Genomic DNA, 461,373 nt, shown 5'->3' with positions numbered 1-461,373 from the left:
ACCCTTACAAATGGAAGTTCAAGCAGATGTACAATGCCGAAATACACCAGCAGCATGTAAATGATATCAGCTGCGATGGCTCCTAGTCCAACAAACCAAGCAGGCATGAACCCACCTCGAATACCCTTGTCCAATTGCGCAGCATTGATCGGTCCAATAGGGGCTGAAAGTGATAGACCCAGGATAACATATCCAAACAGTATATAAATAAGATTGTCCTCCTTCCCATACTGTAACAGCATATTCTTCAATGTGGTTTTGTAGGACATGATTAATGAAGGCAATGTATACTTTGTGCACGATTAATCCATATTAGTCGAAAATAGGGGGGGTGATTTTGTGCTTATGCGTTGGATCAAGGAGGTATTTACATCACAAAAGAAAGGAGAAATATTCAATAAACGAATACAACATTCACAAAGTTTGAATATTTCGCTAGAAGATAAACTTAACAGTATTATCAAGGCATTTGAATATAGTCCTGATTTTGTAGTTCGGGAGTTCCCTATGTTAGAGGGGAAGGGCACTACTCTAGCTGTATGTTACATGGAAGGATTGACTGATTCTACGCTGTTGGTTGAACTTATGGACAATATCATTCAATGGATGAATACGGATCTGTTTCCGGGAGATCAGCCTAGAGATGTGTTGGTGAAAAGAATCTTACCCTCCGGGAATATCCGAAATTTAGATTCGTCGCAACTTATCTATGAAGCTTTATTAACAGGCCACGTCGTTATACTTATAGATGGTGTAAAGAATGTTCTTGCAGTGCCGATCGCCGGAGGAGCCAGAAGATCGGTGGAGGAACCCACGTCCCAAACGGTGGTCAGAGGACCAAAGGAAGGATTCACAGAGGAACTAACGACCAACATTACTCTTGTTCGACGAAAAATACGGACTCCTGATTTGAAATTCCAAATGCATACCATTGGGGAGTACACCCAAACAGTAGTTGCACTGGCTTACATCCAGGGCATTGCCAAGCAAGATGTCATTGAAGAAGTTACCAAGCGTCTAAATGCCATCAACACAGATAGTATACTCGAAAGTGGTTACATAGAAGAATTTATTCAGGATGCACCACTTACGCCTTTCCCGACCATGATCAATACGGAGCGCCCGGATACGGTTGCAGGCAGTCTACTGGATGGTCAAGTAGCCATTATGGTAGATGGTACGCCATTTGCCTTAATAGCACCTGTTACGTTTTTTAATTTCTTTCAAACGCCAGAGGATTATTATCAGCGTTATGATATCTCTACCTTTCTGCGGATTATACGGTTAATCTGTTTCCTCGTATCTTTGTTGCTGCCTTCGACTTTCATCGCACTAACCACATTTCAGCAGGAGATGATACCTACAACGTTATTAGTCACCCTGGCTGCACAACGGGAAGGGGTCCCTTTCCCGGCATTACTTGAAGCTCTGCTTATGGAAATTACGTTCGAGGTCATTCGTGAAGCTGGAGTGCGAATGCCGCGAGCCATTGGACCAGCAATCTCTATTGTTGGTGCATTGGTCATCGGTCAAGCTGCGGTAGAGGCGGGATTGGTCTCAGGCGCGATGGTCATTGTGGTTTCTTTTACAGCAATATCGAATTTTGCTATACCCTATTTCAGTATGGCCACAGCAGTAAGGCTATTGCGTTTTCCGTTTATGTTACTGGCAGGTACGCTAGGATTATATGGCATATTGGCCGGAGCAGTGCCATTACTTGCACACCTGGTATCGCTAAAGTCATTTGGCGTTGACTACCTGATGCCATACAGTCCGTTTTTCAAGTCAAATATGAAGGATCTGTGGTTGAGAGTACCCTGGTGGGCTATGAAGACTAGACCTGATGAAAAGTCGAATACGAATAAGACGAGACAAGCCCCTCATCAATACCCTTCAGGATCGGATAACATTGTAGACCGTATTAATGAAGCTGAGAACGAATAAGGAGCGATTTATATGATTCGTTTGCAGTCCATATTAATCTTACTCATGGTTGGACTGATTACTGCTGGTTGTGGAAATCGCACAGAATTAAACGATCTGGGCATAACAACGGCAACAGGATTTGACCGAAAAAACGGAAAGTGGATCATTACCTATCAGATTATTGTACCGCCAGCGAGCAGTTCAATTGCGTCCTCGTCTGGTGGATCTCAAGCGCCCGTAAACACCTTTTCTTCAGAAGGTAGAACGATTCGAGAAGCCGTTGCGCAAAGCAGTATCGAAAATCCCAAAAGGTTATATTTTGCTCATACCAATGTCGTCCTGATCGGGGAAGAAGCGGCGAGATACGGGATTGCTGAGATCATGGATCACTATTATCGAAATATTGGTTACAGGGAATCTGCCAAGCTTATTATTGCAGATGGTCAGGCAAGAGAATATCTCGAAAAATTGATTCCTCCCGAGAAACAGCCTGGCCGTGCTTTATCCGAGATTTTGCAACGTAATAATGAAAAAGGGTCGTACTACCCCGTGATGAACATACATGAGGTTGGTCTGAAGATCACTTCAGACAGTGGATCCGCCGGAATTCCTGGTGTTACAGCAGATACAGTGGGCAATAATAAACAGAATTCAATTGATATTTTTAAGGAGACATCCATACCCGGGAATTTAAGACTTCAAGGATTAAGTGTATTTCTCAAAGACAAAAAGATCGGAGTACTGAACCAAAAAGAAAGTATGGGGATCACCTGGCTGACAGACAGGGTGAACTGGACTAACTTGACCTATATAGGCGCAAAGGGCGAGGTGAACTCTTTTCTTGTGCGGAAAGCAAAAGTTAAGGTTGTTCCTGTGAAAAGGGGCCTTCATTACGCTGTCCAGGTGGATGCAAAGGTCGACGCTGAGTTGGATGAGAGCACATCCGGGGATGATATCGTTAAAACACATACCATTCATGAATTGCAGCGGCAGGCTGAACAAGTCATTAAAGCACAGATATTGAACGGATGGAGAGGGAACCAACGGCTTCATGTCGATTTGTTGGGGATCGCGAACAAAATACATCAAAGACATCCCAAAGAGTGGAAAGTTCTAAAAGACAACTGGTCTAGTGAATTGGCACAGATGGATATTAACATAAACGTGAAAGTATCTTTGGAACGAGTAGGTCTGCTTCAAGATTCTTTCAGCAAGATGCTTGGCGAACAGAAAGACTAACACCACCAAGGAGAGGTTCAATCATGAAATTGGCTAGGGAGCTTCGCGTATCCGAATTGGCTGTTTGTTTTTCCTTATTTGAAGTTGGCAGTACAACCTTGTTTCTGATTGGTGGAGATGCCAAACAGGATGCATGGTTAGCCATGCTCGCCGGGGCTGCTGGTGGTTTGGTCTTACTACTCCTGCATCTAGCTATACATCATCAGGAACCTGAATTGGATTTGTTTCTACTGTGTCGCCGCTACATGGGGAAAATATTAGGGACAATCGTAAGCCTTTCATTTGTAGGTTATTTTGCTTATGAAGCTTCACGAAATCTACGTGACATCAGTGAAGTCACTGAATTGACCTTACTAAACAGAACGTCGATGTGGATCATCAGCATGATCACCATTACCGTTGTATCCAACACCGTACGATATGGATATCGTGTACTGTTTCTCATGTGTATGATTCTGTTTCCACTCATGGCACTGGGCTATACATTAATCAGCTTCTTAATCCCAACGACAGGTCTTTTTCACTCCGATCTGGCCTTGCCTGTGATGGAGAATGGGTGGAAGCCGATTTTTCAAGCTGCTTTTCCGGAGATTGTATCCTTTCCATTTGGTCAGGTTGTTTTATTCCTGGTCTTTTATCCCTATGCTCGGAAAGGCAGGAATCTTAATAGAGCGGTGATCATCGCTTATATCCTAACGGCTCTCGCTTTAACATTTATCAATCAACTTATCATTTTTGTCTTGGGTTCTCAGATTGCTGCCTATAGTACACTCCCGCTATTGGAGACAGTACAATTAATCAATTTGACCGAAGTGTTTGAACGGATGGATGCCTTGTTCACTTTACTCCTTTTCCTCGGATTGGGTATTAAAATGGCTGCATTTTTCCATGGAGCCGTGATTGGACTTGAAAGAGTAACTGGGGCGAACTATAGAAAATGGGTGTTTCCAGTAGGGGGGGTTCTATATGGGTTGTCTTTTTTATCACCGACATTTACAGAGCATATTGAGATAGGGCGAGGATTCACGTTGAATTATACTTCTCCTGTATTTCAGATCTTTTTACCCGTACTACTCTTGGCTGTCATCCTATTGAGAAAGAAAGGTATGCAGAAAAACGAAAAAAACTAGCAGAAATTACGAATGCCATACGCTCTGGAATTAAAAACGACTCAGTCGTTAACTGAGTCGTTTTTAAGCGTTAACCATTAGTTATCATCCAACAATTTTAACGCCATGTCTGACTTCTGCAAATCGTATTCAACTTGCTCTTCTATACTATAGGGATGATACATCTCATTTTTGATCATATAGTCTGCGATCTTTTGGTGGGTTTCGATTGCAGTATCCAATTGAGCCTTAAGGACTTTCCGAACTCGAGGGGTTGCAGTTTCGGTAAGAGCTATTGCATAGGTACGTACGGCTGACTTGGCAGAGAGAAGCATATCGGTAGCAATGGCCATATCATCCATGGGAGCAACGGCTTTAACGAGCATTTCTTTCGTTTTGGTCGTAGTCATAAGAGAAGCCTCCTTATTTTAGTAGAGATTTTAATTCTTCAATAGATTTGGAAGAATTATCCAAATCTTCTTCGATTAAGGATCTCAATTTGTCGTCTTTTACCAGTTCCAGCATCGTCACGGCTTTGGTGGCACATGAAGTTTTGAGGGTAAGCAGTTCATGTACTTCGAGTTTCTCATGTAATGCAAGTTCCTTGGTTGCCATCATTAAACACCTCCAAGAATTGGTTATTCTTTTATGTTAGTACCCTGCTATAAAGCATATAAACTGTTTAATTTATAAAAAAATTAAAAAATAGAATTTAATGTTTTATTTATCTGTTGATTTCATATCCAGGTCATGGTGAAGTTCTGTGGCAGGTATGACGGGCTCAGGTATCTGTCCCTTTGGAACAGGATTGGAGATATATACATAGTCTCCGCTTCCATCAGGTGCACTTCCTGTAGCCCATAAACCTTCGGCGGATTCAGTTCCCTCCGAGAGATTCCAGAATTCATAGGCTTGCGGCTGTGATTCTTGCTCGGCTTCTGGAGGGAAAGAAGCTGGAACAACAACTCCGTTTTTTTCCTCCAGTTCCTGAATAGCTGCCATCCATTGATACTGGTGATAACGGTCACGTGCTAACATTTTACGGAAAGTAGCCCGTACACCTTCATCTGTTGTCATATGGTACAGTCTTGCTACCTGAAGGCGACCCTGACTCTCGGCATGCAAATTGGAACGCATGTCTGCAAGCAGGTTTCCACTTGCCACGATATACGAACCGTTCCACGGAACACCGTTTGAGTTGGTTGGTAAGCCACCCAGACCACTGACGAGCAGATGTTGCGGATTGATACCGCCCATAATTGCAGCTGTCACAGGATCCTCTGCGGCTTGTTGTTGTGCCTGAGGAGTAGCACCATCCAGCAACTGACTGATTAATGAGCAGAGCATCTCGACATGTCCAATTTCTTCGGTGCCAATATCCATGAGCATATCTTTATATTTCTCTTCACCTCGGCAATTGAATCCCTGAAAAAGGTACTGCATCATGACGGTCATTTCGCCAAATTGTCCTCCCAATACTTCTTGAACCTGACGTGCCAACATGGGATCGGGACGATCTACTTTAACTTCAAATTGCAACTCTTTCTGATGTCGAAACATATGATTCCCTCCAATAAGATGTTTTGATTTTCTGAATGAATTCTAAATTTTATTAACCTGATCATTGAAAAGTAAACAGTAAGATATCAAAAAAAGACAAAGCAGAAGAATGGGGGATTCTCCTGCTTTGTCTCTTCAATTCACTACAACATATTGTTAGAAGTCTTCCAATGAACTCTATTCTGAATCCGGTCTTTTGACTTGAAGCGGTGGGGGAATAAGCCAACCTTTTTCTTTGTTCATTTGAAGAATTCGGAGGCCTAAAGCTGTTTTGGTCGCATGATATTTAGCAAATAGCACGCCAATATCTTCTCTGATCGATTGCCCAATCGTTTGGCTAGCAGCAACCAGACCCATGGATGTATCGGCTGTTATTTTTGCAGCAATCTCGGGATCTGTGAATCTTGCGCCAGCCGGGATATCCTCAAACTCTACATGTGGTCTTTCTGGCAGTAGTGGTGCAGGGGCAATACCATTTTCAGTCAATAGAGTGTCGCATTCTTTAATTTCTAGTTTGGCTTGGTCCAGCAGGTCTTCCAGGATTTTTTTTAAATCTTTATCTCCTGCATGACTCATATAAGCTTGATAGCAAGACACAGTGCCTTTGGCTAATGTGGAACATTGCCATACACTAAAGATTTCACCATAATGCATCGGCTCGTTCTTGGGGTTGCCACTTAGAATACCCATGATTTGATTTCCCTCCAGTAGGTTAATGTATCACCAACTTATGATCACCTATATTCTATAAAATTATGCACTGAACAGGGAATGGAGGATGCAATATATATTAACATCATAATTATTATGTAAACTAAAATATATCCTCTTGTTATTCAAATAGGAAAAACCAGCAGAGCAGGTCTGCTGGTGGGAGTGCAACATATATTTTTAGACGGGAAAAAGTGGGTTACCACTCATCCCGATCCAGAGGTCTGATTGTTCAAGCTGTCCAGCCAGATGTAATAACCAATCTTCGCGCCCTTTGGTTGCCATCACTTGAACACCCATTGGCAAACCTTCTGGTGTGATATGCAGCGGTACACTTATCGCGGGCTGGCCGGTCAGATTCGCAAGCTGGGTGAACGGTGTATACGTAAGACTTGGCTCAAACATTTCATAGATGAGTTGTTGCTGCCGGGTCTTGTCCAACTCACTAATCCGCATCAGATTACGGATCTGTTCTTCATGAGGTGTTAATTCTCCAATCTTAGGCGCAGGAAAAGCATTAACAGGTGTGACGTAGAAGTCATAACGCTCAAACAAGGTAGACATCTGAGCTGCGGCTACATCCCATTCAGCTAAGCTATGTACAAATTCCGCAGCGGACACCTTTTTTCCAGCTTCAGCCAGAACCCAGGATTCAATCTCCATATCATCAGAGGTCAGAGCCCGGCCCATGGAGCGTTCCATGGAAGAGATCATCGCGGCCATCTCACCACTGTTCATCATGTAATAATTCTCCATCAGCCTGACTCCGTTGACTGGACTTAGCTTTTCTTCAACATGATGACCTTGATCTTCCAACCAGCGAATCATCTTATATACAGCTTCTTTGGCTTCATCACTCACGGGTGTGCCAACAGGTGAATCCGTTGTGTACGCAACTTTCAGTTTGCGTTGATGTGGATAGCTCATATCTGCCAAGTAACTGCCTGGAAAGAGTGGAGCATGGAACGCAGCTTCGGGCTGAATGACTTGTAACGTATCAAGCAATGCAGCACTGTCCCGCACCGAGCGAGAGAGGGCAAAATCAATCGATGCGCCTTGCCATTGACGACCAACTCCAGGTCCTACAGGCGTGCGCCCGCGGGTTGGCTTTAACCCAAACAATCCACTAAAGGAAGCTGGGATACGAATCGAACCTCCTCCGTCACTGGCTCCGGCAAGAGGAACAATACCCGAAGCTACAGAGGCAGCGGCACCGCCACTCGAACCACCTGGGGAGTGATTGATGTTCCAGGGATTGCGAGTTGGACCATGAAGACGGGGCTCGGTAATATTTTTCAAACCAAATTCAGGCGTATTGGTATGTCCGATAAAGATAAAGCCAGCATCACGGAGTCGAGTGACAAAATTGGAATTGCGTAATGCCCGATGCTCGCTGAACAAACGTGAGCCTGAAGTCAGTAATTCACCTTCCAAGGATTGCGAAATATCTTTCAAGAGCAGGGGCACACCGGCAAAAGGCTGTTCACCTGGGCGAACCAAACCCGCTTCCTCCCGTGCACGGGTTTCATATGTACGAATGACCGCATTAAGCTGCGGATTCACTTCTTCAAGGCGTGCAAACGCCGCTTCCAGCAATTCAACCGGGGATAATTCCCGGGATCGGATCAGTTCAGCCAAACCTACGGCGTCATAGGAGGTATATGAGAATGAAGACATTATGATCGTTCCTCTCTGAATATAGTTCATCTGTGATTCCATATGTCATCGTACCACCGGATTGGATAAAAGACAAAACATAGAAGAGACTTAACGCGATGATTTTGATATTCGGTATGAGAGGAGGGAAAAGAGGGGCATTTGCATTTGCGATATAGAAATAAAGCACAGGTTTAATAGCTCATATTGCTAATTGAGAAAATGATCGAGTAACATCGAGTAATGGAAATAAAAAACCACTGCTCATCTAATTTGATGTGCAATGGTTTTATTTTTATATTTGACTATTTGTTTATATGAGAACCTCGGATATATCCACTTACTCTGTTCGCAGCTTCGGTGCAGCATCGGCCGCAGTTGATGATCGTTCCTGCTGTTTGGAAATGGCAAAGAGGGCAACCCAGATTAAGATAAAACCAAGCAGCTGCTCCCATGTAATCAATGTACGGAAAGCAATCCAGTTCACCAACACCCCGGCCATCGGGAAGCTAAGTTCCGCGAGAGTTGCAACAGAAGCTTTAGTTGACGACAGACCTTTGTAATACAACAGAAGACTTAGCAAACCTGGTAACAATGCCTGACCGAGAACGTTGAGGATGACAGCAGTCTGTTCGCCCGTTCCGGATGGAAACGTCCATGCTGCACCTTCGTTCCACGTCATAAAGATCAGGAGCGGGAGAGCAACGACAAAGCGAAGGGAGGTGACGGTTTCGTAACGCGCCTGCCCCAGCATTAATCGGCCCATAACGGTTGAACCTCCCCATAAGGCAGCAGCCCCAAGGGATAACAAGCTTCCAGCATGAATCCAGTTGTCCCAGTTACCTAATGGCAACGTGAAGCCAAATGTAAGCAGGTAGGTTCCTGCTAATGCAATGAAGAACAATCCACCGAAGCGACGTGGTAACGTTTCTTTTAATAGCAGTTTAGCCAGCACGATAGCGAAGAGTGGTTGCATTTTTTGCAATAAAAGCACCGTATTCGGATCGTTATGTGTTAGTGCCATGGTGAACAATACCGTTGCGAGTGCTGATCCTCCCCATGAGATAAAAATCACGGCAATCCAGTGGCGAACGCGCAGGTTTTTCAGATCAGCTCGGAATTTCCACAGCACGGGAATGGCAATAAGGCTGACGATGATATGTTCCACCAGTACAATCTGCGTGGATGTCATCGTATTTAGCAGAATAATGCGGAAGAGTGGGTCGACACCCCATAAGGCGGCGCCGAGAACTACAAGCCAGAATCCGGTATTACTTCGTTCCTTGCGGTAAACAGGTGATGCTGCTGATGTCTTTTCCATATTCAGGACTCCTTCGTCAGAACACGGAATCTTCAGTTGGCAAAATCGACAAAAGCCCCCGTTTTGGTATATACCAAATAAACGGGGGCTCATCCAAGGACATGCATCAGGAAAGAGGACTCCCGTGAACGGCATGTCAATGTGTTGATCTTCTCTCATCCGGACTGTACCGTCGGCCTTGGATTCACACCAAGTCAGTCGCTGAATGTCCTTCGTTAAGAACAATTAGCGAGTCGCGGGCTGGTTCCTAAGAACATCACCGCCGGTTGGGAATTGCACCCTACCCCGAAGATCCTATTCAATTATATAGTGTGTTGAACAAGCTGTAACATTATTAAGTTCATCTTATTCCTGTAAGCGCTAGCAGTTCAAGCATTTTTTTAGAAAACGATATTCCAGCTTCCTTGCTGTCTGCGAAGGAGCACGATCTGGCCTGCGTGATAGGCATCGTGAAGTACCCAGCGGGCAAGTTCGTGTGCCCATTTCTCTTCGGAGTCCATATAAGCAGCTTCAAGGTCTGATTCTTCAAGTGCAGCCAATTGATCTTGCAACTGTTGGGCTAATCGAATTGTACTCTTTATCAGTGTATTCCATCCGGCTTCATCCGTTGCATCTCCAGGGTTCCCAAACGTGTATTCATTGGAGTCTACAGCAGGGAGGGTGGGTTCCTTACCTTGCATGCGACATAATAGTCGATGGTTGTAATAATACATATGGTTAACCAACTGCCAGATGCTTAATCCCCCTGAGGGTGGAATCCAGGCTGCTTGTTCTGCTGTAAGACCCTCCAAGGATTTTGACAAAGGTACAATCCAATTACATTGATCCCAAGTATCATCCTTTTGAATAAGTAATACATCTAGTGCTGTTGTTTTCGTCATTGCCTTCTCCTCCTTACGTATAATTGTGATTTGTGATGTAACTAGCTAAAACTGATTAATGAGGTTACACTTAATATAACACATCAAAGATGGATTGTAACCCTCTTAATTTATTTAGATGGTTACAAAAAACGGAGGTATATATGGACAGGTTATGGACCGATTTTGTAAACAGCGATTATCACGACTGGCGTGGGGGAGATCGATCGGAGGACAGGCTCGGGAAGGCAGACTGGCAGCGAGACTTTCTGGATCGATGGAAGCTGCAAGCTCCTGTACCCGCATCCTTTGAAGATGAATTGGAGATCAGAAATTTCAGGGATCGATTACTGACCCTGGGAGCTCGACTCTCTTCCGGAGTATCATTAACAGATGAGGAAAGACAATGGTTGAACTCTGTTATGGAAGCCGGGCATGTGAGAAGAACATTGACTACAATTGATCAGGAACTGAAACTCCAACTGGTAGCTGTAGAAGCACATTGGCATCAGGTTATGGCTGAGGTAGCTGCTGACTTTGCTTTGACTTTAGTGGAGGGAGAAGGGCGTAGGATTCGGATCTGTGATAATTCGGATTGTCGCTGGATGTTCTATGATGATACCCGAAGCAGAACACAGAAGTACTGTGATGATAAGATGTGTGGAAATCTGATGAAGGTCAGAAGATTTCGGGCGAAACGCAAATCCCAAAATTGATAAATACTAACAATAACTATATAATATATATATACTAGCGAAACAATAGTCAGAAGCAGTACGAAGTCGTAAGCAGGAGGTTATCGTCTTTCAAACCAAATCAGATGGGAGATGTGTCTTGTGCGGACAAGTTATCTGTTAAAAAATGGTTGTGTGTTGACGATGGATGCTCGAATTGGACAGTATAAGAGGGCGGACGTTCTGATTCAGGATTCACTGATCATGGCGATTCAGCCCGACCTGGATATTCCGGATGCGGAGGTCATTGATGCTTCATCGATGATTATTATGCCTGGACTGGTGGACACGCATCGGCATATGTGGGAATCACTTGTCAAAACAGCAGGAACCAACTGGTCGTTACCCGTTTATTTGCAAAATCTCTATTATGGTGCGATGGGAAGCAAGCTCCGTCCAGAAGATAGTTATATTGCCAACCTGCTCGGTTCTTTGGAAGCGCTTAATGCAGGAGTTACGACGGTGTTGGATTGGAGCATGCCGTATTCCCCTGACCATACGGATGAACTGATTCGTGGACTTCAGGATGCTGGCATTCGGGCGGTATTTGCTCACGGAGTCCCTGGTGAGACAGACTACTGGAATCGGGATAGTCAACTCACGTATTCGAATAATGATGTGAGAAGAGTCAAAGAACGTTATTTTTCATCACGGGATCAATTGCTTACTTATGGGCTCGCCATTCGTGGTCCGGAGTTCAGTCATTGGGATACAACTGTGAAAGAGATCGCACTAGCACAAGAGTTGGATTCGATATGCTCCATGCATGCCGGATTTGGAAGTTGGGGATCTGTGGATCGCTCGATTAGTCACCTGTACGAAGCGGGGCTATTAAGTCCACGAGTGAATATTGTTCACGGTAACACCATGGGTATGGATGAATATAAAATGCTGGCGGATAGCGGTGCTTCCCTGTCGGTCACACCTGAGGTTGAAATGATGATGGGTCATGGATACCCGGCCACCGGCTATTTTCTTGAACATGGGGGGACCCCTACACTTGGTGTAGATGTGGTGACTTCCACAGGCGGAGATATGTTCTCACAGATGAAGTTTGCACTTCAGGCAGAACGATCCAGAGCCAACGAACAACTTCTGCAGCAGGGTGATATGCCAGGTGAATTGAACTTGCAGTCCAGCCAAGTACTGAGATTTGCAACTTCGGCTGGTGCCCAAGCATTGGGATTGGAGCAGAAGGTGGGTACGTTGACCCCAGGAAAGGAAGCAGATCTGATCATGATTCGTACTACGGATCTGAATCTGTTCCCCATCCATGATCCAATCGGCGCTGTCGTGCAATTTGCCAATCCATCCAATGTGGATACGGTCTTTGTAGCAGGTAGACTCGTGAAGCGAGAGGGTAAGCTGCTCAATGTTGATCTGGATGCGATTCGGGATACGGCGATGCAGAGCCAAGAATATTTGTTATCCCAATACCGGATGTCGGACGCGGAGAGAATTACTTTTTCGTGAATCGCTTTTTCATAAAAGCAAGAAATAGTTACTTCGTATTTTCATAAACACCTCTAGCTGTATAAAGAGGAAAGGAAGAGCCATATCATGCGATGTGGCTCTTTTACATGCTTGCATATCGTCGAATTAGACAGGATAAGGGAGGAAGGGACAGCGGAAAAAGACGAAAAAAGCGATCATTTTCTTAACTTCATATAACAAGGAGTAATAGAATGTTTACTTAGAAATTAAGCCCCGTAAAAACTACGCATAATATAAATTATACGCAGTTTTGTTTTAAATCCATTTTCATATTCAACCACGTGCAACAGATCATGATAATTTTCGCGAAAAAAGAACAAAATAAGAGATAATCTTTAAAAATAAATTTAATCAAGCAACGCGATAACGTGTAGAATTCGATAGGTTTTTATAGGTGATCGATAAGATAGAACAAATGACTTTTTCATAGAACAGATGGGAAGCCATCCAATCTCTGCTACATCCATAGCACATATTGCACATTCAAGATTCATGACGAGAGGAACATGACTATGCGTGAGAACGAACAACGATCTTCATTATTTCGTAAAAAACCAATTGCCTCCGGGGGCGATAACAACAGTGCATTGAAACGGGCGCTTGGTCCGTTGGACTTAACCACACTTGGGGTGGGTGCCATTATTGGTACCGGGATTTTTGTGCTGACGGGTGTAGCTGCCGCAACGTATGCCGGCCCGGGCCTTGTACTGTCATTTTTGCTGGCAGGTATCATATGTGCATTCGCGGCATTATGTTACTCTGAATTTGCCTCAAGCATACCGGCATCGGGTAGTGCGTACACGTATAGCTATACGGCTTTTGGCGAAGTGATTGCCTGGATTTTGGGATGGGATCTGATATTGGAGTATGGTTTTGCGAGTGCGGCGGTAGCCAGTGGATGGTCTGGATACTTTCAAACGTTATTGTCCGGATTCGGACTGGAGTTACCCCATGCGCTAACGAGTGCGTTCAGCCCGGAAAAAGGAACCTATTTTGACATCACGGCTGCGGTCATAACGTTAATTATTACTTTCCTGCTTACCCGAGGGGTGAAGGAGGCGGCTCGTGCGAATGGCATCATGGTAGCGATTAAAATTATCGTGGTGCTGATCTTCATTGGTGTAGGTGTTTTCTATGTAGAGCCAACGAACTGGCAACCATTTTTGCCTTTTGGTATCACAGGTGTAACAGCTGGAGCAGCTACGGTATTTTTTGCCTACATCGGATTTGATGCGGTCTCTACAGCGGCGGAAGAAGTTAAGCAGCCACAACGGGATTTACCGATTGGAATTATTGCGTCACTGGCAATCTGTACCGTTCTCTACATTGTTGTATCGTTGATCCTCACAGGGATAGTGCCTTATAACATGTTGAATGTAAGTGATCCGGTAGCATTTGCATTTGAATTTGTTCAATTAAAGGGATTGTCCTGGATTGTATCTCTTGGAGCGATTGCCGGCATTACGACCGTATTACTGGTCATGATGTATGGTCAGACACGTCTGCTCTATTCCATGTCTCGTGACGGACTGTTGTCACCTGTCTTCTCCAAGGTTAGTGGCAAGAGTCAGACACCAGCGGTAGGAACATGGGTTGCAGGCATTATCGTGGCTCTGTTCTCCGGGTTCATCTCGTTGGGACATTTGGCGGAGCTTACGAACATCGGAACGTTGTTTGCTTTTGCAGTTGTAAGTCTGGGCATTATCGTATTGCGTAAAAATAACCCGGATCTCAAACGCGGATTTCGCGTTCCACTTGTGCCACTGATTCCGATTCTGAGTGCATTGGGTTGTGTATACTTAATGACACGCCTTGCAGCGCTGACATGGGTTACGTTTTTTGTTTGGTTGATCATTGGATTGATTATCTACTTTGCGTATGGACGTCATTACAGTCATCTGAATCCGGCACGCCGGATCTCCAGTGCTTTCAGAGCAAAGGATAAATAGATTAGTCGAGAACGTTTTTAACAGAGTACATCTTCATTTTTCCTCATTTCGTATCGCTTAGGCGAAGCGGGATGGGGATTTTTTTATATAGAAAGATAAAGGAAGATAACAGCAGGGGAAGGTTGGGATTTTCTTCATATATGGGTAAGTAATAAGGGACGTGACGAACTTAATCACGGGGGCGGGGTTGCGGCTAAGCCAAATATGAAATATATTTGGGGATGTGACATGCCATCAGACATAAGAGAGGGGATGTATCATGAACACACCATTACATACGAATTCAGATCATCAAAATGCAGCTTTTGGATTTGCATTAGCTGACTCATCCGTACTTGCAGAGGCGCAATTAATTGTTTCACAACCAGGAATTGAAGACGAATTGCAGTTGGATATTGATCCGCAGCGTCTTCTGAAGGATGGACGTAAGTTATCTGTCATTGCACAACAGTTGGATTCACCCGTCAATCGTCAGGATGCCAATATCGTCTACGGTCAGGAGTTAGCATACGTGCAGTATGCTGTTAACCTGAAACCGAATAGCTCAATCTCCATTGCATCTATTGAGGGGGTTGTACAGTCTGTTGATCTGGGTTGGTCAGCATTTACAGAGGGGGAATACGAACTTCGAATCTCCCTGCATATGAAAACACCTCGTATTGCTGAAGGTACACTCGAACCTGAACAACTTGCAATGGTTAAGTATGCGCAAGTTATCACCGTATATATATCGCTTTTCCCGGCAGAAGCAGCGTCGTTGAGTTCACCATCTCAAGCTGCGTGGAGCAGAAACCATCATGTGTTTGACTCCTACGGGAGAGGAGGGTTCATTCTCGCTGACCTGCCTCGACTCGCTGAACGTGTAGAGGAACTGATGGGACCGGGTAACCATAATCTGATCGAGCAATTTGCTGAAGGCAATCTGTCAGATACGTTGCTGGAAGAGGGGCTGATGGCGATCGCCTGGGGCGTGACTCCTTGGTGTTATTCACTCTATTCTGCACCAGATGAGCAGTCGGCTGGAATACTTGCCGTGGACAAGCTGGGCGATGAACCTGAACGGCAAGGGATCTACCATCTTGATCCGTCCATTCAACAATTAAGTATCGTACCTGCGAATGAGCTGGCTTACTGGCCTGCCTGCGTTCAGAACGATTGGCCTGTTATTGATGTGGCTGGTGAAGGCGAGACGTTGCACATGGATTTGTATACTCAGATCTGTGAATCCGTGAATGGTCTGCACGAGAATCCATTGCCATCGTTTGTACTTACCCGTAGTCAAGGCAAACCCGAAACGATCCTTCCGCTGATTGACGTTGTCATCGTGGATGAAGCGTAGAGCACTGTTCAACTTATAAAGAACCGAATCGAGGTGACGTAGACAGATGATGACCGAGGAGATTCAGGAGCAATATGCGGACGAGCTTGAAGCTTTTCACATATGGATGAAGGACGCCGGATATACAGGCCATACGGTAAAATCATATACCGGTGACGTGGTGGAATTCCTGGTTTCCATTCAAGGGAAGTCACTGGAGCAGGTCAAAAAGCTGCATGTGTTGTCTTTTCTGTCCCGTGCGCGGGAGCGTGGGGTTAGTGATGCCACGAGAAATCGCAAACATGCGGCGGTGAACTGTTTTTACAAGTCCCTCATTGAACTCGAATTGTTAACCAATAATCCGGCGTTTGGAATCAAAAAATCCAAAACCGAGAAAAACCGTGCGCCCGTTTTCCTTGATGAAAGTGGGCTGACACGTTTCCTCGAGTCGGTAGAAGGCAAGTATCGCACACGTAATCTGGCTGTTTTTCTACTGATGGGATATATGGGATTACGGGTTGGAGAAGTGCATGCGTTGGATTGCAAAGACTATAATGCGGAGCGGCGTACATTGGATGTATTCGGTAAAGGTCGGAAATGGCGCTCGCTTCCTGTACCGGAGACTGTGGCAAACGTGTTATCTCAAGCGATGGCTGAGCGTCTCGATCCTTGGCGGCCAAAAGAGGAAGCGTTATTTGTCTCGCAAAAAGGGAAAAGACTGTCGATTCGCAGCATACAGCTCATATCTACGGAAACCTTTGAACGCTTCCAGCAGGAATCACCGGCTAATCAACGTCAAAATTTCTCTAGTCATAAGCTTCGTCACTCCTTCGCTACCATGATGTTACGGCGTGGAGCCGACTTGCGTACGGTGCAGGAACTGCTTGGTCATGCATCGATTCAAACGACAACCGTGTACACACACGTCACCAGTAGGGAGAAAGAAGAGGCTATGGCTTTGCTGGAAGTGAAGCTGCCGATGTTCAATGCACAACCACTTCATTACAATCTTGAAGAGAGCCGCAACTCATAGGAGCTGCGGTTTTTTTAATATAATTACGTAATTAATATCATGTGAACTAGTAATTGTACCTAACTTCCATATGCTTTATATCCAGAACGCTGGGTATCTGCGCTTTTTAGCCAGATTGTTGATCAGTAGTGCGATTGCTACAATCGTTATAGAGCCTGTAAGTACTGGCGTGAACAGAAACGACCAACTGCTTCCAGCTAGTATGACAGCTATCGGATCAGCGCCAGCGGGTGGATGGGAAGTTTTGGTCAACATCATAAATGCAATCGCTAGACCTACGGCAGCGGCCATAACCCATATACTATCTCCGAAGAGGTAAAGCATCACTAAACCAGTCAGAGCAGAAATAAAGTGCCCTCCAATGATGTTTCGCGGCTGGGATAACGGAGCATCCCAAAATCCAAAAGCGAGCACACAGCTTGCACCAAAGGGCGCAATAATCCATAAATTTGAAGTCCAAAGGGTTAGTAAAGATAAAATACTGATTGTCACAAAACCTCCGATTCCCCCAATAAGTGCACTATAAGGATCTACTTTTAGTGTGCTCCTACCCGTTCCCTTCATTTTAGCTAGAAAATTTGATACATCAATTGATCGCACCTCAATGCCTCCTAATTCATATTTACATAGTAATTTAGTTATATAATTAAAGCGAGATTATGTCAACATAATTCTAAATATAGGGTGATTTGATTGGAGCATTGGCTGATTTTAGTTATAATATAACTATATAGCTAGGAAAAGAGGTTTAGATCATTGGATACCAAACAATTAACATTGAGATTAGATCCCGATTGGACTTTTAATGTAAATACGCAGATTAGAGAGCAATTGAAATGTCTGATTGCAATGGGGATAATACAATCCGGAGATATGTTGCCAACGGCAAACCAGTTAGCTGAGGAACTAGGAGTGAACCGCAACACGATTAATCTGGTATATAATCAGCTGCGCGATGAGGGGTTCGTCACGATGAACAAGAGCCGGGGAACACAGGTCACTGCCAAAGGGCAGTTATACCATGAACAAAGCTTATTACTAATGGATCTGATAAAAGAAACCGTGAAGCAAGTGGAGATGAACAACATTGAACTCAAACCATTTTTTATGACGGGGTTGGCGTATGCGTTGCAACAGAGCTCATTTCCTGCTGGTCAAGCAGACATCCTGTTTGTAGAATGTAAGGGCCACGATCATATCTTTTACCGTCAAGTTATCGAAAAGACGACTGGCTTGAATGTGGAGACCTTATTTCTGGAGGACTTGCCTGTCCATGAAAATTCAATAAATGATAAGCTCCAACACATTAAAATCGTAGTAACTACACTTAATCATGCTAAAGAAGTGAAAAAATACTTTGCAGCATCCAACATCAAAATTTTGGTTATTGGCGCCGATGTTGAACCATCATTGTTATTAGAAATATCCAGTCTGGAGAAGAACACACGCGTTTCCTTTATATGTTTAGGTAAAATAGGAGGAGAGTGGATGGCAAGGCGAGTTCAGGAGGCGGGAATTCACCACTTGAATGTGAAGACTTTTGGGTGGGAGGGAGAGTATGAACAGGAAGAAAGCCTGCGGTTGTTGCAGAAAACAGATCGAGTGTACGCTTCTGCCGCTGTCTTTCCGGCATTGTTTAAGCTAGCCCCTGATAAAGTAGTTCCCTATCCGATGAGACTGGAACAAAGCAGTGCCAATTTGTTGAATGATATCTCCATCCATTCTGATATGAAATAAATGAATGAAGCCTTTCCGAATGCATATCAATAAGAGCCACCTGCTTCTCTAAAATAAGAGATGCGGGTGGCTCTTGTTAAACCAATAATCCGATTTACTCCAATCCAGCGATCTGTTCTTTTAATTTGTTAGCAGATGCCTGGAAAGCCACTTTCTCGGATTCATTCAGTGGAAGAGGCAGAATTTCACGCACACCGTTGCGATCAACAACACATGGAACGCCCAGATAAACATCCGATACACCATTGTAGTCTTCAAGGTACGTGGATACGTTCAGAACGGATCCTTCGTTGCCGAGAATTGCAGCTACAATGCGGTCCAGAGCAAGGGCGATTGCATAGGAAGTCGCTCCTTTGGCATTAATAATCTCATACGCTGCATTTTTGGTACGGTCGAAGATATCCTGTTGTGTTTCTTCATCCAATTCCAGATCTGTTCCTGCAACGTTAGCCAGGCTCCATACCGGTACTTCGGAATCTCCATGCTCACCAATAATGTGTGCGTGAATACTACGCGGGTCGATCCCTTTATTTTTACCAATCAGGTAACGGAAACGTGCGCTGTCGAGCAATGTACCTGAACCGATGACACGGGAAGCAGGCCATCCGCTTTGTTTCCATGAAGTATAGGACAAAATATCTACAGGATTGGTTGCAATCAGTAAAATACCATGAGAATTCACTTCAGTAATGCGCTCAATAATATCTTTGAAAATGCTTGCATTTTTCTTCAGCAGATCAATCCGGGTCTCGCCTGGCTTCTGGGAAGCACCAGCTGTAATAATAATGATATCTGCATCTTTGCAGTCGGAATAATCGCCAGCCCATACTTTCACGCCTCCCGTAAATGGAAGACCGTGGTTCATATCCAGCATTTCGCCGGTTGCTTTATCATGATTCACATCCACAAATACCAACTCGGACGAACGCTGTCTCAACATTAGCGTGTATCCCGTTGTTGTTCCCACCGCACCCATGCCTACAATCACGACACGACTTGGTTTCAGAGCTGCACTATTTGTCATGTTCATATCATCTCCTTTTTGGGTTATACTCCCATCCATATTAAGGGATTAGAGAATATAAAGCGAGTGTTGTCTATAAAATAGTTCGCATTTCATGTCTTTTTACCCAATTATTCCGTAGAAAAACAGTTTAGGATGAAATTAATGGTAATAAATGTGCGACATATAGCCCAGAGCATCAGTTGGAAAAAGGGAGCGGGCCGTCCATGAGTGGGCAATGAGCCTTTTACACAAGGTTTGTGGTAGAATAGGAGCAGTGGATTCTGATGAATCGTAAATAAAACGCCATAGGACAGGCATGCGCGCCTGTATATTGGATGAGAGAGGTGGAACCCACTTGCGTTTGCAATGGATTAAAATCGCGCAGACAGCATTGCTGTCTATAGGTATAGTAGCTGTATTGGCTGCATGCACCGACTCAGATCAAGCTCCGGAAGCAGAACCTCCGCAGCAGCAGGAGGACGCCGGGAATACAGGGCAGACATTAACTGTCGTTCCCCCTGTGAATAGTACAGAATCTGCAGATATGGCCAAGTACCAAATACAGACCCGTTTGACCGATTTTCAGTTGCTCAATGACAACGGAGGATTGGCGTGGGGTGTGACGCGGAATGCGCTGCGCCTGTACTACACTCAGGATCAGGGAAAGACCTGGACCAATATTTCACCTTCGGAAAATGTACAGTTTCCGGCTAACCCTAAATATGGACAAAGCATTTATTTTGTAGATCGTGCACATGGTTGGATTGTTCGTGAAGGTATGGGTGGAACAGATACCATTGTGCTTCGCACCAACAATGGGGGCGTAACTTGGAGCCTGTCTTCTCTGTCCAAAACGGATAAAGTGACTGCGATTTCATTTGTATCTCCTGAAAAAGGCTGGATTCTGACCACGGTTGATACCGCTATTGGTAAACAGGACAAGAAACTTTACTTTACCGAGGACGGTGGAATTACCTGGAATCGGATGTCATCCAGTGATGAAGATGGTAAACAGGAAGCAGAAGAGATTTCCAAACGTGGATACACCACGGGGATGACTTTCTCGGATCCAAAGCATGGTTTCTTAACAGCGCTGGAGTTCGGAACACCGAAGTTGTATGTAACATCAGACGGCGGAGAGAACTGGAATACTGGACCATCCTTCTTTGATCGAAACAAATTCAACGGGTGTGGTAATTTCAGTGTTAGTTCACCACAATTTTTTGGACGTGAAGCGCAATCAGCCTGGATGTCAATGTCCTGTTCCCAAGGCGAGAGCACGACATTTAATGGATTCTTTACCACCGATGGCGGAAAGAGCTGGAAGCTGTCCAATTTCACTTTAAACAAACAAACGGGTGCGAATCGTAACCTTTCACCAGTATTTCTGAACGCATCGGAAGGTTGGGCGATGCAAAAGGGCATAACCTACCACACCAAGGATGCGGGCAAAACATGGAGCGCTCTTCCTGCAAGCAGTGTACTGGAGAAAATTCTCGAAGACTATCCGGAGATTGTGAAGATTCAGATGGTTAACCCCAAGCTTGGCTGGATATTGGTTGAAAATACAGATGCCAAAAGATCGTTGTTATTGCAAACGGTAGATGGCGGTGTACATTGGAAAGTACTATAAGTGCAATGTGATAAAGATGTAAATAGATAGGGAAATTAGAGGAGCCTGAGGGTTCCTTTTCTTCTTTTGTTTAGTTTGTGAAATAAATCACAAATAAATCCACTAGAAGGTGATATATTTAACTCAACAAGAGAAGGAGTGATGAAGATGAGAACCAACGGTCAAACTCAATTCACGCAGGCGGATGAATTAACCAGATATATGCTTCAATTATGCTACACATGTGACGATGCGAATCGTTGTACGACAGAGGAAGCAGTGAAGGCTTGCATGGCAGAACACGCACAGGCAGACCAGCCCGAACCAGCCGAAGGTGAAGATATAACTCGCGGGTTTATGGATCTAATGTATGCTTAGACTAATCATTCACTGAGAACGCTCCTGCGGGAGGGTTCTTTTTGATTTGGAGTGAAATGTATGCGCTTTTAAATTCACTTCGCAAATATTGCGGCATGGGTTATTATAGAAATAATTAAGGTGAATTACTCAAAATGTGGAATTGTTTTATTGACTTTATCTGAAAGAGAAAGGGCATGAAATTGTAGAAAGGACAAAACTATGAACATTCAAGATCTCCCAATTGAAATAAAAGAACATATAGGGGAAGTACAGAAAATCACTTTTCCTAAGCAAGGTCATACTTCTACTGTGGCTATACTGGAGACGTTTGATCAAAAGTACATCATCAAGAAGACAGAAAACGATCTTTATAATGAATGGTTATCCGATGAATATAAGGTGCTCCAATACCTTTACCATACGGGACTCCCTGTTCCAAAGGTATATTCATTTCATACTGAGGACACATCGAGATGGCTTCTGATGGATTATATTGATGGAATAAGTTTAAGAGAATTTCTCTCTAAGATGCCTGACCTCCAAAGTAAAGAAAAAGCGATTTTTAACTTTGGGCTTTGTTTAAAGAAAATACATGAATGCTCTTGCCCTGTTGAATTATTGAACAATAACAGTCCTTGGTTAGATACAATGCTGAATAAAGCAGAATATAATCTAACTCACTTTGCTGTAGACGGATCAGCAGAACTACTTCAACAGTTGAAAGAAGCAAGACCAAGACCAATAGATAACACTTTCATTCATGGAGATTTTACTATAGATAATGTACTGGTTAATGATTGCAATATTGTTGGAGTTATTGACTGGGCAGGAGCAGCTTATGGCGATCCAAGATATGATGTAGCATTAGCCATTAGACCGAAACATAATGCGTTTGATAATGAAAGAGATAGAGAAATATTTTATAACGGATATGGAAAGTTAAGAATAACGGATGAAGAATATAATTATTTTGAAGATGGGATATATAACTTCTTTTAGTCTGGCTAAAAATCATGTTCTTCAAACGTATATTAATCTCTCTAGAAGGAGTCGAATAAATGAGCCCTCCAAAACATATCTTATCTGCCGCTGCAATCGTGATCAACGAACAAAATGAATTATTACTTATTAGAGGACCACGAAGAGGATGGGAAATGCCAGGTGGTCAAGTAGAAGAAGGAGAATCTCTAAGTCAAGCTGCGATCAGAGAAACGAAAGAGGAGTCCGGAATCGAGATTGAAATTATCAAATTCTGTGGAATATTTCAAAACATCGAAAATTCAATATGTAACACATTATTTCTAGCCAAACCAATAGGAGGAGAATTAACGACATCATTGGAGAGTTTAGAGTCTGGTTTCTTTCCAATTGATGAAGCGATTTTAAAAGTCGAATGGAAAAACTTCAGAGAAAGAATAGAGTATTGTTTAGAACCTGAGATGCAACCTTTTTGCATTGAGTTCAGTGATAAGAATAATATTTAAAAGTTTTCGGAAAGGAAGTTCAATCAATGAAACGAGTCGATGTAAATCGTCAGAGGGAGAGAAGAGATATTAAGAAAAGACGAAACATCTGAGATTGCATGGCTGGATATAACACAGGCAGATGAGCTTATGCCTTACTACAAGAACGGCTTTAAAAGCTTACTTAATGGCAATGAGATTACATATTTCAACGAAGGTAACAAGTCATGTTCTGGATGTAGTGTATAAAGGAGGCTATCGGATGAACAAGTACAGTGTTCATGAAACAAACAGCTTTTATTGGGATACAAAAGGGAATGACTTTTTGAGTGCAATCGTGCTTCCACATTATGGAGCATTTATCTCAGAAGAAAAACACCAACTTTTTGGTGATGTCTCAGGATTAAAGATGTTAGAGGTGGGCTGTGGAAATGGTCAATCCTTGCAGTATCATGGGGATCGCAAAGCAGGTGAGCTATGGGGTATGGATATATCCCAGAAACAGATAGAAAAGACACAACAACTCTTGAGGACATACGGTATTTCTGCAACATTGATATGTTCACCCATGGAAGAGGAATGTGGTATTCCTACTAATTATTTTGACGCTGTGTATTCGATTTATGCCATAGGTTGGACAACCGATCTTCAAGGTACTTTCAGCCGAATCGCTTCTTATTTAAAGAAAGATGGCATTTTTATTTTCAGCTGGTCTCATCCAATTCATAGATGTGTCGTTGAAGAAAATGATAGATTTGTTTTCAATAAGTCATATTCTGATGAATCTTGGTATGCGGTGTCTCCTGATTTTTGTCAGGGAGAATTAGTTTTAGCTGATCGTCAAATATCAACCTATGTCAATGCGTTAGCAAAAGCGGGATTTGTCATTGAACAAATGATAGAAGAATCCGATGAGGATATCATGCAATTACATAATAATAGCGATAGTCTCCTTAAAAGAGCGAAGATGTTACCTGTATCCTTTGTGATTAAAGCGAGAAAACGGTGAATAAATGAAATGAATCGGAGAGTGGGCTATGTTTAAATATCAAATGGATACTGCTACCTATATATCGCTATTATTAATGGCTTGAAAGCAGATCAATGGAGAACGTAATAAATCAAATTTTATTTTAACTAAAGGAGCTAGTTATGAGAAAATTACCGCTATTTATAGTGACAGGCGCAAGTGGAACAGGAAAAACAACGATCTCTTCGCTTGTTCGCAAGCAACTTCCCGAATTTGACGTCTTTGATATGGATATCATCGATAACGTGGATTGGCAGATTGCCAAAGAGAATTGGTTAAGGATTGCGTATAACATATCGCTAAGTGGACGAGGGACTGTTTTATGCGGAACGATGGTTCCGGAAAACATTGCATCGTCGGATTACATAGATCGATTTGATCGGATTCTATATATGAACTTGCATTGTGACGATGTTACTCGCGAGAAGCGTTTAAGAGCCCGTGGGTGGGACGAGAACCTGGTTGAAGATCACAAAAATTTTGCCAATTGGTTACTCCAGAATTCGGAAACTGCATTTGACCCGCCAATGCAAACAATTGATACGACAGAGCTTACAGCAGTGGGAGTAGCTGAACAAATTAAAGAATGGGTTTTAAAGAACTGGTGCGAGGAATGAACACCTAAAAGACATCATGATGAGACGAAGGAGGTCACGTATTGTTTCTCAATGTATTACTTTGGTTGATTATTCTCTGGGTGATCTCCCTTTATTTCAGTTTTCCTAAGAAAGATCGCATGTACACAGTCAATGTGCCACGTACCTATTTCATTCAATCTTCAAATCGGTTGGATATTCAGAAGAACTACGAATGCGCTGCATTTTCCAGTGCGTTTGTCTTGAGACATTTCGGTTTGGAGTCCAACGGGACAAAGCTATATGAAACCTATCCTCGCAAATTACTGGATGGCACAGTATATCCCAAAGCGGTCGTTGTTTTTTTCAGAAAACTAGGATATCAGGCAATGTACTTACGAGGAAATGTGAATACGTTGAAAAAACAGATCAGCCAGGGTGTGCCTGTTATTTTATTTATTAGAGTACATCCCAAACAACGTTATTTGCATTTTGTTCCCGTCGTTGGCTATGATGAAACACATTTTTACTTGGCAGAATCGTTAGACCACAAGATTAATTGTGATGAAGAATATTACAATCGAAAAATCAGCATAAGTGAACTCAACATGTTATGGAGGTCATGGTTACCTTTTTCTCAAAATTCCTATATCGTCGTCCATCCGATACAGATTTAAGACGGCCCTCTTTCAAGGGACAAAATATATATGCTTTGAACGAACTAATTGGTTTTATCCGGAACGTCTGCGTGGTTAAATCCTGAAACTCATGCCCAAATGGCATGAGTTTTTTTGTGAACAAGTCTCCTCATGTAAATCAACTTGCTTGAATCGATGATTATGAACAAAATAGATCAAACGTATAGGCAGTTGCTACTGATTTTATTGTTTTACCTGATAATTAGCGGAGTTTTTTAGTTAAAATGGTTGTTCGTCCACGCATCTTTTCATCTACATACGTACGTTAAACCATGTCTATAGGGAGGTGTCCACACTGTGAGTTATTCAGAAGTGAAGAAACGTATGAAGAGAAAAAAGGCAACATTCCATCCGTGTAAAGTTAAAAGAAAAGAACGCCGATTGAAAGTGGTCAAAAAGTTCGTTCAAGTAAAATGTCCGCCTCCAGAAGTGAATATATCTACCCCTACTGTTGTTGGACCAACAGGACCCCAAGGTATACAAGGCGTACAAGGTATTCCAGGTAGACAAGGGGTTGAAGGGCCACCTGGAGCTCAAGGACCAGCGGGGGGGCCACCTGGACCACAAGGACCTCAGGGACAGCCTGGTCCTGCTGGAGCGGTAGGCTCTCAAGGTCCGGTCGGACCTGCTGGACCTATGGGAGCACAGGGCATTCCGGGAGAAGCAGGGGCTGTAGGGCCACAAGGTCCGCAGGGTAATCCCGGACCTGCCGGGGCAATTGGGCCTCAAGGTTTTCCTGGAGCTGTTGGGCCGACGGGTGCGACAGGAGCGGTAGGCCCGGCAGGCCCGGCCGGTGCAGCAGGAGCGGTAGGACCCGCTGGAGCAGTAGGCCCGGCAGGCCCAGCCGGTGCAACAGGAGCGGCAGGTACTGCTGGAGCAGTAGGCCCGACAGGTGCGACAGGAGTAGCGGGTCCTGCTGGAGCCACGGGAGCTACAGGTGCAACAGGAGCAGCCGGAAGCGTACTGGGATTCGCTGACTTTTTCGCACTGATGCCACCTGATAATGCAGCAACGGTTGCTCCCGGTACAGATGTAAGCTTTCCTCAGGATGGGCCAACAAGTGGAACAACTATCGCTCGCACGGGGCCTAGTTCATTCAATCTGGCAGCGATTGGTACGTATCAGATTTTGTTCCAAGTGAGCATCGATGAAGCGGGTCAATTAATCTTAACCCTCAATGGGGCAGATCTGGCTCCCACAGTAGTTGGGCGAGCAACGGGAACGTCTCAGATTGTTGGTATGGCTTTGGTGCAGACAACCGTAATTAATTCTATTCTGACCGTACGGAACCCGGCTGGTAATGCTACTGCATTAACAATTACGCCACTTGCAGGCGGAACTAGACCTGTATCGGCACACCTTGTGATTACACAATTAGCATGAGTCCGTTAACAGCCTAAGCTAGTTGTTCTTTGCTTTATTAAATATGCATCCACAATGGTAACATGGATTTGCTTGAACTGAGATAACAGTCTTTCCTTGAAGCTGTTATCTCAGTTGGAGCGGATAATGGTACAGGAGTAACTACATATCGTATACCCTTTTTGTTTTGTGAGGAATGGTGAAACCGTCACTACTAATTATTTTTTCAGTAGTTAATATGTGAGACATGAAGAATGGACACTGGAGAAAAATTACATGGGTTGTTGCGGCATTATTATTAATCATGGTCACGGCTTGCAGCAATAGCAAATTCAATCCAAACGAATTTTCAGAACAGGATCTGGCTGTGACGAAGACCGACAGTGAGGATAAGATTACGTATGGAATGAGTCAGGAAGAGGTGGAGAAAATCCTCGGTGAGGGAACATCAACCGGTGTGGGTCAATCCTATCAATACAATAACGGGATCACGATTGGCTATAGGGATGCCAAAGTCGTTAGTATCATCTTGAATAAGGACTCGAAAGGGTACTATAAGACGGCTCGCGGGGCAGAGGCGAGGATGACACATCAAGAGATTCTCGATCTGTATGGCAAGGAATATGTTTTAGTCGAATCTGAACGTAATATCGATTATGCCTATCATATTCAGAAGGAAACATTCCTGGATGAGAAGTCACTGCAAGCGGCAAAAAGATGATCTGGCTATCTATCGTGCATCGTTCATGCTGACAAAAGATGGACAGGTTAATCAGGTTATATTGTCGGATCAACGATTTGCAACAACCTTTAAGTAAAACATGGCTGCCAGGCAGCAGGGTATTAGATAATGAAATAGTACTTATTTTTCCTATAAAGCAACCCTTCGGTATTCTGCCGGAGGGTTTTCCCCTTCACACCGTTCGATTTCAATCCGGATAACAAGTTCCTTGTTTACGTGCATATACATTACAGGAGACGGGTCAAGACTCCGGCTGTCCTAAGTTGTATGAACGGAGGGAGAGACATGGGTATTGAATCATCCTGGATGTTTGATTTGTTTGGAACCGTCTTTCCGGTTGTATTTGTTCTGATTATAGGTATAGTCCTTCTGTCGATGGGAAAAGAGGTATGGAGGTGGGGACGCAACAACTCGGAGCCGCTGTTGACCGTGCCTTCACGAATCACCAGCAGACGGATGAAGATGAGTCAGTCGCAATCTGAACCAGGCAGTACAGCACGAACATTATATTACGTCACCTTTGAAGTAGAAAGTGGAGATCGGCTTGAATTCAAAGTCAATGGTGAAGAGTATGGTTTGTGCGCTGAGGGGGATGAAGGACGGCTCTCGTTCAAAGGAACGCGTTATGTAGGCTTCGAGCGATATAATCGCGTATATTCCGAACGCCTACGTGGTTAAACCGAGCAGCTTGCGCCAGGATGGCGTGAGCTTTTTTTGATTATTTACTGGACAAGCGTTTCTTAATGGCACTGACGTGTATTTATATAAGAAGAGGCATAATGAGATTATGATCGAAGGATCATTACGATAGAGGAGGCAATGAATATGTCATTTACAGATCAGGTCGTTGTTGTAACCGGTGCCGCTCAGGGAATAGGACGAAGTGTGGCTGAGGCTTATGCAGTCGCTGGAGCCAAAGTTGTACTTGCTGACCATAAGGAAGCAGAGGGGGCGGCAGCCGCAGCTTCCATTCGTAATGAAGGCGGAGAAGCCATCTTTGTCCAATGTGATGTTCGGAGCGAGCAGGATATTACGAATCTTTTTCGTACAACCGTGGAGGAATTCAAACAAATTGATGTTTTGGTGAATAATGCAGGACTCGCCAAGTGGAAGTCACCCTATGAGCTGACACTGGAAGAATGGGACGATGTACTCAATACCAATGTGAGGAGTTGCTTTTTGGCGAGTCGGGAAGCAGCCAAACATATGAAAAGCAATGAACATGGGGGTGCCATTATCAACATGGCTTCTACACGTGCACTGATGTCTGAGCCGGATACCGAAGCTTATGCCGCATCCAAAGGAGCGATTGTAGCTCTGACACATGCGCTGGCGGTCTCACTGGGCAAAGACCAAATTCGGGTCAATTGTATCAGTCCGGGATGGATTGAGACAGGAGACGTGGAGAAATTGAAAAAGGAGGATCATGAACAGCATCCATCCGGCCGTGTGGGTGTTCCTTCGGATATCTCCCGTGCTTGTTTATATTTATCTGATCCAAGCAATACCTTTGTCACAGGGACCAACCTTGTTATTGATGGAGGTATGACCCGAAAAATGATATATGAGGACTAGAACCGGGATCGAACCGGACTAGCCCCACGCTGGCACAACTTAAGAGTAATAAGCCCAAGTTAAGCACTTGGGCTTATTTGTTTTTAATAACTCGGTTGCTATAATAAATGTGATTTTACAACAGTAGAGGAATGGAGGGAGTATATGTTCGGGAAACAATCCCGGAAGGTATTTTGGCTGTTACTGCTGATCGGAGGGATGATAATGATAGGGAATGAGTCACCTGCTGAAGCTGACGGCGCAGATATACGGGCTGCCTGGGTATGGCAGGCACAGTCTGTTAGCAACGGAGATGAGCTGTTGGCCAATGCAGCTAAACATAAGATAAACAGACTGTACGTGAATGTAGACATGAAGCTGCCCAAGGAGATATACCAGACGTTTATAGCCAAAGCCAGTGGTGCGGGTATTGCGGTTGAAGCGCTGGGAGGCGACTCATCCTGGGCAATCCGTGGCCGTGAAGGTCCCATGCTCAGATTAGCCTCGTGGGTAAGTGATTACAATCAATCTGCTGAGCCAAACGAGCAGTTTGATGCCATACATCTGGATATCAAGCCCTATGTGTTACCAGCCTGGAAAGAAGATGCCAAGCCATTGGTACAATCCTGGGTAGCCAATATGAATCTGTTATTTGAGCAAGTGAGACAGGATGGCGCAATTGCCGTGAATATGGATCTGCCATTTTGGCTGGATTCGTACACCGTTACAGGGAATAGAGTTTCTGAGGATGCAGATAACGAACCATTGTCACGTTGGATCATTGAACAAGTGGATCATGTTACTTTACTGGCTTACCGTGATAACGCGCAAGGGAACAATGGAATCATCCGTCTAATTGAACAGGAAATGAACTGGGCCGATGCCAGCCATGTGAGCGTCACGGTTGGGTTGAACACCAAACCCATGCCCGGGGAGGAATTTACGACTTTTGCCGGTAAAGGTGCAGCGCAGCTGGAAAGTGTTATAGAAGAAGTTGCCGCTGCATTCAGCGGACATACTTCTTACGCTGGTTCTGCTGTACATGACATCGTGTACTGGGGACAATTGGAGCCGTCAGAACTGCCCTCACCGGAGATTCCAGCCAAACAGCCCGAGATTCGCGGGACGTATATCTGGGAGGCCTCTCAGGTGACGAATGACGGGGGAGAGCACATACTAGAGTTTGCGAGAGCGCAAAATATTAACTGGTTGTATGTTCGGTTAGATCTGGATCAACCCTATTCCAGTTACCGCAGTTTTGTGAAACGGGCAAAAGCGCAGGGCATTGAGATTCATGCGATGGGTGGACACCCGATTTGGGGCAAAAAGGAGAATCGTCCACGCATTAAGCGCTTGATTGATTATGTGAAAAACTACAATGCTGAATCCGAGCCGGATGAACGATTTGAAGGCATCCATCTGGATATTGAACCTTACACATTGCCGGAGTGGGAGAATAGTCGGGATACCCTGTTGACCGAATGGGCTGCCAACATTACATTTTTCCAGGAGGAAACGAAGAAGGACAGTGATCTCGAAACAAGTGCAGACCTTGCTGTATGGCTGGATAGCTTCGCATTGCCAGGCAAAGATATCTCTGTGACGGAGTTCATGATTGATACACTTGATCATGTGTCACTGATGGCTTTCCGTAACAGTGCAGAAGGTTCCAATGGGATCGCTGCTGTTGTGAGTCAGGAGATGGAGATTGCAGATCGTCTGGGCAAAAGGTTGATGATTTCGGTCGAAATGAAACAGAACTATGAAGGTCCTCATATTTCTTTTTATGAGAAAGGGGCAGCGGAGATGGAACTTCAGCTTGCCAAGCTTCCGGATCTGTTGGCCGAACATCAGGCTTACCAAGGCAACATTGTTCATGCCTACGATTATTGGATTGAAGCCAAGCCTTAAACAGGCGAGTATTATAAGAAACGAATTGCTTTGGGACTTCACCTTGGGTGAGGTTCCGGGCTTTTTTTTATGGAAAAAAGATGGAATCGTGTCACCGAATGGGCTCCTGCACAATACGATGTACGGTGATGAACAGCTGAAACAAGGGAGGAAACAGACTATGGCTGTTATTAAAGCCAACTCAGAGGACGTCAAGCTGCTGGCTAGGCTCATGAGGGCAGAGGCTGAAGGTGACGGCGAACAGGGTATGTTGCTTGTGGGCAATGTAAGTGTGAACCGGGTGCTGGTGGATTGTCTGGATTTTAAGGATATTCGCGATATCAATCGTATGGTATTCCAGAATCCAGGAGGCTACGAGTCAACACAGAAGGGTTACTTTTATCAAAGGGCAAGACAGTCCGAGATTCGTCTCGCACAACGGGTGATCAATGGAGAACGTTTCTGGCCTGCCAGCAATTCATTGTGGTTCTTCCGACCTGTGGGCGAGTGTCCGGCAACGTGGTATGACCAGCAAAATACAGGGCGATTCAAAGCACATTGTTTCTTCAGTCCGACAGGCGACGATTGTCCAGAAGTATATTAAATTTTGGGAGGAATCACCATGATTAATCAGCCTTATCAACCAATGACTCAAACACTGGGTCAGCAAGCAAATACCATGTTGGGTCAACAAGCCAATTCTCAGGTTCAAGGCACGTCTTACAAAATCGGTAACGGAATGCCTGCCATGTCACCAACGCCAGGCATGGTATCACCAAGCTCCACAAGTGTACCCCCACTCGTACCCAGTGGAAGCCCAATGACACCAACGGGTGCAGTGATTACAACAACGGCTCCACAGTTTGAGCAGTCATACATTGAGAATATTTTACGTCTGAACCTTGGTAAATTTGGTACGTTCTACATGACATACGAAGGCAACAAAGAATGGAACGCTCGTATATTCCAAGGTATCATTGAAGCAGCCGGCCGTGACCATATTATCATCAGTGACCCAAAGACAGGAAGACGGATCATGCTGTTGATGGTCAACTTCGACTATGCTACATTTGATGAGCCGTTGTTGTATCAATATCCAGGAGTGGTAGGCAATTTCCCGCAAGCTCCAAGCAGATAATTGTTGGACCTCATCATTTTGATTGAAACTGACATGTCTAACACATACTGATTTACCTCGCTGTCCTGAATGTGGAGGTAATCCGCAGACAGGACAGCTTTTTACATAAACATATATACGAAGGTTACTCTAGGTTTAGAGTCATACGTAACCTTTTGGCGATAACATGGCACTTATACATGAATAGAACAAGCAGCAAGTTTATATGAAGGGAGTCCATAGCATTGAATTCATGGATTGAAGGAGCGATGAAGGGCGAACCCGAAGCTTACGCACAACTGATGTCTCAATATCGCGGGATGGCACTTGCTGTTGCCTACAATCGTTTGGGAGACACATTTTGGGCTGAAGATGTCGTACAGGAGGCATTTACTGAGGCTTTTGGCAATCTGTCCAAGCTGGAGGACTCGGAGGCTTTTCCGGGGTGGTTCAAGGTGATCGTGGAGAGACAGTGTTATCGCTGGTTACGACGCAAGCAGCATACCATGATTCCGGTTCAGGAGTTAGAACATGTTTTTCCTGAAGAGGATCAGGCGCATAATCCGGAAAAACAAGCGGTGCAAAACGAAATGCATCGTACGCTGCGTGAATCTATTGCAATACTGCCATCATCGATGCGGATCGTTGTTGAACTGTTTTATTTGGAAGGATACTCGCTCAAGGAAATATCAGATTTCCTCGGGGTCAAGGTACCAGCATTAAAGAAAAGACTGTTCGATGCCCGATCCAAACTTAAGCGCTCTATACCAGTAAGGGATCTGGTTTCTGTGTTCAGTGACTTGTATGAAGGGGGAAAAGGATTGTTACACATTATGAATGGGGATCACGCTGCCAATCGTTTAAAAGAGAGTGGAATCGAGGGAGATGTCCTCGTATGGAGAGAGTTGTACACGTTCGGACCGGTAGTCCAAGATATGGAAAATGCGAAGGAGCGGAAAAATCGGGCATCCGTATTAGAACTTCAGTTGGGCATTCCACAAACGGAATACTTGCAGATTGAGGAGCTTGAACGCAAGTTGCATTCGTTTCAACAATACAAGGAAATGGTCCTATGGTTCGAATACGATCTCTACGATCAGACGATGTTATCGTATCTGTTACATTATTTCAGAGGACAAGCGCTCCCGAATACGAAACTGAATCTGCTCTGTATTGACTCGTATCCAGAGATTGAGCACTTTAGAGGACTGGGACAGCTTACCTCCACACAGATTGAACGTCTGTCCGGCAGTTGGCATGTGATTGAGAAAAACGAGTTACAAGCCGGTGCACAGTTCTGGGAAGCCTATACGTCGACTGATTTCCAGCATCATCTGGATTATTTGCAGGCAGACACTTCTGCGCTACCCTTTGCGAAAGCTGCCTTTAAGGCACATTTGTCTCGTTTGCCATCTGTATCGAACGGTCTGGGGCTCATTGAGCAGACGACACTGGAGACCGTTAGAGCAGGTATGGAGCGTCCGTATCCATTATTTCGCGAGGTAGGGGACAAGCTGCATATTCTCGGAATGGGTGATCTTGAATACTGGGCACATCTGAGGCGGATGACAGAAGGACCTCATGCTCTGCTTCAGATGACTGGTGCAACAACTTTCCCTAATTTCATGCAGCAAGATGAAACATTCCGTGACGGAGTCCTGTCGCTAACGGAACTTGGAATTCAGGTGTTGAATGGAGAAGTCGATTGGGCACTGCTGAAGCAGGATGAATTCTGGATCGGTGGATTGCATAACGCAAGCGGGAAACAAGCCAAATGGCGTTGGAATCCCACTTCTGGGACCGTAGTGGAGATTGAGTCGACACCGTAATTAGCGGATAGATTCTGAAAAAATAACACATTGCAAAAAGAGAGTATCCAGCCATGCGAAAGCATCAGCGAGGATACTCTCTTTGGTTTGGATAGTCCATTGTTTGTGAAATGTTAAAAAAACAGCGTAATCGAGACTTTTGTTAAAGAAAAAAGGCGTTTGTGCCATTTCGTTGTCATAGGACACGGATTGACTGTGTAGTGTAGAATTATATAATAAAAGAAGCATATCTTTTTTATTCGACAGAACAAGGTGGAGGTGGAAGCATTGGGAAGTTGAAATTGCATATGAGCGGCAGAATGGCTAATATCCTACATTTTCGAAGGAGGTGGACCTATTTGCCGAAGAATGACGGCGAATAGGATGAAAATTTGAGTGACCCCTTACCGAGTATTTTAAATTTAGTATTAATCGGTTTACTTGTATTAATGAATGGTTTCTTTGTGTCGGCGGAATTCGCGATGGTGAAAGTTCGTGGAAGTCGGATTGAGGCTTTGGTGGAAACAGGCAACAAAAATGCAATATACGCTTCCAATATCATACGCAATATGGATGCATATCTGTCAGCTTGCCAATTAGGAATAACGCTGGCTTCACTGGGACTTGGATGGTTGGGTGAACCCGCAATTGCACATTTGTTAGAGCCCCTGTTTACCACATTTGGACTGGGACCCGTCTATGTTCATGGTATCTCGATTGCCATAGCATTTGTAATTATTACGATCCTGCACATTGTACTGGGTGAACTTGCGCCCAAGACGATGGCGATTCGAAAGTCTGAAACGATCACGCTGTGGTCTGCAGCCTTACTAACGTTCTTCTACAAGGTAATGTATCCATTCATATGGGCACTGAACGGTATGGCTAATGGCTTGTTGAGACTGTTCCGAATGGCACCCGCTTCAGAGATGGACGATGCGCATAGTGAAGATGAATTACGTATTCTCATGAAAGAAAGCAATAAGAGCGGTTTAATTGATAACACTGAATTAGCACTTGTTGATAATATATTTGATTTTACGGATACAACCGCCCGTGAAATTATGATTCCGCGGACGGAAATGATCTGTCTGAATGCCAATCAGTCCATGCTGGAGAATCTGGAGATTGCCAGTGAGAGTATGCGAACAAGGTATCCGGTATATAACGGAGACAAGGATCATATTATCGGCTTTATTCACATTAAGGATCTGATGCGATCCCAACTTACGGATACCATCTCCGTGATCCGGCCTATCCTGGCTGTGCCCGATACCACCCTGATCAGTGATCTGCTCAAGCGAATGCAGCGCAGCAAGACACAGATAGCGATCCTGATTGATGAATACGGGGGGACTTCCGGGCTTGTCACACTTGAAGATATCATGGAAGAGATCGTAGGTGAGATTCAGGATGAATTCGACCAGGAACGTCCTGCCATTGAGCAAGTGGATGAGATGGAATACTCCATTGATGGATTGATGCTGATTGAAGAAGTCAGTGAACGATTCGGACTGGAGATGGACCGTGCCGATTACGATACCATCGGGGGCTGGTTATACTCCAGAGTAGACGCCATTCCACCTGAGGTCGGTCAATCGGTTGAATATGGTGGTTATGTATTTGTCATTCAAGAGACAGAGCATAAGCGGATTTCCCGAGTAAATGTGATTAAGCTGGAACTGTTGGTTGAAGAGGAAGGCGCGTAGCCAGATCGAAATTGTAACCAATGAAGCTGTATGGTGACGTAATGGTCATCGTACAGCTTTTTTGCATGCTCATGATTTTGTAGGTGGGTGCATGACCATCTCGGCATTATCCAATACATACGGGATGGAATCATTTAGGTTTCACAATGTTAGGAATGTATATAAAAGACAAAAGACGCTTCCGACAGCATCATCGGAGCGTCTGAAATTTTTTTGAAACCTGTCACCCGATCCGTCCGTTTATACCCTTACACAAAATCAAGTATGAAGCGGAGGATGGAATAATATGCGGAAAACGAAAACGAAAAGTGCAGCATCTAAACTAAAAATAACCCTTGTTGTCTTGTTAATGGTGCCAACGCTCTTGGCTATACCTACGTCCGAACCAGCCGTTGCAAGCCCGATGATCAACGTGTCCTCTGGTGCCCTTACAGCTCCGCCACCGCCAGAACCATTCATTCATTCGCTTGTTAACACTCAAGAACTTGGACATATCTATCAAGCGGTCGGTGCAGTCATTCCTGGGGGTGGACTATCGGCTATCGTCAATACCAAAACCATGACATATACAGCAATGAAGACACTTTCCGTAGATTATCGACTTGAGCGCTGGACAGGAACAGCATGGGTAACTTTCAAAGCCAGTTCCAACAATGAAACGAATACAAACTTACTCAATGCCTCATCGGATTGGACCGTTATGCCAGGATACTATTATCGCGTTACCAGTATCCATACAGCATATGATGGGAGTACCACGGAAACAAGCAAACATGTCTCTGGCACCGTATTATTCTGATCTTATCGACGGGTACTGCCGGGAAACTTCTGCTCTTGAAAATCGTTGGCAATCGCAGTCATTTCTTCTTCCGAAAGGGTGCCAAACAGACTCATATTGTTGGAACCCATCATCCACTGAAAGGAGTTATAGGGTGGGCCGATATACATCAGTGCTTCTGTGCCGTCAGCCAGCTTTACGGTGCTCATATCACGAAGCATGGCCCCTTCAATTTTCTCCCCAGGCATGACATAGACATAATCAAACTGGATAATCTCATCCTCTATGCTCTTGCCTTCACTGGTATATTGAACTCTCATTTGGGTGGACTCATAATAATCGTCTGGATTCACAGGGTTTTCGGTATCGAGTACGAGTTCAAATTTGACCTTGTTGAATCGCTCGGGAATGGCATTGGATAACAGAAAGTCACCCATGAACCCTTCGCGTGCAATCTCTTCCGTAACAAGTACTGGACGAAACTGATGGCTCGATAACTCATACGAAGGTGTATTAAGAGCTTCTTCTTCTTGTGCTTTAAGAATGTCGTCTAAGCTGGTTTCCGGTGGTGGAGGCGTTTTGGCTGTTGACGGATCAGCCCCCAGATGGGTCGTGCGATCCTCGATGATAATGGATTTCATGCCATTGCCCCAATCCTTGATGGATTGCACAAATGGGGATACCGCTTGCGTACCGGATGGCAGGCTGAAAATAACGGCCCCGATGGTCACGGATGCAGCGACTACGACAGACAGCCGTAAAGTACGTATTCTTTTTTTACGTAAACCGATTCTGTTAATTTCCCGTTGTACCTTCTGCCAGGATTGCTGCATGGATTCGGTATGGGAGGCGGAAGGGGCAGAGACGGCCTGATGGAAAGCCTCATCAAAAGCCAGATCAAACGCAGCGTCGAAATATTCATCTTCCAGCTCTGAATTGAATGGCTCCACATGTTTATCGGACTTGCCTTTGCTCAATGCTTCCACCCCATTCCTTATGTAATTTCTTCTTGATACTGCCGCGGGCTCTGAACAAACGTTGCTTCACAATGTCTTCGGAGGTATCCAGCAGTTCGGCCATCTCTCGGTAGGAGAGACCTTTTTTCCACCGTAACTCCACCAGTACACGATATTCCGGTTTGAGCTGTCTGAGATAATATTCAATAGACTCTTCCATCATCTGCGTTTCTACCATGCTTTCCACGGAAGCAGCTGTCTGATTCATCGTCTCCATATCTATAAAAACACTATCCGTATCCACTTGGTTACGGTTATTTTTATTTTTTCTCAGATAATTAATAGCTGTATTCCGCGTGACGACCTTGAGCCAAGCTTTCAGTTTGACCTCGTCTTCGAAAATGGGTTTATTTTTAATGATTTTGATAAAAGCTTCCTGAATAATATCTTCTGCTGCAGCACGCTCCTTGATGATATAAACGATAAGACCATGTACCATATTATAATATTCATAATACACTTCTTCCTGAAGTGCAGAGCCTAAATTATGGAAATCTGAGGCTAGTAATAACTGGAGCCGATTGGCCATTATGTTCTCCTTTCTGGTGAACAATCCACAAACATTGGTATCATTACATTTTACAACATAATATGGAAACGATACAATGGGAGGTTGGTCCGGGAAAAACCAGATGAGGGAAGAGTGAATAGCATACGCGAAAGTTTGCTGAAAATTAATAAAAAGGCTTTCTTGCAACCATGAACACATGGTTGCAAGAAAGCCTTGATGACTGTTCCGTGATAATACTTACGGGGAAGACTCAACCGTTATCCGTTAGAATGCCCAGTCTCCCTTAAGGAAGATGGCTTCACGTTCTCCGTTTGCCGTAATACCGTAGATATCCGTCTCGGGAGAGCCCATCATGAAGTCCACATGGGTGATGCTGGTGTTCATGCCACGGGCTGCAAGTTCTTCAGGAGACATCGTTTTGCCACCTTCGATATTAAATGCATAGGAACTGCCAATCGCAAGATGGCACGACGCATTCTCATCATACAATGTAGTGTAATACAGGATACCACTCTCGGAGATCGGTGAATGGAAGGGAACTAAAGCGATTTCGCCGAGGTAATGCGACCCTTCATCCATGGAAATGAGTCTTTCCAGCGTATCCTGACCTTCTTCAGCATGAAAATCAATGATCCGTCCGTTCTCGAATGTGAGTGAAAAACGATCAATGATACTGCCGCCATAACTGAGTGGTTTGGTGCTGGACACCTTGCCATTAACGCCATGCTTGGCTGGAGCGGTGAAAACTTCTTCAGTTGGGATATTGGCTACAAAAGGGATACCTTGCTCATTTACGCTACCCGCCTGCGCCCAGATATGTCCTTCTGGAAGCTCGACTGTAAGATCCGTCCCCGGGGAGAGGAAATGTAATGCTTGATACTTTTTGTTATTCAATGCAACAGCCTTGGTCTCCAGTCGTTCAATATGCTGTTCCCAGGCTGCTACAGGGTCCTCCAGATCGGCTCTCACCGCAGCAAAAATGGCTTCCCACAGCTGGTTAACCTGCTCCGTTGCCGGGAGATCCGGGAATACTTTGGCTGCCCAATCGGGGGAAGGACAAGCCACACCCGTCCAGCTCATTTTATCCGCCTGTTGATACTGACGGTACTTGGCCATCGCCTGACCCAATGTACGCTGATGAGTCGAGATCCGCTCAGGGTCAATACCTTTCATCAGGTCAGGGCTGGATGACAATACGGTCAGGAAGGCTGCATTATTGGCTGCCAGTTCTTCAAGCTCCGCTGCATGCCATTTCGGCGGCTCTTGAAAGGAGTCCTCAGGGGCCATCTCAAACCGCAAGCGATTAACGGTTTCATCTCCGTATTTTACAATAACCTGCTTGGCACCAGCCTCGTATCCTTTGCGCACCAGCAAGCGCACAAATTCAGCGGTATCAATCATCGCACTAATGACAAACACTTGTCCTGGCTGCACGTTAGCACCTACTCTTACAGCAAGTTCAGCGTAACGATCCAGTTTTTGTTCAAAACTTAACATATGCGTTCCCTCCTCCAGTTGTTGAATTTTTGACCTGTTGACGCAGGAAAAGAGAGGAGTAATCTCCTCTCTCCTAATCACATCAAACGGAATTAAAATGCCCAGTTTCCTTGCAGGAAGATCGGCTCTTCCGTGCCTTCGGAGGTTACACCGTGGATGTTCATTTCTCCAGATCCAATCATGAAATCTACATGAGTGAGACTGGAGTTCATACCGCGTTCAATCAACTCTTCTTTGGACATCGTTTTACCACCTTCCAGACAGAAGGCATAGGCATTACCAATTGCCAAATGGTTGGAGGCATTTTCATCAAACAACGTATTGTAGAACAAAATATTTGTATCCGAAATCGGTGACTGATGTGGAACAAGAGCTACTTCACCCAGATAGTGTGCACCTTCATCCATTTCGATCAGGTTTTTGAGAGCGTCCAGTCCTTGCTCAGCGGTATAATCTACAATTCGACCGTTCTCAAATGTCAGGGAGAATCCGTCAATCAGGTTGCCGCCGTAGCTCAGTGGTTTCGTGCTGCGAACTGTGCCGTTAACACCCGTTTTCAGCGGAGCCGTGAATACTTCTTCGGTAGGCATATTGGCAATAAAGACATGTCCTTGCTCATTCACACTTCCACCGGATACCCAGATATGACCTTCTGGAAGTTCAATGGTCAAGTCTGTGCCTGGAGCTGTATAGTGAAGCTTCTTGTATTTTTTGTTGTTCAGCAGGTCAGCGCGGGAATCCAGGTTTTGCAAATGGGTTTTCCATTCGGCAACAGCATCCTGTTCACCGATCCGTACGGTTTTGAAAATAACATCCCACAAGCGGTCCACTTGCTGTGCTTCCGGCAGGTCCGGGAATACTTTAGCTGCCCATTCCGGAGAAGGAACGGCTACAATAGACCAGCTGAATTTGTCAGCCATCTGATACGAACGATATTTTTCGAGCGCTTTACCGCGCACTTTTTGACTAGTAATAATGCGTTCCTGCGCTACACCGTTCAGCAGATCCGGATTTTCAGCGATGACGTGCAGTACAGCTGCTCCTTCTTCAACGAGTTCAGTCATTTCAGCTGCAAACCATTTCGGTTCAATGGAGAAGGCTTCATCAGGTGCAAGATCGTAATGAAGACGTGTAACGGTTTCATCGCTCCAGTTTACTTTGACCAATTTGGCGCCTTTACTGTAAGCTGCTTTGACGATCAGTCGTACAAAATGGGCTGCAGAGATTGGCGCATTAACCACAAGTGTCTGTCCGGGGTGGATATTAACACCGACTTGTACAGCCAGTTCAGCATATTGCTGCAGATTCGTCTCAAAAGTATTCATGCTATTTTTTCCTCCAATGTGATAATAATATCGTAGCTTGTTGGCTATTATAGTCCTCATTACAACTATGTAAGGACTCAGAATGGTTCCTTCATTGAATAAGGTATACGTTGCTACGTTATATATTGTACAATTAACCAATAATAATTACCAAACTAGGTTTACCAGAAATGTTGGAGACCGCCTGTAGATGAAAGATTAAAGGAGAGAATGATTGTGAATATTGAAATTATAAGTGCTGAAATGCGCCGTGAAGGTGAAAAAGGATACGTAGGAAATACCGTTTACCGCACAGAAGGCGAGAAGTCAGTTTATGAGATTACCTTCATGAGCAAAAACGGAAAAGATTGGGATTATAGCTTGCATTTCACGGAGCAATCCGGTGATGAAGAAGAGTTACTGCGTATGGACGAGCTGCTTGAGAATGATGACGATCTGTACAATCAATTGCTCGATGCTGCTTTGGAGGCATTTCCGGCTTAACTGGCCGAGATGTTCTTGTTCTATTGTGTTGTGTCGATGACTATACTAGACGGTGTATGCCCGAAACAGGGTGTATACCGTCTATTTTATATAAAATGTTGAATAGATGATCCAGAAAAGGGAAGTCTACGAGATGAATGGAACCAGAGAGACAATCCGCCTAATGGGAGGTAACCGTGAATGACATCTGACAATCTGATTACAGAAGGGTTGACGGGACTTGAAGAAGTCGCGCCCGATATTCTCAGTCTACGTACACTATTTGTTAATGTCGTGTTCATCGGAGAGCCAGGAAGCAGGAACTGGGTCCTCGTGGACACCGGAATGGCGAGGTTCACAGATCATATTGTTCAGGTTGCATCAGAACGATTTCAAGGTCCGCCGTCTGCGATCATTTTGACACATGGTCACTTCGACCATGTAGGAACCGTTATTGAGCTGGAACAATTCTGGGGTGTGCCCGTGTATGCTCATCCGCTTGAAATCCCGTATTTAACGGGATTGAAAGATTACCCGCCAGCGGACCCTTCTGTAGGTGGAGGTTTAATGTCCAGGTTGTCATTCGCCTATCCTAATGAGGCAATCAATCTGGATGATCGGATATTCAGTTTACCCAAAGATCATTCCGTTCCAGGTCTATCCGGATGGGAGTGGGTGCACACGCCAGGTCATACTCCGGGACATGTGTCGCTGTTTCGAGAAGCAGACCGTTTGTTAATTGCGGGAGACGCGATCATCACAGTGAAGCAGGAGTCGCTGTGGAGTGTGTTGCTTCAGGACAAACAGTTGCATGGCCCGCCTTCCTATTTCACAACCGATTGGCAGGCTGCTCATCAATCTGTCCAGCATATAAGGCATCTGGAGCCGAAACTTGCGATTACCGGGCATGGGCATGCCTTGAGCGGAGATATGCTGAGTGAATCCTTGAAGCGGCTTGATCTGGACTTTGAAGAGAGCACTGTGCCGGATCACGGCAAATATGTGGATTGATTGAACCATCATATGAAAGGCAGCAGAGACAGCCGTAGCGGATTGCAGCTGTCTTTTTTGTCTTTCTAACATGAATTTGTTCTCTATCATAGATTGGTATTTTGTGCCCGGGCATGATATAGTCGAGCCGTATAATATAACCTTAGTATGCAGGAGGTACATATAACGATGACACAGCAAAATGCAGCATTTGAAGAACAATTTGGAGGGATTCCGGCCATCTGGCTTCGTTTTAATCAGTTTGAAGCGGCAGTTATTCCAAGCGTGGGTGCCAACCTCGTTGCTTTCCGTGATACAGAAAAGGGTTTCCGTTATTTGAGAGAGCCGAATCAGGATCAGATGGATGAGTTTATGGCTGCACCTGCAGTCTATGGAATTCCGATTCTTTCTCCACCGAACCGTTATGAGGATGGACGTTTCCCCTGGAATGGTAAAGTCTATCAGTTACCTGTGAACGAACCAGCTACAGGTAACCATTTGCATGGTTTTTTGCATGATGCCGAGTGGAAGGTCGAGGGATACGGTTCTGATCAGCTGGAGAGCTATGTGTTGCTTAGCCAGGACGTGAAAGAAGGACATGCATTCCATCAGTACCTGCCGTTTACGTTCACGGTGACGCTTCGTTACTCTTTGAGTAGCCAAGGGCTTCAGCAACAATTGATGGTTCGTAATAACGGGCAAGAATACATGCCTAATCTGTTTGCGTTCCACACGGCAATTGCTGTACCTTTTGCACCGGACAGTCAGGCCTCGGATTACACGGCCAAAGTTACGATTGGAGAACGACGTGAATTGAATGAGCGTTCGCTGCCAACAGGACAATTTCAACCGCTTACACCTGAGGAAGAACAACTGAAGAAAGACGGGGTTAGTCCGTTCTTTGCTGCCATGGATAATCATTACACTGCGGAACCGCAGAATGGACGTAACTATATGGAACTTACGGACCACCGTACTGGAGACAAACTGGTATATGATGTGGGTACATCGTACAAGCACTGGATGATCTGGAACAATAACATGGGTGGCGAATTCTTCTGTCCTGAACCACAGATGAACCTGGTTAATGCTCCTAATGTTGAAGGCATCCCGGCAGAAGAAATCGGATTAGTCGGTCTGGAACCAGGTGAACTATTCGAACAGAGCAGCCGGTTGTATCCAATCACGTCACAAAAATAATTCACGCTCGTTTTGCGCTGCGCTTACAATTTTGTCGAAAAGGTGAAAACCTGCTCGTAAATCATGTATAATATGACGAGATACACAAGCTTTGTAGAGACCCAAACCATCTTTTTGGAGGAGGACAAGCAAGTGGAATACCGCATTGAGAGAGATACGTTAGGCGAAATGAAAGTACCAGCCGACAGGCTGTGGGGAGCTCAGACGCAGCGCAGCAAGGAGAATTTCCCGATTGGCAGTGAACATATGCCGATGGAAGTTATCCGTGCCCTAGCCATTTTGAAAAAAAGTGCTGCGGCCAGTAACCATAAATTAGGTAAATTATCTGCGACTAAGTCCGATGCTATTGCTTATGCAGCAGACGAGATTATTGCAGGCCGAATTGATGACCATTTCCCACTGGTCGTGTGGCAGACTGGTAGCGGAACGCAATCCAATATGAACGTGAACGAAGTGATTGCCAATCTGGGGAACCAACTGCTGGAGCAAAAGGGAAAAGAAGAGCGTCTGCATCCAAATGATGACGTGAATATGTCCCAGAGCTCCAACGATACATTCCCAACGGCGCTGCATGTCGCAGGTGTTCTGGCTGTTGAGGATCAACTCTTGCCGGCCATTGCGGTATTAAAAGCGACTTTTGCAGACAAGTCGGAGGCATTCAAAGATATTATCAAGATTGGACGTACCCACCTCCAGGATGCAACACCAATTACGCTTGGCCAGGAGATCAGTGGTTGGGAAGCCATGCTGGGCAAGAGTGAGCGTATGATCCGTGAAAGTGTACAGTACCTGAAGGAGCTTGCGATCGGCGGTACAGCTGTCGGAACGGGCATCAATGCGCATCCGGACTTTGGGGACTTCACTGCCAAGGAGATTGGTAAACATACGGGAAAAGATTTTGTATCTGCACCAAACAAATTCCACGCCCTTACAAGTCATGATGAAGTTGTATATGCTCACGGTGCCGTTAAAGCGCTTGCAGCTGATTTGATGAAAATTGCCAATGATGTCCGCTGGTTGGCCAGTGGTCCTCGTAGTGGATTGGGCGAGATCCGTATTCCGGAGAATGAGCCAGGCAGCTCCATTATGCCGGGTAAAGTCAACCCAACTCAGAGCGAGGCCATTACCATGGTGGTTACACAGGTCATGGGTAACGATGCAGCGATTGGTTTCGCGGCAAGTCAGGGTAATTTTGAACTGAATGTATTCAAACCGGTTATCATTTATAACTTCTTGCAATCCGTGCAACTCCTGGCAGACTCGATTATTGCCTTTAATGACAAGTGTGCCGTAGGCATTGAGCCTAATCTGGATCAGATTGAACATAATCTGAACAACTCGCTTATGCTGGTTACAGCGCTTAATCCGCATATTGGTTATGAGAATGCAGCCAAAATCGCGAAGCTTGCACATAAAGAAGGCTTGTCTTTGAAACAGGCGACGTTACAGACGGGTCTGCTTACCGAAGAGCAGTTTGATCAATATGTCGATCCAGCCAAAATGATCGCACCAAAGGCCTAAAATCAGCCAAAATGAGGAATATAGATCAATGAAGAGGACGACCTGCATAAGCAGGTCGTTTTTCTTATGGATTCCGATGAACTTAAAGCTTGTCAGACTATACGTATGCATATAAACTACATATGCACCAGTTTTCATTTAATAGAATGGGGTTCGTATATATTTGGAGGTTTCCGCGTTGTCAAAAACGAGAAGATTTACGATACGCTCCAAAATTTTATTGGGCTATCTTGTGGTTGTGCTTTTGTTTGGAGCTGTTCTGCTAGTGCTTACGGCCCAAATTAATGTACTACAGAAGGAAAATGATTTTATCTCTCATCATGATCTGGAAGTACATAATCTGACCAACGCGATTGAAAAAAATGTCTTGAACATGGAGACAGGACAGCGTGGATTCATGATTACAGGCAATGAGAGTTACTTGGAACCTTATTCTCAAGGTCTATCCCAGTGGAGTTCCAACTATGATCAGTTGAATGCTCTCATTAGTGACAATCCTTCGCAGCAGCAGAGTCTGCAAAGCATCAAAACTCATATTACGCGCTGGATTGAGATTGCTGGAGAGCCTTTGGTAAAGTTGAAAAAGCAAGAGGATCAAGCCAAAGTTGTTGCATTCTTTCAAACTGATCCGGGTAAAACTGAAATGGATCTACTACGCTCCCAACTTACTACCTTCCGTAACACAGAGATCGCATTGACTGAGGCAAGGGTAACCGATCTAGCCACACGGAGCTCCACATTGTTGACCATTATGTATACGCTGTGGGGGATTATTGCAGCATTATCGATTGCAGCGGCTCTTGTGATATCCGGAAATATCGTCAAAACGTTGCGAGATGTTATGCAGACCATCAGTGATATCTCCAAAGGTGGGAACCTGAAGCAGCGAATTCAGGTGCGGACACATGATGAAGTGGGGGATCTGGGCCACGAAACCAACAAATTACTGGATGAAGTACAGGAACAGAATCGGGTCAAGGACCAGATTACAGGCATTGCGACACTCTTGCAGAACCCGACCAATCTGGAGGGATTGTCCCGCTTGTTCCTGAGCGAGCTTGCCATGTTGTTTGAAGTTCCCTACAGCGTCTTGTATTACTGGAAAGACAATCGACTGCTGCGTGTGGCTGCATATGCTGCGGATGGAGAGAAAGAACGTTCGCTCGGTAAAGTGTCGCTTGCCCCCGGTGAGGGGCTGGTGGGTCAAAGTGCCGTGGAGAAGAGAGTCTTGCGCATGAATGATCTGCCCCAGAACTATATTCGAATCTCTTCGGGTCTCGGATATACATCTGCCACCTCTCTTACCGTAGTACCGGTCCTCTTCGAAGGCAGAACGATTGCGGTCATCGAGCTTGCTTCAATGAAGCCATTGCAAGAGAATAATATGAAGCTGATGCAAGAACTGACGGACATTTTTGGTGTTTCTTTACACTCGACCGTCACACGCATGGAATTACAGCAATTATATGATGAGTCACAAGTTCTGAATGAAGAGTTACAGGCACAATCGGAGAAACTTCAGTCTCAGACCGAAGAAATGCTGTCTCAGACAGAGGAACTGCAAATGCAGACCGAAGAGCTTCATATGCTTAATGAACGTCTGGAAATACAGAAGAGCGCTGCTGAGACATCAGCCAATGAACTTGCAGTTGTGGCAGATCAGTTACGAACAAGCTCGGGGTACAAATCCGAATTCCTGGCGAACATGTCCCATGAATTACGGACACCGCTTAACAGCATGTTGATCCTGTCCGAAATATTGTCTGAGAATAAAAACCAACACTTGAATAGTGAAGAGCAGAACTATGCTTCGGTCATTCACAAGTCAGGCAAGGACCTGCTAAATCTGATCAATGATATTCTTGATCTATCCAAGGTAGAGGCCGGACAGATGGAAGTGGATTTTGATGATGTCTATCTGAGCAGCCTGCCTGAAGTCATGAATCAGTATTTCCTGAAGACAGCGGAGCAGAAAAAAATAGATTTCCGAATTCAGCTCCAAAGTCCTTTGCCAGAAACCATTGTGACCGATGAGATGAGATTGCACCAGATTCTCCGAAATCTGCTCTCGAACGCATTCAAGTTCACCAGTGAGGGTGAAGTTGCCTTGACGATCTCCAGAATGAGGCTGGCGAACCCTGAAGCGAAAGGGCAAGAGACCGACGTGATTGCTTTCTCCGTCAGTGATACAGGAATCGGCATTGCAGATAACAAACTTCTGCAGATCTTTGATGCCTTCAAACAGGCGGATGGAGCTACGGCACGAAAATATGGCGGGACAGGGCTGGGATTGTCCATCTCTCAATCGCTTGCGACATTGCTGGGAGGCTCAATCTCGGCAACAAGTCGTGAAGGCCATGGCAGTGTATTCACGCTCTTCCTGCCACTGCGAAGAGATGAACCTGAGACTATGAATACATCGCGGTTGTTCCTGAATGAGGTGGCTAGCACAATACCTGAGGTCAATAAGCTTCCTTCAATAACGTCTGAACAATCTGATGTTTTATTGACACCTCTGGAAGAAGCTTTGCTCAGTGGTCGTCAAGTGCTTGTCGTAGATGATGATATACGTAATGTGTATGCGCTAGCTAACGCTCTTGAGCAATATGGCATGAATGTCATTTCAGCGCAGGACGGCTACGAATGTCTGGAATTGTTGGAGCGTGGAGGAGTCAAGCCTGATATCATTATGATGGATATTATGATGCCAGAACTGGATGGTTATGAGACGACTCGCCAGATCCGTGAACGACTTGGCATGACCCAGCTTCCGATTATTGCACTGACAGCCAAGGCCATGAAAGAGGATCGGGAGAAATGTATCGCAGCAGGCGCTTCCGACTATCTCAGCAAACCGCTGAATATCAAAGATGTATTATCTCGTATGAAATTATGGATGAATCACGAGGCCATGGAAATCTGATCTAAAAACCTATGCCGATTACAGGAAAGTGCGCTGTAATTAGGTCATAGGTTTTATTTTTTTGCCGTGTAAGCTTTATTTAGAAAATTGATGTTATAATACTTAACAACAAATAAAAGTTAAACGACTGAATATGGATTTAATTCGAAAAATAATGCGAAATTTAGTTTCAGTAATCAGAATAACATAATATCGTGTTATATATATGGGAGGTAGTGTCCATGCAACTTACGGTTAAAGAGGCTTTACAGGTATACCCGTTGTCAGAGGCCAAACTGGTTGCGGGTGGAGAAGGGACTTCGCGGATGATGAAATCCGTTAATGTCATGGACGCTCCTGATATTGCGGATTGGATCAAATCCGGAGAAATGTTGTTTACCACCGCTTTTATTATGAAAGATAGTGAGACGGATGCACTGCGTTTGATGCGGCGCTTGAACGAACGTGGCTGTGCAGGACTCGGCATCAAGCTGGGACGCTTCTGGCAGTCCATTCCCCAAGGCATTGTCGAGGAAGCTAATCGACTTCGTTTGCCATTGCTTGAGCTTCCTTTTCAATTCACCTTCTCAGACCAGATGAACGCCTTGTTCAAGGCTGAACATGAACGCAGTAACCGATTGTTGCATGAGGTTGTGCAGAAGCAAAAGAAATTAATGCAGTTTGCACTGCAACAGCAGCCACACCGGAATGTGTTTGCCGAACTTGCTACAGTACTGAACTATCCGCTTGCCGTCATTGGTTCACGTGGGCATGTGCTTTACGGTAGTGAAGGCATTGCAGGGGATGCTCTAACCCAGGGCTGGCCATGGAAATTCGTTATGCACCGAGTGAAATGGAATCAGGGAAGTTGTCATCGCGTACCGATCAAGCAAAATGATGAAGAATACGGATCGTTGCTTGTATTTACCGATTCGGCCTTATCCCTTCGGGCAGAAGAAGAGCTGTTTCAACAGGCTGCCGATGTACTGGCATTTTATATGGATATGACCTATCGTGAGCATATTAATCCGACCGTACAAGACGAAATGCGTACATTGCTTTCACAGTATCTGGATAACAAAATGACTGTTCAGGAATTGACTACCTTGAGTGAAAACAAAGGTGTGCATCTGTTCCAGGGAACGTATCAGTGCGTATTGATTACGCTTGAGCCGACTCTCTTTGCCGAGGGAAAGCTGCTTAAACAGATTCATCGTGAATTACAATACAATCCGCTGATGCAATTCACGGCCTCGCAGCATTTTCAGATCGAAGATGGCATTCTGTCCATCTATACCTGTCCAACAGGGCGAGATTATGGAGAGGAGCTGTCAGGTTTTCTGTTGAACCGGTTCGGAGATGTTCTGGCAGCGCAAGAAGCGAAAGGGGCACCGGCACCGCGCTTCTGGATCAGCAAGATGAAGCATGAACCCAAATCGCTCCGTGAAGCGTACCAGGAGTGTCTGGATACACGACAACTGGCTCGTCGGTTCGGCATGAAAGACCGTGCGCTGCAATTTGAAATGCTCGAATTTGCCTACGTGTTCCAACACGTACCGGATAACATCATGGAGAATTACTGTAATAAAGTACTTGAACCGTTACTTGCCAGGGACGGTGATCCCAACCAGGTATTGATGAATACATTGGAGTCCTTTATCGAGAATGATGGACTGATCAATGAAGCTGCCAAACAGCTGTTTGTGCATCGCAACACGGTCACTTATCGGATGGAGAAAGTCGGCAGCTTGCTGCAAATGGACTTTAAGAAAACGAATGATCTGCTCAAATTAAAGCTGGTCTTCACCTTCCGCAAGTTTGTGCGGGACAAAACAGCTGCAAGACCGCATAATGTCCAACTCTAACCGCGCATTGTGCAAGATGACAATGCTACTGGGTCTCAGACCCATGAACCGTATTCCCTTGGTGGAGTGCGGTTTCTTTATGTTTAAGGATAAGGAAAGCTAATCTTCCCGTGCACAGCAAACAAATCGCAACTCTGATGTTATGTTATATTACAAAATTGCGTAAATATTGTTGTCGCGACATTGAACGACACGTAGAATGAAGAACAATAATCCATAACAGACCGGAGGTTCTAACATGAGTGACTTAATTAAACTTGTTAACAACTGGTCTATCACGCAGTTTGTGCATACGTTTGGCGGCTTATTTGAGGAGTCACCATGGGTGGCTGAACGTTCCGGGCTTTTACGACCTTTTGATTCATTTGAACAGATGATGAACGTGATGAAGAACGTGGTTCAGGCATCGGATGACCAGGTGAAGTTGCAACTGCTTCGAAATCACCCGGATCTTGGGGCACGAATCAGCATGAGCAGCAATTCCGTTCAGGAGCAGGCTGGTGCAGGACTCGATTCACTCTCACAAGAGCAATACAACGAACTTCAACAATTAAACCAAGCATATACAAGCCAATTCGGCTTTCCATTCATATTGGCTGTAAAAGGGCATACCGCAAGCTCCATTCTCGAATCCATGAGGCAACGTCATCGTCGAGGCAAGGAAGAAGAATTCGAGACTGCATTGAGGGAAGTATTCAAGATTGCGGGCATTCGCTTGGAGCAATGGCTTGTACAGATCGGTCATGAACATGAGTTCGTGAGCAAGCCAGCCGCAGTGCAGCAGCGGACCATGTATTATGGCAAAGGGGATGTGTGGATGTACCGTTCCTACGCCAAACCGTTGACGGGCATACAGTCCATTCCGGAATCGCCGTTCATTGGACGCAGCAATATTTTGTTTGGATTAAACATTAAGGTCGCTGTGCAGGGCGATGAATTCTTGCCTTCTTTTACAGAAGGGGATAATTCGCTGGTGATCGCCACCGATTCGATGAAAAATTTTATTCTCAAACATGCAGCGGATTACACAGGGGCAACGGTGGAAGGATTTCTTGCGCTGGTAAGTCGGCGTTTCCTGGAGACGTATCCGCAGATGAGCAAGGTTCAGATGACAGCGGACCAGATTCCTTTTGAAGATATACCGATTGGATTGGAAGGCAATTACCGACCGAGTGCACTCGTATTCCGTTATTCACAGAATGATCGCGCGACGGCTGCCATAGAGGCAGAACGAACGGGAGACTCGATTGAACTAAGCAACCATTTCAGTGGTGTAGCCGATCTGAGACTGATCAAGGTCAAGGGCAGTGAGTTTGCAGGATTTATGCAGGATGAATATACGACTCTTCCAGAGACATGGGATCGGCCTTTATTTATTTTCCTGAATATCAATTGGCGTTATGAAGATCCGAGAGATGGCATGGATGATCAGCGTGGACACTATGTAGCGGCGGAACAGGTCAGAGATTTGGCTGCTGCGGTATTTCACGAGTGTCGATCCGCTTCCATTCAACATCTGATCTATCAGATTGGAAGAAGATTGTTAATTCGATTCAAGCAATTGAGTGAGGTTTCATTTGAATCCAACAATCGGACTTGGGAGACGGTGCTGGAGGAAGTAAAAGAGGGGGAAGGCAAAGTATTTACTGAGCCGAGACCGCCATACGGATTCCAGGGTTTCTCGATGACAAGGGATGATCTGGAAACAGACGACCGTGACACCGGGAAAGCAGGTGATGTCTAATGTCGATGTCTGATGGACGAATTACAACACATGTGCTGGATACTTCCAAAGGTGTGCCTGCTGCGGGTGTTCGGATCGAACTGTTTACCCTGAAGAGGGATGGAGAACAGGAGAGCAAGATCAAAGTGGCTGAGTCGGTGACCAATGCGGATGGACGTTTGGATGCACCGCTGCTGGCTGGAGGCAAGCTGGAGTCAGCGATATATGAGCTTCAATTCCATGTCGAGAGTTATTACGCACAACGTTCGCTCGAGGAGCTGGGGCAGGCATTATGGACGATTGTTCCGATTCGTTTTGCCGTATCTGATGCCTCAAGCCATTACCATATTCCGTTATTGATTGCTCCAGGAGGTTACAGTACATACCGGGGAAGCTAAGCATTCACGCATCCGGTTCGGATACAGGGGGAGGGTCATCCACATGACAACGTTTGATACCATCATCCGGGGGGCCCGGGTGGTGCTGAAAGATCGGGTAGAGCAACTGGATATTGGCATTACGGGTGAGAAAATTACGGAACTGTCCACTCGGCTGACCGCTGCTGAAGCAACTTGCATTATAGAAGCTGAGGGGCTTACAGTGATGCCGGGTGTCGTGGACATTCATGTACACTTCAATGAACCCGGACTCGCGAGCTGGGAGGGATTCCGATCGGGTTCAGCAGCACTTGCCACAGGGGGAATCACGACCTATGTCGATATGCCGCTTAACGGCGTACCGCCAACCACAAGGCCGGAAGCATGGGATATGAAAATGAAAGCAGCGGCAAACCAATCGTATGTCGATTATGCATTCTGGGGAGGTTTGGTACCCGGTAACCGTGAGGAACTTGCTCCACTCTCACAGCTGGGTGCTGCCGGATTCAAGGCATTTATGTCCGAGCCGGGTGGAGAAGGGGAAGACATCTTTGCCAGAGCCGATGACCATACGCTGCTGGATGGGATGAATGAAATTGCAACTTTAAACCGTGTGCTGGCACTTCATGCAGAGGACGAAGGTATCGTTGCCGAACTCGGTGCAAGAAGCATCGCTGAGGGAAAGACGGAACCGATGGATTATATCCGGTCTCGTCCTGTGGAAGCTGAAGTCGTCGCGGTTGCCCGTGCGCTGAAATATGGTGAACAGACCGGGTGTGCGCTGCATTTTGTGCATATTAGCACACGGGAAGCGCTGGATCTGATTGCAGAGGCCAAACGGCGGGGGCAGGATGTCACTTCGGAGACATGCCCTCATTATCTGACGCTGACTGATCAGGATGTCGTCCGTTTGGGTGCTGTAGCGAAATGTGCTCCACCGCTTCGCAGCTCTTCCGAGCAGGAGCAGTTATGGGATGCACTGACTTTGGGATTGATTGATGTTATTGCCTCGGATCATTCTCCATGTCCGCCATCCATGAAACAATCGGATAACTTCTTCGAAATATGGGGCGGCATATCCGGTGCACAAAGCACACTGCTGATCATGCTGGAGGACGGACATCTTCAGCGTCAACTCGACCTCCCGTTGCTCGGAAGAGTGCTCTCTCTGCAACCTGCCGGAAGGCTTGGTCTGGAGAGCAAAGGAGAGATTGCAATTGGTAAGGATGCCGATCTCGTCCTGATTGACTGGGAGAAGAGCACAATCCTGAACACGGAAGATCTGCTCTATACGCATCAACAGAGCCCTTACGTGGGACGTACATTTAACTGTCAGATTGCAGACGTATTTTGCCGTGGGCAACGGGTATATAACTCGGAATCTGGGTTATCTCCTGAACCTATCGGGCAGCACATTGCAGCCCGCTCTTCTAGTCCCATCGAGGCGGGAACGGGGGAGACGCCATGACGGAGTCTGGAGTTTACCGTTCATCCGGTACGAATAATGCACCTCTTCCTTTGCCAAATGTGGAACAGGTCGAGCTGCAAGCCATGCTTGACTGGCTGTCGACATATGGTGCAGACGAACAGGGCGGCGTCACACGACTGTTGTATGACTCGGCTTGGTGTGAAGCACAAGGTGCCCTTGCTGCCAAAATGCAGGAAAAAGGGCTGTCTCCTGAGTTTGACCAGTCCGGGAATCTATATGGCACACTCAAGGGCGAGGGTAAGGGATCAGTGACTGGTGTTGAAGAATTACCGATCGTGACCGGATCACATATGGATACCGTGGTGTATGGGGGCAAGTATGATGGTGCTTATGGTGTAGTTGCCGGTGTCCTTGCTTTGGAGTATTTGAAGAAGCATTTTGGAGCACCGAAGCGAACACTTCAAGTTGTATCTTTATGTGAGGAAGAGGGAAGTCGATTCCCTTTTGCGTATTGGGGTTCACGCAGTATAACAGGAATAACGTCTCTGGAAGATGTGGAGCATTTAAAGGATCAAGACGGCGTTACCTTTGCACAAGCGATCCGCAATGCGGGTTTTGGACCCGATAGTGCATATAGACCAGCTGCGAAAAATTATGGTGCCTTTATTGAGCTTCATATTGAGCAAGGTCAGGTTCTGGAACGTCTCGGACATTCGATCGGAGTTGTATCCGACATTGTAGGGCAGAAGCGGTTCAGTATTACCGTAATCGGAGAAGCAAATCACGCGGGAACGACACCGATGTCCTGGCGCAAGGATGCATTAGCCGGAGCAGCTGAGATGATTGCTGCAGTAAGGAATATCGCATTGCAAGCAGGAGAACCGCTGGTAGCCACGGTTGGGCGAATCACAGCCGATCCGGGTGTTGGGAATGTGGTTGCAGCGCGAGCGGTGTTTTCACTGGATATCCGTCATATTCGGCAGGAAAGTATTGATCGTTGCTGGCAGGATATGCTCCAGGCTTTTAGTAAGATTGCAGCCGAGCAGCAGCTTGGACTGGACTGGGAAGAACATCTCTCGGTGACGCCCATTCCTATGAATGAAGAGATGATCTCAGACATCCAGGATACCTGTGAACAGGAGCAGTTGTCCTATTGGCTAATGCCTAGCGGGGCGGGACATGATTCGCAGATTTTTCAGCCGGCTTGTCCGACAGCCATGATTTTTGTGCCGAGTCAGGACGGTATCAGTCATAATCCGCTTGAATATACAGCTGAATCAGACCTGATGCACGGTTTTCGGGTTCTGGTCCGGCTACTCTATAAATACGGTTACGGGAGTTGAATGAAGATGTCCAACTATAAAGAGTTATCTCCGTCCTTGCGGACCATTATGACCCCGGGACCGGTTGAAGCTGATCCACGTGTACTCAGAGCACTATCCTTCCCGATTCTGGGGCAGTTTGACCCGGAGTTCACATCCTTGATGAACGAGACGATGGCGATGCTGCGTGAGTTATACATGACAGATAACGAGTGGTGTTATCCTGTCGATGGTACATCCCGTTCAGGCATTGAAGCTGTGTTGGTCAGTCTGATCCAGCCCGGTGACAAAGTGCTCGTTCCGATCTACGGACGATTCGGACATCTGCTGGTTGAAATCTCGGAACGCTGTGGTGCGGAGGTTGTCTTTTTTGAGACGGAATGGGGAACGGTATTCGATCCGGAAGAGGTGATTAAGGCGATTCATACCCATAAACCAAGCCTGGTTGCCATGGTTCACGGTGAGACTTCCACAGGACAGATGCAGCCCCTTGCCGACATTGGCAAAGCCTGTCGTGACCTTGATATTTTACTCGTCGTGGATGCTGTAGCAACCATTGGCGGGACTCCGGTGGAGACGGACGCCTGGCATCTGGATGCGGTGATGGGTGGTACACAAAAATGCCTGTCCGTTCCTTCAGGAATGGCTCCTCTCACGTACAACAGTCGTGTGGAGCAGAAACTGATGAGCCGCAAAACCGTTGAACGCGGACTGCGAGACGCAACCAGTGCGCGGGCAGAAGGCCGCACCATTGCCAGCAATTATTTTGACCTGAGCCAATTGCAGGATTACTGGAGCTCAGCCCGACTGAACCACCATACAGAAGCCACCTCCATGCTCTACGGTCTTCACGAAGGTTTGCGCATTTTGCTGCAAGAAGGATTGGAGGCCAGATTCCAGAGACATCTGGTGAATGAACGTGCGTTGGTCGCCGGAATTCAGGGGATGGGACTGCAACTGTACGGGGATATGTCCAGTAAACTTCCGGTGGTCACTTGTATCAAGATTCCGGAGGGGATGGATGGTGAGTCGGTGCGCAGCATGTTACTGAACGACTTCAGCATTGAGATTGCCAGTTCGTTCGGACCGCTGAAAGGACAAATCTGGCGGATCGGTACCATGGGATTCAGCTGCCAACGCAAAAATGTACTTCATGTGCTGGGAGCGCTGGAAGCGGTTCTTCTTCGTCATTGCTACGTATTACCAGCCGGTGAAGCAGTGCAGGCGGCATTGGATGTGTATGCAGGGAAGGAGGGCGCTTTATGTTAAATCAGATGCCAATCTCCAGAGAGGTCATGGTTACTACTCCTCATTATCTGGCGAGTGCAGTGGGAAGCTCCATCCTCCAGCAGGGGGGGAATGCTTATGACGCTGCTGTTGCGGTCAGTGCAGCACTGGGCGTGGTATATCCGCATATGACCGGAATTGGGGGGGATGCCTTCTTCCTGATTCATGACGGAGCCAGCGGTGAGATTACTGCTTATAACGGAAGTGGCCGTTCAGCCGCAGGCATTCATGCGGATACATTCAAAGCGATGGGTATGAGTGCGATTCCTCAGCGCGGTGTGCTTAGTGCCATCACGGTTCCGGGCATGGTGGATGCATGGTGGGAAGTCTGGTCCCGGTACGGAAAGTTAACGTGGGGGCAACTGCTTGAACCTGCCGCGCAGTATGCGGAAAAAGGATGCCCTGTATCCCGGAATCTCCGCCTGTGGATGGAAAGGGATGAAGATTACATTATGGGGCATACACCGCTGCGAGCGGTATTTGCCCCGTTGGGTACACTTTTGCAGGAAGGCGAGCTGCTGATCCAGCCTGATCTTGCTGCCTCCATTCGTCTGATTCAGACGGAAGGGCGAGATGCTTTTTATACAGGAGAACTCGCAGATCGGCTGACTTCGGCTATTCGTGAGGATGGAGGTATGCTTGCACCAGCAGACTTTGCAGGTCATCGAGGGGAGTGGGTGAAGCCGGTCAGTACGGGGTACCGTGGGTATGAAGTTCATCAGATGCCGCCCAACTCGCAGGGTTTCTCCATGTTAATGATGTTAAATATGCTGGAGCACATTGATCTGTCTTCGGTTGCACGTACCTCACCGGAATTCTATCATCTGATGGCGGAAGTGGTGAAAAAGGCGTTTCGTGATCGTGACCAGTATCTGACGGACCCTGATTTCAGGGACATACCGCTGGAACATCTGTTATCCAAGGATTATGGAGACCAATTGTGGAATGAGATTCAATCTGCTCCACCTGTGGCACAGCCGTTTTTGTCCAAAACGATAGGTCAGGACACGGCGTATGCAGCGGTTGTAGATAGCGAAGGCAACGCCGTGTCCTTCATTCAGAGCCTGTATTTTGACTTTGGTGCAGCGTATGTCCCAGGGGATACGGGGGTGATCATGCAGAACCGGGGGTCTTTCTTCTCCTTAGATCCGAGAGATGCCAACGTACTGGAACCGAACAAACGCTCATTCCACACCCTCATGCCGGGCCTTGTTACACGAGATGGCAAACCCTATATGCTCGTGGGTACACAGGGGGGAGAAGGCCAGCCGCAAACCCAATTATCGGTGCTTACCGGAGTGCTTGATTACGGGCTGAATATTCAGGAAGCGATCAGCCTGCCACGTTGGGTGTATGGACGTACCTGGGGCGAAGAAGGCGATACGATGCGTGTGGAGAACCGATATCACGATGACGTATGTGCAACCCTTGCCCAGTGGGGACATAACGTTGAAGCGAGAGCACCGTGGGACGGTATTATGGGACAGTCGCAAGGCATTGTTATTCGTGAGGACGGCATGATTAGCGGCGCGGCAGACCCCAGGGGCGACGGGATGGCTATTGGGTGGTAACAGACAGCGATCGGAAGGTTAATTTGTCATCGGAGTGCAAGTGTAAGTATGTATGAGTTGAACGATATAGATAGACACAGATAGGGGAGATTGGCATGGGAACGATCCTGCTGAAAGGCGCACAGCTTGTGACGATGAATGCAGAAGAGGAAGTGTTCATTGGAGATCTGTTAATTGAGGATAACAAAATTAAGGAGATTGCATCTCACATTGACGTTCAGGCTGACCAGGTCATTGATGCTCGCGGCAAAGTGCTGCTGCCGGGCTTCATCCAGACACATATTCATCTGTGTCAGACCTTGTTCCGTGGACGTGCGGACGATCTGGAACTGATGGATTGGCTCCGTCAACGGATCTGGCCGCTGGAAGCAGCGCATGATGAGGAGTCCGTGTATTATTCAGCAATGCTTGGACTCGGCGAATTAATCTCTAGCGGAACCACGACCATTCTGGATATGGAGACGGTACATCACACGGACTCGGCGTTTCAGGCGATGGCACAGAGCGGTATCCGGGTCATTTCCGGCAAGGTGATGATGGATCATGGAGACGAGGTTCCGGAACCTCTGCGTGAGGATACAGCGACTTCGCTGCAACAGAGTGTGGATCTGCTGGAGAAATGGAACGGGTTTGGCGGAGGTCGCATTCAATATGCTTTCTGTCCACGCTTCGTTGTATCGTGTACCGAAGAATTGCTGGTAGAGGTCCGCGACCTGTCCAATAAATATCATGTCAAGGTCCATACCCATGCCTCCGAGAATCGCGGAGAGATTGAACTGGTAGAACACGAACGTGGAATGCGCAACATCGTATACCTCGATCATATTGGCCTGGCGACCCCAAGATTGGTGCTGGCCCACTGTGTATGGCTGAGTGAGGAGGAGAAAGAGATCATCCGCAAGCGCGGAGTCAAAGTCACTCACTGTCCTGGATCAAATATGAAGCTTTCCTCCGGAGTAGCGGATATTCCTGATCTGCTGAATCGTCAGATCGCGGTTGGGATCGGTGCTGATGGTGCCGCATGCAACAACAATCTGGATATGTTTCAGGAGATGCGTCTCACAGCCCTTATGCAGAAGATTCCTCATGGCCCAACGGTGATGGATGCACGGACCGTATTACGCATGGCTACCATGGGCGGTGCAGAGGTGCTTGGCTTGTCGAAGGAAATTGGCAGTCTCGAAGTGGGCAAAAAGGCAGATATGCTGCTGCTGGATCTGGATGATTTCCACACCTACCCTTCCTATGAGACAGATGTCTATTCCCGCGTGGTCTATTCTGCAACACGTAGCTGTGTGGACACCGTTATTATCGATGGCAGCATTGTACTCAAGAATCGCAAGATTCAGACGATTGATCGTGGCATTGTGCTGCGTGAGTCAGATAAAAGCATTGCGAGATTGATGAAGCGCATCTGATTGAAGCAACCTTATGCAATGCCGGAAAGGATGGAGACGACTATGGAAATGCATGATCTGTGTGCAATTGCAGCCCGTGAACCGCGCTGCGTGCTCGCAACAGCAATCAAGGTAGAGGGTCATGCTTACCGTAAGCAGGGAGTCTCTATGCTGTTGACCGAGGATGGCAAAATGGTTGGCAGCATCAGTCCGGGATGCCTGGAGAGTGATCTTCAGGCCCGGGTGAGCCGTGTGCTGGATACGAAGCAGATGGAATTTGCGGAGTACGACATGCGTCCCGAGGATGATCTGTCCTGGGGGGAGACGATTGGCTGCGGCGGACTTGTTGTTGTGCTGCTTGAACCTGTGTGTGGTGAACTCCGATATACGTTGCAGAAGATGCATGATTGTTTTCAATCCGGCGCTGCAACAGCGTTAATCCGAACGTTCCAAGATGATCATACGAGGGTTGAATATGACTGGAAACGGATTGAGCCTACGGAAAAGCGTCACCAGCCAGTCTTGCGCCCTGCACTCGTCCCTCCTGATAGTCTGGCAAATTATAATCCAGCTCCATTGCAGGTTGATGTACAGAATAGCAATAGTAGTATCAAGCATGAACATACGGTATCAACACAACATTCTTCCGATATCCCTCGCCTTACACTTGTGCCTGAAGTGGTACCTGCTACGTCAAACGAATCTCGCTCATCCCATCTGTCCGGTGATTCTCAACATATCTCTGATGCTGATGCTGAAATAGTGGCAAACAACACGGTTTCAACGAATCCCTGGGATCTTCCACAGCAACTCACTTCACTGTACGCGCCTAAACCACGCCTAATTATCGCTGGAGCCGGGAATGATGTTATTCCTGTTGCCAGACTCGCTCAATCCGCAGGATTCCGTGTTGTGGTAGCCGATTGGCGAGAGTCCTTATGCACCTTGGAACGGTTTCCTGAAACCGAACTTGTACTGGGTTTTCCATGTGAGATCATGCCTCTGTTAAACGTAAACAAAGGGGATTATTTGATTATGATGAGTCACAATTTCCCCCGCGAACGTGAACTGTTGGAGATGTTAGTGGACTGTGAGTACGCGTATCTTGGCATCATGGGTTCCAAAACACGAACAGCCCGTCTGCTGGATGGTTTACCACCATTGAACAATGTACATTCTCCCGTTGGTTTGAGCATTGGAGCAGATGGTCCCGAACAGATCGCCATCAGCATTGCAGCGGAATTGATCGCATGTAAACATAAGGTTTCTGCCTTGAGTTCCGAGGTGGTGGAGAAGGGAAGCGTTGCACATGCGAATGACGGGCATCGTTCTGGCAGCAGGTAGGAGTTGTCGCCTTGGTCGGGATAAACTTTCGGTTGTCATGCCAGACGGGAGGTCACTGGCTGCATGGTCACTGGAAGCTGCGCTGAATTCGGATCTGGATCAAGTGGTCTGTGTGGTCAAACCGGAAGATTCGTTGGCATGGCTGCCTGTAAAATGGATTGATTCTGCTGTGTATGCGTATCATCCCACAGATCGACTTCGAATTGTAGTCTGTGCTGACTATGCTTGCGGCATGGCCAGCTCTCTTCATGCTGGTGTATTGTCGGCCATGGAATACCAACCGGAGGGCGTTCTCATGTTACTGGGTGATCAGCCTCTATTAACAGCGCAGGATATGAATCGGGTGATTACGGCACTGGCTACCCACAAGCTGTGTGACTATGTCGCAGCTACGGACGGTGAGGGAGGCAAGCCACCCGTTGCTTTTCGCTCCTATATGTTCGGACCTCTGTTGTCTCTGCATGGAGATGAGGGGGCACGCAAAATTATGCGCAGCGCTAACTATTCAGGTGTACTTGTACCAATGTCTGAGACTAGTTTCTGGGATGCGGATACAGAACCGGAATTGGAACGTATTCTGAGTCATGTATATGAATCGCAGCAGACAGACTAAATAACAGGAGAAGATTATTAAACTATGTATAATTATAATTTAATTACATGATCAGGTCAGCCAGGCAGTCTGGTTGGCCTGTTTGTCTTCTTTTTACGTGTGGTGAAAGAAACTTCATGTTAGCTTTCGATAGATGATAATGCATCAAGCACAAATAGAACGCAGGTTTTATACATTTATCCAAAACGATGTGAAGGTAATTGACGTTGCTGCTTAACTCTCATATGATTTGAAGAATTATCTGGATCAGACGGTTGAATTTCCTGCCCAAGGAAGAGAGAGAAAGGGGATGCAGCGATGGTAACACCGACATACGGTTCTGGAGCATTGCCATCGGTATGGCAGCCTGAGAGCCTGCAAGAACTGCAAACGTTGAGAAGTGGACTGAAGGAAAAATGTTGTTTCACAGCAGGTGGAACATTGCTGCGAACCCAGTGGGAAGGCGGCTTGGTTCCAGCGCCTGAACACATGATTAGCCTGGCTCGTATTCCTGAAATGAGGGGTATATCGAATCGTGGAGATGAGATCGTCATTGGCGCAATGACCCGTTTAAAGGAATGTTCTTCACAGGCGTTGCTTCATCAACTGCCGATCCTGCAAGAAGCGGTGAAGGCAATTGCGGCTCCTTCCATTCGAAATGTGGCAACCATTGGCGGAAATATCGTATCCGGAGTGGGCGATACGCTGCCTGTTTTGCTTGTATATGATGCGGAGCTACATTGGTTGACTGACAAAGGAGTTGAGATTCGCAGTGTGTCTTCCTGGCTTCAGGGTGGAAGGGATGGCAGTCGTAATCCAGGGGATGTATTGATCTCGATTCATATTCCGATGAGACCGTCAGCTATGTTCGATGTGGCTGGTGAGCAGCACAGACCTGTTACACGAGAAGTTTCCTTTTACCGCAAGCTGGGTCGACGGGAGACGTTCAGCGCATCGCTGGTGACGGTTGCTTTATATGGTGAGATTGATTCGGATCATCGTTGGACCAAGATTGCGATTGCGGCAGGCGGAGGCTCAGGCATGGCGATGAGACTGCTGGAGTCGGAACAACAGCTTCTGGGTAGCGAAGCTTCTGTCATTCAAGCGGCGACTCTCGCAACTGCTGTTGCTAACGAATTTACGACGTATGGTGATGTATTTGCAACAGAACATTATCGCAGGCAGACCGCAGGCAACATGCTTGGCGCCGGGCTATGGGAGGCACTTCACGAATAAAAGAATGGGATCAAGCAAAGGGGGAGAGGGATCATGCTACTGAATCGGAAACAGAGCGGGAAACGCTGGCACCTGCGGCCAGATGGGGCACCCAAAGTAACAGGCCAGCTTCAATATCTGACGGATATGACGCTACCTGACATGATTCATGGCAGAGTACTGCGAAGCGAATATCCTTATGCTCGCCTATTGTCTATAGATACTTCGGAAGCTGAGGCGTTGGAAGGCGTCTATGCGGTTTTGACCTCCAAAGATGTGCCTGGTCTGAATCGTTTTGGCATAGCGACCCCGGATCAGCCCGTGTTCTGCGAGGATATTGTGCGTTATGTCGGTGACGCCATTGCAGCAGTTGCTGCGGATTCTCCGGAACGTGCGGCACTTGCGCTGGATGCGATTCGCGTAGAGTATGAGGAGTTCACTCCGCTGAATAGTACAGACGCTGCATTGGCTCCCGGCGCACCAGAGCTGCATGAGCATGGTCCAGGTAATGTGCTGCATCGCACGAAGATCAAACGTGGAGATGCGGAGCAAGCTTTTGCCACGTGTGATCATATCGTGACAGAGACGTATTATACGCCTCGCCAGATGCATGCATATATGGAGACAGAAGGTGGCCTGTTTGTCCCGGATGGAGAGGGAAGGCTGAATGTATACGCGGCAACGCAACATGGTTATAAAGACCGGATGCAGCTTGCGCGCATTATTGGCTGTCCTGAAGAAGATATCCGGGTGGTCTCTTCACCGATTGGTGGTTCATTTGGCGGAAAAGATGAACTTAACGTACAGCCTTATGGTGCATTGCTGGCCTTGAGATGCGGACGTCCTGTGAAAATGCATAATTCACGGAAAGAATCCGTGCGTGCTGGGTTGAAACGGCACCCAATGAAGATTGAAATGCAGACTGGCATGAGTCGAGAAGGCATCATACAGGCGCATCGTGTCCGCATTACAGCAGATACCGGAGCGTATGCCACACTGGGTGCACCGGTGCTGAACTTCTGTACCGAGCATTGCCTTGGACCCTACGCCATTCCGAATGTGGATGTGGAAGGTGTGTCTGTGTATACGAATAACGGGCTGTCCGGTGAGTTTCGTGGATTTGGCGGGAACCAGGCGATTTTTGCCATGGAAGGCCAGATGGATCGGCTTGCAGAGATCGTGAACATGGACCCTTGGGAGTTCCGCAGACGTAATATGAGGGAAAAGAATGACCCGGGACCGCTCAATCAACGCATTCTGGTTACGGATGGACTGTCCCAAGTATGGGAGGCATTGGATCGCTCCGAACTGTGGCAAAAACATCAGCATCCCCCGGCAGATCCTTCTCTGCCGTCGTGGATCAAACGCGGTGTTGGAGCAGCGATTGCCATGCATGGTGCAGGACTGGGTTATGGCATTCCAGACCCTGCGGGTGGCCGTCTGTCCCTGAATAACGAAGGCAAGATTGAGGTGGCATTCAGCTACGAGGAATTCGGTCAGGGGCTCATTGCAACGCTGGAAATTATGTTGTGTGATCTCTTCCAGTGCAGTACATCGGATCTCAGTATCATTATTGGAGATACGGATCGTGTGCCACACAGCGGCTCAAGCACTGCTTCACGTTCAACAACGATGGCCTGGATGGCCCTTCAACGGTTGCAGACTCCATTTCGTTCCCGTGTTCTCGCTGTTGCATCCGAGATGTCGGGCATCCCGGCGGATGAACTGGTAACAGGACCTGGGGGGATATGGCGCAAAGGCCAGCTTCCTGCCGAAACTTCAGAAATAGAAGCCCCCTCAGGCTTAGTGATCTTGTATGCTGAACTCGCGACGCAGGGCGAAGCCGATCAATGGATTTTCGATACGAAGTTCGATTACCCAACTACGCCGGACAATGTGGTAGGCGGGCATTATTTGTATACGTATGCGGCGGTTGCGGCAGAGGTGGAAGTCAATACGTTGACCGGAGAAACCAAGCTGCTGGATACACGTCATGTTGTAGCGGCAGGTCCGGTGATCAACCCCATGGGCTATATCGGACAGATTGAAGGCGGCAGTGTCATGGCGCTTGGATTCACGTTGACCGAGGATGCGATCATGCAGGACAGCTGCTATGTAACCACGAATCTCGACACGTATCTGATCCCAACCATTAAGGATATTCATACTCATCTGGAGGTTGAAGCCATTGAAGATTTGCCCGATGGTGATCCATTCGGCCCGAGGGGGATTGGTGAGATTGGCTCCGTAGCCCTTGCGCCAGCCATTACAGCCGCCATTCACCAGGCGACAGGCGTATGGGTTAATCGTCTTCCTGTACCGAGAGAACAACTGGTCCGGCCTTTAAATGTACCTTTGCAGGAAGGAGTGAGTCCATCATGAGTAAGCCACTTGAGAGTGACTGGGCAGCTGTTGTGAATGGCGAAGAGAAACATCTGGAGATCGCGCAAACGACCCGACTTGTTGATGTGCTTCGGACTCATTTGCAACTGACGGGTACCAAAGTATCTTGCGAAGTTGGCCGCTGCGGCGCATGTATGGTTCTGATGGATGGAGAGCCCGTGAATTCCTGTCTCGTCATGGCTTATCAATGTGATGGCAGTGACATTACGACGATTGAAGGTCTGCACGGGGATGAGAAAGGGACTCTGCATCCGATTCAACAGGCTTTTGTGGAGGAAGGTGGTTTTCAGTGCGGCTACTGCACTCCTGGCATGGTGATCTCAACCAAAGCATTGCTGGATGCACATCCTGAGCCTACACAAGAACAGATTGAAATGGGATTATGCGGGAATCTATGTCGTTGTACCGGTTACGGTGGCATTATTCGGGCGGTACACAAGGCAGGAGAACGCTGTGCGATAAAGGAAACGTCTGCCGAGGAAACCGTTAGTGAGCCGGGATGCAGGACGTAGACATAAGCAGGGTGAAATTGACGTAAGGTTCTTTGAAAAAGCATTCGATCCAGGAATGCTTTTTTGTTTTTTTTGGTTTACTGCCAAGTACAATTATCTAATGTGAGATGAAGTTCTAGGCTCAAATCTGGTTAGATAATGAACCGTTTTCGATTGGCTTCAATATTGGTGAAACGATGGAGTGATTTTGTTCAAAGTACTGGTACGAAAGAATTTAAAACATTCTCATTCACCATATATTTACAAATATTGGTGTGCATGCTATGTTTAAAATGAAAGCGCCATCATGAATGGGTTCATTGACATTTCATTATCATATTTCACTTGGGAAGGAAGATGGAATTGATGAAAAATTTGCTCAAAAAGGCAACCGCAATGATGCTGGCATTGGCCTTGCTACTTGGATTAATGACAGCGCCCGTTCATGCAGACACACCACTGTTCACCATCGAAAGCGAAGATGCGCAGCTCACCCCGGATCTTCAAGTAGTTACTTCAATCTATGGACAACCCAAGCCCGGATTCTCAGGGGATGGATTTGTCTGGATGCAGAACTCTGGCACATTAACCTTCACAGTGACTGTCCCGGAAACCGGCATGTACGTGATCTCCACACGATATATGCAGGAGCTCAGTGCAGATGGCAGGTCACAAAATTTAAACGTGAATGGGATTACCAAGGGGGCGTATATGCTGCCTTACACGACAACGTGGTCAGACTTCGATTTTGGTTTTCATAAGCTGAACCAGGGTACCAACACGATTGAGCTAAAAGCTGGTTGGGGCTTCGCGTATTTTGATACTTTTACAGTCGATTATGTGGATCTGGACCCCCTGCATGTGCAGCCGATTCTTAGTGATCCTGAGGCCACACCGGAAACGCAAATTTTGATGAATTATTTAACGGAGGTATACGGAAACCATATTATTTCTGGTCAGCAAGAGATCTATGGAGGAGGGAATGACGGAGATTCGGAACTTGAATTTGAATGGATTCATGATCTTACCGGAAAGTATCCGGCAATCCGCGGCTTTGATCTGATGAATTATAATCCGTTGTATGGTTGGGAGGATGGTACAACCGATCGCATGATTGATTGGGTGAATAACCGTGATGGCATTGCAACAGCTTCCTGGCATATCAATGTACCTCGTAATTTCAATACGTATGAGCTCGGAGACTTTGTAGACTGGAAAGAAGCTACGTACAAGCCAACAGAAACAAATTTTAATACTGCAAATGCGGTAATTCCCGGTACCAAAGAGTATCAATACGTGATGATGACCATCGAGGATCTGGCAGAACAATTACTGATTTTGCAAGACAACAACGTGCCGGTTCTGTTCCGTCCGTATCATGAAGCAGAAGGAAACGGCGGGCTGAATGGGGAAGGTGCATGGTTCTGGTGGGCTTCGGCAGGCGCAGAAGTGTACAAAGAGCTATGGGATCTACTTTATACCGAATTGACCGAGACATATGGCTTGCACAATCTGATCTGGACCTACAATAGCTACGTATACAGCACTTCTCCTGCCTGGTATCCGGGCGATGATCAGGTAGATCTCGTCGGATATGATAAATACAATACGATCTACAACCGTTATGACGGTTTGTCTGGCGTACCGAATGAGGATGCGATTACCTCGATTTTCTATAAGCTTGTTGAGTTGACGAACGGTACGAAAATGGTAGCCATGACGGAGAACGATACCATTCCAAGTGTGAAAAATCTGACCGAGGAGAAATCAGGATGGCTGTACTTCTGTCCTTGGTATGGCGAGCATCTGATGAGTTCTGCTTTTAATTACCCGGCAACATTGAAAACGCTTTATCAAAGTGATTATGTCATTACGTTGGATGAGCTGCCAAATTTAAAGGTTAACAATCCCAACCCAAGCGCATCCATCACCCCTGCAAACGTTGAATTTGACAAATACACAGCCAATCAAAGTGACAAAGCCGTAACTGTGAATGCAAACGGCAATACGCTAACTGCTCTCCGGGCAGGCACCAATGCGTTAACCGCAAATACGGACTATACCCTGAGTGGAAGCACACTGCTGCTGAAAAAAGCTTATCTGGCGACACTGCCAGTTGGCGAGCATTCGATTGTTCTGGATTTTAATCAAGGGCAAGACCCCGTGTTAAAAGTCAAAATTGTGGATTCAACACCGAGTACGAATGCTGTGATCTCTCCTGTGAATGCAACATTCGATAAAGCGACGAATTCCGCGCAAGATATGAATATATCTATGACCTTAAATGGCCGTCAGCTCACAAGCATCACGAAGGGAGATGTCACACTTGTAACAGGTCAGAATTATACAGCATCCAGCTCTGCTGTTATTCTGAACAAATCCTATCTTTCAACCCTGCCCCTTGGCCAAAATGTATTGACCTTTCACTTCAATGGCGGTAATAACGCTGTATTAACTGTGAACGTAGTAGACAGTACAGTTACTGTACCTGCCGGTGATTTGACGATTCAAGCGTTTAACGGCAATACAAGTGCATCCACCAACGGAATCTCACCCAAATTCAAATTGGTCAACTCCGGTAATACGGCCATTTCGTTGAGTGATGTAAAACTCCGTTATTACTATAGGATTGATGGGGAAGAAGCTCAGAGTTTCTGGTCCGACTGGGCCAGTATGGGCAGTGCGAATGTAACCAGCCAATTCGTTAAACTGGCGACTCCAGTTGCCGGGGCGGATCATTATCTGGAAGTGGGCTTTACAAGTGCGGCAGGATCACTGAATGCGGGCCAGAGCGCAGAGATTCAAACACGCTTTTCCAAAAACAACTGGACGAATTACACACAGACTAATGATTACTCGTTTAAGGCAACCGATAGTGAGTTCGCAAACCATGATAAGGTTACCGGGTATGTGAACGGTCAGCTGGTATGGGGAATTGAGCCGTAATGGTAGGTAGCACGTTTAATGGGCTGGATAAGGGGGTTGAACCTCTGATCCAGCCTTTTATGGTGTAGACGGTGTACATCCGTTAGACGGAATGTTCTTTTTCCCGTTCAGTTTGTGACGATGTATCCTTGTCTGTTCATATGCGATCTATTAGCTTTTTCGTATGTGCCATGATGAATTGAAGAAGCAGACCTGCACAACATACGGTTAATAATGTACCAAGCCCGATCGGTCCCCAAGCAGGAATGCCAACATCAAAAATACAAAGTAAATGAATGTTCTCGATACAAATAATGGAGTTCTAGTGATCTCATGCAGGATTAATGTTAAGTGGTCGATTGGAATGGGTGCAAAATGGGTCTGTTTAATATTATGTTGCAAATACAACAAAAGTGTTATAGATTCAATGTAACCCTTTTTTATTGCATTTGCAACTAATGATTCATGATTAACTTGTTAAAGGAATGTGAATATAGATGACGATTCGTATAGAGAGATGTACCTTTAAACATCTAAGTGAACTGCAGGAGATCAGTTATGAGACGTTTAATGAAACGTTTAAAGCGCAAAATTCACCCGAAAATATGAAAGCTTATCTGGAAAAGGCGTTTAATCGGGAGCAATTAGAAAAGGAACTGTCCATTGCGGATTCACAATTTCTTTTTATTTATGTTAAGCATAAAGTGGCAGGGTACATGAAGGTGAATATCAATGATGCGCAATCTGAGAAGATGAGCGTGGAATCCCTTGAGATCGAGCGGGTATACATCAAGAAAGAGTTCCAAAAACATGGCCTTGGTAAAGTATTGCTTCACAAAGCCATTGAGTTGGCAACAGCACATCACAAAACGAGTATCTGGTTAGGGGTGTGGGAGAAAAACGAAAACGCCATCGCCTTTTATGAAAAAATGGGGTTTGTACAGACTGGAGCTCATGCTTTTTACATGGGAGATGAGGAGCAGATTGATTTGATAATGACCAAAACGATACTATAACTGGTTCATTTAGGGGAAAGCTTGGGAGAAAAAATGCTAATTAAGCAGAATTCTTTCGGGCTTTTTTATATTTTGCCAGAACCGTTGAATAATAAAAGGTAGAAATGAATGAGAAATATTTCATAATAAATATTATGTAAACTTATTATTTTCGATGACCTTCATAACCTACATCTATGGCTTTAGCAAAAGTTAAAGTCCTGATTAATACATAATTGGCAGTAGAATTTTAGCTCAATAATCGTGAAAGGAGCCGACTGATCTCAAGGGTTCTCATGACCGTTTATTAGTTTATAACTACGTTTGGACAGCCAGTCGAAAATCGTTTTCGTTCGTTAGCTGTTAGAGAGCGTTACGTTCTTGATAATTACCTTTTGAGTTGTATTTACCTCATGTTAAAAGAACTTTTTGTGTATGAAACGGACGTGTTAATTCACCATGTTGATCTAATTAGTTTTTTAAGCTGAAAATGGAAAATAAAATTAATATTTTTAAGTGAGTATCAGGTGGATTGGGCTCTTGAAACGAACCAAAAAAGAAGTGAAATGATTCAAAATATTAATTGGATAAATAAGGTATAAATCGCTAAAAAGGCGCTACTACGCCCTTTTATAGATCAATTTCATATGGATTTGCGATGGATTTAGAACGGCTTTCACGATATGCTTTTGGAAATTGGAAAGGAAGTGGGAAAATGGAACGCGAACTGGCGTTGGAAATTGTCAGAGTAACAGAATTGGCTGCGTTAGCTTCAGCACCCTGGATGGGACGAGGTGACAAGAACAGTGCAGATGAAGCGGCTACTTTGGCCATGCGCGCCATGTTCGATTCCGTGTCCATTCGCGGCACGGTGGTAATCGGTGAAGGAGAAATGGATGAAGCACCCATGTTGTACATCGGCGAGGAAGTGGGCAACGCTGAGGGGCCTGAGGTTGACGTGGCTGTAGACCCGCTCGAAGGTACAGAGATCGTGGCCAAAGGACTAAACAACGCTCTATCGGTTATTGCAGTGGCGGGAAAAGGTAACCTGCTCCACGCACCGGACATGTATATGGAGAAACTGGCGGTAGGGCCTGCGCTTGTAGGCAAGGTCAGCATTGAAGATCCAGTTGAAGTCACACTGGAGAAGGCTGCTGCCGCATTGAACAAAAACATCTCGGATCTGACGGTGATGATTCTGGATCGTGTACGACACGAGAGCACAATCAAGACGTTACGCAAGGTCGGCGTACGGATTAAGTTCCTGAGTGACGGTGATGTTGCCGGTGCAATGGCGCCGGCATTCCCGGAGGCAGGCATTGATCTGTATGTCGGATCTGGAGGAGCGCCAGAAGGTGTGCTGGCTGCCGCAGCGCTGTCTTGCCTTGGGGGCGAGATTCAAGGTCGCCTGATGCCTGCCAACGCGGACGAATTCCAGCGCTGTTTGCAGATGGGGATTGATAATCCTTACAAAGTGTTAACGATGCAGGATATGATCGGTACGGAGGATGTCATTTTTGCTGCAACAGGTGTGACGCCAGGTGAGATCTTGGGAGGGGTACGGTATCTTGCGGATGATCGCGCCGAGACGGATTCGATTGTTATGCGTGCCAAAACCAAAACCATTCGGTTCATTCGTTCCCAACACTTCCTGCCGAACAAAGAAGTGCTGCACAAAGTAAGACAGCTCCAATCCACGCCAGAACCTTCGGATCGCATTCCGAGTCATGCGAAAATAATGGAGCAGGCTGAGTTTAGTCAATCCTCCGTTGATCTTGGCGTTACCACCACATTGTAAGCTGAACTTCTTTCCATTCATTGATCAAATAGGGTCAACTGAAATCGCTGTAGTGAGTTTGATAAGTAACTTGAACCCCTAAGATTACAGGGGGGCACGGATTCAATGAAAGTACCATCTCTGGCAAGATAATAATGAGGGCTTGGATGAACCTAAGCTCTCATTATTTTTTGTTTTAAAGCATTGACAACGGTTACATGGCATGAGAAAATGTACGCGCGTACATAAATATTTATTTTTAACCATTATATGATTTAATGATGAGCTATATAAGTTGAACTAATCATTTACACGATAACGGAGAGGACAGAAAAAAACTGGAAAAGCGAAGCGTTCGCCTAAAAGCTTTCTGAAAGAAAGCCACATCGGAAGCATACGCTATCCCCGGATTTTCCGTTCAGAAAAGGGAATCAAAAAAATCTGGGGATAACAGCGATTGGAAGGTTATTCTGTCATCGTAGTGTCAGTGTAAATAATCTGTAGTTCAACTTATATAAATGGGGGTGAAATTCATGGCATCTCGTAAAGAAGTGGCTGATCTTGCGGGTGTTTCCGAGGCGACGGTCTCCCGGGTGCATAATGGGGTAGGTCCTATTAAGGAAGAGACACGCCGCAAAGTTCTTGAAGCTTCCGAACAGTTAGGCTATGTGCCCAGCGCTCTTGCTCGCAGTTTTGCCAGAAGTAAAAGCGGGAACCTTGGCGTAGTATTGCCTTATGTTCCGAAGGCGCATCTGTTCTCGGCGTATTTTTTCTCGGAAATGCTGAGTGGGATTGGAAGCAAAGCCAGAGACAATGGCATGGACCTGCTGGTTATGTTCCGGACACCCGGTGAGGTGATGAATTATACGGATCTGTTCCGACGTCAGAAAGTGGACGCTTGCATTATCCTTGGTGCCAGAGATGAACATGAAGAACTGACAGCCATGCAGCAGCTTCACCAGGAAGGACACCCGTTCTGTGTCATGAATCAGCATTTTGCCGGCCAATCGTTCACGGAAGTGGATGCGGATCATGTGGAAGGCAGCAGGCTTGCCATACGCCATCTTACGGATCAGGGGTATCGCCAAATTGCTTTTCTCAATGGTCCAGACAGCTATTCCAACAGCCAGGAGCGAATGGAAGGTGTCCGTCTTGGTCTGCAAGAAGCAGGTATGGAACTGGAACCGAGTCTTTTGCTTGAGGGGAACTATAGTAGAAGAAGTGGCATTGAGGCGGCAGCGATTGTAGCAGATCGGCTACATGAGATTGATGCTGTCTTTGCGGCCAATGACCGGATGGCCATTGGTGTCATGCATGGTTTACGTGAGCGGGGAATCCGGGTGGAGGATTTTCCGGCATTTGTCGGTTATGACGACTCCGATGCCGCCGAGATGGCGGTTCCGCCGCTGAGCAGCGTCAGGGTTCCATTTTTTGAAATGGGTGAACTTGCAGCATCGAAGCTTATGCATGGGTCTGTAGGTATCACGCATCAAGCGAATAACTCTGTTGTAGCGGTAACGGAATCAGCGAGAGCGTTGTTGCCTACCGAACTGATCATCCGTGCTTCTTCTATCCGTCGATAGTTTATTGATACACATATGGAAAGAATTTTTATTATTCCAAAGGAGGAAATGACCATGTCAAATCGTCTTCGTGTCGGAATGGTTGGATACAAGTTTATGGGGAAGGCCCACAGTAATGCTTATCGCAGTCTGCCGATGTTTTTCCCGTCTGCTCCGCTGCAGCCTGAGATGTCCGTGATCTGTGGACGTAACGAGCAGGGAGTGCAGGAGGCAGCGAATCAGTTCGGCTGGTCCGAAAGTGTAACCGATTGGCGTGAACTGGTGAAGCGGGATGATATCGATCTGATCGATATTAACGCGCCAAGTGATGCCCACAAGGAAATTGCGTTGGAAGCAGCCCGTCAGGGCAAGCACCTTTTTTGTGAGAAGCCTCTGGCACTGTCGCTTGCAGATTCACGTGAGATGCTTCAGGCAGCAGAGGATGCTGGAGTCGCTCATATGGTCGGGTTCAACTATCGTTTCTCACCAGCGGTACAATTAGCGAAAGATCTGGTGGAGAGCGGACGACTGGGTAAAATCTATCATTTCCGTGCTTTTTTCTTGCAGGACTGGATCATGGACCCTTCGTTCCCGCTGGTATGGCGTTTGCAAAAAGAAGTGGCTGGCTCCGGTTCGCATGGGGATCTGGGCGCGCATTTAATTGACCTGGCGCGTTTCCTCGTTGGTGAATTCCAGGAAGTTATCGGTATGAGCGAAACATTCATCAAAGAGCGACCGCTTGCAGCCGAGATGACGGGGCTCAGTGCAAAAGGCAGTTCAAATGCGGATGCTCCCAAAGGAGAAGTGACCGTCGATGACGCGACACTGTTCCTGGCACGATTCGCTGGAGGTGCGCTGGGCAGCTTTGAAGCAACACGCTTTGCAGCGGGGCATCGCAGTACGAACTCGTTTGAGATTAACGGCAGTCTCGGCAGTGTACGGTTTGATTTTGAACGGATGAATGAACTGGAAGTGTATTTTACCAAGGATGAAGAGGACGTACAGGGATTCCGCCGTGTACTGGCGACCGATCCTGCACATAAATATGCCGAAGCCTGGTGGCCTGCCGGACATACGATTGGATTCGAGCACACGTTCACACATGAGATGCTGGAGTTGGTAACTGCGATCTCTGAAGGACGACAACCATCACCAAGTTTCCACGATGGGGTCGCTTGTCAGGCTGTACTGGAAGCGGTTGAACGTTCGGTAACAGAACGGCGCTGGGTGACGCTTGAAGAGATGTAAGCAAAGATGAACAGCGAGACAGCGAAGTCAGGATGAGGTTGAACACAACTAAAATATCCGAAAGCGAGTGATAAAACGATGAGTAAAGCACTGATTGTATGGGGCGGCTGGGATGGTCATGAACCGGAGCAGGTAGCAGCGATTTTTGAACGTATATTGAAGGAAGAGCAGTTTGAGGTTGAAGTCTCAAATACGTTGGAGTCTTATGCGGATGCAGAGAAGCTGATAGGTCTGGATCTGATCGTGCCATTGTGGACGATGGGACAGATTGAGCAGGAACTGATCAATAACGTATCAGCGGCTGTTCAGAGCGGTGTGGGCTTGGCTGGTCTTCATGGCGGGATGTGTGATGCCTTCCGAAATAACGTGGACTGGCAGTTTATGACGGGTGGACAATGGGTTGCCCATCCAGGTAACGATGGTGTGGAATACATGGTGAACATGAAGCGTGGCTCCAGCCCGTTATTGGATCATATTGAAGATTTTCAGGTGAAAAGTGAACAGTATTACCTTCACGTAGACCCGGCCGTGGAAGTGTTGGCCACAACTCGTTTTCCAGTAGTAAGTGGTCCGCATGCAGCGAATGGACCCGTAGATATGCCTGTTGTCTGGACGAAACGATGGGGCGCAGGGCGGGTATTCTACAACTCTCTGGGACACCATGCAGACATTGTAGACATGAAACCCGTGACTGAAATGATGCGCAGTGGTTTCAAATGGACAGCAGCAGGCAAAGAACTTGCCAAGAGTCGGGTAAGTGCAGCAACCGAAGTATACACAGGCATGGCGGACAACCAGAACTAATGAGATTTTAGTTTAATTGCAAACGTAAATTCAGTGTTACATTCATCTTCAATGGATAAACCATTTCTGATCCACGGCGAAGGGAGCCTCAGGCATGAAAACAATGAAAGTAGGCATTATTGGCTGCGGTAAAATCAGCGGTATTTATATGGAAAACTGTCACCGGTTCGAGGTGCTGGAACTTGTTGCTGTAGCGGATCTCGACCGGAAACGTGCCGAAGAGCAGGCAGCAGCCTATAACGTGCCTAATGTATACAGCGTCGACGAAATCTTGGCTGATCCCGAGATTGAGCTAATCATCAACCTGACCATTCCTTCCGTTCATGCGGATGTTTGCTTGCGGGCGCTTGAATCTGGTAAACATGTTTATGTGGAAAAACCACTCGCTGTTACCCGTGAAGAGGGGCAGGCCGTGCTCGAAGCAGCAAAACGTAAAGGACTGCTCGTGGGCTGCGCGCCAGAGACATTCTTCGGTTCAGGCATCCAGACTTCACTTCAATTGGTGGAGGAAGGGGTCATCGGCAAGCCAGTGGCGGCGACTGCATTTATGATGAGCCGTGGTCATGAGCACTGGCATCCCGATCCGGAGTTTTATTACGCCTCTGGCGGAGGGCCGATGTTTGACATGGGTCCATACTACCTCACGGCATTGGTCCAACTGATGGGGCCGATCAAGTCCATTGCGGGCATGACAGGTAAAGCCATGGAAGAACGCACGATTACGAGTGAGAAAAAAAGAGGTCAAGTGGTTCCCGTCGAAATTCCAACTCACGTTACCGGTCTGTTACAGTTTGAACAGGGAGCCATTGGCACATTGATTACGAGCTTTGACGTATTTGGCGGAAGTGCATTGCCACCGATTGAGATATATGGCACGCACGGCACTTTGCAGGTACCTGATCCCAACACCTTCGGCGGTCCTGTTCGTTACCGCTTGCTGGGTGAACAGGAATGGACGGAAGTTCCGCTTCTGCCAGGGTATCAGGAAAATACACGCGGCATCGGTGTGGCAGATATGGCCTATGCAGCACATGGTGGACGTGCACACCGGGCGAGTGGGGAACTGGCATACCATGTTCTTGAGGCCATGTGGGCATTCCACGATTCATCCGATGAACAGACGTTCTACCAGATGAAAAGTTCCTGCCAGCGCCCGGCTGCCTTGCCTGTGGATCTGCCATTGTATACATTGGATAAATAAGATAGCCATTATGGCTTATGTCACGACGAACAGCCCCTTTCCTTCAAAAAAGGAAAGGGGCTGTTTTGTATTAAATCAAAAAAATCTGGGGATAACAGCGATCGGAAGGTTGTTCTTTCATACTTATATAGCCAATTATGGCTCAAATCCCGCCTGACTGATCCAGATCTCATCTTCGGCAAAATGATCTTTCATCCGCTGTACCACAGTCTGATACGCATCTGGATGATACCAATGCTCCATCCCCACTTGCTGATAGAGCGACTCCATACCGAGTCGACGGGTGCGCTTGCCCTCACTGCCATCGCCCATGAAATAATCGTCAATGCATACACGCTGAACCAGAGGTCTCAAGATTGCTGCAAACTGTTCACTGCTGGGTAACACAGGAGCAATCGCCACCTGTGTAGGTATTCCGGCATCCCGTAACTGTTCCAGTGCACGTAATCGGCCTGCAATTGGGGGAGCGGAAGGACTGAAATGCTTGCGCATATCGTCCAGATCCGTCTCCACCGTCATGCTGACCCGAACCCGGTCACCTAACTGCTGTAGCAGATCTATATCCCGGGTAACGAGTGGACTGCGGGTTTGGACTAATACAAAATCGGGCGGATGCTGTACCATCGTTTCAAGCAATGAACGTGTGATACACTCCTTGTATTCAGCGGGTTGATACGGGTCGGTACTGGATGACATAAACAGAGTGACCTTCCCTTTCTGTAAGGCACGCTGCAATTCTTTGGCGAACACTCGGGAAGCCTCCTGTTTCACATCCACCCAGCTCCCCCAATCCTCTTGGCGAAATAAAGAGACAGGCATCTGTCTGACATAACAATAGGAACAACCGAAGGCGCAGCCTGTGTAAGGATTCAGCGTATGTGTATAGCCATGAAGGAAACCTGTTCCTTTGTTCATTAACGTTTTGGGTACTTTGTAAGATAAGTTGGTCTTCATAGGTTGTTATGCCTTTCACGGTAATGTGCAGGTGTGCGACCTGTATGTTTGCGAAATACAGTAATGAAATAAGCAGAGTTGGGTATACCGACATGGCGACCAATCTCGGTGACGGTCAGTCTGGTATGTTCAAGCAACTTCCGGGCTTCGGTGATTCGTTTATCCTGAATATATTGAACCGGTGTGCGACCTGTAATCCGCTTGAACACACGATGCAGATGATAAGGGCTGCCGTGACTTACATTGGCAAGGGTATCTAGGTTCAGAGGCTCGGCGTAATGATGTTCGATGTAATCCGTGATCCCGTATATCCACTCCTGATCAGGTACACGCTCGCCTGTTGGTTTACAACGTTTGCAGGGTCTGAACTTTCGTGCCAACGCTTCTTCAACATGTTGAAATATCAGCACATTTTCAGCTTTGGGTGCTCTGGACTTACAGGAAGGTCGGCAGAAAATGCCCGTTGTCTGCACGCCGTAAAAGAACGTTCCATCATAAGAATTATCGTTGTGGATGATGGCATGCCAGTATTTTTCATCTATCGATTCGGGCAGTATGCGATCTTGATCTGGACTTTCCACGGTAATCACCTCATCTTTAATTATACCCCTGATTCCAAGGGATTGACGAAGTTTCAACTTAAAAAGCAAGATATCAATATTTGGGATAAAGTACCTTCCTTCAATCTGAACGAAATATGAGCTACAATATACAGGATGGTATACAGGTTTATATCTCAAATGAAATTTATAGATGAAAGAGGTAGGTAAGCATGGTTCGTTTTGGCGTAGTGGGTACCAACTGGATTACAGAAAGGCTTCTTGAAGCCGCAGCACAGGTTGAAGGATTCCAATTGACTGCCGTGTATTCAAGAACTGAAGAAAAGGCTAATGCATTTGCAGATAAACATGATGTTGAACACCGTTTCACCAATCTGGAAGAGTTGGCGGCAAGTGATGTGATTGATGCAGTCTACATCGCGACACCGAATACGGTTCATGCGGAGCAGGCTGAGCTTTTTCTGAGAAACGGTAAACATGTATTGTGCGAGAAACCTCTGGCTGCGAATAGCGCCGAAGTTCGAAGCATGATCGATACAGCACGAGAACATCAGGCTCTGCTCATGGAAGCGATGAAATCGACCCTTGTTCCCCAGTTCAAAATGGTACTGAAAAGCCTGCATAAAATCGGTCCTGTCCGTAAATATGTAGCAGGATACTCTCAGTATTCTTCGCGTTATGATAAATACAAAGAGGGGATTGTCCTGAACGCGTTCAAGCCTGAACTGGCTAATGGGGCGTTAATGGATCTCGGTGTGTATTGTCTCTATCCATTGATTACGTTGTTTGGTGCACCTAACCGGGTTCAGTCCCAAGCAATGATGTTGGAATCTGGCGTGGATGGACAGGGTAGCGTGCTGTTGGATTATGACGGGATGGATGCGGTCGTTACATACTCCAAAATCGCCAACTCTCATGTACCAAGCGAGATTATGGGGGAACTGGGCAGTATCATCATTGACAAGATCGGTTCACCGGAACATGCAGAGATACGATACAATGACGGTACGGTGGAGCAGCTCACAGTCGAACAAAACCATCCGTCGATGTATTATGAAGTGGAGGAGTTCGTGAATCTGGTTCAGGAAGGCCAGAAGGAGTCCAGTATGAACACGCATGAACGCTCTTATGTTACGATGCAGGTCATGGATCAGATTCGGAAGCAGATTGGGCTTGTGTTCCCTAACGATTGATTCACATACAGGAAAGGCAGCTGAGAAGAGATGAGCAGAGATGAGCAGAGCAATAAACCCTCCAATGATTCTGGAGGTTTGGAACTGGCACAGATTGTTTTCATAGGAAGAACCTTCAAGGAATATATGAAGATGTTCAACTTAACGGTGGAGGATGTTGCAGGCAAATCCATTTTGGATTGTCCAGGTGGAGCATGTTCATTCAGTAGCCAGGCGCGCAAATGGGGTGCAGATCCCATGGCGGTGGATATGGCCTACGAATATGAGATTGACGAGCTTGAAGTCAAGGGATTTCAAGATATTGAGCATACGATGAAACAGCTTAAACCTGTACAAGGGATCTATGTGTGGGATCAATTTGGATCCATCCAGGGGTTAAAGGAAGAGCGAACTCGTGCTATCACAGATTGCATCGCAGATATGAGAAAGTTTCCTGACGGTTATGTGGCGTCTGTGTTGCCGCAACTTCCCTTTGAGGATGAACAATTCGATCTGACGTTATCCGCCCATTTTCTGTTTACGTATGCGGATCGATTGGATGTTGATTTTCATGTTGCAACGGTAATGGAGCTGCTGCGTGTGACCAAACGAGAGGTTCGCATTTTTCCGACGGTTGATCTGTCTGGCGAACGTTACAAGCATATGGACGCATTAAAATTATTACTCGAAGAGCGTGGGTGCACCGTATCCGAAGAACCAACGTCATATGAGTTTCAACGGAATGCGCAAACCATGCTTCACATTGTTAAACAGAATTGAACAAGATAGGAGGTTTTTCGGATGAATAAAGTCCTTATACTTGGGGGTACACGCTTTTTTGGCAAACGTCTCGTGGATCACTTACTGTGGGAAGGGAAGTCGCAGATCACAGTCGCCACTCGTGGTAAAACGGATGTCGACTTCGGACCCGAAGTGAACCGGATCAAGATGGATCGTGAAGACCTGGAATCTCTGGCAGAGGTTGCGCAGACAGACATGTGGGATGTCGTGTACGACAATATCTGTTATACACCAGATGCGGCAAAATCGGCATGCGAGGCATTCGCTGGGCGAACCAAAAGATACGTTTTGACATCCACACTCTCGGTGTACGGTGATCCCAGACCTGGATTTAAGGAAACGGATTTTGACCCGTATACATATCCATTACAGTATGGGAGTGCGGAGGATTTTTCGTACGGAGAAGGTAAACGGCTTGCAGAGGCTGTCTTTTTCCAGGAAGCGGATTTCCCGGTTGTAGCGATGCGAATTCCAATTGTACTCGGAATTGATGATTATACGAGAAGACTCCATTTTCATATTGAACATGTGCAAAAAGGAAAACCGATTGGCATGCCAAATCCAGATGCGGAGATTGGATTTATCAATTCCACCGAAGCAGCAAGATTCCTCGCCTGGCTTGGACATTCGTCCATTACCGGGCCGGTGAATGCAGCTTCCAAGGGTGCGATTACGCTGTCAGCCATGATACATCTGATCGAGACGGTGACGGGCATGCAGTCCCAGATCCTCAAGGAAACGGTGAAAGAGGACATGTCCCCCTTCGGAATTGAGCAATCATGGACGATGGAGACGAACAAGGCAGAACAAGCTGGATATACGTTTGAAGCTTTGATGGACTGGTTCCCGGGACTGGTTCGTGAGGTCGCTCTTGCATTACAGTCTGAGCGATAGAAATATCTGATTGGTTGGAATTGAAATGAACCTGATGGGCCAATCGGTTCGAACGAACTGATCTTTTCAACGAATGAACATCAAACAGGGTGCAACCGGAGCGTAATCTCCGGTGCACCCTGTTCATGTTTTACATTCTTTATATCTGAATTGAACCTAATCTAGTCCAATCATGCACTAGACTCTATTTTGGCTCACGTGGAGCAGTAGCCGAAGCTCGAATGCGCAGTTCTGACGGTAGAATGACGGTTTGGGGTTCGGAAGGCGCCTTGCCCTCAATTCGGTCAATCAGCATCTGTACTCCCTGAAACCCAAAGTCATATGCGGGCTGTGCCGCTACGGTCAGAAAAGGATCAAAGGCAGAAGCCAGATCCAGATCGTCGAAACACACAACAGAGATGTCTTCTGGCACACGTAGTCCCCGTTTGCGCAAAAGCCGAATGACCCCAATCGCCAGCATGTTGTTGGCTGCAAAAATGGCTGTTGGTTGGTCCGGTTGAGAGAGTAGTCGATCCAGTCCCACTTCATCGCTGAAATCCCGGTACCCGGTTCGAAGCACAAGCTCGGGATCGATATCCGCTCCGGCCTCACGCAAACCCGCTATATAACCTTCCTCCCGCTGTCTGGCGGTAGAAACCTCTGAAGAACCATTGACAAGTGCAATGCGCCGGTGTCCCAATTGCACTAGGTATCGGATCAGCTCAATCGCGCCTTCCCGGCTATCTCCGGCAATGATATCCGACGTAATGCGAGGTACGGTACGGTCCAGAAAGACAAAGGGAATGTGACGTTCCTGCAGCTGTTTCAGATGAGGGAGAGAACGATCTCCCGCCGGGGCAAAGAGTACACCATCCACGCGAGTAGACAGAATCGCATCTACGTAATCCTTTTCCTTATTGTAGTCCTCGTCACTATTGCCGAATAAAAGACGGTACCCACGAAGATGGGCTGCATCTTCAGCACCACGCGCCAGTGTTGTATAAAAAGGGTTGGTAATATCCGTAATCAGTAAGGAGAGCATCTGGGTTCGTTGAAGCACAAGGCTGCGTGCATTAGAGTTTGGGATGTAGCCCAATTCGTCGATCACCTGTTGCACACGTTCACGTGTCGCGGAACTGATGCGGCCTGTATGATTGATGACCTTGGAGACCGTCATGGCGGAGACGTTGGCTTTTTTGGCAATATCGTAAATGGTAATCATTAGAATCTAACCTTTCCGCAACATAGTCTTACCATTCTATAGGATAATGCCAATTGACAGCAAGATAGGCTCATGCTATGTTAGGGTTACCGATAACCCTGAAGGGTTCTGAACGTCTTCACTACATAAACCATTTTGTTAAATTCGCTCATGCACGTTCCATTATCTCGAATAGAGGAACTACATACATAGCTAATTAATGAAGTGGTTTATTGTTATTTTTAAAATATGTAAACGCATTCAACACTCAAGTAGTGCTTTGGATAATCTGTATTTGCAGCTCTTGCGTGCCACCCGGGTATCGGTTGTATCTCCGTCATTATCTCATTCCAAACAATGCATATGAATCAGACAGAAGGTTCCCAATTCAACCCAAATTCTATGAAACGAATTGAAGGAGGACACTCTAGTATGACACATCAGGATTATCGTTATAAGCAGGCTTTCCCCAAGATTGGTATTCGTCCCACGATTGATGGAAGACGCAAAGGGGTGCGGGAGTCACTGGAAGAACAAACGATGCGGATGGCGACATCCGTTGCCGAACTGCTTGCAGCCGAACTACGTTATCCTGACGGCTCCGCAGTAGAGTGCGTTGTGGCCGAGACCTGTATTGGCGGAGTGGCCGAAGCGGCCGCAGCATCAGAACTGTTTAGCCGTTCCAACGTGGGCGTAACAATTACCGTGACACCATGCTGGTGTTATGGTACGGAAACGATGGACATGTCGCCATCCATTCCTACGGCCATCTGGGGTTTTAACGGAACTGAGCGTCCGGGTGCAGTATATCTGGCAGCGGTACTCTCTGCCCATGCACAGAAGGGAATTCCGGCCTTTGGGATCTATGGAGAGGATGTACAGGACGGCGGGGATACAACAATTCCCGATGACGTGCGTGAGAAATTACTCCGTTTCAGCCGTGCGGGGCTTGCAGCCGCTACCTTGAAAGGGCAAGCGTATCTGTCCATTGGATCGGTATCCATGGGAATTGCAGGTTCGATTGTGAACGATTCATTTTTCCAAGAGTACCTGGGCATGCGAAATGAATACGTGGATATGAGTGAACTCACTCGTCGTATCGAAGAAGAAATCTACGATCCCGAGGAGTATAAGCTTGCGTTGGCCTGGGTGAAGGAGAATTGTAGCGAAGGGCCGGACAACAACGCTGCCCATCTGCAAACCGATCGCAAACGCAAAGAGTACGAATGGGAAACGGTTGTGAAAATGACTCAAATCGTGCGTGACCTCATGGCGGGCAATCCAAGATTGGCAGAGCTTGGTTTTACAGAGGAATCGATGGGTCACCATGCCATTGTATCCGGCTTCCAGGGACAACGGCAGTGGACGGATCATTCTCCAAACGGAGATTTTCTGGAGTCGATATTGAATTCTTCCTTTGACTGGAACGGCAAGCGTGCGCCTTATCTGGTTGCAACAGAAAATGATAGCTTGAATGGCGTATCGATGTTGTTCGGTTCGTTGCTCACACATACGGCTCAGATCTTCGCTGATGTACGTACGTATTGGAGTCCGGATTCGGTACAGCGCGTGACAGGGCACCAGTTGGAAGGAAACGCGAAGGATGGCATTCTGCATCTGATTAACTCCGGTTCCGCAGCTTTGGATGGCACAGGACAACAGAGCAAAGACGGGAAGCCTGTCCTCAAGCCGTTTTGGGAAATTACAGATAAGGAAGTTCAGGATTGTCTGAAAGCAACATCGTGGAGACCGGCATCCGTAGAATACTTCCGCGGAGGTGGCTATTCAGCGGATTTCCTAACCAAAGGCGGCATGCCTGTAACGATGACACGTCTGAATCTGGTCAAAGGACTGGGACCGGTACTGCAAATCGCTCAGGGATACACGGTCGATCTGCCTGAAGATGTGCATGATACGCTGGATCAGCGGACAGATCCAACCTGGCCATCCACCTGGTTTGCACCTGTTCTAACTGGATCAGGAGCGTTTACTTCTGTATACGAGGTCATGAATCAATGGGGCGCGAACCATGGCTCCATCTCGTATGGACACATCGGTGCTGATCTGATTACGCTCGCTTCCATGCTTCGCATTCCGGTGAGTATGCATAATGTCCCTGAATCGGAGATTTTCCGTCCGCGTGCATGGGGATTATTCGGCACAAGTGAGCCGGAGAGTGCAGACTACCGTGCTTGCAGTGTGTTTGGCCCATTGTATCGTTAAAATAACGTTCCATTCCTGTCAAACGCCATGTTCCTTGTGAAGTGAAGGTAACATGGCGTTCTCTTGAAAGCTGTGTTCAGAACTCGAATACGGCATATCGCTTAGAGTTAAGGAGGCTTGGTAGAATGGGCAATCAAGCAACACATGTGCTTGCTGCCGATTACGGCGCCGGAAGTGGCCGCGTAGTCCGTGGTTCTTTTGATGGAAACAGACTCTTGTTACAAGAAGTGCATCGATTCAACAATGAACCCGTGCAGCTGGGGGACGGATTGTATTGGGATTTCTTGCGACTTTTTCTTGAATTAAAACAAGGCATTGTGAAAGGGACGCAAGGCATCTCTCCATCGGTCCGTTCTATAGCTGTGGATACGTGGGGAGTGGACTATGGACTGGTGGATGGTGCGGGAAGATTGTGCTCGAACCCACGTCACTATCGGGAAGCACGCAACGCACAGTGGATGGACGAAGTTCTGCACATGGTGAAAGAAGAAGAACTGTATGCCATGTCCGGCGTTTTGCCGCAGCAGATCAATACCGTATTTCAACTGCTAGGCAGTGTACGAGAGCAGGCCGAAGGTTTGCGCCCGGATGTGCACATGTTATTTATGCCGGATTTATTTCACTATTATCTATCTGGTCAGCAGGCTTGTGAGTATACGATTGCAAGTACCAGTGGGCTGTTGCATGCAGGCGAGGCGCGTTGGAATGAACACCTGATCGGGCGTCTCGGTATACCGGAAACATTATTTCCAAAAATCGTTCAACCGGGTACCGTGCTGGGTGATTTAACAAATGAGTTGTGCGCCGAGTTACGTACTGGACCGATGGAGGTAGTCTCTGTGGGCTCACATGATACGGCATCTGCCTTGGCAGCAATCCCTGCGAATGATTCGGATTTCGCTTTTATCAGCTGTGGCACTTGGTCTCTGATGGGGGTGGAGCGTGATACACCTGTATTGGATGACCGAAGTCGTACACTCGGATTCACCAATGAAGGGACGGTAAGTGGAAAAGTACGCACCCTGAAAAATCGTTCAGGCTTGTGGCTGCTACAGGAATGCAAACGGCAATGGGAGCGGGAGAATCAACTTTTTACACATGAAGAACTGATTCAATTGGCTACCTTGGCAACGCCGCATCAAAGTTATGTATCGCCGGGAGATGGCGTGTATTTGGCGCCAGGGAATATGGCTGAACGAATACGGCAACAATGCAGTCTCACCGGACAGACAGTGCCTGTAACGACTGGAGCGATTGTACGCTGCATTCTGGAAAGTCTTGCACTGGAATTCAGACAGACGCTGGATGAACTGCAGTTGATTACAGGTACAAGACCTCGTGTCATTCATATGGTTGGTGGTGGTGTACACAATCGACTATTATGCCAGTTTACAGCCAATGCAGCCGGTGTCACGGTGGTGGCAGGCCCGGCCGAGGCGACTTCAGCCGGGAATTGCATGCTGCAATTCCTTGCGCATGGAGAAGTGAGTAGCTTGGCCGAGGTACGGGAGGTCATGGCTGCTTCCTTTTCCCCCGAGACCTATGAGCCTGAGGATACAGAGCTGTGGCAGGAAGCTTATGAAAACTACCAAAGTCTGAATCAAATCAAAAGGTAATGAACAGATTTAATGCAATGAGCATTGACGCAAAATGCTAAAAAGAAAAGTATGAGGAGTGGAGAAGACATGTCTGAACAGCAAGTAAGGGAAGAGTTGACGAAATATGCTCGCAGAGCAGTTGCCCAAGGGTTGGTGGTAGGACCAGGTGGGAATCTGAGCGCTCGCTCTGGGGAAACGATGTTGTTGTCTCCGAGTGGTTATGCACTTGAGGATCTGGAGCCTGACGAATGGATCGCCATTGATATCGAGACAGGAGAGACTCGTGCGGGAACAACACGCCCTTCTTCCGAAGTATTGATGCATCTTTACAGCTATCGTGTGAATCCTGATATCCAAGCCATTGTGCATACGCATCCGGCATATACGATCGCACTTAGTCTCGTTTTTGATGAATTGCCTCACTTGTTCCCTGATCAGTCCGCCTTGGTGGGCGATATTGGATTTGTTCCATACGTTCTGCCAACGACGAAGCTTCTTGCCGATGCAGTCTCAGCAAAGGTAGAAGAACATACGGCACTCATTCTCGTCAATCACGGATTGGTTACGACCGGTAAAAACCTTCGCGAAGCCTATTACCGCACTCAGGTGGTGGAAGAAAGTGCGAAGGTATATATGATCGCCAAGGCAGCGGGGGAACCCAAAGTGCTAACTGCTGAAGAATATAAGGAAATACAATCCCTTGAAAGTGAAGCCTATCGTGTGCAGCTGTTGCAACAACTCAAGTCCTAAACGGAGATTAATCATTCGTCATAACCTGACACAAAACTGGATAATCCTATATTTTTTCTCGACAACTATTGCATAACCTGAAATACCGAGTATAATACTGGGTAAATAGATGAAAAGGGGATGCAATAAACGATGAAAACACATGCTGATTTGAACTCACTTCTTGTTGACGATTATCTGGATCTCCTGAACATTGCAAAACAACTAGGTGATGACGAATGGAAAGATGCTATTCTGCAAGCATTGAAGGAAGAAGTTGATGCAAATCATCATCTGGATTCAAAAGAGGTAAGACAGGATCTGTGGATTCAATTTGAGGGTATTAATGAACAGATGCATGATCTGTTAATGCAACTGAAGCATGCCGACAGTCCTGAGGAGAAAGAGCAGATTATTGAAATGATCTGGGGATTGAAAGTAGACCGTCATGCGATCACACGTAAACTTGAAACCATGAGCCGTGCCAGCGCTGGACATGAATAAGCTCTAGGTTGATTATACTTTGAAGACCCGCGTGTTTCCTGGGATTATCCCTGGGACGCACGCGGGTTTTGTTTTTGCTTTTATTGTTTACTACACTTTAAGTGAGTGTTTAAAAAGGTCGGTTTTCAGTACCGAGAAGATGGGATGAAACCAGCTCTCTTAAAACTGTTTTGCGAAAGTGCGTGCTTGCTCAATAGCCTGTTGCTTGATTTCATCTTCACGATCTTTATATTGATTGTGTCCTTCAACAAAAATGCCATCAAGCTTCGGCACGCCGAGGAATGACATGATAATGCCCAGGTAACGGTGACCGGATTCCATCTGAGCCGCCGGGCCTTCGGAATAAATGCCACCGCGAGCCTGAATATGCAATGCTTTTTTGTCAGACAACAGTCCAACAGGACCTTGTTCGGTATAACGAAATGTTTTGCCAGCTACGCAGATCGAGTCCACATAAGCCTTCAGAATAGGAGGGAAAGAGAAGTTCCACATTGGGGTTACAAAAACATATTTATCTGCTGCGGCAAATTGATCTGACAGTTCATTCAAACGATGTACTTTCGCCTGCTCTTCGGCAGTCAGATCACTGCCCGATTGCAGTTTGCCCCAACCACTGAAGACATCCGCATCGATATGCGGTATATCCGAGCGATACAGATCAAGGTGAACAACCTCATCAGAAGGGTTACTTTCACGATACGCATCAATAAATGCTTTACCCGTAGCCATGCTGAAGGAGGTTTCATGATCATGAGGATGGGCAGTAATATACAATAAGGTAGACATGTTGTTCTTCCTCTCTGTGCGATTAGTGGGGTAAACCGATCTTGGCAATAATGAAGCGACCGCAGTAGTATGCATCGTTTCCCCCTTTTTATACGTCAGAAAGGAATTGAATGGATGGAGACAATACTGAATTGGATGCTATATAGTGACCAGATACTCAATCCATGTATAATATACAGGACGAGCATTTATGTTCCAACGATAATAGGGATGAGTGAGATGAGCGCACATGGGAATGGATCTGGAGAAGCAACGATTAAGCATTGAAGCAGCGAAATTGTATTATCAGTCCGATTACAGCCAGCAGGATATTGCCGCCAGATTGGGTGTGTCGCGTCCAACCGTATCAAGGTTACTTCAGTACGCGAAAGACCGTGGATACGTCCGGATTGAAATTATGGATCCGCTCGAGGATATCGACATCATTGCCGGAGAACTTAAGTCGAAATATGATCTGGATACAGCACTTGTATGTTTTGCCCCGTTGAAGAGTGATGAGGAAATACAGAAGCATATCAGCAAACGAGCAGCAGACTATCTCCAAGAGACGGTTCAGGATGCAGATATTATCGGGGTGACTTGGGGAACAACCATGCATGCCGTAGCACGCCAGCTTCGTCCCAAGCAGGTGAAAGGTGTCGAAGTCGTGCAATTGAAGGGGGGCGTAAGCCACTCCCATGTCAATACGTATGCCGCTGAGATTGTTCATTTGTTCGCTGAGGCATTCCATACGGTACCGAGATATTTGCCGCTGCCCGTTATTTTCGACAACATTGAAGTGAAAAACATGGTGGAAGCCGATCGACATATCGGCAGAATCGTAGAGCTTGGCAGACAGGCCAATATTGCTTTGTTCACCGTGGGTACTGTGAAAGAAGATGCGTTATTGTTCCGGCTCGGATACTTCAATGAAGAAGAGCAACAATTGCTGATGAACTCCGGTGCAGGTGACATTTGTTCACGCTTTTTTGATGCGGAAGGTCAGTTGATCAGCGAAGAGATTAACAGCAGAACCGTCGGAATTGATCTGGCCGAGTTGAGAAATAAGGAAAAATCAATCCTGGTCGCCGGGGGCCAACGCAAAATTGAAGCCATTCACGCTGCGCTTAAAGGTCATTATGCGAATATTTTGGTTACGGATCAGTATACAGCACAGGCTTTACTGCGATTCTAATTTCAAATGGAAATGGATGACAACATCTGCCACGCAAAAAGGGCGGATGTTTTGTTTTGTAAGACAGAAAATATAACGAAGCACTGTAAGTTAAATTATGAACAAAAGTTCAAGTTGATTTTTACATATGTGCATGTTAGGGTAAGGGTATAGAAAATAAATAGTTCAGATAAGGGAGAGATTCAATTGACTACACCACAATTAGCTAAAATGATCGACCATACGTTGCTTCGTGCGGACGCAACGCAAAGTGAAATGGCCAAGTTAACCGAAGAAGCGAAGCAATACCAGTTTGCTTCCGTATGTGTTAACCCCGGCTGGGTTGCTTATGCTGCTGAGCAGTTGCAGGGTACTGGCGTGGATATCTGCACCGTTATTGGTTTCCCTCTGGGGGCATCTACATCGGAGACAAAAGCTTTCGAAACTAAAGATGCGATTGCTAAAGGTGCAACTGAAGTCGATATGGTCATCAACATCAGTGCTTTGAAAGATGGCAAAGATGATTACGTTGAACAAGATATTCGTGCTGTTGTTGAAGCGGCTGCGGGTAAAGCTTTGGTGAAAGTTATTATTGAAACTTGTCTGTTGACGGATGAAGAGAAAGTACGTGCATGTCAGGCAGCTGTGCGAGCTGGAGCTGATTTTGTTAAAACTTCTACAGGTTTCTCCACAGGTGGAGCAACGCCAGAAGATATCGCTTTGATGCGTCGTACTGTAGGTCCTGATGTTGGCGTAAAAGCTTCCGGTGGCGTACGTAGCCTGGAAGATATGCAGAAAATGATTGAAGCGGGCGCGACTCGGATCGGTGCAAGTTCCGGCGTGAAGATTATGCAGGGTGGTCAGTCTACATCTTCTTATTAAGCAAAAAAAGATTATCCATTAAAAGTAATGTCATGTTCTCTGTACTTGGGCATTCGACTCAGGTACAGAGAATACAATTTATACTTTAATTTTAAATAACGGAACATAATGTAAGCGCTTAATAATTTTTCTGAAAGATTCATGATTTAGACTGCTTACAAACCTTTGAGCTGATTCCACATCCAGCTTGACTACCTTCAAAGGAGAGATCAAATGAAATTTCTAATTGCCCTTCTTGGTTTACTCGTTGTTTTTGGACTGGCTTATATCGCAAGCAACGGTAAAAAGAAGATTCGCTACCGGCCACTGGTCGTTATGGTTGTTTTACAAGTGATCCTGGCGTACGCCTTGCTGAATACTGGAGTCGGGACATGGTTGATTGGCGGCTTCGCGTCCGTATTTAAAAGTTTGCTTGATTATGCGAATGAAGGAATTGCGTTTGTATTTGGCGATTTGACCACCGTAGGTGCAGATACCGTAGGCACACCGTTTTTCCTCAGCGTATTGATGCCGATTGTTGTCATCTCTGCACTCATTGGGATACTGCAGTATATCCGAATCTTACCTTTTGTTATAAAATATATTGGTCTGGTATTAAGCAAAATCAACGGAATGGGCAAACTGGAATCATATAACGCGGTTGCTTCGGCTGTATTGGGGCAATCTGAAGTGTTCATTTCTGTGAAAAAACAAATTGGGTTGTTGCCAAAACATCGGCTGTACACCTTGTGTGCTTCAGCGATGTCCACGGTATCGATGTCGATTGTCGGTGCCTATATGTCCATGATTGATCCGAAATATGTGGTTACGGCACTCGTGCTCAACCTGTTTGGCGGTTTTATCATTGCTTCCATTGTAAATCCTTATGAGGTAACAGAGGAAGAAGATATATTGGAAGTGCAGGAAGAGGAGAAACAATCCTTCTTCGAAATGCTGGGCGAGTACATCCTGGATGGATTTAAAGTCGCCATCATTGTAGCTGCGATGTTAATCGGTTTTGTCGCCTTGATTGCGTTGGTTAACGGAATTTTCAGCGCGGTGCTTGGCATTTCGTTCCAGGAACTGCTGGGTTATGTGTTTGCACCACTTGCCTTTATTATGGGTGTTCCTTGGAAGGAAGCGATTCAGGCGGGAAGTATTATGGCAACCAAAATGGTATCCAATGAATTCGTTGCCATGCTTGCGTTAGCGAAGGAGACCGTATTATCTGCGAGAACAACAGGAATCGTATCCGTCTTCCTCGTATCGTTCGCGAACTTCTCCTCCATCGGTATCATTGCCGGTGCGGTGAAAGGACTTCATGAGAAACAAGGTAATGTGGTAGCCCGCTTCGGTCTGAAACTGCTTTACGGTGCATCGCTTGTCAGTGTATTATCAGCGATCATCGCCGGACTGTTCTTGTAAACCGGATTATTGGAAGGAGTGCTTAGGTTATGTCAACATTTAAAAGAGTACATCTGATCGTTATGGATTCTGTAGGGATCGGCGAAGCGCCGGATGCAGCAGAATTTGATGATTTTGATGTGGATACCTTTGGTCACATTGCTCGTGAACGTGGAGGTCTGAACATGCCTCACATGGCTAGTCTCGGACTGTCCAACATCAAAGAAATTGAGGGTGTGCCTGTAGCGGATGCACCTAAAGCGTATTACACCAAGATGCAGGAAGCCTCCAGAGGCAAAGACACCATGACAGGTCATTGGGAGCTGATGGGTCTATACATTGATACACCTTTCCGTGTGTTCGAAAATGGTTTTCCCGATGAGTTGATTCAGCGCATTGAAGAGAAAACGGGCCGCAAAGTGATCGGTAACAAACCGGCCAGCGGCACGGAAATACTGGATGAGTTGGGTCAAGAACATGTCGAAACGGGTGCGCTCATCGTCTACACATCCGCGGATTCGGTTCTGCAAATTGCAGCACATGAAGACGTTGTTCCCCTGAAAGAACTGTATGAGATCTGTGAGTTCTGCCGTGAAATTACCCTTGAAGATCCGTACATGCTCGGCCGTATTATTGCACGTCCATTTGTAGGTGAGAACGGTGACTGGAAACGTACTGCGAATCGTCATGACTATGCACTTAAACCTTTTGGTCGTACGGTTATGAATGAATTGCAAGATGGCGGATTTGATGTAATTGCTTTAGGTAAAATTGCGGACATTTACGATGGTGAAGGTGTGACCAAGGCTGTTCGTACCGTCTCCAACATGGATGGCATGGACAAGTTGTCTGAAACGATGGATGAAGAGTTCACTGGACTCAGCTTCCTGAACCTGGTTGATTTTGATGCCCTGTACGGTCACCGTCGTGATCCGCAAGGGTATGCTCAGGCGCTTGAAGACTATGATGCAAGGCTGCCAGAGATTTTTGCCAAAATGACCAACGATGACCTGATGCTGATTACAGCTGACCATGGTAACGATCCAACATATCGTGGTACAGACCATACACGTGAATATGTACCGTTGCTTGCCTACTCTCCGCGCTTCAGCGAGGGCAAAAAGCTTGATCTGCGCAGCACATTTGCTGACCTTGGTGCAACCGTAGCCGAGAACTTTGGAGTGAAAATGCCAGAATACGGCACAAGCTTCCTGAAGGATTTGAAATAAGTTTTTAAGAACATGGGATAGGGATGTCGGAGTAGCTTCGTCGCTGCTCCGGTTCCTGCCCTCATAATAGACTATATATAACTGGAGGAGATTCATTCATGAGTACACATATTGGAGCAAAACCCGGAGATATCGCAGAAACGATCCTTTTGCCAGGAGATCCTTTGCGCGCGAAGTATATTGCAGATACGTACCTTGAAGATGTTGTATGTTACAACGAGGTTCGTGGAATGCTCGGTTACACAGGTACATATCAAGGACACCGTATTTCGGTGCAAGGCTCAGGGATGGGTATCCCTTCCTTTGCAATCTATGCTAACGAGTTAATCAGTGAATATGGCGTGAAAAACCTGATCCGTGTAGGTACTTGTGGCGGTATGCAAGAGCATGTACGTGTACGTGACGTTATCCTTGCACAAGCAGCATGTACAGATTCCAGCATGAACAAACACGTATTCGGTGGATATGATTTCTCACCGATCGCTACGTTTTCCCTGCTGAAAGAAGCATATGACCGTGCAACAGCTAAAGGCATGAAAATTCACGTTGGTAACGTGTTCAGCTCCGATTCTTTCTACCGCGACGACCGTTCCGTAACCGAGAAGTTGATGAAACATGGCGTACTCGGCGTAGAGATGGAAACAACGGCACTGTACACCATCGCTGCCAAGTTTGGTGTTAACGCACTGACCATCTTGACAGTGAGTGACCACTTGCTGACAGGCGAAGAAACATCCGCCGAAGAGCGTCAAAAAACGTTCAACGATATGATGGTAGTTGCCCTCGATACAGCAATCACACTGTAATTGTTGTATTTTATATTCAATATCAATTGATTTTAATCGAAACTTTTGTTTTAAGTACGGAGTGAAGGACCCGGAATCGATTCTGAAGAAGCGAAGCGTTCGCCTAAAAGCTTTCTGAAAGAAAGCTGCTTCGGAAGGATACGCTGTCTCCGAGTTTTCTCCATTGTAAAATGGATCAAAAAAAACTTGGAGACAACAGCGATCACAAGAACGATCCGGGGCCGAAACGGTCTAACTACAAAGTGTTCAATACAATCAATACACACACAAGGAGAGATCATCATGAGAATGGTAGACATTATTGCCAAGAAACGCGACGGTAAAGAACTGACAACTGCTGAGATTGACTTTGTTGTTCAAGGATACACACAAGGAGAGATCCCGGACTATCAAGTCAGCGCATGGGCTATGGCGGTATTCTTTAAAGACATGACAGACAAGGAACGCGCGGACCTGACCATGTCGATGGTGAATTCCGGTGAAACGATTGACCTGTCTGCCATCGAAGGTATCAAAGTAGACAAGCACTCCACAGGAGGAGTGGGAGATACAACAACACTGGTACTCGCTCCGCTCGTCGCTGCGCTGGATGTTCCTGTTGCCAAAATGTCCGGACGTGGACTTGGTCACACAGGTGGTACAACAGACAAGCTGGAGTCCGTTGCTGGATTCCACGTAGAGCTTGAAAAAGAAGAGTTCATTCGTCTCGTCAACGAACACAAGGTTGCAGTTATCGGACAAAGTGGTAACCTCACGCCAGCAGATAAAAAGCTCTATGCCCTGCGCGACGTGACAGCTACCGTTAACTCCATTCCACTGATCGCCAGCTCCATCATGAGTAAGAAAATTGCAGCAGGTGCAGATGCGATCGTATTGGATGTGAAAACGGGTGCCGGTGCATTCATGAAAACAACGGAAGATGCTAAAGAGTTGGCACATGCTATGGTAAGCATCGGTAACAATGTTGGACGTAAAACGATGGCGGTTATCTCCGATATGTCCCAACCATTGGGTCTGGCGATTGGTAACGCACTTGAAGTAAAAGAAGCCATCCTTACCCTGCAAGGGAAAGGTCCGAAAGATCTGGAAGAACTGTGTCTGGCACTTGGACGTCAGATGGTATTCCTTGCTGGCAAGGCAGATTCCTTGGAGCATGCTGAGGAGAAATTGAAAGAAGTGATCCAGAACGGTAAAGCACTGGAGAAATTCAAAGATTTCCTGGCAAACCAAGGCGGAGACGCTTCGGTTGTCGATCATCCAGATCGTTTGCCACAAGCAAAATACCTGGTTGAAGTGCCAGCCGACAAAGACGGCTACGTTGCCGGAATCGTCGCTGACGAAATCGGAACAGCGGCAATGCTGCTCGGCGCAGGCCGTGCAACGAAAGAGTCCGAGATCGATCTCGCGGTTGGTCTGATGCTGAACAAAAAAGTCGGTGACCCAGTTAAAGCTGGTGAGTCCCTCGTAACGATTCATGCGAACCGTGAAGACGTAGCAGACGTCATCGCGAAGATCAAAGAAAACATTACGATTGCGGATCATGCCGATGCGCCTGTATTGGTTCATGATATCGTAACAGAATAATAAATCTTAGCAGCAGAGATGTAATCTCATGTCTGACTGAACATGAAAGCCCCAAAGCGATGTAATCCATCGCTTTGGGGCTTTTTGTCGTTGAGGTGCAGGTTGTTACTACTACTAGCAACTACTGGCTCTTTATTTTCTCATACGCCATCACCGAATCTGCGTTGGTATAAATATACGGCGTGGACGGCTCGGCTACAGGTGTCACCTTGGTGGCCCGAATCTCAATCGTATCCTTACCGTTCACCTGTGCAGAGCCGATGCTGCCATCGATTTGCACCCAGCTGTCTGTAGGGAAGCTATCCGCTTCTGGAATGTGAATCATCACGCCAAAGGGAGCCGCATCAGCGGGGCAGCACATGACGAGAAACCGTCCCAGTGCGAAATGTGATTCATGATCCATGCTTTTGTCACGATAAACGAACCCGGTTAACGAGATATCTTTGCCTGCAAATTGTCGCTGGAACATATCGATCGTACCGAGGGTTTCAGAGAAGATCTCGGGATAGACTCGGATGACCTGTTCTGCATACAACTTCTCTGCCAGTTCAGCGAATTCGCGGCTATACTCGTCTGGGGGAATGAATTGTACTTTGGTGGCCGATGCAGACTGAACAGCCGCTGGCTGTTGTGTACGATCTTGTACATTCAATTGCGTTGCCGGATCAGGTAAAGGCTCTTTGCGACGAATCTCGGGAGGGGCATAGGTGAGAGACATGCCTTTCTGACTGGCCATAGAGCTGCCGAGAGCCCGATCAGGTAACAGAAACCCCAGCAATAAGGGTATGGCAATCAGACCATATACCAACGAGCTGCGCAGGAATCCGGAAGGCGGTGGATGCTCACAGTCGCAATGAACTTCGTTACTACTGAACAGTCCATGCCAGGCCATGATAACAGCAATGAACAATAAGGGAACAGGGCAGCATAACAGCAGTTTTTGCATGGTAGGAGCCAAATAATAATGAAGTGAATCACTTGAATTCAAGTGAATAATGTAAACTGCCAACCCGCCGATCCAGCCCGCACGGATCAGGTTATGCCATTCAATGATGCGTGATCTTGGAACGGGAGGTTTGGTCATCGTATAGACCGTGTTGTTCATATCATCACCTCATCTCTATTCATAGTCAGGATGAAAGTTCATGGGATTAACCTTTCATGTCATGAAGTATGTTGCTCAACATTTATACCAGCAGATTAACCAGCCACGAGCCGGCGAAGACAAGCGTGATAATTGCTAGACTTAGACCAATAACAAACCGGGTACGGAAGGTCGAGAGCAGCATCAGGGTGCTTTTGAAATCCAGCATTGGACCCAGCACGAGGAAGGAGACCAGCGGCCCCAGTGCAAACGTATGAGAGAACGCAGAAGCCACAAACGCATCCGAAGTGGAGCAGAGAGACAGTACATAAGCGAAGCCCATCATGAACACATAGGAGGCGACAGGACCATTACCAAGTGAGATCAGATCGCTGCGGCTAATGAAGGTTTGGATGCAGGCTGTAATCAGGGCACCGATCACCAGATATTTACTCATATCGACGAATTCGTCTCCGGCATGAATGAAGAAGCTGCGCCAGTTTTTCACATGGTTGTGGTCATGAGCATTTGCGTGTGTATGAGCATGAGGTTGAGCCATTTTGAATCCAGGATGTGTCTTAACCTCTGTCACTGGGACCTTTGGCATCCGAAGGGGATTTCGACGAACAAACACATACACAAGCATACCTATGGAAGCTGCTACAGCAAAGGCCAGTCCCATGCGGGCAATGGTAATCTCAGGATGGGAGGGAAAGGCGAGCAAGGTTGCGGTAAATACGATGGGATTGACTACGGGACCACTCAAGATGAACGTCACTGCGATATAGGCTGGCATACCTTTGTGCATCAACCGTCTTACTACCGGGATCATGCCACATTCACAGATGGGAAAAATTATACCTAGCAGTCCCGCGACCAGCACACCACCGATCGGATTCTTGGGCGTGAGTTTGCGGACCATTTCTTCGGATACGAACCACTGCATGAGCGAGGACAATAACACACCCATGAGCAGAAAAGGTGCGGCTTCAAGAAAGATACCTATGAATACGGTTTTCATATTTTGCAAAGCTTCACTGTTCCATGCTTCCTTCAGGTCTGGAGCCATTGTGATCAACACGGGAACAAGAAATGCACAAGGGATCAGGAAGGACAGGAGCTTCAGATTGGCTGCCATTTTCATGAAACAGACCTCCACAACTAGGACTTTGTTAAAATATATGCTTGTACATGCGGTAACATACATCATTCCTATGTTCTAATCAACATTTTTACGATTAATCAAAATTCTTCATCATATTAGAGTTGACAACCCAAAGAAAACTGAGGTATAGTTCGGATTGTTCGTCTTTAATAGTAATTATTACGATTAATGAAAACGAGTCTATTTTTGATCCTTCATAGGGTCGGAGAGAAGATGTGTCATTACAATTTAAAATAGAGTGGAGGAAGCAGAAATGTCAGATCAACAGGTTCAACATCGGGTTCCAGTAACCGTACTTAGTGGATATTTGGGTGCAGGCAAAACGACACTGCTCAATCATGTGCTTCATAACCGCGAGGGAATGCGGGTTGCTGTCATCGTGAATGATCTCAGTGAGGTTAACATCGATGCAGGTTTAATACGAGATGGTGGAGGATTATCGCGCATTGATGAGAAGCTTGTAGAGATGTCCAATGGTTGCATCTGCTGCACGTTGCGGGAGGATCTGCTGAAAGAAGTCGAGCGGCTGGCACTCGATGGTTCTTTTGACTACATATTGATTGAATCCACGGGTATTGGTGAGCCGGTACCTGTTGCGCAGACGTTTACGTATATTGATGAGGAACTAGGCATTGATTTGACGAAATTCACTCGTCTCGACACGATGGTTACGGTAGTCGATGCTGCTCAGTTCTGGCGTGACTTTTATTCCAAAGAAACACTGAAGGACCGTGGACAGCAAGCCGGGGAGGACGATGTTCGCGGAATCGTTCATCTCCTGACGGATCAGGTGGAATTCTGTGATGTGCTGATTCTGAACAAATGTGATCTGGTGTCAGAGGAAGAACTGACGAAGCTTGAGAAGGCCCTGCACGCCATGCAGCCGGAAGCCAAGCTTATTTGCACGACACATGGGCAGATTGATCCGAGAGAAATATTGAATACAGGACGTTTTGATTTTGAAAAAGCAAGCCAGTCCGCGGGTTGGATCCGCGAATTAATGAAAGAAGAACATACCCCGGAGACTGAAGAATATGGAATTCATTCATTTGTCTATCATCGTAAACGTCCATTCCACCCGGAACGGCTGCTGCGTTGGATTGCGAAATATCCAGATAGCATCGTGCGATCCAAAGGTCTGATGTGGCTGGCGACAAGAAACCATATGGCGATTTCTTTCAGTCATGCAGGTACATCTAAGCAGCTTGCACCAGCAGGAATATGGGTAGGTGCGATGAGTGAGGAGGAAAGGCAACTTCACTTTGGTGACACGCTGCCAAGTATACCCGACTGGGATGATGAGTGGGGCGATCGGGTGACAAAATTGGTATTCATCGGCATTGACATGGACCGGGCAGAGATTGAACGTACGCTGGATGAGACTCTTCTTACCGAAGAAGAGATGTTGATGAACTGGCGTGAACTGAAAGATCCTTTTCCAGCGTGGAGTTGACAGTTAAATGGAAAAAATCTTCAAGTGCACGTATGCACCTGAAGATAAAGATAGTACTGCTTAAAGCATTTTAGTTAAAGTACAAATCACCGAGATAAAAATCGCCGTTGCCGTCTTTTTGTGGACTAAACACAAACGAAAGGTTCACTCCAAAGGAACCTGTCCATCCTTGAGGATAGTAAACAGCTTTGTAGCTTTTACTTATTTTAGTTTTGTCATTCATTGAAATAACTTTAAAATCAGCTGACTTGATGTTAATCAATTGATCTGCATATTTAGTCAATGTTTTTTTATCATTTGCTGCAATTAGACCTTTGACTTTGGTCTTGAATTTATCTTTTTGATATTGTTTGCCACGATCAAAGAAGTCGATCTCAGCATTTTCAATAACTTTGGACTCTATGTATTTATCAAATTCACTAGTGCTGCCTGTTTTAAGTGCTTTACCATACATTTTAATCAGTGCTATAGATTCTTTTTGCAATTTGACTATCATCTGAGCGTCAGTTCCAGTCATCTTGATTGAACCTGAAGTGCTTGAGTTACTTGAACTACTTGATTTACTTGAATCTTCAGAACCCGCACTACTATTATTATTTGAACCGCTAGACTTACCGCCACCTGAATTGGTGATACTTACAACTTTGTTGCTAACATTCAGAGATACATTGGCTCCCAATGCTTCTGCTGTGGTACTGACAGGCAAGTATACATTACCTTCATACACCAGTGCAATCAGTTTGTCTCCAGCTTCGCTTTTAGGCGTCCAGGACAAACCATTCACTTTGAAGCTAATATTACTGTCGAGTGCTGCTTCAATATCCTGAATTCCGTTTGAAGCTGCTACACCCAGGGCACCGAAAGCCAAACTGCATGTTACCAATGACCCAATAAAAGTTGATTTTTTGATCTTCATCTAGTTCCTCCGTAGGTAAAAGTATAATGATACCAAAGCAGTATATCATATGAAATTATAATGTGCACACAATTATTACTGTAGCAGATACGGAGTTGACAAAAGAAATACCATCAGCTACTATCAATAAATAGTAATAATTACGATTAAATAAGAGGAGGCAACAACCATGAGAGTCATTGTAACCTTAGCCTGCACGGAGTGCGGGGACCGCAACTACACAACAACCAAAAACAAACGTAACCATCCAGAGCGTCTGGAGATGAAGAAGTACTCCCCGCGTTTGAAAAAAATGACGATCCATCGGGAAACCAGATAAATTTTTTTGTTATCTTTAAATCGTAATATTTACGAAAAGAGGGAGTGGCATGATACTATCTTCCATGCGTGATGTTGTATTCGGCTATGGCAAAGAGCCGGTCATTGATCAACTGTCGCTGGATATCCATGTGGGAGAGTTCATAGGCATCACTGGCCCCAATGGTTCTGCCAAAACAACCTTGTTAAAGCTGCTGCTGGGGCTGTTGAAGCCCTGGAGCGGCACGATACATATGAGTCCCCAGATGAAACGTGGGAACACATCCAATATCGGTTATGTGCCCCAGCAGGTGGCATCGTTTAATATTGGATTTCCCAGCACGGTGAACGAACTGGTCCGATCCGGATGTTATACCAGACTGGGACTTTTTCGCAGATTTACATCGGAGCAGGATGCCATCGTTGAACGCAGTTTGCGTGAGGTCGGCATGTGGGAATATCGGAATACACGTGTCGGTGAGCTGTCGGGTGGACAGAAGCAGCGGATCTGTATTGCCAGAGCCATGGCTGGGCAACCGCAAGTCCTGGTACTGGATGAGCCGACAACGGGAATGGACCGACGCAGCCGAGAGGGCTTCTACGATCTGATGCGCCATTATGCGGATGCTCATGGGTTAACAATTATTATGGTTACTCACGGGCTGGAAGAAATGGGAGATCGATTGGACCGTACCATAACTCTGGAGCGGCAAGAAAGTGAGGAATGGCATTGTTTGAGTACGAATTCATGCAACGTGCCTTTTGGGCAGGTGGACTGATAGGGGTCATAGCTCCGATTCTGGGTGTCTATCTGATGCTCAGAAGGCAGGTTCTTATGGCAGACACGTTATCCCATGTTTCTCTCGCAGGGGTAGCAATAGGTTCGGTCATGAATCTTAACCCGGTCATCTGCGGATTCGCCATTGCCATTATTGGTGCATTACTGGTTGAACAACTGCGTCGAAGTTACCGAACTTATAGCGAGGTTCCTGTTGCAATCATTATGACCTCGGGGCTAGCCCTTGCTGTGGTATTGATGAGTCTGAAAACGAATCTGTCCAAAACATTCAGCTCATACTTATTTGGATCAATTGTCGCGGTTAGCGATATGCAGTTATGGATGATGGCAGGTATGTGTGTCACGGGTTTGCTTTTTTTCATCATTCTCCGAAGACCGCTCTATAGCCTTACGTTTGATGAAGAGACAGCTTCCATTGGAGGCGTTGGGGTGAGAGGATTATCGTTTGCATTTGCCATTCTGACAGGAATGACTGTAGCATCAGCCATGCCGATCGTCGGTGTGTTGCTGGTATCTGCTCTCATCGTATTGCCCGCTGCCTTGGCACTCCGAGTATCTCGCAGTTTTACAGAAGCGATGATCGTCGCGGTAACCACGGGGGTAATCGGTATTTTTAGCGGACTGACAACATCTTACCATCTAAATACACCACCGGGAGGAACGATTGCTCTCATCCTGTTGGTTTTCCTATTGACTGGAATATCAGCGCAAAAGCTGATTGCACGATACAACCGCAAGCGTCACCGTAAAGAGAGAAATCAACAAGAACAGCGGGCAACGTTAGTTATCCATTCAAGGAGGAATACATCACATGAAATTCAGTAAAAAAACAGCACTCGGACTGTTGTTCAGTCTGACACTTATCGTCGCAGGTTGCGGACAGAAATCCGCTTCCGATACCAGCGCAGCTCCGACGGGCATTCCCGTTCCAGCCGAGACGGAAATCACAAAATTAAACGTACAGGTTAGTTTCTATCCCATGTACGAATTCACTAAAAATGTAGCAGGTGACCTAGCGGATGTACATACGCTCGTTCCAGCGGGTATGGAGCCTCATGATTGGGAGCCAACACCTCAGGATATTGCCAGCATTGAGAAAGCGGATGTGCTTGTATACAATGGTGCGGGGATGGAATCATGGATTGATCAGGTCACCGGAAGTCTGAGCAATGCTTCGCTCATTCAGGTGGAAGCAAGTAAGGGTATCAACCTGCTTGAAGGTGGAGAGCATGATCACCATCATGAAGATTCAGAGGCAACAGAACACGATCACAATCATGACCATGCGAATGAAGCGACTACAGAAGAGCATGATCACGACCACGATCATTCAGATGAAGCGACTACAGAAGAACATGACCATGATCATGACGCCGAGGGAGAAGAAGGACATGGGCATGATCACGGTGGGCTGGATCCCCACGTATGGCTGTCACCAGCACTGGCTGTAACGGAAGTGCGCAATATTGAAGCGGGATTGGCGCAGGCTGCTCCGGAACACGCAGCACAGTTCAAGCAAAATGCAGATGCTTACATTGCTCAATTGGAGTCACTGGATCAGGACTTCAAGGCGGCTGTGACGGATAGCAAACGCAAGGATTTCATCACTCAACACGCTGCATTTGGTTATCTGGCGAAAGAATATGATCTGCAGCAGGTACCTATTGCCGGGCTATCCCCTGAACAAGAACCTTCGGCAGCGCAGATGGCATCCGTTATTGATTTTGCGAAAGAGCATCAAGTGAAGACGATTTTCTTCGAAACACTGGTTTCATCCAAAGTGTCTGAGACAATTGCAAGTGAAGTGGGGGCCAAAACGGCTGTATTGAACCCGATTGAGGGACTCACCGAGGAAGAGATCGCGGCGGGAATGGACTACATTAGTGTGATGAGACAGAATCTGGAGGCACTGAAACTGGCGCTGAACGAATAATTAAAGATCTGTTTGATGCCTTTCACCGAAAAAGGTACAATAATACAACATGCTGAGGAATGGAGTGGCATTCCTTTGCCTTTTTGCGAAGCAGAGAGCACAGTCATGTGCTCTCTCTTTGTTGAATGAGGGACCGGATCAAGGATAACAGGAGGACGCATTAGATGAGTTTAAATGAGGAACATGAAGTATTGTTAAGTGAACAGCCTGCCCATCTATGGAGACGACGCAAGCTCGAGCTGATGCAGTGGACGGAACGTGATAAACATACGGTATCCGCGAAGAAAACGGAGATTTGGAACGGTGTTGAAGTTGATGCCGAGCTTGTGAAGGCACTGTCCATACTTCAAAAGGCGGGAGTAAAGACGGAATTTTCATGTGCAGGGGTGAGTCCGCTCGATGAACCTGTTGATCATTCCCTCTATGCGTATGTTACCCTTGTGCAGAGTGAAGTTGCGGATCAATTCGTGCACTACGCATGCCGTCGGATGCGGAATCGACTGCTCGTTACGCTAGAGGCTGGAAAGGGCCGCTATGATCTATCTTCTTTTTTCATTGGACACAATCGGAGCTTCTGCTGGTGGATGGAGCACTGTGCCTTACAGTTCGGAAGCCGAAACGAATTGAGTGAAAAAAGCGTAGTATAAAGGATAACTTGTTTATTTGAAGGTAAAGGAGGTATGGCACGATTGAATAAGTGGGTCAAAACGATACTTTTTCTACTAGGCTCCGTCTTTCTTACACGATTCATCCCATTCTCGTCCTTGTTCCGTAACCTGGATACGATGATTCACGAATTCGGTCATGCACTAATGACACTGGTATTGTCGGGTAAAGTGCTGCGGATTGAATTATATGCTGATCATAGCGGTGTAACGTATTCGTCCATGCTGACGCCAGGCAGATCGATTCTGGTTTCTCTGGCGGGATATATCAGTGCATCCTTGTTCGCCTGGCTGTTGTTTTACTTATACCGCAAAGGCTTGCATATGTGGGGACTCGGGATTATGACGGCTGTCGCTTTGGTGTCACTCCTGTTATATGTAAGAGGGGAGTTTGGCATGTTATGGCTGACCGGGTTCATCGTACTTAACGTTGTCATTATGATTTTTGGTGCCAAAATCATGAAGTACTATTATTTGTTACTGGCGTTTCTTACGCTGGAAGAGTCGGTCGTTAGTGCTGTATACGTTGGACTGATGTCCTGGACACAACCTTCACGGGCAGGGGATGCGGCGAATCTCGCTCAGCAGACATTCCTTCCGGCGCTATTCTGGGGAACGCTGTTTGCTTTGTTTGCACTGTGGTGTGCCAAGGGAGCACTCAGTCTCTTTTTCCGCAAAGAAGGAACTTCGCGATCGTCACGGTCTCGGGGATTACGAAGAGCGTAACGGATGTAAACTTATACAAAAACAAAGAAGGCACTTCCTTTCTTCATGAAAGGTGAGTGCCCTTTGCTTTTGGACGTACATCTGATATTGAACACATTGAACCTAATCGCCAAGATTATCCCATAACACATAAAAGTAATAAATCTCCTCCATAATCGCCTTATCATCCTGTGCTGCAACGCCGCCCTTCATCCGAGCAAGGGTGCCCAGAATGTCATATATCGTTTCACGCTCCACACTGAACTGAATGCGGTTGACGATTTTATCCCAGGCCTTCATCGCATAATCAATCTGTGACTTGGCTGCCGTCCACTGTTTGCCCTCAACGTTTTTTTCCAGCGTTTGCACTGATTCGAGTAAGCGATCTTGGGTACCAAATGGTTTTTTGAGATATGTTCCGCTAGCCATGATCGCTACGAATAGCAAGATCAAAAAGATTGGAAGTACATATAGCAACCAGAAACGTGTTTTCATTCAACCACCTCCCGCAATGTGAACATTTAGAATGGTCCTTCATAGTCACCCATATCCACTTTTTCGTTAAAACGATCATCAAAGAGATCAATGTACAATTTGTCATTGGGCAGAATGGCAGCAAATGCAATATCTTGAATCGTCACTTTTTGCTTTTTCAGTTGTTCGGTGAGCCACTTGATATCCTTATGTCTCTCATACAGGTTCTGTTTGATCAGAACACCATCAATGATCAGTTCGGTCATCAGCTTGCTTTTCGGGGGATGCATATGCATATCTTTGGCGGTAACAGGCTGATGCTCAGGTTTTAACACAACAGAGAGACTGCCATCGGGCTCCATGATAGCATAGTTGATTGTAGTAATATCAAATACATCTTTTTGGCGAAGCATGACGGTCAGTTCGTCAAATTTCACACGCATTTTATGCAGGTTTTGTTCCAGAACTTTGCCTTCCTGAATCACCAGGGTAGGATCGGAATCCATCAATTTGGAGAGGGTTCTACTTTTCATCGTTACGAACTGAAAGATGATCGTGATCAGTGTGAAAATGGTCAGCGAAACAAAATGAATCCATGCCTTCGAAGATAAATCTGTCGCAAATGTTCCTGCGATGGAACCGATAGTGATCCCGTTAATGTAATCAAAATACGTCAGGTTACCCATTTGTTGTTTACCTAGCACCCTTGTATAGATGATCAAGGTTATAAAGGTGATAATTGAACGAACGGTGACAACCCATGTTTCTTCCATCATTTATGGTTCACCTTCCTTTACTTCACTTTGCATAGTTACTATAACAAGCTTTTCCTAGGCTGGATGATCTTATGCTTAAACGCAAAAAAACCGAAGCATGGGTAAGTATCCCAAGTTTCGGTTTCATTAAATACCTATATTAGTTGAACTGATTCATTTACACGTTAATCGTTAAACACCGGAATACGCCATAAATCCGCCATCTACTGGAATGACCGTGCCTGTGACAAAGCCGGACTGTCTTTCATCCGCAAGCCACATCAACGTGCCCAGCAGATCCTCCGGTTTGCCAAAGCGGCGCATGGGTGTATGAGCGATAATTTTACTGGAACGCTCCGTAGGTGAGCCGTCTGGTTGCAGTAATAGATTACGGTTTTGCTCAGTCAGGAAAAACCCGGGGGCAATAGCATTGACACGAATACCGGATTCGGCCAGATGAACGGCGAGCCACTGCGTGAAGTTGTTAATGGCTGCCTTCGCAGCGCTGTATGCAGGAACTTTGGTCATGGGCGATGGGGCGCTCATGGAAGAAATGTTAATGACAGTGGCGGGAACATTGCGTTCTATCATATGTTTTGCAAAAATCTGAGTGGGGATGAGCGAACCGACAAAATTCAGATCCATCACCTGACGAAATCCCTCTACACTTACATCGAAAAATGTAGTGACATCGCTTTTTTCCAGATCTTCCAATCTGAAAATTTCATTTGTGGTGTTGGCACTGGCGTTATTGCCACCCGCGCCATTGATAAGAATATCACATGGTCCAAGCTGTTCCAGTACAGCATCCGCCGCCGCTTGCACACTATCGGCCTGGGTTACGTCACAGGCTATAGCAATCGCTCTGCCACCGGCAGCTTCAATCGCCGCTACAACTTCTTGCCCCTTGGACACGGTGCGGTTCAGGATGGCTACACTTGCACCGTGCCGAGCGAGCTCTTCCGCCATGGAGCGGCATAATACTCCAGCACCTCCGGTGATTACAGCTGTTCTGCCTTCGAGACGAGAGGAGCGTTCATATGGGTGTTCACTCATGCTTTTGTCCTCCTTTGCAGGGAATCCCAGACGCCCCAGAGATACATGATCCCCAAAGCCCGGTCATAGAGCCCATAGCCAGGTCGGCACTGTTCTCCCCAGAGATGACGACCGTGGTCGGGTCTTGCATATCCTTCATAACCGATATCGTGATAAGCCTCAACAACCCCTGCAATATCAACACTGCCATCCTGACTGCGATGTGAGGTTTCGATAAAGTCGCCATTATCGTAGATTTTGACATTACGAATGTGGGCAAATGGAATCCGATCCTTGAACTCGTGTATCATCCCGATAATATCATTATCTGCATTTGCTCCCAAAGAGCCACTGCATAACGTCACGCTATTATAAGGACTATCATATAGATTCAAATATTTTCGAACATTCTCCTGACTCGTAATAATCTTTGGTAATCCAAAGATTGGCCAAGGCGGATCATCCGGATGGATGGCCATTCGAATTCCCAGACGTTCGGCTGTCGGAATAATCTCTTGCAGGAAATAACGTGCGTGCTCCCACATATGATCCTCGGTAACATCCTTGTAGGCTTCGAACAGCCCTGTTAAATACTGCAATCGTTCCGGTTCCCAACCTGGCATTGTTAGTTCAGAGTTTTCGGTAATGCGACGAACCAGTTCCAAGGGTTCTATATCAGCGAGTTTACTGTGCTCATAGAAGAGGGCCGTTGAGCCATCCTCCATTTCCTTGTGCATATCCGTGCGAAGCCAGTCGAAGATTGGCATAAAGTTGTAACAGATGACCTTCACACCCACCTGAGCCAGTTTCTCCATCGTTTTAATATAGTTCGCAATGTACTTATCTCTTGATGGCAGACCCAACTTGATATCCTCATGGATGTTCACACTCTCAACGACATCCAGATGTAACCCGGCCTTGTCCGCTGCCGTTTTGACAGCGAGTATCTTATCCATTGGCCATTCCTCGCCAGCAGGAACATCGTGCAGTGCCCACACAATACCTTCAACACCCGGAATCTGCCGGATATGATCCAGCGTTACCGTATCATTGCCTTCGCCGAACCAGCGAAAAACCATTCTCATCACGTTCACCTCATCATGAATAGTAGGAAGAAAAATTAAGTCATTGAAAATAGGAAGGATATGTATCCTGCAGGACAGCCAAATCGGTGACAGTTAAATGCAAATGTTCGTGCATCAGTCGCTCTGCTGTATCGGCATCATGCTGCTGAATGGCCTTGACCATGGACCTGTGCTGTTCAATCAGGTGATCCCACTGGTGGTCGGAGGACAGCCGAAGCATACGACTTCGATTCAAATGTACATTCATCTGCTGGATAACAGTCCAGATGTTGCTTTTATTACAGCCTGCAAAAAGAGTGCTATGGAATTCCTCATCCAATTGGAACATTCGTTCATCATCCGGTTTGACCCTGCATTCCTGTTGCCACGCAAGATTCTGTTCCAGTGCCACCATCTGTTCGTTTGGAAAGTTCTCGCAGGCGAGCCTGATGACGGCTCGTTCGAGCTGTTCGCGCATAAACCGTGCTTCCTCAACGAGATTGACCTGAATCAGAGAAACGTATGTGCCACGCTGCGGGTACACTTCCAGAAGACCTTCCTGAGCAAGCCTTACAAAACTTTCTCGAACAGGTGTCCGGCTGACCTGAAACTCCAGCGAAATTTCTTTCTCGGAAATAGCTGTTCCCGGAGGCATTTTCAGACTCAATATGAGTTTTTTCAGCGTGTAGTAAACGACATCTCGCGTCGAGTAAGAGTTCTTATTCATGGAAGACATACTGCTCGCAGCAGGTAACAAATCGGCTTTGGATGATAACTTTGGGGTATATTCCACAACTTCAACTCCTTCATTGACATACTACCATACTTGTATGGTAGTATGGAAGCGCTTTATCGACATTATTTTAAATTTAGTTGATGATTCACTTGCGGTTTAAGAGAGTAAAGAGTACAATTCAGCTATTAGGTTCAAATGTTTAAACCAACAGACATTCAATATAGAAAATAGTACGTAGAAACATTGAACAAGAATCGTATGGAGGTGAAACCATGGGACAAAAAGCAATTAGCGTTTTTCAAACCTGTATCCCGTTATTTCAGGTGTTAAGTGACAACCATCGCCAATCCATTTTGCTGACACTCACCGAGAAGGGCAGAATGACGGTGAATGAAATTACCGACCAGTCCAGCCTATCCAGACCAGCCATATCTCATCATCTCAAGCTGTTGTTAGAGAAGGGGCTTATATCTGTGGAACAGAAGGGAACACAGCGCTATTATTCGGCTTCATTGAATGCATCGGTGGAACTGTTGAAGGAACTGGTAGCTGCTTTGGAAGAAGAGTGTCTGTAGATTAATAGGGATAAAACATGCTTTTGCATGTGTCATATAGGTTCGTAAGTTTAAACGCTTGATCAATAATAAACAGAGGAGTATGTATATATGACAACAACGATACAGGAAGTAACCAGTCAGGAAGTTGAACAGATTTTGGAGCAGCAACGGGAGTTTTTTCGTTCCGGGGCCACAAGATCGGCAGAAGCTCGAATAGCCCGTCTGAACCAACTCAAGCAGGCGATTCAAAAGTATGAGACCAGACTGACTGAAGCTCTATATCAGGATTTGGGCAAAAGTGAGTTCGAATCCTACACGACCGAAATCGGATTTATGATGGACAGCATCACACACACCATTCGCAAAGTGAATAAATGGGTGAAACCCGTTAAAGTAAAAACGCAAATGGCACTCCTGGGTTCCAAAAGTGTTATTATACCTGAACCCTATGGAGCCGTTCTGATCATCGGACCGTTCAATTATCCATTTCAACTCTTAATCGAACCATTGGTAGGTGCGATTGCGGCAGGCAACACAGCCGTGCTCAAAGCCTCAGAGAATACACCTGCGGTGTCCGCTGTAGTACGTGAAATGATTGCGAGCGTGTTCGAACCGGATTACGTACAAGTGCTTGACGGTGCAAAAGACACAACAACAGCACTAATTAACGCGCCATTCGACTATATCTTTTTTACAGGCAGTGTACCGGTAGGCAAGATTGTAATGGAGGCAGCTGCCAAAAATCTCGTTCCCGTTACGTTGGAACTGGGCGGTAAGAGTCCGGTCATTGTTGATGAACAGGCGGATATCAAAGTAGCTGCGCAGCGCATTATATGGGGCAAACTGCTCAATACAGGGCAGACCTGTATCGCACCCGATTATTTGCTCGTGCATGAGCGTGTGAAGGAATCGTTAATTACGGAGATGAAAGCGGCGATTGTGTCCTTCTTTGGTACGGATATCCAGCACAACAAGGACTATGGGCGAATCGTGAACAAGGGTCATTTTAAACGTCTGACGACTTTGATAGAACGGGATCAGGCCAAAGTGATATATGGGGGAGCTTCGGATGAGGAAGATCGTTTCATTGAACCTACATTAATTGATGCAGAGTCCTGGGATGCAGCGACGATGGAAGATGAGATATTTGGACCGATTCTGCCGATCATCAGCTACCGTAACCTCGATGAAGCGATTTTTGAGATCGTAAAGCGGCCGAAACCACTCGCTTTGTACCTGTTTACTTCCGACACCCGGATTCAGGACAAAGTGCTGCGTGAAGTTTCTTTTGGAGGCGGCTGCATTAACGATACGATCACACATGTTGCGAATCCGCGTCTGCCGTTTGGCGGTGTTGGTCATTCCGGTGTTGGTTCATATCATGGGAAGTACAGCTTCGAAACCTTCTCCCATCTGAAAAGTGTACTGAAGAAAAGCACCAAATTAAATCTGCCAATTCTGTATCCACCGTATGATAACAAGCTGAAGTTGATTAGACGTTTGCTGAAATAAATAAGAAAGCCCAACAGCCTGCTACTGGACTTTATTCCAGAGCAGGCTTTTCCTGTCGGTAGCGGGATGGTGACATGCCGGACCAGCGCTTGAATTGACGACTGAAATGGGCAATATCCTTGTAACCAAGCATAACGGCAATATTCTGCACGGACAGCTTCGGATTGCCCAGAAGAAGCTTCGCTTCATGCAAAACCAGCTGGGACAATACAGCACGGGGAGACTGACCGAACACCTGCTTGAACACGCGATTACAGTGAGAAGAACTGATGCCCAGCTCTGCTGCAATATCATCAATGCCATAGTGACCGTTCGATTCATGTCCCTGTTTGAATTGCTGACTCATCAGGCCTTGCAGTCGATTACGAATCTGGTGGGCAAGTTCGATCTTTTCATGCCCGTCGGTGAACCATTGCGCTGCCTCTTGCGAGACCGCCTCCCACAGATGGCCAAATAGTTCGAATACTGCAGATTGCAGCTGCATACGCTGCACCATTGTATTGGCTGTTTCATCATCCGCAGATGACATCAATTTGCGTAAAACCGGCTCAATCTGCCTTGTAACCGGACTATCCGCGCTGAATCGCACTTGTTTGATGCGTGCCAGCAACGATAGGAACAACGGATCATCAATGTCAAAATGCATGCAAAAATACGTGAATCCCTTGCCGTTATGGCTCTGGCTGGAATGAATGCTTCCTGGAGGAATCAGGAGCAGTTCGCCAGCCTTTTGAATATATAGGGTACCGTTCACCATCATGTGCTGCTCGCCTTCCGTGACATAATTCAATTCATATTGAGGATGCTCATGCGCCGGATAATCCCAGTCCATACCGACACTTCGTAAATGAATGGCGAACAGATTGACGGTTGTTTGCACATCTGGATAAAAAACTTCATGGACACTTTCTCCCAAAGTAGGAGGCAAGTACGTTGAAGACATGGAAAATCCCCCTTTATAGAGGTTGTTCAAAAAAAGCGCTTTTGAACACGCACTTATATCATATGGAATGGTTATGTGTAACCGCTTTAATCCATTATAGTCTATCAGCTTGATTTGGGTAAATATCCGATTGATTTGATCATGGTCTGAGGTGGAACCACGTGTTAGGATGGGGCTAATGAAAACGTATGCAAACTATTTTGAGAGGGGTTATGACGTGAGCACATCCAAATCCATCTTTTATAATGCACATCATGCACCAATTGGTGCTTTTGCGAGTTTTACACTGGGATACAAAGGAGCCAAAGGCGGGTTGGGTCTTGAACTCGGCAAACCGGCAGACCAGAATGTATATATTGGATTACAATCTCGTGATGGAGAGAATTATCAGGCGCTTCCTTTTTATGAAGCTTCCGAGGATGAGAGCAGCCGCTATGATGTAGAGAAGTTGGATAACGGGGACACGGCGTCAACCACAGCGTCCAAAGTTTCACAACCTCTTATTACGGCTTTTCGTGATGAAGATATTACCCGTGAATTCACCTCAGGCATGGATACGTGGACTGCAGGAGACCTGACGTTCCGTATCTACTCGCCTGTACGTCCCGTACCGGATCCAACGAGTGGGGATCGTGAAGAATTAATGGATGCACTCGTACCTGCCGTATTGGTTGAGATGACGATTGACAATACGCAAGGTCAACATTCACGGAAAGCCTACTTTGGCTATCAGGGCAATGATCCGTACTCTGCGATGCGTCTGATTGGGGGGCCGGAAGGCGGCTCCATCACAGGTGTGGGACAAGGTCGACTCACAGCGATTATGTCGGCAGATGACGGACTGTGGCCCGCACGCGGATTTACGCTGGAGAAACTTTTGCAGGAGCAACATCGGGAGAATCTGGCATTTGGACTTGGCTCAACCGCTGCACTACTGATGGAAGTGCCGGCTGGAGAGAAACGTACGTATCAATTCGCCGTATGTTTTTATCGCGGAGGCATTGTGACCACCGGTATGGATACAACGTATTGGTATACACGCTATTTCTCCGATATTCAGGCAGCTGGAGCGTATGCACTCCAACGCTTCAGTGAGTTGACTTCATCCTGTGGAGAGGTTGAACAGCGCCTTGGAACAGGAGCTTTGACCGAAGATCAATCATTCATGCTTGCTCATTCCATTCACAGCTATTATGCCAGTACTCAACTGCTGGATGCCGAGGGTGAGCCACTCTGGGTGGTGAACGAAGGGGAGTATCGCATGATGAACACACTTGATCTGACGGCTGATCAGTTGTACTTCGAGCTTGCCTTGAATCCATGGACGGTGCGTAATGAGCTGGAGTGGTTTGTGAAACGATACAGTTATACGGATCAGGTTCGTTTCCCCGGGGAAGAGAAGTTATATCCGGGCGGAATTACCTTTACCCATGATATTGGTGTTGCCAATGTGTTCTCACGCCCCGGGCACTCGGCATATGAACTGGTTGGCATTGATGACTGCTTCTCACAGATGAGCCACGAGGAACTGGTGAACTGGCTCTGCTGCGCGACAGTATACATTGAACAGACACAGGATCAAACATTTGTGAAAAATATGTTGCCTGTTATCCAGGATTGCTTCGAAAGCATGCTTAATCGTGACCATCCTAACGCTGAACAGCGTAACGGACTGATGGGTCTGGATAGCAGCCGTACCCAAGGTGGAGCAGAAATTACAACTTACGACAGTCTGGATGTGTCACTTGGCCAGTCTCGCAATAATATCTATCTGGCGGGTAAATGTTGGGCGGTCTATGTTGCACTGGAGAAGCTGTTCGCAACGGAGAAGTTGGCAGAACTGTCACATCAAGCAGGGCTTCAGGCGGATCGCTGCGCTGCCAGCATTGCTGCACAGTTGACTGACGGCGGCTACATTCCAGCAGTTATTGCAGAGAATAATGATTCTCGAATCATTCCTTCGATTGAAGGTCTGGTGTTCCCTTACTTTACAGGATGTGAAGCAGCACTGGATGTGAATGGTCGCTTTGGACCTTATCTGAAAGCACTCCAAACTCATCTGAAGACGGTTCTTGTGCCGGGAACATGCCTGTTTGAAGATGGCGGCTGGAAACTGTCCTCAACCAGCAATAACTCGTGGTTAAGCAAAATCTATTTGTCCCAGTTTATCGCTAGAGAGTTACTGGGCGTGGAATGGGATGAGACAGGCAAGGCAGCAGACGCGGCGCATGTCAACTGGCTGCTGCATCCGGAGGAATCCTACTGGTGCTGGAGTGACCAGATCCTGTCAGGTGTGGCGGTTGGCAGCAAATACTACCCGCGTGGTGTAACGTCGATTCTATGGTTGCTCGAAGGAAAAGGTAATCGTCTTGCCCAGATCTATGCGAGTAAGGAGGCGGTACAATGAGCCAATCTATTGTTCAATCTGCCTTATCAGGTCCGCAGTATGATGCGTGGCTGGGGTATCACTCCGAATTGCCAATAGCGAATGGACTTGCTCCAAAGGTGGCTCCTGCTTGGAGCAAGCTGATATTGGCGGAAGAGAACCATGGAGTAATCACAACAGCGCTGACCGAACTTTCACGGGGACTGGAGAAGCTGTATGGCGTGAAACCGACAGTCAGCCATCTGTCTGACGCTCAGCAAGCTGAACGGGACAATCACACTTCCACTCCCGCAATACGAATCGGCACTTGGACAGGGAGCGATTCCGTGGCTGGGTTGTTCAGCGAAACAGAGCGTTCAACTGTTCAAGGAGAAGGGTACATCATTCGTGAGAACGAGACCGAGGGTGGAATGGTCATTGGATCAGAGACCCCCCAAGGTGTGCTCTATGGCGCATTCCATCTGCTTCGAGAGCTGACAATGGATCAAGGAAGTGCAAGTAAAGCCGATGACGCTGCGAATAAGTGGAGCTTCATTATAGAGCAACCTAACAATTCACTACGAATGATTAATCAGTGGGATAACGTAGACGGCAGCATTGAACGTGGTTACGCAGGAGACTCCATTTTCTATGATAACGGGGAATTCACGCTGGACTTGGGACGCATCAGGGATTACGCACGTTTGCTCGCTTCCACGGGCATCAATGCCATATCGATCAACAACGTCAATGTACACCGCCGTGAGAGTCTGTTTCTGACGGAACGTTATCTTGGTGATGTGGCGAAGGTTGCCGCTGAATTCAGAGCGTATGGCATTAGATTGTTCCTGAGCGCCAACTACGCGAGTCCAATTGAGATTGGTGGATTGCCTACGGCTGATCCGCTGGATGCGCAGGTACGGGAATGGTGGAACATTCAAACGGCCAAGGTGTACGCAGCGATTCCGGATTTTGGCGGTTATCTGATCAAGGCAGACTCCGAGAATCGTCCGGGACCATTCACGTATAACCGTGATCATGCCGATGGTGCAAACATGCTGGCTGAAGCCCTTCGGCCATTCGGTGGATTGGTCATCTGGCGTTGTTTCGTCTATAACTGCAAACAAGACTGGCGGGATCGTTCCACAGACCGTGCGCGGGCAGCCTATGACCACTTTAAGCCGCTGGACGGGCGTTTTGCCGACAATGTCATTTTGCAGATCAAGAATGGGCCGATGGACTTTCAGGTGAGGGAGGCGGTATCCCCACTTTTCGGCGCCATGGAACATACGAATCAGGTGATTGAATTCCAGATTACACAGGAGTATACCGGGCAACAACGTCATCTCTGTTATCTGGTTCCCCAGTGGAAAGAAGTTTTGGACTTTGACACCTACGCCAAAGGCGAAGGTTCAGAGATCAAGCGAATTGCGGACGGTTCTCTGTATAAACGACCTCACAGTGGCTTCGCGGCAGTCTCCAACATTGGTGCTGATGCCTGTTGGACAGGACATCCACTCGCGCAGGCGAATCTGTATGGATACGGAAGACTTGCGTGGAATCCGGAGCTGTCCGGGGAAGAGATTGCCGATGAGTGGGTGAGACTCACATTTGGACATGATGACGAAGTTGTACGGCAGGTTATGGGCATGCTTTTGACTTCATTAGAAATCTATGAGAATTATACGGCCCCTCTCGGTGTGGGGTGGATGGTTAATCCGGAGCATCATTATGGACCGAATGTAGATGGATACGAGTATTCCAAATGGGGAACGTATCACTTTGCCGATTGTCATGGCATTGGTGTAGATCGAACCGTGAACAGCGGCACAGGATACACGTCACAGTATCACCCTGAGAATGCGGATCGCTATGAGTCCTTGGACACCTGTCCGGACGAGTTGATCTTATTTTTCCACCACGTGCCGTACACCCATGTTCTGCATTCGGGTAAAACGGTCATTCAGCATATTTATGATACACACTTTGAGGGTGTTGCGCAGGCGGAGGCGTTAGCTGAGACATGGAGACAGCTGGAGCGCAAAATCGACCCGGACATTTTCAGCAAAGTTGCTTCATTACAGGACAACCAGGCCGAACATGCCAAGGAATGGCGGGACATGATCAATACGTATTTCTACCGTAAGAGCGGCATTGCGGATGAACAAGGTCGAACAATCTATTGATTGTAATGTGAAGAAAGAAGATACCTTGTTTTCTTTGATGTACAATAGACAGCATGGACATACCTGAGGAGGAGATGCGTATGGGACAACATCAACTGCCCGAGACCATGAAGGCCGCTGTCATGACAGAGCCAGGACACATTATTATTGAGGAACAACCCGTTCCGCAGCCCGCAGCAGATGAGGTGTTAATCCAGGTGATGGCTGTCGGGGTGTGTGGCTCGGATGTGCATTATTTCGAACATGGGCGCATAGGCAGATTTGTCGTGGAAAAACCGATCATTTTGGGTCATGAATGTGCGGGCATCATTGCTGCTGTGGGCTCGAACGTATCACGTTTGAAAACAGGGGATCGGGTTGCTATTGAGCCTGGGGTGACCTGCGGACGTTGCACGGCCTGCAAGGAAGGTCGCTACAACCTGTGTCCGGATGTACAATTTCTGGCGACCCCTCCCGTGGATGGGGCATTTGTACAATACATGGTGATGCGTGAAGATATGGTATTCTCGATCCCGGATCATCTGTCTTATGAAGAAGCAGCAATGAACGAGCCATTCTCCGTTGGGATTCACGCTGCACGCCGCAGCAAGCTGGCTCCGGGTACAACCCTGGCGATTATGGGCATGGGTCCGGTTGGACTCATGGCCGTGGCTGCTGCCAAATCTTTTGGTGTAGAGAAGATCATTGTAACGGATCTGGAGGAAGTTCGGCTGGAAGCAGCTCGCCGGATGGGTGCCACTCATACCATTAATGTGCGGAATGAAGATGCACTGGCTGTGATTCGCGAGTTAACTGGTGGTGTCGGTGTGGATACTGCATGGGAAACTGCCGGGAACCCAAAGGCGTTACAGTCGGCTCTATATTCACTTCGACGTGGAGGAAAACTTGCGATTGTGGGCCTGCCTGCACAGGATGAGATCGCACTCAATGTTCCATTCATCGCGGACAATGAAGTTGATATCTATGGCATATTCCGTTATGCCAATACGTATCCGGCAGGGATTGAGTTCCTGAGCTCCGGCCAGCATGACGTGATGGCCCTGATTACAGATCGTTATTCACTCGAAGAGACACAGCAAGCGATGGAGCGCGCATTACACAACAAGAGCGGTAGTCTGAAGGTGATGGTATATCCGAACGGCAGATAGGAACAACTTGAAAGAGTCCGGCAGTTCAGGACTCTTTTTTTGTTTTTTTTAAAAAAAAGTATGGGTCAAGCTCCCACAACATGGTATAATTCATGAAGATTTTAATATATAAAATGATACACACCATCATGGTGAATAAGTACCTTGAATAAGTACCTAGTGAAAGGAAATGAAGGTTGTGAGAGTACATGAATTTATGATACACGCTGATTTTCATCGGGATGATCTGATGTCGGTATCTTCTCAAGCGTCACGTTTTTCCTCGGATATTATTTTGTCGTATATGGAGTCTGAGCATGAGCATCGTGTAGATGTCAAAAGCCTGCTTGGAATGGCGTTACTTCCCATTCGATATGGTAGTGTTGTCAGATTACAGACAAGGGGCAGGGATGAACTGGAGGCTTTGGAGTACATGTTGAATGTACTGGAGAAAGGGACGGCGTGACACCTGGTTAGGTGCAAAATCACAGATATCATAATTTTTTTAGCTATTCCTCAAATCCTGCTGGTACTTTGTCCAAAAAAAGAGTATAATAAAATTTAGTTTGATTCTAAAGAAGTACCCATATTAAAGGAGTGTAAATAGATTATGCCAAAAGTTGACATCCATCCAAAGACACAACTCGTAATTTTTTACGATGCAAGTGCTGATTACAAATTCCTGAGTTCTTCCACGAAGTTCTCTAACGAAACTATGGAATGGGAAGACGGTAACTCTTACCCAGTAATCCGTGTGGACACTAGTTCTGCATCCCACCCGTTCTTCACTGGTAAACAAAGAAACGTGGATATCGGTGGCCGTGTTGATAAGTTTAACCGTAAATACAACATCAACAAATAAGTTTGTCTATACATTACAAGAAAACCTCGGGATTTGTCCTGAGGTTTTTTTGTGTACATATTCAGGGTAAAACCTTGTAATTTTTAATTAATATTTTTAACTATATAAATTGAACTAAACATTTACACAGTTGGCCTAAAAGCTTTCTGCAAGAAAGATACATCGGAAGCATACACTATCCCCGGATTTTACCTTTATAAAAAGGAATCAAAAAAATCTGGGGATAACAGCGATCGGAAGGTTGTTCTGTCATCGAAGTGACCAGTGTAAATATTCTTTAGTTCAATTTATATAGAGATAACCATCTGATTAAAAATTAATTCAACCAATTATTGCGCTTACAACACATTCGGATGTACACTAGAAAACAGAGTACGAACATATTGGAGGAGGAAATAGAGATGAGTAGCATCACACATATGGTAACGTTTACACTTTACGCAGGTAAAGATACACCGGAGGCAGAAGCCTTTTTGAAGGAAAGTTCGGATGCACTGGCAGTCATTCCCGGGGTAGAGCAATTTCGGGTTCTGAGACAGGTAAGTGAGAAGAATGAGTTTGACTACAGCTTCTCGATGGTCTTTGCGGATCAGGCTGCGTATGATGCATACAACAATCACCCGGTTCACCGTCAGTATGTAGAAGAGCGTTGGGAAAAGGAAGTCAGTCGCTTCCAGGAAATTGATCTTATTCAACATAATCAGTAATATTCTCTACATATAGGGAAGAAAGCTGACTTACCATATACAGCATTGAACAATGCTGTATTCTTCTCTTAATAATGCGTAACTGTCGAGAGACTATAGTGTTTTTCGAAACCGTTTTCGATCAAATGAATTCAAGGAGGTTTTCGCTGTTATGCAATTGGATCTCACAGGAAAAACGGCTCTGGTTACAGGCGCAACCGGTCAACTGGGGAGAGTGATCGCTCGCACGTTGGCAGCCTGTGGCGCCAATCTGGCTCTACATTATATAAATAATGATACCAAGGCCCGGGAGCTTCAGGGTGAAATTGAAGCGCTTGGTCGTCAGGCTGTAATTGTACAGGGAGATATTACGAAGCAGGATACTGCATTTCGGATGCGCGATGAAATTCAGCCTGTCCTCGGCGGTGTGGATATCGTCGTTGCCAATGCGGTCATTCAATATGAATGGACAACGGTATTGGAACAGTCTCCTGAAGATTACTTGAGCCAGTTCGAATCCTGTGTTATGCAGAGTGTGTATCTTGCCAAAGCATTCATTCCACATATGCAAAACGTCAAAGCCGGTCGCTTTATTGGCATTAATACAGAATGTGCGATGCAAAACTTCGCTCACCAATCGGCCTACACTGCTGGTAAACGTGGAATGGATGGCGTATATCGTGTGCTGGCCAAGGAGGTTGGCGAGTATCAGATTACTGTAAACCAAGTTGCACCTGGATGGACAATAAGCGAGCGTGATCGCTCCAGTGAGCCTGGACATGATGAGGCCTACACGCGTACCGTGCCGCTGAATCGCAGGGGTGAAGATCAGGAAATCGCCAATGCGGTGGCATTTCTCGCTTCGGATCTGTCCTCGTTTATCACGGGTGCCTACATCCCGGTAAGTGGTGGAAATGTGATGCCTGCCATCTAGAGTACGCTTTGGATTTGGAAATCCACATGGATTACGTATAAATTGATTTTAACTGTAATCCGTTTGTCATTCGACAAACGGATTTTTTGGCATTTTGCTAACAACGAAATATTGGCTTTAAGGTGCAGTTGGGTTCGAGTTTCAGAAGATTGGGGTATAAGAATAGGTATATTAAGGGAGTGGAAACATAATCAAAATGAGCAATCAAAGGAGACCCATCACTTATGAAAAAACAGTAGCGGACGTTCTGGTTGAATCCTTATTGAACGCTGGTATCAAACGTATATATGGCATTGTTGGAGACTCCTTGAATGCGGTACTCGACTCCATCCGTCGTTCTGGGAAGATCGAGTGGATTCATGTACGACATGAAGAAGTAGCTGCATTTGCTGCTGGGGCGGACGCTGAGGTCAGTGGAAGTATCGCTGTCTGTGCAGGTAGTAGTGGTCCTGGTAATATGCATCTTATTAATGGTCTGTACGACTGTCACCGCAATCGTGTTCCTGTACTCGCTATCGCTGCACATATCCCAAGTGACGAGATTGGCAGTGAATATTTTCAGGCGACCCATCCGGAGTATCTGTTTCAGGAATGTAGTGATTATTGTGAAGTCATTACAACAGCAAAACAGATGCCGCGTTCCTTGACGATGGCCATTCAGACAGCAGTTGCACGTTCAGGTGTGTCCGTCGTTGTATTGCCGGGGGATGTGGCTGGACTTGAAGCAGCCGATCTGCCTGTGCCAGAGCATGTATATCACGCGACCAATCCAGTGGTACATCCTTCTGAGCCTGAACTCGTTAAACTGGCAGAGTATCTGAATCAAGGCAATAAAATTACGTTATTGTGCGGTGCAGGCTGCGCGGGCGCTCGGGAACCCCTTATGCAGCTCTGTGATCGGTTGAAATCCCCCATGGTTATTGCATTAAGGGGTAAGGAATATTTGGAGTATGACAACCCCTATTCCGTCGGCCTTACCGGCCTGATCGGGTATTCATCCGGTTATCATGCCATGATGGACTGTGATGTATTGTTGATGCTGGGGACGGATTTCCCATATCGTCAATTCTATCCCGAAGATGCAAAAGTGCTTCAGGTCGACATTCAATCCTCCCATCTCGGTCGGCGTACGAAGCTGGATTATGGTGTATGTGGAGATGTAAAAGCGACCATTGAAACTTTGCTTCCATATCTAACAGAAGAACACAGTGACAAACATTTGCGTAAAAGTGTGGACCATTATGTGAAAGTACGAAAAGAACTGGACGAGCTAGCCGTTGGAAAACCGGGTAAAAAGCCGATCCATCCGCAGTACCTGACCAAGATCATTAGTGATGCCGCAGCTGAAAATGCCATCTTCACCTGCGATGTCGGTACTCCGACAGTATGGGGGGCCCGTTATATCGAGATGAGCCGCAACCGCAGGCTGCTCGGTTCATTCAGTCACGGTACGATGGCCAATGCGCTGCCACAAGCGATTGGTGCACAAGTCGCTGATCCAGGCAGACAAGTCATCTCGTTGTCGGGTGATGGTGGTATTACGATGCTGATGGGTGATCTGTTGACATTGAAACAGCATCATCTGCCGATTAAAGTGGTGGTGTTTAATAATGGAGCACTTGGTTTTGTTGAGCTGGAGATGAAAGCTGCCGGATTCCTGGAATCGGGAACAGAGCTTGTCAATCCAAACTTTGCGATGGTTGCTCAGGCCATGGGCATGGAAGGCATTCGGGTTGAGGATCCGGGTGAACTGGAAGGAGCTGTGCAGCGTGCACTTCAGCATGATGGTCCTGTACTGATTGATGTCGTGGTGAACCGACAGGAATTGTCTTTGCCACCGAAGATTGAGTTCAAACAGGCGGAAGGATTCACCTTATGGATGTTGAAAGCTGTGCTGAACGGACGCGGTGACGAGATCATTGAATTGGCAAAAACCAATTTGCTGAGATAGGCGTTACGATAAAGTGGATATGCAAGTTTGAAGGCGTGGAGCCACTAACTTTAATAGGGTGATTTATGTAAAAAGAAGAGCATGCAACAAGATATTCCAGTTGCATGCTCCTTCGATGAAATGCTGAAAATGTGACATATGATATAGTATGAAAACATATTATATGATTTGTTTTTATGTCGAAAGTCTATTAGAATAGGTAATGTCAGGAAGGTTTTATGCCATTTTTGACCTACATATTGCATCATTACAAGTACGTACGTTTCATATCGTATTCATCGATCCAATCACAAGATGACACACACACATGGAGGAGATCAACATGAGTCACGCAGGAAAAGTAGCCATTATCACTGGAGCAGGAAGTGGACTAGGCCAAGCGGCAGCGCTAAAGCTGGCTGAGAAGGGCGCATCCATAGTCGTCGTAGATCTTGTCGAAGAGACAGGGCTTGAAACGGTTAAGCAGATTGAGAAGCTGGGAAGTAAAGCTATTTTTGTAAAGGCAGATGTGAGTAAAGCACCTGAAGTTGAGAATTATGTGAAAAAAGCAGTCGAAGAATTTGGACGAATCGACATGTTCTTTAATAATGCAGGAATTGCGGGTCCTGGGATCAAGTTGATTGAACATACGATCGAGCAGTTTGACCAGATTATTGATATTAACCTGAGAAGTGTGTTCTACGGGTTAAAGTATGTGATTACGGAAATGCTCAAAACAGGTGGGGGTTCCATTTTGAATACAGCATCTACAGCCGGTATTGTTGGTGTACCCGCGGTTGCACCTTACGCAGCAACCAAACATGGCGTAGTCGGCTTGACCCGCACAGCTGCAATTGAATATGGCAAGGACAATATTCGTGTGAACGCGATTGCGCCAGGCACGATTGAGACACCGATGGTTGTTCAGTTTGGTAAAGATAATCCTGAAGTGTTCAAAGCAACGGTGGACAGCATTCCATCTGGACGTCTTGGCAGACCGGAAGAGATTGCGAACCTGGTTTCCTTCCTTCTGGGAGATGAGGCGCCGTATATCAATGGTGCAGTATATCCGATCGATGGTGCAGTTACAGCCCAATAAGCGTTAAGCTTATTGGCAATAAAATAGTTGTTAAGATGGTCAAAGAGAGGTCACTGTATGTTTACAGTGCCTCTCTTTTTGATTCCTCTTTTATACTACGAATGGTATTGCGAATCCATATTAGGCAACGTTGTGTGATGCATCAGTTTGTGTACTTTTATTAGACGATGAACGATACGAGCCAATAACAATGATGATGGCCACAACGACCCCGACAGCCCCAATCCAGGTAATCGATGACAATGATACACTGCTGACCGCGATGCCACCAATACCTGCTCCAGCGGCCATGGCTAATTGCATGACCGAACTATTCAGACTAAGCATAATACCTGAGGATTCGGGAGCCATCGTCACGAGGTTATATTGCTGAGTCGGACCCGAAGACCATGCGGCAAAAGACCACAAAATCAGAACAAGCAAGACAGTGAGATGAGAGCTTGCCGTTATATTTAGCAGGACCAGACTCACGATATGCAGTGTCATGCCTGTGATCAACGTCCGTTTGACACCCCATCTGTCAGCACTGAATCCTCCTACTTTTGAACCGATCAGACTAGCTATGCCGAATGCGAGTAAAGCTGAACTGAGTAGTGCTTCGCTCATTCCTGCAACGGTTGCGAGATAAGGTGAGATATACGTGTAAGCAATGGAATAACCACCTAACCAGAAAAATGTCACGAGCAGTGCCAAACCAATTCGTGGCTGTTTGAGTAACGACAGTTGTTTCTTCAGTGGAACAGAAGCTTCCGCTTTTGAAGGCGGAATGGTGGCCGCAATAACCAGCATGGCGAGAATGCCGAGAACGGCTATACCTGCGAAAACAAGCTTCCAATCCCATGATGCAGCCACAAGCCTTCCAAGCGGAACGCCAACAATCAATGAAGCGGTAAAGCCAGTGATTACTGTGGCAATTGCACTAGCTTGTTTGCCCTCAGCAGCTATTTGGGAAGCGACTGTTAACGCTGTGACAACAACGACACCTGCACCCAGAGCCATCAAGACACGTGCTGCGACGAACAGACCATAGCCCGGCAACAGATAAGCAAGTACATTCGCTATAACGAACAGACCAAGGAAATACAGCAACAGCTTGCGACGATCCCAACGCGAAGTCAGTGCAATAATGATAGGTGTACCAAGCGCATATACGAGCGAAAAAATCGTAATGAGTTGCCCGGCAGCGATCAAAGAGATATTCATGGTATCTGCAATGCGATCCAAAATGCCGGCAATGACATATTCGGACGTTCCTACAAGGAAACTGACCAAGGCAAGAACATAGATTTTGAGCGTAGAAGACATGGATACATAACCTCTTTCTGTTTATAATTATTATAATTCTAGAAATATAGAAATAAAGACAAGAGAACGAGACATGAATGCTGTGAATGCAACCCATCTGCGAATGGTGATGTAACCAACTGAGATCATGAAGATTGGTATAAGCGTAATCTTATGTCACCTAGTCTGATATGAAAGGTTGTTTGCTGTTTCAATATTTCTAATTATATAGAAATATAGCTTAAATTTTTTTATTTATTTAGCAGATAGGGAACAAACTTCTGTGCAGTCTCCATGTCCAGGCTGTAATAGATATACGTACCTTTCTTCTGTGATGTGAGCAAGCCGCAATCGGACAGCTGTTTCAGGTGATGAGACAGAGTTGATAGGGCAACGGTAACAAGGCGACTCTCCAGATCAGCAGGACACAGGTTGCTTTCGCCCGATAGAATCTGAATGATTTTGTAGCGTGTATGCTCACCCAGTGCTTTATGAATTTTGACCACTTGTTCAAGTTCATTCGGGTTTGGTTGCATCATCATCCGTCCTTTCGTCTTTATTTCTTATTTCTAGTAATATAGAAATACAGTATCATATGCCCTTTGAAAAGTAAACCCTCGGACGAAGAATCCCTACTTTCTGCTGTGTTATCAGCCAAAAGTACAGAGTAACTTCTCCGAGAGTTATGTGTGTTGTATATCGTTGTATATTACCGATCCAGTGCATCAACATAGTCTTTGGCTTCCTTCAACGAAAGCCCTCTGGCTTCACGCAGTTGTTTGATCGCCATAATTTTTTTCCCTTGTTGTATAAGTGTAAGCAGTTCCTGATCCAGATCAGTTTCGGCTGGTTGACTTGTGTGGGAAGGGGGTGCTTCCTTCGGCGTCAAGATGTAATTGAAGTCGGAGCGTGGGCTGGCGATTGCGGATGAACCATTCTCCAGACGCTCCACATCTCTTTTCAATTCATTTAATTGGCGTTGCAGGCTGGTGACTCTAACCAGTAACACAAGGATCAGAAGCAGCAAAACGATCCATACCAAGGTGTTCATTTCCATGATGTATGGTGCCTCACTTTCAATTATTCATTATAGCCATTATTTAAGTTGAACCGGGATTTCCTTGACACCACGTACAATCATGCCAGGTCTCCATTCCAGTTCGTTCACGTCTGCCTGAAGCTGTATATTTGGAAAACGATTCAGAAGTGTGCTGACTGCAATCTCACCTTCCAGACGAGCAAGCGGGGCCCCGAGGCAGAGATGAATTCCTTTGCCAAATGCCAGATGCGAACTCTTCTCGCGGGTAATGTCGAAGATATCAGCATCCTTAAATTGCTGTTCGTCTCGGTTGGCGGAATCAAGCGCAACAATGACAAGTTCACCTTGAGCGATATGCTGTCCACGGAATTCAATATCTTCCAGGGCCCACCGGGATGTGCTGAACTCCACCGGTCCGTTATAACGCAGCATCTCTTCAATGGCATTGTGAATAAGCTCGGGCTGCTTGATGAGCAGTTCGCGTTGCTCCGGATGCTCCAGCAGGGCGAGAATCCCATTGCCGATGAGATTAACGGTTGTTTCATGACCGGCAATGATTAATAAAGAGACAACGCCAAGCAGTTCTTGTTCAGTTAACTGCTGCCCGGATTCTTCTGCAATAACGAGTTGGCTGATCAGATCAGTGCCGGGAGCTTTTCGTACTTTTTCGAACCAGGCTGTCAGGTAATCTGTAAACTCCCTGGAATGTTGCTCAAACAGCTCGGCGCTCTCGGCTGTGGAAGCATCAATTACCGTATTGGACCATATGCGGAATTGGTCACGATCCTGGGCAGGGACTCCCAGAATTTCACTAATGACAATGATGGGCAGCGGAAAGGCAAAGTCATCGATCAGATTCATTTTTTCCTGTGACGGGAGGTTGTCCAGCAGATCATCAGCAATGTTCTGAATATGGCTTCGCATGTTTGCGACAAGTTTGGGCGTGAATGCTTTCTGTACAAGTCCCCGAAGACGTTTATGATCTGGCGGATCGGAGAACAACATATTATTCGAGAAAATGCTTTGATTGTCAGCGCCGTAACGTCGGACCATGTCTTTGCTGAAGCGAGGATCTTTCAGAATCTGGACTGCATCCTCGTACCGGGTAATAATCCAGCCGAATTCCCCTTGAGGAAACATGACTCGGAAAACGGGCTCATCTTTTCTTAACTTTTCATATACCGGGTAGGGGTTGTGTGTGAATTCTTTCGTGAAAAACGCTGGCCTTGAGGATTCGTTCGGTTCATTCGGTTTCAAATGTAAAATCTCCTCTCATATTCCTGCTTAATACCTGCACCCTCTATATATTCAATACGCAAGCTTTTGAAACCTTGTTTTTTCTTCATACGGATGATCGAGCAGGAAAATAGAGGAAGATGGAAGAAGACATGGAGAGAGAATCGGTTTTTTTCTTGGTAAAAAATGAAAATGAGGTGAACGCTGACATGTCTTACGCACAACTTCCTTTGCATCACCACCAGATTCCGGCAAGTCGAATGGTTCTTGGCTGTATGCGGTTTGGGGGTGAATGGGATGGTCTCCCCATTACTTCAGATCTTGTCGTGGAAGGTCATCGAGCAGTAGAAGCAGCTAGAAATAGGGATTAATCACTTTGATCTGGCGGATATTTACACACGCGGTAAGGCAGAACATGTATTGGGGCGAGTTTTATCTGAAACTCCTGGCTTGCGTGAGCAGATCATTATACAGTCGAAGTGTGGTATACGTCTAGTGGGTGATGATGGAGGACCGCAGCGTTATGACACCTCAGGTGCACATATCCTGGCGAGTGTGGACGGTATCCTGGGACGGCTCGGGATCGATTATCTAGATATTTTGCTATTACATCGTCCTGATCCACTTGCCCATCCACAAGAGATTGGAGAAGCACTGGCTGAGCTGCATCATTCGGGTAAAGTGCGCCATTTTGGTGTGTCCAACATGGGGTCTGAACAGATTCGCCTTCTTCAGCTTCATAGTAAAGTACCTCTGATTGTGAACCAGCTGGAGATGAGTCTGGACAAAATCGGATTCGTAGAAGCCGGTGTGACAGTTAATCGGCCCCAAGCGAGAGACAACGTATTTCCCTATGGCACAATGGAATATTGTCAGGCAGAGCATATTCAACTGCAGGCTTGGGGTCCACTTGCTCAAGGACGATTTAATGGCAGGATCGTCGAGGGACAGCGCGCGGAGATTGAGCATACGGCTCAATTGGTAGATCGAATGGCCAAGGAACGTGGTGTTACATCTGAATCCATTGTACTGGCTTGGTTAATGAAACATCCAGCAGGGATTCAGCCCGTGATTGGTTCGATTCGGCCAGAGCGTATTCTGGCCTGTCGTGATGCGACGAATATGGAGCTTACCCGTTATGAGTGGTACGAGCTGTATTCCGCTTCATGCGGACGTAGAATGTAAGTAGAGACATCTGAGAGAGTGGTTAGTTTCGTTCAAAATGCATAGATGTTGGGTGAAATATGAACATATAAAAAGACACAGGCCGCAGACCTGTGTCTTCTTTGTAATAATCGTCTTCTTTTGGTTGAAACACAATATGGAAAGTGTAATGATTTCTAAGGTCATGTGCCTACAATGCGAATGTACTAGTAATAAGCAGGCTGTTCGGATTCGAAACCCGTGTGTTGGCACGGCTGTAAGGATATTCACCTTCATATTTGTGCTAGAGGCTATGTCCATGGACTTAGGAAGAGTGCTGATAAGAAGGACGTTTCAACCATTTTTGTCGTTTTACCGGGTGGTTGTTCGAGGGCTGTGATAAAATGATAGGAATAAGAACATACGATCTGTTTATGTGAGAGGAGACACCTTGACGATGGAGATGCTTAAACCACCCGCCGAGACATTATACGAGGTTGAATTACGCGCACTGCGAGAGGAAGATCGGGGGAAACGTCCCCCGAACTGGCTGTTATCTCCCGCCTATGTGCGCGATTTTATTATTGGCAGGGATAAGCCTGCATTATTGAATGGAGAAGAGATCACGATCACCCGCAAATTCTATGGCAATGACGTGTTAATTGAACGTGCAGTAGTTACTCTGGCAGGCAATCGAGGATTAATGCTCGTAGGAGAACCCGGGACAGCCAAAACTATGCTTAGCGAGCTGCTGACTGCTGCAATCTCCGGAACCAGTCTAAATACGATTCAGGGTACAGCAGGCACCACGGAAGATATGATTAAGTATTCCTGGAATTACGCCATGCTGCTTGATAAAGGCCCTTCGGAAGCTGCGCTTGTACCATCGCCGTTATATAACGGAATGAAGAAAGGGATTCTTACCCGTTTTGAAGAGATTACACGTTGTCCCGCCGAAGCGCAGGATAGTCTGATCAGTATTCTCAGTGACAAGGTCATGAGCATTCCCGAACTGGATGGTGGTGTACTGTTTGCCCAGCCAGGATTTAACGTCATTGCTACAGCCAATATTCGGGATAAAGGTGTTAACGAAATGAGCGGTGCATTGAAACGACGCTTCAATTTCGAGACGATCAAGCCCATTCATAACGTGAAGATGGAAGCCAAAATTATTGAATCCCAGGCACGAAGCCTGTTATTACATAGTGGAATTGATATTGAAATTAACCCGGACGTGGTTGAATTGCTGGCTACAACATTTATGGAACTGCGTACCGGCATGACACGGGAAGGATACAAGCTCGACACCCCTCAGGCATCCATGAGTACGGCGGAAGCAGTGTCTGTCTATGTCCAGAGTGCGATGACTTCCTATTATTACGAAGATAAAGCTATTGCACTGGATCGGTTGGTACAGAACATGCTGGGCACCATTGCAAAGGAAAACGACAAGGATCTGTCCATTCTCAAAACCTACTTCTCCAAGGTCGTAAAAGAGCGTTCCAGGGAAGAGGGAATGTGGAAGGACTATTATGAGGAGAGAAAATGGATCGGTTAACAGCGGTACTGGACCCTGATGTTGATCAGTTGCAATCCTTGTTCGAATCCCAGGTGTATAACCTGAGTAATCATACGGTCTATTATCCAATACGACACCATAGTCCTGCATGTTCATATCACTTGTTACGTTTAATCGGAGAGTACAAGCCGGATATCATTCTGATCGAAGGACCAGAGAGCGGTAATCCATTAATTTCGGTACTGAGTGATGAGGCAACCTTACCTCCTGTCAGTCTGTACTACACCTATGAAACTGAACTGGAGAGAGAAGCCTGCTATTATCCGATGCTTCGTTATTCGCCTGAATATGTGGCTTTGAAAGAAGCAAAACGGCTGGACATTCCGGCGAAATTTATTGATCTGGACTATCAATATTTCTCCACTCGTGCATCCAAATCCGGCCAGATAGAACAAAAGGAGATCTCCATTCAAGACGAAACCTTGCTTGCGGGGTCTGATTTCATTAACCGGTTGTGCCAAAAAACAAACTGTCGCAGTTTTGATGAATTGTGGGAAAAGGTGTTTGAGATTGGCGGTCTGGAAAAATCGACCCCGGAGTTCGTACAGGATGTATTCACGTATTGCACGCTTTCCAGAATGTGCTATTCCGCAGAACGATTACACTCTACTGGTGATCTGGCAAGGGAAGCACATATGAGACAACGTATTCAACAAGCTCTACTTGAGCATGACCGTGTGCTTGTCATTACCGGTGGATTTCATACGTATGGACTGTTAGTGCCGGACAAACATGAATCCGACTTGAAACAGTCGAAGATGGATAATCAGCAGGCAGATCAATTTTCAGAGAAACAAGGTAAAACAGGTACGTCTCCACAACGTGCGGTTGAACCAATTACGGTTCACCAACAAATGTACCCGATGGTCTATACCTTTGCTGAAGCAGATCGGCTTAATGGATATGCAAGCGGCATGCCTTATGTGAATTATTACGATCAGATCTGGAACCAGCTGCTTCGCAAAAAGAGTACACCGTATAATCTAACGGCTCTGGACTTGTTATCTCGGCTGATGCGCAAGTTGCGGGACGGTCACGAACATGTATCAACCAGTGATGCGATTGAGGCGTACAGTATGATTCAGGGGCTTGCCAGGCTTCGGGGTAAAAGGGAAGGCGGCGTCTATGAGTTGATGGATGCAGCACTCTCTTCCTTTGTGAAGGGGGAGCTTACCTTGGCTACCGATAAACCGCTGCAAGAGCTGCAGCAGTTATTGACAGGAGACGTCATTGGAAGCGTGGCTCCCAATTCATTCAGTATCCCCATCGTGGAGGATTTCAAAGCGCGTTGTACAGGATACAAACTGCAGATCCGCACAACTGGACAACACAAGAAAGTGTTGGATCTGTATGCGAAACAGGAGCATCGTCAGATCAGCCAATTGATTCAATGTATCACCTATCTGGTTCCGGAATTCGCGAAACGGCAATCGGGGCCAGACTGGATCGCAGAGCGTGACATGAATCTGGTTCGCGAAACCTGGGTTTATATGTACTCTTCCCGCATCGAGGCCAGATTGATTGAGAACTCCCTCTATGGCGGAACGCTTGCTGGAGCAGCCACACGCAAAATGGAAGAACAGATGCAGGAGATCCCGGATCATCATAGCGGTGAACTTGCCCGACTCATGCTTCAAGCACTGCTCATGGGACTTCAAGACACAGCGATGAAGCTCTATGAACAGGTGCGCTCGGCGCTGAGAACTGACGGAAATTTTCTATCCTTATGTAACAGCCTGCAAGTCTTGAACCGAATTCACCAGCACCGCAGGCTGCTGGGATTATCTGAAGAGCAACATCTCCCTGATCTTGTATCCGAAGCGTATAGGAACGCCGTGGACAAGTTGTTACAGCTATCCAGAGCCAATACGGATGAACATGATGCCATTATTCAGGGATTGAAGCTGCTAGCCATGCTCGCGGAGTCATCAGAAGAGTATTTTCAGGATGAGACATTCCGAATGCATCTGAATGAGCTTCTGTCTGATCACCAGCTTCCGGCTCAGCTGGAGGGTGTGTGTGTAGCTATTTCCTCAGGGCTCGGTGACAGGCCCAGGGATGAGATTGTTGATCGTGCTCGCGGGTATATCCATGGTACACCGGATCAGATCCGTCAAACGGCACTTTTTTTACAGGGAGTATTCACTGTAGCACGTGACGCTTTTTTATATGAAGATCAGCTGTTGTCTGAGTTGAATGTTTTGATTGAACAGCTGTCATACGACGACTTCATCAGCATGGTACCGGAATTAAGGCTGGCATTCACCTACTTTACACCAATGGAGACGGGCTTGATTGCTGAGCGGGTGGCGAGTCTGCATCAGGTTGAACCAGAGGAGATGTTAAGGCCTGCGGTTGATGAACAGATGCTGATTCAGTCCAAAGCATTGGACGAAGCGCTTCGAAAGGAGTTTGCCACATGGAAACTAATATGAATGAAGCGAATCGGAGAACGGGCGAAACCAGAGATATCAATGAAAGTTCCAATCCGGATGGAAACAAACGAGGGGATCATTCTTCTGCTGAAACCTTAAATCGCTGGCGTCTGATTCTCGGTGAATCGGCTGAAGAAGGGCTGTGCAATACAGAGCAATATACCTCGGTTGAATTTCAATATACGGAAATCGATGAGATTCTGGGGTATCTCTATAACCGTGAATACGGTGAAGAACAAGGTTACCGAAAAGAGGGAGGACGTGGTGCGTCCAACCTGACTGTACCAAAATGGTTGCACAAGGTGAGGGAGCTATTCCCCAAACCAACGGTAGAAATTTTGGAGAAACAGGCACTCGACCGCTATGGGCTGACCGAATTGTTGACAGACAAAAAGTTGCTTGAATCCCTTGAACCCAACATGAATCTGCTCAAGAACATTATGCAGTTCAAAGGAAGGATGAAAGGTGAGGTGTTAAAGAGCGCCAAGGAGATCGTTAGAACCGTGGTTGAAGAGCTGCGCAGCAAGCTGGAATCTCAGACTCGAGCCAGTATCATGGGTAAGCGCAGTCGCTATACCTCCAGTTCAGTACGATCCTTGCGCAATCTGAATTTCAAACGAACCATCGCCAAGAATTTGAAGAATTATGATAAAAACAAGCGCAGATTTGTGATTGATCGCTTGTACTTCGACGGGAATATACAGCCCCATAACAAGTGGAACATCATCATTGGTGTGGATGAAAGTGGAAGTATGCTGGATTCAGTCATCTACAGTTCAGTAATGGCCAGCATTTTCTATCGCTTGAATGCGCTGCGCACGAAATTATTCATATTTGATACGCAGGTTGTTGATCTGAGCGACAGACTGGAAGACCCCGTAGACGTGCTCATGAATGTACAGCTCGGTGGGGGGACACATATTACCAAGGCGTTGCGTTATGGCGAGACACTGATCGATAATCCGGGCAAAACGATCTTTATTCTGGTCAGTGATCTGGAGGAAGGGTACCCGCTTCCGCAGATGTACAAAGCCTGTAAAGATATCATCGATGCAGGATCTAAGCTACTGGTTCTCACCGCACTCGATTTTAACGGAGATTCAGTCTATAACAAACATGCCGCACAGACATTAACCAATATGGGGGCATATGTAGCAGCAATTACGCCTAACGAACTCGCGGATTGGATTGGCGAGATCATCACTTAATTCAAGGAGGAATGTGCAATGCTTACCGCAGACCGCGCAGTTGAAACTTTGGTGGAGAAATTCGCAGTAACGTGTTCAAACGAGTATTCATTAACAACAGATCGAAGCTCCGAAATTATTGATTATGTCTTGGGAACGACAGACAAGTTCCCGGATATGTTGGGAAATTCGAGTCATTATGTATATCAGACGATTGATCTGCTCATGAAGCTCGCCAAAAAAGATGATGGAGATATCTTTTACCGTGCCGGGGCTATTGTGATATATCTGGAATCCAATTATTCCAAACGAAATTCATTGAGAACGGATGCCTTTACCATCTGTATGGGAAATGACTCAGAAGCTTACGGCTTAAGCGGTAAGAGTAAAAGTTCTGATCGCATGGGCGGGTTGTTGGCCCGGTTGGAGAAGATCAAACAGTTTGCGGGCGAGAACGAAATTTTGGCTGAATTGAAGAGCAAATTAAAACGTGCCCAGTGGCTTTTTGATTCCAAAAAAGCGGACAGTCAGGGGAATTATCGGGATGTCATTAATGCATTAATGCTCCTGCAACTATATTCGAAGTTAAGTGATACCCCTTCTCATGCAGAGGTTGAATCTGCTGCGCAATCGTTGCCAATGTTGTTTCAACATGTGATGGCTAACGATTCAGATAAGTTACGGGATGAGCTACATACATTAATTGAACCTATAGTGGTCAGTAATATTCAAGGGAAGCAAAACGGATCTTCCCAGGAATTGAAGGATGAATTCCTCAAGGAGAAGCGTAGTCAACTCATAGCTGAGATGTACTCCAATACGTCATACTCTTCAAAAGAGCAGTGTTCACACGCTGTATTCCATCAAACGATGGTACTGGTGAGCAGTGCATTGTTGTACCTGATTAATATTAGTGGAGGCAAACAACGGTTCCTTGATGCAAAGAGTGAGATTGGGCATATTTTGCTTCACACCCTGCATCAGTTACATGAGATTTATCCACTTGAAGTTCGGAGTTACTTGCTGAGTATGGACCCAAGAGCAAAGAGTTCCAATGATCTGCTTGTTGGACTTGTGCCACTGGATGAGCCGTATCAGTTGGTTGAAATGTTGCGGGACGAGCTTAATTCGTACACGGTATCCTGGAACATGCTACAATCCGCGATCGCGAATCGTCCTGAACAAGCGATTCGAGCATACGAGATTATCAAACCGCCATTCCTCAAACTTTGCATTCAAAAATTGATGGAGGATCAGGGTTTGGAGTTGCCCAATGCCGAGTGTTCCTTGGAGCAAGCGGTATTCAATGCTCTTCGGCATCCATTGGATGGGGGGCGCCAAGGAATTGCGATTGCAAGATATTTAAGTGGGGAAAACACCCTTGAAGAATATTGGGAGGACCCGAATAGTCGCGGGTTGTTTAATCAACTGAATCGGGATAAGAAGCGTGTTCACAACCTTATTAGTATTAGTTTTCTGCCCTTGGATTCGGAGGCGATGCGCAGATTCGCAATCCTGACCACCCATCCCGATTGGACGCTGGATATTGTCTCAGACATGTACAATTCATACGCGTTTAGTGGAGAGCAGATTCTTCAACGTTATGGGCAAGATCCTGAGGTGAAACGTGAGAAATTGCTAACGAGCCTGATCTCACTCAATGGTATGACTGACTATAGATATAAGGCCATGCCACATGACGAATACCGCCGAATCATTCAGCAGAATCTGGACTATGCACTGACACAGTATAAGAAACTGCCAACGGATACACGCATTTTAATTCTGGAAATCACTTTTGAACAGCGTGATGAGTTAGCGAAGAAACAACTGGCCGAAGCGATTCGTGCCGGATTGCAAGATTCGTCCAAGAAGGCAAATGGCGTGGCGTTAGTCGAATTCAATCGGATACCTGATCAGGACTTGTATACACTCGTATACCTCTCAGAGAAAAAAGCGGGAATCAAAGAGATGGCTTTGACTGCAATTCGCATTCTGGAAAACAGCAAGGAGCTGTATGGTGAGCTTTTGAAGAAAGAGAAGGCAGCCGATTGGAAGAACCTGATTCAAATTCTGCTGGATACCTCAGATCTGAGCCCGGAGTATGCACATGCTGCACTCGCCGATCAGGCAGATAGCAAAAAGCTGTCCAGACTAAGCTGGTTGTCGCTGAAAGATCTCCCTTCCTTGATACGGACAGAAGATAATCAGCCGGTAGATGACCGAATTAAGCTTTATACGCTGGTGCAATCGCTGGATCATACATCTGGTCCCAATGAAAGGTTAAATGAATTACGGGACTACGTAAGTGAGGCATCACTCGCTCGTTTTGCAAGTGAATTGCTTCAGGTCTGGATTCAGGAAGGTGCCCCCGCGAAAGAGAAGTGGGTGATGTATGTTTCAGCACTCTTTGGTGATATTCAGATTGTGAATATTCTGGCTCCGCAAATTAAGGAATGGACAGAAAACAGTCGTGGCGCGATTGCAGCAGATGCTGTAAAAGTGCTCGCTTATCTGAAAGATCCATCCGCTCTTATGGCGATTGACAAAATCAAACGTGGCGTGAAGAACCGTCAGGTGAAAGGTGCAGCAGAAGAAGCATTGCAGCTTGCAGCCGACAATATGGGGCTTACTTCGGAACAATTGGAAGATCGACTTGTCACGACACTTGGTTTTGATGAAAAAGGAACCATGCAGCTGAGTTACGGAGAGCGCTCCTTCCTGATTAAGGTCAATGGAGACCTGCAAGTGGTTGTTCTCAATGAAGAAACAGGCAAATCCGTGAAGAGTCTGCCTGCTCCTGCACAGAAAGACGATGCTGAACTGGCAGCGCAGTCCAAGGCACGTTTTACACAGCTGAAAAAAGATCTCAAATCCATGGTTAACATTCAGGCGCAGCGTCTGGAAGAGTCATTATCCAAGCAACGTCTGTGGTCTGCTGATGAGTGGAAAGCATTGTTTGTACAAAATGTAATCATGCAGAAATTTGCTGTTGGTCTGATCTGGGGAACGTATGAGGATGGCGCTCTGATCAGCACGTTCCGTTATATGGAGGATGGCACCTTCAATTCTGTGGATGAAGACGAGGTTGATCTGCCTTCGGGTGCACAAGTGGGACTGATACACCCGTTGGAACTGGATCAGGTGACGCTTGAAGGTTGGACAACGCAGTTGGAGGATTACGAGATCAAGCAGCCGTTTGAGCAACTGAATCGTGAAATCCATCAGCCTGAAGATGAGGACAAGACCAAGAATGAATATGATCGTCTGCCCGAGTCTGATTTCTCACCAACGTCTTTCCCCAAAGCACTGGAGAAATACGGCTGGATCAAAGGACCGGCACAGGACGGCGGTTGGTATCATGAATTTTATAAAGAGTACGGAGATCTTGTTGCGGAATTGCGATTCAGTGGTACGAGTATTACGTATTACGAGGGGTTGGACGACATTACCCTGGAATCTTTACATTTCTTCAAACCGAATAACAAGCAATATTATTACTATGGGGACAACAAATCCATTGCGCTGGGCAACGTTCCAGGTCGCGTATTCAGTGAAACGATCTATGATATTTTGAGAGCAACGGGGCGTTGATGACGTGAGTGCATTCAAGGAGAAATTCCGGATTTTTTCGAAGCTGTGTACAGAGGATTATCTGATCCGGTACGCTAACAAGGGATTGTACAAAAGGTCTTTGAAAGAGTTGGATAATGGTGTACGTGTAACGTACACATGGAATGCATCATCCGTGAGTTGTCAGCTCAGTGATGGGACACACTGTACGCTTGAGAATACGCTGGATCATTGGGAATGCTCCTGTCCGTCAGAGCATATCTGCAAGCATGTGCTGATCGCCATACTATATGATCAACGAGAGCATTCATCAGAGGATTCGATGAGTGCTGACGATAAGCAACTGTCGGATAAGGACTCAGGGATATCGGATAATGATCCGTTGGACGTATCAAAAGACGTATCAGTAGCAGACTCTGTGTCAAACGTAGTATCAAACATGGATGATCCAGGCGAAGTTCCGCCTGGTGTGTCTCGTGAGATCGATTTGCGTTTCCGCTGGATGACGGAGTCTGATCTGACACCACTGATTAAACCATACAGTTCTTCCATGATAGAGGAAGTTGTTTTCCGACTAAGGTACCCAGAAAAAATTAAGATCATTGAAGATTCACTTCTTACGGTACATCTGACAAGCCAGAATATTGAGGTGTCTTTTACCGAGGAAGCCAGTCTTGCAAAAGCGTTATGTAAGGTGCCGCAGACAGCCGGAAAGATGGCCAAACTGGAAGCTTTGCTACGATATCGTGCACTACAAGGATTGGATGATACGGATGCATTAAGTGGACGGGTATACGAAGCCAAGTTCTCTCTGCAAACGGTGCAGGAATGTCGGGTGATGCTGGCAGGATTGTTGAAGACGGGACTGGCCCGTCTTCCTCAGTCTTATATGGCACAACTGGAGACTTTGGCAATCGCTGCCCACAGTGGCAACCTGCCTGACATAGAACGCAGTTTGCGAGGAATTAAAGGCGAACTACAGTTGTTTTTTAGCAGACATATACGTTTTTCCATGCAATCCATGCTGGATCGGGTAAGCAAGCTGTATCTTGCACTCCAGGTTCTTGAAGAAGAAAAGGTGTCTGTCATTCAGCAGAGTCAGCTCATTGGCAGTTTTCGAAGTAAATACTATACGGTTCCTTCACTTCACCTGTATGGACTGGGAGCTGATGCGTGGGAAACACGATCCGGTTTCCGTGGTATCACTTATTATTTCTATTGTTTCGATGATGAGGGAATATACACCTATAGCGACGTACGTGCTGTATATTATGATGATCAGCAGTTCTCATATACAGAGCATTATGGTGCATTCACACCATGGCTGCCTAATCTGACCTTTCGCCAGTTCGTGGGTGAAGAAGTTCAATTCCATTCCGTTAAAGTGAATGAAGAACGCCGGATATCTTCCGGGGAAGGTGCCAAGCTTGCCATTTTGCCGCGTTCGGGTGTGGAAAAGTTGAATATGGGAAAAATCATGCAAAATGTAACAGCTGTACTTCAAGAGGAATCGCGAACATTTGACTTATTCGCTGCGCCTAGAGAACGACTGGCTGTGATCAAAGTTGCTCGAATCGTGGACCATAACTTTGTCAAACAAACGCAGGAGCTTGTCCTAACGGTTGAGAGTGCCGAAGGAGAACGATTGGCACTCACTCTCCCGTATTCATCGGACTGGCAGACGATGATCCAAAGACTGGAGTCAGGATATGGTTCCCAATCACTTGAACACTTCTATGCCTTTGTGCGGGTGGAACCCAAACGGATCAGACCAATCAGTTTCCTGAAGGGGCAAACGGTGCTCAGTCTGAAACTGGATATCGGGAATGGAAGGATGGGGAGACTTGGAAGAATATAATCAGTTCATGCAGCGTATTATCGGCTGGTCAGAAGAGCTACTCCTGCGTGGGGTATCCCAATTTGCAATCCGAGATATTGAAGTACTTGAGCAGCTCACAGCGGAATCCTTGCGGTTGCAGATGAGTTTCCTGCATGAGTTATTGAATCACGTGATCAAGGAAGGGCGTAGCGTGGCCCTTGGACAAGGTAATGAAGAACTGCTGTTATTTCAGTATTGTCGTCTCACCCAATATGTGCAGCTCAGTGTGCAAGAAGAGGCATGATACTAGTTAGTAACCGCGAAGCTGAGGCGCATGAAGTGATATGACGTATTAAATATGATGTATTATAGAAGATAAGAAGATTTGCAGAAGGCCATAAGGTCACTGCAAATCTTTTTTTATCGTGGAGTAAGTAAAAGTCACTTCTCAAACGAATATAGGTAGGAAGCACGGATCAACACGAGCATTCGTGACTCATATAAGCATGGAAGGGAGGGATATATGATCGTGGAAGAGGAACAGATACGGAAGGCGATTGCGAATGGTGACCCTGAAGCCATGGAATGGGTGATGAACCACTACGCAGGTTTGTTATGGAAGATTGCTCATTCCATCCTACATCATGCATCGACAGAAGAGATTGAAGAATGCGTAGCTGATACATTTTTTGCTTTTTGGCAGAATCCGGATTCATTCCAATCTGGGCGAAGTAGCTTGAAAAATTACCTTGCTACAATCACAAAACATAAAGCGATTGATCGCTACCGGAAACTTAATCGAAGAACTGAGCTTACATATGAAGAGGAGATTCATTCGGTGCAAACGGATGATTTGTTGGTTCAGATGGTCAGTAAAGAGACGTATACGGAACTTAATCACATGATTGAATCTTTTCCAGAACCGGAACGGGAGATTATGAAACGTCGGTTTTATGAAGGACAGAGACCCCATGAGATATCGGAAGCATTGTCCCTACACGTTAGGCAAGTCCATAACAAGCTGTATCGCTCCAGACAACGAATGAGGACATGGTGGATGAACAGGAAATAAAGGAGGCGATCAAATGCGAAAATCCGAAAAAGAATTCACTGAGCAGAACCTCTTTAATATTAAAAAGTTGTTCTATGATAAATTGGCGATGAATGAACTACCAACCGTTACGAGATCAGATTCATCATTTTATCCACCTGTATTATATCCCTCCGCACAGACCAAGAAGTCCATGAATAAAAGAAAAAGGTATCGCAAAGCCATCTATATTCCTGTAACCGCTGCGTTATCGTTATGTCTTGTTACAGGTGTAGCTGCATCGGTGGGCATCATTGACCTGCCTTCTATTCTTCATTTTCTAGGTGCAGATCGGATTGGCATTCTTCAGCCTGTTCATCAGGTGAGTGAAGATCAAGGGATTCGAATGGAGGTTATAGGTGCTGTCAGGGACGGAGATACAACGGAAATCTATGTTTCTTTGTCAGATCTGACGGGTCAACGTATTGACGAGACGCTGGATGTATATGATTACAGGGTCACCGGAGGTAATGCAAACAACGCTCAGATTATTCATTATGATGAAGCTAATAAAACGGCTATTGTCCGATTCCTCATTCAAGGAAAAGTCAGCAAAAATCGAATTACCGTTCAGATCAATACGCTAATGTCAGGTGCATCTCGACAAGATGGTTACAACGTACAAGTAGACTGGGAGCAGTTGTTACAAGAAAAGCAAAACAATAACTATGATATCGTGGATCAAGATCGTATAAGTGGCTTGGGAGGTAAAACCGATTTTCAATTGGAAAATGATCCAATTCCGGTACTGCATCAGGATGTAATGAATGTCCCCGTTTCCGGTATTGATTGGATGCATATTTCCAATATAGGTTTTGTGGAGGGCAAGTTACACATTCAGATTAATCCGAATAATGAGATAGGCGAGTATAATCATGGATATTTCTACTTCACGGATGAGCAAGGTCGAAAGCTCGATATACCTGAATATTCCGTTAGCTATGGACATTATATGAAAGATGGGGTCGAGTATGGAGGAGATTATGAGGAGTTTGTGTATGATCTGTCTGCTGTTGATGATTTAGATAAGTTGAGACTTCAAGGCAGTTTTACGAGTATTAGTGAAATTGTTCAAGGGAATTGGAAAACGACCTTTAACTTGAGTCAAAATGGTTTGAGTAAAACAGGAAACGTTCAGCTTGATGCAAATGGAGCCTCACAGGCAAATGTAACCCTTTCCGTAGTTGGCGTCACGCTTACAGGGGAGGCGCTGAGCAAGATTCGGGTGGAGGACTTGAGTATTGAAGTTCACCTGAAGGATGGTACAAAGTTATCTGGCGCATCCGGTTTCTTCCAGCTGGATCAGGATCTCATTAAGTGGATATCCCTTAAGACCATTCCGGTGAACGATGTGAGCTATCTGCTAATCAATGGAGAGAAAGTAACTTTGCAAGATAGATAATATAAAAAGTGAAACAAAGAATCGGGGGATAAGTGCAATCAGAAGGTTGTTCTGTCATCGGAGTGGTACGTGTGAATATTCTTTAGTTCAACTTATATAAAATGAATTACATGTCATATCCCGATTTATGACGCATACCATTAGGCGAATGCGGTCATAAGGGAGGAATCTGAGATGTCCATGAGCGAACCGCTGTTAACGCAGATTGTGAATCAACATATTCCGGCTGGTGCAACGGTCGTCACTATTGATAAACCTGTTCAACATCCAGCGATCTATGCGGCAGATCTTACCGGTGACAGTATGCCGGAGATTGCGGCAGTTTACCAGTTGAATGGTGAGCTGTATTTGCTCATTCTGAAATTTGTTCAAGGGCATTGGATTAAGATGGCACTAATTAAGGGATTGGGGTATGGGGTGACTTTAATGACAGCAGCCCCTGTAACTTCAACGGCAAGGAACAATCTCATCATCGGTTGGCGGATCGGTTCAATCTGGTCTAAGCTTGCCGTATATGAGTGGACTGAATCAGGGCTCAAAGATTTGGCACCTGACGATCTATACTATAGCTATGCAGAGATTATAGATATGCCTGGTTCGCATGGCCGAGATGGCAAGGTGGAGATTGCACTCTGGATACATGATACAGGTGAAGCCTATCGTGTAGAGATTATCCGATGGCAGAATGGGAAATGGGTTCCTGCACCGGACGTATATGCAACCTATTATCCCAAAGTTGTGCAATATTACGAGCAACTAACCCAGCAATATCCTGATTATATCTTTTACTGGTATTACCTTGCGGATGCTCAGTACCATGCAGGTCAGTATCCGGCAGCACTCATTTCAGTTCAGAAGGCACTCAGCTTTCCGGAAGCGTATCCTTCCAGAGAGGTACTACAGGAACTCGAAAAGAAAATTAAGCAGGCGATGGTCCCTATAAGTCATGCCCGGGTAACGACATGGTTATATCCAATCTCCGTTCGAACCACGAGTGGGACGCGTTGGGGGTATATGGATGCCCATGGCCAGATTCGACTTGAACCGGTTCTGGATGACGCGCAAGAGTTTCAGCCCAATGGATTGGCTGTGGTTGTGAAGGATGGTCGTGCCGGCGTTATTAATCTTCAGGGGCAGTATGTCGTTCAGCCTGTATACGATTCCATCAATTCCTTTTCCGAAGAACGGGCGATAACCATTGATTCTCAAGGATTTAAGATGATTAATGAACAAGGTACAGTCCTGACCAGACGGGCATACCCGTATATCTCGAATATGCAGGACGGCCGAGCGTTGTTTTACGATTCAAACCCTGGTCAGGCAGATGGATCGGTGAGTCTGTATGGTTATCTGGATGCGTCGGGCAATGAGGTGATTCCGGCACAGTTCGCTTCGGCGAATGATTTTCAAGATGGCAAAGCGGTTGTGCAGATCAAAGACAATGAATATGCGCTTATTAATCGCAATGGACATCGGCTCGCGACGTATTCATATGCCTATGTTGGACCACTAGGGGATGGACTGCTCGCTTTTCAAAAAGAAGCATCGGGCAAATATGGGTACATTGACGAACGGGGTAATATCCGCATTCAGCCCAAATTTTCATCGGCATTTCCTTTTAGCGGCGGGCAAGCGATTGTCAATACAGCGGAGGATTACAAATCGAACTATGGTGTCATTAATACGCAAGGATCGTTTATCATTCAACCCGCGTATAATGACATCCGCGAACTAGGCGAGCATCGTTATGCGCTGGGGCAAGCCATTAATCCGGAGCAGCCGTATATTGGCTCTGTATACGCGATTGCAGATACCAATGGCAGAAGGCTTACGGAGTTCATATATCGCCAAGTAGGCAATTACAAAAACGGCCTTGCTTCCGCATCGGATGGAAGACAGACCTATCTGCTGGATCTGAGTGGAAGACCTGCCGATGGGTATCCCCATGTAGAAGGTTCGGGTACGCTGGAGGTCGTAGCACCAGATCTGATTAAGGCCTATGTAGACCAGCGCTTATCTTATGTGAACCGGGCAGGACAGATCATCTGGCGGCAAAATACAATCGTTCCGCTTCATCCACCGTACCGTGTACGCGAAGAGAAATACAAGCCGAACAGGGACTATCTCGTATATTATCCGCAGGTGGAGGGATTAACGAACCAAGCGGAGCAGCTAGCGCTGAATGCCAAATTGAAGCAACTCTCGGAGGTTAAACCGATCCCTGCCGATCAGCAGCTGGATTACACGTATACAGGGGATTTTGACATTACGTTCTATCAGCAGCAATTGTTGCAGCTGCAACTCACAGGTTATAATTACCCGGCGGGTGCAGCACATGGTATGCCTACGATGATCTATGCGATCATTAATCTGACGAATGGTCAGTTGTATGAGCTGAAGGATTTATTTAAACCGAATAGTGACTACGTAAAAGTGTTAAGCCAGATTGTGGGGGATCAGATCAAAAATGATCCTCAATACTCGTATGTGTTTCCGGACACTTACACGGGCATTAGTGCGGATCAGCCGTTTTTTGTCACCGCGGATGCGCTGCATCTTTACTTCAATCCATATGATATCGCACCCTATGCGGCAGGGTTTCCAACGTTTACGATTCCTTTTGTCCAGATCAAGGATATCATTAATACAGAAGGTTCATTCTGGAAAGCTTTTCATAGTTGATTGAGGGTACAGCCAACATTTTAACAAAAATATATGCTAAGGACGTTAACAAGCAAAGACAGCGAATTTTTCCTGCTTTAAGCAAATGTCTGCTAATACTTAGCGTATAAAACAGTCAAAATGTTGGCGCTACCCCATATAGCCCGCTCACAACCTAATGCAGATGCAAGAAGATTTTTATCTTTTCACTATTCCCTTCACATATTTATCCATACTAAATGGGAAATATTACGGGAGTTACAGATCAAAGAAGTCATATTTATCTATACAAGTAAAAACGATTTCTCCAACAATAATCCGTAAAGAGGTATTATTGCTCCGTGAAGAGGTAGTGATCATTCAGGGCTCTATGAGATATTAAAGTGCAAATATAGCACTTTGTTATATTGAGAATGATTATTAATATCAGGAGGAGTGAGATGAACAACACATCTGAAGTGTCCGGACTAATGCAAGTAACGAAGGAGCGTAAAGGTCTGCTGATCACAGCAAGTATCTTCTCGACCCTGTCGAGTCTGGTGCAAATTGTTCCTTTTATCGGGGTGTACAAGATCGTCGAAGAACTGCTAACTCATTCGGGTCAACCCTCTGCCATCGACAGGGATCTGTTGATCTATTGGGGGATCGTCGCATTGGTAGCCCTGATCGCAGGGCTTATTACGCTCTATATCGGGGGGATGTGTTCACACATCGCTGCGTTTAACATTTTGTACCGGCTCAGAGTAAGACTTGCGGAACATGTTGCCAAAGTACCCATGGGGTATCACACCCGGACGGCAACCGGTGAGCTGAAGAAGATCATCGAAGTCAGTGTGGAGAAAATCGAGAAATTTATCGCTCATCAGTTGCCGGATCTGGTAAGTGCGATTGTCATCCCACTGATGCTGCTGGGTTACTTGTTTTGGCTCGATTATCGCATGGCGCTGGCGCTATTGGTTCCAATTGGAATCGGGTTTTGGCTCCAAAGTCGCCTCTTCCGCAGCGAACGAGGTCGTCAGGCTTATCGTGATTTTCAGCTTGCCATTGAAGAGATGAATGCGACGGGTGTTGAATACGTGAGAGGTATGCCTGCGGTGAAAGTATTTGGGATTACAGCCGATTCATTTCTGACGTTCAAACAGGCGGTAACGCGATATCGGGATATTTCGTTGAAAATAACAGATTTGTGTAAAACATCCTACGGGCTGTTTTTTGTGATCATGATCTCGTTATTTACCTTCATTGTTCCGGTGGGTATTCTGCTGTCGAGTGGAAATGTGGGCAATCAGTCGTTTGCGATTACGTTTATTCTGTTTCTAATCATTACCCCGAGTCTATCTGCTCCGTTATTGAAGTTAATGTATCTGGGTAGTGGGATGCGCGAGATTGTGGAAGGACAGAAACGGATTGAATCGGTGTTTGCCGAGCCGGTTGTACAAGAACCTGAGTTGCCCAAAGTTCCCGATACATATGAGGTTGCTTTTCGGCAGGTATCTTTTGCTTATGAACCAAAGGAGAGCGAAGCGTATAAACCTGTGCTTGATCAGATTGATTTTGTAGCGAACGCAGGAGAGATGACTGCACTTGTCGGACCTTCGGGTGGGGGGAAGTCAACCATTGCGAATCTATTGCTTCGTTTCTGGGATGTACAGAAAGGTGAGATTACGATTGGTGGGATTCCGATTCAGGAGATGGGGACGGAGAAACTGATGGATACCGTGTCCTTTGTATTTCAGGATGTACATCTGTTCTACGATACGATTGAAGAAAATATTCGGATGGGCAATACATCGGCTTCACTACAGGACGTTATAGCTGCGGCGCGAACAGCCTGCTGTCATGAGTTTATCGAGAAACTGGAGGCCGGATATGACACCAAAATCGGAGAAGGCGGCACGTATCTGTCCGGCGGTGAAGCACAGCGAATTGCGATTGCACGGGCATTGCTCAAAAATGCTCCCATTCTGGTTCTGGATGAGGCGACAGCCTACGCGGATGCAGAGAATGAGCACAAGATCCAGCAAGGTCTGGCCCAATTGGTTCAAGGCAAAACGGTACTGATTATTGCTCATCGTCTAACAACGATTCGTGCAGCAGAGCAAATTCTCGTGATCCAAAAGGGAACGATTGCCGAGCGTGGCACACATGATCAATTGCGTACATTAGGCGGCGTATATGAGCACATGTGGCAAGCCCATATCAGTGCGGCTTCCTGGAAGCTTGGAGGTGCAGTACGATGAGGAATTATTTATACAATATATCTGGCGGTAACCCTCGTAGTCTGCTTCCTTCGGTCATTGCAGCGATTCTGGACGGGATTGCAAAGATCGTTCCTGCGGCGTTGCTTGTGGACATATTTAATACAATCTATAAGTCTTTCGCTGATCCGGACAAAGGACTGGATATCAACCGAATGTGGATTGTATGCAGCATCCTGTTTGCCTGGCTTCTGGTGGAATATGCGGTTTATGCATCACTCTATGACAAGACCTATCGGGCAGCATACAGCTTCGCGGCCTCAGGAAGGTTGAAATTGGCCGAACATATTCGCCATCTGTCGTTAGGATTTTTCGGAAAACGTGATCCTGGGGATCTGACGAATCTAATCTTGAGTGATTATGGTCAGGTCGAGCATACGATCTCTCACAATCTGTCGCAGCTGATCAGCGCAATTGTGCTTCCTGTACTTGCTTTTGGCGGACTTCTGTTGGTGGATTGGAAAATGGCCGTAGCCATGTTTGTTGCGGTTCCCTTTGGTGTGGCGCTGTTATGGCTTACGGATTCCATTCAGGCACGACTGAGTGAGAACCATGTTCGAGCCAAAAACGAAGCCGCCAGTCGGCTGCAGGAATACCTGAGTGGTATTCGTGAGATTAAGGCCCATAATATGGGGGGCAAACGTTTTGAACGGCTGCGGCGTTCTTTTGACGAATTGAAATCTGCTTCCATTCGGTTGGAAGGCATTATGGGACCGATGATCATGGGCTCGATGTTGCTTGCACGATCAGGGATGACGTGGATGATTCTGGTGGGCAGTTATTTGCTTGCAGGCGGTGAGTTGTCGTTACCGGTATTTCTGTTATTTTTGCTGGTAGGTACGAAGGTATTTGAACCGTTGACGGTTGTACTGATGAGTTATGGGGAGATGCGGTACTCCGCGTATAGTGCGAGACGTATTATGGATTTGCAGCAGGAAGACCCGATGGCAGGCAAGGGAGATATACAGCCTAATCAGGCCATTTCGTTCGACCAGGTGACCTTTGGATATGACGCTCAGCAGCCGGTGTTGAAAGACTTGTCCTTTACGATTGAGCCGCATACGATTACTGCGCTGGTTGGCCCATCCGGTAGTGGTAAGAGTACAGTCACACGTCTCATTGCGCGCTTCTGGGATGTACAGCAAGGAACGATTCGCATTGGTGGCAGCCCCGTTGATCAGATGGACCCGGAGAAGCTGTTACAGGATATCTCTGTGGTCTTCCAGGACGTGTATTTGTTCCAGGATACGATCGGCAACAACATCCGGGTAGGAAAGAAAGACGCTACGCAATTCGAGATTGAAGAAGCAGCATGCAGAGCTTGTTGTCATGAGTTTATCTCCAGTCTGCCTCAGGGGTACGATACGCTCGTTGGCGAGGGTGGATCGACGTTATCTGGTGGAGAGAAACAGCGTATCTCCATTGCACGTGCCTTGTTGAAAAATGCATCGATCGTATTGCTCGACGAAGCCACCGCTTCACTTGATCCGGAGAACGAAGCCGCAGTGCAGCAAGCGATTAATGAGCTAGTCGCGGACAAGACGGTTATTTTGATTGCACACCGATTAAAGACCATTCAAAATGCCGATCAGATCCTTGTATTGGACCAAGGTCAGCTTGTAGAGCAGGGAACTCATGCGCAATTGCTAAATTACTCAGGCATCTACGCTCGGCTGTGGCAATTACAACAGGATGCTGAAGGCTGGCAGGTAAAAGTAAACGGATAATGAGTTCGATGAGATAGATAAAGTAACTGAAGCAAATAAGCCTCATGTGGCTAATGAGCTGACATAAAAGGAGAATGACAACGATGTTTAAACGAATTCCTGTATGGATTGCACTATGTTGTATGCTTACCTTGGCGGCTTGTGGAACGACTCAGGCCACCAGCGAAGAGACTAGCTCCTCAGAGGGAACGACACAAGCGACAACTAAAGTGATTACCAATCCGAATGGAGAAGAGATTACGATCCCTTTGAATCCAGAGCGCATTGTTGATCTATCTGGTTCTACAGAAGAGCTGTTGATCATTGGGAAAACACCTGTGGCAACGATGAGCGCGGATTATGGCAACCCAGAGGAACTCACACCAACCATTAAGGAGCAGCTTGGTTCAGATACAGTAAATCTGGGTTGGTATGGTTTCCCTTTTAGCATTGAAGCAATAGCAGGAGCGAATCCGGACCTGATTATTCTGGGAAAGGATTTTAACACGGATCAGTATGAAACCTTATCCAAAATTGCGCCTACGATTGCATTGCCGTATTCCTACTATGATTGGAGAGAACGCCTGACATTCTTGGCAGATACGTTTGGAGAAGAAAGCAAGAAAGATGAATATCTGGTCAAATATGATGCGAAATCTGCAGAGTGGAAACAAAAGCTTGAGGCTGCTGTAAACGGGGAATCCTTTGCGGTAATTGAGACATATCCAAACAATCTGGTTATCTATTCCAATAAAGGTGCAGCTGAGATGTTGTACGGTGAATGGGGCCTGAAGCGCACAGAGGGTATCCCAGATCCAGAGGGCTGGGGTGGTAAACAGATCGCGCTGGAAGCTCTAGTTACCGTAAATCCGGATCGTCTGTTGTTGATGGAGAATAGTGAGAACAAGATGATAGACAGCAAGGTGTGGAATAACATGAACGCCGTAAAGAACGGCAAGATCTACAAAATTTCCAATGTCGATAACTACAACTATTCCTACACAGCCATGGGAAGAATGGAGCTTATGGACCGCCTGGGTACGATGATTCTGGAAGGTCAGAAGTAGTCGTTGGATTAGAGAAATTCACGATAGATTAACTTTTAACAGAACCTACCGGAGGCCTATGTGTAATTGTGTAATTTTTTCGAAATCATGTAACTTGATCGGTTCTGGCTACGTTTAGACATTGGGGTGATCTGATGTTGGTGAACGCGGTTCAACGATACATGGTATTAGGAATTATATTTATCGGGATAAGCTTAACGGCATATGTCGTTCTTGAAAGGATTGAAGGGTACCAAATTACAACGACAGAGTATTACGGCTTACGAAATCTAGGGGGCCTGATCTATATTTTGTCTCTCATCCTGGGTTTTGGTCACTATTTACTCGCTTTTTATGTTGTTATTTTAATTCCGATCTCATGGCTGCTGTGGAAATATGTGTGTTCTTTTATGGCGAGGATTTTCATATATAGGGTTGGGTTTGGATGGGGCGGGCTGTGGGTTTTTGATCTCATGTACAATCCATATTTCGTGAATGGATACCATCTGAACCGAATGACATCGATATGGATATTTGCGATCGCCGGTTTAGTCTATGCCATTGTGGAGAATAAGATTTGGCGAAGAGGGCAGAATCAGAACGAACAGAAGGCTACTTAACAACTGTTAAGTAGCCTTCTTAGTTTACATAATTATTATTTTGTTTACATCGGGGGACTCAGAAAGTAAATACAATATTTTAGAAAGGATTATGTAAGATAAATTAATTCGATAGTTTGTTATAAAATTCACAAAGGAAGCGAGAAAAAAGAAATAGAGAGTTATATCTTAAATAGGTAAAATTTTCTGTTATACTATTTGAGTTGTGTACATAAAGTTAGATATTTTAATGAAGGGAGTTCAGGAAGTAATTTAGAAATTTAGTTTAAAATTGTAGTTTGGAGGAAAACATTTTGTATAAAGCAGGTTTTTGGATTAGATTAGCAGCAAACGTATTGGATAGTCTTATTATTTCAATTCCGTTAGTTATTATTGCAGGTGTGCTTACGGGTAATTTTGATACGGATGAGCCAATCGCCAAACTACTTAGTGCGTTATATTCAATTTTATTACCAGTTTACTGGTATGGCCGAACCATTGGAAAACGTATATGTGGAATTCGAATCCGTAAATACGATACACACGAACCGCCAAAAATTAGTACGATGCTAATGCGAGTTGTTGTGGCTGGACTTGTGTATGTAATAACTTTGGGTATCGGAATTATTGTGAGTGCTTTTATGGTTGGTTTGCGTGAGGATCGACGTGCGATTCACGATTTTATTGCAGGAACAGAAGTAGTCTGGGATTAAACGATTAAACTCGGAGAGTTAGCTGTACAGGGGTGAAAAATCACTGTGCAGCTTTTAAATCATTATTACTGTTTCACAAAACTCGTATTTTGTACATATGTATGGCTAATTAATTACCGCACTGAATCCTCCTTTAACTAACTTGTACCGATAAATATAAAAGCCGCTAAAATAGCGGCTTCAATGAGGCGAAGGAAAATATGTAGGCTTTTTTTAGAAGATCAAACATACTAGATTTGCAAAACAAGATACCGTCTTCTATTTACCCCTTTGTGTATGGATTAGTCTCACTTTTTGGATAGCCGCATTTATTTGAGGCTTCCCCTAGCAAGCCTTATGCCCAATTATCCATCCGTATTCTCTGTAACGACTATAATTTTTGCTTACCTCTCGGTGGTAATGAACCTGTTTAACAACAAATTTTTAGCTTGAGAACACACTGAGCAAAATGACTAAACTAGTTACGGACACGGTGAAGCCCGTTAAAGAAATAAGGTGATTTATTAATTACAATCCTACCAGTGTACTTGAAGTTTATTACCATTTGGGTCATAAAAGTGGAAAAAGGTATGGCCATTATCTTCTTTTATATCTTCTACCTTAACTTGATTATCAATTAAGTGTTGATGAAATTTAGATAATTCTGGACTGGTAAAGCCAATGCTAAACTCTTGTTTATTATCAATTGTAAAATGTGCAAATGTTTCATCTTTGGTAGGAACTAAGATAAGTAAGAAAGGTCCTTCATTTATCTTTAATATTGCAAGTTCCTCAGTATCGTTTAGTAACTTAAGCCCTAATACATCTCTATACCATTGTGAAGACAGTTCTAAATCTTTTACAGGAATTCTAATATAATGTACTTGTTCAATAAATGATTTACTCATTGTTTTCTCTCCTTTATTTATTCCGGTATACTATATAGTTCCCTTTAATAAATACCAGTTCCTTCCCCGATTATTGATTTAATCTTTCCGTTAGTTAAATAAAAGCGGCCGAACACATTGATCAGCTGCTTTCTTGGTGCATTGAGTTATCATTTCCCGTTACCTTAATGAAGTAGCACAGTTAGATTGTAATCTAATCGTTCGTGTAATCAAGTTCTTGTCATCTGTCAAGAACGGAGATAAAAAAGAAGATCTTGAAAAGCTCTAGTATCCATCAAGGTCTTCTTCGTGATTTACTTATTATATCTTGCCTTATATCCTCATGGTTCTTTACCATGTTCTTGACCTTTTTAACACCCTACGGCGTTCTTCCTTATATCAAAAAATAGCTGGTTCCTGATACAAAAATCATTATTTTAGCAAACACTTATATAAACCTGCTTTTATCTCCGTCACATTAACCCCATCCTGAAACTATTCATATAAATACCTAATCGGAAATGACACAATGTTCTTGTCCCGCGACATCTGCTGCTGCTGCCGCCTCTCATTTTAATGACTTCTTTCCAAGGTGGAACACTGATCTCTTCACATCCCTTCCCTGCTATATCAAACCATGCACCGAAGAAATTTTCACTAGTTTGAGTGACTAATTTTTCAAGAACCCACAATATAATTCTTACCACCCCAGAAAAATACGTATCTAAAAACGTAAAATCTCTAGGGTGTTTTGTTTATAATGAAAAAAAAGAGGTTGGAGCGGAACTGTTATGACGAAAAGGCTACAGTTCGTTTGCATACATAATTTCTCCATATCCGCCAACAAATATATATTTTCCGTACATCTTAATGGCGTCCTTCATCCTTTGTATACCAACACTATTTAAACCTTGATTTTTTGGAGGAACAGTAGTCTCTTTCCACTGCACTCCGTCTTTGGACAGATAATACGTGTTGGAGCCGTCGATTTCCCCATAGCTCGTAGTCATAGCAAAAAAGTTTCCGTCAAAAGATGTCAGGAAGTCGAATCCGGTATAATCGCCTTTCGTAAACGTCGTCTTTTTCTTCGTCCAGTTCACCCCATCCTTCGACACCCATGTCTTCGAAGAGTTACTTTGATCTGCCGCAACATAGGAACTGCCATTCCATGCCAGATGAGCTTGATCCAAATCCATTGTCTTTACCAGCTTCCAATGAACGCCATCCGTGGTCTGCATGAGTTTCGTCGTACCAACTCCAGTATTGAAGTTGTGCACGCGGAAGGTGGCGAGCAGCCGTTTGCCGTCCCAAATCATCGAGGTCAACCAATTGCCGCTGACGTTAGGGATCCGGGTCCATTTAAGACCATCTTTAGACGTATAGGTACCATAAGATTGATCCGAAGCGACAAAAAATTTGCCTGTCCATAAGATCTTTTGCAATTGGCCGTATTGGTCTTTGAAAGGTACGCTTGCTTTTTTCCAGGTATACCCATCTCCCGAATAGTAAATCCCGTTGTGGCCCGCAGCAACAAATTTATTCGCACCCCAAACCACATTGTACAAATTCGGTCTACCCAACTTTTCCCGGTAGGCGAACGGGTTGCTGCTACGCCAAGTAGTACCATTATCGGTAAATATGACGGTACCATTCATGCCAACTGCCACGGTCCTTTTCCCGTTTGTGGCAAGACCGCTTAGCTCGCCTCCTGTATGAGAGCCGACTATTCGGTAACTCCACGCAGTACCGTCCTTCGTATATATTGAATATGTGCTGTCGGGTGCGTCCTGCCGATCGTTTGATCCAATCCCGGCAAATCCGTTAGCCACCGGATAAATCATATAGATATTGGTATAAAGATATGAAAGGTCTGTTTTCTTCCAATTCACGCCATCTTTTGATGTATAAGCGATATTTTTATTAACACCTGATTTTTGATTGGTTGCCCCTGTAACAATATACTTGTTGTGGCCGTATACAATGGTCGATAGTTCTGCGCCGCTCGGGGATTTGGATTGCTTCTTCCATGTGAACCCGTCAGCGGACGTATAAATGCCGTTACCGACCCCGATGTATTGTTTTCCCGTCCAGGCCATGTCCCGAATAGCTGCAGACTCGTTGTATTTTTTCGAGGACCAATTCTGCCCATCTTTCGAAACAAGCACGTATTTATTATCATAGATGCTGGTTATAAAGTAAGTCCCATTCATATACTTCAGAGCGTTCGCCCCATACTCGTTATACAATGAACGCGAGGTTGTCCAGTTTTCCCCATCTACCGACGTGAATATATGCTTTTCCCCCAAGGCGACAAAGCCACCATTCCCCCAAATCAACTGATGGATCGTTTCGTCAGGGTTAAAATCGATCTTCGTCCACGTCAACCCATCTGTTGAAATAAATCCTTCGGAAGGTTTCTCGTAAAGAGTAAAGGAATATTCCGTATTAGAACCAAACATCACATATTTGGATCCATCCCAATCAATAGCGGTTAAATGATATCCTCCGAATTTTGATAGAGCTTTCCAAGTATTTCCGTCCTTTGATTTCATCACCGATCCGTAGGCACCTACGGCTATGTATTCGTTCTTTCCCTTTGTCAATGCGTACGGTGCGTTAGAACTATAGCTTGTGTCGACAGTCCACCCTTCACCAATAGAGATAGGCGTTTCCTTCAGTGTAATCGAGTCAATTGTCCTATCTTCGGCGCTCGCATCGACCGAACTTACGGGGGGTAGCCAAAATAATAACGACAACGACAAACAAACTACCCATAAAAATGTGCTATTTCTTCTCATGTTCTCCTCCTGTTGTTAAAAGCCTTGTTGTTGAAATCATTCTTATCTTACTCGCTTTTCCACAAAAAGTAATGGGTTATTGTGCCTATGTTAACAAAAACACAATCCTTTAGACCTACTATTTTAAGCTGTCATCCTTCCCGGGACCCCCTGGAATCAAAAAAGCTAATATCACTTCAACGCGAAAATCCACAACCTCAGTTGGTTGTGGATTTTCAGTATAAAACAGTGGGAGCTATCATGGTTATGGCATCTGAACATCCAAGGATTAGGTGGGGTTAATAAAAAGACAAAACTCCCAAATACGAAAATACGTTTCAATATGCATTACTGAAAAAAGAATGGCTCGTGCAACGGGCAGATCAAAAATGATCATTTGAACACATTGAACAATTTTGGACCAGTCCATAAAACGGCGAGCTGTCCTCAGATTGAACTCCAAAAAAAATTATAGCCGTTCCCGGAAGCCTGTCCAAATATAGACTTGAATTAACGTGTGACAATCTTCGTTTGATTTATCATTGAAGATCGTTATCCTTACCCTATGGCGATCCGATTAAAAAGCCGTCTTTTTATTTTTGAATCAGCTTATCGCCCCACACGCTTACACCTCCATGGAGGTGAGCAATACTAGAGTATCCACTTCTACTTAATACTTTAGCTGCATTTTTGCTGCGCATACCGCTCTGGCAATACAAAAGAACCGTGTTATCTTTAGGAATTTCGGCCAGACGATGCTTCAGCTGAGACAGAGGAATATTAATCGCCCCCTTAATGAAGCCTCTTTTGTACTCTCCAGGTTCACGGACATCAACGAGGATACGTTTGCTGTTATTCTTCATTTCATTCCTAAAATCATCAGGTTTCAGGTTCTTCACACCTTTGACCGGCTTCACCCGGGTGTAGAGAAACCATACAATCAAAATAATAACTGCAACATTAATAACAATATTTATGCTCACTGGACTCTCCCTTTCCTTTTGTTGACAAACAACATCCTTTCACCATATAGAGCTGACGGAATCCTCGTCGTGCAAGAATTCTGGATGCTTTTTTTCTCTTAAGCCAAGTACTTGAGAAAATAATGACTTCATCATGGCGCGACAATTCCTTTTGCCATGGCAAACGACCAATAGATATATTAATCGAGCCTGGAATGTGGTTCTCCCAATACTCACTGGAGTCCCTGACATCGAGTATTTTCACATTGGACCAACGTTCATGAGATGGATCCCACTCTTCCATGTCGACATAAGTAAGTGAAGATACCGGCCACAGCTGAACCAGTAACCATACGACTAGCATTCCAGTTGCTATATAAACCAGAGTCATTCATGACACCCTCTTTATATTATTCATATAGACATCATCGCACTAATTTATTTGAATCCGACCATTCGCTCAGACCGCCTGTCATGTTTACAACCTTATATCCTTTCTCATGAAGAAGCTCACATGCAAGACCGCTCCGGTTTCCACTTCGGCACATGATAATGACCTCCTGAGATTCATCAAGTTCAATGTATCGTTGCATTAATTGTCCTAACGGAATATGAACAGCTCCCTTTACATGTCCTTCTACCCATTCTGCAGATTCACGAACATCAAGCATCATAAAATCCTTACCTTGTTTCAGCTGTTTAGCTACTTCTTGCGGGGTAATTTCTTTTGGAATTTTAAATGCCATAAGTAATCCTCTCCTCTCCTATTTGTATACATAAAAATATGGCTATTCACTTTTACGTACACAGTGATTGTTCTTGATTGATTACATATACCCCTATAGGTATTATAAAACTAAAAATGATTATTCTCAAGCTCTCCTCAAAAATAATATTTTAGTCATTACAAAATAGATCATAAATAAAAAAATCTATAGATCATAGTAAAGCAATCTATAGATAGATATAAGGATTCGCATACCAGTTCTCTTATAGTCTGGGCTGATGCTTCCGAAGCGAAGCATTCTAACTATCTTCTATATTAATTACGAACCAATTTGTCTGTCCAGGCATTGAGCCCACCTGTCATATTGATAACCTTGAACCCTTTTTCATAAAGCAGCTCACATGCCTTTCCGCTGCGATTTCCACTGCGGCATATAACAATAATTTCTTGTGCAGGGTCTAACTCTTCATGTCTCGAGTCCAGTTCGCCAAGGGGAATGTGATTAGCACCTGCTACGTGTCCTTCCATCCATTCTTCCGGTTCCCGGACATCCAGCATGATCAAAGTTTCACCTTTGTTAAGACGTTCTGCTACCTCTTGAGGTGCTATTTCCTTAAATGACATGTGTTAATTCCCTCCATAGATGATTTATTCCATAGTGATTTAACTACCGGCTTTTCACAAGAAGCTCTACGGCTTCTTTAACCAATTTACCTGTATCCTTATTGCCAGCCTCCTGTTCGGCCATAATGCACTGTTGAAGATTTTCTGCAACGATTTGCGCAAGAGCTCTGTCAGAGGCATTACGTACGGCAGACAACTGGGCAACAACCTCTTTGCAAGGTTTACCTTCTTCCATTAATCGAAGTACACCACGAACCTGGCCTTCAATTCTCCGCAAACGTGTTTTTAAGCTATCTGTATAGTTGTATTCCATATATAGTCCACTCTCCTTCATAACATACCTGTATAGGTATATTATAGAGCAAAACATGTTAGCTTACACCTTTTAAATGAATAAGTTTACCTTACCGTTTGTTGCATCACCCAAGTAAGCAGCAACTCCAGCATATTTCAATCCATCGATCAGCTCTTCTTGTTTCAAACCCAAAAGGTCCATGGTCATGGTTACAAGCAACCAGCTTCACACCCTGCTCCTGTGCCAGCTAAATCAACTGAGTCAGAGATAAAGCAGTATGCTTTTTCATCACATGTTTAATCATCTGCGGACCAAGACCGCCAAAATTCATTTTGGACAGCCCAAGTTTATTTACACCCCGTGGCATCATCCATCCAAAAGCCTTTTCCAAAACACCTTTATTTGTCTTGATAGCTTCATCCTTTCGAAGAGCATTCAGTCCCCAGAAGGTAAAAAATATAGTTACTTCGTGATCATAGGCAGCTGCTCCATTAGCAATAATAAATGCTGCAATTGCTTTATCTAGTTCACCACTAAACAGTACGATTGTTGATTTATCAGTCATAAAGTAATAATACCCACTTTCTATTTCATGAATTACATATATCTCTTTATGTTTAAGTTCTTATATGCTTTATAGGATAGTTGACCAAACCTTGACGGCTGTAAGGGAAATAAGCACAACAAGTCCATAACGAAGTACCTTAACATTGATTTTGGAACTGACTTTAGACCCCAGGGGAGCACCGATCAGACTTCCGACCACCGTGAATAAAGTTGGCCATAAAGGAATATGTCCACCAGTAAGCTTTCCGATAACCCCGCCGATGGCTGAAATAAAGACGATCGCAAGTGAAGAAGCAATGGTCGTACGGGTTGGAATCTTGAGAAGTGTGAGCATAATGGGAATCAGAATAAAAGCGCCCCCTGCACCCACAATCCCGGATACAATCCCGACTATAAGAGCAGAGACTACCGCAATGACTCTATTAAATTGAATGTTTTCTTTGTATTCATCCGAGCCTTTACGAGGTATCAGCATCAGAATAACTGCTAACACAGCAAGGATGCCATAGATCAAGTTAATGACGTCTCCTGGAAGCATCCCCGATATATATCCTCCGATAAGGCTTCCCGCCAAAATGCTGATACCCATATAAATAACTAGTCCTTTATGAAAGACTGATTGCCCTATTTTTCCTTCACTTCTTTTCTGAAATGCCAAAACCCCTGCAAGAGAGGCAAAAAAAACTTGAAACATACTGATCGAAGATACCTCATGTGCTGAGAAATGCGCTGCACCGAATAGTGGTGGAACATACAACAGCAACGGATAGTTAATGATGGCTCCACCTATTCCAAGCAATCCTGAAAAGAAAGATCCGATTAAGCCAAGGATGATCATAATTATCCATAACAAAATATCCACAGGTCCCCTCCTTTCTTGGTTGAGGATATCTATACTTCCAGGGGTTTGAAATAAGCGAACACACTGTTAGGTGTTCGCTTTATTTTCATTTAGATCTTCGCTTTATTTTCATTTAGATCTTTTTAACAAAAAACTTATAAATACCGTTGTCTTCCTCATAGGAAATCAACTCATGATTTGTTTGTTTAACCCATGCTTGAAAGTCATTAACGGAGCCTTTATCCGTTGAAAGTACTTCCATGATTTGTCCCGATTCGAGACCGTCCAGCGCTTTCTTTGCTTTTACAATTGGCATGGGACATGCCAGTCCTTTCGTATCTACTACCAGGTCTGTATTCATCATCATTTTTCCTCCTTTTAATGGTCATGCACGGCACAGCGGTTAGGACCGATTTCCATCTCGCGCTGCTCATCTTCGTCGGGTGTAATTTTCCCCATGTTCGTCTGCCGGATTTCTTGGTACGCATTCGGCTGAGGTGGAAGGTTCTCAGTCACTGTACGCCGGAATTCATCCTCTTCAGGAATGTTTAGACCAGGGTTTTTTTGATACAAGTCAGAGAGTTTCGCCATCACTCGACCGTCTTCACCGAGTTCCGTCACCTTTCCGAAGTGAGCAGGTAATACGACCAGATCTTGAGACAATTCTGTGTAGCGTTTATAAAGCGTATCTCGAAGATCACCTACCCAATCTTCCGCAAGGCCCGCCAAATCAGGACGACCGATCGATTCAATAAACAGGATGTCTCCGGTCAACAGGTACTGGTCATCTACAATAAATGATGTGCTCCCGATCGTGTGTCCAGGAGAGTAAATTGGCTGAATACGGATCGTTGTGGATCCTACCTTGATATCACGACCTTCTTCCAGTTTTTCATAATTGAAAGTAACTTCAGTCGCATCTTTAGGTGGCAACCAATAAGTGGCTCCAGTTTGATCTGCCAATTTACGGCCGCCTGAAATATGATCGGCATGTAGGTGCGTATCCAGCGTGTGTTTAATCTGTGCACCTTGTTCTCCCGCAAACCGTTCGAACACTTCTGTCATACGAAGCGTGTCAATAACTGCTGCTTCCCCGCCTGATAAAACCATATAAGACAAGCAGCCCTTTCCAATCCGCACGAACTGATACAAAGCCCCCCCGTCCTTTAATTCTCCAATTTTTACAGGCTCCAGATGCTCACTCCATGATTTCATACCGCCTTCAAGGTAATGCACGTTGCTTCTGCCAGCCTCAACGATTTGCTCTGCTACAAATTTGGAGGACCCCTCTTTCGCACAGACAACAAGCAACTTCTTCCCATCAGGAATCTTGTCGAGTGCAGCATCTACACCGTCTAAGAGATCAAAATAAGGAATGTTAATGATTTCTACACTATGGCCTTCAACCTTCCAATCGTTAAAGTCCGTTTCATTACGAACATCAAGGATAAAAATTTCTTCTTTAGCCAAGACGATACGAGCAAGTTCCTTGGCCATCATCGCTTTTATTTCCATTTCTCTGTTTCTCCCCTCATTTAGAAAGTCAATGTAACGTTGGCATCCTTCGCGAAATCCAGAAAAGTGACAGCTCCGCCTACTTCAATCCCTTCGATAAAGTCCTCTTTTGTTAGGTTCATAACATCCATCGTCATCTGACAAGCAATAATCTTGACACCCATCTCCTGAGCCATTTCTACCAGCTGTGGGATTGATGGAACATTTGCATTTTTGAACCCTTCAGCAAAATGTTCAGCCCCTGCAGGCAGCGGCAATTGGTGATGAGCTTGCTTATGAATCAGATTCAAGCCTTCAAAAGTAAAGAAAATGGCAACCTCTGCTTCAGTCGCTGCCGAAGCTGTTGCGATATTAAACACTTTATATGCATCGAACATTCCACCATTGCTTGCAATAATAGCTACTTTAGTACTCATTGTTATACCTCCGTTTTTTGTTGGTTTTTATTTTTCTGTTGGACCCGTCCAACTAGTCATGCCCGGTTCTACATTTTTGACTTGTTTAAATCCTTTTTCAGTAAGCAGTTGACAAGCAAGGTCACTGCGGCTGCCTGTACGGCATACGACATAAATATCTTCTTCCTGTTTAAGCTCTTGGATCCGCCCTTCGAGTTCACCCAGCGGAATAGAAATAGCACCAGCAATTCGGTTAAAAGCATATTCGGCAGGTTCACGTACATCCAGTACGGTAAACTTTTTGTTATCAGCAAGTTTTTTCTCCAATTCTTCATTGGAAATGGCATGTGGATGCTTCTTCTCTTCTCTTGTTTCAGCAGCACTTGCTTTACGGACATAATGCTTGAGGACATCGCCTTCCTCTACTGTACCAAGATAAAAATGTCCGGTATTTTTGGCCCATCCTTGAATATCCGCCAGAGACCCTTTATCTGTAGCCTGTACTTCAATAACTTGACCAGCCTCCAGCTGATCCATCACTTTTTTCGTTCTTACGATGGGCATTGGACATGCAAGCCCTTTGCAATCGATTATCTGATCTACTTTAATTTCGGCCACTGCAGAAACCTCCTCAAATTTTGTTATGAACAAGACAAGCCTTAGTACAGAGCGTCTAAAAATAAGTCTTCCTTTCGGCTTGCGGTTTACAATTATTTCAGTGGGTTTTTATATGTTACGTTTTATATGTTACGTATACCCCTATGGGTATATTACAAAGAGTCTTCGTTTTTGTCAACCTCCATTACTCAATCATTTGATGTCGCTCCAAACCTCTGGAAAACAGAAATTGACCTATATCCCTTTTAAACTTTGTATGTTAAGAGAAGTAAAATTCATAAAAAAATCCAACCACTAAGCTGGTTGGATTCGTTTACTCAAATACTATAAGGAGTTTTTTCATTTTTTTGCTTGTCACATAATAACCAACTTCTAGGCCATTCCTCTCAGTGTCAATAATTCCGCACCAACGAAGTTTATGCAAGTGACTGACACTGTAGACTGAGGAACTCCAAGAAAGGATTGATTGCAAGTCACGTTGCAAGAGCCTCTTTTAAGTAAACCTTTGATGATAGATAAGAGAGCGGCATTTATTTAAGAGTGTCTTGACGCGTTCTTTAGCCGAAGAAGCAATAAAAGCAGCAAATTCATTCTGAACCTGGCCAAAATTCTCATCCATCATTCTGCGAGTTATGGATTCCAATTGAGAATGTTTCATGTCCATGTCCATTTCCTTATCCAGATCGCTCACCACCATAACCGAATCTTCTACGCATACAAAAGTGTAATCGGAAGACTTATCTGGTTTATGATGATTGAAGATCGCGATGGCTTGCTCTTCAGTATAAAGATTAGACGTGGCCTCTCTGCCATCCTCATCAATCGAATACTGCCTTACACAGCCTTTCAAGATGAAATAGCAAGCTGTAGGGTTATCTCCTTGAGTAAAAAGAACGGTTCCTTTGGATACTCCTCCAAATATGTACCATAAATTATCACATCAAAATCAATGGCATAATCCAATGCCTAACATCCGAAATAACAACGGACACGGGCCCTCCCCTTGCCATGGAAATATGAACCTTAGTCACCCTGGTGGAAATATAGAGATAAGAGATCATGGACAACAACCACTTGTAATCAATATTGATCAAGCCGCAAAGACGATCAGTTCATACGTATTGAAGAAGGTCAGGGAAACTTTGTGCAAATGGGAGACGAGAAAGAAAAATTGAATTTTCAAACGATGACCTGTGAGGACTATGCTGTTATGGTGCCTGCTGGAAAATGGCATAATATCACCAACACAGGCAGTATACCTCTTAAAGTGTACGTGATCTATGCGCCGCCTGAGCTTCCTTATGGGACAGTGCATGGAACAAAAGCCATTGCTATGTCTTCTGAAAGTTAGTTGATCGTATTCTAATGCAAACCAATAGTAATACTAAAGCCTGATTTCTCTTCATTCGTGGTGAAGAAAAATCAGGCTTTAATTACTTATCGAGGTATCGATACAGCGTTGTTTTGCTAATTCCCCTTTTCCTTCGCTTCATTCATTCCTTTTTTCGTGCTCTCACTAGTTAAATCTCCTTGGAAATCAAGTAAAGCCTTCACATGCTCCACATGTTTCTTTAAGGCACCTCCCAGGTATTCGTGATGATGTTTATATATGTATAACAAACGAGGTAGTTCGTAAAGGGACATTTTTTAGAAAAGTCTCTAGATTGTTGTTCAACCATGCTCTATACCAATCAAAACCCCGACACTGTAAGAGTAAGTTCGACATCTAATCTTTCAATAATAAATAATACATCCTTCGATCCCTGTGGTGAAACTCTTCTCGGCCAATCAGTAATCATGCTATGTTCTTGTCCTTTGGTTTTTATGGAACTATTGTTTCCCGTTAGTTTAAACTTCTTTGCAAGGTAAACATTCCTTTTAGCTTTAGGCTATCTAATAACGGGCATCCTCTTCTTTAAAAGTCTTCAATCAATTCAACCGTTTTTGGTAATACATATATATTTTTTTGCCGTTCATTATTGACCGGGATTTTGCGTTCGATGAAAAAAATGAGGTTCAGTTAGACAGTTGGGCGTCGTTTCTGAAATGATTTAAAGTCGAAGAGGGACTACATTTTGAAGTCCCTCTTCTTGGTAATTTTACAATTAGCTTTCGGAGCCATCGCCAAGCCATGGCCTCAGACATATGTGGTGCTGGATGGTCTAAAAGCTTCCCTGCTATCTGCAGTCGGCTTCGACTCAACTAAACTAAACTAAACCAATTAACTTCAGCAGACATGCGCGCCGTTGGACGGGTCTATGCGGGATGGGGGTTGTCGCATGCGTTTTACAGAGAGGAACTTTAATCAATATGAAGCGGAGCGTATTTCTAATGCTACTTTTAAACCAATACAATCGCTCTGGGGTCATTTTGCTGGTCGTGGAATCAAAAGTGCTGATAATCAATTTATGATGACAATCTAAAACACTTGTTGTCACTTAGCACAAAAGTATAGATCGTCACTTACACTGGATGCCTGTCAAGCTGAGCAAAATCACTTATTCCTTAGATGGTTATTTCTCTCAAAATTAATAACCTGACTGATTGGATTTGGGTTAACCAGTACTTACCTATGTTCTTGTCCTTCGACAAGAGATGCAGTTGATGAACTAAATGATTAAGTCTAAATATAAAAGACCGATTCCCAGATAGAAATAATGGGAATCGGTCTTAAGCGTATTTTAGAGTATGAGATTTCAGTTTCTCCGGTTTGGCCAGCATCTGTTCCATCTGATCTTCATTTGCTGTATCCGGAAATCGCAAATTACTGTTCTTTATACACGCGTACATAATCCACTTGCATCGTCGCCGGGATATCGGAGGCGTTCGGGGTACGGCCGCCGTCAAAGTTTCCGCCGACTGCCAAGTTCATAATGAGGTAGAACGGCTCATCAAAAGGTGCATTCGGATTATTCGGTGCAGCTGCGGAATACCACTGCTCGTTAGTGACTTTATAGAAAAACTTGCCGTCTACATACCATTTAATGTTGTCCTCTTCCCAGACTACCGAGTATACATGATAATCATTGGCAAACGTTTGCCCTGCCGGGAAGTGATAATCGCCGCCCGAATACTGGTTCGCGGGCCATTGTCCACCAAAGTGAATAGTACCGCTTACCGATCCAGGCAGACGGCCTCTCGCTTCCATAACATCAATTTCACCTGATGCAGCCCAAGTACCATATACCGAGTCTTGTGGAAGCATCCACAGCGCTGGCCATATACCATCACCGGTAGGAAGCTTGGCACGAAAATCGACTCTGCCGTACTTCAAGGAGAGTTTATCCTTGGTGTTAATCTTTCCAGAAGAATACTGTGCATACCGATTTGGGTCTTGCGGGAAAGATTTACTGTCGTTCATGGCTTTGATATTCAGCTTTCCGTCCTGTACATATACATTTTGAGTACTGTTTGTGTAGTGCTGCAGCTCTGCATTACCCCATCCCCATGTACCGGGATCGTTGTTGAGATAATATCCTGTTTCATAGTTCCATTTACTTGTATCCAGCGTAGTTCCATTAAACTCATCCTGCCAGATGAGGTTCATGCCCGCGATAGCCGGGTTGGTTGGTGTTCCGATTGAGATATCCTCTTGATCGGATACATCCGGACGCGGAGCATTTGGATTGCCGATAAAGGTATAGTTAACGAAGTTGTTGCCAATATTCCCACCCGCCTGTCCGTTCAGCGGATAGCCGATACGAATCTGCATATTCTCCTGGATTGGCTGGAACCAAAGGCCATAGACGTAATCGGACCAGTATCCCCACTGATTAGCATCGGACATATTGTTGTACCCATTACCAGAGTATGCAAATTTGCTCTGGCTGGAGTTACTCAAGTCCACCCATTGCCCATTGATGTTAATTTGGTATACAAAATTACCCAGTTCCTTGGCGATTGGTGCTCCCCCATCAATTTTTGGAAGTGGAACCCCGATAGAACCATTGGCATCTGCTGTGAACGTTGTTCCTTCGTATGGCGTAATGATATATGAATTTCTTGTAGGTTCATTAAACGTAATGGTATAAACGAGATTAGCCGAAGAAGTCTTGGATTCCAATTTGACATTGATCGACTCCGTTACGTTAAACCAGTATCCGCCTCCGCCATCCGTGAATTGGCCAAAATTTTGATCGTAGATCCAGCCGCTGGCTGCGTTATTGTCAATATCAATCCAAGTGCTGCTGTTTACAGGTTTGACATAGACCTTCAAATCATCCGCAACAGCTTCATAAGTGACCGCAGGATTGTTGTTGAACGTTGGATATGTAAAGCCTGCACCGCCTGTGAAGCTTGCTGTGATCTGTGGACCTTGTGTTGCATTCATCGCTGTGATGGTTGTTTTGTTGATGTTTTGGAATACAAGTTGATACTCCAGTTTCACACCATTCGCTTTGGAGTACAGTTGTATCTCGGTTGTTGCGGAAAGGGTGAACCAATAGCCATGGAAGCCGCCATCGCTCCAGTGCCCCCAGTTTTGGTTATAGATATATCCGCCTGCCTGGTCGATATCAACCCAGTTGTTGCCCACTTTTACATTAACGCCTACATCACTGTAAACATCATTCCATGTCGCGGAGCCTCCATTGAACTTAGGCATAACAAATCCGTAGCTGGCCTTTCCAACCCCTGATTTTGAAATAATAGGCCCGTCTGCTGGTGAGAAGTACTCCATTGAGGTTACAGTAGTTCCCGCTGCCTGAACCTTTGAAGCCGGAAGTATGCCAATACTAGCCAGCATCACAACCACAAGCAACATACCGAGTACCTTTTTCATAAACCGTTTCTCCCTAAAGTGAGATGGATTCATAATTGCCCTCCTTTAATAGAATAATAGCTTCTCCCAATCCATGCGTATTAAGGTACACGCTTACATGAGGGATATCTTTATTCTATCGAATAGGTTAATTTGCTGAAAAGGTACAATTGTTTTTGTGGTATCCCATTTTTTTGGCTTTTGATTCAATCTGCCTTCTGCCGCATCATCTGTCGGTACTCTGTGGGTTGGATCTGCATCACATGTCGGAACGCACGTGTAAAGCTTTTATAGCTTTCATATCCAACCATAGCAGCCACCTCAACAATTTTATGATCAGTTTCGGCGAGAAGCCGCCGCGCTTTGTCCAGACGTACATCCCGTAGGTATTCAGCAAAACCTTTACCCATATTCTTCTTAAACAGATTTGAAAAATAAGCATAATTAAGCGATACATGATTGGATACCATCGCAAGATCCAGCGGTTTGTGGTAACTCTCATGAATATAACGAATGGCTTCATTAAGATCGTTCGAATGGCGATAGCTGCATTTATAGTCATAATAGAACTGATTCAGCCGAAGCAGCTGCTGTTGCAGTGCTTGTATATAATCACGCATCCCAGGATAATCAAAGAGATTACGCAATGATTCAAGGTCCAGCGCTTCCTCCCCCATATAAGGGCGGATAACTCGTTCGTATTCCTCCATCATCTGAACGGTGGCGGCGCAGAGCTGCTGGGTATAGCGAACAGGATAGCGTTGCAATACCTTTTTGTGAAATAGTGCAGAAATAGCCTGTGTCATTATTCCACTGTTATCTGTTCCGATTGACTGGAAGAGTTCATATAAGTCTTCATAGGGAAGTTGCCACTGCTGCTCCATATGCTCAATATGTGCTGGGAAGATACTATACTGATCAGGAAACAGGTAACTGTGGCGATAGAGCTCAAGCACTTGGTTATAGCTGTGTGGTAGTTCTTTCAACCCCTGAATCGGGTTAGTCATGGCCGTTATGGCATCGATCTTTCCTTCCTTGAGTGCTGCAGAAAAAACACTTGGATCTATGGACGCATCCACCGCAAGGATCAGGTATGGACGATGTTGCAGGCAAATACAACCTTGTCTGCCAAACACACGATAAGCAATGGCTTCCATGCTATGGACGCTGCTGGCTCCGGGCTGCTTAATGCCAACATCTTCCCTCAGCAGGGCTAGGCGATAATTACGCCATAATGCATCATTTTGTTCCTCAATCTGAAGAATCCATGCGTCATCACTTAACGCACCTTGCATAAACATTCTTAATTCCTTACTCTCGGTCTCTTGGGCGAGACGGGATACATGCTGCATATTATGCGTAAGTGCCTGTCGTGTCTGGATCTCTTGCCATACACGCTCCAGGGAACCTTGCAGATCCTCTCGCTTCAAAGGTTTTAGCAAGTAACCCTTTGCCCCAAGTCCGATCGCTTTTTGGGCATATGTAAAATCACTATAACCGCTGATAATGAGGTATTCCACATCCATATATTCCTCTTTGGTTTGAGCCATGAGTTCCAACCCATCCATATCCGACATCATAATATCGGTAATAACGATGTGAATGCAATGCTGCCGCAATAGGCACAGCGCCTCAATCCCGCTCGCGGCACAGTATATGTTGTTCAGCTCCAGAGGAAATTGATGCAGCATGGCCTGCAGGCCATCACGAATGTGTTTTTGATCGTCCACAATCAGAATATTAATCATGCTCTACCACCCTCCAAGATTTTCATTTTTCCAAGGCAAGCGTATCGTTACACAGGTATATTCACCTTGTACACTATCAATCCAAAGACCGCAATCCTTGCCATAATGAAGCTGCAACCGCTTATTCACGTTTTCCAAACCAAGTCCGCTCCTGCGGGTAACCATCGGCGTATCCGATTCGCTCCGCAGTACTGCCTGAAGACGGTGTAACATCTCAGGCTCTAACCCCTCTCCGTCATCTCTTATGTTAATGAAAAGCAGGCTGTCATTCTCCACTGAAAAGGTGATCTCTATAGATAACCTGTCGCCTGAAGGTGCCCCGTGATGAATTGCATTTTCAACGATGGGTTGCATACACATCTTGGGAATGGCGTAGCGAAGGATCTCCTGAGGAAGATCCGCCGTTATAACGATACTGCCGCCTTCCATAAAGTTGATAAATTCAATATAACTTTGGATGTTGGCAAGCTCGTCACGTAAAGCAACAGTATCGCTGCGCCACTGCATGCTGTAACGTAGCTGGGAGCCGAGCGACACCAATGATTTGGCTATAGCAGGCTGTCTCTGTACCTCAGCCACCATTCGAATGGATTCCAGCGCATTATATAAAAAATGGGAATTAATCTGCGAATGCAGGGAGTGCAACTGTGCGTTTTTGGCAATTAACTGCTTATCCACAACCTGTGTCATCAGGCGTTTGACTTCATGTAACATTTTATTGTAATTCACCGCCACCTCATCAATTTCATCTCCTCTTTCGTTCGCATCAAGGCCTGTATCAATCATTGCATCCAGCTCGCCTTTCCGTACCTGACGCATGGATATCAGTACGCTGTCCAACCGCCGGAAAATACGCCGCGTCGTTTGGGATACGAGTAACATAATCAGCAGCAATACACATAATGTAATCGTTACCACAAATGCATACCAACTGCGCGGCCCTTTCATCAATGCCTGATGGGAAACAATATCGACCACATAAGTGTTCAACGGAGCGATGTATCGATACAATATATAATAACTCTGATCTCCCACCCTGACCTGAAGCGGGCTTTCCTGCGGCGATATTTCGATCTGACGATGGATACTGCCGAGGATCTCCTCCAGCCCCAGCCCGTACTTCTCCGAAAATTCATGCTGCGGATTGTAAACATATTGGGGAGAATCGCTTGCGTTCATCAATACCGAAAAGAAGTCCCCCTTGTTCTCTTGTAGCAGGTCGCTGAAAAACATGCTGTGGGGAACGCGCACTTCCATAATGCTAGGGCGTTTTTGTTCCTGCCCTTGAAGGCGAACCAGACGATAGTAGGATAAGGTGTGTTCACCATCCCTAAAAGAAAATAAACGGTAAGCCGCACCGCCTTCATCCCGAAGTTTTACCCAATAATCCTGCGGTGAAAATTTCTTGTAATGATAGATTTCAGGCCAGATTTCGTACAAGTTTGGGTTATCGACGTAAAAGCTAAGCTCACTGATCATCGCATTACTTTGAATGATATTGAGCATTTGCTCAAACTGGTTTTGCTTAAACTTCACCAGACGCAGTCCATCCACAAGCATATTGGAATGAATAAAATCCACAAATGACTTTTGAGTGAGGGCTGTATTGGAAGCGTTCTCAATCATGTCCATTCTTCTGCGCAATTGTTCATTCAGCCATGTAACGTGGCTGTTGCCTGTCGCCATAGCGTCCTTATATAGCTGGGTTTCTTGCATGCGGATATACACAAAGGATATCAAAATAACAGGTATGACAATCATCAGGCTAAATGCGAGAAACAGCTTTTGGGATATACGGGCATTACGATAAAGCTTCCTCAATCTCGTCAGCAGGTATTTCATTCTGATGTATTCACCACCTTTGTTATACCGTATATTACCAGTTAGCTGATAGTTAACAATGTAGGGAATGGTTACCTGGCTATCTTGGCTTTCCGCAGTTCCAGTTCAGCTTGGCGATATTCCATCACCTGGTTAAAGCCGTAGTTCACACGACGTATCAGAAAATTCTCAAAAATCTTGTCAAAGGCAGCTTCATCCTTCGCTGTAATCAGTTCTGGCAGCACTTCTTCCCAATTCTGAGAAATACGTGACCAGGCTAACGCTATATCGGAATCCCCTATAGGATCTAGTCCCTTATAGATGCCGCTGTCCAGGTCGGCCTGTTGGTTGGCGAACTCCTCCATTTGCTTAATGGATGGGGTGTGCTCTGGTCTCCACGGGTTAACGAAAGCAGGATTTCGCAGCATCCAGTAGGTATCCATTATGCCATATTCCTTTTCTAGCCGCTCCCGATCCGTGTCATACAACTGGACCATTGCCGCCGTCAACTGCGGTTTGCCGTTCTCCATCGTCCAGGTTTCACCTTCTTTGCCCAAAAATAAATCCCTTTGGCCTTCTTCGCTGGCCAGATAGGTCAAAAATCGGATAGCACGTTCAGGGTTTTTCGTGGATCTGCTAATCATCGTAACCATCCAGCCATCCATGCTGCCGGGGAACAGTTTGGCGGATTCTCCCCTGCTGCTCCGGGGTCCATCTACAGCAATATAGGTTGAACCCTGATTTGTAAGGGCTTCCAATTTTGTATTAAGGTCCGATATGTCTGTCCATTCCCGAATCATCATAAAATATTGGGCATGGTTGGTTTTTTCCTGCACCTGTGCACTGGAGTCGACCAGAAAATCAACATTAATCAGGCCATGCTCGTAAGCGGTACGAAATGTTTTCAGCCACTCGATATAATCGGGATCTGTCATTCGGTCGTATACTTTACCGTTCTGTTCATGGGGGATCGCCAGCAGATTTTGCAAATACTCAGTCATGCCATAGGAGGCATTCCCCTGTGCCCAAAATGGACTGATCAGTTGGCCTTTATAAACCGAATATTGATTCTTCAGCAAATGCAGTGCATCCAGAAAACCTTTCGGTGTGCTAAGGTCCGGTTTGCCCATTGACTCATACAGATCTTTGCGTACGAGAAAGGTCTGGTTCGCTCCCGTCAAGCCGGTTGAACGCATCTGTTCGGGACTGTATGCATCATTGGGAATGACATAGGTGTGGCCGTCTTCCTGCCGGTACCACTGTAGAGCACCATCACCTGCTACCTTGAAAAAGTAAGGATCATACTGGTTGGCGAGCTCATCCAGGGCATAGATGAGATTACTATCCCTCAGTTTGTTAACTGCACTCTCCCAGGAGCCGATGGTTATCAAATCCGGCAGACTACCGGTCGTCAACCTCCGTGATAACACTTCGCTTGGTTCACCAGTGGCTACTTCAAATTCGATATTAACCCCTGTTTTTTCGGTGACATATTTGGAAGTTAGGCTCTCCCCCCAAGTGTGCCCGTACCATTTGGCTCCAACGAACCACGTTAGATTCACGGGGGTTGTATCGAGCTTCCATGACGGCTCTTCCGTATTCAGATTAAGGCTCTGTATCTGCTCCGTGAAGTTAGCCTTTGTAGAAGCGTGCCCATCTTCCGCTTGCTCTGACTCAGAACATGCAGTCAAACCTGACATCAGACACATCGTCAACACGGCTACGATAAAAGGACTTCGAAACATGAACACCTAAGCGCCTCCTTTCTATACTGGCCATCTTTATCCCATCTGCACCAGCATTCATACGAGTAGTGGTACAACCGATTTTACTATCCTTGGATTAAAATGGAAATGGTTTCGTGGTCGATTCTCATATGAGCCGCATCATTCCCCCTAACAAACATAACTTGTAATAGGTCAATTGAAGGGAGACCAATTCGTGTATTTAATCTGGATACTTATTGTCGGTGGGCTAATTGGCTGGTTAAGTGGAAATCTGATTGGACGGGACGTGCCGGGAGTGGGTGGATTTCATATCATACCCGCGATCGTCGGGTCAGTCATTGCTCTCTTGATTTTCTATGCGCTGGCGCGCACTGGAGCGTTCCGAAGACGTTAAAAGGCGGAGACGACACGTTTTTATTTTATGATAGTCGAATAAGGCCGCCGATCCTGTTGATCGGCGGCCTCCTTTGGTTTTATGGAACTATTGTTTCCCGTGAGTTTAATGAACTGTCTTCCTAATTAGAACCCACCTCTAGAATGGATGATTTGTCCGGTGATCCATTGGGAGTCATCACTTGCCAGAAAAGCAATCAGACGGGATACATCTTCAGGAAGACCGATCCTGCCCATCGGAAATCCCGGTAGCAAGGCTTTCTTCACTTCTTCTGACATCCAACCCGTATCGGTAGGACCGGGATCAACTGCATTCACAGTAATGTGAAAAGGAGCCAGTTCAGCAGATAGACATTCGGTAAAGGTGGAAACGGCGCCTTTCGTTGCGGCATAAGCGAGATTGCCAGGCATCGGCCCCTTGCCTTGACCGGACGTCAGGTTGATGATCCGGCCACCGGAATGGATCTGACGGCCGGCCAGTTCAACCTCCAGCATACGCGCAAATTCGGCCGATAGCATGAACGTACCTCGAATGTTCATGGCGCAGTGCGCATCGATCAGTGATGCATTTAATTGACGGAAATCAGCTGATACGCTGTACGTAGCGTTGTTAACGAGAATGGTCGGCAGCCCGACAGCCGACCGGCACGCGTCAAGCACTCGCGCTGGAGAAGCGGGATCGGTAAGATCGACCTCCATATGCGCTGCCTTAATGCCATAGGAGCGAAGTTCTTCGGCGAAGAGATCCGGCCAGTTCTTGTCGGCATCTCCCGGATTCTCTATCTTATCGTAATCGTACAGATGGGTATAGAACACATTAGCGCCTTCGTGCGCCAACGTGCGGCAGACGGCGGTTCCAATCCCTTTAGGGCGGCTTGTGCCTGTCACGATAGCCGTTTTTCCATATAGTTTGCTCATTTTATTTCCTCCGTTTAATAAGGGAGGGAGAAATCCATTTTTCGTTGGAGATGGAATTATCCTAGGTATAACAAAAACGGATACATCAAGTATCCGCGCCCGGGTTTGATTCAAACGGTTCCTCGCGTCCCTTGAATGATTGCAGATCGGCATTACAAACGAGGCGTGTGGTAATAACCAAAACACCAAGTCGAGCGATCCGGTTTAGATAACCATTACAAGGAAGTCCACATTGTCCGGCGAGTCCCCTTTCCTACATCTCCACTTCAAATATTACGAGTCAGACTCAATTACTGTCAAGATAAATACATGGTAGGTGACAAATATAGCAATTCTTATTAAACTAACCTGCCCGTTAGCTTAATGAAACAGATAAAGATTCTTATCAACATTGGTACCATGTTCTTGCCCCTCGACATATATATATGCCAGTCTTTTATCGTTAAGCAAAACCGCAATCAGTTTGATGGCTGATTTTCGTTTTAAACAGTGTGTTTTCCATAAGCGCAAAGAAAGACGCGTACGCCTTCTGTGATGAGACGTTTGGTTTGTTCCTCCTCCAAATTGCCTGTTTTTATCGGTTGATCAAATACCAACAAAAACGTTAAGGCAGAAAAGTGCTTTGTAGCCATTACAGGATCGGGCACATCGAGCAGTCCGGTTTGTCCAAACTCGGTAAACCTCCTGATAATCCCCTCTTCCGTTGCGTTATCCAGCTTTTCTAAAAACGAGCCAGGCAGGTTGGCGGCTTCCATTGTAACCAGACGGATCAAAGCGCTGTAATCCGCCGAGCCATTCGCAGAAGCTACGAATTGTTCGCAGAACAAGATGAGCGACTGCTCCAGATCCTCGAATTCCATGAGGTATTCTGATATCCCTTGCTTTATCATGTCTAGAACCGCCTCACTGGTTTCTTCCACAACAGCAAGCAGTAAGTTCTGTTTGTCGCCATAATAATCATAAACGGTCCGTTTGGAAACTCCCGCTTTAGCTGCGACTGCATCGACGCTGGAACGATCAAACCCATCTGAAAGAAACAGGTCTCGTGCTGCCGCAATAATTTTGGCTCGTTTGTCTGAAGAGCCTTTGCGGATTTTTTTGTTGTCCATATTATCCATCCTTATGTTTCCCCCCTACAGGTATACTATCAAAAATGAGTTCCACTTTACAAACTACACTGCACGGTGTAGTATAATCAATGCAACATATCACAATCAATGATTAAGGAGGATTTTATCCATGAAAACCGTGCAGTCTTTTGTTGATGTTCTCATTGTCGGAGCTGGACCAACAGGGCTTACACTTGCCTGCGACCTTGCCCGTCGAAACGTAGACCATCGTATTATTGAACGAAGCACCTTGTATAATGTGGCCTCTCGCGCCAAAGCAATCCAGCCCCGCTCGCTTGAGGTTGTTGATGATTTGGAAGCCGTTCACTACATTATTGACACAGGTGTTGTGGATTTGCCTGTTCGTTACTATACCGCAGATGGCAGGAGTGTGGACAAGCCGGCTATTACCGTTGCGGTCAGCGCCGAACTTGAAACACCTTATCGTGATCCGGTCTGGATTGCTCAATTTGATGTTGAAAAAGCATTGCGCGACCGATATGCAGTGCTTGGCGGTCAAGTTGGGTTGGGCATGGAAGCTGTAGGGCTTGTTCAGGATGTGGATGGTGTAACGGTAACCGTGAATTCACCACAAGGAGAAGAGCAAATTCGCGCTCGTTATGTCGTCGGCGCTGACGGGGGCAAAAGCAATATCCGCAAGTTTATTCACTTACCGCTGGTTGGGGAAACACACGATCATGAGCGATGGTATCTTGGCGATGTACGATTAGAAGGGTTAGATCGTGACCATATCCATATCTGGACATCTTCGGAAGGGATGGTCGGGGTGACACCGCTGCCGAAATCCGATATTTGGCAACTGCAGGCTACAATTCCGGCAGACATTGAAGAACCAGAGCAGCCATCGCTAGAGGCGTATCAAGCCATGTTAGACCGTCGGGCCGGGGCCGGACGTGTTCGGCTCACGGATGCTTCCTGGCTGTCCATCTACCGGGTCAACGTTCGCATGGTTGAATGTTACCGCAACGGCCGGGTCTTCCTTGTCGGCGATGCTGCTCATGTTCATTCGCCGGCCGGTGGTCAAGGCATGAATACGGGGATGCAGGACGCGTACAACCTCGGCTGGAAGCTGGCGACTGTCTTACGCGGAGCGGACACCGCCTTACTCGACACGTACAATGAGGAGCGCCGCCCAGTGGCTCAAGCCGTGCTTGAGGACAGCACGAAGAAGATGGGAGGTGTCATAGGAACGGCGACTGAAGGCGGAGGGTTGTCCCAATCTTTGAGCACCATATCCGACGATTTGACGAGTGGGCTTCTCATTTCCTATCGGTCAAGTTCTATTACCCGCCCGTCTGCTCGAACGAATGTTACCCGTTCATTGCCCGGGGATCGTGCTCCTAATGCCGAGGGTCTGCAAGGTACAGGGTTTGCAGGAAGTGTATTTGACCTGTTGCGCGGCCCACACTGGACTCTTTTGGCTTTTGTAAACCGCACAGATCATCTTTCTTTGGAGAACTTCACCTACGACGAACTCCATGTGCATTATATCCTGCCATCGAACGTGGAGGGGGCGGAAGGCATAATAGACACAGCAGGGAATGCCTATCGAATTTACGATGTAGCAAGTAAAGAACTCGTATTGATTCGTCCCGACGGTTACATCGCACTGCGTACCTCCATTGATGATACCGCATCAATTTCGAATTACTTGAATTCCATTTATCGCGAAAACTGATTTGGAAAAGCCGACGGCGATCTTTTACAACATTTCAAGTGACCGCTGGCACTATTAAGGAACTGAGTTTAAATTGACGATACAGGAAGGATTGGTTCTATGGAAGAAATTATTCGAACCGTTAACCTGACAAAGCTATACGGGAATAAAGTCACTGTAGATCGCGTTTCGATTTCCGTTAAGAAAGGAGAAATCTATGGATTCCTGGGTTTGAATGGCGCAGGGAAAACCACAACCATTCGAGCTCTTCTCGGAATGAGTAAACCTTCTTCCGGAGAAGTGTATTTGTTTGGTCAGCGCTGGGCGAATGGGAATCCCGATTTGTCAAGACGAGTAGGTTATATGGTGGAAGTTCCTTATGCCTACCCTAACTTTACGGTTAGGGAAAACTTGAGTTTGATAGCCAGGTTGCGAGGATTACCGGTTCCGAAGGCAATTGACGAAATTATGGAGCAATTGAATCTGACCCAATATGTGGATAGTAAGGTAAGAGATTTGTCACTTGGTAACGCGCAGAAACTTGGATTGGCCAAAGCGTTAATTCATAAGCCGGACGTTCTGATTCTTGATGAGCCAACGAATGCACTTGACCCAGCCGGAATTGTCGAGATAAGGGAGATGCTGAAAGCTCTGGCTTCTCAACAAGGGGTTACCGTGTTTATATCGAGCCATATCCTTGAAGAAATGTCCAAAATGGCTTCTCGAATCGGCATTATTCACAAAGGCGTATTGCTTGAAGAACTGACCACAAAAGACTTTGAAACCATCCGCCGAAAGCAGTTGATGATCGGTACGAAGGATGCTCAGAAGGCTCGAGCTATTCTTTCAGACTCCGGGTATGCGGTACATTCGACTTCGAATAACTGCCTTGCACTACCGGATGATCATGCCGTGAAGCATCCCGAACATATTGCGAAATTGCTTGCTCAGCATGAAGTACCACTCACGATGCTTAACATTGAAGAAGAGAATTTGGAACATTATTTTCTCAAAGTGATCAGAGCCCAGGAGGGAAAACGGAATGAGACCATTGCTGACAGCCTGTGGCGTTGAAGTTTACAAATTGCGTCGATCCTTTGTTTTATGGGGCACGCTTCTGTTTATATTGTTTGTCATCACGTTGTTCTTGGGACAGCCCGATTGGCCTTCTTTTTTTGAACGGACTGCGTTTTTGTATGCATCCGTGTTTGGGCTGCTGGGGTTTGGATTGGTAACAAGCTGGACATTTGGCCGTGAGTATTCTGATCGGACGCTCAAGGATTTGCTCGTTTTGCCTGTATCGCGTGGTAAAATTGCGATTGCCAAATATGTCGCAATTATATTTTGGTGTTTTATAATGATGTTGATCAGCTTTGCTTATGCCTTAGTACTTGGTTTTGCTATTGGACTTCCTGGCTTTTCGTTTGCGATTGTACAACATTATTTGTTCCTAATACTTATCATTGGTGCTCTCCACCTGTTATTAAGTGCACCTCTTGCCCTATTGGCCTGTATATCGCGTGGTTATCTGGTGCCGATCGGCTTTGCATTTACAACTTTAATGTTGGCATTGGTGTTCGGGCCTACCGCCATTGGAGCTTATCTGCCTTGGTCTGTACCTGCTTTGCATTTGCAGGAAAGCGGAGTCGCTTTATTTCCCTTGTTGGGTACTAGTTATTTATTGGTTTTCTTAATCGGACTCCTGGGTCTCATTGGAACGGTTAAATGGTTACAAAATAGAGAGCAGTAATTGCCAGCCTCTTCATTTTTGCAAAGAACAAGCTTTTGATGCAGGAACTTTCGTCTTACCTACTTTTCTTTTAATCAGCTCGCTAACTAATTGTTCAGTTGCCCAACTAATATTACCTGCACCCTTTTGCATTCGCATCCTTCAATATATATCTGAGCTCTGTAGCATTGGAAGGCTCAACCATATGGTTGATAGGTCCTCCCTCCATTCATCTTCAGCGTTAGCTAAAAGGATATAGAAACAGCGGCATTTTAGGACACAAAATCCTAGAATGCCGCTGTACGTTCCCCGTTAGTATATCAATGCATCAACTATGCAGTACAGAGGAGTTAATTTACAATGAGAACTGGGCAAATTGATAGCTGTGAACCTTATGGCTGACATTAATCAAGATAACTTAAGTTGGTTTGTTTCGTGCTATTTCAACGGTTGCATCGAGGATTTTGTTCGTTATTTCATCTTGATCAATGGCCACCGATTTCTTGCTGCTCCTATACCAACTAAAAGAGTAAGACCGAAGCCCCAAGCAGAATGGAAGCTACCCAGGTTGAGGTGATAAGCGAGTTCGGCTACATTGAAGAGTATCGTCCCCATTACAAACCTGAATATGATCTGATCCATATGTTATCTTATTACTATGTTTGCAACATTCATGAACAGCTTGGAGAAGCCCAACTCGAAGATTATGAGATAAATAATGGCATGTCTGCCGTTTGGATCGACATACATCAGGCCATTATGCATAATCGACAGGTAATATTGAATAAAGAGGTTTCCATGGGTTTTTCGATTGAAAGAGAGACGATTGTTTTGGAGCTTATTGCATCCGAATTAATCTTTTAGATTAGAATATAAAAGGGCAATTTAATCAGTAAGGCACGCAACTATTGCATAAACAGGCACAAGAGTTGGGGGCCTATTATTCAACTAACCGCCCATTAGTTTAATGTAATAATGCTGTGAATTTCAGTTAGATATCCATCTAATCGGTAAAAGGCATTTTATTAGGATGGCTTAAGCCTTAGCAATCCACACACGTACTATAAAATATCATGACCACCCATTCACCGAGTGGTCATGAAGGTTTCTTTATGCTGGGAAAATCATAGTTATTGGTAAATTTTATGTCCCTCCTGCTGTTCTGCAAAGTAAAGTTCCATCGGTGTGATTGCATGATTTTGTCTGAATTTATTCTTGTACGTTTCAAAATCCCAACTTTCCAGAAATTTCGTTGCTGTAACATGTCCTGATGACAGTAAGAAACGCTGGTCTTCTTCCGTCAAATTGAACTTCGTCGTTGTTACTTTTCCAGTAGGAATAAACATCGTTCGTTCTTCCGTATGTTCATCTACATGTCTTTGATCATGGGCCTGTAACATCGTTTTGAATATTCCTTTGAGTAAAGAAACCGGACCGTTGATATCCATAGATTGGGCATACGTACGCTTTTCTGACAGCCGGAAGCCAAAGGTCGGCCACTGTGGAATCCCCTCCACATCAAAGAGCCAGATTGGAAAGTTACTGAGCATGCCTCCATCCAGCATATAATAGGGTTTCTTCTGTAATGGCGTATGCCATAGATAAGGTTTAAAAAAGAAAGGCAGTGTTGTGCTCATTCGCACCGCTGCAGCAATTGGAAATTCAGATGCTTTCAGTCCGTAATGAGGCAAATCATTAGGAAAAACGACGATCTTACCATTACTTATATTCGAGGCGATAATGGAAAGCTTTCCTTCTGGAAGATCTCCAAACGTTACAATGTTCTTACGTTTCAGCCAATCTGTCATCACTTGCTCTAGAATGTGATTGCTATAGATTCCAGAGTCAAATATGAATGGAAGGGTCTTGTTAAACAGAGGCAACCTGCTTATTCCTGTCCGTCCGAGCAGCTTCGTATAATCTAGCGAGCTCATCAAATTCCGAATTTCAGCACTGTTGTAACCGCAGGCTAACAATGTCGCAACAATCGCTCCAGCTGAAGTCCCTGCAATTTTGTTCCAAGTATAGCCTCTAGCCTCCATCACCTCTATGGCTCCCACAAAAGCAATTCCCTTGACCCCCCCGCCTTCAAAGACTGCATCTGCCTTCACCTGAATTTCCTCCTTACAAAATGAAATATTTCCTGGTTATTATTAGCTTTGTAAATTAAACTATTCACGTTGAGGATATGTTTGTTATGCTAGCTTCCCCCTTCAATCGGTTAACCCTGTTATAACTGTCATAAGCAAGATCAATACCGTTAACGTTTAACATATGGTCATATAAGGTAGCGTGCAGCAGGGTATTACCAAACCGCCATATTAACTCGTTCATTAGATCCAAACTGTCGTCCTCATCACATTGCTTACGGAACTGAAGAACCGAACATCTCGAAAGCACCTCTTTGTTCTATCCAGTAATTTATCTCGACATCTCCTCTTATTGAGATATGAAAGGACATTCGAGGATAGGCTTTTAAGGAGCAGGATGTGTACCGTATCGGGATCCTCGACATTGAGCGCAGCCAGGAGTCTGACATCAAGCTTGAGCCGTGGCAGACCGATACTTGTGTCGGGGATTGGTTCTACCATGTAAAAACTGAATATAAGAAACCAGGGCACGTCATCGAGATTCTGATCGATATCATCGCCAAGAACGGCAACCTGCTCCTCAATATTCCGCAGAAGAGGGACGGTACGATTGATGACGAATGCAAGTGTATCCTGCATGAGATGGCCAGATGGATACGGGTTTGCGAGGAAGGCGTATACGGCACAAGGCCTTTCCCGCGTCGTCATTGACCATTTCACGGAGGATAGGGTAGCTTGGAATGCCAGCGACTTCCGTTTCACACAAAAGGGAAATACGCTGTATGCTTTCCAAATGCGGTGGCCGGAGGATCATCGTGCCGTCATTCGTTCCTTGACTCCGGCAGATCAAGTGAAGTCTGTCCGGCTGCTTGGAGCGGGCGAAGTTCCATTCGAAAGGCAGCGCTTCATTCCGGCTTCCATCGTACCTTTTTCGTCCTTTAATGTACGGTAATGCCATCTCCAAACGTGAAAGAACCCTGGATCACTCCAAGGTTCCTTGCCTTTCGTGTGATTACCTTCCTGCAAAATATTCCTTCACAACGGAATAAGCCAGTTTCGGTCTCCGGTACCGGTCGACGATTCCCTTGCTGTTCTGCGTTCCCGCGCGGGTCAATAGCCACCCCGTCCCTTCCGTTACCCTGCAATCGCAAAATTGCCAGATCAGCATGCCGGACAAGAACGGGACGGACGTATAAGCCTCCAAATTGCGCTCGATGATATCGGCATGACGCTCCTCCGTTCCTTTCACCCGGCTCGGGTCTCGATAATCGTAATAGCCGTCTCCCCCGAATTCACTCATGATCATTGGCTTCCCGAGTCCGCCGGCCCCATCTGCCCATAGTCTCGCCTGCTTGACCAGCTCCAGCGGATCCTCGTCTCCGTACCAGAGCGGATACAAGTTGAACGAGACGATATCCGCAAGATCGAAGCAAATCTCGCGTTCGCGGTGATGCGAAGCAAAGCTTAGCGGCCTCGACGAATCCATTGCCCGGATTTGCTCGAACTGCGTCCGGTACATCTCCCGGCCTTCTGGCGTATCGCTTGCGCATTCATTCAGAATAGCCCAGATGATGATGCTCGGATGGTGAAATGGTTTTCCACCATCTCCCGGTTGCAATCCTCGCATTGCTTGGCGAACAAGGGATGCTTCATCTGCTCCAGACTTAGGCCGCGCGCATGATTTTCTTCCCATACGAACAAGCCTCGCTCATCGCACAAATCAAGAAACCGTTCGTCGTTCGGATAGTGGCTTGTCCGTACGGTATTGGCCCCCATGTCCAGCATCAATTCCAAGTCGTGCACCATAAGTGGATAAGGGATGGCGGCTCCTACCAGCGCATGATCCTCATGCCGGTTGAAGCCCTTCAGAACAACATCCTCGCCGTTAACCTGAATGCGGGCGTCCTCCGTTGTCACCGTGCGAAATCCGACTCGCTCGATCAAATCATCCACGGGTGCATCTTGCCCTTCAACATATAGAAGCGCCTGCAGCATATAAAGCGTTGGATCACCAGCCGACCAAGGGTTAACGTCCGGGAACGATTCCGTGATAGAAAAATCGACGGTTTCACCAGGCTGTAAACTGATCTCGCTTGCGTCGATGTTCCTACCCGCCAGACTGAGCTTCAGCTTTGCGGAGCGGGCTTGTTTTCCGATATTCCTTACATAGAGACTAATCGCGCCCTGCCAGCCTTTTGCGGAACGAATCGGCGTAAAAGCGATACGTTCAATGAACAGCTCTTCTCGCAGCAGCTCGATCGCCGCAGGACGGATCAAGCCGCCATACGTATAATAATCGTTCGGAACATGAAGCGCGGACGGTTCGCCGAACGAATTGTTCACAATCACCGCAATCTCATGCGTTCCCGGCTCGACATCCGGAATAACGACAACAAACGGCGTGTACGCATTATAATGTCGCCCTGCCAGAACTCCGTCAAAGAAGACGTTTGCCGTATGACTCACGCCTTTGAATACAAGCCGAACGGCGCCTTTCCTCGATATTTCTACGATGCGTCGGTATACGCCTTTCCCTTGATAGGTCGCAAACCGCGGATGCATCTCTCAACACCCGGGTACGGGCATCCGGTATTCGTAGCAGGATGGCAACTCCTCAACCCCATTAATCGGTTGAAAATCCCAATCTCCTTCCAGCTCTTGCACATCGCGGATTTCATTTGTTCTAAACAATCGCAGCAATGGATTTCCCTCCAAACTCTTGATCTAATTCGATAATTTCAACCGCATAATGATAGTGCACCGGTTGGTTAATGGTCACTAGGCAAATCAGTATAACTTTAATCAGCAATGGCAGTTGGTTCCGATCATTATAGAAAACGGTCTTGCCGATCGGCTTTACGAAGTATTACTTGCTATCACAGCCTTTTCGTTTCACCTGCCGCAATACGGACGGCTTCGCCGTCTGCGCTAATCCAAACCTCAAGGGCATTCGGATTATGAACTATGCTTCGATCAACCGAGAAACGGAGCGCTTTGAGCGCATTTTAATAGGAAACGATGTCCGTCATCGACGCTTTCCAGATCGAGTCCTCGACGCCGAGCAATTCGCCTGCCCTGTCCACCAGCTCCCAGTTATCATCGTTGTCGAATTCGTAGCTGTGGCCCCAAATGAATAATAACTCCATGCGGCTAAACCAGCTACTAGAAGCCAGCAACTGTTCGATTTTCTCCAACATGTCCTTGTGGTGACAGGTCGGATGCCATCTCAGCGGATCATCCGGCATGTGGAAGCCGCCGTGACTCTGGACGGTTCGGGCATATTCGATGCCGAGCGTCGGCAACGCACGCACAACGCGGTCGTTGTAGGTGCCGAACGGATAACTCATCCCGCGTACAGGGTATCCCGCAATCGCCTCCAAATTTCGGCGGTCCGCGATCAGCTCCTCCGCAATCTGGTCGTCCGGGGACTGTTCCAGGAATGGATGCGTGACGGTATGGGCAGAAATCTCGTGGCCGCGAAATAAGTCCGTCGCTTCTTCGGCACTGATGTATCCTTCCTGGCCGAATTTACCAGAATTTAGATGGAAGGTTCCTTTAAGGCCATATTGGTTAAATGCCTCCACCAGCCTCCTGTCTTGTTCTCGGCCATCATCGAAACTAAGTACGACCGCCTTGCTAAGCCCTCCGGGAAACCGGTCGAATCGAATGCTCACGTTTCCCATTATGACTCCTCCTCGAGTAAGCACTGCATGACAACGATAATATCATACGACTACTAGTAGACCTTGATTTAATAGACATGAATTAGCATGATATAGACATTACATCTGAAATACTTCCGAACCATTACGGTCGGAGGTAAACCATTCACCCATTCCTAAAGAAGTGTTTATTTCTCTCCTTGATCATGGGGAACCGTAACGGTTGCGGATGCTTCTGAAACATTCCCTGCTTGATCTATTGCTCTAAAAGTAATCGTATAGATTAAAGGTTTCTCACCCTTTGCTTTTTTGGCCAACAGCTTGAATTCCGTATCAAATGTGCCGAAGTCGGCTCCTTGTACCATGGATTCGTAACGGTCGACGGCTGCGCTCGGCGTAATGGACAGCAACTCCACCTTAGACAGCGCATCTTCCATTTCAACCCTCGCTGTTACTTTAACCAGCTTGTTGTTGGCCGGCCACAAGGTTTTCTTATTTAGACGAATATTCAGGGCAGGAGCAGCCGTATCTATGATCAAGCTTCTGTACGCCCATTCCGACCAAGCGCCCCGATTATCTATCGCACGAACCCTGATTGACCAATTTCCGTCCGCCAATTCATTCAAAGTGTATGAACCAGATGCGCCCGCCTGTTCGCCGCTGTCCACATCCACCGTCTTGAAGCCGTTTCTGGACATAGATTGTTTTATACGTTTTGCCTGTCGCTTCTTTGCCGAAACCGACGGATACCGCCTCATCAACGCCCGCTAGCTTCTTAAAGCTCGCTCCCGAGTCCGTCGATCGGAATAGTCCTTCCGCGCTGGCAAGCCAAATATCGCCTTCGGCCGTAGGAGCAGCCTTGAACTTGCCATTCAGATTTTTCGTCAGACCGGAAGCCGCCGAAGCCGTGAAGGTTGCGCAGCCATCCGTGCTGACATAGAACTTCCCATCATGGAATCCGTAGAATTTGTCCGGATTGACACGGTCCGAAGAGACAACGGAGCCTTGCGGGATGCCTTTCGAGGCTGTCCACGTCTTGCCAAGGTCGGTAGAGTAGCTTACCGGCCGGACGCCGTTGCCATCCGGAGCCCATACGATCGTATCACCGTTTGCGCTGACCGCGACCCATTCTCCGCTCGTATTGTCACCGTCCTCCGCCTGCCAAGCATTGGCCGCTGGCGTCCAGGTGACGCCGTTGTCTGTCGATACGCCCATCCGCGCTTCCAGGTTCGATGCATGGCCGACGCGTACGATCAAGTTTGGATTCGTCTCCGCGTAGTCCAGATCGGTGCTCGATACGATATATGGATTGGTGATCATGCGTGGCGCCGTATTCAGGTCTTCATGACGGAACCCCCCGATATCGCCCATCGAACTGATCAACGGCGCCCCGGATGGTGGACTGATCAAGCCCAGAATTGCGGTCTCTTCAATCCCCTCTGCCATGACGGAGATCCGGATCTTCTCGTCCTTGTCGAAATCGGTCATGTTCTCGGAGCCGTACAGCGTTGCCCCGGTACCGTACATAATCCGGTCAGAGTTAAACGGATCAATCTCCATGTCACCGATCATCCAGCCAAGAGATGGCGAGGTTACCGGATCGGTCTCCGGATCGCGCTGAACGCCCCAGTCAAGCCATGGCGCGATTGAATAATCGATCGTATACCGATTGTCGCGTTTCGGATGCACAGTAAACTGCCACAGATTCTTCCATGTTTGCCCGCCGTCTGTACTACGGAATATCGATTGTTCCGGCCACCATATGTTCATTGAGGCTACCATCAGTGTATCGGGATCCTGCGGGTCAACGGCGAGACCGCCGTACGGCTTGCTTGTATTACCGACTCCGTCCGGGCTGATGTCCGCCCACTTGCCCGTATTTGTATTCAGCTTCCATACCGCGCCGGTGCCCGCTTCGTACGGACCAATGGACGAGTTGTACGTTACCGTAAAGCATTCCGTTGGAACCCAGCGTTCCATGGTGGGGCAGGAAGCCCTGCTTCGGCTGGTCCGCTACCGGCTCCCAGGTCGCTCCGCCGTCGACCGACTTATAAATGCTCGTCTGCGTGTCCGCCAAGCCGACATAAATCGTCTGAGTCGCATGGCCCGTTGAGCCCGTCGAAGGATCAAAGGTCATCCATACAGGGCCGACATTGCCGCCGTAGCTATCATTCACGTTGCCGACCGAAGTGAAGCTGTTCACCTTTTTCCAGATTGGTATCAGGCGTATTGAAGACAGAGCCATTCGGACCTTTAGGGAATGGAATAAATCCGAAATCGAAATCCTTCATATCGTTCTTTAAGCCAGTAGCCTCATACACTCCGCTATAATACAGCAACGTGTTGCCTTGACGGAAAAATTGGCCTCCACTAGCACTATATAGACAAATCAAATCGAGAACTATGTTCAGGTTAATACTGTAGTTTCATTACTGTCGGCTCTCTTTTACGCTCGCTTCCACTAATCCAATGATGAATAGTTACCATGATTGTATTTTAGCTATGATCATTTGATATTTCTGTTACCAGATCACCTTGAAGATTACTGACAGGTGCAGGTACAACGAGATTTGTAACCTTTAATCAAAGCTTCAAGGCATATAAGCTCTGATGCCATATTCCCTTTTGATTGAGTGGAAATCCTTGCGATATGGATTTTGATAAGACCCGTTAGTTTAATGAATTTACGGACTAAATAACGGATTAGATATTCACCTAATCGGCAATGGGATCAAGTTCTTATCCCGAGAAAAGGACAAGAATTTGATCCCATAAAACAGAAAATCCGCGCTGGGCGCGGGCTCTAATGGCACTATGTTCTTGTACAACGACAAAAAGCACTCCTCCGATTCCGATACTCTCAATCAACGATATTACTGATACCTGCGTTTTATAAACAGATCCTGAGGTGATTTTAATATTATGCCCTTGTTAAATTCAACTATCCTGCCCGTTCGTTGAACAGAAACAGCTGTTCACATTGACCAGCTGCTTTTGGTTTTCATTGAGCTATCGTTTCCCGATAGCTCAATGAACGAACCTAGCGAGTTAGTCTTTTGGGATGTACTCAAGTGTTTTACTTCGTTTAATCGCTCGTTATTATACTTCTATTAAGGTTATATATCGCATTTTTTGGAATTTGATGCAGTCTACAATTCGTCTCTCCGATCAATATCCATCCGTTCAGCCACTTCCGGCTCATCTTCTGTATACCAGGCCAGTCGTAATCTTTTGCCATCTTCATCGATGAGAAACTCAAGCTCCGTTGCTGTCTGTTCTTCAAAATAACGTGTTGTTGTTAATGGCAGCAACGATAAAACCATCCCATTACTCAGCTTCATATACAGCTTATCCCGTTCTATATATATTTCTACTTCATGGGAATCTCCCGTATCGTTGGTAAACCTGTACTTCCCAAGCTGGGCCTCAACGTTTTTCGATTCTAGCGGAATGACTTTCTTAATCTCCAGAGGGCTGGGTACATCGTATGCTTCTCCCGCCATAATCTGTTCGATACTCTTCACCAATTGTTGCGTGTAAGCATGATCGCGCTCACCATTTTGCAGCATGATCAGCGTGAAATCTCGATCTATATATCGTTTGAACCATGTAGAGTATCCAGGCCAACCTCCTGTGTGGTGCACGATGCTCCCCAACCGATCGTCATGCTCGACCAGCCACCCCATCCCATAATGGAAGATCTCACCATTATTCATCGACACTGGCGCAAACATCTGCTGACGAAGCGTTGAACTGACGAACTCATCATCATACAAAGCCCGATCCAGTCGTAATAAATCACCGACTGTACTGTTAACCATCCCGTCCCCTTGTAAGCCATCTAAATATCTAACATAATTCAGTTCAGGTACGTCATCAGGCAGTACATATCCGCCATGTCCAATTCGGTACACGTATCCCCAGGCGTAGTCCTCTGGTACAAGGCCTGGCTCCACCCGCCGATTATACACTTTCGTTCGCGCCATCCCGAGCGGCTGAAAGATCTGCTCATCCAAAAAGTCCCCATAACGCTGACCGGTAATTCTCTCGATCAGGATGGCCAACAAAATATAGCCCGTATTGCTATACATCCAGCTCTCGTTGGGGGCAAAAAGTGGATCGGGCTGATGCTTAATCAGCATATGCAATACATCCTTATTACGAGCATAATGTGCAGGATCCCACAAGGTTGCAAATAACTCCATGTAATCGGGCAAACCCGAGGTATGGCTTAACAAATGCCGTATCGTGATCCCTGGGTATGGGAGTTCGGGTATCCAGTTAGCGATGGGATCATCCCAGTGCAATTTCGCCAGTTGATGCAAACGGACAATACCTAGAGCCGTAATTGGTTTGGATACAGAGGCCAGCTCAAACATGGAGTCCGTCGTCAAATGGCGTGCGCTACCGACATTGTATTCGGCTGTCCCTATCGCTTCACATAACAATTTTTCCCCTTGAACAGCTACAAGAACCACGCCGTTGAAACTCTCCTGCTGTTTGACTTCTTCGAATAATGCGTGAATTTGTTGTTCCATCTTTTTTTCCACTCTGTTTCACCTCAGACTGTAATAAGTTTGCGTTTTCCAGATAAAATGCACCGAAAAATTTCCATTATGCCATTGAACAACCGTCAGATGTACATTCATTGCTTTTCAGTTTCAGTTTCCCTTGTTCAATCAACCTGTATTTAGAAAAATAATGTTCCAATGCCTTTTCCAGCCAGTCGCATTCTCTTTCATTGAATGGCATCTCCACTAAATGATCAAGTTCGTTATAATGTTCTTCATCCAGCTTCATGAAACTGTCAATTGCCTTCTGGTCAATATAAGTCATAACCCAGCCCACATATCCACCAATCACGGTCTCGGCTTCATGGGAATCACTTGGACCTTCTGATAACCGTTTGACATCTCGAAAGAAACGTATCGTTTCAGAGTCCATTTTCTTTACAGCCTCCGCTGACCGATCAAACAGAGTTTGTTCCGTAAACTCGGATAAATGGTTCGCCACCCACTCACGTTGTAAATCTTCCAGATTCATATTGCGTATTAGACTGAAAAGCAGTGAATGTTCCAAGTGATCCTCAGCCTGAACGATTGCAGTCATACGACCTATCAGTTCAAGAGATTCTTCTATCTTACCAAGCTTTACTTTGAGTTCATGCTGTTGCATTTTTAACATCTCAACCAGAGTTTGATCATACTTAGGGAGTTTGAGTAGTTCATCGATTTGGGTTAGAGTAAAGCCAAGCGACTTCAAAGTTAATATTTTTTGTAGCTCCACCATGTCCTCGGTATTATATACTCGATGCCCGCTTTCCTGTCTTGGAGGTTTTATAAGCCCCCTTTCTTCATAATAATGCAGTGTTCTTACCGGGATGCCTGTCAGTTTAGAAAATTCACCAATGAAATACGTTTCCTTCATTTGACTGCCTCCGTTCATCCCCATTCTAATACCTACAGGTACTGTAGACGCAAGATTTAACGAACAAAACATTTGAGAGACAAATTCATCGTTAAATGATTTAGCTAGAAACAAAATGGTTGTCAGATAATCTTTGAGTTCTACCTTAAGCTTGCATGTCCAATTGCATGAGCCAGCAAACCTTGTCATTGTTGATAACAATTCCCCTTGCAGAAGATGAAAACTTGAAGCCATTCGTTTCACACCCAACTTTTATGGTATATATCAATTCGACCTTCTGTTCAGCTAACCTGTCCGTTAGTTGAACAAAAGCAGCTAATCCCGTTGGTCAGCTGCCTTTTCGGCTTTTATAGAGATATGGTTTCAAAAAGGCTTATTCAGACTTTCTGAATGGAACAATGTTTTGTCCCTTGACAACTACGCTCGGTGTACATTGAAATCGGTTGGCGTACCTTCATTTTTCAGTGAAACAATGGTCGGATATATTAATGCACCCGCGATCGTAAGCGCAACGTTTTATAACGATCATGCATATTGTCGATCCACTCATAGGATACCTCGTCCGCTTGCAGGTATGTTTTAATGGCACCAACATCCAGATGCAAGGAGCAATTATTGACACGAGTAATTTTAGCTACACCTTGCCGGCGTGAGTTTCAACTCTCATACTGTGTAGAAGCTGCCGGGCTTTTTGGTGAGAAGCGGGGAAATCCTACAATTCTTCAGAATAAAAAGCTTTAGATACGGATTCCGTAGCTTTATCAATAAAAGCTGCAATTTTACTGGGGCTTTCCTTCAGACCACTACTCACCCACTTTTTAATAATAGCTATACTGCCATGAGCGGTGAACGTATACCAGGACTCAAATAATTGTGGATCAAAATATTTTAATTCCGTCTTCCATCGTTCAATAGTTAAATCGTGACTGATATAAAGGACTCGTTCTAATAATTCTTTATCGCCATGCTCTGAGAACAGAACCTCACATATCGTTTTATTCGCTTTTATATACTTACATAATTCATATGATAGCGTTTGAGGGTTTGAAGAACTCATCCCAACTTGCTTAATGTCTTCGTAAAGATCATTTTCAATCGTTGAAAGAAGCTCAAACTGATTAGCATAGTGTGTATAAAAGGTGTTGCGATTAATCCCTGCTTCTCTGCAAATGTCGGTCACTGTAACTTTATTGATTGACCGTTCTGTCAAAAGCTTCAAAAGGCTTTCTTTTATAACCATTTTTGTATATCTCACTCTGTGATCTGTTTTTTTGTCTGCCATAATATCCTCCCAATTTAAAATAATGAACAAATCTAAGGTGGTTTGTATGATAACTAACATATCTCAATCGAACAGCCTGTTGTTTAAGTAACACAGTGAAATTATAATTTATTTGAACGTTCAATTCTATTTTTAAACTTAAATGGAGGTAAAATATGGGTGATATAACTGTAGTGCCTGTATGGATAATTCAAGATATTATAGTCTTAATTGCTGCTGTTCTAATAGTTTTCTATATCCTTGATAAGGAAACACATCCCAAAACGGTTCTACTGCAGTTTATAGGTTTTGTGTTTTTTTACGCAGCCGTTTTTGAAATTACTGCTTCATCGCTTGGGGAAGGTTTTTACGCCTATGGGCGGAGTATTTTAATGTTATTTAATATACCGATTACTGTCCCTATTATTGAGTTTCTGATCATTTATTCAACTTTGCGTGTTCTAAAGTCTGTCAATATACCGTCCTGGACTAAACCATTTATTACGGGATTGAGCGCTATGGTTTTTGACTTTTCATTGGACCCGGTGGCTGTTAAACAGATATTTCAGACTACAGATGGACTCATGGCAAGATGGACTTATTATCCGCTAGCCGGTGAACCTCAAATCTATGGGGAACCTGTGATGAATTTTACAGGATGGATTTATATAGCGGGATATTGGACCATCTTTATTCTAATTGGTGAATGGTGGCATAAAAAGAAAGGCTACAGTAAATCAATTGGTTATATCTATCCGTTTCTGGCAGCCATTCTGTCATTAGCGTGTATGTTCTCACCTTTATCTAACTTCTTTAATTATATGGGGCCATTCTTCGAAAGAACCTCTAATATGCAATGGGTGATGTTGATTACACTTTCTGTAATTACAATCGGAATTTTAGCATTAGCTTTTATAAAGTTTTGGGACCGGAAGGTTAATTATTCAATCACTCCCAAAAAAGATTTTCCTATCATGTTTACTTTCGTGGGGTTCCCCCTAGTCAATACTATACTTTGCATTATAGGAGGTTACACGGAAGTATTGTGGCTGGTCGGTCTGGCTCAGATCTTATTATTGCTAGGCTGGATTGGAATTTACCTTATGGGTAAAAAAGCAAGTCCAATCACGATATAACCATAAACCCAAGCATTGAGGCAAAGACACACTTTCATTACTATTACTTTTCGGCATTTTTATTTTGGTGCTTCTTGCTTACATGAAAAGAAATAGACCGCCCCCCCCCTAAGGTAACAGTCTATTCCGACCACCACCTAGCGGCCAACTGCTCTTTTAATGTACACTGGAGTCGTGTTACAGCACGGCTCCTTACTTATTTTTACCTCTGTATAACAGATACTATAACGGTTTTTAGAATTATCTCTTTTCGATTATTTTAATTGGATTCATTGTTTACATAGGTCATATCATCAACTCTTCGTCTATTGGATATTCCCATAGTCCCAGTTTTTCCTTCGCTGGTGGGACAAGAACTTGGTTCCTTAAATAAAAAAGCCGCTAAAATAGCGACTTTAATGGGAATATGTTTTTGTCCCTCGACAATAATTAATTACTGAGGATCTAAGCTGGATATAAATCGTTTTGGAAAAAGGAACCGGAATTCTCTTCCCCATTGCCTCGTTTTCACTTATTATTTTCACTCGTCAGCATCTCATCCTCTTTATCCTTGCATTGATGTTTTGATGAATTTGATGCGTTGTATGAATCTTGAATGTTTCCGTTAATCCCACTCAAAAGCGCCTGTATACAATTGATAATACGTACCTTTCGCCGCTAGCAGCTGTTTGTGGTCACCACGTTCCTTGATGTGGCCATGTTCCATGACCATAATGGCATCGGAATTCCGCACAGTGGATAAACGGTGTGCAATGACAAATACCGTTCGACCCTGCATCAGATTATCCATGCCCTTCTGAACCAGCGCTTCGGTACGTGTATCGATGGATGAAGTGGCTTCATCCAGAATCATGACGGGCGGATTGGCAATCGCTGTTCTGGCAATCGCCAGAAGTTGACTCTGCCCCTGTGACAGTCCATTGCCGTTGCCATCTAGCCGGGTCTCATACCCGTCAGGCAAACGTTCAATAAAACTCGCCGCATACGACAGCTTCGCAGCCTCGATCACCTCATCGTCACTGGCCTCCAGCCTTCCGTATCGAATATTCTCAGCTACCGTACCTGAGAACAGATGGGTATCCTGCAGTACAATTCCCAGAGAACGCCGCAAATCGGCTTTTCGAATACGCTGAATGTTAATGCCGTCATAGATGATCTCGCCTTCTGTAATATCGTAGAAACGATTGAGCAGGTTGGCTACGGTAGTCTTGCCCGCACCCGTTGCACCTACGAACGCAAGTTTCTGTCCGGGCATGGCATATAACGTAATGTTCTGAAGTACTTGTTTCTTTCCGTCATACGTAAAACGGACATCCTTAAACTCCACTTTGCCTTTCAGAACAACACTTGTTCCTTCCTCCAGTTTCCAGACCCATCCGGCCTGATCCTTGTTTTTCTCCAAGGTCACAAGGCCCTCATCTGCTTCCGGCTGTTCATCCATCATGTTAAATATCCGCTGAGCCCCCGCAAGAGCTACGACAAACATGCTAATCTGCGAGGAAATTTCGGCAATGGGCATCGTAAAATTACGAGATAAACTCAGAAAAGCTGCGATAATTCCCAGACTCAGACCGGTGTTCCAACCCGAGATTGACATAGCTCCGCCTGCAATGGCCACAAGCACGTAGATTAATGTGGCCAGATTCGCATTGATTGGCATAAGGATATTCGAATATTTGTTAGCTGTAGCTGAGTCGTCAAATAATCCATCATTCAAGCGGGCAAATTGTTCCATCGCTTTTCGCTCGCGACCGAATACCTGCACCACTTTCTGCCCATGAATAATCTCCTCGATATATCCATCCACCACACCGATCGATTCCTGCTGCCTGAAGAAGTGCTGGGTAGCCTTAGTACCCACGACTTTGGTAATCCAGAGCATGGCAAGTGCCCCTAGCACAACCACGATCGTTAATGGCACATCCAGATACAGCATCGTACCAAGAACGACCACAACCGTCACGGCAGTGGACAACAGCTGTGGCAATCCATCCGTCAACATCATATTCAGCGTATCCACGTCGTTCGTGTAATGACTCATAATATCCCCGTGCGCTTTACGGTCAAAATATTTAATCGGCAACTTCTGCATATGTTCGAATAAGCGGTCACGAATCCTCTTCATAATCTGCTGTGACACGGTAATCATCAGCCGTTTCGAGACAAACGTACTGATGACTCCAGCAGCGTAGATTACAGCCAGAATGATTAATGCCTGTAACAAGGCATCAAATACTGGATTCTGATTCCCGAGCAAAGGCGTAATAAAGTCATCGATCAGCAATCGCAGAAAGGCAGCTGAAGCGACAGAGACGGCGGAACTAACCAGAACCAGGATCAGCGCCAATGCCGTTCTGAATTTGTAATAGTTAAAGTAGGCTAGCAGACGTTTTATCGTCTGCCCATAATTCATGTTATCCATCCAGTGCTTCACCGCCTTTCGTCTGTGTATAATAAGCTTCTTGATAAATTGTATTCCGGCCCAGCAGTTCCTGATGGGTTCCGATATCTACCATCTTGCCTTCATCCAGCACGAGAATCTGATCCGCATCTTCAACAGATGCAATACGCTGGGCAATAATAATTTTGGTTGTATCCGGTATGTTTTCTTTGAAAACGTTGCGGATTAACGCGTCGGTCCGTGTATCTACCGCGCTGGTGGAATCGTCCAGAATCAGAATCTTCGGTTTTTTGAGCAAAGCTCTAGCAATACATAGTCTCTGCTTCTGACCTCCCGAAACGTTCGTACCACCTTGCGCCAAATGAGTATCATATCCATCCGGAAACGTGGAAATAAACGCATGTGCCTGCGCCGCTTTGCACGCTTCAATCAATTCTTCATCGGTCGCATTTTCATTGCCCCAACGCAGGTTCTCCTTAATCGTGCCTTCAAACAGGACGTTTTTTTGCAATACCATCGCGACCTGGCTGCGAAGCAAACTTAGATCGTATTCCTTCACATTGACGCCACTAACAAGCACTTCGCCCTCACTGGCATCATACAAACGTGGAATCAGTTGCACCATGGTGGATTTTGCACTGCCCGCAGCTCCAATAATGCCAATCGTCTGTCCCGAAGCTATTCGCAGATTGATACCAGACAGGGCATAATTCTCGGCTTTGCCTGAGTAACGGAAGGACACATTGCGGAATTCGATTTCCCCGTTATGCAGCTCTGTAACGGGTGACTCCGGACTGGCAATGTCCGGCTGTTCACTTAACAGGTCATTAATCCGTCCCGCCGAAGCACGAGCAATGGCAACCATAATGACAACAATGCCCAGCGTCATCAAACTCATTAGAATTTGCATGGAATACGCGAATACACTTGTAAGCTCCCCGGTAGTCATGGTCCCACCCACAACCAGTTTGGCTCCAATCCATGAGATCATCAGCATCACCGCATACAATACAATTTGCATCAGTGGAAGTTCATACGACAGAATGCGTTCTGCCTTAGCCATCTGTGCAAATATTCGCTGGGATACGGCCTGAAACTTGGATACCTCTCGCTCTTCACGTACATACGATTTCACGACCCGAATGCCGCGTACATTTTCCTGCACAACTTTGTTCAGATCATCATAACTGCCAAAGGCGCGCTCAAAAATCGGAAAAGAATACTTCATGATGAGCATCATGCCAATCGCCAGCACGGGTATAACAATCATGAACCATGTTGCGATAGCCGGGCTGATGCGATACGTCATAATCGTTGCAAAAATCATCATCACCGGACTGCGAAAGGCAATCCGGATAATCATCAGAAATGCATTTTGAACATGCGTAATATCCGTAGTCAGCCTAGTGACGATACCTGAGGTTGAGAATTTATCCATATTGGAATACGACAGCTGCTGCACATGACGGAACAGATCGTAACGCAAATTTTTACCGAACCCCGACATGGCAATCGCAGAATGCTTACCTGCCAGCGCTCCAAAGACCAGAGACACCAGGGCAAACAACACCAGAATCAAGCCGTACTTGGTCACCTGGTTCATCTGGCCCCCCGTAATCCCTTGGTCGATCAATTCAGCCATAAACAGCGGAATAATGACTTCCATGGCCACTTCACCAAGTAAAAACAAAGGCGTCAGCCACGTATCCTTTTTATATTCGCGTACACTTTGCAGTAATTTCCTGACCATAAGCATTCTCCTCATCTAAAATTAACACTCTGATCTGCGATCTAAAGGTAGATCGGCGGTCAGAACAGCTGTATTATAAACTGTATAGTAACTATACAGTCAATCCATTATTTTCGACCTGGAGGTACTTATGCATCCCAATGAAATGTTGTCCATTAGCGCTTTTTCCAAGCTGTCCGAGGTTTCGCGCAAAACCCTCATTTACTACGACCGCATTGGTCTGTTCAAGCCTGCCTATGTTGCGGATAACGGTTATCGCTATTACAGCCACAGCCAGTTTGAAACGATTGGCGTTATTCATATTTTCAAAGAGCTGGGCATGTCCCTCGAAGAAATTCAGCAGCATCTCGGTGAGCGTTCTCCGGAAACCACCCTTCAACTGTTGCGCAAACAGGAGGAAAATCTGCAGCTGCAGATTGCTAAACTGACTCAGGCGAAACAAATGATTATTCAGCGTGCGGAAAATATAGAGCAATCCATGCACCTGGACACCAGCCAAATGCATGTCATCTGGCAACCTGAAACCCCTTTGTTGCTGAGCCGCCGCATCTACTCATCCAAACAGGAGTTTCCTGAGGAACTTTGGGAGGATTTTCAAGTGCGTTTGAACAAGGAACATGCACCGCTCGGTTATCCCAGCGGCGTCATCATTCCCAAAGCTGATCTACTGCGGAAGGATGGAGACATGATCTCCCATATGTACAGCTATATGACTACGCAGCATCATGAACAGGGGTATATGCCGGAGGGATTCTATCTGGTGTCTTATGCTAGAGCTGACTATGGAGATACCAAAAGGTTTTTTCCAAAAATCTTTGATTATATCGAGAAGAAACAGTACGTCATTAAGGGTGATGCTTACGAGGATTACATGCAGGATGAGCTCGTGCTGCAGCATGCGGAGGATTATCTGGTTCGGGTTATGGTACATATTGAGGAGCCGGTAGATGGTTACTGCCCTTAGTTAAATGAATTGATGGGCAAGATGAAGATTAGATGTAAGCCTAACTGGCAAATGGTACTTAATGGAGTTTTAAGGGTGGTTGGTCGGATTAGTTGGTGGATAGCCCTTGCTCTTGAGGCGCAGGAAAGCCCGCAGCGATATAAATGACACAATGTTCTTGTCCATTTCGGCAATGGTACAGTGTTCTTGTCCCGCGACATCCCACGTAAAGACGGTCCCAATCCATCTATGGTTACATGGAGCGGGACCGTACCTATTTTGTGCTTTGAGATTGTTTAGACAACTCAAAATAAATATTATTTATTCTACTTTCTGCTTCTTTTGTCATTATTCTATTAGCTATTTGGAACAAGTTGACCGTCCAGGATACGTCTGGCCGTCGATTCATCCGTTATAAGCATATTAATGTACTTGCCGTGTAAGGAAGCCAGTATGCACTCAATTTTGTGCAGACCAAAGGCCATCCCAACGACTGTCTTTGCCTTTTTCAACTGCTCAAGTCCAAGTCCAATGACTTTACGGTTAATAGAATGATTCGCGATGGATCCGTCTCGTGCGATAAACACGGAGTTAATATCTGCAACCGCATTCATCGCTTTAAGTTCAGATAACGCTTGCTCATTGAGGTATCCTGAACGTTCCATGGTGGACATCGAAAATGGATTGCCGATGCCGACCAGTGCTAAATCGATTTGTTCCGCCTCTCGCAGAACCGCTGCAATGTTAGCCATGCCCACAATCTGTTCACGCAGTTCTTCGGTCTCTACCACAGCAGGGGCATATAAACTCTCGCATGAGACTCCCATTTTCTTGGATAGCTCATATGCAATCTGATTGGAGTGCATTTCATTGCGATAATTCCCCGTTCCACCAACAAGCGGAATGATTTTGACGTTTTCCTTTTTCTCTAACGGAAATTCTCTAACCATCTGATACAACGTGTTACCCCAGGAAACGCCTACACGATCCCCGTTTTTGATCAGGCGCTGCACAAATTGGGCAGCCGCTCTTCCAACTGCACTTGACACCAGTTCCTTGTTTAGATCTTTGGTTGGAACCACCAGAACTTGCTTCAGATGAAAAGCTTGCTCAAGCTCTTTTTCCAGGTTTGAAATTTCACGATCGTCATCATGAATTACAATTTCAATGATGCCTTCGTCCTTAGCCCGCTGCAACATTTTGGAGATGACCGGCCGAGATACGCCCAGTTTCTCCGCAATCTTCTCTTGAGTCCACGACTCGTAATAATACATCTTACATACCCTGACTAAATTTTTACGCTCTTCCATATTCACATACAAGTCCGCCTTTTACTTTATAGTGCGTACACATGTCCCAATATAAAATGGCGTCACGTCCGAGTCAAGCGAGGGACATCTTTCCAAATCGTTTTTACACAAGTTTGACATTCGTTTGACATCCGAGTAATAAAGCATCCTTACAATGAGAACTGTTCAGAACATTTGTAACAACACAGAACATTTGTAATTGACTGCAGATCAAGACAGACCGAGGTGCAAACGATGAATGTAAAGATACTGGGTTATTGGGGGGGCTATCCTGCAGCAGGCGGGGCAACAGCGGGATATCTGGTAACCACCGACGAAGGACAAATTTTATTGGATTGTGGCAGCGGCGTGATGAGCAAGCTTCCATCCGAAACCAGGGTAGAAGCCTTATCCGGCGTGATTCTGTCTCACTTGCATTATGATCACATGGCAGACCTTGGCGTTCTTCAATATGCGGCAGCAGGTGCCATTCGCAACGGTCGCATGAAAGAGAAACTGAAGCTCTACGCGCCGGATGATCCTGCCGACATGATGCACGGCTTATACAGCGAACATACCAAAGTGATTCCGATCGACCCTTCCACTAAAGTTCGGCTTGCAGGAGCGGACATTGAATTTGTGCATGTGGAACATACAATTACTTGTTACGCAATCAAGATCTCTTACAAAGGTAAGGTGCTGGTATATTCGGGTGATACCTCCTACTGTAATGCTTTGATCGAGCTCGCCCGTGACGCAGATATTTTCCTGTGCGAAGCAACGATCTGCGAGGGAAGCGTGCACACCACTGGCAAAGGACACATGAATGCAATGCAGGCAGGGATGATTGCTGGACAAGCCAATGTGAAGCAGCTCGTACTCGTGCATCTACCCGGCGACGGTAATCTGGAGTTCATGCGTGATGAAGCAAGTCGGACCTTCCACGGACCGGTAGACATCCCTGAGCCACTGCGCATGTATACCCTATGATCCATCGAACAGGAAGGAATGGTTAAGTTGCATAGATTGCTTGCTCTTGATTTGGATGGAACCATGTTAAATCCGAATAAAGTCATTACGTCTGAAACGCGAGTCTCCATTCAGCAATTAATGGCGGATGAAGTAGCTGTCACCATCGCATCCGGGCGGTTTCCGGCTTCGGTATGGCTGCATGCGAAGGAAATTCCATTGAATTTCACCCTGGTAGCACTGAATGGCGCAGTGACCGTTGATGCAGAAACCGGACAAATGATTGAAGGATTTCCGCTGGAAACAGCATCGCTTTTATACATGCTGGATGTGATTGAGGAAGAAGGCGTCTACGTTCATTTCTATGGCTACAATGTCCTATATGTACGGCAAATCAATGATACGAATCGGAACTGGGCATTGAATAATGTTGTTGTGCGACCGGAACTGCCATGGACGGAAGATTATTATAAAGATCAAACCGAGCTGATCCGGTTGGTTGAAGTCGGTTCCGATTTCAGAACGTTTGTAAACAGCATGCCTGGCATGATCTACAAAGCAGCCGTCATTTGCACAGACCTTGCCGCGCGCGAACGGATATATAAGCGGCTTGAAGCATCGGGGATGTTCCAATGCACGAAGACAGGCAGCTTGCGATTTGATGTAAACGCGGTCGGAATCAGCAAGCGCGATGCACTTGAGCGTCTGTGCAGGAAGCAAGGTATTGATCGACAAGAGGTAGCTGTAGCAGGAGATTATGACAATGATCTGGACATGCTGCAGTGGGCTGGATTGGGTATTGCAATGGGTAATGCTGAGCCCCATGTCAAAGCGATCGCAAACGTCATTACAGGTACGAACGAACAGGATGGCGTAGCTATGGCGATCCGCAATTATCTACTTAAATAGTCATTTCAATCGCCTTGGTTGCACTTCATAAATCAACTTAAATATAAGAGGCCATAAGTGGCTTATAAAGGAGAGAACTTTCGTGATTCCATTCAAAAAATCGTTACTTTTGCCCATTCTGGCAGGCATGATCGTATTTAGCGGTTGCTCTACACAAGGACAAGGTGATTCAGAAACGAACAATGTCAACGCCGGATCAAGTACAGTATCAGGGAAGTTGTCCTTCTATACCTCTCAGCCTGAAGAGGATGCTACGAAGCTAATCTCCGCTTTTAACGATCAATATCCGGACGTCGATGTCAGCGTCTTCCGCTCCGGGACAGAAGAAGTCACCGCTAAAATTCAAGCCGAACGCCAGGCTGGCAAAACACAAGCTGACGTCTTGCTGCTCGCCGACGCGGTGACCTTTGAAAACCTGAAGCAAGAAGACCTTCTGCTCTCATATAAATCTCCAGAATTAAGCCAAATCCCTGCCGATCTAGTTGATCCTGACGGCATGTATGCGGGAACCAAGGTCATGGCTACTGTACTCGCGACCAACACGCAAAAAGTGGCCTCGCCACCGACGTCGTGGAATGTACTGACTGCGGCAGACAGCAAAGACGCATCAATTATGCCAAGCCCACTCTATTCCGGTGCAGCGGCGTACAACATTGGCGTATTCAGCCGCACCGATGGATTTGGTTGGGATTTTCTGCAGCAAACCAAGGATAATGGCATTTCCGTTATCAAAGGAAACGGCGCTGTTATGAAAGCTGTAGCCAGTGGTGAAAAATCATACGGTGTTGTTGTGGATTACCTCGTCGCACGAGAAAAGGCCAAAGGCTCCCCGGTTGAGTTGACCTATCCAGAAGAAGGCGTGCCGATCATCACTGAGCCGGTTGGAATCATGAAAAATGCCGCCAACGTACCCGCTGCCGAAGCCTTTGTAGACTTCCTCTTATCGGAAGAAGGACAACAATTGTCGGCTGAGATTGGTTATTCCCCGATCCGGGAAGGTATCGCTCCTCCTGAGGGACTCAAGAGCGTCTCCGAAATGAAGATTTTATCTGGTGACCCAGTTAAACTTGCTGCTGATCGTGAAGCGGACAAACAACAATTCATTCAAGTATTCGGCGAGTAATGATTGGAGCTGTTAGATATGGAAAAATCGAAGACGAACACCATCTCGTGGCAAGCAGCACGAAAAGGGCGTAAGCCCTTTTCCTCCTGGCTTGGCCAGCTTCGCTGGAGTCGCTTGGGTGCCCTGCTCGGCGGAGCTGCTGTACTTGTCTTTTTTGTCTATCCCATCTTGAAATTGATTTTGCTTAGTTTTCAGGGTGAACATGGTTGGACACTGGCTCATTACGGCGAGATGCTGCAGCAAGAGCGCTTTTGGTCGACTATCCGCAATACCTTTTATATTGTTGCGGGATCTACCCTGTTCGCACTTGTGCTTGGCATAGCACTAGCTTGGGTCGTTGCCTATACGGATATTCGGAATAAACCGGCGTTACATATGGGTATCATGCTTTGTTTCATTTTACCTTCTTATGTACTGACATTGTCCTGGTCTTCTTTTACTGGATCCCAAGGCTGGCTTGCCGGTTTCCTTCAATGGATCCATCCAGATCTGGCCCCGTGGAGCATGTACAGCTTAGGCGGCATCATTTTCGTCATGGGCATTCATCATTTCCCACTCGTTTACATGTTCACGCTGGATGTACTTCGCAAAATCCCGCGCGACCTGGAGTGGGCCGCCAGAGCGGGTGGAGCTAGCAGAGTCGAAGTCTTTCGTAAAATTACACTGCCGCTTGCTCTTCCGGGTTTGACCGCTGGGGGATTGCTGGTATTTCTGGCCTCGCTCGATAACTTCGGCATTCCGGCGTTTCTAGGCACGCCAGTCAATATTTCGGTGCTCAGCACACTGATCTATGAGGAAATTATCGGGTTCGGACCATCCGCCTTTGCCCGTGGTGCCTCTCTCTCCGTTCTACTTGGAGCGGTTGCCGTAGTAGGCAGTTTGCTGCAATGGATTCTTTTGCAAAAAAGCCACGCTTCGGATACGATGCAACCCGATCATACACCGAGATACGCGTTGGGACACATGCGCAAACCGCTGACGTGGGTTATTTGGACAGGCTTGCTATTAATCACCGTCGTTCCTCTTTCATCGATGATTTCAATGTCTTTGAAAAGAGCTTATGGATTAGGCCTAACCCGTGCCAATATGACGTTGGACAATTATCGGTACATCCTTTTGGAGAACGAGCGTGTATGGCAATCCATCCAAAACAGCTTGGTACTGTCCCTGGTTACGATGCTGGTTTGCCTTGTCATCGGCTCAGGATTCGCTTATGTGAGGGTTCGCAAGCCAAATTCATTTAACAAAGTGGCTGAACTTGCTACTGCGGTTCCCTATACGTTGCCAGGCATCGTATTCGCGCTCTCCATCATCTTAGTTTGGATGGAACCGATCCCCGGTTGGAATCCAGGTATCTACGGCTCCATGTCAATCTTGTTTATTGCGTACATTTGCCGATTCTTGATTTTGCAGATTCGCTCTAGTGTTACGTCGTTCATGCAACTCGATTCCTCCATGGAAGAGGCTGCTCGGATTTCTGGTGCTGGGTTTTGGCGCAAATGGAGCGCTGTTTTACTACCATTGCTGTTACCGAGCATGTTAACCGGAGGCATGCTGGTCTTTTTGACCGCACTGACCGAACTTACTGTGTCTGCCCTACTGTATTCCTCCGGCTCTCAAACCATTGGCGTAACGATCTTCAGTTTTGAACAAGCAGGCGACACCCTGTATTCTACCGCATTGTCCAGTCTGATCGTTGCACTCATGGCAGTAGGAGGCGTTCTTCTGTTGCTCGTTCAGCGCTGGGCCTCACGCAAGGGAGTGAAGAAATCATGAGCATCCACATTAAGCAGGTGAGCAAATCCTTCGGCAGCTTTCAAGCGCTGCACACTATTGATTTAACGATTGAGGATGGAGAATTCGTGGCGATCCTTGGACCATCAGGCTGCGGAAAAACGACTTTGCTGCGTATCCTCGCAGGATTCGAACAACCTACCAGCGGCGAAGTATCGATGGACGGAAGTGTTGTAGCCGGGGCAGGCACACTGCTTCCTCCAGAAAAACGTCGGATTGGCATGGTCTTTCAATCTTTCGCACTCTGGCCCCACATGAATGTGGCTGAACATGTGCGCTTTCCGATCCGAACGCATAAGTCCACCCCGCCACATATCAAAAAACATGAGCAATCCCGTATTCAGGAAGTCCTGAACATGTCCGGCTTGTCCCATTTGGCGGATCGAATGCCCCATGAACTATCTGGAGGTCAAAAACAAAGGGTCGCGATTGCACGGGCTATCGCACCTGAACCGTCACTCCTTCTAATGGATGAACCACTGAGTAGCCTGGATGCCATGCTGCGCACGGACATGCGGCGGGAAATTCAGCAAGTCCATCGCAATACAAGGTCCGCCATCGTTTATGTGACGCATGATCAAGGCGAGGCCCTGGCTATGGCTGACCGCATCATTGTCATGAAAGATGGTCGGATTGAGCAGGCTGGTACACCGCAGGATATCTATTTAAGACCTCAGACCGAGTTTGTAGCAAAATTTGTATCGAAATCCAACTTAGTCTCCGGTCACTGGGAAGCGAACCGATTTAAGCCGAAAGGCAGCGAAAATGTGTCTTGGTCCGGGGTCAACGTTGCCGACTACTTCAAACTTAACGGCATCTATCCTGTCAGACCCGATCAGTTTCAATTGCAACCACATCTGCAGCCAGGCATGGGCGGTAAAATCGTGAATGTGCAGTTCCAAGGGAAAGAGTTCCATTATGACATTCAAGGCGACGCCGGTCGGTGGGAGGTCATCTCCCCGCTGCCCTTCTCTATGAACGAGCAAGTCAGCCTGAACATATCATCCTTGGGCAGCGAAGGGGCGTGATCCGTTGACTTCAGCAAACAAACTCGTTCTCTTTGACGTCGATGGCACACTACTAGATCGCCACAATCGGATTCCATCTTCTGCAAAAGAAGCCGTTATGGCTCTAAAAACTGCCGGGCATACGGTTGCCTTGGCCTCAGGGCGTTCTCCTTTTATGCTCGAGCAGGTCAGGCAAGAACTGCAGATCGATTCGTATGTCAGCTTTAACGGTCAATACGTCGTTGATCAAGGGACTCTGATTCATAGCAATCCGATTCACTCAGACGCCGTGGACCAACTATCCGCCTTTGCAGCCATACAAGAACATGCTTTAGTATTCCTGGATCATAAACAAATGAGCTGCAGCCAAGATTATCACCCGCATGTAGAACTATGTCTGAACTCACTTGGCGTGACACACCCTAGTCATCAATCTTCATTTTGTGAAGGCCGGGCGATCTATCAGACCATGTTGTTCTGCACCCCTGAAGAAGAAACATCGTATCACGAACAATTTGATGGGCTACATTTTGTACGGTGGCACCCTCTCTCGATGGATGTTTTGCCAGCTGGCGGTTCCAAAGCAGAAGGGGTGACTCGACTAGCTGCTCGTTTAGGATTTGAACCTGAAGACATCTATGCATTCGGCGATAACTATAACGATATGGAGATGTTTCAATACGCAGGTTGTAGTATTGCTATGGGTAATTCTCCCGAAGCTTTACTACAGCTGGCCTCTCACGTAACACTACGTGCAGATCAGGATGGCATATGGCATGGACTACAGTGGACCGGACTTATTTAAATCTTAATAATTTAATTGAAGTAAGAGGATAAAAAAACTTCTGGATCACATATCCAGAAGTTTTTTTGATTAATTTCTCAGCATTAAATGACTAACGTTGTTCTATTATCCTCGTTGTTACAACGGTTTCGTCTCACTACCAAATACACCCACGAGAAGCTTAAAAATTTCTCGAAGCTTCTAGTAATCGATTCGACAGATCATTTAGACTGGCTAGCGTCTCTTCAATTTCCTTGAATTCCATAGACTGACGTAACACCGTCGCATCAACCGTTGCGGTCCTGGATAGAATCGTCTCTACTTTCTCCCTCATGCGGCCGATACGCTCTTCGGCTTGCTGTACCGCGTTTACACTATCGCCAGCCAGTTTGCGTACTTCATCGGCTACAACCTTGAATGCTCTACCTGCGCTGCCTGCACGTGACGCTTCAATACCAGCATTAAGTCCAATGATGTTCGTCTGCGACGCAATCCTTTTTACCGAATCAGTAATCTTCGTTGTCTCAAGCACTTCATTCTTTGTTTGATCTGCTGAGTTACTCATTGATTTCTGTGCTTCCCGAAGCTCTATGGATGTTTCCAGCAAATTGCTGATACTTGCCGTAATTTGTGTATTGGCCGAGACGAGCAGTTCTGCCAAGTCGGACAACTTGGACTGTCTAGCCAAGCTAACCCCAAACGCTATCGCGCCGACCACCTCATCGTTCTCATCGATCACAGGAATGGCAATCGTACGCGATGGGATACCAAACACTTCTTTCGGAATAGATTTGATGACCATCTCTCTGTTCGTCATTGCCATTTCAATGCCTTGACCTTTCGAGATCGGTGAACCAGGTCTGACATCCCTCGGATCGCTGCGGTCCGGTGAATAAAATATTAGTTTCTCTTTATCTGCGATAGCTAGCGCAATATCTTCTTTCTGGCAAAGCTGTGCAAAAAACGGGGCAGACTTAAGAATACTCTCAACTAATTCAGATCGATTTATATTTATGGTCAACTCCAATGAAATCTCTCCTCTGTCCGAATAATTACTCCACTTTATGTACTTAAATAATATTGTAACTCTGAATTGTTATTTCATTGTTAAGTGAATTGCTGTCGCCTGCGAATCTCTTCGCGTAATTCCTCAAAGAACAACACATCCCCTCTTGTCCTTTCACATCGTTTCTGAAGTTGTTTTAATCACAGTTAGATATAAGTCATAGTCCTCATATAGTAGTCTCTAGTGCTGCACTCGCTTTGTGTATTTTTTCTGAAACACTTCTATCTATTTCTCTCCTTTTTAGTGAATTCATATCATTCGTCCATACCTCAACAGGTGTGATTTCATATTTTAATATGACACGGAGAGTTACTGGATGACGTTTAGCAGTACAATTCGTTCAATAATTGACATGAATTAAAGAGGGGTGAACTAGAATGGGAGATGAGTGTAATCAAAATGCAAATGGACCTTGTTCTGAGGCAGAAGGATCAAATACGACTGCCAATGGTTCAGCTTCACACGCGGAAGGTTATCAGACGATCACCAATGGGGATACCGCGCATGCCGAAGGAAATACAACGTCTGCTGGTGGTGCGGCTTCCCACTCAGAAGGATTTTTAACCACTGCTTCTGCAGATACGGCGCATGCTGAAGGAACCTCTACGACAGCAAGTGGGATTGCGTCTCACGCCGAAGGTTATCTCTCCATAGCAAGTGGTTTATATGCTCACGCGGAAGGAAATGCCACAACGGCGAGTGGCACTTCTTCTCATAGTGAAGGGCAGCTTACATCTGCAAGTAATGTGGCCACTCATGCCGAAGGAATTTCGAATAATGCAATTGGAGAAGCAGCTCATGCCGAGGGTGTTGGTAATAGCGCTACAGGGAGAGCTTCTCACGTAGAAGGCGGTGCTGAAGACTCTTTAGGTAGCTCTGCACCTAACTTGGCTAGTGGAGCGAGTAGCCACGCTGAGGGAGTGGGAACGTCTGCAAGTGGTTTTGCTTCCCATGCGGAAGGTGGAACGTCTGATATACTTTCATTCCCTGGTTCCGAAGCAAGCGGCAGCTTTTCTCATGCCGAGGGGTTTAGCACAACGGCAAGTGGGAATTTCGGCTCTCACTCCGAAGGACAAAATACCACGGCAAACGGAGATTCTTCTCACGCGGAAGGATCTCTGACAACAGCAAATGGTGATAATTCGCATGCGGAAGGAACATCTACTATCACCAATGGTGCGAGTTCTCATGCCGAAGGTGCTGGGACAGAAGCAAATGGGAGTTTTACGCACGCTGAGGGAAACGGGACACTAGCCGTTGGAGAAAATTCGCACACCGAAGGCTTTAATACGCAGACTACGGTTACGGGTGTGAATGCCCATGCTGAGGGAAATACAACCATTGCAAGTGGTGAGAGTTCTCATGCTGAAGGTGTAGAAACCAGAGCAAGTGGATTCGCTTCTCATGCCGAGGGCGGGACTAACGATGTTACTCTCTTCCCTGGTTCCGAAGCAAGCGGCAGCTTTTCTCATGCCGAGGGGTTTAGCACAACGGCAAGTGGGAATTTCGGCTCTCACTCCGAAGGACAAAATACCACGGCAAACGGAGATTCTTCTCACGCGGAAGGATCTCTGACAACAGCAAATGGTGATAATTCGCATGCGGAAGGAACATCTACTATCACCAACGGTGCAAGTTCTCATGCTGAAGGTGCCGGGACAGAAGCGAATGGAAGTTTTTCTCATGCTGAGGGAAATGGTACATTAGCAATCGGAGAAAATTCACACACGGAAGGTTTAAATACCCAAACTACTATGAATGGTGCAAATGCCCATGCTGAGGGGAGTAATACAATAGCAAGTGGTAATAGCTCCCATGCCGAAGGCATTGGTAATACAGCTAGCGGAAGAGCTTCACATGTCGAGGGAGGAGGTTCGTTCTCGGGAGATACTCCCAACACTGCAGGTGGAGATAGCTCTCATGCCGAGGGATTAGGGACAAGTGCCAGTGGGACCGGTTCTCATACCGAAGGAATTGTTACACAAGCAAGTGGTCCATTCGCGCATGCGGAAGGTAATGCGTCAGTTGCTAGCAACCAAGCCGCTCACGCAGAAGGATTTGCAAGTATTGCTAGCGGTTTTGCCTCTCATGCGGAAGGAGAAGCTGTTTCATTACCAATTACCGGATTTACTCGAACACAAGCCGTAGGTAGCGGCTCTCACGCCGAAGGTCAAGCAACTATAGCGAATGGAGATGCTTCCCATACCGAAGGGTTAAATACCATTACGCTTGCAGCCCATTCAGGCTCTCATATCATGGGACGTTACGGAACTTCAGAAGAGTCTTTCTCGTGGTTTATTGGGAATGGTACGTCTCCGACAACACGCGGAATTGGAGCAAAATGGCTAGCTTCTAGTGGCAATATGTTTGTAGATGGGGCCTTTGTTCCCGGAGGTGCAGATTACGCTGAGATGTTTGAATCGGTAGACGGCGCCCCTATAGATGTAGGATACTTTGTCACATTCGATGATTCCAGTGAAACAATACGTAAGGCAAACAGTCACGATTCATATATTTTAGGTGTGTCTAGTGCGAGACCCAGTGTTCTTGGAAACGGTGCAGAAATGCATTGGAGAAACAAGTTTGTGACGGATGATTGGGGAAGGGCTTATTATGAAGATGTGACTATCCCTGCTAAATTAGATGAGGAAGGAAATCCTGTCTCCCCTGCTTACGTAGAAAAACAAAGAAAAGTTAACCCTGATTGGGACCCAACACAAGAATATGTTTCCCGTCTGAAGCGCCCCGAGTGGGTAGCTATTGGTTTATTAGGTCAAATTTTAGTTAGGGACGATGGCACCTGTCATCCAGGAGGGTGCTGTCTTCCTAATGATGAAGGGATTGCCGTAGCGTCAGAGCATGGATTCAGGGTTATGAAACGCACGTTACCCCATCAAGTTTTGATTATGCTTAACGCCCAGCCTTCAATAAGTGAACTTGATCCTGTAATCAAGTTAGAAAAACTAGCCGGACTGAATGAAAAGGGATTTTTAACAGACGAAGAATTTCAAAACGAGAAGCGGAAGATTTTAAATTGATGATTTTATGTTATTTAGAATATATGGTATTTTAAGCCAAGCTACTGAGAAGGTCTAATAAATAATTGTCTCATCCCTTTATCATCAGATATGTATCGCCGGCAATCGGATTATGTTCTTGTCCATTTCGGTAATCGGTACAAGTTCTTGGCTCGGGACAAGAACTTGTACCGATAAAATAAAAAAGTATGCCGTGTTCTATATCTGATAAGCCACAGGCACGAAATGTCTGGGCTGGAGGATAAAAAAAGAAGCTGCAACAAAAGGTCCGGGTAACGCCAAACCTCTTGATGCATGCAGCTTCTTTTGTATTTCTACTCGCTTTGCACAGCGAATTCATAATAACTTTAAGCCTTGCGAAGCATTTGTCTCTCGCTTAGCTGTGAAAGCATATCCTTCGTCATGGCCTTCAGGTCATAGCGGGCATGAAATCCCCATTCTGTTTTCGCTGCCGTCGCATCAATGGAATGCGGCCAGCTATCGGCAATCGCCTGTCTCTTCGGATCAACATCATAATCGAGGATAAAGCCGGGAATCTCTTCCCGAATCGCTTCAGCAATCGTCTCCGGGTCCACGCTCATTGCGGTGACATTAAATGAATTTCGGTGTATCAAGCGACATGAATCCGCTTCCATTAAATCGATGATAGCGTTCAGGGCATCCGGCATATACATCATGTCCATGTTAGAGTCTTTGGCGATATAAGATGTATACCGGCCAGCCGTCACGGCTGCGTAATAAATTTCCACCGCGTAGTCCGTCGTTCCTCCGCCGGGAGGCGTCATATAAGATATCAAACCCGGGAATCGCAGCCCCCTAGTATCCAGGCCGTATTTGTGAAAATAATAATCACAAAGCAGCTCACCGGATACCTTGTTCACGCCGTACATCGTATTGGGTCTCTGGATCGTATCCTGCGGGGTATTGTCTCTCGGAGTCGATGGGCCAAAACATCCAATGGAGCTTGGAGTGAAAAATTGGCAACTGAGCTCCCTGGATACTTCAAGTGCATTCACCAATCCGCCCATATTTAAGTTCCAGGCAAGCAGCGGTTTCTCCTCTGCGGCAGCCGACAGCAGTGCAGCCAAATGAATGACAGTATCCACTTCGTACCGCTTGGCGATTTCGAACATCGCCTTAGCATTCGTCACGTCCAGCAGCTCGAATGGTCCCGATCGGGTAATTTCGTGGGCTGATGATCTGAGATCCGTAGCAACAACGTGATCCGCACCATAAATCTCACGCAATTTAACGACTAACTCAGAACCGATTTGGCCCAGTGCTCCGGTCACCAAAATCTTGTTCATAAGACATTCCTCCCGAAATAGACTCCCGCGAATGCAGCTAAATCAGTTTCATTTCCTTGCCGACTTTCTCATAAACGGAGATCACCTGGCCCAGCATCTCCTTGGTATGGGCAGCTGTAGGCATGTTGCGAATTCTTCCAGTTCCTTTTGGAACCGTCGGAAACAGAATTGCCTTGGCGTAAACGCCTTCTTCATAAAGCCGTTTGCTGAACTGTTGGGTGGTTACTTCATCACCAATGATACAAGGTGTGATCGGCGTTTCGCTTTGGCCTACATCATATCCAAGCTGGCTCAAGCCATTTTTCAAATCATTGCCGTTCTCCCACAGCTTCTCGATCAGCTCTTTGTCATTCATCAAAATGTCGACAGAAGCGCTGCAAGAAGCGATTGCAGCCGGAGGTAGCGATGTCGAGAACAGAAACGGACGGCTTCTCAGCTTCAACCATTCGATCAGTTGTTTTTTACCCGCCACATAACCGCCGACAACCCCGATCGCCTTGGAAAGAGTACCAATTTGAAAGTCAATGCGGTCGGACAATCCAAAATGCTTCACGGTTCCTGAACCTGCTCCGAGAACGCCCGAACCGTGGGCATCATCCACATAAGTAATCAAATCGAATTCTTCTGCTATTTTCACGATTTCCGGCAGCTTTGCTATATCACCATCCATGGAGAAAACCCCGTCGGTGATGACCATAATTTTATGGTACTGGCCGGATTCCTTGGCATCTTTCGCCTGCTGTCTTAAATCATTCATATCCGAATGCTTAAAGCGAATCACCTTGGCTCTAGACAGGCGGCAGCCATCAATAATCGAAGCGTGGTTCAGCTCATCTGATAAAATCGCATCATGCTGGTCCATTACCGCGGATATAGCAGCCATATTGCAGTTAAATCCAGATTGATACACGATAACGGCTTCCGTATTTTTGAAACGGGCCAGTTTTTCTTCAAGCTCAATATGAAGATCCATCGTACCATTAATTGTTCTCACAGCCCCTGCGCCTGCCCCGTATGTCTGCGACGCCTTAACTGAAGCATCAATCAGGCGGTAATCTGTTGCCAGTCCCAAATAGTTATTGGAAGACAAATTGATTAGGGACTTTCCGTCGATACGAATAACAGGACCATTTGCACCCTGCAGCGTATCGATGACGTTATATAGACCTTTAGTCTTTAGATCTTCGATGTTTGAACTTAAAAATTGATCCAATGCTTGACTTGACATTCCATTCCCTCCTCGATATACGTATGTCCTCGTACAGGAGACATAGTATTCTCCAAAAAACCTGTTATAAAAGGGATTAAACTAATTTCAATGTATCATCTTTTTTATTTATTGTACACATGTGGCGGACAAAAAAATAAAATATCCGCAAAAAAACATAGCGATTGCTTATATCTTTTGCTGCTTGGTAGTTTGCAATCCATGCCGATTAGATACACGACTAATCGGTACAAGTTCTTGTCTTCGGCTCGGGACACGAACTTGTACCTATAAAATTAAAAAGCCGCTAAAATAGCGACTTCAATGGGACTATGTTCTTGTCCCTCGACATATATCCGATGGTAAGGAACGGAATTAGTTTCCCTATCCTTAATATCGGATTGAATAGAATAGACCTCATTACCTTGAATGTTCAGCTTCTCGGAATGTGTAAGACAGTTATTCGTTATGCTGATCCCTTCTGGAGCTGCCTCATGTTATGCCTTATCTTGTAATCTTATCTGTTCTGCTAACCCACCAGCTACTCGGCACCCGGATAAGGATTGATCTTCTGGATCGTTCCGTCTTCGTTGTATTTCAGCTCGGAATATTTAACGCAGCGCTTGTGGTTGACGCCTTCCGACAGGGAGCTGTCATGATAGAACAGATACCACTTGTCTGCAACTTGCACAATGGAGTGGTGGGTTGTCCAGCCGATAACCGGAGAGAGAATCTCGCCCGCGAACGTGAATGGTCCCATCGGGTTCTTGCCGATCGCATATACGAGCTTATGCGTGGTTCCTGTAGAGTAGGACAGGTAGTAATAGCCGTTATATTTATGCATCCATGGGCCTTCAAAATATCTCCGTTCCTCGTCCCCGGCCAGAATCGGATTCCCGTCTTCATCGACAATCGATATCTCGGCAGGCTTGCCCTGGAAGGACAGCATGTCGTCGCTAAGCAATGCAACTTGCGGTCCAAGCGCCGGTTGGTCAGGAGCAGGTCCTTCTGCATCTGGCACGAAGCTGCCGGTCTGCCATTTCTCCAGCTGGCCGCCCCAGAGTCCGCCGAAATAGATGTATGACTGATTGTCGTCATCCACCAGTACGGCCGGATCGATACTGAAGCTGCCTTCCATATAATTCGGTTGCGGCGTGAACGGGCCTGCCGGAGACTCTGATGTTGCCACACCCAGACGGAAGATGCCGTCATGGTCCCGCGCCGGGAAGAACAGATAATAGGTATTGTTCTTATAAGCGGCATCCGGTGCCCAGAGCTGCTTGGAGGCCCACGGAATATCTCTCAGATGCAGCGCTTCGCCGTGATCGACCACAGGGGAATCGAAGTTGTTCATCGAGAGGACATGATAGTCTTCCATTTTATACTGGTCGCCGTTATCGTTGCTCGGCTCGTCATGATCGAGGTCATGGGAAGGGTAGATGTAGATTTTGCCCTCGTAGACATGGACGGACGGGTCCGCAGTGAAGATGTGGGTTACGAGCGGCTGGTGGGGCTTAGGTAGTTGTTGTTGATTCATAAGGCATCTCCTTTGGTATTGGAATAATAGAATCCTTCATAATAAGCAGGGCTGGCGCTCTATGTACCGTTGCCCGAGCGCGTAGCCCCTGGCAGCCGCAGGTGAAGCAGCCGTTAACCTCGGGGGACAGTACTGTCTCCGGGACTTCATGCCAGGACATCGGCCGAGTAGGAAGTCATTCATTGAATGCATCGTACCCTCCCTCTGAATTCAAAGCAAGCGTTTACAATCCCTGGTATTATTGTACAAGCCCCGCTTGTTCTTTCCTATACACATACTAAAGATCTTCCCCCGAAAAAAATAGCGGATTCACAAACTAAATCTTCGAAGTCCTCTTCGGAAATAACTTTGCCTTAGGCAACAAAAACCTGTTTCATGATACAAAAACACGTTTTTAAACGGAGAAGTCTTTTATTGGTATGCTTTTATCAAGCCACAATAGTTTCGCCTAGAACTTACTGCTTGTGTCTTTTTTAGATTTTCTCAGGATATGAAGTAGGTGGTGTAATTGGTTCGGCCGAAGTGGGAATATGATCTTGTCCCGCGACACCATTCGTCCAAAAGGTGGTCATGTTTTTCGTTATTTCCGCTACCAAGTACTAACCATATTGAACGTTTAAGCCGAGTTAATAAACCTACCGTGAATTATTTGTGATTATGGGTTCCCGTTTTGCAAACTCTTGTAACATCCCTCTTATTTGTTCTACCAATAAAGCAGGCGCTTTCTTTGGGGAACCCGTGTCAAACGGAGGCTGAGGATCGTATTCCAAAATCAGCTGGACTCCTTTACTCATATTTTCTCCCAATTCCCATGCTATTAATTGAAGTGCCATATCAATACCAGAGGAAACACCGGCTGCTGTAACGATCTTGCCCTGGCGAACCACTCTTTCATCTGTTGGAATTGTTCCAAGAGATTGAAGCAGGTCGAAGGATCCCCAATGACTGGTGGCTACAGATCCTTCTAACAAGCCTGCGGCGCTCAAAATCAGAGAGCCGTTACAAACCGACGTGGTCCATTTCGTAGTTTCATGCATTTGGCGAATCCAATTTAACGTTTCTTCGTCATTCATTGGCGTTTTATAATTTGGCGGACTGCAACCTGGAACAACGAGAATATCAGCTGAAGTAACTTCAGAAAAACTGTAATCGGCATGCAAATAACCCATATTTGAATCCAGTTTGATTAACCCTTTTTTCTTAGCGACAAACTTTACTTCACATTTCAGTGTAGCAGCAAATACATCGTATGGACCTATTGCATCTAATGCTGTGATTCCATTGAAAAGCATAATTGCAATTTTCAAGAGGATCTCTCCTTTGGAGTAGGATTTTATTCTTACAAACAAACTATAACATACCTATACGGGGTATAGGTATGTAGATATTGTGAAGTGTTTTGTGCTTGAATCCATCAATACGGGTCTATCCTTACCAATTATATTATGTTCTTGTCCATTTCGGCAATCGGAACAAGTTCTTGTCCTCAGCTTGAGCAAGAACTTGTTCCCTTAAAATGATGACCACTCGTTACTGCTAGCGAAAATCCAAATAAATAATTGTTATTTGTCATGTCATAAGATATAACTGAGATGAGGTGACTAAAACATGGAAAATGTACGCGAGTTATTCCAAATCATGACTAGGAGGTTTGGTCTGCTCAATAAGAATTGTTGTACCGTAGGAGGCATTGATGTATCTCCGGCTCAAAGTCATATTTTGTATGAGGTAGACCGTCAGCACAATCCCTCCATGCAGCAAATTGCTGACACTTTAGGCACAGATATTACAACCTTCAGTAGACAGGTCCAATCCTTGGTAAAGCTTAAATTACTTATGAAAACACCGGATTCCACAGACCGACGTGTGTATCTACTGTCACTTACAACCGAGGGGAAATTTGTAGCAACAACCATTGATCAGCAAATGAATGCCTATCTCGAAGAAATTTTTTCGTACATGAGTGGATTCGAGAAAGAGATGGTGATTAATTCAATTAAGCTATTGAATAATGCAATGCTTCAATCTGATAACTGTTGTCAACCTGTAAAGGGATAATCTCACATCCTACTCCGATGCGTCCAATAGAGACAGTTATTTAAAACTCCTAATATTTTCTACATGTATGTTACATAACACATAATATAAGACGACCACCGAGATTAAACGGTGGTCGTCTTATATTAATACACTGTATTCATGGAACGCAGCGCTTTCTCAAGAGACTCATATTGAACCTGCTGGGCAAAACTCAGAAGCTTACCATTAATGACAACCGCAGGTGTAGCAAACTCGAAGACCTTGTCTGACTGAATATGCGCAAAGCCTCGCTCCTCAAATAGCGATTTTAGTTTTCGTTTTGCCAGCGCACGATCCATCGGGAGGGAATAATCATATACGTGAATCATTACCTCTTGTTCGAATGTCTCTTTTAACCTTCGCTTAAGTTCCTGATATTCATCCAAAGAAGCAGTGTCGTCGGGAGCAGTGCAACAGTCAGCGGATTCCACATCATTAATATCGCAGCAATCCGTTGTTTGATGTAGCTTTATATTTGGGAAAAGTTCAATGGAGTTTTTTGTATTCAACATATATTCCTCCTCACCTCAAGAAGTTACTTTCATCCGATGCGTCGGTTGTGGAGGCAGTGGACTAAAGCATTCGTGATACGTTTGTTCCCAAACCGTCCCAAGCTCCTGATCCATGGAGGCAATCGCATCCGATACAACTAAGTCCAGAAGTGCCGGTGAAGCTTCAATCCGAATGTTCAGAACGACCCGGTACTGATTACCCATTTGTGAGTAGCTATTGGTGTATATAGGTGCTACACCTGTTTGAACAACACTTGCTTTGACATAGCCTGTATCATTACCAGCATGTACCTTCAAATGCGCTACGGCCATCTTTTCCCTCAAAAAATGCTCGTTTAATTTACTTAAAAGTCCATCTACCCACTGCTGAGGATCAAATGTTTTTCCATCCGGATGTTTCACATCACCCAGCACGTTCATCCATGCAAGCTTGGCTTCGCCTTCAGCATATACACTGTAATCAATATCCAAAAGTTTATGACCGCTTGGAATGGTGCTGTTCCATAAATCGAGTAAAGTATTCAAATGAACACCCGCAGTCGCTGAAATCGGCTGTATATATGAATTCGGATAGCGCTGATGAAGATAGGTGACTACTTTATCCATCTCTTCTTCCGTATATTGATCCAGCTTATTTACTGCGATAATATCGGCCTCTCCTAACTGTTTTTCAAAAATATAACTTACCGATTGAGAAAACAGAAGATGGCCTCCCTCTTCCTCATTCAATTCAGCCAATAACCTGGCCGGATCAACCACGATGGTTAAGGGAACCGTAGTGAACTCATTCGTGTAATTCTGTTTCAAGGGTTGAATAACCGTTGCAGCGAGATCCGTGCAACTGCCAACCGCTTCACAAATAATGTAATCCGGCTTTTTTTCCATCGCAAGTTGGTTTAAATGTTCATACAGATCCTCGAATCGACAACAGAAACATCCCCCTGTGACTTCTTTGGTTTCCAATCCACTGGTTTGTGCGAGTTCCGTATCAATCAATTCTTTGCCTTGGTCGTTGGTAATAATGGCCACCTGTTTTCCCTGCTCTTGCAAAAGGTTGGCCATTTGTATCATCGTTGTTGTTTTACCTGCTCCCAGGAAGCCGCCGAGCAACACCATTTGCACCTTTTTCATGGAAAGTGCCTCCTCTTATTTTCAGAATGGGTTATTCATGAATGATTCTGTAGACATAAGCGGCCGTGATCGCACCCATGGTTGTCCATACGATATATATCCATAAAAACTCCAAGTGTCCGGAGGCCAAGGCTGGACCTAAAGATCGTGCAGGGTTCATGGATGCTCCACTTACAGGACCTCCAAACATCGCTTCCAAGGCTACGGTTCCACCTATAGCGATCCCGGCAAATGATTTTGAAGCTTTAGCATGGACAGCAGAACTTAAAATGACCATCATCAAAATAAAGGATAGAATGAATTCCAGAATGGCACTTTGCAGCCAGTGTCCCGAAGGAATTGTCGCCCCCAATCGCCCTACATTACCGAACATGAATAACAAAGTCAGACTCGCCGCGTATGCGCCAATACATTGGATAAGAACAAAAGAGAAGGCTTCAATCGCTGTGATTTGTCTCGAAAAATAGAAAGCGATTGTAACCGCTGGATTAAAATGTGCTCCTGATACATGCCCAAAGGCGTAGATTAACACCATGACAACGAGTCCGAAGGTAATCGCTACCCCAATATGGGTTAAAGTCCGTGTGGCGGTATCTACCACTACGGCACCTGTGCCGGCAAACACCAGAAAATAACTTCCGATCCATTCGGCGATCCATTTTTTTCGGAGATCAAGCAATACAGAATTGCGACTGGTTTCAAAGTTTATCATGGGAAAACCATCTTTGACTTCTGTCACATTCAAACGGTTGTCCCCCCTTTAACATTTTAAACAGCAGCGTTTAAAAATACCGTCTTCAGGAACCGTAACGATCTCTTGAAATAGTTCATCCATATCAGGGTTAGGGTGTTTCCATTCGTAATAGAATTCATGTTCAATCAGTTCAAGCGATTGTATGGAAGCTTGTCTTAATAAAGGAGAACCCTTATACAAATACAGCCTGGTTTCATATTGTATCGGATCAATAGTGTCTTTTAGTTGATTATCGTCTACAAAAGAACGGAAAGTCGTTAAATCATCGGTATTGGTCCAGGGGTTGAACATGATGAAGGTTGGGTTAAGTGAGATCTCGATGTGGCGGAGATACGCAATAGCCTGTTCGATATCTCGAATAGAAGTGTCCTTGGCTACGGCATCCAGTACAATTTCGGATGGGAACTCTAAGGCTGAGGTAATGAACTTCACACCGAGCGCTTTCATTTCGGCTAATGTTTCCTTATTTTCAAGAATGTGATCTACCCGGGTAGTGAAGTCATAGGTGAGATCCGGAAATTCCTCGTGCAGCTGACGTAATATCTTGATACCGTGGTATTTGGCATTAAAAAAGTCTGCATCAATAAAGGATAAATGTGTCATTCCTCCTGCCACAAGGTTCCTGACATCCTGTAGTACAATTGATTCAGGTACCAGAATCACCTTACCCTCATACGCGGCATACACCGAGCAATACAGGCATTTATGATGACAACCACGTGCGATTTCAGTCGAGCCCACGATTTGCTCGGAGCCTAATAGTTTGTTGATTTGCTTCTGAGGATACTTGTAGAGAGGCGGTAGCATATGCCGTGTGGGAACATTCAAATGATCTCTTGACATATATGGATGAATTTCTTTACCTTGCAGAGCATCACGTCCGATGAGAATGCCATCGAGGGTGCAATCGGTATCTCCATACAAATACTTTGCGAGATTGACCAAAGGCTTCTCCCACTCCCCGCAAACACAGGAGTCGCTATACGTCCCGGCAAGTCTGCTGGCATTAATGGTTGCATGCTGGCCAAAGTACGTAATGTGTGCCTTCGGATTAACCCGGCGAATGATATGCGTTAGCTGGGTAGCCGCTTGCACAGCATCAAATAATGGAATGGAAATAGCGATAAGCTCTTGATTGAGAAAACGTTCCTCTTCTATTCCTTCAACGTAGGTATCCAGTACCGACACATCGAAACCTGCATGTAAAAAAGCGGTCAACGCGGTAGCAACCGTCATTGGTTGATAGCCACCTTCAAAGTTGGAAACCAACAGGACCTTCATGAGCATTCCTCCCTTTTTTCAAGGTTCTCCTTCGGTCAAGCCTTTGTAGCTTTAATCAAGTAATAGCCGACTTTCTCTTCCAAAAAATGATGAGCCTCAGCATGATCCTGCTGAAATTGCAGATAATCCTCTTTATACTCCTGACTTGATTCCATCAGCTCAATGTAACGTTTGTTTTTGTCATCTGTAAAATTGATCACTTCCAAATCGGTATAACCCGCCTTTTCGATTTGGGCAATGTTTTCGCTTAACTGGATACTCCCTGCACGGCAACCACTTACCAAAGACAAGTCATTCTTGATGGAGGACGGAACGGGCGCATACGAAACAAAATCCGTATAGATCAAGGTTCCTCCGGGTGCTAACACACGTGTGATTTCCTGGATCGCCTTGAGCCGATCAGGCACCAGATTGAGAACACACTCACTGTATATCAAATCAAACTGGGCATCCATATACGGAAGTGACTGAACATCGGCAACAAAGAAGCCGATCTTTTTACGTAAATCATCCGGTAATTGGCTGCTTTTTTCCCTGGCACGGGTAATCATGCTCTCACTGAAATCTACGCCAATAAACTGTTTCCCTTGTCCATGCGACTCCACCAAAGAGAGCAGCGTTGTCCCCATACCACAACCAATATCAAGAATTCGCTGTTGATCTGAAGCAAGAACAAACTCTTTAATACGTTCTGTAGGTCCTGACGGAGAAAATTTATCCGTTCCTTCCGAGTACTTTCCTTCCCCTTCCGCTACAGCGTTGTAAAAGTCTTTGATCGCTTGCGTTGCGGCATCCATCTCAGCCGGACCAGGTGAGCAGCAGTTTGAAGCATTGGAAACAACCAGTTCCTGTTTAGACATTTGTTATTTCTCCCTTCGAGATGCTTTGTATTTTTATGGAACGGACATAGGCAGACCACAAGATGTAGAAAACAAGGGTGCCTACAATCCAAAGGAAACCTGAGAAATAAAACGTAGTGTCAATTTGAAACGTGTCCATTAGAATGCCAGATGTCAAGGGACCGACAATCATTCCCAGGCTTGTCGCCGAACCCAGAAAGCCCATCGTCGCGCCCATTCCTGCCTCTCGTCCTAGAACGGTGGACAGTGCCGAAGAGGCAGCAAGCGTGACTGCAGACGTTAGTCCGGTTCCAACCATAAGTATGGCGATTGACCACAGCGAATGCATGGAGGGGAACAGCACCAACAAAACCGTGGTTAACATGGCTGAGATCAGAATTAATATCATTTTGTTGAAACGGTCCACGATCCAGCCCAATGGGACCTGTGTTGCACCGATGATGATGTTGTTCAAGGCAATTAAAAAACCGATCATCAGGGCATTAAGCCCTCTGCTCTGGGCGTATAGGGTGAAGAATGAAATCATGAACATGGAGAGAACAGCAACAATGACATTGACGGAGGATAACGCCAGAATCCCGGGATGTCGCCAGGGAGAACCCTTCCGATGAATACTCTCTGAGACGGATTCGTTCGGATCAGCCACTTTGATATCTTTCTTCGTTCGTGATGAGGGTAAAGCAAAAACAATCATTAAGGCGATGACCGCAAGGCCGAGTAAGGAGAAAAATGCATTCTGCGTCCCATACTGATCCGAAATATAACCGCCGAGCAATGGTCCCAATCCATTAGCCAGAAAAATAGCTGTATTGTATATGCCCATATATTTGCCCTCTTGTCCTTTGGGGCTTATCTCCCCCATGTAGGCCATAGCCATAGGCAGCATCATGGCGGAAGCTACACCATGAAGTAGCCGTGCCCCGAGAAGACCAGCTATACTACTTGCCAATCCATAACTTAGCGCGATAAAGGGATAAAGTATCAGGCTATAGATCAGAATGGCTTTTGGCCCTTTCTTGTCAGCCAATTGACCGATCGGTGTGCCGATTACAAGACGAACTACGTAAAAACCGCTGTACAATGTACCGACCCACAGACCCGTGGCTCCTAAATTTTTCGCATACGGAGCGAGTAAAGGCGCAACAATCCCAGTACCTACGACCAATATAAAAACAGATAAACATAGGAAAAGGATATTCTTTTTCATATGACACCCATACGTCTATCCGTGGACGAGGGTACCTTTCCATCTTGATCCTTTGTTATGAAAAAATGCATGGCTTCTTTTGCAGCATCCATGATTAGAGATGCATGTTTTCCATCTACACCATGAGCAATCAAATAACCCAATCGATTATAGTTGCTTTCCGTCATAACAACGTAATCTCCATCTCGAACAGAGCTTTCAACTTGTTCAATGCCTTTAATTGATTGAGCAGCTTGCTTGTCCCATCGAACATATCCTTCTTGATCTGCAAGCAAAAATTGAATTTGTGCAGAATCTGTTACGGGTGTGTCACGAGGCGCGCTCGCAAAGGTTCCACCGGTAACGATATGAAATGCCAATTTACGCAGATCATATCCGGTAACTGCATGCACCAAGCGGTGAATTTGGTCACCACCTACCCTGGCATTCACCTCAATAATTTTGGGTCCTTGAGGAGACAGCTTAACCTCCGTGTGGGCGACAGTATAATCTGCCCCCAGGACTGTCAAGGCCTGAACGACAAGTTCATGAATCAAGGCGGAGTCCTGCTCTGATAATGGAGCGGGAACCAAGTGTTTTTCTTCAATTAATGCGGATGTATTTTTAGCGGTAATGGCAATGATATGTGTGGCTCCATGGATTGTACATGACTCGACACTGAATTCGGGGCCTTCGATGTATTCCTCGACGAGAATATGCTTCTCCAAAGGTTGCCCAACCCAATTTTGAACCTTCGTTCTAATCAGTTCTGCGGCGGTCCAAGCTTCTTCTAATGTATTGCATTTCTGCACCATATGACTGCCTGCATCATTGGATGGTTTTACGATCACGGGCAATTTCATTTCACTAAGAACATGGAGTATTTCTGCAGGTGACTGGATTATTGCGTATTGAATGGGGGATACCTGATGTCGGGTTAAACATGCGCGGGTTTGTGCTTTGCTACGGCAATTTTGAGCGGCCTCTGAAGATAAGTGATATTTCAGACCCAAGGCCTCAGCTATTTTCGCACCCAGAACGATGCGATATTCATTGTTCGTGTATACCGCAGTAATGGGAATCCTTTTGGATATCTCGAGCGCTTTGGTGACTACATCATCTTCCTGATTCAAGTCCATTTCGATAGGAAAATCTGCAATGATGGCATCTTCAAGAGGGATCTGCGTATTCAGGAGAATAACCCTATACCCCTGTTCCTTGACGAAAAGGATTTCTTCAACATCATCTCGCCGACCAATAAGCAGAACTGCAGGATGATTTGCCATTTCAACCCCTCCTTATCTGCAACACTCCGATTGGGAACTTTGTGGCAGGTTAGCTGTATGACTGGAGCTTTCTACATTGAACAATTTCCTCGTTTGGGTCACGGTGAGGATGCCAGCAACCTGTCCGATTTCTTCATTCGTTATGAACTCTTGCTTGGCAGATATCAGTGCTTTCTTTACCTCTTCTTGATCACCAGCGATCATCGCACTTGTCAGTTCAACTAATGCTCGATCCCTGGCTGAAAGGTATTCAGCTCTCAGAACTTCTTCCACAAAATCGGTATACTTTTGATGTAACTCAGGCAGTAATTGGAGCATGTTAAACTCACCTCGCATTAGAATGGGTTACTCATTTATATCAATCCATCTTCTATGTAAAGACAGACATGATAGCATGTCGGTAATAGTTGTTTAACGCAAGTATTTACATGTCCTGTTATATATTTGGAACCGATGTGGAACCGACCGAATTGGTAGAAATCCCTCATAATTTAAGTTTTTTTCACGTATAATAAGGATTAAAAACCCATTTAATTGAATAATTTTCCTTTATTATATTCTGTTAATTTGCAAATAGCAACTTTATTTTTCGTTTTTCAGCATGTAATTCAAATATTGATTTCCAAAAGTAGTCATGCTAGAGTTTGTTCATGAATCTATTCATATTCACATAAGGTAGAATAAAAGTGAGGGATTGTTCTATGCAAACGGTATTCATCCGGCAAGCCCAAATGAACGATTTAACGCGTATACTGGCCATCTACAATCAAGGTATTGAGGATCGAATAGCAACCCTGGAAACGCAAACAAAAGATATGGTATACATACAGCAGTGGTTTAACGAGCATCAAGGTAGACATGTCGTACTGGTGGCTGAGGTGTCAGATCAAGTCATTGGATGGGCGTCGTTAAATCCGTACTCCCACCGATGTGCTTACAGCGGTGTCGCTGATTTGTCTATATATATTCATAGAGAGTATCGTGGAAAAGGTATTGGAAATACGCTCCTTCTGGAGTTGGAAAAGGAAGCGAGAAAGCATAACTTTCATAAAATTGTGTTGTTCACCTTCCCCTTTAATAAGGCTGGACAGGGCTTATACCAGAAGTCGGGATATCGAACTGTAGGTGTTTTTGAACAACAAGGTATGATGGATGGGGAGTTGATCGACGTTATGATTATGGAAAAACTTATTCAACAAGCTTAAATACACTGGTACACTGATGAAATGAAGAGTTCCGCATTCCTCAGGGTTCTCTAGAAAATACCAAAAGGACGTTGTCATGGAGTATGACAACGTCCCTTGATGAAGAAGTGGTATTAGCTGTTTTTTGCCTCGAACATACTTTTCAGCACATTACGCATCTCAGGCTTGATCGAAATATCCGGGCGTCTCTCCGTCGCCAGCTTTTCTGCTTCTTCAACTGTAGCGGCTTCACCCAGATTGATCAATAGAGCTGTAGCTACGGTTCCAGTACGGTTCCGGCCACCAGCACAGTGAAAGAATACTTTTTTACCTTCCTGAACAGCCTCCGTCACAGCTTGAATGGCTGACTTGATCGATTCCTCCTGATCATTCCGATCTTCAACAATCGGATAATGATGTCGCTTGGCCGAATCAGGAAACCCCTCTTGTGCCTTACCTTCATCCCGGAGATCAAATACTTCAGTGACACCTTGCTCCTTGATTGCACTCAGAGCAGCATCAGCTCCTCCAATATATACTTTACCTTTAACGAGTTCATGATAGTTAGACATTGTTATTCTCTCCTTCTCTAGTTGTATTTAACAGCAACTTGATCCTCCACTAATGACCAGTCCAGGTCCATCAGCAGATTGTTCTACATCCAGGGTAATCGATTCTACGGCTGCTACAATCTCAGGATCGACAGCTACGCGAATCGAATTGATTTCCTGTACCACATCGTTTTCTGCAGGATCAGCGAGCCCTAGTTGAAAACTGGGTCCACAGCATCCGCCGCCTACCATGGCAAACCGAAGCGTATGCACGCCTGCTTCTTTCATCATTGCCTCGATATAGGTTTTGGCACCATCGGTAATCATCATTGTGGGTTGTCTCCTCTCTATCCTTCACGCATACTCGTACTTCCAACTTCAGTCCAGATTTTTAAGCTGTCATAACCAACTACTTCTCTGGATTCCCATGGTATAATCACAGTGTTTCCATCCGAAGCTTTATGAATCTGTTGAATCCATTCCTGCTCAGCGATTGCTCGTCCGTTAAGAATGGGGTCCATCGTGTCCGTCACGGCAAAACTCTGATTAATGGTCCACCACTTGATTGGTATACTCGCCCGCTGCAAGTCCTGTTCCAAACGAAAAGCCTCATAATACGGTGTAGCCTCTGCGAGTGTAACAATGACAACACTGGTTTCATTCGGATCACGAAGTCGTGGTAACAAATGCTGAACCGCCGCCGGTATGGCACCTGCTGAACGTGCAATCTCTTTATGGTACTCTTCCGTTGCATCGAGAAGAAGTAACGTGTGCCCTGTTGGAGCCGTATCAATAACCACAATTTCATTGCTGCTTCGTTCAACCAGATTGGCAAATGCACGGAAAACCGCAATTTCTTCAGTACAAGGAGATCTTAAATCTTCTTCCAGGAAAGCCAGACCATCCTCATCCAAAGAATCCTTGTTCTGCTCCAGAACTTCCTGTTTATATCGTTCCAGTTCGATTTTTGGATCGATACAGCTCACGGTGATGTTATCCGTCTCTTGTTCAAGCACATGACTCAGATGGGAAGCGGGATCGGTTGTACTCAGATGTACCCGGTGACCTCTCTCTGCCAGACCAACTGCAATAGCGGCCGCAACCGTTGTTTTGCCTACGCCGCCTTTTCCCATGGTGAAAATCACTCGGATCCCCTTGTTCTCCATATCATCTACGAGATGTTGCAAAGGGAAAACCAACGAAGAATTTACATTGTTCTCTTGTACCAGCCTAACCTCCGGGGCATCGAAGAAATGTCGCAAATGCTCAATGCCAGTGATGTTAAACGGCGCTAAAGGAATTTGATAGATTGGAAGCTGTTGAACAGCATCGGGAAGTTTCTCCAATGCACGTACCTGTCGACCGTAAAAAGCAGAAGAAACCGTATCCTGCTCCATAACCGATGAAAGCATCCCGTTCACGATCAATAACTGATTCTGAATACCAATCTCTCTCAGCTCTTGTGATGCCCGCGCAGCTTCCTTCAGCGGCGAATTATCCGGACGAGTCACCAGTACAAGTGTTGTTTCATTGGAATCAGACAAGGTTTGCACGGCATCCTCATATAACGTTTTTTTAGCTTCCAGACCGGCAAGTGGCCCCAGGCAAGAAGCCCCGTGCGTACTTTCAGATAAAAACCCGCTCCAGGCCGTCGGCAATTGCAACAGACGCAGCGTGTGCCCTGTCGGAGCCGTGTCGAACAATATATGATCATACTGCTCTCGCAGTTTTTGGTCAGTCAGCATGGAACTGAACTCATTAAAGGCAGCTATTTCAACTGTACAAGCTCCGGATAATTGCTCTTCCATCGTGGTAATCACTGTATCTGGAAGCACGCCGCGGTATGGCCCAACCATTTCAGCTTTGTACTCATTAGCAGCCGTTTCAGGATCGAGATTGGCGGCATCCAGATTATTCATTCCCATTACAGGTACGGGGTGATTAGAGAGCTCCATGCCAAAAACATCCTGTAGGTTAGAAGCTGGATCGGTGCTCACCAGCAAAACACGCTTCCCCGAATCGGCAAGGGATACGGCTGTTGCACAAGCCGTGGACGTCTTGCCTACGCCCCCTTTTCCGGTAAAAAACAGATAAGGGGTTAACGACATGGATTTCGGTTCAAATCGGTTTAACATGAGAGGACCTTCTTTCCTAAAGCTCGGATTTGGTTTTGACTTCAAGACGTATTCTCGGCTTAGCCACCAGTTCCCCTTCTGTCAGGCCTGTCCATTGAACGAATTCTTCGTTGCTTGGATAACCATTTTCCTTGACCACTTGACCATCTACAATGATAATGGGCAGCGCTTGAGGACCCTTTTCAGCCAAAAGCTGTCCTACAAGGGGATTTGCCACAAAAGCATCAGGTTCACTCGCTAAGTTATAACGTGATACCTGAAACTGTTTCTTTTGCAAATTATGGACGACAGCAGATACACGAATCAGCTCCGGATCAACACCTGGACCACACACGCCGGAAGAACAGCACATGGCAGGATCGTAGATCTCCATGGTTTTCAACGCAAACACCCCTCTCCAAATTAGAAAAGCCGGGAAACATTCCCCGGCAGTTTGTATTATTTGCCGGTTTCAGCGAATGTTTTAATGCGCTCCCCAATCTGGTCACGAACCGTTTGGAATACAGCCCATTTCTCTTCATCTGTACCTTGCGCTTTGGCAGGATCATCGAATCCCCAGTGTTCCCGCTTCACATGTGGTGGTGTCATTGGACATTTATCCGCGGCATCTCCACACAATGTAACTACAAAATCAGCGTTGTTCAACAACTCGGAATCGATGATATCGGAAGTTTGAGTGGAAATATCCACGCCGACTTCCTTCATGGCTTCAACTGCTTTTGGATTCAGACCGTGTGCCTCGATGCCTGCACTATAAATGTTCCAGTCCTCACTCAGATATTTCTTCGCCCAGCCTTCAGCCATTTGGCTCCGGCAAGAATTGCCTGTGCATAGGAAGTACAGTGTTTTTTTACTCATGTTCATCGTCTCCTCGTTGTTTGATTTATTGAATACTTTTATATAATGCTTAACCACAGATACAGACCCAGTAGCGTAATAAGCAGAGTCGGAACGGTGATAATGATACCTGTCTTGAAGTAAGTACCCCATGAGATTTTGACGCCTTTTGTGCTAAGCACATGAAGCCAGAGAAGCGTCGCCAGTGAACCGATCGGGGTAATCTTGGGACCCAGGTCTGATCCAATAATATTGGCGTAGATGAGCGCCTCACGAACCGTTCCCGTAGCCGTTGTTGCATCAATGGCAAGCGCATCAATCAACACGGTAGGCATATTGTTCATCAGGGATGAAATAATTGCCGCAATAAAGCCCATGCCAATCGTTGCCGCAAACAAGCCTTGATCCGCCACAGCCTGAATGACCACGGCTAGGAGATCCGTCAAACCCACGTTACGTAGACCATAGACCACGACATACATCCCGATGGAGAAGAATACGATGGCCCAGGGTGCTTCCTTGACTACTAATGTCGTCGGCACAGCAGAACTGCGGGAAGCCATGAACAGGAAGAATATCGCGACAACACCGGCCACAAGGGATACGGGAATTCCGATAAATTCACTCATAAAGTATCCAATGAGCAGAACTCCCAAGACCACCCACGACAATCGAAACATCTTCATATCCTTAATGGCAGATACCGGAGTTTTCAATTCACTGGCATCAAAACGTTTGGGAATACTCTTTCGGAAGAAGATATACAATACGCCGATACTCGCCACCAGTGAGAACAGATTCGGAACAAACATTCTGCCTGCATATTCCATAAACGTAATGCCAAAGAAGTCGGCAGATACAATGTTGACCAGGTTACTTACAACCAGTGGCAAAGAGGTCGTATCCGCAATAAACCCACTGGCAATAATAAATGGGAACACTTTTTTTTCATCGAAATTCAGTGCGCGTACCATGGCTAGAACAATTGGCGTCAGAATCAGTGCGCCTCCGTCATTGGCAAAGAAGGCAGAAACCACAGCTCCCAAGATCGAAACGTAAACAAACATCCGGACACCATTGCCGTGAGCAGCCTTGGCCATATGTAAGGCAGCCCATTCGAAAAAGCCGATACGATCCAGAATTAACGAAATCAGAATGATCGCTACAAACGCAAGCGTGGCATTCCATACGATTTGTGTCACATCCCATACGTCTTGGAAGTTGACCACACCCACCAGTAAAGCAAGGATCGCTCCGCCGCAAGCAGACCAACCAATGGACAGGTTTTTAGGCTGCCAGATGACGAGGACGAGCGTAATTAAAAAGATAATGCAAGCTAACAGCGTAGAAAACAAAACCATTCCCCCCTTTCAGTTCCTCTGAATTTATATTTGTATATAACAATATACTTATATATTGATTAAAAATTAATTACACACGGATGTAAAGTTCTCTTTATTCAAAGACTTAAGAATCGTGGCCGTGTCCGGCATCAGTTCCAAGACAGATTTAATATAGGGCGTAGACTCTACATTTAAAGAGTAGTATACCCATTGGCCGCGTTTATTCTCTTTAACCAAGCCTTGATCCTTCAGCTTGCGCAAATGCTGACTAATTCCAGGTTGTGACATGTCTAAAATCTCTACAAATTCACACACGCACCATTCACGTTCTTTGAGGAGTGTAAGTATCGTAAGGCGTGTTTTATCGCCCAGCAATTTAATCTTATCGGCTGCTTCTTGAATAGAATCCATTTCACTTCCTCCTTCCGTTAATATAAGTGCATGCTTATATTATAATATAAAAAAATTGAAGTCAACGTTTAATTTGAATTAACCTAAAAAAGCATTGGTTCAAATTAGAACCAACGCTTCGGGTGTTCGTAAGCTCTCTTCCATTTTCAATTGGTACAAGAAGTACTGCAATCACCCTTTTCCTCAGCTACCACCTTCACTTGCTGGCGATTGACACTGCATACACCGGTCTCCGGCAGATCCAGCTCTACTTTTAAAGCGGCTTCTAGATCACCGACTAAAAAGGCCACCACGGATCGAACCTGTTCATATCCTGTAGCCATCAGAAAAGTAGGTGCACGTCCATAACTCTTCATACCTACTATATACAATCCTTGTTCCATCTGACGGAGTTCTTTCTCCCCATGTGGACGAACGGTGCCGCAGCTATGAACATTCGGATCAATTAATGGTGCCAGGGTTTCGACACTTTCGGTAATCTGGTCAATGCTAAGCCTCAACTCTCTTAAGAAGGTAAAGTCGGGTCTGCTACCTGTATTCACAATGATCTCATCCACTTGAGCTATTTCCTGAATAACACCACGTTGCTCTCCAATGATGGTGACTTGATCGCCTTTCTGCTGAAGTTCCTGAATATGGAATGGTGTTATCACGTTGACCTTTCCAGCATCAACGAGTTGATGCATTCGACTTCCTAGTTTACCTCTAGCTTCCAGTTGATCATTCGCTTCTCCACCATAAGCTTCCTTGAGTTGATCTCTCCGCATTATCCAGGTCAGCTTCGTATGGGAATTCGTTTCTTGCAATTTTGCTAAATCAAGTAAAGTATTTGAGGCTGAATGGCCGCCACCTACGATAGCAATATGTTTATCTGCATAGCGGTCTCGGTCCTCCCCTAGCACATCCGGGATGCCATAAAATATTTGCTTATGAAGGGCTTTCTCCCCAGAAGTTAATACGCCGCTGGAAAGCACCGGGTTTGCATTCCCCCAGGTTCCGGAAGCATCAATGACAGCTCTTGTCTCATACCGTTTGGCCTTGCCCACTTCTTCTACATAGATCAGAAAAGGTTGCTTCTCACGGTCTGCTGTTTTCATTTTGTCTGCATTTTTACGACTGATACCGACTACGCGTGTATTCAAGTGAAGGTAAGATTTAATCTCAGATAACTCAGCAAGTGGTCGTAAATACTGATCTCTCAGCTCATGGCCTGTTGGTAAACCATCAGAACTCGGCGCAAGCCATCCCGCCTTGGCCAATAACCGACCGGCCGCTTTATCTACGTTATACTGCCATGGCGAAAATAGACAAACATGGCCCCACTTGGAGATATTCTCACCTACTTTACTCCCCGCCTCAAAAATGATAAAGGATTGGCCAGCTTCAATCAGATGTGCTGCTGCTGCCAGACCAATAGGTCCTGCACCAATGATGGCTACAGGTAAATGAGATAGCTCTCCACGGTGTACAGGCTCTTGAAGAGAGAGCTGCTTTTCCGCGAGCGTAGGTGAACAACAGGACTCGACTTGTTTGAATTCAATTTTTTTCATGTCAAACGACCTCCAGTAATTGTTTAAATGTATATTTGCAAGTTACAAGTATTAGAGAAAAATATCAGGGTAATACTGTTGATTACCCCACTGGTGTACAGCACATTTTCGATTTTAACATACTCTCATTAAGCAGTTTAATAGATTGCATGACGATTGCTTTTTCCGTATCAGTCATGAATGAAAAAACCTCTTCCAGATGTGTATTCATCCGATGATCTATAGCTGTCGTTACAAACTTCCCCTCAACTGTCAAACGGAGAATGTATACTCTTCGATCATCAGGATGAGCTGTTTTTCGAACCAGATTCTTCTTAATTAATGTCTGGATTTGACGACTAAAGGTTGTAATATCCATCGCAAGTGTTTCGGCAATTTGTTGCATGGATGGCTCATGCTGATGGTCAATTTCATATAGGATATGACTTTGGATCAAAGATATTTCCTGCTCTCCAACCGTGCAACAATTTTTATCCAGCAAGCCGAAGCGACGTACCATGATTTGCAATAGCTCTCTTGGGTTTTGATTTTCTGGCAACATGATCACCTCTTGGTGACTATTATAAACATATTATTTGTATATTGCAACTAATGTATATTCTTCTGCTTTTCCAGATTGTTTTGAATATACTTGACGACATATTCAGCATCTGGTCCCACACCCCGAAGGGTCGCTGATGCAAAGGAGCGCTGTCCAGACAAACCTACAAAATAAAGTCCGGGGATCTTCTTGCTGATCCCGTTCTTCTGCTCGGGTTCTCCTTGACCATCCAATCCACCTAATGCATCGATATAAGAAACGTTAGAACGATATCCTGTCGCAAAAATGATGGTTTGGACCTCTTCTTGTGTTCCGTCAGACCAGATAACCCCATTATCATAAAATACGGTGAACATTTTCTTTTGCTTTGGGTTCCCCGCTTGAAGTCGCTGCTTATATCCATCCAAATCCAGAACGGATGAACCATTCGCAAATGACTTTCCAAATCGCCAAAACGAATCGAACCCCGTTAGCTTAAACCAAAAGTGAATATCCTGTCCCAAGAGACGTTGCGGGATTAAGGTTACCGGTTCTCTCACAGCAAGTGTTGTATCAGCTACTTCGGATAGTTCCATCGCAATCTGAACTGCGGAATTTCCTCTTCCTACCACAATGACCGATTGATCTTGAAAAAGGGCAGGTGTACGATACGTGGCGGAATGCAAGATGGTTCCCTTAAATTGTTCCTGCTTAGGAATCGAGGGGGTATAGGGTCGGCTAAAAGACCCTGTCGCCGAGATTAGATTGCGAGCCATGTATTTCTCTCCACATGAGGTTGTTACTCTGAATATCCCGGATTCTTTGGAGATTTGATCTACACGCCTATGATAAACCAAAGGCAAGTCAAAATGAGAAGCGTAGCCCTTCAAGTATTGAATGACTTCATCACGATGTGGGTAGCGATCCCCTGGTGACTCTATCGGAAGCCCTGGCAGAGACGAATACTTGGCCGGTGAAAATAACTTCAAATTATCGTAATACTGAGGCCACGCTCCTGCTGCTTCTCCACCTGCCTCCAAAATCAAAAAAGACAGCCCTCTCTTTTTCAAATGAAAACCGGAAGCAAGTCCTGCCTGACCTCCACCGATGACAATGACATCCCAGATTGGTTCCATAATGCTTCTCCTTTGAATATAATTTGTATTTTGCAAGTATAGGAACGGGAATTGTATTTTTCACTTCGGTTCAATAACTAGTTACTGCTCCCCTTTCTGGTATGTACTCTATTCATTATAATAATTTATTTGCAAAATACAACTATAATTTTATGGAGCTCCACTGTTCACTGGTTTGCGAACTTACATTACCTTGAAATGATTAATCCAATTTGTGCTTTGTCCGTTAAAGAAAAAAGTCGCCAATATAAAGCGACTTTCAATAGTTCTATGTTCTTGTCCCGCGTCATTGTCTTCTCTTCTGCCGAGCCATTTCTTATGATACCGCATGAGTTCTTTTAATCAATTTTTTTGCGCTAGCATAGTGAACTAAAGATAGTTTATCTTGTACTCATCCCTTGTGATTGAATCTTATGGGGAAATTGTACGGATATAAACCAGCGTGCTCGATTTGTAAGATCCACCAGGCTAAGATAATATCCATGACCTGCACCAGTGTCGATCCCCAACTTCCCTTCTCCCATCCATAATTCCCAAGGAGGCACGTGAAACCGGAACGTTGACGTATGTCCAAAAACGATCGTGTAATTCGGATGGGCTGGACTTTCCCAAAAAAGATCTCGAATTTCAGTCAAATCTTGGGGTGTCTGTTGGTTCAATGGAACCCCGGGGCGTAATCCGGCGTGTACAAACAAATATGGATCGCTTCTGAAATAAAGAGGTAAACGATACAGAAACTCTCGATAGTGCTCACCCTGATCAAAGAGGCCGGTAGGTACGCTTGGCATGGAATTCATCCATTTCCGCTCATTGTTACCTTGCAAGGCGATGGCTCCCTGTTGGGTCAAGTCACGGATCAGTTCAAGGGTGCCCCAGGAATCGGGTCCCTTATTAACGTAGTCGCCAAGTAATACCAGGCGGTCTTTCTCCGGGTGATAATCAGAGGCTATAAGTAATTTTTTCAAAAGATCTCCATGCCCATGAATATCGGACACAGCAAGAAGTCTACCCATTGATCGTATCTGCTCCTCCTTCGTAGATCATGGTTTGCTCTGGAGAAAATTGCAGCCAGCATGCAGACCCTGGTTCAATATATTCGGTGTTGAATGCCTGAATGCTCTGATTATCTTTGGTTCGCATCATGATTCTCCAGTGGATTCCTTCAAAGATAGCTTGCTTCACTCTCACCTCGATTTGATTATGTGTCTCTTCTTCCCTGTTCAGACTGATTGTGATCTGCTGCGGGTGAATCATGACGATGGCTTGCTGCCCACCCCTGCCACGGTCCATCTTCTGGCCTGAAATGTACTGTCCCTCTATCAAAACAGCCGAGCCATCTAACGTGAACATGCTAAGCAGGCTATTGTGATATCCCATCAATTGGGCGACCCAGGGAGTAGCCGGGCGATGAAATAACTGATGGGGTTCCGCAAATTGATCCATCCCCCCGTCTCTCAGCACCATGATTCGATCAGCCAAGGTGAAGGCCTCAAGCATATCATGTGTCACATACAGGACGGTTGTCTCAAGATCAGACAAAAGCTCAGCCAATTCGCTGCGCATCTCGTTACGAAGCTTCACATCCAGATTGGACAAAGGCTCATCCATGAGCAGAATCGAGGGTTCGGTTGCGAGGGCACGGGCCATCCCGATCCGCTGCTGCTGTCCACCAGAGCATTGGCTGGGCAACCGATCCAGAAGTCCTTCCAGCTGCAGCATGGCTTGCAGACGGTCAAGCCGTTGTTTTCTTGACGTGGCGTCCGTTCTGGAACGCTTCAGCCCATATTCAATATTTTGACGTATGGTCATATGCGGCCATAAAGCGTAATCCTGAAACACCATATTGACTGGTCTTTTCTCAGGAGGTATATAATGCTTCGGGCCATCCACCGGTTTACCATCCATTTCAATGATGCCTCCATCCACCCTTAACAGACCAGCGATCAGCTGCAGCAAGGTGGACTTTCCACATCCGGATGGACCCAAGACGCATATTCTCTCGCCATGATTTAGAGCAAAGGACAAGGGTCGAAGGACTTCCTGTTTGTCAAATGACTTGTGGACCCCTTCAAGCTTAAGAATTGAATTCATAGGGTGAACCTCCATGTGATCTGCGATGACTCTCGGCTGGAATGTTTTTCATTTCTCTACTCTTCTGCTGCCGCCTGTCACTCCACCGAAAAGCGGCTTCTCCTGCAAACTGAATGAGGACAATAAGGAGCAGTAGTATGGACCCGCTGAGGATTGTCGCTGCTGTTGCATAGCCGTATCTCCCGAATTCAAAGGCCTGATCAATTACAACAGGCATTAGAATGTAATTGGCCGGCTGTAGCATTGAAGCCAATGCTAAATCAAATACACTTGTACCAAAAGCAGCCAGTACAGCAAGAAGCAATGACCTTCGTACCAAAGGCAGAACGATGTGTACCATCCGCCCAAGTGTGCCAGCTCCCTGAACAGCTGCGGCGTTTAATACAGAAGAGGATATCGTGCCAAATGCCCCCAATTGAACTCGAACCGCATAGGGTATGGCTCCGGCAATAACGGCGATGACCAGCAAGGCAGGTGTACCATATAAATGCAGGTTCACATACTCCAGCCATTTTTGATTCCAGACAAAAATATATCCGATGCCCATAACGATTCCGGGTACAGCCAGTGAGACGATGGAGAATAGCTGAAGCCCACCTTTCATCGGAAATTCCGTAAACGTAAGCACGTATGCCACAATGAAACCTGTAATCATGCTGAGCACTGCTGCAACTGCAGCTATAGCAAGAGAATGCATCATGCCTTCGATAAAACTGAGCTGCGTATAATCTGTTGCAGTTTTTGAAAATAACGACAGATAATGATCAAGCGTCAAATTCCGAAAGGCAAATCCATCCCCCATCCTTCTCATGATGGACACACACAGACTGCTTCCGATCGGAATGCCAATGCTAATCGCCAAAAACACAATGGTTATCGCGTTTAACACATACGTACGATTCGGTCTGACTTTCACGGTTTTAATCGCTTTTGCATTAAGAAAATCAAATCTGGACTTGCGAAGACTGATTAGAAGCACAAACATCGCAAGACCCAATAAGGCAACGAGATAGAAGGCTAATACACCTGCCATATCGAAGCGAACCGGTGATTGGTAGATGGCGGAATAGATTGAATAGGTCAAGGTCGGAAAGCGATAAACCGTTGACAATGCCGCAGGTAAACCGAAGTCACCCACCGTATCGATAAACACAAGTGTTGCACCCGCAATGATAGAAGGAGCCGAAAGTGGAAGTTCTACGGTGCGCCATACCGTCCAGGGACCTGCACCGTTTAGACGAGCAGCATGTCCATACTGGCTGACATTCCATTCTGCTGAAGCGAGCACGGTAAGATAGGCCAGTGGAAACTTGCTGAGCGCCATAATCATCATCAGTCCTGTAGGTTGAAACAGGAGCGATGTCATCCAGCTCATGCCAAGTGAACGGCTTGCGATTCCATCCGCGCCGGCGAACAACACCCACCCTTGGGCTAACATGAAGGAGGGGGTGATGAGCAAGAGCCACACCCCTGCATCCAGCACCCGCCCTGTCGCAAAATTCCAGCGGGCCCTGACCATAGCAAGACATGCACCAAATATGGTACCTAAAAGGGCTGTTCCCAGCCCCAACCACAACGAGTTTGTGAATGACTGCCTCCATAACGGACGCCGAAACATCTCCCCGAGCAATCCGAACCCTTGGAATCGCATCTCACCAAAAAACAAACCAGGCAAAACAGCATTCAACAAAACAGCAAGTAACGGTAAGAAGATCACAATGAATAATAATAACGCGATGCTTACACCCCAACGAGTACCGGAATTCATCATTGGATGCACCTCTTATTTAACGTTCTGGTCTGCAAACCATGTTTTGATGTCCACCTCGTGCGCTGCTGCCCATTCGGCAGGCGGGAGCATAAAAGACGGATTTGGCTCACGATCTTTTCGTGCTTCAACACCTCGTACGAGCGGTGAAAAGAAGCTGTCTGACGATTCCAGTGATACCAGCATCATTTGCGTTTCCGGCTTCAACATGAATTCGACAAAGGCTTTGGCAGCTGCGGGATTTTTGGTGTGTTGACTAATCGCAGCTACTCGAAGGCTTCCGGGAGCACCTTCTTTTGGCCAGATGAGATCTACGGGTTCTCCGGACTGCTTGAGATCATAAGCGTTACTCTCCTGCAGAGCAGCAATATCGATTTCTCCTGATACCAAAGCTTTTCCTAATGGTCCGTTTTTAGGATATACCCGCAATCCCTTATCCATCATATGAGCGTATTTTTGCTCTGCTTGGGAGAAGCCCCAGTAGTTAAACAGAGACGAAACGAGCGGGTATGCAGGTGCCGCAACCGCTGGATCAGCCTGTCCTGCTGGGCCCTCATAGTCAAAAAATTCCTCCCATGTTGCAGGCGCTTGCTCCTTGCTTAGACGACTCGTGTTGTAGGCAATAACCGCTGATGCATGAATGCTAACAGGAACATAGGCGTGGTCTTCAGGAATGAGCGACGTTCCATACTCATTGAGGTTGCTTAAGTTTTCCGGTATCCAGTCTTTCATGAGAAAACCTCTGTCCGCCAGATTTCGAATGGAACCATGGCCGTCCATCATGACCACATCCCATTGTGGATTCCCCTGTTCTGCTTCAATCTTGGCCAACGCTTCTCCTCCGCCATAATGAACCGCCTCCATCTTGTAGCCTGTCTGCTTGGTGAATTCGGGTGCTACAATATCGACAAAGTCATTGCCATATAAATAAATCGTCTCCCCCGTGTCCTCGTCTGAAGAAGTATTGCTGCTTGCAACTGGTCCGCCACACCCTGTGATCATAAGCACAAGCAGAATGCTGAATCCACTTAATTTTTTAATCCAACCCAATTTCATATTTCTCCCCCTCTGAATCCTGATTGTGAATCTATTTTCATTCTAAAGAGCATGTTGAAGATTCGTATTATATTGAGGTTAAGCCTAAATAAAATAGTATTAATGATTTATATGATAAGATAGATGATATCTATTTCTTATGAACGCGAGGGGATTACTCATGAATCTGCAGCAATTAAAAGTGTTTGTGCATGTCGTGGAAATGAAGAAATTATATTTGGTTGCTCAGAAGCTGAATATTACGCAACCTACGGTGACGTTTCATCTGAACAAACTTCAGGAAGATGCCGGAATAGCCTTATTCCACACCAAAACTTATCATGTCATTAAATTAACTGAGGCTGGTAAATCGTTGTATCACTACGCTACGCAAATTGTAGCTTTGAACGAAGAGATGCTTCGCACAATCGAGGACCACAGGGGGACAGCAACGGGGCGCTTGTTGATTGGAAGCACACATACGCCTGCAACGTATATTCTTCCGGAATTGTTGGCTGCATTCAAAAAAGAACATCTGTTTTGTTTAAGCATGGATGTGAAGCCTGCTGCTCACATTATGGAGAAAATCAAAAATTTTGAGTTGGATGTTGGTATTATCTCGCATACGAAACCCGATGATCCTGATTTCATTTTTGAGCCCTTACTGAAGGACGATCTTGTCATTATCTTTCATCCTGATCATTTCCTCGCCAGCAGACCGGTTATTGTACCGAATGACCTGCAGGGTCTTCCACTTGTCGCTCACGAAGAAGGGTCCAGCAGTCGCGAAGTCATCAATCAATGGGCTACCAAGCACAAAGTTCAGTTTACGGAAGCCATCGAAGTCTCTGGTTCAGAGGCGTTGAAGTCTCTTGTACGTCTAAACATGGGTATTGGGATGGTTTCACAGGCTTCGATCATACGAGAGCTGGAGAAGGGAGAGTTGAAGTCGTGTCCGATCCCCAACTGGAATCCCATCCGAACGATTTATTCAGTCAGACATCGTAACAAGCTTCTCACTCCTTCGCTGAATCTCTTCTGGCGTATGCTGACAGAGCGTTTTTCTTCACCATTGCAAAGTTAAAGTCACATTAGCATGGACGATATCTATCGAATTTACGGCCCTCAACGACAATAAACCAAGTTCTTTTCCCCAGCGAGGATCAGAACTTGGTTTTTTAAAATCAAATTTTGGATTTGATTCGCGGTTATTATGTGGGTTATTGCCCATTATTACATGTGTTGCAATCCTTTATATAGGCAACTGCATAGGATGGAACTAAAGACTAAACTCAATATTAGAGGAGAATGAACATGCACAAAAAATTATATCGCCACAATCAATGGCATAATCCAATGCCCGACAGCTGGAATAACGTTGCCCAGGCTGCTCCTTCTTCATGTTGCAATGCCAATATAACCGTTAGTCATCCCTGTACAAAAATAGAAGTAAAAGATTATGGACAACGCCCGCTTGTGATCAATATCGACCAGGCAACAAAACACAATCAAAATTATCGTACTGCCCTATGGACTGGTAAATATTTTCAAGTGACTCTGATGTCTATCCGTGTTGGTGAAGATATCGGATTGGAAGTCCATCCGACAACCGATCAGTTCATCCGTATTGAAGAAGGTCAGGGACTTGTGCAAATGGGAGATGAGAAAGATCAATTGCATTTTGAAACCATGGCCTGTGAGGATTATGCTGTTATAGTACCTGCTGGAAAATGGCACAATATAACTAATACAGGCGATATCCCTCTTAAGGTATATGTTATCTATGCGCCCCCAGAGCACCCTTATGGGACAGTTCATGAAACTAAAGATATCGCCATGGCTGCGGAAAAATAACTACCTTTAGAGGGAATACATTCATTACAATATGCAATTCCCATACAAAAGCCGAATTAACCCTCGTATTCTCAAAGGTTAATTCGGCTTTTCTCATAAACGAAAAATCACCAATCAAACTAGCCAGAAGTAGGTATCTCATTGTTTCTCAACTTCACGCTCAATTTTTTTCTTCAAGCTTTTCACTGAAGCAAGTGTAGTTCCCTCAGGAATTGAAATAAGGTGACTTTTGGATATTCCGATTTGTTGCGATGTGTAGATTCCGGTATGTCCTGAAAATAAATAACTTACAATACAAGCGATGAAGAGATAAATCGCCCCCTCTGAACCAAACAATTCGATCCCCATGAGGAAACAGGCAATAGGAGTGTTGGTTGCTCCACAAAATACAGCAATGAAACCTAAAGCCGCTAAAAATGGAGCATAGAGATTTAGAAATGAAGCTAACGTGTGTCCCAATGTGGCCCCGATTGCAAAAAGAGGTGTTACTTCACCCCCTTGAAAACCAGCTCCGAGAGTTAGAGACGTAAACACAAGTTTACCTAAAAAGGCAAATGGATGAACTTCGCCAGTAAACGAATCTTCAATTAACGGGATACCCAAACCCAGGTAATCTCTTGTTCCAAAAAGATAAACTAACGCGATAATGATCATCCCCCCAACAGCACTTTTGATCATAGGGTTCTGAAACAAACGTGTATAAAGTTTTTTGAGTGTATGCGTCAATTCACTAAAAACAATGCTCGTCAATCCAAACAAAATTGAAGCAAAAACCACCTTGAGTATTACGATTAATGACAAAGCAGGAATCTCACCAATAGGGTAGTGCAAATGTGTAACACCCCAAAAGGAGGTCGCAACAATATTTCCTACAAAACTTGCGATAAATGCTGGTATCAAAGCTTCATGCCTAATTAAACCGATGGCTAGAACCTCTAATCCGAATATGGTACCGGCTAAAGGTGTCCCGAATATTGAACCAAATCCACCGCTGATACCACAGATCAATAGAATCTTTCGATCCACGGGTCCAACCCGCAATAACTTTCCGAACCATTCAGCCAAGCTTCCTCCCATTTGTACAGCGGTACCTTCCCGACCTGCAGAACCTCCAAACAGATGTGTAATCACAGTGCCAAATAGAACAAGTGGGGCCATTCTGAGTGGTATCGTCTCATTTCCTTTATTAATTTCTTCAATAATAAGATTATTACCCTTAGCGCTGTTTTTTCCATATCTAGCATACATAAAACTAACCAATGCTCCACCGACAGGAAGCAAAAACAATAACCATGTATGTTCCATTCGGAGTTGGGTTACACCGTCCAAAATATGTAGAAAAAAAGCTGATGCAGAGCCTGTCAAAATACCTACTCCACTACCGAGAATAATCCACTTGAGCAGAGATTGACACAGCATCAAAAAACGCCATTTTCCAAACATTTCAGACCACCTTGAATTCCTTTGTACCATAACATTCAACCCTCTCTGACGTGTGTTTGACAAAAAAATAGACTCCTACCAGGGGAATAGAAACTTCTCACTGGTAGGAGTCATTAGCCTTACGGCGGTTAAGGCGAACTCCATCGCCTTATGAACTTGATGATATAATACTCTTAAATTATTGTCAGGTCAATCCTTTTTTATACGATACAGCGTTGTTTTGCTGATACCTTTTCCTTCGCTTCATCCATTCCTTTTTTCGTGCTTTCACTAAGATGATGGCTAGATGTCTTTCCAAAAGGCAGCTACTTTTTAGTTCAGCAGAATTGAAGTTAGCAATCACCAACTAACTTCAAAATTAAAATTGCCCTGTAACAAACATGCGTTCTCTGGTTATAGGAATGAGGGATAACACAACTTCTTGAGCTGCCTTATAATCCTTACTGGATAATGCGTGCAGCGTATCCCGATTAATTCCGATCGCACTGTAGTGTTTGATATGCGGAGTTCGCTTGAAGCGGACGATGGAGTACATGTAAAGTTTATCCCGAAACGAGTCAAATGTGTTCAGCATTACTCCATTGTTTAAGGATTCAACGATCTCCCGCATGAAAAGAAAATGATGTTTGGTGTATAAGGCATAGTCATTCCTTTTCTCAGCGGTCCGCTGGACCTCAACATGAGCTGCAAGTGATTCAAGATTTAAGTAGATCTCTCGGTTCGGGTTTTTCATCATTTCGAAAGAGTAAAAAAGCATGGATTGAATCTGTTCAATCAGATCAAGAAATTCCTTACCCCCTACATCCTTGACCAATACACCACGATTTTTGAGAGAAGTCACATAACCTTCTGATTCAAGGCGAGCAATGGCATGACGGATTGGTGTACGGCTCATTTGATACTCCTCCGCCAATTCGTTCTCTGAAAGCAGGGTTTCGGGCATTAATTCACCGCAAACCATTCGCTCACGAAGCATCATGTATGCTGTATCGACAAGCGATATTTTGTTCATATCATAATCCCTTTCTCTCATTGATGAGGACTTCATTTGAATTATAATGCGATCTCCACATTTCATCCTATATTACCAGTCTTAGGAGAAGTTACGCAACCAGACTGAGATAAGAAAGAGTCCAACACTGTATCCCAGTTACTGGACTCCATTTTTTAAACCAGATATTTGTTTTGAAGAGCTGTCCTTTGCTCGGCGCCTATGCCTAGTCCCTCTTTAAGATACTGATCAAAAGAACCGTAGTTCTCGTCGATTGCTTCAAGTGCCGCTTGGATAAAGGCCGCTTTCATCATTTCCGGAATCACTCCCTTAAATTCAGGCATATGATCCATGTATTTTTGATAATCCTTGTTGCTTCCGGAGAGAAAGCGCTGCATGAGTCCGTCCACCGCGAGATTCGTCAGTTCATAGTCTTCAATAACTACATCTCGCGGTACACCCAAGGTGAGAAGGATCACTGCGCATACGACTCCGGTCCGGTCTTTGCCGGCTGCACAGTGGAACAAGGAGGTATCCCGCCCTTCTATTAATAGTTCATTTAGGATAAGTGCACATTTGTCCGTATTTAAGACCATGGCTTTGTAGCCTGCATGCAGATCATGTCCGATCTTCTGCATTTCCTCAGGACTTGCTTCCGCCATAAAGGGAATATTCGTGTTGATCGCATGGCCAATGGCTGGGCTTGGACGGCTAGCTACTTCAAAATCACTGCGCAGATCACAAATCCAGTCAATACCGAGCGCAGTGGCCGTATCAAGGTCCTGCTCACCAAGCTCATGCAGATCAGCAGACCGCAGCAGCATTCCCCATCGAGTCGTACGACCATCTTCTGTGAGATAACCGCCCATATCACGGAAATTAATTACTCCATCGGTGTAAATCATACGATCGTTAATGGTTGATATCGACCCATTCGTGAACTTCACATGATAATAGTTTCGGCCAGGAGACACCGTTCTCGTAAATACTGTTCCTGCTGGGTCGATCTGTATATCAAGCAGCGTGCTGCTGGATTCAATCAATTCCGGTAGAACAGAATGGTAAACTGCCTCCGCCTCCATGTTCTCTTCCATATTCCAGGCTAACGTAATACCGTTATTATCGCTATACCTTGCCTGTACCTGAGGGCCTTGTTTATAAAGTAAATTAGATGTTGACATGGAGATTCCTCCTCAAAGTGATATTCATCGTTATGAATTAGTTTTGACGTGTTTTTAGCTTCATTTTGTATCGGTTTGCCACAAACTCCACGCTGAATACCATGACAAACACGACCAATCCGACAAACAAAGCAGCCGCAAAGTTATAGGATTTCATGGCATGAGTCATCTCATATCCAATACCTCCCGCGCCAACTGCACCGAGAATAGTCGATTCGGCAATACCGCCTTCCAGCTGCAGCACGCACCAGGCGATAAAGGCTGTCTTCACGGTAGGCAAAATGCCTTGCATGACAATCTGCAGCCAGCTGGCACCGGTGGACTGCATCGCTTCGAGTACACCCTTGTCGATTTCCTCCAATGACTGGGCAAATACTTTGACAAGCATGCCTGCGGCAGAGACAGCAATGGCAAGCACTCCAGGAAGCGGTCCAAGACCAACGGACACGATAAAGATAAGGGCCCACACAATTGTGGGAATCGCACGAAGCAAGGAAGCAGCGCTTCGAATGATCCAAGCGACGAACGGATGAGGCGTCAAATTGCTTGCAGCCAAGAAGGAGAGAAAGAAGGCTACGACGATCCCCAGCACCGATCCAAGAATGGCAACTTGCAATGATTCTACAGCAGCGAGCAGGACATGGCGCCAGGCCGAGAAATCAGGTGGAAACATGGTTCCCATGTAACCGCCGAGTTTCGTAAAGCCTATGGCAATCTTGGAATAGTCGAACTGCAGTTGAACGAGACTGAACACAAAAAGCACAGCAATAAGCGGCAGACCGATCACGAACAGCTTGTTTCTTTTCGGCTTGGGTGGCTCTGGTATGGAAGTATACAGCGTAAAAGATGGCTTCGCTTCGTTCATTCGCATACTCATATGATTCGCTCCCTTACGCGATTGGTGATCATTTCCACAACAAGAACGATAACGAGCACAAGCAACACGGCCATGCTCGCTTCCTGATACTGAAACAACTTCAATTTGGATTGCAAAATAAATCCGAGACCACCGCCTCCAACCATACCTACAATCGTAGAAGCACGTACGTTGATTTCGAAGTTGTACAAGCTCCAGCCGATAAACCCGGGTAAGAATTGTGGAAATACAGCTTGGGACAATACTTGAAAATAACTTCCACCAGTAGCACGAACCGCTTCTACCTGCCCCATATCAATTTCTTCAAGCACCTCGGCAAAGGAACGAGTCAACATCCCGATCGAGATCAAGATCAGTGACATCGTACCAACTACAGCACCAAGTCCAAACGCTGCAACAAGCAGAATTGTCCAGATAATTACCGGAATGTTGCGAAACAGCGATGTTGCCGCACGAACAAATACCTGAAGGTAAGGGTGGGGGCTTGTCGTGGCCGCGGCCAAAAAGGATAACATCCCTGCTACAACCGACCCAATGACCATCGCCACCACACTCATATAAAGGGTCTGCATGGCAGGTTCAATGAGCTGGGAAAGTGAAGATAAATCAGGTGGAAGAAAATCAAAAAAGATAAATCTGAAGCTCTCTCCTACCCCCGTGAACAAAGCTCCTAATGAAAACTCTGCGCCGATGGAAGACCAGACGATGAGAGCCAACAGCACGATAAAAAACAATATCGTCTGCGTACGTTTCATTTTTCGGGCAGATTGTAACTGAGCCGCATTCATGTCAGGCTGTCTCCTTCACTTTGGGATTGGTCTGGTTGTAAATGTGCCGGATCATATCCTCCGTCAGTTCATCCGGTGTCCCGTCAAACACCTTGGACCCTTTATGGATACCGATGATTCGGGTTGCGTATTTCTTCGCGATATCTACCTGATGCAGATTGCACAGGCAGGCAATGCTTTCCTCTTTGCAGATCGTATATAAATAATGCATAATCGTCTCAGAGGAAGCAGGGTCGAGACTGGCTATGGGTTCATCTGCCAGTATCAAGTCCGGCTTTTGAGAAAGTGCACGTGCAATACCCACTCTCTGCTGCTGACCTCCACTGAGTTCATCTGCCCTCTTATACATCTGCTCATGTAAACCAACTCGATGAAGCATAAGCTTGGCGGCTTCTGTATCTGCTTTTGAGTAAAGACCCAGTGCCCCTTTCAGCGGATTCATGTAGCCTAATCGTCCATGCAGCACGTTATTAAGAACGGACACGCGGGTGACCAGGTTATATCCCTGAAAGATCATGCCCATATGGCGGCGAAGTTCACGGAGCTTTTTACCCTTGATGCCCATAGTTTCATTGCCTTTAAAGTGAATCTTTCCGTTTGTCGGCTCGATCATTCGGTTCAGGCTGCGCAGCAAGGTGCTCTTCCCGGCTCCGCTCGGCCCAATGACGACAACGAACTCTCCAGCATTAATCGTTAGGTTCAAGTTATCAAGAGCTTTTGTTCCGTCGGGATATACCTTGGACAACCCTTCCACCTGTAAAAGTGTCATTTTAATTCCTCCTCCTCGCAAGTTTGAATCCTACTTCTTCAGCAGTTCCTCAGGGGACATATCCAGTGCTTTGGCGACTTCCCGGATTGGATCAAAGTCACTGTCACTGCCTTCTACAAAACGGGCTGCGCCGACACTTTCCAGAAATTTTGGGTTTTTTGTATCGTAATCCAGCATTAGATCACGCAACTGTGTAACCAATTCCTCTGGCAAGTCTTGACGATAAAGCAGTGGAGCCCCACCGACGATCGGATCGGATTCGGAAATCACGCGGAAATCTTCCTCTTTAATAAGTCCTGATTCTGCCATCATCGGCACCATGAGACTTGACGTCCCAATCCCATCTGCATTACCGTTTGCCAGTGCAAGCAGTGATTTGTCATGTCCACCGGAGAACGCCACACTGCCGAAGAAAGAATCCAATTCCTCGTTTGAAAGACCAAGCTCTTTCATTAATGTGGCACGCGGATACAGATTGCCTGATGTGGATGCCGGATCTGCAAACAAAAAGTCTTTCCCTTTAAGGTCTTGGACACTTTGATAAGGGGAGTCCTTACCAACAAGGATGACCGTATTCGATTGTTGATCACTTTCAGAGCGGACAAGCAGTTTTGCATTGGCTCTTTCCGTAGCGATAATGTAACCAAACGGCCCGATCAGGCCAATTTCAATTTTGCCTGCACGCAGCGCTTCAATAACCATGTTATAGTCTTCAGCCACAAAAATTTCTGCAGGAATGCCGGTTGCTTCAGTAATGTCTGTTGCAAGCTGTTCCTGAGAACGGTTCATCTCGCCCTCTTCACTTGGCATAATACCGATTCGAATTACTTCTGGCATTACGCCTTCGCTGGAGCTTGCTGATGCTCCGCATCCAGACAGGATGACAAGCATAAATGCTAGCGAGAGGAGCAAGCTTTGATAACCTTTGCGTTTACTATTTTTCACAATGTATACCCTCCTGAAATTTGGTTGCTTTCATACCGAATTGTCTGGTACACAAGTAGGATACAAGTTGAATGTAAGAAGAATGATTTGGTGAATCACCGAATTTGTAAAACATTTAAGGATTTTTTTCAGCAATTCATCTATTACTACTTATGTAATTGATTGAAGTAAATACATATTCATGCTTTATCACCCAATCCATCAAATAGTACAAAGTCCAGAAAATGGAGTACACACATCTCCCAGAAGGAAGCGACAGGCGTGACCAACAACATGGCTTCTCTTGTAGTGATTGTGAGGAGCAACGATACATACGATCAATAACAGAAGTTGTCTTGCCCAAAAAATTTCCATCGATCGTGCTTACGACTATGCATCATCGAGGACAGATTCAGTTGAATATTCATGGTCATGACTGCGATATATGTGATAAAACCCAGGAGCATTGGCAGCATACTGAGTGCAAAATTGGTCATATTGTTGGTCTTTAACCACATCAGGAAATGAAGAAGAACCGATCACCTCTTCATGGCCGGCTCTTCTTCATTAAAATTTTATAAGTATCGCGAAATTATGTCTCTTGTGCAATATGTGCGTTATCCGGCGCTTTTTGGTTCATGATCGGAACCATGACCAGTGCGCCAAGAAGAAATAATAACCCTGCACCGCCATAGATCGTCCCCAGTGAAAAGGCATCCTTTAACGCGCCAGCGAAAGACATGGAAACGACCATCATGCCAACGAACATCGGATTCAGAACCCCATTCACCCGGCCGACAATTGAAGCCTCTGACCATTTCAGAATCATTGTGCTGATCCCAATATGAATACAAGGGAAAACAAGTCCATTCAGAAATTGAACGGTCAGGGTGAGCGGAACGCTTGTCGAATACCCTACAATGGCTGTGCAGACTGCGCCTGCGATCATACCTATCGCTAGAAGAATCTGCGGCGGAACCCGCTTGGCGAATACGGCTACGATTCCGCCACCAACCAGCATAGCTGCACCATTTACCATCAGCAGATATTGCAGGAACTCCTCGCTCCTGCCCAGCCGCTCCGTTACGATAAACAGGTTAAGCGCTTGGGCTACGCCAACAGCGAGTCCCGCGAGAATAAACGCAAGTCCGAGCATCCGCAGTACTTGGCTTTGCCAAACATAGCGGAAGCCTTCAATGAATTCTTTACGGAACTGCCCTTTTACAGCGACGGTTTGAGCTTGCATATTGTCCTCTGGCAGACGAATAAGAACGAGTGCGGAGAGCAAAAAAACCACGCCCATGACAGCGATCGATGTTTCAAGACCAAACGTGCTGTATATGAACGTGCCCAGCATCGGCCCAAGCACCATAAAGATGGCCATCAGCGATTGGAATAGAGCCATCCCTTGCTGCAGCTGTTCTTCCGGCACATGATACTTAAACAATCGCATGCTTGAAGGTTGAGAGAACTGCGAAAGAATAGCCGAGATGAATGCGACAAGATAGACGGAGTGCCAAGAACCGTAATGTATGGTCAGAAGTACTACGAATACCGATACAGCGGATAATAGGTCGCACCAGATCATCGTTCGCTTCGGCCGCCAGCGGTCAGCAAATGTACCTCCGATGAACGAAAAAACAAAAATTGGCGCGAATTCTGCTACGCTGATTAGCGAAATGGCGTATGGATCATTGTTTGTTCTATCCGCAACGTACAGGAGAATAGCGAAATTACGTACCCAGATGCCAACCTGCAGGAGCACGCTTGATAATAAAATCGTCTGCAGGAACCGATTGCGAAACAGGCTTGGCGCATTGGTTTTTTTTTCGTCCCTATTCAATCTTTTCAACCTCCAAATTGTCTATAAAGATGCCCATTTTGAGTAAGATATGACTCTCCTTTCAATTCCTAATTATACGGACTTCATCATCGTTCACCTCCTACTAAAGACTGAAATTTCAGTCCGGATTGGATCGATATTTTGAAACTCCCGCAAGGCAATATGGAGGTCAACATTGTCTTAACAACTCTGAATCATGATGTCCACTTTGAACGATATGTTTTTCAAGGGGCAACCCGTATTGCGCCATCTTGTCAGCCAGAAGTAAAGGAATCTTTACAGGAACGAAATGTTCATATCGGTTATACCAGATCAACATGAGGGCAATGTTCTTGTCCCCCGACATCTCTGTTGATCAATTCCATGTTAATTCACTATGCATCTCTTATCTTCAATATCTCCCATGAATTTCAAGGCAGCTTCACTCATCTCCTTGTATCTGGTCCAATGAAGGTAATGATGACCTTTTAAAGGAATGATTGTACTTGAAGGATTATTCGTAAGCTGTGTATGTAAAAAAGTAAATTTTGATCTCCCATCCCTACTCTCCCTGCCATCGTCTCTTGTAAAAAATAATACGGGCAGATCTGAGGGGAATGACATACGAGCAGTTTTTTTCACATTATCACCAAGTTGATTTGTCTCTTGAACAACATAATTATTGTAACCGTTCCATGCCGTCATAGCCTTTGTCATTGCTAAATTCTCATCCGAGTAAGTACCCTTACTGTCAAGGGGAAGATAACCACTACTATTCAAGGATATCACGAGTCTATCTGTACAAAGTGCTTACTTGGATATAACCGTGAGATGAACAAAAGCAGCCGATCACAATTGACCGGCTGCCCTCTTGTTTTTATTTAGCTATCATTTCCCGTTAACCTAAAAAGAGAACTTTTAAACTACTGAATTAATCATATTGCTTAGTTAGCATATTTACTAGCATTGTCTAATCCTCAATCCTTGGTTGAGTCTCGTTTCCAGACCTTTTCTTATGAAAAATCTTTTTTATATTGGACGGCTAGGTAAATACCACCAGCTAAACATACACAGCCGATCACGTTGACAATTTGCTTCAACGATTTTATAATGAATAAAAATTCATTCATTAAAGGAGAGGCAAAAGTGCCCCGTACACCTGAACAATACGAGGCCATGCGCCTTGCAACCCGTACCAAAATCCAGACAGCGGCGATGCGGCTGTTCGTTCGTCAAGGATATGGCTCCACCAATGTGCAGCATATTGCCGATCAGGCAGGCATAAGCACCGGTCTGCTGTATCGCCATTACAAAACAAAGGATCAGCTATTCGAGGAACTGGTGCAGTTCGCCATGACCGGACTTGAGACGCTGATTGCGAAATTTCAGACCTGTGATGAGCCTGCTGAGGAACTTGCACGGTTCGCGAACGAGGTGTATCTCGATCTTTCTTCCGGCGATGACTTGGGACACCTCTTATTGCTGATGTCACAATCCTTCTTCTCCACGGAGACCGATGGTCGGAAAGAAGCTCTCAAGCAGATTAATACCGATCTACTGCAAGCGACTGCCGCGCTCATCGTCCAAGGACAGCGGCAGGGCAAGCTACGTGAAGGGAACGCTATTGAGATGGCGCAATATTTCTTTTCCTCCATTCAGGGACTGGCGATGATGAAGGTGATGCTGGAGGAAAAATTCACGATGCCGTCGAGATCGCTCTTGACCTTAGTATTCGAAAAGGAAGGTGAAACGTTATGAAGTACTCGGGCGCATTTGAGGTTGTCCGCGCAGACCGCGCGGGTGTAGAGGTCAGAAACCAGATGGCGGAGATTTTCGCCGACGGCTTCTCGCAGTGGCTCACGTATTTCTCTAAAGACCGAGATGTCATCGCAAAGGCGTTCGCCCATATGTTCGTGCTAGATCAATTTTATGTGGCTCTTGATGGCGATCGGGTGGCGGCCTTCGGCGCATGTACGGACTGTCAGAGCTTCTCCCTAGAACTTCGGAGCGCACCGCTCCGCCGGCATCTGGGTTGGTTCAAGGGTTCGATGGCCGCACTTATATTGAAGAGGGAGTTCCAAAAGCCGTTTGTCGCCCCGCCGGCTGAAACGGGCTCAATCGAGTTTATTTGTTCTGCCTTATCCTTCCGCGGCCAAGGAGCTGCTTCGGCAGTTATTACACATATGCTAGTTCATTTGCCGTACCGTAACTATCTCATAGAAGAGGTTGCCGATACCAATGTCCCGGCCATCCGATTGTATGAGAAGCTGGGGTTCACGGAGTACAAACGCAAGTCGCTATCTCCCAGACAGGCCCGCATATCTGGTATTAATCACATGGTCTCGTTGTGTTTGGAGAAGGCCTGAGTCACAACAAGCCTGAACAACTTGCGCTGATAACATTATAAGATTTGCGTATCTTTCAGATCATGTTATATTCACTAAGTTCATAAAATTATTCAAACTATAAAATACCCGAGAACCAATTGAACTATCCTGCCCGTTATTTTTATGAATTGAAGGGCAAGATGACGATTAGATCTTATCCCTCGACACCAAACTACTAATTCTGGATTCTTCCTAAGTTCCACAAAAAACCGTTAATCCTTTCTGATTAACGGTTCTCAAAAATTCAATTTTTTCACATATGCGACAATAGCGACTTCTCTTCTTGTCTTTTTTTTCGAAAATTCACCTGCAGAATATATATTCGGCTTATTTAACCGATGCTACCTTCCATTTCGAATTTGATCAATCTGTTCATCTCTACCGCGTATTCCATCGGTAATTCTTTTGTAAACGGCTCAATGAAGCCCATGATAATCATTTGAGTTGCTTCGGCTTCGGTCAATCCACGGCTCATCAGGTAGAAGAGCTGATCCTCGGACACTTTGGATACCGTAGCTTCATGCTCCAGCATGATGTTATCATTCATGATTTCATTGTAAGGAATTGTATCTGACGTGGACTCATTATCGAGAATGAGTGTATCACATTTGATATTGGATTTCGCGCCCTCCGCTTGACGTCCAAAGGAAGCCAAACCACGGTACGTTACTTTACCACCATGTTTACTTATGGATTTGGATACGATTGTCGATGTTGTATCTGGAGCCAAGTGGATCATTTTCGCCCCTGCATCTTGGTGCTGGTTTTTACCTGCAACGGCGATGGACAGAACGGAACCCTTCGCTCCACGGCCTTTCAGTACAACCGCCGGATATTTCATCGTCAGTTTGGAACCGATGTTACCATCGACCCATTCCATCGTTGCATTTTCTTCTGCAACCGCACGTTTTGTAACGAGGTTGTAGATGTTAGGTGCCCAGTTTTGGATCGTTGTGTAACGAACACGGGCATTTTTCTTACAAATGATCTCAACGACCGCACTGTGCAGTGAGTTCGTGCTGTAGATCGGAGCTGTACAGCCCTCTACATAGTGAACAAAGCTGCCTTCGTCCGCAATGATGAGTGTACGCTCGAATTGTCCCATATTCTCGGAGTTAATCCGGAAGTATGCTTGCAGAGGCACTTCACATTTTACGCCTTTTGGTACGTAGATGAAGCTTCCTCCAGACCATACCGCGCTGTTCAGAGCAGCAAATTTGTTATCCGCTGGCGGTATGACCGTAGCGAAGTATTCACGCAGAATTTCCGGGTGCTCTCTGAGCGCCGTATCGGTATCCATGAAAATGACGCCTTGATCTTCCAGTTCCTTTTGCATATTGTGATATACAACCTCGGACTCATACTGAGCCGATACCCCTGCAAGGAACTTTTGTTCTGCTTCAGGGATACCCAATTTGTCAAAGGTCTCCTTGATTTCAGAAGGAACCTCTTCCCATGTTTTCCCTTGTTTTTCAGAAGCACGAACGTAGTACTGAATTTCATTGAAATCCAATCCGTCGAGATCTCCGCCCCATTTTGGCATTGGCATCTTTTCAAATTGTTTCAGAGATTTCAGACGAAACTCCAACATCCACTCCGGTTCGTTTTTGATTCGGGAAATTTCGGTTACGACTTCTGCTGTCAGACCTTTTCCGGTTTGAAAGATGGATTTGTGCTCGTCGCGAAAACCATATTTATACTCTTCCATTTCTGGTGCTTTTTTAGCCATCTTGTTCTACCTCCTAAGTTCCCTTGTGAATGGATCGGTTCATTGACCCAGCTTCCGTTCGATCAAGTATTGTAATTGGGTGCGCAATGCCTCCAAAGGAATATCCGACACCACCGGAGCTAGGAAACCGATGATAATCAGGCGTTCTGCATCTGTACGGTTAATTCCGCGGGACATCAAGTAATGAACCTGTTCTGGATTGACTTGCCCTACCGAAGCTGCATGACCTGCCGTTACGTCATCCTCATCAATCAGAAGGATCGGGTTAGCGTCCCCCCTTGCTTTCGGGCTCAACATCAACACTTTCTCTGTTTGTTGTCCGTCTGCTTTGGTTGCGCCTTTTTCGATCTTCGTAATCCCGTTAATAATCGCCGATGCTTCTTCACGCATAACCGCGCGAGTGATCATTTGAGATGGTGTATTTTTACCGAAGTGACATGCTTCAGTGGTATAATTATTTTTTTGCGAACCGGTACCTACCGCGATTACTTTGGAATCGGATTTTGAACCGTTACCTTTGAGCACGCTCATCGTGTTGCTCGCTGTATCCCCATCATTCATTTCGCCAACGATCCATTCTATTGTTGCATCGTTCTCCAGAATAGCGCGGCGGAACGATACATCCGTCACTAGAGTATCCATTTGATGGACTGTCGCGTAATGCACTTTTGCCCCAGCTTTCGCAATGACTTCAACCACGCCATTATGGAATACAGGTGCAGAAAGTTCGCTTGAAACATAGTTATCCACGTAAGTAACCGAGCTGTTTGTGTCAGCAATAACAAGCACGTGTGGCGCAAATGTGGCAGACGCATCATCTGTCAGCAGAACGGCTTGCAGCGGCACTTCAATTTCTACGTTTTCAGGAACATAAAGGAATACTCCTCCATTCCAAAGCGCTGCATGAAGAGCAGCAATGGAATGCTCATCGGCTTTGACAGCCGTATTCAGGTACGGTTTAACCAAGTTTTCGTGTTCACGAGCCGCAGTAGCGAGGTCTGTGAAAATAACCCCTTTGGCAGCAAGCTCTGCCGATAGTTTTACGTATACGTTGCCGGAATTGCGTTGAATGACCAAACCGCCTTCGTTTTGATCTTGTACCAGTTTTTTGATGCTCTCAGGAGCATCCTCCAGGGAAGCCAAGGCTCCGCTAGTCTTATATGTTCCATATTCCCTGACATTCCAGCGTTCAATTTTTTGCTTTTCCAGTTTGGGAAGCGCGAGCTCGCCTGCAAGCTTCAATGCTTCAAGACGCTGCTCAGTCAGCCAGTCGGGTTCTTGGTTACTTTCCGACAAGGCGCGAAGCGCTTCAGATCCAACCGGAAGAATGGTTTGTGTAGTCATGAAATTTCCTCCTCCGTTTAGTCTTTACGCTTCTTGACCTACAGTTTCATCTGTAATTCCCAGTGCTTCTTTAACCCAATCGTAACCTTCTGCTTCGAGACGCTGGGCCAGTTCAGGACCACCGGATTTTACGATGCGGCCTTGCATCATAACATGAACGTAGTCAGGTGTGATGTAGTTCAGCAAACGTTGGTAGTGTGTGATGATCAAGAAGCCGCGATCTTCGCTTTTCATTGCGTTAACGCCGTTAGCAACAATTTTCAAAGCATCAATATCGAGACCAGAGTCAATTTCGTCCAGTACAACGATTTTGGGATCAAGCAACATCATTTGCAGAATCTCGTTACGTTTTTTCTCACCGCCGGAGAATCCTTCGTTCAGGTAACGATGTGCAAATTCAGGATTCATGTCCAGCTCTTTCATTTTGCCTTCCATTTGACGAATGAACTTGATCAGGGAGATCTCGTTGCCTTCGCCGCGGCGTGCGTTGATCGCGCTACGCAGGAAGTCGGAGTTGGTTACGCCCGCGATTTCACTTGGATACTGCATAGCCAAGAACAGACCAGCACGCGCACGCTCGTCTACTGCCATACCCAACAGGTCTTCACCGTCTAATGTTACTGTTCCGCCGGTTACTTCATATTTAGGATGTCCCATCAATGCGGAAGCCAATGTAGATTTACCAGTTCCATTTGGACCCATGATTGCGTGGATTTCTCCACCTTTCATTTGCAGGTTGATTCCTTTCAGAATTTCTTTGCCTTCAATTGTTACCCTAAAATCATTTATCTGTAGTGATGTTGTCATGCGTAGCTCATTCCCTTCCAACCTATTTATTGTCTATTTATCGTATCCATAGAAGTAGTCAATATTTTAGAATTTAGAAAACTTGCACAACTTCATGAATCTCATCAATTTCTTCGATTATTTCACGTTCTATACCAGCTTTTAAAGTGATGGTTGAACTTGGACAACCATTACAAGCACCTAGAAACTTAAGCCTAGCAATGCCGTCCTCAACATCTATTAATTCTGCAAATAGGCCCTATTTTTGCTTTCGCTGTATAAAGCATTCATCAGGAATCCTCTCCACCCTAGAGAAGCTCAAAATGAAGCTCAGTCTCCGGTAGCTCAGTACTCTCTTTCGGCTGACTTGCAATGTATCCCAATTCTAGAACCGCAGCAATGCGCTCGTTACTCAGTACACCAAACATTTCAGTACGGCTCGAGTCGTACATCCAGTCATGCAAGGTACAGCGTACACCTAGACTCTGCTCAGGAGCCAGCAAGCGAAAATTTTGAATTAGACAGCAGACAGCTGCAAAGTCCTCTTCCCGCTTATGTTGATCCGCCTCTTCCTTCACCAAGACCAGAAGATAGGCGGGAGCCTGCTCTTGCAATCCCTGCATGATGTCCCCATGCCGATTATCAGCAAATATAAATCGCCACGGCTCTCGCAGTTCATCATTTGGCGCCCATACGGCATGATTGAGCAATTCAAGAATTAGCTCCTGCGATACCGGTCGATCCAAAAACTCACTCGGAGTATGCATGTCTCCTTCCAGATCTGACAATTTCATATTTACATCCTCCTCTTAGGTAGACTATCCTCGCAAGATGGTCCACTTCTGCTCGGCTGGCGTTCTTTTCCGACTTTTTGGCGCTTTATCGTAATATCCTATATGAAGAATGCCAACAAATCTTTCATCCTCACGCAGGCCAATTCCTTTGAAAAAACCTTCATGCAGCATCATGGACTCTGTATCCCATAGCATTCCTAACCCATGTTCCCAACCTATCAATTGGAAGCTCTGCATCATCCCGCAGGCAGCCGCATAATTGCGGTCATTAGTCAGCCGATCCGGTCCTACAGTCGACATAACAATGACGTGCGCAGGAATATCGGTAAATCTCTTTTTGAAAATATCCAGAAATTTCCCAGGAATCAGTTTGCCGAGCCGGCTTTGTGACATCTGTTCCAGCATGCAGTCCACCAACCGTTTGCGTGCTTCTGAAGTGCCGGCATATACCACACGCCACGAGCCAGCCTGAACAAATGGTTGAAGCCGTTTAGCCTTGCGCAGTAATTCAACAACTAACTCCTGATCCACCGGCGTAGAGTTATATTTACGAATGCTCCTCCGCGCCCTGATCAATTCCGCCAGACTCAAATGCTTCACTCTCCTTAGTTCGATCTGGATTCAATATTTATACTGCTGTCTTGAAGAAATTGATGGATTACTTTTAACTCTGTTTCTGAATATTTGTCGAGAGTACGATAGAAGCGTTCAGTCTCTTGTACATGCAGACGTTCATGCAGTTCAAAGATCTTTTTGCCTTGCGGTGACAACCGGAAATAACTCTCCTTCTTGTTGTCATTCATTTTTGTGCGTTTGACGAATCCTTCCTCCAGCAGTTTGTTGCCAATTTTGGTGATACTTGCTTTGGACAGATTCATCGCCTCGGCAATACCCGTGTTATTAATAGGCTCATGCTTGCCTATGCAATCTATCATATGAACCGCGGTCAAATGCTGAGGAATGTTCTCGATGCTTTCTCGCTGGGCGACACTCAGGAAATGCTCGATTTCAGTGTCCTTGTGGTTCTCATATACATGTAAAAAACGGATAAACTGGTCATAAAGCAACTGTTTTGTTCGATCTTTTGAAGTCATCCTTTGATCGCTCCTTATTTACTTGTAAACAAAAATATCTTTTTAATAATATAGTCTTTCTAAAAAATTACTTAAATTTTGTTTACTGGTGAACAATATAACATGAATGATAATGATTATCAACTAAATTCTCTGACATGACAACATCACGCTACAATCCCCGACGGAAACCTGCATTAATCGGAATATCTTTTCAACCTGCCCGACCTGCGCACCAGATTCCCATCTGTCTGCATGATCAAGTTAAATCTGCCGTTGTCTATTTTGGCAATCGGGCAAAGTCCTTGTCCCTGCACAATTCCATCAAATTCCAGAAATACATTTCATCATTGCACTTCAATCCTTGTCAACAGAAAACCCGCTAATCTTTTCTGATTAACGGGTTTTAAAAATTCAATCTTTTCTATTCCATCAAATCTGTTACAGCACCTTTTGAAGCAGAGGAAACTAACTTGGCATATTTGCCGAGTACACCAGATTTTACTTTCAGCGGAGGTTGTACCCACGCTTTCGCTCGAGCGGCTAACTCTTCTTCTGATACCTCAACCTTCATCTCCTGGATATCACTGTTAATGGTGATCATATCCCCATTTTGGAGCAAAGCGATTGGTCCGCCTACTTGTGCCTCAGGTGATACATGGCCGACTACAAATCCATGCGAGCCACCCGAGAACCTACCATCTGTGATGAGAGCAACTTTCCCGCCGAGTCCTTTGCCTACGATGAGTGCTGTAACAGAAAGCATTTCCGGCATACCTGGTCCACCCTTCGGACCACAGTAACGTATGACCACGACGTCGCCTTCTTTAATTTCGTCATTCATAATCGCTACTGTCGCCTCATCTTCACTATCATACACTTTAGTCGGGCCAGAGAACTGTTGGATCTTCATACCTGACATTTTGGCAACAGCGCCTTCAGGAGCGAGGTTTCCGCGAAGTACAACTAATGGTCCATCTGGCTTCAGCGGATTATCGAGTGGACGTATAATCTCTTGATCATTCGGAAGTGGAGCAGCTTCTGCTAAATTCTCCGCCAACGTTTTACCTGTTACAGTGAGGCAATCCCCATGAAGTAATCTCTCAGCAAGCAATAGCTTCATTACCCCTGAAACGCCACCGATATCGTTCAAATCCTGCATCACATATTGACCACTTGGCTTCAGATCCGCCAAATGAGGAACACGCAAGCGAATGCGCTCAAAATCATCCAAGGTTAAATCGACTTCGACCGAGTGCGCAATAGCTAGCAGATGGAGAAATGCGTTAGTTGATCCCCCCAGAGCCATAACAACAGTGATCGCATTCTCAAATGCTTTCTTCGTCATAATGTCTCTTGGATAGATCTCTTGTTCAAGCAGTGAGATGACCTGTTTACCGGCTGCTTCGCATTCCTTTGCTTTATCCGCTGAAATCGCTGATGTCGAAGAAGAACCGGGTAAACACATCCCCATTGCTTCTGCAGCGGCTGCCATCGTATTAGCGGTATACATGCCTCCGCAAGCGCCTGGACCTGGGCAAACACTGCATTCGACCTTATGCAACTGTTCATCTGTTATTTTGCCATCTTGATATTGACCAACGGCTTCAAAAGCGGAAACGATATCCACTTTTTTACCATCAAGATTACCAGGTTGAATGGTTCCTCCATATACATAAACGGAAGGAATGTTCATGCGTCCAATAGCCATCAGACATGCAGGTGTATTCTTGTCACAACCACCGATTGCAACAACGCCGTCAAAGCGCTCCGCTCCAGTCACAATTTCAATCGAATCAGCGATAGCTTCCCGACTTGGCAGTGAGAACAACATCCCGCCATGCCCCATCGAAATCCCATCTGAAACGGTAATCGTATTAAAAATTAGTGGAGCACCGCCGTTATTACGTGCGCCCTGCTTGGCTTGCACCGCTAAATCATTGATGTGCATATTACACGGCGTTACCTCACTCCAAGTACTCGCTATTCCAATCATTGGCTTTTTAAAATCATCATCCTGAAAACCAACTGCACGCAGCATCGCTCTGTTCGGTACCCGGTTAGCACCTTCACTGATTACCTTGCTTCGAATACGAAGATCTTTTTTATTTTCCATGTCCTTTTATCCCTCACTTCAAAGTATTTCGTTCAGTTCCTGCATCGGTCGAATAAAATTTTGTTTCATTAGCACGTGAGCATCTTCGCTATTCTTGCCTTCAAAAGCTCTAATGATCAAATCATGCTCTTCGACTGAAGCAAGTGTTGCCTTAATAGGTTGTTTTAAAAACACATATTTAAATCGCCTAATGTGAATCTGAAGAGATGTATTAAATGTGGCCACATAAGGATTATCTGAGAGCTCCACAATATAATTATGAAATAGCTCATCCACCTCCATGGCCTGATAAACTTGGCCATTTTTAATGGAACTAGCAAATTCCAAATTGATGGATCTTAGTTTCTCGATCTGTTCTGGAATAATAACTTGGGCGGTAATCTCAGCAGCTAAGGACTGAAGAGCAGCCATGGTTGAATACATCTTGAAAATATCGTTTTTCTCAATATTCGTTACTTTTGTTTCTTTTCCTGGATGCATAGACACGAGACCTTGAACTTCGAGTAACTGAAATGCCTCGCGAATCGGTGTCCGGCTGACTCCAAGCGATTCAGCCATTTCTGCATCAATGAGCTTTTCACCTGGTTGCAGTGTTCCATCAATAATCCATCGCTGAATCTGAGAAAACGCTCTTTCTTTTGCGGACATACGGACTGGTAATGCAAAATCTTTAGGTATAGGCATTGTTTTTCATCCTCTATACAGATATTCTTGTATGCAATATATCGCATACAAGACCGAGATGCAATTATTATTTCTTTTTTACTCGCTCAATTAAGTTTATTTTGATAACTACCTGTTTTTATTGAGAGTTGGAGACAATTTTAATGTGCTTCTGTTCTAATAAAAAATCTTGGCATTAATGAGGCTTTAATATTATCCCCTTTAAGTAGACGCTTAAAAAAAAACTTCATGTTATCATGAGGGTTCAAGTGACACTTGGAGGGGATATTTTTTATGGCGAAAAAAGGGCAAACATTTCAGACGTATACTGAGGAATTTAAGTTGAATGCAGTTAGAGCGTATGTCGAAGGTTCTTCAAGTTACAAGGTGATCGCTGAACGTGAGGGAATTCGAAACTGTTCACAATTGAAAGTTTGGGTGAATCTGTGATTTATCCGAATCGCTTGAAGGTCCAATTTCATGCCACAGCACCTCAGCAAAAAATGGTGACGGACATCACTTATATTTCGGATGGAAACACATTCGTTTACCTGTCTGTGATTCAAGACTTGTTCAACAACGAAATTGTCGCTTGGCAATTATCTAAACGGAACGATGTTCAGCTCGTATTGGATACGGTGTAACAATGGACACAAAAAGAGACGTTTCGGAAGCCGTGCTCCATTCGGATCAAGGCTTCCAGTACACGTCTCAGGCGTATAACTCACGATTAGAAGCATTCGGCGTCAAGGGCAGCCACTCTCGCAAAGCAACCTGCCTGGATAACGCATGCATCGAATCTTTCTTTTCGCATCTCAAAACAGAGAAGCTGTACCTTACCCAGTGTAATTCACAAGTTGAGATTCGACAAGCCGTGGAGGATTATGTGTACAGTTACAACTACAGACGCTTTCAAGCCAAACTCAAACAACGCGCACCGATTGAATATCGATGCGCGCTGGCAGCATAGCTTTTTCATTTGTCTACTTGACAGGGGTATGACCAAACTGCTTCTTGCTGTTTTGAGCTAACATTTCCCCTCTGATTCATTAATATTTACTCAGTTCCACAACTACATATTTTGTTTTCTTCCCTGAGTGAACTCAAACGAGGTCATCAAAATTCAAATATATGAATATATACCTGCTGTCAGTACGCATTCAGCGCATTGACAAGTCACGGAATGAGTAGATGCGATATGTATTTTTGCCTTCCGCTTTGGCAAGATAAAGTGCTGCATCTGCTTTCTGAAGCAGTTCTTTTACTGAATCATCTTCTTCATAAAAGGCAATGCCGATGCTTGAAGTTGTATAGAGCTCCTTCCCACCGAGTATCCAAGGGAGCTGCAATGTTTCTAAGATGTTTTCCGCCAAAAGGCTGAGTTCTGAGGAGGATTTGACATGAGGAAGTACAAAGACGAATTCGTCACCACCCATTCTGGCCAAGACATCGTGTTCTTGAAGACAAGCTCCTGCTCGCTTTACAAATTGCCGTAGCAATTCATCCCCCGCATCATGACCTAATGTATCATTGATCTGTTTGAAATTGTCCAGATCCGCAAACATGACGGCTAGTTGGCCAACGCTTGTCTTTACTTCACTTAAAGCATCGCTGAGCATTTTATTGAGATATCTTCGGTTAGGTGCACCGGTAAGAGCATCATGATAACTTAATTGTTCCAGTTGAACTTGGTACTTTTTCTGCTCTGTAATTTCTCTTCCCACGACCATCATGTTTTTAAAGTCACCGTGCTCGTCGAACATGGGTGTTCCCTTCATCTCCAGCCATACAGGATAGCCCTGTTCATGCTGCCGCTTTATTTCGTAGGTAAAGGGTTTTCTCAAAAGTAACATACTCATAAATACGGTGCGAAAATTATCATCCACATCTCCATTTGGTTGGTAGAATACCCATTTACCTATATATTCTTTTGGATCGAATCCAAGCACCATTTTATGAGAAGGAGAGGCATACTCCACAATGCCATCCAGATTGATCAGCTGGATCAGATCAAGGGAGTTATCGGCTAACAGTCGATAACGCTCTTCGCTTTCTTTCAGAGCCTTAAGTAGCTGTCTGTGCTCAGTAATGTTTTTAGCCACTCCAAAAATACCGTTAACCTTACCTTCAAAAAACAAAGGAACTTGCTTAATTTGCAAATAAACAATTTCTCCATTTTTATGATGGGCTTCCGCAACATATTGACATGATGCCCCCTGTAAGACCTCTGAAAAATATTGGATGATCAAATCAAGCTGATGTTGACAAAAGAGATCTTTGTAGGATGAACCCATGATTTCACTCTTTTGAAATCCTAAACACTCAGTAACCCCTTCATTTACTTCTACGATCGTTCCTTCGTTCGAAACGATAAAAGTGGCATCTGGATTGTGATTTATGATTGATCTAAATGCTTCAATGGACTGCTCGCTTAAAAACTCTTTCATACTTTCCGATCAATCCTCCGCTAGAATGGCTAAATTTGTAGAATAACTACACAATATTTTAGCAAATTTTGTTTTCATTTAATATTACTAAAATTATCTAACCGCTTACACCTCTAGGAACAACATGTTAGCGAAGCATTGGATAGTTTTTTTGAATCAACGGATCAAGGGAATGATGGCTATGCAGAAGTTGCCAATGCTCATTCAGTTAACTCAGGCATGTAAGACATTGATGCCAACATCGATCAATTTGACCTCGTTCAGCAACTGCACCTCAATTTTGGCCCTTGACTTGCGTTTATCAATTTTCCGTATCATTGCTTCTTTGCCGAGGAGTGGTCCGGACGTTACTTTGATTTGGTTCCTGCCGATAATGATATCCGAGTATCCCATTGTTCCGTTGACGCCACATAGCTGGATAAGCCAGTCCATCTGTTCTTTTGGAATTGGAGTGAAAAAATTGGCAGCCTGATCATGCTTGTGAATGCCGCCATTGACCATATACAAAATATACGGCGTTTCCTTGATGTTGTAATATAAATCGTGAATCTGTCCGGTTTGGATAAAAATATAGCCTGGAAACAATACTTTGGTGCAATGACGAGTCTTTCCCTGCTTTCGTTCAGGAATCATTCGTTTGGGTACTAGACAACTCAAGTGCTGTAGCGCATAAAATCGATCCATAAAAAGTTTAATTTCATCTTCTTTCCCACTCTGTACAAAAAAGCTGTACCAGTTCATAGATCCTCCCATGATCTTTTTTATGGACAATTTAAATCCCATTCATTATGTATTATTATAATAAATTACATTTAAGTAAATAAAAAGTGCCTAGGGTCACGGTTCACCCCAGGCACTTTTTACGTCTTTTCACCTAACAGATCGATCAGCCTTGAAGCAAAACGGATAAATTTTTCAGCCCGTATACATTGCTGGGGTTGACGTCGAGCTCATATTCGGGATGCACTTGAAGGCCCGGATAGGTAGTAAGCATCGCTGTCAGCGCCGCTTTGGCTTCCATTCTGGCCAGGTGGGAGCCCATGCAAAAATGGATGCCTTTACCCAGAGCCAAATGGGGGTTATTCTTTCTGCCAAGAATGAACTTATCGCCCTCTTCAAATATGTCCTCATCCCGGTTCGCCGAACCGATCCAATTGACAACATAATCGCCAGGCTCCACTACTTTGCCGCCAATCTCTGTGCGTTTGAGCACTTTGCGAATCGCTCGCTGCAACGGAGAGCGGTAACGCAACATCTCCTCGACAGCCAATGGGATCATTTGCGGATGCTGCGCCAGTTCCTTAACCAGCTCATAGTCATTGAATGTGTAGATGGAGTTGGTGATGAGACTGGTGGTGGTTTCATTTCCAGCGATAAGCAGCATGACACAGCTTGAAATCAGCGACTCGGAAGACAGTTTCTCTCCATCTTCCTCCGCCTGTGTCAGGTCGGATATGATATCATCGGCTGGATTATGGCGTTTCAGTTCAATGATGTCCTGAAAATAGGCCACAAGCTGCGTACTCGCCTGAGCCTGGAGCTGATAAATGCGCATATATTCTTCGGGCGTATTCTCCTGGGGAGCCAGCGTCAGTGTGTTTGCCCAGTCCCGGAATTGCTCGCGGTCGCTTGTGGGAACACCAAGCAACTCGGAAATAACGATCATCGGCAGCGGGGAGGCAAAGTCCTTCACCATATCTATTTCGATGCGTCCTTCAATCGATTCCATCAGCTCCTGGACAATCATATCGATTCTGGACGCCCAGGAGGACATCGCTTTTGGTGTGAATGCTTTGGCCAACAACGCGCGGCTGATCGTATGCTTGGGTTGGTCCTGAAATATGATCGTATCCTGAATAATCGGTGGAGCGAGCACCTTGTTGGAGAAGTATTCCTTATCCTCAGCAACCCGTTTGACATCCTCATATTTGAATACACTCCAGACATCCTCGGGTTCGTAATAATGAACCGGATCTTCCTGCCGCATTTTTTTGTACCATGCAAATGGCTCATATTTCTCCGCGTCGGTCTTAAAACCTGTAACCAAGTTCAAATCGGGAAAACCGCTTCTTTCCTTGATATTCATGCCAATCGCTCTCCTTTATATCCATATGTGCAGAGGGGATGCAGCCCGTTTTATAGATACAGCCACTGGAAAGAGCCAGCAGCTGCCGTAAGGTTTACAACCAGTTCCTAGTACTGAGTAAACGTTTGTTTCATCACTTTTTCCTCCAGATTAATCCGGTTGAACAGTGTAATGAGATGAAGGATAAACAAAGGCACGAATACAGGCCAGGCTTGAGAAATCAGTGCAAAACCGATAAGCTCGGGGATGATATTCAGATAATAATTGGGATGGCGCACCAGTCGGAACAGCGAGCTCTGCACCAGCTTGTGGTCTCTGGCAATGTACAGCTTGTACGTCCAAAAAGGGCTGAGTTTGCGAATAACATAGATGAGACAGCAAAGGGCAAACACATACACGACAAGACCAATTACGGTCAACACATTAAACTGCACATCGTAAATAAAGGCGTATACAATGCAGCTCAGATAAATCAGGTTTTGCAGCACAAACAACACTTTGCTGTTCAGGTTGCCATATTCGGTGCCGCCTCCTGCAACGATCTTTTTCTCGTTACGCATGGCAATAATAACCGATGGTATCCGAATGAGTGAGATGATAATTAACAAAAATCCAATCCACATGGTGACCCGCTCCTTCTTCTCGCTTTTTATATTGGCAAGTATGGAATACATGCATTTCCTCGCCGAGACTTTATCGCTGGAACTTTATTCAATAGGTACTCATCAGGGAGTATCCGGTACCAGTTTCCTCTGGTGTTCTGGATGCGTTGGTTTCAGGGAAACGCTGATGACGTCCTGCAAGGTATGGCATTTATTCAGATCCTCCATACCAATATCAGAGGAAATCCGTGCCTGGAGATGTTGAAGAAGCTGAAGAGCCAGTACAGAGTCCATTCCGTAATCTTCCAGCGAACGCTGCTCGTCCATGTCGTCTGACGGGATTCCCAGCAGAGCTGACATGATGCTTCTGACCTCACGTTCAACCGAAGGATTCGGGGCTGTTGATCCGATAGCTTCGGCTTTGGCAACGGGTACGGTTTCAATCTCTTCTTTACTTGCTTCGAATGAATCCTCCGTCCAAGTATTCTTCATTCCAACCCAGTATTTATCGGGTGCAAATGGATAGGTTGGTAGGGATATCCGCTTGGGACGATCCTCTGTATATAACAACTCCCACGGGATCTCTACGCCCTGCACCCATAGTTCAAGCAATTTATGGTATTTGCGACGTATAATCCATTTTTGCAGCGCTTCGCCGAGTTCTTTATCCTCTCTGAACAGTGCTACCGTCCGTTTGTGAGCAGCAATAGAGCCGAGATGCAGCTTGTGACCTTTCGCAGATTCCAATGAATGCTGCGCATGCACGGAATCATCCGAAACGGTCCACAGGTGCGCTTCCTGAACATAGCCGTCCAGCAAGGATTTTAGCTCTGTAATCGATGCGGCTATGAAGCCTGCACGGTATTCCATCGCTTGTCTTCCTGTCTGAAGTGTACAGGCAATGCGGCGAAGATGTTGAGAAGTGTCCTCCTCCTCATTGCGGAGCAGGACAGCCGTCAGCTGGATCATCTGTTCCCTGAGCCGCTCCTTGCTTTTGGCCGACAGCACGATCGCAACATGAGCGAGCTCGGATTCAGAACCGGTCACCTCATCATGCTGTCCTGGCGGTATATATTCCTCCATAATAACGTGGGCATTGGAACCCCCAAAACCAAAAGAGCTCACTCCTGCCCTGCGAGGAATTTCGCTACCATTGCCTTCTTTGAGTCTCTCCCATTCCTGCGTCTTTCTCACAATGTAGAACGGGCTGTGATCAAGCTGGATATACGGACTGAGCTGCTCTGCATGCAGGCTGGGAACAAGCTTGCGGTGTTTCATCTGCAACAACACCTTAATTACTCCGGCTATGCCGGAAGCAAGCTCCAGATGACCGATATTTGTTTTGACAGAGCCGATGCCACAATATGGGGTTGACTGTCCTAGAGTGGGAGCCTGCCCTGCGGTTGATAAGCCTGTCCTTGCCTCCTGAAATACTGTCTTGAGCGCATTGATCTCTATTGGATCACCAAGTGGTGTGCCTGTGCCATGTGCTTCAATATAATTTATGGTGGAAGGATCAATTCCCGCCCGAGCATACACGGAATTCAGCAGCGCTGTTTGTGCCTTAGGGTTGGGAGCAGTAAGTGAACCTGCCTTTCCGCCGTGATTTTCCCCGCTACCGCGGATCAAGCCGTAAATGTGGTCATGATCACGCTCAGCATCACTCAATTTCTTCAGAAAAATCATTCCAACCCCTTCGCCGCGGCCGTAACCGTTTGCCTCGCTTGAAAAAGTTTTGCAGCGCCCGTCCGCGCTAAGCATGCCCGCTTTGGTCAGACTGATATGTGCATCTACGGACAGGATCGTATTTACACCCCCGGCTACAGCCGTCTCGCAATCCCCGTTTCGAATGGCTTGAACGGCCCGATGAATGGCGACCAGGGAGCTGGAGCAGGATGTTTCGACAGGCTGGCTAGGACCGTGTATGTTCAGTGTGTAGCTCATCCGATTAGGACCGACCGAAGGAACGGTGGCTGTGACGGAGTATGCCTCGACCGCTTCATTTGACTGGGCCAGCATGACATTATATCCGCTGCTGCCTGTGCCAATGAACAGTCCCATGGACGACCCCGACAGGTCTGACGGTGCATATCCTGCATCTTCAATCACTTTCCACACATGCATCATCAGCAAGCGCTGCTGCGGGTCCATGTGCATGGCTTCCTTGGGAGAAATGCCAAAAAACAGTGGATCGAACTCACTGATTCCGCTCATAAATCCCGCATGTTTTACGTTGGTTTTGCCGTTCTCTCTAAGCGGATCACCCATATAATCCTGCCAGCGCCAACGTTCCTCTGGAATCTCCGAAATGCAGTCTTTGCCATCAAGCAGATTATGCCAAAATTGCTCCGCGTTATCGGCCATGGGAAACTTGGCGCTAATACCCACAATGGCTATGGGCTCGGGGCAAGATTGCTGGTCTGAACCCGAATCAAGCTTGCTTCCTGTACCTGCATGGGAACGGGCAGAGGTGTGTTTCTCCTCTTCTGAAGCCGTAGACCGCATTGAAGTTTGCAGCGGTTCTTCCCTTTCGGATGCCCCTGGCACCGAATGTGACATATCATTCAGCGATTCGGGTTGAGGAGCCGTCCTGGCGGAAGAAGGCTGTTTCCACTTAGCGGGATGACTTTGCAGCAAATGAACTGCCAACTCGCGAATAGTGCCATACTCGAAAAAGATGGCGGGAGTCAAACCCAATCCATGGTCGCGGTTCAATCGATCCGCGAGCTCTGTGAACAGAATGGAATCAAAACCGTATTCTGCCCATTCCGCATCACTGTCCAAATCGTAGGTGCTGACTTTCAACAGGGAAGACACCGTTTGGGATAATAAAGATAGAACCTGTCCCTCCTCCCACTGATTTTCCTGAAACGAATACGTCATTGCAGATCCCGTAACAGGGTTGGAAGTTTCATTCATATGCTGAACAATGTCCGCGTCCTTAACTTCAGAAGAGGATGTATCCGCACGGTGCAATTGCGATCTCTTTTCCTTCGTTGTCTCTCCAAGTGATTGATCTGCAGCCTGAATCCAGTAACGATTTCTGGCAAAAGGATACGTTGGTACACGAACAATGGTTGGTTTTGTCTGAAGATCGTCATACAAAGTTCTCCAGTCCATCCCTTGTCCCTGCTCCCACAAGGCAGCCCATTGATGAAGCCTCTCTGGCGAAGCACTTTTTTTCACCGAAGACATTTCATAAGGTGTTTCACTGGAATGTTGTTGTAATGATGACTGGCCTTTCAGGAACTGATCGATCTGTTCCACCAGTTCACTGTGGCTGCTGCCGGTGCAAGCAACCCTGTATTTCATGTCCGTTCTTCCAACCTGAAACGTGTAGGCAATGTCAATTAGGCGCTCAGACAAATCACCGTTTTCCAAATAAAGACGAACCTGGCGAGCGTATTCGATCAATCTTTCCTGTGTTCTGGCCGAGATCGGAAGAACGACTTCACCATTGCCTGAAGCATGCGCTTCATCGGAATACACATCTAGTGCAGAACGATCTGTCCATGAGACAGCAGTTGGAATATATTCCTCTACGATCAGATGTGCGTTGCTTCCGCTTGCGCCAAAAGAACTCAACCCGGCACGAACAGGCCACTCCGCGTAGCGCCCATTCTGTTGTCCATGACGGCGCTCCCAGTGCTCCGTCGTCCGCTGCACGTGGAAGCAGGTATTCTCAAACGGAATCAGCGGGTTCAGCTCCTCGGCATGCAGCGAAGGAAACAGCTCCCTGTGCTTGATTTGCAGCATAAGCTTGGTTAGCCCGGCGACACCTGCCGCTGCTTCCAGGTGTCCAATGTTGGACTTCAGTGAACCGACAGCACAGTTTCGGCCCGGATTACGGGTGTTTCGAAAGGCTCGCTCCAGCCCCTGAATTTCAATGGGGTCACCCAATGAGGTTCCCGTTCCATGGGCTTCGATATATCCGATGCTTTCTGGCTCGACACCTGCTGCCACGAGTGCATCTGCAATGACTTCCGATTGGGCAACTGGATCTGGTACCGTCGTTCCGGATGTTTTGCCAGCATGATTCAGAGCCGAGCCCTTAATGACGCCATACACCGGATAACCTTGCTTGCTAGCTTCAGCTACCGTTGTGAGCAGGACAGCACCTACCCCTTCACTTGGCACATAGCCGTCCCCATCCTTGCCAAAGCTGCGACATTTTCCGTCCGATGACAGAAACTTGGCCTGTTTCAGAAATACATACTTATGGGGATGGGTGACCAGATTCACACCCCCTGCTATGGCATACTGGCTCTGTCCATGTCGAATGCTCTCGCAGGCCAAATGTATGGCTGTCAGGGAGGATGAGCACATGCTGTCTACAGCGATGGATGGACCATGGAAATTCAGGTGGTAAGAAACCAGATTGGCGATGGCTGAAGCGTTGCTGCCCATGGCCGTAGGAGTGCCCTGCTGCGTCATGGCTGCGCCAAGCAGTTCATAATGGTTCCAGAACACGCCAGCAAATACACCGACATTCCTCTTATCTGCTGGTGCATCATAATGCTTGTCACGTTCAATAGCAAAGCCTGCATCCTCACAGGCTGTCCAGGCCGCCTGCAAAAACAAACGTGCCTGTGGGTCCATCCTCTCGGCTTGAAGAGGTGAAATTTGGAAGAAGGCCGGGTCAAAGTCATCGATCATGTCCAGAAATCCGCCTGCCGGGTAATATTCAGAAGCGGAATACGGAAGATGCAGCCCCGCCCAGCGTTCATCCGGCATGGAAGTGATGCAATCTCGTCCCTCCTTCAATATCCGGGCCAATTCGTCCATGTTGTTTGCCGAGGGATACCTTCCCGCCATGCCAATGACAGCAATATCTTCCGGATCAGATGGTTGCGGCAGATGAATGGCCGTGCCTTCTCCCATAACGGACTGAATACGGGATTTATTCCCGTATACAATTACAACCTGCGAAACATCCTGTGCAATAATCCGGTCAATAAGCGTCATTCCCTCAGCCAATGGCAGCGGCATTAAACCTGAGGACATATACATGCTGCTGCGAATATGATCATTCACTTGCATACCGCCATCTGTCCATAGCGGCCAGTTAATCGTAAAATAGCGTGGAACTGCTGCTTCTGCCCCACCTTTCTCCTGATGATTCAACAAAAGTCTGTCCATACAGCTGTTGGCCACAGCATAATCAGCTTGCCCTTTGTTGCCTACAATGGCTGACAGGGAGGAAAACGCAACCGTGAACTCTGGCTTAAGATCATTCAAGGCCTGCTCCAGATTCCAGAGTCCATCCATTTTGGGCTTTAACACCTGCTCCAGATCGGACAAAGGCTTTTGCAGAATCAACTGGTCTTTGGCAGTTCCTGCACAGTGAAAGATCCCCGTGATCCCGCCATACTGATCCCGAATCTGCAGGACAGCCTGCTTCATCTCGGCCAGAACGGTTGTATCGGCCTGAATATACATGGCTTCTGCACCGTTGATGCGCAGGGGATCCAGTTTGCTCTGAATGTTCTCACTTAGGGGTGAACGTCCGATAAGAACCAGCTTGCATCTGCATTGTCGGGAAAGATGAACAGCCAGCGCATATCCCAGCCCGCCCATGCCGCCGGTAATAAGATAGACTCCGTCAGGCTTATAGGGTTTTTCCAATGCAGCCCCCGGAACAGGTATCTCCACCAGCTTGCGAACATGCCGTTGAAGGGAGTCTCCTTTGTACCATATGGAGACAGCAGACCCTGACGAGATGTTTTCGGATTCAATGCGAAGTTGACGAATCAACGTCTCATCCATGGAGCTTTCATGCAGATCCATACTTATTAATTGAGCTCCAAAGGCTGGAAGCTCCATCGCAGCCGTCTTTACCAGCCCTTCAAATCCGTGAATGTATCCTCCCCTGTCACGGGAATCCGACAGCACTTGAAGAACGATTCGTTTGCCCGCTTTCGGGTGAATTGCTTTTGCCTGGATCATTTCGTATAACGCGGTTACCTTCTGGCGGTACAGATCAGCGTCCATGGACGAATGATCAGGCAATTGATGAACCTCGTATATGTCAGACTGAAGCTCCATTTTGGCAGCAAGAGCTGAATAGTTGCCATAGAGAACAACGATCCGGTACGGGGTGGGTTCTGACTGAGGCTCTTTTCCATCCGCTATCGTGTGTCGGACAGATTCAGCCTCATGGATATCGCCGGTTTCAATCCATTTAGGCTCATAACACACAGGCTCTCCATTTCCTTCGATTTCTCTGGCTGATGCTGGTATTTCCGAATGCATCGCAGGTCGTTCATCAGTCGAATGGCTGCTTTGGGAGGGGAGCGTGTTCAAGTCCACATGTTCCGACACCGCTGCTGCCTCATTCCAGACGTCGGAACAATGGGTGTGCAGGTATTCGGTCAACGCCTGCACGGAAGAGTGTTCAAACAACAGCGTTGGATAAAGTTCCATGTTCACCCGGTTTTCCAGCCGTTTCACCAGCTCAAGCAGATGCATGGAATCCAGCCCCTGCTCATAGAAGCCTGCCCGCTCATCCACCGCTTCAGGTAAAATGTGCAGCATGCGTGCGATTTCAGCTTTCACATAAGCCGAAATCGTGGAACGGACCTGATCTTGAGAGCCCGCAGGCATTACAGCTGGCTTTGTCCATTCGGAACTTTCAGCTATTGCCGGTTCAGAAGCTGGTTTGTTGTTGCGTCCCATTGTCATTGGGTTTGTCAGTCCGGTAATGGATGCGGCATGGCGAACTCTTTTTGCCTTCAGATGCACAAATTCCGCAAGCAATCTGCCCTCTCGATCTGTAACAGCAATGCTGCGGGAGATGATATCCCCACCGGAAAGATCACTTGGTGTTTGTTGGGTAAACGTGCGAATCTCAGCTGGGAAACGGTCGTATATAACAAATCGTTCAATCATGAACGGAATGTATGGCGGAACTTCTGCATCCAGACTGCCGACATTCCCCAGGCGGAAGGACGACCCGGCAAAGGTCGCCCCATCCAACAGGGCCACATGAGCGTGGAACTTGTCCAGATACTGCTCGGCCAGGCTGCTCAGCCGGATATCCATCCACTCCATTTGGTCTTGTCTGTAGACATCTCCGTGGTTTTTCATAAAGGAAAAATGCTGTATATCCGCCTGGCGGGCGAGTTGATAGATCTGATCCATATCCCACGTCTGGAGCCCAACCGTGTCTTTGGAAGGCAGCGGGTGTGTATGCTGTACAGGCTCCTTCCCGCCGAGCAAATACAGCTTGCATTCCATATTCAGAACATCAGATGAAGGCGGCTCACCGTCTTTTGGTACTTTTCGGCTATGAATCGTGACTTGCGCCTGACTCTCATCCATATTCATGGACAATGTCAGCATGATATCCACATCAAAATCGGTCGAAGTGACAATAGGCTGTGTAAACACGATATCCCGAAGTTCAATGGAGGTTGTACGCAGATGGCTTCCGCTCAGTCGGTATACCATATCCAGCAGCACCACACCCGGAAGGGTGCAGACGCCGTGAACACGATGATCTCTCACGAAATAGTCGCTGTGGCGCAATCGCTGTAAAAATGATTCGGTTGCGGGCAATGTCATGATCCGTGTCACTCCCTTCTCATAGCTTGATGAAATCAAAAAAGCTCGATTGCTCCGAATGTTCTGGTAGCTGTTGCATTGGCAGCACAGGTGAAACATTGGACGAAGTCTCCACCGATTCCGTTGTCTTAACGGGTGGCCAGCAATACTTGCGTTGAAAAGGTGAATCAGGGGAACGAAGCGGCAGGCTCACCATGCGTTCGGCAGGAATGCCTTCATTGCTTACAATGACGTGTGCGTTATTGCCTCCAAGTCCGAATGCACTAATGCCTGCCCGCAGTATGTCGCTTGGACCACTTCCCCACGGCTGGTGCTGCTGTACGATATAAAAAGGAGATTCCCCGAACTGGAACCGCGGATTGGGTTGGTCGCAGTGAATCGTCGGCGGAAGCTCACGGTGAGCAAGGGAGAGCAGCACCTTGATCAGGCTGGCAATGCCGGATGCACTTAGCAGATGCCCGATATTGCTTTTGACACTGCCAACGCCGCAAAACTGGCGCTGATTTGTATATTTTGCAAACACACCTGTCAAAGCCTTAAGTTCAATGGGATCACCGATCAGTGTCCCTGTTCCATGTGTCTCGATATAGCTGATGGTGGAAGGATGAATGCCTGCATGTGAAATCGCTTTTTCCAGCAATTCCTGCTGGGCTTCCGGGTTAGGTGTGGTAATGCCCATCGTTTGTCCATCATTGTTGATAGCGGTACCATCGATAACCCCATAGATCGCGTCCTGATCTGCAATAGCTGATGACAGCGGTTTAAGTAATACAACGCCGCAGCCTTCACCTAGCCCGATGCCGTTTGCGTCCGCACTGAACGTTTTGCAACGAGAGTCCGGGGATAATACGCTGGCAGCTCCCAGCATCTCGTAAGGCGCATCATCAAGCAAAATGTCCACACCGCCCGCAAAAGCGAGATCGCATTCCCCATCCAGCAGACTTCGTACAGCAAGATGGACTGCGGTAAGTGAACTGGAGCAAGCGGTATCCACCACCATATTGGGACCTTTCAGATTATAAAAATGGGACAGATGTGCAGCGATAAAGTTTTGGCCGATGCCAACGATTGTATCTTTGGTGCTGCCGCCCAGCTTGGACGAAAAGTTGCTCGCTCTGGAGCCAACAAAAACGCCGGTCTGCGAATTCCATAAACGTTCCCGGCTGTAACCTGCATCTGCGGCAGCCTCCACGCTCACTTCCAGCAGCTGGCGCTGGAGCGGATCGAGCTGCTCTGCCAGCGTATCTGTTATTCGGAAAAATTCGGGATCAAACTGTTCAATGTCCCGAATGAACGCCCCAATGCGCCTGCTGGAAGCGAAGTTCCTATTAGTGCTGCTTTCTGTCAACCTCAAGCGTTCCGCCGGGATCTCGGTCATACTATCTTTGCCCTTTTGCAGATTGGACCAGAATTGGGCCGGACTCTCGGCATCAGGAAAATGACAGGCGACCCCAACAATTGCGATTTTATCCCGCTTCTTGGTTTGTTCCAGCTCCGCTGGTTTTCCTTGTGCTTCATCCACAGCATCATTCGATTCGATCAGTCCGGTGTGACCATCCATGCCTTGTTCAGCATGCAGCACAGGAGGAATGGAAGTATTTGAACGAACATCAGAAGGTTTTCCATTTGAATTTTCCACCAACTTAGAGTTGGGTTCCATTAGCAGGTCGGTCAAAGATTCGGGATAGATCCGAACCAGGTGTTTTGCTAATTGGCGCAGTGTTGGATGTTCAAGCAGCAGCGAAGGGTCTGTTGCAACATGCTGCAGCTCTCGATCCATGACCGTCAGAACCTGGACAAGCAGGATCGAATCCATTCCATAGTGCTGAAATGGGGTGTCTTCATCCAGTCGGGATTCGTCCAATCTCAGTTCTTTTGCCATCAAAACCTTGAGCCACGCTCCTGTCTTGTTCTCCAGCTCCTCCGTAAGGCTTGCGGTCATCCGCTCCACTGGGCGTGGAATTAACGGAGTGGATAACTGCTGTACTTCACTTAAAAATTCGTCTGCCTGTAGTTCCGCTTGTTGCTCTCTCTTGTGAAAATGTTCCGATGCAATTACAGCCGGCAGAATAACGGGTCCCCTGTTTTCTCTAATAATGTGATCCAGCCATAACATTCCTTCTGCATCGGTGATGCCGAGAAGGCCGCTCTGGCGATATGCTTCGCTTGTGACCTCACCAAAACCGGATTCCTGCCAGCTTGGCCACTGGATGCTGATGACCGGGAATGGAGAGATGGCACTTTCTTGGGATGCGGCTTCGGCAAAATAGTCCATATACGCGTTAGCCATCACATAATCGCTCTGCCCTGCTCCCAGCGAAGGCATCGCTGAGGACACGGAGGAGAACAGCACAAAGAAACGCAGTGGCTCCTGCCTGAACGCATGAAACAATGCATGCACCCCGCCTGTTTTTGGATCAAGCACCCGCTGCATGGCATCCGCCTGCTTGCGAATAAACGCCGGATTGGCAGTATCCACGTTGCCAGCACAATGAATAACCCCTCCAATAGGACCCATTGAGCGCTTAACTCTGGCTATTTCTGCCTGAATGGCGTTTACGTTTGTAAGAGAGATATCTGTAACAAGCACCTCCGCCCCCAGTTGTTCAAGTTCTAACAAGGATCTGATTTTGGCGCCCGTCGCAGTGTCATGGCTTGCATATACGTCCCATTCCTCCCGCTGTGGAATGGCTTCCCGTCCAGTCAATAACAGCCGCTTCACGTTGTGATGCTTCACGAAATGGCGAGCACATGCCATTCCAAGGCCGCGGGTCCCTCCGGTAATCCACAACACCTGGTTTGCTTCCAGGAAAGGTCGTTCCGGATTGGTTGAAGATTCCGTAACATCTTGGTTCATACCCGACCCATATGGAATCTCACGCATATAGGAACGCCAGCGTTTGCCATCACGGTAGCATATCTCCGGTTCCCGATCTGTTTGCTGGAACTCTGTTGTAATGCATTCAATCTTTGCCTCTTCCGATGCTGATGGATCAACATCCAGATGTCTGGATTGGATGCCTCGGTATTCGGATTGCAGCATGCGGAACAGACCCGCACGAGAGGCGTGGGCCAGATTCACTTTCGAATTACGGAACGACTCCAGGCCACAAGTCACCAACAGCAGCAGCATCCCCTCATGGCCATGGACTTCTATGACGTCCTGTACAAGCTTCAACCATTCTGTTCGGATCTGTTCTTGGCAAGCATCATCAACAGTGGTCTGTTTCATGCATGCTGTCAGATCAATCAAACCTGTCAGTCCATGCTGCAAACGTTCCTCATCTTGGAGCCGATCGTGTCGCGGATCATCCAACTGTTCTTCATTCAAAACGACCGTATGTTTAAAATGTTCTGTTAATCTCGCAGCAAGGGCCGCTGAATCCCGATTGGCAAGAATCAGAATCATTCCAACAGGATCACTTTCGTCAGAGATGGATGCAATATCCGCAAGCTGCCAGTCTTTGTGATAAGCAGTCATTTGGCGCTCCGGTGCTGCTTTCTGAATTCCAGCAGATGCGGCAGAGTTGAGACGATGCACATGTTCAGGGACAACGGCTTCCTCAGGCGATTCAAACCAGCAGCGCTCGCGCTCAAACGGATAGCCAGGCAGACTAATTCGACGAGGCTGTCGTGTGGGGTATAGAACACTCCAGTCCGCTTTGATGCCTTTCACCCACAGATCCAGTACTTTTCCGTAAATTCCTTCATTTAACCAACGGCTCACCACTTCGCCAAAATGCTCATCCATGGCAATTGCTGCCTGCACAGCCTGATAGGATTTGACATTTCCCAGGTACATTCCATCTATTCCGTCTACTTGTTCATTTGTGTTCTCATCTCCCAGGAAAAGTTGAAGACGTTCCTTCAACTCCTGAACGGATCGCAGTACGAATCCGAGGCGTTCTTCCATCTCCTGTCTTCCGGTTTGAAGCGTAAATGCCACGCGCTCCAGCCAACGTTCCGGTTCTTCCTCTGCTCCTCCGGTGAGATGCTTCTCATTCACAGCAGTGAGCAAACGTCTGGCTCGTTCCCTGAGAGCGGATCGGGTTCGCGCCGAGAGCACAATGATGAAAGCTCCTCCTCTTGTTGCTTCGTTGAACGTTGCCCCCTCATGTGGAGGGTAATGTGCTTCCTCAATAATCAGGTGTGCATTGGAACCACCCGCACCAAATGAAGACAAGCCCGCCCTGCGCGGAATCTGGACACGTTTGCCGTTTTCCATCCGCTGCAACGGCTTCCACGGTTCAGCGTCCCGCTGTACACGAAACGGGGTCTGCGCAAAGTCTATATGCGGATTGGCCGGGTCTGAATGCAGAGAGGGCACCAGCTGTCCATGTTTCAGCTGAAGCAAAATTTTGGTCAGTCCGGCAATGCCCGCCGCACTTTCGGCGTGTCCGATGTTGGACTTTACTGACCCGAGAGCGCAAAATTGCTGCTGGTCCGTAGATTCTGCAAACGCTTTGCTCAGACCGGCAACCTCAATCGGATCACCGAGCGATGTACCTGTCCCGTGAGCCTCCACATAGGTAATGGTATCGGCGGAGATGTTCGCCTCAGCAATGGCTCTCCCTATGACACATGACTGTGCTGCCGGATTGGGCACGGTATAGCCATTTGTTTTTCCACCGTGATTCAGTGCACTGCCTTTAATAACCCCGTAGATATGATCTCCGTCTTCGATTGCCTTGTTGAGCGGCTTGAGAATGACTGCTCCGACACCCTCACCAGGAACATAGCCGTCCCCTTGTGCACCAAAGCTTTTGCATCGGCCTTCGCTTGAAAGGAAGCCACCCTGGTTCAGTAAAATATACTTGTTTGGATGAATCGATACGTTGACACCGCCCGCCACCGCCACCTCGCATTCCTTCAATATAAGACTCTGACAGGCCAGATGAATCGCAGTCAAGGAAGAGGAGCACATCGTATCAACAGCCATGCTTGGTCCATTGAAATTGCAATAATACGATAGTCGGTTGGCGATAGATGCCGGATTGCCACTTAAAGCAACGGAGGAATCTCCCTTGGCCTGAGCCTGAGCGGCGTACAGCTGGTATTCCTCGTACATGACTCCAACGTACACGCCAACCCTGTTTCCCCAAGTATCTCCGGTTGCAGAAGCCAAACCCTCCGGTGTATACCCCGAATCCTCAATCGCTTCATACGCCGTTTCCAGGAAGAGCCGCTCCTGCGGATCCATCATCTGTGCCTCTCTAGGCGAGATATGGAAAAACAAGGGGTCAAAACGATCCACACCCTGGATGAAGCCTCCCCACTTGCTGCCAGACTTCGGTGAATTCGTGTCCGTATGGTGAATATGCAGCCTGTAATCCCAGCGATCCAACGGAATTTCAGTGACACTGTCCCTGCCTTGCATCAAGTTATCCCAAAATTGTTGCAGATCGTCCGCCTCGGGGTACCGTCCGGACAGGCCAATAATGGCGATATCCTTGTCAAGTGAACGCACTTGAGCATCTGCTGGCGCCGAGGGGCGCTGAGCTGGACGCTGGAAGGCACGAAATGGAAGGTGCTGCAGGCCGGATCGCGCACTCTTAGTCTTCTCCGAACGTTCCTTACGTTCTTCATATGGCAGCGCAGGAACCGGAATCAGGCGATTAACGGTATCGCGGTGGGTCTTGATCAGATATCCACTCAACTCTTTGAGCGTCTGATATTCAAAAAGCAGTGTTTTGGACAACGGCCCGAAAGTACCCTCAAGCTGATCCGTCAATTGGGTAATGCTAATCGAGTCTATACCATACTCTTCCAGTCGGGCGTGGCTTACAATTTGATCTGCGGGCACTTTGAGTACCGCGGATAAGGACTTTTTCAGAAAACTATCCAATGCTTCCGCCAGTATATTGTCTGCTGCTGTTGTCTGTGCTTGCTTCGCCAAACGATCCGCTCGCAGACTGGTATGACTTGTACGCGGTAATGGTACGCTCTCAGGAACGAACGGTGCTGACGGGAAAGCGCTCGGGTATCGCTGGCTCAGAAATGCGGAAGCAGATTGCAGCGTTGGATATTCCACAAATAGAACATAACTCACATCCAGCCCACATTGCTCGTTCAACCTTTGGGCCAAGAGCGTTAATTGAGGCTGGTCCAGTCCGCATTCAAGCCAATCCGCTTCGCGGCTAATCTCATCTGGTCCCACACCAAGCAGTTCCGCAGCCAATGTTTGCAACACAGACATGGCACTTGCTTCTGAAACGAATGGGGTATCCTGCGTTGTACGGTTCATATTCCAACGTGCCTCCAGGCTGGAAATCAGCTTCGGAATATCTCCTTGTACCCCAATGATTTCACATTCTGTGGACTGAAAAGCTCTGTACAGCAGCATAATACCTGCTTCAAGATCCAGTGGACGCATTCCCGTACTTTCCCATAACCCCTTCTCTTCAATAGGGCTTAAATGCATGCCGCCATCTTTCCATAACGGCCAGTGGATGGCCAGGGTCCTTCCTTGCCGTTTGCCGGCAAGCATTAACTGATGACGATACTGTGCATAGCTGCCCATATATCCGTTGGCCGCAGCGTAATCGCATTGGCCCGGATTTCCATATACTCCCGATATGGAGGAGAACAGGATAAAAAAGTCCAGCTTCATGTCCCGGGTTGCTTCATCCAGATGTAAGGTGCCAGCAACTTTTGGAGCCAGCACCTGCTCCATTTCGGCTTTTGTTTTGTTCAAGATGTACTGATCTCCCGTTAAACCTGCGCTATGGATGATTCCATCCAGACGGCCGAAGCTATGCTGAATATAAGCAACAAGCTTCGAAGTATCTTTTTCGCGGGATATATCTCCTTGGCGATAGATGATCGTGGTACCATTTGTTTTCAAGGATTCCCACGCTTGCTGCTGATTGGCTGATATGTCTGATCTACCTGTCAAAATCAGCGTTGCGTTGACTACCTTAGAGGCAATCTCCCGGGCAAAAATATGGCCCAAGCCACCTGCCCCTCCTGTAATCAGGTACACACCGCCATTCTTCCAAGGCATGGCATCCGTTTCAGCAGGCAGATGGAGGGATTTCCAGTGAAGCACTCTCCGTTGTGCGTCTTGATAGCCGATATATACATGTTCAGACTCTCGGTTGGCTATTATTAGTTCGGCAGCACGATTGGCATTACGCGGTTCTCGAGGCCGGATCTTCGATTCTGAATAATATCCCTCTCCCTCTTCCATATCTTCAATGAACTGAACATGAATTCGGGGATTTTCCAGTGCCGCAGTTCGCAGCAATCCGGTTAATCCGCTATATAGCCGAAAATGATCTTCACGGCTGTACAGCAGCTGAATAAGCACATTCTCAGCATTGGATGAACTGCTCACCAGTTGTTGAAGTACGTGAAGTACCTGGGTTGAAGCAGACGCAAACCGTTGGGAGCTTGCACCAATGTTGTTAATATCAGCAACCTTTTGAGAACCAAGCGCTACGATCTCGGTTGATATTTGCTCTCGCTTCAGTCTTTCCTTTATTTCCTCCGAAAGTTCTGCCCAAGGTTCAGCCAATATTACGATATGCCTGTCATAAGCGGGCCTCCACTTATTCAGGACAGCGGCGGTTTTTTCCCAACGAGGTACCAACATGGCTGTTGTTCGCGCATCAGGCTCATCCCCCGGAACTATACCGTTCTTCAAGGCTCTGCAGCAAAGTCCCTGAATAAGAACACATGGAACCCCTGTACTGGAGAACAAATCAATATCCAGCTTAGGCATGGCATCTGCAGCGGAGGAAGCGGAATCAGAGCTGTAACGCACATGAGCCCACATTTCTTCAGTGCAGGGGCCCAGAACCTGAATTTCATCCATGGCATAGGGAATCGGCAGCATGGCATTTGCGTTTTCCAGCTCTTTGCCTTCTTTTTCCTCCTTGTCCTCCATCCACAGCCCGATCGCGGATTGCAAAGCCCCGTCCAGGATGGCTGGATGCAGTACATAGGATTGCATTTCATGTTTTAGTATAGAAGGCAGGCGAAGCTGTCCTAACACCTCACCTTCTCCCACGTTTAACTCAACCAATAACCGATGGGCGGGCCCATAGTTGAGACCACCTTGTTCGTAAATTTTGTAGCATTGATCCGCAGATAATCGTTTGGTGTTGCAGCGTGCCTTTATCTCGCCCGGATTAATCGCCATTGCTGCTGCAAGCTCGGGTTCCAGTGAGACAATACTGGCATAACCGCTGCTGTGCACCCTTTCGCTCGATTCATCCGCAGACACCCCGCTGTACATTTCATATTGAATAGGCTGCTCCTCTAATGAGGCATGTAATCGAATATGCAGAGGCACCGGCGTCTCCCTGACAACAAGAGGACGCATCCACACATGGTTATTCAAAACAACTGCAACATTCTCTCCTTGCTGCTCGCCTAGAGCATCGCTGACTGCAGCGTGCGCCATTTCAAGGTAGGCCGCACCGGGTAGAATCCGCTCTTGTCCGATCCGATGATCATTCAGGTAAAATTCCTGGCCGGTCAGAACTGTCACGTATTTTTGCTCCGACAAGTTGGACTTATTCTCATGAAGCAGTGGATGAATAAAAGGAATATGACCGGCGTATCCGTTAGGGGAAGAATCCCGCTTCATCTGGAATTCCACAGAAGGTTCATCAGAGACCCAATACCGTTCTTTGGCAAATGGATACGTAGGCAGGCTAATCTTATAGTGTCTGAATCCGTCATGGAGCAAGTTCCAGTCCACATTCAGGCCTTTCACCCAAAACTCCAGCAATTTTCCGAATTTGCGTTTGGTAATCCAGTTCATTAGAGTATGGCTCATGTCTGCATCGGTTGAAAGTATGGATAGCGGCTGTTGTGCATCGCCTGCATATCCCACATACATGTCGTCCATATCCTGATCTCCCGAACAGTAGCTTTCCAGTTTCGAGCTCAGTTCCTGTAGCGAATCTGTCACGATGCCAAGACGCATGTTCATCATCTCACGTCCGGTTTGCAGCGTATAAGCGATGTTCGCCAATTGTTCCTCTTGATATCGATTGGATCGCAGAGCCGTTAACATGCGTTCACACAACTCACGAAGCTGGTCTTCATTCCGGGCTGACAAAACGATAAGCGCCTGCTGCTTAGCTGGTTTATCCTGCTCAGCCAGAAACATATCTGACTGCTCGGGACAATATTCCTGCACAATGATATGGGCATTGGAACCCCCGGCACCAAATGAGGAAATTCCCGCAATCCGCGGGACTTCCCGTGCAGAGTCTCCTGAATCTATCGTTTTTCTGTCCCAGTCACTTAATTGCTTCTGCACTGTAAAAGGTGTCTTGTCGAACTGAATGTGTGGATTAGGCGGATCCGCATGAATGGAAGGAACCAGCTGCCGATGCTTCATCTGCAAAAGGACCTTGGTCAGGCCTGCAATGCCTGCTGCACTTTCGCAATGACCAATATTCGATTTGGCTGAGCCAATGGCACATTTGTTGTTCGCTGCGTTCCCTTTCCTAAATGCCTGGGTTAACCCTGTAATTTCGATGGGATCTCCCAGTGAGGTGCCTGTCCCGTGAGCTTCGATGTAGCTGATGTCTGCAATGTCGATTCCTGCCTCAGCAACGGCTGTTTCAATAACCTCCGCCTGTCTGGAAGGATTGGGAACCGTATAACCGTTCGTTTTGCCGCCGTGGTTAACAGCAGTTCCTTTAATGACGCCATAGATATGATCACCGTCGGCTATGGCACGGTTTAAAGGTTTAAGCATTACAGCCCCTACACCTTCTCCGGGGACATAACCGTCACCGCCTTCACCGAAGCTTTCGCAGCGACCTTTCGAAGAGAGGAATTGCCCCTGTGTTAACATCACATATTTATTGGGGTGAACAGATACATTGACACCTCCGGCGATTGCGGTTCGGCATTCTTTTTTACTCAGACTCTGACAGGCCAGATGAATGGCCGTGAGAGACGAGGAGCACATGGTATCTACTACCATGCTGGGCCCATGAAAATTACAAAAGTACGAGACACGATTGGCAATGGAAGCCGGATTACCGTTTAATGCCAATGGCTCTCTACCCGCAATCCTGGCTTCAGCGCCATACAGCTGATACTCCTGATACATGACTCCTGTGAACACACCGACATTCCCTATCTGATCCGGGGGGGCATCTGGACCTGCGGCCTGTTCGCGGGTATATCCCGCATCCTGAAGCGTCTCGTACACACATTCCAGAAACAGTCGCTCCTGTGGATCAATTCGTTCAGCTTCCTTCGGAGAAATCTGAAAAAAGAGTGGATCAAAACGATCCACTCCATCCAAAAACCCACCCCATTTTCCAGAATGTTTTCCTTTGCTCGCTTTCATCTCGGTATGAATCCGGTAATCCCAGCGATCTTCCGATATTTCGGTGATGCAGTCCTTCCCGTGTTTCAGGTTCTCCCAGAACTGCTCCAGATTACCAGATTTCGGATATCGTCCTGACATGCCAATGATGGCAATGTCCAGAGATTTGCTGTGCACATGTTCTTCGCTGATCAATTCTCCGCCTGCGCTGGTCGCAGCTGTAATTTTTCTCCGCGAGCCAGCAGACGGCTGCCGCTTATTGAGCGAGTTCGGGCTTTCAGACTTCCGTATTGTGCTGGACTCCAGCTCTGAAGTACGGAGTTGCAAGTCTGGATTGCTTTTCGCCCGCGTCCCTGTGAGCTGCTCCAGTCGTTCCCGGTGATGGCTCATGAAATACCCGGCAAGCTCCGCTATATTTTGGTATTCATAGAACAATGTCTTGGACAGCGGACCAAATTGCTGTTCCAATTGATCCGTCAATTTCATCACCATCACGGAATCAATGCCATAGTTCTCCAGAGGTGCTTGTGCATCGATCTGCCTTTCCGGCAGCATAAGACTAGAGGACAACACTTTTTTCACATAACGAATGGCTTTGTCGCTGGTATCGTCCTCACTCTCTTCATGAGGCGTCTCTCTCAAGCTTGACTCCTGTTTTCCAGATTCGGACAACAGTCTTTGCAGCTGCTCCGCTGCCTGCTGATCGCTGAGCTTTCCTTGCTGAATCTTGCGATACAATGTGGATAGTTGGTCTTCCAAAGCGATCACCTCCTTAAAGAAAAACGTCAATCGATATCATTGCTGAAAAAGTTAATCCGCATTTCGCAAAATTCTTAAAAACCGGTTTAAAAGCAAGCAATACAAGTGCAACTACTTGAGATGCATTAGCTGATCAAGAGTACATTCCCCGCTGCGTATTTTCTCTACAAGATGGAGGTACTTCTCGTCATTGGAATGGCTGTATGCTTCGTCCGTATTCATAATCGGTGCTGTCCCGGAAATACCCATGAAGCTTCGCATTTGATCAGCCTGCCCCTGCATGATGACTACAGGTGACCTTCTCGCTTGCAGTGTCTGTTGGAGAGAACGCATCGCATTTTCACGCTCCAGTGGAGCTGCTCCTGATATTCGCTCCATGTTCTGTCTCGCATGAGTATTCATATGCATACCGCCCTCTTCCCACAAGGGCCAATTAATGGAGAGAGTAAACCCGTGACGTTCTCCCAGCTGAACACGATCATTACGGTATTCGGAATATTCGTCCATAAACGCATTCGCTGCGGCATAATCGGCCTGCCCCACATTGCCATGCACTCCGGCAAGCGAGGAAAACAATACAAAAAAGTCCAGCCTGAAATACTGGCTTGCTTCATCCAAATGAACCGTTCCAGCAACTTTTGGAGCCAGCACCTCCTCGATGTCATCAAGCTCCTTTCGGATCATATAGCTGTCGCGAATTAGGCCTGCATTATGAATAATTCCATGCAATTCGCCGTGGTTTCGTCTGATTTCCAGCATCAGTTCATCTACAGCTTCCCTCTTCGAAACATCTGAACGCCGATAGATGACCTCTGCACCCATCTGTTCCAGCAACGCTATTCGCTGGTGATCTGAATCATCCGGTTCTGAACGCCCCGTAAGGATGAGAACGGGATGTTCCGCCTGCTTGGCGATATGCTCCGCTATGATAGATCCAATTGCTCCCAGACCGCCTGTAATCAGATACACGCCTCGATCTTTCCAAGGCAGCTGCACCAAGGATGAAGGTGAAGTATCGACCTCTTTCCACAATGATGTATATCTTTTATCGTTCTGATAGCGGATATGTGTGTCGCCAGCGCTTTGACTGCTTTCCGTCAGGATCCGCACCACTCGTTCGGTACTCTGAAGATCATCTGCTTCAATGATTTGAACGATGATTTTCGGATTTTCCAATTCAGCTGTTTTCAGCAAGGCAGATAATCCTCCGAATAATTTGTACTGTGCCCGCTTCGCAACCAGCAGTTGAATGAGTACAGCACCTTCCGGTCTAGCTTTGAGCAACTGCTGCACATAACGATATGCTTTCTTAACAGCAAACAAGTAATGCTCATCCATCAAGTCGGAATAGTCAACCCACTCCGCTGGGTCTGGACTAAGGGATACATACTGTACATTCGGAAGCTTGGCAGCCATGATGTGTTCCTGCTCGGTCCAAGGGCCAGATAACATAACGATATGACGACTGTATACCACCTCAGGCACAACGACTGCTTCCTGCTCCTTCCACTCTTTTGCAAACATCAGTGTTTGTGATTCGGTTGGAGATAATGTTTTCCCCATGTGAATCCCTCCCTTTAATGGTTTGCTGGTGAAGCCCTCGAATTGCACACATACATTTCCATCCTCATCACACAAGTCGATGTCCAGCTTTTGCAGCGAATAAGATGACTTATGTCCCTTACTGTAACGAATATAAGCCCACATGTGGGCTGTGCAAGGACGGTGGAAAACGACCCGCTCCAGTGCAAAAGGAAGCAGCGGACTTGGATTTGTTTGCAGTCTGTGATCATCAGGCATCGAACTTGCAAGCAGCAATCCAATGGCGGACTGCAAAGCCGCATCTGCCATGGACGGATGCAGGACGAAATTACGAGCGGAGTCCCTTACCTGAGCAGGCAGTGCGAGCTTGGCCAGCACTGTGTTTTCTCCCGTATAGAGCGTTTCGATCCCTCGCATGGCTGCGCCATAGTGCAGACCCATCTGTTCAAATGCCTGATAGCATTCATCCGCTGTCCACGGTTTGATGCATCTGTTTCGTATTTCTGCCAGATTCAGCCTTAAGTTTTGTGATTCGGATTTCAGCAAAGCCAAACCCTGACTGTGCAGAAGCTGGGCTGACGCATCTTGGGTGTATACTTCATAGTGGATGACTCCCTGCTCTTCCGTGTACAAACACACATGAACGTCGGCAGCCTGAGCGTCGATCACCACGGGTTTGCCCCAGATGATATTCTCCAGAACAATCACCTCAGGCACGGAATCAGCATGTTCAACAGAACGTTTCACAGCCTCGCGAGCCATTTCCAAATAAGCCACTCCCGGAAGTACCCGGTAGGTTCCGACCTGATGATCTGACAGGAAAAATTCATCACCGCTGAACCGTGAGGTAAAACGCTGCTCCGATAACAGGGATGTATTATGGTGAAGCATCGGATGAAGCACAATGGTATTGCGGGAATCTGCCTCGGTGGTATTAGCAACAGGCAGCACCGTTCCTTTGACGTCAGGCAGCCAATATTTTTCCCGCTCAAACGGATAGGTGGGCAGACTCATTTTGTCTGGCGTTATTGCACCATACATTTGCCTCCAGTCCAGCTTCGCGCCATTCACCCATAATTCCAGCAATCGATCCACGTTAACTTGCATCATGGCCAGTCTGACATCCTCAGAAGGAGGTTTGTTCGCTTCTTGCTCCGTGTCTAAAGGCGTATACGAGGTTCGATTAACCCGCCCTCTGTAGATCCCGGGTATGGCTTGTTTTAATTTTCCGGTTTGAATGGTAACCAGTCTATCGATCAGTTCACGTATCGTGCTTGCTGTAAAAGCCAAACGTTCTTCCATTGCCTCTCTGCCGGTTTGAAGTGTATAGGCCAGCTTGTCTAACACCTGATCATCCAATGTTTGGCGGCTAATATATAGTAGAAGTTTCTCCGCCACAGCAACCAGCCTTTCTTCATTTCGGGCAGACAAAACGATCATTACCGGTTGTTCCGACTTACGTTCTGTCCTGCCAGAAGAGCTTTCTATCACAGGAAAAGAAGGTTGAGCAGAAGCAGGAATGTATTCTTCAACGATTACATGAGCATTTGCGCCCCCAGCGCCAAATGAGGATACACCGGCGATGCGCGGTATTTCCCGCATTTGTCCGTCTACCTCTACCATCGGTCTTGACCAATCACTGGCCTGCTGCTGTACGATAAACGGCGTATTTTTGAAGTCAATTTCCCTGTTCAACTCTTCGGCATGCAGGCTGGGTGCGATCTGACCATGTTTCAACTGAAGAATAATCTTGGTAAGTCCGCCAATTCCGGCAGCCGATTCCATATGTCCAACATTGCTTTTCAATGACCCAATGGAACAGTATCCCTTATCCTGCGTATCCTGGCGAAACGCTCGGGCAAGTCCAGCCATTTCAATCGGATCTCCCAGGCTTGTCCCGGTACCATGAGCCTCGATATAGCTGATCCAGCGGGCGTCAATGCCTGCTTTGTTGATCGTCTCCCGAATCAGGTCTCCCTGGGCTGCAGGATTGGGAACCATATACCCATTCGTCTTGCCGCCATGGTTAATGTGGGTTCCACGGATGACCGCATGGATCTGATCGCCATCTTCAACCGCTTTGGACAGTTGTTTCAGGATTACCACCCCGACGCCTTCCCCGGGTACAAAACCATCCGCCTCCTGAGCGAAGCTCTTGCATTTACCGTCAGCTGCCAGCATCTGCTGGGCACATAAGGCAACATAGCTTGAAGGATGCAGGTACAGGTTCACCCCGCCTGCAATCGCTGCCTCACATTCGCCGCGGCGAATGCTCTCACATGCTTCATGGATAGCCGTGAGTGAAGAGGAGCACATCGTATCCACCGGCATACTGGGACCATGGAGGTTCAGCAAATAGGAAACCCGGTTTGCGACCGAACTGAACGAGGTCTGCGGGAACCATTCACTACCTTCATTCCATAGAGGTGGGCCGTAGAGGTTGAAGCCACTTTTGGTAATGCCCGCGAACACCCCCACTTTACCATTGTACTGTCGATCCATCTGTTCCCTTGTATAGCCCGAGTCTTCAAGCGCTTCCCATACAGTTTGCAAAAAGAGCCTTTCCTGCGGGTCCATGTTCATGACCTCTCGGGGAGAGAGCTGGAAGAACAGCGGATCAAAATCGGCGTATCCTTCAATGAAGCCGCCCCATTTACTGTAGCTTTTGCTTTTGCGCGCGGCTTCCTTGCGATCCGGTTCATAGAATCCTTCAAGTGACCAGCGTTCTTCCGGAATTTCCGTGATGCAGTCTTTGCCTGCAATCAGGTTGTCCCAGAATTGCTCCAGATTATCTGCCTGCGGATATTTACCGCTGATGCCAATAATGGCAATCGGTTCATTGGCAGCCAAGTTTTTAGCTGCTGTCATAGGTACAGTCTTTGCGGGAACGAAAACAGGCTCATGCATCGTCCCTTCCACTGCCGAAAAGGTTGGCTTGATATGGGATTCGCGTGTTTGTTCAGGCTCTTTATCAGGCAGATTTGGTAGAGCCGCCGCCAACAGCTCCTGTCTGTGCTGCTTCATAAAATAATGAATTAATGATGCAAGTGTTTTGTGCTCAAAAAACAACGTGGAGTTCACGCCGTCAAAATGTTTGCGCAACTGATTTGTCAGTTGAACAATCAGGATGGAATCGATGCCGTAAGCCTCCATTAGTTCGGACTCATCAATGTGTTCAGGTGACATTCGAATAACCTCTCCGACCAGACGTTTAAAAAATGTCAGGCTGGCCTGCCACATCTGATCGGAATCCAGTTCTGACTTTGACTGTGACAGTTCTTCTGTTTGCATATTGTTCACGTTCATGACCGATATGTCTTCAAAAGGAATTGGCTCATGGTTCGACCTGGCCTCCGCAGGAGGTATAGCCATGGATATATATCCGTCGCTGAAGGCGGTGATGATCTGCTGCCCAAGACTCTCACCTGGTTCGGCTGGCAGCATTGCCTGTCCAAACCCAGTCTCTTGCAGCGTCTTCTGCCATTGCTGCTTGCCAACAACAGGGGAGCCCCCGATACGGATATCATCATCTTCATACAGCCACCAGCCTTCCAGCAAACCAAATGTCAGGTGGCTAAACAGCGAGCTGTGCGTCAATTCATTCAGCAGAAGCAGGCCGTTTAGTTTTAACAGATCATGTACGTGACCCAGGGTGCGTCTGATGTTCCGAGTAGCATGAAGAACATTGGCTGCGATGACCAGATCATAACTCCCTGGATCATAGGATTGTTCGGCAGGAGGTTTTTCGATATCCAGCAGGGTGCAGTTTAGATAAGGGTGATTCTCCCCATAGGTTTTTTCTCCATGGAGCAGGAATGCTTTTGAGATGTCGGTGTATGCATACTCCGCAATAGAGGCGGCAAAGGGTTTGATCCGCTCAAGCACCTTTTCGGTCGTTCCTCCTGTCCCGGCACCGATTTCAAGAATACGCAAGCTGGCTTGTGGATTGGATTCAAGTCGCTCGGCGAGGTACGCTGCGGCGGTATCGGCCAGTGTTTCGTTGAAATAGTCTGCCGCTGAATTATGCTTGTAAATGTTCTGCACCATATCCATCGCTCCGTCGGGGAACATGATATTGGTGGCAGCCAGCTCTCCTCTGACAATCTCCGGCAGGCTGCGTATCATCTGGTCGACTAACTTAACCTGAGGCGCAAAATCCGGGTCCAGCAGCCATTGCTTCATACGCTGCTCCCATACCGACCACATCGAATCAGTAGCAAGAGACTGTTGCGACAAGGTATACTGCTCTATACGCTTTCTGCTTTCCTTCATCCAGCGATCATAGAGGACAATAGGACGGTTTGCCGAATCAGCTGTGATCATCTGCTGCAACTGAATCGACAGCAGCCCAGCCAACAAGGACTCGAATTCGTCGTTAAAGGCGGCCCATTTTGCTAGAATCGGCTTTATGTTGAGCTGTTGTCCAGAAAATCGATTCATGAGCTGGTGGCGCCCTATTTGCTTGGCTTCAGGCGCTACCATAAACATACGATCAGACGCTGTGCCTTCCACTGCCCCTGGCTTGTCCGTCTGAATGAACGCCAGCTGATGCTTGCCCCCTGCCATCAGCAGTTCCAGCGCTCGTAAGGCATCCTCAGGATGTATGGAGCCAATTCCCGACTGATTTAGTCTTTGCTTGAAAGCGGCAGGCACCTGACTGGCGATGCCGGTCTCAGCCCAGTACCCCCAATTCATCACTTTTACAGGGAATTTCCAGGTTTGTGCTGCAGCACTCATGCCGTCGATAAAGGCACATCCGGCGGCATATCCGGCTTGTCCAGCTGGTGTGGTGAATGAGCTCATGGAGGAGAAAAACAGCATAAAATCCAGAGGCTCTTGTCCAAAAATGTTCATCATATTCACACTGGCATCCAGCTTGGAAGACAATACACTGCGGAAATAATCCGGAGTCATCTGAGACAGACTTTGATCCATCAGGCCTACCGCAGCATGCACAACCCCGTGAATGGTTGGCGCCAATGATTTGATCTGGCGGTATGCCTCTTGCAAGCTGTACTTGTCAGCTGCATCCGCAGAAATATACAGCGGTTCGGTTCCCAATTCGCCAAGGCGTCTGCATAGCTCTCCGATCCGTGCATCGACCGCTCTTCGGCCAATCCAGATAAGCCGCGCCTGATAGCGCCGAATCATATATTCACTCCATACTTCCCCAATGCCGCCCGCACCGCCAATAACGACGTAGACGCCATTTTTTGTGAATGCTTCATGCGTGTCACCCGTAGAGCAGACGTTCACAAGTATACTTTCATATCCTTTTCCATTCCGCCAGGCGCGCGTATTCCCATCCCATATCCCTGGAAAATGGCGTTCGGGATGCGCTCCGATGTCATGGACATCATCCACATCCAGATGGCAGACCCTCCAATCCGGCATTTCTTTGGCGAGGGAACCTGCCAGTCCTCTAATTCCGGCGTGCGCAGGATAGATCGTTTCTCCAGCCAATACGCTGCAGGCCTTTTCCGTTATGATGGTCAGATCGAGTCTGCGTGCGTCATAGCCCAGATTTATCAAGACTTTAATGAAGAGAAATATCTGAAACAATCCCTGGTTCTGCTCATTGATCACGTCCACAGCATGCTCCGGCTCCTGAACGATGCTTGAGGGCGGCACAATCCAGATCAGACGGCTGATTACGCCATGGCGCTTTAACTCGAGTTCCAGTTTTGTTTCTGGTGAATCCCCTTCAACCGCAACAGGTTTCAGGTCGGGATACCATTGCTGAATAACGTCCTGCTGCCTCGACGTCCCGCCTAAGATAATCCCCGAACCGCCGAAAGACATGGACATAGGTTGGGTTACATCCGCACTGGTCGATACTTCTCTCCAACTTGGCGCATAAGTCATCGCTCCCGAGAGCGGAATCTGTGTCAGTGTCTGCTTCTCCGAGGTGGCGTAAGCTATTGTTTCATCCGGTATTGGCTCTGCAAATGTATTGGACTCTTTCTGAATAACGCCGGATGGTTCCCCAGGGTACGGTCTGTGCAAAATCGTCAGTCCTCTAAGTTGCAGGACTATTCTTCCCTGGTCGTCACACAGATCGATCTGCACTTTGCTAGCCGTTCCGGAAGAATCCTGTTTCGGCAAAAGACGCACCCATGCCCAGACGGAATCCGGACAGTCTCGATAGATTACAGCCTGATCCAAGGAAAACGGGGTAACCCCCCCTTCCTTGAATTGCGGCAATCCGATGCATGCCTGTATAGCTGAATCCACCAGAGCCGGATGCAGACCGTACTCCTCAGCCGTAGATTCAAGAGACTGCGGTAGTTTTAACTGTGCCATGACTTGTCCCTCTCCAATATGAAGACGCTGAATCCCTTGATGACCCGGTCCATAATACAGGCCGGACTGCTCAAAGAAACGGTAACATTCAGCAGCCGTCATCGTTTGTTTCCCGCATTGCAACAGCAAGGATTCCAGATCGATCGTTGGATAGGATAAGGCTTCACGAGTGGACGTCGAAATCGTTCCTATATGATGTACATTCCGTTTGGTTGGTTCGGATCTTACGGATCTCGGATTGTTTTCCCCGCTGGTTATTTCGTAACGGATTTCACCAGTGTCCAGCGGAGTCAATCCTAATTGCACCTGGAGCATGCCCGGTGGAACTGAACGTAGTTCCATCCCGAGCGGCACAGTCCAGTAGATGTCGCGAAGAACAACAACCCGGTCCTGCCGGGATGTATCTGTCGGAATAACCTGTTCCAGCGCTGCCCTGCCCATTTCAAGGTAGGCGGCCCCTGGCATGATTTTACGATTGTGAATGACATGATCGTTCAGAAAAAATTCCTGTCCGCTCCATTCTGAACTGAAACGAATCCCTTGCAGATCCGATGTATTTCGCTGGAGAAGCGGGTGAAGATAAGATGTCGGTACAGGTTGTCCCGACTTTTGCTCCTTCTGTTCAGGCACCCAATAACGTTCTGTGGCAAACGGATAAGCGGGCAGGCTGATTCGCTGGGGCGTCCTTCCCGTGTAACCTTCAGACCACGGAATCTCAAGCCCCTTCACCCAAAGATCCAGCAGCTGTCCATACTTGCGTTTGCGGACCCAGCTTTTTACCGTTTCCTGCATATCTGCATCCTCTGCCAGTGCAGCGATGGAGGCTCTGTGGGACTTAATTTTGCCTCGATAGATGTTATCAGCCTTCTCGGGATCATAAATATAAGCGCCCAGCCGGTCTTCTATTTCAGCAATGGAATTTGCCACCAAAGCTAGTCGCGCTTCCATCGCCGCACGCCCCGTCTGGAGGGTGTATGCGATCTGAGGCAGATGACGATCCTCATATCGTCCCGATTGCAGCGCCACCAGCAATTGCCGAGCCTGTTCCTGAAGTCTCTCTTCGGTTTTGGCTGACAGTACGATGCATGCCGAAGCAGCTTTGTTCATGGAGTCCCCGTGAGCTGGATGAAGGGTCCTATCCGAATCGGCTGCCGATTCAGCCGGAATATACTCTTCAAGCAGCACATGTGCATTTACGCCTCCGAAGCCGAAGGAACTGACTCCTGCACGTCTTGGCAGCGTTCTTCCGGCAGAGTCATGGAGCGCTGCCCATGCTTTATTTTCATCGACGATGTAAAAAGGACTTCCTTCCAATTGAATGTAAGGGTTAGGTCTCTCATAATGAACTGTTTTCACAAGCGTTTTGTATTTCATTTGCAGCAGTACCTTAATGACCCCGGCAATGCCCGCAGCAAGCTCCAGATGTCCAATGTTGGTTTTGATGGAGCCCAGTCCGCAGGAAACTGAGGTTGTCAGATTGGGTTCCGCAGTTGCAAGAGTTTCCTGGAACGCGATCTTCAAGCCATTAATCTCAATAGGATCACCAAGTGGCGTGCCTGTTCCGTGAGCCTCGATGTATCCTATGGTAGATGGGTGCACACCAGCCTTTGAATATACGGATTTAATCAGGTCGGCCTGTGCTCGTGGATTCGGTGCAGTGAGTGATGCGGCCCGTCCACCATGATTTTCATCCGTAGCACGAATCAGGCCATATATGTGATCACCTGCTTGCTCAGCGGCCCGTAACCCTTTCAAAAATATCATGCCAACGCCTTCTCCGCGTACATATCCGTTAACCTCATCGGAGAACGTTTTACAACGTCCATCTGGACTCAGCATACCCGCTTTATTAAAACTGATATGATAGTCCGGGTCCAAAATAGTATTAACTCCACCCACTATAGCAGTGTCACAGTCTCCATTTCTTATCGCCTGAACAGCCCTGTGAAGGGCCACCAGCGAACTGGAGCATGCCGTCTCCACGGGTTCACTTGGACCGTGTACATTCAGGAAAAAGCTCATCCGGTTAGGACCTACGGAAGCCACATGGCCTGTGGAAGTATATCCTTCGATAACGGTATCCGCCTGTGCCAACAGCCGATGATACCCGCTGCTCGCAGTGCCAACAAAGATACCCATTTTTGAACCGGACAAGCTTGGTGGTGCATAGCCCGCATCTTCAATAGCTTTCCAGGCATACATCATCAAAAGCCGCTGCTGCGGGTCCATCAGTTCCGCTTCACGTGGGGAAATGCCAAAGAAACCAGGATCAAATTCGGCGACACCCTCCATAAATCCGCCCCATTTGATGTTGGTTTTGTTGTGAGCCTGATCAGGGTCTCCGTAATAGGCTCTCCAGTCCCACCGATCCGGTGGAATCTCTGAGATGCAATCCCGTCCCTGAAGCAGGTTATTCCATAGTGCATCAATGTCCTTCGCCATCGGAAAACGACCGCTCATGCCAATAATGGCGATGGGTTCTGGTTCTGGTGCCTTATGATGTTGATGATCGGATTCAGGCAGGCTGGGTTGTCTATGGAGTTCGGAAGATGATATTGAACCTCCCTTTTGTCCTTTCTGCTCAGAGGAATCTTCCGTTTGCTTCTCCTGTGGTGAGTCAGTAACATGCAGTCCCTCGGTGTCCATGTGCTTCTCAGGCAAAAGTGTATCCCACTGTTTCGGATAGGCTCCGATAAGATGTCCTGTTAAAGACCTTAAGGTCGAGTGTTCAAAGAAAACAGTAGGTGTGAGTTTAAGCTTAAAGTGCTCATTGAGAATACCGGCGAAATCGGTAAACGAAATGGAATCGAACCCATATTCGCCAAATTCCACATCTGGAAAGATGTCGGTCCGGTTGACCTGCAACAAGTTAGACATATGATCCGTTAAAGCGTCTTGGACTCTGGAAACGAGCAGCCGTTTTCGCTCACCCTCTGTTGGCCATGTTCGTTTTTGCGACTCAGGGATGTCGCTTGGGACGGCAACAGACGTCATGGATTGTGAAGGAGCTGTTGACACGTTCCATATCGACGGCTGATCCACCAAATCTGCGGAATCAGACATTACACCTGACAGAAATACGTCGGGTTCACCGTAAAAAGCCAGCACTTGGGATGAATCGCTGTTCATGGCCATATGCAGCAGTTTGATTCCGATACGGGTATCCATAGGGTGCATTCCCCATTGGCGTCGAATTTTCTGTTCTGCTGCTGCCCCTGGTTGCATGCGTCCTTCTCTCCAGAGCGGCCAGTTGATTGCGAGCGTTGTGCCGTTACGCTGTCCGTTCCGAACCAGCCTATCTCGGTATGTGGCGTAGGCATCCATAAAAGCATTCGCACAGGCGTAATCCGCTTGACCCCAATTGCCTGTCACAGCAGCCAATGAAGAGAACAGAACAAAAAAATCGAGCGCCATGTGGGCGGTCGATTCATCGATCCATATCGTGCCGTCCACTTTGGGAGCCAAGACGGATCGCAGTTCTTCTGAATCTTTGTGCCGTAAGGCACGATCTTTCACGACACCTGCCGCATGAATAATGCCGTTCAGCTCACCGTAATCAGACTGAATTTCCTGTACCAGTCTCTGAACTGCTTCACGGGAAGTGATGTCCGCTTTCCTGTAAAGTACGTGATTTCCGTTCAATTGAAGCTGTTGAAGATGGGCCTGCTGCTCTGGGTTTGGATTCGAGCGGCCGTTTAACAGAATCGTGGCATTCCTGACCTGACTGACAAGTGTATGTGTCAATGCTAATCCAAGTCCGCCGATGCCTCCGGTTATCAGATATACCCCGCCGTCTTTCCAAGATAATGAATTGCCAGCGGAGTGAGCAGACAGCTCCTGCCAGACCCTTGTCTGTCTGATTCCGGAAGCCGGATAGCGGGCAATTACGTTTTCTGAATGACGGCTCTCTGAAGCCACTTTATCAATCAGTTCACCTGTTTGTATGGAGGAGTGCAGCTGAATGAGCTGGCATGTTAACTGTCGATGCTCTCTTGAAGCCGTCAATAACATCCCGGCAAGACCGCTCAGCAGACCGCCCTGCGCCTCTTCCTCGAAAGGAATAACGAGCTGAATAAGTGTACTTCCGGTTTCCTTGTTCACCATTTGCTTAATTTCTTCGAGCAGGTGTGCAGCTGATTCAGTAAAAAAGCTTGCAAGCGGGTGCAGCAATGCATTGTCTTGCTCAAATCGCTCTGTGGATGCAAATATGTCCGTTGCCAGTCGCACGCAGCGGGCGTGAGGGAACGATTCACGCAATGAAGATAGCTGCCCTGTAAAATGATCCGAAATCAAGATCAGATGACTGTTGTACTCAGCGGCTGAATGCTCGGAAGAGATCTCAAGCGGCTTCCATTCCGGCGTCATTAGAATCGGCCTCACGTTTTCTTCCTTCTGTGTATCGAAATCTTTCTCCAGAACACGCGGCGTAAATCCGGTCATGCGTATACGTACCACTCCGTGCATGTCACACAGATCTACATCCAGCTTGTGAATTTTGCTGTCCTGGCTGTTTCCTGAACTGTACGTGGCAACCGCCCACATCTCTGCGGTGCAGGGGCCCAGAATATCCAACTGCTCCAGCGCAAACGGCAGTGCAGGCCTGCCGGAGGCAGCCTGGTCCGTCACAATGCCGAGCAGATATCCGATGGTGACCTGAAGTGCCGAGTCCATCAAGCTGGGGTGAAGAGTATATTCTTCACCCGAAGAGGTCAGGGATTGCGGGAGTGACAAGTGTGCTATGACACGATCCTGTCCAACATATACGGACTGTATCCCGCGTAAGCCCGGCCCAAGAACAATGCCCGTTTGAGCGGAGGCAGCGTAGAATGCTTCGCCATGAACCGGGCTAGGAGTGCAAGCCGCAAGTTCGGTTTGAATATCCCGCTTCACTTGTACCGGAAACTTGGCGAGCATAACTTGGCCTTGACTGTATACCTGTTTATGTTGATCGCTTTCCTTTCCCTGCTCCTGAACAATTTCAAAGTGCATCGTTTCCTCTTCCTCTGTCTGCTCAACAGGACGAAAACGGATGGCAAATGACGCTGATGTTTCATCCAGAATCAACGGGGCAGACCAGATTACGTTTCTCAAGCGAATCATCCTCGAATCCGAGAAATCACCCCATGCCGCATCTGCTGCAAAGCACACCCACTCCAAATGAGCTACACCCGGAAGCACCTTCATCCCCTTCACCAAGTGATCCTTGAAAAAGAATTCCTGACCGCTGAAAGCGGAAGAATATTGCAAATGCTTTACGCTGGATGTGTTCCTGTGAACCAGTGGATGCAGCACTGTTCCAAAAGCATGATTGGCACTCAACGGCTGTTTAACCCGCTGAGTGTCTTCACGTCCCGGTACCCAGTAGTCGTCCCCTGCAAAGGGGTAAGTCGGGAGCGGGATACGCCTTGCAGAGATTGGAAACAGCTTGTCGAACGAAAGATCATAGCCCTGGACATACATTTCGCAGAGGGCTGACAAATGCTCCAGATAAACAGAGGAATCCTCCGTTTCCCTGCACTGCCTTATACATTCGGCGGCGTATCGCTTCAACGAGGCGTTGCCGCGTTGTTCGTTTCGATTAACGAACCCGCTGGTTACTGAATTGCTCTCCCCTTTTGCAAGCCACTCAGTCAACTGATCAGCGAGCTGTTCTCCGTTGCGGGCAATGCAGATCAACCGATGGGCCAAATGAGATCTGCCTGTAAGTAAGGTATAACTCATGTGCAGACTTCCCGCCGCGGAGTTTTCTTTTGCATAGGACACAAGCTGCTCAGCTTGTTGACGTAGTTGATCCGCAGTACGTGCTGACAGTGCAATCAGATATCCGGGCCGCATGTCGGAATGGGCAGCAGGACGCGGGGGTGCCTCTTCAATGACCATATGGGCATTGGTTCCGCTGAATCCAAATGAACTGATCGCGGCCCTTCTCCTCTGGCCTTTTTCGGTGTCCCATGGCTTGGTCTCCGTATTAACATAAAAAGGGCTGTCACCGAACGCAATGTTGGGATTGGCCTTTTCCATATGCAGTGAAGCTGGAATGCGCTTGTGACGCAAGGCAAGCAAAACCTTGATCAATCCGGCAATCCCCGCAGCGGTCGCCAGATGCCCGATGTTGGTTTTGATGGAGCCCAGTGCACAGTACTGCTTCTGATCCGTATACGACGAAAATGCGTTAGTAAGAGCCTGGAACTCGATCGGGTCCCCGAGCCGGGTTCCGGTTCCATGCGCCTCTACCAGCTGAATGCTGGTCGGATCGATACCGAAGCGATCATAGACCTGTTTCTCCAGAGCGGTCTGTGATTTGGCACTTGGTGCAGTAATTCCGTTGGTCGTACCATCCTGATTGATGCCTGTTCCGCGAATTACGCCATGTATGTGATCTCCATCACGTACAGCATCACTGAGCCGTTTCAGCAGAACCGCTCCAGCTCCTTCTCCTGGCACAAAACCGTCTGCCCGTTCATCAAACGTATGACATCGCCCGGTGGTTGAAAGCATGCCCGCACGGTTGGCATCCATATAGAATTGGGGGGTCGATTGAATAAACACGCCGCCCGCAAGCGCCATTTCCGTTTCCCTCGCCCACAGCGACTGACATGCCAGATGAATTGCCACCAACGAGCTGGAGCAGGCGGTATCTACCGCAATGGCAGGACCTTTCAAATCGAGATAATAGGCGATTCTGGCCGGAATGATGGACCCGGCTTTCCCCCAGAACGACTGAGCCGGAGGCTGTTCACCCATCAGCTGTCCATAATCCATTTCCGTACAGCCAACGTATACGCCGCATTTACGGCCCTGCATCGAGTCGCCTGCATAACCGGCGTCCTCGAACGTTTTCCAGGCTTCCTCCAGAAAAATCCGTTGCTGAGGGTCCATGTAGGCCGCCTCTTGCCCGGAAATGTTAAAAAAGAGTGGATCAAACGCATGAATGTTGTCCAAAAAGCTGCCCTGGTCGCAAAAGGGAACATCCGCCCCATAATGCTTGGCAAGATTCCAGCGCTGCTCGCGCTTTATCAGGTCATCTCCCTTTTCGAGATGCGCCCACAATTCCGCTACGTCGCGTGAACCCGCAAATCGGCCGCTCATGCCAATGATCGCCACCGGCTCAACCGTTGTCAGCTCTTCGCTTTTGTTTCCCAATCCGTCATTTTCAATCTGGACTCGGGTGGAGACACCAAGAGCAGCAGCCGCAGGCTGATAGCGCATATATTCCGGCACGGTAATGACAATTTTACCGATGTTTTTTCGTTGATCCATGCAGCGGTAGGCTTCCTGTAATTTGTCCATCGGGAATGTCTGACCGATCAGGGGACGGATGACCCCTTCTTCTACCCACTGCATCATCTCTTTCCTGTATTCCGCGAGCACTTCGGGCTGTTCCATGCCCAGCTTGCGCAGATCCAGACTGTAGAAGCTCTGGTTGTGATTGAGTCCAGACAGGTTGACGGCATGGGCGCTTTTGAGAGCTGTCATCGCGATTTCGATGTATCTTCCATTCCGCGCAAGGCAGTTTAGTCCTTTTTGCAGCGCCTCGCCTGGCAGGGTATTTAGAATGACGTGGACCCCTTCTCCGTTCGTGAGCCGTTGTACTTCCTGTTCAAAGTCCGTAGTGGCATAGTTGATTACATAGCTGACGCCCATTTCCTGCAAATAATCCAGCTTGTGCTGCATGCTGGCCGTGGCGAAAATTTCTGCACCAAGATGGCGGGCAAGCTGAATGGCTGCAAGTCCGACACCTCCGGTTGCCGTTTGAATCAGAACCCGTTCGCCGGGTTGAATATTGGCTTTGCGGAAGGCGGCAATGACGGTCATGGCTACGACGGGCAGCGAGCAAGCTTCCTCATGAGTAAGCCGATCAGGTTTGGCAAACACTTGCTCCGCTTTACACGTAATGGCGGTGGCATGCGCTCCGAGAGAGGCATTTGCATAGAAGACTACCTCATCGCCGGTGTTTACCGTTGTAACGGAGGAACCTGTTTCGACTACAATACCGGCTGCCTCAAAGCCTGGTGTAAAAGGATACGGCGGCATGGTTGGATACAGTCCGCGAATACAGAGCAAATCCCCAAAGTTCAGGGAAAACGCTCTGACCGAAATGCGTACTTCGTCAGGCTGCAGCTCCTGCACAAGGGTCTGATGAAGCTGAAGATCAGTGATCTCCGACGGACTGCCAATATGTGTGTGATAAAAATAAGAACCCGAGGTCTTGTCATTCATTCGGGTATTGGGTGCTTCCACGTTGCTGCTGTCCACAAAGGGAGTCGATGCATAATTGGCAGATTCGGAAGGCAGCGATGTGCTTGGAAAAATGGTTATCGTTTTATCTGATGCCATTGCAGCTGCCGGTTCTGGCTCCCGAGCCTGACTCTGCAAGAGCAGCGATTCAATCGTTTTCCCGTATTGCTGCAAAATGTGTTCTGCCAGACGATCCACATTGTTATAGTCGAACAGCACGGTCGTTTGCAAGGTCAGTTTGCACTTCTGATTAAGCACGTTGACCAGATGGACGGCAATAATGGAATCGACGCCATAGTCCGAGAAACTGCGATTGTTCTGGATTCTGGACTGCTCCATCTTGAGATCCTCCGCGATGCTTTCACGGATCGCTTTTTTCACATATTGTTCAGTCATCTCCCTGGTGATGATCCCATGATCCGGAGCGGGCTGCTCCTGTTCATTGAACGATCCGTTCTGTTGTACGATATCGGCAGGACGACTGGGCTGAAAAACGTTCTTAATAACAGGTGCAGAACCGTTAGCCCGAATGACGATACCGTCACTTTTGGCGGCAATGATGTGCTGTCCATAGCGGTCTGCTTGTGCTGACGGGTAATGAACGGAATGATAGCCTTCCCGCTGAAGCATCTTTTTCCAGTTTGCGGCCGACAAGGCTGGACACCCCGGGATGCGGACATTTTCATCCGTGTACTGCCACCAACCCTCCAGCAGTCCAAAGGTCAGGTGATTTATTACGGTTTTGCGCGTAATCTCGTTTAACAGCAAGTGTCCATCCTTTTTGAGTGATGCCTTGATCATGCGAAGTGTGTCTCGAATATTCGTGGTGGTATGCAGTACGTTGCTCGCAATAATGAGATCGTACCTACCCGGTTCAATGCCTTGCTCGGCAAAAGGAATTTTCAAATCGGCAATTCTGTATGTCAAATAGGGTACTGAGGGGCTATACTGCTGCTCAGCATGCATGAGAAAGGCACGGGATATATCGGAATAACAATATTCCTGTATCTTGTGTGCGACGGGTTTTAACTTTTCAAATACGACTTCGCTTGTGCCTCCCGTACCGGCGCCGATTTCCAGAATATTCACTTTCCTGTGTCCTGTGATCTCGGACGTCAATTCATTGATTACGCTCAGCGCCTGTTCCGCAAGAATTCCGTTGAAATAATCCGCAATGGCATGATGTTTATAAATACCTTCAACCATATGCATCGACGAGTCGGGAAACATCACTTCGGTAGCGGCCCTATGTCCTTTGAGAATGTCCGGAAGAGCACGAATCATCGAATCGGCCAATCTCGCATAAGCGCGCACATCGGGATGTGAGATCCAGCCCGGAAGTCTGCTCTCCCATGCCTCCCAGGATAACCGCGTCCAGGTCGCAATCTCTTCTAATTGGAGGCTTTCAACCGGACCAGGCAACTCCTGGGCATATTCGGCAAGCATCAGGCGACTTTCATTCAGCCATTTCTGATAGAATGGGCGGACTGTTTTTTCAAACACAAAATGTTCATCCATACATCCCGCATTGTGCAGCTGCCCCCATAATAACCGAATAAGAAGCCGTTCGATGCTGCTCATCTGCTCCTGAACCGAATCCATATGTTCTGTAATGATCATCTACTACACTCCCTTTGCATATCGGTCAATGTGCACTTGGTCTAACAATATACCGTTAACATTTGATTTTCATTTAGTACAAGCATTTCGGGTTTGCGGGTCATCTTGAGTATGACGGCCTGTTGCAGGGAACCTGACATCAGCCACTCCAGAATGGGATGGGCTTCCTCAGCTTCGATGGAACCAATGCCTTTCTGATGCATGCTTTGCCTTACCTGCTCCGATACGACCGAACCAACACTGCCCCAATATCCCCAGTTGACCACTTTGATCCGTCCAGGCCATTTCCTGTTCATCTGCGAGGCCAGGGCATCGGCATAACAGCAGGCAGCTACATAGTTGCCCTGACCCGGCAGTTTCATAAAGGAGTTCAGCGAAGAGAAAAACAAGACAAAATCGGGTTGCTTCCGAAGTCGACTCATCAATGCATTCACTTGTTCACTAATTTGAACTTTGGCTGACAGCACGTTGTTGAAAATCTCTTCATCCATACGCGCCAGACTTCTGTCTGACAACACTAGTGCAGAGTGAATTATTCCATTCACCTGTCCAAACCGCTTTATGACAGACTCATAAGCCTGTTCCAGGTAACCGGGGAGCGAAGCGTCTGCCTGGATATAAAGAGGTTCCGGCCCTAACTGCCCCAACTGTTCGATTTTATGGCGAATCTCGGGACTAATAGGTCTTCTTCCCAGCCAGATCACTTGTGCGCTGTAAGTCGAAATCATATAGCGTGTCCAGACTTCGCCAATTCCTCCGGCTCCGCCAATAACCAAATAGACCCCTCCCTGCCGATAAGCGGCTAGTGGAACGGAATCGTATTCTACAGGCACCAATTCCTGGTGGTACCATTCCTGATCCCTCCACATATATGCATTTCCGTGGGGGGCCGGGATCATATCTGCAATAGCATCCATTGGGAGAATTTCGCCGTTTTTCAGATCAATGACGCGAATGGCCCAATGGGCATACTCCTTAGCAAGTGACCCCGTCAATCCATGAATAGCTGCCTGATCCGGGTCGATGGTATCATCGAAGGCAAGTGCTTGCGCATTCGTTGTAACGACTGTGAGGTGAAGATTTTTGGAGCCGTATCCCATGTGCAGAAGACTTTTGACAAACCTGAAAAAACGAGTAAGTTCGGGTACGAAGCTTTCTTGCTCTTCCCGGTTTGTTTCTGTCAAGCGATTCTCGGATGTACCGGGGCGACAATACCAGATCATATGATCGCAATCTCCCTCGGCAGCAAGCATATCCACCATCTGTGCCACAGATGCCTGTCTCGGAAAGACAATCTGCCGAGAAGCATCCCTTCTCGGGAAACGGATGTTCATATCGGCATTCTCGCAGAGAATTAGAAGTCTTTCCGCTGAAGACACCTCAGTGCCGGAAACGTCTTCACTTGATGATTGCTGCTCTAATGGGAATGGGGTCCACACCGTTGTAAGAACGGCCAGTTTAGCATTATTTTCGGTTGTTTCCTCTCCGGTCCAATCCTGCTGGGATTGGGGCGCGGCAGCCCACTTCCGTAATGCCAAACCTTCAAACTTTGCGCAAAGCAATCCATCCTCACTATAGAGCGTGAGGTCATAACGAGGCATGGAATTCCCAGGACCACTGCCCGCGGTATAACGGACTTCTACCCACATCACAGAAGAACATCTCCCGTAAATCTCCGCTTGTTGCAGTGCATAGGGCAGCCAGGGCTCAGGTGAAAGACCTTCTTCCTTATTCAAATCCATAGCAAGTGCAAGACACGCCTGAAAAGCCGAATCCAGCATGGATGGGTGGAGTCCGTATTCCTCCAGACTTTCTGTACCCGACACTGGCATGGCTAGTCGTGCCATAACGCTGTGCTGTCCTGTATACAAATGTGAGATGCAGCGGTGAGTGCTTCCATAAACCAGTCCTGTTTGAGAGAAAGATTGATAACCTCTCTCAGGTGAAACGAGCTTGTTGCCATGAAGCTTATGCCAATCAGCAGGTTGGAATACAGGCGTGTCCCCTGTGGAGCGAATCAGGGAAACGAATCCTTGACTGCATAATACGGATCGAGCCTCAGCCTTCGTATTGCTTGTAATTTCAAATCGGTACCCCTGTTGGTGTCGCTCGGCCTGCAATTCAAGATGTACAGACAACGGCTGATCCTCTACAGATGCGGGATGCAACCATACCAGATCATGCAGACGAATATGATCGTTGCCGTTTTGCTGTCTGTTATGTTCTTCGGGCGGCAGGGAATGCCGTAGAGCTGCTGCAGCCATCTCCAGATGGGCCGCTCCGGGTAAAATGCTCACCCCTCTTACTTGATGATCACGCAAAAATGATTCGTTTCCGGTAAAACGTGAACTAAACCGCTGGCTGCCCAAATAACTGGTGTTTTTATGCAGCAGCGGATGCAGCCAACCTGTCTGGCTGGGCGCTATGGCGTTCGCGGTTTCAATGCTTTCATTTCCCGATGATGAGGATAAAGAAGGGATCATGTAGTGCTCTTCCGCAAAAGGGTATCCCGGCAGGCTGATTCGCTGTGGTTTAACCGTTCCATACCACTGCTGCCAATCCAGCTTCATTCCCCGAACCCATTGCTCCAGAAGCCGAACCGTTTTTCGTTTGCGCATCCAGCTGGCTGCCAGTTCCTGCATATCGTCATCGTCTACAAGCCGATTGTTATTCCGTTCAATATCGATCTCTCCGGTAAATATCTGTTCATGTGCAGTTTCCCCGGTGATATACGCTTGCAATTTGCCAAGCATCTCCTTGATGGTATGCACCGCGAAAGCGCATCTGCATTCCATCTCTTCTCTTCCGGTTTGCAGCGTGTAGGCGATCCTGGCAAGATGTATGTCCGTATAAGCATTATCTCGAACGGCCTGCGCAAGCTGTCTCACCTTTATTATGAGGCGATCTTCGCTTTTGGCGGATAGTACAATCATTACTGGTGTATTGAAATCTCCTACCGCCGCCGATTCGTGGTCCATGTGGTTGTTCGCCCTGTATTCTTCAAGGATGACATGGGCATTGGCACCGCCTGCCCCGAATGAGGAGATACCCGCAATCCGCGGATATTCGCGCATGCCTTCAGGTGTATCCAGTACGGGGCGAATCCATGGAGCCATGTGCTGCTGAACGTGAAATGGTGTTTGACTGAACCGGATATTCGGGTTACTGCTCTCTGCATGCAGTGAAGGCACCAGGCAGCCGTGACGCATTTGCAGCAATATTTTGCTGACTCCGGCGATGCCCGCCGCACTCTCGGCATGGCCGATGTTGGACTTCACCGAGCCGATTGCACAAAATTGTTTATCCGCTGTATGTTTCTCAAATGCCCTGCGCAAGCCTTCGATTTCAATCGGGTCACCCAGTGCAGTGCCCGTGCCATGTGCCTCAATATAACTGATAGTCCGGGCATCTACGCCAGATCGTGAGATGGCTTCGCTGATCACCTTTGCCTGCTGGCCAGGATGGGGCACGGTGTACCCTTTTGTTCTACCCGCTGCATTAATCATGCTTCCTTTAACGATGCCGTAAATAAAATCCCCGTCGGCCTCCGCCAGATGAAGCGGCTTGAGCAGTAATGCACCAACACCCTCTCCGTCTACAAAACCATTGGCTCCCTCTCCAAAAGGACTGCACTCGTTGTCTGGAGTCAGCATGGTTTTTTCGGATAACCTGACATAATGAACCGGGTCAACGATCAGATTCACACCGCCTGCGATGGCTAGGTCACAGGTGCCGTTGCGCAGGCTTTCCATTGCCAGGTGAATGGCCGTCAAGGAGGAAGAGCATGCCGTATCCACGGCCAGACTTGGCCCCGTGAAATTAAACGTGTAGGATACCCGATTGGCTATGGACCAAAAGGAAGCTCCCGTAGGATAGTTGCCATTCATTACACCTGCGTACACACCCACTGTACCTGCATCGGCAAGAGCCTGAGGCGTATAGCCTGCATCTTCGATGGCAACATAGACCGTTTGCAGGAACTGTCGCTCCTGAGGGTCCATTTGTTCGGCCTCTTTAGGAGAAATGTGGAAGAGCAACGGGTCAAAGTGATAGATACCACGAATAAATCCTCCCCACCTGCTGTAAGACGTTCCTTTTTGTCCTTTCTCCGAATGATAGTGGGTTCTCCAATCCCAACGTTGTGAAGGTATTTCAGTAATGCAATTTTTACCCTGCATCAGGTTGTTCCAAAATTCTGCCATGTCATCAGCCTGAGCGTAACGCCCGGCAAGCCCGATGATGGCTACTTCACTTGTTGCCTCAGGTAGTCGTTGCTGCTTGTAACGATCAGTAAGGAGGTGAGTGGTAGCTTCTGCCGAAAATTCACCCATATTCAGTCCAAGCTCTGTTATCGATTCCTGTTGTATTTTCGTTAACCCAAGCATCGAGATCAGTTCAAACTTGCGCTTTTCCATAAAATGGTTGACCAGTGCGTCAAGGGTTGTATATTCAAAAAAGAGCACGCTGCTCACATGCTCTCCCATTTCCTTATTTAGCTGCTCAGTCAACTGAATGATGAGAATTGAATCCAGCCCATACATTTCTAGAGCTTCCGCGGGATCGATCTGCTCTGGTTCTACATCCAGAATGTCACCGATCATCTTTTGTAAATACATCATGCATGCTTGTTTTAATTCCTTGTCATCTACAGCGGGGGCTTTCGGGCTTAACGTGTTTAAGGCTGGCTCTAGTTCTTGAACTGTAATCGTCTCTTGTGGGTGTAAAAGCTCTTCCTTTTCGGCTGTGAGCAGCATCTGAGTCGCTGATGAAAAGGTTTGTTTCTGCCGGACCATTCCGTCACTTGCTGCGCTTATAATTTGCTGGCCCAGTTCTATGGAGGTAGATGCCGGGAATTCTATGTCAAAATAACCCTCCAGCTCCAGTACCGCTTTCCACTGATCAGGGTGCAGCAACGGAGTGACGGGAATACGCACCATTTCGTCTTCGAACAGCCACCACCCGCTTAGCAAGCCAAACGTGACATGGTTAAACAGGGAATCCTCAATAATTTCGTTGATGAGCAGTTTACCTTTCAAGGTCAACAATGCTTTGGCATTGCGCAAAGTGTGGCGGATCTGACGTGTGGCGTGCAGCACATTGGTAGCCACAACCAGGTCATATCGTCCCGCTTCAATTCCCTGAGAATGCAAGGGCTCTTCAATATTGAGCAGGCTGTACGTCAGGTAGGGAACATACGGCCCATATTGTTTTCTTGCATGCTGCAGAAAAGATTTGGAGACGTCCGTGTAACAGTATTCCTGAATAAATTCACGGTAGGGCTCGAACTTTTGAAACAGCATGGAGCTTGTTCCTCCAGTTCCGGCGCCGATTTCAAGAATACGGATCTTGCGATTGCCATGCCCGGAGAAGTCCCTGATCAACTGGGTGGCCTCATCTGCAAGCAGTGCATTGAAATAATCTGCAATTGAATTTTGCTTGTATATTCCCTCCACTCTGGACATGGAGCCACCCGGAAACATGATCTCTGTTGCGGACTGTTTGCCCGTAACAATGTCGGGCAGCGCCCGGATCATCACGTCAGCGAGTTCTACCCTTGCTCTCATTTCCGGCTGCGTAATCCAGCGTTTCTTGTGCTCTTCCCAATCAGACCAAATGTTACTTCGTTCAAATTCACCGAGTTCCGGTTTACGCTGAAGAATGCGAAGGGTGTGCTCCATCCATCGTTGGTATGCAGGAAGCACACCAGGATAAGAAGTGCGGTGCGAAGCTCCTGCCATCGTTCTAACATCTCCAAGCTGTTCCATCTGAACAATCAACACATGCATCAGCTTCTGGTTTAATGAATTCCACAGCTTGTGCTGTAAGGATAGCTGCTCGTTATCTTGCATGATTTCGCCCTCCTGTTGGATTACACGCTTCATGCCTAATATACTGTCATGAATTCTTGCTCACTGATTGCGTATGGCTTTGCCTTACCAATGATTTTGACCAATCCCAGTTGAGGAAGTGCACTGGCCAGAAGCAGTTCAAGCGCAGCCATCGCTTCGGAAGGCTCTATCGAGCCAATACCTTGCTTGGTCATCCGCTCACGATAAGCTGGAGAAGCCACCGTTCCGGTGCTTCCCCAATACCCCCAATTAATGGTTTTAACAGGGTAATGAAGATAACGATGAAGCCACTGGGCAAAAGAGTCCTTGAATGTACACCCGGCCGTATAATTGCTTTGCCCGGCAGGTGTGGCAAACGCATTGATGGAGGAGAAGAACAGCATAAAGTCAAGCGGTTCCTTCTCAAAGACCTCGAACATTCCCGCGCATACGTTGACTTTTGCATATAATCCTTCATTGAATTGTGACAAGTCCATTTTCATTACACTGCTGTCTCTGAGGGCAATGGCAGCATGAATAACACCATGAATTGCTCCATGGCGTTGTTTGATTAACCTGTATGCCTCATGCAAGGCCTCAGGACTGCCTGCATCTGCTGATATATATACTGGAGCCGGGCCTGTCAGAACAAGCCTTTCCAGCTCTTTGGCAATATCAGGGTTGAGCGGTGTTCGTCCGATCCAAATGATCTGAGCATTGTAACGACTAATCATATACTCGCTCCATACTTTACCCAATCCGCCAGCACCGCCTATAACGACATATACGCCGCCGTGACGATAAGCCGATTGCTGGATGGAAGGCAATTTCACAGGCAGCAATTCACAGCGATGCCACTGTTTGGCCCGATAGACAATCAGATTGCTCCAAGTGTTCTCAGGCATAGTGGGCATATGGCTCAGCGACGGCAGACTTCGATCTGCAAAATCAAGATCAACTACCCGGAACGTCCAGTTTTTGTATTCTTTGGCTAAAGAACCGAGAAAGCCATGTATGCTTGCATGGAGCGGATGCACTTCATCCTGGGCATGTATGGCTATGGCACTAAAAGTAACTACGGTCCATTGGAGAGGGATTCTGTCATACCCTAGCTGCAATAGACTTTTGACCAAACTGAAAACAATAATTACGCCTTCCTCTTGGCTCTGAGTGATCGCGCTGGCATCCTTCCCTTCTGCGCTGCCCAATCCCGAGACCCATACCAGATGGTCAAACTGTCCGCAGTTTTCCAGTCTTTGGGCCATTTGCTCCACAGTTTCGCCAGGCTTCATGCATATCAGCGAAGCTCCCGGATATTGATGTCTAATCTCATCAAGGTATCCGCTCCTCTCTACTGTCTCTGCAGCAATGAGGGCCGTTCTGAGGCTTTCGAAAGGAATCCTGCCGACTTTCTCCGATGGAAGCAAACTCCACACAGGAGTCAGCAACTCCGTACCAGGTGGAAAATCTTCGTGCAAATCCCTGGTGATCGTTACCCGTTCCGCGTCCTGCCTCACGCGCTGCTGCCTCGTCTTCCCCGGTATGCTGCGGCACATGTAATTCCGAATCCGGACACAGACGGTTCCGTCAGCATCCATCAGATCCATGTCCAGTTTCGCTACGTTCCCTCCGATTAGACAACCATCACTGATACGCACATCCACCCACATCTCCGCTGTACACGGTAACAAACAATCCATTTCTTCCATATAAAAAGGGAGTTTCGTTCCCTTCTCTTGATCCTGAGGGCTGGCGTTATCGCCAAGCAACAACATCGCAGTTTGCAAGGCCCCATCCATCATGCTAGGATGCAGCGCATAATCGCTCAATGTATGCTCTATATGTGAAGGGATGCTCAGATGTGCCAAAGCCTGACCCGAGCCGATGTACATTCGCTTAATTGCCTGATGACCTGGTCCATATTCCAGCCCTTGTTCTCGCAAGCGACTATAAATGGTCTCATGATCCAACAACCTCTCCTCTCGCATTATTGCAATCAGAGACGAAATATCAAGACGATCAATAGGGTCCAACGATCTCAAGGCGACGCGGCCCGTGCCGCAGCTCGGACGATCTGGGGATTCGCTGCCTTCCGCACTGATCTCATATCGCATAACTCCCTGTTCCGCATCTTCGTAATGTAGTCGAACAGATACCTCAACCGGTCGTTCATCCACGGAAATTGGACTTGTCCAGGCTGCATTCTTAATTTGGAACGCTTCAAAGTAGGAAGAGGGCGCTGGGTTCACACTGTGCAAAGCCATGCGGGCCATCTCCAAATATGCCACACCTGGAAGTACCCGTTGCCCTCGAACCCGATGGTCGTTGAGAAAGAATTCATGGCCTGTAAAGTCCGAACAGAATCTTGTGTCCTGATTAGCCGAAAGGTTGCGGTGAAGCATTGGATGAAGCCGAGCATGTTCTCTTTTGCTTTCCGTTTCTTGGAAGGAATCCTTCGCTTTTCTACCAAAGTTGGCAGACCAACGGAATGTTTTTCTTTGAAATGCATAACGTGGCAATCGTATTTTCTGATAAGGTTCCTCTTCCGCAAGCTGAAGCATATCGAGCTCCATGCCGGACAGCCATAATCGTAGTACATTTTCGTGAAATGGCAATTCCAAGGTCACTTCCTCTGCTTCTGCTTCTTGTCCGGCCTGTTTCATCCAGTATGTGGCTTTCTCTGAATAAGGTAGAGGTAAGTTGTCATCTTTTTCATCTTCACTACCGGGTTGAACGAAGTCGTGTAGAAATTGGACTGCGTTGTGCATTCCACCTGTCCGCTGTTGGTGCTGACGAATAAGTGTGTATGGGCGTTGTGGCAGCATGAGTCCGGAATTCTGGTTTAACTGCGCTGTGATCCGCGAAAGTTCATGATGTTCCCCTGTCTCGTTTAACAACATCTCGATAATGTCTCTCCGGGTAAGTACCTTATCTGCCAGAAGATCAAGCAGTTCCTGTACAGCCGGAATGTCTGACTCTTCAGATACCTGAAGCTGCCACTTTCGTTTCACCCTGTGCAGTGCATCCATGACTGCAATGCATAGCACGGCCGAGGTGGAACGGGAAGATTCACTTGTCCTGTTGCTGTCAGACGTTTGTTGCAACTGCCATGGCATGGCTGTTCCCGTGCTCTCCTGCCATTCGTCATTCCATTCATTTATGTAGTTCCTGAACGTATACTGATGGGTGTATAAACGATGCGCACGATCCATCAATTCGTCTCGGAACCCGCCGTAAGCCTGCTCCTCCACGATCCTTACAGATTGAATCAATTCATGTACATAGGAATCATCAAAAGCAAAGGGCATGATTGGGGATGAGCTTCCCTCCTCTATGACAGGCCATATGGGGCTGCACATTCTCACGTCTTCGGCACGTTTCTTCTTGAGCAGAACGGAGATCATATCTTCAGCAGAAATGTGACCTCCAATGACCCATGCAATCAGCATGCCAATGCCTGTTCCCTGAATCCACCGTGGGGCAAAACCCAGTTGAATCAAGGAAGCAGCATGAACATATCCAGCTATAAAACAATACAGCTCTCGCCGATCTTCATGCCACGTATCCTGATAGAATCCTGCCATCAAGTCTTCCCATTCTTCCCTCATGCTGTTTGCTTTTAATGCTGCCTCGATTTGCCTTTCCGCCTTACGCAGTAATAACTGAGAAGTATGTCCAGAGCATTTCAATTGGGCGTATCCCTCCCATGTGGGACGCTGAATGTTCAGATACCTTGCGGATGCTCCAATTTGCGGGCTGGCGTAACAGTCGGAATTCAGCAATGTCCTGAGCTCTTCCCGGGTCTGAGCCCATCCGCCAAACCGATATTTGAAATGCTCTCTGCCCTTAAGCAGCGACAGGCTGATGGCACGTAGTGTATCTTCCGCATTAGAATGCTTGTCGAACCACTGCTGCCAATCTGCGACATGCTCCTGCAAGCTCGCTTCCGATTTGGCAGACAGCAGAAATAATCGGGACGGCTCTCTGGAATCCTGCTGAACAGATAGCTTGGAGGGAACAGAGGGTTTGGAAGCGGGTTCGTAGTGTTCGACCACAACGTGGGCGTTTACACCTCCGAAACCGAATGAACTGATCCCTGCGCGCAAAGGCTGCCCCTGCTCCCCACTGTGCCACGTCTCTTGTTTTCGTGCTACTTCCAGCGGGGTACGCGAAAAGGGAATCATCGGATTCAGCGTCTTCACATGAAGAGAGGCCGGAATTTTCCGATGTTTCATCATCATCATCACTTTAATAAGACCAGCTATGCCCGCTGCACTCTCCAGATGACCGATGTTTGTTTTAACCGATCCAATCTTACAGAATGCCCGATCCGGGGTATAGTGCCGAAATGCCTGGGTTAACGCCTCGACCTCAATCGGGTCCCCCAACGAGGTGCCAGTCCCGTGTGCTTCGATATAGGTAATGGTGCGAGGATTGATATCCGCAGCCTTCCACGCAGCCAAAATGACATCACGCTGTGCCTCCATGCGAGGTGCCGTAATGGACAAACTTTTCCCCGTGTGGTTGACAGCAGAGCCTTTAATGATGCCATATACCGTATTTCCTTGCTCAACTGCTTCCTCCAAACGTTGTAGAAGCAATACAGCAACCCCGTCTCCCGGGACATATCCATCCGCACTCTGGTCGAAAGTTTTGCACTGCCCTGTTGGGCTTAACATTCTGGATTGGGAAAAGGAAACATATTTGAGCGGGTCGAGATTCAAATTCACGGCAGAAGCCAAGGCATAATCACACTCTCCCAGAATCAGAGCACGTCTCGCCTCGTGAATAGCCACAAGTGAGGAAGCGCAGGCCGCATTAATCGGCAGGCTCATGCCACTCAAATTAAACGCGTAGGATATCCGGTTTGCGAGCAAGCTCTCATAATTGCCAAGACAGGCATAACTGTCTGCCTGTGAGGCCTCCATCTGCTGCAAATAACCCGCTGTCATCACGCCGGTATAAACAGCTGTCACCTTCTGCTGAAGCTCCGACAGAGAAATTCCCGAATCCTCGATGCAATGCCATGTATCTTCGAGGAGCAAACGCTGCTGTGGGTCCATGCTCGCAGCCTCGCGCGGGGAAATGTTAAAAAAACTGTTGTCAAAATCATATGCTCCTTCCACCACCCCGCACCATTTGCTTGAGGTTTTGCCTGTGTCATTCGAGTTTGATGAATAAAACTGCTCCAAGTCCCAACGTTCCGGGGGAATCTCGGAGATGGAATTACGGCCTTGAATCAGGTTTTCCCAAAATGAATCATATCCGCCGGCTCCCGGGAAACGGCAGGCCATACCCACAACGGCAATTTCCGTCCTTTTGCTCCCCATCTGAATGTCTCCTCTCCTTTGGTATCGACATACTAACCTTCCATTTCATCAAGGCTTCATGAGTCCCGCAAAGCGCAGCATGTGTGAGAATGAAGGCGGTTTGTCACTATATCCTGACGTGGTCAGCATTTGTTCCTTTAGCAGATTGGGACACTTGCCGATTCGACGAAAAGCAGCATTACGAAGCGTCACAAAGGCGCGGTTCTTCACAAACCAGCAATAGGTATGAGCTGTGCTGTTGCGCTGGATGAGACGCACATATTTCCTTCTTTTTTTCTCATACAAGCGAAGCTGACTTTCTGAGCAGTCATCGTTAATGAGCGCTTCTTCCAACGTATTCGACAGTTCGACAGCACCCTGAATCGCCAGATTCATTCCCTGTCCCAGTGCCGGACTTAGAGCATGGCATGCATCTCCTAGCAGAACGGCGCCGTTAATTGCCCATTTTTCGGTATGCAGATAATAGGCCGGAATGGACTGAACCTGTTTGAAATCCACGATCTGCGATATTACTTGCTGCAAGTGAGGACATAGGGACAGCAGCATGCCGCGCAATGATTCGATACCGTCCTCCCGGATGCGCTGCCATATATCCTTTCGCAAAGCCAGGTAGATCCGGAGCCTTTGGCCAGGCAAAGGAAAGACTCCGCAGCTTACACCTTCGCCAAAGAAAAAGCTGGCTTCTTCTCTGGTTTGTGTGACATCGTGAAAAGTAAAAGCAAACATTTTTGCCATCTTTTCCTCATAAGGATAAAGGTGATATTTAAGCCCCAGCTGATCACGGATTTTGGACTTGATGCCGTCTGACCCGACAAGGATTTTGCTGCCGATGCGTACCGTTTTGCCCGCCGAATCTGCTTCGATTCCGCTCACATAATGATCGGTGAACAACAGTTTGCCTGCGTTCATGCCGCGGTAAAAGCGTACGTTGGGCATTTCCTCAATGGCATTAAACAGGCTCTGATGAATGTGGTGATGGTCTCCGTTCAATGCATAACGCACAGGCATGTCCATTTCTTCATAACTGCCCGTGAAACAGTTGACACCCCCAAGCGTGCCGTAGTTTACCCGTGCTACATGAGCGCAGTGTTTGGTTACTTCAGGAAGAACGCCAAGCTTGTCCAGCAGATCAATCGTTACTGGCTGAAGGAAATCACCTTTGGGAATGTTAGGAAATTGTTTTGAGCGTTCAATCAACACCACCTGTCGACCTTTTCTGCCCATGGCCAGTGCCAGAGCCACGCCTGCAATGCCCGCCCCAACTATAAGCACTTCACTTTCAATATCCATTCGATTCCTCCTTATTGGCTTGTCTCACTGCGCATCTAATTGTGCCGGACCATTTTATACCTGTTGAAGCAGGCTTTCGTTAAGCAGCTGGGCTGTTTCTTCCATTAACTTCTCTCCGATCAGGTGCACATGGCGCTGTGTCCAGGGTTCGAGCCTTGTTCCTCGTACCCACTGATTAAAAGCACCGAGTGCCGGACCACAATATACCTGAAAGTCCACCCTGTGCTGGTGATTCTCATCCCCCTGAAGCGCCAGTTTGGCGGAGTGCTCCAGATACCATTTAAAAATAACGGCCATTCTGGCCTTGGGACTACGTTCGGCAAGTGCTCTCTCCTGGGTCGTAAGAGCGGATTCCATCTCCGCGTAAATGCTGTCAAAGCTCCTTTTGAAATACTGCTCCTGAAGCCTTGTTTTTGTTTTTTCATCAATCTCGTCGATGCTGTCGTACTGGCGATACAGCTCATGCAGTTTGTTAGCACGCGCAGGAAAGTAAACGCCTTTCTTGAGCACCTGAACTTTGCCTCCCAGTTCAAACATGCCTGCTGCGGGCGCATATCCGGTATCCTGAACGTTGATTTGCTGAAGCAGTTCCTTTACGAGTTGGCTAGTATTGGCTTCGACCGTACATTGATTAATCGAGCCGGTCAGAATAAAGTCCGCCCCCATGACAAATACGGCCGCAGCCGCCTGGGGTGTACCAATACCTCCTGCTGCACCGACCCGGATTGCTTTGGCGTAGCCATGTTTTTTCATCATCTGATTGCGCAGGGACAGCATGGCAGGCAGCAGGGTCATGGATACTGCACCATCGGTATATCCTGCACAGTCGGCTTCTGCACAAATGTCATCCGCCATCGGCAATTGCCGTGCCCATTGGGCCTGTTCAGCGGAAATACGTCCTTCACCCAGTAATTGGTCCAGCATATGTTGCGGAGCTGGACTCATAAACAGCTCTGCCACCTCTGGACGAGAGCATTTGGCGAGAAGAAGATGAGATGAAGCCACAGTACCATCGGATCTGCGATAGATTCCTTTGATCCGATAGTGGACAAGTGCCGGAGTCATGCCCAGAAATCCTTTTGCTTCCATCTTGTTCAGGCCCAATCGAAGCATTAACTTGATCATCTCTTCCTCGCGCTGAGGGTGGAGAGGATCATGGAGCACATTTAATCCCCAGCAATGTTGGACAGGCAATTCTCGGCGGATAGACATCACCGCCTCTTCCACCTCATCAAGGCGCAGTCCACCTGTTCCGAGAAAGCCGACCATACCAGCTTTTGCAAGTGTTGTGATCATTGCCACAGATGAAATGCCGCCAAACATGCCTCCCGCAACGTAGGCCAGCCTGGCACCATAATCCTGCCTGAATTCAGCGCTGCCCATCCGTTCAGATTGAAAACGCCGCGAACTGCTGAACGGATGGGCAGCGGTCTCAGACACTCCCGATGATTCATCCTTAGGTACGTCCTTTATCATTGCTGGCGAAGGCGGAGGTGGTTCAATAGATAATTTCTCTACAAAAAGTGGAGGAGCCTGAGCCTGGATAGCCTTTACTAGCTTACTTAGAGCCGTACCGGGTCCTATCTGTACAATATCGTTAACCCCTTTTCCCATCAGATATCGAATGGTATCGGTCCATTGCACAGAGGACGTCAACTGCTCTACCATGTTGTGTTGCAGATGGTCGATTGTATAGGGTCTTGCACCAACATTGGAAATAACGGATAGCGTCGGGGCAGCAAACTGAAACTGCTTGAGATATGCAGCAAATTGCTGCTTGGCTGCTTCCATATATCTGGAGTGAAATGCGCCGCTCACATTCAAGATGACGTAATTGGATGCACCTTCCTGCTCAAACACAGACTTCGCCTGAAGTAGCAAGTCCTGCGGACCCGAAATAACGATCTGACTGGGGCTGTTCATATTGGCGATATCCAAGTGATCAAGACCATGCTGCGCAAGTATCTTACCCACAATATCTGCATGCAGCCCAATCACAGCAGCCATCCCACCGCCCTCTGCCCTTCCCATTAGTTCACCCCGGAACTGGACGATACGTAGTCCGGTTGCAAAATCAAACACGCCTGCAGCCAGCAACGCATTAAATTCACCCAAACTGTGTCCCGCAGCATACTCCGGCTTCCCCTGTTGTTCGAGTTCCCTGTAGTACATCAGGGCATTGACGGTGTATAAGGCCGGCTGGGTGTATTCTGTACGTTTGAGTCGCCCTTCGGGGTCTTCGAGACACAGCTCTCGTATGGAATATCCCAATATTTCATCTGCGGTGCGGACCAGGTCCGGATAAAGATTCCAAACGTCGTGCCCCATGCCCTTGAACTGCGAGCCTTGTCCTGGAAATACATAAGCCCTCATGCTCTGCTCTCCCCTCTGAATGTTCATGTTCGGCTGTTGATATTGCCTGGCCACGCTCTCCAATTGTTCCTTATCCCTGTAAAAGGGAGATAACAAAACGACCGCAGCTGATGAAGCTCGTTTGTCTGCAAGACGCTTTACAAAACCTGCAAGCGTACCGCCCGGACTGATATCGATATAGTGATGCGGTCCGGCAGATTCAAGCTTTTGTATTGCTTCGCGAAAGAGAATTGGTTTTCGTGCAACCTGCCAGAAATGATTTTGTACAATTTGGGCAGTCTCTCCTCCAGTCATACAGGAGATTAACGGTATATGAGGGGTCGCAAATGTAAATGCCTTCAAATCCTCCGTGTAGGCAGCCTCAGCCCAATCAATCCATGGAGAATGATAGGCAAAAGAAACCGGGAGCATCTGACTTAGCACAGCATGTGATGTGAGCCACTTCTGCGCTTTTGTCAGTGCATGCACCGGTCCGGAAATAACAAAATGCCCGTCATAATTGACGGACACCAAGGTACAATCTTCAGTTTCCAGAAGTTCCGGATATATAGATGCATCTCCCAATATCGCTAACATCGCGCCAGAAGGGCAATGTTGCTCAAATCGTATTGCCTGCTTCATAACACAGCGCAAGCCATCTTTTGCACTGAATACGCCCGCAATGGCAGCGGCGGCAAATTCCCCGAGGCTGCTGCCAAGGACGTAATCAGGTATCACGCCACGTGTTAATAACGATTGGGCAAGTGCATACTCCACCATATAGATGGCGGGATGCGACAAAATTGTACGTTCGAAGCGGTCCTCATCGGTTGACGATTCGCCGTACATATACTGGACGATTGACTCGCCCCCGCATTCCAAAACCGTTTGATCCAGAGCAAGCATTGTTTCCCTGAACAATGCATCCTGCTCAAACAGCTCCTTCCCCATCTGCGGATACTGCGATCCTTGTCCAGAAAACATAAAAACAACGGGATCGCTCAGTCTAAGCACCTCCTTACAAGCACATCAATAGACATATCAAATAAACTCTGCTATCCCGGATGATCAGGGACAGAAGATTATAATTTAACACAAAACTATCATTATATGTGCATTTTCCTATCTTCAACGTGCCGAAACAACGATTGAATTAGTTGAAAAGCTTGTTGAATATACTATAATCAATTTTGTAATTTTTGTAAATGATGGATTTTGTAAATATAGTCATTGCATATCGTAAAATGGTGAATAACATTGGATTTTAAATATATAAATAGAAAAATGGTATAGATTTGTATTGTTTTTTTTCCATAAATCAAAATCTCGATATGATTTAATAATAGAAAACGACCAAATAAATAACAATTGATGTTACTTTTTTGCTTTATCTATCTGAAGCAAAGCTATATTAAAGCTGCCGCGGTTTTCTGTGGACCAGACCAGATTTTGTATTCAGCAAAAGGATTTATCTTCACTGTAACAAAAGAAAGGCTCGCACAGACAGGGTCTTATTACTTCCCTGCCCAATACGAGCGTTTACGTCATATTGCACTCAAACGTTTGATTCGGATGTGTACTTTTAGCAATCGATTCATTTCATGTAGTGATAGTCTAATAGATCCTTCAAATTTGAGATTTTCTGCAGCAGCTTTTCTCCGACATTGGTTTCCCTCACCAGCTTCCGCGCCAGTTCTTTGTCTACCAATCTTTTTAGAGATAACACGTCCGTTCCGTTACATAACACATCTTCTTTTGAATTAAACTTTTGATGGGCAACGAGCTGCATGCCAAAGGAATTGTACAGCAAGGTATATCCGGCAATGCCCGTTGTGGATTGATAGGCTTTGGAAAAACCGCCGTCAATCACGATCATTTTTCCGTTTGCTTTAACCGGGCTCTCTCCACGACTTTCTTTGACTGGCGTGTGACCGTTAATGACATGTCCATGATCTGGATTCAAATCAAACTCCTGCAAGATTTTTCGACAGATCTCTTCATTTTCACGTAAATGGTAGTACGGATTCTTTCTCTCCTTATGTGCTTCTTTATCTTGGATGAAATACCGTTCAAAAGTGGTCATTTCTCTCTTTCCAAAGAGCGAGGAGCATTCCCCTGTCCAGATGTACCATACCATATCGGTCGCCAGATCTTCTGTCTCTTCCGGATGCGCAAAGGCGTAACGTAAATAATCTTCAAAAACATCAAGCAATTGACGGCCCGCATATGTCTTGTCTTCAATCTGCATTTCTTCCATATTTCCTTCTTCATCCAAAGGAATACAACCGTGGATTAACAAATTCCCGTTGTATTTTAAATAAAGGCTACCCTTTTTCATGAGAAAATTCATATGTCTGGCCATCTTTTCGGAATGCTGAACGGAAAACAGCAGCTTTTCCATCACTTGGCGTTCTTCCTCCAGCAATTGTTCAGGCTTCTGCGGATTTACGGTTGCGAAACAGGTGTTTTCCAGCATGTACGTTTTACCGCAGATGTTGATTTCATTGTTGTCGTAATCAATCTGCTCCAGCAAAAGTCTTTCAGACATATTAAAGTAAGGGCGTCTCTTGATAATCGGGATTTCAAGTTTAAACTGAATCATGGCTATGGCTTGGTGAATTTTGGTGATCTGCAGAATTTCCTGCTCCGATACGTTATGGCCAGCCTGTAGCTTAGGTCTGAAGGACGGATTGTCTTCATAGTATTTCTCCGCCAGGTTTAGCAGTGGGCGCAGATTGATTCCGTATACATCTTCAATGATGTCCAGATTATCGTATCTGGCGCAGATCCGGATAATATTCGCAAGGCAGACCAGGGAACCCGCGTAGGCTCCGATCCAAAGGACATCATGGTTCCCCCACTGTATGTCTACAGAATGGTAGTTGATTAGTGTATCCATAATTTTATCGGGGTACGGCCCCCGGTCATAGATATCTCCAACCACATGAAGATGGTCAACCACCAGACGCTGTGTCGTGTAAGCAAGTCCGATAATGAGATTGTCCGCCTGGCCCAAGGATATTATTTGCCGATATATTTCCTCGTAATAAGGATTCTTATTGTTGGTCGAATCCGTCTTGTATAAAAGCTCTTCTACAATATATACATATTGCTCCGGCAGAGCTTTACGCAATTTTGAGCGTGTATACTTGGAAGACGCATAAGAAATAAGCTTAAGCATGTGTTCAATTGTTAGTCTATACCACTGGTTCAAAGCCTGTTTATTGCTCAGTTCCCCTATAACCAGCTGTATTTTTTCTTCCGGGTAATAAACCAACGCCGCAAAATCATTGATTTCTTGATCCGTCCAAACCTCCCGGAATAATTCTTTGATTTTCTCTTTGACAGTACCCGAACCGTTTCTTAGTACATGCTGAAAAGCGTGGAACTCCCCATGCAAATCACTGACAAAATGCTCGGTTCCCTTTGGGAGATTGGAGATCGCTTCAAGGTTGATGATCTCTGTTATGATTTTTTCTTCCGTATCATATTTCTCGGCCAATAAATCTAGAAACTGCTCATCCAAAACAGATGTCCCCCTTCAAGGAAGTATGGTGTTGTATAGCCGGGTCCAAACGCTTTAGACCTATATATAATTACACTCTATACTTGGCATTGATTATATGGTGATTATCAGCATCGCCTTCCCCCATCATACTCCAGTTCATCATATATGAACAAATTTCATTGAATGGATTTGAATGAACAATGTCTGTAGTTATTTTAGGAATAAAAAAGCCGCTAATATAGCGACTTTCAATGAGAACATGTTCTTGTTTCTCGACATTTTTTTACTAACTGCTATTTTACACAATGAAAAATAAACGATCTATTTTCCGAATTTGCTTGTTTAAATTCCCAATCACCATATGTTTTAATTTTTGAAAAACCGATTTGTTTCAGCGACTCATCAAGTTCTTCTTGATTTCGAAACCTCAGCTGCATTTTTTCATGAACTAACACTTTTTCTGTTTTGGTGTTTTTTACTATTTCATAGAAAGTGTAAATATCTCCCTCAAACCCTTCATATTCTGTATAAATTTCTAAAGGATCTCCGCTTAGTCTATCTTTAGCGAAGTCAGGAGTTTTGTCCTTCTCCCATTCTTCCCATACTTTTTCCGAAGGGTTTCTTGTATCAAAAATAAAGTGCCCCCCGATTTTTAGGGATCGGAATACGTCTGAGATTACTCGCTTCCAACTGTCATCTGTAAGAAATACCTGTGCAACATTCGCTGTCATAATTACCGCATCATAGGTATTGGTTTGTAAATCCGTACTATCACCTATAATCCAATCTACATTTCCAGAATTATCTTTACTTCGTGCCATTTCAATCGCTTCTTCATTGGGATCTATAGCGGTAATTTTATAACCGCACGGAACAAGATGAGTAGTCCATCTTCCTGTTCCACAGCCCAGGTCAGCTATAGATTCTACTTGTAATCTCTTTAACAATGCAAGGAAAAATTCATCGTCTTTTCCCCAATGGTTAATCTGGTCGTATACTAATGGAATCATAAATAATGTCTCCCCACTTTCAACAGCGTTTTACTGTGCTCAACAGTTTGATGTCTCATACATAACCTATATGGTTTTATTCTCATTCTTTGATCCAAAAACTTCCCTGGTTGCTTCTATAAAAGATAACATGATTGGTGAAAGCCACTTGTCTTTATGCCACAACATCTGTGTATATACCTGCAAGTCCGGAATTTGCCATGGGAGGACAACAAGTTCTCCGCGTTCAACTTCAGATTCCACGACGATCTCAGGAAGAAAGGCAATACCGATGCCTGAAATTGCACATTGTTTAATGGCTTCCGCACTTTGAAACTCTAAATATGTAATGTTATCAATGCCCTCTTTCTCAAATGACCGATCAAACATCGTTCGATAGGGACAACCCTTCTCATTTGTCAGGAACACTTCTTCATGAAAATCTTCCAATTGCAGTACAGTTCGTTTGGCGAGTGGGTGATCTGGAGCAGCTAACAATCGGAAATGTTCTTCCAGCAAAGGCTCCACGGAAAGTCCACTCGAGCGAATGGGTTCATCCAACATATAAACCATATCCGTGGTTCCCTCAAAGAGCGTTTGCTTGAGCTCTTGATTCTGAACTGAGCGGAAGATTAGACGAACTCCCGGATGCTGCGAACGAAACCGTTGGAAGACAGGTGGAAGCCGGTAGGAGCAAATAACCTCATTCGCACTTATCGTTATGGTACCACTTAGTTTTTCATTATCATGGACAGCGCTACGAGCTTCGTCCATTTTTTCAAGAACGCCTTGGGCGTGTGTTAAAAAGCGTTTACCCGCAGTTGTGAGCGCGAGTTGCTTGCCCAACCGATCGAAGAGGCGAACACCTAGCTCGTCTTCCAGTGCTTTGATTTGCATCGTGACGTTGGAAGGAACGTAGCTCAGCGCTTCTGCTGCCCGCGTGAAATTCAACGTAGTTGCAACGGTACAAAACGTATTCAGTTGACGAAATTCCATCCGATGATCCCCCTTCACCTTTCAATTTTATTGAATACTATCTTGAATTCTATTCACTTTTATTGAGAGTATCACAGCTCTATACTGAGTACAAGAGATCACAGGGAACATGTGGTTTTTCATTTTGAAGGGAGCGACTATACGATGGATTATGAAATTTTTAATTTGGGTGATGTCATCTTACAATCAGGAATGACGTTACCAAACGCATATCTGGCTTATAAAACTTACGGGAAATTAAATGAACAGAAGGATAATGTTATTGTCTATCCAACGGCTTTTGGAGATCAGCATATTCAGAATGAATGGCTCATTGGCAGCGGGATGGCACTGGATCCAAAGAAATATTTTATTATCGTTCCCAATTTGCTGGGCAATGGACTCTCTTCCTCTCCGAGTAATACGCCCCCTCCATTCGATCGGGCTAACTTTCCACAGGTAACCATCTATGACAACGTTCGATTCCAGCATCAACTGCTGACCGAAAAATTCGGTATTGAAAAGATTGCTCTCGTCGTCGGGTGGTCGATGGGCGGCATTCAGGCATTTCAATGGGGGGCAAGTTACCCGGAGATGGTTGAACGAATCGCGCCTTTCGGAGGCATAGCCAAGCCTTGGCCTCACACATTTGTGGTCCTGGAAGGCGTGAAAGCTTCACTGCTATCTGCAGTCGGCTTCGACTCAAGTAAATTAAACCAACTAAGTTCTACACACATGCGTGCCGTTGGTCGGGTGTATGCAGGATGGGGACTATCACATGCATTTTATAGAGAAGAGCATTACCGTGAGATGGGATTTGAAACATTAGAGGATTTTGTAGCTGGTGTCTGGGAAAATAGCTTTATGAATATGGATCCGCATAATGTTCTGGCCATGTTATGGACAGGGCAACATGCAGATATCAGTGCAAACCCCTCTTATAACGGAGACTTTGATAAAGCACTTCAGAGCATAAAAGCACTTGCCTGTATCATGCCGGGAAGCACGGATCTCTTCTGCACAGCGGACGATAATGAATATGAAGCTAAGCGTATACCTAATGCTGTCTTGAAACCAATCCAATCGATCTGGGGCCATTTTGCCGGTCGTGGAATTAACAGTGCGGATAATCAATTTATTGATGACAATCTAAACCACTTGTTGTCACATAGCACTAATGAATAGATCGTCAATTGCATTGGATGTCTGTCAGGCCTAGCAAGTCCCTGCTCTAAGCAGTGCAATTTTCCATTACAATACCGGTACCTCTGTCAGTCTCATTTCTATGGCGTTCATCTTTAGTTCCACCGGATAACTCACTCTGGTTGCCATTACAAACACACCTCCAAGATGATATCCCTATCTTACGACAAGGTTTCATTCTCTTGAAGGTGTGTTTGATTAATACACATCCCTAATGATTAAACTACAATTAAGTAAGTACAGTCATCGCCTCTCTTGTGAATGGAACCAGATCATCAGTACGACCTTCTTGAATTTTCTTAACCCATTCAGGGTCGACTAGAAGAGCACGGCCTACAGCAACCAGATCAAACTCATCATTCTGAAGTCGTTGTACCAATCCCTCGATACCGACGTTACTTGCACCTTTACCTTCTGTGAACAGACTTGTAAAGTCACCATCAAGACCAATCGATCCAACTGTGATTGTCGGTTTACCAGTCAGTTTTTTTGTCCAGCCAGCAAAATTCAGATCAGACCCTTCGAATTCCGGCTCCCAGAAACGGCGTGTGGAACAGTGGAAGATATCGACTCCAGCTTGAACCAACGGTGCGAGAAGCTGCTCCAGTAATTCCGGTGTTTCAGCCAATTTAGCCTGATAATCATCTGTCTTCCACTGAGATAAACGCAGTACAATAGTGAATTCCGATCCCACTACTTTACGGCAAGCCTCAATTACTTCAACTGCAAAACGTGTGCGAGCCATCATATCTCCACCATAACGATCCGTACGAGAGTTGGTTTTCTCATACAGGAATTGGTCGATCAGATAGCCGTGTGCTCCATGGATTTCAACACCATCGAACCCAACGCGTTTCGCTTCTGAGGCTGCTTGTGCGAATTCCTGAACGATTGTAGCAATCTCAGCTTCCGAATAATCATTAACATGACCTTTAGCTCCCATATGCCAGATCTGTGGAATAATTCGACCGCCAGCTTCATGTACTTCAGATACAACATGTGCCCAACCATTCATTGCAGCTTCGCCATAAAAGTGCGGCACATTGGCTTGATTGGATGCATCCGGATGATTAATTATTGTCCCTTCCGTCACAATAAGCCCCACTGCGTTCTCTGCTCTGCGGCGGTAATAGCCCGCAACATTCGAACCCGGGATACCGTCCGGAGAAAATTGACGCGTCATCGGCGCCATCACGATCCGATTGGATAACTTCAAGTGACCTAACTCTATTGGTTGGAACAATGCTTCTACGGATTGAGAATAATTCATAATAACCTCCACATATTTCGTTTTATATACATTGACCTAGGAGATGTTAAACAGCAACCAGCCTGGTTAACAGCTAGACGTTATTTCCAAATGAATCAATACACGATTTTTATCGAAAAGCCCCACCTCCTTCAAGGTTTCGTGGTGTATTAATCCGCCTTCAATTATTTTTGACTTCGTAGTCAAGAATTTCACAAAAAAAAGATCAAGACATGATCATGCCAAATGAAGTACGCAGAACCGTCTCGATCTGTTCACGGGATGAACCTGATTTCTCCATAACTCTCACACCAAGAATGGTGTTATTTAGATAAGATGCAAGCTCTACACTCGTATACCGGTTGGAAATTAATTGTTGTTTCTGGCCACTACTTATGATCTTCTCTAATACCAGTTGAACCTCTTCTACCATGAGCTCAGCTTCGCGTGTGACCTGCTCGTCATCTGTTCCGAATTCGAGTGATGCATTCACAATTAGACACCCTTGGCAGCCAGTTTCATCGTCTAAAAGGGAATATCGTAAGGCATCCAGTTTATCAACGGGAGACGAATCCAGGGCTTCAATCTCTTTCAGTTTCGCTATAACCTGTTCACGGTAGTGTGCCAGCGCCTTCAGGAACAACGATCGTTTGTCTTTAAAAACACAGTACAAACTTTGCTTTTTGACTCCTGTGGTACGCGTAAGGTCCTCATAAGAAGTTGCTTTGAAGCCTTGATTCCAGAACACTTCCATAGACTGGTGTAATACACGATCGACATCAAATTCTCTTGGTCTGCTCATGGGATTAATGTATCAGTTCTTGACCATGCAGTCAAGAACTGATCATTTTACATCCTGTTTGAAAAATGTTTATGTTTTTATCGTTCGCATACCTGGTGTATATTCACAAAATCCATTTATCCTGCCCGTTAACGTAATGAAGCAGCCGGTCTAACACAGGCAGCTTCATTTTCGTCGTTTATCAAATTATAATTATGTCTTGAACTCTGTTTAAATTATAACGTTATCTAAAACGGGAAATTACACTAACCTACTACTTAGTTTAACAAAAAAAACTCTCCTTTAAGATATTTCTTAAAATAGTTTTCAATAACTGATGGAAAATTTGCCGCTAAGGATTGTTTTTCATTTGGATTTAGAGAATGGAATGCGAAAGTCCTAATGATTGACCAAATAAAAAATGCTTCTAATAACTCGACATAATTCTCTTCCAGTTGATTTACTTTGCTATACGCTGAAATAAATACTTTCCTATTATCAGATGAAAGATGCAAAAATGTTTCAGCCATATCAAATAAATAAAAGCCATAGCCACAATTCGAAAAATCTATAGGTTGAGGAGTATCGTCATAAAATACATAGTTACTCTCATGAAGGTCAGAATGAATAACTCCCCAGTTACTTGGCAAACGTATATAATTTTGTATCACATTTGCTATTTTATGTGCTGACTCTTCCACATGAACAAACACTTCGCTTGAGATAAGCTCTAAATTTACTAACCGTTTTAATTGATTAAGTGATGAATATAAATGATCAGAATTGTATATTGGTCTATTAAAGCCTTCAGGTGCATTCCACTGCATAGATTGTTTATGTAGAGTCGCCATTAAGAGAGCTAAATTTTCAATTTCATTACTTGTTGGCTCTCTTTGAAGTACGCTTCCATGAATCCAATGATGAATAGTCAGCATGATTGGATTTTCGCTAAGATCAGTTGAGATTTCTGTTACCAGATCATCTTGAAGATTTCTAACAGGTGCAGGTACGACGAGATTTGTATCTTTAACCAAAGCTTCAAGCCAAATAAGCTCTGATGCGATATTCCCTTTTGATTGAATGGAAATCGTTGAGTTATGGATTTTGATAAGAAACTTTTGATGATCATCGTTGGTCTGAACTTGAAATGTAACATTATCACTCTTTCCGAGATACACAAGTTTTTCCCAATAGATTGGGTATTGATGTAAAGCTTCTTTCGCCACCTTCGCATAATCTTCTTCAGAAAGCATAGTATCCACTCCAGTTAATGTGATTTTTACTTCACAATTTTACCAAATGAACTTTATTTTATGGTTATAAAAGTTGATTATAACTAAACTTTACTGCCCGGTAGTCGAATAAAGCCACCGATCCTGTTGATCGGCGGTCTCCTTTGGTTTCATGGAACTATTGTTTCCCTTTAGTTCAATCGTTTGCCTTTAGTTCAATCGACCTTCTTCGTTTACGATACTGTCCTCCGTGTTGTCTGTAACAGCAAGTTTTAGAGCCATCCTATGAGGGATGACCCTTTCGCTTTGTTATACAATCGTATACTTAGGACAATCGTTACGTTTTCTTTACTGGTATCAGATCCTACCCTGTGTATGTCATGGCATCCCATTGTACCGATAAAATAAAAAAGCCGCTAAATTAGCGACTTCAATAGGACTATGTTCTTGTCCTTCGACTACATATTAGTCCAGAAGGCTGTAGATCTGAATGCTCTCCACCTTGGCATCCTTGATATGGAATGACATCACATCCACATAATTGGATGGTTCATAACGGAAGTCATCCTCCTCATCTGGAGCTCCATCACCAACGAGTTTCCCCTCAGGGTAGGCGTTTTTGAGTGTATCCAGGCTATCTCCTGCTTTAATGTTTCGCACTGTCGTGTACTTGGGATCTGTGATTTCAATATGAAAGATGGAGTCTTGTTTGCCCTCCGGTATACTGATCGTTTTAATCTCCAGACCAGGATACGTATAGACCTTTTCTGTAAAACCGATTAACGTATCCATGTTTGTTCCATCATCGGCACTGTACGTATGAGATTTCAGGTTATCCGGTTTGCCCAGCATCTGCTCCATCTGATCTTCATTCGCTGTATCCGAAATCGCGATGGTGTGCTCATTATAGACAAAAGCAAGCTCCTTCAGCACCACATTCCCTTCCTTCTCCATCGAACCTTCTTTAATAGCTTCAGTACCCTTTTCTTCAGAACTTTCGGAAGCAGGCGCAGTAGAATTGGATGCTCCTTCGCCTTTGCTTTGTTCATTCGCTGTGTTCTGTCCGGTTGCTGGAGATGTAGCATCACTGGACTGACAGCCCGTTAATGCCCCTGTTAGTAAAGCACCTAGTACGATAAAACCTGCAGCTTTCTTTGTTAACTTCATCATGATCCCTCCATAAATATGTGATTTGTTCTTATGAAGTGATTATAAATAAAACATTTGTTAGTCTCATAACAGAAATGTACCAATCTTGTAACGTTACCTATTTAGGCTTGGGGTTAGATTCAGGTCTACGCACCAGGCAATACAATCGTAACGGTCGTTCCTTCTCCGATTTGACTTTCGATATCGATATATCCATTAAACCGCTCTACAATCTCTTTGCAAATGGAAAGTCCAAGACCTGAACCGTTCGCTGTGCTAGCATTTTTCGCCCGGTAAAAGCGTTCCTGTACTCGCTCCAGCTCATCGCCCGCGATGCCTATGCCTTGATCACGTACCCGTATAACTACTTCGCTTGACGTATATTCCAACTTCAATTCGATCAGCGATGGACTGCCTGAATATTTGATGGCATTGTCCACAAGGTTCGCAATAGCATGGGACATCAGCATTGGATTTACGTTCGCGTAAACTCTTGTCGTACCCTCATCATCCGGTTCTTCCTCCGCTTGACTGACTCTGATCTCGATCCCTTTATCCTTAGCCTTTGCTCCCATATTCATTGTGACTTGCTGAATCAGTTCGTTCATTTCCGTTTTCTCGACTTCCAAATCGTTAGAACCCGCCTTATCGAATCGGGATAGTAATAACAGTTCATTAATCAAGCGGGTGAGTCGATCCGATTCCTGCAGCAGATGAGCATATATTTTTTGCAACTCCTTGTTCTCGTTCTCCCCTTCAACCAAGTATTGAGAGAAACCACGAATGGCTGCCAAAGGTGTTTTTAACTCGTGAGATACGTTGGAGACAAATTGTTTCTGGTACTGAATGTAATCATGAAGCTGTCGCCCCATGGAATCCAGCCCATCTGCCAGCATGCCCAGCTCATCCTTCCGGTTTAGATGAACTCTCCGAAACTCCTGTCTGGAGAAACTTTGCGCAGCGCCAAGCAGCACCTTAATCGGCTTGGTTGTGTTGCGGGCAATCCACAGACTGGCTAACGTAATCAGCACAATGAAACCGCCTGCACCCGCAAACAGGATATAACGGATTTGATCCATAATCGCATAAAAGTACGAAATGTCGTCCACGAACTCATACACATAAGCGTTTTCGTAAAATTGATTCTGAATGGGAGTCGCAAAATAAAGCAGATGATCTTCCGTTACGGTGTAGGCATAACTGCCGCTCAGAGCTTTCTCAATATTTTGGTTAAAAATAAGCGGTTTGCCATCATTAATGATAATGCCGTTCACAGCCAAGCCTAGCAATTGCTTGGAGCTGTTATAGATACGTACTTCCTTGCCTGAAGCTTTCAGCTTCTCCAGAGCAAGTCTGACGATTTCCTCCGTTTGCAGTTCTCCTGACGAGGATCTATGCTGAGCTAACACCTCTCGAAAGGACAGCTCGGACAGATCCGCCTTCTCCATCATTTGTTTCTCAATCGTAACGAAGCTGTAGTAATCAATGGCTTTATTCACCGCAAAAATGATGATGCCAAAAGAAAGCACGGAGAAAAACAAATAATTCAGCAGTAACCGGGTTGCATACTTCAGGCCTCGCCACCTCCAAGCTGATAGCCAAATCCATAGATCGTCCTGACATACTTCGGTTCGTCCGCGTTATCCTCCAGCTTCTTCCGTAATCGCATGATGGTCATATCTACACTGCGACTGTCTCCCATAAAGTCATATCCCCATCCGATCTGCAGCAGTTCATCCCGGGTAAAAATTTTGTCGGGCCTTTTGAGTAACGTTTCCAGAATTTTATACTCTTTGGCCGTTAAAGATACGGGTACACCGTTTTTTAGCACCATGCGGCTTTCCAGATCAAATGTCAGCTCTTCATGAATGATGCGTGTAGATTTCACTTCTGTTCCTTCACTTGATTCCTCCTTGCTCTCGTTTCTTCTCAGAATGACCTTGATCCGAGCGAGCAATTCACGATTGTCAAACGGTTTGGTCATGTAATCTTCCGCCCCTAGCTCTAGTCCCAACACCTTGTCGATTACCTCGTTTTTGGCAGAGAGCATGATCACAGGAACAGCACGTTTCCCGGTGATTTCCTTGCACAGGTCATATCCCGAGCAGTCAGGCAGCATCAAGTCAAGCACTACTAAGTCCGGTTGAAAAGATTCAAGCAAATGCAGGCCCGTTTTGCCGTCCTCTGCGGTCTGCACATCGTAGTTTTCTCGCCGTAGCACCAGCTCAATTAAATCTCGAATAGCGATTTCATCATCAATGACCAGGATTTTCTTCAATGTACACCCCTATCTAGCCTTGTTCCGCAGCTTCAATTATATTTAACCCAATCTTAGCACAGACACTTTAGATTCCTCCACCAACTGGAAGGTGAGGTATATTCCACTCAGCCCAACATAACTTGTAATAAACTCGAAGAAAGGAGAACAATCCATGGATCTGCTCTGGGTACTCATTGTTGGAGGACTTATTGGCTGGTTAAGCGGTAACTTGATTAGGCGGGACGTACCGGGAGGTGTACTTGGGAATATCATTGCGGGTTTTATCGGTTCCTGGTTAGGGACGGAATTGCTGGGACCAAGGGGGCCGGTGATTGGCGGATTTCATATTATTCCAGCCATCGTCGGCTCGATTATTGCCCTGCTCATTTTCTTCGCTCTGGCACGCGGCGGAGCCTTCCGAAGACGTTAACAAAGAGAGGCGGAAACCGATACCGTCGTTCATTAGATAAAAGGACCGAAAGCATTCATCGCTGGAAGATGAACACTTACGGTCCTTTTTTTGTACTGATTTCAGGTTTTTGGATTTTGGCGGGATACATTGCGTCAGGTCACAGCTCACAAAATGAACACCATCAAGGATGCAGTTTTCAAAATTGGCGATTAGCTTTTGTTTGCCATTTCCCTCAAACGTAATATCCACTAGCTTGCCGTTAAAGGAACAATTGACGATATTCGCCGCTCGTAAAATCCGGTCATTAAATCTACATTTATATAAAGTACAGTCGTTGAACACTCCCGCCACCTGTAGAGGTGGGATTCTTGGGTTGTTGCTCCTCATGGAACAAAGTCGTATCGACATTCGCTAACCGAATGATCGTCCACCAAGCGATCCCTGTGGTTCCCACAGTTCTTCCATTTGTGTTACAATGCCATGGCTTTTATGTTCTGCGCGGCATTGCTGTCGCGGTCATGTATCGTATGGCAACTCACGCATGTCCATTTTCGAAGGCTCAAATCTTTCACCTCTGCATGCTTGTACCCGCAGACATGACAGGTTTGGCTGGATGGGGCAAAGGTCGGCACTTCCTTGATCGTGCGCCCATACCACTTTGCCTTGTAATGAAGCTGCCGACTCATCTCTCCCCAGGATGCATCTGCAATATGTTTAGCCAGATGCCGGTTCTTCATCATGTTTGCGATGCGCAGATCCTCGATACAGATCGTTTGGTTTTCACGAATCCATGTCGTCGTCTGCTTATGTATCGCATCCATTCGGCTGTTCCGAATCCGTTCGTGGATGCTGGCCACTTTTTGTTTGGCCTTGCGCCAGTTGCTCCCGCCTTGGTGTCTTCTCGCCATGATCCGTTGCCACTTGGCCAGCTTGGCTTCATACCGCATGGTATGTCTGGGATTCTCGATAGCAAGACCATCCGAGGTCACCGCAAGCTGCTTGATGCCCACATCAGTGCCTAGCCTACCATCCGTGACGGGAAGAGTCTGAATATCCACTTCACATACCACAGCTACAAACCATTTGCCGCTTGGGGCCAGCCGGATGGTCGCGGACACGACTTTACCTTCAATCTCTCTGGACTTGGCATAGCGCCCGAGCCCAAGCTTGGGTAGCTGAATATAATTCTCCTTGACAGCAATGTTGCCATTCGTGAACCGGGTGGTATAGCTTTGCACAGGATGTTTACGACTCTTAAAGCGGGGATGATCGTTCTGCTTCTTGAAGTAACGGTGAAATCCATCAGCCAAGTTTCGAGCAGCCGACTGTAGCGCAATGCTGTCTACCTCCTTCAGCCAAGGCCATTGACGCTTCATATTCGGAAGCTGCGAAGCGCAGGTTTGATACGATAAGCCCTTGCCCGTAGCCAGAAACATCGCCTTCCACTACGCTAGAAGGTGGTTAAATACAAAACGACTGCAGCCCAAGGTTTTACGCATCAACACCATCTGTTCCGAGTTCGGATAGATACGAAATTTGAAAGATTTATGCTGTAGCATCTACGCTTTCAACGTCCCACTTAAGAAGCCGTTATGATCTCACCTCTCAATAATAGCACATATGTTCGCTTATAGACATCGAGAAATTCCCGATTCATCCCCTGCCTTCGCTCTCACTTCGTGAGTAAGGTAGCTTAGAGGCAGGAGTATTCTCGGTGTATTTGATAAAACCATACATGCCATTGTTCGCGTTCTTATTCATATGCAATAATTGTTTAGTATTCATCCATCTCAATCCCTTCAATTTTTTTCATAAGGGCAACGGAAAAGGGAACGAATAAACCGACGGGTGTTTCATTACATGGCGGTTTGTTTTAATTTATCAACAGCTGACTTTCCGAAATATTACAGGCTGGACTAGCACATACTAAGGAACAGTTGGCTGAAGCTTACATAACGGAGGTCTCATCATGGTATTTACAATCACAATTATCATCGTTGCACTGTTTGCAATATGGGGAGCCGTCGCTCCTGCTCAGCTGGCGGATGTGGCTAATGTTGCCTACAACTTCTCTATTCAGAATTTTGGCTGGTTTTATTTGCTAGCAACTCTCTTCTTCCTGATCTTCGCTTTTTATCTGGCATTCAGTCGATTTGGCGGTATTAGGCTTGGGGATGACGATGATGAGCCGGAGTATTCTACGATTTCCTGGCTATCCATGCTGTTTAGCGCTGGTATGGGAATCGGACTGGTTTTCTGGGGAGTGGCTGAACCGCTGTCCCACTATTTATCTGCACCGGAGGGGGCGGTACCCGAAACAACGCAAGCAGCAAGACTTTCCATGCGTTATTCCTTTTTCCACTGGGGGTTGCATCCTTGGGCTATCTATACCGTCATCGGCTTGGCTCTCGCATACTTCCAGTTCAGGAAAGGCTACAAAGGGTTGATCAGTTCTACCTTTATTCCTCTGATTGGTGAACGTCTTGCGGCTGGCTGGCTTGGCAAGATTATTGATATTTTGGCGGTCATTGCCACCATCTTTGGTGTTGCAACCTCGCTTGGTTTGGGTGCGCTTCAGATCGGTGGAGGTCTGAATTACTTATTTGGTATTCCGAACTCGACGATGTCCCAGATTTTCATTATCTCAATTGTAACCGTACTGTTTTTGATCTCGGCAACCACAGGTCTAGATAAAGGGATTAAGATTCTGAGCAACACCAACCTCGTTATAGCTGTACTATTGATGGTTTTCGTATTAGCGACTGGACCGACTTCTTTTATATTTGACACATTCACGACAACCTTGGGCAGTTACTTGCAGAATATTATTAACATGAGTTTGAGACTGACGCCGTTCTCACGAGAAACCTGGATTGGAACATGGACGTTATTTTACTGGGCATGGTGGATCGCATGGGCTCCCTTTGTTGGCACGTTTATCGCAAGGGTATCTAGAGGAAGAACCATAAAGGAGTTTGTAATTTACGTCATGGTTATTCCAAGCTTGTTCGGATTTATCTGGTTCTCAGTTTTTGGCGGAACAGGACTTCACCTCGAATTGTTCAATGCCGCCCATCTGGCGGAGGCCGTCAAAGAAGACACGACAACCGCTTTATTCCTTACACTGGAGCAGCTGCCTTTGGGCACGATCGTAGCATTCATCGCTACACTCCTCATCATGACCTTCTTTATTACGTCGGCTGATTCGGCTACCTTTGTGCTGGGCATGCTCTCTTCAGATGGCAAGCTAAACCCGAGTACAAGAGTGAAATTAACCTGGGGAATCATGCAGTCCGCCATTGCGGTAGTACTGCTGATCAGTGGTGGATTGAACGGCCTACAGACGGCCTCCATTGTTGCTGCTCTGCCGTTCGCTGTTGTCCTTATCGGGATGTGTTTCTCCCTGCTCAAAGCACTGCAGGCTGAGGACAGAGAGCGTCGTCAGAAAGAAAAACGGCAGCGCCAAAAGCTGAAACGACTGCTGGAGGAACAAGAAATTTCTCTGAATGAAATTCCTGGCAGGTAATATATTTTATCTCTATAGAGATGCCATCTGCTTTAAGGTGGGTGCCTTTTTATATCTTGTCTCTTGACATAATTCGTTAAAACAAACAAAAGCCCGCGTCGTTGCGGGCTTTTATTTGTTTCAGAGTACTGAGTTTCACAGCCTAAGGATCGAATTAATGGCTTGTTGGTGCTGAGGTCATCGCTTCATGAGGCATCGCATGCGGATTGATTTCTAACCTTATTCATACTACTAAGACCTACAACACGATTACTTGCTGCTCCCATACCAACTAAAAAGAGTAAGACCGAAGCCCCAAGAAGAATGAAAAGTGGCAGGTTCCAACTATTTGTTGCATCGTGCAGATATCCTATAAGGGCTGGACCGATTGCGGCAAGAAGATATCCGATCGATTGGGCCATGCCAGATAGTTCCGCTGCTTGATGTGCATTTTCAGTGCGTAATCCGAAAAACATCATGGCTAAACTAAAGGCGAAGCCTCCACCAATTCCGAGTATGACGATCCACAAAAGAATGACATTAGAACTTCCGTAAAGAAGTCCGAGCGTCCCCGTCAAAAGCAGAATGGTTGTGATGACCACTAACAAACGTTGGTTAGACATACGCCCAGCAATAACAGGGACAATAAAGGTAAATGGAAGCATCGCTAACTGCATGATCGAGAGATACCATCCAGATTGGTTGGAGTCAATTCCTTGCTGCGTTAAAATTTCAGGCAACCATGCGATCAATACATAGAAAACCATAGACTGTATACCCATGAACAAGGTTACTTGCCAAGCAAGCGGGGATCGCCAAACATTCACATCGTTGCTTGCCATGTGTTGACTCGTCGTGGCAGTTTGTTTCGTTTGATTTCTTAATTGGGGTAACCAACAGAGGATCGATACAAAGCTTAGAATCCCCCATATTCCCAATGCCCCCTGCCATTTTAGCCCTGCGTTCATGGCTAGCGGTACACTGATTCCCGATGCGATTGCTCCACATAAATTCATTGAAATGGAGTAAACTCCTGTCATGGAGCCAATTTTATTTGGAAAATCCCTTTTGATTATACTTGGCAATAACACATTACATATGGCAATGGCGAATCCAAGAACGGCTGTTCCAATAAACAGATTAACTGCGCCAGATAAAGATCGTATTACAATACCAACAGTCAGAAAGATTAGGGCAATCAAAATGATACGCTCAACCCCATACCTCCGTCCTAATTTTGGTACGAGAGGCGATAATAAAGCAAAGGCAAGCAAGGGTACCGTTGTGATCAGGCCTGCTAATGTATTTGAAATATGAACGTCATCCCTTATAAAACCTACTAAAGGACCAACTGAGGTTAAGGGAGTACGTAAATTAGCTGCAATAACAATAATGCCGAGAATGATCAACGCTACAGAGGATGGCACGAATTTTTTATTTTGTTTATTCGGCATTCTTCATTTCTCCTTCCTGAATTCTTACGTCTTATATTTGCTTCTTGTTGGCTCTGAAAAACTTTGCTATAACATCCGCGCGGATAATAAAAGTATAGTATAATATACTTTTATAAACAATAATTATTTTATAACATACTAAAATTGAATAAAAAAATACAACTCTGAATTCCCATCATGGAATTCGGAGTTGCATTTAATAAGTGGATTTTCGACGACTAGAAACCATATTTTAAGGATATATGGAGCACTGTTTCGTTATTCGTATGATTGGTATAAGCGTGGGGATCATCTGCACGAAAACTGATCGTATCATATTGATTCAATGTGTATATCTCTCCATTGACTTGTAACTCGATGGAACCAGTCATTACTGTCGCAATTTCAGTTGTATTCACATGATGACCTTCAGGGTAATACGAGCTATTAGGCTGTAAGTATGCCCGACACATTTCAATATCGTTGCTTTTAAAGACGGGTTCAATGACCCAATTTTTTTCATCATTAGAAAACCGCAGTCCCTCCCCTGCTCGATACAAACTAACGGGTTTCTCTGATGTGAACAAAGCCAATAGCGGTAAAGATATTCCTTTTGAAATTTTCCATATGATGGCCAAAGTTGGATTTGTCTCACCACGTTCGATATTCCCTAGAGTAAGTTTGCTTACACCCGTTAATTCTGATAAGTCGTCTAAGGTCATGTTTTTTTCTTTTCTATACTTTTTTAATGCACCGCCGATTTGTAATACAATTTGTTTTGACTCATCGATTTCATCCATTTGATATTCTCCTCAACAAAAAAACTATATAGCTAGTATATTGTTTATCAAGATTCTTTTCCATTCCGGTTCAATAGAACGTAATGAAATCTTCTTGATAAAATTGTATTAAAAGGATAAAATGACGAGCATCAACGGTTTTATTTGAAGAATGGTAGCTTATGAAAGGTGATTTAGCAATGAAAATTCTCATCGTTGGCAATTTTAGCGAGACCTCAAAATCCAATATTGCAGGGAGTTTTCCGCGAGACTGGAACGTTGTAATTGTTCCGCCCGGAAAAGAAATGCTGCATCATATTGAAGATTGCCAGGTAATCATTCCGGAACATATTAAAGTGGACCATAGCCTGCTTTCTAACGCAAAAAAATTAAAATTGGTACAGACGGGTGCAGGATTTGATAATGTGGATGTCCCTGCCTGTACACAGCTCGGCATTTGGGTGGCCAATGCTGCAGGAGTGAATGCACAGGCAGTGGCCGAGCACGTCATGGCACTGTTATTGTCTTATTATAAAAACATACCGTCTCTTGATACTTTCATGAAAAATAAGATGGATGAAAATCAATTGGACTATACAGGGAGTGAGTTAAAGGGAAAAACGATTGGAATTATCGGTTTGGGTGCAATTGGAAAAAAAGTAGCTGCGTTTTGCAGGGTTTTTGATATGAATGTACTGGCGTATGCGAGAAATGCCACTGTACAATCGGACGATTTTGTGAAAAAGACGGATTTTGATACTCTTGTAAGCACATCGGACATAGTTAGTGTACATGTACCCTTGAATGAACAAACCAAACAGCTGATTAACAAAGCGACATTCAAAAAAATGAAAAATACTGCTCTTTTTATCAATACAGCCCGCGGCGGCATTGTCAACGAAAGAGACTTGATTGATGCATTAAAAAACGGGGATATTTCAGGCGCTTGCCTGGATGTGTTTGGATCTGAACCGCTTCCTATTGACAGTGAGCTCCGGAATCAGGGTAATGTGATACTTACTCCACATACAGCGGGAATGCCTGATGGTCGGAAATTTCATAAAACAAGATATGATTTCTTTATAAAGAATATAAAACGTGTAGAAAATGGTGAGGAGCCTGAAAGCAAGCTCAATCAGTTATGATGTTTTGGTGCAATAAAAATTGATCGCCACCCTACAGCAGTTCAAAATGAAGTTGAGTCTCAGGCAACTCCGTATTCCCTTTCCACTGATTTGCACCGTATCCCATTTCCAGAACCGCAGCAATGCGCTCGTTATTCAGTACACCAAACATTTCAGTACGGCTTGGGTCGTACATCCAGTCATGCAAGGTACAGCGCACACCCAGACTTTGCTCATGAGCCAGCAAGCGGAAATTCTGAATTAGGCAGCAGACAGCTGCAAAGTCCTCTTCCCGCTTATATTGATCCGCCTCTTCCTTCACCAAGACCAGAAGATATGCAGGGGCAGGCTCCTGTAATCCCTGCATGATGTCCCCTACCGGTTATCGGCAAAGATAAATCGCCACGGCTCTCGGAGTCCATCATTTGGCGCCCATACGGCATGATTAAGCAATTCAAGGATGAGGTCGTGCGATACCGGTTGTTCCAAAAACTCACTCGGACCGCCCATGACTCCTTCCAGATCTGACAATTTCATTTTATACCCTCCTCTTCTATGTAGACTGTCCTCGCAATACGGTCCATTTCTGCTCGGCTGGTGTTCTTTTCCGACTTCTTGGCGCTTTGTCGTAATATCCTATATGAAGAATACCAACAAATCGTTCATCCTCACGTAAGCCAATTCCATTGAAGAACGCTTCATGCTGAATCATGGACTCTGTATCCCATAACATTCCTAACCCTCGTTCCCAGCCCAACAGTTGGAAGCTCTGCATCACCCCGCAGGCAGCCGCATAATTGCGGTCATTGGTCAGCCGATCCGGTCCTACAGTCGACATAACAATGACGTGCGCAGGAATATCGGTAAATCTCTTTTTAAAAACATCCAGAAGTTTCCCTGGAATCAACTTGCCGAGCTTGCTTTGTGACATCTGTTCCAGCATGCAGTCTACCAACCGTTTGCGTGCTTCTGGAGTTCCGGCATATACTACACGCCACGAGCCAGACTCAACAGACGGTTGAAGCCTTATAGCCTTACGCAGTAATGCTACAATTAACTCCTGGTCCACCGGCGTAGAGTTACATTTACGAATACTCCTGCGCTCCCTGATCAATTCCGCCAGACTCAAATGCTTCACTCTCCTTTGTTCTATCTGGATTCAATATTCATACTGCTGTCTTGAAGAAATTGATGGATTACTTTTAGCTCCGTTTCCGAATATTTGTCGAGAGTACGATAGAAGCGCTCAGCCTCATGTATATGAAGACGTTCATGCAGTTCAAAGATTTTTTTGCCCTGCGGTGACAACCGGAAATAGCTTTCCTTTTTGTTGTCGTTCATTTTCGTCCGTTTGACGAATCCTTCCTCCAGCAGTTTGTTGCCAATTTTGGTGATACTTGCTTTGGACAAATTCATCGCCTCGGCAATACCCGTGTTGTTAATAGGCTCATGCTTGCCTATGCAATCTATCATATGAACCGCGGTCAAATGCTGAGGGATTTTCTCGATGCTTTCACGCTGGGCGATACTTAGGAAATGCTCGATTTCTGTATCCTTGTGGTTCTCATACACATGTAAAAAACGGATAAATTGGTCATAAAGCAACTGTTTTGTTCGATCTTTTGAGATCATTCTTTGATCGCTCCTTATTTACTTGTAAACAAAAATATCATTTAAATAGTAGGGTTTTTCTAAATAAACCCTTATATTTAGTTTACTAGTGAACAATGTATCATGAATGATAATGCTTATCAACTTTATTCTCTGGCATTGCAACAACTCTACAAACAAAGACAGAGACCTGCGTTGAACTGAATATCTTTTATTGAGACTGCAATCTTCGTTGGAATCGCTACCAGCATGTGGACATGATCGGGCATCATATGACCTTCTATAATTTCTACTCCCTTGTACTTACATAGACGTCTAAAAATTTCGATTAAATCTTTTCTGACTTGATTATAGATTTCTTTCTGTCTATACTTCGGGGTGAATACAATGTGGTATTTGCACATCCACTTTGTGTGTCCAGGCTGTAGCTCTTGTTTGCCAACTGGCTAAAGCCGTAAAAATAAAATAAGGGCGGATATACTCCGCCCTTATTTTTCGTTAGTCTCAGGACACACACTTAAACATGCGGTCCTTTTCCTTCGTTTCACGCCTGATCGGCTGCCAAGAGGTGTTTTTGAATATTTAATATAGCTTTGGTAGTTTGTCCAATGTTATAGCATAGTTACAGTGATATGCACTGCGCAGCTCCTCTTTTGTCGTAAACTTCTCCGTCCTACCAAAATCCTGAGACCATGTCATAAACCACAGCCACGGGATGCGCGAGGTGGACAAGCTTCTGATACTCGGAATCGGGCCAATTTCCCCGATAGCAGCAAGTTTTGGAGTTCCTGTAACAACGACCAGTTCCTCATATTCCTTCCGTAAATCCGTATGTTGGTGAGCTGGGGGATACATATCCCTGGAAATAATGTCAACCACGTCATCCCCAACGTAACCTTCGACCAACGGTGAGTTCCACACCCAAATTAAATTATTTAGATTATGATAATGCGTGTACCTCTCATACATGATACGGTACAATTGTTTTGCGATTTCCGGGCCTTGACTGCCCCACCAGAACCAAGTGCCTTCCGCTTCATGAAATGGTCTCCACAAGATCGGAATACGTTTGTCGCAAAATTCCCGGAGGATATTGGCCATATGGTCCATATCGGACAACAGGGCTTCATATTCTTTGGTTCCTTCCGTAATCGCTTTACTTACGTTAAAATTTGTATGCTCCGAATAGAAGCTTTTATCCCGTCCGCCAAGCGGTGAAAACCAATGCCATGTGAACGTAAGCAAGCCTCTGTTGTTCTCCGTCCACTCCCAAGCTTTATGCAGCGTATCCTGGTTTTCAGCAACTTCCAGCAAACACTCTTCGCCGCTATTTTCATAATTAATGTTTGGAGAATACCCAAGAAGCTCGAATCCGCATAGTGCCGGCCACTTCCCTGTTACTTGATAGATGTAGTTTAATTCTTCTTGCACCATGGTTTGGGTGTGCTGTCCCGTAATGATGCCATTCCCTTGAATCTCGTGGAAATAATTGAGCACAGAACGTACTTCTTCCGATGCATTAGGATTGCAAGGTATCGATTTCATCGTATCCTGCCTTTCTGTCTATTCTCAATTGAATGCTTATTGACCGCTCCATAGTTTAACACGGTCTTTCACATATTGACCAAAAGCCTCTTCCATCTCTTCCACTCCAGCCTTTTCCAATTCCGCCATGTACTCATCCCAGACTTTATCGAAATTTTCCGGTTTGGCCATTACAGCTTCAGGAATTCGTTTCCATGTGATATCCTTCATTTTGGCCATTAATATTGTCGCCTGGCTATCGCTTGGCAAAGCAATATTGTAAACCGCCCCGGCTTTTCTTTCAGGAAACTCTTCTTCTTTTGGGAAAAGATCTCTCCAATGCTCGACTTTGTAAGCGGCCAAAGCATCTTTTTCGGGTGCACTGTAGGTCGCCGTTAAAAGGTCACTGTTCGTTTTCGTATAATAATTGCCTGTTGAGTCCTTAATTCCGTCACCATAATGAACAGATAAGTTCCAATACAGGCCGAGACCCGATTCCTTCATGTAAGCACTACCTTCGTTGTCCATCTTTTCTTGAACATCCTTCGGTACAGTTCTTTTTCCATTCTCTACAACGTAATCTTGTCCTTCGATCCCCCAGTTCATCAGAATCTGTCCTTCTTCCGAAGCCAGGTAATCCAAAAATTTGATTGCAGCCACAGGATCTTTGCACTCGCTGGAAATCGCGATCCCATATCCTCCGTCAAACCCGGCGGACCAGAAATTAGTATCCTTATACTCTTCAGACAACGTTACTGGATAATGACCGTAAGTACGGTCAAATTTCCCTGCAGCCTTCAATGCCTGTTGAGCATCACCATAGTCCCATGCAGGGTCGATCAGGCCAAGCACACGTCCAGATGAAACCTTGGATTTGAATTGATCCGTCTTTTGAACAAAACTTTCCTTATCCAATAAACCTATGTCGTTCATATGGTTCAGCCAGCGGAAATATTCTCTTTCCTCTGGACGGCGGAAATGATAAGTTACATCAAAAGTTTGTTGGTCTACATAGTACTCTCCATCATCAGGTGCACCTGTCGTAAAAAATCCCATGTTCGTCACCTGATACATATGCCAGTCATCCGCATTAATGGTTAGTCCGATATTTTTGTTACCGTTATCATCTGTTGGGTGTTTAGCTATATAGTCTGTAAGGACCTTCTCGTAGTCCTTTACCGTACGAATTTCAGGATAACCAGCTTCTTTTACAACACGATGTTGAAGTTGGAAGCCACCGTCGGCTTTGAATTTACGTTCATCGATAGCAGACCAAGTCGGAATGGCATAGATGGCTTGATCCTCCAAACTATATTTGGCACGAACAATCTTATCGCCAAGCATCTTTTTAATATTAGGCGCATGTTCTTCAATCAGGTCCGTCAGATCGAGAACTGCACCTACATCCACTAGCTTGCCAAGATCAGCCTTTGCAGCTATGAGATCGGGAACTTCACCAGTGGCAGCCATGATGGATACCTTTTGCACAGGGTCCCCCACTGCGAATTCAGCATCCAAAACGACACCTGTTTTCTCTGTGATGACTTTTCCTATACGGTCATTCATATTGTTCCAGTTAGGACTTCCATCCTCTGAAAAATAAGTAAGTGTGATAGGATTTGAGCCATCTTGACTTGCTGATTCCCCACCACCACTTCCACTGCAGGCTGCGAGTTGACTGAGCAACAGACCAGCTGAAAGTAGTGTTACTGCTGTTTTTCGGGTTCGCTTTCTCATAAAAACAACACTCCCCATGTTTCAGTTAATTTAAGGATACAAAGTCATTTACGGTTAGAGTCTCATCAGCTTTTGACCGCACCTAGTGTCATGCCTTTTACAAAGTACTTCTGCAAGAAAGGGTAAACAATGAGAATAGGCACTGTTGCGATGATGGTAATCGCCATTTTGACAGCGTCAGGAGACACTTGCGACATCAATTGAGACATGTTTTCCCCACGTATATTGTTCGAGTTTGTGGTGGTACTCTGAAGCACTTTCATGAGCTCATACTGCAAGGTGGTCAGGGAGTCATTGGAACCATTATAAAGGTACGTATCAAACCAGGAATTCCATTGCCCGACAGCAAGGAACAAGGCTACGGTTGCAAGAGCAGGCTTGGTGAGCGGTAGTATGACACGCCAGTAAATGGTGAAATCGTTTGCCCCATCAAGCTTGGCCGATTCTTGCAGAGCATAAGGAATTCCATCAATGAACGAACGGATGATGAATATATTGAAGGCGCTTACGAGTCCTGGCAAAATATAAACTGCGAACGTATTGATCAGATCCAGATTCTTGATCAAGATAAAACTAGGAATCAAACCGCCCGACACATACATTGTGATCGCCAGAAATACGGAAACAAATCGTCTTCCCTGAAACTCTCTACGAGCAAGTGTATAAGCAACCATCGAACCGCTTACCAGACCTGCCAGGGTTCCTATTAGAGTTCGAAGCACCGATATTTTGAATCCCGTGATCAACCCCTCATAACTAAAGATGAGCTTATAATTTTCAAGAGTGAATTGTCTAGGAAAAATAGAAATACCGCCTCGAACAGTATCTACGGAATCGTTGAATGAAATGGCGAGCACATTCAAAAAGGGATATAGCGTCGCAATCGTAACGACTCCAATGAAAACATAAACAAAGGTGTCAAATATCAAGTCTTGGGGAGATTTTGCGCCTATCTTCGGTCGTTTGGGTGTGACGGAAGAAGTTGTCGGCTCGGATGCTTCCATGTGTGTTCCTCCTCCTTACATAATGCTTTCGTTAGCGAATTTTTTAAAGAGTCCATTCACGACGAACAGCAAAATCACGCTGATGACCGAATTGAAGATACTAATAGCGGTACCAAAAGAATATCTCCCCATGGATAAACCATAGTTCAACGCATACAGATCCAACACTTCGGAATAATCGCTAACCATGTGATTACCAAGCAAGAATTGCTTTTCAAATCCGATTCCTACAAGGTGGCCAATCGACATAATAAACAGTACGATGATTGTTGGCCTGATACCAGGGAGTGTAATATGCCATATTTGTCTCATACGACTGGCGCCGTCTACCCTTGCTGCCTCATACAGTTCAGGACCAATCCCCGAAATGGCAGCCAAATAGATAATGGCGTTCCACCCTGTCTCCTTCCAAACATCGGCTCCGGTCACTATTCCCCAGAACAGTTGACCCTTGGCCATAAATTGTATCGGTTGGTCAATCAAATTCAGCCCCAAGAGCAAGTCGTTTATCGCGCCTCCGTCGGTTGACAGCATTTTGATGACGATCCCGGCGGCCACGACCCAAGACACGAAGTGAGGCAGGTAAGAAACAGTCTGTACGAAACGCTTCATAAACTGAACTCGTACCTCGTTTAGAACCACTGCGAACAATACAGGAAACACGAACCCAGCCACAAGCCCCATAAGGCTCATTGCCAGTGTATTTCTTAGCACCAAATAGAAATGTTCATCCTGAAACAGTGCTTGGAAATGATCGAATCCAACCCATTTTTGATCGAAAAAACCTTTGCCTGGTCTGTAGTTTTGAAATGCCATCGTCCATCCCCACAGAGGCAAATACTGAAATACAAACACCCAAATCACAAACGGAAATGACATCATGTACAGATATTTTTGATTCTTAAAGACTTTCCACTTTTGCGAATTTTTGTGTTTGCGTGTGCGGAACCTTCTCTCTTCTGTTATCGCTTTCATTTCATCCCCCCCTTTCCTCTTTCATCATAAAACGATTGTTATATTGGCGACATATCGGAGATCCAGTAGGATTTCATTCAATAATCTATACTGTTTTCAGAAAAGACAATTTTGTTTTCATAAGTTGGTATAATAAAAATCCCCTGCATTAAACCAATGCAGAGAATTTTTATAATCGCCATATTTATTGAGTAGCGCTCAACTTGAACCATGCACTGGTATAATCTCCTGTAAGGGTAGGGATGATCAAGCCTGCTTGCATTAAACGATCCCCGCCGAAAGTTCCCATGTATCCACTCTCTCCAGTCACTTCATAAGTATACGAATGATCCAATCCTTTGAGCTGAAGTACATCAGCAGCAGGATTGGGCTTGGCTAAAACTCGAAAGTAGAATACGATAGCTTCCAATCGATTGTCCGAAACGAACATCCAAGAAGTTTCATTGCCTTGAAATGGGCTCCGTAGTCTAAACAAATCACCTTTTTGTATGAGAGAACGATGTTCTTTGTACATGGCAACCTGTTCTTTCACCTGGATTTTTTCGGCATCCGTGAATTTGGTCAGATCAAGTTCATAGCCAAAGTTCCCCGACATCGCAACGTCCCCTCTGAATTTAAGCGAGGTATCGCGGTGGACTTGATGGTTCGGCACGGCGGAGACATGAGCTCCGATGGTACTGACGGGATATACCAAACTGGTCCCGTATTGTATTTTTAAGCGTTCCACGGCATCCGTGTTGTCACTTGTCCAAGTCTGCGGCATGTAGTACAGCATTCCGGGATCAAACCGACCTCCACCGCTGGAACAACTTTCGAATAAGATTTCCGGAAATGCAGTCGTCAGTTTATTTAAAAGTTCATAGAGCCCAAGCACGTAACGATGTGCAATCTCCTGTTGATTCTCGGGTAAAGCCGTTGCGGAACCAATTTCGGTCAACGCGCGGTTCATGTCCCATTTTACGTAAGAAACAGGTACGTTGGTGAAGATTTCAGCCAGTGCATCATACAAATAATCACGGACTTCCGGCCGTGAAAGATCCAATACCAATTGCCAGCGGGCTTCCGTCCGGCGACGGCCTTCAACGTGCAGGCACCAGTCGGGGTGCTTCCGGTACAGATCACTTTCGGGTGAGATCATTTCAGGTTCAAACCATAATCCGAATTGCAAGCCTTGGCGTTCAATCCGCTCTGCCAAATCACGCAAGCCATTAGGAAGCTTTCTCCGATCTTCAACCCAGTCTCCGAGCGAACTATTGTCGCTGTCACGTTTGCCGAACCAGCCGTCATCAAGCACCAACAGTTCAATCCCCAGATGAGAGCCTGTCTCGGCAATCGCTTCAATCTTTTCTGCAGTGAAATTAAAATAAGTTGCCTCCCAATTGTTCACGAGAATCGGTCGCTCCTTGTCCCTATGCACGCCGCGGCATAAACGGTTCCGGTAGAGTCGATGATAGATTCGGGACATGCCTCCGATCCCTTCATTTGAATATACCAATACAGCCTCAGGAGTTTGGAAGGATTCGCCAGGAGGAAGCAGCCAACCAAAATCAAATGGATTCAGGCCAATGCCCAAACGAACGACACCAAAAGCATCCACTTCCGCTTCGGCATGGAAATTACCGCTATACACCAGATTTACAGCAAAAACCTCCCCATGATCCTCATCGGCTCCCGGGCTAACGACAGCCGCAAAAGGATTGTGCTGATGACTGCTCATTCCACGTTTGCTCCCAAGACTAGTACCTCCTGGGCCTAGAGGCCTGCGTTGAAGATGCGCCTCTCGAGCCCAATGACCCGCGAGGTATAACAATTCATAATGGCTCTTGCCATACAAATCAACATTGGCACTAAGCGCACGTAAAAGTTTGATCGTGCTGTGACCGTTGTTCTTAAAGTGAACTGACCTGGTAATAGCACCATCCCTGAAGATACAATATTTCAGAAGAACGGTGATTCCTGCGTACGCATCCTCCAGTTCCAGCTCCAAGGTATCTGCTTCATGGTCTGTTTCCGTATACACATACGGCAGACCATCAAGTGCTGGTTTACCAGCGCCGGTTGAGTACCCTTTGAAGCGTAGCTCTGTAATGCGGCTCCCGTCTTCAAGTAGAACTTGATAGGCAGGCGATCTGAAGTCACCTGTTCCATATTGCGGATATTCATGAGGCATGGAGCCTAGCTCCGTTTTTTCCAGACCTGGTACAAGTTTTTCAAGGTTTCCTTTCTCGGACAATCTTTGTCCCCAATATACCAGTAAAGGATAGCCGTCTATGATTTGAATAACATAACTGGTTACGCGGGATTGCAGATGAAAAATATGCTGTGACTTGTTAATATAAATAGCCATTACATGATTCACTCCTGTTAAACTAGATTGTTCCTGCTCAATAATAAAATGTATCCCTTTTCGATTTAGGGACTACCATACAATCCTTTGGGAAGTTCATCAAGCGTGATTACGTTGTCATGATTGTATACCTTTTTCAAATATTCCTTTGTATTCGTTTTTCCGTCGCGCAGATAATCTCCAGTCCAGGTATTGAAAAAACTCCAATGTGCGCCGTAAGTCTGGAGCAGATCAGGATCCGGAATAGGCCCGTTTTCTGCAAGCGCTACAAGCTTTTTGTACTTGCCCAAAAACAAGAGTTCATCATACATGGCAATGTTAGGGCTATGATCGCCCGCTGGATTGTAAACGTCGATACTTACAATGTCGACCATATCATCGCCCGGGTACCACTCCTCCTTCACAGAGTTCCAAACCCAAATGAGATTGTTTAACTGATGGTGATCGGTCAAACGTTGGTACATTAGTCTATATAATTTTTTGGCAGGTTCGGGCCCTTTGGCTCCCCACCAAAACCAGCCGCCCTCTGCTTCGTGCAGTGGTCTCCAAAGTACGGGAATGTTATGATCCTGTAGCCGCTTCAACTGAACAGCGATGGCATCAATGTCTCGAATTAAAAGCTTGTAATCTTCCGATTCCGGATGATTCAGGGCATATTCTACATCGAAGGTCGTAAACTCGGTATTAAAACCTCGCCACCATTCGTGGCCCGGTTCGTTGCCGCCTATTCCTTTCGGCGCATTCCAATGCCAGCTTAATGATACTATTCCTCCGCGTTCGTACCATTCAATCATCTTCTCCACCTCGTTTGAGGTGCTTCCATTTTCAACGCGGGATGGAGAATAATCCATCAAATCGCTGGAAACCAATGCAGGGAGTTTTCCTGTCTGCTTATAGATCCACTTCGCATCTTCCAGTGTTTGCTGTCCTGAAATTATCTTCTTTTCATACTGGCTGGTCATAAAATCCAAGAGTGCTTTGGCTTGGGGAGTTGCTTTGGAATTACTTAAGGTATCCATCTTTATATCCTGTTTGGATACGTTGGGCTCTATACGTTTGAGCTTGATGTACTCAATACCATAGTATCCCCACCCCCGTAAAATTTGGATGGAGTTACTGCCTTGGTTCAGAAGCACTTTGGTCACCTTTTTTTCAGCACGGACCTGCCCTGGGTTGGGAGCATTAAGCATCAATTCACCAGCACCTGAACCATTCACTTGAATAGAGGTCGTTTTGTCCCCATTCCCTTCAGGAATGTAATATCCCAAGCTCAACTCATACAGGCCATCTTCCGGTGCTTCAACCTTGAATGCAGCGCTTCCTTTAGCTGAATTATCCTCTTCAAAAAAATAAGAAATGTAACCTTTGCCATCATATGACTTGTCCTTGGCTTTGGCAGTTTTCTCATCACGTTTCTCAATCCCGTACCCTTCTAGCTGAGCATCTTTAAATGTTACTATTAATGCTTGTGTTTGATTAGGTTCAACAACAAATCCGGGTACCGTAATGGCTGCTTCCACTCTGGAATGAGTGAAACTCGACATGAAGATGCCCAAAAAGAAAAAGGCCGATCCTAACATTAAATAGGTTTTATTTGACGCTGCATACCTTATCATTGAACCTGATTTAGTCTTCATTTTATGCCTCCCCTCCGTTCATTACATTCCTGTTATCGCTTTCAATTGTGATGGTCCCTCCTTTCGTATCAACTATATTGGCTGAGGAGGCTCTCGGACATATCACAAATCTTAAATCCTTTCATTCTAAAATCCTTTGTATTTTCAGAAAATACATTTATTTTCATATGGAGATTAAAAAAACTCCCCTACTGTTCGTTACTTCCGTTAGTAGAGGAGCATGGTTTAAGGTTATTCTTTTTTTTGATAAAAAGAAGGTGACTCCCCTTCTAGTTTCTTGAATTTGGTGTAGAAATAATTGACGTTTGAATATCCTACCCTTTCAGCCACTTCGTAAACCTTCATATCCTGAGCCAGTAATTCTTTCGCTTTTTGAATCCGTATCCGATCAAGATAGGCGTTGAAATATTCCCCTGTGTAACTTTTGAAGAGTTGGCCCAAATAGGAACTACTGTAGTTAAACAATACGGCAAGCATTTCTAATCTTAGGTTATCCCCATAGTGCCGATCTATATAATCCAGCAATCGCTTCATTTCATTGTCTTTACTATTGTAATCTGCGCATCGAGCGAGCCTCTCCATAACAACAGAAATACGGTCGACAAGATCCTGAATATATCGGGAGTGATATACTTCAGCAAGGAATTGGGCCGGGTCTCCTGGATAATCGCTTAAAGACCAGACACGGGAATGAATTTTTCGAACCGTTTCATTAGCAAGGTAGAAGAAACGGTCACGGATCTCCTTTTCATCAGCCTGATTAGCTACTTGTTGTAATGCTATTTCGTTCAAAAATGACGAGATCGCACTTGCATGCCCAACATCGACCAGATAATGCAACCTGAAAGCTTCTTCCTCCTTATTTGAGATAGATAATACGGAAGTTTGAGCGATTTCTTTTTGAAAGGTTTCCGTTGTTTCCTCTGTTAGCAACCTCCCTCTCTCATAAAAGAAACTCCGCTCCAGAAGGGATCGTGCAGTTTTGAAAGAATAAATGATTTCTTCTAGAGAACGAACAGGTTGGCCTATCGCTATGTCCATTTCAGATCGAAGTTCTCCTGATAACAGCTGGAGATTCTTGTGAAGTTCATTCCATCCCAATTCGCCAACAGGAGCATCACCAAGCAAAAGGACAATGTATGGAGCAAAATATAAAACGATCCCTTTACGCTCCAAAGTATACGTTTTACTCAGTACCTTCTTGAAGTTATGAATCTGTTCGCTTTCTTCTGGATGTGAACCTGAGAACCCAATCAAAAGAATTTGAAATGTTCTCCAACTCACCTCAAATGAGTCGGACCTTTCAATCAAAAAGGAATCCTCAGATGCGTGTCTTCCAGATAGTAGAGAATAAAGTATCCATTCCGGTGTATTCGTTTTTTGTAACATATTTTTTTTCTGCACGTTTGAGAGCTGTTCATGAATCTTGTGAAGTGATGCTGAAAGTTCTTCCTTGTTTACAGGTTTGAGCAGATATGCATCAACACCGAATTGAAGAGCTTGCCGCGCGTACTCAAAATCGGCGTAACCACTGAGTATAATGACATGACTGATCCAGCCACGGTGACGGATCTGCTGAAGGAGTTCCAATCCGTCCATGCCTGGCATACGTATATCAACCAACAATACGTCGGGAATCGTTTCTTCGAATATTCGGAGAGCCTCATTTCCACCAGCGGCCGTTCCAATCACTTCAAATCCCAATTCCCTCCAAGGTATTAACGTTTGTAACCCTAAACGTAGTTTGGGTTCATCATCAACAATGATCACGGAGAACATCAGGTTCCCCTCCTTCCTTCGGAATACAAAATGTGATGCAGGTGCCTCTGCCCTCTGTGCTTTCAATTGAAAGCCTTGAACGTGTACCGTAGGTAAGTTCTAATCGGTCGTTCACGTTACGTAGCCCAATACGATCCCCGGCTTCATCGGAGTCTATTAACTGTTTTTTTATCTCATTCATTTTCTTTGGAGGTATACCCGCACCATCATCATGGATTTCTACAAATAACGTTTCCTGATCGTTAACTTTCGTTCGAACAGTGATCAACGTTGGACCCTCTTTGCGATCCAACCCATGGAGTATCGAGTTCTCAACCAAAGGTTGAATGATAAGTGGGGGAATTTCAATGTGTTCGCTTGCTGGGTCGATTTCCATAATGTATTGAAGTCGGTCTTCGTATCGGAATTTTTGAAGTTCCAAGTAACAACGAACCATGTTTAACTCATCTGAAAGTGGGATCTGGCGACTTCCGACCTCTAAACTATTTCGGATCAACACGCTAAGCTGCCATACAGCTTGGGCTAAACCCTCTTCCCCGCGAAGGTGTGCTTCCATTCGAATGGACTCAAGTGTATTAAACAGGAAGTGGGGATTGACCTGGCTTGCTAACATCTTAAATTTAATATCATTTTGTTTTTGTAATAGTGTCTGTTTCTGCTGGTTACTCTCTTCCACTTCCAACATTAGTTCACTGATTCGATGAACCAGATCATTGAATTGTCTGGAGAGTTGGCCGATTTCATCTTTTCCATCGAGGTCAAGATAAGTATCCCAGGACACCGTACCTACTCGGGACATGTGCTTACTAAGTCGAAGCAATCTTCTCGCAATAAATGATGCCGAAACATAAACAAGCAAAACTGCCATGATTAGACATCCACCTATAACAAATGTAGCCAATCGTATGATAGCGTTTGCATCATGTAGAATCTCAGACACGGTAAAAACGGAAATGATACGTAGTCCATTCCAACTATTCTGTGGAGTTATGTTTGCTATAACCACCTTCGAATTTTTCCCATCCATAACAGCTTCGTAGCTACCCTCCGTTTGAGACAACATATTACTCCCGGCATGCACAGAGGCAAGGTTTTTACCGTAGAGATCAGGGCGGTTGGCTGCCACAATATTGTTGTTGTCATCCACAATCATCGTTGAGAAAGTCTCTTGGGATAGAATAGAGTTTAGCAAATCAGAATTCACATTAATCACCAAAACACTTTCATTTTTCAACTCATCCAGATTGATTTTTCGAACCAGACTTAGATAATGTCTATGATCACGCTCATCCTGAATATAGTCCCAACCTGCAAGCCCCTTTTGACTCAAGGCGGCTCTATACCACTCAGACTGTTTCGTTTGGTCTTCTGGCTGCATAAATTCCCAATTATTGAGCATCGTTGAATTAGACGTATATAACCGAATTGATTTTATTTCCTTATACAGCCGCATATAATCCCGAATGTCAGTATATTGACGATAGGTTTGGATAACTTCGTTATAACTTTCATAATTGCGGCTTGCTATGGACTTCATTCGGTTATCATTGGAGAGTTGATAGGAAATATCAATAGCTACATTGATAACTTCCTCGGTCCTTTTCTGTACACGCTCCACGTTATTGGTTGCTTGTTCAGCGGCATTCAGGATCATGACTTCCTTCAGCTTGCTTGTTAGATAGATACCACTTATTAAAAGTGGGAGTACGGCCACGGTTATAAAGATCAATGATAGCTTACTTTTAAGTCTGATGTCATTTAATATTCGGATAAAGCGCATATCACGGGCCTCTTTCCTATATGTAGTTCCGATAATGATGGATGAAATTCACATATGATTAATATTGTACTATTTCCTTTTTACATAAAGCCAAATCTACTCTTCTCTTTTTGAATAGTCAATGAAACATTTTATATGGGATCGAGAGGATCCGATTGGTTCGTAGTAGGTCAGAGTTATTTCATATCGAGTTTTTCTAACTAATAATAAACCAAGCAACCGATCATATGATCGGCTGCTTGGTGAGGGTAAGTCTATCAAGGCAATTATTTAAAATCTTGCATTAAATCATCGATGACTGCTTTTACAGTTCTAATCTCTTTAATTGGTGTAACTCCTGTGCCGACAGTAATATAGCCATCGTCTGTATTGCCTTCTAGCATTCCGATCCGCATTCCAATTGATCCACGCATCAATTTTGCTGTTTCTTCACGACTGGCACCTTGTTTATCCATATCGACTAGTTTATTCGCCAATTTAGTAGGTAAAGACCGGTAGTAGGCTGGTAAAGTACGGAACATTAATAAATCTTCTGCTGTGGCATCAACAATCATTTGTTTTACATTTTGAGCTGCCGGATTTTCTTTTGTCGGAATAAAGACACTGCCAGCAAACACACCTTCAGCACCTAAAGCAAATGCGGCACGCACTCCTCTAACGTCTCCAATACCACCAGCTGCCATTACAGGAATATTTATAGCATCTACAATCATGGGAACAATCGAAAATGTTCCAATAACTCGTTCTGGAACCGTACCCCCTTCATCAAATCCAGTCGCTACATAAACATCGATTCCAAATTGTTCTGCAGCTTTTGCATTTTCAATAGTAGGCGTAAGGGGTCTATAAACAATTTTAATATTGTTTTCTTTTAATGGTTTAAAGATTCTTTCATCCAGTGTATCATTCACCAGAACAACAGGAACTTTCTCGTTAATAACTGTTTCTATAAGTGGCCATGTGTAAGCTAAATCACGATTCACGATCAATGGAATACCAAATGGCTTATTCGTTAAAGATTTGGTTTTTTGTATTTCAGTTCTCATTCTTTCCGCACTTATTTCGGGTGAGCGGGTTATATCAATCTGACCGGCATTTGGACCTAGAAATCCTAATCCACCTGCATTGCTTATTGCTGCAACCAATTCGGCATTAGTAACCCAAGACATTGGTCCTTGTATAATTGGCTTTTTAATATCTAATATTTCACATATTCTGTTAGCCATTTTATCTGTTCTCCTCTTGTTAAACGAATTTTATATTATTACTTCGTGTATTTATTTTCTGGGTAAGGTAGACCTAAATTTCCCCGAAGTGTGTCGTCCTCATATTCCTTACGGAATATGCCTCTATCTTGCAAGATAGGAACAACCAATTGGATAAAGTCCTTAAATCCTGCAGGATGATCTTGTCTAATCAGCAAGATATCCATGATGCCTTCTCGATACCAATGTTCGATTTGTTCGGCAACCTGCTCTGCCGATCCTATCAATCCAGGTTTCGGCATTCGATAACCTTTAGGCATCCATGATTCAATTTCCCTTAGTTTTTCCAGGGCTTCTTGTTCCGTTCCACCAACGATCGGGTTGTGAGAAGGCATCATCAACAGGTCATATGGTGAACGCCCTTGATTTTGAACTTTACGTTTAAGTTCATTAGTGAATGCCTTGAGATATTCCAAATCATGTCCAGGTGCCATGATGACTTCGGCATGCTGTGCAGCAATATCCATGAACTCCGGTGAGGTGCCCGCTTGAAAGACCACTGGTCTTCCTTGCCTCGATCGACTGATGTTTAAGGGACCCTCTACGGAAAAGTAATTCCCGGTATAATCTAGCGGATGCATTTTACGCGGGTCATAAAATACCCCACGTTCCTTATCACGTATAAAGGCATCATCTTCATACGAGTCCCAAAGTCCTTCAACAATCTCCAAAAACTCTTTTTTCATGGGATAAAGATCTGCTTTCTTCAGATGGGACCGACTGTAATTGGCTAATCCTCCAGGATTGGAGGTAATTGCATTCCACCCTGCTCTGCCTTTGCTAATCTTATCAAGGGAAGCGATTTGCCTAGCAACCGTAAAGGGATCAGCGTATGAAGTCGCTATCGTTGCAGTTAAACCAATGGAATAAGTTACCATACTTAATGCAGATAAAATGGATACACCCTCAAACATGCTTAGATAGTGCGGGATCATGCCAGGTCCGATATGACTTACGTCTGCCAAAAAGATCAGATCGAACTTTCCCTGTTCAAGTTGTATGGCTTTCTGTACGTAATACTCAATATTTTCACTGGCATCTGCTGGAATATGAGGGTGTCTCCAACCCGTGTAATTCCATCCCACACCATCAATAATTCCTCCTAGTTTAAGCTTTCTTTCTTCCATAATTGAATGATCTCCTTTTCACGAGTTCACTTACTTTCCTTGTAGAACACCTAATTCCTTAGCCAATAATTTATGCCCTTTCTTCCGACTCTCTTGATTCGGATAGAAGTCAGCGCTCCGTTACTCCTTGCCCTCTTAAGTTTATTATTTAGCTTGCTAACTATAGGAGTGAAAATATTTGGTTGTGAGCCAATCTTAAGCGTAATCGTTTCGTTTGCAAAGAGGGCAATTTAAATGAACATAGTACATCTTTTTGTACGTATAGATTGGGAGTGGTTTGAAGATTACACCCTATTTTAAATAATGAGTCTGTCTTTCAAACCCAAAAGGCCATCCTTTGTTGGATGGCCGTGTGTGCTTTGATAAAAACCTTCAGTTGTCGTCCCCTTTGAGTCTATCCCAACCAATATAATTGGAATATCTATGAGATACGCCATCATGGAATATATCTTGATTATTTCGCTAATATCCATTTTTGTCGATCAAGTGATGGATTCAGTTCACTTAGGAAGAGTTCGGTCCCATCTTCCGATACTTCTAATGCTTTTTGATGATGAGCTGAAGTAATATGAACTGATCCGTCTTTATTCTCGTGAAGGACCCAACGCTGGTTATTGTACCCTAAGTAATGATACAGCTGAAGTTTGTTCTGCCCTATATCCAGATCAAGCGTCTGACCGGCCGTAGTACGAATCGAATACGAACCTGCTTCGTCGCCTGTCGGAACAAATACCCACTTCTGGACGGAAGCTGCACTTGCATCTTGCAAGGTAACCGGCTCCCCGTCGACAAGGTTCACTGTATAAATGGATTTCTGTGTTGCGGCATTTACAAGGCTGGACTTGGTGATGTTGGCAGGTTCACCGTTGCTCATATTGACATTCTGATAAGATGCGGAGCCGCCAAATACATGGAGTCCAAAGTGGCCTTCTGCAAAAGTACCATCCATGATATCTATGACTTTTTGACTGTCCACGTGTACTATAATATGCGGACCATTCGCTTCTATTTTCACCTTATACGTATGACCTGGCCGAATGAACGTTGGTACTTTCGCAAGAACCTGCCGTTCTTCAAATCCTCCGTTGATTTTATAGAACAGACGGATCGCCTTCATGTTAGGGTCTAGATTCAGATAGTAACCACTCCGACCATCCTCGCTAGCCCTGAACAAAATAGAACCTGCTCCTCCTGTTTCACCGAGCATCATATCTGCTTCATACGTAAAATTCCCAGCCTTCTCTTTGGCAATATAATTTGCATCGCTCAAATATTTACCACGAATCCCATGTTCACTAACTAACCATGAAGCAGCAGACAGATCTTTAGTCCATCCACTCAGGTTTGTCCGGAACTCGCCACCTATGACTTTAACGAGCACACTAGTGGAAGTTTTACCATTCGGAGTGGATACGGTGATTGTGGACTCCCCTTCTTTTTTCGCCTTAATAACTGCATGTGAGTTGTCTGCCAATTCTATGGTTATTACTTCTTTATTATTGGAATTCCACTTAAGTGGTTGAACGCCCAAACCTGCTCCATACTCGACCATCGCCTGCAGTGTATCCGACTCTCCTACCCCCAGTTCCCGAACCCTCGTATCCATCTTTATTTGAGCTTTTGAAGGAATGTCCCCATTCCAGACAGAGTCAAGTTGATGCACTTTCAGGGAAATAACGTTCACATTCCCACCTTTCACGTAAAAACTCATCGCTCTACTCGCAGGATCCGGAAATATAACATCTGAAAAGACAACTTTGCCGTCGTTACCAAAGGCTTCAACAGAAGACTCATCCACAAGAATACGCATCTTGATCCGATTATTCTCCATTTGCGTAGGTGCTTCATGTTTCTTACTGAAAAGGTTAGAAAAATCCGTTTCACCGGATGCAGTACGGTCCACAAACATACGACTATCGCTTGCCTGATAACCCACGACCGTCTTCTGATTTGCACCCTCACGAATGTTAAAGCCAAACTCGGTCGCTGTACTGGTTTCAGGGATTTCAATTTCAGCTTCAATTTCGTAAGCACCTGAAATAATACCTTTTAGCAGATTCCCGGAAGAAGGACTCACCGACTTGTTAGAAGCAGAGTACAACGGTTTACGCAGTGATTCCAATTCTTTGATTGGACTTTGCGCCATCCGAATTCCAACTTTGGTTGTTACCAATGATACTTCTCTCGGAATGGTTAGTTCACCTTTCCAATTGGACGTTGGGAAAGCGAACGGATAGTCCCAATTCGTCATCCACGCCATCATCACTGTGCGATGATCAGGCATATTAGCGAAAGACATCGAAGCGTAAAATTCTTTACCAAAATCTGTTCTTAACACCTTACCTGCCGGATTATCGTTCACGAATTCACCATCAGCTGTTAAATGACCGATAAAATACTCGGCATCTGATCCGCCTGTTTTGGGATTCGCTCCTGTACTGATCATCATAACCCACTTCTTCTGTGATGTTCCGTCTACCGGAAGTTGGAACAAATCAGGGCATTCCCATACGCCTCCGCGTACGTAATCCCCATATCCCCAATTATCTGTCAATGTCCAGTCAAGTAAATTCGCTGACGTGTAGAAACGAATATGATCTCCTCCGGATACAACCATAACCCATCGGTTATTCTCATCATCACGGATCACTTTCGGATCGCGGAAATCCCAATTCCCAGCTTCATTTCCGCTCTTACCCGGGTTCTCGATCAAAATCGGGCGTTCCTTCGAATACTCCCAAGTACGACCTTGGTCTTTACTGTATGCCAGACCTATACGCTGGTTCCCATTCGGGCTATCCGGATTAAAGGAAGTATAGTATGCAATAAGGCCCTTACCTCCTGAATCTCCGAATAAACCAGATGCATTTGTCATATCCGCAACAGCCGACCCAGACCAGACATGTCCGTGATCATTCCAGGGAAGTGCAATCGGAAGTCGTTTCCAGTGCAGCATATCTTTACTTACCGCATGCGCCCATGTTCCTCCATCCTGATGGAAGAGATGATATTCTCCTTCGAAGTAGACAAGTCCATTCGGATCACTCGCTGAACCACGTATTGGCGTGTAGTGATATTGTGGACGATATATCTCATTGTAATATTGGCTCAGTTCCGTCACATAAGTATCCTGGAAGTAAGCCGTCCCCTTTTTTACGACGATTCCAGTACTTCCACTCCTGTAGGTTGAATCTTTCACGTCAATCGCGGCCGTAGTGTATCCGTCCAGGAAGACCTGAATTCGATCTCCCTTTGCCTTGATTTCCACATGATGTTTGGCTCCCATCTGACTTGGATAAGTACGTTGCGAACTTGCAATTACGGTCCCTTTTGTATTCGTCAAACTTACACGGACCTGATCTCCTTCCTTCGTAAGAGTAGCTTCATATCCTTCAGCTCCATCGCTTGAAGATCGAAATGCGAGAGCTGCAATAGAATCAGGACGAAGTGTAATATTCCCTTCATAGACCATATCAGTCGCATTTTTATTATAGACTTGCTGTGCTTTGCTCTCCTGTTCTACCGCCCCTCTTTTTCCGTTGATATCAGGCTGCCATGTTCCCTTGCTAGAAAGCACCGTACCCAAATTACCTTTCAGATCGCTCACCACGATGTTCGAAAACAAGGCGGATCCATCCCATACATGGAGTCCAAGCTTTCCGCTTTGATACGAAATGTCTTGAACATCAATTAATGGTTTGTATTGATTGCCCCAATATACTTTTAGCGAGGAACCCACTGCTTTCACTTTGAGATGATAGATTGGCCCCATTTCAACAGAAACTTTACGCTCCTCCTTTAATTTCCCATCTCCATTTCTTGCATCTCTTAACCGAATCAGACCTGCGTCCGGAACAATTTGCAACATGTACGAGCTAAAGCCATCCTCATTAGAACGAAATAACAATGTTGCGTCTGCCTTCGTATCCCTGATCATGACATCAGCTTCATAGATAAAATCTTCGGACACCGTCTCTGAGATGGCCATTACATTTTCTTTAGGCTGTGAAGTTAGCAGGATTCCTTCTGAAGTATCCTCTAATCCCCCTTTTCCTTTCACTTGCCAGCCTATCAAATTGGTATTTAATTTGGATGCGCTTTCAAAAATATCAAGCTCCTCCTTTGCCTGTTTATTTGTTTCCTGATCAGCGAGTACAGCACTAGCCGCAATTGATTTAGATGTAAAAATACCGTTTGAAGTCAGAGCCAATCCGGTTGCCATCAGAAGACATATTGCATATTTAGATTTATCTTTCATTCCATACCCTCTTTTCTAATAATATTGTAAAGTTATTGCCCCGCGGAAACGGGTAAAAGTCCACTTAGCCCTAAATTGGTTTTGGACACCCAGTTCAGTTCGGTTGATTTTCCCAAATGCTAACGAGATCATTGATTTGAAGCGACACGACCTTTAGTTCTCCGCCACTGGCATAGAGTTCCAGTCCTCTACTTCCCGAGTCGGGGAAAATCATGTCTGAAATGATAGTTGTCCCATTGTTGCCAAAGATCTCTACACTTGACCAATCCACATAGATGCTCAACTGTATCCGTTCATGCTCTGGCTTCATGGGGGCCTTGTGTTTTGCAGCAAAATCGGGATGAAAATCAACAGCGTTCGACTTCGTCCGATCGACAAACAACTCCTCATTCAAGACATTATATCCGATGACTGTCTCCTGGTTGGAAGAGGAAGACTTTCGCACCTTGAACCCGAATTCTATTGCATTACCGATTTCAAATTCCGCAATAATTTCCATCTTTGCAGCAGAAACAGCAGACAAAACGTTCATATCCGGTTTAATCGTAATGTCTTGTAGAGACAGAATTGAATTTCTAAGTTGATTTAACTCAGTTATGGGTGCTTGAATTAAGCGAAGTCCTTCCGAACACGTCCTAAGCTGAATCTCTCGTGGGATTGACATATGGCCACGCCATTCTTTAGAAGGAAGAGTGGAAGCGTAACGCCAATTATTCATCCAGCCTACCCAAATCTTTCGCCCATCTTCTTCCGGGATACCATCCCAGGTCACGGCCGCGTAAAAGTCAGATCCGTAATCTATCCATTTGATTGTATCGAATGATTCCATTGTTTCATCTAGTGTAAAAACCTTACCATCAAACTGACCTATAAAATACATCATGCCAGAACCCCCTGCGGGTGGTTCTGAATCGTTTGGATTTACGCCATTCCTATCTCCGACACTTAGTGTCAGAATCCATTTAGTGGTACTAGGGTCCTCATCCACTTGGATTTTAAAAACATCAGGACATTCAAATATTCCACGATGGATGCCCGGAATATCAGATCCGAAACCGCTTGCAAAAGACCAATCTTTAAGATTCGAAGATGTGTAGAATTCTATACGGTCGCTTACAGCAAGAACCATTACCCAGTTTGAAGATTCCTCATGCCAGAATACTTTTGGGTCTCGAAAGTCTAGCGTTTCCGTGGGGAATAAAACAGGGTTACCTTCATACTTTGTCCAGGTTCGACCTTTGTCCTTGCTGTAAGCGATGCTTTGAACCTGCGGTTTACCGGGTTGAGTGGTATTACCATTATTAGTAAAAATTGCAACCAATCCTGATCCTGCTTCGTTGAAGAATCCGCTTGTATTGTTCTTATCAACTACCGCACTTCCCGAAAAGATCGCTCCATCTTCCCCAGGCGAGATTGCTGGTGGAAGTTCATCCCAATGTACTAAATCATTACTTACTGCATGCCCCCAGTGCATTCTGCCGAAGTCAGGCTGCGTATCATGAGGAGTATATTGGTAGAACAGGTGAAATTCTCCTTCGTAATAAACCATTCCGTTAGGATCGTTCATCCAATTTCCCTTAGGGGAATAATGTATTTGCGGTCTGTATTCATGTTTATAAATAAAGTTTTCTGGACCTTTACTCATACTATTTTCTTCACCTGATAGAAGTATTTTTTTGATTTTATTCACGCTCCCTTAAAGCTATTTAGATTCTAAAAGAAGTAATATGCATTCCTTATTAACAAAATAATCCACCCGTTTTCATTTGTCAAAGTATTTTTGGATAAATGTACATTATTTTTTTATGTATATACCTTTATTAGTTTACATTTGCACATTTTATGACTAATTATAGAAAATAAAATTTTTATTTAAGCTGATCTAATTCATTTTTTTTGTTATTTCAAACCTAATGATTTACAAATGTAAAAAAAGGTGCATCTAAACTTCTCTTTACTTGTTCAACAAAATATCGTTAGTATTAAACCTAATAAAACAAAAAAAGCCGCTAAAATAGCGACTGGAAATTTTATTCTTGACTATAATCATACCTCCGATATCTACTTTGCTGTAATCTACATGGTGATTGTATTGTTGGAATTTTTTTTCAAAACTAAAAATTTTGGCGGTCATTCTCCTTGAAGTAAAGTATCCACATATGCAATAAACCTTTTAGCTGCTGGGGAAATATTATGATCATCTCTCCACTTTAACCCTATTTCCCAGTACCATCCTTCATCAATGATAGGGATCCAGACCAATTCATCTAACATCAACCCTAGCGTCTTAGGCAGTACTGATACACCTAGACCCGACTTTATAAAACCGGCTACAGTGATCAGGTCCTCCGCTTCATAAGCCGAAGCAAGAAAAAATCCGGTATGTCGGAACCGGGATATAATCGTTGCTTTTAATCCACAGTTGTTTTTCAATCCTATAAATGGCTCGCCAGACAGCTCTGCCAAACTAAGAGCGCTACAATCTGCATAACGATGTTGGGAGGGAACAACAATGTATAAAGGAACATTCTGAATAGTCTTCCAGTGATGATTATCCATAGTAGATTCCCTTGATGTAATCATAACATCCGAAAATCCTTGCTCCAGATGTTCATCAATATCCCCTAAGTTCCCTTGTGTCAATTCGAACCGAACTTTGGGATACTTCAATTGATAACTCCGGATCAGGCTAGGGATTAATTCAACCCCGAGAATGTTTAGATAAGACAACGTAATCACACCCGTATCCGGATTGGACCACTCTTCGATTTCCCTTAGACCATTTTCAATATTTTGTAGGGCTCGACCAATCCATTTAGAGAACATAGTACCGTTTCGGTTCAGCTTTATATTTCGTCCATTTCGCTCAAATAAAGGTGCTCCTATTTCGTTTTCAAGCTTGGCAATTGCATGACTTAACGCTGGCTGAGTAATACCGAGTTTTTTGGAGGCTAAGGTCATATGTTCAAGCTGTGCAACGGTCATAAAGTATTCCAATTGTGTAAGTTCCATTAAAACTATCCCCCCATATATATTAATATCATTCATCAATTTTATTATTATAATAAATTGGACGTTATGAAAGTGGCAAGTGTAATATTAGTTCTAGCTCCTCTCGAACAACTCATCCAGCTTTAGAGACAGAGCAATTTTAAATTAAATATTGAATACCATTACTAGGAGGAATAGTTATGCATAAACAATTTGAGTTTTCTGTATCGGAATTTGAAGGTAAAAAGGTGATTGTAACCGGAGGAACAAAGGGAATGGGGCAAGCTGTTGTAAAAAGACTTGCAAACGGCGGAGCTACAGTCCTTACTACTGCCCGTTCCCTATCAACTGACTTACCAAATTCAGTCAAATTTGTGCAAGCAGATGTCGCCACACCTGAAGGGATAGAGCAAATAATCACAGCAGTAAAAGAGCAACTTGGAGGTATCGATATTATTGTCCATTGCGTAGGTGGATCAACGACACCACCAGGAGGTGCACTTGTATTGAGTGATGAGGATTGGCTTCATACATTAAATTGGAATTTGCTCGCAGCAGTTCGACTTGATCGTGGCTTAATTCCACTTATGTTAAAAAATAATTCGGGCGTTATTCTTCATTTCACTTCCATCCAGAGACGTTTGCCTTTATATGAAACCACACTGGCTTATGCATCTGCAAAAGCCGCGCTGACTAACTATAGCAAGGGATTATCGAATGAATTTTCCCCACAAGGAATCCGCATAAATACGTTGTCTCCCGGGTTTATTCAGACAGAAGCAGCTGACGCATTAATTGATCGGATCGCAACGGAAACCGGAAGTCGAGAAAGTGCGCTTGAACAACTTATGACTTCACTCGGAGGTATTCCAATTGGTCGGCCAGGATTTCCTGAAGAAGTCGCTGAGCTGGTTGCATTTCTGGTCTCGGACCGAGCAGCTTCTATTACAGGTAGTGAATATGTCATAGATGGGGGAACGATCCCTACCGTCTAATATCGAATTAATAAAATGAATTAATAAAGGGAGAGTATAATATGGATCTCAATCATTTACCATCTGTAATTGGCAAATACATTACTGCATCCAACAAGCCAGACCCCGCAGTGTTTATAGATTGTTTTTCAGAGAATGCCGTTGTGTTAGATGAAGGAAAAAAGCGAAATGGCAAACAGGCGATTCGGGAATGGAGTGATCTAAACCATTTTGCGGCGAATGTAACCTTAGAGCCAACAAAAGCAAAAAAAATAGGTGACGAAATTGTGTTAACATGCAAGCTGGATGGTACTTATGACAAGACTGGACTACCCGATCCACTATTATTAAATTATCATTTTGTTATTGTTGACGATAAGATCGTCAGACTTTCCATTTTCTAAAGGTATTTAAATGGCTTGTCCGCATGAGCTGCACTCTTTGTACATGATTTGAACAAAATGCCCCCACAATGATGTATTTGATCATGTGGGGGCATATTTAAATATTAGTTTCATTCAGATATGAGGATATCACTCACTATATTGGCATGTTTTTAATCACGGCTACCGTTCAACATTAATTAAAGGCTGTATTTTGATGTCGAAGTCAACATTAATTTTCATATTTTCCCAATATTTTAGCCATTGCTCTTCCGTTAGTTGTTTAGAAAACGGCTTAAGCGAATGTGTGCCGACTTCTAAGGGATCCACTTTCAACCGTTGCATGTTTTTTAATAATACTGACGTTTGTTCCTCAAGATATACCTCAATCTCATGAATGAAATGTTCCAATTCTTCCTCGTTTTGAATATTCTTATCTCCCTGATATTCCTCAATTCTTCCTTTCAGTACCACATGTAAAGACAAGGATGAATAGTCACTCGATAGTTTCATGCGAATATTGGATCGAACACGTCCTAAACTGGTCGATAACTTTGGAATGGCCAAGACTTTTAAGAAATGGTCGTTATCCAGAAGTTGAAAAATTTCATCGCTTACGTCTTGAGTGACCATTGTTTCTTTGCCATTTCGGAACATGGCCGTTCCAACGTAATTGAAATTGTTCTTATCCGCTTGAAAAACGGGAAGAATCGGATCCTTAAGAGGAGAATATAACTTCTTCATAAATTGATGAATATTGACAATGCTCATTTCACCCTGGTTATGCTTCTCGTAATGCCTTAGCATCCGATAAAGAAAATAATCTTGGTTTTCTTGCTTCGTCAATTGATTTATTATGTATTCATCAAAATCCCCTCTAACAACCACTAAATAGACACGCATTGAAATATCGGGATCTACCAATATCGTATTGATCAGCTTTTCAATACCTTCTTCTTTTGCCAGTTTCTCATTGATTAATAATATTCGCAGCTGCCCCTGTTTCAGTTCCCGATAATAAATTAAATTAAACTCCTTGCCTCCCTGCTTTATCAGATCAACTTCCTTGGAGAGAAATCGTTTTTTTTCTTTGATGAGTGGTGGTACTAAAGTGCTGATTTTAAACTTTCCCTCCGTCCCCTTGTCAACCGACCAGAAAACGACCGGAGCGATCTCTTCGATCAGATTGTTTTCGGCATATGGAGCAGAGCAGCCGGTTATCCACATAAGGCTTACAATCGCCAATAAACCATAATACTTGTATGGTATCATGCCTGCATACTCTCCTTTCGTTTAACCACAGTGAAAAGGATCGCAGGAACAAGCAAATAAATGAATGCTCCTAGCCAGATTTGAAGGTTCAGTAACATCGTTTGACCCGGAACCGTTTGCCATAACCATTGATCCATGATGATGATACTTATCAAAATGACGAACCAACTCGACAACAATCCAGTCAGTGTTGTACTTGAATTCATTTTTTTCATAAAAACTCTTGCAGCTCCATAAAAACACAACAACAGAATTGAAATGTCAAATACGTAATTAAACATATGGAAAGAGATAAGAATGTACTCGATTCGTTCTAAACCGCTCGTTTGAAGATAGCTCCCCATGTATGCTACCGGAAAGTTGATCTTGCTTAAGAAGTTGGAACCATAGAACAATACCGAAGCTATGAACAATAATGAATATTCCAAAATCGTCAGCATGTTGCCCATGACAAGATATTTGGTTATTTTTGTGTTGGAGCTTAGCCATGGAACAATAAAGGCCAAATACACTGGACCTGAAAATGCCGACCATATAAACAACAAACTCTGCCATGATTGCCCTGACCATTCGGTGGGGATTAGAGGATACAAATCGCGGTAATCTGAAATCGATGAAAAGAAAAAAGGAATAAACATGATTAAGATCCACGCCCCGCATAGAAAGGTGATAACGACAAAACGTAATGTTTTCTCCATGCCATGTGAAGCCACAAATAAACTGATCGATAGAATAACGAGGATTAGCCACGTTTTATTCATTGATGGATAAATAAAACTATGGAGCATTTCAACGTAACCCAGAGTGATGATTGAAATTTTCAACAGTATTATCAAAAAACCAAGTATCGCTAAAATGTGAACCGTTCGTTTTCCAAAAAGCTGTACAAATCCTTGATAGCCTTTGGCTGCATAACTGGAAGCAAACCACCTGGACAGCATCATCAAATTAAGTTGAGACAGCAGCCCCAAGGCGATAATTCCCCAAACCATGTAGGAATGGACCAAATAAACGGGCATGATTAGAACAAAATAATGCATTTGCGTACGATTAACCAATAGAAGGAAATGGATGCCACCAAGGGTGGAAGTTTGTTTGAATAAGGATAGAGTCTTCATTTCTTCATCTTCTCCTGTCGCCATTTCTGTAATGGTTTTAGATTACTCGGACGCGTTTTCATCCAAATCAAAGGCCCGCGAATAAAGAGGTCAATCCAATCCTTCCCGTAAAAAGGAGAAAGAGGTGCCAGATAAGGTTGACCTAATGACGTTAATGCATGGAGATGCGCAAGAATCCCGATTAGCCCGACCACGATTCCTGGAAGCCCAAGAACCGATGCAAGGACAAGAAGAAACACTTGCAACAGAACCATGGATTTGGTCATTTGATAGTTGGGGACCAAAAAGAAAGCAATAGCCGATATGCCCATCAGAACAATGAGTACTTTACTTGCAAAGCCTGCTTCCACAGCTGCTTGTCCTATGACAATACCGCCGATAACCCCTAAAGTTTGACTCGTTTTGGTCGGCATTCGCAAACTGGCTTCTTTGATGATTTCCAGCGTTATGATCATGAAAAGTCCTTCCACAAAAGGAGTAAAAGGCAATTTGCTTCTCGATTCCAATAATACGAAGAGAATCGGCAGCGGAACCATTTGGTAATGAAATGTCGTTAATGCTACATAAAAAGGAATCATCGTCAAAGAAATAATAAAACTTCCATACCTCATTAAACGCAAGAAACTGGCGACTGGCCAACGCAGGAAGTAGTCTTCTGGCGATTGGAAGAGATGAAATAATGTAATGGGACAAATTAAAGCAAACGGTGAATTGGAGACCAATAAAGTCAGCTTACCTTCACCTAAGGCGTAGGCACAGGCATCCGGCCGATCCGTTTGTAGAAACTGCGGAAAGACTGTATGGTTATGATCTTCAATAAAAGCTGCAAGCTGTGCGGAGTCTAGAAACTGATCGAAATCCACACTTTCAATTTTCTTTCTTGCAATGGAAACAAATTCAGGATTAATGATTCCGTCTATGTACATTAACACAACCTTCGTTTTGCTAAGTGATCCGATCGTAAAGCTTTCTGTTTTTAATGTCGTTATAGGCAAACGTCTGCGCAACATTGTAATGTTTTTATCGATTTGCTCACTGAAACTGTCTTTCGCCCCATATATGACCGTTTCCGTTTGGGAAGGTTCAACTGCCCGGCCAAGAGGATTTTCCAATTGAACGCCTAGCCATTGATCGTTGACGGAATCGTAGAGAAGGATACATCCTTGCATTATTTTTTGCCCAGCATCTTCGAGCGATTTAACTTCCGAAACTTCGGAATTGATGATGCATGAAGAAAGCGAATTTCCGCCTGATTGATGAAGTGGCTGAATAATCGCCTCGTTTAAACGTTCTTGATCTATTAACGTTTTTATAAATATAAGATGGACTGAAGCACTCGTACCTATTTTGTGTTCAATGATTTCAGCGTCTTCCATATGGTTTAATAGTTGTTTTAAAACATCAAGCCATGTAGATTTTTGATGATTTTTCATTTGAGGCTCGTTTTTTTCAACCATGGTCTTCTCCTTTATCAAAGTAATCAAAACGGTCTAAGGTTAATATCTTGTCCTGTAATCGAAAAATCATACGACCGGCAATGTGTATACTAAGCCTCAACATGTTCGAGAATGAGATGGAAATCTGGATCAGGATTCTTTTTACTCGGTGAGAATGCATGTGGTAATCTGCATTTTTTTCAATGCATATGAAAAAACCTCAGCCGGGTTAAGCGAGCTGAGGTCAATAAATTAACGATTAATGTTTTTTTAGTTGCAACCACTGTTGGTTTTGATTCCGTTGGCTTTCGCATCAGGTGCTTCGAATACCCCTGATTGGGACTACTAGAGTTGCACCTAACTTCTTCATTTAATAACTTCAACCTTTTTATCCCCTGCTGACTTCGCAACCTCTACCGTTGTTTTACCTTCAATTACAGTCCCGTCTCCGCGGACTTATAAATGAATGTAAGGTCAGTGATTCATATAATGGGCATATAGTTGCTCGTAGGTTGTAAAACGTTCGACCTCTCTGCCGACCTTATCATACTCGTCTAGATATTCGTCCATCACTTCAAGGAACTTCTCTTTTATTTCAGAGCTTGTTGTTCAATTGTTTAATGATGTCTCAGGGCTGATCGACTTACGCAATATATCAAAAGGTAGGAGCAGGTAATTCATCTATTTTCATACGTAGTAAACTATAGGGTTTTTGTCGCAGGTCTTTTCCGTAATGAAATCTGGCCTGCCTATGTAATTGGTTCACAATTACATATAAGTATTGATCCGGACCAATAGAAAAAGTATCCGGCCATAAGATTCTGGGGTCATGGGCGATGGTTTCCATGATTCCATTCGGTAATATCTTGCGAATACTATCGTTTTCATAATCTCCAGCATAAACGTTTCCTTTTGCGTCCGTGATCATGCCATCCGATGCACCCTTCTCTCCCCAATACTGCACAAGATCACTTAACTTGAAATCGGGTATTACTCTGTCTCTTAACGATTCGGTTGAGATCGAATATAGCTGACGACTGGTTAAGGGACAATAGAATAACATTTTGCCATCCGGGGAAATGGCTATACCATCAGAGGCCAATCGAAAGGGAGATGTCGAACCATCCGCGTTCCGATTCATCAAAATTTCACCTTCCACTTTCGGTACAAAATAGGGATCGGGTGAGGTTGAGCTTGCTCCATTCAACCGTCTATACGCATTTCCATTTTCTAAATTTACGACGATAATAGCGCCTGGACCATTGGAAGAAGAATCCGTAATATATGCGTAACCTGCGTTACCTACACGAAAGTCAAATCGGACATCATTCAGATATGTTGTCGGCAAGACTACATCATCTGCAAATGTATATACTTTTCTTATTGTATTTGTTTCTAAATCTACCGCGACTAATTTTGCCCCACCTTTCATAGGCTCAGAAAAATTAGGTGCAGCCGTATCCAGTACCCATAGGGTTCCCCTTCCATCTGTAACAACACTTTGCACACTGATAAAGGACATCGTGAGATTCGAAGGATTGAACAAATTCGATTCTAAATTAGGATAAGGCTGCAGCTGACCCTCAACAATTTCCGCTACCGTAAATCTAACGTCATCTCCCCATTTCGGAAAGCAAGTAAAGATACGCCCGGTTTCGGATACACTAACGCCTGTAGGCATAGGCCCATAAAAGGAATGAACGAGTTCCAACTTACCGAAATACTTTTCCATAGGTAACATAGGTTTTATGATGTCCTCCTTAACATATTTGAATAGATATTACCTATAATATGTTCCAGACTTTTTCTAATACCTGGCCTTTAATCGTCTTTTTCTAAGTGTTTTTTTGAAAATGACCGAGACATATAAAAAAACTTCGGCGCAAGCCGAAGCCTTTTGACGGTGATTCTCCCGTGTTTATGCGGACGACCCTACTTCAACATTAGCAAGTCTGACTCCACATGACCCGAAAAAGAAGAGATCAGCTGAGCCCGTCTGTACCAAAACATTTATTGTTGGTCAGGCAGACGTAATGTATTTGCTGAAGTTTGCGCTTGATCTAAAAATTCCTCTGCTCGGGTTAATTGCTGCCTTGCTGTCTCCAACGCTTGTGAATTTGTTGCCGCATTAGATTCACTTATCGAGCTTATTGCCTGATTTAAAGCCTTCTGCACCTCAGAAACCGCGTTAGATGCATGCTGTTCCAGCGTATTACCACTCGATTCAAGTGCACCTTCTGCCGCTTTTCTTGCATTTTTGGTGGCTAGATCAATTTTGTTTTTATTGGGCACAGCGAGTCCTCCTCCCTTTTGTAAACAACAATAAGTATCGGGTTAAGATTTTGTTTATATTCCTGCAAATGTATGGGAATATTCGGAGCTTCTATCTTCGGTAATCCATTTCAGTATAAGATCCGATTTGTTGGAAAATCTAACGTTGATGAAAAAGAAGGAGGTGATCAGTTTCTCCATGAACAACCCAACACTAGCACCGCACGAATCAATGGAACTGCATGAAGCTTTAAACTTTAAAACGCTGTGCATCGCCAAGTCCAAACTGATGCAAGGCCTTGTCTTTGACCAAGAGCTAAAAGCTTTAATGCAAAAAGACGTCACTCAATCCATACAACAGATCGCCGAGCTGCAAGCCATTTATGCCAAAGCTCCTTTCCAGGCACCTGTTCCGAGTAGTCCGACACCTATAACACATTAAGGGGAGCTCAGATGAATACCGATTATTTAGACCCGATTAATTCATTGAATATGCCGGAAATGGCAGATATGACTTTTGCCATGGACTTCCTAATGCGTGCCAAGGAAGGTGTGCGTAATTTGTCCATCGCCCTGACGGAAACGGCTTCACCAGATGTAAGAGCCCTTCTGCACACTCAGCTTAAACAAGGAATCGCCATGCACCAGGAAATCTCGGAGCTCATGATTCGCAAAAAGTGGTTCCATCCTTACGAGCTAAACGAACAGTACCAACTCGACCAGCTTTCGGCGAACAATACGGTGATGATCGGGCAGATGAATCTGTTCCCGGGTGATACGTCGCGTAAAGGGATGTTTGATCGGACCCCAGATGAACATATTGGAGGACATAACGCATGAAGGCGGTAACGTATCAAGGGGTTAAAAATGTCGTGGTCAAAGAGGTTCCGGATGCGAAGATCGTGAAACCGGACGATATGATCGTAAAGATCACCAGTACCGCCATATGCGGTTCGGATCTTCATCTGATTCACGGGATGATACCTAACCTTCAGGAGAACTATGTCATCGGACATGAGCCGATGGGCATCGTGGAAGAAGTAGGCCCTGGCGTGACAAAAGTAAAAAAAGGCGATCGTGTAATCATTCCATTTAACATCGCATGCGGAGAATGCTTTTTTTGCAAAAACCAGCTGGAAAGCCAATGTGACAATTCCAACGAACACGGCGATATGGGCGCATATTTCGGCTACTCGGGAACGACTGGCGGATATCCTGGCGGGCAAGCCGAGTATTTACGGGTTCCGTTTGCCAATTTCACCCACTTCAAAATTCCTGAAAACTGCGAACAACCTGACGAAAAGCTAAGTCTGATCGCCGATGCCATGACGACGGCATTCTGGAGCGTAGATAACGCCGGGGTAAAGAATGGAGATACGGTCATCGTGCTCGGCTGCGGCCCAGTCGGACTCCTGGCTCAGAAATTCTGTTGGCTAAAAGGAGCTAAGCGCGTTATAGCCGTCGACTATGTTGATTACCGCTTGCAGCATGCGAAACGAACGAACAACGTCGAAATCGTAAACTTTGAACAGGATCAGAACATTGGGAACACGCTTAAGGAAATGACCAAAGGCGGCGCCGATGTCGTGATTGATGCGGTAGGAATGGACGGGAAGATGAGCGATCTAGAATATTTAGCCAGCGGTTTGAAACTGCAAGGCGGCACCATGAGTGCATTTATCATTGCATCTCAGGCTGTCCGCAAAGGCGGAACCATCCAGGTCACTGGAGTATACGGCGGACGTTATAACGGATTCCCGCTCGGTGACATCATGCAGCGAAACGTAAATATCCGTTCCGGACAAGCTCCGGTCATTCACTACATGCCGTATATGTACGAGTTGGTTACGTCTGGCAAAGTGGACCCTGGCGACATCGTTACACACGTCATTCCCCTCAGCGATGCCAAGCGTGGCTATGAAGTGTTCGATACAAAAACGGACAATTGCATTAAAGTCATCTTAAAGCCTTAATTATGGATAGATACATGGGAGGACAATTCGAATGAATTCCAAATACGCATTGCATGAGGTACTCGAGGTACATGAAATTGCTGCGTTCAAGACGGTTTGCATGACTAAATCCAAGACCATGCAAGCTTTGGTAACCGACCCGGAGCTCAAGCAAATTTTGCAACAAGATGCGATATTATCACAACAGCAGCTTCAGGAGCTCGGTGGAGTGCTGACTAAAGCTACTGTATAGGAGATTACAAAATGAACCCAATATTAGAACACATGGCAGGCCTTCATACGCTAACGGATGACGTAATCGCAATGGATCTGTTGATAAATGCCAAGAGCGGAGTCAGAAATTACGCCATGGCTGTGACCGAATGTGCCACTCCCGAAATCAAGCAAATTTTGATGAAACAGCTCGATGAAGCCATTGACTCTCATGAAAAGATATCAAATTACATGGTACAGCATGGCTTATACCATCCCTACCATATTCCAGAGCAAATTCAGCTCGACCTGAAGAACATTCAAACGGCAATGAACATTCCGTCTTGACACCGTTTTTGATTTAAGCAGAGACTTCTGAGAACAAAATGTTCCTGTATTAAAAAATTCAACAATGAAAAAAGACGGATATACTCCGTCTTTTTTTCAGCAACATCACGAAACAAGCTTATACAAGCGATCCTTTTCCTTCGTTTGTTTTGTTTTGAAGCTCATTCCGATGCGCCCCTAAGGATTATCTTTTTTGCTTTACGGAAGTCACTTACTTTCCTTCCTGAGACTGATTAACCTCGGCAGCTCTACGACCGCTACCTCCCATTCCCATGCCTCCTCGAGCATTATTCTCACCCAGTTTGGACAGATCAATGGAAGAAGCATCAATCAGTGAATCAGCGTTTTCTTTTTGTTTCTCGGTCGTGGAAGGGATATCTCCGTCCAATTGCCCTTGTATACTTTCCGCACGCAGCGTCCCGAGTTTGGTCAATTCTGTAACAGCTGTCTCGTACTTATCATACGTAACAAAGGCCGTAGGGTCCTGCTTCACATAATCCGCGATCATGTCGTTCAGACTTTGTACTTTTTCTTCAAACTTTCCGTCTGCGAAGTATCCATCTACGATCTCCTGTAAATATTCATGATACTTGGCCTTATACTCAGGCACTTCAAGGAGTTTGTCCAAAATGGGGCGTTCCTCCAGGCTGACCCCTGATAGAGGCGTATCAATCGCCAGATTCACGACATCGGATGCAGTACCCGCTTGAAATCCACCGAAAGCCATATTGTAATCCCAAGGCAACATGCTGATCTGACCGTCGTTCTCATACAGATAATAGTTATGTCCCATGTTGGATGTGTAACTGTCCATATTAACAACCACCGTGTGGGCCGCAAAATACCTCAGTACTTCGTCCACATCCACATATTTCTCCAGATCGGTGCCTGTGCTCAGGTTTTTGAGCGCTTCAATGACACGCTGATGATCTTCCTCGGTTGTTTTGGTCTCAGCATTGTCGAAAATGGCGGAATAGCTGGACGATTCATCATCGGTGTACACCAACGAAACACCATTGCCGCTTCCATCCATACCACCTGGACCACGCTTGCCTCTCCCGCCAGCTTCGGCTTGTGTATTGCTCCCCTCTTCCCCTGTGCCGCTATTCATATCCGGTGGGGTTGCTCCAACCGGTGGGGTCATACCTTCTTTGGGAGCCTGCATATCTCCTCCATATCCTTGAGCAAAAGGATTGCCATCAGGTCCTCCCATACCTCCTGCTCCCATGTTGTCATCATTGTTTGGCTTGTACAGTTCACCCTCATCATTCTTGGCACGAGCGAGATATCCGCTATCTATATCCTCAACAGCCAGATACAAACCCCAAGTCTCTCCATTTACACTAATATTGGAAAAAGCAAATAAAGGTGCGTCCACGCCAATGTAACTCATAATGTCATAACTTAAATATTCCTTCATATAGCTACTATCGCTAATCATGTTGTTAACGACGAGTTTGTCCAATCCCATCCATGTTTGATCCTTAACATATTCATCAAACTTGATTTTGAAACTATATCGATCCGTTGTATCATCACTAGCCACCTGCCGAAGGCTGGAGTTACCCTTTGGACGAATTCCGACGTTCTCAATCGTCGTTCCGTTAATTGTAATATTAGCTGAGATGTACTGCTCCTCGCTTGCATTATCCAGCATTTCTTTCCAAGCCTCTTCATCCACATCAATCGAAATGGACATAACCTCCGTCTTATTAATTTGATCAGCATATGCTGCTGTTTCCGTTTTACTCTGATTATCCGTATTCGTTTGTTCCGTTTCAGTTGTGTTGCTTTCTGAGTCCCCATTTCCTTGATTAACCGAGCTACATGCCGTCAGCATCGCAGTACATAGCACTGCTACACCGATAAATTTAGTCCATTTGTATATACTCATTGCTATCACACCTCATTTTTGTTGTTGTATGTAAACATCATAGATAGTAATGCTTAAATGAATCTGAATGAGATACACCGCAGATTTCAGACTGCGGCACTTCCCTTCAATCAACAATCAAAAATGGGTATTGAGCAGGACGTTACGTAGAAGTTTGCCTTTATAGTAATAAAAAATAGTATCTTTTGATATTACTATATATCAATTTAACTTAAAATCAAATCTACTAATATTTCTTGGAGTAGTTAGGAACTCGTGGTGACGCTACGCTCAGCGTGGGTACTTGGACTTTCTATTCTAAGTGAGGAGATTCTAAAATACAGCTTAAGGTGGTTTACTGTTGGATATCAGTCCGTATCAAACAACGCTTTCTTCCGTGAATCGTAGTCCATATCTTCCTCCATACCAATAATAAAAAAACCTCAGATGAGATAGCCAGCATAGAAACGATTAAAGTTGCCCTGAGAGTCTGAGAGACTAACTCTTCCGGTAAGCAACCTTATGAAAATCTTGGATATAACGAAATAGTTTCTCACCCTCATCAGACACCTGAGTGCTTCCATCCAGTGGCAACATCATAGCCTGATACGGTTCAGGTACCATTCGATATTGATGAACATAGGAGGTTAAGACAAACCCATTGTGTTGCCAAAACTGAATGCGTTGCCGATGAGCCTCTGTAATCCCGGACTCCGCCTCGATGATTATCCCTTTGATCCAGTGTTCCCTTAATGCCCAATCTCTGAGTTGCTTCAGCATCCAGGTTCCTATACCCGAACCGCGCAGCTTCTGTTCAATCGCAAGGTAATCGATGATCAGGATGCGGTCTGCACCCTTCTCTACCAGTCCAGTAACAGCCATCGCAACCACTTCTCCATGATGCACGCCCGTGTGTAAATAACCAATGCGCCGATCCAACATACTGCGAAGAATCTCTTTTGTCTTGGCGCCGCTTGGAAAAGCTTCATGATAGATCTGCTCCATCCGCGCCCACAATGCTTCATCCCAGGCTTCTACTGTCATAAACTCTAATTCCAGCACTTGTTTCACCCCTAGATTTTAACAAAGTAAATCTTTCCTCTCTTGGAATCCAATAAAATCCCCCCTTCTTCTCAGAAAGGAGGATATCCACTAACCGTGTTCGATTAAGATCATTTTACGAAGAAAGCATCTCCATATGCTCCCTCTCGTTTATTATTTTACTCTAAAATTGTTTGGAGCATATTTGCTTACAAGAGGTACAGCACTGAACAGATATCCTACAGTCAACACGATTAAGACAACAGTAAGTACCCATAGTGCAGGGCCAACAAACATTGCCATAACAAAGCCTAATGAAATCAGACTGTTCATGAATGTGAAAAGAGGGTTGTTTGTGTCCAACGATATTGTGTAGGGCTGGAACACATAGTATACCAATAGATGATGTACTGAGAAAAATACAGACAGTGCCATCGTCATAACCCAGATGAGAAGCATTGTACGTATACCACTTCCTTCTGACAAAACAAGTAAAGGTACACTTAGTACAGTTGCTAAACACACACCCAATTTTAGATTCAAGACTAACAAACTCCTAAACCTCAAACGAAAATGTTGCTTCGCATGCTTGCGATAAAATGAATAGCGCATGAGTTGCATATCACAATGGAGAAATAGCCCCTTACAAATCTCTCGTCCTATTGTCAGACTTAGCATAGCCATGATAAGTATAGGCGTATATCGTTCCACTGCGTTTAGAGAGACATGATCTCTGACAATGAATGCCGAGAAAGATAGTAATATTCCGATGATTATAATAGCCATTAAACGTCTGCGGAACGGCACCTGGGTGAGATGTTGGTACCTGCTAAGCAGGAGGTTATGCATTTGTTCGTATCCCTGTTCACCTAATGAGGTTTGCCTTCGAGCATGTAGGTTGGACGAGGTATATTGCGCAGCATCATTATCTTTTGCCTGCATCATTTGTTGTTGGATATTAGCCATCATGATTTCCCTATTCAACAATGGATCAGCTTGGTTCGTTACTGCGCGTACGGCTGCTGTGAAATCCGTATGTTTTAATAAAATATATCCGGCAACAGTCCCAGATAACGATATGAATGTGACAAGCCACCATTGCTCCAAGATTACGGCTCCGAAAAGAGGAATGCTCAGTGATGTTAATGGTAGGTACGCAGCTGTCAGTGTGAGTAACATGACCAAACCCATAACCCCTGTTTTCTGTACAAGGATCGTTCCTTTCCAGCGGAAAACGGAAAAATGTATCCATTCACTCAGCACGCGCCAAATCGTTATGACTCCAACAGCCAGAAGTGCATGAAAAATGAAGAAATCAAACAACATTGAAACCAACGTCAACGCAATTCCTTGATACAACAAGAATGTAGTATACCGATAAAACAGCTCAGCTCGCATAAATTTGGTAGGAGCTATTCGCATAAGTCGGACAGCAGTATACTTCATCTTGTTTGATTCCAATACTTTTGCACTCGTCATCCCGGCCATTACTCCACTAATGCAAAAATACATGTGAAGAAAAAGAGTGAACTGCTCTGTAGTGTTAGAACCCTCTGTCCACAAGAGTATGGGCAATGCAAGCATTCCCCCGAAATAGAATACACTTTCCAACAATCCGCCTACAAGCATCAAAACGACTGCGATTACACCAATTATGCGTTTCGTCCGAAAAGCAGCATAGGTCTGTTCACTGAAGAAGCGGCCAACGACGGGTATCTTCTGCATGAAATAGATGATGCGATTTACGAGCGTGATAACCTGTAGCTGCCGCATGCGAGAAATCGTATTAAATATTCCCTGCATCGGCATTCTCCTTCTGGTCATCCTGTTCGCTATCGTCTTGTAATAACGCAATAACCTTCTCTTCAAAATCGGGTTGCGTAACAATTTCTGTTGAAATCTGCGTCAAACGGCCACCATTCAGAATAATTAATTCATCACACAGATCCGTCGCCAATTGTAATATATGAGTTGAGAAAATGAGTACATGATCCTTTTTCATATCACGTAACAATTGTTTCATCTCACTTGCAACGATAACATCAAACGAAGTTAGAGGTTCGTCCAATAAGATCACTGTGGGTTTAGTGAGTAAAAACAACAGCATTTGCACTTTATTCTTCATCCCGTGTGAATAGTGCTTAATGAGTTTATGACGGTCCGCCTGTGTAATGTGCATCATATCAAAAAGGGCGTCCATATCGTCTCCTCGCCCTTCAATCACTTCGGAATTAACATCGATGAAAAAACGTATAAACTCATATCCCGTAAGAAATTCCGGTAACATTGGCAAGGAATAAACATATCCAACATCATCCATCTCTATGGTACGGGATGTGGATTCGTCCACCAGTTTCATTGTGCCGTTATCCGTCTGAATCTCGCCACTCAAACAATTAAATAAAGTTGTTTTACCAGCACCATTTCGTCCAAGAAGGCCATAAATCTTTCCTTTTTCAAATTGAAAATTCAGATCTGTTAATACTTGTTGATTACCAAAACTCTTCCTTATACTTTGAAGTACCAATTTCATTTATTTTCTCCTCACATTCACCATAATTAGTTATCTGTTTACCTGACTCTCCAACCATAGATACAACCATGTTGTTGTTCTCGTTCTCAAACCTATTTAAAATTTGTTTAGTTTTCATAAATATCAGTCCTTTCGGCATTTTGAGAATTGCCTTTCTTGGTCAATATAACTACTTCTGGTAAATTAGACAATCCTTCTTATAAGTATTCTATTTTGAATAATATAATCCCTTTCTTTGGCTTTTTCTCCGCGCTGGTTTGTAACCTATTCAGGACAAGAACGTGTACCGATAAAATAAAAAAAAGCCGCTATTAGCGACTTCAATGGAACCATGTTCTTGTCCCTCGATATATAGTTTTTAAGCAGTGGTACATGCCCATATATTTTCTTCATATAATTCATGTTAAAAATATATTGCTCCATATGCTCAAGCTTGCGCAGACCGCGTACCGCCGCTTGTAAAATCCGTCATTGAATCTATAAGTCATCTGCCTGCGGCAGATTCATTCAATGTGCATAAGCGCTAAGAAAGACACGTACGCCCTCTGCGATGATACGTCTGGTTTGTTCCACAGCCATACTACCTGTTCTTCTAGGTTGATTGAATACCAATAGAATCGTTAATGCAGCGAAATGTTTGGTAGCCATTTTAGGATCTGGCACATCGATTAATCCCTCTTGAGCAAACTCTGTAAATCTCCTCATAATGCCCTCTTCTGTTGCTTTGTCCAGCCTTTCAAAAAACGATTCTGGCAGGTTGGCTTCTTCGACCATAACCAGACGGATCAAAGCCATATAGTCGGCCGAACCGTTCGCGGAAGCCACAATTTGTTCGCAGAATAAGATGAGTGCCTGCTGCAGATCCTCAAATTCCAAAAGATGGTCTGTAATCCCTCGCTCTATCATCTCAAGAACGGCCACACTGGATTCTTCCACAACGGCAAGCAGAAGGTTCTGCTTGTCGCCATAATAATCATAAACTGTTCGTTTGGAGACTCCAGCTTTAGCTGCGACCGCATCGACGCTGGACCGATCAAATCCATCTGAAAGAAACAGGTCTCGTGCCGCCACTATAATTTTGGCTCGTTTGTCAGCAGAGCCTTTGCGGATTTTCTTGTTTTCCGTCATATCCATTCTTATGTTGCCCCCTACATATATTCGATCTGAAATCAATTAGAATTAAAGCTTTATTTACAAACTACACTGCACGGTGTAGTATAACAAATGTAGCATATTAAATCAATGATCAAGGAGGATTATTCCATGAATACCAAGCGGTCTTTTGTTGATGTTCTCATTGTCGGGGCCGGACCTACAGGACTTACACTTGCCTGCGATCTTGCCCGTCGAAACGTTGCCCATCGCATTATTGAACGAAGCCCCGTATATAACGTTGCCTCTCGGGCGAAAGGAATCCAGCCTCGCTCGCTTGAAGTCGTCGATGATTTGGATGCCGTTCACTACATCACTGACACGGGTGTTGTGGATTTGCCTGTTCGTTATTATACCGCAGATGGCCGAAGTGTGGAAAAGCCGACAATTACTGTGGCAGCAAGCGCCGAACTTGAAACGCCCTATCGTGATCCGGTCTGGATTGCTCAATTTGATGTGGAAAAAGCACTGCGCAATCGGTATGCAGAGCTTGGCGGTCAAGTTGAGTTAGGCATGGAAGCTGTGGGGCTGGTTCAGGATGTGGATGGTGTAACGGTAACCGTGAATTCACCTCAGGGAGAAGAACACATTCGCGCTCGTTATGTCGTTGGTTCTGACGGTGGAAAAAGCAATATCCGCAAGTTTATTCACTTACCGCTAGTTGGGGAAACACGCGATCATGAGCGCTGGTACCTTGGCGATGTACGTTTGGAAGGGTTAGATCGTGACCATATCCATATCTGGACATCTTCGGAGGGAATGGTTGGAGTGACACCGCTGCCGAAATCCGATATTTGGCAGCTGCAGGCTACCATCTCGGAAGATGTTGAAGAACCAGAGCAGCCGTCGCTGGAAGCATACCAAGCCATGTTTGACCGCAGGGCCGGGGCCGGACGTGTTCAGTTCACGGATGCTTCCTGGCTTTCCATCTACCGGGTCAACATTCGGATGGTTGAACGTTACCGCAACGACCGGGTCTTCCTTGCCGGCGATGCTGCTCATGTTCATTCGCCAGCCGGCGGACAAGGCATGAATACGGGGATGCAGGATGCGTACAACCTCGGCTGGAAACTGGCGGCTGTGATACGGGGAGCGGACACTTCCTTACTCGACACGTATGATGAGGAGCGTCGACCAGTGGCTCAAGTCGTGCTTGAAGACAGCACGAAGAAGATTGGAGTGGTCATAGGAACGGCAACTGAAGGCGGTGGATTGTCCCAAACTTTGAGCACTATATCTGACGATCTGACGAGCGGGCTTCTCATTTCCTATCGGTCAAGTTCTCTAATCCGCCGTTCTGCTCTGACACATGATACCTGCTGTTTATGCCCTGGCGATCGTGCTCCTAATGCTGCTGGCCTGCAAGGTACCGGGTTTACAGGAAGCATCTTCGACCTATTGCGTGGCCCACACTGGACGCTTTTGGTTTTTGCAAATGGCATCCATTCTTCACTGAATATCTTCACTAACGACGAACTCCATGTGCATTATATCTTGCCATCAAACGTAGTGGGGCCAGAAGGCATGACAGACACAGCAGGCAATGCCTATCGAATTTACGATGTAGCAAGTGAAGAACTCATGTTGATTCGTCCCGACGGTTACATCGCACTGCGTACATCCATGGATCAACCGTCAGTGATTTCGAATTACTTGAATTCCATCTATCGCGCAAACTGATTTTCACAATCGGAATATGGGTCTTGTCTTCGCTTTGGGACAAGAACATAAAGTCAACAATGTAAATCTGTCCTCGATCAATTGCCTTCAAGGCGAGATCCTTAACCATGTTGATCAAACTGTGGCTCAGGACACGAATTTGTACCAATAAAATCAGGACAACCCATCCAACAGGTGGTTCTATACTTCGGGGTGAACACAATGTGGTACTTACACATCCACTTTGTGTGAGCTAGGCTGTAGCTCTTGGTTGCCATGAATGACCATGATAGGGATGCGATGCAAGAGCACGATCTACACGAATCAGGCTATGAGCCATTTTTTCATTTCCAGTAGGTGTCGCATTTCATATTACAAACTGTCAAAAACGTCCATGTAGTATATCAAGGGCTGTTAAATATAGACAAGGCAGATTTTATCGCCCTTCATCACCGTCGGTGACGTATTCAAACGATGAAAACCATCACAACAATAGTTGAGTTTCAGCCACTGTTATGATGGTTTCTATTCTTGCTACTACTGGCAATGGTTTAATGCCCGAGTTTGTTCTTTCCGATAAAAGTGAGTATTCCATACTGAGAAGTGTTTCTCCAGCTTTCATTGGTCGTATCATTCCACTTGGCTACGTTCTGCTTGCCTTCGCCCTGATTGTCGTTAATTTGAAGATCGAAACCGAGAACATTTCCAGTCTTTGGCGTCAGTGAATGTAACTGGATTCTGGCTTCTATGAGGTATCCTTTATTCGTTTTCTTCACAGCACTTACAAGGCGTCCGGGTGAGGCACTGCCTGCAAAGGTTGCCACATTGTCTGCACTGATTCTGAACTGGGCATCATCATATTGGAAATACGGTGTGCGCTGGTGATTCTCATCCAGGAAAATCTCAACCGAATCCTGATCCCATGGGTTGATGTTATCTGTGATAATGTTTGGATCAGTGACGTCGATCAGCAGATATAGATATTCACCTGACCACATTGCGCGTGCCACTGCCTCTGCACCCTCGCTCTGATTCAACCGTTTTACTTCAAATGGTACAGCCTTATTCCATAAAGCGTCTTTATTCCCATCAATCTGAACAACCCCTTGCACAGCTTGTGCAGATTTGGGCATAGAGGCAAGTTGAATCACGCCGTATTTGCTTGTATCTTGTTCCTGAGTTTGTGTTCGATCATTCCAGTACAGTGGATTATAAAGTTGTGTCCCACTTGCAGCGCCATCAGTCACACGGATATCCAAACCGGCTTCATATTCTGATCCGACTTGTATACCATCCCATGGAATGGACAATTCAACCGAATATCCAGCTTTTGTCTCACGTACACGATACGAACGCTGCTCCGCGCCCTCCGCTTTGCCCGACCGCTTAATGATTACGTGTCGGTCATCTGCTTCATATGAGGTGGTCTTGCCATTGTTGAGATCAACAAAGAGTTCTACTCTGTCATTCACATCTGCCTTCGCATCCCGAACATCCACAAGGATATACAGGTTACTTTGATCCCATAAAGTGCGGAAACTGGCTGATCCCGAAGAGTCGCCCTTCAGTGGAGTAGACACCGCTTTGTTCCAGAGCGGATCTTGTGAATGTTTTTTGATATCCGGTTTACCCGAAAGTGAGACGGCTCTCTGTGTCAAAACAGGCAAGTTCGATTCATCCACGATTCCCCAGTATGCTTTTTTGGCCTTCAGGGCTGAATCAAACAGCATTGCCTGGTTGTTGTAAGACTTCTCATCTTGCAGTCCCCATAAGGTAACTGAAGAAATGTGATCTTTGTGTTTTTGATACAAATCCAACAATTCCTTATATCGATACGCCTGTTTTACCGCAACTTCATCCGACATCTCTTCACCAAATGGAATTCCGCTATCCACGTCCAGTTCCGTGATCTGAATATCCAATCCAAGTTCGACGAACATGTTGATCGTTTTTTCAATTTCCTCGATGGGCGGGGATTCCAGGTTATAGTGGGATTGCAAACCCACACCATCGATGAGCCCTTTCTCTTTCAATCGTTTGACCAACTTATACATATGCTCTCTTTTCTCAGGGACTTCCGTGAAGTATTCGTTGTAGTATAATTTGGCATCCGGATCGGCTGCACGAGCGAATTCATAGGTTTTCTCAATGTAATCCGGACCGATTAGTTCATAAAAGGGACTTTTACGTAAACCGTTGGCATCACCATTGCTATCCGCAATCGCCTCGTTTACCACATCCCAGGCATAGATCTTACCTTTGTATCGGGTCATGACGGTTTCAACGTAATCCTGAATCCGGGCAAGCAATAATTCTCGACTCGAAGGGTTACCCTGAGAATCCTTGAGCATCCACTCTGCTGCATCAATATGCCACAACAACGCATGTCCGCGTACACCCATACCATGTTCCTCGGCGAACTGAACATATTGATCGGCTGCCTCGAACTCATAAACACCTTCGGAAGGAGACATGTACTTCGGTTTCATCTCATAGGTTGCGGTCAAGCTGTTAAAGTGTTTCGTAAGCAGTTGTCCATATGCGCCTTCCAACTGCCAGCGATACACCGCTGCACCAATGGGGAAATCATCTTGATACAGGTCCCCCAGAGACAGAATCCCTTCTTCAATCTCCAGTTGCTCGGCCTGAGTAAATGTTACATCATCTACATAGAACGATAACGTATCTACGCTATCTTCAGAGATGTAGGGTGTCTCGATGAACAAATTCAATTCAGTGGGATCATCGCTATACTGAAATTTTCCGGTGATTTTGTGCCAAGTATTCCATTCTGCTTTGGCAATCTTCACGCTACCGATCGGGTTCCAGCTATCGGCAGTTGTTTTTTTATATGTGGTGAGCTGTAGTGTTTGATCTGTGGTAGGCTCCTGAGTAAGTCTTACATAAGACGTAATCTCGTACTCTTGGTTACGCTTAAGCAGATCCTTCATGGATAACTTCGGTCCATGATAGGAACGCTCACGGTTGGAAACTAGCATACTGGACTGACCTTCGTGTGCTTCCTGCTGTGTCACTGTCAGCCTTTCGCTACCGACACGTGGAGTCCATCCCTGAAGAGTACCGTCTTCAAAGTTTGTGCTCAAGTCACCTCCCTCCACTTCTGTAACTGCCTTGGCTGCATGTGAGACATTCGAAAATGAAAACATGGCGAGTACCAGCAAAAGAACCAAGACCGTTATATTCCATTGACCTAACCGTTTCATACAATTCCTCCTCTTGATTTGGTCTAAGTTTTTCTGAACGGATTAACATCCAGATAAATAGATTATAGTTCTTTGGATAGCGCATACATATAATAAACTTCCAATAATTATAATAAAATGTTATCTATTGGTAATATCATGTGAGTTTAGGAAGCTGGAGTTCGTTTGCATGTAAGGTGATACCCGATCAGCGAAACCTTCATTATAAGACATGAGCTCGGCATGAAATAGAAAGCCACGTCTGCAATGGTGTTAAGGATATAGTAGTTTTCGCTATCCGTCGTTACGAGGCCTGTCAGCACAATTACAGCTAATATTGCTTTGATCATACCCGCTCCAATGATTGTCGGAATTATCGGAGTAAATGTCGTTGAGATCACGATGATGAATCTGGAGACCCAGCTCTGTTTTTGCTTATGCTTGATTCGACTTGAATTTAAGTGTCCTTCTATAGGCTCCCACCCATTCCCCTGTTCAATTGCCTACATACAATACATTAGACTAATGAACAGGAGTGATGTGATATGACATTTTTACCTCCTTTTGGACCTGGTGGAGGGTTTGGCGGACCTTGGGGTCCCGGAGGACCAGGAGGACCCGGTGGAATGCCTGGCCCTCCATCGTTCCCTGGGGGTGGAGGCGGCGGACCACAAGGCGTGCAGGCACCTACAGGGCCGCCACCATCATTCATTCCACAGCAACCCGCTTCGTTATATGCGGTAGATCCAAGAGCTATATCCGGCTGTCTGTTTCGCTACACATATATTTGGCCGGATCGTGGTCCCGGCTTCTGGATGTACCCGGTATTTGTAGGTAGAAATTCGGTGGCTGGGTTTCGTTGGAATGGGTTCTTCTGGATGTACACTGGCATTGATCTGCAGCGAATCAGCTCGTTTAGCTGTTTCTAAAAGTAAATCCCCCTGTATGCGGATTAATCCACATACAGGGGGATTTAGATTTATGGAAAATTCACCTTGTCTAAAGCAACTTAATCAGCTTTTCTAGCTCATCAACCAAACTTTTTGCAAGTTCAAAATTAGTATCTTTTAAAGCCAATTCAATTTTCATCTCAACAGACTTTTTCTTTTGTTCCGTTTCTAGATAATTTTCATCAAAATGACTCGCATAAATCATCTCTCTAAATTCTTCTATACTCATTTTACTAATCGTTTTGTCCTCAATAATCAAAACATAATCCATACCATTTACAACAGAATAGAAATCATGAGAAATCATGATAATCGCACCTTTGTAATCTTCAATGGCTTTCTCCAAAGCAATTTGTGAATAGATGTCTAAATGGCTTGTCGGTTCATCAAGAAGCAACACGCTCGCTTGACGGGCAGCAACTTTAGCCAATTGAAGCATGTTTTTTTCTCCGCCAGATAACGATTCAATCTTTTGATCAAGGATTTCTCCTTCAAAGCCATAGTTTGAAAGATACGATCTAATTTCATCATACGTTTGAAACCCGGAATCTATGAATTCATTTAGGATGGTATTCGAATCCTTTAACATTTCGCCTTGAACTTGAGATAAATAAGCTACCTTAACATCAGGATTAATTTCAATGGAATCCTGATTATTTTTAAAAATTTCTCGGAGTAAAGTCGTTTTCCCGGTACCATTTGGACCGATCAGGGCTACTTTATCTGTTGATTTGATCTCAAAGTTCACATTTTCCAAAAGCAACTCGTCAAAGGAAACGCTATAGTTATTGACGTTAACCACAACGGTGTCTTCCATTTCCTTATCGATCCCAAAACTGATATTCGGCTGTTTGATATCGACAAATGGTTCTTTTATTCGACGTGCTTCCAATCTCTCTTGAAACTTGACTCTGGCTTTTAACGCTCTTCCTCTGGAGGCTTCCGAATTATACGTGGCGATCTCTCTAAGATTGTCGATGATGTGATCGTATCTCTCAATCTCTTCAGCTTCAGCAACTGCGATTTCTTGCAGCTCGATCTTCGTCTCAAGCAGCGTGAAGTTGTATTCGATATATCGCCCGTCAAACTCTTGGATCTCCGTGTTTTCAAGGTGTATGATTTTGTTAAAACAGTGATTTAACAGATACCGGTTATGGGTAACGACCAATAACATGCCCTTATGGGAATTGATCAATTTTTTAAGCGCATTGAGGTTCTCAAAATCTAAAAATACATCGGGTTCGTCCATAATCATCAAGTCGGGACGACTCAGCATTTCCTTCATCACTTGAATAAGCTTGAATTCCCCGCCGCTTATGGCGGATATACTAAGATCTTTGAGCTTCATGAGATTGGCCAGGTTTAGCTGCTTGTTAATGGTGTTTTCGTAATTATCCCCGTCCATCGCCTCGAAAGCATCCAAAGCCAATTGAACCTTTTCCAGCAGGGAATCCATATCCGACGTGTTTTCCATTTCAGCATAAATGGCAGTGATTTCATCTTGTATCTTAATGAATTCTTCTCCGATATATTCAAAAACGGTCATTTCTTTCGTTTTGTCGACTTGGGAGAATTGACTGACATACCCGATTTTGCAATCCGGGTCTATCTCTAACTTGCCTTCGAACAAATATCGTTCCGGATCCATCAGGATATCGATTAATGTACTTTTTCCACTTCCGCTTGTTCCGATAAACGCACAATGTTGTGCCTCTTCAAACGTAAATGAAATGTTTTTATATAGTTCCTTTTGTGGAAATGCGAAGGATAAGTTTTCAACTTTTATCATAGTGTTACCTTTCTTTATAACTAAATTGGTGGCTAGTATTGAATATATTGTCGAACACAGACTTTTAGAGTAACACTGTTTACCACCAAGTACAATCGATTTTTAGCCCTTACCCTCACTTTGAAATTCTAATACTTTCTATAGAATGATGGCTAGTGGGCGGTGGTTACTTCATAAAACACTACTGACATACCGTTGTCAGTAGTGTTTTTGTATAGTTGGAGTAAGCAATTGTAAAGGAGTAAAAGTAAATGCGAAGTGCTTTTGGTCCGAAATGTATTACTTATTATAGGAAGGATGATATCTCGTGAATTTTGCTTCTGTGCGTATCATTACTGATGACGTGGATCGTCTCGTCGAGTTCTATGAGAAAATTACGGGTGTTTCAGCAGAACGCCCTGCACCTGTCTTTGCCGAACTCGTTATGCCATCGTGCACTCTAGCGATCGGCCACTCCCAGACGGTGCATCTGTTTGGCGCTGGTTCCGCTGTGGCGGCCAACAATCGTACTATCATTATTGAGTTCCACGTCCACGATGTTGATGCCGAATACGAGCGTTTGAAGCCGTTTGTCGATGAGTGGGTCAAGGAGCCTACCACAATGCCGTGGGGGAATCGTGCTTTGCTGTTTCGCGACCCTGACGGTAATCTGGTTAATCTCTTCACGCCGGCGACCGAGGAAGCAATCCAACGGTTCAGGGGTAGGCTATAAAGGACAGTTGAAATGAGTAAGGGCAATGTTCTGATTATATCGACCGTTTCTGCAATAAACATCCGTGAATATATTTGTATATTGAACAGATGTCTTAGAGAAAATTTAAGCGTACACTGGCATAATGCTGGTGGAGCTTTTTTGGTTAATGACAACGTTTCTTTATGCAAGACGTAACTTTTCATTCGGTTTGAGTGCACTGGCACCACAAAGAATCATATTCTCCTACGTATATGTATATACAAATTTAGATTTAGTCTTCATTTCCCTCTTCAATGTTACGATAAATAGTATGGGGTTATACAAATAAACCATATTACTTTATTACATCCAAGGGGGAGCAGAACGTGAGACAGACTCGCAAAAAAAAGATGGATTTAAGGTTCAAGCTGTATTTAATCATTCTGGTTCCGCTACTGACCATGGGCGGTCTAATCATGTGGACCACTATCGATTCCAGTAAAAATGCGTCTTTAATGACCATGCAGCATAACAATCAGCAGTTGGCAGTGAATACTGCCTCTCAACTAGGCAAGGAATCTGAATTACTCAAGACATTATCCTCTACTGCTTCAGAGGAGAGCAGCGAATACAAACGTCTTAGAGAAGAGCTTGTTAAAGTTAGGCTTCAATCGGGAGCCCTCTATGTTTATATGTATGAAAAAACATCAGACGGGTGGATCTATACGGTGGATGGAGCAGATTGGGACGATACGGAATATAGCCCGTACGGGACTGCCATGGAATTCAACCCCCAGATTCAGGAACGCTTATTAAGGGGAGAAGTCATTACAACGGGTATAGTAGACGATCCGACTTGGGGGCAGCTGTTGTCCTCCTTTACACCAATCAAGGACTCGCAAGGTGCGATTATTGGCTATCTGGGCATTGATATTTCTGCTGGAGCAGTGAATCAAGTCTCTGCGATATCCGTCAATAACGCCTATCGGACCATTATTCCAATTTTCGCGGTAGTACTGATTCTTTCGCTGGTCATGATGTTATTGGTGGTAAGAGGCATCCTCAGACAAGTACGTGATATTAAGTCCAGCCTTGAACAGGTTGCAGATGGGAATCTCAAAGTTGTTTCCACACATATGACCAACGATCAGCTAGGTGACATCAGTGATCTGATTAACGTCATGGTTGCGCAATTGACGAACATCCTGATGGGAATACAGCAAGGTTCGAATACGCTGCAGCAGTCCTCGGCAAATATTGCGGAAACGGCTCAGATGAACCAGCGCCAGACCGAAGAACTTTCCAGAGCAATTGAAGAAATTGCTATCGGCTCCATGAAACAGGCAGAAGAAACCGAACATTCCGTCCAGCATTCGGAGAATCTCGGCAAAATTATGGATGAAGTAGGTTCCTATGTGGAACAGTTTACCCATACTTCAGAGCAGCTGTCTGCCGTACAAATACAAGTTACACGTGAACATGAGGTTCTGCTTGAAAAAGGCCGGGAGAATGCCAAGCGGGTTGAGCATCAGCAGGAAATTTCCAGGTCCCTAACAACTCAATCGGAACTAGCTTCCTCCATTAGTGGACAAATCCACAACATCCTGAAACAAACCCAGATACTATCGCTAAATGCTTCCATCGAGGCAGCCCGTGCTGGCGAGGCCGGTAAAGGTTTTGCGGTGGTTGCTGGTGAGATGGGACTGCTTGCTCAGCAATCCGAACGTTCCATTCAGGAGATTGATGTGATTCTGAGTTCATTTGTCAAAGAAACACATCGGATGGGCAGTCATTTTGAAGCGAACATGGTGGCGGTCAAGGAACAGGAAACACAGATCGCTGATTGCCTTCAGGCGTTCCGACAGGTTAGCCAATTATCAACGGAAGTGCACGAGCTTGCTCAGCGTTTGGAAAACCGAACGATGGATATGCATTCCATTCGACAGGAGGTAGAACAGCACCTGAGTTATATCGCGTCTGCAACGGAGGAGACTTCAGCCATGGCTGAAGAAGTCACGGCCAGTGCTGTAGAGCAGCAGCGATCGGCGAGTGAACTTTCGAACATCTCCGGGCAGCTCGCCGGCCTTGCTGGCAACCTCAAATCATATTCGGATCAATTTCAGATTGAAGTCACTGATTGAGAAATGAAATTCCTGTGCGAACGAGGCGAGTACATACAGCGTACATCAAAATTGTTAGGAGTTTCGTCACGTTGACTTATGAACTTATCAAAGCCATGGTAGAATACGCGCGGGAAAACGGGATTAAGATTTTACCTTTATGCCCTTTTGCCAAGGGACGTTTCGAGCGCATCTCTGAATATGCGGATGTTCTCCATCAATAACACGAGTATTCGCAGCTGATTTTTTTAATAAGGTTACACAACAAAAAAAGGCGTTATATCATTCAGACCATGATATAGACGCCTTTTTTTGTATCCTGCTTATACTTTATCGCTTAATCCAACAATAGTTTCGAACGGTCGCAACACCAATGGCAGCATGCCATTCTCATAGTTGGTAAGCCAGATCTCTGAGAAGTTGAGGCCAAGCTCATCTTCGTCAAGCTCCACGATGTGTTCAGAAAGATTGATGACTACCAGCACCTTTTGATCTGCCAATGTACGTGTATATGCATATACACTCGGATGATCCGGCATAAGAAGCTCATAGATTCCATAAGTCAACGTATCGTGTTTTTTTCGCAGCTGAATCATTTGTTTGTAAAAGTGTAGGATGGAACGTGGTTCCTGCAGTTGTTTCTCTACATTAATATGGATGAAATTGTCATTCACCTTGAGCCATGGTGTCCCTGTAGTAAACCCGGCCTCTGTGGCAGAAGACCACTGCATCGGCGTTCTGGAGTTATCACGACTTGAAGCCCAGATAATGTTCATAATCTCCTCATGCGACATGCCCTCTTCCCGTTTGATCTGATATAAATTCCGATCGGCGATGTCGTTATAATCCGCTATGGAAGGGTAAGCCACATTAGTCATGCCTATCTCTTGCCCCTGGTAGATGAATGGGGTGCCTTGCATGAAAAAGTACATGGCTCCAAGGGCTGTGGCACTTTCATACCAATACTCTGTATCATTTCCCCAAGTTGAAACTTTGCGAGGCTGATCATGATTTTCAATAAACAAAGCATTCCAGCCGATACCTTCCAGTGATTTTTGCCACTTGGTCAAAACGTTTTTTAATTTGGGAACATCCAGTTGCCTGTCTGTGCTGTTCTTCCAAAGGTCCAGGTGTTCGAATTGAAAGACCATATTAAATTTCCCTCTGACTTCACAGATCCAATCCAGCAGATCTTCCTGGTCCTCTACCTTAACTCCATTTGCTTCCCCAACAGTCACGACGTCATATCTGGATAATGTGTTCTCTTTCATTTCTTGCAGATAACTCTGGATTCCCTTGACATTCATATGCTTTTCAAAAGAAGAGACATATTTGACGCCTTCTCTTATTGGCATGTCCAAGAGGCCCTCTTCTTTGTGAATATGGCTGATTGCATCCACACGGAAACCATCAATCCCTCTATCCAGCCACCAATTCATCATTTCATAGATGGATTTTCGAACTTCTTTATTTGCCCAATTCAAATCTGGTTGTTTTTTGGAGAACAGATGGAGATAGTACTGTCCGGAGACTTCATCATATTCCCAAGCAGAACCGCCAAAGATGCTCTCCCAGTTATTTGGTTCGTATCCGTTCTTCCCATCTCTCCAGATGTACCAATCTCGTTTGGGGTTATCTAGCGAAGCTCTGGATTCAATAAACCACGGGTGTTCATCACTTGTATGATTGATTACCAAGTCCATAATAAGTCTCATGCCGCGGTGATGCACTTCATGCAGTAATTGATCAAAGTCCGCCATCGTGCCGAATTCATCCATAATGGAACAGTAATCACTGATGTCATAACCATTATCATCGTTGGGTGACTTATACATCGGGCAGATCCATATCAGATCAATACCGAGATCTTGGATATAATCCAGTTTCGATATGATCCCCTTGATGTCACCAACCCCGTCTCCGTTGGAATCCATAAAACTCCTCGGATAGATTTGATAGGCTACTGCTTCTTTCCACCATACTCTTTTCATTGAATACAATCCTTCTTTCTTAGGAAGTGAACATGATAAAACGTATTATGCTTTAATTATGAATAAGGTACATTCTTGCTTCATATGGACGTAATCTGCTCTCTGAGAGTTCACCTGTATAATTGGATATCAAAAGCTGAATGGACCCTGTTAACTGCTCCTGAAGTGGGAGTTCGATCGTATTCCCCTGGAAATTGCATACCACAAGAATCATATTACCATTCAACGTGCGGGTATACGCAAACACGTCGGGGTTCTCTGGAAAGATCAGCTCATAATCTCCATACACGATGACTTCATGATCTTTTCTTAATTGGATTAACTTCCGATAGTAATGAAATATGGATTCCGGGTTATTCAAATTGTCTTGGGCATGGATATAGGTATAGTTCGGATTCACCTTGATCCAAGGTTCGCCACTTGTAAACCCAGCGTTATCGGAAGAGTCCCAATGCATCGGTGTTCGCGCGTTATCGCGTCCCTTCGCGAAGATCGACTCCATCACGCTGCTTTCAGGGTATCCTTTCCCCATTCTTTCCTTATAAAAATTAAGCAATTCGATATCCCGATAGTCTTCAATAGCATATTGTACGTTCGTCATGCCTAATTCTTCACCCTGATAAATATAAGGTGTGCCTTGCATGCCATGAAGCAGGGTAGCGAGCATTTTAGCCGATTCGATCCTGTATTCTCCGTCATTTCCCCAACGGGAGACGATTCGAGGCAAGTCGTGGTTATTCCAGAACAAACTGTTCCAGGCATCGCCCCCCAGCTCCGTCTGCCATTTGGACAGCACTTTTTTCAATTCCAACACATCCAAAGGTTTAAGATCCCACTTTCCTTTGCCTTCTTGTTCATCCAAGCTGATGTGTTCAAATTGGAAGACCATTGAGAACTCACTGCCGTCCGGATTGCTGTACAGTTTGGCGATCTCGGGAGTAGCGCCCCATGTTTCTCCAACCGTTAGGAGATTTTCTGCTTTTTGAAACGTTTCCTTGCTCAATTCCCTGATATATTTATGCAGATTGGGTCCATTCCCCGTAATCTTCGCATCCGGCTCTTTACCGATTAAGTCGATTACATCCAGTCTAAACCCGCCGACTCCCTTGTCGATCCACCAATTGATCATGTCGTAAATCTCCTGCCGGACTTTGGGGTTTTCCCAGTTGAGATCCGGCTGTTTCACGGAAAATAGATGCAAATAATATTGTCCGATCTCAGGCACCCATTCCCAGGCTGAACCACCGAAGGTGGACCCCAAGTTGTTCGGAGGTGCTCCTTCAACACCATCTCTCCAGACGTAGTAGTCATGATACGGATTGTTTTTGCCTTTTTTGGCTTCTTGAAACCATGGGTGTTCATCCGATGTATGGTTCAACACCAGATCCATGATGATCCGAATATCTCGTTTCTTGGCTTCAAGAATTAACGTATCCATATCTTCCAAAGACCCAAACATCGGATCGATATCCTGATAATCTGAAATATCATATCCATAATCATCTTGAGGAGACTTGCATACAGGTGATAACCAAATCGCACCAATGCCGAGTTCTTGCAAATAATCCAATCGGGATACAATGCCCATCAAGTCGCCGATGCCATCACCGTTTCGATCTTGAAAGCTCCGTGGATATATTTGATACACAACGGTTTCTTTCCACCATTTTTTATTTTCCATGTTCATTGAACCTCCTTAACGTTATTCTTTGACCGATCCTACGACAATGCCAGTCACAAAGTATTTTTGCAGTAACGGATAAATCAGTAACAGCGGAATAACAGCGACTACGATTTTGGCTGCGTTCAGGTTTTTATTCGAAATTTCAGTCAGGTTGCTGAGCTCACTCGAATTCGTGCCGGCTTGAAGCAGATCGGCAATATTTACGTTAAGGGACTGAATATAGGTCATAAGCGGATAATTACTGACTTTGGTCATGTAGATCAAACCGCTGAAGAAGTCATTCCATGTACCCACGATACTGAATAAAGCGACTGTCGCCAGCGCAGGAATAGACACAGGGACATATACTTTGAACAAGACCTGAATGGGATTCGCTCCATCGATAAACGCTGCTTCTTCTAGCGCTTTAGGTACAGCAGAGAAGAAGTTCATCACGAGGATGACACTGAAAATTGGAACAGCACCTGGCAGGACGAGTGCCCATATCGTATTCAGCATATCCAGATTTTTGATCAGCAGGTAAGTCGGAATCATGCCTCCGCTGAACAACATGGCAAAAATCATGATATTCATATAAATGTTTCTGCCTTTGAATTCCCTCTTCGATTTGGATAGCGGATAAGCCATCAAAATAATCAGAATCATATTAAGTACAAGGGCAAGTGCGACACGTAGAACAGATATGCCAAAGGAACGCCAGAACTGTGCATCATCGATAATTTTTGTATACGCTGCTGTTGTAAAATTGACCGGAACAAGACCTACTGCATTGGCAGATACCGCCTCGCTGCTGCTGAATGATATGGCAACGATATTCCATAACGGAAGAAGGCAGACCAATGCCAGCATAATGACGATGGCATAGATGACAAACCGGCCAATTCGATCTTTAAAGTATGCAGAATAGGACACAGGTTTGGCCTCCTTAGAATATTTTTCGGTCCGTATATTTTTTGGCCAACTGGTTGGCAGACAAGAGCAAGACAATACCGATTACGGACTTGAACAAACCAACAGCTGTACCGAAGCTATACTGTCGCCCAACGAGACCGATCCGATAGACATAAGTATCCAGAATGTCGCCTGACTCATAAACAACCGGGTTATACAGATTATAGACTTGATCGAAACCGGCGCTCAAAATGTTGGTCAGGCTCATCACGCCCATGAGCAGAATAATAGGCAGCATGCCTGGTAAGGTAATATGCCACACTTTTCTCCACCAACTGGCCCCATCCATTCCTGCGGCTTCATACAGACCGGGATCTATCGACGTAATCGCAGCCAAATAGACGATAGAACTGTAACCAAACTCTTTCCATACGTCTGTACCTATAATCAGTGGCTGGAACCAGGTATTGCTGCCAAGGAAATTAATATTTTCCAAACCAAAGAACGCCAACATTTGATTCACAATGCCATCCAAACTGAACATGTTGACCACAACGGATGCCAGCACAACCCAAGACAGAAAGTGCGGCAGATAAACAATCGTCTGCACGGATTTTTTAACGTATTTGACACGAATTTCATTTAATAAAACGGAAAAAATGATGGCCATCATCGTTCCGAGCAGAATCTTGCCAATCGCAATCACCAACGTATTGCTGACGACCTGCGCGATATCCGGCAGTTTAAACATATAAATAAAATGCTTCAGGCCTACAAATTCAGAGCCAAACATACCCTTGGCCGGTATATAGTCCTGAAACGCTGTAATGATGCCGACCATTGGAACATAGCTAAATACAAGCAAAAACAAAATACCCGGCAGCATCATCATATGGTACATGGCACCTGGACCGAGCCGCCCTCTCGCTTTCAATTTCCCCTGTTTCATGGATGAACCCCTTTCGTTAAAGAAAGGCTGCGTATCGCAGCCCTGCTACTGTGCACGGATGTTATTGTTTGGATGCGATCTCATCTTCAATTTCCTGAATGACTTGATCACCGCCTTGTTTTTTCCAGTTATTCACGAATGTATCGAAGTAATCCAAAGGTTCTGAACCCGTTATGATTTTGATAAACGACTCCTGTTCCAACTTCGTCAGATTGGCCCACGTCTGTTTCATACTTGGTGTAGTGCCAGAGAAAGCAGGTGTCATCCATACAAATTTGTTTTCCTGTGTCAGTTTGTCGATCAGTCCCACTCCGTTGATCCGTGAATGATATTTGGACCAAGCAGTTACATCATCCGTATCCATGTCACTCAAATAGGTTTTGATGCTTCCGATGTTATTTTTCGATTCGGTTGTGCGAACCTCGTCCAGGCTAATCTCTCCTTTAATTCCGCGAACAACGTCAGAGTAATCATCCAGCAGAGATGTCGCCGAGTTGACTTCGATGTTAAATGGTCTCGTAGATCCGTCTACCCCGGTCTCCTGATACTTGGCAGCTTCCGGCATGGTCGTTGCGGCATCTTTGTCATTGGCCAGTTTATCGTAGAACAGGTTAAGAATCTTAACGGCCAGTTCAGGGTGTTCATATCCTTTTCTCACCACAATAAACTGATTGGAAGGATTGGCATGCGCCACGTTGACTTTGCCGTCTGCATCCTCCAGCGTATAAGCCGAGAATTTCGCATTTTTATCCATTTGTTTCGCACTAATCAGTCCCCAGTCAGGGATATGCCACGGTCCAAAGGCGATGCCGCTTTGGCCATTGGCGTAGAGTGCGGTAATGTCATCAAACGTGCGGGTTCCAAATTGCGGGTCAATGATACCATTCTTGAACCAATCCGCCATGATACCCAGCATTTGCTTCGTTTCTTCTGTCGTGGAACCATACACGATTTTGCCGTCTTCACCATTCATCCAATATTGCGGAAAGGCTCCCTCGGTTGAGGCCACACCCAGCATCGTATAAGCAGAGCCATTATAATCTGTTGTATTCATCGTGTTCACAAATGGAATACCTACCGGGTTCCCGGATTGGCCAGGATCTCTTTTCAGGAATTCCTGTGCCGTGTTCTCTACTTCATCGAGCGAGATGGCGCCGTCTCCGTCTGCATCCAGTTGAATCCCCAGCAGATCCAGCCAATCTTGACGGACCCAAACCATCGTTGGTGCGGAATCCAGGGAAGTCGCCGGAAGGCCCATCAAACGTCCATCAATCGTTGCATTATCTAATGCACGACCATCATAGGAATCGTATATCTGCTTAATATTATCCGTAGCATATTGATCATAGATGGCGGTCAGATCCTCAATCAGATCATTATCCACCAGCTCTTTCAATTCATCTTTGGAATCAACACGCATCATGTCTGGTAATTCCCCGGATGCGATGGCGAGCGAAACCTGACGGCTATAATCTTCGCCATTGGCTTCAAATTGATCTGAAATCTGAGCGTTAAACGTGTCTTTGACCAGCCGAGTATACGCGTTGTTCTCATAGGTATCACCGGCTGGCAGTTTCGGGTTGGCTGTGGTTACCCGTCCCATGGTAACGGTAATTTCGTCTTTATAGGCACTGAACGGATCTCCCGGCGTTACCTCATATTTCCCTGCTTCTTCTGCAGTAGGAGGAGTGGAAGAGTCTCCACATGCCGCGAGGGTTGCAACCATCAAGGCAGACATGGACAGCACAGCCAGGCGCTTTGTCACCAGTTTGCTTTTCATAGACCATTTTATTCTCATCTAGTTCGATTCCCCTTTTTTCTGATGTTCAATATTTGTTTGCGCTTTCATTATAAAATAGAGTGACGGCCAATTGAGATAGGGATTACACGTCCGTTTGGATAGAGAAATGGTTACAGTTTTCAGTCCGTATTACGAAGTATGGTTAACTTGTGATCATTTACCCTACCTGCTGACCAACATTCGTCTATCTAACCCTATTCTCGATCAAAAACAAAAGCCGTCAGCTCCTGAAACAGGAAGCTGTCGGCTATTAATTCCCTCTGCCTTGCTGCCGATACTCGCTTGGAAGAAGACCTGTCAGTTCGCGAAAAATCCGGCTAAAGTATTTCTCATCCGTATAACCCACTCGCTCCGCAATCCAGAAAATCGTGTTGTTTGTATTGAGCAAATATTCTTTGGACTTCTCCACCCGGATGAACCGGGAGTATTCATTAAAGGTTTTCCCCATCAGATCTTTGAAACATTGACTGAAATAACTTCGGCTGATATTGAGTTGTTGGGAGAGACCTGAAGCTGTATAGGCCTGTTCCAAGTCCTGCTGCACGATCATCACCGCTTTTTTCACGGCATCGATGATTTCCGGCGAATACGAAGTCTGTCCATCTGCCTTTCGAATGCTGGCAGCAGTCTGTTTAATCCATTCTTCAACCTCGTACCAGGACTCGAAAGAATGTATCATGGCGATTCTTCCAAGCGTAGTTTGGGCAAAAAGATGATTCCATTCCATCACGATTGAGTACAGTAATCCCATCAACTGACCCTTATGTAATCGTAAGGATATAAACTGGTCAATGAGTTGGTTGTAGTAACTCTCATGGTGGGTCCAAGGTGTCTGGAACCAACTTTTCTTAATCCGATCCATATCTTCATCCAGCGGTTCATTTGAACATGCATTTTTCTCATTCATCGAAACAGCAATGACTTGGTTATTGGGGTTGTACGCATAGAATAAAGATGTCTCTGTATAATTTATAATCCAGTTTTTGATTTGCGACCACGTTCGCTCTTGTACATCAGACAGAACCAACAACGTTCTATGGGGAACTTGATGCAGGGACTCCTCCAATTGATGGAATAGTTGATCCTCCTCCGACGGGGGAGCAGCCCACATGCAGCTATTACGCTCCACCTCCCACCGTATCTCATCTTCATGCGCAGTTATCTCCATTGGCCACTTATGGTCTGATTTGCGATCCTGTGACACAAGTGCATACACATGTGGATAATGGACATTGATTTCATTCTGCGAAGGCATCTTTCTTATCGTGTTTGTCAACCCGCTAATTCGGGTATGTATCCGTTGCAGAACATGTTCAAATTGCTCTTTCTCCAGCTGGACTTTGGCTATATAATCGATAGCTCCAAGCCTAAGCGCTTCCTGGATATAATCAAAATCCTGATGCAGTGTTAACACAACGATATGAAGTTCAGGATAGAGCTGCCTCGCGGCTCGCATCAGTTCGATCCCTGACATGACGGGCATCGCAAGATCTGTTAGCATCAGATCAACCGGTTGGGTTTTCAGGAAATCCAGCGCTTTCGCCCCGTTGCTGGCCTCTCCTACAACCTCCATGTTGAACTCGTTCCATGGCATCGCAGAGCTAATACCTTTACGTACCAGCTTATCATCATCTACAATCAATACCTTAATCATGCCGAGATATCTTCTCCTTTAATAGGCAATACGAGCAGTATGCTGGTCCCTGTTCCCAATTCACTCTCGATCACCAGTTGTGCTTGCCCCCCATACTGTGCCTTCAACATGCGGTGAACGTAATTGAGTCCGATGCCCATTCCTACTTTTTGTTGTTCAGCTTCACGATTGTTCAGCAGATTATGAATGGTTTCCTCAGTCATACCTGCACCATTATCTTGTATCATAATGTTCAACGTTGAAGTGCATGTCACTTCAATCTGAATAAAACCTTCGTCACTCAATCCATGATATAACGAATTTTCAACCAGCGGTTGCAGAATGAAGCGGGGCACAGGAATTTGAAGCACTTGTTCATCTGCAGTAATGCGAACGTCAAATTCAAAGTCATAGCGAATTTGCTGCAAAATCAGATACTGTCTTAACGCATCGATCTCCTCTTCCATGGTGGATACTTGCCCTAATTTACCTAGATTATAATAGAGTAGCTTGTTCAAGGACTGCACCAACTTGTCGATCTCCCCTTGTCCGTTCAGGACGGCCAGCCAGTGCACCGTATCGAGCGTATTCATCAGAAAGTGCGGGTTGATCTGATAGAGCAGTTTTTCCACTTCCAGGTCTGCACGAATCTTCTCTTTCTGCTGAACTTCCTTGAAGAGGTCACCGATTTGATGCTGCATATTCGAAAATTCACTCAACAGAAAATCAAATTCAGGAATCTGAGTGCGAGCTCGCCTTCCTTTCGTTTGTGGATTTTTGGACATCCCATTGATCTCCGAATGGAACAGACCGAGAGGTTTGTAGACCATCTTCCACAGGAGCCAAGCGAGAAACACGGTAAAGCCGAGGAAAAATAAAGCGACCAGTAAAATTTGAAGCAACCACTGGTTTTTCTCCTGTTGATATTGGGACTGCGAAATGACCGATACGACACTCCATTTCTGTGAGGAATCCTCCTTGAACCAGTGATACCCGCGGGATATTCCGTCCTTGGCAGGTTCGGCCGTTAAGCTGGTGAAATTCTCCCCTACCTTCATGGCTTCCGGTATTTCGCTGTACACAATGTTGCCTGCACCATCCAGGATGAGATGAGATAATGCGCCGTTGTATTGATTGTAGCCCAAGATATCTTGTGTGAGGCGAAAGCCTGATTCTACGTAAATGAACACGTCGTTCCTCTCGGAAAGTTGTACTTTTCGCATAGCAGACAGAACGAGTTGATCATCAAATCGGTTCATACTCGTATGGGGGCCATAGTACTTAATACCATAGGTTTGGAAGAGCACAGGCAGAGACTCAGGAGAGAAACGATCCTTGATGGGAAAGTTGCCGAACTGAGTAGTACCTTCTTTTTGAAAGTAATACAGGGTCAATCCGATATTAGGATTGGTGAAGGTGATAACACTTAACTCGTTCTTTAATTCGTCTCTGGCCTCAATCAGTTCGAAGATATCGGAGGACGGATTCAGGAATTCATCTAATCTTTTGCCTAAAGTACCCCTGTAAGATAATTGTTGCGTAACATGATTCAGATTGGTGATGGAATTCTCCAATGAGGATGTCACCTGCTGTAAATTGCTGCGGATACCATCATCGATCTTATTTGCGAAAATGGAGTCGATCGTATAATAAGAAATCGCAAATATACTAATAAAAGGGATAAAAGCACTGAGAAAGAAAAGCAAAAAGATTCTTTTTTTTAGTGTCATAGGGACCTATTCTCCTTTTGAAAATGAAACAGCAAGCCTCCTGCGTATGGAAAGCTTGCTCCAAGTCCAATTTCCTTTCATCATTATAGATTGATATTTAAATAAGTCAAACGCTTTCATACGGAGCGAATATAAAAAGTGCTACGCCTCAAATGATGAGGAATAGCACTTTTTATATGCATACCTTACTTCAGTTGTACTCACTTCTTGTTAATGGAATGTTTAAACATTGCAGTCTACTCGCGCACCGTGACATTTAATTTGTATGATCTGGTTTCCCCTGAAGAATTACGAAGTACAGCTTCATACTCGTAGATTCCAGGTGCCCTTCCAGAGATTTCGGTAACCGCAGACTGTGCGCCAGGTGAATGAGATTGCAGCGATTGTGTGTCACTCAATACACCATTTTCGTAAAGTTCGTATTCGCTTGCGTTTGTTCCCCACCAGAGATTCATGGTGACTTTAAAGTTGCCATCACCGTCCCAGTTGTCATTTGACAGAACGGCTTGCCCCGGGGAGGCATCCGTGACAACAACTGTCAGCGGAGTACTCATGGTTGTCCCCAGTGCATTAATCAATTCTCCAGTATAGATGTAGGTGCCATTTTTCTTTCCAGTAATATCAACTTGAACAGATTGGGCGGATGGGGATTGATCCACCAGGGAAATTTCCTTAATCAATTCACCATTCTCATACAGCTTGAACTGATTGCCGTTATTTCCCCACCAGAGATTCATCGTGACGGTATAGTCCCCGTCTTTGAGCCCCGTGTCGTAACCATTATTGTCAGATAATACCGGAGTGCCAGGGGCCCCGTTTGCTAGTGGCGTTGTCTGATGGAGCCATTCCTCCCACTTGATTAGCACACTTGCCTGCTCATCTGTAAATACGCTTCCTCTAGCTGCTTGAACGTCATTACCGTAGGATGCAAGCAGTTGACGGGCTTTTGCTCCTTCACGACTGTTTGCTGCCTCTTTGGCCTGTTGTAACGTGTTTGTAAGCTGATCAGCAAGAACACCAGCATTCGGATCGATCGATTCATCCACAAAGGCGTTGGTCAGATTAATTAGGCTGTCGAATGTAGCAATAACGCCAAAACTATATTCTATCGTCTGTTCCCATCCAGCTAAATCGGAGACCGTTGCCGTAACCTGGTTCAGGCCGGGTTCCAGTGTATACGCAGGAGTGTCGAGAAGCACACCCTCCGGTTCTTCCACACCGGACACCGAATCGGAGGCTGTATAGCCAATTTCCACATGCTGATCAATGGTGTACTCGGTTTGACCATGAATTTCAATGGTTGGAGGTACGAGATCAATGGACACGGACAACGATTGTTCACTCTCTTTATTACCGTCAACATCGACGCTCCAGTAGGTGATCGTATGTGTACCTTCTTCAGTCAGGGTCAACAGTGTACCGCTCACCGTTTCGCCACCATTGATTTGATAATAGGTTCCTTCGATTTCGGAATCTTCATCGCTTGCTGTGAAGGTTACTTGTACTGGAGAAGTATACCAGTCGTTCTGCGATTCCCCTTCCACGGTTGCCGTAGTATGCGGGGCTTCCTGCTCAGGAGTTTCTCCTTCCAACGTAACAAAATCAGATAGCGGAATATTCAATTCCTTCACAAGTCGTGCCACGAGTTCAGATACCTTGATTGCACCGTTCATTTGCAAATGTGTGTTGTCTTCGGTTGTACCTACCCACATGAATATCAATTTGGTTCCTTCTGTGCCAAGCTCCTGGAAATGCTCCCAACTGGCTTGATTCAGATCAATGATAAGTGTTTCCGTCTCCTGCGCCGTTTCTTTCATCGCCTGTACGTATTCCGGGAAGCTTTTATTCAGCACCTCTCCGGTAAAATCACGACGATTCACTGGCGTGACCAGAACTGGAATCGCCCCTCTCTGCAGAGCACCGTTAATGTATTCTTTTAGATATACCTTAAATTGCTCTGGCGTAAGATAACGCTCTGGACGTGAAGGTGTGGAATCGTTATGAGACCACTGCATGAACAGATAATCGCCTTCATGAATGTCGAGTAAAATATCGTTGAGATATCCACCGACCAAGAAGGTCTTACTGCTGAGCCCTCCTACTGCCCGGTTATCAATACTGACTTCATTCGGATCAAAATATCCACCCAACGTTTCTCCCCAGCCTGCTTGCGGACGATAGTTTTCCGCGTAATTGGCCACAGTGGAATCGCTGGCCAAATAAATAACCGGTTTATCGCTTGCACTGTGATCTGGCAGACGCTCCAGCTTCAGTGCATTAATCTTCGGTGCATTTCCTGTGAAATTGAAGTTAAAGACCCCATCGATCAGGGCAATGTCATAGGTGATTTCTTTGAATTCACCCTTGGTAATGCTTGTAAGCGGCAGCTTTGTCATCTGTTCTACAACGACATTTGCGCTGGTCGATTCCTCCGCATCCCCGATGGTCATCGTTACTCGGTAATTGGCCGGTTCCATCTCCGCTAGGAAGGAGGTGCTATTTACTCGTGTGAAATCCTCTTTGAGCGCATCCCCGGTCTCCCGGTTCTCATCTTTAGTCAGTGCAGTATCGGCAAAACCGTAACCGTTGCCTTCGATGTATGCTCTTTTGGCATCTACTTTGATGTATCCGTCGGCTGCGTCACCAGAACCAAAGTCAAATTTGTATTCGTTAATCTCTTCGCCCGATGCACTTGTCAATGATTCCTTCGCAACAGTTAACATGTTAAACGCATGGTCAACTTGAGCCTGGGTGGCTTCCGTATTAAATATAGCTTCCACTGCTGCCAAAGCCCGGTTCAGCACGGATTTCGATGCATCTGTATAATCCGACAGATTCAGTGCTTTGATCTCATCGTACAGAGCGATTAAGGCAGTCTGATCTCCACCCTCCGAAGAGAGCTGAGTGCCTTCAATCCGCACGTTGTCGATCTGGGTAGTCCAGTTCAACGTACCTCCACCGCCTTTTCTCGTTCCCAGGAAGCGCATGGATCTGACGTTGTCCGCATATGCGCCGGAACTCAGTGAGATATCTGCAATTGTTTGGGTAACTGTCGGATCAGCTAGGTTCGTTAATGTCAGATCAAGTGTTTTCTCGGCAAAATTAACGGTAGCATCCACATTGACCCACTGGTTTTTGGAAATATCTGTAGCCGTCCCCCCTTCAGGTATGGCTGTATCCCCTGTGCCGTAGTCCGGATTATATGCACCGATAAAATAATGAATTTTGGTGCTTCCGGTTTTCGTAAATAGCGTAAAAAGGGCATTTTCGTTTGAATCCTGGACCGTGAGATGACCTTCTGATGGATAGGCACTCACATTACCGGATTGCCAGTCAAAGTTCACGTTCACCTGATCGCCGTTTACGGCATCGAACAGACGGAACACCTTGGCCCGATTGCCCGATCCTGACCCCGCGACGGACAGTACCTTATTTCCGGACTGTTCAACCACTGTTCCCGCCATGGTTCCTGCAATACCTGTGGCATTGACCATTGCATACTGGTAGCCCGCAGCATCGCCTTCAAAATCCTCTTCGTAGAGCTGGATTTCCGGCTCTGGTTCAGGTTCGGTAATATCCGGGTCGATGACCAGCGAGGAGATACTCAACTCCATGTCTTTGACCGCCCCAGCAACGAGCCCGGCAATTTTCTGCGCACCATAGCTGCTGAAATGGGTATTATCGTTGATCCCATTCGGGTATTTTGGATATTCACCCGGATTAGCATACAGGAATACTTTTTCCGTAGCTGTATTACCAATTTTGTCGTAGTACGCAACACTTAACTTGCTCAGATCAATCAGCGGCACGTCAAGCTCTTCTGCCACTTCTTTGGCAGCCTGCACGTATGCCGGGAAGCTGACGTTGAACTCCTGAGTCACCGTATTGAAATCTCTGCGTCCAACCGGTGTGAGCAATACCGGTGTAGCACCGCGCTGTTTAGCACCTTTTATATAACGAGCCAAGTAGATCTTATAGTCCTCCGGTGAAGCATACCGATCCGGTATCCCTGCACTGGCGTCATTATGACCAAAGGAAATGAAGAAGAAATCCCCAGGCTTGATTCGTTGCAGGATCGTATCCAGACGACCATCTACCATAAATGATTTGCTGCTTCGGCCGCCGATCGCATCGTTCACGATCACTGCCCCATTGGAGAAATAACGTCCGAACTGCTGGCCCCATCCTTCTTGAGGGGCTTGCATTTCACTGTACGATTGCATGGTTGAATCACCGGCCATATAGATCGTTGTTGCCGCACCGGCTACTTTCTCTGGATATTTCTCGATGATGACGTCCTGGATGTCTATGGCAGTACCTGTGAAGAGAAGATCGAGCTGTCCATCCACTAATGCAACATCATAGGAATACTCCAGTGGTGTCCCTGCTGTCACATTGGTTACGGTGAGCTTCTGAACGAATTCGGATTTAACCCCAATGTTCGAGTCATTCGCATCATTGCCCAATCGCAGCGTCACCTTATAGTTCGCATTGGGCAGATCAACGGCAAATGTCGTGCCTGCCTCGACCGAAACCTGGTTTGTCCCTACCGTAATACCGTTCGTATCCGTGAACCCGAATCCCGGATCTTGCGCGTAGAGCGTATCCTGTATGTTCGTACTTCCCGATGCAGTCTCTGTACCAAAATTAAAGCGGTAGACCGGATCCGGCATTTCAGCTTCGCGGGTCAGCGCCAGATTGGCTTTAGGGAATGCTGTAGCTTCCGCTCCAAGATAAAAGCCGGTATGAGGCGGCTGATTATAGGATACATTTTGCCAGGCGACGCCAAGTCTGTACACAGGGTCCTGCATCAGCGTAGGGATGCGATACTCTGAAGGAATGGTCGTCGTGTAGAGACGATACTCCGAACTATCTTCACTCCGCAGCAGAAGCTCCTCACGCCAGTCGCCCAGAATGTCCGCCTGAAGTGCCGGATTCCCTTTGGTATGGTTGTTCGTTAACGTACCTGTCGCCCGGAAAACTTCATTCAGCTTTTTATTTTCGTAATCCCACTTATAGATGAGCGGAGTTCCTTTGGCTGTGCTATTATCCCACTCATGGTCAAACAGCTCCCGCTGAAGATCTCCATCCCACCAGATGGCAAAGTTGGCAGTTTTGGGCCCTTCATCCACAGTGTAGATAGCCTCTCCGGCAGCCGAATAGGTATTGGTTACAGGTACACTTTGCCCGTTGGTAACGGTTGTGGCCCATGATTCGTAGCCCGGATAGTTCGGATCAATGTCCGCCGACATTCCGCGACCGGTGTCGAAACCCGTTTCCTCCCCCCAGAGAATTTCACCTGTTGCCGCATCGCGCATCTCCAGTCCGTACGCAGCATCTGAATGCTCGTGCACGCTTACCACCTGGTAGCCATCTCGATTCGGATCAAGCTGGCCGGCGTGCATGGCGTCACCATGGCCGAGGCCGGTGCTGTACATCAAGCTTCCGTCATCGTCTATGGCCAAGGCACCGAACATGATTTCGTCCTTGCCGTCCTTGTCGGCATCCAGCACACTTAGATTATGGTTTCCTTGTGATTCATATTGTGATCCTGCTACGTTTGTGTCGAACGTCCAGCGCTTGACGAGTTCCCCACCAACATAATCATAAGCAACAAGCACAGTGCGGGTATAATAACCCCGGCTCATTACCACACTTGGCTTCGTGCCGTCCAGATAAGCAATCGCACCAAGGAACCGGTCTACACGGTTGCCATAGCCGTCACCCCAATCACTGACGTTGCCTCTTGGTGGATCATAATTCACGGTGGATACAGCCGCGCCAGTCTCACCGTTAAACAGCGTGAGATATTCCGGCCCTGACAGTATGTATCCGCCGTCGTTGCGATAATCCTTCGTCCCATCACCAATGACTGTGCCTTGGCCGTCTTTCGTGCCGTCCGCCGTTTTGACAACAACCTCGGCCTTTCCATTGCCATCCAGGTCATACACCATTAATTGCGTATAATGCGCTCCGGCGCGGATATTGACTCCCAGGTCAATCCTCCACAGCTTTGTGCCATCCAGTTTGATGGCATCGATATACACATTGCCGGTATAACCTGCCTGCGAATTGTCCTTGGAATTGCTCGGACTCCACAGGAAAACAATTTCATATTCGCCATCCCCGTCCAAGTCAGCCACGGAAGCATCACCGGCATAGTAGGAATAGGTTCCACCATCCTTAGTCCGACCATCGGCCGGTTTATCGAGCGGTATAGGGAGATAATCGTTATGCCAGACCGATACAACCTCTGGCTGCATTTGCTCTTTGCCTGCAATAACGGTGGAGATCTGATATTGCGAGCTGTCGAAACCAGTGGTGTCTAAATAGTTCGTCACATCGCTTATGGGCGATGCGTTCACTTTGGTTCCGTTTTTATATATATTAAAAGCGATATCATCTGGATCGTTGTTTAGATATCTCCAGCTTAAAAAAACGCCGTTGTCTACAAGAACCGCAACCATACCCCGGTTCAGGTATTCTGCTTGGCGACCCGGCAGGCTGTTTGATGATGACTCTGCATGCATAGGTGCCGGAGGGACAGCCAGTGAAATAACCATAAGGAGTGCTAAAAAAGTTACAAACATCGATTTCTGAATGGAAACAGTTCTTCGGATCATTCGATTAACTCCTCCTTATCTAAGAATTCATTTTTAGAATCATCAGTTCGATCTTGCCCAGTTTGTTGTCAAATGAACGCAATTTACAGCCACCTCCCTCTTATGTTACCGCTTACATTTATCTTACAGGTCTAAAAAAAGACAGACAATCTAAAAAATGTGACGTATTATATAAAATAATTGACTTTTTTAGGAAGGAGATGAAATGATGGTTCATACGGTTTCTTATGCTTTTCGTAATGATGATATATCAATCATGACACTGGACTCTATTGGATGGCAGATTGTCTCAAGCGAGGAATATCGTTGTCCAAGTGATGATCGACCGGACCCGGGGCACGTCGTTTTTCAATACACGCTTAATGGTCAGGGTTACCTGGATATTGAAAATCAAACGATTCCTTTACCAAAGGGGCATGCATTACTTGTTAAAATCTCTGGAGAACATTGCTATTACTATAAACAAGAGAACAACGAACCATGGGAATTTATATGGATCAACATTCGTGGGGATGAAGCCAACCGAATATGGGATATGATTCATGATCATGAGGGACATGTCATTCGACGAAACGCGGATTCTCCCTTGATTCAAGAGTTATGGCAAATTATCCATTTAATTCATCAAGAGAAAGTTACGGACAAGTATCGCTTGTCCATGCAAGTCTATCGGTGGTTGCTTATCTTGGTACAGACGAGTCGGGATGCGGAGAAGGATATCGGTGCCCTTTCAATAACAACGATTGAGAAATGTAAAAAATTCATACGAGAGAATTATGCATCTCCATTGACGCTGGATCTTCTTGCCAGCCATTGCGATATCAATAAACACTACTTGTGCAGGTTATTTCAGAAATCCGAGAAAACATCACCGCTAGCCTATCTCAAAGACAGACGTATTGAGGTAGCAGTGCGACTACTCCGTACAACGGAACTTCCGATTTCCCAAATTGGTCAACAATGCGGCTTTGAAAGTCCTAGCTATTTCGGCAAAGTGTTTCGGCAATATATGTCCATGTCGCCCAAAGAATATCGCTTGAATAAGTTGGAATTTCCTTATGAGGCCATCTATTATGAATAGCTAAACTCGCTGTTTACTAGTCGTCCTTGGCTCGGGAACTGCTCTTATACCAATATAATAAAAAAAAGCCGCTAGACTAGCGACTTTTAATGGAACTATGTTCTTTGTGTACTTCGATTATTGCTGCACTTATTGAGCGGTGTATCCTCCGTCTATGATCAGGCTATTTCCTGTCATGTATGAAGAATCGTCGCTAGCCAGGAACAGAACGGCTTTCGCCATCTCTTCTGCTTGACCCAAACGTTTCATTGGGGTTGCTGCAGAAAGTGCTTGTTTGCTCTCTTCCGGGATAATCGGTGTATCGATGAAGCCTGGGCAAAGGGAGTTCACCCGAATATTCTGCTCAGCATACTCCAGCGCCAGCGAACGAGTCAGATTCACAACGCCGCCTTTAGCTGCATTGTAGGCTGCTGAACCAGGCGAACCAACCCATCCGTACATGGACGCCGTGTTGACGATTGTACCTCCGCCAATTTTTAACATTTCGCGGATCGATTCACGAGCGACCAAGAAAACGCCATCCAGATCAACATTGACCGTATTGCGCCATTCGGCATAGTCAAGCTCATGCGTGGGATGAACACGTCCGATGCCCGCATTGTTGAATACGATATCCACTTGACCGAATGCTTCTACAGTTTGTTTGAAAATCTCAGAAACCTCTTCTTCACTCGTTATGTTTGCTTTAATAAAGAGTGCCTCTGCTTTAAGCGCTCTCAGTTCCTGCTCAAACGCCTTGCCTTTTTCTTCATTCAGATCCACCAAGACCACCTTAGCTCCTTCGGAAACGAATAAGCGAGCTGTCGCTGCACCAATGCCGGATGCTCCTCCTGTGATGACTGCAACTTTATCTTGAAGTTTGCCCATAAATAAATCCCCCAGTATAATATTTTGAATAGCACTTCAATTGAATATGTGCTATGTGACGTTTACAAAACTAATTCTATGCTTAAAATTGTAACATTCCAATCATTAAGATGTGACCAAGTGTCTACCTCGTAGACACTTTATAAAACTATGTCTATATTTATAGGAGTTTTTTTGAATGAATAATGAACTTATTGTGAATTCTCAACTTCGTAATCGAACCAAGGAGCACCTGAAAACCGCTCTGATTCAGCTCATCAAGAAAAAAGGATTCCATGGTGTGTCTGTCAAAGATATCGTTGATCAGGCGGGTTACAATCGCAGCACATTTTATTTACACTACCAGGATAAATATATTCTCGCCGAAGAATTGTTGAGTATGACACTTCAAGGATTAAGGGGCGCTGTAGGCAAACCCTATTGGCACGGTCAAAAGGTTTCAACAAACAAGCTTGATGCCGAATCTTTTCAAATCGTGGATTATATCTACGAACACCGTGACTTCTTCGAACTGATTCAATACGATGATACGTTACCCGGTCTACATACAGGTTTTCCACAAACCATACTCAAAATCTATCAGGAGCAATTTGTCTTTGAGACGATCAACAACTCCCCAGTCAACATGGACTATTTCAAGTACTATACCGCCTACGGTTTTTTTGGACTATTGAACAATTGGATATTAAGCGGATATGGTGAATCACGTGATGTTTTTATCAAGAATGTGATCGAACTGACCAAAACTCATATTCACTCTTTTCATTATGTTGGTGAGACGTTTGATACATGATCCGTGAACAAGCGAGTCATCTGGGCATCGAACGATAGGTCTGCCGAAGATAACAGGCCAGTTGCAGATAGAGCAGATGCTCCTGATTACTCAGGGACATGCCCAGACACCAACGGGACGCAAAATCACAAGGGATTTGCAGCACAAATAAAAAAACAGGCATGCACTTACACGAGAGGAATAAATCCTCTAGGTAAATGCATGCCTATTTACGAACGAGACCATTACAACTGCGAAACATACCCAATTATGATGTAGAGTAAGTTTCTCTATGCCTTCCGTTATTATTCCGATGGAGTCAATACCTTATTTGGTAACCAGCCCTTTTCACCCTCTACAGTATGAACAAAACTCCATTCATTTAGTTCAAATTCTTTTGTAACGATGATACCGGATTTTACGGTTAATTCGTGTGCTGAATAATCTGATAATGCAGTCGCGATCTGTTCTTCATTGGGAGTGCTTAATATTTGCTTCGGTACCCAGCCGCTTTTTTTAGAATGCACGGATTCACAGAAAATCCAGTTGGGGAATTCAGTATCTTCTCTCCCATATAGGATCGTATCTCCTTTAGCTAAAACGATGGGATCAGGATAGTTTGAATTATGGGGTTCAATAACTTTATACAATTTCATAATATACCTCCAACTATTAGGTTCGAACTGTTACCGACAAACATAATATCATATTATTATGTAGTTATTCATCCCTATTGGATAAGCCAGAGCCCCCATCACAAGGGGCTCTGGCTTATCCTAATAACTCACTGCATGCTATGTTTCTCTATACACAAAGTAATCAAAATCGGCATGTTTTCGGGTTCCGCCGAGATCCTGCACACAAAGTCCGATGTAGGTTCCCGTAAACCGAATATACTCCGGAGATTCATCGCACAGATGTGTGATATCAACCCACTCGCCTACATGATTCCAGGATGAATCCCTATTTAACGCATAGTAAAAGCGGGCGCGATCATGATCAACCAATGCTTTTAAGCGAAGTGTATTCACCGACTCTAGCGGGATATCCTCCAACAGTTCGTCATACACCCCGTACTTGGACTGAATAATTCCCAAGCACAGCCCCTTCTCTTCATGATAAGTTACACGTAAATAGAGATAGTCCTTGGTGTCGTAGTACAAAATCAATCCTGCCATCTGCTGTGGATGGTCCGGAGCAAATTCCAGAGCTGTTTCGGCTTCACACTCAAACGTTTGCAATCTTCGCGCGAGCATGCTTTGCCTATGCGTTGAACTCATCGACTCCATACCGTGCAAGCGCAAGTAACCGGGACGTTCCGACAAGCTGAGCCAAGTCGGGTCGGGTGGAATGCGAAGAGTATTCCAGTCATTCCGAAGCTCGGATTGATCAAAGTGATCCATTTCAGCTATCGGTTCAAACGGATGTGCCGTAATCTTCGGTGCAATGACCTGGACCTCGGGATACCGGTTACCGCTCGCAAGCCTCAGCCAGCCCTCCTCGCTCCACGTACACGGCTGAAGTGCGGTCTCACGTCCAAGAATACAATACTTTTGATGAACGGGTCGTCCAACCAGATGAGCCATGTACCATTCGCCGGTATGTGTTTCAACAAGACTGCCGTGGCCGGCCTTCTGCAGAGCCAAATCCGTTCTGCCATATGAAGTAAGGATCGGATTGGCAGGATCAACTTCGTAAGGGCCTTGTAGTGTACGGGAACGTGCTACTGTAACCGCATGCTCATAACCGGTTCCCCCTTCAGCCGTAATGAGATAATAATAGTCCTTGTGTTTATACAGATGAGGTGCTTCGGTCAATCCTAAAGCGGTTCCTTTAAAAATGTTCTTGGCTGGCCCGACCAGCCTTTGCTCCCCTACCGAATACTCCTGCAGAACGATGCCTGCAAACCGGTTTTTGCCCTTGCGGTGATCCCATATCATATTGACCAGCCACTTCCGTCCGTCCTCATCATGAAACAGGGAAGGATCAAAACCGCTACTGTTGAGATATATCGGTTCGGACCAAGGCCCTTCAATATCGGTTGCTGTCAAAAGGTAATTGTGAGTGTCTTTAAAGGCGCCTACCCGGCTTTTGACATCGGTATAGATCAGGTAAAACACGCCGTTGTCATAACTTAGACATGGTGCCCATACGCCTCCAGAATTAATATTGCCCTCCATGTTCAACTGCGTTACACGAGTCAGTGGAGAAGCGATTGGCCGCCAATGAACCAGATCTCGGGAATGGTGAATCCGTACACCAGGGAACCATTCAAAGGTCGAAGTGGCAATATAATAATCCTCCCCTGCTCGGCATATGGACGGATCGGGATGGAAACCGGGAAGGATGGGATTGGTGATCATTTTCTTGATCTTATTCATGGAAGAAACCTCCGGTATGAAAGTAATGATCTGTACAACAGCAGATACAAGAAAGGTAGATATTAGTACCAGCCCAGCGCTTTTTTGCCGGCTTCCAGGGCGGTTACGATCCGCTCGACATCATATACATTCCCTCTCCATGTTCCGCCGCTGACCGATTGCAATGCAGCCCAGAGTTTTGTATCATCTGGCAAAGCTTCATCAGGCCGCATATCCGGATGGAAGGACCTTTCTGCCAGGATGAGAGCACCTTCTTCCGACGAAAACTCCAGCTCTCCTTCTCCGACAAAGTTAATGCTACCCTCCAGCGTGTTACGATCAACCTCGATGTCAATCAGGTCTCCGTTCCGCAACTTACCAATGGGTCCACCTGCGAGCGCTTCAGGGCCAACATGACCAATACACGCTCCGGTGGAAACACCGGAGAACCGGGCATCCGTAATCAGTGACACGTATTTCCCAAAAGGCAAATGTTTAAGCGCAGATGTAAGCTGGTACGTCTCCTCCATTCCGGTTCCCGATGGGCCTCGCCCAAGAAGCACAACAACATCCCCAGCCGAGATACCTCCGGTCTTAATCGCACGGATCGCCTCGCGTTCGGTGGTAAATACCTTGGCTCTGCCACGATGACGGTACACGCCATGCTCATCCAGCACAGCAGGATCAATAGAGGTGGATTTGATGACAGAACCTTCTGGAGCGATGTTTCCGGTTGGAAATGTTACGGTCGAAGAGATGCCAAGCTGCTCTGCGTGTTCTACACTCATGATGACACTGTCCGGATCGATGCCGTCCTGCTCTTTCAACTGCTTCCGCATGAGATGACGGCGTTCCGACGATTCCCACCAATCCAGCACCTGTCCCAATGACGTCCCTGTAACCGTTGGTACAGACTCATCCAACAGACCAAGCTGTCTGAGGTGAAGCATAACCTCTGGTACACCTCCGGCCTGAAAGACGCGAATGGTCGGGTAAAAGATCGGACCGTTAGGCAGGGCACTAACCAGCCTTGGAACATTCTTGTTGACCTGTATCCAGTCCTGTACCGTAGGCACGGTTAAACCAGCCGCATGGGCTATCGCCGGTATGTGAAGAAGCAGATTGGTCGATCCGCCAAACGCAGCGTGCACGGTCATGGCATTGCGAATGGATGCATCCGTGACGATGTCTGCCATCCTCATTCCCTGAGACTCCATATGGATGAGTGCACGTGACGATTGGCGCGCCATTTCAATCCAGACGGGCTGCCCGGAAGGTGCAAGCGCGGCATGTGGTACTGTCATGCCCATGGCCTCTGCTACGACCTGGGCTGTTGCGGCGGTACCTAGAAACTGGCAGCCTCCTCCCGGTGTAGCGCACGCGCGGCATCCTAAATCCGACGCCATTTCGAGCGAAAGTTCCCCGCTGACGTATCGTGCACCGATGGTCTGAATTTTACCGGCGTCCTCTCCATCGGTAGGTGGAAGCGTGACACCACCGGGAACAATTACACCAGGCAATTGAGGCATACCGGCAAGCGCGAGCATCATTGCCGGAAGACCTTTGTCACAAGTAGCGACACCCAGCACCCCTTTACGTGTCGGCAGCGAGCGAATCAGTCTGCGAAATACCATGGCAGCATCGTTCCGGTAAGGAAGCGAGTCGAACATGCCGGTCGTTCCCTGTGATCTGCCGTCACACGGATCACTGACATAGCCGGCAAACGGGATTCCTCCCCGGCTTGACAGTTCTTCTGCGGCAGCTTTCATCAGTAGACCGACCTCCCAGTGACCCGTATGGTAACCGAGGGCTGTGGGACTACCATCCTCGTTGCGAATGCCGCCTTGTGTACTTAAGATCAGAAATTGTTTTCCGTTCAATTCCCCAGGTTTCCATCCCATTCCAACATTCTGGGACATGCCGAACAAGTCGCCACTTGGAGCATTTCGCAGTAAATCATCCGTTAATGGCAGCCGTCCGGCAGCCCCTGGAGCATGTGCTATGATATCGAAGCAGTTGGATGCCTTCTCCCCCATAATCGACGTAATCTGTTCGTACATGATAGCCCCCCCACAGTTTATGACTTCACGAAGACCGTTTTGATGGCCGTGAAAAACTCGATAGCCGCTTGTCCCTGTTCTCTGGAATGTGAACTTGACATCTTCATTCCACCGAACGGAGCTTGCAGCTCTACGCCGGCCGTTTCTGCATTAATTCTGACGAGTCCTGCATCCATGTCCCGGATGAAGGACAGCATCGCCCCTACGTTCTGAGTATAGATGGAAGCACTTAAGCCGTAATCGCTGTCATTCGCCGCTTCAATCGCTTCCTCCAGGGAATCTACTGCAATTAAGGCCAGAACCGGACCGAAGATTTCTTCCCGGGCAATGGACATATGGGATTCGACCCCTTCAAATACAGTCGGTTGCACATAGAATCCCTCTTCCAGTCCGGGACCGTCTCCTCTTTTTCCGCCAGCAAGCAGAACGGCACCTTCATCCTGTCCTTTTTGGATATAACTCAGCACCGTATTGAGTTGTCCTTCACTCGCACATGGTCCCATCCAGGTTCCAGCAGACATGCCGTCACCCAGCCGGATTTCCTGGATTTGCGAGAGCAGTTTTTCTTTAAAGGCATCGTATACGTTTCGTTCAATGATGACCTTACTGGTAGCTGTACATTTTTGCCCTGTTGATTTCAATCCACCACTGATGGTGGCTTCGACAGCCAAATCCAGGTCAGCGTCAGCTGCAATGATGATCGGGTTTTTGCCACCCATCTCAAGTTGATACTTGGCCCCACGTGCTAGCGCTGCAGCACCGACCCGTTTCCCCACTTCATTGGAACCCGTGAACGTTATTCCTCCCACATCCGGATGCTCGGCAAGTGCTGAACCGATCACTGAGCCTCTGCCGCAGATCAGATTAAGAACGCCTGCCGGGATGCCCGCCTCTTCAAAACATTCCATGACTTTAGCCGCCGTGACCGCAGCTTCCTGAGCCGGCTTCAACACAACTGTATTGCCATAGATTAAGGCCGGAGCCATTTTCCAAATCGGAATGGCTACTGGGAAATTCCAAGGGGCAATGACTCCTACTACGCCAAGGGGTACACGAGTCGTAAACATCAGCGCTTCGCTGTCCGTTGATGGAATGACATCTCCTGTTTTTCGCATGCCTTCTCCGGCGTAATACCTTAAGATCGCGACACCGCGCATCGTCTCTCCTTTGGCTTCAGGAAGTGTTTTGCCCATTTCCCTGGTCATCGCCTCTGCGACTTCATCGGCCCGGCGTTCCAGCACATTTGCTGCCTGAAATAGATAGTTGCCGCGTTCTGCACCCGATAACCTCCGCCATTTTTTTGCTGCTTCCTTCGCCGCTGAGACAGCCCGATTCAAATCCTCTACGCCGGAAGTGGGTACATAGCCGACGACTTCCTTCCGATTCGCCGGATTGATGCTCGGTTCGGTCTCACCAGACACAGCCTTCACCCATTCTCCGTTAATATAATTGTGGTATGTCTGCTCCACTTGAAATGCGGTCATAGCCTTATCCTCCTTATAGATTAGTTTGAAATAACAGAATTCACGAGTGTCCCGATATCGCTAATGGTTATTTCGATGCGGTCTCCGGGTTCAAGTGTAAATTCATTAGGGGGAACGATACTTGTACCTGTCAAAAGAACCGTACCGTCAAACAAATCATTGTCCCTTGCTAAAAAAGTGACCAATTCATCCAGCTTACGGTTTAATTCACTTGTGTTTGCCTCGCTTTTGACAACCAGTTCACCTGCGCGATAAATTTCGCAGACAATGCTGAATGCGTAGGGATTCTGCACCGTTTCTGCCAATCGGATAGCCGGACCGATGGAGCAGGAGTTGCGCCACATTTTGGCTTGTGGCAGATACAGCGGATTCTCCCCTTCAATATCACGGCAGCTCATGTCATTACCGGCAATGTATCCTACAATACTTCCGTCACCCGCAAGCACCAATCCAAGCTCAGGCTCCGGGATCTGCCACGTGGAGTCGCTTCGGAGCGTGACGGCATCATTCGGACCTACCGTTCGTGCTGCCGTGGATTTAAAGAAGATTTCGGGTCTTTCCGCATCGTATACCTTATCGTAAAAGGTCGTTGCATCCATTTTTCCATCCGTCGCTTCATAATTTCTCGCTTCCCTGCTTCGTTGATACGTAACACCTGCCGCCCATACTTCCGGGGCATCCACTGGTGTGATCAGGTGCAAGGTAGTCCAATCATCCGTCAGCTTGTTCAATGGTTTAAAAGCGCTTTCAACAAGTTGAACAGGTGATATCCCTTGTTCTTTTGCTTGATGGATCAAAGTCATAAAATCGGCTTGCGGCAAACGATAGGCTTTTTCATCATCCGTAACGGCTGCCAGCCACTTTTGTTGCCCGTCCAGAAATCGAATAATTCGCATTCAAGCTTGCCCCCATTCTCCCTATTGGGTTGATAATATTACCATAGCACCAGCCAGGTTTCGTGACGATGTTCTAATCACTCCAACGAATTACCCTTTTCACGCATTTTTTTTCTGTTAAAATAAATCTAGATTAGATGAACCAAAGATGATGTACTCATCTCCCGTCTCTGTGTGCATTCTGAGTTCAGTGGATATTAACGAAATGATAATTGGATTATAAAAGGATAAGGAGGTTGGAGTGCTGTGGCCAAGCTTTCGGAAGCCGTGTATTTGGGTCGTCTGCCCGATGTTCGCATGTCTTTTCAATTATTGGGGCTACATGCAAGAAAAGTGGATTCAAGCTGGACGTATCCGTCTCATGAGCATTCAATGTATGAAGTGCACTGGATGATGGACGGCCAGATGAATATGGTTGTTAACGGACAGTTATACAGTCAAACTGTAGGCGATCTTCTGTTCATTCGCCCTGGTATGACGCATTCCTGTACAGGTGCCGGACCGGAGGGATTCACGTACTTTTCCGTGCATTTCAGTGTACAGGATACGTCCTTTTGCAGAGAACTCAACCGTTGCAAAGACATCTATTATCCGGCAAATTCGAATTTGGCTCTGGGGCTGTCCTCTTCCCTGTCTACCTTGTATAATCTGGCCACAGAACACTTGTCGAGTTCGCTAACTTCTTCCAAGCAGATGAAGGTACATGCCGCCGTGTTTGAACTGCTCGGTTCCCTGGTCGGACAATTATCTCAGCAAGCATCCGTTACGTTGTCGAGAAAAGAAATCATTGCCCATCAGATTGCTGAGCACATTGAGGATTCGGTGAGATATATCCATCTTCACGGGGAAATTCAGGAAAGTGAGCGAACCTGGATTCAGGATATTGCCAAGTCGCTGAGCATTAGCCCGTCACAGGTTAATCGTATTTTTCGGCAGGTATACGGCATCGCTCCGCGTAAGTTTCTATCCGAAACCCTTCTGAACGAAGCGCAGCGGCTTTTAAAACAAACCGACTTGAACATAGACCATATTGCGATGATGCTGGGGTATAAAACCAACGCCCATTTCAGCCGCCAGTTCAAGCGGTGGACAGGCATCGCGCCAAGTGAATTTCGCAGCCATTCGCAACAGGCCGGAGAAGCCACACATACAGATGACTCTACTTGACTTTTCGAATTCCTGAGAAAATTTCTGGAATTCCAAGGCCAGCTGACCATTCCAGTAATAGCATTACGACCATGAGATGCAGCATTCTCTGAGCCGCAGGAGTTAACCACAAAGAGCAGCTGCTGGATGTCCAGAAGCTGCTCTTTCTTTCTCGGGCCGCCGATGTTCGGGTGTTACATTTACGCTAAAATAAATGCAGCGAGGCTCGCACTTCCCGAACCCTTATATGTAAAATACAACGCCTGTATACCATCAGGAATAATAATCTTGGCTGTATAGGATTTCCAATGATTTGTAAAATGTACCGGGATTGTACCCAGTGCAGGACCGTCCCATGCGGTTTTGACCTCGAATACCCCGTTACAATATCCGCGCACCTTGATCGAGACCTGGCGAATCCCTTTGCAATCAAAATACTTAAATCCTGCCGTTGCGGATTCAACCATATTGGCAATATATCCGGTCTCTTCATCACCGTCTCTACCATCCTGGGTGATCTTCGGAAAGCGGCTGTCCAGCCAGGCTCCTGCCCCGAATCCTCCAGTATACCTCTGATCATCCTGGGTAAAAAGATTGCATGCAAGATACGCAGGGTACTCACCTCTTCCTTCCAACGCTCTACCATTTGGGCCGCAGGAGGTCATTTTCACCTGAAGAATTCTTCCGTCCTCCTGAAAAGATATCTTCTCAATACAGCCCTGTCGGTTAAATGCGTCCCCATTGGTATGACGGTGATAGAAGACATACCAGTCTCCGTTGATCTCCACAATGCTGCCGTGGTTATTGCCTCCATAATACATGGGTTTGTCAGCAGGTTTGTAGGAGTCGATATGGAGATCACAGTTGCTTACGATGACGCCCTGATATGTAAATCCTTTATTTGGAAACAGGCTGGTGGCATAACATAATTCATGCATAACGATGGAGGAATACACCAGGTAGTAGGTATCACCTCTCTTCCGGATGGAAGGCGCCTCAAAAAATTCATGACCCTCATAACCGCTGCCCTCACTGTAAGGCTCGCTCGGTGCTATGAATACAGGTTCTTCCACAATCGTCAGCATATCCGGACCTAGCATCGTGGCCATCGCACCATGTCTTGATTGGTCTCCGGCCGCACAGAAGCCGGTATACAGATAAGTGTACTGTCCTTCAGTCATCACGCCGGGATCGAACTGGGGCTCATCCCCTTCCTTTTCACCCAGACGAATGCCATCGCCATACTGTACATAACCGTAGAATTCATATTTGCCAGCAGGTGTATCACATACAGCCACTGAAACAACGGGTACCTTATCCAGCACATAATACAGATAATACCGCCCATCGGGACCCAACGTAACATCTGGCGCATACAAACACATATGTCCATTCGGATTCAGCGGGTCATCTGTTTTTCGGTAGATCACCCCTTCATTTCTCCAATTCCCAAGGTCATTCACGGGTGCAGACCAGCATACATAATCGTTCAGACAGAAGGCATGTCCGTTAAAACGGTCATGTGAACCATACACATACACTCTTTCATTGAATACATAAGGCTCGCCGTCAGGGACATATTCCCAGGATGGAAGGTATGGATTCAAACCTTGTTTATTCATTCAACGTACACTCCTTGTTTAAAGTGATAGATAGTCTATTACACTGACGGTAACTTTCGTATAATAGGAAACAACTACAATGTTCCATAAGTGTCTCTATTTATTCCATAACCTGCACAGTAAAGGTGAAGAACAATGAATACTATTTTTTACGTTGAATATGATGCTGCCCATCACAATCCGTTTGTGTTTGATATTCCCGATGGTCATGATTGCTGGCTGTTAGTTGTTACGCAGACTCCGGCACAGTTCTGGGTGGGTGGGAAACTGATAGATTATCCACCTCATTGTGCCGTACTATATCCACCTCATCAGAAAATATATTACCGCTCTTGTACGGAGCAATATGTGAACGATTGGATTCGTTTTGAAAGTGATGAGATGTATGTAACCGAAACTTCCCTACCGATGGGCGAACCATTTCCATTAGATGATCCTGAATTTTGTCACAAGCTGTTTCAACTACTTGTTGCTGAGCATTCTTTCCAGAAAAACTACCGAGAATCAACGATAGATTATTTACTTCGAACGCTGTTCAACAAGCTGTTGGAGTCTTGCGTTCAAGAGAATATTGGCCCGCAGCATTATCCTCTGATGAAGCTTCGAACAGAGATTCACAATAATCCGAGTCAACCATGGACAGTTGCTGCCATGGCCAAAACCATGAATATTAGTCCGGGGTACTTACAGTTTATATATAAGAACTCCTTTGGGGTGTCGTGTATGGATGATGTAATCCATAGCCGAATTCGGTTAGCTAAAGAATATCTCAGACATCATCAATATACGGTTGCAGAGATCGCCGACAGATGCGGGTACCGTAATGTCGAGCATTTTTGCAGGCAATTCAAACAAATGACCGGTTCCTCACCTAAACAGTTTCATAAACGACATGAAGAGCACGGCTGACAGAACAGAATTGAGAGATAAATCTCACTCTCCCACTCTGTCCAATGGGCGTTTACACATAACTTAGCCATCCAATTGGTATAAACGTCATCCGGCTTATTAGCGTTCTCTGCTGTCATTTTAAGTTAAGGTTTTAGTCTGTATGATGCAATGACATATTCTCAAGCAAAATTGATCAATTATCATATTGGGATACTTTATAATGACATCTTGTTTCTGGCATATGCAGCCGCACCAATCATCCCTGCTTGCCCACCCAATTTCGCTTGCACTATTTTACATGCATGAGGTGAAAGCTTTAGCGCATGTTTCTCAACAGTGTCACGTACTGTATTCAGCAATCGATCACCGGCTGCCGACATTCCTCCACCAATAATAATCATTTCAGGATTGAACAGATTGATTACATTGGATAGACCAAATCCGAGAAACTTACCAGTCTCATGCATAACTTCAATTGCAAGTGAATCGCCAAGATCATATGCTTCCGAGATCATACGGGCAGTAATTGTCGTCCAATCCTCTCCTACCCATTCCAGAATCATACTTGATCGGCCTTCCTCCAGCTTGTCTGTACAGGTTTTGACAATTCCTATCGCAGACACACCCATGCACAGAATTGAAGCGGGCTGGATTCCCTCGGAAAGCAGCATCTCTTGAATAATGTCTATTATTCGATTTAATACATGAAACGGTTCTTTTGCCGCCTCAGTTGGGTCGCTTCTTTCGTGAATTTTTTGAAACTCAGGGTGAAAATGGAGGACTTAACATTGGTTCCAACCAAATCAATTTCAATTATGTATTTTCGCATAATAATCTCCGCTCTCATTTAATTTGATATGCACATGTTCTTATTTTTGATCTCATTTTCATTCCAGACTTCTGATGCCAGCTGTGCAGCAATGATAATCAGACCTTGGGCTTGTATCCTTGTCGGGGCCGAGAATCTCATTATAACTTTCTTATAAACCAACAGAGATCTTCAGCATTCACTGCTGAAGATCTCTGTTCATATTTTACATAAACCTACTTGATATTTTTTTATATAAACAGGTTATGATTTGCTTGTGATGCTTGTCCAAGATAATAACCTACACCACCAATTTTAACTTGGTCTATTAATTCTTCACGCTGAATTCCCATTAAATCCATGGACATTTGGCAGGCAACGATCTCTACTCCTTGAGCAATTGCGCTCTCTAGCAATTCTTCCAACGAAGGCACGTGATGTTTTTTCATCAAACCACGGATCATTTTCGGGCCTGCTCCGAGCATATTCATTTTGGACATGCCAAGCTTCTGACTGCCGCGAGGTAACATCATATCAAACATACGACCGATCATCGTTTTGGATAACTTCTGCTGTTGTGATTTACGAATAATACTCAATCCCCAAAATGTGAAAAACAGGGTTACTTTTCTTCCACTGGCTGCTCCCCCATTTGCAATAATGAGTGAAGCGATTGCTTTATCTAGATCGCCACTGAAAACAACCATCGTGCTGGCAGGATCGCTGATGGGGGCATCCGATACGGGTTGTGCCGTATTTTTAACAATGACAGACTCAATGGTCCCGCCCTTCATTCTTTCCAACTGCAGGATTGTGGAGCCAGACATCGAGGCCCATGCTTTGACATCTTCATAAAAGCCTGGATCGGAAGCTTTCACCCGAAGGGTTTCTCCGTTCGAGAGTTGATCCATTTTCTGCTTCACTTGAATTAGCGGACCAGGACAACTCAATCCGCATACGTTCAAGTCATGATCAATACGTTGCGGCTGTGTCGAGTCAGTGGGAATGGACTCCTTTTTCTTAACGTCAAACACAGTTTCATGATGATCTTGTCTTACAGCAGTAAATGGAGCGGGCTTAAACTGGGCTTGCCGGTACGTTTTATAACCACCACTTAAGTTTTTCACGCTAAAACCATGCTGACGCAGAATTTGCGAAGCTGTATAACCACGCAAGCCGACTTGACAGTATAGCCAGATTTCTTTGGATGGGTCTAATTCATCCAACCGTTCACGAAGCTCATCGACTGGAATAGAGAGTGAACCCGGAATATGACCATTTTGATGCTCGATTTCACTGCGAACATCCAGAAGTATCGACTGCTCCTGCTGACGATCAGCCAGTTGATTATAGGTGAACGTCTGCACACGTCCAGTGATCATATTCTCTGCTGCATATCCAGCCATATTCACGGGATCTTTGGCAGAAGAATACGGCGGCGCGTAACTCAGTTCAAGCTCTGTTAAATCCCGGACATGCCCTCCAAAATGAATGGCAACAGCAATATCATCAATTCGCTTATCCACTCCATCATAACCGACTGCTTGTGCGCCTAAGATTTTACCTTCCGGAGTAAACAGCAGTTTAAGTGTAATTGCGCTTGAACCCGGATAATACGATGCATGAGAAGCAGGGTGTACGATGACGGTTTGATATTCCACGCCGAGACGCTGTAGTGTTTTCTCATTACTGCCTGTCGTGGCTGCGGTCATTCCAAATACTTTGATAATGGACGTACCTTGTGTTCCTTTATAGGTAGAAGGAAGCCCTGCGATCCGGTCGGCAACAATACGACCTTGTTTGTTGGCAGGTCCGGCAAGTGGTATCGTTGCCTTCGTACCATGAATGGTTTCCGTTACTTCGATGGCATCCCCAACAGCATAGATATGTGGCACACTGCTTTCTAAAGCTTCATTTACGATAATATGTCCACGTGCACCCAGCGAAATGCCGCTATCTTTCAAAAAAGAGGTGTCCGGCGTGACGCCTATTGCAAGAATAACCATGTCAGCAGTCAGCGTGTGACCATCCGCAAGTTCAACCCCTATGCCCTGCTCCAGGGAATGGAATCCCTGAACACGTTTGGAGAACAGCAGGTTCACACCATGATTCTCCATTTCCTGTGCCAATGCGGCTGCTAACTCGGTATCATATGGTGTGAGTACTTGTGCGTTCCCCTCAATCAGCGTTACATCCAGACCAGCTTCCTTTAAATTCTCAGCCATTTCTACGCCTATAAATCCACCGCCTATGACGATCGCAGACTTGTTGTTAGAAGAATTTACCTGGTCTTTGATCCGATCAATATCTGGAATGCTTCGTACGGTATAAATTAGCGGATTGTCTTTACCCGGCAAATCGGGAATGAGCGGTTTGGCACCCGGTGACAATATCAACTCGTCATAGCTTTCTTCATACTCACCGCGCTCCTTGGATTGTATCTTAACCACTCGCTTCTGCGAATCAATAGCTATAACCTCACTTCTTGTACGCACATCGATACGAAAACGATCAGCCATCCCTTTGGGCGTTTGCACCAGCAGACGCTCTCGATCCGCAATTGAGCCACCTATATAATAAGGCAAGCCACAATTGGCAAATGAGATATAGGGTCCTTTCTCAAAGATAATAATCTCGGCATGTTCATCCAGACGGCGAAGACGTGCAGCTGCAGAAGCACCTCCAGCTACACCGCCAACAATAAGTACTTTTTTGCTCATGATTCACAATCATCCTTTTCAAATAAGGTTTTGATAATCTGTTCAACCCGTTGATCGGCAAGCACATAGTTCACTTCAAGACCATTCCGCTCGGTAGCAACAATACCTGCACTACGAAGCTTCTGGAGGTGCTGAGACACGGTAGATTGGGGAAGATCTAGACATTCCTGCATATATGAAACATTACATTTCTTCTTCTGCATCAATCCCCGCACTATGCATAAACGAATGGGGTGAGACAAAGCTTTCAGCAAATTGGCAGGTTCATCGAACTGTTTAATATTATTGCTGTCAAAAGCGGGAGTGTTCAAAAGTATTCCTCCTAAATCGTTATATCGTAATAATACGTTTTATTGATATGGATGTCAAATGTATTCTGGAGTGAATGTGTTCAATTAGTCTCATACCCGCTCAACCTTATGGTTTTGGCTCGTTCCAGATGAATGATAAAAATACCTGCCAAAACCGCTAAAAGCGACATTTGACAGGCATTGATTGTATGAGGCTTTATAGATAGCGATTTAATGAAACGCCTTATATTAGAGTATAACAGGCTGAATCATTCCGTTCTTACCAAGCAGAAGTGGGTCCATACATATTTCGCGATGATAACCCTTTCCAGAGGAAAATCGGGATAGTGGCGTGACAAAACGGTGATAGGCAATCCAGTATTGCCCCGTTTCGGAATTATTAAATATACAGTGATGACCTGTGCCCAGCATGCCCTTCTCAACATTTTTGCTCAGAATCGGATAACGATAGGTAATTGGACCGTATAATTGCTCTGACGTACCGTAATTCACATGATAGTCTTCGCTGCCTGTATCATCACAGGACCACGTAAAGTGGTATAGTCCATCCTGCTTGAACACAGTTACCGCCTCACGAAAATCATGCAAGCCCGCCAGATTGCTCATAGTGTCCTCCACTACACTGATCATGTCTTCACAAAGCTCCACAATGGCAGCATGTCCATTGCCAAATAGCAAATACGATCTTCCATCATCCTCGATATAAATGGAGGGATCAATAGCTTGGCCCATGTTAAGGCCCAGACGTTTCAACTGCTCCATTGTGATTAAAGGCTGCGACTCGGCCAGGAATGGACCAATCGGTGTATCTGCTACAGCAACGCCAATGGCACTCTCTCCGTTACGCATTTTGCCACAGAAATAAAAATAGAATTTTCCGTTCCGGCTGGCAATTGCCGGTGCCCAGGCATTACCTGTTGCCCAAGGGACATCCTCTGTTCCCAGATCAAGAATCACACCTTCGTCTTGCCAGTGCTTCAGATCTGAAGAAGAAAACACCTTGAACTGTGTCCCCGACCACCCATCGAAACCATCTGTTGTCGGATACATATAGTAACGATCCTCAAACTTTGCGACATCAGGATCAGCATATTGTCCGGGAAGCACCTGATGACCATCCCCAAAAGCCGCGAGAAGTCGGCAGCACTCGGCAGCTGTGATTGGCAGGACACTTCCATGCCGCTTTTGAGTTGTTCCCATATCAAAATCACCATCAGGGACGATTCGGAATTCTCCGCTTCCCAGATCTGTAGTCAGCAGAGGAAGATAACCCTTGCCTTCAGCAAATCGATCAACAATCAGGCACCATTCCTCCCGGTCATTGAATTTGAAGATTTGAGGGCCCTCCACTCCTGCCACAGCCTCCAGTAGCGGGGCTTGCAGCGTAACGAACGCGTCTTTGTCAAGAGAGTCTCCTTTTTCTACTCGTATGTTTTTAGTTGTTTCATCCTTGGAGTATCGATAGTAAGAGCCCGCCGCTGGAAGAATCGTTGTATCAATAATATGATTGTCCCGCTCAATGTATTTTTCCGATGCCGAGAACGTACGAAAGTCTTTTGTACGAGCGCTGTATATTTTTTGCTTTCGTTCAGGCTCTTGAGGCTCCTGCGTAGCAGAAGCCCAGAACACAAGAAACTCATCTGTTATTTCATCATACACAGCTTCCGGTGCCCAGACACATCCAGCTCCCTCAACACCTAGTGTGACGTTCCAGGGGGATGACCAGTTCACGAGATTGCTGGATTCCCATATAATTACATCACGGCTCCCGGCATTAACGGCATGAGTCCATCCTTTACCGCTTGCGATGCGAAGATCTGTAGCAATCAGATAAAATTTATTGTCCTTGATTGCCCGAATCAGAAACGGGTCCCTTACCCCTTTTTCTCCAAGCTCGGAAAACAGCACAGGCGATCCGCCATTAAGATCCTTCCAGTGAAGACCATCCTCGCTATAGGAGAAATAAACCTGCTCTCCATCTGGTTGTTCGCCAATAAAATGTACAAAGAGATACCCATCATAATATGGAGTTGTTTTCATCAATAGTAAAGAGCCTCCTGAAAGTGAAATTGACTTTATATTCGCAGCAACAAAAATGAAAGCGTTCTACTTATGTTGTATCATACTTCAAAAATAGCGGAATGAGTATATTTTTGTATCTCGTATGTTTGACTTACTCCTCTTGCAAATAATTAACACATCCCTTTATTTTACCTCAGGTATACAAAATTCCTGGTTTTCATTTACAAATGAATGCTAATCTTCTTGATGATGAACAAATGAATATGAATTCATGCATTCATCTTTTTTTTGAGATATGACGAGGAGGAATTATTGTGAAATTATCCAAAAGAATATTTCCAGCGGTAGCGCTAACTCTGGCTGTATCGGCTTCTACTCTCTTGTCTGCAGAACAAGCAAGTGCCGTTCAAGCTGTAAGTGTGGAGAAAAAACAAATCAAGAACATTATCTTCCTCATTGGGGATGGCATGGGCACCTCTTATACTTCCGCTTACCGTTATATGAAAGATGATCCTTCGACGAAGGGCATGGACAAAACCGTATTTGACCCATATCTGGTTGGGGCACAAATGACCTATCCGGATGATGATAAACAAAATGTGACGGATTCAGCTTCCGCAGCAACGGCCATGTCGGCAGGTGTAAAAACCTACAATGCAGCCATTGCGGTTGACCCTGAACAGAAGGAAGTCAAAACTGTACTTGAGCAGGCAAAAGAAAACGGTAAGGCTACCGGACTCGTGGCTACATCGGAGATCACTCATGCCACACCCGCTGCATTTGGTGCCCATGATATCAGTCGAAAAAATATGGATGCCATTGCCGACGATTATTATGATGAGTTGATTAATGGCAAGCATAAGGTGGATGTACTTCTGGGTGGAGGGGAATCCAATTTTGTACGCGAAGGTCGTGATCTTACGAAGGAGTTCCAAAAGGCCGGATACAGCTATGTGACAGACCGAACCTCTCTCCTTGCGGATAAGAACCAACAAGTTCTTGGGCTGTTTGCGGACGGAGGTCTGGACAAGTTGATTGATCGTAGTGCTGCAACTCCATCACTGGCTGAGATGACCAATACAGCGATTGATCGTCTCAGTTCGAACGATAAAGGATTCTTTCTAATGGTCGAAGGCAGTCAGATCGACTGGGCAGGACATGATAATGATATCGTTGGCGCGATGAGTGAAATGGAAGATTTTGCAGCAGCATTTCAGGCAGCTATTGATTTTGCCAAAAAAGATGGTGAAACACTTGTCGTAGCTACTGCCGACCACTCCACGGGCGGACTTGCTCTTGGTAAAGACGGGGAATACAACTTCTTCGTAGACCCGATCAAAGCTGCACTGCGGACGCCAGATTTCATGGCAGCACAAATTGCAAAAGGTGCTTCCGTTGAAGAAACACTGAAAAGTTATCTGAAACTGGAGTTGAAGCCGGAAGAGATTCTATCGGTGAAAGAAGCAGCCAAAAGTGCGGATGTAACGAAGATTGATAATGCCATTGAAGCGATTATTGATAACCGTTCATTTACGGGCTGGACAACAGGTGGACATACAGGTGAAGATGTTCCGGTCTATGCCTACGGTCCGGCAAGTCATCGCTTCGCCGGTTTGATCGACAACACAGATAATGCCAAGATCATATTTGATATTCTCAGCAAGCACCAATAAAAAACTTATCCATAAATTTCGGTTAATCTTTGAAAAAGATTAAGCCCTTCCCTCCATTTGTTGCCGGTGGAGAGAAGGGCTTTTAATTGATCATTCGCGTACTTGCCGAAGTGTTATATTATCTTCCCATGACTTTCAATACATTCTTTATACCAGTAGAAAGAATCTTTTTTAACTCGCTTTAATGAACCCTTTCCATCATTGTCTTTATCGACATAGATTAAGCCATATCTCTTTTTCATCTCCCCTGTTCCTGCACTGACAAGGTCAATGCAACCCCAAGGAGTGTAACCTATCACTTCGACTCCATCTTCCAGAATCGCTTTTTTCATCTCACTCACATGCTGCCTAAGATAATCAATTCGATACGGATCATGCACTGACCCATCCTCTTCGAGCGTATCCACTGCGCCTAAACCATTTTCTACAATAAATAGAGGGATCTCATACTTATCATACAGCCAGTTTAGTGTAATCCGAAGACCTACCGGATCAATCTGCCATCCCCATTCACTGGCACGTAAGAGCGGATTTTTATAACCGCTTATTTCATTCCCCTCACTCTTGTCCTGATCGGTTGGATTAGCCATCACGACAGAGCTGGAGTAATAACTGAATCCGATATAATCTATGGTTCCTTCTCTCAGGATCAATTCATCCTCAGGAGCAGTTTCTATTTCCAATTGATGCTGCTTCAGGAAACCATAATATGAGCGCGGATATTTACCTCTGACATGTACATCGAGAAAAAAATAAGCTTGTTGAAGCTTTTTGACATGAGCTAACACATCATCTGGGTCGCATGTAGCTGCGTATGACGTTGGATGAAGGAACATGCCGCCGATCAAAAAGTCCGGGTTGATCTCTTTACCGAGTTTGACTGCTTTGGCACTGGCTAACAGCATATAATGCGCAGCCTGGTACATGGTCTGAAGTTTATTTTCCCCATTTTCCCACTGAATCCCCCCCGGCTTCCATGGCTTGCGCACAATCATATTGATTTCGTTAAACGTCATCCAGTACTTAACCTTCGTCCGATATCTGGTGAAGACTGCATCGCAGTAGTTTAGAAAGAAGTCAATCAGTTTTCGATTGCGCCATCCCCCATATTCGGTTACCAGGTGATATGGCATTTCGAAGTGAGAAATCGTGACAACCGGCTGAATACCGCGTGCCAAACAGGTGTCAAACAAGTCATCATAGAATTGCAGACCTTCCTCATTCGGTTCCGTCTCATCTCCGTTTGGAAATATTCGTGTCCACGCGATGCTGGTTCGAAAGCATTTGAATCCCATCTCATGAAATAACTGAATATCTTCCTTGTATCTTGTATAAAAATCACTAGCCTGATGACTAGGGTAATATACATTCTCCTCAATTCCCTGTGTGATCGTTCGCTCCATGCCAGGTGTTGCTGCTGTCATGATATCCGCAACACTGACTCCTTTGCCGCGCTGATCCCATCCACCTTCTAATTGGTTAGCCGCTGCAGCGCCTCCCCAAAGAAAGTCTTCAGATAATTTAGTCATATTTACCACCTCTAAGCGTGAATGCGTAGCAATGCTTCGTTTTGGACAACTCGATCTTCAGCAATCTGCTCTACTCTCTGATATTCAAAAGTATTTGATATAATGATGGGCACGACCGTATCAAATCCTGCTTCCCGAATAGCTTCCTGATCACATTCGATCAGCAGATCACCTTGCTTAATCACTTGATCTTGCTGCACATAAGCTGTGAAATGCTTTCCTTTCAACTTGACTGTATTTATACCTACATGAACAAGCATTTCCACACCCTCATTCGACATCAGTCCAATGGCATGTTTGGTCGGGAACAAAGATACAACCTTACCGTCAAATGGGGCGTATACTTTGCCGTCGATTGATTCAACTGCGGCACCGCTCCCCAGAGCAAAGATGGGATCGTCGATTTCAGTTATATTTTTAACTGTTCCGTTAATCGGAGAGCCAATGATCAGTGTTCCGGTTGGTCGAGTCAAAGCATGGGATTCAGAGGTCGGCATAATCACATTAGCGGAAGCAGAACCATCTGTTCCATTGCCAACATTTGCAGTAACTGGAGCTGGAATCTCTTCTTCAATTCCCCAGATCAAGACGGCAACCAGTGCAAGCGTAATGCTGATTGCTACCCCGATAATGATGTGAATATAACTGTCAGCGATATAGGTTGGCAAGGCCAGGATACCTGGCAGAATCAGAGCCGTTGCTCCTCCGCCCCAGAAATTGATGTAAGCTGCTCCGATACCTCCTGCAAGCATCGCACAGATAAATGGGCGCTTGTACTTAAGGTTGAATCCGAAGATAGCCGGTTCGGTAATACCAAACATCGCCGTCACACCACTGGATAAAGCACTGGATTTACTCGCCTTATGTTTCAATAAGAGGAATACGCCAATACATGCCCCAGCTTGCGCCAAATTGCCTGTCAAGTTTGCAGGTGAAATTACCGAGTATCCATATTCAGCAATGAGCTGGCTGTTAATTGGAGTAATCGCGTAATGCATGCCAAATATAATTAGAAGGGGTCTGAATGTTCCAAACAAAAATGCACCAATGACGCCATTCACCGTATACAAATACGTTACAATTTGAGCTACTCCACTACCGAAATAGGTTCCTAAAGGTCCAAAAACAATTAATCCAAGTGGAACCATAATGAACAACACAATCATAGGTACAAACAAGATTTTAAACATATCCGGTATTCTCTTATTTACAAAACGATAGACGTAGCTCATCACCCAAACGGAAATAATAATCGGAATAATCGTTGACTTATAGTTCACGAGCAGTAATGGAAGTCCAAAAAAACTTAAACTGTTGACCCCGGTTTCTGCTACTTGTGCAGCACCTTCCATAATCGTTGGATACATGTAAGCGCCAGCAAGAGCAACAGCTAAATATTCGTTGGTTTTGAACTTCTTGGCCGCGCTGACTGCTAGAAAGAAGGGGAAAAAATAGAAAATAAGATCGCTAATCAGACTAAAGGTTTGGTACGCACCACTTGTTGTCTCAAGAAGATTCATTGTCGTCAGGATTGCAAGGACAGACTTCACCATACCGCACCCAATCAACACTGGAATGACTGGCCCGAATATACCTGCCACCGTTTCCACGACTCGGGAAATCACATTCTTTTTTTGCTGTACTGCTTTTACTTCGATGTCCTGATTTTCCAAGTCAAGCTTATCACTTACTGCATCAAAAACACTTTTCACTTTTGCGCCAATGATAATCTGTAACTGACCGCTGTTAAACTGGGCTCGCAGGACACCTTCCAGCCGATCAAGCGCTTTCAAGTTGACCTGAGACTCATCTTTTACGTTGAATCTCAATCTGGTTGCACAATGCGTGGCATACGTAATATTATCCTGTCCAATGTTAGCGATAATTTCCTTAGCCAATTCCTCTGTTTTCAATATGATCCCCCACCCTCTTAGCTGTCTTTACTTGCCTCCGGCAAAGTTATATAACATCTTCTCACGCAAGTCAGATGTATCTTTGCCAAAAATTTCTGCAATTTTGTATGCAAACGGATAAGGTGTTGCAGGCCCTTGGCTTGTAACGAGGTTTTGGTCTGCTACGACAACCTCATCCTTAAAGATGCCTCCAATCAATTTTTCTGCATATCCCACATATCCTGTTACTTCCTTGCCCTCAATGACCTTGGCATCGGACAGTACTACCGTACCGGAACACATTGCGCCAATGTACTTATTGTTCTGATTGAAGTACTGCACCATGTCAATCACATCCGGATTTTCCTTCAGGTTTTGTCCACCTGGGCGGCCTCCCGGCAGAACGATCATGTCATACTGCTTTACTTCTTCGCCAAAAGATTTGTCTGCTTCTACAAAAATGCCGTGCATGCCCTTAACCAACTTATCACCAAAATAAAACGTGTCACAGGTCAATCCAGCTCTTCTCAAAATATCAACAATCGTCAGCGTTTCGCCCTCTTCGTAACCTTCCGCCATCAATACTGCTACTTTATTCGTCATTTCAGTTCCCTCCTATTCAGCATTAAATGCATTGAAATAAACCATACGATTTTTGACAGCCATACTGTCTCCGCCTAAGGCATCCACTAATGCAAATGCGAAAGCATAAGACGTCGCGGGGCCGCGGCTTGTAATCAGATTTCCATCTTGAACAACAATATCTTCTTTAAAGGTACCGCTGGTTTCAATTTTCTGATCATAACCTACATAAGCGGTAAAATTTTTGTTCTCCAACACACCTGCTTTGGCTAGTGCAAGGGGTGCCGCGCACATGGCTGCTACATATTTGCCTGACTGGTTCATTTCCTGAATAAGTTGAATTACACGGTCATCATCACGAAGATTAGCGGCCCCAGGCATTCCTCCAGGGAGTACAATCATATCGTAGGTTCTAACATCTTCACTGATGAGCGCATCAGCCTTGACCACGATGTCATGACTACCACGAACCATCTCACCCACAGTACTAATCATGTGACATTCAATATGTGCTCTTCTCAAAATATCAACAATTGTCAGGGTTTCACTTTCTTCAAATCCTTCTGCTAATAGAACTGCAACTTTACTCACGCACATAACCTCCTGTTAATTATATTTTGGAGTAGACATTTGCATATTGCTCACGCTTACACCGCTATGGACATCGTGAATACATTCATAATTTATCATAGATATTTGCAACCCCAAAGCACATTTATATTGCTTGTATGTAACTAATAGTTGCAGTATGATGATCCTTAACCGTGTTGTATCTATAGTATTTACATCAGAGTCACACAGAAGATTACCTCAGGAGGTATGCATGCTTAATAACTATAAATATTTTTTGGTTCTGTCCGAAGAGTTAAACATTTCCAATGCAGCGAAACGACTATATATTTCCCATCAATCACTAAGCAAATACCTGAAAAGCTTGGAAGAAAAACATGGTGTTGCATTCTTCGAAAGAAAACCTAAAATTGCACTGACAGCAGCGGGGAAAATTATGCAAGATACGCTTCGTCATATTGAGCTGCTGGATCAAAACATGGAGAATCAACTTACTGACCTTAAGGAGGACAAGTCAGGCACGATTCATTTTGGCATAACCGAAGGACGCTATCCCCTTATCGTACCGAAATTATTAAAAGAGTTTTATGCCCTTCATCCCAAAGTGGAGCTTAAAATTCATCGCACAACCTCACCGCAAATGCAGGAGATGGTGTTAAACAATTCACTGGATCTGTTTCTCTCTGGTGTAGACAATATCGTAACGCAAAATGTAAAGTATGAAACGATTCTGCTTGAGCAGATGTACATGGTGATCTCGGACAATTTGCTAAAGCAGTATTTCCCTGATCAATATCCCGAGTGCATCGAAACATTTAATCAGGGTGCGGATTTGAGTCTGTTTCAACATGTACCCTTTGTTCTGAATAAGAAAAACTTCAATTCCCGTATTTTGCTCGATAAACATTTGGCTGAACATAACATATCCCTGCATTGTATTAACGAATTGACGCAACCGGATATCCATCACCTTTTGTGTGCCGAGGATTACGCGGCCAGTTTTTCATTAACGATGTATCTTTCAGGGATTCATTCATTGAATGAGTCTAATCATACGAATTCTCACCTTCATGTATTTCCAATCGCTGATTTTTCCTATCTTCACCCGCTCGCATTGATCTATCACAAATCTAAAATTTTCCCCTCTTACGTAGAGGATTTAAAAAAAATAGTCAAACGTTATTGCACCCCTTCATTGCATCAAAGCAATTGAATCAAATTGGCGTTTAATTACTTTTGTGCATACAAAAGTTGAGTTAGTGCAGTTAACTTGTGCTTGAGTTCACCATCATGCAAACTTTATATTTTTGTTATGTAAACTTCCCGTGTATTTGCGGATTGAAGTCAAAATAACGAGGTGAACTGTTGTGAATCATATGATTGTAGAACTTGCCAACTACGTAACCCGTCTTCAATATGAGGATCTGTCCGAGAGGGCTATCGAAGTAGGTAAACAGGTAATACTGGACTCTTACGGTAATATGGTATTTGGTCGATACTCTGAAACAAGTGAGCGCATTTTGGAATATGCAAGATTGGCAGACTCTATTATTAATAATGAAGACTTGGTCTCATTGATTGGTGAACAGGATGTTCGCACTAGCACTGATCATGCTGTCTTTATTCATACTATGATGGCACGTTGTGCAGACCTGGATGACGGCTATCGCCACGCCATGGGCCACCCTGGATCTGTGCTTGTTCCGCTCCTGCTAAGTATGGCTCAGCTTCACCGAAACGATGGCAAACAGATGATCACCGCCATTGTTGCGGCTTATGACGTATATGCTCGGTTAGGCGAAACGATCAATCCATTTATGTACCGTGAAAGAGGATTTGATGCTACCGGGGTATGCGGCGCTGTCGCAGCAGCGGCCTTGGTAAGTAAATTAACAAATGTAGATGCCAAGCAGACCAAGGATGCGATGGGGATTGCTTCTCTGTTCACCGGAGGTTTGATTGAATATCAGAATGATGGAACTTCAGGTAAAATTTTATGCAGCGGCTGGGCGGCATTGACCGGATTAAGGGCCGTGAGACTGGCATCCTGTGGTTTCACGGGTCCTGATGCAGCTTTGGAAGGAAAATATGGATTCTTCCAGGCCTTCAAAGGAACAAGCGGGCATTCTAACACAAGTCATGTGCTGGAAGGACTGGGAACTGATTTTAAAGTGACTGACATTTATTTCAAACGTCATGCCTGCCAGCGTGGATTACACGCCACTCTGGATGCTATGTTGGAACTTCGTGAAGACTATAGTTTAACGCCATCCAAGATCAAGTCTGTTGATGTGAAGACCTCTTCATTTGTATATCGTCTGACGAATCCTGAGCCCAAGACAGCAATTGGAGCACAGGCCAGCACACAATTCACTTCAGCCGTGGCCCTCAAATACGGACGTATGGACTCAGAGGAATTAATATTCAACAGCTTCACCGATCCGGAGGTTCAGGAGCTGGTTCAAAAAATTACAGTAACCCTGGATGATGAAGTGCAGCAATATCTTGCTGATCATCCGACTCATTTTTGCGCTTCCCATGTTGTTATAACAACACATGATGGCAACATATTTGAACGTTGGATGCCTGTACCTTTAGGCGATGTGGAAACTCCGTTTGGGTGGGAGATGCTTGAACAGAAATTTAATCAATTTCTTGCAGGAACACCTTTTGATGAAAAAAGACAAAAACGATTCGAGTTTATTCGTAATCTGGAATATATGAATAATGTGGATAAGCTGCTCCGTTTCTAAACAAAATACACACGGATCATACCGTAGCGAAGTAGTTTACAAAAATCCCTTCTCTTCTTTCATCTGAAAAGAAGGGATTTTTTTCATTCCTGAGAGTGTCACTCAACATCAATGGGATGTTTGATTTGGTCTTCGTAATAATCCATATAGATCCTGCCGTCGCTTCCTTTTACCGCATAGAATACGTCGCTTATATTCTTACTTTGTGATTCAAGCTGTTGTACTAACTCCTTATCAGATATGCCATTCAGTTCAAGATTCTTGCTAACCGAAACTTGTCCATTCACTTCGAGTAAAGCGTACTCCACTTCCTCCATGTTAAAAATATCTTTCTGTCTTAACATTTGATTTAAGGAATCCAATGTCAGTTTATTTTTGGCGAGATTATTTTCAAGAATTTTACCCCCTTCAATTAATACGGTAGGTGAGCCTTCAGCCAGTAGGCGGATTTTTCTGCTTTTTAGATTTAATTTCGATAACAGATAAGAGGTTCCGGTAAAAACAATTAGAGAAATAATCAGATGTGTGACCTCTATTTTCTCGTTAAAAGCTAGATTGGCAGCTATGGCTCCCATAATGACTGCGGTAACGAATTCATGGAAATTCATATCAGACAACGTTTGTTTTCCCAATATGCGTGCAATACCCAATAGAAGCATGAAGGCAAAGATACTTCGGATGAGTATACGGAAAGTAGGTTACCTGGTCCCCTGCCAAAGTTAATACTTCGATTCGCTTCCCTTTGTTCTTGCTTATGGCTACAGTAAAGTGTGGGGAATCATCCTGGACGAACAGAAACATGCGGATAAATATAACAATCTGATTATTTACAATTTGCCGAGATAGTCATGTATGGAATAGATAACGCACGAATTCTTTTAAAATGAACAATTGAAATAAGCAAAGAACCAGTGAATAAGTAAAGCTCACTGGTTCTTTGCTATACCAAGTTCCTTTTTTAAATCTTAATATCAAATGCACTCTTCCAACGTATCAGGTTCCACATGAACGTGAACGGTGTATACGTCATGCTCCTCCATTAACTCGTTCTCCACATCTGTACAGATATCGTGTGCTTGTTGAAGATCCAGCTCAGCATGGACTGTTATGACAACGTCCACTACAGCATTATTCCCATAATTGCGCGCTTTCAAGTCTTTGACCGTCTCTACACCATCTATTCCGGCAATCGTCTTTTTATACTCCTGAATCAGTTCAACATCAAAACCGTCCGTCAGATGATGTGTAGCTTCCTTGAAAATGTCCCAAGCGGTTATGCAGATCAGGAAACCTACGATGACAGCCGTTACAGGGTCAAGCCATGGGAGGCCGAACTGGGAACCCACGATCCCAATGACCGTACCAGTGCTTACCCAGGCATCGGAAATATTATCACGAGCTGCAGCCATGACCGCCTGACTTTTAATACGGGAAGCGAGTCTCTTGTTATAGCGATACACCAGATACATGATAACTGCGCAGAACATGCCTGTGTAAGCGGCGATGATATCCGGAGATTCATGTGTACCCTGAAACACAGAACCAATGGCTTCAAACAGTACTTGTAAACCTACTGCCATCATGATAAAAGAAGCAACAAGTGACGCAACGGTCTCTGCTCTCCAGTGACCATATGTATGATCTTTGTCGGCTGGGCGTTGGGCAAGCTTCAAACCGATCAGTACAGCTATTGAAGCCACAATATCGGTGGCATTGTTTAATCCATCCGCCTTGAGCGCTTCTGACCCGGCCATATTGCCAATGACCAGTTTTAACACGGTCAAACATATGTAGGCGATAATGCTGATGATCGCTCCGCGCTCCCCCAGCTTTAGATTATCGTATTTGAGTTGATCCACATGATATCCTCCTGCAATCTTCAATTCTAGCACGTGTATGATGGTATCATTGAAGATTTGTGTGGGTCTAGAGAAACGTTTTGAGTGTGACGAAACATAATCTGTAAGCGGCAATTCTTTTACGAGTATCCAAAAAAGTTGGATTTGGCAAACTTAAATATCCGGGGGTTGTTTCCACACCTCATCCCGGCAAGCCGGACAAGAACCTGTTCTAATAAAATAAAAAAAGCCGCTAAATTTAGCGACTTTCAAAGGACGTATAGCCGGGGACATTTTGAAGAACTACACCTCTCCTCAAAAAATCTCAGTTTCATAATCAAATTCAACAATACCCTCTTGATTATTTTTATCAAATACATTTTGCAGTTCTGTCATCAAATACGAATCGACCCGACTCGAAAACCGTTCTCTATTGTTCATCGATCGTCACGCTCCCCTCAATATTTTGACATCCTATATATTGGCCTCAGTAACAGCTTCAGCATCTTACTGCCCCAAAAAGCGAATACGGTCGTTCCTGTCCATGAACTGCGCTTATCTTGGCTGTATTGATCGTTAATCATATAAGTCCGAGTCGAAATTGGGCTCTTCAGACCGAACTGTTCCCATTTCTCGGGATCATTCGAACCTCCAAGTTTTCTTAGCATATGGGCCGACTCATGATCTATTTTAGCCGGGATTTGCTCGAATGCTTCGGTAATTTGCGCATGGAATTCATCGATCGGGTTGCGACTGGTAATGCTCTCGAGATGGATGCTTTCGCGAATGTAAGCAACGAATGCCAGATGTTCAGCCCAGAACTGATCGATATAAAAAAGCCGTACACGTTGCTCCGATGGGCTCATCAGTCTCTCAGCTTTCAAAACTCCGAGACGTTCGTCGTATAGAATTCGCCTCTGATCTTCCACCATATCCGAATAACTGTTTAATTCCCGCTGAATATCGAAGTTTTGGCCTATAATAACGCGCTGAATATGCTCGATTTTGCTGAGGAGCGCAGGATCATCAAGTACCTCGTCCTGATTGGAAGCGCGAAACAGTTTATGAATGCCAAAGCGAAGCATCAGCTCGTCTTCCAGGCTAATATAAAATACGGAAGCTCCAGGGTCACCTTGGCGGCCGCAACGTCCGCGCAGCTGATCATCAATCCGCATACTTTCGTTCACATATGTACCTATCACGTATAATCCGCCAAGCTTGGCAATTTGTTCTGCCTACGCGGGGTTGCCGCCACCGAGACGAATGTCAACGCCGCGTCCTGCCATATTTGTAGATACTGTTACTGCCCCGATTTCTCCGGCTTTCGCGATGATTTCGGCTTCTTTCACATCGTTTTTTGCATTCAGAACCTGGCAAGGTACACCGGCAACTGCCAGCGCCTCCGCCAGCAAGTCAGACTCCTCGATGCTTGACGTACCAATAAGAATGGGGCGTCCCTCCCTATGGACAGAAGAGATTTCTTGTACAAGCGCCTTATATTTGGCTTCTTTGTGGGTGTAAATTCGATGCTTGTGGTCGATTCGTATGTTTGGTTGGTTTGGCGGAATTCGTACGACCTGGAGCGCATAGATATCTTCGAATTCCATTGCTGAAGTGTGCGCTGTAGCTGTCATTCCGCAAATTCCCGAATACAGGCTAATAAAGTGCTGAATGGTGATGGTGCCGAGAATTCTCCCGCCAGCCTTCCACTGCAGCCCTTCTTTTGACACAAGGGCAGCTTGCAGCCCATCCGGCAAATACCTGTTCTCGGCCACACGGCCTGTATGTTCTTCAATTAGTTCAATTACACCGTCCCGAACGATGTAATCGACGTCTTTTTTTAATAATGATTCCACATGCAACGCACAATTCAATGACGTTAACCAATGACTGTTATGGCTATCGTACAAATTGCCGCATCCCAGCAGCAGCTCCGCTTTCGCAGCACCCGCTTCATTCAAGTAAACGTTCCGCTGGAACTCGTCAAAATCGTAATGATCTCCTGGCTGCAGCTGCCGGGCCACTTCTGCGAAAAGAACGCCGTCACTTTTGGAAGCACTCGAATCGCCACTGATGACTAGGGGCACCCGCGCTTCATCAAGAAGCAGTGAATCCGCTTCGTCTACGACGACGTAGTGGAAAGGACGGTGTACGGTATCAGCTTCATTTAATGCTATTGTGTCACGCAAATAATCGAACCCTGCTTCTTTAGCCGTAACATAGGTTATATCCTTGGCGTAAGCTTCTCGTTTCTCGAACAGGCTCATACCCGCTTGAACCGAGCTTACGGTTAACCCGAGGAAGCGATAGATCGGGCCCATCCACTCTGCATCTCGACTTGCCAAGTAATCGTTAAAAGTGAGAACATGAACGCCTTTGCCTGTCAAAGCGTTGAGATAAACAGGCATAACAGCAGAGAGCGTTTTTCCTTCACCGGTATGTTGCTCGATCAAAAGTCTCTCGTGCAAAGCGATAGCAGCCATAATTTGCACACCGTAAGGTTGTAATCCGAGTGTTCTCTTCGCAACCTCGCAGACTAAAGCATAAGCATCAACCAGAAGATCATCCAAAGGCGAACCTGATCTTGCTTCTTCTTGGAGCCGAAGAGATTCCGCTTGCAGGTGCTGATCGTCCCAAGCTTCCAAATTCCTTTTCCTGATATGCTCCACTTTGTCTCGATAATCTTTCAACAAACGCCGGGTATCGCGTTCTTTGAATTCATGTATCCAGTTGACGAGTACATTCATCGGAATGGATTCCTCCTAAGTAGAAATAGCGGTGCCATAAATGGCTTTTTTAATTGCGCCCATTACGTACATCCTCATATTGCCTTATGAAAAGAAAAGACCCCATATGGAGTCTTTTCTGTCGATAATTAACGCGCCACTCAAACCATTCGTTGTTAGAGATAAGATAGACAACTACCTTACTTCTCCGATGGGAGCGGTGTAAAGAGCAGATTCACCGGCAGGTTGCTTCCTGGCGCGGCAGAGAACAGAATCGTTACACTCTCTCCAATTGATCCTGTACGGTAAAGAACGCTTTGTTCACTTGAATTGGCAACCGCAACATTACCTTCAGCAATCGATACCAACTGGTTGTTCACCAGAGCTACTCCGGAGTACTTCCCTCCACGAGGGTTAAAGGAGATAAGCGTACGCGGTGCAACATTGGTCAGCGTGATTTTGTACAATACGCCGAAATTACCCGCATTGGATGCGTCTGTGTAAGCCATCGGATCTGTTCCTACCAGATTGGGATCGCTTGAATTGTCACCAAGTGGCAGACGGGCAGGTTTGATTCCCACGTGCTCATCGTACTTTATAATGCGAGTCGCATTCGGGTACGTGCCACGGTTGTGTACTCCGTCACGATCAAGCACAGGTAACAATGGCAGAGCCTCGAACGGATCTTTATTTTCTTCCACCAGGATAACGTTATAATCTAAGGAATAATCACTATATGCATCCGAATAGAGAGAGATGACTTGTCCTTCTTTCATCGGCGTTTTATTAAGTTCGGTCAAAATGAGTTTGCTTTCCCCAGGTTGAAGGTACTCTTTCTTTTGATCCGCTCCAGTCTGAATAGACTTGAACCATTTATCAATAGACAATTTACCAGCTACGGTAGCATATGGTGTAGGTCCCGCAAAGCCCATATTCTGTTGTTCGAATACGGCCGGATTCGGGTTGTTATTGGTTGCAATCACATACATTTTCACTCTTTTGCCTGTATTGTTCACGTGGTGAATCATGAAACGGGTCTGCCCGGATGATGATTCTTTATATACGATACCTTCTGTATTCACCGTTTCCGGACTGTTGCTGCGGATCAACAGACTTGGCTCATCCATGTACGTATAAGGCACTTTCTCCATTGTAGTCACTTCGCCGCCATTAAAGGTAAATTTCTGTCCTACCGGCGTGAAGAGTAAATTGAAGTCAGTAAATGAATATAATGTCTCATTGGTTATGGTGATGACTTTGGAGTACGTGTTCGTAGCGCCGTGATTGTCCGTAACTGTAAGTGTCACCGTTTTTGGACCCGGTTCAAAGAACGCAAGTGAATTATTCTCCCATACCGCTTTATCAATATTATTTTCGTCATCTGTACTTTGGTCTGTGTATGTTATTTTTTCGCCCATTTTATATTCTTCTTTATCCGTGGCGAACATGGCTACAGGAGGAAGATTAGGACTCAATACTTCAATGGTAACCGAATATGGATCACTCCATTGTCCGTTGGAATCCTGTACTTCATATGAAATCGTATATGTACCTGCTTGATCAAATGAATCCTGGCGACCTGTCCAGCGTTCGTCAACGATATCCATTCCATTGGGTGAACTGTTAGAAGTTACGTAGTCCACTTGATCGCCCGCAAAGATTTCCTTTTGGGAGATGGTGAAGCTTGCAGCAGGTTTTGTATTCAGATTCAGCACAACCGTTTTGGCCGACTGATTCACTTTATAGGTAATATTCAGGGCTTGAGTAATGGAAGTTAACGGCACCATGAATGTACTTTTTTGCTGATAAGCAGGACCTTTCATTGTTCTGGTTTCTCCATTTACCGTATAGTCCTTGCTGTTTGTCTTGAATCGAAGCTCATCATCACCACTAATGATGATCGTTTCTTTGGTTTTGTTATCGTATTTGACCCCGTATCCCACACGATCAACCAGCGCACGGATTGCAACATAGGATACACCGTTTTTGACAGCCATTGGCTGGCCAGCAAGATACGTTTTTCCATCCTGCTCCATTTTGTTGCTATTCATGTACAACGTCAGATTCCCACCTGCTGCAGGAGACGTCCCGTCAATGGATGGTTGCTCTATTTGAGCTGGCGTAGCTGGCGTTTCCACCTTCTCAGGGGTTTCCTCTTGTACTACAGGTTTCGTACCCGCTTCGTTTGTAGTGGTCTCTCCCCCATCCAATGCAGGTTTCTCGCTATCTGTTTTGAGTGTTGCCTCATTGCCGGTCGAGGTTTCGGTTTCTTTGGCTTCAGAGGATGGAGTATTGATGGATTTGTTATTGCTCTCTGTCTTCACTTCACGCTCTGCAATCGGCTGCTCTTGTTTTAACACCTCAACTGATTCTACATTGGCTGTGTTTACTGACGCGGTGTCACCTTGTGGTGCTGATTGCGCATTCACAGAACCAACTGCAAATGCTTGAAAAACGGCTAAAGCGGTAAAAATGGATAATTTCTTCTTCATATTCATGTGTTGTCTTTGGCTCCTTCTACTCTCTAGTCATTTATTTATATCCCCTTTAAAAGTCATAGTATTAGACGCTAGATTTAGGAAAAAGTTTCTAATTGAATTGTAAATTATGGATTTTAGAGCAACTATTTTTCAATGTTAGTTTATAAGTTCTTGAATAAAATGCATCTTTTGAATAATCATCTTGATTTTGCACAAGATAATCCATGTCGCATTTGATAGAGAGGTGGATATATGACCCCAACCAAACAGGCATTCTCTGAATTAAACATGAATATTTCTTATGTAGAGCAGTCCCTCTACTGTACTGACGATTTGAAACAACAACAGCTGCTACTTAATGGTGTACAGAGTGTGCTTCTCTATATCGATTCACTTGTAGATCTGGAGATCATTCAAACACATGTCTTAACAGCACTGCATAGCCAAAATCATTCGGAAATCTACCCATCGTTCACCACTTTAGAAAATCGAAAAGATACGGATCTGCAACGTGGAGTAAACTCACTTATTCAAGGCAAATGTCTTTACATAATCGACGGGCACCCGGAGTTTTACATTCTCTCTACCGAGAAAATGTATGTCCGTAGCACAACTGAACCGGAAAACGAAGGCGTTATTCGAGGGCCGCACAATGGATTCGTAGAGCAGCTTTCCGTTAATTTGAATCTGATCCGCAGACAAATTATTAGTCCATCCTTAATGGTTCGATATTTTAACGTTGGCGAGAAGACACATACCAAAATTGCAGTTGTATATCTTCAGGACTTGGCCAATCCGGAGTTGGTGAACGAAGTAAAAGAGCGAATTGCATCCATATCTTCAGACATGGTGCTCGCTTCAGGCTTTATTGAAGAGTTTATAGAGGATAATCCCTTCTCTCTTTTTCCCCAGCAGCTCAGTACAGAAAGACCTGACCGGGTTGTTGCCAACTTGATGGAGGGGCGCGTCGCCATACTTGCCGAAGGAAGTCCTTCAGCTCTTATCGCTCCTGTGACGTTTTTTGCTTTTTACCAAAGTCCGGATGATTATAATGGTCGCTGGATTGTCAGTTCTTTTTTACGGTTAATTCGCATGATGAGTTTTATCATTGCTTTTACATTACCTGCTGTTTATATTGCTACGATCTCCTTTCACTCCGCTATTTTACCGATCGAGCTGGCACACACAATCAAGAAATCATTGCAGAACATCCCCTTTCCTGCACTTGTAGAGGCGATGTTACTTGAACTGATCTTTGAAGTATTAAGAGAAGCCGGGGTCCGACTTCCCAGCCGAGTGGGCCAGACCATCGGCATCGTTGGCGGTTTGGTTATTGGTGATGCTATCGTTCGAGCTGGGCTTGTATCCTATACAATGATTATTGTGGTATCACTAACTGCTATCTCGTCGTTTTTGGTGCCTTCGCATGAGATGAGTTCAGCAGTACGTATTCTCCGCTTTCCAATGATGATTGGGGCGGCGCTTTTTGGATATATCGGCATCGCATTTGGTCTGGTGATTCTAACCATTCACCTCTGTAAGATGGAAAACTTCGGATCGCCTTATTTTGCTCCAGTGGCCCCTTTCCGATTAGCTGACATGAAGGATGTATGGATACGATTTCCCATCTGGGCGCTTCGCGGGCGTCCTCATGATGCCCGCCCGCAGCGACTGAATCAGCAGAAGTTCTCTAGGAGTTGGAAAAAACGTGAATAAGGAAACAACAATCACACGGGGACAATTGTTCTTACTTATTATAAAATTTGAGATCGGTGTAGATATTTTATCCCTCCCTTACCGTATACACCTTCTGTCCAACGGTGGGGGGTGGATTTCTGTTTTCCTTGGAGGGTTCCTGATCCAACTTGTCATATTGTTGTGCTGGCTTTTGATGCGAAGATTCCCGAGTTCATCCATTTATGACATTGTAACGCTGATTACGGGTAAATGGATTGGCAAGTTGCTGATCATTGCCTACGTTGGATACTTCCTGTTAATGGGCACTTCTGTTCTGGTGAATGCCTACAGTGTGATTAATCGCTGGATGCTGCAGGATACGCCACGGTGGGCTATATTTGCCCTCTTTTTATTCAGCAGTATCTATTTGGTTCGGCAAAAATTACGAATCATTGCGCGAGTACTTGTACTCATCTCCTTTTTGGTGTTGCCCATGATGGTATTGATCAGTTATGGACTCAAGGAAATCAATCTGTTATATCTTTTACCTATGACGGAAGCAGGGTGGCCCAATATCATTAGTGGATCAACCGAAACATTAATGGCCATGTTCGGATTTGAGTTTTTTCTCGTTGTGTTTCCCATGGTTGAAGGTAACAGCGGTGGCAAACTTAAGTCCGTTGCTTTTGCAAGTGCTGTAGTTGTGTTGTTGTATGCATTTACCGTGTTCATTTGTTCGACGGCTTTCAGTCCCCAACAGGTTGACTTAATGCCTGAACCTGTCATTTATTTGCTCCGTTCTATCCCACTCGGGACAATGGATCGGGCTGATTTCCTGTTCCTCCCCATCTGGTTAATATCAATTTTCGGGGCCATTTGTGGCTATTACTATACGGCATCCTATGGTATAAGTTATCTCTTCAAACAAAAACACCATAAAAAAGCCGTCCCTTATGTCGTTCTTGCTTCTTGCGTAATTGCCTATCTGCCACAACAGAAGGAAAAACTGGAGTTGATTAGTACGATTGCCAACAGATCGGCATACTTTTTTCTCATGATCCTGCCTCTGCTACTGTTGGTTCTATCTTATATAATGAAACGAAAAGAGAAGATGATATGAGTAAACGAGGAAAACTCCTTGTCCTGCTAATCTTGCTCATGGTGATGACGGGATGCTGGGATCAGGATAGTTTAAAAGATGCCAGACTGGCTAGTGCTTCGGCGTTTGACATCACCTCAGAGGGTGAAATTAAACAAACGCTTGAAATTGTCGATGATTCTGAGAGTCAACAAGGTAGCAGCGGTAATGAAGTCCACTCAGGCACCGGGAGATCCGTCCGTCAAAGTACGGATAGAATTCGCGCTAAAGTGACTGGTGATATCCGGTTTTTCAAATATGGGATGATCTTATACGGCAACAAACTCGCACAAAATGATATCTACCCATACCTGGACGTCTTATATCGGGAACCCGATTACCCAACCTCACATGTGAAAATTGCGATTGTGGATGGCGAGGCCGGAGATTTGTTACACCAAAAAAGAGTTGGCAGCATATTGATTGGTGAGTTTATTACGAAAAAAATTAAGAGCCTGGAGGAATTATGTATTTTTCCTGAAATGACGTTAGAGACCCTTCTCCCTCCCATGCTGGATCCGGGACAGGATTTTACGCTGCCTTACCTTTATAAGGATGGAAAGGAGATTGATGCTCGGGGAATCGCCCTGTTTCATGGGCAAAGGTTCAGTGGGAGTCTTAATATCGAACAGGCCCCTCTATACGTTATTATGAGTGGTAAATGGAATAAAACAGCGCGATTTGTCAAAAAGATTCATCCTGGTCCTTCCAATAATCCACGGAACTATATCACTTACGAAGCGAATACCAAAAAAATCAAACGTAAACTCGCGGTAAAGGTTACACATGATAGCCAAATTGATGTGAATCTCCATATCGAACTTCCAGTAACGATTGTTGAGTATGCAATGAATCATCTTCAGGAAAAGGGAACGATTGAACGTCTGAACCGCGAGTTATCCGATGACATGACTCAGGACGCAGAACTAATTATCAAGACACTTCAGCAGAGCGGGTGTGATTCCTTCGGTATTGGCAGACATTTAATAGCCCATCACCCGGACTTGTGGAAAAGCTTAGACTGGAATCAACAGTATGCGCAAGTTCGTTTTCACCCGGAAATAAAGGTAAAAGTAATCGGTAGCGGCGTTTTAAATTAATAGCATGCTGTCGTGCAATTGGGAAAGCTCTCTTCCATTTTGAAGAGAGCTTTCTCCTTCATTTTCAACTCAAAAGTTCTCAGGTCCCCTTCTTATCAATTCCTTACAACAGGAATCCACATTTCACCATATACCAAACCATTTTTCTCTCCCATTTCAACCGTTGTATTCGGACCGCCAACATAGGCATAATCTTTTTCTACGGGGAGGGCTTGACCAAAGGCAATGCCAGTAAGCATATTATTGAGCGCATCAGCCGTTTCAGCTTCGCCCTTCACAACCAGGTATTCTCCCTTGGGAAATTGGATTACTCTCGTTGCTTCTGGCAGAGATTGTTCTGTCATGACGCCAGCATAATGCATCATCTGGTTATTCACTGCTTCGTTCACAGCAAAAATGTATTCATTTGTTGCCAGGGACTTTAGTTTGTCTAGGCTTCCATCTTCTTTCAAAGTGGACCAAAAATCCGCCTTCTCTTTGCTGATACCAGCATAATCTGTGTAGTCACTCTTAAGCTCTGTTCCAATACCTAGTACGATGAAGCTTTCTTTCTCTTCAAAATGATAATTACTCATGGTTTACACCGTCCTCTTTAAATTTTCAATTGATTTGTGTTTTCACTTGATAGGTTTATAATAACCTTAAATCATGTCAGAATATGATACTGTTTAGGGGGCCCAATGAAAAAAGTTGAACGGATTAATGTCATCACGCGGTATATCAATAACCGTGCCCACTTTACCATCTCTGAAATCATGCGAGAATTTAACATTTCTCGTTCGACAGCCATTCGAGATATCAGAGAAATTGAAGCCATGGGAATGCCACTTGTCGCTGAAGTTGGGCGAGACGGTGGTTATTTTGTCATGAACAACTCCCTCCTGCCCACGGTCCGGTTTACCGATAATGAAATCAAAGCGTTATTCATTGCCTTTATGGCGACAAGAAATCAACAGCTTCCTTATCTGAAGAGTCGTCAATCTTTGGCTGAAAAATTATTGGGCCTTATCTCAGAAAATCAGCAAGATGACCTCGTACATTTGAATCAACTATTGCTTTTTGAAGGGACCAATCCCCGTAATCCAGACTTGCTTGATCTGTCAGACCTGCCTCACCCTACTTTAGAAAAACTCATTCAAATTCTTCTTATAGAACGTTATTTGTTAGTTACTGTCCAAGAAGAGATGAAAACAAAGTCCTATCCCATTGTTCTCTTGCACCTGCATCATCAAAAAGGCCATTGGATCATTGAAGGTTTTGACCTGGAGGAAGAAAAGAGACGAATCGTATCAGTCGACAACCTCATCCATGTCGAAGCATACCCGACGAAAAAAAGACGGAGTACAAAAAAGATTGTAGAACAACTAAAACGAAATACGCAGGAAGAAGTTATCAACCTTGTCCTGGAACTTGGTCCAAAGGCGATTGCGCAATTCAAAAAATACCATCCTATAGAGTTTTCAATTGCCTATACGAATCCATACCAAACTACAGCCCTCCTAAAGGCATTTATGAATGTTCATATCTCAGAAGAATTAACCGAAATCACCAATTGGTTGCTTTTTCTAGGTGAAGATATCAAGGTGAAGGAGATTCCGGAAGAAGTCCTGAATGCTGTACAAGAGAGATTAAGCTTATACCAAATGAAGAAGTGAGCGTCAGTACGATAAACCAAAAAAAGCCGCTATTTGAGCGACTTATAATGGAATCATATTCATTTTGACTCACGCCAATGCTTGGCGAGCTATTCCTTCTATACTAAAAGTCAGCATTAGAGTGGGCATGATTAGGTGTATGCTGCGAGATTTTTTTAACGAGCAGAAAATAAGTAACAATGGCAATGATACTGGTCATTAATAGAGTAAGTCCTAACGGGACGGCAGTGTCTTCACCTGCGATACCCACCAGAGGAGCAACAAGTGCACCCAGAAGAAACGGAACAACGCCGAGCAGTGCTGCTGCACTTCCGGCCATCTTAGCTTGACTCTCCATGGCCAGCGGGAATGCCGCAGTGGACGTAATGCCGATTGAGCAAACAAAGAAGAACAATGGAATGACCAAAGCGAAAAGTGGACCATGAACTAAAGTCACCACCAGAGCAGCAACACTTGCTATTAGAGCAAGCCATAGCCCCGATAAAAGAAGCGTCTGCTCAGGGATCCGTTTGGCCAAACGACCCACGATTTGAGATCCGATGATCAAGCTGATGCCGTTTGAAGCAAACAATATAGCAAATACCGTGGGTGTGACGCCATATATATTTTGGTAAATAAATGGTGTTCCTGCTACATAAGCAAAGACCCCTGCCGTCATGATTCCCTGTGCGAGCATGTAGCCTACAAACGTGCGGTCACGTAGAAGCATTCTGTAATTACCCAATTGCTGTTTGAAGTCTGGAACCATACGTCTTTCGATAGGGTGTGTTTCTTTTAAGCTCCACTTGGTCATGATCAATAAGAAAATCCCCAGGAATGAAAGCGAGATAAACACGCCAATCCATGTTGTGAAGGAAAGAATGCCACTTCCCGCAATCGGTGCTGCCAAAGGCCCCAAATTCCCTACAAGCAACAGCAAAGAGAAAAATTTAGTGAGCTCATGTCCACTATATAGATCTCTAGCTATCGCACGGGAAATGACAATTCCTGCTGATGCCGCAAATCCTTGCGTGAAACGAAACAAAATCAATAGTCCGATATTCGGAGCAAACGCACATGCCAAGGAACAAATAATGTAGGCTGCCATGCAGATTAATAATGGTCTACGTCTACCGTACGCGTCACTCAAAGGACCCATAACGAGTTGTCCTACACCAAGTCCTAACAAACAAGCAGTAAGACTAAATTGTACAAGTGATGCCGTTGTATTCATATTTTGTGCAATCTCCGGGAAAGCCGGTAAATACATATCAATCGTAAATGGACCTAATGTAGAAAATAAACCTAGTAGTATTGCCAGTCCAAAAACATTCCAATTCGTGCTCTTCGCCATGATCAATATAATCTCCAATTCCTAGTATAATTTACAAACCTAATCGGAGTATAAGACATAGAGTTAACTATAGGTCAAGTCTTGAGGTTATTAAATAAAAAAAAGCCGCTAATTAAGCGACTTTGGATGGAAGACTATTAAATTGTGTAACTTCCCCGGCCTGAACCTATATGACTCATAATCAATTCGGCTGCCCGTATGTAACCTCCAGCCTGCCTTAAGGATTCCCCAATGAGGTAAGCCTGCCGTTTATAACACGGATTGTGTAGCACTTCTGTTAATGCCTCTCTCAAATCAGTTGCATTGAGGTTAAGTTTATCTAATGTAATACCCGCGCCCAGCTCCTGTACCCGACTGGCGACAAGAGGCTGATCCGATGTTAATGGAATCATCACCAACGGAACGTTGTAATACAACGCTTCACTCGTGCTGTTCATTCCAGCATGTGTAATAAAAACATCGGTATGCTGCAGCATGTCCAACTGGGCAATGTAGGGCTTAACGATAAAATTAGGAGGTATTTGATTAGCGAGCGGCTCCATATCCGTGTATTTCCCTGATGATAGAACAACATTCACGGGTAGATCCCCTAATGCTTCAAAGCAAAGCTGATAGAAATCCAAATTTTTATTTAAAATCGTCCCCATAGCAATGTACACGGTTTGCGGGTACCTTTCATGTAGCAATTCAAATGAGAAGGTTGGAGCATCTTGACGTGTTATGATCGAAGGACCCGTGAAAATAAAACGATCATCCAGCTTTTCTGCCTGCGGCTGAAAATAACGGCTGGTGTACACAAGCTTTAACTGACCTGCATGTGCCGGAATCTCTTCCATGGCTGGAATACTCACTTGAAGCTCTTCAGCTAACTCCGTTGTAATCTTCATTGTAGCCTCATAAAGCTCCTTCGTCTCCATCTCATTCAGAACTGAGCTAGACCCCAGAGTCTCCACAAAAGCAAAGGACGCAATCGAGCACACCGCAGGAATTCCCAGTTTTTCTGCAAGAATAGTCCCTCCCCATCCCATCAGGGAATCAAAGATCATATAATCAAACTTTTGATCCTCGACCACCTGCAGCACATTGGGGATGATCCTCCGGATAATACTTACCATCATATAAATGAACTGATACGGATGCTTGTATTCTTGGGGTTTCAACACCGGATCATGAGAGAAGGCATCTTGTGGAAATGGATAGGTAATGATCTGGGCACCGGTTTGTTCAATTCGGGAACGGTACTCCTCCGTGCACACATAGATGACTTCCTCACCATTGTCTATCAACTGAGTAACTAATCCTAACGATGGATTCACATGTCCTTCAGCTGGAGTAATGACTACTATTACACGTGCCATCTTACCCACCTCCCAATGCAATTAGTCCCCCCGTTCTTCGTGATGTATTTAACGACGCGGTCGTCATCCGTTACATGGAGATGTTGTCCTTCACTTCGTTGATTGGATGATGTTCTTGATGAACGAGTTTGGTAATTCGTAGTGATGCCAAGAAACTTAACAAGACCCATAATAATTGAAGTGTTAACACGATCAAAACACCTGTCGATATGCCCCACTGTAACGTTTCGGACAAGGCAATCAGAGCGCCACCAACTCCAATGCTTACGCCCATATAGAAGGAATCCACAAATTGCAGATTCGCGGACATTTCTCCCTCTTTCCTGGGAAAGGCATGTTGTAAAGCAATGGCTGCCGTTGTAGGGTTGGCCAAACCAACCCCGAACCCTGTAATCATTTGTGAGAGAAGGATGAGTATAATCCCGCCGTCCGTCAAAATAAGAGCCAGGATCACAAGTGCAGTTCCAACGATCATAATCCCAATGCCCGTCATGACCCTACCCTTTCGGGCACGACCTTGATCTCGTGCATCAAGCTTGGCTTGTAACCACGCTGCGGCGGACCAGCTGAGAGAACCTGCTGCTACAATGAGGCCAGCAATATCAGCGGATAACCCCTTCACTTCGGTTAGTGCCAAGATCACAAAACTTTCCGTTGTAAAATAACAAGCTACATATAACCCTCTCGAAACCAAAGTAGCAGGCAATCCTTTTTTTACTGAAAAAGTGCCCACGGGCAGCAATTTACGCATTGGTGTGATCATGACGACTAACCCACCCAAAGTGAGTAATATACCTTTCCAATCGGTTATCATACCAAGTCCTGTGAGTAATAGCCCCGTTCCAACGGCAAGCAGAATCGCATACATAATCTTTGAGTCGGTTGCTCGCGCTGGACCTGTCAGATCTTGCTGAAGCTGCAAGTTACGGAAAGAACGGAATGTGAGACTGAGCGCTATTCCAATCAAGGGTAAAACGATCCAGAAAACATATCGCCACGAGATGTAGGAAGCAATAAGGCCTGCTGCATAAGGTCCGATTAAGGTAGGCAGGACAAATGCCATGGAGAATGCGGCCAGGATTTGAGTACGAAGTGTATCTGGATAATGTAACGTCACACAGGTATAAACGCATGTGATCAAGGCCCCCGCTCCAAAACCTTGAAGGGCTCTTCCGGCAATAAGCATGTGCATATCGAAAGAGACAGCGGATACCACAGTTCCTAACACAAAAACACTAAAAGATACCAGCATGGATGTAAAAACACCGCGCTTGTCAATCTGCTGACCTATAACCAAGGTTCCAACAAGCTGAGATAACAGAAATGCGCTGAAGATCCAACCATATAAATGAATGCCCTCTAAACTTTGTGCCATTTTCGCGGCAATCGTCGTGATAGCCAGTCCTTCGAAAGCAACGGTTGCCAGAACCAGCATAATCCCAATCGTAGGTGCCCTGTACTGAGCATCAAAAATCCCAATCTGATTGTTGTTTGTCTTCCACACCTCCATAATTTGATGGATATTATGGTAAAATAAACCTTTTTACTCCATGAATATACCTTATGTGTTTTACTTTGTAAAGTTTAATGTTTAAAAAGTAGAATCGTGCTCTAGATTATGATTTCATGTTCAATAGGAGATTTTGCTTGAAAATATGCCATGTTCATTACAGTCAATTTGGAGAAGTTCATCCTCCAGGATCCAGGCATCTGTTTTTTCAACAAAGAAATGAAATCCTCCAATGGATTGAACCAATGCGGGATCGACCGGTGTAGCACTCGCATTGATGCCAATTGTAAAAGCATCGGAGCCTCCTCCAACATATTTTGCGTAAAACCTTACATATTGGCCCTCTTCCAATTCCCATTCATTCTTAAATGAATCAATTGCTTGTACAGATACTACAAATGAGATCATTGCTCTGCACTCCTTCCTACATTAATCACATTTTTTCACTTCGCCACGATAATTGGCCATTCTGAAACTGGCCCCGCATCCACACGAAACTTTGGCATTTGGATTATTCATGGTGAATCCACCTAACATTCCGCTCTCTTCATAGTCAATCTCAAGACCATCAATATATGGAATACTGTTTGCGTGAACCAATATCTTAAATTGCTTTTTATTTAACACAATGTCTTCTTCTGCCTGCTGTTCATCCACGATAAGGGTATAAGATAAACCACTGCATCCCCCTTCATCAACGCCTACTCTAAGGAAGGCATTTTGGATATCCGCACTTGATAGGATCTCAACGATTTTGTCCGATGCTGTATCACTGACCTCAATGATCATCTTTATTCCTCCCGGTGGTATCATTTTGAAATTTGGTATCCCAGTCCATTAGACAGGGTATGAATGCTGCAAGAGCAGCTCCTTTTGGCGTAAGTTCATAAGTAATTTGTGTAGGGCGTGTCCGTATTGTTCTTTTGACCAAATGATCATGTTGAAGCCCCTTTAAACGTCTGGAGAGGATCATTTCGGAAATGGAAGGAATATTATCGAATATTTCACCGAATCTCTTCGGGCCTTGAGAAAGAGCACATAAAATATGGATCGTCCATTTCGTTCCGATGATACGATAAGCCGTAAATAGTTTATTCGGGTCTTCAGTGAACAATGGTCTGTACACCCACTTTCATATTCATCCGCGTGGTGAGATCCGAGTGCTCGCAACGATACTCATGACGATCAACAAGAGATGGAACCCCATGGCTACAATTAAGCCGGATTGAAGTGACATACCTCCAGCCTGACACACGACAAGAATGGAACCACCAATACCGATCACTACACCAGGTGTAAAAGAATCTGCAAATTGCAGATTTGCCGAGGTTTGGCCCACGCCTTCTTCCCCCGTTTGGGAAAATGCGACAACACCACTAATCGGATGCGCCAATCCAATACCAACTCCTGCGATGATCTGACCAATAACTGCAATGGTAACGGTCACAACAGGTACCCAAAATACGATGGCAATCCCTATGGCAAGTAATAATACGCCAAGAATAATTCTCATATGACGTCCACTGCCCTGATCTGCCGCATCCCACCGTCCTTGCAGATACGCAATGATACACCAACTTAATGCAGCACTCGCCACAATTAATCCAGCCTGAGAAGGTGTAATTCCTTTCACATCGATTAGAGCCAATACCAGGAAATTCTGTGTACTGGTATAGGCAGCGAAGAACAATCCACGTGTTGCCAAAATAGCTGGCATTCCTCTGCGCAACGTAAGTGTTCCCTTCGGTAGCAATTTACGGAGAGGAAATATCATCAATACGAAGCCAATTATGACTAAAACAAATCCCATAATGCTCGGAAGCCTACTTAGACCAACCAGGAAAATCCCTGTACCCAACGTTAAGAGTAACGCCATCCAAGTGGATGAAGATCCGCTATCCCCTCCCGTCTTCTGCACTTTCAATTTCCTAAAGGCAGGTAAGCTAAGCAATGCTGAAACCACCAGTACAGGTAAGATCCCCCAGAAAACAAAGCGCCAGGACCACTGATCTGCGATAACTCCTGCTACATATGGACCGAGCATGGACGGAAGAACATAGGCAGTACCAAATGCTCCAAGAATTTTGGCACGTAACTCATCCGGGTAACTTAACGATATAGCTGTATACACACAAGTCATCATAGCTCCGGCACCCAAACCCTGTAGAGCCCGTGATCCTATCATGGTATACATGTCGCCTGCGGTTGCGGCAGCGATCAGTCCTACGATAAACAACAGAAGTGCAAAAGTGAACGGTGCTGCAGGTCCTCTTTTATCAATGATTCGACCGACGACAAGCGTCCCGATAATCTGCGCAAGCAGATATGTACTGAATATCCACCCGAATAGGCTAAGACCGTTCAAGTCTCCAGCAATCGAAGGAGCAATGGTGGTGACGGATAGACCTTCGAATCCAACGGCCATCACTGATAAAATAATTCCTATGGATAATGCAAAATAACGCGGGCTGAAAATACTTTGATGATTAGACGACATGAAATGTGACCTCCAGGAAAATTGGTATGTATACATCGTATCCGGATACTTAGTAAACATTTTTGTTTACAATGTCTAAGCTACAGTTCGGTTTTGACTTTGTCAACATTTTTGTTTAATATGTAGTTAGTCATGTAGATTCAGTTGCGTCACAAGGAGGTGCACCATGAGCGGAAATCAAACCAAAAAAGATGTCTCGACCAGTACCCGGAGAGCAATTATTAATCTGTTAAAAGAGCGTGGGGGAATGGATGTTGTGGCACTCTCCACTCAGTTTTCGTTATCTGGAATGGCTATTCGGCAACATCTGAATGCGCTAAAAGAAGAAGGATTGGTTACCACTGTGGAAGAGGCCCGTCCCATGGGTCGTCCCACCAAGTTATGGATATTAACTCCCGCGGCTAATCGTTTTTTCCCAAGTGGATATTCGGATCTATCCGTCAGCCTCATCAATTCGATGAAAGAAGCTTTTGGTACTGAAGGGCTGGACAAGCTGCTGGATGTTCGAAATAAAAATATGCAAGAACAATATCTTCAGCATCTTGGCGATTCATCAGGAGTTCGAGAGAAATTGGAGAAATTGGCCGAGATTCGCACCAATGAGGGTTATATGGCCGAGGTTAAGGAGAAGGATGATGGTAGTCTCCTACTCATTGAGAAGCATTGCCCCATCTGTGAAGCGGCCGCGGTATGTACCGGGTTATGCAAGAATGAGTTACATTTATTCAAAACGCTTTTAGGCGATAATGTTCATATTGAACGGGGAGAATACATTCTTGCCGGAGGAAGAAACTGCGTATACACCGTTAGGCAAAATAAGCCATGACAAAAGGAGCAACCTCATTTGAGATTGCTCTATACCTAATACTCATAACTCCTTGATAATAAGAGAATCCGTTGGCCTGCATTGAGTTTCCGCAAACTGTTCATACTAAGCTCCGAATATATATAAGGGAGAGACTTGATATGGATCTGCAAAGCGGTAAACTATATTGGCCAACAACAATGGTGAATCCTCCCTCCTATCCCAAGCTTGAAGAGGACATATCCTGCGATGTACTAATCATAGGGGCTGGCAGTTCAGGTGCCCAGTGTGCAAATTTCCTAAGTGATCAGGGATTGTCCGTCGTTATCGTGGATAAGAGAAAAACTGGAGAAGGCAGTACCAGTACCAACACAGCTTTGATTCAATACGCGGGAGAAAAAAGTTTTGTATCGCTTAGTCACTCCTTTGGTGAAAAAGTGGCTGCTCGTCATCTTAAATTATGCGAAGAAGCCATTAATGAGATTGAGCGAGCATGTCAAAAGCTTCCGATTGATCCCGATTTCACAAGACGTGATAGCCTGTATTACGCAAGTTACCAAGCGGATGTGTCCGCTCTGAAGGATGAGCATGCTCTTCTTCAGAAACATGGATTCAAAGTCGATCTGTGGGACAAACAGCATATATCCGAGGTGTACCCTTTTCAGAAAGAAGCAGCGCTATACTATCATGATGATGCCGAGATGAATCCGTTAAAATATGTATACGGACTTCTTGAGAAAGTAAAGGCACAAGGAGTAATGATATTTGAGAATACGGAAATAACCGGTAAGCGATTCGAAAAGGATTACGCTATATTCTATACCAAAGAACGCCGCGAGATCCGGGCAAAACACGTTATCATCGCAGCCGGTTATGAAGATGCGGACTTCAAAGTCGAGAGAAATGCTACACTCTCCAGTTCCTATGCAGTAATCACTAAACCCATTAATGATTTTTCAAGCTGGTATAAGAGGACATTGATATGGGAGACTGCTCGGCCATATGTGTACATGCGTACAACCGCAGACAATCGGGTGATCATCGGAGGAATGGATAAGGACACAGCATACGCTGAAACCAGAGACTCCAAAATACGCGCAAGCAAAAACAAACTAATTGAGGAATTTAATAAGTTATTTACGGACATTCAGGTCGAACCTGAATACTACTTGGGCGCATTTTATGGTGGAACACATGACGGGTTACCTGTGATAGGTCAATACGAATCTTATCCGCATTGTTATATCATTATGGCATACGGAGATAACGGAACTGTATATAACAGTGTTTTAGCCAATATTGTTTCGGAAAAGATACTCAAAGGATCGAGCCCGGATATGGAAATTTATCTTCAAAGTAGACCGACTGTTTTCCAATGATTTTCAATCAATATTGTCTGAATCCATGTCAAGTTATCACAAAAAAAGGACGATTTCCGAATGGGAATCGTCCTTAAGCATGAGCTGGTATACTTCTTTTCCTAGGTTGAGATGAATGGTCCGAAGCCATTACCATTATATATTTCCTGATGCTCCTTTATTGATCAGCCTTGATCACTTGCTCAATCCCCGACAAAATCAACGTCACTCCAAACTCAAACGCTCCGTCGGTTCCCATCACCTCAAACATACCGCTCTTATACATCCTACTGAAGATTCCAGCTTCCTTCTCACTCATGGAGTCTAGAAGTTGGATCATCTCCTCACCCTGAAGTACTTCCTGATCCTTAAGAACAGCAGAGATATTGCGCTGATGCTGATAATCGTCCAGAACGAAATAGAATACATAGTTTACAAGCGTAAGAACTGCCTGTAATTTCTGTTCTTGCTCTAATGGCGTTGATTCCATGCAGAGCAACATACGGTTGGTGAACCGGATCATGTCCGGCTCGTGGGGTAGCGTCATCATCATGAGCTGTGTGGAGCAGGGGTATCGGCTTAGCACATTCCTTACGGTTAGCGCAAGCCCTTCCATCTGATCTCTCCAATCCCCTTCAGCGTGAAACTCGTCCAGAATAATTTTCGATATCTGGTTGGCCAGACGCTGGTAGAGTGACTGCTTGCTCTTGAAGTACCAGTATAGAGATGGAGCCTGAATCCCCAGCTTATCTGCCAAGCGTCTCATGCTGAATTTCTCAATGCCCTCCGCCGCCAGAAGCTGCCACGAGGTTTCTAAAATCTTATCTTCCGAAATCTGAGGCTGTTGTTTTTTCATCACTATCCGTCCTTTAATCTAACAGTGTAAGTTTATTCTTTACAGGTTCATAAGTTCATGATAACATCTAACACTGTAAGGTTCAATCTAACGGTGTTAGATTGAACCGAAATTAATGATGAAAGTAGTGATCCACATGGATGCAGAAAACCTCCATTACTTCGAAAAAGCACCGATCGCCAAAGCTGTAGCTCACTTTGCTGTCCCAATGATGCTAGGCACATCAATGAGTGTTATCTATTCCATCTTGAATGCCTATTTCCTTGGTACACTGGGTAATACAGCCATGTTAACCGCACTTGCACTAACATTGCCGTTATTCGCAGTCATTATGGCGCTAGGCAACTTAATTGGCATAGGTAGCGGTACATTCATCTCCCGTTTGTTGGGTGAGAAAAAAGTTGAGGATCTGAAGCATGTATCTTCATTTGCCTTTTACAGCAGTTTAGTTCTTGGACTTATCGTGATGGCTGTTGGCCTCCCTTTGATCGAGCCAATTGTTCATGGGCTGGGAGCAACGCCGGACTCCTTCGGATTTACGAAAGAGTATGTCACAATCATGCTTATCGGTTCTCCATTTGTCATCTTATTTTTCACGTTGGAGAATATCGTGCGCTCAGAAGGTTCAGCAATCACGTCAATGATCGGCATGATGCTCAGTGTTATCGTGAATATTATTCTTGATGCGCTATTCATCTTTGTCTTCCATTGGGGTGTGATCGGCGTTGCATCTGCTACGGTCATCTCAAACATGGTTGCAAGTGCTTTCTACGCTTTCCATATGAGTTACAAGAGTCAATTCTTAACCGTCTCCCTGAAATGGTTCAAGGTGACCAAGGACATCCTGACCAATGTGTTCAAAATCGGAGTTCCTGTCTTTGTTATGAGTGTTTTCTTGGGTGCGATGTCTCTTATCCTTAACCTTTTTCTTGTCGAATATGGGGATCAGGCCATTGCGGGGTATGGGATTTCATCACGTTTGTTGCAGTTTCCTGAGTTTATTCTGATGGGTTTGTGCGAGGGAGTCGTGCCGTTGATTGCCTTCTCATTTACAGCGAACAAATTACGCATGAAACAAACCATTGGATTCACGATTAAAGCTATTCTGGCCCTGGCTGTCCTGTTCGGCGTTATCGTCTACCTGATTTCTGACCACTTGATTGGTTTATTTACGACTGATCCACAATTAATTGAAATGGGTAGCTACATTCTCCATGTGACCTTCTTATCTTTGTTTATTACAGGAATGACTTCTTTATTTATGGGGATTTTCCAAGCAACTGCCCAAGGAACCGCCGCTTTTGTTATGTCCATCATTCAAGGAATTACGCTAATTCCTGTATTGTATATTGCTAATCAAATGAACGGTTTTCATGGAGTGATCTGGTCGCTCGTTATTGCGGATGCCGTCGCATTCCTTGTAGGAGCAATCATGTTATATGTTTTGCGGACCAAATTACAGCCGGATCTGGCTCATTTGGCACAGTAATTTTACTGATAATCACAGAAAAAAAAACCACGGTGCCCATTTCGGTACCGCAGTTCAATGATCGATCTCTATTGGAGTTGTTTCATGTAAGATTTGAATTCCTCGGCGATTTCTTTGTATTTCGTATGATGCAGGTAATGTGAACCTTCCATCGGGATCATCTTGCCCTGCGCGGATTGTTTGACTTGTTCTTCATGTAGCGGAATCCACTGTGGGTTTTTCTCGTTATTGGATTGAACAAAGAGAAGCATTGGCAGTTCACTAGGATAAGTGAGTTTTTCTCCATTTTTGAAATTGGAACCCAGGTGTTTAAGCTCATCTACTAATGTCGGGTTTGTCGAAACTTGATTCGAAATCAACTTCATCTGTTCTTTGGTATGTTCATCGTATGCAAGTGATGCATATGAATCACCGCTTACTGCTTGGAGGACTCTCATTAAGCCCGATTTTTGAAGGAATTTCATTAGGTTCAAAGGTAATTTAACATCCATGCCAGGTTGATTTGGAACACTGCTATCAATCCCGACAAAAGCAGAGACTTCATCCGGATACGTGTTCACATAAGTCGCCGCGTACAGCCCCGTGATGGAATGCCCCATCAGAATATAACGATCTATACCGAGCTGCTGTACAGCTTCATGAATTTCACTAACAATATTCTCGGTGGTTCTCTCCGTTTCGGTTTGGTCGCTTAATCCATACCCGAAAGGCTCAATCGCCACAACTTTGTAATCAGGCGTCAATTCATCGATTAGCAATTTGAAATCAAGTACTGGTGACGGGGTTCCTTGTCCGGGAAGTAGCACAATGGTTTGTTCGCCGCTTCCTTGAATGGACACATTCATATTCTTCCCATCAACATTGACATATTGGCCGTACGGTTCGATTTTCTTTTTCTCAGCCCCATTACTTATCGTATGAACGACAAACGTGATGCCCATGAACAGTACCAGCGCGCCGACAATACCACCTATTATTTTCAACCATAAGTTCCGTTTTTTATGGTCCTTAGTCCTCGTTGTTGTTACATCCACTGCTTCTGCCATATCCATCTTCTCCTGTCCTTTATATCTGTAGAGCCGCTCTTGCGACATAGGTACAGTGTAACCATGGAAGATGTCCCCTTCGTGACGGGAATATGAACGGAGTATGAACTACTAAAAAAGAGAACTGCTTGTTGAGAGCAGTTCTCCATAGGATAAGACAGTTTCTTAGTGGTCCAGGAACACAAGCTGAATGAAGAACAATACTGCAAAGATATAGAAGATTGGATGAACATCTTTACCTTTTCCACGAAGCAGCTTAAGTACCGGATAGAAGATGAAACCTACGCCGATGCCTGTCGCAATACTATGCGTCAATGGAGTAAGGATGATAATCAGAAAAGCAGGAAATGCTTCTTCGAGATCATCCCATTTGATTTTGCTGATAACGTTAATCATAAAGTATCCAACAATGATCAGTGCCGGAGAAGTAATCGCCGGAATGCTTGAAATTACACTTACGATCGGTGTGAAGAACAAGGTCAGCGCAAGCAGCACACTTACCGTTACCGCTGTCAGTCCCGTTCTTCCTCCTGCAGCTACCCCTGTGCTGGACTCGATGTAAGCCGATGTTGGACTTGTTCCGAGTAAAGCACCACTGGTTGTTCCTACGGCATCTGCCAATAGTGCGCCACGCGAGCGTGGAAATTTACCATCCTTAAGCAATCCTGCTTGTTCAGCAACGCCGAGCATCGTGCCTGTCGTATCAAACAGTGTGATCAGCAGGAACGTAAATATGATCGTGTACAAACCATTCGAGAATACACCTGCCAGATCCAGTTGCAAAGCCGTTGAAGTAAGACCTTGTGGCATGGATACAATGGATTCCGGCATTTGGAATAGTCCCATGATCCAGGCAAGTATCGCTGTTACCACCATTCCGATGAACAGATAACCTTTCACATTGTAAGCCATCAGCACAACGGTAATAATCAATCCGATAATGGTCAGATAAGCCATGGGCTCAGCCAAGTTTCCGATCGTAATCAAATTCGATTCTGAATCGGCAATAATCCCGGCATTTTGCAAACCTACCGTTGTAATAAACAATCCGATCCCTGCGGTTATGGCATGTTTTAAGCTAGCAGGAATTGCATCAAGCAACATGTAACGGAATGAAGTCAGTGATAAAATAATAAACAAAATCCCTGCGATAAATACGGCTCCCAGTGCAACCTGCCAAGATACGCCATACCCGGCAACTACACTATAGGCAAAGAATGCATTCAGGCCCATACCCGGCGCGATGACGATTGGATAATTGGACCATATTCCCATAATCAGAGTTCCCACAATACTTGCCAGTACCGTTGCTATGAATACTCCGTTAAAGTCCATGCCTGTGCTGCTGAGTATTCCTGGGTTTACGATAACTATGTATACCATTGTGAAAAATGTTGTGACCCCTGCGATAATTTCTGTGGGAATGCTCGTGCCTCTTTCTTTTAATTTGAACCATTTGTCCATGATAAAGCCAGCCTCCAACCTTCAAATTATACTCCTAAGCTAAAAACAAAAAAATCCTAATTCTCATATAGGATTGTAATATTAACGCTCCTATATTCGTTGTTAGGATTAAAGATTTAACAGCTATGCTCTATACGAAACATAAAAACGAAATATAAAGATACTCATCTCTGTTTTAACCTGAAGTCCATTTCGTATTCTAATTAAAATAACATGTGTTGTCAACGATTTGACGAATTGTTCACAGTTATTTACGAACTATATATATACTATATCTTATGTTCATTCGTTTTTAGGACAGTGTGTATACACTTAGCGCTCAATGTTTACAACATAATAAAAAGACTGCCAGCAATGTTCACCGGCAGTCTTTCGTTTAATTCGTAGTAGGTTTCTCTTCATACTCGCTGGATAATTCTTTTAGCGATTTGATTTTGCCATGGGGATGCTGTTCTTGCTTTCGTGACTTCCAGGCAGCTTCTTTTCGTTTCTTCTGGTCAGCCATAAAAGAGATCCTCCTCTGGAAACTGAGATGTTTACTACCTCTTTAGGATGTCATTTCTGGACAACTTTATTCTGCATGCATTAAGAGAATTCAGAAGCTAATTGGCAGGACCCAGATTAATCAAGCTAACTTCGGACAAAGAGACCGTTGTGTTACCGTCTTCTGCGCCATCGATGTTACCCAGATCAAATGAGATGCGAGTATTCGTATAGCTGGCTTCTGTTGCATCAAATGTAAACGTGAACTCCTGTTCTTCTGGAGTCAAATCAACTCGTGATCCAAAGAAACCATGCCATTCATAGTTGGCTGCTGCGTCGACCCATCCGATTCCCAAACCCACTTTTCTGGACTTCTCCGCTTTGGCTTTAAACGTCAATTTGTATTTAAAACCTTGCTGTATGCCAAATCCTTCATTGATGACTTGACGATCCCATGGATTCTGTCCTGCATGACCAATCTTGGCATGAAGCTGTTGATTGCTAACTTGCATCTCCAGATCAGCTGCATTACCATCCGCGTAGGTAAACCAGCTGTCTTTACCTTTGGAGAAGTCTCCATTGGAAATAAGATTAACATGTGCTGGTTGCCCTCCTTGATCTGCATTCGGATTAACTTCATATAACTGGACGTTATGGATGTTAATCGAGTGCTCACCTGTAGATAGCGGATATCCTAATCCGAATGCAAGCATAGCTGCCGAATCGGAGGTATCTCCCATGGTGAAGGTATAACTATACGGCTTTTGATCCGCGGTTAATTCTACTTCTTCTTCAAAGTACTTTACAAAATCCCCTGCATTCTGAGAAAGAACCGCTTGCATGGATTTAGGACTTGAAGCAGATGCCTCGAAGGTAAGTCGGTATGATTTATTTGCATCCAGTTCGATCTGACCTTGTTGCAGCAAAGCATCCCACCAATCCGTACTCGTGCCGGGCATGTCAATCGTCACGCCGGCATTTTCTGCATATGTGGCTGTCAGAACATCGGGAATCAGCTCCCAGTAGTTCAGGTCTGCTGCAAGTTTTCCATTTTGAACTTTATTTTGTGAAATGTCTATCCAGCGTGTATTATAATTCTCGCCTTCAAAGTCAACATAATATTGGCTTCCTGCATTTAAGGAAACTGGAGGGAAATAAACCGTTTTGTATTTCTGCCATCCACCTGTATCTCCGAGATTGAGGTCAGATTGTGCGACAATTATCCCTTGTTCGTCTTTGATGCTGAAACGAACGCTAGAATCACTTTTTCCACTTGCCATTCGGGCAGACAGAACATAAACTCCGTCATGAGCTACATCGATTTTATATTGCAGCAGATCTCCCTGATCCATGTAACTGACATGTTTTCCTCCTTCTACGGAGTCCTCCAGTTGCAAGCCCTGCATCATCCAGGCTTCGGTTGCAGGAACATGTGCGTAGCCATTCACTGACAGAGGTTTTCCGCGTTTCGTCAGACGAACATTGTCCACATATACCTTACCTTTGGAACTGCCGAATAACAGTCTTAGCTCGGATTGTGCGATTGATGCTCCATCTCCAATGATAATTTCTCCGGTAAATGTTTTCATTTCTTGGTTCAAGGAGAGGTTTTGTCCTTGATGAACCTGCACGGAATGTCCATTGCTGCTGACAACATCAATGTCGATGCTTCGCGGTGTGTCTGCCTTGGCATCTAAGGAGAAGCCATATGTTGTATTCGCCTCAAGCTTCAGCTCCGGTTGGTTCACCGAAACTTGCTGTGGGTCACCATTCGTTTGAGTAACATCAACAACGAGCTGACGCTCCATAATCGGGAATTTCGAAAAGTTATTTACACTAATATTAGCTGCCGCACTGTCCTGAATGCTGCTTGACCAGAAGCCTAGACGCTCCTTGCCCTGATCGAATGTGCCATTGTAAATAAAGTTACCATCAGGTAGCGCGTTTCGCTCGACAGTTATTGGATCAGCCTCACCCACCTCGATCAGCCTGACATTGGCAAACCAAACGCTTGTATCATCCAGCCCCAGATTGAATTCAAATCTGGCATTGTTATCCGATCCATCCCGCATATTGAAGGTATAGTCATAGGATTGCCAATCCGTCGTGAGTGCAAAGGTGTTATCACCCGAATAATTCGTCCAGCTTTTTTCATATTGGTTCACTTTGGACATGATTGTACGGTTAGCAGATGCCTTCGCATCAAATTGTATTTTGTACTTTTTATTCTTCTGGATGTACATCGGCATCTGAGTAAGTTGAACTGAATAGTTTTCAGTCCCCGATGCATCAATGGTAACTTGTGCTGCTCTCCCTTTCTGCACATCATTTACCACGTCGACACTGCCGGCTCCATCAGCATTCGTAATGAATTTCCACTGCTGAGGTACTCCATTTTCTTCAGACCCTTCCGTAAAACGATCATTGTAGATTTGATTGCCATCGGTTTGTGGTTCACGCTGTTGCGTGGGCTCGATGGGGTTTGTTGTTACATCAGGCCATGTGTTGAGATTTTTGTAAGAGTACACACGCACAAAATCAACATTCATCGTTTCAGAAGTGAAATCGCTCTCAGGTGAGCCCGGCCAATCTCCGCCAACTGCCAGATTCAGAATCAGATAGAATGGACGATCAAATGGTGCAGGAAACGTATAATACTCGGGTTGTCCCGCGGCTTTTGTTTGCCAGTTGGTCACTTCATGATGCAGTTTACCGTCTACATAGAAGCGAATCATGCCCGGCAACCATTCCACCTGGAAATCATGATAATCGTCAGCAAACGTTTCTCCCTTCGGAAGAGTAAGGCTTCCCTGATCATGTCCATGGGAACCATCAGGCTTCACACTATCATAATGCAATGTGCTATATACCTTGTCATTGCTCTCATTGCCACCAATGAGCTCCATAATATCGATCTCTCCAGATGCCGGCCATCCTCCATAATGCGCTTCATCGGTTGGCATCATCCAGATAGCAGGCCACATGCCCTTTTCAATAGGAAGCTTCGCACGTACAACGACTTTACCGTAAGTCCAGTCACCTTTTCCCATGGAGATCAGTTTGCCTGAGCTGTAATCTTTACCGTTTTTCTGCCCTTTTTTTGCTTCAATCTGCAGTACACTTCGATTCTGATCTTTCGTAATGCGAGTATTGTCCGGGCTGTAATATTGCAACTCATTATTATAAACCAGACCCGTATCCTGCACGGTCCATTTGGAAGCATCAATTGCAGGGCCATTGAACTCATCATTCCAGACCAGTTCCCATTGATCATGCGGAATCGTTGTAGCAGGAACCGGTTTTTCACCCGCAGGATTGCTTGGTGTCGATGGGTTGGATGGTGTTTGCCCTCCTGGAGTAGATTGCGTTGGCGTGTTTGCCGCACTTGTTGAACCCCCAGGCTGTGATGATGCAGGTTGCTGAACTTCCCCTGTCATGGATGTACGCAGACCTTGTTTTACGTTCTCTCCATTAATAACAACATCATTCGCATCAACACTTAATTGTTGGATCGTACCTTTGCTATCCACTCGGGTCTGGTTCGCACCTGCGAGAATATTCATGGTATCAATCAGACTATTGGAGGAGATATCCAGAATGGATTGTTGCATGACAACGATCTCCCGAATTGTACTTTCTTCCGTGATGGCAACTCTTACGGGTTCCCCACGTTTGTCAACGACTACTCGATTCAGCTTGGAGTTGCTAATGTCGATGGAATGACTGCCCCCACCTTTAATAATGACACTTCCTGTAACCGTTACGCCCTGAAGAACAACAGTCCCCTCGCCAATGCCTTCTGCCAGCAGCAGATTCCCGTTGATAACTGTATTTTTCAGCGTGACATCTGTCGAGTTAACAATGAAGTTGCCATCCACCCGGGACTCGTATACACCAGGAGCGTTTTTCACATCGGCAATCATCGCCGACAGTAAGGCTGCCGTCTCCGCTCGTGTAATCGGGGCTTTGGGATTTAATTTTCCTTGGTATCCTTTGATGATGTTCTCGTTCACGAGATAGGTAAGCGCTTTCTTAGAATAACTGGAAATATCATCAGCATCCTGAAAGTTCAATGGTTCACTATCTTCGTTCGCAGTCGTAGAAAGTTGAAAAGCTCGATCCACCATAACCGCTGCATCTTGCCGGCTAATCGGTTGTTTCGGTGACAGATGTTCACGGTCTGTGCCTTCAATAATGCCCGAACCATGGGCCCGAACCATCACATCCTGGTACCAATCTTCTGAAGACAGATCTGCAAATGAAGCCGTCTCCGTATTACCGGTGAAACCAAACGCCCGATCCAGAATCATAACGAATTCAGCTCGGCTAATGACCTGATTGGGCTTAAATGTGCCGTCCGTATAACCTTTCAATAGATTCAAGTCCTGCATATGTGTAACTGCGGATTGTGACCAATGGCCGGTAAGGTCATGATAGGGAACAGAGGCGTGCAGGCTTTTCGCCTGCACATTTCCTACCTCCACTTGATTCTGTACACTTTCTGCCCCAGCAGTTGCTGGATAAACGAGGGTAGCCATTAAACTCCATGCCACCATACATGCCAATCCTCTTCTCATCTTACTTCCTCCCTCAGCTCGGTTATCCTTGATTGCCTAGCCTATTCCTTGACTGCTCCAATAACAATTCCCTTTACGAAGAAACGTTGTAAAAACGGGTATACCATCAGAATTGGAAGTGCACCAATAAAGATCTGTGCTGCGCGTACGGTTCGCTGTGAGATGTTCTCCAGCATGGAAGGATCGACGTTGATTTTGCTGAGATCTTGCTGAACGATAATGGTCTGTAATAGAGAAGCAAGTGGATAATTTTTAATATCAGACATATAGATCATGCCGTCGAACCAGGAGTTCCACTGATACACCATTGTAAACAAGGACAAGGTTGCGATCGCCGGAAGCGACAGTGGTACGTAGACCAGAATCAATGTTTTGATATGACCTGCTCCATCCAAATAGGCTGCTTCTTCAAGTTCTTTGGGTAGACCGCGGAAGAAGTTCATCATGAGAATAACGTTCCACACGGACAGTGCTCCGGGCAGAATGAGTGCCCAGATTGTATTCATCAAGCCAAGCTTCTGGATCAGAATGTAACTTGGAATCAAACCGCCGCTGAACAAAATGGTGAAAACAAAGAACCATGTATACAACGAACGACCTTTAAAACTGATATCTTCCTTGGACAACGGAAATGCGGTTATGAGCATGATAACCATACCAATGATTGTCGCAATAACAGTCCGTTTAAGTGATACGATCAAGGAGTTGATGAAGTTCGAATTCCCGAATGTTTTCACGTATGCATCGGTTGTGAACCCGATGGGCCAGAAGCTGACCAGGTTCGATGATGCTGGCGCCATGCTGCTGAATGAGACCGCTAATATATGAATAATAGGTAAAATGCAAAGTATTGATAATATCCCAAGAAAAGTATAGTTGGCTATACTGAATATCCGGTACCCTTTAGTTTTATAATACAAGCCCTTTTCTCCTCTCTAAAAAACTCGATAATTAGCCAGTTTGTAAGCCATTCTGTACGATATAACAATCAAAATGGTAGCAACCACAGATTTGAACAACCCTACTGCTGTGGCAAAACTCATCTTCCCATTCAGAATCCCCAGTCGATATACAAACGTGTCAATGATGTCGCCTTTGTCATACACAAGTGGATTGTACAGGTTGAACACCTGATCAAAACCGGCGTTCAGGATGTTGCCGATAGAGAGCGTCATCAATACAATGGTGATCGGCATCAATGCCGGAATTGTAATGTGCAGCGTCTGTTTAAAACGATTGGCCCCATCCACTTCTGCAGCCTCGTATAGTGCAGGATTGATACCTGAGAGAGAAGCCAGAAATACGATCGTACCAAAACCAAATTCTTTCCACACATCACTGACGATCAGCGTGATACGGAACCATGTACCGTCACCAAGGAAAAAGATCGGATCTCCTCCGAATGCTACGATAAGTTGGTTGACCATGCCGCCCTGTGGAGACAGAATATCGAGCAGAATTCCCCCGAGAATTACCCATGACAGGAAATGCGGCAGATACACAAGCGTTTGGCTCACTCTTTTGAATGCCGTCAAGCGAACTTCATTGAGTAAAATGGCAAACAGGAATGGAGCGAACAGTCCCGCGATGATTTTGAAAAATGCAATGACCAGCGTATTCCAGATCACCTGACCTACATCCGGATATAAAAATAAATATCTAAAATTGTCCCAACCAACCCACTTGGATTCAGAAAACCCCAAGTATGGCTTGAAATCCTGAAAAGCAATTACAATGCCGCCCATCGGTATGTACTGAAACACCAGTGCCAGCAATACGGCTGGAACGAGCATCATATGCAAGGTCCAATTCCGTTGCATATTCCAGCGCTGTTTGACCCTGGTGGAGCGCCGTTTATGCGGCGTTTCTAACGTATGTTCCTTCACTCCTGCATCCCCCATGTTCTAAAATTTATATTTTACAAGTCATCGTGAACTTGTATATTAAAATTATAGCAATGGAAATTTGCGATCTATATCCTAATATTGCAACAACGATATCAATATTTAAATGAGATTTAGGAGGTTGGACTTTGTTTACACGCATGAATGTCTTTACCAAAATTACATTGTTGTTTGTGATGCTGCTTATTCTGGTATTGTTTCTCTACACATACTCGAACCGGGAAAGTGTACGTGTCATTGAACACGAGATTCAGAACAATACGATGAATCATCTGTCGACATTTGCTGATTCAGTAGAATCCAACATTTACCAATTGTCATTATATGGGATGTCCATTGGGCAAGATTCCAGCATTCAGGAATATCAACGTCCTGACTACAAGGATGTTCCCTATGAACGTGTGAAAGTTGGAAGTGCCATACTGGAAAAGATGAATCTGTACAACGCAGCAAGCAAATGGCATTCGACCATCACACTATACTTTCCTCGGATGAAAAAAGTGATATCGACGGATTACTATGCTTACATTCCGTACAGTGATAATGAATTTAAGGAGTCCCTATCGCAGTCCTGGACCTATGCCGAGAATCAGTTCATCTGGTACACGACAGACCCAACGACAGCGATGGTGCAACCCGACAAAGCTCGATTAATTACCAAAATCAGTTTTCCAGTTCATCACTTAACTGCCCTTCTCAACCAAAACAAGTTAAACAATAAGGGCGATCCATTCATGTTCCATCCCGACTATGGTTTAATCAGCAATAGCTCTGGAAAGGATACTCTGAATGCCATACTGCCCTCTCTGAAAGAAGCAAAACTGCAAGCCAGCGGTGGATTCAGCACAACGTTAAACGAAACGGAATATTACGTCTCTTATATTCAATCCAAGAGCCTGGGCTGGTATTATGTTGACTATGTGCCCATGCAACAGATTTTGAAACCGATTACGAGCAGCCGAAATCTGTTTTACGCTTCAATTGCCGTTCTGATCGTAATGAGTGTCGTTGTTTTATATACACTCTATCGCAGTGTGCAGCTTCCACTCTTACAGCTGGTAAAAGGGACAAATCGCTTGTCCACCGGGGATTTTTCTGTTCGGCTTCATCACCCGGCACGCAATGAATTCA

348 protein-coding genes, 19 pseudogenes and 2 riboswitches (2 of these 369 running past the window's edge) are annotated in these 461,373 nt (G+C 45.6%); of the genes and pseudogenes, 156 read left to right on the top strand and 211 right to left on the bottom strand.

Annotated features, from left to right (window positions below):
• Positions 1-209 carry the start of a LysE family transporter gene (locus ABTV53_RS16160; protein ID WP_433754239.1) on the bottom strand. 424 nt of this gene lie to the left of the window's left edge, so the window shows 209 of its 633 coding nt (coding positions 1-209); its start codon is at positions 207-209; its stop codon lies off the left edge, out of view.
• A 136-nt stretch (positions 210-345) separates the two neighbouring features.
• On the opposite strand from ABTV53_RS16160, the gene ABTV53_RS16155 reads away from it, so the two are divergent.
• The 3 genes from ABTV53_RS16155 to ABTV53_RS16145 are packed head-to-tail and all read left to right on the top strand — an operon-like array spanning position 346 to position 4,295.
• On the top strand, positions 346-1,944 hold the full coding sequence (locus tag ABTV53_RS16155; protein WP_433754238.1) for a spore germination protein: 1,599 nt from the start codon (positions 346-348) through the stop codon (positions 1,942-1,944).
• A gap of 12 nt (positions 1,945-1,956) precedes the next feature.
• Complete coding sequence (locus ABTV53_RS16150; protein WP_433744152.1) at positions 1,957-3,165, top strand: Ger(x)C family spore germination protein; 1,209 nt, start codon at positions 1,957-1,959, stop codon at positions 3,163-3,165.
• A 23-nt stretch (positions 3,166-3,188) separates the two neighbouring features.
• Positions 3,189-4,295: a GerAB/ArcD/ProY family transporter gene (locus ABTV53_RS16145; protein WP_433744149.1), complete on the top strand. Its 1,107-nt coding sequence runs from the start codon at positions 3,189-3,191 to the stop codon at positions 4,293-4,295.
• A gap of 77 nt (positions 4,296-4,372) precedes the next feature.
• Here ABTV53_RS16145 and ABTV53_RS16140 read toward each other — a convergent pair whose 3' ends face one another.
• The 7 genes from ABTV53_RS16140 to ABTV53_RS16110 all read right to left on the bottom strand — a co-directional run bounded on the left by ABTV53_RS16140 (position 4,373) and on the right by ABTV53_RS16110 (position 10,403).
• On the bottom strand, positions 4,373-4,684 hold the full coding sequence (locus tag ABTV53_RS16140) for a spore coat protein (RefSeq protein WP_433744147.1): 312 nt from the start codon (positions 4,682-4,684) through the stop codon (positions 4,373-4,375).
• A 13-nt stretch (positions 4,685-4,697) separates the two neighbouring features.
• Entirely contained in the window at positions 4,698-4,892 is a 195-nt protein-coding gene (locus ABTV53_RS16135) for a spore coat protein (protein ID WP_433744144.1), read from the bottom strand.
• 102 nt (positions 4,893-4,994) lie between these two features.
• Entirely contained in the window at positions 4,995-5,834 is an 840-nt protein-coding gene (locus ABTV53_RS16130) for a manganese catalase family protein (RefSeq protein WP_433744141.1), read from the bottom strand.
• Between the two features lie 177 nt (positions 5,835-6,011).
• Positions 6,012-6,524, bottom strand: a complete 513-nt coding sequence (locus tag ABTV53_RS16125; protein WP_433744138.1) for a DUF3231 family protein — start codon at positions 6,522-6,524, stop codon at positions 6,012-6,014.
• 201 nt (positions 6,525-6,725) lie between these two features.
• Positions 6,726-8,222: an amidase gene (locus ABTV53_RS16120; RefSeq protein ID WP_433744135.1), complete on the bottom strand. Its 1,497-nt coding sequence runs from the start codon at positions 8,220-8,222 to the stop codon at positions 6,726-6,728.
• A gap of 319 nt (positions 8,223-8,541) precedes the next feature.
• Positions 8,542-9,522 carry a DMT family transporter gene (locus ABTV53_RS16115; protein WP_433744132.1) on the bottom strand — a complete coding sequence of 327 codons (981 nt, stop codon included), beginning with the start codon at positions 9,520-9,522 and terminating at the stop codon, positions 8,542-8,544.
• Positions 9,523-9,665: 143 nt separating this feature from the next.
• Positions 9,666-9,819: riboswitch (FMN riboswitch) on the bottom strand.
• An 83-nt stretch (positions 9,820-9,902) separates the two neighbouring features.
• Positions 9,903-10,403 (bottom strand): DinB family protein, encoded by a 501-nt coding sequence (locus ABTV53_RS16110; protein WP_433744130.1) that lies wholly within the window; start codon positions 10,401-10,403, stop codon positions 9,903-9,905.
• Between the two features lie 143 nt (positions 10,404-10,546).
• Between ABTV53_RS16110 and ABTV53_RS16105 the strand changes: the two genes are divergently transcribed.
• The 5 genes from ABTV53_RS16105 to ABTV53_RS16085 all read left to right on the top strand — a co-directional run bounded on the left by ABTV53_RS16105 (position 10,547) and on the right by ABTV53_RS16085 (position 16,910).
• On the top strand, positions 10,547-11,098 hold the full coding sequence (locus tag ABTV53_RS16105; RefSeq protein WP_433744127.1) for a CGNR zinc finger domain-containing protein: 552 nt from the start codon (positions 10,547-10,549) through the stop codon (positions 11,096-11,098).
• Between the two features lie 120 nt (positions 11,099-11,218).
• Complete coding sequence (locus ABTV53_RS16100) at positions 11,219-12,589, top strand: amidohydrolase family protein (protein WP_433744124.1); 1,371 nt, start codon at positions 11,219-11,221, stop codon at positions 12,587-12,589.
• 533 nt (positions 12,590-13,122) lie between these two features.
• A complete protein-coding gene (locus ABTV53_RS16095; protein ID WP_433744121.1) occupies positions 13,123-14,559 on the top strand; it encodes an amino acid permease in 1,437 nt (478 codons plus the stop codon).
• A gap of 259 nt (positions 14,560-14,818) precedes the next feature.
• Positions 14,819-15,898, top strand: a complete 1,080-nt coding sequence (locus ABTV53_RS16090) for a hypothetical protein (RefSeq protein ID WP_433744118.1) — start codon at positions 14,819-14,821, stop codon at positions 15,896-15,898.
• A 46-nt stretch (positions 15,899-15,944) separates the two neighbouring features.
• Positions 15,945-16,910 (top strand): tyrosine-type recombinase/integrase, encoded by a 966-nt coding sequence (locus ABTV53_RS16085; RefSeq protein ID WP_433744115.1) that lies wholly within the window; start codon positions 15,945-15,947, stop codon positions 16,908-16,910.
• A 75-nt stretch (positions 16,911-16,985) separates the two neighbouring features.
• Here ABTV53_RS16085 and ABTV53_RS16080 read toward each other — a convergent pair whose 3' ends face one another.
• Positions 16,986-17,474 (bottom strand): HPP family protein, encoded by a 489-nt coding sequence (locus tag ABTV53_RS16080; RefSeq protein WP_433754236.1) that lies wholly within the window; start codon positions 17,472-17,474, stop codon positions 16,986-16,988.
• A gap of 192 nt (positions 17,475-17,666) precedes the next feature.
• Here ABTV53_RS16080 and ABTV53_RS16075 point away from each other — a divergent pair, with 192 nt between their 5' ends.
• Complete coding sequence (locus ABTV53_RS16075; RefSeq protein ID WP_433744112.1) at positions 17,667-18,647, top strand: GntR family transcriptional regulator; 981 nt, start codon at positions 17,667-17,669, stop codon at positions 18,645-18,647.
• Positions 18,648-18,741: 94 nt separating this feature from the next.
• Here ABTV53_RS16075 and ABTV53_RS16070 read toward each other — a convergent pair whose 3' ends face one another.
• A complete protein-coding gene (locus tag ABTV53_RS16070; protein WP_076217081.1) occupies positions 18,742-19,671 on the bottom strand; it encodes an L-lactate dehydrogenase in 930 nt (309 codons plus the stop codon).
• Between the two features lie 337 nt (positions 19,672-20,008).
• Here ABTV53_RS16070 and ABTV53_RS16065 point away from each other — a divergent pair, with 337 nt between their 5' ends.
• From ABTV53_RS16065 to ABTV53_RS15985, 17 genes are all read left to right on the top strand, one after another.
• Positions 20,009-21,286 carry a YCF48-related protein gene (locus tag ABTV53_RS16065; protein ID WP_433744108.1) on the top strand — a complete coding sequence of 426 codons (1,278 nt, stop codon included), beginning with the start codon at positions 20,009-20,011 and terminating at the stop codon, positions 21,284-21,286.
• Positions 21,287-21,433: 147 nt separating this feature from the next.
• Positions 21,434-21,643: a hypothetical protein gene (locus ABTV53_RS16060; RefSeq protein WP_433744106.1), complete on the top strand. Its 210-nt coding sequence runs from the start codon at positions 21,434-21,436 to the stop codon at positions 21,641-21,643.
• A 201-nt stretch (positions 21,644-21,844) separates the two neighbouring features.
• Positions 21,845-22,624 (top strand): phosphotransferase, encoded by a 780-nt coding sequence (locus ABTV53_RS16055; RefSeq protein WP_433744103.1) that lies wholly within the window; start codon positions 21,845-21,847, stop codon positions 22,622-22,624.
• Between the two features lie 59 nt (positions 22,625-22,683).
• Positions 22,684-23,109 (top strand): NUDIX hydrolase, encoded by a 426-nt coding sequence (locus ABTV53_RS16050; protein WP_433744101.1) that lies wholly within the window; start codon positions 22,684-22,686, stop codon positions 23,107-23,109.
• A 241-nt stretch (positions 23,110-23,350) separates the two neighbouring features.
• Positions 23,351-24,097 (top strand): class I SAM-dependent methyltransferase, encoded by a 747-nt coding sequence (locus tag ABTV53_RS16045; protein ID WP_433744098.1) that lies wholly within the window; start codon positions 23,351-23,353, stop codon positions 24,095-24,097.
• 143 nt (positions 24,098-24,240) lie between these two features.
• Positions 24,241-24,735 (top strand): AAA family ATPase, encoded by a 495-nt coding sequence (locus ABTV53_RS16040; RefSeq protein WP_433744095.1) that lies wholly within the window; start codon positions 24,241-24,243, stop codon positions 24,733-24,735.
• Positions 24,736-24,776: 41 nt separating this feature from the next.
• The gene (locus ABTV53_RS16035; protein WP_433744092.1) at positions 24,777-25,370 is read left to right on the top strand and encodes a C39 family peptidase; all 594 of its coding nucleotides are present in this window, start codon (positions 24,777-24,779) and stop codon (positions 25,368-25,370) included.
• Between the two features lie 318 nt (positions 25,371-25,688).
• Positions 25,689-26,774 carry a collagen-like protein gene (locus tag ABTV53_RS16030; RefSeq protein ID WP_433744090.1) on the top strand — a complete coding sequence of 362 codons (1,086 nt, stop codon included), beginning with the start codon at positions 25,689-25,691 and terminating at the stop codon, positions 26,772-26,774.
• A 226-nt stretch (positions 26,775-27,000) separates the two neighbouring features.
• Positions 27,001-27,474 (top strand): hypothetical protein, encoded by a 474-nt coding sequence (locus ABTV53_RS16025; RefSeq protein ID WP_433744087.1) that lies wholly within the window; start codon positions 27,001-27,003, stop codon positions 27,472-27,474.
• Positions 27,475-27,780: 306 nt separating this feature from the next.
• Entirely contained in the window at positions 27,781-28,173 is a 393-nt protein-coding gene (locus ABTV53_RS16020) for a DUF2500 domain-containing protein (protein ID WP_017688132.1), read from the top strand.
• Between the two features lie 147 nt (positions 28,174-28,320).
• Complete coding sequence (locus ABTV53_RS16015; RefSeq protein WP_076250310.1) at positions 28,321-29,070, top strand: glucose 1-dehydrogenase; 750 nt, start codon at positions 28,321-28,323, stop codon at positions 29,068-29,070.
• Between the two features lie 204 nt (positions 29,071-29,274).
• Positions 29,275-30,960 carry a hypothetical protein gene (locus tag ABTV53_RS16010; protein ID WP_433744083.1) on the top strand — a complete coding sequence of 562 codons (1,686 nt, stop codon included), beginning with the start codon at positions 29,275-29,277 and terminating at the stop codon, positions 30,958-30,960.
• A gap of 160 nt (positions 30,961-31,120) precedes the next feature.
• The gene (locus ABTV53_RS16005) at positions 31,121-31,543 is read left to right on the top strand and encodes a cell wall hydrolase (protein WP_433744080.1); all 423 of its coding nucleotides are present in this window, start codon (positions 31,121-31,123) and stop codon (positions 31,541-31,543) included.
• A 75-nt stretch (positions 31,544-31,618) separates the two neighbouring features.
• Complete coding sequence (gerQ, locus tag ABTV53_RS16000) at positions 31,619-32,077, top strand: spore coat protein GerQ (RefSeq protein ID WP_433754235.1); 459 nt, start codon at positions 31,619-31,621, stop codon at positions 32,075-32,077.
• 224 nt (positions 32,078-32,301) lie between these two features.
• Positions 32,302-33,885, top strand: coding sequence for a sigma-70 family RNA polymerase sigma factor (locus tag ABTV53_RS15995; protein WP_433744077.1), 1,584 nt, complete (start codon positions 32,302-32,304; stop codon positions 33,883-33,885).
• 371 nt (positions 33,886-34,256) lie between these two features.
• Positions 34,257-35,573 (top strand): hemolysin family protein, encoded by a 1,317-nt coding sequence (locus ABTV53_RS15990; protein WP_421890347.1) that lies wholly within the window; start codon positions 34,257-34,259, stop codon positions 35,571-35,573.
• A 286-nt stretch (positions 35,574-35,859) separates the two neighbouring features.
• Positions 35,860-36,372 (top strand): hypothetical protein, encoded by a 513-nt coding sequence (locus tag ABTV53_RS15985; RefSeq protein WP_433744073.1) that lies wholly within the window; start codon positions 35,860-35,862, stop codon positions 36,370-36,372.
• Positions 36,373-36,374: 2 nt separating this feature from the next.
• On the opposite strand, the gene ABTV53_RS15980 is transcribed toward ABTV53_RS15985, so the two are convergent.
• From ABTV53_RS15980 to ABTV53_RS15965, 4 genes are all read right to left on the bottom strand, one after another.
• Positions 36,375-37,328: a hypothetical protein gene (locus tag ABTV53_RS15980; protein ID WP_433744070.1), complete on the bottom strand. Its 954-nt coding sequence runs from the start codon at positions 37,326-37,328 to the stop codon at positions 36,375-36,377.
• A complete protein-coding gene (locus tag ABTV53_RS15975; RefSeq protein WP_338587152.1) occupies positions 37,306-37,896 on the bottom strand; it encodes an RNA polymerase sigma factor in 591 nt (196 codons plus the stop codon). Before ABTV53_RS15975 ends, ABTV53_RS15980 begins: the two co-directional genes overlap by 23 nt.
• 246 nt (positions 37,897-38,142) lie before the next feature.
• Positions 38,143-39,375: an aminopeptidase gene (locus tag ABTV53_RS15970; RefSeq protein WP_433744067.1), complete on the bottom strand. Its 1,233-nt coding sequence runs from the start codon at positions 39,373-39,375 to the stop codon at positions 38,143-38,145.
• A 92-nt stretch (positions 39,376-39,467) separates the two neighbouring features.
• Positions 39,468-40,700, bottom strand: a complete 1,233-nt coding sequence (locus ABTV53_RS15965) for an aminopeptidase (protein WP_433744064.1) — start codon at positions 40,698-40,700, stop codon at positions 39,468-39,470.
• Between the two features lie 210 nt (positions 40,701-40,910).
• Between ABTV53_RS15965 and ABTV53_RS15960 the strand changes: the two genes are divergently transcribed.
• From ABTV53_RS15960 to ABTV53_RS15870, 19 genes are all read left to right on the top strand, one after another.
• Complete coding sequence (locus tag ABTV53_RS15960) at positions 40,911-41,183, top strand: hypothetical protein (RefSeq protein ID WP_047843332.1); 273 nt, start codon at positions 40,911-40,913, stop codon at positions 41,181-41,183.
• Between the two features lie 180 nt (positions 41,184-41,363).
• On the top strand, positions 41,364-42,173 hold the full coding sequence (locus ABTV53_RS15955) for an MBL fold metallo-hydrolase (protein ID WP_433744061.1): 810 nt from the start codon (positions 41,364-41,366) through the stop codon (positions 42,171-42,173).
• Between the two features lie 168 nt (positions 42,174-42,341).
• Complete coding sequence (locus ABTV53_RS15950) at positions 42,342-43,352, top strand: aldose 1-epimerase (protein ID WP_433744058.1); 1,011 nt, start codon at positions 42,342-42,344, stop codon at positions 43,350-43,352.
• 132 nt (positions 43,353-43,484) lie between these two features.
• Positions 43,485-44,873, top strand: a complete 1,389-nt coding sequence (gene fumC / locus ABTV53_RS15945) for a class II fumarate hydratase (RefSeq protein WP_433744056.1) — start codon at positions 43,485-43,487, stop codon at positions 44,871-44,873.
• A 178-nt stretch (positions 44,874-45,051) separates the two neighbouring features.
• Positions 45,052-47,796 carry a CHASE3 domain-containing protein gene (locus ABTV53_RS15940; RefSeq protein ID WP_433744053.1) on the top strand — a complete coding sequence of 915 codons (2,745 nt, stop codon included), beginning with the start codon at positions 45,052-45,054 and terminating at the stop codon, positions 47,794-47,796.
• A gap of 221 nt (positions 47,797-48,017) precedes the next feature.
• Positions 48,018-49,640 (top strand): PucR family transcriptional regulator, encoded by a 1,623-nt coding sequence (locus tag ABTV53_RS15935; protein ID WP_433744050.1) that lies wholly within the window; start codon positions 48,018-48,020, stop codon positions 49,638-49,640.
• A 238-nt stretch (positions 49,641-49,878) separates the two neighbouring features.
• On the top strand, positions 49,879-51,384 hold the full coding sequence (gene pucL / locus ABTV53_RS15930) for a factor-independent urate hydroxylase (RefSeq protein WP_433744047.1): 1,506 nt from the start codon (positions 49,879-49,881) through the stop codon (positions 51,382-51,384).
• The gene (uraH, locus tag ABTV53_RS15925; RefSeq protein ID WP_433744044.1) at positions 51,384-51,761 is read left to right on the top strand and encodes a hydroxyisourate hydrolase; all 378 of its coding nucleotides are present in this window, start codon (positions 51,384-51,386) and stop codon (positions 51,759-51,761) included. The genes pucL and uraH overlap by 1 nt, the downstream gene beginning before the upstream one ends.
• 43 nt (positions 51,762-51,804) lie before the next feature.
• On the top strand, positions 51,805-53,208 hold the full coding sequence (allB, locus tag ABTV53_RS15920) for an allantoinase AllB (RefSeq protein WP_433744041.1): 1,404 nt from the start codon (positions 51,805-51,807) through the stop codon (positions 53,206-53,208).
• Positions 53,205-54,512, top strand: coding sequence for a M20 family metallo-hydrolase (locus ABTV53_RS15915; protein ID WP_433744039.1), 1,308 nt, complete (start codon positions 53,205-53,207; stop codon positions 54,510-54,512). Before allB ends, ABTV53_RS15915 begins: the two co-directional genes overlap by 4 nt.
• A gap of 6 nt (positions 54,513-54,518) precedes the next feature.
• On the top strand, positions 54,519-55,760 hold the full coding sequence (locus ABTV53_RS15910) for a pyridoxal-phosphate-dependent aminotransferase family protein (protein WP_433744036.1): 1,242 nt from the start codon (positions 54,519-54,521) through the stop codon (positions 55,758-55,760).
• Positions 55,754-57,349: a gamma-glutamyltransferase gene (ggt, locus tag ABTV53_RS15905; protein WP_433744033.1), complete on the top strand. Its 1,596-nt coding sequence runs from the start codon at positions 55,754-55,756 to the stop codon at positions 57,347-57,349. The genes ABTV53_RS15910 and ggt overlap by 7 nt, the downstream gene beginning before the upstream one ends.
• 95 nt (positions 57,350-57,444) lie before the next feature.
• The gene (locus ABTV53_RS15900; protein WP_433744030.1) at positions 57,445-58,767 is read left to right on the top strand and encodes a 5'-deoxyadenosine deaminase; all 1,323 of its coding nucleotides are present in this window, start codon (positions 57,445-57,447) and stop codon (positions 58,765-58,767) included.
• Between the two features lie 42 nt (positions 58,768-58,809).
• Positions 58,810-60,090 carry an XdhC family protein gene (locus ABTV53_RS15895; RefSeq protein WP_433744027.1) on the top strand — a complete coding sequence of 427 codons (1,281 nt, stop codon included), beginning with the start codon at positions 58,810-58,812 and terminating at the stop codon, positions 60,088-60,090.
• Positions 60,056-60,703, top strand: a complete 648-nt coding sequence (locus ABTV53_RS15890; RefSeq protein ID WP_433744024.1) for a nucleotidyltransferase family protein — start codon at positions 60,056-60,058, stop codon at positions 60,701-60,703. Before ABTV53_RS15895 ends, ABTV53_RS15890 begins: the two co-directional genes overlap by 35 nt.
• Before the next feature lie 297 nt (positions 60,704-61,000).
• Complete coding sequence (locus ABTV53_RS15885; protein ID WP_433744021.1) at positions 61,001-61,918, top strand: FAD binding domain-containing protein; 918 nt, start codon at positions 61,001-61,003, stop codon at positions 61,916-61,918.
• Positions 61,919-61,951: 33 nt separating this feature from the next.
• Positions 61,952-64,279: a xanthine dehydrogenase subunit D gene (gene pucD, locus ABTV53_RS15880; RefSeq protein WP_433744018.1), complete on the top strand. Its 2,328-nt coding sequence runs from the start codon at positions 61,952-61,954 to the stop codon at positions 64,277-64,279.
• The gene (locus ABTV53_RS15875) at positions 64,276-64,812 is read left to right on the top strand and encodes a (2Fe-2S)-binding protein (protein ID WP_433744016.1); all 537 of its coding nucleotides are present in this window, start codon (positions 64,276-64,278) and stop codon (positions 64,810-64,812) included. Before pucD ends, ABTV53_RS15875 begins: the two co-directional genes overlap by 4 nt.
• 345 nt (positions 64,813-65,157) lie before the next feature.
• Positions 65,158-67,737, top strand: coding sequence for a glycosyl hydrolase (locus ABTV53_RS15870; protein WP_433744013.1), 2,580 nt, complete (start codon positions 65,158-65,160; stop codon positions 67,735-67,737).
• A 136-nt stretch (positions 67,738-67,873) separates the two neighbouring features.
• Here ABTV53_RS15870 and ABTV53_RS15865 read toward each other — a convergent pair.
• Positions 67,874-68,100, bottom strand: a pseudogene (locus ABTV53_RS15865) (YitT family protein); the annotation flags it as partial.
• A gap of 113 nt (positions 68,101-68,213) precedes the next feature.
• Between ABTV53_RS15865 and ABTV53_RS15860 the strand changes: the two are divergent.
• The 6 genes from ABTV53_RS15860 (at position 68,214) to ABTV53_RS15835 (ending at position 75,303) form a co-directional block, all read left to right on the top strand.
• A complete protein-coding gene (locus ABTV53_RS15860; RefSeq protein WP_433744010.1) occupies positions 68,214-68,732 on the top strand; it encodes a GNAT family N-acetyltransferase in 519 nt (172 codons plus the stop codon).
• A gap of 694 nt (positions 68,733-69,426) precedes the next feature.
• The gene (glpX, locus tag ABTV53_RS15855) at positions 69,427-70,509 is read left to right on the top strand and encodes a class II fructose-bisphosphatase (protein ID WP_433744007.1); all 1,083 of its coding nucleotides are present in this window, start codon (positions 69,427-69,429) and stop codon (positions 70,507-70,509) included.
• 512 nt (positions 70,510-71,021) lie between these two features.
• Complete coding sequence (locus ABTV53_RS15850) at positions 71,022-72,071, top strand: LacI family DNA-binding transcriptional regulator (RefSeq protein ID WP_433744004.1); 1,050 nt, start codon at positions 71,022-71,024, stop codon at positions 72,069-72,071.
• A gap of 54 nt (positions 72,072-72,125) precedes the next feature.
• A complete protein-coding gene (locus tag ABTV53_RS15845; protein ID WP_036613779.1) occupies positions 72,126-73,298 on the top strand; it encodes a Gfo/Idh/MocA family protein in 1,173 nt (390 codons plus the stop codon).
• 78 nt (positions 73,299-73,376) lie between these two features.
• Positions 73,377-74,102 (top strand): ThuA domain-containing protein, encoded by a 726-nt coding sequence (locus tag ABTV53_RS15840; protein WP_433744001.1) that lies wholly within the window; start codon positions 73,377-73,379, stop codon positions 74,100-74,102.
• A gap of 94 nt (positions 74,103-74,196) precedes the next feature.
• Positions 74,197-75,303, top strand: coding sequence for a Gfo/Idh/MocA family protein (locus ABTV53_RS15835; RefSeq protein ID WP_433743998.1), 1,107 nt, complete (start codon positions 74,197-74,199; stop codon positions 75,301-75,303).
• A 135-nt stretch (positions 75,304-75,438) separates the two neighbouring features.
• Here the strand turns inward: ABTV53_RS15835 and ABTV53_RS15830 are convergent, their stop codons facing one another.
• Positions 75,439-76,257 (bottom strand): SPL family radical SAM protein, encoded by an 819-nt coding sequence (locus ABTV53_RS15830; protein WP_433743995.1) that lies wholly within the window; start codon positions 76,255-76,257, stop codon positions 75,439-75,441.
• A complete protein-coding gene (locus ABTV53_RS15825; RefSeq protein ID WP_433743992.1) occupies positions 76,254-76,838 on the bottom strand; it encodes a bifunctional transcriptional activator/DNA repair enzyme AdaA in 585 nt (194 codons plus the stop codon). The genes ABTV53_RS15830 and ABTV53_RS15825 overlap by 4 nt, the downstream gene beginning before the upstream one ends.
• Before the next feature lie 191 nt (positions 76,839-77,029).
• Here ABTV53_RS15825 and ABTV53_RS15820 point away from each other — a divergent pair, with 191 nt between their 5' ends.
• From ABTV53_RS15820 to ABTV53_RS15810, 3 genes are read left to right on the top strand one after another with little or no spacing between them, the layout of a single operon-like run.
• Entirely contained in the window at positions 77,030-78,010 is a 981-nt protein-coding gene (locus ABTV53_RS15820) for a Gfo/Idh/MocA family protein (RefSeq protein ID WP_433743989.1), read from the top strand.
• A gap of 30 nt (positions 78,011-78,040) precedes the next feature.
• Complete coding sequence (locus ABTV53_RS15815; RefSeq protein WP_433743986.1) at positions 78,041-78,769, top strand: SAM-dependent methyltransferase; 729 nt, start codon at positions 78,041-78,043, stop codon at positions 78,767-78,769.
• Positions 78,770-78,790: 21 nt separating this feature from the next.
• Positions 78,791-79,684 carry an NAD-dependent epimerase/dehydratase family protein gene (locus ABTV53_RS15810; RefSeq protein ID WP_433743984.1) on the top strand — a complete coding sequence of 298 codons (894 nt, stop codon included), beginning with the start codon at positions 78,791-78,793 and terminating at the stop codon, positions 79,682-79,684.
• A gap of 184 nt (positions 79,685-79,868) precedes the next feature.
• On the opposite strand, the gene ABTV53_RS15805 is transcribed toward ABTV53_RS15810, so the two are convergent.
• Positions 79,869-80,885 carry a LacI family DNA-binding transcriptional regulator gene (locus ABTV53_RS15805; RefSeq protein WP_433743981.1) on the bottom strand — a complete coding sequence of 339 codons (1,017 nt, stop codon included), beginning with the start codon at positions 80,883-80,885 and terminating at the stop codon, positions 79,869-79,871.
• Between the two features lie 411 nt (positions 80,886-81,296).
• Between ABTV53_RS15805 and ABTV53_RS15800 the strand changes: the two genes are divergently transcribed.
• The 4 genes from ABTV53_RS15800 to ABTV53_RS15785 all read left to right on the top strand — a co-directional run bounded on the left by ABTV53_RS15800 (position 81,297) and on the right by ABTV53_RS15785 (position 85,918).
• Entirely contained in the window at positions 81,297-83,087 is a 1,791-nt protein-coding gene (locus ABTV53_RS15800; protein WP_433743978.1) for an L-fucose isomerase, read from the top strand.
• Between the two features lie 125 nt (positions 83,088-83,212).
• A complete protein-coding gene (locus ABTV53_RS15795) occupies positions 83,213-84,703 on the top strand; it encodes a rhamnulokinase (protein WP_433743976.1) in 1,491 nt (496 codons plus the stop codon).
• A 69-nt stretch (positions 84,704-84,772) separates the two neighbouring features.
• Complete coding sequence (locus tag ABTV53_RS15790; RefSeq protein WP_433743973.1) at positions 84,773-85,435, top strand: class II aldolase/adducin family protein; 663 nt, start codon at positions 84,773-84,775, stop codon at positions 85,433-85,435.
• A gap of 132 nt (positions 85,436-85,567) precedes the next feature.
• Entirely contained in the window at positions 85,568-85,918 is a 351-nt protein-coding gene (locus ABTV53_RS15785; RefSeq protein ID WP_433743970.1) for a hypothetical protein, read from the top strand.
• A gap of 159 nt (positions 85,919-86,077) precedes the next feature.
• Here the strand turns inward: ABTV53_RS15785 and ABTV53_RS15780 are convergent, their stop codons facing one another.
• Positions 86,078-86,704, bottom strand: a complete 627-nt coding sequence (locus ABTV53_RS15780; protein ID WP_433743968.1) for an FMN-dependent NADH-azoreductase — start codon at positions 86,702-86,704, stop codon at positions 86,078-86,080.
• Positions 86,705-86,939: 235 nt separating this feature from the next.
• Between ABTV53_RS15780 and ABTV53_RS15775 the strand changes: the two genes are divergently transcribed.
• From ABTV53_RS15775 to ABTV53_RS15750, 6 genes are all read left to right on the top strand, one after another.
• Complete coding sequence (locus ABTV53_RS15775) at positions 86,940-87,878, top strand: sugar-binding transcriptional regulator (RefSeq protein ID WP_062836066.1); 939 nt, start codon at positions 86,940-86,942, stop codon at positions 87,876-87,878.
• Positions 87,879-88,088: 210 nt separating this feature from the next.
• Positions 88,089-88,739: a deoxyribose-phosphate aldolase gene (gene deoC / locus ABTV53_RS15770; RefSeq protein ID WP_278299207.1), complete on the top strand. Its 651-nt coding sequence runs from the start codon at positions 88,089-88,091 to the stop codon at positions 88,737-88,739.
• A 213-nt stretch (positions 88,740-88,952) separates the two neighbouring features.
• Positions 88,953-90,143: a NupC/NupG family nucleoside CNT transporter gene (locus tag ABTV53_RS15765; RefSeq protein ID WP_421890218.1), complete on the top strand. Its 1,191-nt coding sequence runs from the start codon at positions 88,953-88,955 to the stop codon at positions 90,141-90,143.
• Between the two features lie 29 nt (positions 90,144-90,172).
• A complete protein-coding gene (gene deoB / locus ABTV53_RS15760) occupies positions 90,173-91,351 on the top strand; it encodes a phosphopentomutase (protein ID WP_433743964.1) in 1,179 nt (392 codons plus the stop codon).
• 98 nt (positions 91,352-91,449) lie between these two features.
• Positions 91,450-92,157, top strand: a complete 708-nt coding sequence (gene deoD / locus ABTV53_RS15755) for a purine-nucleoside phosphorylase (protein WP_017688193.1) — start codon at positions 91,450-91,452, stop codon at positions 92,155-92,157.
• 282 nt (positions 92,158-92,439) lie between these two features.
• Positions 92,440-93,741, top strand: a complete 1,302-nt coding sequence (locus tag ABTV53_RS15750) for a pyrimidine-nucleoside phosphorylase (RefSeq protein ID WP_215077629.1) — start codon at positions 92,440-92,442, stop codon at positions 93,739-93,741.
• Positions 93,742-93,862: 121 nt separating this feature from the next.
• Here the strand turns inward: ABTV53_RS15750 and ABTV53_RS15745 are convergent, their stop codons facing one another.
• Together ABTV53_RS15745 and ABTV53_RS15740 are read right to left on the bottom strand one after the other, a co-directional pair.
• Complete coding sequence (locus ABTV53_RS15745) at positions 93,863-94,846, bottom strand: TIGR03943 family putative permease subunit (RefSeq protein ID WP_433743960.1); 984 nt, start codon at positions 94,844-94,846, stop codon at positions 93,863-93,865.
• An 82-nt stretch (positions 94,847-94,928) separates the two neighbouring features.
• On the bottom strand, positions 94,929-95,969 hold the full coding sequence (locus tag ABTV53_RS15740; protein WP_433743957.1) for a permease: 1,041 nt from the start codon (positions 95,967-95,969) through the stop codon (positions 94,929-94,931).
• A 274-nt stretch (positions 95,970-96,243) separates the two neighbouring features.
• On the opposite strand from ABTV53_RS15740, the gene ABTV53_RS15735 reads away from it, so the two are divergent.
• The gene (locus ABTV53_RS15735; RefSeq protein ID WP_433743954.1) at positions 96,244-97,443 is read left to right on the top strand and encodes a GTP-binding protein; all 1,200 of its coding nucleotides are present in this window, start codon (positions 96,244-96,246) and stop codon (positions 97,441-97,443) included.
• Between the two features lie 70 nt (positions 97,444-97,513).
• Here the strand turns inward: ABTV53_RS15735 and ABTV53_RS15730 are convergent, their stop codons facing one another.
• Positions 97,514-98,359, bottom strand: a complete 846-nt coding sequence (locus tag ABTV53_RS15730) for a hypothetical protein (RefSeq protein WP_433743952.1) — start codon at positions 98,357-98,359, stop codon at positions 97,514-97,516.
• A 169-nt stretch (positions 98,360-98,528) separates the two neighbouring features.
• Here ABTV53_RS15730 and rpmG point away from each other — a divergent pair, with 169 nt between their 5' ends.
• The 6 genes from rpmG to ABTV53_RS15700 all read left to right on the top strand — a co-directional run bounded on the left by rpmG (position 98,529) and on the right by ABTV53_RS15700 (position 102,779).
• Positions 98,529-98,678 (top strand): 50S ribosomal protein L33, encoded by a 150-nt coding sequence (rpmG, locus tag ABTV53_RS15725; RefSeq protein WP_036613813.1) that lies wholly within the window; start codon positions 98,529-98,531, stop codon positions 98,676-98,678.
• A gap of 49 nt (positions 98,679-98,727) precedes the next feature.
• Positions 98,728-99,435: a metal ABC transporter ATP-binding protein gene (locus tag ABTV53_RS15720; protein ID WP_433743949.1), complete on the top strand. Its 708-nt coding sequence runs from the start codon at positions 98,728-98,730 to the stop codon at positions 99,433-99,435.
• Positions 99,381-100,280 carry a metal ABC transporter permease gene (locus ABTV53_RS15715; protein WP_433743946.1) on the top strand — a complete coding sequence of 300 codons (900 nt, stop codon included), beginning with the start codon at positions 99,381-99,383 and terminating at the stop codon, positions 100,278-100,280. The genes ABTV53_RS15720 and ABTV53_RS15715 overlap by 55 nt, the downstream gene beginning before the upstream one ends.
• Entirely contained in the window at positions 100,267-101,388 is a 1,122-nt protein-coding gene (locus ABTV53_RS15710) for a metal ABC transporter substrate-binding protein (RefSeq protein WP_433743943.1), read from the top strand. Before ABTV53_RS15715 ends, ABTV53_RS15710 begins: the two co-directional genes overlap by 14 nt.
• A 164-nt stretch (positions 101,389-101,552) precedes the next feature.
• A complete protein-coding gene (locus ABTV53_RS15705; RefSeq protein WP_433743941.1) occupies positions 101,553-102,035 on the top strand; it encodes a hypothetical protein in 483 nt (160 codons plus the stop codon).
• Between the two features lie 42 nt (positions 102,036-102,077).
• Positions 102,078-102,779 carry a M50 family metallopeptidase gene (locus ABTV53_RS15700; protein WP_433743938.1) on the top strand — a complete coding sequence of 234 codons (702 nt, stop codon included), beginning with the start codon at positions 102,078-102,080 and terminating at the stop codon, positions 102,777-102,779.
• Positions 102,780-102,881: 102 nt separating this feature from the next.
• Here the strand turns inward: ABTV53_RS15700 and ABTV53_RS15695 are convergent, their stop codons facing one another.
• The 5 genes from ABTV53_RS15695 to ABTV53_RS15675 form a co-directional block, all read right to left on the bottom strand.
• A complete protein-coding gene (locus tag ABTV53_RS15695) occupies positions 102,882-103,253 on the bottom strand; it encodes a DUF4363 family protein (protein ID WP_433743935.1) in 372 nt (123 codons plus the stop codon).
• A gap of 26 nt (positions 103,254-103,279) precedes the next feature.
• Positions 103,280-104,008 (bottom strand): DUF421 domain-containing protein, encoded by a 729-nt coding sequence (locus tag ABTV53_RS15690; RefSeq protein WP_433743932.1) that lies wholly within the window; start codon positions 104,006-104,008, stop codon positions 103,280-103,282.
• Between the two features lie 171 nt (positions 104,009-104,179).
• Positions 104,180-105,043 carry an SDR family oxidoreductase gene (locus ABTV53_RS15685; protein ID WP_421890184.1) on the bottom strand — a complete coding sequence of 288 codons (864 nt, stop codon included), beginning with the start codon at positions 105,041-105,043 and terminating at the stop codon, positions 104,180-104,182.
• Positions 105,040-106,107, bottom strand: a complete 1,068-nt coding sequence (uxuA, locus tag ABTV53_RS15680; RefSeq protein ID WP_433743929.1) for a mannonate dehydratase — start codon at positions 106,105-106,107, stop codon at positions 105,040-105,042. The genes ABTV53_RS15685 and uxuA overlap by 4 nt, the downstream gene beginning before the upstream one ends.
• Positions 106,108-106,147: 40 nt before the next feature.
• Complete coding sequence (locus ABTV53_RS15675; protein ID WP_421891200.1) at positions 106,148-106,822, bottom strand: GntR family transcriptional regulator; 675 nt, start codon at positions 106,820-106,822, stop codon at positions 106,148-106,150.
• Between the two features lie 272 nt (positions 106,823-107,094).
• Here ABTV53_RS15675 and ABTV53_RS15670 point away from each other — a divergent pair, with 272 nt between their 5' ends.
• Positions 107,095-107,397: an ArsR/SmtB family transcription factor gene (locus tag ABTV53_RS15670; protein ID WP_421890177.1), complete on the top strand. Its 303-nt coding sequence runs from the start codon at positions 107,095-107,097 to the stop codon at positions 107,395-107,397.
• A gap of 90 nt (positions 107,398-107,487) precedes the next feature.
• Positions 107,488-108,891: an aldehyde dehydrogenase gene (locus ABTV53_RS15665; protein WP_433743924.1), complete on the top strand. Its 1,404-nt coding sequence runs from the start codon at positions 107,488-107,490 to the stop codon at positions 108,889-108,891.
• Positions 108,892-108,922: 31 nt separating this feature from the next.
• Here the strand turns inward: ABTV53_RS15665 and ABTV53_RS15660 are convergent, their stop codons facing one another.
• Complete coding sequence (locus tag ABTV53_RS15660) at positions 108,923-109,834, bottom strand: AraC family transcriptional regulator (protein WP_433743921.1); 912 nt, start codon at positions 109,832-109,834, stop codon at positions 108,923-108,925.
• 178 nt (positions 109,835-110,012) lie between these two features.
• On the opposite strand from ABTV53_RS15660, the gene ABTV53_RS15655 reads away from it, so the two are divergent.
• The 9 genes from ABTV53_RS15655 to ABTV53_RS15615 all read left to right on the top strand — a co-directional run bounded on the left by ABTV53_RS15655 (position 110,013) and on the right by ABTV53_RS15615 (position 121,023).
• On the top strand, positions 110,013-112,241 hold the full coding sequence (locus tag ABTV53_RS15655) for a glycoside hydrolase family 52 protein (RefSeq protein WP_433743918.1): 2,229 nt from the start codon (positions 110,013-110,015) through the stop codon (positions 112,239-112,241).
• A complete protein-coding gene (locus tag ABTV53_RS15650) occupies positions 112,238-114,385 on the top strand; it encodes an alpha-glucuronidase family glycosyl hydrolase (RefSeq protein WP_433743915.1) in 2,148 nt (715 codons plus the stop codon). Before ABTV53_RS15655 ends, ABTV53_RS15650 begins: the two co-directional genes overlap by 4 nt.
• Positions 114,386-114,459: 74 nt before the next feature.
• The gene (locus ABTV53_RS15645; protein WP_433743912.1) at positions 114,460-115,533 is read left to right on the top strand and encodes an NAD(P)-dependent alcohol dehydrogenase; all 1,074 of its coding nucleotides are present in this window, start codon (positions 114,460-114,462) and stop codon (positions 115,531-115,533) included.
• Positions 115,534-115,711: 178 nt separating this feature from the next.
• Positions 115,712-115,978, top strand: coding sequence for an HPr family phosphocarrier protein (locus ABTV53_RS15640; protein WP_026081056.1), 267 nt, complete (start codon positions 115,712-115,714; stop codon positions 115,976-115,978).
• A 144-nt stretch (positions 115,979-116,122) separates the two neighbouring features.
• The gene (locus ABTV53_RS15635; RefSeq protein WP_433743910.1) at positions 116,123-116,374 is read left to right on the top strand and encodes a type B 50S ribosomal protein L31; all 252 of its coding nucleotides are present in this window, start codon (positions 116,123-116,125) and stop codon (positions 116,372-116,374) included.
• A 401-nt stretch (positions 116,375-116,775) separates the two neighbouring features.
• Positions 116,776-117,081 carry a Dabb family protein gene (locus ABTV53_RS15630; RefSeq protein ID WP_433743907.1) on the top strand — a complete coding sequence of 102 codons (306 nt, stop codon included), beginning with the start codon at positions 116,776-116,778 and terminating at the stop codon, positions 117,079-117,081.
• A gap of 151 nt (positions 117,082-117,232) precedes the next feature.
• A complete protein-coding gene (locus ABTV53_RS15625; protein ID WP_433743904.1) occupies positions 117,233-117,994 on the top strand; it encodes an SDR family NAD(P)-dependent oxidoreductase in 762 nt (253 codons plus the stop codon).
• Positions 117,995-118,190: 196 nt separating this feature from the next.
• Entirely contained in the window at positions 118,191-119,945 is a 1,755-nt protein-coding gene (gene poxB / locus ABTV53_RS15620; RefSeq protein WP_433743901.1) for a ubiquinone-dependent pyruvate dehydrogenase, read from the top strand.
• A gap of 322 nt (positions 119,946-120,267) precedes the next feature.
• The gene (locus ABTV53_RS15615) at positions 120,268-121,023 is read left to right on the top strand and encodes an SDR family NAD(P)-dependent oxidoreductase (protein ID WP_433743898.1); all 756 of its coding nucleotides are present in this window, start codon (positions 120,268-120,270) and stop codon (positions 121,021-121,023) included.
• A 120-nt stretch (positions 121,024-121,143) separates the two neighbouring features.
• Here the strand turns inward: ABTV53_RS15615 and ABTV53_RS15610 are convergent, their stop codons facing one another.
• From ABTV53_RS15610 to ABTV53_RS15595, 4 genes are all read right to left on the bottom strand, one after another.
• Positions 121,144-122,328 carry an MFS transporter gene (locus tag ABTV53_RS15610; RefSeq protein ID WP_433743895.1) on the bottom strand — a complete coding sequence of 395 codons (1,185 nt, stop codon included), beginning with the start codon at positions 122,326-122,328 and terminating at the stop codon, positions 121,144-121,146.
• A gap of 230 nt (positions 122,329-122,558) precedes the next feature.
• Entirely contained in the window at positions 122,559-122,846 is a 288-nt protein-coding gene (locus ABTV53_RS15605) for an ArsR/SmtB family transcription factor (protein WP_433754233.1), read from the bottom strand.
• Positions 122,847-123,016: 170 nt separating this feature from the next.
• A complete protein-coding gene (locus ABTV53_RS15600) occupies positions 123,017-123,364 on the bottom strand; it encodes a ribosomal protein L7/L12 (RefSeq protein WP_433743891.1) in 348 nt (115 codons plus the stop codon).
• A gap of 39 nt (positions 123,365-123,403) precedes the next feature.
• Positions 123,404-124,603, bottom strand: coding sequence for a cytochrome P450 family protein (locus tag ABTV53_RS15595; protein ID WP_433743888.1), 1,200 nt, complete (start codon positions 124,601-124,603; stop codon positions 123,404-123,406).
• A gap of 188 nt (positions 124,604-124,791) precedes the next feature.
• Between ABTV53_RS15595 and ABTV53_RS15590 the strand changes: the two are divergent.
• The 15 genes and pseudogenes from ABTV53_RS15590 (at position 124,792) to ABTV53_RS15520 (ending at position 147,793) form a co-directional block, all read left to right on the top strand.
• Positions 124,792-125,767, top strand: a pseudogene (locus ABTV53_RS15590) (aldo/keto reductase).
• Between the two features lie 415 nt (positions 125,768-126,182).
• Positions 126,183-127,283: an ATP-binding protein gene (locus ABTV53_RS15585; RefSeq protein WP_433743885.1), complete on the top strand. Its 1,101-nt coding sequence runs from the start codon at positions 126,183-126,185 to the stop codon at positions 127,281-127,283.
• Entirely contained in the window at positions 127,271-129,739 is a 2,469-nt protein-coding gene (locus ABTV53_RS15580; protein ID WP_433743882.1) for a DUF5682 family protein, read from the top strand. The genes ABTV53_RS15585 and ABTV53_RS15580 overlap by 13 nt, the downstream gene beginning before the upstream one ends.
• Complete coding sequence (locus tag ABTV53_RS15575; RefSeq protein ID WP_433743880.1) at positions 129,724-130,947, top strand: VWA domain-containing protein; 1,224 nt, start codon at positions 129,724-129,726, stop codon at positions 130,945-130,947. The genes ABTV53_RS15580 and ABTV53_RS15575 overlap by 16 nt, the downstream gene beginning before the upstream one ends.
• Before the next feature lie 18 nt (positions 130,948-130,965).
• Positions 130,966-134,520: a DUF4132 domain-containing protein gene (locus tag ABTV53_RS15570; RefSeq protein ID WP_433743877.1), complete on the top strand. Its 3,555-nt coding sequence runs from the start codon at positions 130,966-130,968 to the stop codon at positions 134,518-134,520.
• Positions 134,521-134,524: 4 nt separating this feature from the next.
• Positions 134,525-136,357, top strand: coding sequence for a hypothetical protein (locus ABTV53_RS15565; RefSeq protein ID WP_433743874.1), 1,833 nt, complete (start codon positions 134,525-134,527; stop codon positions 136,355-136,357).
• On the top strand, positions 136,344-136,622 hold the full coding sequence (locus tag ABTV53_RS15560; RefSeq protein ID WP_433743871.1) for a hypothetical protein: 279 nt from the start codon (positions 136,344-136,346) through the stop codon (positions 136,620-136,622). The genes ABTV53_RS15565 and ABTV53_RS15560 overlap by 14 nt, the downstream gene beginning before the upstream one ends.
• Before the next feature lie 219 nt (positions 136,623-136,841).
• Positions 136,842-137,390, top strand: coding sequence for a sigma-70 family RNA polymerase sigma factor (locus tag ABTV53_RS15555; protein ID WP_433743868.1), 549 nt, complete (start codon positions 136,842-136,844; stop codon positions 137,388-137,390).
• Between the two features lie 13 nt (positions 137,391-137,403).
• The gene (locus ABTV53_RS15550; RefSeq protein WP_433743865.1) at positions 137,404-138,810 is read left to right on the top strand and encodes a hypothetical protein; all 1,407 of its coding nucleotides are present in this window, start codon (positions 137,404-137,406) and stop codon (positions 138,808-138,810) included.
• A 174-nt stretch (positions 138,811-138,984) separates the two neighbouring features.
• Positions 138,985-141,492, top strand: coding sequence for a WG repeat-containing protein (locus tag ABTV53_RS15545; RefSeq protein ID WP_433743862.1), 2,508 nt, complete (start codon positions 138,985-138,987; stop codon positions 141,490-141,492).
• Positions 141,493-141,911: 419 nt separating this feature from the next.
• On the top strand, positions 141,912-143,711 hold the full coding sequence (locus ABTV53_RS15540) for an ABC transporter ATP-binding protein (RefSeq protein WP_433743859.1): 1,800 nt from the start codon (positions 141,912-141,914) through the stop codon (positions 143,709-143,711).
• Entirely contained in the window at positions 143,708-145,456 is a 1,749-nt protein-coding gene (locus ABTV53_RS15535) for an ABC transporter ATP-binding protein (RefSeq protein ID WP_433743856.1), read from the top strand. The genes ABTV53_RS15540 and ABTV53_RS15535 overlap by 4 nt, the downstream gene beginning before the upstream one ends.
• An 83-nt stretch (positions 145,457-145,539) precedes the next feature.
• Positions 145,540-146,502: an ABC transporter substrate-binding protein gene (locus ABTV53_RS15530; RefSeq protein WP_433743854.1), complete on the top strand. Its 963-nt coding sequence runs from the start codon at positions 145,540-145,542 to the stop codon at positions 146,500-146,502.
• A gap of 134 nt (positions 146,503-146,636) precedes the next feature.
• The gene (locus tag ABTV53_RS15525) at positions 146,637-147,101 is read left to right on the top strand and encodes a hypothetical protein (RefSeq protein ID WP_433743851.1); all 465 of its coding nucleotides are present in this window, start codon (positions 146,637-146,639) and stop codon (positions 147,099-147,101) included.
• Positions 147,102-147,394: 293 nt separating this feature from the next.
• The gene (locus ABTV53_RS15520; protein WP_433743848.1) at positions 147,395-147,793 is read left to right on the top strand and encodes an RDD family protein; all 399 of its coding nucleotides are present in this window, start codon (positions 147,395-147,397) and stop codon (positions 147,791-147,793) included.
• Positions 147,794-148,308: 515 nt separating this feature from the next.
• Here the strand turns inward: ABTV53_RS15520 and ABTV53_RS15515 are convergent.
• The 14 genes and pseudogenes from ABTV53_RS15515 to ABTV53_RS15450 all read right to left on the bottom strand — a co-directional run.
• Complete coding sequence (locus tag ABTV53_RS15515) at positions 148,309-148,680, bottom strand: VOC family protein (RefSeq protein ID WP_433743845.1); 372 nt, start codon at positions 148,678-148,680, stop codon at positions 148,309-148,311.
• Between the two features lie 782 nt (positions 148,681-149,462).
• Positions 149,463-151,457 (bottom strand): WD40/YVTN/BNR-like repeat-containing protein, encoded by a 1,995-nt coding sequence (locus ABTV53_RS15510; RefSeq protein ID WP_433743842.1) that lies wholly within the window; start codon positions 151,455-151,457, stop codon positions 149,463-149,465.
• 572 nt (positions 151,458-152,029) lie between these two features.
• A complete protein-coding gene (locus tag ABTV53_RS15505) occupies positions 152,030-152,419 on the bottom strand; it encodes a rhodanese-like domain-containing protein (RefSeq protein WP_433743839.1) in 390 nt (129 codons plus the stop codon).
• Entirely contained in the window at positions 152,397-152,789 is a 393-nt protein-coding gene (locus ABTV53_RS15500) for a rhodanese-like domain-containing protein (protein WP_433743836.1), read from the bottom strand. Before ABTV53_RS15500 ends, ABTV53_RS15505 begins: the two co-directional genes overlap by 23 nt.
• 34 nt (positions 152,790-152,823) lie before the next feature.
• On the bottom strand, positions 152,824-153,144 hold the full coding sequence (locus ABTV53_RS15495; protein WP_433743833.1) for a rhodanese-like domain-containing protein: 321 nt from the start codon (positions 153,142-153,144) through the stop codon (positions 152,824-152,826).
• 296 nt (positions 153,145-153,440) lie between these two features.
• Entirely contained in the window at positions 153,441-153,749 is a 309-nt protein-coding gene (locus ABTV53_RS15490) for a rhodanese-like domain-containing protein (protein ID WP_433743830.1), read from the bottom strand.
• Between the two features lie 43 nt (positions 153,750-153,792).
• A complete protein-coding gene (locus ABTV53_RS15485; protein ID WP_110822066.1) occupies positions 153,793-154,062 on the bottom strand; it encodes a metal-sensitive transcriptional regulator in 270 nt (89 codons plus the stop codon).
• A 72-nt stretch (positions 154,063-154,134) separates the two neighbouring features.
• Positions 154,135-154,609: pseudogene (locus ABTV53_RS15480) on the bottom strand (DsrE/DsrF/DrsH-like family protein).
• 69 nt (positions 154,610-154,678) lie between these two features.
• Positions 154,679-155,473 carry a sulfite exporter TauE/SafE family protein gene (locus tag ABTV53_RS15475; RefSeq protein ID WP_433743827.1) on the bottom strand — a complete coding sequence of 265 codons (795 nt, stop codon included), beginning with the start codon at positions 155,471-155,473 and terminating at the stop codon, positions 154,679-154,681.
• 112 nt (positions 155,474-155,585) lie between these two features.
• Positions 155,586-155,813: a sulfurtransferase TusA family protein gene (locus tag ABTV53_RS15470; protein ID WP_433754232.1), complete on the bottom strand. Its 228-nt coding sequence runs from the start codon at positions 155,811-155,813 to the stop codon at positions 155,586-155,588.
• 17 nt (positions 155,814-155,830) lie between these two features.
• Entirely contained in the window at positions 155,831-156,967 is a 1,137-nt protein-coding gene (locus tag ABTV53_RS15465) for an MBL fold metallo-hydrolase (RefSeq protein WP_433743824.1), read from the bottom strand.
• Between the two features lie 20 nt (positions 156,968-156,987).
• Positions 156,988-157,383 (bottom strand): DsrE/DsrF/DrsH-like family protein, encoded by a 396-nt coding sequence (locus ABTV53_RS15460; RefSeq protein ID WP_110822062.1) that lies wholly within the window; start codon positions 157,381-157,383, stop codon positions 156,988-156,990.
• Between the two features lie 27 nt (positions 157,384-157,410).
• Positions 157,411-157,980 (bottom strand): sulfurtransferase TusA family protein, encoded by a 570-nt coding sequence (locus tag ABTV53_RS15455; protein WP_433743821.1) that lies wholly within the window; start codon positions 157,978-157,980, stop codon positions 157,411-157,413.
• Positions 157,981-158,494: 514 nt separating this feature from the next.
• Positions 158,495-158,902: pseudogene (locus ABTV53_RS15450) on the bottom strand (Crp/Fnr family transcriptional regulator); the annotation flags it as partial.
• Between ABTV53_RS15450 and ABTV53_RS15445 the strand changes: the two are divergent.
• Positions 158,901-159,331 (top strand): annotated as a pseudogene (locus tag ABTV53_RS15445) (cupin domain-containing protein). The pseudogenes ABTV53_RS15450 and ABTV53_RS15445 overlap by 2 nt on opposite strands.
• 567 nt (positions 159,332-159,898) lie before the next feature.
• Here the strand turns inward: ABTV53_RS15445 and ABTV53_RS15440 are convergent.
• Positions 159,899-159,985: pseudogene (locus tag ABTV53_RS15440) on the bottom strand (MarR family transcriptional regulator); the annotation flags it as partial.
• Between the two features lie 106 nt (positions 159,986-160,091).
• Between ABTV53_RS15440 and ABTV53_RS15435 the strand changes: the two are divergent.
• A pseudogene (locus ABTV53_RS15435) lies at positions 160,092-160,435 on the top strand (hypothetical protein); the annotation flags it as partial.
• 309 nt (positions 160,436-160,744) lie between these two features.
• On the opposite strand, the gene ABTV53_RS15430 reads toward ABTV53_RS15435, so the two are convergent.
• The 4 genes from ABTV53_RS15430 to ABTV53_RS15415 form a co-directional block, all read right to left on the bottom strand.
• Positions 160,745-162,793 carry a glycoside hydrolase family 16 protein gene (locus ABTV53_RS15430; RefSeq protein WP_433743818.1) on the bottom strand — a complete coding sequence of 683 codons (2,049 nt, stop codon included), beginning with the start codon at positions 162,791-162,793 and terminating at the stop codon, positions 160,745-160,747.
• Positions 162,794-162,945: 152 nt separating this feature from the next.
• Complete coding sequence (locus ABTV53_RS15425) at positions 162,946-164,487, bottom strand: response regulator transcription factor (protein ID WP_433743815.1); 1,542 nt, start codon at positions 164,485-164,487, stop codon at positions 162,946-162,948.
• A 3-nt stretch (positions 164,488-164,490) separates the two neighbouring features.
• Positions 164,491-166,329: a sensor histidine kinase gene (locus ABTV53_RS15420; RefSeq protein WP_433743812.1), complete on the bottom strand. Its 1,839-nt coding sequence runs from the start codon at positions 166,327-166,329 to the stop codon at positions 164,491-164,493.
• A 71-nt stretch (positions 166,330-166,400) separates the two neighbouring features.
• Positions 166,401-168,053: an extracellular solute-binding protein gene (locus tag ABTV53_RS15415; RefSeq protein WP_433743809.1), complete on the bottom strand. Its 1,653-nt coding sequence runs from the start codon at positions 168,051-168,053 to the stop codon at positions 166,401-166,403.
• A 196-nt stretch (positions 168,054-168,249) separates the two neighbouring features.
• Between ABTV53_RS15415 and ABTV53_RS15410 the strand changes: the two genes are divergently transcribed.
• Positions 168,250-168,429 (top strand): hypothetical protein, encoded by a 180-nt coding sequence (locus tag ABTV53_RS15410; protein ID WP_433743807.1) that lies wholly within the window; start codon positions 168,250-168,252, stop codon positions 168,427-168,429.
• A 125-nt stretch (positions 168,430-168,554) separates the two neighbouring features.
• Here the strand turns inward: ABTV53_RS15410 and ABTV53_RS15405 are convergent, their stop codons facing one another.
• Together ABTV53_RS15405 and ABTV53_RS15400 are read right to left on the bottom strand one after the other, a co-directional pair.
• Positions 168,555-169,346, bottom strand: a complete 792-nt coding sequence (locus tag ABTV53_RS15405) for an SDR family oxidoreductase (protein WP_433743804.1) — start codon at positions 169,344-169,346, stop codon at positions 168,555-168,557.
• A gap of 482 nt (positions 169,347-169,828) precedes the next feature.
• Positions 169,829-170,464, bottom strand: a complete 636-nt coding sequence (locus ABTV53_RS15400) for a TetR/AcrR family transcriptional regulator (protein ID WP_433743801.1) — start codon at positions 170,462-170,464, stop codon at positions 169,829-169,831.
• Between the two features lie 121 nt (positions 170,465-170,585).
• Here ABTV53_RS15400 and ABTV53_RS15395 point away from each other — a divergent pair, with 121 nt between their 5' ends.
• The 4 genes from ABTV53_RS15395 (at position 170,586) to ABTV53_RS15380 (ending at position 174,726) form a co-directional block, all read left to right on the top strand.
• Positions 170,586-172,154 carry an FAD-dependent monooxygenase gene (locus ABTV53_RS15395; RefSeq protein ID WP_433743798.1) on the top strand — a complete coding sequence of 523 codons (1,569 nt, stop codon included), beginning with the start codon at positions 170,586-170,588 and terminating at the stop codon, positions 172,152-172,154.
• Between the two features lie 99 nt (positions 172,155-172,253).
• Positions 172,254-173,207, top strand: coding sequence for an ABC transporter ATP-binding protein (locus ABTV53_RS15390; protein ID WP_433743795.1), 954 nt, complete (start codon positions 172,254-172,256; stop codon positions 173,205-173,207).
• Positions 173,176-173,883 (top strand): ABC transporter permease, encoded by a 708-nt coding sequence (locus tag ABTV53_RS15385; RefSeq protein ID WP_433743792.1) that lies wholly within the window; start codon positions 173,176-173,178, stop codon positions 173,881-173,883. The genes ABTV53_RS15390 and ABTV53_RS15385 overlap by 32 nt, the downstream gene beginning before the upstream one ends.
• A 531-nt stretch (positions 173,884-174,414) precedes the next feature.
• Positions 174,415-174,726 (top strand): hypothetical protein, encoded by a 312-nt coding sequence (locus ABTV53_RS15380; RefSeq protein ID WP_433743789.1) that lies wholly within the window; start codon positions 174,415-174,417, stop codon positions 174,724-174,726.
• Between the two features lie 266 nt (positions 174,727-174,992).
• Here ABTV53_RS15380 and ABTV53_RS15375 read toward each other — a convergent pair whose 3' ends face one another.
• Positions 174,993-175,973, bottom strand: a complete 981-nt coding sequence (locus ABTV53_RS15375; protein WP_433743787.1) for a patatin-like phospholipase family protein — start codon at positions 175,971-175,973, stop codon at positions 174,993-174,995.
• A 378-nt stretch (positions 175,974-176,351) separates the two neighbouring features.
• Here ABTV53_RS15375 and ABTV53_RS15370 point away from each other — a divergent pair, with 378 nt between their 5' ends.
• Both ABTV53_RS15370 and ABTV53_RS15365 read left to right on the top strand, forming a co-directional pair.
• A complete protein-coding gene (locus tag ABTV53_RS15370) occupies positions 176,352-176,663 on the top strand; it encodes an alpha-L-fucosidase (RefSeq protein ID WP_433743784.1) in 312 nt (103 codons plus the stop codon).
• Positions 176,563-176,904, top strand: coding sequence for an alpha-L-fucosidase C-terminal domain-containing protein (locus ABTV53_RS15365; RefSeq protein ID WP_433754371.1), 342 nt, complete (start codon positions 176,563-176,565; stop codon positions 176,902-176,904). The genes ABTV53_RS15370 and ABTV53_RS15365 overlap by 101 nt, the downstream gene beginning before the upstream one ends.
• Positions 176,905-176,964: 60 nt before the next feature.
• On the opposite strand, the gene ABTV53_RS15360 is transcribed toward ABTV53_RS15365, so the two are convergent.
• The 9 genes and pseudogenes from ABTV53_RS15360 to ABTV53_RS15320 form a co-directional block, all read right to left on the bottom strand.
• Positions 176,965-177,252 carry a hypothetical protein gene (locus tag ABTV53_RS15360; RefSeq protein WP_433754370.1) on the bottom strand — a complete coding sequence of 96 codons (288 nt, stop codon included), beginning with the start codon at positions 177,250-177,252 and terminating at the stop codon, positions 176,965-176,967.
• Between the two features lie 6 nt (positions 177,253-177,258).
• Positions 177,259-177,579, bottom strand: a pseudogene (locus tag ABTV53_RS15355) (glycoside hydrolase family 2 TIM barrel-domain containing protein); the annotation flags it as partial.
• A complete protein-coding gene (locus ABTV53_RS15350; protein WP_433743781.1) occupies positions 177,507-178,514 on the bottom strand; it encodes a glycoside hydrolase family 2 protein in 1,008 nt (335 codons plus the stop codon). The gene ABTV53_RS15350 and the pseudogene ABTV53_RS15355, both read right to left, overlap by 73 nt.
• 314 nt (positions 178,515-178,828) lie before the next feature.
• Positions 178,829-179,635 (bottom strand): annotated as a pseudogene (locus ABTV53_RS15345) (polysaccharide deacetylase family protein).
• A gap of 167 nt (positions 179,636-179,802) precedes the next feature.
• Positions 179,803-180,153: a hypothetical protein gene (locus ABTV53_RS15340; protein ID WP_433743778.1), complete on the bottom strand. Its 351-nt coding sequence runs from the start codon at positions 180,151-180,153 to the stop codon at positions 179,803-179,805.
• Positions 180,154-180,265: 112 nt separating this feature from the next.
• A pseudogene (locus tag ABTV53_RS15335) lies at positions 180,266-181,826 on the bottom strand (cellulase family glycosylhydrolase); the annotation flags it as partial.
• A gap of 937 nt (positions 181,827-182,763) precedes the next feature.
• On the bottom strand, positions 182,764-184,164 hold the full coding sequence (locus tag ABTV53_RS15330; RefSeq protein ID WP_433743775.1) for a serine hydrolase: 1,401 nt from the start codon (positions 184,162-184,164) through the stop codon (positions 182,764-182,766).
• A 64-nt stretch (positions 184,165-184,228) separates the two neighbouring features.
• Positions 184,229-185,275, bottom strand: a complete 1,047-nt coding sequence (locus tag ABTV53_RS15325; RefSeq protein WP_433743772.1) for a MerR family transcriptional regulator — start codon at positions 185,273-185,275, stop codon at positions 184,229-184,231.
• A 478-nt stretch (positions 185,276-185,753) separates the two neighbouring features.
• Positions 185,754-186,323, bottom strand: a complete 570-nt coding sequence (locus ABTV53_RS15320; protein ID WP_433743769.1) for a TetR/AcrR family transcriptional regulator — start codon at positions 186,321-186,323, stop codon at positions 185,754-185,756.
• 155 nt (positions 186,324-186,478) lie between these two features.
• Here ABTV53_RS15320 and ABTV53_RS15315 point away from each other — a divergent pair, with 155 nt between their 5' ends.
• Both ABTV53_RS15315 and ABTV53_RS15310 read left to right on the top strand, forming a co-directional pair.
• Positions 186,479-187,438, top strand: coding sequence for a carotenoid biosynthesis protein (locus tag ABTV53_RS15315; RefSeq protein WP_433743766.1), 960 nt, complete (start codon positions 186,479-186,481; stop codon positions 187,436-187,438).
• Between the two features lie 25 nt (positions 187,439-187,463).
• Positions 187,464-187,550 (top strand): annotated as a pseudogene (locus ABTV53_RS15310) (putative holin-like toxin); the annotation flags it as partial.
• Between the two features lie 492 nt (positions 187,551-188,042).
• On the opposite strand, the gene ABTV53_RS15305 reads toward ABTV53_RS15310, so the two are convergent.
• Both ABTV53_RS15305 and ABTV53_RS15300 read right to left on the bottom strand, forming a co-directional pair.
• Entirely contained in the window at positions 188,043-189,860 is a 1,818-nt protein-coding gene (locus ABTV53_RS15305) for an ABC transporter ATP-binding protein (protein ID WP_433743763.1), read from the bottom strand.
• Positions 189,853-191,589, bottom strand: a complete 1,737-nt coding sequence (locus ABTV53_RS15300) for an ABC transporter ATP-binding protein (RefSeq protein WP_433743760.1) — start codon at positions 191,587-191,589, stop codon at positions 189,853-189,855. The genes ABTV53_RS15305 and ABTV53_RS15300 overlap by 8 nt, the downstream gene beginning before the upstream one ends.
• A 130-nt stretch (positions 191,590-191,719) precedes the next feature.
• Between ABTV53_RS15300 and ABTV53_RS15295 the strand changes: the two genes are divergently transcribed.
• The gene (locus ABTV53_RS15295; protein WP_433743758.1) at positions 191,720-192,553 is read left to right on the top strand and encodes a MerR family transcriptional regulator; all 834 of its coding nucleotides are present in this window, start codon (positions 191,720-191,722) and stop codon (positions 192,551-192,553) included.
• Positions 192,554-192,888: 335 nt separating this feature from the next.
• Here the strand turns inward: ABTV53_RS15295 and ABTV53_RS15290 are convergent, their stop codons facing one another.
• Positions 192,889-193,842 (bottom strand): sugar-binding transcriptional regulator, encoded by a 954-nt coding sequence (locus ABTV53_RS15290; RefSeq protein ID WP_433754230.1) that lies wholly within the window; start codon positions 193,840-193,842, stop codon positions 192,889-192,891.
• A gap of 234 nt (positions 193,843-194,076) precedes the next feature.
• On the opposite strand from ABTV53_RS15290, the gene ABTV53_RS15285 reads away from it, so the two are divergent.
• The 6 genes from ABTV53_RS15285 to ABTV53_RS15260 all read left to right on the top strand — a co-directional run bounded on the left by ABTV53_RS15285 (position 194,077) and on the right by ABTV53_RS15260 (position 200,428).
• Positions 194,077-194,811 carry an MBL fold metallo-hydrolase gene (locus ABTV53_RS15285; RefSeq protein ID WP_433743756.1) on the top strand — a complete coding sequence of 245 codons (735 nt, stop codon included), beginning with the start codon at positions 194,077-194,079 and terminating at the stop codon, positions 194,809-194,811.
• A gap of 27 nt (positions 194,812-194,838) precedes the next feature.
• On the top strand, positions 194,839-195,699 hold the full coding sequence (locus ABTV53_RS15280) for a Cof-type HAD-IIB family hydrolase (protein ID WP_433743754.1): 861 nt from the start codon (positions 194,839-194,841) through the stop codon (positions 195,697-195,699).
• Positions 195,700-195,826: 127 nt separating this feature from the next.
• Positions 195,827-196,822 carry an ABC transporter substrate-binding protein gene (locus tag ABTV53_RS15275; protein WP_433754228.1) on the top strand — a complete coding sequence of 332 codons (996 nt, stop codon included), beginning with the start codon at positions 195,827-195,829 and terminating at the stop codon, positions 196,820-196,822.
• Between the two features lie 18 nt (positions 196,823-196,840).
• Positions 196,841-198,598 (top strand): ABC transporter permease, encoded by a 1,758-nt coding sequence (locus tag ABTV53_RS15270; RefSeq protein WP_433743751.1) that lies wholly within the window; start codon positions 196,841-196,843, stop codon positions 198,596-198,598.
• Positions 198,595-199,644, top strand: a complete 1,050-nt coding sequence (locus tag ABTV53_RS15265) for an ABC transporter ATP-binding protein (RefSeq protein ID WP_433743748.1) — start codon at positions 198,595-198,597, stop codon at positions 199,642-199,644. The genes ABTV53_RS15270 and ABTV53_RS15265 overlap by 4 nt, the downstream gene beginning before the upstream one ends.
• Before the next feature lie 4 nt (positions 199,645-199,648).
• Positions 199,649-200,428 carry a Cof-type HAD-IIB family hydrolase gene (locus ABTV53_RS15260; protein WP_433743745.1) on the top strand — a complete coding sequence of 260 codons (780 nt, stop codon included), beginning with the start codon at positions 199,649-199,651 and terminating at the stop codon, positions 200,426-200,428.
• Between the two features lie 160 nt (positions 200,429-200,588).
• On the opposite strand, the gene ABTV53_RS15255 is transcribed toward ABTV53_RS15260, so the two are convergent.
• A complete protein-coding gene (locus tag ABTV53_RS15255; RefSeq protein WP_433743742.1) occupies positions 200,589-201,434 on the bottom strand; it encodes a methyl-accepting chemotaxis protein in 846 nt (281 codons plus the stop codon).
• A gap of 416 nt (positions 201,435-201,850) precedes the next feature.
• On the opposite strand from ABTV53_RS15255, the gene ABTV53_RS15250 reads away from it, so the two are divergent.
• A complete protein-coding gene (locus ABTV53_RS15250; RefSeq protein WP_433743739.1) occupies positions 201,851-204,511 on the top strand; it encodes a peptidase G2 autoproteolytic cleavage domain-containing protein in 2,661 nt (886 codons plus the stop codon).
• Between the two features lie 347 nt (positions 204,512-204,858).
• On the opposite strand, the gene ABTV53_RS15245 is transcribed toward ABTV53_RS15250, so the two are convergent.
• The 4 genes from ABTV53_RS15245 to ABTV53_RS15230 all read right to left on the bottom strand — a co-directional run bounded on the left by ABTV53_RS15245 (position 204,859) and on the right by ABTV53_RS15230 (position 209,869).
• Positions 204,859-205,818 (bottom strand): NAD-dependent epimerase/dehydratase family protein, encoded by a 960-nt coding sequence (locus tag ABTV53_RS15245; protein ID WP_433743736.1) that lies wholly within the window; start codon positions 205,816-205,818, stop codon positions 204,859-204,861.
• Positions 205,819-205,855: 37 nt separating this feature from the next.
• Positions 205,856-207,046 carry a glycine C-acetyltransferase gene (locus tag ABTV53_RS15240; protein WP_433743733.1) on the bottom strand — a complete coding sequence of 397 codons (1,191 nt, stop codon included), beginning with the start codon at positions 207,044-207,046 and terminating at the stop codon, positions 205,856-205,858.
• A gap of 520 nt (positions 207,047-207,566) precedes the next feature.
• Positions 207,567-208,562, bottom strand: coding sequence for a glycoside hydrolase family 43 protein (locus tag ABTV53_RS15235; protein ID WP_433743730.1), 996 nt, complete (start codon positions 208,560-208,562; stop codon positions 207,567-207,569).
• A gap of 635 nt (positions 208,563-209,197) precedes the next feature.
• Positions 209,198-209,869, bottom strand: coding sequence for a DJ-1/PfpI family protein (locus tag ABTV53_RS15230; RefSeq protein ID WP_433743727.1), 672 nt, complete (start codon positions 209,867-209,869; stop codon positions 209,198-209,200).
• 301 nt (positions 209,870-210,170) lie between these two features.
• Between ABTV53_RS15230 and ABTV53_RS15225 the strand changes: the two genes are divergently transcribed.
• Complete coding sequence (locus ABTV53_RS15225; RefSeq protein WP_433743724.1) at positions 210,171-210,620, top strand: MarR family winged helix-turn-helix transcriptional regulator; 450 nt, start codon at positions 210,171-210,173, stop codon at positions 210,618-210,620.
• 125 nt (positions 210,621-210,745) lie between these two features.
• Here the strand turns inward: ABTV53_RS15225 and vcpD are convergent, their stop codons facing one another.
• From vcpD to ABTV53_RS15185, 8 genes are read right to left on the bottom strand one after another with little or no spacing between them, the layout of a single operon-like run.
• Positions 210,746-211,153, bottom strand: coding sequence for an ArsD-related vicinal cysteine protein VcpD (gene vcpD, locus ABTV53_RS15220; protein WP_433743721.1), 408 nt, complete (start codon positions 211,151-211,153; stop codon positions 210,746-210,748).
• Positions 211,154-211,168: 15 nt separating this feature from the next.
• Positions 211,169-212,284: a GTP-binding protein gene (locus ABTV53_RS15215; protein ID WP_433743718.1), complete on the bottom strand. Its 1,116-nt coding sequence runs from the start codon at positions 212,282-212,284 to the stop codon at positions 211,169-211,171.
• A gap of 31 nt (positions 212,285-212,315) precedes the next feature.
• On the bottom strand, positions 212,316-213,023 hold the full coding sequence (locus tag ABTV53_RS15210; protein WP_433754226.1) for an MIP/aquaporin family protein: 708 nt from the start codon (positions 213,021-213,023) through the stop codon (positions 212,316-212,318).
• A gap of 21 nt (positions 213,024-213,044) precedes the next feature.
• Positions 213,045-214,319 (bottom strand): arsinothricin biosynthesis radical SAM protein ArsL, encoded by a 1,275-nt coding sequence (arsL, locus tag ABTV53_RS15205; RefSeq protein WP_433743715.1) that lies wholly within the window; start codon positions 214,317-214,319, stop codon positions 213,045-213,047.
• A gap of 35 nt (positions 214,320-214,354) precedes the next feature.
• A complete protein-coding gene (gene arsM, locus ABTV53_RS15200) occupies positions 214,355-215,179 on the bottom strand; it encodes a putative arsinothricin biosynthesis methyltransferase ArsM (protein WP_433743712.1) in 825 nt (274 codons plus the stop codon).
• A complete protein-coding gene (locus ABTV53_RS15195) occupies positions 215,172-216,386 on the bottom strand; it encodes an MFS transporter (RefSeq protein WP_433743709.1) in 1,215 nt (404 codons plus the stop codon). The genes arsM and ABTV53_RS15195 overlap by 8 nt, the downstream gene beginning before the upstream one ends.
• Entirely contained in the window at positions 216,383-217,651 is a 1,269-nt protein-coding gene (locus ABTV53_RS15190) for an ATP-grasp domain-containing protein (RefSeq protein WP_433743707.1), read from the bottom strand. The genes ABTV53_RS15195 and ABTV53_RS15190 overlap by 4 nt, the downstream gene beginning before the upstream one ends.
• Positions 217,652-217,663: 12 nt before the next feature.
• Positions 217,664-217,969 (bottom strand): carboxymuconolactone decarboxylase family protein, encoded by a 306-nt coding sequence (locus tag ABTV53_RS15185; protein ID WP_433743704.1) that lies wholly within the window; start codon positions 217,967-217,969, stop codon positions 217,664-217,666.
• Positions 217,970-218,352: 383 nt separating this feature from the next.
• On the opposite strand from ABTV53_RS15185, the gene ABTV53_RS15180 reads away from it, so the two are divergent.
• Positions 218,353-218,856: an arsinothricin resistance N-acetyltransferase ArsN1 family A gene (locus ABTV53_RS15180; RefSeq protein WP_433743702.1), complete on the top strand. Its 504-nt coding sequence runs from the start codon at positions 218,353-218,355 to the stop codon at positions 218,854-218,856.
• 113 nt (positions 218,857-218,969) lie between these two features.
• Here the strand turns inward: ABTV53_RS15180 and ABTV53_RS15175 are convergent, their stop codons facing one another.
• The 14 genes from ABTV53_RS15175 to ABTV53_RS15110 form a co-directional block, all read right to left on the bottom strand.
• Positions 218,970-219,407 carry a protein-tyrosine phosphatase family protein gene (locus ABTV53_RS15175; RefSeq protein ID WP_433743699.1) on the bottom strand — a complete coding sequence of 146 codons (438 nt, stop codon included), beginning with the start codon at positions 219,405-219,407 and terminating at the stop codon, positions 218,970-218,972.
• Positions 219,408-219,434: 27 nt separating this feature from the next.
• Positions 219,435-219,716 carry an adhesin gene (locus tag ABTV53_RS15170; RefSeq protein ID WP_433743696.1) on the bottom strand — a complete coding sequence of 94 codons (282 nt, stop codon included), beginning with the start codon at positions 219,714-219,716 and terminating at the stop codon, positions 219,435-219,437.
• 17 nt (positions 219,717-219,733) lie between these two features.
• Complete coding sequence (gene arsA, locus ABTV53_RS15165; protein ID WP_433743693.1) at positions 219,734-221,521, bottom strand: arsenical pump-driving ATPase; 1,788 nt, start codon at positions 221,519-221,521, stop codon at positions 219,734-219,736.
• Between the two features lie 16 nt (positions 221,522-221,537).
• On the bottom strand, positions 221,538-221,903 hold the full coding sequence (gene arsD / locus ABTV53_RS15160) for an arsenite efflux transporter metallochaperone ArsD (RefSeq protein ID WP_433743690.1): 366 nt from the start codon (positions 221,901-221,903) through the stop codon (positions 221,538-221,540).
• Positions 221,904-221,959: 56 nt separating this feature from the next.
• Positions 221,960-222,379, bottom strand: coding sequence for an arsenate reductase (thioredoxin) (gene arsC, locus ABTV53_RS15155; RefSeq protein WP_433743688.1), 420 nt, complete (start codon positions 222,377-222,379; stop codon positions 221,960-221,962).
• 38 nt (positions 222,380-222,417) lie between these two features.
• The gene (locus ABTV53_RS15150) at positions 222,418-223,713 is read right to left on the bottom strand and encodes an arsenic transporter (RefSeq protein WP_433743685.1); all 1,296 of its coding nucleotides are present in this window, start codon (positions 223,711-223,713) and stop codon (positions 222,418-222,420) included.
• A gap of 72 nt (positions 223,714-223,785) precedes the next feature.
• The gene (locus tag ABTV53_RS15145) at positions 223,786-224,112 is read right to left on the bottom strand and encodes an ArsR/SmtB family transcription factor (RefSeq protein WP_433743682.1); all 327 of its coding nucleotides are present in this window, start codon (positions 224,110-224,112) and stop codon (positions 223,786-223,788) included.
• A gap of 146 nt (positions 224,113-224,258) precedes the next feature.
• Positions 224,259-225,662: an NAD(P)-binding domain-containing protein gene (locus ABTV53_RS15140; RefSeq protein WP_433743679.1), complete on the bottom strand. Its 1,404-nt coding sequence runs from the start codon at positions 225,660-225,662 to the stop codon at positions 224,259-224,261.
• Positions 225,663-225,744: 82 nt separating this feature from the next.
• Positions 225,745-226,203: a MarR family winged helix-turn-helix transcriptional regulator gene (locus ABTV53_RS15135; RefSeq protein WP_433743677.1), complete on the bottom strand. Its 459-nt coding sequence runs from the start codon at positions 226,201-226,203 to the stop codon at positions 225,745-225,747.
• Positions 226,204-226,250: 47 nt separating this feature from the next.
• Positions 226,251-227,318 carry a flavin-containing monooxygenase gene (locus ABTV53_RS15130; RefSeq protein ID WP_433743674.1) on the bottom strand — a complete coding sequence of 356 codons (1,068 nt, stop codon included), beginning with the start codon at positions 227,316-227,318 and terminating at the stop codon, positions 226,251-226,253.
• A gap of 380 nt (positions 227,319-227,698) precedes the next feature.
• Positions 227,699-228,331, bottom strand: coding sequence for a metallophosphoesterase (locus ABTV53_RS15125; protein ID WP_433743671.1), 633 nt, complete (start codon positions 228,329-228,331; stop codon positions 227,699-227,701).
• A complete protein-coding gene (locus ABTV53_RS15120; protein ID WP_433743668.1) occupies positions 228,324-229,409 on the bottom strand; it encodes an ABC transporter ATP-binding protein in 1,086 nt (361 codons plus the stop codon). Before ABTV53_RS15120 ends, ABTV53_RS15125 begins: the two co-directional genes overlap by 8 nt.
• Positions 229,393-231,180, bottom strand: coding sequence for an ABC transporter permease (locus ABTV53_RS15115; protein WP_433743665.1), 1,788 nt, complete (start codon positions 231,178-231,180; stop codon positions 229,393-229,395). Before ABTV53_RS15115 ends, ABTV53_RS15120 begins: the two co-directional genes overlap by 17 nt.
• A gap of 12 nt (positions 231,181-231,192) precedes the next feature.
• Complete coding sequence (locus ABTV53_RS15110) at positions 231,193-232,233, bottom strand: extracellular solute-binding protein (protein WP_433743663.1); 1,041 nt, start codon at positions 232,231-232,233, stop codon at positions 231,193-231,195.
• Between the two features lie 160 nt (positions 232,234-232,393).
• On the opposite strand from ABTV53_RS15110, the gene ABTV53_RS15105 reads away from it, so the two are divergent.
• Complete coding sequence (locus tag ABTV53_RS15105; protein ID WP_433743661.1) at positions 232,394-233,296, top strand: LysR substrate-binding domain-containing protein; 903 nt, start codon at positions 232,394-232,396, stop codon at positions 233,294-233,296.
• A gap of 224 nt (positions 233,297-233,520) precedes the next feature.
• Complete coding sequence (locus ABTV53_RS15100) at positions 233,521-234,066, top strand: cupin domain-containing protein (RefSeq protein ID WP_433743658.1); 546 nt, start codon at positions 233,521-233,523, stop codon at positions 234,064-234,066.
• Positions 234,067-234,204: 138 nt separating this feature from the next.
• On the opposite strand, the gene ABTV53_RS15095 is transcribed toward ABTV53_RS15100, so the two are convergent.
• The 9 genes from ABTV53_RS15095 to ABTV53_RS15055 form a co-directional block, all read right to left on the bottom strand.
• A complete protein-coding gene (locus tag ABTV53_RS15095; RefSeq protein ID WP_433743656.1) occupies positions 234,205-235,509 on the bottom strand; it encodes a voltage-gated chloride channel family protein in 1,305 nt (434 codons plus the stop codon).
• Positions 235,510-235,606: 97 nt separating this feature from the next.
• Positions 235,607-235,666, bottom strand: a riboswitch (Fluoride riboswitch).
• Between the two features lie 201 nt (positions 235,667-235,867).
• Positions 235,868-236,521, bottom strand: coding sequence for a GntR family transcriptional regulator (locus ABTV53_RS15090; RefSeq protein ID WP_433743654.1), 654 nt, complete (start codon positions 236,519-236,521; stop codon positions 235,868-235,870).
• A 155-nt stretch (positions 236,522-236,676) separates the two neighbouring features.
• Entirely contained in the window at positions 236,677-237,681 is a 1,005-nt protein-coding gene (locus ABTV53_RS15085; protein WP_433743652.1) for a tyrosine-protein phosphatase, read from the bottom strand.
• Positions 237,682-237,718: 37 nt separating this feature from the next.
• A complete protein-coding gene (phnE, locus tag ABTV53_RS15080) occupies positions 237,719-238,558 on the bottom strand; it encodes a phosphonate ABC transporter, permease protein PhnE (protein WP_433743649.1) in 840 nt (279 codons plus the stop codon).
• On the bottom strand, positions 238,555-239,346 hold the full coding sequence (gene phnE, locus ABTV53_RS15075) for a phosphonate ABC transporter, permease protein PhnE (RefSeq protein WP_433743646.1): 792 nt from the start codon (positions 239,344-239,346) through the stop codon (positions 238,555-238,557). Before phnE (ABTV53_RS15075) ends, phnE (ABTV53_RS15080) begins: the two co-directional genes overlap by 4 nt.
• A gap of 1 nt (position 239,347) precedes the next feature.
• A complete protein-coding gene (gene phnC / locus ABTV53_RS15070) occupies positions 239,348-240,115 on the bottom strand; it encodes a phosphonate ABC transporter ATP-binding protein (RefSeq protein ID WP_433743644.1) in 768 nt (255 codons plus the stop codon).
• 30 nt (positions 240,116-240,145) lie between these two features.
• Positions 240,146-241,060, bottom strand: a complete 915-nt coding sequence (locus ABTV53_RS15065; RefSeq protein WP_433743641.1) for a phosphate/phosphite/phosphonate ABC transporter substrate-binding protein — start codon at positions 241,058-241,060, stop codon at positions 240,146-240,148.
• 571 nt (positions 241,061-241,631) lie between these two features.
• Positions 241,632-242,882 carry an MFS transporter gene (locus ABTV53_RS15060; protein WP_433743638.1) on the bottom strand — a complete coding sequence of 417 codons (1,251 nt, stop codon included), beginning with the start codon at positions 242,880-242,882 and terminating at the stop codon, positions 241,632-241,634.
• 366 nt (positions 242,883-243,248) lie between these two features.
• Positions 243,249-243,578, bottom strand: a complete 330-nt coding sequence (locus ABTV53_RS15055) for a hypothetical protein (protein WP_433743635.1) — start codon at positions 243,576-243,578, stop codon at positions 243,249-243,251.
• 429 nt (positions 243,579-244,007) lie between these two features.
• Between ABTV53_RS15055 and ABTV53_RS15050 the strand changes: the two genes are divergently transcribed.
• Together ABTV53_RS15050 and ABTV53_RS15045 are read left to right on the top strand one after the other, a co-directional pair.
• Entirely contained in the window at positions 244,008-244,619 is a 612-nt protein-coding gene (locus ABTV53_RS15050; RefSeq protein WP_433743633.1) for a TetR/AcrR family transcriptional regulator, read from the top strand.
• Positions 244,616-245,227 carry a GNAT family N-acetyltransferase gene (locus tag ABTV53_RS15045; RefSeq protein ID WP_433743631.1) on the top strand — a complete coding sequence of 204 codons (612 nt, stop codon included), beginning with the start codon at positions 244,616-244,618 and terminating at the stop codon, positions 245,225-245,227. Before ABTV53_RS15050 ends, ABTV53_RS15045 begins: the two co-directional genes overlap by 4 nt.
• A 352-nt stretch (positions 245,228-245,579) precedes the next feature.
• Here ABTV53_RS15045 and sufB read toward each other — a convergent pair whose 3' ends face one another.
• The 9 genes and pseudogenes from sufB to ABTV53_RS15000 all read right to left on the bottom strand — a co-directional run bounded on the left by sufB (position 245,580) and on the right by ABTV53_RS15000 (position 253,774).
• Entirely contained in the window at positions 245,580-246,977 is a 1,398-nt protein-coding gene (gene sufB / locus ABTV53_RS15040) for a Fe-S cluster assembly protein SufB (RefSeq protein WP_433743628.1), read from the bottom strand.
• A 39-nt stretch (positions 246,978-247,016) separates the two neighbouring features.
• On the bottom strand, positions 247,017-248,321 hold the full coding sequence (gene sufD, locus ABTV53_RS15035; RefSeq protein ID WP_433743625.1) for a Fe-S cluster assembly protein SufD: 1,305 nt from the start codon (positions 248,319-248,321) through the stop codon (positions 247,017-247,019).
• A gap of 24 nt (positions 248,322-248,345) precedes the next feature.
• Entirely contained in the window at positions 248,346-249,128 is a 783-nt protein-coding gene (sufC, locus tag ABTV53_RS15030; RefSeq protein ID WP_433743622.1) for a Fe-S cluster assembly ATPase SufC, read from the bottom strand.
• A gap of 73 nt (positions 249,129-249,201) precedes the next feature.
• Positions 249,202-249,354 (bottom strand): annotated as a pseudogene (locus ABTV53_RS15025) (NifU family protein); the annotation flags it as partial.
• Positions 249,355-249,415: 61 nt separating this feature from the next.
• Positions 249,416-249,901 (bottom strand): hypothetical protein, encoded by a 486-nt coding sequence (locus ABTV53_RS15020; RefSeq protein ID WP_433743619.1) that lies wholly within the window; start codon positions 249,899-249,901, stop codon positions 249,416-249,418.
• Positions 249,902-249,925: 24 nt separating this feature from the next.
• Positions 249,926-250,492: a nitroreductase family protein gene (locus ABTV53_RS15015; protein ID WP_433743617.1), complete on the bottom strand. Its 567-nt coding sequence runs from the start codon at positions 250,490-250,492 to the stop codon at positions 249,926-249,928.
• 14 nt (positions 250,493-250,506) lie between these two features.
• Entirely contained in the window at positions 250,507-250,995 is a 489-nt protein-coding gene (locus tag ABTV53_RS15010; RefSeq protein WP_433743614.1) for a MarR family transcriptional regulator, read from the bottom strand.
• 403 nt (positions 250,996-251,398) lie between these two features.
• Positions 251,399-253,090 (bottom strand): dihydroxy-acid dehydratase, encoded by a 1,692-nt coding sequence (gene ilvD / locus ABTV53_RS15005; RefSeq protein WP_433743612.1) that lies wholly within the window; start codon positions 253,088-253,090, stop codon positions 251,399-251,401.
• Positions 253,091-253,108: 18 nt separating this feature from the next.
• Positions 253,109-253,774 carry a GntR family transcriptional regulator gene (locus ABTV53_RS15000; RefSeq protein WP_421890069.1) on the bottom strand — a complete coding sequence of 222 codons (666 nt, stop codon included), beginning with the start codon at positions 253,772-253,774 and terminating at the stop codon, positions 253,109-253,111.
• A gap of 273 nt (positions 253,775-254,047) precedes the next feature.
• Between ABTV53_RS15000 and ABTV53_RS14995 the strand changes: the two genes are divergently transcribed.
• From ABTV53_RS14995 to ABTV53_RS14985, 3 genes are read left to right on the top strand one after another with little or no spacing between them, the layout of a single operon-like run.
• Positions 254,048-254,203, top strand: coding sequence for a transposase (locus ABTV53_RS14995; RefSeq protein WP_433743609.1), 156 nt, complete (start codon positions 254,048-254,050; stop codon positions 254,201-254,203).
• Entirely contained in the window at positions 254,200-254,397 is a 198-nt protein-coding gene (locus tag ABTV53_RS14990; RefSeq protein ID WP_433743607.1) for a DDE-type integrase/transposase/recombinase, read from the top strand. Before ABTV53_RS14995 ends, ABTV53_RS14990 begins: the two co-directional genes overlap by 4 nt.
• Before the next feature lie 2 nt (positions 254,398-254,399).
• On the top strand, positions 254,400-254,723 hold the full coding sequence (locus ABTV53_RS14985; protein ID WP_433743604.1) for a transposase: 324 nt from the start codon (positions 254,400-254,402) through the stop codon (positions 254,721-254,723).
• Positions 254,724-254,913: 190 nt separating this feature from the next.
• On the opposite strand, the gene ABTV53_RS14980 is transcribed toward ABTV53_RS14985, so the two are convergent.
• The 16 genes and pseudogenes from ABTV53_RS14980 to ABTV53_RS14905 form a co-directional block, all read right to left on the bottom strand.
• Positions 254,914-256,200, bottom strand: coding sequence for a diguanylate cyclase domain-containing protein (locus ABTV53_RS14980; protein WP_433743601.1), 1,287 nt, complete (start codon positions 256,198-256,200; stop codon positions 254,914-254,916).
• 213 nt (positions 256,201-256,413) lie between these two features.
• Complete coding sequence (gene loaP / locus ABTV53_RS14975) at positions 256,414-256,941, bottom strand: antiterminator LoaP (protein ID WP_433743598.1); 528 nt, start codon at positions 256,939-256,941, stop codon at positions 256,414-256,416.
• A 145-nt stretch (positions 256,942-257,086) separates the two neighbouring features.
• Positions 257,087-258,286 carry a cytochrome P450 gene (locus ABTV53_RS14970; protein WP_433743595.1) on the bottom strand — a complete coding sequence of 400 codons (1,200 nt, stop codon included), beginning with the start codon at positions 258,284-258,286 and terminating at the stop codon, positions 257,087-257,089.
• Between the two features lie 107 nt (positions 258,287-258,393).
• Entirely contained in the window at positions 258,394-258,909 is a 516-nt protein-coding gene (locus ABTV53_RS14965; protein WP_341007695.1) for an isoprenylcysteine carboxylmethyltransferase family protein, read from the bottom strand.
• Between the two features lie 102 nt (positions 258,910-259,011).
• Positions 259,012-259,251, bottom strand: a pseudogene (locus ABTV53_RS14960) (acyl carrier protein); the annotation flags it as partial.
• 438 nt (positions 259,252-259,689) lie between these two features.
• Positions 259,690-261,294: pseudogene (locus tag ABTV53_RS14955) on the bottom strand (type I polyketide synthase); the annotation flags it as partial.
• 243 nt (positions 261,295-261,537) lie between these two features.
• A pseudogene (locus ABTV53_RS14950) lies at positions 261,538-266,451 on the bottom strand (SDR family NAD(P)-dependent oxidoreductase); the annotation flags it as partial.
• A gap of 19 nt (positions 266,452-266,470) precedes the next feature.
• On the bottom strand, positions 266,471-277,510 hold the full coding sequence (locus ABTV53_RS14945) for an SDR family NAD(P)-dependent oxidoreductase (RefSeq protein ID WP_433743592.1): 11,040 nt from the start codon (positions 277,508-277,510) through the stop codon (positions 266,471-266,473).
• Between the two features lie 111 nt (positions 277,511-277,621).
• A complete protein-coding gene (locus ABTV53_RS14940; RefSeq protein ID WP_433743589.1) occupies positions 277,622-295,213 on the bottom strand; it encodes an SDR family NAD(P)-dependent oxidoreductase in 17,592 nt (5,863 codons plus the stop codon).
• A 41-nt stretch (positions 295,214-295,254) separates the two neighbouring features.
• Positions 295,255-301,062, bottom strand: a complete 5,808-nt coding sequence (locus tag ABTV53_RS14935; protein WP_433743587.1) for an SDR family NAD(P)-dependent oxidoreductase — start codon at positions 301,060-301,062, stop codon at positions 295,255-295,257.
• Positions 301,063-301,097: 35 nt separating this feature from the next.
• Positions 301,098-306,371 (bottom strand): SDR family NAD(P)-dependent oxidoreductase, encoded by a 5,274-nt coding sequence (locus tag ABTV53_RS14930; RefSeq protein WP_433743584.1) that lies wholly within the window; start codon positions 306,369-306,371, stop codon positions 301,098-301,100.
• 48 nt (positions 306,372-306,419) lie between these two features.
• Positions 306,420-307,661 (bottom strand): FAD-dependent oxidoreductase, encoded by a 1,242-nt coding sequence (locus tag ABTV53_RS14925; RefSeq protein ID WP_433743581.1) that lies wholly within the window; start codon positions 307,659-307,661, stop codon positions 306,420-306,422.
• Between the two features lie 54 nt (positions 307,662-307,715).
• Positions 307,716-310,997, bottom strand: coding sequence for an ACP S-malonyltransferase (gene fabD, locus ABTV53_RS14920; protein ID WP_433754225.1), 3,282 nt, complete (start codon positions 310,995-310,997; stop codon positions 307,716-307,718).
• Positions 310,998-311,607: 610 nt separating this feature from the next.
• Positions 311,608-313,539 carry a fructose-1,6-bisphosphatase gene (locus tag ABTV53_RS14915; protein WP_433743579.1) on the bottom strand — a complete coding sequence of 644 codons (1,932 nt, stop codon included), beginning with the start codon at positions 313,537-313,539 and terminating at the stop codon, positions 311,608-311,610.
• A gap of 275 nt (positions 313,540-313,814) precedes the next feature.
• Positions 313,815-314,531, bottom strand: coding sequence for a class I SAM-dependent methyltransferase (locus tag ABTV53_RS14910; protein WP_433743577.1), 717 nt, complete (start codon positions 314,529-314,531; stop codon positions 313,815-313,817).
• A 66-nt stretch (positions 314,532-314,597) separates the two neighbouring features.
• Positions 314,598-315,506: a LysR family transcriptional regulator gene (locus ABTV53_RS14905; protein ID WP_433743575.1), complete on the bottom strand. Its 909-nt coding sequence runs from the start codon at positions 315,504-315,506 to the stop codon at positions 314,598-314,600.
• Positions 315,507-315,650: 144 nt separating this feature from the next.
• On the opposite strand from ABTV53_RS14905, the gene ABTV53_RS14900 reads away from it, so the two are divergent.
• Positions 315,651-316,670 carry an alpha/beta fold hydrolase gene (locus ABTV53_RS14900; RefSeq protein WP_433743573.1) on the top strand — a complete coding sequence of 340 codons (1,020 nt, stop codon included), beginning with the start codon at positions 315,651-315,653 and terminating at the stop codon, positions 316,668-316,670.
• Between the two features lie 247 nt (positions 316,671-316,917).
• On the opposite strand, the gene ABTV53_RS14895 is transcribed toward ABTV53_RS14900, so the two are convergent.
• The 6 genes from ABTV53_RS14895 to ABTV53_RS14870 form a co-directional block, all read right to left on the bottom strand.
• On the bottom strand, positions 316,918-317,958 hold the full coding sequence (locus ABTV53_RS14895; protein ID WP_433743570.1) for an NADH:flavin oxidoreductase: 1,041 nt from the start codon (positions 317,956-317,958) through the stop codon (positions 316,918-316,920).
• A gap of 205 nt (positions 317,959-318,163) precedes the next feature.
• The gene (locus ABTV53_RS14890; RefSeq protein ID WP_433743567.1) at positions 318,164-318,739 is read right to left on the bottom strand and encodes a TetR/AcrR family transcriptional regulator; all 576 of its coding nucleotides are present in this window, start codon (positions 318,737-318,739) and stop codon (positions 318,164-318,166) included.
• Positions 318,740-318,996: 257 nt separating this feature from the next.
• Positions 318,997-319,971, bottom strand: coding sequence for a phosphotransferase enzyme family protein (locus ABTV53_RS14885; protein ID WP_433743564.1), 975 nt, complete (start codon positions 319,969-319,971; stop codon positions 318,997-318,999).
• Between the two features lie 444 nt (positions 319,972-320,415).
• Entirely contained in the window at positions 320,416-321,120 is a 705-nt protein-coding gene (locus ABTV53_RS14880; protein WP_433743562.1) for a hypothetical protein, read from the bottom strand.
• Positions 321,121-321,245: 125 nt separating this feature from the next.
• The gene (locus tag ABTV53_RS14875; RefSeq protein WP_433743559.1) at positions 321,246-322,598 is read right to left on the bottom strand and encodes a sensor histidine kinase; all 1,353 of its coding nucleotides are present in this window, start codon (positions 322,596-322,598) and stop codon (positions 321,246-321,248) included.
• Positions 322,599-322,669: 71 nt separating this feature from the next.
• Positions 322,670-323,377, bottom strand: coding sequence for a response regulator transcription factor (locus ABTV53_RS14870; RefSeq protein WP_433743556.1), 708 nt, complete (start codon positions 323,375-323,377; stop codon positions 322,670-322,672).
• 154 nt (positions 323,378-323,531) lie between these two features.
• Here ABTV53_RS14870 and ABTV53_RS14865 point away from each other — a divergent pair, with 154 nt between their 5' ends.
• The gene (locus ABTV53_RS14865) at positions 323,532-323,789 is read left to right on the top strand and encodes a GlsB/YeaQ/YmgE family stress response membrane protein (RefSeq protein ID WP_221804468.1); all 258 of its coding nucleotides are present in this window, start codon (positions 323,532-323,534) and stop codon (positions 323,787-323,789) included.
• Between the two features lie 129 nt (positions 323,790-323,918).
• On the opposite strand, the pseudogene ABTV53_RS14860 reads toward ABTV53_RS14865, so the two are convergent.
• The 3 genes and pseudogenes from ABTV53_RS14860 to ABTV53_RS14850 form a co-directional block, all read right to left on the bottom strand.
• Positions 323,919-324,158, bottom strand: a pseudogene (locus ABTV53_RS14860) (pentapeptide repeat-containing protein); the annotation flags it as partial.
• 83 nt (positions 324,159-324,241) lie between these two features.
• The gene (gene tnpB / locus ABTV53_RS14855; RefSeq protein ID WP_433743553.1) at positions 324,242-325,207 is read right to left on the bottom strand and encodes an IS200/IS605 family element RNA-guided endonuclease TnpB; all 966 of its coding nucleotides are present in this window, start codon (positions 325,205-325,207) and stop codon (positions 324,242-324,244) included.
• Positions 325,208-325,216: 9 nt separating this feature from the next.
• The gene (locus ABTV53_RS14850) at positions 325,217-325,279 is read right to left on the bottom strand and encodes a helix-turn-helix domain-containing protein (protein WP_433754223.1); all 63 of its coding nucleotides are present in this window, start codon (positions 325,277-325,279) and stop codon (positions 325,217-325,219) included.
• 461 nt (positions 325,280-325,740) lie between these two features.
• Between ABTV53_RS14850 and ABTV53_RS14845 the strand changes: the two genes are divergently transcribed.
• Entirely contained in the window at positions 325,741-327,297 is a 1,557-nt protein-coding gene (locus tag ABTV53_RS14845) for a glycine betaine uptake BCCT transporter (RefSeq protein WP_433743550.1), read from the top strand.
• A 185-nt stretch (positions 327,298-327,482) separates the two neighbouring features.
• Here the strand turns inward: ABTV53_RS14845 and ABTV53_RS14840 are convergent, their stop codons facing one another.
• Together ABTV53_RS14840 and ABTV53_RS14835 are read right to left on the bottom strand one after the other, a co-directional pair.
• Positions 327,483-328,730: a CynX/NimT family MFS transporter gene (locus ABTV53_RS14840; RefSeq protein ID WP_433743547.1), complete on the bottom strand. Its 1,248-nt coding sequence runs from the start codon at positions 328,728-328,730 to the stop codon at positions 327,483-327,485.
• Positions 328,731-328,948: 218 nt separating this feature from the next.
• Positions 328,949-329,509 carry a helix-turn-helix domain-containing protein gene (locus ABTV53_RS14835; protein WP_433743544.1) on the bottom strand — a complete coding sequence of 187 codons (561 nt, stop codon included), beginning with the start codon at positions 329,507-329,509 and terminating at the stop codon, positions 328,949-328,951.
• Between the two features lie 161 nt (positions 329,510-329,670).
• Here ABTV53_RS14835 and ABTV53_RS14830 point away from each other — a divergent pair, with 161 nt between their 5' ends.
• Positions 329,671-330,633, top strand: a complete 963-nt coding sequence (locus tag ABTV53_RS14830; protein ID WP_433743542.1) for an NAD(P)-dependent oxidoreductase — start codon at positions 329,671-329,673, stop codon at positions 330,631-330,633.
• A 31-nt stretch (positions 330,634-330,664) separates the two neighbouring features.
• Here the strand turns inward: ABTV53_RS14830 and ABTV53_RS14825 are convergent, their stop codons facing one another.
• The 18 genes and pseudogenes from ABTV53_RS14825 to ABTV53_RS14740 form a co-directional block, all read right to left on the bottom strand.
• Complete coding sequence (locus ABTV53_RS14825; protein ID WP_433743539.1) at positions 330,665-330,979, bottom strand: hypothetical protein; 315 nt, start codon at positions 330,977-330,979, stop codon at positions 330,665-330,667.
• Positions 330,980-330,987: 8 nt separating this feature from the next.
• A complete protein-coding gene (locus tag ABTV53_RS14820; RefSeq protein ID WP_433743536.1) occupies positions 330,988-331,149 on the bottom strand; it encodes a nitroreductase family protein in 162 nt (53 codons plus the stop codon).
• A 16-nt stretch (positions 331,150-331,165) separates the two neighbouring features.
• Positions 331,166-331,750 carry a nitroreductase family protein gene (locus tag ABTV53_RS14815; protein WP_433743534.1) on the bottom strand — a complete coding sequence of 195 codons (585 nt, stop codon included), beginning with the start codon at positions 331,748-331,750 and terminating at the stop codon, positions 331,166-331,168.
• An 11-nt stretch (positions 331,751-331,761) separates the two neighbouring features.
• A complete protein-coding gene (locus tag ABTV53_RS14810; protein ID WP_221821406.1) occupies positions 331,762-332,244 on the bottom strand; it encodes a MarR family transcriptional regulator in 483 nt (160 codons plus the stop codon).
• A 194-nt stretch (positions 332,245-332,438) separates the two neighbouring features.
• Positions 332,439-332,627, bottom strand: a pseudogene (tnpA, locus tag ABTV53_RS14805) (IS200/IS605 family transposase); the annotation flags it as partial.
• A 178-nt stretch (positions 332,628-332,805) separates the two neighbouring features.
• Positions 332,806-333,768, bottom strand: coding sequence for a glycosyl hydrolase (locus ABTV53_RS14800; RefSeq protein WP_433743531.1), 963 nt, complete (start codon positions 333,766-333,768; stop codon positions 332,806-332,808).
• 36 nt (positions 333,769-333,804) lie between these two features.
• Positions 333,805-335,484 (bottom strand): ABC transporter substrate-binding protein, encoded by a 1,680-nt coding sequence (locus tag ABTV53_RS14795; RefSeq protein WP_433743528.1) that lies wholly within the window; start codon positions 335,482-335,484, stop codon positions 333,805-333,807.
• A gap of 65 nt (positions 335,485-335,549) precedes the next feature.
• Complete coding sequence (locus ABTV53_RS14790) at positions 335,550-336,488, bottom strand: carbohydrate ABC transporter permease (RefSeq protein WP_076210480.1); 939 nt, start codon at positions 336,486-336,488, stop codon at positions 335,550-335,552.
• 15 nt (positions 336,489-336,503) lie between these two features.
• A complete protein-coding gene (locus tag ABTV53_RS14785) occupies positions 336,504-337,463 on the bottom strand; it encodes an ABC transporter permease (RefSeq protein ID WP_221821403.1) in 960 nt (319 codons plus the stop codon).
• A gap of 184 nt (positions 337,464-337,647) precedes the next feature.
• On the bottom strand, positions 337,648-339,810 hold the full coding sequence (locus tag ABTV53_RS14780) for an alpha-galactosidase (RefSeq protein ID WP_433743525.1): 2,163 nt from the start codon (positions 339,808-339,810) through the stop codon (positions 337,648-337,650).
• A 65-nt stretch (positions 339,811-339,875) separates the two neighbouring features.
• Positions 339,876-341,447, bottom strand: coding sequence for a glycosyl hydrolase (locus ABTV53_RS14775; RefSeq protein WP_433753989.1), 1,572 nt, complete (start codon positions 341,445-341,447; stop codon positions 339,876-339,878).
• 231 nt (positions 341,448-341,678) lie between these two features.
• The gene (locus ABTV53_RS14770) at positions 341,679-343,226 is read right to left on the bottom strand and encodes a response regulator transcription factor (protein ID WP_433753987.1); all 1,548 of its coding nucleotides are present in this window, start codon (positions 343,224-343,226) and stop codon (positions 341,679-341,681) included.
• Positions 343,204-345,006 (bottom strand): cache domain-containing sensor histidine kinase, encoded by a 1,803-nt coding sequence (locus ABTV53_RS14765; RefSeq protein ID WP_433753985.1) that lies wholly within the window; start codon positions 345,004-345,006, stop codon positions 343,204-343,206. Before ABTV53_RS14765 ends, ABTV53_RS14770 begins: the two co-directional genes overlap by 23 nt.
• A 266-nt stretch (positions 345,007-345,272) precedes the next feature.
• Positions 345,273-346,232, bottom strand: a complete 960-nt coding sequence (locus tag ABTV53_RS14760) for an NAD(P)H-dependent flavin oxidoreductase (protein WP_433753983.1) — start codon at positions 346,230-346,232, stop codon at positions 345,273-345,275.
• A gap of 38 nt (positions 346,233-346,270) precedes the next feature.
• Positions 346,271-347,398 carry an NtaA/DmoA family FMN-dependent monooxygenase gene (locus ABTV53_RS14755; protein WP_433753981.1) on the bottom strand — a complete coding sequence of 376 codons (1,128 nt, stop codon included), beginning with the start codon at positions 347,396-347,398 and terminating at the stop codon, positions 346,271-346,273.
• A gap of 454 nt (positions 347,399-347,852) precedes the next feature.
• Positions 347,853-351,656 carry a GH32 C-terminal domain-containing protein gene (locus ABTV53_RS14750; protein WP_433753980.1) on the bottom strand — a complete coding sequence of 1,268 codons (3,804 nt, stop codon included), beginning with the start codon at positions 351,654-351,656 and terminating at the stop codon, positions 347,853-347,855.
• Positions 351,657-351,750: 94 nt separating this feature from the next.
• The gene (locus ABTV53_RS14745) at positions 351,751-353,346 is read right to left on the bottom strand and encodes a glycoside hydrolase family 32 protein (RefSeq protein WP_433753979.1); all 1,596 of its coding nucleotides are present in this window, start codon (positions 353,344-353,346) and stop codon (positions 351,751-351,753) included.
• Positions 353,347-353,786: 440 nt separating this feature from the next.
• Positions 353,787-354,668: a LysR family transcriptional regulator gene (locus ABTV53_RS14740; RefSeq protein ID WP_433753978.1), complete on the bottom strand. Its 882-nt coding sequence runs from the start codon at positions 354,666-354,668 to the stop codon at positions 353,787-353,789.
• A gap of 179 nt (positions 354,669-354,847) precedes the next feature.
• Here ABTV53_RS14740 and ABTV53_RS14735 point away from each other — a divergent pair, with 179 nt between their 5' ends.
• Positions 354,848-355,642 (top strand): SDR family oxidoreductase, encoded by a 795-nt coding sequence (locus ABTV53_RS14735; protein ID WP_433753976.1) that lies wholly within the window; start codon positions 354,848-354,850, stop codon positions 355,640-355,642.
• Positions 355,643-355,683: 41 nt separating this feature from the next.
• On the top strand, positions 355,684-356,025 hold the full coding sequence (locus ABTV53_RS14730; protein WP_433753974.1) for a nuclear transport factor 2 family protein: 342 nt from the start codon (positions 355,684-355,686) through the stop codon (positions 356,023-356,025).
• A gap of 162 nt (positions 356,026-356,187) precedes the next feature.
• Here the strand turns inward: ABTV53_RS14730 and ABTV53_RS14725 are convergent, their stop codons facing one another.
• The 5 genes from ABTV53_RS14725 to ABTV53_RS14705 form a co-directional block, all read right to left on the bottom strand.
• A complete protein-coding gene (locus tag ABTV53_RS14725; RefSeq protein WP_433753972.1) occupies positions 356,188-357,276 on the bottom strand; it encodes a Ger(x)C family spore germination C-terminal domain-containing protein in 1,089 nt (362 codons plus the stop codon).
• The gene (locus ABTV53_RS14720) at positions 357,273-358,394 is read right to left on the bottom strand and encodes a GerAB/ArcD/ProY family transporter (RefSeq protein WP_433753970.1); all 1,122 of its coding nucleotides are present in this window, start codon (positions 358,392-358,394) and stop codon (positions 357,273-357,275) included. The genes ABTV53_RS14725 and ABTV53_RS14720 overlap by 4 nt, the downstream gene beginning before the upstream one ends.
• Entirely contained in the window at positions 358,391-359,851 is a 1,461-nt protein-coding gene (locus ABTV53_RS14715) for a spore germination protein (protein ID WP_433753968.1), read from the bottom strand. The genes ABTV53_RS14720 and ABTV53_RS14715 overlap by 4 nt, the downstream gene beginning before the upstream one ends.
• A gap of 634 nt (positions 359,852-360,485) precedes the next feature.
• The gene (locus ABTV53_RS14710) at positions 360,486-361,580 is read right to left on the bottom strand and encodes an L-dopachrome tautomerase-related protein (RefSeq protein ID WP_433754221.1); all 1,095 of its coding nucleotides are present in this window, start codon (positions 361,578-361,580) and stop codon (positions 360,486-360,488) included.
• A gap of 260 nt (positions 361,581-361,840) precedes the next feature.
• Positions 361,841-362,122, bottom strand: coding sequence for a hypothetical protein (locus ABTV53_RS14705; protein WP_433753966.1), 282 nt, complete (start codon positions 362,120-362,122; stop codon positions 361,841-361,843).
• Positions 362,123-362,300: 178 nt separating this feature from the next.
• On the opposite strand from ABTV53_RS14705, the gene ABTV53_RS14700 reads away from it, so the two are divergent.
• The 5 genes from ABTV53_RS14700 to ABTV53_RS14680 are packed head-to-tail and all read left to right on the top strand — an operon-like array spanning position 362,301 to position 364,614.
• Complete coding sequence (locus ABTV53_RS14700) at positions 362,301-362,543, top strand: spore gernimation protein GerQ (protein ID WP_251640556.1); 243 nt, start codon at positions 362,301-362,303, stop codon at positions 362,541-362,543.
• Between the two features lie 11 nt (positions 362,544-362,554).
• On the top strand, positions 362,555-362,941 hold the full coding sequence (locus ABTV53_RS14695; protein ID WP_433753964.1) for a spore coat protein: 387 nt from the start codon (positions 362,555-362,557) through the stop codon (positions 362,939-362,941).
• Complete coding sequence (locus ABTV53_RS14690; protein ID WP_433753962.1) at positions 362,938-364,074, top strand: zinc-dependent alcohol dehydrogenase; 1,137 nt, start codon at positions 362,938-362,940, stop codon at positions 364,072-364,074. Before ABTV53_RS14695 ends, ABTV53_RS14690 begins: the two co-directional genes overlap by 4 nt.
• A 31-nt stretch (positions 364,075-364,105) precedes the next feature.
• Positions 364,106-364,306 carry a hypothetical protein gene (locus ABTV53_RS14685; RefSeq protein WP_433753961.1) on the top strand — a complete coding sequence of 67 codons (201 nt, stop codon included), beginning with the start codon at positions 364,106-364,108 and terminating at the stop codon, positions 364,304-364,306.
• A gap of 11 nt (positions 364,307-364,317) precedes the next feature.
• Entirely contained in the window at positions 364,318-364,614 is a 297-nt protein-coding gene (locus tag ABTV53_RS14680) for a spore coat protein (protein WP_339296867.1), read from the top strand.
• A 211-nt stretch (positions 364,615-364,825) separates the two neighbouring features.
• On the opposite strand, the gene ABTV53_RS14675 is transcribed toward ABTV53_RS14680, so the two are convergent.
• The 5 genes from ABTV53_RS14675 to ABTV53_RS14655 form a co-directional block, all read right to left on the bottom strand.
• Complete coding sequence (locus tag ABTV53_RS14675; RefSeq protein WP_433753959.1) at positions 364,826-366,508, bottom strand: CotH kinase family protein; 1,683 nt, start codon at positions 366,506-366,508, stop codon at positions 364,826-364,828.
• Between the two features lie 477 nt (positions 366,509-366,985).
• Positions 366,986-367,549, bottom strand: a complete 564-nt coding sequence (locus ABTV53_RS14670) for a GNAT family N-acetyltransferase (RefSeq protein WP_433753957.1) — start codon at positions 367,547-367,549, stop codon at positions 366,986-366,988.
• 153 nt (positions 367,550-367,702) lie between these two features.
• A complete protein-coding gene (locus ABTV53_RS14665) occupies positions 367,703-369,331 on the bottom strand; it encodes a hypothetical protein (protein ID WP_433753955.1) in 1,629 nt (542 codons plus the stop codon).
• Complete coding sequence (locus tag ABTV53_RS14660; RefSeq protein WP_433753953.1) at positions 369,315-370,061, bottom strand: ABC transporter ATP-binding protein; 747 nt, start codon at positions 370,059-370,061, stop codon at positions 369,315-369,317. The genes ABTV53_RS14665 and ABTV53_RS14660 overlap by 17 nt, the downstream gene beginning before the upstream one ends.
• A gap of 507 nt (positions 370,062-370,568) precedes the next feature.
• Positions 370,569-371,195, bottom strand: coding sequence for a TetR/AcrR family transcriptional regulator (locus ABTV53_RS14655; protein WP_433753952.1), 627 nt, complete (start codon positions 371,193-371,195; stop codon positions 370,569-370,571).
• Between the two features lie 129 nt (positions 371,196-371,324).
• Between ABTV53_RS14655 and ABTV53_RS14650 the strand changes: the two genes are divergently transcribed.
• Positions 371,325-372,893 (top strand): FAD-dependent monooxygenase, encoded by a 1,569-nt coding sequence (locus tag ABTV53_RS14650; RefSeq protein WP_433753950.1) that lies wholly within the window; start codon positions 371,325-371,327, stop codon positions 372,891-372,893.
• Between the two features lie 179 nt (positions 372,894-373,072).
• Here ABTV53_RS14650 and ABTV53_RS14645 read toward each other — a convergent pair.
• A pseudogene (locus ABTV53_RS14645) lies at positions 373,073-373,150 on the bottom strand (IS200/IS605 family transposase); the annotation flags it as partial.
• A gap of 273 nt (positions 373,151-373,423) precedes the next feature.
• Positions 373,424-376,096 carry an endo-1,4-beta-xylanase gene (locus ABTV53_RS14640; protein ID WP_433753948.1) on the bottom strand — a complete coding sequence of 891 codons (2,673 nt, stop codon included), beginning with the start codon at positions 376,094-376,096 and terminating at the stop codon, positions 373,424-373,426.
• 524 nt (positions 376,097-376,620) lie between these two features.
• On the opposite strand from ABTV53_RS14640, the gene ABTV53_RS14635 reads away from it, so the two are divergent.
• Positions 376,621-377,004, top strand: a complete 384-nt coding sequence (locus ABTV53_RS14635; protein WP_433753946.1) for a collagen-like protein — start codon at positions 376,621-376,623, stop codon at positions 377,002-377,004.
• A gap of 70 nt (positions 377,005-377,074) precedes the next feature.
• Here ABTV53_RS14635 and ABTV53_RS14630 read toward each other — a convergent pair whose 3' ends face one another.
• A complete protein-coding gene (locus ABTV53_RS14630) occupies positions 377,075-378,814 on the bottom strand; it encodes an ABC-F family ATP-binding cassette domain-containing protein (RefSeq protein WP_433753944.1) in 1,740 nt (579 codons plus the stop codon).
• A 307-nt stretch (positions 378,815-379,121) separates the two neighbouring features.
• Between ABTV53_RS14630 and ABTV53_RS14625 the strand changes: the two genes are divergently transcribed.
• From ABTV53_RS14625 to ABTV53_RS14615, 3 genes are all read left to right on the top strand, one after another.
• The gene (locus tag ABTV53_RS14625) at positions 379,122-379,526 is read left to right on the top strand and encodes a VOC family protein (RefSeq protein WP_433753943.1); all 405 of its coding nucleotides are present in this window, start codon (positions 379,122-379,124) and stop codon (positions 379,524-379,526) included.
• A gap of 347 nt (positions 379,527-379,873) precedes the next feature.
• Positions 379,874-381,628: a methyl-accepting chemotaxis protein gene (locus ABTV53_RS14620; protein WP_433753941.1), complete on the top strand. Its 1,755-nt coding sequence runs from the start codon at positions 379,874-379,876 to the stop codon at positions 381,626-381,628.
• 14 nt (positions 381,629-381,642) lie between these two features.
• A complete protein-coding gene (locus tag ABTV53_RS14615) occupies positions 381,643-381,831 on the top strand; it encodes a GNAT family N-acetyltransferase (protein WP_433754219.1) in 189 nt (62 codons plus the stop codon).
• Positions 381,832-381,930: 99 nt separating this feature from the next.
• Here ABTV53_RS14615 and ABTV53_RS14610 read toward each other — a convergent pair whose 3' ends face one another.
• The 8 genes from ABTV53_RS14610 to ABTV53_RS14575 all read right to left on the bottom strand — a co-directional run bounded on the left by ABTV53_RS14610 (position 381,931) and on the right by ABTV53_RS14575 (position 398,909).
• Positions 381,931-383,598, bottom strand: coding sequence for a glycoside hydrolase family 13 protein (locus tag ABTV53_RS14610; protein WP_433753939.1), 1,668 nt, complete (start codon positions 383,596-383,598; stop codon positions 381,931-381,933).
• Positions 383,599-383,650: 52 nt separating this feature from the next.
• Positions 383,651-385,279: a glycoside hydrolase family 13 protein gene (locus ABTV53_RS14605; protein ID WP_433753937.1), complete on the bottom strand. Its 1,629-nt coding sequence runs from the start codon at positions 385,277-385,279 to the stop codon at positions 383,651-383,653.
• A gap of 21 nt (positions 385,280-385,300) precedes the next feature.
• Positions 385,301-386,194 (bottom strand): carbohydrate ABC transporter permease, encoded by an 894-nt coding sequence (locus tag ABTV53_RS14600; protein WP_433753935.1) that lies wholly within the window; start codon positions 386,192-386,194, stop codon positions 385,301-385,303.
• A gap of 13 nt (positions 386,195-386,207) precedes the next feature.
• Complete coding sequence (locus ABTV53_RS14595; protein ID WP_433753933.1) at positions 386,208-387,122, bottom strand: ABC transporter permease; 915 nt, start codon at positions 387,120-387,122, stop codon at positions 386,208-386,210.
• Positions 387,123-387,183: 61 nt separating this feature from the next.
• Positions 387,184-388,920: an extracellular solute-binding protein gene (locus tag ABTV53_RS14590; RefSeq protein ID WP_433753931.1), complete on the bottom strand. Its 1,737-nt coding sequence runs from the start codon at positions 388,918-388,920 to the stop codon at positions 387,184-387,186.
• 253 nt (positions 388,921-389,173) lie between these two features.
• Entirely contained in the window at positions 389,174-390,577 is a 1,404-nt protein-coding gene (locus tag ABTV53_RS14585; protein WP_433753930.1) for a response regulator transcription factor, read from the bottom strand.
• Positions 390,574-392,286 (bottom strand): histidine kinase, encoded by a 1,713-nt coding sequence (locus ABTV53_RS14580; RefSeq protein ID WP_433753929.1) that lies wholly within the window; start codon positions 392,284-392,286, stop codon positions 390,574-390,576. The genes ABTV53_RS14585 and ABTV53_RS14580 overlap by 4 nt, the downstream gene beginning before the upstream one ends.
• A gap of 236 nt (positions 392,287-392,522) precedes the next feature.
• Positions 392,523-398,909 carry a GDSL-type esterase/lipase family protein gene (locus ABTV53_RS14575; protein ID WP_433753927.1) on the bottom strand — a complete coding sequence of 2,129 codons (6,387 nt, stop codon included), beginning with the start codon at positions 398,907-398,909 and terminating at the stop codon, positions 392,523-392,525.
• 205 nt (positions 398,910-399,114) lie between these two features.
• Here ABTV53_RS14575 and ABTV53_RS14570 point away from each other — a divergent pair, with 205 nt between their 5' ends.
• Positions 399,115-399,990 (top strand): AraC family transcriptional regulator, encoded by an 876-nt coding sequence (locus tag ABTV53_RS14570; protein WP_433753925.1) that lies wholly within the window; start codon positions 399,115-399,117, stop codon positions 399,988-399,990.
• Positions 399,991-400,119: 129 nt separating this feature from the next.
• Here the strand turns inward: ABTV53_RS14570 and ABTV53_RS14565 are convergent, their stop codons facing one another.
• A complete protein-coding gene (locus ABTV53_RS14565) occupies positions 400,120-400,857 on the bottom strand; it encodes an SDR family NAD(P)-dependent oxidoreductase (protein WP_433753923.1) in 738 nt (245 codons plus the stop codon).
• 178 nt (positions 400,858-401,035) lie between these two features.
• Between ABTV53_RS14565 and ABTV53_RS14560 the strand changes: the two genes are divergently transcribed.
• Complete coding sequence (locus ABTV53_RS14560; RefSeq protein WP_433753921.1) at positions 401,036-401,650, top strand: TetR/AcrR family transcriptional regulator; 615 nt, start codon at positions 401,036-401,038, stop codon at positions 401,648-401,650.
• Positions 401,651-401,934: 284 nt separating this feature from the next.
• Here the strand turns inward: ABTV53_RS14560 and ABTV53_RS14555 are convergent, their stop codons facing one another.
• The 5 genes from ABTV53_RS14555 to ABTV53_RS14535 all read right to left on the bottom strand — a co-directional run bounded on the left by ABTV53_RS14555 (position 401,935) and on the right by ABTV53_RS14535 (position 408,429).
• Positions 401,935-402,285 (bottom strand): SH3 domain-containing protein, encoded by a 351-nt coding sequence (locus ABTV53_RS14555; RefSeq protein ID WP_433753920.1) that lies wholly within the window; start codon positions 402,283-402,285, stop codon positions 401,935-401,937.
• 138 nt (positions 402,286-402,423) lie between these two features.
• The gene (locus tag ABTV53_RS14550; RefSeq protein ID WP_433753919.1) at positions 402,424-404,010 is read right to left on the bottom strand and encodes a glycoside hydrolase family 43 protein; all 1,587 of its coding nucleotides are present in this window, start codon (positions 404,008-404,010) and stop codon (positions 402,424-402,426) included.
• A gap of 62 nt (positions 404,011-404,072) precedes the next feature.
• The gene (locus tag ABTV53_RS14545) at positions 404,073-406,049 is read right to left on the bottom strand and encodes a YjhG/YagF family D-xylonate dehydratase (protein WP_433753917.1); all 1,977 of its coding nucleotides are present in this window, start codon (positions 406,047-406,049) and stop codon (positions 404,073-404,075) included.
• Between the two features lie 17 nt (positions 406,050-406,066).
• Complete coding sequence (gene gucD / locus ABTV53_RS14540; RefSeq protein WP_433753915.1) at positions 406,067-407,533, bottom strand: alpha-ketoglutaric semialdehyde dehydrogenase GucD; 1,467 nt, start codon at positions 407,531-407,533, stop codon at positions 406,067-406,069.
• Positions 407,534-407,553: 20 nt separating this feature from the next.
• A complete protein-coding gene (locus ABTV53_RS14535; RefSeq protein WP_433753913.1) occupies positions 407,554-408,429 on the bottom strand; it encodes a fumarylacetoacetate hydrolase family protein in 876 nt (291 codons plus the stop codon).
• A gap of 246 nt (positions 408,430-408,675) precedes the next feature.
• On the opposite strand from ABTV53_RS14535, the gene ABTV53_RS14530 reads away from it, so the two are divergent.
• The gene (locus ABTV53_RS14530) at positions 408,676-409,596 is read left to right on the top strand and encodes a helix-turn-helix domain-containing protein (protein ID WP_433753911.1); all 921 of its coding nucleotides are present in this window, start codon (positions 408,676-408,678) and stop codon (positions 409,594-409,596) included.
• Between the two features lie 179 nt (positions 409,597-409,775).
• Here the strand turns inward: ABTV53_RS14530 and ABTV53_RS14525 are convergent, their stop codons facing one another.
• Positions 409,776-411,197 carry a family 43 glycosylhydrolase gene (locus ABTV53_RS14525; protein WP_433753909.1) on the bottom strand — a complete coding sequence of 474 codons (1,422 nt, stop codon included), beginning with the start codon at positions 411,195-411,197 and terminating at the stop codon, positions 409,776-409,778.
• 135 nt (positions 411,198-411,332) lie between these two features.
• On the opposite strand from ABTV53_RS14525, the gene ABTV53_RS14520 reads away from it, so the two are divergent.
• Positions 411,333-412,106: a helix-turn-helix transcriptional regulator gene (locus ABTV53_RS14520; RefSeq protein ID WP_433753907.1), complete on the top strand. Its 774-nt coding sequence runs from the start codon at positions 411,333-411,335 to the stop codon at positions 412,104-412,106.
• Between the two features lie 197 nt (positions 412,107-412,303).
• Here ABTV53_RS14520 and ABTV53_RS14515 read toward each other — a convergent pair whose 3' ends face one another.
• The 4 genes from ABTV53_RS14515 to ABTV53_RS14500 form a co-directional block, all read right to left on the bottom strand.
• Positions 412,304-412,651, bottom strand: a complete 348-nt coding sequence (locus ABTV53_RS14515; RefSeq protein ID WP_433753905.1) for an ROK family protein — start codon at positions 412,649-412,651, stop codon at positions 412,304-412,306.
• Between the two features lie 496 nt (positions 412,652-413,147).
• On the bottom strand, positions 413,148-415,616 hold the full coding sequence (locus ABTV53_RS14510; RefSeq protein ID WP_433753903.1) for an FAD-dependent oxidoreductase: 2,469 nt from the start codon (positions 415,614-415,616) through the stop codon (positions 413,148-413,150).
• Entirely contained in the window at positions 415,613-415,927 is a 315-nt protein-coding gene (locus ABTV53_RS14505) for an ArsR/SmtB family transcription factor (RefSeq protein WP_091030120.1), read from the bottom strand. The genes ABTV53_RS14510 and ABTV53_RS14505 overlap by 4 nt, the downstream gene beginning before the upstream one ends.
• Before the next feature lie 228 nt (positions 415,928-416,155).
• Positions 416,156-417,967, bottom strand: a complete 1,812-nt coding sequence (locus ABTV53_RS14500; RefSeq protein ID WP_433754217.1) for a family 43 glycosylhydrolase — start codon at positions 417,965-417,967, stop codon at positions 416,156-416,158.
• Between the two features lie 290 nt (positions 417,968-418,257).
• Here ABTV53_RS14500 and ABTV53_RS14495 point away from each other — a divergent pair, with 290 nt between their 5' ends.
• Positions 418,258-419,622 carry an alkaline phosphatase gene (locus tag ABTV53_RS14495; RefSeq protein ID WP_433754216.1) on the top strand — a complete coding sequence of 455 codons (1,365 nt, stop codon included), beginning with the start codon at positions 418,258-418,260 and terminating at the stop codon, positions 419,620-419,622.
• 113 nt (positions 419,623-419,735) lie between these two features.
• On the opposite strand, the gene ABTV53_RS14490 is transcribed toward ABTV53_RS14495, so the two are convergent.
• From ABTV53_RS14490 to ABTV53_RS14475, 4 genes are read right to left on the bottom strand one after another with little or no spacing between them, the layout of a single operon-like run.
• Positions 419,736-421,151, bottom strand: a complete 1,416-nt coding sequence (locus ABTV53_RS14490; protein ID WP_433753900.1) for a 6-phospho-beta-glucosidase — start codon at positions 421,149-421,151, stop codon at positions 419,736-419,738.
• 11 nt (positions 421,152-421,162) lie between these two features.
• Positions 421,163-423,064, bottom strand: a complete 1,902-nt coding sequence (locus ABTV53_RS14485; RefSeq protein WP_433753898.1) for a glucose PTS transporter subunit IIA — start codon at positions 423,062-423,064, stop codon at positions 421,163-421,165.
• Positions 423,065-423,091: 27 nt separating this feature from the next.
• Entirely contained in the window at positions 423,092-423,646 is a 555-nt protein-coding gene (locus ABTV53_RS14480) for a DJ-1 family glyoxalase III (RefSeq protein ID WP_433753896.1), read from the bottom strand.
• Positions 423,647-423,658: 12 nt separating this feature from the next.
• Positions 423,659-424,216 (bottom strand): DJ-1 family glyoxalase III, encoded by a 558-nt coding sequence (locus ABTV53_RS14475; protein ID WP_433753895.1) that lies wholly within the window; start codon positions 424,214-424,216, stop codon positions 423,659-423,661.
• Between the two features lie 232 nt (positions 424,217-424,448).
• Between ABTV53_RS14475 and ABTV53_RS14470 the strand changes: the two genes are divergently transcribed.
• Positions 424,449-425,408 (top strand): LysR family transcriptional regulator, encoded by a 960-nt coding sequence (locus ABTV53_RS14470; RefSeq protein WP_433753893.1) that lies wholly within the window; start codon positions 424,449-424,451, stop codon positions 425,406-425,408.
• A gap of 163 nt (positions 425,409-425,571) precedes the next feature.
• The gene (locus tag ABTV53_RS14465; protein WP_433754214.1) at positions 425,572-426,948 is read left to right on the top strand and encodes an MmgE/PrpD family protein; all 1,377 of its coding nucleotides are present in this window, start codon (positions 425,572-425,574) and stop codon (positions 426,946-426,948) included.
• A gap of 98 nt (positions 426,949-427,046) precedes the next feature.
• On the opposite strand, the gene ABTV53_RS14460 is transcribed toward ABTV53_RS14465, so the two are convergent.
• The 4 genes and pseudogenes from ABTV53_RS14460 to ABTV53_RS14445 all read right to left on the bottom strand — a co-directional run bounded on the left by ABTV53_RS14460 (position 427,047) and on the right by ABTV53_RS14445 (position 434,010).
• Positions 427,047-427,628, bottom strand: a complete 582-nt coding sequence (locus ABTV53_RS14460) for a DUF421 domain-containing protein (RefSeq protein WP_433754213.1) — start codon at positions 427,626-427,628, stop codon at positions 427,047-427,049.
• A gap of 291 nt (positions 427,629-427,919) precedes the next feature.
• On the bottom strand, positions 427,920-428,807 hold the full coding sequence (locus ABTV53_RS14455) for a cation diffusion facilitator family transporter (RefSeq protein ID WP_433753891.1): 888 nt from the start codon (positions 428,805-428,807) through the stop codon (positions 427,920-427,922).
• Positions 428,808-429,244: 437 nt separating this feature from the next.
• Positions 429,245-431,533 (bottom strand): annotated as a pseudogene (locus ABTV53_RS14450) (DEAD/DEAH box helicase).
• Between the two features lie 179 nt (positions 431,534-431,712).
• The gene (locus ABTV53_RS14445) at positions 431,713-434,010 is read right to left on the bottom strand and encodes a stalk domain-containing protein (RefSeq protein ID WP_433753889.1); all 2,298 of its coding nucleotides are present in this window, start codon (positions 434,008-434,010) and stop codon (positions 431,713-431,715) included.
• A gap of 234 nt (positions 434,011-434,244) precedes the next feature.
• Here ABTV53_RS14445 and ABTV53_RS14440 point away from each other — a divergent pair, with 234 nt between their 5' ends.
• The 3 genes from ABTV53_RS14440 to ABTV53_RS14430 are packed head-to-tail and all read left to right on the top strand — an operon-like array spanning position 434,245 to position 437,907.
• Positions 434,245-435,708: a spore germination protein gene (locus ABTV53_RS14440; protein ID WP_433753888.1), complete on the top strand. Its 1,464-nt coding sequence runs from the start codon at positions 434,245-434,247 to the stop codon at positions 435,706-435,708.
• Positions 435,701-436,789: a GerAB/ArcD/ProY family transporter gene (locus tag ABTV53_RS14435; protein WP_433753887.1), complete on the top strand. Its 1,089-nt coding sequence runs from the start codon at positions 435,701-435,703 to the stop codon at positions 436,787-436,789. The genes ABTV53_RS14440 and ABTV53_RS14435 overlap by 8 nt, the downstream gene beginning before the upstream one ends.
• A complete protein-coding gene (locus ABTV53_RS14430) occupies positions 436,786-437,907 on the top strand; it encodes a Ger(x)C family spore germination protein (protein WP_433753885.1) in 1,122 nt (373 codons plus the stop codon). Before ABTV53_RS14435 ends, ABTV53_RS14430 begins: the two co-directional genes overlap by 4 nt.
• A 95-nt stretch (positions 437,908-438,002) precedes the next feature.
• Here ABTV53_RS14430 and ABTV53_RS14425 read toward each other — a convergent pair whose 3' ends face one another.
• On the bottom strand, positions 438,003-438,482 hold the full coding sequence (locus tag ABTV53_RS14425; protein WP_433753883.1) for a GyrI-like domain-containing protein: 480 nt from the start codon (positions 438,480-438,482) through the stop codon (positions 438,003-438,005).
• A 105-nt stretch (positions 438,483-438,587) separates the two neighbouring features.
• Between ABTV53_RS14425 and ABTV53_RS14420 the strand changes: the two genes are divergently transcribed.
• Positions 438,588-439,562, top strand: coding sequence for a helix-turn-helix transcriptional regulator (locus ABTV53_RS14420; RefSeq protein ID WP_433753881.1), 975 nt, complete (start codon positions 438,588-438,590; stop codon positions 439,560-439,562).
• A gap of 103 nt (positions 439,563-439,665) precedes the next feature.
• Here ABTV53_RS14420 and ABTV53_RS14415 read toward each other — a convergent pair whose 3' ends face one another.
• From ABTV53_RS14415 to ABTV53_RS14385, 7 genes are all read right to left on the bottom strand, one after another.
• On the bottom strand, positions 439,666-440,895 hold the full coding sequence (locus tag ABTV53_RS14415) for a multidrug effflux MFS transporter (protein ID WP_433753880.1): 1,230 nt from the start codon (positions 440,893-440,895) through the stop codon (positions 439,666-439,668).
• Between the two features lie 137 nt (positions 440,896-441,032).
• A complete protein-coding gene (locus tag ABTV53_RS14410; RefSeq protein WP_433753878.1) occupies positions 441,033-442,253 on the bottom strand; it encodes a macrolide family glycosyltransferase in 1,221 nt (406 codons plus the stop codon).
• 70 nt (positions 442,254-442,323) lie between these two features.
• Positions 442,324-443,763: an MFS transporter gene (locus tag ABTV53_RS14405; protein WP_433753876.1), complete on the bottom strand. Its 1,440-nt coding sequence runs from the start codon at positions 443,761-443,763 to the stop codon at positions 442,324-442,326.
• A 120-nt stretch (positions 443,764-443,883) separates the two neighbouring features.
• Positions 443,884-444,171, bottom strand: a complete 288-nt coding sequence (locus ABTV53_RS14400) for a HesB/YadR/YfhF family protein (protein WP_433753874.1) — start codon at positions 444,169-444,171, stop codon at positions 443,884-443,886.
• Positions 444,172-444,192: 21 nt separating this feature from the next.
• Entirely contained in the window at positions 444,193-444,552 is a 360-nt protein-coding gene (locus tag ABTV53_RS14395) for a HesB/IscA family protein (RefSeq protein ID WP_017688344.1), read from the bottom strand.
• The gene (locus tag ABTV53_RS14390; protein WP_433753872.1) at positions 444,542-444,889 is read right to left on the bottom strand and encodes a winged helix-turn-helix transcriptional regulator; all 348 of its coding nucleotides are present in this window, start codon (positions 444,887-444,889) and stop codon (positions 444,542-444,544) included. The genes ABTV53_RS14395 and ABTV53_RS14390 overlap by 11 nt, the downstream gene beginning before the upstream one ends.
• 12 nt (positions 444,890-444,901) lie before the next feature.
• Positions 444,902-446,260 carry an MFS transporter gene (locus ABTV53_RS14385; protein ID WP_433753870.1) on the bottom strand — a complete coding sequence of 453 codons (1,359 nt, stop codon included), beginning with the start codon at positions 446,258-446,260 and terminating at the stop codon, positions 444,902-444,904.
• Between the two features lie 166 nt (positions 446,261-446,426).
• On the opposite strand from ABTV53_RS14385, the gene ABTV53_RS14380 reads away from it, so the two are divergent.
• Both ABTV53_RS14380 and ABTV53_RS14375 read left to right on the top strand, forming a co-directional pair.
• Positions 446,427-447,086 (top strand): helix-turn-helix transcriptional regulator, encoded by a 660-nt coding sequence (locus tag ABTV53_RS14380; protein WP_433753868.1) that lies wholly within the window; start codon positions 446,427-446,429, stop codon positions 447,084-447,086.
• A 140-nt stretch (positions 447,087-447,226) separates the two neighbouring features.
• The gene (locus ABTV53_RS14375) at positions 447,227-448,444 is read left to right on the top strand and encodes an NAD(P)/FAD-dependent oxidoreductase (RefSeq protein WP_433753866.1); all 1,218 of its coding nucleotides are present in this window, start codon (positions 447,227-447,229) and stop codon (positions 448,442-448,444) included.
• Positions 448,445-448,601: 157 nt separating this feature from the next.
• Here ABTV53_RS14375 and ABTV53_RS14370 read toward each other — a convergent pair whose 3' ends face one another.
• Entirely contained in the window at positions 448,602-449,279 is a 678-nt protein-coding gene (locus tag ABTV53_RS14370) for a TetR/AcrR family transcriptional regulator C-terminal domain-containing protein (protein ID WP_433753864.1), read from the bottom strand.
• 136 nt (positions 449,280-449,415) lie between these two features.
• Between ABTV53_RS14370 and ABTV53_RS14365 the strand changes: the two genes are divergently transcribed.
• Positions 449,416-450,768 (top strand): MATE family efflux transporter, encoded by a 1,353-nt coding sequence (locus ABTV53_RS14365; RefSeq protein ID WP_433753862.1) that lies wholly within the window; start codon positions 449,416-449,418, stop codon positions 450,766-450,768.
• Positions 450,769-450,836: 68 nt separating this feature from the next.
• Here the strand turns inward: ABTV53_RS14365 and ABTV53_RS14360 are convergent, their stop codons facing one another.
• The 6 genes from ABTV53_RS14360 to ABTV53_RS14335 all read right to left on the bottom strand — a co-directional run bounded on the left by ABTV53_RS14360 (position 450,837) and on the right by ABTV53_RS14335 (position 460,158).
• Positions 450,837-451,814 carry an alpha/beta fold hydrolase gene (locus ABTV53_RS14360; RefSeq protein ID WP_433753860.1) on the bottom strand — a complete coding sequence of 326 codons (978 nt, stop codon included), beginning with the start codon at positions 451,812-451,814 and terminating at the stop codon, positions 450,837-450,839.
• A gap of 165 nt (positions 451,815-451,979) precedes the next feature.
• Positions 451,980-453,278 carry an NCS2 family permease gene (locus tag ABTV53_RS14355; RefSeq protein WP_433753859.1) on the bottom strand — a complete coding sequence of 433 codons (1,299 nt, stop codon included), beginning with the start codon at positions 453,276-453,278 and terminating at the stop codon, positions 451,980-451,982.
• A gap of 376 nt (positions 453,279-453,654) precedes the next feature.
• Positions 453,655-453,783 (bottom strand): DUF6254 family protein, encoded by a 129-nt coding sequence (locus ABTV53_RS14350; protein ID WP_219845137.1) that lies wholly within the window; start codon positions 453,781-453,783, stop codon positions 453,655-453,657.
• A gap of 97 nt (positions 453,784-453,880) precedes the next feature.
• Positions 453,881-458,338: a carbohydrate binding domain-containing protein gene (locus ABTV53_RS14345; RefSeq protein WP_433753857.1), complete on the bottom strand. Its 4,458-nt coding sequence runs from the start codon at positions 458,336-458,338 to the stop codon at positions 453,881-453,883.
• Between the two features lie 41 nt (positions 458,339-458,379).
• Positions 458,380-459,258 carry a carbohydrate ABC transporter permease gene (locus ABTV53_RS14340; protein WP_433753856.1) on the bottom strand — a complete coding sequence of 293 codons (879 nt, stop codon included), beginning with the start codon at positions 459,256-459,258 and terminating at the stop codon, positions 458,380-458,382.
• Positions 459,259-459,273: 15 nt separating this feature from the next.
• Complete coding sequence (locus ABTV53_RS14335) at positions 459,274-460,158, bottom strand: ABC transporter permease (RefSeq protein WP_433754211.1); 885 nt, start codon at positions 460,156-460,158, stop codon at positions 459,274-459,276.
• 212 nt (positions 460,159-460,370) lie between these two features.
• Between ABTV53_RS14335 and ABTV53_RS14330 the strand changes: the two genes are divergently transcribed.
• On the top strand, positions 460,371-461,373 hold the 5' portion of the coding sequence (locus ABTV53_RS14330) for a sensor histidine kinase (protein ID WP_433753855.1). The gene runs 707 nt beyond the window's last position; only the first 1,003 of its 1,710 coding nucleotides appear in the window; it begins with the start codon at positions 460,371-460,373; the stop codon falls past the right edge of the window.

The sequence above is a fragment of the Paenibacillus amylolyticus genome, assembly GCF_050990605.1.
Lineage (GTDB): Bacteria > Bacillota > Bacilli > Paenibacillales > Paenibacillaceae > Paenibacillus > Paenibacillus amylolyticus_H.
Note: the sequence above shows the minus strand (reverse complement) of the source record. Positions and strands in the feature narration are given on the sequence as shown.

Coding starts and splice junctions, on each gene's coding strand:
- ABTV53_RS14895 (WP_433743570.1), bottom strand. CDS start 317,958: ATGAATTATTCTCAATCCGTAGAAGCATTGTTCCAACCAATAGAGTTA.
- ABTV53_RS16125 (WP_433744138.1), bottom strand. CDS start 6,524: ATGGGTATTCTAAGTGGCAACCCCAAGAACGAGCCGATGCATTATGGT.
- ABTV53_RS15175 (WP_433743699.1), bottom strand. CDS start 219,407: ATGTCTAACTATCATGAACTCGTTAAAGGTAAAGTATATATTGGAGGA.
- ABTV53_RS15125 (WP_433743671.1), bottom strand. CDS start 228,331: ATGGGTAGACTTCTTGCTGTGTCCGATATTCATGGGCATGGAGATCTT.
- ABTV53_RS15805 (WP_433743981.1), bottom strand. CDS start 80,885: ATGATTACCATTTACGATATTGCCAAAAAAGCCAACGTCTCCGCCATG.
- ABTV53_RS16120 (WP_433744135.1), bottom strand. CDS start 8,222: ATGTCTTCATTCTCATATACCTCCTATGACGCCGTAGGTTTGGCTGAA.
- ABTV53_RS15605 (WP_433754233.1), bottom strand. CDS start 122,846: ATGATGCAACCAAACCCGAATGAACTTGAACAAGTGGTCAAAATTCAT.
- ABTV53_RS15750 (WP_215077629.1), top strand. CDS start 92,440: ATGAGAATGGTAGACATTATTGCCAAGAAACGCGACGGTAAAGAACTG.
- ABTV53_RS14490 (WP_433753900.1), bottom strand. CDS start 421,151: ATGACTAAATTATCTGAAGACTTTCTTTGGGGAGGCGCTGCAGCGGCT.
- ABTV53_RS14535 (WP_433753913.1), bottom strand. CDS start 408,429: ATGCGAATTATTCGATTTCTGGACGGGCAACAAAAGTGGCTGGCAGCC.
- ABTV53_RS14585 (WP_433753930.1), bottom strand. CDS start 390,577: ATGATTAAGGTATTGATTGTAGATGATGATAAGCTGGTACGTAAAGGT.
- ABTV53_RS14910 (WP_433743577.1), bottom strand. CDS start 314,531: ATGATTCCATTAGTATACGACCAGATTAACCATTGGGGAAAAGACGAT.
- ABTV53_RS15720 (WP_433743949.1), top strand. CDS start 98,728: ATGATACTATCTTCCATGCGTGATGTTGTATTCGGCTATGGCAAAGAG.
- ggt (WP_433744033.1), top strand. CDS start 55,754: ATGTTAAATCAGATGCCAATCTCCAGAGAGGTCATGGTTACTACTCCT.
- ABTV53_RS14385 (WP_433753870.1), bottom strand. CDS start 446,260: ATGTCGTCTAATCATCAAAGTATTTTCAGCCCGCGTTATTTTGCATTA.
- sufD (WP_433743625.1), bottom strand. CDS start 248,321: ATGACTACACAAACCATTCTTCCGGTTGGATCTGAAGCGCTTCGCGCC.
- ABTV53_RS15830 (WP_433743995.1), bottom strand. CDS start 76,257: ATGAAGACCAACTTATCTTACAAAGTACCCAAAACGTTAATGAACAAA.
- ABTV53_RS15985 (WP_433744073.1), top strand. CDS start 35,860: ATGCGGAAAACGAAAACGAAAAGTGCAGCATCTAAACTAAAAATAACC.
- ABTV53_RS14570 (WP_433753925.1), top strand. CDS start 399,115: ATGATGGTTCATACGGTTTCTTATGCTTTTCGTAATGATGATATATCA.
- ABTV53_RS15655 (WP_433743918.1), top strand. CDS start 110,013: ATGAAAACGTATGCAAACTATTTTGAGAGGGGTTATGACGTGAGCACA.
- ABTV53_RS14470 (WP_433753893.1), top strand. CDS start 424,449: ATGCTTAATAACTATAAATATTTTTTGGTTCTGTCCGAAGAGTTAAAC.
- ABTV53_RS14700 (WP_251640556.1), top strand. CDS start 362,301: ATGAACAACCCAACACTAGCACCGCACGAATCAATGGAACTGCATGAA.
- ABTV53_RS14665 (WP_433753955.1), bottom strand. CDS start 369,331: ATGCAGGGAATATTTAATACGATTTCTCGCATGCGGCAGCTACAGGTT.
- ABTV53_RS14890 (WP_433743567.1), bottom strand. CDS start 318,739: ATGAGCAGACCAAGAGAATTTGATGTCGATCGTGTATTACACCAGTCT.
- ABTV53_RS15815 (WP_433743986.1), top strand. CDS start 78,041: ATGAGCAGAGATGAGCAGAGCAATAAACCCTCCAATGATTCTGGAGGT.
- vcpD (WP_433743721.1), bottom strand. CDS start 211,153: ATGTTGAATACAAAAAACTCCATTGAACTTTTCCCAAATATAAAGCTA.
- ABTV53_RS14660 (WP_433753953.1), bottom strand. CDS start 370,061: ATGAAATTGGTACTTCAAAGTATAAGGAAGAGTTTTGGTAATCAACAA.
- ABTV53_RS14465 (WP_433754214.1), top strand. CDS start 425,572: ATGATTGTAGAACTTGCCAACTACGTAACCCGTCTTCAATATGAGGAT.
- ABTV53_RS15300 (WP_433743760.1), bottom strand. CDS start 191,589: ATGGTCAGGAAATTACTGCAAAGTGTACGCGAATATAAAAAGGATACG.
- ABTV53_RS14750 (WP_433753980.1), bottom strand. CDS start 351,656: ATGAAAGATAAATCTAAATATGCAATATGTCTTCTGATGGCAACCGGA.
- ABTV53_RS15710 (WP_433743943.1), top strand. CDS start 100,267: ATGAAATTCAGTAAAAAAACAGCACTCGGACTGTTGTTCAGTCTGACA.
- deoD (WP_017688193.1), top strand. CDS start 91,450: ATGAGTACACATATTGGAGCAAAACCCGGAGATATCGCAGAAACGATC.
- ABTV53_RS15610 (WP_433743895.1), bottom strand. CDS start 122,328: ATGTCTTCTACGCTCAAAATCTATGTTCTTGCCTTGGTCAGTTTCCTT.
- ABTV53_RS14355 (WP_433753859.1), bottom strand. CDS start 453,278: ATGGACAAATGGTTCAAATTAAAAGAAAGAGGCACGAGCATTCCCACA.
- ABTV53_RS15835 (WP_433743998.1), top strand. CDS start 74,197: ATGAAAACAATGAAAGTAGGCATTATTGGCTGCGGTAAAATCAGCGGT.
- gucD (WP_433753915.1), bottom strand. CDS start 407,533: ATGACCGCATTTCAAGTGGAGCAGACATACCACAATTATATTAACGGA.
- ABTV53_RS14550 (WP_433753919.1), bottom strand. CDS start 404,010: ATGAATAAGATCAAGAAAATGATCACCAATCCCATCCTTCCCGGTTTC.
- ABTV53_RS16010 (WP_433744083.1), top strand. CDS start 29,275: ATGATAGGGAATGAGTCACCTGCTGAAGCTGACGGCGCAGATATACGG.
- gerQ (WP_433754235.1), top strand. CDS start 31,619: ATGTTGGGTCAACAAGCCAATTCTCAGGTTCAAGGCACGTCTTACAAA.
- ABTV53_RS14790 (WP_076210480.1), bottom strand. CDS start 336,488: ATGGAAGCATCCGAGCCGACAACTTCTTCCGTCACACCCAAACGACCG.
- ABTV53_RS15390 (WP_433743795.1), top strand. CDS start 172,254: ATGGAAGAAATTATTCGAACCGTTAACCTGACAAAGCTATACGGGAAT.
- ABTV53_RS15705 (WP_433743941.1), top strand. CDS start 101,553: ATGAGTTTAAATGAGGAACATGAAGTATTGTTAAGTGAACAGCCTGCC.
- ABTV53_RS15715 (WP_433743946.1), top strand. CDS start 99,381: ATGGCATTGTTTGAGTACGAATTCATGCAACGTGCCTTTTGGGCAGGT.
- ABTV53_RS16130 (WP_433744141.1), bottom strand. CDS start 5,834: ATGTTTCGACATCAGAAAGAGTTGCAATTTGAAGTTAAAGTAGATCGT.
- ABTV53_RS15975 (WP_338587152.1), bottom strand. CDS start 37,896: ATGGCCAATCGGCTCCAGTTATTACTAGCCTCAGATTTCCATAATTTA.
- ABTV53_RS15395 (WP_433743798.1), top strand. CDS start 170,586: ATGAAAACCGTGCAGTCTTTTGTTGATGTTCTCATTGTCGGAGCTGGA.
- ABTV53_RS15850 (WP_433744004.1), top strand. CDS start 71,022: ATGGCATCTCGTAAAGAAGTGGCTGATCTTGCGGGTGTTTCCGAGGCG.
- ABTV53_RS15870 (WP_433744013.1), top strand. CDS start 65,158: ATGAAAAATTTGCTCAAAAAGGCAACCGCAATGATGCTGGCATTGGCC.
- ABTV53_RS16080 (WP_433754236.1), bottom strand. CDS start 17,474: ATGAAGGGAACGGGTAGGAGCACACTAAAAGTAGATCCTTATAGTGCA.
- ABTV53_RS15650 (WP_433743915.1), top strand. CDS start 112,238: ATGAGCCAATCTATTGTTCAATCTGCCTTATCAGGTCCGCAGTATGAT.
- ABTV53_RS15615 (WP_433743898.1), top strand. CDS start 120,268: ATGAGTCACGCAGGAAAAGTAGCCATTATCACTGGAGCAGGAAGTGGA.
- ABTV53_RS15580 (WP_433743882.1), top strand. CDS start 127,271: ATGGATCGGTTAACAGCGGTACTGGACCCTGATGTTGATCAGTTGCAA.
- ABTV53_RS15400 (WP_433743801.1), bottom strand. CDS start 170,464: ATGGATAATATGGACAACAAAAAAATCCGCAAAGGCTCTTCAGACAAA.
- ABTV53_RS15425 (WP_433743815.1), bottom strand. CDS start 164,487: ATGATTAATATTCTGATTGTGGACGATCAAAAACACATTCGTGATGGC.
- ABTV53_RS15250 (WP_433743739.1), top strand. CDS start 201,851: ATGGGAGATGAGTGTAATCAAAATGCAAATGGACCTTGTTCTGAGGCA.
- ilvD (WP_433743612.1), bottom strand. CDS start 253,090: ATGGAAAATAAAAAAGATCTTCGTATTCGAAGCAAGGTAATCAGTGAA.
- ABTV53_RS15575 (WP_433743880.1), top strand. CDS start 129,724: ATGGAAACTAATATGAATGAAGCGAATCGGAGAACGGGCGAAACCAGA.
- ABTV53_RS15895 (WP_433744027.1), top strand. CDS start 58,810: ATGGAAATGCATGATCTGTGTGCAATTGCAGCCCGTGAACCGCGCTGC.
- ABTV53_RS15675 (WP_421891200.1), bottom strand. CDS start 106,822: ATGTCTTCCATGAATAAGAACTCTTACTCGACGCGAGATGTCGTTTAC.
- ABTV53_RS15285 (WP_433743756.1), top strand. CDS start 194,077: ATGAATGTAAAGATACTGGGTTATTGGGGGGGCTATCCTGCAGCAGGC.
- ABTV53_RS14595 (WP_433753933.1), bottom strand. CDS start 387,122: ATGAAACAGGGGAAATTGAAAGCGAGAGGGCGGCTCGGTCCAGGTGCC.
- ABTV53_RS15780 (WP_433743968.1), bottom strand. CDS start 86,704: ATGTCTACCTTATTGTATATTACTGCCCATCCTCATGATCATGAAACC.
- ABTV53_RS14680 (WP_339296867.1), top strand. CDS start 364,318: ATGAACCCAATATTAGAACACATGGCAGGCCTTCATACGCTAACGGAT.
- ABTV53_RS15765 (WP_421890218.1), top strand. CDS start 88,953: ATGAAATTTCTAATTGCCCTTCTTGGTTTACTCGTTGTTTTTGGACTG.
- ABTV53_RS15515 (WP_433743845.1), bottom strand. CDS start 148,680: ATGAGTAAATCATTTATTGAACAAGTACATTATATTAGAATTCCTGTA.
- ABTV53_RS15430 (WP_433743818.1), bottom strand. CDS start 162,793: ATGAATCCATCTCACTTTAGGGAGAAACGGTTTATGAAAAAGGTACTC.
- ABTV53_RS14440 (WP_433753888.1), top strand. CDS start 434,245: ATGACCCCAACCAAACAGGCATTCTCTGAATTAAACATGAATATTTCT.
- ABTV53_RS15630 (WP_433743907.1), top strand. CDS start 116,776: ATGAGTAGCATCACACATATGGTAACGTTTACACTTTACGCAGGTAAA.
- ABTV53_RS15120 (WP_433743668.1), bottom strand. CDS start 229,409: ATGAATTCAATTCTTAAGCTTGAAGGGGTCCACAAGTCATTTGACAAA.
- ABTV53_RS16105 (WP_433744127.1), top strand. CDS start 10,547: ATGGACAGGTTATGGACCGATTTTGTAAACAGCGATTATCACGACTGG.
- ABTV53_RS14970 (WP_433743595.1), bottom strand. CDS start 258,286: ATGAATATCAAGGAAAGAAGCGGTTTTCCCGATTTGAACTTGGTTACA.
- ABTV53_RS15585 (WP_433743885.1), top strand. CDS start 126,183: ATGGAGATGCTTAAACCACCCGCCGAGACATTATACGAGGTTGAATTA.
- ABTV53_RS15180 (WP_433743702.1), top strand. CDS start 218,353: ATGCAAACGGTATTCATCCGGCAAGCCCAAATGAACGATTTAACGCGT.
- ABTV53_RS14480 (WP_433753896.1), bottom strand. CDS start 423,646: ATGACGAATAAAGTAGCAGTATTGATGGCGGAAGGTTACGAAGAGGGC.
- ABTV53_RS15385 (WP_433743792.1), top strand. CDS start 173,176: ATGAGACCATTGCTGACAGCCTGTGGCGTTGAAGTTTACAAATTGCGT.
- ABTV53_RS14445 (WP_433753889.1), bottom strand. CDS start 434,010: ATGAATATGAAGAAGAAATTATCCATTTTTACCGCTTTAGCCGTTTTT.
- ABTV53_RS14800 (WP_433743531.1), bottom strand. CDS start 333,768: ATGAAATCGATACCTTGCAATCCTAATGCATCGGAAGAAGTACGTTCT.
- ABTV53_RS15295 (WP_433743758.1), top strand. CDS start 191,720: ATGCATCCCAATGAAATGTTGTCCATTAGCGCTTTTTCCAAGCTGTCC.
- ABTV53_RS15380 (WP_433743789.1), top strand. CDS start 174,415: ATGGAAGCTACCCAGGTTGAGGTGATAAGCGAGTTCGGCTACATTGAA.
- ABTV53_RS15810 (WP_433743984.1), top strand. CDS start 78,791: ATGAATAAAGTCCTTATACTTGGGGGTACACGCTTTTTTGGCAAACGT.
- sufC (WP_433743622.1), bottom strand. CDS start 249,128: ATGACAACATCACTACAGATAAATGATTTTAGGGTAACAATTGAAGGC.
- ABTV53_RS14500 (WP_433754217.1), bottom strand. CDS start 417,967: ATGAAAACAACTCCATATTATGATGGGTATCTCTTTGTACATTTTATT.
- ABTV53_RS14880 (WP_433743562.1), bottom strand. CDS start 321,120: ATGATGAAGTTAACAAAGAAAGCTGCAGGTTTTATCGTACTAGGTGCT.
- ABTV53_RS15045 (WP_433743631.1), top strand. CDS start 244,616: ATGAAGTACTCGGGCGCATTTGAGGTTGTCCGCGCAGACCGCGCGGGT.
- ABTV53_RS14775 (WP_433753989.1), bottom strand. CDS start 341,447: ATGAAGACTAAATCAGGTTCAATGATAAGGTATGCAGCGTCAAATAAA.
- ABTV53_RS16155 (WP_433754238.1), top strand. CDS start 346: ATGCGTTGGATCAAGGAGGTATTTACATCACAAAAGAAAGGAGAAATA.
- loaP (WP_433743598.1), bottom strand. CDS start 256,941: ATGAACTGGTACAGCTTTTTTGTACAGAGTGGGAAAGAAGATGAAATT.
- ABTV53_RS14515 (WP_433753905.1), bottom strand. CDS start 412,651: ATGATTCTGGAATGGGTAGGAGAGGATTGGACGACAATTACTGCCCGT.
- ABTV53_RS16045 (WP_433744098.1), top strand. CDS start 23,351: ATGAACAAGTACAGTGTTCATGAAACAAACAGCTTTTATTGGGATACA.
- ABTV53_RS15325 (WP_433743772.1), bottom strand. CDS start 185,275: ATGGCTTCAAGTTTTCATCTTCTGCAAGGGGAATTGTTATCAACAATG.
- ABTV53_RS15360 (WP_433754370.1), bottom strand. CDS start 177,252: ATGAGTGAATTCGGGGGAGACGGCTATTACGATTATCGAGACCCGAGC.
- ABTV53_RS14560 (WP_433753921.1), top strand. CDS start 401,036: ATGAATAATGAACTTATTGTGAATTCTCAACTTCGTAATCGAACCAAG.
- ABTV53_RS16020 (WP_017688132.1), top strand. CDS start 27,781: ATGGGTATTGAATCATCCTGGATGTTTGATTTGTTTGGAACCGTCTTT.
- ABTV53_RS14635 (WP_433753946.1), top strand. CDS start 376,621: ATGACATTTTTACCTCCTTTTGGACCTGGTGGAGGGTTTGGCGGACCT.
- ABTV53_RS14575 (WP_433753927.1), bottom strand. CDS start 398,909: ATGATCCGAAGAACTGTTTCCATTCAGAAATCGATGTTTGTAACTTTT.
- ABTV53_RS16055 (WP_433744103.1), top strand. CDS start 21,845: ATGAACATTCAAGATCTCCCAATTGAAATAAAAGAACATATAGGGGAA.
- allB (WP_433744041.1), top strand. CDS start 51,805: ATGACAACGTTTGATACCATCATCCGGGGGGCCCGGGTGGTGCTGAAA.
- ABTV53_RS14765 (WP_433753985.1), bottom strand. CDS start 345,006: ATGCGCTTTATCCGAATATTAAATGACATCAGACTTAAAAGTAAGCTA.
- ABTV53_RS16015 (WP_076250310.1), top strand. CDS start 28,321: ATGTCATTTACAGATCAGGTCGTTGTTGTAACCGGTGCCGCTCAGGGA.
- ABTV53_RS14335 (WP_433754211.1), bottom strand. CDS start 460,158: ATGCAACGGAATTGGACCTTGCATATGATGCTCGTTCCAGCCGTATTG.
- ABTV53_RS14510 (WP_433753903.1), bottom strand. CDS start 415,616: ATGAGCAAAAAAGTACTTATTGTTGGCGGTGTAGCTGGAGGTGCTTCT.
- deoC (WP_278299207.1), top strand. CDS start 88,089: ATGATCGACCATACGTTGCTTCGTGCGGACGCAACGCAAAGTGAAATG.
- ABTV53_RS14740 (WP_433753978.1), bottom strand. CDS start 354,668: ATGGAACTTACACAATTGGAATACTTTATGACCGTTGCACAGCTTGAA.
- ABTV53_RS15840 (WP_433744001.1), top strand. CDS start 73,377: ATGAGTAAAGCACTGATTGTATGGGGCGGCTGGGATGGTCATGAACCG.
- ABTV53_RS15245 (WP_433743736.1), bottom strand. CDS start 205,818: ATGAACAAGATTTTGGTGACCGGAGCACTGGGCCAAATCGGTTCTGAG.
- ABTV53_RS15570 (WP_433743877.1), top strand. CDS start 130,966: ATGCTTACCGCAGACCGCGCAGTTGAAACTTTGGTGGAGAAATTCGCA.
- ABTV53_RS15690 (WP_433743932.1), bottom strand. CDS start 104,008: ATGATGGAAGAAACATGGGTTGTCACCGTTCGTTCAATTATCACCTTT.
- ABTV53_RS15625 (WP_433743904.1), top strand. CDS start 117,233: ATGCAATTGGATCTCACAGGAAAAACGGCTCTGGTTACAGGCGCAACC.
- ABTV53_RS14545 (WP_433753917.1), bottom strand. CDS start 406,049: ATGTACGAACAGATTACGTCGATTATGGGGGAGAAGGCATCCAACTGC.
- ABTV53_RS14720 (WP_433753970.1), bottom strand. CDS start 358,394: ATGAAGACTCTATCCTTATTCAAACAAACTTCCACCCTTGGTGGCATC.
- ABTV53_RS15320 (WP_433743769.1), bottom strand. CDS start 186,323: ATGGCAGACAAAAAAACAGATCACAGAGTGAGATATACAAAAATGGTT.
- ABTV53_RS15530 (WP_433743854.1), top strand. CDS start 145,540: ATGTTTAAACGAATTCCTGTATGGATTGCACTATGTTGTATGCTTACC.
- ABTV53_RS14370 (WP_433753864.1), bottom strand. CDS start 449,279: ATGAAAAAACAACAGCCTCAGATTTCGGAAGATAAGATTTTAGAAACC.
- ABTV53_RS15685 (WP_421890184.1), bottom strand. CDS start 105,043: ATGAGTGAACACCCATATGAACGCTCCTCTCGTCTCGAAGGCAGAACA.
- ABTV53_RS15085 (WP_433743652.1), bottom strand. CDS start 237,681: ATGTCAACATCTAATTTACTTTATAAACAAGGCCCTCAGGTACAGGCA.
- ABTV53_RS16070 (WP_076217081.1), bottom strand. CDS start 19,671: ATGACAAATAGTGCAGCTCTGAAACCAAGTCGTGTCGTGATTGTAGGC.
- uraH (WP_433744044.1), top strand. CDS start 51,384: ATGTCGATGTCTGATGGACGAATTACAACACATGTGCTGGATACTTCC.
- ABTV53_RS15740 (WP_433743957.1), bottom strand. CDS start 95,969: ATGAAAATGGCAGCCAATCTGAAGCTCCTGTCCTTCCTGATCCCTTGT.
- ABTV53_RS14730 (WP_433753974.1), top strand. CDS start 355,684: ATGGATCTCAATCATTTACCATCTGTAATTGGCAAATACATTACTGCA.
- ABTV53_RS14925 (WP_433743581.1), bottom strand. CDS start 307,661: ATGGATATTGAAAGTGAAGTGCTTATAGTTGGGGCGGGCATTGCAGGC.
- ABTV53_RS15500 (WP_433743836.1), bottom strand. CDS start 152,789: ATGACTCTGGTTTATATAGCAACTGGAATGCTAGTCGTATGGTTACTG.
- ABTV53_RS14755 (WP_433753981.1), bottom strand. CDS start 347,398: ATGGAAGAAAGAAAGCTTAAACTAGGAGGAATTATTGATGGTGTGGGA.
- ABTV53_RS15510 (WP_433743842.1), bottom strand. CDS start 151,457: ATGAGAAGAAATAGCACATTTTTATGGGTAGTTTGTTTGTCGTTGTCG.
- ABTV53_RS14735 (WP_433753976.1), top strand. CDS start 354,848: ATGCATAAACAATTTGAGTTTTCTGTATCGGAATTTGAAGGTAAAAAG.
- ABTV53_RS15540 (WP_433743859.1), top strand. CDS start 141,912: ATGAACAACACATCTGAAGTGTCCGGACTAATGCAAGTAACGAAGGAG.
- ABTV53_RS15420 (WP_433743812.1), bottom strand. CDS start 166,329: ATGAAATACCTGCTGACGAGATTGAGGAAGCTTTATCGTAATGCCCGT.
- ABTV53_RS15095 (WP_433743656.1), bottom strand. CDS start 235,509: ATGTTTGGAAAATGGCGTTTTTTGATGCTGTGTCAATCTCTGCTCAAG.
- ABTV53_RS16085 (WP_433744115.1), top strand. CDS start 15,945: ATGATGACCGAGGAGATTCAGGAGCAATATGCGGACGAGCTTGAAGCT.
- ABTV53_RS15600 (WP_433743891.1), bottom strand. CDS start 123,364: ATGGAAATGAACACCTTGGTATGGATCGTTTTGCTGCTTCTGATCCTT.
- ABTV53_RS15955 (WP_433744061.1), top strand. CDS start 41,364: ATGACATCTGACAATCTGATTACAGAAGGGTTGACGGGACTTGAAGAA.
- ABTV53_RS14345 (WP_433753857.1), bottom strand. CDS start 458,338: ATGAGAAGAGGATTGGCATGTATGGTGGCATGGAGTTTAATGGCTACC.
- ABTV53_RS14630 (WP_433753944.1), bottom strand. CDS start 378,814: ATGATAAAAGTTGAAAACTTATCCTTCGCATTTCCACAAAAGGAACTA.
- ABTV53_RS15775 (WP_062836066.1), top strand. CDS start 86,940: ATGGATCTGGAGAAGCAACGATTAAGCATTGAAGCAGCGAAATTGTAT.
- ABTV53_RS15550 (WP_433743865.1), top strand. CDS start 137,404: ATGCGAAAATCCGAAAAAGAATTCACTGAGCAGAACCTCTTTAATATT.
- ABTV53_RS14760 (WP_433753983.1), bottom strand. CDS start 346,232: ATGGCTAACAGAATATGTGAAATATTAGATATTAAAAAGCCAATTATA.
- ABTV53_RS15730 (WP_433743952.1), bottom strand. CDS start 98,359: ATGAAGATCAAAAAATCAACTTTTATTGGGTCATTGGTAACATGCAGT.
- ABTV53_RS14375 (WP_433753866.1), top strand. CDS start 447,227: ATGGATCTGCAAAGCGGTAAACTATATTGGCCAACAACAATGGTGAAT.
- ABTV53_RS15485 (WP_110822066.1), bottom strand. CDS start 154,062: ATGGAATACAACTATACAGATAGCTTAAAAACACGTTTGCGGAGAATT.
- ABTV53_RS15960 (WP_047843332.1), top strand. CDS start 40,911: ATGATTGTGAATATTGAAATTATAAGTGCTGAAATGCGCCGTGAAGGT.
- ABTV53_RS14610 (WP_433753939.1), bottom strand. CDS start 383,598: ATGAAAAGAGTATGGTGGAAAGAAGCAGTAGCCTATCAAATCTATCCG.
- ABTV53_RS15145 (WP_433743682.1), bottom strand. CDS start 224,112: ATGGATTCTATTCAAGAAGCAGCCGATAAGATTAAATTGCTGGGCGAT.
- ABTV53_RS15695 (WP_433743935.1), bottom strand. CDS start 103,253: ATGAAAACACGTTTCTGGTTGCTATATGTACTTCCAATCTTTTTGATC.
- ABTV53_RS14905 (WP_433743575.1), bottom strand. CDS start 315,506: ATGGAATTTCGTCAACTGAATACGTTTTGTACCGTTGCAACTACGTTG.
- ABTV53_RS15910 (WP_433744036.1), top strand. CDS start 54,519: ATGTCCAACTATAAAGAGTTATCTCCGTCCTTGCGGACCATTATGACC.
- ABTV53_RS15140 (WP_433743679.1), bottom strand. CDS start 225,662: ATGAAAAAAATTGAATTCAAACAAGTCGAGTCCTGTTGTTCACCTACG.
- ABTV53_RS14995 (WP_433743609.1), top strand. CDS start 254,048: ATGGCGAAAAAAGGGCAAACATTTCAGACGTATACTGAGGAATTTAAG.
- ABTV53_RS14690 (WP_433753962.1), top strand. CDS start 362,938: ATGAAGGCGGTAACGTATCAAGGGGTTAAAAATGTCGTGGTCAAAGAG.
- fabD (WP_433754225.1), bottom strand. CDS start 310,997: ATGTTTTCTGGACAAGGATCGCAGTATCCGCAGATGGGGAAGGAGCTG.
- ABTV53_RS15800 (WP_433743978.1), top strand. CDS start 81,297: ATGACACATCAGGATTATCGTTATAAGCAGGCTTTCCCCAAGATTGGT.
- phnE (WP_433743646.1), bottom strand. CDS start 239,346: ATGAATGCGGCTCAGTTACAATCTGCCCGAAAAATGAAACGTACGCAG.
- arsC (WP_433743688.1), bottom strand. CDS start 222,379: ATGAGTAAAAAAACACTGTACTTCCTATGCACAGGCAATTCTTGCCGG.
- ABTV53_RS16025 (WP_433744087.1), top strand. CDS start 27,001: ATGAAGAATGGACACTGGAGAAAAATTACATGGGTTGTTGCGGCATTA.
- uxuA (WP_433743929.1), bottom strand. CDS start 106,107: ATGAGAATGGTTTTTCGCTGGTTCGGCGAAGGCAATGATACGGTAACG.
- ABTV53_RS15270 (WP_433743751.1), top strand. CDS start 196,841: ATGGAAAAATCGAAGACGAACACCATCTCGTGGCAAGCAGCACGAAAA.
- ABTV53_RS15055 (WP_433743635.1), bottom strand. CDS start 243,578: ATGACAAAGGCTATGACGGCATGGAACGGTTACAATAATTATGTTGTT.
- deoB (WP_433743964.1), top strand. CDS start 90,173: ATGTCAACATTTAAAAGAGTACATCTGATCGTTATGGATTCTGTAGGG.
- ABTV53_RS14640 (WP_433753948.1), bottom strand. CDS start 376,096: ATGAAACGGTTAGGTCAATGGAATATAACGGTCTTGGTTCTTTTGCTG.
- pucD (WP_433744018.1), top strand. CDS start 61,952: ATGCTACTGAATCGGAAACAGAGCGGGAAACGCTGGCACCTGCGGCCA.
- ABTV53_RS14930 (WP_433743584.1), bottom strand. CDS start 306,371: ATGGGGAGCAAAAGGACGGAAATTGCCGTTGTGGGTATGGCCTGCCGT.
- ABTV53_RS15950 (WP_433744058.1), top strand. CDS start 42,342: ATGACACAGCAAAATGCAGCATTTGAAGAACAATTTGGAGGGATTCCG.
- ABTV53_RS14825 (WP_433743539.1), bottom strand. CDS start 330,979: ATGCAGGGATTACAGGAGCCTGCCCCTGCATATCTTCTGGTCTTGGTG.
- ABTV53_RS14840 (WP_433743547.1), bottom strand. CDS start 328,730: ATGCCGAATAAACAAAATAAAAAATTCGTGCCATCCTCTGTAGCGTTG.
- ABTV53_RS14865 (WP_221804468.1), top strand. CDS start 323,532: ATGGATCTGCTCTGGGTACTCATTGTTGGAGGACTTATTGGCTGGTTA.
- ABTV53_RS14430 (WP_433753885.1), top strand. CDS start 436,786: ATGAGTAAACGAGGAAAACTCCTTGTCCTGCTAATCTTGCTCATGGTG.
- ABTV53_RS14985 (WP_433743604.1), top strand. CDS start 254,400: ATGGACACAAAAAGAGACGTTTCGGAAGCCGTGCTCCATTCGGATCAA.
- ABTV53_RS15130 (WP_433743674.1), bottom strand. CDS start 227,318: ATGGAACCAATCTGGGATGTCATTGTCATCGGTGGAGGTCAGGCAGGA.
- ABTV53_RS15115 (WP_433743665.1), bottom strand. CDS start 231,180: ATGATGAATTCCGGTACTCGTTGGGGTGTAAGCATCGCGTTATTATTA.
- ABTV53_RS15745 (WP_433743960.1), bottom strand. CDS start 94,846: ATGAACAACACGGTCTATACGATGACCAAACCTCCCGTTCCAAGATCA.
- arsM (WP_433743712.1), bottom strand. CDS start 215,179: ATGTCTAAACAGGAACTGGTTGTTTCCAATGCTTCAAACTGCTGCTCA.
- ABTV53_RS15350 (WP_433743781.1), bottom strand. CDS start 178,514: ATGCATCCGCGGTTTGCGACCTATCAAGGGAAAGGCGTATACCGACGC.
- ABTV53_RS14525 (WP_433753909.1), bottom strand. CDS start 411,197: ATGAATAAACAAGGTTTGAATCCATACCTTCCATCCTGGGAATATGTC.
- ABTV53_RS15190 (WP_433743707.1), bottom strand. CDS start 217,651: ATGGCAAATCATCCTGCAGTTCTGCTTATTGGTCGGCGAGATGATGTT.
- ABTV53_RS15315 (WP_433743766.1), top strand. CDS start 186,479: ATGGGTGATATAACTGTAGTGCCTGTATGGATAATTCAAGATATTATA.
- sufB (WP_433743628.1), bottom strand. CDS start 246,977: ATGGCTAAAAAAGCACCAGAAATGGAAGAGTATAAATATGGTTTTCGC.
- ABTV53_RS16095 (WP_433744121.1), top strand. CDS start 13,123: ATGCGTGAGAACGAACAACGATCTTCATTATTTCGTAAAAAACCAATT.
- ABTV53_RS15460 (WP_110822062.1), bottom strand. CDS start 157,383: ATGAGTACTAAAGTAGCTATTATTGCAAGCAATGGTGGAATGTTCGAT.
- ABTV53_RS15635 (WP_433743910.1), top strand. CDS start 116,123: ATGCCAAAAGTTGACATCCATCCAAAGACACAACTCGTAATTTTTTAC.
- ABTV53_RS14365 (WP_433753862.1), top strand. CDS start 449,416: ATGGATGCAGAAAACCTCCATTACTTCGAAAAAGCACCGATCGCCAAA.
- ABTV53_RS15670 (WP_421890177.1), top strand. CDS start 107,095: ATGGGACAAAAAGCAATTAGCGTTTTTCAAACCTGTATCCCGTTATTT.
- ABTV53_RS15795 (WP_433743976.1), top strand. CDS start 83,213: ATGGGCAATCAAGCAACACATGTGCTTGCTGCCGATTACGGCGCCGGA.
- ABTV53_RS14520 (WP_433753907.1), top strand. CDS start 411,333: ATGAATACTATTTTTTACGTTGAATATGATGCTGCCCATCACAATCCG.
- ABTV53_RS16050 (WP_433744101.1), top strand. CDS start 22,684: ATGAGCCCTCCAAAACATATCTTATCTGCCGCTGCAATCGTGATCAAC.
- ABTV53_RS14360 (WP_433753860.1), bottom strand. CDS start 451,814: ATGGCAGAAGCAGTGGATGTAACAACAACGAGGACTAAGGACCATAAA.
- ABTV53_RS15525 (WP_433743851.1), top strand. CDS start 146,637: ATGTTGGTGAACGCGGTTCAACGATACATGGTATTAGGAATTATATTT.
- ABTV53_RS14675 (WP_433753959.1), bottom strand. CDS start 366,508: ATGAGTATATACAAATGGACTAAATTTATCGGTGTAGCAGTGCTATGT.
- ABTV53_RS14810 (WP_221821406.1), bottom strand. CDS start 332,244: ATGATCTCAAAAGATCGAACAAAACAGTTGCTTTATGACCAATTTATC.
- ABTV53_RS15290 (WP_433754230.1), bottom strand. CDS start 193,842: ATGGAAGAGCGTAAAAATTTAGTCAGGGTATGTAAGATGTATTATTAC.
- ABTV53_RS16060 (WP_433744106.1), top strand. CDS start 21,434: ATGAGAACCAACGGTCAAACTCAATTCACGCAGGCGGATGAATTAACC.
- ABTV53_RS14605 (WP_433753937.1), bottom strand. CDS start 385,279: ATGGAAAATAAAAAATGGTGGAAAGAAACCGTTGTGTATCAAATATAT.
- ABTV53_RS16040 (WP_433744095.1), top strand. CDS start 24,241: ATGAGAAAATTACCGCTATTTATAGTGACAGGCGCAAGTGGAACAGGA.
- ABTV53_RS15820 (WP_433743989.1), top strand. CDS start 77,030: ATGGTTCGTTTTGGCGTAGTGGGTACCAACTGGATTACAGAAAGGCTT.
- ABTV53_RS14820 (WP_433743536.1), bottom strand. CDS start 331,149: ATGAAATTGTCAGATCTGGAAGGAGTCATGGGCGGTCCGAGTGAGTTT.
- ABTV53_RS16005 (WP_433744080.1), top strand. CDS start 31,121: ATGGCTGTTATTAAAGCCAACTCAGAGGACGTCAAGCTGCTGGCTAGG.
- ABTV53_RS14405 (WP_433753876.1), bottom strand. CDS start 443,763: ATGGAGGTGTGGAAGACAAACAACAATCAGATTGGGATTTTTGATGCT.
- ABTV53_RS14555 (WP_433753920.1), bottom strand. CDS start 402,285: ATGAAATTGTATAAAGTTATTGAACCCCATAATTCAAACTATCCTGAT.
- ABTV53_RS16115 (WP_433744132.1), bottom strand. CDS start 9,522: ATGGAAAAGACATCAGCAGCATCACCTGTTTACCGCAAGGAACGAAGT.
- ABTV53_RS14885 (WP_433743564.1), bottom strand. CDS start 319,971: ATGCTTTCTGAAGAAGATTATGCGAAGGTGGCGAAAGAAGCTTTACAT.
- ABTV53_RS14830 (WP_433743542.1), top strand. CDS start 329,671: ATGAAAGGTGATTTAGCAATGAAAATTCTCATCGTTGGCAATTTTAGC.
- arsA (WP_433743693.1), bottom strand. CDS start 221,521: ATGTTAAACCGATTTGAACCGAAATCCATGTCGTTAACCCCTTATCTG.
- pucL (WP_433744047.1), top strand. CDS start 49,879: ATGAGTGACTTAATTAAACTTGTTAACAACTGGTCTATCACGCAGTTT.
- ABTV53_RS14400 (WP_433753874.1), bottom strand. CDS start 444,171: ATGATCTCATTTGTAGTATCTGTACAAGCAATTGATTCATTTAAGAAT.
- ABTV53_RS14715 (WP_433753968.1), bottom strand. CDS start 359,851: ATGGTTGAAAAAAACGAGCCTCAAATGAAAAATCATCAAAAATCTACA.
- ABTV53_RS14415 (WP_433753880.1), bottom strand. CDS start 440,895: ATGGCGAAGAGCACGAATTGGAATGTTTTTGGACTGGCAATACTACTA.
- ABTV53_RS16135 (WP_433744144.1), bottom strand. CDS start 4,892: ATGATGGCAACCAAGGAACTTGCATTACATGAGAAACTCGAAGTACAT.
- ABTV53_RS14410 (WP_433753878.1), bottom strand. CDS start 442,253: ATGGCACGTGTAATAGTAGTCATTACTCCAGCTGAAGGACATGTGAAT.
- ABTV53_RS15240 (WP_433743733.1), bottom strand. CDS start 207,046: ATGTCAAGTCAAGCATTGGATCAATTTTTAAGTTCAAACATCGAAGAT.
- ABTV53_RS15535 (WP_433743856.1), top strand. CDS start 143,708: ATGAGGAATTATTTATACAATATATCTGGCGGTAACCCTCGTAGTCTG.
- ABTV53_RS15915 (WP_433744039.1), top strand. CDS start 53,205: ATGACGGAGTCTGGAGTTTACCGTTCATCCGGTACGAATAATGCACCT.
- ABTV53_RS15105 (WP_433743661.1), top strand. CDS start 232,394: ATGAATCTGCAGCAATTAAAAGTGTTTGTGCATGTCGTGGAAATGAAG.
- ABTV53_RS14900 (WP_433743573.1), top strand. CDS start 315,651: ATGGATTATGAAATTTTTAATTTGGGTGATGTCATCTTACAATCAGGA.
- ABTV53_RS15100 (WP_433743658.1), top strand. CDS start 233,521: ATGAACATGCACAAAAAATTATATCGCCACAATCAATGGCATAATCCA.
- ABTV53_RS15860 (WP_433744010.1), top strand. CDS start 68,214: ATGACGATTCGTATAGAGAGATGTACCTTTAAACATCTAAGTGAACTG.
- ABTV53_RS14425 (WP_433753883.1), bottom strand. CDS start 438,482: ATGAGTAATTATCATTTTGAAGAGAAAGAAAGCTTCATCGTACTAGGT.
- ABTV53_RS14940 (WP_433743589.1), bottom strand. CDS start 295,213: ATGATCATTACAGAACATATGGATTCGGTTCAGGAGCAGATGAGCAGC.
- ABTV53_RS15225 (WP_433743724.1), top strand. CDS start 210,171: ATGGAAAATGTACGCGAGTTATTCCAAATCATGACTAGGAGGTTTGGT.
- ABTV53_RS15170 (WP_433743696.1), bottom strand. CDS start 219,716: ATGATGATTACCGATGGTGCCAAAACCTATATCGAGGCAATGATGAAA.
- ABTV53_RS15465 (WP_433743824.1), bottom strand. CDS start 156,967: ATGGAAATAAAAGCGATGATGGCCAAGGAACTTGCTCGTATCGTCTTG.
- ABTV53_RS16090 (WP_433744118.1), top strand. CDS start 14,819: ATGAACACACCATTACATACGAATTCAGATCATCAAAATGCAGCTTTT.
- ABTV53_RS14965 (WP_341007695.1), bottom strand. CDS start 258,909: ATGTGGATTGGATTTTTGTTAATTATCATCTCACTCATTCGGATACCA.
- ABTV53_RS14980 (WP_433743601.1), bottom strand. CDS start 256,200: ATGAAAGAGTTTTTAAGCGAGCAGTCCATTGAAGCATTTAGATCAATC.
- ABTV53_RS15885 (WP_433744021.1), top strand. CDS start 61,001: ATGGTAACACCGACATACGGTTCTGGAGCATTGCCATCGGTATGGCAG.
- ABTV53_RS15935 (WP_433744050.1), top strand. CDS start 48,018: ATGCAACTTACGGTTAAAGAGGCTTTACAGGTATACCCGTTGTCAGAG.
- ABTV53_RS14420 (WP_433753881.1), top strand. CDS start 438,588: ATGAAAAAAGTTGAACGGATTAATGTCATCACGCGGTATATCAATAAC.
- ABTV53_RS15405 (WP_433743804.1), bottom strand. CDS start 169,346: ATGAGCAAACTATATGGAAAAACGGCTATCGTGACAGGCACAAGCCGC.
- glpX (WP_433744007.1), top strand. CDS start 69,427: ATGGAACGCGAACTGGCGTTGGAAATTGTCAGAGTAACAGAATTGGCT.
- ABTV53_RS15265 (WP_433743748.1), top strand. CDS start 198,595: ATGAGCATCCACATTAAGCAGGTGAGCAAATCCTTCGGCAGCTTTCAA.
- ABTV53_RS14845 (WP_433743550.1), top strand. CDS start 325,741: ATGGTATTTACAATCACAATTATCATCGTTGCACTGTTTGCAATATGG.
- ABTV53_RS15235 (WP_433743730.1), bottom strand. CDS start 208,562: ATGAATCAACAACAACTACCTAAGCCCCACCAGCCGCTCGTAACCCAC.
- ABTV53_RS15195 (WP_433743709.1), bottom strand. CDS start 216,386: ATGAAAAAGAATATCCTTTTCCTATGTTTATCTGTTTTTATATTGGTC.
- ABTV53_RS16150 (WP_433744152.1), top strand. CDS start 1,957: ATGATTCGTTTGCAGTCCATATTAATCTTACTCATGGTTGGACTGATT.
- ABTV53_RS15010 (WP_433743614.1), bottom strand. CDS start 250,995: ATGACTTCAAAAGATCGAACAAAACAGTTGCTTTATGACCAGTTTATC.
- ABTV53_RS15785 (WP_433743970.1), top strand. CDS start 85,568: ATGAAAACACATGCTGATTTGAACTCACTTCTTGTTGACGATTATCTG.
- ABTV53_RS15090 (WP_433743654.1), bottom strand. CDS start 236,521: ATGAACAAAATATCGCTTGTCGATACAGCATACATGATGCTTCGTGAG.
- ABTV53_RS15135 (WP_433743677.1), bottom strand. CDS start 226,203: ATGTTGCCAGAAAATCAAAACCCAAGAGAGCTATTGCAAATCATGGTA.
- ABTV53_RS15495 (WP_433743833.1), bottom strand. CDS start 153,144: ATGGCATTTAAAATTCCAAAAGAAATTACCCCGCAAGAAGTAGCTAAA.
- ABTV53_RS15000 (WP_421890069.1), bottom strand. CDS start 253,774: ATGCCTATACCTAAAGATTTTGCATTACCAGTCCGTATGTCCGCAAAA.
- ABTV53_RS15845 (WP_036613779.1), top strand. CDS start 72,126: ATGTCAAATCGTCTTCGTGTCGGAATGGTTGGATACAAGTTTATGGGG.
- ABTV53_RS15875 (WP_433744016.1), top strand. CDS start 64,276: ATGAGTAAGCCACTTGAGAGTGACTGGGCAGCTGTTGTGAATGGCGAA.
- ABTV53_RS15110 (WP_433743663.1), bottom strand. CDS start 232,233: ATGAAATTGGGTTGGATTAAAAAATTAAGTGGATTCAGCATTCTGCTT.
- ABTV53_RS15735 (WP_433743954.1), top strand. CDS start 96,244: ATGTCAGATCAACAGGTTCAACATCGGGTTCCAGTAACCGTACTTAGT.
- ABTV53_RS16110 (WP_433744130.1), bottom strand. CDS start 10,403: ATGACGAAAACAACAGCACTAGATGTATTACTTATTCAAAAGGATGAT.
- ABTV53_RS15900 (WP_433744030.1), top strand. CDS start 57,445: ATGGGAACGATCCTGCTGAAAGGCGCACAGCTTGTGACGATGAATGCA.
- ABTV53_RS15215 (WP_433743718.1), bottom strand. CDS start 212,284: ATGAAAAAGGTGCAAATGGTGTTGCTCGGCGGCTTCCTGGGAGCAGGT.
- ABTV53_RS14780 (WP_433743525.1), bottom strand. CDS start 339,810: ATGGCTATTTATATTAACAAGTCACAGCATATTTTTCATCTGCAATCC.
- ABTV53_RS14380 (WP_433753868.1), top strand. CDS start 446,427: ATGAGCGGAAATCAAACCAAAAAAGATGTCTCGACCAGTACCCGGAGA.
- phnC (WP_433743644.1), bottom strand. CDS start 240,115: ATGACACTTTTACAGGTGGAAGGGTTGTCCAAGGTATATCCCGACGGA.
- ABTV53_RS14695 (WP_433753964.1), top strand. CDS start 362,555: ATGAATACCGATTATTTAGACCCGATTAATTCATTGAATATGCCGGAA.
- ABTV53_RS15415 (WP_433743809.1), bottom strand. CDS start 168,053: ATGTTTCGAAGTCCTTTTATCGTAGCCGTGTTGACGATGTGTCTGATG.
- ABTV53_RS15965 (WP_433744064.1), bottom strand. CDS start 40,700: ATGAATACTTTTGAGACGAATCTGCAGCAATATGCTGAACTGGCTGTA.
- ABTV53_RS14725 (WP_433753972.1), bottom strand. CDS start 357,276: ATGATACCATACAAGTATTATGGTTTATTGGCGATTGTAAGCCTTATG.
- arsL (WP_433743715.1), bottom strand. CDS start 214,319: ATGAAGGTCCTGTTGGTTTCCAACTTTGAAGGTGGCTATCAACCAATG.
- ABTV53_RS14565 (WP_433753923.1), bottom strand. CDS start 400,857: ATGGGCAAACTTCAAGATAAAGTTGCAGTCATCACAGGAGGAGCATCC.
- ABTV53_RS16140 (WP_433744147.1), bottom strand. CDS start 4,684: ATGACTACGACCAAAACGAAAGAAATGCTCGTTAAAGCCGTTGCTCCC.
- ABTV53_RS15790 (WP_433743973.1), top strand. CDS start 84,773: ATGTCTGAACAGCAAGTAAGGGAAGAGTTGACGAAATATGCTCGCAGA.
- ABTV53_RS16145 (WP_433744149.1), top strand. CDS start 3,189: ATGAAATTGGCTAGGGAGCTTCGCGTATCCGAATTGGCTGTTTGTTTT.
- ABTV53_RS15660 (WP_433743921.1), bottom strand. CDS start 109,834: ATGTCTTCAACGTACTTGCCTCCTACTTTGGGAGAAAGTGTCCATGAA.
- ABTV53_RS15555 (WP_433743868.1), top strand. CDS start 136,842: ATGATCGTGGAAGAGGAACAGATACGGAAGGCGATTGCGAATGGTGAC.
- tnpB (WP_433743553.1), bottom strand. CDS start 325,207: ATGTTTCTGGCTACGGGCAAGGGCTTATCGTATCAAACCTGCGCTTCG.
- ABTV53_RS14785 (WP_221821403.1), bottom strand. CDS start 337,463: ATGAAAGCGATAACAGAAGAGAGAAGGTTCCGCACACGCAAACACAAA.
- ABTV53_RS15020 (WP_433743619.1), bottom strand. CDS start 249,901: ATGAAATTGTCAGATCTGGAAGGAGACATGCATACTCCGAGTGAGTTT.
- ABTV53_RS14580 (WP_433753929.1), bottom strand. CDS start 392,286: ATGACACTAAAAAAAAGAATCTTTTTGCTTTTCTTTCTCAGTGCTTTT.
- ABTV53_RS14395 (WP_017688344.1), bottom strand. CDS start 444,552: ATGATCATTGAGGTCAGTGATACAGCATCGGACAAAATCGTTGAGATC.
- ABTV53_RS14835 (WP_433743544.1), bottom strand. CDS start 329,509: ATGGATGAAATCGATGAGTCAAAACAAATTGTATTACAAATCGGCGGT.
- ABTV53_RS15275 (WP_433754228.1), top strand. CDS start 195,827: ATGATCGTATTTAGCGGTTGCTCTACACAAGGACAAGGTGATTCAGAA.
- ABTV53_RS15645 (WP_433743912.1), top strand. CDS start 114,460: ATGCGTATGGGACAACATCAACTGCCCGAGACCATGAAGGCCGCTGTC.
- ABTV53_RS15970 (WP_433744067.1), bottom strand. CDS start 39,375: ATGTTAAGTTTTGAACAAAAACTGGATCGTTACGCTGAACTTGCTGTA.
- rpmG (WP_036613813.1), top strand. CDS start 98,529: ATGAGAGTCATTGTAACCTTAGCCTGCACGGAGTGCGGGGACCGCAAC.
- ABTV53_RS15490 (WP_433743830.1), bottom strand. CDS start 153,749: ATGTCATTTAAGGAAATAGCACCTCAAGAGGTAGCAGAACGTCTTAAC.
- ABTV53_RS14935 (WP_433743587.1), bottom strand. CDS start 301,062: ATGCAAGATAACGAGCAGCTATCCTTACAGCACAAGCTGTGGAATTCA.
- poxB (WP_433743901.1), top strand. CDS start 118,191: ATGAGCAATCAAAGGAGACCCATCACTTATGAAAAAACAGTAGCGGAC.
- ABTV53_RS15470 (WP_433754232.1), bottom strand. CDS start 155,813: ATGAATACAGACCTGGTAGTAGATACGAAAGGACTGGCATGTCCCATG.
- ABTV53_RS14650 (WP_433753950.1), top strand. CDS start 371,325: ATGAATACCAAGCGGTCTTTTGTTGATGTTCTCATTGTCGGGGCCGGA.
- ABTV53_RS14685 (WP_433753961.1), top strand. CDS start 364,106: ATGAATTCCAAATACGCATTGCATGAGGTACTCGAGGTACATGAAATT.
- ABTV53_RS14770 (WP_433753987.1), bottom strand. CDS start 343,226: ATGTTCTCCGTGATCATTGTTGATGATGAACCCAAACTACGTTTAGGG.
- ABTV53_RS14795 (WP_433743528.1), bottom strand. CDS start 335,484: ATGAGAAAGCGAACCCGAAAAACAGCAGTAACACTACTTTCAGCTGGT.
- ABTV53_RS15185 (WP_433743704.1), bottom strand. CDS start 217,969: ATGCTCCAATTACTGCCTGAGTTACATCAAAAGTATACCGATTTTGTG.
- ABTV53_RS14590 (WP_433753931.1), bottom strand. CDS start 388,920: ATGAGAATAAAATGGTCTATGAAAAGCAAACTGGTGACAAAGCGCCTG.
- ABTV53_RS15665 (WP_433743924.1), top strand. CDS start 107,488: ATGACAACAACGATACAGGAAGTAACCAGTCAGGAAGTTGAACAGATT.
- phnE (WP_433743649.1), bottom strand. CDS start 238,558: ATGAGTATGCGAATGAACGAAGCGAAGCCATCTTTTACGCTGTATACT.
- ABTV53_RS15545 (WP_433743862.1), top strand. CDS start 138,985: ATGTCCATGAGCGAACCGCTGTTAACGCAGATTGTGAATCAACATATT.
- ABTV53_RS14350 (WP_219845137.1), bottom strand. CDS start 453,783: ATGGCTGACCAGAAGAAACGAAAAGAAGCTGCCTGGAAGTCACGAAAG.
- ABTV53_RS15305 (WP_433743763.1), bottom strand. CDS start 189,860: ATGGATAACATGAATTATGGGCAGACGATAAAACGTCTGCTAGCCTAC.
- ABTV53_RS14655 (WP_433753952.1), bottom strand. CDS start 371,195: ATGGATATGACGGAAAACAAGAAAATCCGCAAAGGCTCTGCTGACAAA.
- ABTV53_RS15890 (WP_433744024.1), top strand. CDS start 60,056: ATGCGAATGACGGGCATCGTTCTGGCAGCAGGTAGGAGTTGTCGCCTT.